Genomic DNA, 461,373 nt, shown 5'->3' on the forward strand with positions numbered 1-461,373 from the left:
CTCGTTCAGGCAGCAATTACATATATTATGGGTGAAATGAGAGCAGAAGCAATTGCAATGGATCCGAAAGTAAATAATGAACGAGCGATAAAGTGTTATGAAAAATGCGGATTTAAAAAAGTAAAGATTTTAAAGGAACATGAGCTGCATGAGGGGAAATTAGAAGATTGTTGGATGATGGAATACAAACAATTATAATGAATATGCAATGGCTTATATAAACGAAGGGAGCTGTGCGAAATGAAAAAAGCGTTAATCGTAATTGATGTGCAAGCGGGTATGTATACAGCTGGAATGCCAGTACATAATGGGGGAAAGTTTTTACAAACACTGCAAGAGCTTATTATGGAATGTCGTTCAAATGATATTCCAGTTATTTATATCCAACATAACGGTCCTAAAGACCATCCGTTAGAAAAAGGTACGGATGGATGGCGAATCCATGCGGCCATCGCTCCGCAAGAAGGAGATAATATTGTTGAAAAGACGACGCCAGATTCATTCCATAAGACAAACTTAAGCGAAGTGTTACAAGAGAAAGGAATTGAACACGTTATTCTTTCGGGAATGCAATCAGAGTATTGTGTAGATACGACAACGCGCAGAGCATGTAGTGAAGGATATAAAGTAACGTTAGTGAGTGATGCGCATAGTACATTTAATACAGAAGTGTTACGTGCTGAAGATATTGTGCAACATCATAACGCAGTATTGGGAGCGTTTGCGGATGTTGTTGCATTAAAAGACTTGAAAGTGGCTGCCTCTAAATAAGAGGTAGTTTTTTTATTAGAAAAAAGCGTCAAATATTGTCGGTAAGTCGATATTTTGAAATAATCGTTTATATAATTTCACGTACCATAATGAAAATATACAAAAAAGGAGCACCACATAATTAAAAAGGGTGCTCCTGCATTAAAATGTTACTTCTTCTTGTCTTTATCCAATATATTTTGTTCTTCAGCAAATTCCGTACCATATGCAAAGCGGCGATTAATACGAATGTTATCATTGTTGTGCCTTGTATGAGAGTTAGAGAAGCGATGAACGATTACTTCAGATAAAGTGAAGACGATGGCAGAAAGGATACTGCCCCATGCAATTTGCATATAGTTGTCTAATAAAATATTACCGAAAATCCATACGCTTAAATATGTTAATAAGAAATCCGACATAATGGCACCAGTATTGCCAATTCGATTTAAAATGATTTTATCAACGAACATGTAGGATACGATTGTAACAAAGAGACTGAATGAAATAATTTGAACAAACGTTGCAGGGAAAAATAAAGCAAGCCCAATGCTAAATGCGATAATGCACGATATAAACTTGATAAGCACTACTGTGAAATCATTCAAAATTCACACCTCCGATTTATACATAGTTTTTCAATAAATTCTGGAGTTCATACATTGTAACGGATTTATTTACGTAAAACTTTTTCATGTTCGGAATTTCGTCTAAATATTATAAAAACAATGGAAAAATGTTATAGTAAAATGAGAGTGTATGACATTTTTAGGTAAGGGGGAATCCAGGGTGTGGATTACTTCAGAAGTAGAAATTCCAGATGAGTTAATTGATCATCTTGAACAAGGAAAGTTAGTGTTATTTGTTGGAGCGGGAGTTTCTATGAAAGGGAAATCAAACTTACCGAATTTTGATGATTTAGTTGATGCAATTGCAAAAACGTTATATGTCGAAAAACGTGAAATAACAGAACCACATGATTATTATCTTGGTAAAATTGCAAAAACAAAAGATGTACATCAAGTTGCAAGAGATCTTGTTCATATAGAGAAATCAAAACCGAATCCATTGCATTTTGCAATTCCAAGGTTATTTCCTTTAGATACAGATATCCGCATTGTAACAACAAATTTTGATCAACATTTTACAACTGCAATTAAGGAAATAAATAGAGATATCAATGTTTATTATGCTCCAGCTTTACCGACTGGGAGAGCATTTAAAGGTCTTGCTTATATACATGGTAATGTAGAACAGGAGAAAGAGGCTTTAATTTTAACAGACGGTGATTTTGGAAGGGCTTACTTAACCGAAGGGTGGGCGAGAAGATTTTTAGTCGATCTATTCTCGAATTACACCGTTTTATTCGTTGGATATAGCCATAATGACCCAGTAATGAAATATTTAGCGACTGGTTTACCACCAAGTACAAGGCGTTATGCATTTGTTGCACAAGGGGAAAATACGTACCACTGGGAGCATTTAGGAATACGGCCGATTGTATATCCGAATAAAGGTAATAATCATCAATCTCTTGTTAAAGCAGTGAAGCGATGGGCGGAATTAATGGGCGATAATTATATTACGAAAAGAATGCGTATTCGGGATATTGTAACGGTTCCCCCGTCAGTAGAACAGGAACAATTATCATACATAAAGCAATCAATTAAAAAAATTGAAACAGTTCGTTACTTTGTGGAATTTGCTCATGATTATGAATGGGTCGAATGGTTAGAAGCAGAAGGTAAATTACAAAATTTGTTTATGCTTACGCCAAACTATAATGAAGTAGATGAATTACTTGCAGAATGGTTAGTGGAACAATTTCTTTTTAGTCATCAGAAAGAATTATTTCAATTAATTTATAAAAACTATTCTAAAATATCACCGTTATTATGGAGAACGATTTGTAACTACTTAAACGAAACGAAGAGTAAGATGGATCCGTTGTTGTTTGCAAGATGGACACTCTTTTTATTAGAAACAGCTGAAAAAGATAGTAGCTCTATAGAAAAGATTTCTAAGTTACTGCAAAAATGTTCTTTTCCTGAGCATAAGGAAATTGCCTTATTGTTACTAACTTTTATTTTAGATGGAAAACTGAAGTTGAAACGTGTAAGAAAATGGGGAAATGATACGCAAGAATCAATAGAACTCGAGGAATCGAGTCGCTTACCAGTATCTACATTTTCTCATGTGGAGCAAATTTGGAACGAAAAGATGAGGCCATATATCACCCATTATGCTGTTCCAATTATGATGATCGGATTAGAAAAATTGAGAATGTTGTCGTTAAGACAAACGGCACTGAAAAAAAGAAATAAGGAAGATGTAGAAAAAGATTTTCATCAAAATGATCTTGCATTTTTAATACAAATTGTAAAAGAGTGTCTAACTTATTTATGTGAAAACAATGAGAAAAAAGCGGATTATTATATTACAGAAATGATAGAAGCAAATAGTGTACTTCAAAAGCGAATTGCAATTGACGCGATGAATAAAAATATTTTTGTTCGTGTAGATGACAAAATGAAATGGTTGTTACATGAAGGACTTCTTTTAGATTTCACTTATAAACACGAAGTTTTTCAACTTTTAAAAAGGCATTATGCACATTGTTTAGAAGAAACAAAAGAAGAAGTCACTCGAACTGTAATAAAGCATCTTACAGAAGAGAGGGTATTTGATGCATGTCTCGTATTAGACTTATTATTCAAGTGTGATTCAAATAGTCCATCTACGGCAAATGGGTATGAGTTAATGAAGCAAAAGCATCCTCATTTTCATTCTGAACGATACAGTGTACAAAAGAAAGAGGATACAGCGCAAAGCATTACTTGTAATGTAACAGCTGACGGATTATTGCAGCTGAAAGATGTTGAAATTATGAAGCAAGTTCGGCAATTTTCGCAAGATGGTGTTTTTGAACAACGCCATTTTTTAGAGATGTTATCAAAAGCATGTAAATTGAATACAGAGTGGAGTATTTCATTCGCATATCAATTAGTAGGAGTGCAAGAAATAAGTAATGAAGTATGGTTTGTTTGTATTAGAGAATGGCGAAATAACCGAGGATTGACAAATGATCAAATCCAAAAAATTATTCCGCTATTGCAGAAATTTGTTAGAAATACTGCTTATCATTGGTTAATTAGTAGTTTTCTATATGAAATTAGTAATCGACTAGAAGAGTTAGAAGAGAATAGTATACGTGTTGTAAAACGCTTTGCTTTTTCAGTGTTTCCTCAAGTTATGAAGAGTGATACGGATTTTAAGCTTGGAAAACAAGATTTTTACAATGAATCAATTCAGCATCCTGTTGGGAAAATGACGGCTGTATTATTAAAGTTGTTATCATATGATCATTTATACGATCGTAATGTATATGAATATTTATTTTTATTTGAAGAACAAGTAAGAGTTAATTTGGAACGAACAAACTTTATGTTTGCTCGTTTAATAGCAGATATTACATTTCTATATCATATTGAAAAGCAATGGTGCCGAAAATATTTGTTACCATACTTAGATTTAAAAAAACAAAATGAAATTACGGAATATGCATGGGCTGGTTTATGTTACACGCAAATAAATTTACCTTTATTTACAGAAATGAAGCGTTTTATTAAGTATGCGATAGAACATTTGGAAGTATTACATCCGCATACGAGGGAAGCTTTCTTGAAGTGGCTTAGCTTTGTATTTATTAAATGTGTACTATATTGGGAGCAAAAAACAGAGTGGTTATACCCTTTACTCATACTAGAAAATGAAGAAAATAAAATTAAATTTATGCAGTTTTTATGCTATTACGTCAAAACATTAAGCGTAAAAGAACAACAAAAATTTTGGACAGCTTGGCTCAGTGTATTTTTACGAGAACGACCAAAAATGGGTGAGATAACTGCGAGAGAATATGTAATGCTTTTACGTATTATCTTATACATGGATGAAATATTAGAAAAAGGATTATGTATTATGTCTCGTGCATTTTCAAGTGTACATGGTAAATGTACAGGTGAGGAAATGAAGCAGTTATTGATTGAAATGCTTCATAAAAAAGAAAGTATGAAAGCGCATAAAGAAATGTTTGCAAATGTGTTTTTTATTTTACTACAAACATGTCACGAAGCCGTTTTATTTGAAAAAGAAATCATACAAATAAAAGAATTATTAGTTCAGTATGAAGTAGAGGAATATGTTTTACATTTACTAGAAAATGAAATAATTCGCATAGGAATTGTAATGGGTGATTTACAAAAAGAATTATAGGATGAAAGTGGAATTTTAAAAAAATATATAAAAAGTTGTTGACAGTGTTTTAAAAAGCGTTCTATAATACGAATCATACTTATTCAATTTCAAAAACATTTGAATAAACAAAGTGCAATGAAGAGATCACAGTAGTGGTTAGTCTTACTGTAACAGAGAGCTGGTGGTTGGTGTGAACCAGTACAGGGATAATCATGAATTACAGTCTTGGAGCATCTTTTTCGTAATAAAGATAGTTTGTCTTTATGAGGAAAAAGCGGTCAATTGATCGTTAACAGTGAAGAGAGGTAGACGGAAAGTTAGTCTACAACTAGGGTGGTACCGCGATAAATATCGTCCCTACTGATTTATTCAGTAGGGACTTTTTGTATTTTAGTGGTCCAACTTGAAAATAAAATAGTCATGCATTGAAAGGAAAAGCAGTAGTTGTTGTTTCCCTGTAACAGAGAGCTGGTGGTTGGTGCGAACCAGTACAAAAACAAGAGCGAATTACAGTCCTGGAGCATCTTTTTCGTAGTAAAGATAGTATTTGTCTTTATGAAGGGAAAGACGGTCAGATGATCGTTAACAATGAAGAGAGGTAGACGAAAGAAGTCTACAACTAGGGTGGTACCGCGATAAATATCGTCCCTACTGATTGCATCAGTAGGGCTTTTTTGTACAAAAAAGTGGGTTTTTAACTAGTAGTTCATGTCTTTGTACGAATTATTAGTTTAAAATAAGAAGAGGTATCGATTCCACTATAAATTTGTATAATTAACCAGTTCAGAAAATAGAGAATCTTTTATTCTCTTACTATACTTTTAAAACATTAGAGGAGGATTTCCAAATGGCAAATCATGAATTAGATCAATTACGTAAACAGGTAGATGAAATTAACTTACAACTATTACACCTTTTAAACAAACGTGGTGAAATTGTTCAAAAAATTGGAGAGCAAAAGCAAGTACAAGGTACGAAACGCTTTGATCCAGTACGTGAGCGTGAAGTACTTGATATGATCGCAGAGCATAACGAAGGACCATTCGAAACATCAACTGTTCAACATATTTTCAAAACGATTTTCAAAGCAAGCTTAGAGTTACAAGAAGATGATAACCGCAAAGCGTTACTAGTATCACGTAAAAAGAAACAAGAAAATACAATCGTTGATGTAAAAGGTGAATTGATTGGAAACGGAGCACAAACGTTCATCATGGGACCTTGTGCAGTAGAAAGCTTAGAGCAAGTTCGTCAAGTAGGGCAAGCGATGAAAGATCAAGGCTTAAAATTAATGCGCGGCGGTGCATTCAAACCGAGAACATCTCCATACGATTTCCAAGGTTTAGGAGTAGAAGGACTTCAAATTTTACGTCAAGTAGCAGACGAGTTCGACTTAGCAATTATTAGTGAAATTTTAAATCCGAACGATGTTGAAATGGCATTAGACTACGTTGATGTAATTCAAGTTGGTGCACGTAACATGCAAAACTTCGATTTATTACGTGCTGTAGGTAAAGTTAACAAACCAGTATTATTAAAACGTGGATTAGCAGCAACAATTGATGAGTTCATTAACGCAGCGGAATACATCATTGCGCAAGGCAACGATCAAATTATTCTTTGTGAGCGTGGTATCCGCACATACGAAAGAGCAACACGTAACACATTAGACATTTCTGCAGTACCAATTTTAAAGAAAGAAACACATTTACCAGTTATCGTTGATGTAACACATTCAACTGGACGCAGAGATTTATTATTACCAACAGCGAAAGCGGCACTTGCAATTGGCGCAGATGCAGTAATGGCTGAAGTGCATCCAGATCCAGCAGTTGCATTATCAGATTCTGCACAACAAATGGACATTCCAGAATTCCATAGATTCATGGATGAGTTAAAAGGTTTCAAAAATAAATTATCTTAATTCCATATCATATATGCATTGAAGAGGAAACAGTAGTGCTTATCTCACTGTTAAAGAGAGCTGATGGTCGGTGTGAATCAGTACAAAGGTAAGCATGAATTACAGCCTTGGAGCATCTTTCCCGACAACTTATGGAGGGGAAGACGGTCAAACGATCGTTAAAGAAGAAGAGAGGTAGACGACAGTTGTCTACAACTAGGGTGGTACCGCGATAAACATCGTCCCTACTGAGCGCTCAGTAGGGACTTTTTTGTACAAAAAAATAGTAAAGGGGCAAGAGAAATGAGATACATTACAGCTGGAGAATCACATGGACCGCAGTTAACAGTTATTTTAGAAGGTGTACCAGCAGGTTTGACACTTACGGCGGAACATATTAATAAAGAATTATTAAGAAGACAAAAAGGTCATGGACGCGGAAGACGCATGCAAATTGAAACAGATACAGTTGAAATTGTAAGTGGTGTTCGTCACGGGATGACACTTGGATCACCGATTACGTTAATCGTAAAAAATGATGATTTCAAACATTGGACGAAAGTAATGGGTGCCGAGCCAATTTCGGAAAAAGAAAGTAAAGACATGAAACGTACAATTACAAAACCACGTCCCGGACATGCGGATTTAAATGGAGCAATTAAATATGGTCATCGTGATATAAGAAACGTATTAGAGCGCTCATCTGCAAGAGAAACGACAGTTCGTGTAGCTGCTGGTGCAGTTGCAAAACAAATTTTAAGCGAATTAGGCGTGGAAATTGCAGGACATGTTCTTGAAATTGGTGGAGTAAAAGCAAAACATATTTCAAACTTATCAATTGAAGAAATTCAAACAATTACTGAAAACTCACCAGTTCGATGTTTAGATAAAGAAGTAGAGCAAGAAATGATGAATGCGATTGACAACGCAAAAAGTAGTGGAGATTCAATCGGTGGCATCGTGGAAGTCATTGCAGAAGGTATGCCAATTGGCGTTGGTAGTTACGTTCATTACGATCGTAAATTAGATGCAAAACTTGCTGGTGCAATTATGAGTATAAATGCATTTAAAGGTGCTGAAATTGGCGTAGGTTTTGAAGCGGCACGACAACCTGGAAGCAAAGTGCATGATGAAATTCTGTGGGATAAAGAAAAAGGATACACGAGAAAAACGAATAATTCCGGCGGTTTAGAAGGCGGTATGACAACAGGTATGCCAATTGTCGTAAGAGGCGTTATGAAGCCAATTCCTACTTTATACAAACCGTTAGCAAGCGTTGATATTGATACGAAAGAAGAATTCCAAGCGAGTATTGAAAGATCTGATAGTTGCGCAGTACCAGCAGCGGGTGTAGTAGCTGAATCTGTTGTGGCATGGGAACTTGCAGATGCACTAGTCGAACAATTCGGAAAAGATCGTATGGAATTATTAAAACAAAACATTATGCAACACAATAACTACGCAAAAGAATTTTAATAAAAAGGTGGGTTTAACGTGCAAGTAAAGGATCAACTATCATCATTACAACCATATAAACCAGGTAAATCACCAGAACAAATGAAAGAAGTGTACGGAGATCATTCGTTTGTGAAATTAGCATCGAATGAAAATCCATTCGGTTGTTCACCGAGAGTTTTAGAAGAGTTGCAAAAATCTTGGTTGGAACATTCTTTATATCCTGACGGAGGTGCTACAACGCTCCGTCAAACAATCGCAGATAAGTTGCATGTGCAAATGGAACAAGTACTTTGTGGTAGTGGTTTAGATGAAATCATTCAAATAATAAGCCGCGCCGTATTACGAGCGGGAGATAACATTGTAACAGCAGGTGCAACATTCCCGCAGTACCGTCATCATGCGATTATTGAAGGCTGTGAAGTGAAAGAAATTCCTTTAAATAAAGGTGTATACGATTTAGACGAAATTTCGTCAGCGGTAAATAATAATACGAAAATCGTATGGATTTGTAATCCGAACAACCCGACGGGCACATATGTGAATGAGCAAAAATTAACTCAATTTATTGAAGGCATTAGTGAAAATACGTTAATTGTCATTGATGAAGCGTACTATGAATACGTAACAGCAAAAGACTTCCCTGAGATATTATCGCTTTTAGAAAAACATAAAAACATTCTTGTACTTAGAACGTTTTCTAAAGCATACGGATTAGCTTCTTTCCGCGTTGGATATGCGATCGGACAGGAAGAGCTAATTGAGAAATTAAATGTTGTACGTTTACCATTTAACGTATCTTCATTAGCGCAAAAAGCAGCTACAATTGCTTTTAGTGATGACGAGTTTATTAAAGAAATAGTTCGCGTGAATACAGAAGGATTACAGCAATACGAGAGTTTCTGTAAGGAAAACGGTATACCATTTTATTCGTCACAAACTAATTTCATCTTCTTACCGGTAGATAATGCTGGAGAGATTTATGAAGCTTGCGCACATGCAGGGTTTATTATTCGTCCATTCCCAAATGGTGTCCGTATTACAGTTGGAACAAGGGAGCAAAATGAAGGAGTGATTTCAGTGTTAAAACAACACTTTGAAAATAAAAAAAGTAAGTCTCGAGATGAGGCAAATGCGTAAAAAGGTAGTATTAATTGGAACAGGTTTAATAGGAGGCTCTCTCGCATTAGCAATTAAGAAAGAGCACGATGTAATGATAACAGGTTATGATATATTTAAAGAGCAAGTAGAGCGTGCAAAAGAATTACACGTAGTAGATGAAATAGCAGTTGATTTACAACATGCATGTGAAGAGGCACATTTAATTGTTTTTGCTTCTCCAGTTGAAGAAACGAAGAAGTTATTACACAAACTTGCGTCATTCCGTTTACGAGAAGATGTTATAGTGACTGATGTTGGTAGTACAAAAGGGTCTATTATGAACGAAGCGGAAGCTTTATTTTCAAAGGAAGTTTCTTTCATTGGGGGACATCCGATGGCGGGTTCTCATAAAACGGGAGTTGAAAGCGCAAAGGCGCATTTATTTGAAAATGCATTTTACATTTTAACACCGATGAATCATGTACCAAATGAACAAGTGGAAGACCTTAAAGTATGGTTAAAAGGAACAGGATCACATTTTCTTGTTTTAAATACAGAAGAACATGATTATGTAACAGGGATCGTTAGTCATTTCCCGCATCTTATCGCAGCAGGTTTAGTAAAGCAAGTTGAGAAGCATGCAGGAGATAATCCGCTCATTCATCAGCTAGCTGCTGGAGGTTTCAAAGATATTACACGTATCGCATCTAGTAGTCCGAAAATGTGGAGTGATATTGTAAAGCAAAATCGAGAGCATTTAATGGTATTATTAAAAGAGTGGATCTCTGAAATGGAAGGTTTATATAAGACAGTTTCTACTGGAGATGCAGGCGAGATTCAAAACTATTTTGCAGATGCGAAAGAATACCGTGATTCTTTACCAGTAAGAAAGAGTGGTGCAATTCCTGCTTATCACGACTTATACGTTGATGTATTAGATAAGGTGGGGGCATTGGCTCATATTACGAGTATTTTAGCGCGCGAGGAAATTAGTATTACGAACTTGCAAATATTAGAAGCGCGTGAAGGACTGCTTGGGGTATTACGTATTAGCTTCCAAAGGGAAGAAGATCGTATGAAAGCAAAGCTAGCGCTTGGAGAAGAAGAATACCAAACTTATGAAACAATTTAAATGAGAAGGTGAAAAACGTGAAAGAAAGAACAATACAACCTGTTAATAACGGATTGAATGGCAATATTACAATCCCAGGTGATAAATCCATTTCACACCGTGCTGTTATGTTCGGTTCGATTGCAGAAGGGAAAACAACAATTAAAGGTTTCTTGTCCGGTGCAGACTGTTTAAGTACTATTTCATGTTTTAAAGAAATGGGAGTAGAAATTACGCAAAACGGTGATGAAGTTACTGTAGTTGGTAAAGGATTAGAAGGTTTACAAGAACCGAAAGCTGTATTAGATGTTGGTAATTCTGGTACAACAATTCGATTAATGTCAGGTATATTAGCTAACACACCATTTTTCTCTTGCGTACAAGGTGATGAATCTATCGCAAAAAGACCGATGAAGCGTGTAACAAACCCATTAAAACAAATGGGTGCAAACATTGACGGCAGAGAAGAAGGAACATTTACACCGCTAACAATACGTGGTGGAGATTTAAAAGCAATTGAATATATTTCTCCTGTTGCAAGTGCACAAGTAAAGTCAGCTATTTTACTTGCAGGGCTTCGCGCAGAAGGTGTAACAGCTGTTACAGAACCACATATTTCCCGCGATCATACGGAAAGAATGCTTGAAGCATTTGGTGTTAAAGTAACTCGAGAAGGAAAGACAGTGAAGCTGTCAGGTGGACAAAAATTAACAGCAACAGACATTCAAGTGCCAGGTGACGTATCATCAGCAGCATTTTTCTTAGTAGCAGGTGCAATCATCCCAAATAGTAAACTAATATTACAAAATGTAGGAATGAATCCAACTCGTACAGGTATTATTGATGTTTTAGAGAAAATGGGTGCTACATTTACTATAGAGCCGATTAACGAAGGCGCATCAGAACCAGCTGCAAACATTACGATTGAAACATCTTCATTAAAAGGAATTGAAATTGGTGGGGATATTATTCCAAGACTAATCGATGAAATTCCAGTTATCGCTTTAGCGGCAACACAAGCAGAAGGTATTACAGTTATTAGAGATGCACACGAATTAAAAGTAAAAGAAACAAATCGTATTGATACAGTCGTTGCGGAGTTAACGAAACTAGGAGCTCGCATAGAAGCAACTGATGACGGCATGATCATTTACGGAAAATCAGCTTTAAAAGGCAATACAGTAAATAGTTACGGTGATCACCGCATCGGAATGATGCTTGCGATTGCTGGCTGCCTGGCAGAAGGGAAAATAATTATTGAAGATGCAGAAGCAGTAGGTGTATCATATCCTACATTCTTTGATGAACTTCAAAAGTTAGCTAAATAATAAAGATGGAAAGCAGATACGTGATGTATCTGCTTTTTTTGTTAAAACGTCCTTGTAATTTCACTTACCGAACTATAATAGTGAGAATTGTGATACAATTCAAACAGAGAATGGAGGAGAATTATATGAATGTCATGCAATTAAAAGAAGATAAGTTCAGAGAAGCATTACGTTTATCAGAATACGTTTTTCAATATAAAGTAGATGAGGAACGATTACAGCAGCAACTTACAAAGATGAAGGAAAGTCATGAAATATACGGCATTATGGAAGGGGAAGACTTAGCAGCAAAACTACATCTTATTCCGTTTCATATTTACATAGGTAAAGAAAAATTTAAAATGGGTGGCGTTGCAGGAGTAGCGACGTATCCAGAGTACAGAAGAAGTGGGTATGTAAAAGAGCTACTTCAACATTCACTTCAAATAATGAAAAAAGATGGATATACAGTCTCTATGTTACATCCATTTGCGGTTTCATTTTACCGTAAATACGGCTGGGAACTTTGTGCGAATTTAGTCACATGTCATATGACTAAGAGCGATTTAGTGATGAAAAAACAAGTGAATGGTACTGTGAAACGTTTCAATAAAGAAAAGCATCCAGAAGAGGTCGAAAAGCTCTATGAAGTATTTGCAGAACGTTTTTCAGGTATGCTAGTTCGAGAGAAGAACTGGTGGTTACAAGCGGTTTATGATGATTTAACATTAGCGATTTACTATGATGAAAATAAAAGGGCAGCAGGTTACATGTTATACAAAATAGAAAACTATAAAATGACAGTAGAAGAATTTGTACCACTACGTAATGAAGCACGAAATGGTCTGTGGAACTTTATTTGCCAGCATGATTCTATGATTAAAGAACTTGAAATGACAGTAAGTGAAAACGAACCGTTGTTATATTCATTGCAAGAGCCACGCGTGAAGACAGAAATAAAACCATATTTTATGGGAAGAATTGTAGATGTAGAGCAGTTCTTAAAACAATATGAGTTGAATTGGAACAATGTACAGCAAGAAGTGATCCTACACATTACAGACGCATTTGCTCCGTGGAATAACGTAACAGTGAGACTTGCAAATCATGAAATAACAATTGTAGAAGAAACAACGGAAAAAGGAATAAAACTGGATATTAATGCACTATCGGCAATAATGTTTGGTTATAAACGCCCATTAGAACTAAATGAACTTGAATTAATTAGTGGAAGTGACGAGGCAATACGGTCAATTGAGAATCTAGTACCAGTGCGTAAGCCATTTATTTATGATTTCTTTTAATTTGTATGTATGAAGGTGGGCTATCCTAAGTGGAATTTCGGGATAGCTTCCTCTTATATTGTGAATTTTTGTCGGTAAGTCAATATATCATGAAAATCGCTGATATAATTAGAGTTGCGCCAATATATCCAGAAAGTCGCTCGTATAATTACATTCACAAATAAGGGATAAAAAATCACAGCTATACTTTGTCACGCACTTGACTTTTAATTCATGTAATTTATAATTAAAAACGGAATGAATTTTCATTCCTGGAAATTGAGGTGGAAAAATGGCTAAAAACAAACAAGAGGATATTTTTGATGCTGCAATACAACTTTTTGCAGAACGAGGTTATGATGGTACAACAATTCCGATGATTGCTGAAAAAGCAAAAGTAGGCGCAGGTACGATCTACCGTTATTTTGAAAATAAAGAAGCGCTTGTTAATTCTTTATTTACGAAAAGTGTTTTACAACTATCAGAATTAATAAAAAATGATTTCCCGGTCGATGCAAATATTCGTGAACAGTTTAGCCATACATACAACCGTTTATTTGAATTTGCGAGACAAAATGCAGATGCTTTTCTTTTTACAAATTCTCACTGTGATAGTTATTTTCTAGATGAACATAGCAATGAAATATTCGAGGACTTCATGGGTTTCTTCATGAACTTGATTGAAGATGGAATCGAAAAAGGTTTGCTTCGTCCATTACCACCAATTGCTTTAATTATTATTGTATATCAACCAATTGAAAAATTAATTAAAGTAATGGAAACAGGGCAGTTAGAATATACAGATGATTTGGTAAAGGAATTGGAAGAAAGTTGTTGGAATGCTATTAGAATCATTTGATTCTATAGCGTTATAAGGACAGGAATGAACATTCATTCCGAGAAAGGTATGAAAAAGAATAACAGGAGATGATAAATCTTTACAACTAAAGGAATGAATATTCATTCCGTATTACCTAGTTTAATAAAGTTAATGAATAAATGAATAAATGAATAAATGAATAAATTAATAGAATGATAGGAATGAACGTTCATTCCGGAAAGTGTTTTCAAAAGATTAGGAATGAATATTCATTCCACATGTGAATTTTATAATGGGAGATGATTCAAATGAGCAAGTTAAAAAGTTGGAGAAGTTTATCTTTTCTATTATGGATAGTTATTACTATTACAATGGTCGTAACGATGCCTAATATGGATAAATTAGTGAAGGAAAAAGGGAAAATTACAATCCCTAATACAGAACAAAGCAGTATTGCTGACAAGATGATGAAAGAGATGGATAAAGAAGGGGTTGAAAAGTATGAAATTATAGCCGTTTTTAATAGTGGCAATAAGGCAGCTTTAACAGATGAACAAAAGAAGGAAATAACAAAAACAATCAACGCCCTGCAAAATGAAAAAGAGCAATTAGGAATTAAGGAAGTTGTTTCATATTTAGATAATAAAGACTTGGAAAAACAATTAGTTTCTAAAGATAATACGACTATTTTAACGCAAATATCGATAGATAAAAAACATGGTGAAATATCAAAGGTTTCAAATAATCTTCATGAAAAAGTGCAAACGAAAGGGGTAAAAACGTATTTAACAGGAAGTGACTTAATAGCGGGTGATTTTCTTAAATCCTCTCAAGAGGGAGTGAAAAAGACAGAAGTTATTTCAATCATTTTCATTCTTGTAGTATTAATCCTCGTATTCCGTTCACCAGTTGTTCCGATTGTTTCTCTTCTTACAGTCGGTGTGTCGTATTTAGTTTCAATGGGGATTATTGCTCAGCTTGTGGATCAATTTAATTTCCCATTTTCAAACTTTACACAAGTGTTCGTAGTCGTCGTCCTCTTTGGAGTAGGAACAGATTATAACATTTTATTATATACGAGGTTTAAAGAAGAATTAAGTAAACAAGAAAATGCATTTTTGGCCACGAAAGAAACATTTAAATCGGCAGGTAAAACCGTATTATATAGCGGTATAGCGGTGCTAATTGGTTTTGCATCACTTGCGTTAGCGAGTTTTAAATTATATCAATCTACTTCAGCGGTAGCAATTGGTGTTTTAGTATTACTACTCGTATTAACGACTTTAAATCCGTTTTTTATGGTGCTTTTAGGAAAAGGAATGTTTTATCCAGTTAAAACATTTAAAGGTCATGAGGATAGTCGCTTATGGGGATTCTTTGCGAAAAATTCAGTAGCAAGGCCATTTATCGCTTTAATCATCGTATTCGTAATATCGATTCCTTTCGTATTAAAATACTCTACTACACTGAATTACAATGATTTATTTGAAGTGGATAATAAGTATGAATCAAAGATGGGTATTAACGTAATAGAAGATCATTTTCCGCCTGGTTTCTCTTCACCGAGTACATTAGTCATTCAATCTGATAAAAAGCTGGATGAAGGAACTTCTCTACAAATTTTAGATGAATTAACTGATAAAATTTCGAAAGTTAAAGGTGTGTCAGAAGTATATGCACCAACACGTCCAACTGGTGAGAAGATAAAAGAATTATATTTAAATAAGCAAGCGGGAGAATTGAATACAGGATTAGGAGATGCCGATGGTGGCATAAAGGAAATTAATGATGGATTAACGGATGCGAAAAATAAAATGGGAAGTAATGATTCAAATAGTCTTGCGAATGTTCAAAAATTAATTGATGGAACGAACGAGGCGAAAAATGGGGTATCAGCATTAGGAACAGCTTTACATCAATTATCCAGCGGCATAAACGGAGGTGCACAAGGAGCGCAGCAAATTGAGAGTGGGTTAACTTCAGTAAATAAAAATATAAATGTCCTATCCAATGCAACGTCACAGCTTCATACTGGTTATGCACAGTTAGAAAAAGGTTTAAGTTCTTACGATCAATACTTCGGAAGTATTGATCAAGCGATTGACGGTGCGAAAAAAGGATATGAACAAATTGAAATGTTAATGACCAATTTCGTTCAAACGAAACCAGAATTAGCGAATGATCCAAACATACAACAAACGATAGGGATTGCTAAAGAGGCACAAAAAAATTTAAGCGTACTTTCAAATGAATTAAATCAATTAGCAACCCAGCACAAAACGGCGATGAGTTCATTTAAAGAAGCGAATCAATCGTTATGGAAAGTGGATAACGGCTTAAAAGAAATGGGCATTGGAGTTAATAAGTTACAAAAGGGAGCAGCGGATCTTAAAAATGGATTAAATGAAGGTACTGCAGGTTCAAAACAAATTGCAAATAAATCAGTTGAGTTACAATCTGGATTAACGAAAATAAACGATGGACAAGGACAACTTTTAACGGGCCTTAAAGACCTGCAAGAAAAGATGGGGCAATTACAATCCGGTTTATCTAAAAGTACAGAAGGGCTTGGAAAAGTAAGTAATGGCCTGCATGACGCACAGAAATATTTAGGGGAGCTCAATGAGTCGAAAAGCTCTGAGAAGTTTTATATTCCAAAAGAAGTGCTAGAGGGAGAAGATTTCCAAAAAGCATTGAACACGTACATGTCACAGGATAGAAAAATTGCTAAAATGACCATCATTTTAGATGTAATTCCGTATTCCAAAGAAGCGATGCCAATTATTCAAGAAATTAATAAAACAATCGATGGCACTGTAAAGGGAACGGAATTACATGATGCGAAAACAGCGATCGGCGGAACAACATCTAGAAACGTTGATTTAAAAGAAGTAACAGGGCAAGATTTTTTACGTACAGCTACAATTATGTTAATTGGAATTGCCATTGTATTAATCGTAATTACACGCTCACTACTAAACACAATATTTATTATTGGCTCATTACTATTAGCGTACTTCGCATCACTTGGTATAAGCGAACAAATTAGTGCACATGTATTACATGTAGATACATTAAGCTGGAATGTTCCATTCTTTAGCTTCATTATGATTGTCGCTTTAGGAGTGGATTATAGTATTTTCGTAATGATGCGCTATAACGAGATCGAAGGGGATTCGGTAACAAAAATTGTAACTGCATCTCGTCATATAGGAGGAGTTGTATTATCGGCGGCGCTAATTTTAGTAGGGACGTTTGCAGCATTAATTCCATCAGGTGTGTTAACACTTATACAAGTTGCATCAGTTGTTGGCGTTGCACTATTACTATTAGCTTTAATCGTGATGCCGATATTGTTACCTGCTTTAATGGGGTTAACGAGTAAATTGAAGAGTTATAAAGAAAAAATAATAAATACGAAATAAGTGAAGACTGTAGGGGATGATTTCTCTACAGTTTTTCTATATATAAAATCTTAAATGGAAAATGAATCCAATGTATTACACAACGAGAAGTGAATGGTAACATGAGAAAGAGGTCGATGATATACATACCATAGCTAAGGGAATGGATAAAAACTATCCGATTTCATTGTAGAAAGGTAATCAACCGTTGCTATTCATCCAGCTTCTACTATATAATAGCTATAGTCTACAATAATTGAGTCGTAATATGCGATTTTTTAAGACAATCGGTGAGAAAACGCTGAAATAAGCGGTATTAGTAGGAGGACACAAATGATTACAGTAAGTAACGTTAGTTTGCGTTTCGCGGATCGCAAATTATTTGAAGATGTTAACATAAAATTCACGCCAGGTAACTGCTACGGTTTAATCGGAGCAAACGGTGCTGGTAAATCAACATTTCTAAAGATTTTATCTGGAGAAATTGAACCATCAACAGGTGACATACATATTACGCCAGGTGAGCGTCTAGCAGTATTAAAACAGAACCACTTCGAATATGAAGAGTTCCCAGTATTAGAAACAGTAATTATGGGTCACACGCAACTTTACAAAGTAATGCAAGAGAAAAATGCTATTTACATGAAAGAAGACTTTAGTGATGAAGATGGAATGCGTGCTGCAGAACTTGAAGGTGAGTTCGCTGAGCTTAACGGTTGGGAAGCTGAGTCAGAAGCTGCAATCCTTCTAAAAGGTCTTGGTATTGGTGAAGATCTTCACGACAAAAAATTATCAGAATTGACTGGTGCAGAGAAAGTGAAAGTATTACTTGCTCAAGCATTATTCGGTAAACCTGACATTCTATTACTAGATGAGCCTACCAACCACTTGGACTTAAAAGCGATTCAATGGTTAGAAAACTTCTTAATGAACTTTGAAAATACAGTAATCGTTGTATCCCATGACCGTCACTTCTTAAATAAAGTATGTACGCACATGGCTGATCTTGATTTCGGTAAAATTCAACTTTATGTTGGTAACTATGACTTCTGGTATGAGTCAAGCCAGTTAGCTTTAAAATTAACACAAGATGCTAATAAGAAAAAAGAAGAGAAAGTAAAAGAGTTACAAAACTTCATTGCACGCTTTAGCTCAAACGCATCTAAAGCGAAACAAGCAACTTCTCGTAAAAAATTATTAGATAAAATTACATTAGATGATATTAGACCATCATCACGTCGTTACCCATTCGTTGGCTTCACACCTGAGCGTGAAATAGGAAATGACTTATTAACTGTTGAAGGTCTTTCTAAAACAATTGATGGCGAAAAAGTGTTAGATAATGTGTACTTCACTTTAAATAAAGGTGATAAAGTTGCATTTATCGGTCGTAACGATATTGCGATGACAACATTATTTAAAATCCTTATGGGTGAAATGGAGCCAGATAGCGGTTCATTCAAATGGGGTGTTACAACATCTCAATCTTACTTCCCAAGAGATAACTCTAAGTACTTTGAGAACAATGACTACAACTTAGTTGATTGGTTACGCCAATTCTCTCCACAAGATGAGTCAGAAAGCTTCTTACGTGGTTTCTTAGGCCGTATGTTATTCTCAGGTGAAGAAGTTAAGAAGAACGTTTCTGTATTATCTGGAGGCGAAAAAGTTCGTTGTATGTTATCTAAAATGATGTTAAGTGGTGCGAACGTAATCACACTTGACGATCCAACGAACCACTTAGACCTTGAGTCTATCACTGCATTAAACAATGGTTTAATTGCTTTCAAAGGTACAATGTTATTCACATCTCATGACCATCAGTTCGTACAAACAATTGCAAACCGCATTATCGAAGTAACGCCAAACGGTGTAATCGATAAAGAAGCAACTTACGATGAGTACTTAGAAAATGAAGAACTTCAAAAACAAGTAGATGCAATGTACAAAGGTCAATAATATATAATGAAAAAACTCGCTCTTTTTAGAGCGAGTTTTTTTGTCGAGAAAACATAACACCATTGGTGGGGGCAAATGAATAATTATTCAAATATAATATTAGTGAACATGAGGATTTTTCATGTATGGAAGAGATGTAATGACTTTAAGATTTAGTTGAAGCAGGGGAATGTAAGGTGAGCAATATAATTAAATAACATTATTTTGTCATGTGAAATATGTACCAAAATTGGAGATAGAATAGTTTGCGAATGAGTTTATAAAGGTATATAGTATGGGATGTCATAATTAGTGGATGAATCTTGGGAGAAAACAGGAAATGTTACAAATTTATTTTATTAAATAGAAACCAAGGTCAAAATGTTTAAAAAGAAATAGTTGAATAAATACAAGCTTCAAATTATAATTACTAATATTCTTCATATAGTTAAATAAAAAAATCTATTTGAAGAAGAAAAATCGAATAGAGAGACAGACTTATAAAAAATAAGCCTTGGATGATCAAAAGAGGTGGAGAAATGAAACAGTTCTTATTAAAGAGCAAAAGTGTGTTAAGCAATCATTTTGGATTCTTTCTGTTTGCCGTTATTTTATTGTGGCTCAAAACGTATGCAGCCTATGTAACGGAATTTAATTTAGGAATTTCAAACACAATCCAAAAATTCTTGCTGTTTTTTAACCCGCTTAGTTCAGCAGTTCTATTTTTAGGACTTGCATTATTTGCAAAAGGGAAGCGATCTTATATTTGGTTAATTGTTATCAACTTGTTATTGTCGATTCTTTTATATGCAAACGTAGTTTACTATCGCTTTTTCAGTGACTTTATTACGTTCCCAACATTAACACAAACGAATAACTTTGGAGATTTAGGTGGTAGTATTCTTGCGTTGCTACATCTTTATGATCCACTATACTTCTTAGACACGATTATATTAATTGTGTTAGTTGCAACAAAATTTGCAAATCCAAAACCAATTCGTGTTGCGAAGCATAAAGTATCTCTAGTATTTGTAGCAGGTATTTTATTATTCAGTGTTAATTTAGGTCTTGCAGAGTCTGACCGTCCTGAATTATTAACAAGAACGTTTGACCGTAATTATATTGTGAAATATTTAGGGGCATACAACTACACAATTTATGATGGAATTCAAAGTGCGAAAGCATCGACAGAACGAGCATTAGCTGATGGCGATAATATGACAGAAGTACGAAATTATTTAACATCAACTTATGCAAGTCCAAATCCTGAGTATTTCGGTAAAGGAAAGGGAATGAACGTAATTTATATTCATTTAGAGTCATTCCAAAACTTCTTAATTGATTACAAATTAAATGGTCAAGAAGTTACACCGTTCTTAAACTCATTTACAAAAGATGCGAATACGCTATACTTTGATAACTTCTTCCATCAAACAGGACAAGGGAAAACATCTGATGCGGAGTTTATGTTAGAGAATTCAATGTTTGGTTTACCGCAAGGTTCTGTCTTTACAACGAAATCTCATAATACGTATCAATCAGCACCAGCTATTTTAGGACAACAAGGATACACATCAGCAGTATTCCACGGTAACTACAAAACATTCTGGAACCGTGACGATATTTATAAATCATTTGGTTTTAATAAATTCTTTGATGCGTCATACTACGATATGAATGAAAAAGACGTAGTAAATTACGGATTAAAAGATAAACCGTTCTTTAATGAATCTATTCCGTTATTACAAACGTTGAAACAACCGTTCTATACGAAGTTTATTACGTTATCGAACCATTTCCCTTATCCAATTGATAAGGCAGAAGCAACGATTGAACCAGCAACAACAGGTGATTCATCAGTAGATACGTACTTCCAAACAGCACGCTATTTAGATGAATCTGTAAAAGGCTTCATCGATTACTTGAAACAATCTGGTTTATATGATAACTCAATTATCGTTATGTACGGAGACCATTACGGTATTTCAGATAATCATAACGCAGCAATGTCAAAAGTAATGGGTAAAGAAATGAACTCATTTGAAAATGCACAGTTACAACGTGTGCCTTTAATCGTTCGTGTACCAGGAGTGAAAGGTGGCGTACAACATCAATACGGCGGTGAAATTGACGTTCTTCCTACGTTATTACACTTACTAGGTACAGATACGAAAAACTATGTTCAATTCGGTTCAGATTTATTATCACCAGAGCATAAACAAGTCGTTGCGTTCCGTAACGGTAACTACGTAAGCCCAACTGTTACTGCACTAAACGGCAAATACTATGATACAACAACTGGAAAACCTGTAGAATTTACAGATGAAATAAAGAAAAATGAACAAATGGTTCAAAACTCACTAAAATACTCTGACCAAGTCGTAAATGGTGACTTATTACGATTCTACACACCGGAAGGATTCACTCCAGTAGATCGTTCGAAGTATAACTATAACAATCGTGATAAAAACAAAACGAAGGTAAAAACGACTCCGGAAGGGGAAGCTAAATAATAAAAGGCGCTATTCATATGAATAGCGCTTTTTATTTGTAAATATACCATCATTATTAGACAGAACTAGCTGTTGCTTTTTGTTTTGCTTTTCCGAAGAACACTACACCAACAATGATCATAATGATAAATGCCCATTTAATGAAAGGGTTACTTTCGAAAAATCCAGCGAACCATTTCTCATCTACAATCATTTTTGCAGCAGTATAAGCTAAAACCGCTGCTCCAATCGTAATGATGACAGGAAAACGATCTACCCATTTTAAAATCAATGTACTGCCCCATACGACTACAGGAATAGAAACTAATAGCCCGATGATTACTAAAGAAAAGTTACCATGCGCAGCTCCTGCAACAGCGAGTACATTATCAATACCCATTAACGCATCAGCAATGATAATGGTTTTAATAGCAGACCAAAATCCTTCTTCTGCCTTAATATCATGGTCTTTGCCTTCAGCAATTAATTTGTAAGCAATCCATATAAGAAGTACACCACCAATTAAAAGTAATCCTGGTATTTTTAATAACCAAACGACAACTAAAGTAGCAAGAGCTCTTATAGCAATTGCTCCAACGGTTCCCCAAATGATAACTTTCTTTTGTTGATCTTTCGGTAATCGTCTTGCTGCTAATCCAATTACAATGGCGTTATCTCCGGCTAACACTAAATCGATTACGATAATTGCTAATAAGGCAGACAAATATTCAGGTGAAAGAAAATCCATAAATATATCACTCCTTATAATTAATATGTACTTATAAGCTATTCCGTATTAAGAATTCTAAGGATTATTTATTAAAATACAATCTCTTCAAATAGTAATTAAGGATTATAATTATGGTGCATAAACACTTAAAAAGATGGATACGGTACAATTCTGGAACCATCTTTTAAGTGCTTAATTTTTAATTATCATTTTTTGTTTGAAGATTTACTTTCGTATCTTTGATTATTACTTTTTTAGGCGTGAAACATGCAATAATTAAAGCCACAATAGATAAGACTAACATAAATACGTACGCATCACTTGAGCTATAGATAGAAGATAAGTTTGTTACTTGCATAGCTGATATATTTCCATTCTCACTAGATAACTGTGAAATGTGTGAAGTGGATTGAATTGTATACACCGTGATAATAACTGCTGTTCCAATAGCACCTGCTAATTGGCGAATCCTACTATTTCAAGCTTAACGGTTCAGAAAATCGCAACAAAAGCAGGGTTAAATCGAACAACATTTTATTTGCATTATCAAGATATTCAAGATTTACTAGACCAAATCACTAGCGAAATTTTAAATGAGCATTCAAATAAAATTGTTGATTTAATACATGCAAAAGATTTATCAGAAAAACAAAAGCTAACACAATTGCTAGATTATTTATATATTCACCGAAATTTTTTATTTATATTATTTAAAATGAATCAATTTGAGGAGCAATTGTTTTTATTTTTAAAGCAATTAATAGAAACGAGAAGAGAGAATACGAAAAAGAATTTACCTGATGATTACGTTGCAGTTGATATTAAAACAGCCTCTTTGGTAGGGATTATCATGTGGTGGATAAGGAATGGACTTCACTTTAGTTCAGATTATATTGCAAATCAAATTTATTTAATGTATAAAGGATGATATGTTAAAATCAGTCATATGTATTAGTAAATAAAAATCATTATATCTAAGAGTTGAAATTAATGGGAGATAGAAAGTGTCTTACAAGTTAAGAAAGGCGTATAAATTTCAAATTTATAAAGTAAAAGTTTTATAGCAAGAAGAGGAGAAATTTATGAATTTTCAAAATAAAAAAATAGCATTACATTTAGAGGTGGTGAAATACCAATTTAAAGATGCAAAAGAGGAGTGTGATAGAAATTGGCTAATAGTAAAAGCGAAACTGTCAGAAGGAAATAAAGTTTTTGAAACGATGGATCCTTTTCTACAAACGTTCGACTTACAGCGTATGAAAAAATGGTTTCAATCATTACCGAATCCTACATATACCGAACTAGATTTCATAGAGCCTAATATAGCGTTTGAATTAATGGGGGAAAATGAAGATGAGTTTCAAATTGTAGTCCGATTATCTCAGGAACTTACCCCTTCATGGTGTAAGGAAGAGGAGTACGAATTTTCTATAAGTATTACACAAGAGGACAGAGAAAAGATTATTCTTTTTATTGAAGAGCAACAAAGAAATTTCCCAAAACGATAAAAAAGACTTGATAACCTACTAGAGGGAATCAAGTCTTTTCATTACATACGATTATCATGCCAGAAGTTTAATGGGAAGTGTTCGTTCTCATTATATGCTTCTAATTCATATCCTTTTTCTTTCAGTCCTTTAATAATTCCAGGTACTGCTTTTACCGATTGTGGATGAATATCATGCATAAGGATAACTTCTGTTGGATTTGTAGCACCATGTAGTACGTTCTCTACAATTTTAGCAGATGCAGCATCAACTTGCATTTTGTTATATTTCCAGTCTAAAGAATCAATTGTCCAATCCCAAACCTTTAAGCCATTTTCTACAACTTTGTTGCGAAGAGCTTCGTTTAATCCTGGCATTGATCCGTAAGATGGGCGAGTTAATACTGGTGATTTACCTAAAACACCAGCGATTAAGCCTTGATCTTCCTTCATTTCATCTACATAATGACCTTCAGTGTAAAGTTTCTTGTAGTTATGAGTCATACTGTGCATCCCAACGTAGTGGCCTTCAGCATCTTCGCGTTTTACAAGATCAGGGAAAGCTTTTACGTTTGAACCAATTAGGAAGAATGTTGCTTTTGCATTTTCTTTCTTTAACATATCTAAAAGCTCAGCTGTGTATTTTCCGGGACCGTCATCAAATGTTAAGTAAGCGACTTTTCTAACTTGTCCGTTATAATGCTTTGGAGCCTCTTTCGGAGCAAGAGATGTTTGAATCTCACTTACAAGTTGAACAGATTTTGCTTCATCCTCTGTACTAGCTAAAGCAGTATGTACTGATCCTAAAGCGGCTTCGTATGTAAATAATACCCCCGCACAAACCAACATAGCCCTTTTTACCAAAGTTGTCATTCGAATTCCATTGTGCATAATTTTCCTTCTCTCTATAAAAGTTCTACTCTACTATATTAGCAATTATAGGTAGGGAAATGCAAAAAAAATTTTTTACAAGTGTAAAAAAGTTTGGCAAAAAGTATGCAAGATTTTAAAGGAATGTCATTTTGGAAGAAACATCACAAATGATTGGATAAATTGAATGGTGAATTGGAAACAATACAAGGGATATTAATTTTAGGAGGTGCTTTAATTGAATTATAAAAAAATGCTTTCAATATTAATGACAAGCATATTTACAGTAGGATTATTAATTGGCTGTAATCCAGCTCCAAAAGATGAAAAGGAGCCAGATCCAACGGAGGAACCTTCTGAACAAAGACAGGAGGAAAAAAATAATGAATTAAACAAAAAGGATGAGCAAGAACCAGATCCAACAGAAGAGCCATCTGAGGAACAAAAGAAGAAAAAAGAAAATGAGTAGTTGTAGTTTAATGAAATGTGTAGCATGATTTTGTAACAAAAAATACTTTTTAAAACATACAACCACTTTTCTTGCTTTATAAAAAAGTGGTTGTATAAAATTGTATATGAATTTAAACATTTCATGGATATGACTTTTGCTTTAAGGCTACTTTTTAATTCATGTAGTTTGTGATGTTTATTTCCCCTAAAATGAAGCTTGAAATCAATATTCATCTCTCGTTACAAACTCTTCAATCATCAAATTTAATTGATTCGATATTTCTATCAACAAACTTCTATATTAAATACCTCGTACAACATAATAGCACCTAATGCAGTAATTCCTTCATAAAGCATTATAATGCTTTTTATTAAAATCTTTCCTTAATTTAAGCCTAATATCCCCCTGATGTGTGTTAGTAAGTATTGTTGTGTTAAAATTTTGACAAAAACTATTAATTTATTCGTTTATTTTATGAAGATTTGCTCCTTCTTTTAACGATTAAAGGATTAAATATATTAGAAAGTTTTAATAAAATTAAAACTCTATTTTCTTGGAAGTAGGAAATAAAAAATTTATAGGAATTAGACTAAAGTCTTAAAACGAAAGGAGACGAATCATACTTTCGTATCACTTCATTTTCGTTCCAATTATTGATTCGAATATTTTTGTTTTTTATTAAAATATTGGTAAAGAAATAATTACATAAAAAAAAGGAGTGGGAATATGAATAATTATATTTGTACTACATGTGGAGTACAGTATCCCGAAAATGAAGAAGCACCTTCTCGTTGTAAAATTTGTAATGAGGAAAGACAATATGTTAATCCAATTGGGCAGTCATGGACAACATTAGAAACAATGCAAAATAGCAATTTATACAAAAACGAAATAATAAAAGAAGAAAGCGGTTTGTATAGCATTACTACTAAACCTAAATTTGCGATTGGACAAACAGCATTTTTAATACAAAGTAAAACTCTAAATGTTATGTGGGATTGCATTAGTTATTTAGATGATAAAACGATACAACGTATATATGATTTAGGTGGTATTCAAGCAATAGCACTTTCTCATCCACATTATTATTCTACACAAGTTAAATGGGCAGAAACATTCAATGTACCTATTTATATTCATGAAGATGATAAAGAGTGGGTGGTTCGTCCGAGTAAGCAAATTAAATTTTGGTCTGGGGAGCATCTTTTGTTATCGGAAGAACTTATATTACATCGCTTAGGAGGCCATTTTAAGGGCGGGACTGTTATACATTGGAAAGACGGTAATGAAGGGAAAGGTATTTTGTTATCAGGTGATATTATACAAGTAGTTTCGGATCAAAAATGGGTAAGTTTTATGTATAGTTATCCCAATCTTATTCCATTACCAGCGAATAAAGTTAGAGATATGGCAGAGAAAGTAAAAGATATCCAATTTAGTCGACTATATAATGCATTTCATGGTGTGGTGGAAGATGCAAATAAAGCTGTACAAAGATCTGCTGATCGGTATATAAAGGCCCTGCAAGGAGAACTATTTCATACGTAATAGCTTGTATTTCATCTCTACATTTATATAACTAATTTTATATGAATTTTATACGAAAGTCCTATTGTTTATTAACTTATAGGTCTTTCAACTTAGGAAGCTCACACTAATGAGGGATGTTAAAGGGAATATATGTAACCTATACTAATTACTATAAAGCTTTGGAAAATGAAAAGGAGGAGATTTGCATGAAGAATTGGGTTCAATTTAGAATTGCAAGACCAACAGATAAATTTGAAGAAGTGATAAGTTTTTATGAAACAGGATTAGGATTAAAACGTATAGGGGAATTTCACAATCATGAAGGATATGACGGGGTTATGTTTGGTTTACCAGATGAAGAATATCATTTGGAGTTTACTACACATGTTAATGGAAGTCCATGTCCGGCACCGACAAAAGATAATTTACTAGTTTTTTATATGCCTAATAAAGGTGAAATTGAAAAGATAGTGAATCGATTAAGTAATATGGGCTATCATGAGGTGGAACCAGAAAACCCGTATTGGATAGAGAAAGGAACCACAATAGAGGATCCAGATGGTTGGAGAATTGTGCTTATGAATGCATCTGAATAAAGAAACTATTATTATATGAAATAGAGTGTAACAAAATGATTTAGACATAAATCCCTACAGTGTTTGTAGGGATTTTTATATAAGAAAATCTTATTGAGAGAGTTATTAAAATGTAGAAAGATTTTGGCTAAGAGCAAATGTAATAAACATAATTTATGAAGGAGGTATAAAAGTATGATAGTAAAACATTTTAAAGAGTTTTCTAAACATGTTGGAAATACACCTCTCATGAAATTAGAATGCGAAGAAACGAAGAACCTTTCTATCTATGCTAAATGTGAATGGCATAATCCTACAGGATCAATTAAGGATAGGGCCGCACTTGGAATGATTAATAAATATTTACAAGAAGCGGACAAAAAACAAAATATTTTAGAGTATAGTGGTGGAAGCTTAGCGAGGTCAATTGGGTGTATTTGTAATTGTTTAGGGATTGAATGCACGTTAGTGTTAAGTTCTGCAACTGGTCAATCTCTATTAAATAAACTCAAATATTATGGTGCTAACGTAATCTTAGTTGATAAATGTAAGGGGTTTTACGCAGTAATTGAGAAGGCAATAGAGATTAGCAAACAAAATCCAGAATTATACTTTTTATTCCAACATTATAATAATGCAAATATAGTAAGTCATATTGAAGGTACAGGGCGAGAAATTATTGCACAAATGATTGGAAAACCAATACATGCATGGGTAGCATCTGCTGGTACTGGTGGAACTCTAATGGGAGGCTATACAGCAATAAAGAATTATACAAAAAATGTTGAACTACATTTAGTAATGCCTGCTGAATTGCCTTATGCTTCGGAACAACCACCAAATGATTTAAAGAAATATGCTGGATCAGGTGGGTTCGGCTTAGGAAGGAAACAACATTTCATAGAACAGGAAGAAAATTTGATAGAAAAACAATGGACTTATTCATATGAAGATACCCTGTATGAAATGGCACGTTTTTACAAAGATACTGGTATAAAAATAGGAACTTCTGCGGCAGCGAATTTATTAGCTGCTAAACAAATTGGGAAAGAAAAAGGTGCGAATTTTAATGTAGTTACAGTTTTTCCGGACGCAGGGTCAATAGAAGAGTGGTCAGATGTAAAAAAATTAGTTGAAAAATAGGGGATAGACCAAATGATAGAGAGGACCATCAAAAAACTGTATGTTTAACTGGTACAGTTTTTTGATGGTGTGGCTGTGTAATGTTTAGAAATTTCACATACCGTATTTTAAAAATAAATATAGGAAAACCAAAAAGTAATGTAGAATATATCGTGCATACATGTATAAAGTCAACATAAAAGATAAAGAGGTGGGTATATGTTTCTTGAGGAAGTAATGCAGCAACTAGAGAAATATGGAACAGAACAAAATCGTAAAACGTATAAAAACCACGGAGCGAAAGAGCCACTATTCGGAGTTAGTTTTGCGAATTTAAAATTGTTAAAAAAGAAGCTAAAAAAAGATCATGATTTAGCAGTTGAATTGTGGGAAACAAAAAATATGGACGCAATGACATTAGCAACTTATATTTTAGATCCGAAGAAAATAACGACAGAACAGCTTAATAGTTGGGTTCAGGATGTTGATTATTACTGTTTAATGGATGTTCTTATGACATCTATATGTACTTCGCCAATTGCAATAGAAAGAATGGAAGAGTGGACAAAGTTTAATGATGAATGGATTGGAAGAGCTGGCTGGTCTTTATTAGCAAATATAGCGATTAAAAATAAAGCGTTACATGATGATTTCTTCTCTCCGTACTTAGAAGAGATTAAAGAAAATATACATAATGAAAAAAATAGAAAAAAAGAAGCGATGAATAGTGCTTTAATCGCAATAGGAATTCGTAATGAAGACTTAGAGCGACAAACGATTGAAATTGCGCGTGAAATTGGAAAAGTAGAGGTTGATCACGGTGCGACATCATGTAAAACACCAGATGCAGAAAGCTATATAAAAAAAGCGAGAGAAAGAGCTGAAAAAAAGAAAGTGAAATAAGAAAAGAGGAACGGTTATGAAACCAATTGAAGCAGCACAAAACATAATTACATCACAATTTCCGAATTGTGATGTAGCTTTACTCGGCGGAAGCGTTGCACGAGGAGAAGCGACGAAAACATCTGACCTTGATATTGTAATAGTCGATCAAAGTTTAACTTCTTGTTATAGAGAATCTTTCTATAGTAATGGATGGCCTGTTGAGGTGTTTGTTCATAATTTTGAAACATATAAAACCTTTTTCAAAATGGATTGTGATCGAGGGAGACCGTCGTTACCACAATTAGTTTCAGAAGGGATTGCATTAAAAGGGGAAAAGGAAATTGTTGAGAAATTAAAAAAAGAAGCGAATGGTTTACTACATAAAGGACCAGATAAATGGACGGAAGAAACGATTAAGCAGAAGCGATATTTTATTACGGATACTTTAGATGACTTTATTGGTGCAACGAAAAGAGAAGAAGAATTGTTTATCGCTAATCTATTAGCGGATTTAGTACATGAATATGTATTAAGAGTAAATGGTAGGTGGCTTGGGAGTTCAAAATGGTTCATTAGAGTGCTAAGAAGGTATGATGAGCAATATGCAAACAAATTTGTAGCCGCTTTTGATCATTTTTATAAAACGGGAGAGAAAAATGAATTAATTCATTTTATAGAAAAGACGTTAGAACAGTATGGTGGAAGAGTGTTCGAAGGATTTTCTATTGGTAAATAAAAAGGGGAGAGAAAAATGAATGTACCATATGTTCAATTAAGAGAATTGACATTAGATGATGTAGAAGATCGCTATCAATGGTCATTAGATAGAGATGTAACAAAGCATTTAGTCGTACCAGATCAATATCCTCCGTTCACTCGTGAAGATACGAGAAACTGGATTGAAGCTTGTATAAGCCGAAAAAATGGTTATGAACAAAGGGCAATTGTTACTGAGAAAGGTATACATATTGGATGGGTAGACCTTAAAAATTTTGATAAAACAAATAAAAATGCAGAACTAGGAATTGCGATTGGAAATAAAGACTATTGGGGTAAAGGATTTGGAATGGCAGCTCTAAACAGCATGTTACATATAGGTTTTTCCCAGTTTGAATTGGAGAAAATTTGGTTACGTGTAGATGAAGATAATACACAAGCTAAAAAGAGTTATGAACATGCCGGATTTGTATGTGAAGGGTTAATGAGAAATGATCGATTGAGACAGGGGAAGTTCATTCATCGCTATCGTTACAGTATATTAAAAGAAGAGTATGAATTAAAAAATAATAACCTATAAAAATATTATGTAAATGAAAAAGGGGAAGATAAAATGATTCGATTACTTACAAAAGCGGATGCAAAACAATATTGGGAGTTACGTTTACAAGCACTACAAGTAAACCCAGAAGCATTTGTAACGACTTATGAAGAAGCAGTACGTCAAGAAAACCCTCTTGAACGCGTTGCTAGTAATCTTTCATCTAACAGTAGTTTTACATTTGGTGCTTTTAATAATGAAAATCGTTTAGTTGGGGTTGTTACTTTATTAACAGAAGAAAAGGATGCATATAAGCATAAAGGGCATATCGTTGCAATGTATGTAGATACTGAAAATCGAAGAAGTGGTCTTGCACGTGATTTAATACGTAAAGCAATTGAAAGGGCAAAAGAGATGAAGCTAGAGCAATTGAACTTAGGGGTTGTGTCAACGAACGAACCAGCCAAACGATTATATGAATCAATGGGATTTAAAACGTACGGAATTGAAAAAAGGGCTATAAAAATGAATGGTGTGTATAGTGATGATGAACATATGGTGTTGTTCTTTTAAGAGAGGAAGTTTAGCATGAAAGATCTCCATTTAGAAAGAAATATGGACCTTCAAGTAGCGATTTTGTATGCGACGGTTGCTGATACGTTTAATAGATTGCAAAGGTTAGTAGAAGGTACTGAAGAGAACGAACTATCCTATAAAGGGTCTGAAAATAATGAAAATAGTATTGGGCAGTTACTTCAGCATTTAGCAGTTGTCGATTTACATTGGGTGTATCGTTTCAAGGGAGAAGATGTTCCAACAACATTTGAAAATAAATATGGTCCTATGTTGAATGAAGTAGGAGAAATGCCGAGTTTAAGAAAATACACGTTGCAAGAGTTAATGCAAGATTATGAAGCAGTGCAAAAATTGTTTCATGAAGAATGTATGAAACTAACAGAAACTGATTTAACGCGGGAAGTTTTGTATGAAAAAGGGGAAACTGCGACTATAAGATGGGGAATTTGGCATATAGCAGATCATAATCGATATCATCAAGCACATATAAGTCGATTGAGGAAATTATATAGAGCTAGATTACATACAAGTTAAAGATTGTGAATTTTAATTATATTTATTTTGTTGTATAGTATTAGGGAGAAACTAAACAAGGGGTTTTACAATGAAAGCAATTGTTATAGGGATACTGGCATCATTTTTCTTTGCCTTTACCTTTGTTTTAAACCGGGCAATGGACTTAGAAGGTGGAAGCTGGATTTGGAGTGCATCATTACGGTATTATTTTATGGTTCCAATGCTATTACTTATTGTTATGTATAGAGGGAACTTAAAGCAACTCTTTCAATATATGAAAAACAATCCGAAAGAATGGTTAGCATGGAGTATCGTTGGATTTGGTCTCTTTTATGCACCGCTTAGTTTTGCTGGAGCGTTCGGACCAGGTTGGCTTGTTGCATCAACATGGCAAATTACAATCGTTGCAGGGATTTTGTTAACACCATTTTTTGCGGTGGATCCACTACATAAAAAACTTCCGATGAAGGAATTAGTTATGTCGGGTATTATTTTATTTGGTGTTGTTCTCATGCAAGTAGAACATGCTTCTTCATTAGGTATTCGTGAAACCGTTTTATGTGTAGTTCCTGTACTTATTGCAGCATTTGCGTATCCTCTTGGAAATCGAAAAATGATGCAAGTTTGTAAAGGGGAATTAGATGTATTTCAGCGAGTACTCGGTATGACATTAGCAAGTTTACCATTTTGGTTTTTATTATCTGGTTACGAAGTATCAACTGGCGGATTACCGTCAAGTAGCCAAGTTTTTCAATGTTTTATTGTAGCAGTTAGTTCGGGGTTAATCGCGACAGTATTATTTTTCTTTGCAACAGATCTTGTGAAAGATGATCCACAAAAACTAGCAACAGTGGAAGCGACGCAGTCTGGTGAAGTTTTATTTGCGCTAGTAGGAGAGCTGATCTGGTTATCTGCACCAATTCCGTCATCATTATCTTGGATTGGTATGAGTCTCGTTATTATTGGGATGATACTTCATAGTTATGTAGCTGTCGTTGTAAAACAAGAAGAAAAAATAACGGCGTAATGAGACTAGCTCTTTTTATTAAGAGCTAGTATTTTTTCGTAGAAAGGGATGAAAGTATGAATTTACAACGTGTTGAACAACTTGAAAAAGATTCAATATTAAATGTGCTACAATATGCCGTCGGTCCAAATGAAATAAGCTTAAAGAAAGCAGTATTACTTTATCAAAATAATAAAGGGACTTTGTACAAATATGAAGAAAAAGCTTGTATAGGTATAGAAGTAATCGGAGCAACTAAAGCACGAGTATGTCATATAGCAGTGGATCCAGATTATCGTCAAAAAGGAATTGCACTGCAAATGATTAAAGAGGTTGTAAGAATATATCAATTGACTTATATAGAAGTAGAGACAGACGATGGGGCGGTAGAATTTTATAAAAGAATTGGTTTTCGAGTTAAAAGTTTAGGAGAAAAATATAAGGGAATCGAAAGATTTCATTGTTATTTGGAAAAATAGTATAAAAATATGCATATGGAGTATAGTCTGAAAAAATAAGATCTACATTTTTCTTCATTTCAAAAAACTCTCGTTCATCATTATCTACGATTTTAATAGAGTTTTGAGTCTTCAGTATAATAATATACATATTTTTGTAGTAATGAATATGATTAAGTTAAAAATTAAGAAAAATATGATAATATATTTATATAAAAGTTTAAATTTACATGGCTAGTGGGGGAACCAATATGAAAATGAATGATATAGTAGCAAGTACAAAATTTCCAAATACAATCGAAACAATAACAAAAGATTTAAAAGCATTAGGAATCGAAAAAGGAATGACAATTATCGTTCATTCATCACTAAGTTCTATCGGGTGGATATCTGGTGGTGCGGTTGCCGTAGTAGAAGCATTAATGAAAGTTGTTACGGAAGAAGGAACGATAATAATGCCAACGCAATCTTCGGATTTATCCGATCCGAAACATTGGTCAAGACCACCTGTACCGGAAGACTGGTGGCAAATTATCCGAGATAACGTCCCGGCATTTGATTCACGTATAACCCCAACAAGGGGAATGGGTGAAATAGTTGAATGTTTTCGTACATATCCGAATGTAGTACGTAGTAATCATCCGTTAGGAAGTTTTGCTGCATGGGGAAAACATGCAGTAGAAATAACAATGAACCATTCGTTATCAATGAGCTTTGGAGAAGAATCTCCATTAAGAAAAATATATGATTTAGACGGGTACGTATTATTAATTGGTGTTGGATATGATTCCAATACGTCTGTTCATTTATCCGAGGTGCGTACTGGTGCATGTGAGTTAATACAAGTAGGAGCACCTATTATAGAAAACGGTGAGAGAGTGTGGAAAGAGTTTGTTGAAATGAATTACGAATCTGAGAAGTTTGTTGAAATTGGTGTGGAGTTTGAGCGAAAAGGAACTGTAAAAAACGGGAAGATAGGGAATGCAACGTGTCGTCTAATGAAACAGCGTGATATAGTTGACTTTGGAACCGAATGGTTTCGTAAGAAAAATTAGTAAGGGATGGTTACAATGAAGGGGAAAAAGGTATTAATTACGAGCGGTGGTTGTCTAGAAAAATGGGATCAAGTACGCGGGCATACGAATATGGCTAAAGGTACAATCGGAAGGATAATGGCAGAAGAACTTCTAGCTAAAGGGGCACATGTTATATATTTACACGGTTATTTTGCGGAGAAACCGAGCGATGTACATAGAGGGTTAGAATTACATCCATTTGAAGGAATTGTTGATTTGCAAGATAAAATGAAAAGTATCATCACACATGAAAAGGTTGATGCGGTCATTATGGCCGCGGCTGGATCAGATTGGATTGTGGAGAAGATTTGTGATCAAGATGGTAATGTTCTTAATATGAACGGAAAAATTTCAAGTGATATAGCACCGATTATTCACTTTCAAAAGGCTCCAAAAGTATTAAAACAAATAAAAGAATGGGATCCAGAAACAGTACTTGTTGGTTTTAAACTTGAAAGTGATTTAAATGAAGAAGAACTATTTGAAAGAGCGAAAAATAGAATGAAAGAAGCAAGGGCGAATGTAATGATTGCGAATTCACCACATTCTTTATATTCGCGCGGAGCTGTACATTATGTAATTGGACAGGATGGTAAAGGGAAGTTGTGTAATGGGAAAGATGAAACAGCGAAAGAAATTGTCAAAAGCTTAGAGATATTATGTAATCGTGTTACTGCTTTTTAAAATTAAGTTTTTAGATAAGAATGAATCCGCATAGTAATAAGTAAGCGAAACTTTAATTGGTGGGAATTTTACTTTTACACGAATGTGAAGCGTATACCAATCAAGAGCTATACACAGAATAATTGGTGAGGAGTGGATTCTATGGAACATTTATTAAAGCAAGCTATTAAACTTAGAAACGAAAAGAAATATGCGCAGTCTAAAGAGATGCTTATAGGATTAACAAACTTTACAAAGGATGCAGAAGTACTGTATCAGTGTGCGTGGATACATGATGTAATGGGGCTAGAAACAGAAGCAATTCCGTATTATGAGCAAGCAATCGCAAATGGACTTGATGGCGAATCACTTTGCGGTGCTTATATTGGTTTAGGAAGTACATATCGTTGTATAGGGGAATATGAAAAGGCAATTACAGTATTAGAAGCTGGGGTGAAAAAATTCCCAGAGAACGATCCAATGAAAGTATTTTTATCATTAGCAAAATATAATGTAAACGATCACGAATCAGCTATGAAATTATTACTTGAAACTGTCGTGAAAGTAGAGGAAGTAAAAGAATTTGAGCGTGCCATTTCATTTTATAAAGACCATTTAAATGAGGTTTTTAAATAAAGGAGTGAACGTATGAATGTTACACTATCGCGAAGGCGAAAAGGTATTTGGATTGGACTCGTCTCTTTAATAATACTATCAAACTACTTATTGTATGCCCTTCCAATAGTACCAGCTGCGCCGAAAGAAGTTGTGCTTGGGTCATTATTAGATTGCATGTTTGTCATTCCAACCATCACGTATTTCTTCATTATTCGAAAAAGATACTCGTTAACGTATATATTTCCTGTTGTAATAGCTGGATATATTTTTGCAAGATTTATTATTCCAAGTTACTATTTACAAGCTTTTTCATTCATCTCTTATATTATTGTTGCGGCTGAAATTGCATTTGTAGGTCTAGAATTATTCCTTCTCTATAAAATTGTTAGAGTGCTTCCTAAAATAATAAAAAAATATAAAAAACATAGAAGAGAAAATTATTCCTTTTCTTATGCGATTGATGCAGCATTTGAAGCTACTATGAAAAGAAATAAATTAATAGATATCATTGTAACGGAGTGTAAGTTAATCTATTATGCATTTTTATCGTGGCGTGAAAAAGTACCAGAAGGTGAATCCGTATACTCATATCACAAAAAGACTGGTGCAATAGGTGTATATATCATGATCATCCATGCGACCTTAATAGAAAGTATCGGTTTTCATTATTTGTTTCATCAATGGAATCCGGTTGTAGCATGGGTGTTACTTATTTTAAATGTATATGCAATGTTTTATTTTTTAGCTGAAATACAAGCAATGCGTAAAAATCCACTTGTCGTAACAGAAGAACAAGTAATCATTCAAATTGGATTAGGAAAGAAAATTGTTATACCATTTACACAAATTGATAATATTGCGTTCTACAAGGGTGAATTGCTATCGGCAAAAGAAGGGAAACAGATATTGGATGCAACTGTTATGGAGTTCATAAAAGAACCTGCTACTTTTGAAATAACATTAAAAGAGCCAGTGAAAGCACAGTTGTTATATGGCTTTTCTAAAACAGTAAGTCGTGTTCACTTAAATGTTGATGAAGAACGAAAATTTTATGATGCGGTTAAGGAAAAGTTAAAACATGAGTAATAGTGCTGTTAGTTACATAAAAACAAATAAACTTCCGTTAGAAGTGAAAAACTCTTTCTAAATAAGAAGGAGTTTTTCTTGTATAAATCATTATATAAAAAACTATATACTTCTTTATCACTATATAAATGGATATAATTGAGGATAGAACTAGTGTAAGGGGAAACAAAATAATGAATAAGTTACTTACATCGAAAATTGAAATTATAGAAAGAAAAATCCGGTATAACTCAACAATAGTAGATCACAAGTGTTTATTACTTGAAAAGCAATCACAAAGTATTGTTTTATTTCACGAGGTGCAGCATTCATTTACAATGACTGCAAATGATACTAAGTTAACAATCCCAAAAGGGAGTTATACAATCGCATATTACTGGAAAGATCGTTCGTACAATTTATACGTTTGGAGAGATATAAAAGGAAATTATTTAGGTTCCTATTTTAATATCGTAAAAAACACACAAATAAAAGACGAAGTGGTTTCCTTCGAAGATTTAATCATCGATATTATGGTACTTCCAAATGGAGAATACTTCATATTAGATGAGGATGAATTACCAGAACCATTAGGAAATTTCGAAGGTGGTTATGTGAAGGAAGCTCTTCATATATTAACGGATACAATTAAAACGTTCCTTCCAAAAATAATAAAAGGGACTGCTGATATCTTTAAAAATAAATAATGTTCGCTAAAACCCAGTTGACTTATCGGAAATATTTGTATAATATGTACTTAATTCCATAACGTATTGCTGATTGGAGAAACCAAAGGCATTTTATCTGTTGATAAAATGCCTTTGGTTTTTTTATTGCACAAATACTTAATCTGTTCATTTATATGAATCATTTTAAGGAGGGGGAAGAAATGACTGTTTCAATTGATGGGGTATCAAAAAAATTTTTGAAACAAACTGGTACTGTTCAAGTATTAGAGAATATTAATTTTCAATTAGAGAAAGGGGATTTCGTTACAGTAATTGGTCCGAGTGGGTGTGGAAAAAGTACATTACTAAAAATTGTTGCAGGTCTAGATAATGATTTTGAAGGTGAAGTTGTTATTGATGGGGAGTCTATCTTAAAACCGAGTAAGAAACAAGGTTTTATTTTTCAAGAACATAGGCTTTTTCCATGGTTAACAGTTGAAGAAAATATAGCGGCAGATTTGTCGTTAAAAGATAAGTATGTGAAAGATAAGGTGAGAGAATGGGTTGAAATCGTTCGGTTAGATGGCTTTGAAAAATCGTATCCGAAAGAAATTTCAGGCGGGATGTCACAACGTGTTGCGATAGCGAGAGCGTTATTAAGAGATCCGAATGTATTATTACTTGATGAACCTTTTGGAGCGCTGGATGCTTTTACTCGAAGTCATTTGCAAGAAGTATTGCTAAATATTTGGGAGCAGAAAAAAACAACAATGATATTCGTTACACATGATATAGACGAAGCGATATATCTTTCAAACCGAATCATCATTATGAATGCAAGACCAGGGAAAATACATAAAGTGATTGAAAATAATTTGCCTTATCCGCGAAATAAAACTTCTCAATCGTTCCAACAACTTCGAACGAAAGTATTACAGCAGTTTGAATATGGAGGATTGATTCAAACAAGTATATAGGAAAAGGGTGATTTTATATGTATAAAAAATTTAAAGTTCTTTCTTTTGCTTTAGCTATATCAATGTTTTTATTAGGATGCGAAAAAAGTACAGCAAGTAGTAAGAAAGAAGATGTAACAATACAAATTGGTATACAGCAAGGATTAAGCCCGCTATTACTAGCAAAGAAAAAGGGATGGTTTGAAGAGGAGTTTAAAAAAGAAGGAGTTAAAGTGAAATGGACAGAGTTCCAAAGTGGACCTCCTTATTTTGAAGCAATCGCATCAAACCGGTTAGACTTTGGTGAAGTAGGGAATTCTCCAGTCATTTCAGCGCAAGCAGCAGGTATTGGATTTACCGAAATCGCCAATACAAGTTATGCGAGAAAAGGAACTGGAATTCTCGTTCAAAAAGATAGCAAGATTGCGAGTGTAAAGGATTTAAAAGGTAAAAAAATTGCAGTAGCAAAAGGAAGTAGTGCCTTTAATTTATTGTATCGAGCACTTGATAAAGAAGGTATTGATGCAAAAGATGTAAATGTCATTCAATTACAACCAGATGAAGCGCAGCCTGCATTCGAATCAGGATCAGTAGATGCATGGGCGATTTGGGACCCTTTCATATCATTACATACGTTAAATAAAGGTGCGAAGGTGATTGCAGACGGTGAAACATTAAATGTCTCTTCACCAGAATTTTTAATTACGAGGACAAAATTTGCGAAAGAACATCCAGAATTAGTTGAGAAATTCCTCAAAGTTTATGAGAAAGCACGTGTATGGCAAGATGCTAACTTAGATGAAGCAATAAAAGTATACACTTCTGTAAAAAAGATAGATGCAGAGATTGTAAAAGAAGTGTTTAATCACGACAAACCAATTTTAGTTCCGGTAACGAAGGAAATAATAGCAGAACAACAAAAGACAGCGGATTTTCAATATAAGCTCGGTTCTATAAAGAAAGAAATTAAGACGGAAAAAGTTGTAGATAATTCTTTCGTAGAAAAAGCATTGAAAGCGAAGTGAAAAGAGGTTTTGTAAAGTGGAAAATACGAAAGCTGTTATGAAACCAGCGAGTATAACGATTAAGAAAAATGGCATAAAGAAGGTACGAAAGTTAAATGTAAAAGTTTTAGTAAGGGCGATTACTATACCGGTTATTATATTAATAATTTGGCAGTTGGCTGGCGTATTCGGTCTTGTTTCTAAAACAGTTTTACCAACACCATTAGATATTTTTCTAGCTTTCCAAGAGCTTATTAAAACAGGAGAGTTATTCGGCCATTTAAGTATTAGTGTATTCAGGGCTGCGGCTGGTTTCTTTATTGGTGGGGGCTTAGGAATCATTTTAGGAACGATTGTTGGATTTTCAACGAGAAGTGAGCAATATTTAGACCCATCTGTGCAAATGTTAAGAACTGTACCTCATTTAGCTGTTGCGCCGCTTTTCGTATTATGGTTCGGTTTTGGTGAAACATCGAAAGTGCTATTAATTGCAGATGGTGCATTTTTTCCTTTATACGTAAACGCATTTTTAGGTATTAGAGGTGTGGATTCAAAGTTATTTGATGTTGCGAGAGTGTTAGAGTTTAGCAAAAGAAAACTAATTACGAAACTAATTTTACCATCTGCATTGCCTAACCTTTTACTAGGAGCAAGGTTATCGTTAGGTGTTGCATGGGTGAGTTTAGTAGTAGCAGAACTTATGGGATCTACAGAAGGTATTGGTTATATGATTATGGATGCAAGGCAATTTTCAAATACAGATATCGTATTTGTCGGAATAATTATCTTTGCATTTGTTGGGAAGTTTTCTGACTCTCTAGTACGTTTACTAGAAGTGAAGTTTTTAAGATGGCGAGATAATTTTAAAGGTGAGACTGGGAATTAACATATAAATTATTAGGGGTAATTTATATAGGATGTGTTAGTATACATTTCAAAATAAATAAGGGGTGTGTAAAGGTATGGAATTATTATGGTTTATTCCAGCTTATGGAGATGGTCGATATTTAGGAACGACAAAACGAGGAAGAGCAGCTGAATATGGTTATTATAAGCAAGTTGCTACGGCAGCTGATTATTTAGGATATACGGGTGTTTTACTTCCAACTGGTCAAGGGTGTGAAGACCCTTGGGTGTTAGCTTCAGCTCTTGCTGCTGAAACAGAAAAACTAAAATTTTTAGTAGCAGTGAGACCAGGACTAATGTCACCTACAGTTGCAGCTAGGATGGCATCTACATTTGATAGAATTTCAGATGGGAGACTACTTATTAACGTAGTAGCTGGAGGAGATCCAGTTGAACTACAAGGAGATGGATTATATCTTGAGCATGATGAAAGATATGAAGCAGCGGATGAATTTTTAAAAGTTTGGAAATCGACATTGCAAGGTGAAACGATCTCTTTAGAAGGAAAACATATTCAAGTTACAGATAGTAAAGTTGTATTCCCGCCAGTTCAAACACCATATCCTCCTATATATTTCGGAGGATCATCAGCTGCTGGAAAAGAAGTAGCAGCTGAACATAGTGATGTATATTTAACGTGGGGAGAGCCACCAGAGCAAGTGAAAGAGAAAATAGAAGAAGTAAGAAAACTTGCAGAAGAGAAGGGGCGTACAGTACGATTTGGCATTAGATTACACGTAATTGTAAGAGAAACAGAAGAAGAAGCGTGGGAAGAGGCAGAACGTTTAATTCAATATGTGGATAATGAAACAATTGAGCTTGCTCAAAAGACATTTGCAAGATATGATTCGGTTGGTCAAAAGAGGATGACACATTTAAATAAAGGTACGAGAGAGTCGTTAGAGATAAGCCCTAATTTATGGGCTGGAATCGGACTTGTAAGAGGTGGGGCAGGTACTGCACTTGTAGGCAATCCACATACAGTAGCAGAAAGGATAAAAGAATATGAATCGTTAGGAATTGATACGTTTGTTTTATCAGGATATCCGCATTTAGAAGAAGCGTATGAAGTGGCAGAATTGTTATTCCCATTATTGAAAAACGAGAAGAAAGAAGAAAATAAAATGGTTGGTGAAATGATTGCTGATGCATATGCATTAAAAAAATAGTGAGAAATAAAGTTTCACCTATTTATTGCTTTATTTTGTTTACTGCCTGTTAATACGGGATAAAAAACCCGCAAGTTATTCGCTTGCGGGTTTTCATCGTAAATTATTAGAAAATATGGTAAAATTAAAGGGTAACTTAAGGTGCGGTTGGTTGTTCAATTATCACTTCTCCGAGTAGGAGGGGGGTGATAATACGTGAGTGAAATAGCGTTGCTACTGCAAGGTGGACTGTTTCTCGTTGCATTGTTAACGTTCGTCGTCGTTTTAATAGACAAGCTCAAAAAATAACAACCCACCTATGCTTATAGAATGTGGGTTGTTTTGTTTGTAAGAAACAAATAGGATAAATGAACAATCCAATCTGCTAAGTTACGTGGACTAGTGTGTAGCCGCACACTAGTCTTTTTTATTTATATACAATTTATAATTGGTTTATGTGATTGTATTGTTCTTTTCATACTCATTATAACACAGTGTCTTTTCATCAAGAAAGGAGACCGTATGTTCTGGTTTCTGTTATATAGTAGGTGCTTTTTCTTTAAACAGCCCATCCATATACTGTTTTAAACTTTGGACATAAAATTTCTGCGTATTCACATTATTTACACCGACAATCGGCGATGGAAGGTCAAATCTTTTTTCTGATAAATGAACGACAACATCAAAGATGTCAAACAAACGAATGAAGCAAAACAGGCCGTCTTTATCGCTAAGTAAAATAAAGTAATGATTTTCACTACTTGTATTTAGCGTATTCCATAAAGAACTTTTGCTTAAATCACGTACAATGCTTTTTTCTTTTAGTTCCACGAAATCTGCATTGGAGAGAATGGTAGAAATATCAATTGCATCTTGATCTTCAAAGTAGCCGTCAATTGCTTGTACAGCGAATGTATAAGCCATTTTTAATACACTCATTTTATATTTACGGTTATCTAATAGTAATTCACGTTGAATAGAACTCGCTACTTTCGTTACACGTTCCTCTTTCCAAATTTCATTATGTAAGGAAATATCGTGCTTTTTACATAGTTTCATAATTAATGCATTAGAATAAAGAATCTCGTCGCTTACTTCGACAACATCAGTCTCAGCAGCCGCAAGTTCCTCACCGTGCTCATTCGTATAGAGTGGGGAATCAATTTGTCTTTTCATTTGTTCAATCTTAAATTGACTCAATTTATGCCTAATTAAAGGACGATCAATATTTGTTGTCATTTGTTCATGACAAGTATCACAAATTGAGTTTGTGAAATAATATCCACATAATATTTCTGGAATGACATATTGTTCACTAAGTTCTTTCGTATCTTTTCTGCAAATGATGCATTGTGTCATTTTTATCACCTTTACCTGCAAATTTGTATGTAATCTCATTGTAGTGTATTTATCGGTATTTTGGAATATTGTAAAGGAAAATATTATGTGAAATTCATACTTATTTTGGTACAATGAAGAGAAGTGCTAGTTTAAAGGAGGCCGTTTTTTTGAAATCAAAAGTGCACTTTTGGACATTAGAAGTGCTAATGGTTGTAGGAATCATATTTATTTGCACAAAAATATCATTTTTATTTCAACCGATTGGTATCTTCATATCAACATTATTTTTCCCAATCTTAATCGCGCTTTTTTTATACTTCATATTTAATCCTGTATTAATCTTTTTGGAGAATAAAAAAGTACCTAGAAATTTAGCGATATTACTGTTATATCTTTTTATCATAACATTAACTGCGGTTGGCGTTGGAATAGTTGTTCCTACGATTTCACAACAGCTAATGGACTTAGTGAAAAATATGCCAGGCTACATAAAAGAGGGAAAAGTATACATACAAGAATTATCACATCATAGGTTGTTTGAATGGTTATCTACACAAAACTACGTTTCCATTGAAACAATTGAAAAAAATGCGATTGAATACTTAAAAGATATACCAAATACAATTACGTCGAGTGCAACGGCTTTATTTGGTATTATCACGAACGTTGCATTAGTTGTATTTACTGTACCGTTCATTTTATTTTACATGTTTAAAGATGGACATGCCTTTCCAGGAAAAGCGGTAAGTTTATTACCAGAGTCTTACCGTGAAGAGGGGCTTCGTATCATTAAGGAAACGAACGAAACATTATCTGCATATATTCAAGGGCAAGCGCTCGTTTGTATATTTGTAGGTGCGTTTACTTTTATCGGTTATTTAATTATCGATTTACCGTACGCTTTCGTTTTAGGAATTATTGCAGCATTTACAAACATCATTCCTAACTTAGGTCCATTTATTGGGGCAGCGCCAGCTGTTATTGTAGGACTGTTCGTATCTCCGATGCAAGCCTTATACGTAATTATTATCGTAACAATTGTACAACAGTTTGAAAGTAATATTATTTCACCACGTATTATGAGCTCGAAATTAAACATCCACCCATTAACAATTATTATCCTAATTTTAGGGGTAGGTAACTTTGCTGGAATCATCGGAATGATTTTAGCAGTACCAGTTTATGCAGTAACAAAAACAGTTGTTTCGAACTTAGTGAGATTGTTTAAGACGAAGAGAAGTAATCGGAAATAGTAAAACCTGAGAAAGATACACCGCTTTTTAAGTGGTGTATCTTTTGTTTATAAAAAATAATTAAAAGTGGGTTGATTTGATTTTATTATATATTTTTTATACATCAAATTCAGTGATGAACTTGTGTGATATAAGGCTCTATAAAACTATGTGGAATCCCTCTGAACTATCCAAATCATTTCCTTACAGCGCGCTATCAACATCAAAATCGACTCCTTTCAATTCTATATAGTTAAACGATTAAAGGTGAGTGTAGTATTTGCTTCTACGATCTCGAATTTCATTAATAACTTGTTTATATTGTCTTTCTTGTTTTAATTCATTTTGAGATATTGTTTCTTTTTGAATCGTAATCGTTAAAAAGAAAAGGTGAAACTTCATATGTGAATTCCTCCTTTCGAATTGGAATTACAGATGACTACAGTAATGACTTTGTCTTTCTTTTACAGAATCCATAGCCTGATTAATTTGTCGTTCATGAAGCATTTCAGACTCAGAAAATTTATTTTTTTGAATGGTAATGGTTAAAAAGAATACTTTAAATTTCATTGGATAATTATCCCTTTATAAGTGATTTAGAAAAGACGAGTGTAATAAGAAGATTGGCGCTCTTTTACTTCGTCCATAATGTTTTGGATGTGTTGCTCACGTAAAATCTCTTTCTGTGAAAGCTTACGTTTTTGAATGGTGATTGTTAAAAAGAATGCTTTAAATTTCATGAATATATTACCCCTTTAAAATATATTTTTAATACATTTGAGTGTAGTATGAACTTTTAATGTCAGTTATTTTATCAGTCAGTTGTTTTAACTGTTGTTTACGAATGATTTCAGTTTCAGATAAAGTATTTTTTTGAAGCACAGTCGTAAAAAAGAAAATATGAAAAGTCATAAATGAATTCCTCCTTTCGAAAAGGAATTACAGGTGATCACAGTAAAGTGCTTGGCGCTCCTTAACATCATTCATAGCTTTTTCAATTTGCTCATTATGAAGAATTTCATCTTTGGAAATTGTATTTCTTTGAATCGTAATACTTAAAAACAATACGCTAATAGTCATTGAATGTTGCTCCTTTCTTAGAAAAATAATGTAAGAGACTAAAAAAACCGCGCAAAAAAACCACAGGAAGATACAGTTCTCCTATGGCGGGGCGTGAAAAAGCCACAGGAAAGTATACGACCTCCTGTGGCGAATTTATGAATTAAATGAAATAAAGTACGATTTTCAATTCTCCATTAGGGTGGTCGAATTCATATTTAATTGTCCAGAAAACACAGGTGCAGTTAACGCTAAAGTTAATGCATGTAATTGTAATTTCATCATTTCCTTCGACCTCCTTTTAGAATTTTTTTCTTACGTTAGTAAGTATATACAATTAATGGATAATTGTAAACATAAAAAATGAAAATTTTTAATTTTGATTAAAATGCGTATATTTAAAAAGGGATTTGAAAGTAAATATTGTAATTAACGAAATATCGATAAAAATGGGGGATGCTAAATGAAATATATGCATCATAACATGATCGTTATGCTAACAATTTTTTTATTCATTACGGCTTGTTCTAACGGAGAAAGAATAAAAGATATATATGATGTTAGGTCAGATGATTTTAAGAAATATACTGGGACATACGTTGGTAATAATTCAGATGTGGTTGCAATTATTAATCATTTATCCGGTGGTGGAACAGTTCAAAGTATAAGTTTAGAAAATGAAAATATAAAAGTGAACTATGGTGCAAAAGAGAGTGGAGCTCTTACAGAAGAAATGATTGAGACGTATTGGTTTGATGAGAAAGATACGATGAAGAAGAATTTTCTCTTTAATGCTACCTATCTAGTAATTTTAGTACCAAACGCAAAAGCTTATGAGTTTCAAATAGAAAATAAAAACTTTAAGATAACGAGGGAAGAAATGTTATCAATTTTGCATAGGGAATTCGATGATTTTCCAAAAGAAAAAGATATATGGGATAAAAATAAAGTTATAAAGTTCTTTAACGGCAATGAAGAAAAAATTAAAATGCTTGTGGAAGATAAAGATTTTCGGAAATCTTTATTTGCTAAATATCCAGTAAGCCAGTTGAAATAATGGAGGGGAGAAGATGGAGTTAGTATACAAAATTTCTTATCATAGAATGCAGGATCATTATTTACCTAAATTAGTACAGGCAATTAGGCTCGTTAGTGAAGAAGATTTGTGGAAACAAGAGACCTCTGTTAATTCAATTGGTGGAATCGTACTACATATTTGTGAACATTTACAGAGAAATACAAGGCGTTATAAGGATCCAAATATAGTTTTTGAAAATGGAATTGAAGAATATTTTCCAGTGAAACAAATAAGCTCTGAAGCTTTGTTAAAAACTGTTGAAGAAATATTTGATGAGTGGGGAAAAGCATATATACAGGTCTGGGAAGAAAAAAGGCATATTGATCTTCAAAGTCTATTACATTTAGTTGAGCATACAAGCTATCATTTAGGGCAAGTAGTAGATCGTACAAAATGTATTGAGGGACAACAGTTTAATTTTTGTCAAAATGGTATAAATGAAAAAATTTGAGAACAAGAGTTTAAACTTCGAATTTTTAGAAAGAGAGTCATTCTTAATTGAATGACTCTCTATTTTTGTAAAAGAAATTAATGGAAAAAAATAATTCTATGTGATATGGTTAATTACATAAGTAATGAACCTATGAACCTAAGGTGGTGAAAATGTGAAGCCGACTCTAGAACAAAATAAATTAATATACATACAAATTGCAGAAACGATTGAATCTGATATTTTAAAAGACATATTGCTTGAAGAAGAACAAGTTCCATCGACAAATCAATTTGCGAAGATGTTACAAATAAATCCGGCTACGGCAGCTAAAGGGGTGAATGTATTAGTGGATGAGGGGATTTTATATAAAAAGAGAGGGATCGGGATGTTTGTTGCAAAAGGAGCAAAAGAAGTTGTACTAAAAAAAAGACAAAATACTTTTATGACTGAATATTTACCTAAAGTGTGGGAAGAGGCGAAAGTACTAGAAATATCAAAAGATGAATTGATGGATATGATTCAAAAGATTACGAAGGAGGGGAAAGAGGGATGATTGCACTTGAAACGAAAGATGTAACGAAAAAGTATAAAAAGAAAATAGCTGTAAATGAAGTAACGATTTCATTGGAAGAGAATAAAATATATGGTTTGCTTGGAAGGAACGGAGCAGGGAAAACGACTTTATTAAATTTACTTGCAGGTCAAATTACTTCAAGTAGTGGAAGTGTATCAATATTTGGTGAAAATGTATTTGAAAATAGTAAAGCAATGCAAAATATTTGTTTTGTTAGAGTTAAAGAAGCTGCATATTTAAATGATAAAGTAAAAGATATTTTTAATTTATGTAACATGTTTTATAAAAACTGGGATCAAGAGTTTGCTGAAGAACTTGCTAGGAGATTTCAACTTAATTTGAAAGACAAATACCATAAATTATCACATGGAATGCAAACTGTAGTAGGAATTATTCAAGGATTAGCAAGTAGGGCGCCGATTACAATTTTTGATGAACCGACTACCGGTTTAGACGCAGCACATCGAGAGTTGTTTTATAGTTTACTATTAGAAGATTATGGTGAGCATCCAAGAACAATTATATTATCAACTCATTTAGTAGAAGAAGTAACCCATGTTATCGAAGATGTAATTATCATAAAAGAAGGTGCACTTGTTGTCCAATCATCAGTGGAAGATTTATTACGACAAGGTCATATTATTTCAGGGAAAAAAGATAAAGTAGGTGAGTTTTCAATTAATAAAAAAGTTATAAATCGAGAAGTTTATGGAAATAAGGGGATTTCTGTTATATGGGAAGAACTTTCTAATGAAGATTATTACTCTCTTGAAAAAGAAGGATTATCAATTGATAGAATTACATTACAAAAACTATTTATTTATATAACTGGTGGTGAAATAAAATGACGATGTTAATGAAGCAGTTGAAGTTACATATAAAATATCAGTATAAAGCCATTCTTATCTTTTGGACTGTGGCATTACTTATAAAAGGGACAATGACTGCAACTGATTTAAAGGGAATAAAGGTAGCATTTTTACACGATACCTTTAATAATTCATCAATTGTAATCGTAATGTTTATTGTGATAAGCGTGTTTCTTATTCAACTTGATATTTTTCCTACAGTCGTCTCGTTTGGTGTCACTAGGTTGCAATTTTTGATTGGTTCAATATGTTTTAATTTATTGCAATCAGCATTGTTTTCATGTCTTCAAGCTTTGTTTTTACAGGATACATTTTATAAAACAGAACATGTAAATTTAGGAGCATCTGCAATTGAACAATTCTTTGTACAATTCATATTTTATAGTACATTAGCTTGTTTATTCCAATCAACAACTATTGTTCAGAAAAGATTTAATTGGTTCGGATTCGCCTTTAGTATAATAGTTTTATTCGGATTGGCGAGTACAATGTATGCAGGGATAGGTATAAAAGAGTTGGTGTTTATTAATAGTAAAATGTTACTAGAAATACCTAATTTCATATTAGTTTCGATAGTTCTTATTTGCATATATATTGTAATTAGCGCTCTATTTATTCGTAAGGTTTCGTTTGAAGATACAATTTAAATACAATTATTTTAGGGGAGAAGGAAGAGTAAATGGGAGATACTTCTTCATTAATAAAGGTCTTTTTATGCATTGCACTACTAATATTTTGGCGTCGTTATCGCTCCATGCATAAGCCAATAAAGGGATCGGGAAAACGTATTTTATGGCCATTACTATTTTTAACACCAGGTATTGTATGGTTTTTAGGTCCCGTACATCCAGCTATATTGCAAGTAATTATAGCGGTATTCATTGGTGTACTTTTTGCTGTGCCGCTTATAGTATTAACAAATTATGAACGAAGAGATGATGGGAATATTTATACGAAAAAAAGTGCAGCTTTTTTAATTACTTTTATTGCACTTGTCGTTTTGAGATACGGTTCAAGAAAATATATTGTTGACTTAGATCAGCAAACAATAGGTTTATTATTTTATGTTGTTGCAGTATCGTATATTTTTCCTTGGAGAATTGCCTGTTATATAAAGTTTAGGAAAGTTTGGCTGGAAAATAATAATCATGCTATATGAAAACCTCTCATTTGAGAAGTTTTTTTATTTTTACAGGTAAGCAAAACAAGTTGTTAAAGGGCAGGCTGTCATAGAATATGATACATATTATAATGAGGAAAAGTTGAGGGGATAAAAATGCGTACAATTTTACTTTTTCTAAACAACATGTTCATTAGCGAAATCGAGGACATTAGGCAAAAACATGATCCTTTATTTGGATTAATTCCACCGCATATTACAATTGTATTCCCATTTGAAAGTTCGATTTCAAATGATGAGCTGAAATTACATATTATAAATGTATCAAAACTGATACAGAATATAGAAATTGAATTTAAGAATCAAATTACAAGTGAAAGAGAATATTTGTTTTTACGAGTTGAAAAGGGGAAAGAACAAATAGAGGAACTACATAATATTCTATATACAGGACCTTTATTACAATTTTTGAAAGAAGACATTCCGTACATCCCGCATGTAACAGTCGGAAGAAAAGAAAGTGTCGAATTAGCTGCTGAAGTAGTGAAGGAGATTCCTAGTTTTCATGGGAAGTTAAATTGTGTAATTGATAGAATAAGCGTGGAGCGAATTGGAGAGAACGGGGAATCAATTATTGAATTTGAAGTACCATTTCTAAAAAGCTGACAAAAGTCAGCTTTTTATTTCGTAGCATGAAGTAATGCACCAATTGCACCGCTATTACCACCATCTTGTAAAAAGATTGGTGTTTTATTTTGATATTCGGTGTAGCTACTAATAATATGTTGAAGTTGTACGTTATTACATAAAGTCGAACCAATATAAATAATATGTTCAATGTTTTTTGTTTCAGCGAATTGAAGGCTTAATGCAGTAACGACTTCACCGACAAGTCCTTGTACAGTAGCTAGTATATCGGAGCTACTATTATTTGATTCTGTAATGGCTGCTTTTCCGAAGTTACTAGCAGTTAAGTTATTATCGATAGGGGAAAGAATACCACCATAAATATCTCCAACCGTAATATCTAGTTCTTTTCTAGAGCCTACTTTTGTTAGAGGGATTACATCTTCAAAATGATCTATATTTGTTAACAATTTTGAAAGTCCCATAATAGTACCACCGCCAACTCCGGTTCCACCAGCGCGAATATATTGTTCATTATAAACGTAATGGATAGAAGTACCTGTACCGATATTGGTTAAAATAAAATTGCGTATAGCATGTTTTTCTTCTTTTAATATGTATTGGACACCTGCAAGAGTAGCTTCAAATTCGTTTAGCTCTATTATTTTATATGAACCTGTAAGCAGATGCTGTAATAGTTTCGATTTACCACCCGTAATACATATTTGTTTTATGCCATTGTTGTTTTTAATCCAATCTATTATTTTATGTTGTTCATGCGAATAAAATTTTTCAAAAGTTAATAGCTTTTTTTCGTTAAAATAAGCTATTTTCGTTAATGTGCCTCCAGCATCGATACCGATAGTACGTTCCATTTCCCTGCTCCTAACTACGTAATATATTTTCTTATTTATTTAATTGGTTGAGAATAGATATTTCCAACTGATATAAGGAACACTTTAATCTGCTTGATATATTAATAGTTTTTCTATAGTTACAATAGGCTGGTCGTTTACAGTTGCAATACCTTTACCAAGAACAAAACCTCGGCGATTGCGCGTTAGTTCATAATGTAAATCAAGTTTATCACCGGGATATGCTTTTCCTTGGAATTCAACTCCATCTAAAGAGGAGAGGAATCCTAGTCCTTCAGAATCACTTGTATGTACAAATGCACTAAGCTGAGCAAGTGCTTCTACAATTAACATATGAGGCATATGTTTTTGATTATCATTTATAAACCATTCGTTATTTGTAATGAGTTTATATCCTGTAACGGATTCACCTTGTTTTACATTTGTTACTTTATCAGTCATTAAAAATGGATAACGATGGGGAAGAGTGTCTTTAATATGCATATGAAAGTACCTCCAATTAATAATACCCCTGCTAAATTTAAGCAGGGGAGTGGGAACTAATTTTTAACTAATTCATTTACTTTTTCAAGAGTGAAAATGCCGCTATTTCTAATGTTTTCAACAACTTGTTGCAACACTTCTTTATCTTGAACGAGTGCAATACGTACGAAGCCTTCTCCGTGAGGTCCAAATGCATGACCAGGTGTAACAACGACATTCGCACGATCCATTAATGCATAAGCGAAGTCTAGAGAAGTCCATCCTTGTGGAATTTCAGCCCAGACAAACATACTACCAGCTGGCTTATCGACATTCCAGCCAAATGTTCGGAATCCATCGACTAAAGTATCTCTCCGTTCTTGATAAATATCGCGGTTTTTCTCACAAAATACAGCGCCATTTCTTAGTGCTGCAGATGCCGCTTTTTGAATTGGTAAAAATACACCGTAGTCGGTATTAGATTTAAATTGAGTAAGTGCACGAACAATTTCTTCGTTTCCAATCATATATCCAATACGGCTACCTGCTAAACTATAACTTTTTGACAAAGAATTGATTTCTACGCCAACTTCTTTAGCACCATGTACAGAGAGGAAGCTAATTGGCTTATTACCATCGAAATAAAATTCAGCATAAGCAAAATCATGGACAACGATAATATTATGCTTTTTCGCGAATGCGATTACTTCTTTAAAGAAATCTTCATGGGCCATTGCTGGAACGGGATTCCCTGGGAAGTTTAAAATCATCATCTTCGCTTGATCGGCAATTTCTTCAGGGATGACTTCTAAGTCTGGTAAGAAATCATTCTCTTTCTTTAAAGGCATGTAGTAAGATGTTGCACCAGCCATTTGAATACCTGTTTCATAAGCTGTATATCCTGGATCAGGAACTAATATAATATCACCTGGATTTGCATAAACCATAGGTAAATGAACGAGCCCGTCTTGTGAACCCATTAATAATAAAACTTCTTTATCTGCATTTAATAAAACGTTATGAGTGTTGTTGTAATATTCAGTTACAGCTTCGTGAAATTCTTGAATACCTGATAATGTATACCCGTAGCTCTCTTTCTCACTCGCTGTATGTACCATTGTTTCTCTTACAAAATCAGCGGGCGGCATATCAGGATTTCCGATGCTCAAATCAATCATGTTATGACCTGCTGCAATTTTTTCTTTTTTATAGGCTCCTAATTCACTAAATATAGAAGATTGGAATGCTTTCATTCTAGTTGCTAACGTGTAAGTCATCAAAACCCCTCCTAAAACAGTGCTTTCATTCTGCGTTTTTAATTATTCTGAAAACACATGTTTATATTTTATCATTTTTTTATGAAAATTAAAACGATTGACAAATTTAGAGGAAGTATTAGCCTATTTTGAAAAGTATCGATGTAAATAGCGTAGACGTGTTAATTGAAATGTCTATTATAGGATTCATTTTATATAACTTAAGTTATTTTATAGTTTTTATTAAGTATTTGTGGAAGATTTCTAAAGTGAAATAACGCAGAAAATATTTTCTGCGTTTCCTCTGAAATATAATCATTTCTTTTTATACGTGCATAATTTTTCAGCTGTCAAAAAGTATACATTTAATGTACCGTCGGCAACTTTTAAAGTTTGCTCTGATGTAAATGAATTACCATAATCAATGTGATATACATTAGAATTTTTGACAAATGAGCCTTTATATAAATCGTCTTTATTCTTTTTGGTTTGCATTTCTACTAAATTTTGCACAATTTCCTCTTTATTTTCTTTTTTGACAACTGTTTCAAATTTATAATATACAGGGCATTCACCATTTTTATTGTCAACGACTTCCCAAGAACCGTATATATCGTTATTGCTGCATCCACTAAGTAGGATGATTAGTATAGGAATTGTAAGTAGAACCTTTTTCATTTTGTGCTCCTTTCTTTTAAATTTGAATAAACGTGCGAATACGATAGGGATATTATAATAAATAAAGTTTAAATTTTTTTAAAGAATTATTTAATTTCATATAAAAATTTAGGAGAAATTAAATAAGCATGAATCTAGTGTAAAGTCAGATTCATGCTAGTACCATAGCCTATGTTATATCTTTTTTGAGGATAAATAAAGAGGGAAGCAGAAGCACTATTCCATTTAATATATATACGCTTGCGATCATAAAGGCTAACGTACCTGCGCCAAATCCTGCTTTATCGAATATAGAAGCAAATGTTGCGATAGTCAAAAAGACAATGGGAGTCAGTAGTAAAAATATGAAACCTGCCACGATTCTTTTTTTAAAACTATGTCCAGATAAGGAAATGGCTAAAAAGTTTAGGATGCTAAACAGAGCAATTGCAAAGAGCAGGACAATAAATACTTCAATGCCATCAGACATTTTACCACTCCTTTTATAAAGAGTACTCTTTATAATCTATTCGAAATAAAAGGGGGATACTCCTTTAGGTAATTTCAATAAACGTAATAAATAGGCGTATTATAGAACAAAGAAGTATGGATTCAATATTATATCCATACTTCTTTGTTTATTTTATAAATTCGCAGATTGTGAATGCTGTTTTTCATAATGTTTCTGCTTAGAAAGGGAAATAGAAATAATCAATAATGAAACGACTCCGAAGATGAGAACCATATATTGTAACCCAATTGTATCTAAGAAGAACCCTGTGCCAAGTAAGACGATTTGGAACATAACCCTCTCAAACATATTACGGAATGAGAAGAGGCGACCGTGATAACTTTTTTCCACTTTCGTTTGGAAAATTGTCGACATAATAGGGAAGAAGCAGCCAACACTAAACCCAAACAAACCAAATGATGTAAGAGCCATCCATTTTATATCGCTAAAGAACAATGACAGGTGTGCAAAAGCAGTACAAATTGCGAAGAAATATAGTAATTTTTCGGGTTTGAAATGATCAGATAGACGTTTAATTACGAAGGCACCTAACATAAATGCGACACCTTCAATTGTATATATGAACCCTTTAATCGTAGGATCATGTTGCATTTCGCTAATGTTAATAACCATTAAATTAAACCCTGCTATAAATAATAGAGGGATGATACTTAATATAAGTGCTGTAAAAGCAATAGGAATTCCTTTTAAAATACGAAATACTTCCATAAAGCTATTGTCTTTTGCAGCTTGTTTACTTGGTGTTGTTGATTTCTTGTCTTCGAATTGTAGGAAGAACGTCGAGAGGAATAATAAGGCGTATGCTGCCATTGAAAAGGCGTACATATACTGTAAACTCATTACAACTAAAAGAATTCCACCTAGTGAAGTACCTGCAATACGAGCGATTGTACCAACATTCATATGTACACCGTTCATTTGTAATAACTCATTCTCACGTACGATGAGTGGAATTACAGATTGTAATGCAGGGAAATAAAATGCTGCTGAAATTTGAAGAGCAACCATAAATGCAATCATAAATGCGATACTTTCAAATTGAATAGCGAAAAACATGAAAATAACACTTAAAACTCGACCAAATCCAGCGTAAAGAAGAACTTTTTTCTTTTCATACTGATCGATGACACGACCGGCCATAGGGCCAACTAGAACACCGGCTAATAGTCCGATAAATAATATAACTGATTTCATGAAATCAGAAGGGACATATTTTTGCATAAACTCAAGGTTGCCAAGAATACCAAGCCATAATCCTAGACCTGCAATAAACTCCCCAATTAAAACAATCCAAACATTTTTATTACGCCACATAACATAAAACCTCTCCGTCTTTTAAAATGAAAAAACTCGTATATAAAACCTCCTTATTTATGTAGTATTTTTATACGAACTTTTTTAGAGTCAGAGTCTATATTACGTGTTTCATAATTGGATTTCAATCTTTTTGATTTGTAAAAAATTTGATGTATTAATTGATGAAATAAATGAAGCAAAACGTAAAAAATTCATGATTAAAGCTAATAGAAAGTAAGGATAAATATAAAAAAGCAAGAACGTATAACTACGTCTTGCTTTTCCAAAGTACAAAATTAAACATTAATTTCAATTAGCAATATTTACGCTCTTGTCCAATAGCTAAAGCGCTAAAAGATAGAGGACCAGCAACTTCTGCACTTGCACTACTAATAAGGTTTTCTACAGTTAATGAATATTCGTGTGTTCCACTGCTAATGTTTTGGTCTGTAGCTTGGAATGTTTGTACGTAAAATTGTTCAGAATTTGTTGATTCAATACCTACTTGTGTATTGAAAATTTCAATGTTATCAAGGAAAATTCGGAATAAAACTTGTGAAATCTCAGTTATACCTTCTACACCAACTGTAGCTATTAATTCTACTCGATTATTACGTGAATCTCTACTTGAAATTCTCAATTTCAAATTTGCTAGAATTACTTTGTTTGGAGAAGAGGGGATTGCAAAAGTTGTTGCATCAGTTTTACTTATAGGTTGAGTAGCTTAATAATCAATGATATGAGTCATATTCACAACCTCTTCATATACTGAAATACGGAAATAGGGATGAATTATCTTGGACAAATACTAGAATATTATAATAGAGTCCACAACAATTGTTGAAAAGAAGCAATTTACATAAAAGCATCAAGAATATATCATAATAAGATGATATTTTTCTTAATGCTTTTTGTAATTAAGCAGAATATTCTTCTTTACGTACTTCAAAAAATTCATTACGTCGTAAGTAATTATAAATTCTCTCAGAAACCTCTTCTTCTTCAGACACTAAGAAACGATGGTCAAAAGCGTAGAAAGATTGACCTTTAATTAATTTTACATAATATATATTAAACGCCTCCTGACACTAGATTATTACTTTCTTCATATTATGATGGCCTATATGTCTGCTAAAAATACTTGGAGTTTCAAAGGAAGTAAGTAAAGGGATGAAAGAGCTTACAATTTTGTAAGGTTTATGTCACCTTTTTCGATAGTTTACATTCACCAATTTCTTCTATACTACAAATAAGTTGCATAAAATAAGGGGGTAAAAAGATGGATGAAGTAATTGGAGAAGTTGTAGCAGGTATTTGTGAATTTGTAGTAGAAGTAACAGCGGATGCTATAGGAAGTTTAGTTTCCGGAAATGATGAGGAAAAAGAAACATTATAATAATTTGTAAAAGTATAAAGTTGATCAAATTGTAAAGGTTGATTTCTAAAGGGAAGTCAGCTTTTTATTTTTTACATTATATTAACTTAATTTGAATATTCATTTGTTATTATATTGAAGAAACCTATATAAGGAGGTGAATAAACAAATATGTCGAATTCGGGGGCTGATTTATCTGTTTCTCGTTTGATTGTGGCAAATGTAGAGGAAAAGGAATATCATTTTATTGTTCGTGAACATCCGATTGTAGGGAAAGTTATATCGCTATTTGAAAATGGTAAAGAATATGGTTTACTAGATAAACAAATCGCTAATAAAGATAAATTTATTACATCGGAGCTTACTAAATTAGATTATTTTAACTTAGATGTTTTATATCATACACCTGGGTGGATATGGATTGGTATGGATCAATTTGGTTTACATGCTCGTGAGGCTACTTATAACGAAGTAGATGTTATTATGAAGTTGAAAGAGGATTTATATTATATAGATATATACGAAGAAATAAAAATGTAGTAAATATTTAGTCAGGTTAGGGGACAAGTTCCCGTAGCCTTTTTTGTTTAATGGTAAAACGTAAAATTATATTATTTTGATTATAGGTAAACTTGATAAGAAGTGAGATGAAAAGAGGATTTGAAAATACATGAAGAGAATTGTAATAATTATATGAATCGTATATGTAAATAACAATAGAAAGAAGATGATAAAATGAGTAAGGAAGAGCTTGTGAAAAAACAGTTTGGCAGTAATGCAGATAAGTATGTGAATAGTAAAATACATGCTAAAGGACAGGACTTACAATATGTAGTTCAACAAGTTGCGTCTCGCCATAATAATCGTCTTCTTGATGTTGCTACTGGTGGCGGACATGTTGCGAATATGTTAGCACCTATGTTTGAAGAAGTAGTTGCACTTGATTTAACAGAACAGATGTTAGAAGAAGCAAAAGGTTTTATAAAGCAGAATGGTCATGGAAATGTGTCTTTTGTAGTAGGAAACGCAGAGGATTTACCATTTGCAGACCATTTTTTTGATACAATTACATGCCGGATTGCAGCCCATCATTTTACGAATCCGGCTCAATTTATTTTTGAAGTAAATCGTACGTTGGAGAATAATGGATTATTCATCTTAATAGATAATGTTTCGCCAGAAAATAATGAATATGATACATTTTATAATTTTATAGAAAAAAGCGGGACCCAAGTCATGAACGAGCTCTAAAAAAGACAGAATGGCTTACTTTATTAGAAAAAAACGGTTTGCAAATGCAGTCATGTCTTACTTTTGATAAGAAGTTTGATTTTGACTGGTGGTGTAATATGATGAATGTCCCTGTACAAAAGCGTGAAAAATTAACAGAATGTATGATGAAAGCGCCAAACGAAATGAAGGGATATTTTAATATTCAATTTAAAAATAATAAAGTAGATTCATTCTATACTGAAATGGCTATGTTTATATGTAAAAAAAGTACAACATTAAAAAGATAAATGTGTTGCAGTCTTTCTGAAGTACGATATACTTAGTACAGAGAAACTGAGAATTGAGGAATAGTTATAATGATTCGTGTACGCATTGAAGGTACTGAGGAAGAAATGCTTGAATTTATGGGGAAAATGCCGGACATTCCTGGATTTGAAAAGACACATATGAGAGAGCCGAGAAAAGGAAATAACCCGAAATACGATTCGAGTAAAAATGTACTAGCATATTTGTCTTATAAAAAGATTGAAGTCGCCAATAAATAGGCGGCTTTTTTAGTTTGCGCTGTTTCACCGCCTTGTCTTTTTCACATAATAATAATAGTAGATTATGCTGAAGAGGGGTGAGAATAGTTAATAAGAAAATCATCTTTTTTGGAGACTTTGGTATTGATGACGCCGTAGCGTTAATTTATGCAAATAAAACATGTAAATTAGATATTCTAGGTATTGTTGCAGAGTACGGGAATGTATCACGAGAAATCGTTACGGAAAATGTATATTTTTTAGAAAGGTACTATGCTACACATGTAAAAATTATTGAAGGTGCGAGTAGGCCGATGACAGCTGAAGAACCTTTGTTTTTCCCTGAAATCCATGGGGATCACGGTTTAGGTCCTATTAATCCACCTGAGATGAGAATTTGTAAACGAGAAAATTTTTGTGAATTAATCAAATTAATCGAACCTTGTCCAGAAGATATTATAATTGTGGCGACAGGAAGACTAACGACGCTTGCTACGTTATTTTTATTGTATCCCAATATAATGGATCGTATTTGTTCGTATTATATAATGGGCGGTGCTTTCCTATTTCCAGGTAATGTTACACCAGTATCTGAAGCGAATTTTTATGGTGATCCAATTGCAGCAAATATTGTTATGAAATATGCGAAAAACGCTAGTATATACCCGTTAAATGTAACACAGGGCGCGCTTATTACGCCTGAAATGGCCAATATAATAGATAAACAAGGAACTGGACAGGCGAAACTCATTAAACCAATGATTGATTTTTATTATGAGAACTTCTATAAAAAAGAATATCCGGGTATTGGTGGAAGCCCTATACACGATTTACTACCGTTTGTCTCGTTTATAAATGATAGTATTTTTGAATATAAAAAATCGGCAGTGTGGATTAGTACGACAAATGATGTGACTAGGGGCCAAAGTGTAGCTGACTTTAGAAAAATAGCTGAACCAACAAGGTTTGATGGTCGGCCGATTCAAAGAATTGCTGTTGGTTTTAACTATCCTGCTTTTAAAGAAGAGTTTATGCGAACAATATTGAAGCCAGATTGTCCTTAATGTGTTAATAATAAGTCGGATAAATCGTTAGTCCGAAAAATGGTTTATCAGTCTGTATTATTCTCAAAAGTCTTATAGTTGAGCAGCATGAATAACTTATGAAAAATGTCACATAACTAATGGTAAGCAATTGTTTCTAATTATATTTTGATTGGTTAAATATAAAGGAGGTTATTATATGATTTGGTCTTTAATCGTTGGTGGTTTATTAGGATGGTTTGCAAGCTTAATTACTGGAAGGGATGTACCAGGTGGTGTAATTGGTAATATTATTGCTGGTATTATCGGTTCTTGGATTGGTACGAAATTACTTGGTAGTTTCGGTCCTGTAATAGGCGGATTTGCAATCATTCCTGCTTTAATTGGTGCGGTTATTTTGATTTTCATTGTGAGTTTTTTACTACGAGCAATGCGGAAATGAATGTAGCAGGACTGTTTACATTTGTAAGCAGTCCTTTTTATATGTTATGCTAGTATTATACAATCAGGAGGTGTCAGCATTGAAATCATTTACAGTAAATTTCCATCAAGAAGATAATGCAAAAGCGACAACAGTACATAAATTAAGTGAAGAGGACTTCAATAAAGCAACTGAAAAAGGTACTCGTCATTTATTTGATTTAGATACAAACGTTGGCTTCTTCGTATTCTTTGATGCAGAAGATGCAGAAGGAAATGATCAATACTTAATGTTACAATATGAAGGGGATCATGAAGAACCAACTGCGTGCTACGGATTTGATTTAAAACTATATTATCAATTTTTAGCGCTATACTTAAACGATCTTGAATTCCAAGGCGAAACAGATGAGGAAGAGGAAGAATACGGTCCAATTCATCATTTAGCGCACTTACTTTATCATATTGTTGAAGATGGTAAATCAATCGAAGTATAATATACATATTTGAAGCTGTCCTTTTGGGGCAGCTTTTTTATATGACATTGAATTGGTGTATTATTAGTTGAACCAATAAGGCTTTTACGGGCAGCCCTGCCCATCTAACTTCTTTGTTTCCGCTGAATTTTGAGGTGGAGATTTTACTGCCCGGCAAATAGCAGGATAAATTCATAATAGAAATTTATTTATTACTTTCATGTTAGCATCGTAAAACACCTGTTATAATGATTGTAATTAAATTCATGGAGGCTAATTCTATGCTTGTAGATGTAAAAGCTTTTATTAAAGCTGCAGGTTTAACATGTATTTCATCATTAAGTGGAGATAACACGTTTGTTTATAATTTTGAAACTGTAAAAAACACTATCGCTACACTTTTTAAGAAGCTAAGATTTACCATTTAATTTCATTTCAACCAGTAGGAAAAGAGTAATCACTTCCTACTGGTTTTTTTTCTGTTTGAAGGAGCTGTTGTGACAACATGTTTTAAGTGATAGATAGAGGATATTGTCATTGAGAAGAGAAGGGTTAAATAAGGAGATGAAAATGGTTTCGTTTATCAGGAGGTAGTTACTTCGGATATAACAGACTTGGTTACTTTTTAGAAACAGCTTTTGTAATATATTTTGTACAAGCTTTTTGAGAGAGTGAAGTACTGACTTTTTTGAACAAACATAATTTGAAAAGTAGTGTAATGGGTTGGTTAACGAAATAAATAAGATGCAATAGGGGGTAAAAATGATGAAAATATATTTAAAAATAGTTATGTTATTTTTGGTGTTTACATGTATGTTTGCGCTAGCCGCATGTAAAGAGACAGACGAAAAAAACGAAACAAATCCAACCTTGGAAAATAATAAAAATAAACAAAGTAATTCTTCAGAAGAACAGAAAAATCTTGAAACAAAACCAAGTAATGAAAAAACAACAAAACCATCAACTGAGCCAGATTCGAAAAATAGAACATTTAATCAAAAATCAATTAACCACATTAAAGATTTGTTTGAATTAGCAAAAGAAGGAAAAGTACCTAATGTACCATTTGGAGCCCATACAGGGGATATTGAAGAAATAGAAAAAGCATGGGGGAAAGCGAATAAAACCGAACAAGCAGGGAACGGAATGTACGCAACTTTTACAAATAAAAATGTTGTTTTTGGATTTAATAAAGGGTCACAAGTTTTTGATGTACGCTCATATCATGCAGAACTAAAATCGATTACATTACAAGAAATTGAAAAAGCGTTAGGAAAACCATCTTCAGTTAAAGGGAATGGTGGAGACAAAATATATGTATACAAAGTAAATAACCAGTATGAGTTAAAATTTGTCATTCCAAAATCGACTGGTAATGTAGATCATATTTCCGTGTTTTCACCAGAGGATAGTATTAATAAAATGGCAGGATAAGAAATTAAGTGATTTCAAAAACACCTCGCTCTTTAAGTGAGGTGTTTTAGTTGTAAACAAGGAACGTCTCATTTCATATGCGAAATACTTCACTTTTGTTTTTTAGCATGCATCCAATAAGAAATGTTGATCTACTGAAAAAGTAGTAACTTATAAATTATGTGTAGGCTGGTTTGCGATTTTTTTTCGTTCCAAATTTTGAACAAATAACGCTTGTACAATACCTCCAACTAATAAGAAACTAGCGCAAATATAAAACAGCATACTTCCATTTAACTTACTTAATAAAACTGCACCAATAACTGGTCCACACGTTCGAGATATATCCCAGTGTATACCGTAAATTGAAAAATATAAACCACGTTTATCATGAGGTGCAATTTCTGAAACGAATCGTAATAAATGGTTTAGAGCAATACTTTCTCCAATGACTAAAAAGAGTAAGGTGAAGAATAACGACAATATCGTCGTTGAATAACTAAAGCCAACTGCAGCTATTGTATAGCAGGCGTAAGAAATAAGGATGATTTTCGCCATAGAAAATCGTTCAGACCATTTTACGAGGAAGATTTGTAGAATGATTTCCAAAATGGCTTTACATGTTGAAATAAATGCGAGTATGAATACGAGATTAAGAAATACATGTTCTGCGAAAATACGATAATTCGTCTCAGTTTGTGCATAAAAAAAGCTAATAGGAAGTGTAGAAACCATAAGACCGAATATGGCGTAATGTTTAAAAATAAATTGCTTTGGTGAACTTGCCTCAACTGTTTGTTTTGACATACTTATTGGTGGAACGGTTTCTGGGAGCTGGGTCCAAACAACAACGGCATATATCGTAAGGGTTACACTTTGCACGATAAATAAATATTCTGGGTGAGTATTATAAAAACTTGCACCGATTAAAGGGCCGACTACGGATCCAATTGCTCCCATCGTTTGTAGGAGAGCAAAAATTTCTGCTTGCTGCTCTTTTTTTGTTAAATCAGCAATTTGTGCACGTTGAGCCGGAATATATAAGGAACGGCCAATGCCATTAATGACATATAACAGTGCAAATATAAAAACGGATTGAGCGAAAACGAAACTACCGATTGCAACACTTTGTAGCAATAAGCCGAGTAACATAATCTTTTTCCGGCCATATTTATCAGTAATTCCTCCAGCAATAAGTGTAAATAAAATGTCTGAAAGTGGCTGTAATCCGAAAATCAGCATAGTTATTATTACATTGCCGTTTAACATTTTATTGACGTAAATAATCATAATGATAGCTAACATAGATTCAGTCGTTCTGGTTAATAATTCACCACACAGTCTAATAAAAATAGGTTTATTGTAACGAAGTAAGAGATAATTCAATATTAATTCCTCCTTTCTATATTGAAATGATAAGATGAAAGAAGAATTGGAAAAAGTGTAGAAACAATAGGGAGTATTTTTCACCTTTTAGGGGGATTATGATGTTTATTTTAGATCAATACATTGAACTATGGAGTGCTTATGGAAAAGGGGAAAAAGAGGGAGAACAATTGGAAGTAACAGTGCAAAATATATCTGAAACATTATTTTGTACAGAGCGTAATAGTAAATTAATTATAAAAAAATTAGATGAGTTAAATTGGATCAAGTGGTTTCCAGGTCGCGGCAGAGGAAATCGTTCTAAGTTAATATTTCAAAAGGACCCGATATCTTTAATTTTAGATAGAGGAAAAGAAATAACGAAAAAAGGGGATGTGAAAAGCGGGAGCATATTTGTGGAACGCTATAGCTCACATTTTCCATTAGTAAAGGAAGAATATCACTCCTGGGTGGATTCAATATTTGGTCATAAGATTGAAATGACATCTGAAGGGAGAAGAGATGTACTCCGGTTGCAAGTACAAATGAATTTAGATATCACATTAGATCCTGTATACGCTACAATGCGTTCAGAATGCCATATGGTAAAACATATATTCGATACACTCGTGTATGTAGACGGTAATACAAACATTATAGAGCCAAGACTTGCATTTCACTGGGAATATAATGATGCTGAAAAAATATGGACGTTTTATTTACGAAAAGGAGTTCACTTTCATAATGGAAAACAACTTACTGCACATGATGTTATATACTCATTGAATCGATTTATGAAGCTGGAAAATAATGCACACGCATGGATGTTACAACACGTTGAAAGTATTCGTTCAGTGGATGACTACGTTGTCGAAATTCAATTACATACGGAAAATCGAATGTTTTTACATATGCTAAGTGCAGAACAGTGTTCTATCGTGAATAAAGATGAAGCAGGAGAGCTAATTGGAACAGGGCCTTTTCAATTATATAAAAGTAATGAAAATTTGTTCATTTTAGAAGGTCATCCTTTATATTTTCGTGAAAGACCTTTTTTAGATCGTGTTGAGTTGTGGAATGTAGAACAAGATGTAAGTACATACGATGTTTTAGTAAAGGCGCAGTATAAAGATAAAGAAAAACATAATAAAGAATTGTCTCGGCTTGAGTCGAACGTGACATATATAACATGTAATCATACGAAAGAAGGACCAATGCAAGATGAGTTATTTCGGAAAGCATTATATAAAATCATTCATGGTTATACAATCGTTCAAGAACTCGGCGGAGAACGTGGAGAAGTGGCACAGAAACTAATATTAGCAGGTGAAAGCATTGTAGAGATTGAGGAAGATGTAGAAAGTTTAATTAAAAGGAGTACTTATCATAATGAAGTGCTACAACTCTACACATTTACAGGACGAGATCATGTTGAAGATGCACAATGGATACAAAAAGAGTGTGTGAAGTACGGGATTCGTGTAGAAAATAATTTTCTTGACATAGAAGAGCTATTGGAAGTAAGTACGATACAAAAGGCCGATATGATGCATGATAGTGCCACAATAAGTGAACGAATAGAAGATAGTCTATTATATATGTTTCTTACAAAAAATAGTTTTATTCATGGACAAAGCAGCATGGACTTTCATGAAAAGTTGTCTCCTTATTTTAAACAAGAAGAATTAGAGAAAAGAGTTACACTGTTACGCGATATTGAGGATACTTTGTTACGTCAAATTCATATTATTCCTTTATATCGTAATAAACAAGAGGTAAGTACACATGAAAAAGTCCAAAATATAATGATTAATTCACAAGGTTGGATTGATTTTTATAATATTTGGTTTAAATCTTGATATATAAGGGCTTTTGCGCATTTTCATAAGATGTGTAAGAGCCTTTTTTGTATGTGGGAATAGGTTTGTTTTACACATTGTTACCCTACTTGTGATAAAAGTCTATTTACAGCGTAACAGTGTTATGTTACATTTTTATCAGGAAGGGGTGTTATACAGTTGAGTACAGATTTAATTTCAAAAAAAGATTTATTAGAACTAACTGGTATTTCATACGGACAGTTATATAGGTGGAAGAGAAAAAATTTAATACCGGAAGATTGGTTTATACGAAAGTCAACATTCACGGGTCAAGAGACATTTTTTCCGAAAGAAAAGATATTAGAGCGCATCGATAAGATCCAAACGATGAAAGAGGATTTATCACTTGATGAACTAGCGAATATGTTTTCACCGAGTGTGAGAGAAATTCTTTTAACAAAGGAAGACATTTTACGTAAGGAGATTGCATCAGAACCAGTTTTACAATTTTTCATAGAACAAACGAATAAAACAGCAGAGTTTCAATTTGTAGATATTCTTTATGTGTACATGTTAGAAGAATTACTACAATCGGGAGAGATTAGTTTAGAAGAAGGAAAAATGGTCTTGCAAGTTTTACGTGAAAATTATGAAGCAATTAAACATAAAACTTGTGATTTAATCGTTGTCCGAAAATTAGGGATTTCTACATGTTTATTAGTTTCAAACGTGGACGATTTAATTTTTGAAAAAGGCACTAAAATCGTTTTACGCGAAGCGATTATGAAATATACCGAAGCATTAAAAACTAAATTGTTGTAGTGGAGGAGAAAGTATGCGTACAGATAATTTGATTATAAATGGTTACGGTTCATCCAATGGCGGCGAGTTTCATAAAGTACAATTAAACGGAAAAGGAACTGTGAATGGAAATGTTGAATGTGAGCAATTTGAATGTAACGGTTACGGTGCAGTTACTGGCGATTTGAAAAGTAGCAGTGCACGAATTAGCGGATCTGGTAAAGTCGATGGCACAGTTCATGCTGAAACGATGCGAATTGATGGGAAAGCAACAATTACGCAAGATGTAAAGGCAAACAGTTTGAAAATTGCAGGAAAAGGTACGATAGGTGGAAATGTCACTGGTGAAGAATTTAAGGTCAATGGTCAAGCTACAATTGACGGTAATTGTGAAGTGGATACTTTTTCTTCAGAAGGACAATTTACAATTGGCGGATTATTAAGCGCTGATGAAATAAATATTAATATTCACGGTACATGTCGAGCGAAAGAAATTGGTGGTCAAACGATTAAAGTAAAGCATAGACTAAGTACTTTTAGTAGGCTGTTTAAATCAGTATTTGGTATGCAATTAGAGGCTGAACTATTAGAAGGTGACAATATCGATATTGATTATGCTCACATAAGAACGGTAAGAGGAAATAATGTTACGGTAGGACCGAACTGTGAGATTGAACTAATCGAATATACGGGTGTTCTTACTGTTGATAAAAGCGCAAATGTAAAAGAAATTAAGCAGATTTAATGGAAGGGAGAAAATGATATGGAACATCAACACAGTCTTACTGTTAATGGTTCTGGTAGTTCAGCGGGCGGAGATTATAATAAAGTAAAGATTCGCGGTGAAGGAACGATTTCTAATGATATGAGCTGTAATGAATTTAAAACGTACGGCACGAGTGAAGTGTGCGGTAATATGAAAGTGAAAAGTTATGTCGTGTATGGAGATAGTGAAGTACAAGGAAATGTAGATGCGGAATCTGTAAAAGTATACGGAAATACACAAATGCATAGTGATGCTCATATTGAAAAAATAAAAGTAAGAGGTATGATAGAAGTTAAGGGGAAATTAACTGGTGATTTCGTAGATGTGAAAGGCGCTTTAAATGTAAAAGGAGATATTGAAGTTGAAGAACTATCACTAACTGGTGGCCTTGAAAGTGATGGATTACTTAATGCTGAAAATATTGAAATTTCACTTCGTTATGAAGGTAGCAAAGTAAGAGAAATTGGTGGTCAGAAGATTACCGTTCGTAAAAAAGTGAGATTTATTCCATTTACCAATCATGCTGGAAGCCTCCAAACATCTATCATTGAAGGAGATGATATCTATTTAGAACATACGATTGCTGAAGTTGTAAGAGGAAACAACGTTACAATTGGTCCTGGATGTGAAATTAGTATTGTAGAATATCATACTAGTTTTAACCAAAAAAGTAATGCAGTCGTAAAAGAACATAAACAAATATAAGTAGTATGAGGGAGAGCAAGGTTATGGTTGAGAAGAATAATAAGCTCGGCTTTGTTGTAGCGGGCTTATTGCTAGGTATTTTAATGGCATCAATGGATAATACCATTGTCGTTACAGCGATGGGAACAATCGTTGGTGATTTAGGAGGCCTTGAAAACTTTGTATGGGTCGTTTCTGCCTATATGGTCGCAGAAATGGCAGGTATGCCGATATTCGGAAAACTATCAGATATGTATGGTAGAAAGAGGTTCTTTATTTTCGGTTTAATCGTCTTTATGATTGGTTCGGCACTTTGTGGTACTGCTGAAAATATTACACAGTTAGGGATTTATCGTGCCATTCAAGGTATTGGCGGCGGGGCATTAGTGCCGATCGCGTTTACTATCGTTTTTGATATTTTCCCTCCTGAAAAGCGTGGGAAAATGGGTGGTTTATTCGGAGCAGTATTTGGTTTATCAAGTATTTTTGGTCCGTTGCTTGGTGCGTATATTACAGATTACATAAGCTGGCACTGGGTATTTTATATTAACTTACCGCTTGGCGTTTTAGCACTTATTTTTATTACATTCTTTTATAAAGAGTCAAGAGTTCATAGAAAGCAAAAAATTGATTGGTTTGGCGCAATTACTTTAGTTGGAGCAGTAGTTTCTTTAATGTTTGCGCTTGAACTTGGCGGACAAAAGTATGATTGGGATTCTAACTTTATTTTAAGTTTATTTGGTGGATTCGCTATTTTAATTATTGCATTCATTTTTATTGAACGTAAAGTAGAAGAACCGATCATTTCATTTGAGATGTTTAAACAACGTTTGTTCGGAATGAGTACAATTATTGCTTTATGTTACGGAGCTGCGTTTATGTCAGCAACTGTATACATTCCATTATTCATTCAAGGTGTATACGGTGGCACTGCAACAAACTCGGGATTATTACTTTTACCAATGATGTTAGGCTCAGTCGTAACAGCGCAGTTAGGTGGGTTTTTAACGACAAAGCTTAGCTACCGAAACATTATGATCATTTCTGCGGTTATTATGCTAATTGGACTATTTTTATTAAGCACATTAACGCCAGAAACAAGTCGTGTATTATTAACAGTGTATATGATTATTATCGGATTTGGAGTCGGCTTCTCATTCTCTGTACTAAGTATGGCAGCTATTCACAACTTCGGTATGGAACAGCGCGGATCTGCGACTTCGACGAGTAATTTCATTCGTTCATTAGGTATGACACTTGGTATTACAATCTTCGGAATGATCCAAAGAACAGGTTTCCAAGATCAATTAGAAGAAGCATTTAAAGGCATGAGCGGGGGAATGAATACAAACACATTAGGGGATTCAAGAGCCATTTTATCAGAATCGGCAAGATCTCAAATCCCTCCGCAAATATTAGATAAGATTATTGATGCTCTTTCTAGTTCAATTGTTCAAACATTCATGTGGGCATTGGTACCAGCTGGATTAGCATTCATATTCATTTTCTTTATGGGAAATGAGCGCATGGTAATTAAGAAAGAACAAACAAATAAAAAAAGTGAAACATCAAAAGCGTAATGAAAAAGCTCCTTTCCAATTGGAAAGGAGCTTTTTCGTATGTATGGTGTTAGATTAGCCTTCAATAATTTCGTATTCTTCGTCTGCAAGTAATAAAATTTGTGTTTTCTTACCTTTGTTTTGAACTTCAATTACATCGTATGCACCTAAGTCTCTTACTTTGCTTTGAGAAGCGTTAACCATAACTTCCATAGAATCGATTAAGATATCTTCTTCAATGTATGATTCAGGCAATGCCATATCTTCAGTTTCTAATACACATGCATATAGATTTTGTAAGTTTTCAGCAGTTGGGTTTTGTTCCTCAACATCAATGATGTTTTTTACTGCTTCCATATTTTCTTCTTTTACTTGGTATACTTTAATTTTAGCCATTGTTTTAATCTCCTTTATAACGTAATCGTAGAGGCTACACTTCATTATAACGTTTTTTTCATGAAAGATGAAATTGTTATATGTATTTATAGTAAAAATTATGTGTTATTACTCATTATTGGTGTAATTCCCGTACTAATATTATGAATAGGTAACGATATTCCTACGTTAAAGTTATATTGTCCAAGCTTTTTTGTTTTCCTTTCATATATATGTATTAGCTATTCTATATAGAGAAGGGATGGAGTGTAAGTGGATTGTGAGCCGAAACGTGATTGTGGATGTTGCCAAAATAGTATATGTGAATTTTTACAAAGTCTAGAACCGTATACTAAAGTTGAAAGTATTGTAATAGTAGGAAACGAAATCGTTGTATCTTATTTTCTTTCATTTAATGCGATGAAAGGGATTGTATCATTCGTACAAGAAGACAGTGAGGTTATTTTTGTAGATTGCTCAAAAATTGATGCAATCCGAATAGGAAAAGTTTGTAGTTGCAAATCGAAAGTTAAATATATTGAAGAGGACTTTAGCTTGCTAGGAAATGTGTGCCCGCAATGTTTAACAGAGGGGAGTACAATCTTTTTTGATTTTCATAATCCAGAATTAAATTTATGTTTACAAGCGAAAACAATTGATGCACCTATATGTACTGAATTTACAGATGAACTTGGGAATGTAGTAAAGCAAGTTGCAATTGTAGGTGAAGCGATTGTTTCTAAGGATTTTGTTCAAGTACCTGAACTGTTAGATTTTCGATTAGTTTTATCGGATACTGCTGCGAACCCTTTGAAGTTTGGAATGCTGTTCATTAATTTTCCTGATATTACATTCGTTATTCTTTTCGCATCTAGTGGATACTTAAACATTTCAAATTGTTTAAAGGTAGAGAGTGGAACTAGTAATATCGAAATAGAAGAGCTGAAAAAAATGATAAAGGATGACGTTAACACGTACAAGTCAGTTGTTAAATTGACTAAAGTATATAAAAATGGTGAAATGGAATCTTTTATTTCTAAGAAGGAGTTATAACGCATTTTTTGATAAATCCTCATACATTATGTTGAGGGTTTATACATACACGATGTATATTCTAAAGTTTAAAAAGTGAGATACTCTTTTTTTATTAGATGTTATAATAATTTTATATTTGTGAATGATTTATAATTATATAAAAATTTAGTTTAATAGGTGTTTTCTTATATGGTAAATGGTTGATTGAAAAATTATATAAGTTTATTCTAAAAGATTTAGAATAAGATTGATTTTATAGAAGGCGGGAATGTAAATGATACATGAAGCGAATATACATACAAGAAAAAAACTAGTTTCTATGTTTGATGATTTCAATAACGTTATTTTACTTTCTTATTTACAAGGGCATATGGGGACTGCTTGGGTAAATGATCTTGAAAATCCAACAGTAGCACAAGTTACGGTAGGAATTTTCACATTTTACGCTGGAGACCCAAATGTGCAAGAAACAGAAGAGTTATTACGTAATATTCCTGAAAGAATTTTAGTTATCGTAAATAGTGAAGAGTGGAAACAACGCTTAGAAACATTCCATGAAAGAAAAATAGATAAGTTTTTACGCTATAAGTTCAAACGAAATTCAGAAGGTTTTAATCGTTCAAAATTACAGTCTTTTATATCAATACTTCCAAAAGGATATGAGTTAAAAAGAATAGATGAGCATATCGCAAATAGCCCTACATTACATAAAATCTCTGAAGATTTTATAAGTCAATTTCAGTCGGTAGAAGATTATATAAACCGTGGTATAGGTTATAGCATTTTATATAACGGAGAAGTTGTATGTGGTGCATCCTCGTATAGTATTTATAATGATGGAATTGAAATTGAAGTTGCGACTGATCACAATCATAGAAGAAAAGGTTTGGCAACTGTAGTTAGTGCAGCTCTTATATTGGATTGCTTAGAAAATGGAAAGTATCCAAACTGGGACGCAGCGAATACTACATCTGCTAACCTAGCAGAAAAGTTAGGATATGTTTTTGATAAAGCGTATGATACTTATTTTGTGGATAATAGATGAGTGAAGGAATTACATACTAAAAAATAAATACGCCCTAGTACGTAAGTCTAGGGCGCATTTATTAGTTGGTAAATATCTTCATAACAATCTTATCACATTTTATCTTTTGAATGTTTGGAATTAAAGATATTTATGTGACTTTTTGAAAAAATAAAAGAGCAGCTAGCAAAAGCTAACTGCTCCTCTCCAAGGGAGAATGGAGAAATACAATCATGTTACCTATAGTATTGACGGAACATTGAGTTTTAATCAGCCATTTATAAAAGGAGAGATAAAATATCTTTGATTAATCCTTAGGCTCCGATTAGGAGTACTGATAGAAAAACGATTGAGAATATACTTTTTATTATATTTACAATTTAAATAGTAGAACGTGTTTATCGTAGTTCTCCAAACACCAATTATATTTTTTTAGAATAATTGGATGGACTGCTTCTTTCGTAGTATCGACTTCAGTATAGCCATATTTCTTATAAAAGTTTTCTAATTCCTCAAAAGGAAGACAATATACATCTTGTATTTGTGATTTTTTTACAGTTTCTACTAAAAATGAAACAAGCTCACCAGCTAATTGTAGCCCTCTAAATTTAGGGAGAATAAAAATCCCGCCCATTTCTATAGTATCTGCATCTATTTGGACTAATCGTCCAACACCTGCATACTCGTTGTTATATGTAATAATTGCAACTTTATCTCTCTTTAAATCACTTCGTACAAATCCTATTGATTCATATTGACTATTAATCCATTTTAAATCGTTAGATGTAGCTAGTTGAATACTCATATACATCCTCCTTCCGAATACTAGCGCTCTCTTCATTATATAGAACATAAGATACTATATCAAAGGAACCTTGAGATAGCACATTTGTTTAAGTTATTAATTAAAAGTGTGGGGTTGCTGGCATTGAAATGTAGGCTTCACCAAATATAGGATAATAATGTTGTGAATTTAGTGTTACATAGTCAAAATAAAAATTAGTTCATACGTTCGGTAACGCAATATTGTTTAAGTGTATAGGGATCATAGCGTTATTTTAATTAGTAGTTACTGTATTAATTGAATCTCTTAAGGAAATGTGATAATCGCCAGCCTAGTTGATGCAAATTGTATTAGAGTTTAGTAAAAAAATCCTCCTGAAAAAGGGGGGATTAAATATAAGAGCACTTCGAAAAGTGCCCTTCAGTAACGACTACTCATTCTAAAAATATCATATGAAGTTAAGTGTATTTAAGTATGGGTCTTTTATATAAATGTGAAATAAAAGATGGTTGTCTTCTTGTTAGAAGGCTATTTTTTGTTATTACAAAAAAAAATTAGAAGTAAAATATAAATTCAAGTTACTTGTCCAAACAAATTATTAAAAAATACATAAAATGCTAGTAGTTAGCCAATATTTTAATATTGCTAATTTTTTAGTTTAAAAGGGGTGATTTTATGTGTGATTGTGAAGTTTGTAGACGAAAGAAAAACCGGGATCCATTAAATCGGGATTCTGAACGAAAAAAAGTGGATTCTGAGCCAATAAAAAAGGATTGTGAACCAAAAAAACAGGTTTCTGAGCCAATAAATCAGGATTCCGAATCAGTAAATTCTTATTCATATAGTAAAAATGCAAATTTTTTAGAAGAAGCTATACAAACAGATGAAATCGATCAAGTTTCTGAGGAATATATTGAAATAGTAGATTCAGCAGATGTACAAGTTACTACTACAGATACAAAAGCTGCGCTATCTATCCAAGCGGCATTACAAGCAGCTATCGTAGTTGTAGTAAGTATTTCTATAGCAGATAGTGAAAAGGCAGATAAAATAACACAAGAATTATTTCAAAAATCATCTATTAAACAAATTAATAGACAAAAAACATTTATTAAAAATTCCAGAAACGTAACCGTAACAACTACTGATACAGATATTGCAGTGAATATTCAAATTCTCCTTCAAATTTTATTAGCGTTACTAGTTAAACTAAACATTTTATAAAGTGTCTATCCCATTTATATTTAGCCACAAGGGTTCACTCTAAGTAAATATTTTTTGTTGTAATATGTGGTACAAGCTTGGACTTCTCATTATGACCGAATTAATATTCAAGATTGATGGGAAATTAAGTGTGGAAAACTACACAATAACAAAGGTGAACTTATTATTTAACAGTGAATAAAACTTATATATGTGAAGTAAAGGAGGGCTGTCTTCGTATTAGAAGACAGCTTTTTGATTTTATTAGTAAAAAAAAGTAAAAATAAAAGATTAAGTTACTTGTCCAAGCAATTTTTATTTAAATACATATAATGCTGGTAGTTATTTGAAATTTTTATAGAAAACTGATAGGAGTGAACATTGTAAATGGATGATTTAAATAAATTTTCTTCCTTTAAGTTTGATAAGGATCAAAAGAATATAATTATAGACCTTTTACTCTCAGATATTTTTAATAGGCATGGGATAAATGAAGAAAAACTAAAAAATTTATCACCAGAAAAAAAGCAGCAAATTAAAAGTATTGTTTCTGAAATACAATCACAAGTTAATAATTATTTAGATTGAAAGGGGGTGAACGCATGGACAAAACATGTCATTCAGATGAAAATAAAAAGTGGAGTGCATTAGATTCCTCAAATCCTCATCCATCTTTTAAAAATGCTAGCGTTTCAGAAGCAGCTGCGCAAGAAAGTAAAACGTATCAAATTTCTGAAGAATCTATTACAATTGTAGATTCAGCAGATGTAGAAGTTACTACTACAGATACAAAAGCTGCTTTATCTATTCAAGCAGCATTACAAGCAGCTATCGTGGTTATAATAAGTATTTCTATAGCAGATAGTGAAAAAGCTGACCGTGTAGCACAAGAATTGTTTCAAAAATCATCTATTAAACAAATTAATAAACAAGAAACTGTTATTAGAAATTCTAGAAATGTTACAGTTACGACTACGGATACAGACATAGCAGTAAATGTTCAAATTCTTCTCCAAATTTTATTAGCTTTACTAGTAAAATTAAATATTTTATAAAATGTTTAACCTGTTTTTTTATATAGTGATTCTTACAGGTGAATATAGTACAGGCTATAAATATTAATCATTAACATCGCCAAAATAATAATGAGAACAATGTGATGGGAAATAAAGTTTGGTTGTTTTATGGAAATTTAAAAGCCATTTCCTTTATTGGATGTGGCTTTTAAATTTTAAACAGTATAAATTTGAAAAGATTATATTAAGATAAAGAATTAAAATATGATGATACAAAATACTTATAAAATTATTCGTGTTATTGAAAAATGATAAGAAAAAGGTGTTTAAAATAGAACCATTTTCATTAATAGTTCAAGTTTTGAAGAATAGTGCATACAATATAAAGTGTTTTCCTTTCTTCATTTAAGTTTTACGTATATAATTTAAAAGTACTATTTTTATTTTATTATTTTATATTTATAACAGAATAGAGGTTTAAAAATGGGTGTTAAAATCATTACGGATAGTGCGGCGGATTTACCAGTAGAATTGCTGCAAGCATATGATATTGATTTAATTCCACTCCGTGTATATGATGAAGTAGAAACAGAGTATTTAGATGGAGTAACATTAGAGTCAGTTACATTACTGCAAAAAATGAGAGAAGGCGCTGTTTATAAAACGTCATTGCCTTCACTTGAAACTTTCCAAGAAAAATTTGTTTCTTATGCAAAAGAAGGTAATCCTTGTATATATTTAGCTTTTTCATCTGAACTGTCTGGTACATATCAATCATCAGTTGTCATTAAAGAGGAAGTAAAAGAAACATATGCAGATTTAGATTTAGAAATTATTGATACGAAATGTGCTTCGCTTGGTCAAGGGCTTGTCGTATTAGAAGCTGCTAAAATGGCAAAAAACGGCGCATCAAAAGAAGACATATTAAACCGTGTCGCTTTTCTAATGAACCATATGGAACATATCTTCACTGTAGCTGACTTACAGTACCTTGTTAGAGGCGGGCGCTTAAGTAAAGTAGCAGGATTTATCGGTGGTTTATTAAACATTAAGCCGATTTTGAACGTGGAAGAAGGAAAACTTGTCCCACTTGAAAAGGTACGAGGGAAAAAGAAAGTATTAAGCCGTATTGTTGATATTATGGAAGAGCGTGGTAAAGACCTTAAAGGTCAAACAATCGGTATGACTCACGGTGACGATTTAGAAACAGCTGAAGCATTAAAAGCATTAATTACGGAAAGATTTGGCTGTGAAGTATTTATCGTAAATACAATTGGTGCAGCAATCGGTGCACATACAGGTCCTGGCGTTATAACGTTATTTTTCTTAAATGAAGTAGAGTAAAGGATTGATCTTTTGATCAATCCTTTTTTATTTTTTAATCTGTGATAATCGGTCGATATGGTATGGATGAAGATGAAACCTTTGAAGTTAGCCTATATCAAATGCAATCCTGTAGAGGGATTATTTTTTATATGTGAAATGATACTTTATGGTAGAAGAAAAGATATAAATAAGAATGCATTTATAGGAATCTGAATATTTAAGGATATCGAAATTTTTTTATTTCATATATAATTGTGTAGGAAGAAATATCTGTAACTATTTGTAAAAATAGGAGGCGGCTATAAAAATGCAAGAAATTGCTAGATGGGATTTAAATCGATTGTATTTGAATGAGGATATTCTATTTCCGATTTTAGAGTTGAAAGAGCAATATTTTGTAACAAAAGATGTAGAGGTTCTTTCAAAGCTTATACAAGCTATTGAAAAAGCAGAATACTATTTGTATTGTCAATGGGTTGAAGAAAGTGTTTCATCTGACCTTACTAAATTGAATGTGAAAGTGAAGGAACTAAAAAGTGAAGTACAGCAAATAATAAAACATAGTGAAGTAGAAACTTCCGATAATATTAATATTAAGTTTATAAAAAATGAACTTAGTGCGTGGGAAGATATGTACATACAATTACGGGATAGGATAGAAATAGAGCACAATAATAAACAATTATCCTTTGGACAAGCAAATAATATTGCAATGAATAGTGAAAATGAAAAGGAAAGATTAGAAGTATTCGAGTTACTTACAAGTACTTTACATAAGGAAAAAGAAATCTTTGCTACTGTATTAAATCAAATAGGGAGATTGCGTAATGCAAAGAGTAATGAAATAGAAGATAGAGAGATTTTAACACAATCTTTTCATGCGAATGGCATTTCAGAAGCTGTATTATTCCAAATGTGGAATGCGACAGAAGAAAACCTTGATAAATTAGTAAGTGCTTTAAACGTGTATAAGAAGGGAAAAGAGTCAATTACATGGCATGAACTTATGACAGTAAAGGAAAGTAATGAGGTTATAATTCCTTTTTCAGTAGCAGTACAAAACGTTTATGATGCATGTAAGAATATTGATGAAGAATTAGCAGAATTTGCACGTAATGCGATAGAAAGTGGATGGATAGATGCTGAACCGAGAGAGAATAAACCACCAGGTGGGTTTTGTGCTCCATTTTTCAGTGAGAAAGAATCGAGAATCTCCATGCGTTATGATGGGAGTATAGATAGTGTAAGAGTGCTCGCTCATGAATTAGGACATGCTTGGCATTTTTATAATATGAGTTTTGAACAATCTACATCTTTTTTAGATGATTATTTGCCGATGAGTACGGCTGAATCAGCATCTATTTTCTTTGAAACGGTACTCTTAAATTATCTAATTGAAACAACGGATAGTAAAGATATGAAAAAGGCATTGCTTAGCTGGAAAATAAGAAATAGTTTTAATTATGTAATGGCAATACGAGCATCGTATCAGTTTGAAAAAACATTTTATGAAAAATGTAAAGAGGGTCCATTAAGTGCTGATGAAATTGAGAAATTATCTATAATGGCACAAAAAGAAGCATATGGAAATGCTTTAAGTGAATACCAACCGTTTGTATGGATGAAATATATTCAATTTTATATAGCAGATGTTCCTTTTTACAATTATCCATACACATTTGGATATTTAGTAAGTTTTAGCTTATTAGAAATCGCTCAAGAAGGTAAAAGTACTTTTCATTCGAAATATAAAGAGTTTTTACGAGAAACAGGAAAGGCTCCAGTAGAGAAGCTTATGAAAAAACATTTTGAAATAGATATAAGAAATTATGAATTTTGGAATAAGGCTTTTATTCAAATTTCTAAAGATATTGATGAATATTTGCAGCTTATGTAAGGGGAGAGTATAGTGGATCAGCAGTTTATAAAAGGTATACCTTTTTCAACTTTAGAATATGCAAAAGCTATAAGTTTATTAAAAGGTTGGCTACATGAACAACAAGAGAAACCAAGGTTTGTAGTAACTGCAAATCCTGAAATTGTTATGTCTGCAAAGGAAAATACGGAAAAATCAAAGCAGTTTAAAAAGATGTTACTATCTGCGGATTTAATAACAGCGGATGGGATTGGTGTCATAATTGGCTCGAAAATATTAAAAGGAACTTTGAAAGAACGTGTTACTGGAGCGGATTTAACTCACGATTTAATAAAATATTGTAACGACAATGAATATCGTGTCTTTCTTTTTGGAGCCGCTCCAGAAAGTAATAAAAAGGCATTAGAAAAATTAAATGAGCAGTTCCCAGGAGCGCAGTTTAAAGGACAGCATGGATTTGTAAATGGTGAAGAAATAGAAGAAATAAAAATGAAAATTAAGCAATTCAAGCCGCATTTACTACTAGTAGGACTAGGTTCACCAAAACAAGAAGAGTTCATCTATGAAAACATACAAACATTAAACGTTCCGCTATCTATTGGTATCGGAGGCATGATTGATATAATATCTGGTACTGTAAAAAGAGCACCGAAAATGATGAGGGATACCGGAACTGAATGGCTGTATAGGTTACTCTCACAGCCGAAAAGGTTAAAGAGACAACTTGTACTTCCGAAATTTTTATTGTCGGTTATGTCTGAGAGGATTAAAGGGATTAATTAATAAAGGAGACTACATACATGAACAGAATCGGCATTATTGGAGCAATGCAAATTGAAATAGATTTACTTTTAGAAAAACTAGTTATACAAGAGGAACAGACAATAGCGGGAATGCCTTTTTATATTGGAGAATTCATGGGAATAGAAGTAATTATTACACGTTCTGGTGTAGGGAAAGTAAATGCAGTTGCATGCGCGCAAACATTAATTCATAAATTTGATGTAGACTCTATCATTAATACAGGCGTTGCTGGTGGGTTACATCCAGATGTAAAAGTCGGCGATTTAGTTATTTCAACTAACGTAACCCATCATGATGTAAGTAAAAATCAAATGAAAAACTTATTTCCGTTCAAGGAAGAATTTATCGCAAGTAAGGAATTGGTAGAGTTAGCACGTAAAGCATGTAATAGTAGTAGTTTACGTACTAGGGTTCATGAAGGAAGAATCGTCAGCGGTGAATGTTTTGTTGAAGATTCAAAGTTAAAGGCGAAATTAATAGACGAATACGCACCTCATTGTACAGAAATGGAAGGAGCAGCAATTGGACATGTCGCCTACATAAATGATATACCGTTTCTTGTTATAAGATGTATTTCTGACAGTGCAGATGATGAAGCTCAAGTTTCTTATGATGATTTCGCGAAAACTGCCGCAAATTATTGTTCAGAAATTATCGTTGAGATGCTGAAAAATATATCGAGTAATACTTATAGTTCAAAAGGGGAGAATGACATGTTACAAGCGTTAATTTTTGATATGGACGGAACGTTATTTCAAACAGATAAAATTTTAGAATTATCGTTAGATGATACTTTCAATCACTTAAGATCACTACAACTATGGGATACAGTAACACCAATTAATAAATATAGAGAAATTATGGGTGTGCCGTTACCGCAAGTTTGGGAAGCTTTATTACCGGACCATTCTATTGAAGTAAGAGAACAAACAGATGCATATTTTTTAGATAGACTAATTGAAAACATAAAAAGCGGAAAAGGCGCTTTATATTCAAATGTAAAAGAAATATTTACATATATAAAAGAAAATAATTGTTCAATTTACATTGCTAGTAATGGTTTAACTGAATATTTACGAGCAATCGTAACTTATTATGCTTTAGACAAGTGGGTGACTGAAACGTTTAGTATTGAACAAATACAATCGCTAAATAAAGGTGACTTAGTTAAAAGTATTATGAACAAATATGATATAAAAGAGGCAGCGGTAGTTGGTGACAGGCTATCTGATATAAATGCAGCGAAAGACAACGGTTTACTTGCGATTGGATGTAATTTTGATTTTGCGCAAGAAGATGAACTTGCTCAGGCTGATATAGTAATAGATGATTTAATGGAGTTGAAGGGGATATTATCTGAAGTGAAGAATACGCACGCTATGAATTACATAAAGTAACAACCATAAAAATGCTCAGAATAAATGATTCTCGAGCATTTTTATGTGTTTTCATACTTAGGGGGAATGGACTTGAAAGATATACATATTCAAAAAATAGAAAATTTAATGGAGTATGAATTCAGTCATCTCGTTCAAGACAGTGAAGAAGAAGGTTTTAATTTCCTTATAAGACTAATAAATGAATATAAAAACAAAATAAATGTATTCAATAAAACTGGAGAATGTTTATATGGTGTTTTCCAAGGTGATATGTTAATTGGAGTTGGAGGTTTAAATGAGGATCCGTACACAAAAGACAATAAGATTGTGCGGTTAAGGAGATTTTATATTTCAAGGGATTATCGGCGTATAGGGTTAGGGAACTTATTATTAAACCAACTATTATGTCATGCGGAAAAGTATTTTGAAGTGATTGTTTTACATGCTGACACGAAGCAAGGGGATGTGTTTTATACTGCAAATGGATTTGTAAAAGGGGGATTATATAAGGGATCGAGTCACTACAAACTATTATAGAGATTGCTATCCAAAGAATAGCTACGGACAGGGTTTTTGTTGGTAAATCGATATATCTTAAAAATCGCTGATATATATGAAGTTGCGAGCCTTATATTAAAAAACAACTTTTATAATTTCATTTACTAAATTGTTATTATAAAAAAGAGCACCTTAGCTTTTAAAATTTAGCTTATAAGGTGACTCCTTTTCAGTCAATTACGTTTTAACGTTCATTTGTTTCAATAATAATCCTGGTTTACCTTTTACATAATAAAAATGCGGATTATTTTCATCATCATAAAGCATAATATAAGGCTTTTCATTTAGTGGGAGCAGTATAAGTACTTCGTCTATTGTAGTGTGTAACCATTGATTAGTAATAGAAACCGGCTTAGATAATGGGATTTTTATCATATAGCCATCTTTTGGAACGACATTTAAGTTTTTAAATGGACCGGTTATTGCTTTAGCGTATTGAACTGCTTCTTTTTGGATTACTGGATCTAAAGATTGTTTTTGAATGACCATTTCTTTTTGACAATCAAATACTTCAATTTGTTGATTGGTTTTTGCGAACGCATTTGTTGATAATAGAAATAAAAGAAGAGAAATGACCCCGATTTTTTTTATCATAATACAACACCTCACCATTACTATCCCCTCAAAAGCTTTAAATATTTTTCTGTCACATTCATGTAACAAAGATGTTGTATGATACAATTGGTTTTTGTTTAAAAGCAATGGAGGAAAAAATATGAAAGTTTTAATTGCAGATGACGAACAAGATATGTTAAGAATTTTAAAAGCTTATTTTGAAAAAGAAGGCTTCGAAGTTTTATTAGCGAAAGACGGAGAGGAAGCACTTCAAATGTTTTATGATGAAAAAATTGATTTAGCAATTTTGGATTGGATGATGCCGAAACATAGTGGTATTACTGTCTGTCAGGAAATAAAAAAGAATTCAAGCGTAAAAGTGTTAATGCTTACGGCGAAAAGTGAAAGCGAAGATGAATTAGCAGCGCTTCAAAGTGGGGCAGATGAGTACGTAAAAAAACCATTTCATCCAGGAGTACTAATTACACGAGCGAAAAAGCTTATTCAGCATGATGATATTATTCAAGTACAAGATGTAAAGATAAATTTCGCCAAAAATAAAGTATATAAAAATGATATAGAGTTAGAAATTACAAAAACAGAGCTCGAATTAATAAAATGCTTTTTAAATCATAAAGGAACGATTTTAACTCGTAAAAAATTGCTAGATATTGTATGGGGATTTGACTATTTCGGAGAAGAGAGAACTGTTGATACACATGTAAGAAGGCTGCGTAAAAAAATTGGAGAAAATATTATTAAGACGCATCGCGGGCTGGGCTATAGTTTGGAGGAACAAAGTGAATAAACTTGGAAAAAAGTTATTTTTCAGTATTTCTGCAACTGTTATTCTCATCTTTATGATTTCGTTATTATTCATTAACAATCTCTTACCGAACTATAATATTTATAAAACACGTGAAAACTTAAATAAATTTACAACACAAATACAAAATACAACAGTGGAAAATATAGAGGATGTTATTCATACAATTGAAAGTGAAAACAACGTTACAATTGCGTATACGCCAATTAATCAGTCAGAAGATGCTATGAACGAAGCATTACGCATGCAACTTACGAAAAAGAAAGTGACGTTAAATAAGCTTTGGATTACGAAAGACGAAGTCATGAAAGTGAAGACGGAAGGGCAATCGAATAAACTGTACGATCAAGGAAAGGTAAAAGCGAGTTTTTTTGCTAAATATATTGCGAAAGATGATACGATAATTTTAATTGGGACTTCTATTGCGAATTCAAATGAAATTATAAGTACGTTAAATACATTTTACTTATACATCGTATGTTTCTCGCTGCTTCTTATTATTTTACTTGTGTGGATACTTTCAAAAATAATAACGACGCCACTGAAAGAGCTGAGTGATGTAGCTCAGGATATTTCACATTTGCAGTTTAAAAGAACGAAAGTGAAAACGAATGATGAAATAGGAGAGTTGGCCAATAGTATTAATATCATGAGCGAAAAACTACATGAAGCACATCAAGATTTAACTGATCGTAATGAACATTTAAAACGATTTATGGGTGATGTGACGCATGAATTAAAGACACCGATCGCATTAGTAAAAGCATACTCTATGGGGATTAAAGATGGACTAGATGATGGGACTTACGTAGATACAATTATTAAACAAACAGATCAAATATCAAACTTAATTGAAGAACTATTACGATTTTCTAAACTAGAAAGAGATATTTTACAAAAAGAAGAATTCCCTATTGAACCACTGGTCCAGAGTATATTAGATAAGCATCAGATTGAACTGGATTCGAAAGAAATTAACTTGCAAGTAAACTGTAATACGAGCGATACAATCGTTTATGCAGATTTAAATAAAATGAGAATGGTGTTTCAAAATTTAATTTCTAATGCAATAAAATATTCAGCAAATCAAAACATAATAATTACTTTAGAAGATAGAAATAAAAGTATATATTTTCAAATAAAAAATGGCATTCATACGGAAAAAATTAAAGATATCGATAAAATTTGGGAGCCTTTTTACGTACTAGAATTTTCTCGTAGTAAAGAAAAATCAGGTACAGGATTAGGACTAGCGATAGTGAAAAGTATTTTAGAAAGACATGGTTTTGAATATGGAGTTTCCTCTATAGATGGAGAAATTCAATTTTATATAAATGTGAAAAAGGATTAATGAAAATATTAGTCCTTTTTGCAGCTTTAGAGGTTAGCGATACAGGATGAATCACCATAATTTTCAAAATTGATGTATTAAATGGAGAATTAGCAAATGTTCTACTTTCATTAAATTCACGTGAAGTTCACAGGGAAACGTTACATTTACATAGTTACATTTGAATTTAATGAAGTGAGGTATTCGGATTTGAAAAGAAAGAAATTAGTAATAGGTAGCATTTTAATGGGGATGACGTTATCTTTATCCGCATGTGGTTCATCAGATAATATTGTAACTACAAAATCAGGAAGCATTTCAGAAAGTGATTTTAACAAAAAATTAAAAGAAAACTACGGTAAACAGAATTTATCTGAAATGGTAGTAGAGAAAGTATTAGATGATAAATATAAAGTTACGGATGAAGAGGTAACGAAACAACTAAAAGAATTAAAAGACAAGATGGGCGATAATTTTAATACATATATGGAATCTAATGGTGTGAAAAATGAAGATCAGTTGAAAGAGAAATTAAAGCTTACTTTCGCTTTTGAAAAAGCTATTAAAGCAACCGTAACGGAAAAAGATTTTAAAGATCACTATAAGCCAAAGCTTCAAGTTAGCCATATTTTAGTGAAAGATGAAAAGACAGCAAAAGAAATTAAAGAAAAATTAAATAGTGGCGAAGATTTCGCGGCATTGGCTAAACAATATTCAGAGGATCCAGGTTCTAAAGAGAAAGGTGGAGAACTATCTGAATTTGGACCAGGTATGATGGTGAAAGAATTTGAGGATGCTGCATATAAGTTAGAAGTTGGTCAATTGAGTGAACCTGTTAAATCTTCCTTCGGATATCATATTATTAAGTTAACGGATAAAAAAGAGCTTAAACCGTATGAGGAAGAGAAAGAGAATATTCGTAAAGAATTAGAACAGCAACGTATACAAGATCCTCAATTCCATCAACAAGTTACTAGAGATCTGCTTAAAAATGCAGATATAAAGGTATCTGATAAAGACTTGAAAGATACCTTTAAAGAGTTAGAAAAATAATAAATGGAATGTAAGACAATCGATAGAAATATCGGTTGTCTTTTCCTCTATTTATCCCGCTATTTGCCGGGCAGTAAGACCCCCACCTCAAAATTTAGCGGAAGCAAAGAAGTTAGGCGGGGGCCCTGCTGCTCGTAAATGCCCGATTGGTGAGTGCTGATTACAGTTTCACTTTATAAAGAAGGGGGGAGTGGGAAAATACTTTCACACCTGCATTAAATTTTACTTAATAAGAAATCTTTGAGTTTCTCAACTTTTATATAAAAATAAAACTGAATTTTCAGTTATTTTTTATATAGTAAAAGAGAACGAATAAGGGGAGGGAACATTTTGAGTAAAAAGAAAATGGCAATTACACTGTCAGCAATGCTATCTGCAACAATTATACCTAGCTTTACTATGGATGTGCATGCAGAGAATAAGGAAGAGACTAAAAATACGAAAATTGAATTAGAAAATGGGATGACAAAGCCGATTTATTCTCTCGATGAAGCTATTATCGAAAATTTATATGTAGAGACAGAAGTTGATAGTGATCGCGACGGTAAGAAAGACAGAGTATCGATAAAAGTTATGCGTCCAAAGACAGATCCGAATGTGAAGGTTCCTGTTATTTATGAAATGAGTCCATATCGATCTGGATTAAAAGATGTTCCTGTATATAATGTAGATGAAGAATTGTATGCGTATGAAGGAAAACCGTATGGAGCAGTTAATCTTGGTTCGTATGGGAACTATTACGTGCCAAGAGGTTATGCAGTTATTCTAGGCGAAAGTATCGGTACTGGAAAATCAGATGGATGCCCTACAACTGGAGATGAACAAGAAATACTCGGTACAAAGTCTGTTATTGATTGGGTAAACGGTCGCGCGAAAGCATTTACAGAACAGGGTGAGGAAGTTCAGGCAAATTGGTCTACAGGAAATGTAGGTATGACTGGCGTTTCTTATAATGGTACATTACCAAATGCTGTTGCGACTACTGGAGTTGAAGGTTTAAAACAATTATTCCAATCGCAGCAATTAGTAGTTGGTATGATTATTATCGTGCAAATGGTGCAGTCATTGCTCCAGGCGGATATCAAGGAGAAGATACAGATAATATGGCAGAAGCAGTACTGACAAGAAAGAATTCAGAAGTTTGTGGTCCGATAATGACAGAACTTACTGCTGGACAAGATCGGAAAACGGGTAATTATAACGATTTTTGGGATAAAAGAAATTATGTAAAAGATGCTAAAAATGTAAAAGCGAGTGTATTTGTTGTTCATGGTTTAAACGATTGGAATGTTAAGACGAAACAGTTCGCACAATGGTGGGATGCTCTTGGAGAAAATGATGTACCTCGTAAAATGTGGCTACACCAAGGTGTTCATGGTGGGACATCAAGTAATAACTGGCAGCAAACACAAAATAAATGGTTAGATTATTGGTTGTACGGAATTGAAAATGGAATTATGGATGAACCAATGGTTGATGTGCAAAGAGAAAATAAATCGTGGCAAAAGATAAAAAATTGGCCAGATCCAGCGGCTGTACCTTCAAAAATCCGTATGTATTTAAGTAATAAATCAGTCAATTTGCGACTAAGTATGGGATCGGTTAATAAAGTTTTCTCATTCGTAGATGATGCACAAATAAAATCAAATCAATTAGTAGCAAACCCAGAATTAGAAGTAGCCAATCGATTAGTATATACAATGCCTGTACTGCAAAAAGATACGCGTATAAGTGGTATACCAAAGATTTCAATTACAGGAAATATTGATCGATCTGTATTAAATTTAACAGCATTACTTGTTGACTATGGAGGAGCGAAGCCGGAAATCGTAACGAGAGGCTGGATGGATCCACAAAACTTAAAGAGTATAGAAAATTCAACAGCGATTCAACCGGGCAAAGATTATGCATTTACATGGGACATGCAGCCAGATGATTATGTATTTAAAGTGGGGCATCAAATCGGAGTTGTTTTAATTGCAAGTGATTATGATTATACAATTAGACCGAAAGCTGGAACGAAACTTACAGTGAAATTAAGTGAAGTGACATTGCCGATTGTGAAATAAATATTTTTTCTAAAGAGCTTACTAAAGTAAGCTCTTTAATTTACAGTCTGAATTTTTAATTTTTATATTTCAAATTGGAAGGTTATGTAATACAATATCATTATATTCTATGGAAAGTGAGTGATATATTATGACAGTCAGCTCTTTCAAAATCTCATTAAAATTCGAGGTACAGGAAGATTAGTTGAATTGAAATCTTCCGTACGTAAAAACGGAGGAGAAAATAAATGTTTAGTTTTTATAGTACACTTTGTACGGAACTGTATGATTACACAAAACCAGTCGGTTATTCTTTAAATGGTGATATTGAGTATTACAAAGAACGTTTAAAAGATTGTAGAGGAAGAATCCTCGAAGCTGCAGTAGGTTCAGGGCGTGTCATCATTCCACTTCTAGAGGCTGGTTTTACAGTAGATGGGATAGATTATTCACCTGAAATGCTAGATTCTTGCCGTAAGCGCTGTAAAGAGAGAGGCTTACATCCTAATTTATATGAAGGAAGCTTGCAACAATTATCACTTCCGCATAAATATGAGGCAATTATCATTCCTACTGGATCTTTTTGTTTAATTGAAAATCGTGTCGATTCTATAAACGCATTGAAATATTTTTATGAACATCTTAATCCAGGCGGACGATTAATCGTAGATATTATGCTTCCGTATGACTGGAAGACTGGGGAAATTCATACATCGACTTTTTCTTTGCCGAGCGGAGACGGAATCACATTAGAAAATAAATCAATTGAAATAGATTGGCTGAACCAAGTTACTGTATCATATTTGAAATATGAAAAGTGGAGTAAAGGACAGTTAGTACAAACAGAACTACAACGCTTTGCGGTACGTTGGTATGGAATAGAAGAGTTTAAACTTCTGTTAGAAAGTATAGGTTTCTCTAATATTACTTGCTCTGCTGAATATGCTTATAAAAACGAACCGTCAAATGCAAATCAAATGTTTACTTTTGAAGCTGTGCGAAAAGAATAGAACTAATACTATGAATAAAAAAATAAGGCAATCGATTAAAAATCGGCTGCCTTATTTTTAATTTTATGTAATTGTTTATAGAGAAAGATCGGAGGGAAATAAATGAAACTTATATTAATATTTGGCCCACAAGCAGTTGGGAAAATGACAGTGGGTCAAGAATTAGCAACATTAACCGGTTTAAAACTTTTTCATAACCACATGACAATTGATTTAGTAAGTCCAATTTTTGATTACAGTACGACAGAAGCAAAAAGGCTAGTAAGTTTATTTCGTAATGAAATATTTGAAGAAGTATCTAAAAGTGATTTATCTGGAATGATTTTTACGTATATATGGGCATTTGACCTCCAATCGGATTGGGATTATATACATTATGTAGAAAGTATTTTTGAATCAAAAGGTGGGACAGTGTATTTTATAGAGCTGGAAGCGGAATTAGATGAAAGATTAGAACGGAATAAAAGTCCGAATAGATTAGAACATAAACCGAAAAAAAGAGATATTGAGTGGTCTCAAAATAATTTGAAAGAGACGATGAAAAAGCATAGATTAAACTCTCTTCATGGTGAAATTGAAAAAGAAGAGTATATAAAAATTAATAACACGTATTTGAGTGCAAAAGGAGAAGCGGAAATGATTAAAGAGAAGTTTCAATTGTAAAATTTTCGAAGTCTATTTCGTTTCCATTGTCTAAGCATTCTCCTACTAATTACATATACTATTTATGTTAAAATCGGTCGCTATTTTAATATATATAACTATACAGGGAAGAGGGGAGAATAAATTTGGAAAACGTAGAACAAGATAGAATTGAAAATCAAGTGTATTCAAATCGTGTAGTAAGATCAGAATTTGATTCGAATTGGGAAACTTGTATATCAAAGAGTGGTTATGTAATTTATGTAGCAACAAGTAATAATGCTGAAGTAATAGTGCTTCTTGCAGATGGTTCAAGTAAATTATTAATTTTTGAAAAAGGCGGTAAAGTAGTAGTAGGTGGCGGTGGAACAAGTCATTACAGTAAGCCGCATATTGCAATAAATATTTAAGGTAAAACATGTTAATTGAGAAGAAGCTGGAAAACGGTTAGTCATTCATATTTAGAGAATGACTAACCGTTTTTAAATGTGGTTTTTGAAGAATTATATAAGCAATATAAAAAGCATTTCCTATTTCGGCAAATGCTTTTTATATGTTATAGTATAATAGTGTCCTAAAGCAATGTTATTTTAATATATTTCAAATTTTGTTGTGTATTATTTTTATATTAAATTAGCACCTAAAGTATTTTTTTATATAAGGAGTAATAATTAGAGAAATGAAAAATATAGACTTTATACTAGAAAGTGATGAGGCATTAAAACCGTCTGAACGATTAGTGCTATTATTATTAGAGAAGCATAGAATGTTATATACGAACGATCTATTGGCATTATCAAATTTATCATATAAAACATTAACAGATTCATTAACGGCGCTTGTTTTAAAATCGTATGTGTTAAAGGAAACAGGTAAGGGAAGAAGACAGAATTGCTATAGATTAGTATGATAAGGCAGCTGTTTTAGAGAATTTTACATATGTTTTTTTCAAACGTAAGGTGAAAAAAGTTTTTTGTTTTCAAACGAAAAACTCACTATAAGAGATAAGAGGGACGAAGATAGTGGCGTTTCATTTTTGTAAACGTAATTATTTCGTCATTGAAAATACAAAAATAAAATAAACCGCATAAAACAGAAATAAAAAAACAATCCATTTTTAAAATGGATTGTTTTTTTTTATTGGAATAATATTATTTGATATGTTGAAAGCATGAATAGCAGAATAAACATTACCTGTTTTATTTCATGCAACTGAACAAATATGATGAAAACTATGTGTATAGTTTTTTGCTTGCTTTTTCAGTAACTCTAATGAAATCATGGTCTTCATTGTTTAAAGGCAGTATTTTTAACATTATTGCTATTCAGCATTAAGCACAAAAAGGGATATATAATATTGTTATGTAAACTTAAGGTTTTAAAAGGAAAATGTAATAATTAATAGAACATGTAGAAGGAGATGCTTAAATAGTTTGAAGGATGGGAGATTATTATGGAGCATTTACAATCAATAGCACAAGCTGTTATAAGTGGTCATAAGGAAAAAGTAGTGAAGTTTATAAAGGCGAGTCCAAGTATTGTTAACGAATGTAGTGAAGATGGCTGGACACCACTTCATTTAGCAGCTTATTTTGGACAAAAAGAAATAGCGAGTTTTCTTTTAGAAAGCGGTGCAGATATACATAGTAGAGCGAAAAACGAAAATGAAAATACGCCTTTGCAAGCAGCAATCGCGAACAAGCAAAGTGAACTTGTTGCTTTCTTAATTGAAAAAGGATCAGATGTAAATATTATGCAAAGTGGTGGCTGGACAGGACTTCACGAAGCGGCATTATTAGGAAATGAAGAAATAATTATGTTACTCCTTAAAAATGGAGCTAATAAGATGATAAAGAAAAATGATGGGAAAACAGCGTATGATATTGCATTAGAAAAAGGATATGATCACCTTTTACATCATTTGAAACAGGAAGTGAACTTATGATGAATAAATGGAGTGTTGGTATATTTTTATTTAATGAAGTAGAAGTGTTAGATTTTGCAGGACCATTTGAAGTTTTTTCTGTAACTGAGGTGAATGAAGAAAAACCATTTACTGTTTATACAGTTAGCGAGAATGGAGAAATGATTACAGCAAGGAATGGATTGAAGGTACAGCCAGATTATAGTATTGAAAATTTACCACCAGTGGATATTTTAATAATTCCGGGTGGGCTAGGTGCTAGAAAATATGAAATAAAAAATGAAATAGTAATAAAATGGATTCGCCAACAAATGAAAGAAGTAAAGCTGATGACTTCAGTTTGTACAGGAGCGTTATTACTGGCGAAAGCAGGTTTACTGGAAGGGTTAAAAGCAACAACACATTGGGCTAGTATTGAAAAGTTTAAAAATGAGTTTCAAAATGTTGAAGTTATAGAAAATGTAAAGTTTGTAGATGAAGGACATATTATAACATCTGCCGGAATTTCAGCTGGAATTAATATGGCATTTCATATTGTGAAAAACTTGTTAGGTGTGCATGTTGCGGAGGACACAGCGAAGCGAATGGAGTATGATATTAGTTTGCCAAATTAAAAAGCCCGGATTGGGCTTTTTATATTGAATGAATATAGTTAAGCTCTTCATCACTCAAAATAGGGCGAACAGATGCATTTGCATTTTCTTGTGCTTGCGTTCCTGACTTCGCACCAGGAATTACAACACTTACTGCCGGATGAGAGAGTACATAGCGAAGTGCAAGTTGCCCTAGGGTCTGATTTTTTTTTGAGAGCAACCGAAGTTTCTCTACGGTTTGTAAGTCTTCTTGAAACCAAGTTTCATTTGGCCAATCTTTGCGTAAATCTCCATCTGGAAAAATTGTTTTATTTGTAAATTTTCCAGTTAAAATGCCCATTTTTAATGGACCACGAATAACAGCCCCTAGATTTTTCTCTTGTAAGAATGGTAATATATCTTTTTCTGGTTTTCGATTTAATATATTGTAATCAAGTTGTACGATATCAATTTCGTTGTTGTTATTGAAATGATGAATGTATTGTAAATCATGAGTCGAAACACCGACTGCTCTTACTTTGCCATCACGTTTTAATATGTCAAATGCACGTAGAAATGCTTCTGTTTCTCTACGATTATGCCACCAAATATGACAAAAATAAAGATCAATATAATCTGTTTGAAGACGTTGTAAACTTGTTTCAAATACGGCGATGATTTTTTCAGGAGTATCATATACAGGAACGCCATTAGGGTCGTAGTGATGTCCGATTAAACCACCTTTCGTTGATAGTATAATATCATTACGATGTCCTTTAATCGCGGTAGCCACCAACTTTTCACTATGTCCTAAACCATACACATCCGCAGTATCAATAAAATTCACACCACACTCAATGGCTTTTTTTATAGCAGTTATAGATTGTTTATCGTTAACAGGTCCCCATTCATCACCACCGATTGCCCATGCCCCAAAACCTATTTCAGAAACAGTTATTCCAGTGTTACCTAATGTGCGGTAATGCATATTTTCCCTCCTTGTAAGCATGTTATAACATGGATATGTAGGGAAGGAATTTTGTGTGTGAAAAAACTCTTCTACAATAGTAGAAAAAGAATTACAGAAACTACTATTTTATAGCAGCATGTATAAAAAAAATCGGTGTAAATATGGAAATGTCGTCGAATGCTATCTTTAATTGGTTAATTTATGGGATATTTTTGTGAAGGAGTTTATTTTATAAGAATAGAATTTAGTTTAGTAAGAAAACGTGCCGATGGTAGTGAAAAATATGGGTTAGGGGGATTTGAATGAGGAAACTCAAACGAGTAAATGTTCCTAATATACCAGAGCAGTTATCACAACCTAGTGACAAGCGTAGGATAAATAAAAAGAAGTTAAGGCGACTTATTTTAATGGTCCTTTTTATTGCAGCAACTACTCTGTACGTTCAATATATTTTAACGAAACAACAAGAAGTAATTGATAAGAAGAAAGGTACGATTACGGATCAAAAGGAACAATTAGTATCTTTAAAGAAAGATAAAGATTCTTTAAAGACTAACATAGAAAATTTAACAGACGATGAGGAAGAAATTTTGAAGTTTGCGAGAAAAGAGTATCAATTTTCTAAGTCAAATGAAACTATATTTGTGATGCCCAAGTAATGAAAAAAATAGTTAGCCGTCGCTAACTGTTTTTTTATGTATGAATGTAATGGTACAAGGAATAATCACATATTGTAAAAATGAAGAGTTTAAGCTATTTTCATAGATATGGAATATGCACTAAAATAAATGTTGTTAAAATTCTGTCAATTATATTATAATACAAGGTAAGCGGATACATTTTTTAATCAACGTTGAGTTCCTCGCTCATACGACTATTAAGAAACCCGTTATCCTCGTATACGAAAGGAAGATAGCTGTGTACGCTTCAAATACAATTTATATCGTAGGGGATGCGAAAGCACCTCAAAATAATCCCATTACTGAAAAGTTTAAAAGCTATTTCGTAGCATTTGTACTTGTTAAGGATACAGGGGAAATTGTAGATGCAGACTGCTCAGCGACAATTGCATTAACATCTCAATTTGTTAAATATTTATTTCTACATAAAAATATAAATGACCCGGCGTTAGTAATGGAAGTAAAGAACCGATATTTCGGCTCTTCTCAAAAAGCGTTACTTGTAGCGCTAAAAGATGCACAGAAAAAATATAATCAGATTGCTGCTTTGTCTACTCAATCATAGACAAAATCCAGCCGTAAGAATCATTCTTATGGCTGGATTTTTTTATTTCACATTATCATCCTACATCAAAAGTAAACGGAAACAAAGTAGAGAGATAGGAGAGTAAATGCCCAATAGGTTTACTTAATAATCTGTGGGTATAAATCTCCGGTGGATTAAAATTTCACTTCATTGGAGAACGAAAGGATGAACAAAATGAAAATTACAGATGTAAAAGTAAATCGTAGACGTGTAAAACTTCATACACCGTTTAAAACCGCGCTTCGTACTGTAACAGAAATTGAAAGTATAGATGTTTATATTCATACAGATGAAGGAGTGATTGGTAAGGGAGCTGCAGCCGCAACGCCAGTTATTACGGGTGATTTCACCAGTGGAATAGAAGAAGCGATTTTAGGACCGATGCGTTCATGTTTAATTGGTCAAGATATCATTCAGTTTCAGCAGTTACTACAGCGCATTCAAATGAGTTGTATTAGAAATTCAAGTGCGAAAGCAGCGGTAGATATCGCTTTATATGATGTATATTGCCAATATCAAAAGGTGCCGTTATATGCATTGTTAGGCGGGAAGGAAGAAATTTATACGGATATTACAGTGAGTGTGGATGAGCCTGTATTAATGGCAAAAGAAGCGAAGAAACATATAGAAAAAGGATTTCAAACATTAAAGATTAAAGTGGGTAAAGAGGCGCATTTAGATTTGGAACGTATTGAGGCAATTCGAAATGTGGTACCAAGAAATACGACATTACGTTTAGATGCGAATCAAGGTTGGAGTCCAAAAGAAGCGGTCTCTATCATTCAAGGGATGGAAAATCGTAATTTAAATATAGAATTTATTGAACAACCAGTACACGCGAAAGATTGGGATGGGTTAAAGTACGTCAAAGATCGTGTGCAAACGCCAATTATGGCCGATGAAAGTATATTTTCAGCAAGTGATGCATTAAAGCTCGTTCAAGGAAGATATGCAGACTTAATTAATATTAAATTAATGAAATGTGGTGGCATACGTGAAGCATGGCGTATTGCAGATATCGCAGAAACAGCTGGTGTGAAGTGTATGGTGGGAAGCATGATGGAATCTTCACTTTCCGTTAGTGCTGTTGCGCATTTAGCGGCAGCGCATCCTAATATTCATTATTTTGATCTTGATGCACCGCTTTGGTTAATGGAAGAGCCGGAAGGAATGACTTATTCTGGATCAAAGGTAAACCTTCAATCGACAGTGAATAGTAAGTCTTAGGAGAAGAGACTAGTAAACTATTTTTTTAAGGGGGATATATATGAAAAAAGTAGGAACTGCATTTTTAACAACTTTATTTATATTTTCATCGTTTACATCGGTAAATGCTGAAGAAAAGAAGGATAATAAAGCATTTATAGATGTATCTGCTGCAACGTTATGGACAGCACCTGATGCATTAAGGCCAATCGATACACCGAGTGCAACAAATCCAGTGGATCTATGGAAATGGACGAAATCAATGACACTTGACGAGAAACTATGGTTAACAAATGCAAATAAATTAGAAACACAAGCGTTACTCGGTCAAGAAGTAACTGTTATTGATAAGAAAGGCGAGTGGGTGAAGGTATTAGTGCATGGACAGCCAACGCCACGAAATGAAGAAGGTTATCCGGGCTGGATGCCTGAAAAGCAATTAACATATAATCAAGAATTTGCAGATAAAACAAATGAACCTTTTGTGTTAATAACAAAGCCAACAGCAATTTTATATATAAATCCTTCTGAAAAACATAAATCACTTGAAGTCAGTTATAATACAAGACTGCCGCTATTAAGTGAAGACACAATTTCATACCGTGTATTGTTGCCAAATGGTCAGAAAGCATGGCTACGAAAAAATGCTGGAACAGTTTACCGCTCTCAAACTGATATTCCAAAACCGACCGCTGATGATTTAATTAACACAGGGAAAATGTTTTTAGGTTTACCGTATATATGGGCTGGTACAAGTGGTTTTGGATTTGATTGCTCTGGCTTCACGCATACGATCTATAAATCGCACGGCATTACAATTCCGCGAGATTCTGGACCGCAATCAAGAGCAGGGGTTGCAGTTGATAAAGAAAACTTACAAAAGGGAGATTTAATTTTCTTTGCACATGATCAAGGGAAAGGTAGTGTCCATCACGTTGCAATGTATATTGGTGATGGCAATATGATTCACTCACCAAGAGCTGAAAGGTCGGTAGAGATTATACCACTAAATACACCAGGATATATAGAAGAATACGCTGGTGCTCGTCGTTACTTACCTTAAAAATAGAGGGGGTTTTTAAATGAAAAAAGTTGTTCGTTACTCATTAGTTAGTACTCTATTAGTTTCTTCATTTTTAGTTGGCTGCGCAAAAGAAAAAACTACAACAAAGCCGAAAGATGAAAAGAAAGTATTACAGTTACTAGAAACGGGTGAAATTCCGTCGTTAAACTCAGTGAAAGTCACAGATGCAATCTCGTTTAACGTTTTGAATAACGTAATGGAAGGACTATTCCGTCTATCGAAAAATGATGAAGTAATTGAGGCAGGCGCACAAAAATATGAAGTGAGTAAAGATGGAAAGACATATACATTTCATTTGCGTGATGCGAAATGGTCAAACGGAGATCCAGTAACCGCTCATGATTACGTATACGCTTGGAAGCAATTGATTAATCCAGATACCGCTTCTCAATATGCATACATTGCGTACGATGTGAAAAACGCTGAGAAGATAAATAAAAAACAACTAGGTCTAGATGAATTAGGAGTAAAAGCGAAGGATGATAAAACGTTCGTCGTAGAGCTAGAACATCCTGTACCGTATTTTACGAAATTATTAATTTTACCATCCTTCTATCCAATTAACGAAAAATATGCGAAAGAGCAAGGTGATAAATACGGATTAGAAGCAAATAAAGCGGTATATAATGGACCATTTACATTATCAGAGTGGAAGCATGAAGCTAGCTTTACAATGAAGAAAAACGATAAGTATTGGGATAAAAAAGAAGTGAAGTTAGATGAAGTAAACTATCAAATTGTAAAAGAAATTTCAACTGCGGTAAATTTATATGAAACAGATAAAGTTGATAGAGCTGTTATTTCTACAGAATTCGTGGATAAATATAAAAATAATAAAGAGCTAAAACAATATACAGATCCAGTTATGTACTTCTTCCGATTTAATGAAAATGTACCGATTCTTAAAAATAAAAATGCACGTCTTGCGCTAAGTACAGTTTTTGATAAGAAAGGACTTGCGGATTCATTTTTAAATGATGGTTCGGTTGCTGCAAACTATTACGTACCAAAAGGATTTTTAAAGGGACCAGATAAAAAAGATTTTAGAAGTACGGCAGGTGAGTTTAATAAAACTGATGTAAAAAAAGCGAAAGAATATTTGGAAAAGGCAAAGCAAGAAACAGGTACAGATGAAGTGACGTTAGAACTATTAAATTATGACTTAGAAAACTTTAAAAAAGTTGGAGAGTACATTAAAGAGCAGCTTGAGAAAAATTTACCAGGTTTAAAAGTGAATGTGAAATTGCAACCACATACGCAAAAATTAGCACTAGAGAAGAAGAAAGAATATGAAATGTCGTTATCACGCTGGTTACCGGATTATCCAGATCCAATGACTTACTTAGAAGTATTCCTTTCTGGAAGTAGTGTTAATAATACAGAATATGCAAACCCAGAATATGATGCGTTAATTAAGAAGATTAAAACAGAATTAGGTAATGATGAAAAGGCTCGCTGGAAAGCAATGCAGGATGCTGAAAAAATGCTACTTGATGATGCAGTAATTGCACCGGTATTCCAGCGCGGATTATCTTACTTACAAAAACCATATGTGAAAGATTTATATGTACATCAATTTGGTCCAGCTACAAGTTTAAAATGGGCAGATGTACAAAAATAAAAGAATGGGGAAACAGACTTCACGTATGTGATAGTCTGTTTTTTTGTACAGTTCCGAATGAAATATAGACATTTCATATGTTTTTTTACGACTTAAAAATAAAATTATTACTAAAATTCCAGTGTGAAATTTATGTAGAATCTTGTATAATTAACGTGTTTCTATGGAAACATTTTCTTGCGCTATTTCTATAGGATTTAATAGAACAAGGAAGGAAATACATACATGTATATAATAGACAAATAGAATGGAACATCATGTATAGAGAAAAAGGAGAGAAAAGATGGCGTGTCAAAGACAAGGGTTACAAGTTAATAACGATAGAAAGAGGGACAGAAGATGAAAATGAAGCATGCTTTTGGTCCTATAATTTTAGCGTGTGTGCTTTTTTTCATTATCATTCTAATCCCATCGAAAAGTTTAGTATCGCTTATTAGTGATAAGAAGGTAGAAGATGCGGCTACTTCTTTACAAAAAGAGAAATTACAAAGTGTTTTCTTACAGCAAAAAATGTTAGATAATTCACAGTATTTACCGATGTACGGTTCATCAGAATTTTTACGAATGGATGCATATCATCCGTCTAATTATTTCAAAGTAAATCCAGCTGGTTTTACACCGTTTTTAATTGGAACTGGCGGTACACAAAGTTTAGCTCATATTTTAAATATGACATCTACTATGGATGAATTAGAAGGTAAAAAAGTAGTCTTTGTTCTTTCACCACAATGGTTTACAAAGACTGGTGTATCACAAGGGGATTTCACTAATAATTTCTCCAAACAACAAGCATATCATTTTATTTTTAATGATGAGATAAATCCAGAAATGAAGAAGCAAATCGCGAAACGGCTATTAGATTATAAAGTTGTTCAAGAAGATGATATATTAAAAAATTCATTAGAAGGTATTGTATATAATGATACGAAACATAACATAAAAGCAGGTTTAGTTAAACCACTTGCTTATATGCATCGAAATATTTTAGATCATAGAGATTTATTTAACTCTTTATTTAAAATCGAACCGATGAAAGAGAAAACAAATAGCGGACTTCGTTCAATTTCTTGGGAAGACGCACGTAAACACGCAGAACAAGAAGGGAAAGCTGAGTCTACTACAAATACATTTGGAATTGAAAATCCGTATTATCATAAGAATAATCTGAAGAAAAAACTTAAAGGTTTAAAAAACTTTAGAGCAAATGAAACATATGATGAATCACCAGAATATAATGATTTACAAATTATTTTAGATTTATTTAAAGAGAAAAATGTCAAACCGCTCTTTATTTCTGTACCTGTAAATGGGCCTTGGTATGATTATACTGGATTCCCGAAAGAACGCCGTGAAGTGTATTATAAAAAAGTTCGAGAACAGGTTGAGAAAGCAGGATATCCAGTAGTTGATTTCTCTGGCCATGAATATGATAAGTATTTCTTAAAAGATACGATTCATTTGGGCTGGAAAGGTTGGATTTATTTTGATGAAGCAGTGCAGAAATTTTATTCTGAGAAATAAAGTATAGAAATCGGAATGGCTATGAGCCGTTCCGATTTTTTTAGTATAGAGGATTTTGGTGAGGACAATTTGGGAATGCATGTATATCTTGAACCTGTCTATAATCATAATGTTTCATTGCGAACTGAGCTTGATAAAGGTATTCATACACATATAATTGACCATCATGCGCTGAACATAATACGCCGGAAGTTCCTTGCCCATTTATGAAGGAAATACCGATAGGGTGTCCGATTAAGTATGGTATTTTTTGCTGCCAATGCATAGGGGAATCACTCCTTTTTGAGATAATATACGAAAAGAATGATCGAATGGTTGCTTATCCATGTAAATGTAGATGGAAAGGTGTTATATAATTCCTGAAGATTAATTCATATATAAATAAAAAACCGCTATAACTTCGAATGAATTTATAGCGGTTTTTATTATATTCTTAAGCAAGATTTTTGCGCTTTTTTGTCCATTTTTTTATAACGAAGTATAAAAGTATAAGTACGACGCCACCAATTGCAAATGATTTCACATACGGACCAGCAATATCGTTTATATTCTCCCAATTTTCACCTAGTTTTTCACCTAAATAAATGAAAATAATAGACCAAGGGATAATCGCAAGTGCTGTTAATGTAGTGAAACGTAGTAAAGGCATTTTTGTAATACCAGCAGGAATTGAAATCGCATGACGCACTACTGGAATGAAGCGTGCTGTAAAAATGACGCCAGTTCCGTAACGATTAAACCAATCTTCTGCAGCATCTATTTGTTTTTTATGTATGAAAATATATTTTCCATAACGTTCTAATATAGGGCGTCCGCCGTATCGTCCAAGCCAATAAATAAAGATTTGGGCAATAACACCGCCAATTGTACCGAATACAACTGCGCCTATAAATGAGATACTACCATTGAATACTAAGTATCCTGCATAAGCAAGGACAATTTCACTTGGGATAATCTCAATCATAAGTCCAAGCATAATGCCCCAATAACCTAATCCTTCAAAAAACGTTAATACTGAATGAATAAAACTACTTAACATTGTTGCACCTTCTAATTTATGGATTTTTGAATATATGCCCCTTTACTTAATAATATAAAAGGTTCACTATATGTATATTATACCTTATTCATATAGGGGATTGCTATTTCAATTCTTTTATGTCTCCCATAAGTATTATAGTAAAGGATATAAGCCACGTTTTCATGAAGGGTTAATGAAAAGATTATTAAAAATTTCTTATAAAAAAATAGAAGCATTTCTGCTCCTATTTTTTAAGGCTTCACATCTAAGTTCTGTAAAAATAACGTTGCTGTTACGTAACGTTTTGCTAACATTTGTACATAAGCGGTATGTACAGAAAGGGTCGCAATAATAATAGCGTTACGAATTGCTTCGCGTTGTTCGTTATTAATTTGATCGAACTTGCTTGCGATTTTATCAGCTTTTTCTTTTACGATGTTTTCAATTGTATGAACTGTATCTGTTGCATTTAGTTGTAAGCAATTCCCTTGATTGAGTTCTTCAAATAGAGAAGAGTATGCTACATATAAATGAACAGGATTGATTAAATCATCACTTCGATCGGCTGGGTCATTAACGATAAGGCGTAATAGCTTACGAATTGATTCAAAATCAAGTGCTGTTTTTAAATCTTCGACAATGAACAGTAAGGCTGCTTGTTCAATCGAATATTTTTTCCCTTTTTGAGGAGAGCCAATCATTTCTTTTATATCTCGTTTCACCCAGTTTTGCATAGCAGTTACAGAGAAACTTGTGTTTTCAATCTGATTGCCAAGCGCAACTATTTCATTTAAAGAAAAACCGACATCAGTATCGTCAATTTTAATCAGCTTTTCAAAAATAGGTGAAAGTGCGGTAGTAATAAAAGCTGTAACGCTTTGTCCGCTTTCAATATCTTTTTTATGTGACTTTGCCCAAGCTTCTTGTAAAATACCGAGAGGCTTTTTCGTATTCCATCCTCTTAGTGATAGAAGAAGGGTAGCCATTTCGTTTCGTGTGAGATGAAATGTTTCCATCTTTTCACCTCCAAAATAATAAAAAGTTCTTATGAACTTATAATATGTTTTGTTTCATTTAAAGTCAATTCTGTTTTGCTTAATTTTTCCTTTGTCACCAAACTGTCGGAAGTAAATAATACTTGCATATTTCGACAAAAGTTCATATAATAAGTTCATAAGAACCTTTAAAATGTTCTTAAAAACAAATCTATCATTCTGAATTTACTAGAAAGATAGATTTCACATATATCTATATAAAAGGAGAATGGATATAATATGTTGAAAAAACTTGTAGCAGTAATGACAGCATTTATGGTTATCTTTAGGGCTAGCAGCTTTATGTTCGTAGATCATGCGGCAGCGAAAAGTTACAAATCTGGTAAAAAATCATTTACACCAAGTTCAGGGCAAAAGTCAAAAGTTGATTTAAACAAAAAAGACTCAAATGTAAATTCTCAAAAAACGACTCCAGATTCAAAAACGAAAGCAACAAACACAGCACCAAAAAGTAATAAAGGAAGCTTTATGAAAGGTTTATTACTAGGTGGTCTTGGTGGTTTACTAATGGGTAGCTTATTTGCAAATATGGGAGCTCTTGGTTCTGTATTAGCGTTTATGGTAAATATGTTAGTAATGGCTGGTATCGTAATGTTAGCAGTTCGTGCATTTAAATACTTCAAAGACCAACGTAAAAAGAAGGCAGATGAAGTAGCATGGAAACAATAAAAATTTCTGAACAAGAATTAATAAATGCGCTTTGCGTATATATAGCTGAAAAAAGACAAGTGGGTCCAGAAGAAGTGTTAGTTGAACTCATGTATGACGATGACTACGGTTTCTCTGCGGAAGTAGAGGTAAATGGTCGCCAGCAAATTTTAATTCAAGCAAACTTAATCGAAGCATTACGCTTATTGCTTGACAGAGAATATAATGTCAATTCATTCGCAGCGAGATTACAGCTTGAATTAGATGATGAAGAAGGTATTTACGCATTAGCGAAATTTAATAACTCGGATGAGTAGAGAAAAGAGCTGTTGAGAATAATCTCAGCAGCTCTTTTTAGTATGTGCATATGTAGAAGAATAATCACGCCAAATTTCATTCATCTTTCGTCTACCGATATCTACCATCGGATTAAACTGAATTGCAGCTTTCTGACGAACAGAGTGAACGTTTTGAATGGCGTGATATAATTGTTGGTCGACTATATCACGTTTTTTACTTGCATATTTAGCAATTGATAGACCTGCAACAGTTCCTTGCGCCATCGCAATTTTTCCGCTTTCAATGCCTGTAATATTGCCAGCTACAAATAAACCTGGAAGAGGGGTTTCCATTGTTTCGGAATGGAGAGGAACGTGTCCGCCTAATTCTGAAATGTAATGGAAGGGACAACCAGCTACAGCTGCAAGTTCGGCAAGTGGGTATAATCCCCCGGCAATACAAACAAAATCTGCTTCATATATTTTCTCTGATCCATTAATAACATTTCCTTTAGAGTCAATATTAGCAATACGTACACCTTCAACTTGATCTGTTCCGATAATTTCAAGAGCTGCTTTCCGAAGGTGAAGTGGCGTTCCGTTTATTTTCATTCCGCTGTTTGGATAGAATGTTAATCCAGCTTTTCGAATCCAATCATATTTCATAAAGTGGCTACCTATTCGTAAAATAGCAGAAGGAGCGAGATGTGCTGCATTTAAAAGAGAGTTTAAAACTTCTTCAGGTTCACCAGCTTTTTGACTTAACTCGCTTTTTTCAGGGAGTACAATATGATCTACTTTAATTCCCGCTAATTGCAATTCACTTAAAATGGCGAAAGACAAAATGTTAGCACCAATAATGATTCCTTTTTTTCCAACTTGCACGCGATGAACATTTGTCATAACTTGAGCTGCTCCAATTGACATCACTCCTGGAAGTGTCCAGCCTGGAAGGGGAATAGAATATTCCGCAGCACCAGTAGCAAGTAGTACGAACGGTGCTTCTAACGTACCGATATTAGTATGTACAAACCAATTGTTTTCATCTTTATCTAAATTATAGACCGAAACACCGCACCTGATATGTACTGAAAGTGATTCTGCTTCTTCATGAAGTCGCTTCGATTCTTCTATTCCGTTCCACCATTCTCCAGTAGGCTCTTGATGCAACTGTCCTAACAATCTCCCGCCCGGCTTCATAAATTCATCAATAACGAGCACTTTTAGTCCGAAACGAGCACAAGAGATAGAAGCAGATAATCCCGCTGGTCCTGCACCAATGATAATTACATCACTCATCGTTTTTTCACCATCTCTCTCACGATATTCGGATGCTGTTTCCCGCTTTCAACAACCATGTTTTCTTCTACAACAGTTAAGCATGCGCGTACATTTGTTTGATTATTTACTGTCACGCGGCATTCGGAACAGTGCCCGATATTACAATAAATACCTCGCGGTGTCCCGCTATCTTCATGAACTCTTAATGTCCGTATTTCATTTGCTAACAGGGCAGCAGCTATCGTTTCATGTTCATATGCTTCGTATTGATGACCGTTAAATTGAAAAGTAATACGCTCACTACTTTGTAAAGTACCTAAAATAGGGTGATGTGTAATTCTATTCATTTACTTTCACCTACCGATCCAAAAGTAACTGCACGTATTGGTGGTTGATATTTTAACGGTAGTTCATTAAGAGTTACGTCAGGATTCGCATTTTCTATCATTCGATCTATCATTATTCTGCATGTGCGACCACCGCAAAATCCCATGCCAGCACGTGTTCTTAGTTTTAATTCTCTTGCCGAGCAGTTATATTCAGCAATTGTCGATTGAAGTTGTCCATATGTAACCTCTTCACAACGACAAACGATTAAGTTGTTTTTATTTGTCATATGTATTCCTCCTCTAGTTCGGTTTGCACAAATTATATATGCAAAAATCATGCCAATATAGAGGGGAGAGGGCTACCTATAAACGCCTGATTGGTGCATACTGATTCTTTATTGAAGTCCGAGTTTCTTTAAACGGTTATATAAAGTAGCCCTTGTTACGCCAAGTTGTTTTGCGCATTCTAATTTATTCCCATTTAAAATTCGTAAAGCCCTTTCAATAACTTTTTTCTCATGCTCATCCATCTCTTCTTGTAAAGAAAGGATTGTATTATTGTTGCTGAGTAATAGGGAATGAGCTGTATGGTTGTCTAAAGTTTCAGTCGTATGAAATGGTAAATATTCTTGTTTTATAATTCCGTCTGTTGCGAATACCACAAGCCGTTCAACAACGTTTCGAAGTTCGCGAATATTACCTGGCCAATTGTAATGAAGCAGTTCATGCATAATGCTTGAAGGTAGGTCACGAATTGGTCGGTTATAGTTGATCGAAAAATCGTTTAAGAATGAGTATGTGAGTTCGATAATATCCTCTCGTCTTTCACGCAGCGGTGGAATATGCAGGCTAACTACATTTAAACGATAATATAAATCTTCTCGGAAAGTTCCTTTTCTCATTTCTTCTTGTAAATCCCGATTTGTAGCAGCGATAATGCGGAAATCAATATTAATTTCTTTTTCTCCGCCAACTCGGTAATACTTTCGTTCTTGTAGTACACGTAACAGTTTTACTTGCATATCGAGCGGCATTTCGCCAATCTCATCGAGGAATAAAGTACCGCCTTGTGCGAGTTCGATTTTACCTTTTTTCCCTTTACTATTCGCTCCAGAAAAGGCCCCACGCTCGTAACCGAATAATTCACTTTCAAATAAAGCTTCTGGAATTGCCCCGCAGTTAATCGAAATGAAAGGCGCCTTCGCTGCTTCACTTGCTTCATGAATTGCTTTCGCAAATACTTCTTTTCCAACTCCGCTTTCCCCAAGTATTAAAACAGTTGATTTCACCGAACAAACTTTTCTAGCTAATTGTATCGTTCTTTGTATAACAGGACTTTTCCCATTCATCGCAAGGAATGGATCGGATTCATCTTTATACTTTGCCACTTCTTGTTCTAAACGGTGCATTTCATGTGACATATTAAATAGTTTTTCATTTAAAGCGACTTGATTTGTAACATCTGTTTCTGAAACGACTGCTCCTATAATTTCATCATTACAATAAACTGGATTTGAATTAATTAATACGAATAAATCGGGACGAGGCTGATGGAACTGAGCGACTATATTTTTTCCATCATGTAAAGATTGTAAAATTTCCAAGTCTTTATAATCAAAAAAACGAGTAATCGGTTGCCCAATAATCTCATTATGGTTGACTGAAAATATTTTTTCAGCACCATCTGTCCAAGTTCGAACGCATTCTTTACTATCAATGACTGTAACAGAAGAGTCAGTTGTTTGTATTACGGTGTTATAAAATGACTGTAGTTCATTGTAGGACTTATAAAGAAATGGAATCATTTGCTGAGAGGTTATACAGAATATCGGCTCATCGTTTTCGTTAAGGATGATAACAGCTAATTCATAAGAAAAAGCGTCAATTAATGCAGTGAATGAGTCATCTACATAAATAATGGCGCAATTATATTCTTCTGTAGTAGAAGGGAGATAATAAAACCTTCCGTTTACTTGCTTAATGTGATTAAGGCTACATGTATGATCGATTAAAATACTTTCCAAAAACTCTTGTATAGTCGGAAATGAAAATGCCATAATATCCTCCCGTTATGTATAAAAAATTTGACAGTGATAAAAAAATAATACACCTATTTACTATAAATTTGAATTATTTTTACAAATAAAAATATTGTTTATGGAAATTGTATATGTGCAGAATTGGCACGTCAATTGCATAAAAGAAAGTGAGAGGTTTAGGGAAAGGAGGAGTATATTGTGAGGCACTGCGACGTTTTAATTATAGGTGGTGGAATAATAGGGTGTTCTATCGCTTATTACACTTCAAAATACGGAAGAGACGTAACAATCATTGAAAAAGGAGAATTTGTCAGCGGGACGTCTTCACGGTGTGATGGGAATATTTTGGCCATTGATAAAGACCCAGGGTTTGATAGTCAAATGTCTTTAGTAAGTCAAAAATTAGTAACTGATTTAAGTGAAAAATTAGAGCATTCATTTGAATATAGGGCACCAGGAAGTATTCTCGTATGTGAGTCAGACGAAGAGATGGAAGCTGCGCAGCAATGGGTAGATCGGCAAAAAGAAGCTGGATTACCGTTTCGAATGCTTGATAGGCAAGATATAAGAGAAGAGTCGCCTTTTTTTGCTGATGATTTATTAGGCGGTTTAGAATGTGCGACGGATTCAACTGTGAATCCATATCTCCTTGCTTTCTCGCTTCTGTCAGAGGCACAAAAGTTTGGCGCAAAAGCCTTTAAGCAGACCGAAGTAAAGAGTATGAAAATAGAGACGAATGGTTCATTTGTTGTAGAAACTACGAATGGTACTTTTACAGCAAAACAAGTTGTAAATGCAGCCGGTGTGTGGGCTCCTAAGATTGGTCAGATGTTAAATGTAAATATACCAATTGAACCGAGAAAAGGGCATATTATAGTAGCATCAAGGCAACAACATGTAGGATGCCGTAAAGTAATGGAATTCGGTTATTTAATTTCTAAATTTGGCGGAAAAAGAAAAGTAGATGCTTTAACTGAAAAATACGGGGTTGCGCTCGTATTTGAGCCTACTGAAAGTCAAAATTTCTTAATTGGAAGTAGTCGTGAATTTGTAGGGTTTCATACGAGAATAAACAATGAAGTCATTAAATGTATCGCAAATAGAGCGATTCGCTTTTATCCGAAAATGGCAGATATGATGGTAATTCGTTCTTACGCTGGTTTACGTCCGTGGACAGAAGATCATTTGCCGATTATTTCACGAGTGGAACATATTCCGAATTATTTCATTGCCGCTGGACATGAAGGGGATGGGATTAGTCTTGCAGCAGTTACTGGGAAAGTAATTGAAGAGTTATTAAATGAAAAAGAGACAATTATTCCTATTGAACCACTTCGTTTGAGTCGTTTTACAGAAAGGGTGTTAAACGGATGAGGTCACAAAGAGTCTTTACGACTATTGATACACATACGGGCGGGAATCCAACGAGGACATTAATTAGCGGACTTCCAAAGTTGATTGGAGAGACGATGGCAGAGAAGATGTTACATATGAAAAAGGAATATGATTGGATTCGAAAATTGTTAATGAATGAACCGCGTGGTCATGATGTAATGTCAGGGGCATTATTAACAGACCCGTGTCATCCTGAGGCTGATATAGGTGTTATATACATAGAGACAGGTGGATACTTACCAATGTGCGGTCACGATACAATCGGTGTATGTACAGCGTTAGTTGAATCAGGTTTAATTCCAGTAGTTGAACCGATTACTTCTTTAAAACTAGATACCCCGGCTGGCTTAGTGGAAGTAGATATTGCTGTTCAAGATGGAAAAGCAAAAGAGGTATCTTTCTGTAACATACCAGCTTTTTTATTGAAAAATATTACTGTACACGTCAAAGACATTGGAACTGTAGAGGCTGATATTGCGTATGGAGGGAATTTTTATGCCATTATTGATGCGAAGTCAGTAGGCCTAGAATTAGTACCAGAAAATGCATCTACAATCATCGATAAGGCGATTCATATAAGAAACACAATTAATGAGAAGTTTGAAATCATTCATCCAGAGTATTCGTTTATTAGAGGATTAACACATGTTGAATTTTATACAGATGCTACTCATGAATGTGCGCATGTGAAAAATACAGTTGTTGTACCACCAGGCGGAATAGATCGATCCCCATGCGGTACAGGAACATCTGCGAAGCTAGCTGTATTATACGCTCAGAAAGAAATCAAAATTGGTGAAGAGTTCATTCATGAGAGTATCGTTGGTTCTTTATTTAAAGGATATGTCGTGAATACGACACATGTTGAAAATATTGAAGCTGTCATAACGAAAATTACGGGATCAGCTTGGCTTATGGGTATGCATAAATTTTTTTACAATGAAATGGATCCACTCAAAGAAGGATTTTTGCTAATTCCGCCGATGGAACATGAAACGGAGGATATAAAATGAACATTCAAAAAATGTATACAGCAGTAGACGTACATGTAAATGGCGAGGCATTTCGTGTAATGAAGGACGTACCATGCAAATACTATTACAGTTTGGAGCAATTAAATGAACAATTTTCAGGTGAATTAGCAGAAGAGATGAAGCTTTTATTAAATGAACCACGTGGTTTTATTGGTTTGAATGGGTGTATTGTCGTTCCATCTATCCATAATGAAGTAGATGCAGCTGTATTATTTTTTAATCATGAAGGTTCGATTCCGCTTCATTATGGGGGCATTGTTGCGGTAATAACGATGTTACTCGAAAGTGGGTATTTAAAAAAGAGAGAGTCCAATCAATACAAAATTGAAACGTTATCTGGAATATTTTTAGTTCATGCGTATGTAGAGAATGATGAAGTTGTATCTGTTTCGTTTGAAAGCAAACTTTGCTATTTGATTGAGGAAAATTTACAGGTTGGTAATGTAAGTTATTCTCTCATACAAGCAGATAAAGTATATGCAGTTGTAGAAAAAGGTGCGTATTCGCCAGAAATTCGTGTTGAAAACATTCCAGAATTGAAAAGATGGGGAGAAGCTACACTGCAGGTTATACAAAAACAGTCGCTAATAAAAAGGCTTATTTTAGTAGATCCTTCGCAAAAAGAAAAGAACCATATAAAGTCGATTACATTTCATGAAGATAACTTTATCGTACGTTCGCCAGGTTTTGTTTCTACTATCGTTTCCTATGTTCATGCGTTATTTAAAAATGATTATATGGCGGATAAACCTTTTAAAAATGAAAGTATATTTAATAGTTTTATAACTGTGGAAAAAGTGAAGAAGGAGGAGCTAGGATACATTTTCCGTTTTGAAAGTAGAGGATTTATTACAGGAATGCAGACGTTTCTATTAGACCCTACGGATCCATTTCCGGCAGGGTTCTTATTAAAATAAAATGTGATAAGGAGAGATAAATATGCAAAAAATTAAAGGGGCATTTCCAGTATTAATAACACCGATGGATGAATTTCAGGAAATTAATTGGGATGGGGTAAAACAAAATGTAAATTACTTTATCGAACAAAAGGTTGCAGGCATCATCATTAATGGAAGTACAGGAGAGTTTGTAAGTTTATCAAAAGAAGAGCGATTTAAAATGGTAGAAACCGTTTTGAAAGAAATTGATGGCCGTATTCCAGTCATTGTTGGAACTGCTGCGGAAACGACGAAAGAAACAATTGAATATACGAAACATGCAGAAGCGCACGGAGCGGATTGTGCATTAATTATAAACTCTTACTATTGTAAACCGAAGGAAGAGGAGATCTATTTTCATTTTAAAGAAATCTCAAACTCTGTAAATATACCAATTATGTTATACAATAATCCATTTACTTCTGGTGTTGATATGAGTACAGAGCTAATGCTCCGTATTGGAAAAGAGTGTGAAAATGTTACACATATTAAAGAATCTAGCGGAGATATTCGAAAAGCAAGAGATTTAGTAAGACAAAGTGAAGGGGCTTTCCAAGTCTTCTGTGGTTCTGAAGATTTAGTTATGGAATCATATTTAGTTGGTGCCTCGGGATGGGTTTCAGTAGCAGGAAATATCGTTCCTGGTCTCGTTACAAAAATGTATGAGCATTTTCAAAATGGTGAATTAGAAAAAGCATGGGAAATAAACGATGCTATTTTACCACTTTGCGAGTTTCTTGAAGGGTCAGGGAAATATGTTCAAATCGTTAAACGTTCCATGGAATTACATGGGCAAGCGGGAGGACCTTCTCGCTATCCAAGACTAGGATTAACTGTTAACGAAGATCAAAAGCTTCAAACGATTTTATCAAATATTGCAGCTCATGCAGCTGTTTAAATAAGGAGGAGAACATAATGTTAAAGACAAATATTGAGCTGAAACCAAAAGTGGAAGCGTTTTTAAATGAAGAAATTAAAATGTTTATTAATGGCGAATTTGTTTCTGCTATTGGCGGAAAGACGTTTGAAACGTACAATCCAGCAACAGAAGATGTTTTAGCAGTCGTATGTGAAGCGCAAGAAGAGGATATTGATGCTGCAGTAAAAGCAGCAAGATCTGCATTTAAATCTGGTCCGTGGGCAGAAATGACTACTGCTGAAAGAGCGCATCTTATTTATAAATTAGCAGATTTAATTGAAGAACATAGAGAAGAGTTAGCGCAATTAGAAGCTTTAGATAATGGGAAGCCGTATCAAGTAGCACTTGAGGATGATATTTCAGCGACTGTAGAAAATTATCGTTATTACGCAGGATGGGCTACAAAAATTATTGGGCAAACAATCCCGATTTCAAAAGATTACTTAAACTATACGAGACATGAACCTGTAGGTGTTGTAGGTCAGATTATTCCGTGGAACTTTCCGCTCGTTATGTCTTCTTGGAAAATGGGAGCTGCACTGGCGACAGGTTGTACGATCGTATTAAAACCAGCAGAGCAAACACCTTTATCCTTACTATATACAGCAAAACTCTTTAAAGAGGCTGGATTTCCAAACGGTGTTGTAAACTTTGTACCAGGCTTTGGTCCTGAAGCAGGAGCGGCAATTGTAAATCATCATGACATTGATAAAGTTGCTTTTACAGGATCTACTGTTACAGGAAAGTATATTATGCGTCAGTCTGCAGAAATGATTAAGCATGTAACGTTAGAGCTTGGCGGCAAATCACCAAATATCATTTTAGAAGATGCGGACTTGGAAGAAGCAATTAGTGGTGCATTCCAAGGTATTATGTATAATCACGGTCAAAATTGTAGCGCAGGATCACGTGTATTTGTTCATCGTAAACATTATGAAACTGTAGTAGATGCACTTGTGAAAATGGCGAACAACGTAAAACTTGGAGCAGGTATGGAGAAAGGAACGGAGATGGGTCCACTCGTATCTAAGAAACAACAAGAGCGTGTGTTAAATTACATTGAGCAAGGGAAGAAAGAAGGTGCTACAGTTGCGGCTGGTGGTGAACGTGCGCTTGAAAAAGGTTATTTCGTTAAGCCAACTGTATTCACAGACGTTACAGACGATATGACAATCGTTAAGGAAGAAATATTTGGACCAGTTGTTGTTGTACTTCCATTTGATTCGACAGAAGAAGTAATTGAACGAGCGAACAACTCATCTTATGGCCTTGCTGCGGGTGTATGGACGCAAAATATCAAAACGGGTCATCAAGTGGCAAATAAATTAAAAGCAGGAACAGTGTGGATTAATGATTATAACTTAGAAAATGCAGCTGCACCATTTGGTGGATACAAACAATCTGGTATTGGCCGCGAATTAGGTTCATATGCGCTTGATAATTATACAGAAGTGAAAAGTGTTTGGGTAAATATAAAGTAATAGGGCGTTTTACTGACAAAAATTGAGGGATGAAATAATGAAAGATGCGGACAACTAGAAAGTTTGATAATAGTTGTCCGTTTTCTTATATACAAAATTGTTTTTCAAAAGAATGATAAGGGGGATTTGGATGGAGAATTTAGTAGAATGGTTAGTAGGGCAAGTGTGGAGTATCGGTTTAGTTGTTTTTGCATTAGGGGCAGGCGTATATTTCACGATTGCAACACGCTTTTTGCAAATTCGTTATTTTAAAGAGATGATTAAACTATTATTTGAAGGAAAGAGTTCAGAGACGGGAATATCATCTTTTCAGGCATTTTGTTTAGCCTTATCAGGAAGAGTTGGAATTGGTAATATCGCAGGGGTAGCGACAGCAATCGCTTTCGGCGGGCCTGGAGCTGTATTTTGGATGTGGGTAATGGCTTTGTTAGGGGCAGCGAGCGCGTTTGTTGAATCAACATTATCTCAAGTATACAAAAGTAAAGTAGGGAATGAATATCGCGGCGGTACTCCATATTTCATTGAGAAAGGTTTAAAAATGAAATGGTTTGCAGTCATTGTAGCGGTAGTTGTAACACTTTCATATGGCGTGTTATTACCAGGTATTCAATCTAGTAGTATCGCAGTTGGATTTGAAAACTCTAATGGTATTAACAAATATATAACTGGTATATTTTTAGTCGTGTTACTAGCAGCAATTATTTTTGGTGGTGTAAAGAGAATAGCTGGCGTTTCTCAAATGCTTGTTCCATTTATGGCAATTGGTTATGTAATTGTTACATGTATCATATTAATTGCGAATGTAACGGAGATTCCAAGTATGTTTGCTTTAATTTTCTCTAGCGCATTTGGTGTAAATGAAATGTTTGGTGGAATTGTTGGTGCAGCTATTGCATGGGGCGTAAAACGCGCTGTATTTTCAAACGTTGCTGGTGTCGGAGAAGCGACGTATAGTTCGGCTGCTGCTGAAGTATCGCATCCTGCAAAACAAGGATTAGTTCAAGCGTTTTCCGTATATATCGATACAATTGTCGTATGTACAGCGACAGCTCTTATGATATTAATTACAGGTATGTATAATGTTATACCTGAAGGGAAACGCGCTATTGTAAAAAACATAGGAAATGTGGAAGCAGGTCCAATTTATACGCAACAAGCAGTTGAAACTGTGATGACAGGGTTTGGTCCAATATTTATTTCAATTGCAATTTTCTTTTTTGCATTTACAACGTTACTCGCTTATTACTATATCGCTGAAACGACACTTACTTATTTAGATCGTCAATTGAAGTATGGCTGGTTAAAACCAGTTTTAAAATTTGGATTTTTAATTATGGTTTACATCGGTAGTGTTGAATCAGCGTCGCTTTTATGGAATCTCGGAGATTTAGGAATCGGTAGTATGGCATGGTTAAACTTAATCGCGATTCTATTATTAAGTAAAATCGCATTAAAAGTGTTAAAAGACTATGAAACGCAGAAAAAAGAAGGGAAAGATCCAGTATTTGATCCTAAAAATGTAGGGATTGAAGGATTAACATTTTGGGAAGAAAGAAGTAAAGAGGTTGAAAGGAAAAGTTCTAGAGAAAAAGTTATAGTAGATGATAATTTAAAATTATAACGTAAATTAACTGAAAATTCTTGATTTAAAAGAAGGTATATTGCCTCCATTTCATCGCATACTACAATAGGTATGGATAATATGACTGGAGGGAATAAGATGGAACATGAGCAACATAGTTCGATAAATGATATTCTACATCATTATAAAGAAGGTATAGGTAGTTTTACAAATCAAATTCCTGAAATCGCTGAGACATATAATGCGTTTACGCAAGCTTGTTTTCAAGAGGGTGCTTTAACAAAAAGAGAAAAACAACTTATTGCATTAGGAATTAGTTTAGCAACGCAAGATGAGTATTGTACAATTTATCATACAAAAGGTTGTCTTGATCAAGGATGTTCGGATAAAGAGATTCTGGAAGCATGTGGTGTTTCAGCAGCATTTGCTGGCGGAGCTGCGATGAGTCAAGCGGTAACTTTAGTGCAAGAGTGTTTAACAGAACTGAAAAATCAAAAGCATTGAATAAAAAAACGTTTTAAACTTTATGTTTAAAACGTTTTTTTATGTGAAATTAAATTTGTATTCACTTTAGTATTCTATATCTTCATAAATCGAATTCTCTACATCAGGAAGAACTGTGTATATACTCTTACCGATTAAAGCTTCTAATTCTTTCTTAATTGCATAAAATCCTTTCCAATGTAAAGATGTATGAGATGTTGTACCATGACGCAAACCAACGGAAATTAATCTTCTTTCCAGCGTAGTAAAGCCATCCGCGTCAGCAAGAGCGTCACAAAGAGTAATTACTTTATTGTATAAATCGTAGTTACTATGTTCATTCAATATTGCAACTAAGCGGCTTTTCATATGGTCAGGAACGAGATTCCATTCCGCTGCGATATCTATATGTTCATTTTTACAGGGAAATGAGTGTGTCACACAAATAATGGCGTTTCCTGTATATCCTAAATCATTCATATACATATAACCATCATAGGAATGAATGACCGATTTGGTAAAACCTTTGTATCTTCCGATATCATGCAAAAGGGCAGCGTTATATGCTATGTCAGCGTCTAGGTCATACCCTTTTTTGATAAGCTCTATAATTATGTTTTCAGTTGCATGAGCAACATGTAGTGAATGTTCAAACCAAGGGCCCGGGTTTTGTTCATATGCCCATTCGAGTAATTCTTTTGCATATGTTCTATCTAATATATATTTCATATAGTTATCCTTTCACTAAAAAAATCATATCCTAAATAAATTCATCTTATTATTTCATTATTCCTTCTTTAAAAATTGTTACAATGAAACAAAAGGGGGAAAAGTAATGCGAAATTTAGTAATTGAAGAAATTAAGCAACTAGAAAATGATATGGAAGAACTTTCGAAACTTTTGAAAACGGTTGTAAATGATGGGGCATCAATTGGTTTTTTGCCTCCACTGGAACAAAAAGACGCAACAAAGTATTGGCAAACAGTATTAGCGCCAGAAGTGATATTGTATGTGGCTAAAATAAACAACGAAGTAGCAGGGAGTATTCAATTACAATTAGTTACAAAGCCTAACGGAATTCATAGAGCCGAGATTTGCAAATTAATGACTCATCCAAACTTTAGACGTAACGGTATTGGACGATTGCTTATGCAAAAAGCAGAGGAACGAGCGAAGCAAGAAAACAGGTCTCTTTTAGTATTAGATACTAGAGAAGGAGATCCTTCCAATAAATTGTACAAATCACTAGACTACCAAGAAGTTGGAACAATACCAGGGTATGCAATTTCTCCGAATGGAAAGTTAGATGCTACGGTTCTTTATTATAAATGCATATAAATTGTGATTAAAAGGTTATCATACTGAATAATAAGAAACTATTTTAACACCGTCTATATTTTTCTGGCGGTGTTAAATAAATTTATTGATATAATCCATTTAACGCACTAAATGAATTTGAGAAAGTTTTTAGAGGGTTCTTTTAGTAATGATTCTCGTCTTATAATAAATGTAGAGAAGATGACTAGCCAACTATAGTTATTTTCGCTTTATTATCGGAAGGGGATGAAAGAATGAAAAAGAATAGTTTACAAAAGATGAAGAAAGTTATTTTAAGTGGTGGCGTATTACTTACGGGATTATTAACATTTGGATTTTCAGAAAAGGCTTCAGCTCATGGTTATGTAGAATCACCAGCGAGCCGATCTTATTTATGTAAGCAAGGGGTAAATGTAAATTGTGGACCGATTCAATATGAACCACAAAGTGTAGAAGGGATAGGGGGATTTCCGCAACTAGGACCTTCTGATGGACAAATTGCAGGGGCTGGTCATTTTCCTGCTTTAGATGTTCAAACTGTGGATAGGTGGAAGAAAGTTACGTTAAATGGCGGGACGAATACATTCAAGTGGAAACTAACTGCTCCTCATAGTACAAAAGAGTGGAAATATTATATTACGAAAAAAGGCTGGAATCCAAATAAACCTTTAACGCGATCAGATTTAGATTTAGTGCCATTCTATGTGAAAAATGACGGTGGGGCTAGACCAGGGACAACAGTAACGCATGAAGCAAATGTACCAACTGATCGTAGTGGATACCATCTTATTTTAGCTGTTTGGGAAATTGCAGACACTGGAAATGCGTTTTATCAAGTTATAGATGTAAACCTTGTGAATAATGGCTTAGCTTCAAATTTCGCTTTTAACAACGTAGTGCAAGCTCCTACACTATTTTAATTGAAACATATATTTCGATCATCTAATTCATTTTAGATGATTTTTTTTATGAAAATGATGAAAAATATAGAAGAAAGTGCAATTATTTATAAAAAAATATGCTTTAAATATTGTCATATTTGCTTCTTTAAGATATCCTTTTCATGAAGAGGTGGAAAACATGGAAAAAGTACTAGTTTTCGGGCATAAAAACCCAGATACAGATGCAATTTGTTCTGCAATTGCTTATGCAGAATTGAAAAAAGAATTAGGAATGAATGCTGAGCCTGTACGTTTAGGCGAAATCAGCGGTGAAACTCAATTTGCGTTAGACTATTTTAAAGTAGAAGGACCGCGTTTTGTTGAGACAGTAGCAAGCGAAGTGGACAACGTTATTTTAGTTGACCATAACGAGCGTCAACAAAGTGCTAACGATATCGAATCAGTTCGTGTGTTAGAAGTTATTGACCATCACCGTATTGCTAACTTTGAAACAAGCGATCCTATATACTATCGTTGTGAGCCAGTTGGATGTACAGCTACAATCTTAAACAAAATGTACAAAGAAAATGGCGTTACAATTCGTAAAGAAGTTGCAGGTTTAATGTTATCTGCAATTATTTCAGATTCTTTACTATTCAAATCTCCAACTTGCACAGAACAAGACGTAGCAGCTGCTCGTGAATTAGCGGAAATCGCTGGTGTAGATGCTGATAGCTACGGCTTAGAAATGTTAAAAGCTGGTGCTGACTTAAGCGGAAAAACAATGGAGCAATTAATCTCTCTTGACGCTAAAGAATTCCAAATGGGTAATGCGAAAGTTGAAATCGCACAAGTAAACGCTGTTGATACAAACGACGTTCTTGTACACCAAGCGGAACTTGAAAAAGTAATTTCTGCAGTAGTAGAAGAAAAAGGTTTAGATCTATTCTTATTCGTTGTAACTGATATCTTAACTAACGATTCTGTCGGTCTTGCGATCGGTAAAGCAGCAAACGTTGTTGAGAAAGCATACAACGTATCACTAGAAAACAATACAGCTACTTTAAAAGGTGTTGTATCTCGTAAAAAACAAATCGTACCAGTATTAACAGAAGCATTCCAAGCTTAATCGTATTGCGTACAGATGAACAGTAAGGACAAGTAGTCAGATTGGCTACTTGTCCTTTTTTATTTATAATAAGCAGAAATTTTTAACTTTTAAACAGTCGCATTGTGTATGCTTAATGATATGGAAGTATTGAAAAGTAAATTACAGGGGCTTTTTGAAAAAATATTGCATCTGTTTCAAAATTAGAGAGCTGGATTTCGGAGGAACTGCGTTTAAACGCTGAAATACAGATGTTGCGTTTAACTTTTTAGAAGAAAGGATATAAAGTTTTGATTAACGAATTAAAATAAGGATAGCGTTAGCTATCCTTATAATCGTTTATTCGTAAGATTTTTTCTTGTTTATATAAAATGTGATTATCGCAGTAATGAAGAAAATAGGTATCGCATACACTTGCCCAACAAATAACTTCCAGCCGACATAATTATAGCCTTCAGATGCTGGGATGATAACGGAAATAACGCAAACGATAAAATAGACTAATAGTGCAGGGATAATATTTTTCATTTTTATGAACCTCCTTTTTAATTATATCTATACATCCTTATGTTAAAATTTATATTTAATATTTTGAAGAAAAAAAGCAAAAATTTTTATGGTATTATAATATTTGCAATGAGAGTGATCCATAGTACGTATATGGTAAAATGTGTAATTTTAGCTTTCGGAATTATTATATAGTATTTCGAGAGAAAAATGTACAAAATAACGAATTTTATTTACAGAAGTAAAGGGAGTAGAAATATATATGAAAAGGCTATGTATAATTCCTTGTGGAAAAAAGAAAATTTGGGATAAGCATTCAAACTACGGACCGATGGAAGCAAAAGATGTATATATTAGTCCGTTCGGAAAAGCATGTCAGGCGTACGCAACTATGTTTTTCGAAAACTGGGTTATATTATCAGCGAAACATGGATTTTTAAGACCAAATGATATTGTATTAGAAAACTATGATCTTGCATTTGATTCAAAAAGCGATGAGGTAATAAGTATAGAGCAATTACAAAAACAGATGGTAGATAAAAGTTTATTACAGTTTGACGAAATCGTCTTACTAGCAGGAAAAAAGCATAAAAAAGTAGTGACAAAGTTATATCCAGAAGAAATGATTACATATCCGCTAGAGGGGTGTAAAGGGATTGGGTATATGTTGCAGAGGTTAATAGAAGCTGTGAAGGAAGGGGAGGAAATATAGGTGAAGTTTCAGTGATTTTAAACTCTATTTATTTAGGGAGCTTAGGCATCGCCGAAAGGGTGATGCTTTTTTGTTCGTACCGTCAATTTTAGAAAATGTAGGGTGTATGGGTACAGTTAAGATTGTAAGTGGGAATAGCAATAAGACAAGTTTTGAATAGAATATTAAGAAAGGAGATGTTGATGAATAATGGCTAGATATAGTTTGCACGGAGGACATAATAGTATTGTTCAAGGTGCTAATTTCGGGAATCGGAAAGAACACGTTCTGGATAGGCAAGTTAAAGATGCCGTGGCGGCTAAGTTAAGAGCCTTAGGACACACGGTTTATGACGATACGGACGAGGTAGGGACAACTCAATCACAAAATTTAAATAATATCATTCGTAAAAGCAATTCCCATGCTGTGGATTTAGTTATTTCTTTTCATCTTAATGCAAGCGATGGAAATGGACAGGGTGTTGAGGTTCTGTATTATGATCAGAAAGACTTGGCGGCTAAAATCTCAGCTCAACTAGCAAAAGATATTGGATGGCGTGATCGAGGTGCAAAACAGCGTACAGATTTAGCGGTATTAAATGGGACGAAAGCACCTGCTATTCTTATAGAATTAGGATTTATTGATAATGAATCTGACATGGCAAAATGGAATGTTGATAAAATTGCTAATTCTATTGTGTTTGCTCTTACAGGACAAACTGGAGGAGGTACAGTGGATTTGCTCAAAGTAAAAACTGGCGGTGTAGCATTTAGTAATTTACAAGCTTTGGCTCAAGCGATGGTTGATGCGGGTATTGATGGACAAATTGTTGTTCAGAAAGATGGCATTGGTTATGCTATAACGAATGGCTATCCAGCTGGAAATATCGATAAATTTACAGCTTGGTTAGATGCGCGTAAATGGTACTATGAGTACGTGAGATAAAACGAAAATTGGTTTGATTAAAAACTAAAAATTGTCTTATTTTTAGTTAACAAGTATATTAAGTAACTATAAAAATATGGACAATTTATATGTAAATTAGTACACAAAACCACCTGTCAGAAAGGTGGTTTTATTTATCAAGCTATTTGCGGGAAGTAAAATTCTCACCTCAAAATTCGAATGAAGCTAAGAAATTAGGTGGGAATTACACTGCTCGTAGCCTCCTACTAATTATCGTTTCACTTTATATAGTTTAGAGTTTTGTAAATCTTTACTTATTAAACCCGTAATAATATTTTGTTTTCTCAATACATAAGCCGAATTTTAAATTATTACCCAATAATATAATACCTCTCATACTATTTATTAGTTGATAATAACAAAAAAACAAGCTTTGAATATAATAATGAAAAAGGAGATGTTAAATAATGGGTTATATTATAGATATTTCTAAATGGAATGGCGACATTAACTGGGATATCGCAGCACCACAATTAGATTTCGTAATTGCACGTGTGCAAGATGGTTCAAACTATGTAGATCCTTTATATAAAAATTATGTACAAGCAATGAAAGCAAGGAATATTCCGTTTGGTAATTATGCGTTCTGTCGTTTCGTTTCAGTAGAGGATGCACGGATAGAAGCGAGAGACTTTTGGAACCGTGGTGATAAAAATGCAACAGTTTGGGTAGCTGACGTAGAAGTAAGAACAATGAAAGATATGAGAGCGGGTGCACAAGCTTTTATTGATGAATTACGCAGATTAGGAGCTAAGAAAGTCGGTTTATATATTGCTCATCATATGTATGCTCCATTTGGAATGGCAAATGTCAATTGTGATTTTGTATGGATTCCTCGTTATGGTGGTAACAAACCGGCGTATCCATGTGATATTTGGCAATACACAGAGACAGGCAATGTGGCTGGTATCGGCAAATGTGATTTAAATAAGCTGATTGGAAATAAGCCGTTAGCTTGGTTTACAAATCAAATTGTTGAGCCGATAAAAAAACAAGAAGGGGTTGGAATTATAGTGAATAAATATAACAAAGTAGTTACTTATGAATTTGGTGTAAATTTAATTTCTGACATGATTCAAATGATGGATAAGCTTGGATATACTTCTAAAATAATATCTCGTGGAGATAACCAAGGGCTTGTGTATTTCGAAACAGATTATCGTCAAGGGAACGAACTGGACAAAGCAACTGTTTGGTTAGATACGAAAGGAATTAAATATTTTTATACAAAAGAGTAGTGTGCTAAATAAAGAGCCGTCATGTGACGGTTTTTATTTTTATTTAATCTTTTAACTCTACTTATAATATGGAGAAAATAGACTAATAAATAAGCCTTTGTATACTTTCAAACATAGAATATGATGAATTCTATTAAGGAGGAAGCATATTTATGAGAAATACTTGTCATTGTGGACATTTTCAAGATTGTAATAAATTTTGGGATGATTTAATGTTTGGGAGATGTAGATGTAAGCGCAATGATTTTCACGAGTGTTGTTGCAAAGAGAGACCGAAGTGTGAGTGTGAAAAATGTCATTGTAAAACAAAAGCGAAATGCCATTGTAGGCATGAAGAGGAAGGGTATTAATAATAAAAAAGAGTACGATGCTGAAGTGACCCCTAAAAGTTAGACACGGTTATTTGATTAGGCAGCTTGATAAAAGTGAGTCCGGTATTGTACCGGGCTCATTTTTAATTTTGCCTTAATCCGTTTCGTATTATAATAATCTATATATTTTTCTAATTCTATTTTAAAGTGCTCTACATTTTCAAATTCTTTTATGTAGAGGAACTCCGATTTCATAATCCCAAAGAAATTTTCTATTACTGCGTTGTCGTAACAGTTGCCTTTTCGAGACATACTCTGGACGATAGCTCTTGATTCAAGTGTACGGACGTATTGTCTCATTTGATAATGCCATCCTTGATCCGAATGCATCAGTAGCTGGTGCGTTTCAGGTAAACGTTCCAATGCTTTTTCTAACATGTCTGAAACAAGCGAATACGTCGGTCTAGAACCAATTGTATAGGTAATAATTTCACCATTATACAAATCTAATACAGGTGATACATACAGTTTTTCTCCAAACAATTTAAGCTCTGTGATGTCTGTTACCCACTTTTGATTCGGTGCATCTGTATGAAAATTACGCTCTAAAATATTAGGTGCAATTCTACCGACTTTTCCTTTATAGGATTTATATTTCTTCATACGCACAACACACTTTAACCCAAGCTCTTTCATAATGCGCTGAACCTTCTTGTGGTTCACTTTCTGGCCACGATTCGTTAATTCATCACGAATGCGACGGTAACCATAACGACCTTCATTTTCCTCATAAATCGCTTTAATCTCAGCTTTCAAATCGGCATCTACATCTGGACGATTCATTTTCTTTACTAAATCATAATACGTGCTTCGAGGAATAGTAGCTAGCTCCACGAGTGCCTTCACCGAATATTTATGCCTTAATTCATAGACTACTTGCGCTTTGTCTTGTTTTGTGATTTTTCCTTGTTTTGAACTAAGGCATTTAACTTTTTTAAGTACTCATTTTCCATCTCAAGCTGTTTAATGCGTGCTTCAAGTGCTTCGACTGACCCTTCAGCTAAATGTTGTTTTAATTGTTTATTTGAATCTTTTTTCATGGATGGACGCCCCTTTTTCTTAGATTGAAGGGCATCAATTCCTTGTGTTTCGAGCTGTTTTTTCCAAACAGAAATCGTTGAAGGGGCAGGAATATTAAAGATAGCTGCCGTCTCAAATAAGGACATACCGTTTTCAATCATAAAGTTTAGTACGTCTAGTTTAAATTGTTGTGTGTAATTTGTACATCGTTTTAGAAAAGCTTCCAGACCATTCTGTTTATATTGGTTTACCCAATTCAAAATGATTGTGTCACTTATACCGAGCGATCTACCCATTTCTCGATAACTTTCATTTCCGTTCAAATAACGTAGAACGATTTGTATTTTTTCATCAGCTGTAAATTTAGCCATAGAAAAACTGCACCTCCAATTGTTAGACTGTGTCTAACAATTGGGGTGCAGTTCATGCGTACTCTTTTTTGGGGTGATTATATTCCATCTTGAACAAATTTCTTTACAATTACCCATGTGTCTTTCTTTTTAACCGTTATAGCTACATTAGTTCCATTAGATTCCTTATAAAAGATATATCCATTGTTTGAGTTTACATATGTAACTGGTTCACCTATGCAATCTCGCGAGCAGGATTTGTTGACTAGTTCAATTAAGGATAGTTCACTTGGATCGGTTTTACTGGCTTCTATAACAGCATCAAGGGTTGTTTTTCGATAACCTTGCAAGTTTATATGAAAAAGCTGCTCTATTTCTCCTGTAATGCTAGTGTTCATTACTTCTACTGAATTCTTTTTTCTTGAAGAAAGCCGTTTTCATAAAGTAATTTTGTATAGCCAATCCATGCTATTAACACTAGCATGAAAAACATACCCGTCATTTTAAGTATTCGAAGTCGTTTGCTTATAATTGTTTCTGAGTATTTCATTCACTCTAATCCTCCAATGTTTTTAATTTAAAATATGCTTGGATACATACTTTTAGAAGAGGATGAAAGTTAATGAGTTTTTAATAAAAAAGAAAACATCCAGGGTTAGATGCTTTCTTTTTTTGGTATTTTTGGCTATCTGTTAGTTACTTGTTTCATAAGTGGTCTTATTTCTTTAACTGGTGGTTTCTTATCATAGGCATCAACGTAAGAAAAGTAGTAGTTTAAGTTTCTTAGAAGACCTTTTCCTATTTTTGCACTTAAGAAAGGAAAGACTTGTCCGGTATAATCATCGAGAGATTTACAGTAATATTTTTCATCTAAATATATACTGTATTTACATGTTAGTTCTACTAAAGGATTCCCTTCATCATCAAATACTTCTTTAGAATCAATAATATCTATTAGTGCAAATTTTTCATTTAAGTAAACTTTCTTTTTTTTCTCGTGTTTATTTGTAAGTATAAAAACGAGACCAATCGCGTTAATCAAACTATTTCCTCCTATAAAAAACGGATATTAATAAAATATATCGATATAAGCTAAATGTAAAGAGGAGAGGTGAAATATCATGGAGAGAAAACTAAATAAGCCGATTGGTGAGAGCTGATAATCAGTGGGGGATGAACAAACCCCTCACTGATTAAAGTTTCACTTTATTGAAATACTTGCGGGAATTGTTTTACGATTGCGTTTGTTATCATGTCAGCCATTTCTAATGCTTCTTTTTCAATTTTATCGTAAAGTTTTACTCCTGCTTCATAATCTTTATTTAGGAAGGCAAGTGCTTCTGCTTTCGTTAGTGCTAAATGTTCATAAAACATTTTTCGAAATTCTTCTTTTCCTATATATGGGTTGATGTTATTAAGAAACTCAACGATTTCATCACCATTAGCGTACCATTTTTTCTCTATAGCGGCAGCTGCATTTTGATCACCAGTTTTTGCGGCTTTAACAAGATCTGCTGCAATGACTAAGTGATCCTTAATTAATGCACTATATTTTTTTACTGCATCTTCACCGTAAAATGGTTCAAGTGATAGTCCCATATGTGTTGCGTTTTGTAGAAGTCGTCCAACAGTAACGTTAACATCGGGTAAATTAAATACAATACTTATAATAGCCAATCTCGTCCAAGCGACGTGTTGTTCCCATAAAGAACGCATATACCCTTTTAAAAAATTCTCGTTTTTACTAATTCGGTAGTTACGTACGGATAAATCATAGTTTACATAAGGGTTATGGTAGGGGGAGTAATACGATTGCCAATAAGAATACATAAATAGTAACACTCCTTTGAACATGTATAACTCAAAGTATGATATAGATTTATGTTTAGTTACGTGTCCTAGATTATTTTTAGGGAATTTGAATTGGAGAAATTAGGTGAATGATCTTGTGGTATATATGAATAAATTGAATATAAAGTAAAAGAGGGTCTGCAAGGGAAGTTACAGACCCTCAAAAGGGTATTGCCGAGATGTCGGACTCGACTACGTAATGTTATCATAAAATTCTTTTGAAAAAACCTGGTAAATGTGTCCAAATGAAATTGGGACCTTAATAAAGTCAAAGAGACCTGCTTCCCGCGGCAGGCCCCATTAACTAGATAATGTCGATGAGCAAAAACTCATCTGGAGTACTTTCATAGTAACAAGTAAAATGTGTTTTGTGTATTGAGAAAGAAGAATTGCATAATTATATGTGAACAATTAAAATCCCAACAATTTATGATTATCATTAATTGTTGGGATTTAAATATGGTTATAAAATGGAAAAAAGACTTGGAAGTGAGATTGAGGTGTAGAAGTAAGTAATCATGAAAAAGACCTGCTAATATAAGCAGGTCAACTTAAGGGGTTTATCCAACAGATTATTATATATGGTAACAACTGAATTGTAGTAAGTCTATACATTTAATATTGAGAAAAATTCTGCGAATGATATATTTTTTGCCGTGATGGAACTCATATTATGATGTTTCATATAGAAACCTCCTGAATTTATATGTATACGATTAGTAGTATTCAAGAAAGGGAAATAAAATGAATATTTAAATTGAAACTCTTTCTTCATGTTTACTGGATTTACGTTATAAATGTTGTAAAACATATAAAACATGGATGTTAATTCATATTAAATAGGTGGAGAAACATAGAATAATGAAAAAATAATAAGCATCTATTCATCTCTTTCAAGTCGCATAAGTGATTGATATAATAGAAGTAGATGAAAGATAAAGAAAAGCAGGTGACTCTTTTTTGTTTACTAAAGCACAAGAACTTTTAGCGTCCTACTTTGGTTATTCTTCGTTTCGAAGAGGACAAGATGAAACAATTAAAAATATACTAGATGGGAAAGATACAGTATGTATTATGCCAACGGGTGGCGGTAAGTCGATTTGTTATCAAATTCCGGCATTAGTATTTGAAGGAACGACGTTGGTTATATCGCCTTTAATATCACTTATGAAGGATCAAGTAGATACATTGGTACAGAATGGCATTTCAGCTACATATATTAATAGTTCTATTTCTATTGCCGAAGCAAATCAGCGAATTCAATTAGCGAAACAAGGACATTACAAATTACTTTATGTCGCGCCTGAGCGTCTTGATTCGATGGAGTTTGTTGACCAACTTATCGATATGAAAATCCCTATGATTGCGATTGATGAAGCACACTGTATTTCACAGTGGGGACATGATTTCCGTCCAAGTTATTTACATATACATCGCATATTAGATTATCTTCCAGAAAAACCGCTCGTATTAGCATTAACAGCAACAGCAACACCGCAAGTACGTGAGGACATTTGTAACACACTTGAAATTAATCAAGAAAATACAATTATGACAACGTTTGAGCGTGAGAACTTATCGTTTTCTGTCATTAAAGGGCAAGATCGAAATGCATATTTGGCGGATTATATTCGTCAAAATCAAAAGGAATCTGGGATTATATATGCAGCTACTAGAAAAGTAGTCGATCAGTTATATGAAGATTTAATGAAGGCTGGAGTTTCTGTATCAAAATATCATGCTGGTATGAGTGATAGTGATCGAAATGAGCAACAAGAACTCTTTTTACGAGATGAAGTAAGTGTAATGGTAGCAACATCTGCATTCGGGATGGGTATTGATAAATCGAATATTCGTTACGTAATTCATTATCAGCTTCCAAAAAATATGGAAAGTTACTATCAAGAAGCAGGACGTGCTGGTCGTGACGGATTAGATAGTACATGTATATTGTTATATTCTTCTCAAGATGTACAAGTACAGCGTTTTTTAATTGATCAATCAACTGGAGAATCACGTTTTTCAAATGAACTTGAAAAATTGCAAAATATGACCGATTACTGTCATACAGAACAATGCTTACAATCATTCATTTTGCAATACTTTGGAGAAGAACCGAAAGAAGATTGTGGACGCTGTGGTAATTGTACAGACGATCGCGAGAGCATTGATGTGACAAGGGAATCACAAATGGTTTTATCATGCATGATTAGAACGAACCAACGCTTTGGGAAGCAAATGATAGCGCAAGTATTAACGGGGTCGAAAAATAAGAAAGTTATTGAATTTAATTTTCATACTTTACCAACGTATGGGCTTTTATCGAACCGTAGTGTAAAAGAGGTCAGTGAGTTTATTGAGTTTTTAATTTCAGATGAGTTAATTGCAGTTGAACATGGCACTTATCCGACGTTAAAAGTAACAGAAAAAGGGAAAGAAGTATTACTTGGTAAAGAGAATGTTTTACGAAAAGAACGAGTAGAGACAAGACAAATTGTACAAGACCATCCTTTATTTGAAGTGCTTCGTGAAGTACGTAAAGAAATTGCACAAGGAGAAGGTGTACCTCCGTTCGTTATTTTCTCTGACCAAACATTAAAAGATATGTGCGTGAAAATGCCGCAAAGTGATTCCGAATTGTTGACGGTAAAAGGTATCGGAGAACACAAACTTGTGAAATATGGCTCGCACTTCTTACAAGCAGTTCAGCATTTTATTGAGGAAAATCCAAATTACGCTGAAACGATTAAGACAGAAGTAGTTGCAGAGCGTAAAAAGTCAGGAAAAGCGTCCGCAAATTCTCATTTAGAAACGTATGAAATGTATAAACAAGGTATTGATTTGAATGAGATTGCAAAAGAACGTAACTTATCAAGACAAACAATTGAAAACCATTTAATTCGCTGCTATGAGGATGGAATGGAAGTAGATTGGCAAAGCTTTGTTCCAGCAGAGTATGAATCTCTTATTGAAACTGCCGTTCAAAATGCAGAGGGTGGGCTGAAATCTATTAAAGAACAGCTTCCGAATGAAGTGAGTTACTTTATGATTCGTGCTTATTTACAAATAAGAAAGTAGAGACATATAAAGGGGATAAGAATTTATGTATCATGTGTTCGTTTATGGCACATTAAGAAGAGGACAAACGAATGCTCATTATATGCAAGGTGCAACATGCATTGCAGACAGAGCTTGGACATATGGAAAATTATTTGATACGAATGAAGGATATCCGGCTATGACTTATTCGATTGAAGAAAAGGTGTATGGAGAAGTTTATGTAGTAAATGATGAGATATTGTGTAAGTTAGATGAACTAGAAGAATATACAGGTAATGCGGAGACTGATTTATATGATCGAATCACGCAAACAGTATATGTTGCTGATAGGGAAATTGAGGCATATGTGTATATCGCTCAGAATAAAAAGATGTTAAAAAAAGTGATAGACTCTGGTGACTGGCTTATGTATCAAAAAATATAATAAGGTAGTTTTAAAAATTGGAAAGCAGATAATGACGAATTCATTATCTGCTTTTTATTGTGTGAATAATTGTCGTTCTCTTTTTATTCTTATAGTTCTTAGTACGATTCCAATTCCGAGAAATAAAACAGTAGCAGCGACCCCGCTAGTAGGATTTAACCAAAAATCACTACTGTTTGTAAGAGTAATAATCCCTGTTATTGTAACTAAAACAGTAGGAACAGCATCCTCGATTGCATGCATGATAACACATGGCCGGACGGATTTTGTAAGTCTATATATTTCAACATACATAATTGACCAACAAACCATAAGGATACAGCCAGATAGAAGCATATTTAATCTTGAGATAGATTCAAAATATTCATTTGAAGAGCCTCCTTTACTTTTATTTATCCTACTATTTGTGGGCAGTAAAACGCCCATTGATTAAAGTCTTTAATTTTTACAATATTTGTTAATAGATAAATTAAATAGGAGACAAATAGAAAGTAGTATCTTTTGTATGCATCACTATACTATATGTGTATTTGTGTGATTTAAATGTTGCATATTCTTTTTAAATTAGAAAGATGAAAAGTAAGTTTTTTCGGAAAATTTAAATAGAAACTATTGACTTTATGATTGGATTTTTAATACAATGATACTTCGACTGAAAAATTAGAACGGACAGGAGGGAATCGTCGAAATGAGCAACATATTTGAAGATGAGTTACAAAAAATGAAGGATACTTTGCATACGATGGATGAGCAATTGGATAAGCTTGAAAAAATCCCAGTTTATTATGGAGAAGATTTTAAGGAGCAAATTCTTGAAAGTATGAGAGAGTCTAATAGACAAAATTTACGTATTGGTGTGCAAGAGCCGTACTTTGGAAGGTTAGATTTTCAGGAAGATGGAAAAGAAGAAGTTATGCCGATTTATATCGGAAAAGTAGGGGTTTCGGATATGGACACGATGAAGCCAATCATTATTGATTGGCGGGCACCTGTCGCAAGTATGTTTTATTCATTTACCGGTGGAGAAGAATTAGCATTTTATCAATCACCAGATGGGTTAGTAGAAGGTGATGTGTATTTAAAACGAAACATTTCTATTCGAAAAAGAGAACTTGAACGTGTTGTTGATACATATGTAAAAGGAAATGAAGATGTATCACATGCCGATGATTTTCTTCTATATCGATTAGGTGAGAATAAAGATAATAAACTAAAGGATATTGTTTCAACGATTCAATCGGAACAAAATGATATTATTCGTGCGGAAAGAAACTTGCCATTATTAATTCAAGGGGTTGCAGGGAGCGGAAAGACAACAATTGCTTTACATCGCCTTGCTTTTTTGATTTATGAATATCGTGAGCAGCTAGAAGCTGAGAGAATGATCGTATTTGCGCCGAATAGTCTGTTTTTAGACTATATTTCGAGTGTACTTCCTGAATTAGGTGTAGGGAATATTAGTCAAACAACGTTTCCGGATTGGGCATTACGTACGTTAGATGATTCAGTGAAACTAAAGCAGACAGAAGAAAAATTGAAAGAAGCATTTTCAATTAATCGTGATGAAGAAAAGGTTATGCTCGGTAAATTGAAAGGTACACTGGAATTTAAGTTCTTTATTGAAGAGAGAATGATTCAATTTGAAAATGAATTAATACCAACAAGTGATTTTGAGGCATGGGACAAAGCTATTATTCCAGTAGAAGACATAAAAAAATGGATGCAAGTTGAATATAAACATTATCCATTAAAGAAAAGAAGAGAAAGATTAGTCGGCCGAATGAAGCGCTGGATTGAAATTGAACTGAAAAAGTATGGAGAAACAAACGAGAAGAAATTATTAAAAAAAGAAGCGACAAAGAGATTGAACACTTATATGAAGTTTTGGCCGAAAATGAGCCCACTTTCACTATATAGTTCAATATTGAAAAGTAAAGAAATACTCGAAGTATTGCCTGAAGAACTTGTGAAAGAAACTGAAAAGAGTTGTCGTAAAAAAGAAGTGTATGTAGAAGATTTACCAGCTTTAATTTACATACATCACCGCATAACAGGTATTGAAATCGGACAGAAATTCCATCACGTCGTTATTGATGAAGCGCAAGATTTTCCACCATTCCAAGTTTATGTATTAAAAGAAATTACACTAGGTAATTCTTTTACTATATTAGGTGATTTATCTCAAGCAATTTATGATTATCAAGGAATTGAAGATTGGAGTGCTTTTAAAGAAGTATTCCAAGAAACAGGTTATTATGAACTGACGAGAAGTTATCGTTCTACAAAAGAAATTATAGAATTTGCTAACGAAATAATTAAAAATGCAGAGATTCCAGTTGGGCTCGCAACACCAGTTTTTCGCAGTGGTGAAGATGTTAAGGTAATCCATGCAGAAGATCAATTTAATGAGATTATGAAGACGTTAAAACATCTACAAAACGAAGATGTGAAAACCATTGCGGTAATAGGAAGAACAGACGATGAATGCCGCGATATATATGAGAAATTAACAAAAGCAGGATTGGCTGTAAACGTTATTGAAGCAGATCAAAGTAAATATGAAGGTGGTATTTCAGTAGTACCTGTCTATTTAGCGAAAGGTTTAGAATTTGATGCGGTGCTTTTAATTGATGTGGATGAAGAACATTACAAAAACACAAAACATGATGCAAAGTTACTATATGTCGGATGTACGAGATCACTTCATGACTTATGGATTTTCCATAGTGGGGAAGCGTCACCTTTAATTAAAGGATTAAAATAAAGTGAAACTATAATCAGTGGGGAGTTTTACTGCAAGCTAATGTGGGATAAATATAAAAAGAGGATTTTCTAGTACTGTATGAAAATCCTCTTTTTTATATTGAAATGGTAGATGTGTAAAATGACAATAAAGTTATTTAATTTTAAAACCTAAAACAAGTATAACCCCGCTCTAAATTTAGGACGGGGTTAAAACATAGTTATTTAATTTGCGATATAAGATACTTCACTGTACTTAAAAATATAACAATAAAGTCGTTTGAAAATCTAAGTTTTATTCAACAATACCGCCCATTGTTGAATAATGTTCAATTTTAAACGAATAAAGCCATTAATATTAAATTTTGATAGCTATCATCCAATTTTACACCCTTTGCTTTTCTACCCTCTTCAAAGAAGCCTAGATTCTTATATAACTGGATTGCACCTAGATTATCTTCCATTACCTCAAGACAAACTTTTTCAATTTTACTGTTATTTTTAGCCCAATTGATTAACGTTTCTAGAAGAGCTCTTCCAATACCATAATTTCGATATTCAGGTAGTATGGTCATCGCAAAAGCCCCTTGATGACTAATTTTTTCTTTGTTTCCGTTCTTAAAATCTATTGCACCGACTAACTTACCATCAACTTCAGCAATAAACTGTACATAATTTGGATTTTCATGATAAGCTTTTAACGTTTTTTGAATAGCATCGATACGCACCTTTTTTACATCCTCAACCGTACTTAGCATGTATGGAGCGTTTATTAAAGCTTTTGAAGCAGAATCTAGTATTCTTTCTGCATCCTGTTCTTTAGCTTCTCTAATTATTACTGTTTTTCCATCCTTAGATTTATAAGTAAAAACATTAGTTGATAAGATACTACACACACCCTTTCGGAATATAATTAATTAAAATTTTTAACTGTTTCGCGATTCTTAAGTAAGAAAAAGTCGTATCACCTTTTTCTGCATTCGCTCTGCTTCAACTTAATAACGATTATTTCAAATGTTTCTAATTTTTACAAGAATTTATTCCGTTATATAACCCGATTTTTGAATAACATGACTGGCGTTTTTTAAACAAATTCATTATCTCTGTACAAGATGAATTAACGACTTGAGCTGTTGTATAAATAATATACAATGACCTTTTCTAATTCCTTAGTTTGTCCTTTTTCCCGTATACGAACGGCATCTACTGGAATTTGTGTATGTTTTAACCAATCTAGAATAAGGTGTAGTTGTACTTGTATTTGACCAATGTGTAGCTTCTTTATGTTCTTATTCTGAATTCTATTAATTAATTGCAGCATATAGGGAAGTTTTTCTATACATTCGCTTAAATCTCCGCAATAACCTGAAGGGAATTCATTTGTACCAAATTCTAAAGTATTGATGTAATTAGAAACTAGGTATATCATGGCTTTTTGTTCGGTATAACCACCTAATTCAATCGCTTTTCGAAGGGATTTTTCTAAATCGTCTTCTTTATTGCTAGAGTCCATATAAATTCCTATCCATCTAAAAGGTCTTGAATCAATCGGATTGTTTTCTGTCCATCTATATAGAATATCAATTAGAAAACTATTTAGTGAGAAAGTTATGACCTCATCTTTTTCGTTTAATGCATCTAAAATAGTAAACAGCGAAATGGCAAACTCTTCTTGATCTTTTGATTCCCATTTCTTTGCATTTGAAATAAATGTCTCTAAATGTTTATAAGCTAATTTTCGAAGTCCCGCTTCGCGATGCTGACAGTAACAAATAAAATCATGCCAATGTTCATTTGTATTCATATTTATAATAATGGTTTGTAATGCAGTGTGAGGTTTATGTATTATAAGTCCCCCAATCTATTAAGAACGTGTTGAAAATTTAGTGTTATTATATCATTACATAAATTAAAAAGGGAGAGTTACTATGATTACAAAAGTAATTACGAAAAGTAATTGGGAAATCGCAAAAATAATTGGAGAAATTAATGAAGATTCACTTATAGAAGAGGGATTTATTCATTGTTCATTAGTAGATCAAGCTTTAAAAGTTGCAGAAAAATATTTCAAGCATGAAGAAGATGTTTTATTACTTACAATTGATCCAGCCCTATTAAAAGCAGAAGTAAAATATGAACTTACTTCTAACGGTCAAGAATATCCGCATGTTTACGGAGTAATTAATGTTGAGGCGATTGTAGAGGTTGTTCCATTGCATAAAGAAAACGGAGAGTTTATCCCGCATTAACAGACAGCTCGATTGGTGAGGGCTGATAATCAGTGGGGAATGAACCAAACCCCCACTGATTAAAAAAGATAAGTATGTTATATATGTTAGTGAGAAAAGCGCAAATCATATAGTTAGTTTGTTTTATTATCCGTTTTTTGGTAAAAAATATTGTTTTTATCACACTAATACTGTATGATACATAGTATAAAACATATACTGTATGACATATAGTAATGGAAAAGAGGTGAGTGAATGGATGCTTTATTAAATTCGTTAATTACTGAACTAAGAAGAGGAACATTAACATTAGCGGTTTTAAGCCAGTTAAGAACACCGCAGTATGGGTATTCACTTGTCCAATTATTGGAGAAATCAGGGATCACAATCGATCAAAGTACTTTATATCCACTACTTCGCCGATTAGAAAAGCAAGAGCTAGTGACGAGTAGTTGGGATAAAACGGAGAGTAGACCGCGTAAGTATTACGTTTTAAGTGAATACGGATTAGAGATATTTTTGCAGTTAAAAAAGGAATGGATAAAGGATTCGAAGGAACTTTATAACTTATTAAAGGAGGAGGACAAGAATGAATTTAATTGATATTTATGTCGAGGAAGTAGCGAAGAGATTACCTGAAAAAAATCGTGAAGATATTATTCTTGAACTACGGTCAACAATCGAGGATATGTTACCGGATGATTATAATGAAGATGATGAAAAAAGAGTTCTTGAAAAATTGGGAAGTCCAGTTGCATTAGCTAATGGGTACTTGGATAGACCAATGCATTTAATTGGACCACGTTATTTTGATGTATATATGACATTATTAAAAATGATCTTACCAATCGCAGTTGTAATTGCGCTTATTTCAATGGTTGCAGAAAATTTTATTAGTTATAGTGGTGATCAGGCTGTATTAAATGTTATTTTAAAATTGATAGGTGAAGGCATTGGAAGAACGTTTGAAGTAGGTTTCCAAGTATTTTTCTGGCTGACAGTTGTGTTTGCTGTTATAGAAAGAACGGATAAAGAAAAGGACCCACAACCATTAACAACAAGTTTAAAAAAATGGACGCCAGATGATTTGAAAAATATTGCGTATATCCCGAAGAAAAAGGCGATCTCAAAGTTTGAAGTGTTTGGAGGTCTAATGTGGACGGCAATATGGGCTACACTTTACTTCTATGCGAATCATCTCGTTGGCGTATACAATGGTACGGAAAATGGATTGAAGTTTGTTGCGCCGACGTTTAATCAAGATGTATTACTTCAGTATTGGCCAATCGTTGCTATTGTGATTGTTTTTGAAATAGGTATATCTCTTTATAAGTTAGTACAGGGACAATGGACGCAAAGATTGGCGATTGGAAATGCTATTCTTCAAGTAGCTGGGACGATAGTATTCATTGTAATTGTAGTAAATCCACATTTATTTAACACAGGATTTATTACGTATTTGGCAAATGCATTTACTATTTCCACAGAGGAGTTTAAAACGTGGCTCATTGGGGGAGGAATTTTCTTCTATACGTTATCTGCTGCAATAAATATATTTGATGGTTTCCGAAAAGCTAGTATTCGTACGTAGATAAAAATCGGAAATTTCGGTAAAATAAAACTATTAAAAAGATAGTGAAATAAGATGAACATGATGAAAGGAAGAAAACAATGATAAGGGAAGCAACGAAAAGAGATTTAGCATACATTTTAGATATTTATAACGATGCGATACTTTATACAACAGCTGTATATGCGTATAAACCTGTAACCCTTGAAAATAGAATAGATTGGTATGAACAAAAAAAGGCCGAAGGGTATCCAATTTTCATATACGAATTAGATAATAAAGTAGTAGGATTTGCGACATTCGGCCCATTTAGAGCGTGGCCTGCTTATAAATATTCAGTTGAACATTCTGTGTATGTAGATAAGACATATAGAAAAAATGGCATTGGGTCTTTATTCATGAAAGAATTAATTAAAATTGCGAAGGAACGAGAGTATATGACCTTAATTGCTGGAATTGATGCAGAGAATGAGAAAAGTATTGCCTTGCATCAAAACTATGGATTTGTTCATGCAGGGACAATAAAAAAAGCTGGTTATAAGTTTAATAAATGGCTAGATTTAGCTTTTTATCAGCTGGAGCTTAACGGTCCTGAAAATCCTATAGAAGAATAAATATTTTTCGGTAGCAAGAAAAAATTCATGCTACCTTTTTCTTATTTTAATAGCTGATGAAAAGGTTTTTTATATTCAATATTGAATTATTAGAAGTTAATATAACGATATAAAAAGAGGGATGGAAATGGAAACTGTCATAAATAAAATAAAAGAGGTACAATCTAATTATGTGGGAATGGAAATTTATTCTACAAAAAACAATCGTATAGTTGCTTCATATAATAGTGAATTAAATATTCCGTTAGCATCAGCAGCAAAATTAGTTATTGGATTTGTAGTAGCACAAATGGTGAAGGAAAATAAACATAATTGGAATGATATACTTCATCACATTAAATTTAATCCGCATGAAGATAGTACGCAGTTATATCCGCATTTACAAGGAAGAACTTCTTTAACACTTAGTCAAGCGGTCGAGGTAATGATAGCTTGTCATGATAGTTACGTTGCACAGTCAGTTGTAATGCACTGTGGTGGATGGGATGCTGTGAAAATGTATGTACAAACGTACTTTTCAAAAATTCATATACAAGAGAATGCTAGAGATGAGAAAAATATTGGAGACTTAAATGAAGTTCTTGCCCTTTTGATACAAACCTTTCAAGGTTATAAATCAGAACCAGAATTATGGGAACCAATTATTAGTGGCATGGTAAGACAACAAGGAGAGTATGAAGAAATCCCATATTATCATTTAGCTCATATGACAGGTGGATTGCTCACAGCTACAATAAATATTGGTATAATAGGAATGTTTAACGAATTTCCGCTTCTTTATGTGATTGGGGGAAAAGATTTACCGAATCGACGTGAAAATAAAGAGGTAGATGAAGCTTTTGCAGTAGTTTTAAAGTACATATACAAAGAATATAGTGAAAACATGCTAGGAGTGAGCGGTTGAAAAGAAACTTAAAGACTTCAACAATCATTATTTTAATTTTAACGATTATTGCTCTTGAAGTTGGAATCGCACTATATAATCACAATTTGTCATTAGATACAATTTACTTTGCAGCAATCCTTATTTGTATTGTATTGCTTTTTGGTACACGTGTTTCTGAAGAGAAAGAAAGTAAATCGAAACGAGGGCGAAGAAAAACAGCTCTTATATTTTGGCCATCTATTTTATTGTCTATCACTTGTTTCGCAGTTATAAGTTACATAAGGATAGGCTATGTCTCTGTACCAGGGATAATTGGCTTTTCATGCTTTGTTACATATGGTGGATTCGTATGTATTAGTATTTTTAAAGAGAAAAAATAAAATGTAGCTTACTGAGCTGAAAGGAAGCAATATATATGAAACATATAAAGAACGGTACACGCACTGAAGGAGAATATATTAAAAATAAAGTTATTCAATATAATATGTCCATCTTAACAGATGAGGCAAGACAGACGATGGAAGAAGTAAGCCTCGTAGTAAAAAATGAAGAAGGAAAAATTTTTGGTGGCGTAACAGGTACGATGTATTTTTATCACCTTCATATCGACTTTTTATGGGTTGATGAATCAGTTCGTCATGACGGTTATGGTAGCCAACTTTTACATGAAATTGAAGGTATTGCAAAGGAAAAAGGGTGTAGATTAATATTGCTAGATTCATTTAGTTTCCAAGCACCAGAATTTTATAAAAAGCACGGTTACAGGGAGTATGGTGTCGTTGAAGATCACCCGAAAGGTCATAGTCAGCACTTTTTTGAAAAGAGATTATAATAATATTATGTATACTGAATTATAGGAGAAATAATCTGTACACGTATAAATTGCAACAAGAACAACTAATCTGTGCAGAAAAAATAAAGAAGCTTTATGATTCTATCGGTTGATGGCCAGAAAGAAAAGAAGTCGATATTGAAAAAATGTTAAAGAATAGTATAGCCATTGGAGTATGGGAAGAAAATGAATTAGTTGGATTTGCTAGAGTCGTTTCTGATGGTGTTTTTCGAGCATACATTGAAGGTGTTGTCATACATGAGAGTGTAAGAAATAAAGGTATTGGAGAGAAGATGCTTACAATGTTACTTCGGGAAATATCTCATATTGATATTGTTAGTCTATTTTGCGGAGAGAAGCTAATAAAGTTTTACGGTGAGCAGCAATTTCAAGCAACAAAGCAAATTGTGATGCACCGTAATCAAATAGGGAAAGAATAAGAGGTGCCAATTAAAATGAATGCAACAAGAGCGTACTGTTTATCGAAAAGAAAGGCGACAGAAGATTCTCCAGATGGTTGGAGTGCAACATGTATGAGGCTTAATAATAAAATATTTGCGATAGTAAATCATGAAGAAGGTGAAAAAGCTGCGATTACATTGAAGTGTGATCCAGAAGTCTCATTAAGAATAAGAGAAGATTATCCAGAGACAATTATTCCAGGGTATCATATGAATAAAAAACATTGGAATACCGTTTATATTCGTAAGGGTATAGAACAGGAGCAAATAAATAAAATGATTGATTGGTCGTATGATTTAGTACTACAATCATTTTCAAAGAAAAAGCAGCAGGAGTTAATGAATTAATATGTATTAGGAGTGTGTGTAATGAAAGATTCGATTAAAGATACGTATGATAAATTAGCGAGTACATATAAAGAAAATCTAGATTTCGCAAATCCATATAACAGTTATTATGAAAGACCGGCGATGATGGAGCTTATTCCAAAGGAACTAGAAGGAAAAAAGATACTAGATGCTGGATGTGCAGCTGGATGGTATACTTCTCAATTCATAGGAAGAAGAGCAAATGTTACAGCAATTGATATAAGTCCTGAAATGGTAAAAGCAGCAAAAGAAAATATAGGAGAAGAAGCAACGTTCCTTTGTCATGATCTGCAAGAAACATTGCCATTTGAAGATAGTACGTATGATGTGATTGTAAGTTCGTTAACTCTTCATTACTTAGAAAATTGGAATCAAGTATTTCAAGAATTTCGTCGTGTACTGAAGCCAGGTGGAGAACTTATTTATTCTATTCATCATCCTTTTATGGATTTCACAAAGTTTCCATGTGAAAATTATTTTGAAAAACAGTTATTAATAGATACTTGGGTTAAACCGAATATTACTATTGAAGTCAAGTTTTTCAGAAGGTCACTACAAGACATAATAAATGAAACTACAAATTATTTTGTATTAGAAGAGATAGTGGAACCGAAGGCAGTTGAAAAGATGAAAGAAGTAGACGAAAAATCATATTATTATCTAAATATGAATCCACATTTTCTTATCATAAAAGCAACTAATAAATAGCTAGTAAAATAACTTTATTTTACTAGCTATTTACAGTTATACATTATATATTAGGAGACTTTAAAATGAATACGAAACGAAATAGAGTATTATATGCACTATTTACTATAGTTGTTATTATTTTAGGTCTTAGCTCAAGGAAGTTTTCTTTTGCACTACCACATCTATTAAATGATTACTTAGGCGATGCTTTATGGGCATTAATGATTTTCACTGGCTTTGGATTTTTGTTTCTTAAAACAGAGACGAAGAAGTTGTCTTTTATTAGTTTAATGTTTTGCTACGGGATTGAAGTGAGCCAATTGTATCATGCTGAATGGATAGATAGCATGCGTGCAACGACTTTGGGTGGACTCGTGTTGGGATACGGTTTTTTGTGGAGTGATTTAGTGGCTTATACAATTGGTGTTGGAGTGGGAATACTGTGTGAGGTTATTTTTCGGAAGAAATAAGAATTGTAAAAGGAGTATTTGTAAATGGAACAAGCACTGGAAATTGCAAAGTTTTGGTTTCAAAATGAACATGTCACAGCTACTGTAATGCAACCAAAAGTAGCGAAGGTTATATGCAAGAATAAAGAGTATATTTTAAAGAGAACGGGATCAATAGACCAACTTCTAATTGAATTCGATGTTTTGGATCAACTGTATGAAAAGGGAATTAAAGTACAGAGAGTAGTAAAGACAGAAAATGATGAACAATATGTATTATATAAAGAAAAATATTATTGCTTATATGAGTATGTTGCCGGAAGTGTTTTAGAAATAAAAGATACGGATAAGCTGGAAAGGCTAGCAAGTACAATTGGAGAAGAAATAGCTAATCTGCACAAAGCATTACATTCGGTGAATAGTGATCATGAGTTAATAAAAAGAAATTTATATAAGACGGTATTTGAATGGGCTATACCAATTTTAGAAAAGAATGAGTATGTTCATCGAGAGGTAATTCAAAAGATGGAGCGAATGCACACAGATTTCAAGGAAACGGTCCATCCATTACCGAGACAAATTATTCATCGTGATATGCATCTATCAAATGTAATCTTTAAAGATGATAAACTGGAAGGGTTTATAGATTTCGAGATTTTAGGAAATAATGTAAAAATATTTGATGTATGTTATTGCTGTACAAGTGTATTAAGCGAGCTATTTAGTGATGAAAGATTAAGAGGAAAATGGTTACATATCGTTAGCAAAGTCTTTGAAGGTTATTATAAACAAAATGATTTAAAGAAAGAAGAACTAAAAGCTATTTGGTATGTTATGCTTTCAATTCAAATTATCTTTATTGCTTATTTTGTCCAGTTACCAGATTTATTAAAGTTAAATGAAGAAATGTTCTTCTGGATCTTTGCTAATAAGGAAGATATTGAAGAAGTTATAGAAGGTATCGTAAAGGTATGAAAAAAATAATATTAATTGGTTCTGGTGGTTCAGGAAAATCTACACTAGCAAGACAGTTAGGAAATAAATTAAATATTAAGGTGCATCATCTTGATGTATTATTTTGGAAACCGAATTGGGAAGGTGCTCCGAGAGAAGAACAAATAACAGTTCAAAATAACTTAATTAAAGATGAGAAGTGGATTATTGATGGGAATTATGGCGGGACGATGGGTATCAGACTGAATGCAGCTGATACAATTATTTTCCTTGATATTCATAGAACAATTTGTATTTATCGTGCTTTTAAAAGAATTGTAAAATACCGAAATAAAACAAGACCAGATATGGGCGCGGGATGTGAAGAAAGATTTGATTTGCAATTTTTTAAATGGATATGGGAATATCCTAATGCTAAACGACCTACAATTTTAAAAGAGTTAGAGCAATTGCCCGAAGAGAAAAAGGTTATTGTTTTAAAATCTCCAAATGAGGTTCGGAAATTTTTAGAGCACATATAATAATAGAATGTAACACAAAAATTCTTTGTGGATCTTACCGATTAGTTTAATAAAACTAATCGTTTTTTATTATGAAAAATTTAACGCTTTTTGAAAATTGTATTTTGTAATGAGTATATGACTATAAGTTCATATAAAATGAACGTTTGGAGGAATAGAAAATGACTAACGATTTAATTCAACTAATCGATTCATTAATGGTCAATATTCCAGCTGGAGAGGTAGTATTAAGAGATGATCGAATAAAAAAAGAATGGCTAGTACAAATTCAACCATTTCTTCTTGCAAAGTATGCTGTAACAATGGAACTATATGATGCTATTACAAATAGTACATTAAATAATTTTGAAAAAAATCATAAACCAGTTGTAAATATTTCATGGAACGATGCCATTGCGTTTTGTAATGTACTTTCAAAAATAGCGGGATTAAAAGAATATTATTCTATTAGTGATGTTGGTCAAATTGTGAAATGTAATTTAGATTCGAATGGCTACCGATTACCATCTGAGGCAGAGTGGCAATATGCATGTAAAGCAAGTACAACCGGATATACATACGGGAAACTTCTTGATATAGCGTGGTATAATGAAAATTCAAATGGACAAATTCATGACGTTGGCCAAAAGGAACCGAATGCATGGGGACTTTATGATATGCTAGGGAACGTTTGGGAATGGTGCTATGATTTGTATGATGAAAAAGTATACGGATCATACCGCATTTTTCGTGGAGGTAGTTGGGCGGAGGCAGCGAGAGGTTGCGGCGCTACTTGTCGTCGCCGAAGCCATCCCACATTTCATATAGAAGATCTCGGTTTTAGACTTGCTAGGTCAATTTAGCAGGAATATGATACGAACAACAAAGAAAAGAGTATGGAGAGAATCCATACTCTTGCTAACATAGAAATGATTTAACGTAAGGAGTGTTTATAATGGCGCGTGTTTTATGTATTAACGCTGGATCAGAAGGACATATAAATCCAACTTTACCGGTTGTAGAAGAATTGATTTCTCGCGGTGAAGAGGTCGTTTATTTCTCAATAGAAGCTTTCAGGGAGCGGATTGAAAAGACAGGTGCTACTGTACGAACGATTGATGATCAAAAATTTATAAAAGCGTTTCTATCTGGAGGCAGAAATTATTTACAGGAAAGAATAAACGGTCTTCTACATACAGCGGATATTGTTATACCTAGTGTTCTAGAACAAATTGAAGGTGAACATTTTGATTACATAATTCATGATTCTATGTTTGGCTGTGGGCACTTAATTGCTCAAATTCTTAAACTGCCATCCATAAATTCATGTACATCTTTTGCGCAGGATGAAAAATCTTTTGAACAAATGTTAGGTCATCTGTCAAAAAATATTCCAGTAGAAATTCATGATAAAATACAGAATGATTTTCAAAACTTAACGAAGGGAATTACTGAAAAATATGGTGTTGAAATAAAATCACAGTATGAAGTTTTCTGTAATCCTGCACCCCTTACTATTGTGTAATACAATTAAGGAGTTCCAGCCTTTTGGTGATACGTTTGATGAAACATATAAATTTGTAGGACCATCTATCCCTGCACACGTGAAAAACAGAGACGTTGATTTTACTTCAATTGAAGAAAAAAGTCCGATTTATATTTCATTAGGTACTGTTTTTAATGAAGCGATTGACTTTTATAAACTGTGTATGAAGGCCTTTGAGAATAGTGAGCATACAATTGATATGTCTATTGGTAATAAAACGAAAATAAGTGATCTAGGCGAAATTCCTAAAAACTTCATTGTGAAACACTATGTGCCTCAAACCGAACTGCTTACTTATACGAAACTATTTATTACACACGGCGGGATGAACAGTACGCATGAAGGACTATATAACGGGGTTCTGCTCGTTGTAATACCGCAAAGTGCAGATCAGCCAGCAATCGCAAAGCAAGTGGAGAGTCTTGGAGCAGGAGTTCAATTACATATGAATGAATTAAACGTGGAGAAATTGCGTGAAAGTGTGGAGTTAATTTTAAATAACCCTTCATATAAAGAGGCTGCTTTGAATTTGAAGGAATCATTCCGAACATCGGGTGGATATAAGGAAGCTGTTGATGAAATTTTTTACATTTGTAGGTCAGTAATAAATATAAAGTTATACATGAAAAAAGTGTCTATATTAAATGATATAGACACTTTTCTGTTGTAAGAAGAGAAGAATTGTTTAAATGGAAAAAATGAAAATACTAAATGTGAATTTTGAGAACTAAGTCTACAATTTCTGCTGCACACTTTTATTTTATCCCGTATTAACCGACCGTAAAACCCCAACTAATTAAAGTTTTACTTTATGATTTCAGGATGTGGTTTTATATGTTAGTAATAATTTCACTGTTTCTGCACAACTTCTGCACATGCTTAGGCGAGTTCTATGTCATGATATATTCATAAAGTGAAATATTTCACAAGGAAAAAATATATTTTCACTGCGGTGTATGCATAATTAATACATACATCGGTACAAGTTTGTCTCTTGTTATTCTTTTACATCAAAGCCCACATTCCACTACAAAGTATAACAAGAAGGAGACATGAACATGAATAATCGATTTTTAAAACAACTACAAAACATGAAAATGAACAAAAAAAGTTTAGGAGCTGTAGCATTAACAGCTGGAATTATTAGTACGACACTTATTCCTCAAAATGCTTATGCGCACGGTTTTGTTGAAAAGCCCGGTAGCCGATCCGCTTTATGTAGTCCAACTTATGGTGCGCTAAATGTAAACTGCGGAAGTGTTATGTATGAACCACAAAGTTTAGAAGCTCCAAAAGGGTTCCCACAAGGTGGTCCAGTAGATGGACAAATTGCTTCAGCAGGCGGAAAATTTGGTGGTATTTTAGATCAACAAACAGCAAATCGTTGGTTTAAAAATACAATCACTGGTGGGGAAAATACATTTACTTGGAAGTATACTGCGCCTCACTTAACGAGTAAGTGGCATTACTATATTACTAAAAAAGGATGGAATCCAAATAAAGCGCTAACAAGAGCAGATTTTGAACCAATTGGAACTGTGCAACACGATGGTTCTGCAGCTTCAAATAATTTAACTCATAAAATTAATGTACCTACTGATCGTAGTGGATATCATGTGATTTTAGCAGTATGGGATGTAGCTGATACAGCAAATGCATTCTATAATGTAATTGATGTTAATCTTATTAATGATGTGAAACCAGACATAGAAGCGCCAAGTATTCCAAATGGACTTCAGACGAAAAAAGTAACAGCGAATAGTGTAGAACTAACATGGAACTCTTCTACGGATAATGTAGGGGTAAAAGGATATCAAATCTTCCGTAACGGAGAGATGATCGATACAATACTAGGCACTCATTTTATTGATAAGAAATTACAACCAAGCACAGAATACTCTTATACTGTAAAAGCAATTGACGCAGCTGGAAATGTATCGAAAGAAAGTACAGCGCTTACAGTAAAAACAACAGTTGCGACTCCTGATACAGAAGTACCAACACAACCAAAAGGATTACATAGTATGGGAACGACAGCATCAAGTGTGGATTTAATGTGGAGTCCATCTGACGATAACATTGGTGTAGACCATTATGATATTTATAGAGAAATAGAAGGATTAATGAAAAAGATTGCAACATCCAATACAACTTCTTATATGGATAAAAATCTGCTTGCTAATACTACTTATAAATATGTAGTGAAAGCTGTTGATGTAGCTGGAAATGAATCCGTACAGAGTGATATATTCACAATTACTACAAAAGATGAAAGCGCTTCATATGAAGCGTGGGATGCAAAAAAAGCATATAAAAAGGGAGATAGAGTTCTACACGAAGGAAAAGTATATGAAGCAGTCCAGAGTTATCAAGGAAATGGTGATCCAAACTGGATTTATGCATTATCATTATGGAAAACAGTGTAAGCTTTACCTAGGCATGAACTAAGAGATGATGGGCTTTGATGCAAAAGGGAATCTTGAGAATTCGCTTTTCTATTTATAAAAAAGACGACGTATTCAGCGTCGTCTTTTTTTCTAAATTTTACTTCCCTTCATTCAATGATGATAAGTCCCGTAATTAATTAAACTAAAGTGTTATTTTAATAAAATAGCGGGAAAAGGAGAGATTTATAGAAAAATCGTTGTGTATGATTCTAAAATGTTTTTGAAAATGTATGGAGTGAAATAAAAAGAACCCTTTGTAAAACGGGTTCTTTTGGTGCGTTAATCTATTAATTACAATCTTGATGATATTCATCACACGAATCTTTATTATCGTTACAGCAAATACAAAATGTTTTTTGCACAAATAAACTAACTATACTAGTAGGGCCTTCCTGTTTCGTAAAAGTAAGACTTTGAAAATCTTCAACTTGAAATATTTTTGTTTGAACAGGTTGTAATGTTGTAGTAATTGGGCGGCTAGATTTTCTTGTTAGAATAGTTACTTGAACGGGTGCACTCATCCCGACAACGAATAACTGAATTAATGTTTTATTATGATTGTTTGTGAAATCCTCAAATACAGTTTGTGGAGCGGTGGTTTCAAGGAAAACAGATAAAGGTATATTTCCATTTGCATTTTCTTCAGAACCAGTTATCGTATGAGTTTCAATAAAACAGTTATTTTTTTGATCGTTCGAATACGATTGGTTTTTATAATATTTTTTACCATCTTTATAAAAATAATTAGCCATAATTATTTTGCTCTCCTTTCTTTGGAATATCAATATATAGTATTAATTAAAAGGAAAGAGTGCTTGTACTAAAGAATAATATCCGCTCTTGAAAATAATTGAAAAAACAATTTGATATGCATACTATTTGAGAATGTTGTAGTTTCTAACTAAAAATAAGCACAGATTAAAGTGTGCTCTAGATAAGAAAGGTAAGAATCTTATGAATGGAGAATCTCCATTCAATAGCATATGCTTGTCAAATTTTAAGGTGAAAACTTTTTAACAAGAAAGTTATTCAGAAAATTTTCCTGTGATGATAAAATTATATTTTTGATTTTAAATGTTTGGAATTATGGATGTCGAGATGGATTTTTAAAAAAATTATAGAAATTTAATTTTACTATAAATAAAGGAGCAGTTAGCCAAGTTTAACTAATCGATATATAGATATTATATTGAGTTATGTATTGTATTCGAGGAGGAATAAAGAATGTGTACGTATTGGGAAACGTATTTAGAGAATTCTCCGAGAAGCAAGAAAAAAATAAATGAGCCGTTAGCAAAAGCTAACGGCAAACAGGGATGTCATACTAGATGTATTTATAATATTAAAGAAATATTGATTTTTATTCAAATGGAGAGAAGTAGGCTATTAACATGGAGATGCATAAATTCATATCCTGTAAGTAGTAAATTAATGACGGGATAGATTGAAAATGGATGATCCGATTAAGGAGATAGTTGGTGCTTGGTTTGTTGCAGTAGGGACAATTATTGCTGCGGTTGGTAGTACACCTTTTAAAAAATTGAATGACGAATTAAGAAGAGATTTAAACGTATGGGGGAATGTATTACAGGCAACAGGGAACGGCCTAGAAGCTGATGGACAAGGGGAAATATCTCTTGAAAAAATCGGTAATGAAATCCAATCAATTGGTAATGTAACGGTTTTAACAGGACTCATTATAGAATTTGAAGATAATACACAAAAAAAAGTAGTGATTGCAGGGAATTGGGTTCAAGCATTAGGTGGTATTACATCAATAGGTGGTGAATTAGAGGATAGTTCCGACATAGATGAATCGTATAACATTGTTGGGAATGTGTTACAAGCGACTGGAAATTCATTACAGGCAATAGGTGGAATAGATGAATTGAAAGCTAGTCGGGATAAAGTGGAAGAAATTTCGGAAGGAAATGAGGAGGATGGACAGATTATAGTGATTACGGGGAGCTGGATTCAAGCGGTTGGTTCAGTAGTTTCATTAATCGGTCAAATAAGAGAAGAAAGACAAGAGATTTTAGACAACAATTCATAGTGAGTTTAATAAAATATTCTTTTTAAAGTGAAAGCAAACAGAATATAGTGCGAATAGAAAACTAGAGAATGCCAATTTCATTAAGGGTGTTTTAAGACTATGTATGCTAGGTTCTTTGCTTTCAAGTTAAAAGTTCTTTCATTGGAATATTCACTAAAGAGACTTTCAAGTGAATAAGATACAGAGAGGTGACTATATGAATAAACAATATAGTCACCTTTCTATTATGATAACATTTTCGTCATAAGTATATGTGGAATGCTATCTTCCATGAATATATCAGAAGAAGTTTGATAGCCTAATTTTTTATAAAATCCTTCAGCTTGTGTTTGACCGTGTAGCTTCACTTTTGTAACTTGTTCGTTACGAGCAATTTCTTCTAACGTTTGAATGATAACTTTACCTAATCCGTATGTACGATAATCTTTTAAAATACAAATACGTTCTAATTTTCCGACACCATCAACAAATCGTATACGCCCTGTGCCTACAGGAAACTCATGATAATAAACTAAAATATGTTTACATTGCTCTCCGATTTCATCGAATATATCGAATTCATCTGCAAGAGGGACACCTTGTTCTTTTACAAATACTTCTTTTCGAATGTGAAAGGCAGTTTCTAAATCAGTAAGTTCTGTTATAAGTTTGGATTGCAAAATGTTCAGTCCTTTCTAGTGTAATCAGCTTGTGTTTTCATAGTATATCATAATAAAGTGCTATTAAGAGAAGATGAACATACTAAAAAGCCAACTTTAAAAAGTCAGCTTTTATTACAATTCCTTTATCCCATTTTTAGTGCCGATAATTGCTTTACTCGTCATACTTATAAACAATCCTGTTTCAACTACACCAGTAATCATTTTTAATTGGGTTTGTAAATGGGCAGGATTAGAAATATGATTAGAGAATATACAATCGATAATCATGTTATTGTTATCGGTTATATAGGTTTCATTATTTTTCAAACGTAATGTTGTTTGACACCCTAAAGACTGAATTTTATTTTCGGTTTGTTTCCATGAAAAAGGGATGATTTCAACAGGTAATGGAAAATTACCTAAATGTGTTACAAGTTTCGATTCATCAGCAATGATAATTAGTTCTTTAGAGGAAGAGGCAACGATTTTTTCACGAAGTAATGCACCACCACCGCCTTTTATAAGTTGTAAATTTGAATCAATTTCATCCGCTCCATCAATTGTAAGATCAAGACTTTGTACGTCGTTTAACGAAATTAGGGGGATATTTAGTTGCTGTGCTAATGCTTCAGTTTCCTTTGATGTCGGTACAGCTTGAAATGATAATCCTTCTTTTACATACTCACCTAATTTTTGTATTGTCCAATATACAGTAGAACCTGTACCAAGCCCAATCTTCATGCCATCATTTACAAAGTTAGCAGCATATTCGCCAGCGAGTTGTTTTAAATTCATCGCTTTACTCCGCCGGACGTGGCCCAGCATCAAGACTTGAATTTTCAACTGTAAGTACCGGACGAACGACTATATCTTTATGTACACGCATTTGACAAGATAATCGTAAATGATCTTCAATCCCTTTTTCCGTCATTGCATGTTTCTCATTCGCACTCGCTTCACAGAAATCACCTGCTAGTATTTCTACTCTACAAGTCGTGCAACGTGCATTCCCGCCGCAACGATGGAGAATGTTGACACCGCTATCTTCAATTGCTAATACTAACTTTGTTCCTTCTTTCACATCAAAAGTTCCCGCACCTTCAATTGTTAATTTTGGCAAATTTGTTCCTCCTCACGTAAAATTGTACATAACATATTTATGACCGCGAATTCTTGAACATAAACATTATTTTTTTATACCCCCGTAACTTTTTTAAATGTAGAATCGTTTATTAAGTAAGCGCTGAAAAGGAGTGGTTATTTTGTGCACAAAAGTAACTCATGTTTTAAAGAATCATATCGATATGAATCATTCAAATATAAATTTTTTAATTGAACAATATGGAGAGCTAAAAAGATACTGTACTTTTTTAACGAAAAACAAATGGGATGGGGAAGATCTCGCCCAAGAAACGGTGTGTAAAGTGCTTCAAAAATATAGAAATAAAGATATTTGTATGACACTCGTCTATAAAATAGCTAGAAATCGTTGGTTAGATCAGATGAAGTCTAAGTCTGTTCATGAAAAAATAAGAGAACAAATCACTGTTGAAGAACCACATGAGAACATTGCAGATTTGCATGAAATGGTAGGGAAAGTATTGTCTTCATTAAATGTACAGCAATCCGCAATTTTATTATTAAAAGATGTTTTTCAATATAGTATCGCTGATATTGCTAAATTGTGTTCTGTATCAGAAGGTGCAGTGAAAGCTTCTTTATTTCGGAGTAGAAATAGGCTGAAAACTGTAAGTGAAGAAGGGATCGAGATAGTCGAATTCACAGAGGATATTGAAGTTGTTGTAACGTCTATTCGTGAGGAAAGACCGGAATTGTTAACGAAACTTCTTCCGACAATAGATTTTACTAAGTTACCATCTAAACAGCCAGTCTTATTATTTAGTGTAAAAGAACCTTCTTCCTACAGTTGTATGCTTTGCGTTGCATAACAAGTATTGGGGGGATTTAAAATGAATGCAATTCCATATGTAGTAGAACAAACAAAATTAGGAGAACGTTCCTATGATATATATTCAAGGCTATTAAAAGACCGCATTATTATTATCGGTTCAGAAATTAATGATCAAGTAGCGAGTAGTGTCGTAGCTCAACTATTATTTTTAGAAGCAGAAGATGCAGAAAAAGATATATATTTATATATCAATAGCCCAGGAGGTTCAACGACAGCAGGTTTTGCAATATTAGATACGATGAATTTAATTAAACCAGATGTACAAACGCTATGCATGGGCTTTGCGGCATCATTTGGTGCATTGTTATTATTATCAGGAGCAAAAGGAAAACGGTTTGCGCTCCCTAACAGTGAAATTATGATTCATCAGCCGCTTGGTGGTGCACAGGGGCAAGCAACAGAAATTGAAATAACAGCAAAAAGGATATTAAAGTTAAAGCATGATATTAATAAAATGATTGCAGAAAAAACAGGCCAACCGATTGAAAGAGTAGCGCATGATACAGAAAGAGATTATTTTATGACCGCAGAAGAAGCTAAGGAATATGGAATTGTAGATGATGTTGTTACGAAAAAATAAGATGAAAAAGGCTAGAGGATATGTTAATTCTCTAGCCTTTTTATTAATCTTTTACCCATTCATCAACTAATGCTTGATTTTTTTTAATCCATTTTCGCGCAGCTTCTTCAGGATCTTTTGTTTTATTTAACATGACCATTAACGTACCAAGTTGTTCATCGGTCATTTTCCATTTATCAAAGTATTTTATAACATCTGGGTGATCTTTTTCGAAACCTTTACGAACGGAGTAATAAATGTCATCTTTTTCACCATATACTTTCTTAGGGTCTTTTAAATATTTTAAGTCAAATTCTGAAAAACCCCAATGCGGATTCCAAAGCGTAACAGCGATTGGTTTCTTTTTCGTATATGCTTTCTTTAATTCACTCATCATCGCAGCTTCTGAGGATTGGACAAGTTTTAGTTTTATATCATATTCTTTCATTGCTTTATTCGTTAAATTCATAAGACTACTACCAGGTTCGATACCGACAATTTTATTATCTAATTCATCTTTATGAGCATTTAAGTCTTCAATACTGTTAATATTTTTCACATAGGAAGGTACGACTAGACCAAGTCCAGTACCTTCGTACCATTTTGATTTTAAGACAATATCATCTTTATAACGATCGTTTAGCGGCTTATCCGTAACGGGTAGCCATACTTCTAAATTCGCATCAACATCACCACGAGCGACACCAGTCCAAATTGCGGCTTTTTCTAAATACATGAGCTCAACTTTGTAGCCTTTTTCTTCTAATAAAACTTTCCACATGTTTGCAGTTGCAATATTTTCTTTCCAACTTGTTACACCAAGTTTAATTTTTCCTTTCGAATTTGCATTTGTTGCATTACATGAAGTGAAAATCATAGTAATAAATAATGCAAGGCATATAAACCAAATTTTCTTTCGCATCGAAAACCTCCTAAGTAGTGTTTGCCTTATAAAATAAATGTATAAGTAAGCATTCTTATTATGAACGGAAACGAGAATTTTAAAGAAATCTTATGAATGTCATTTTTATGTAATATTTCTTTGCAAAATCGCAACACTATGTGAATAGATGGGTAGAAAAGGAGTAGTGACATGGATAATACAAAGGTGCGTGTTGAAAACGTAACAAAAGTATTCGGGAAACATCCGCAAAGAGCCCTTTCTTTATTAAAAGAGGGGAAAAGCAAATCGGAAATTTTAAAAGAGACAGGAATGAACGTTGGTGTAAAAAAAGCAACGTTTGAGGTATACTCTGGAGAAATTTTCGTTATTATGGGTTTGTCTGGTAGCGGGAAATCTACGCTAGTTCGTATGTTAAATCAATTGATTAAACCAACTGCAGGTCATATATACATAGATGGTGAAGACATCGCAACGATGGGAAAAGAAGAGTTACGGAGAGTAAGAAGAACGAAAATGAGTATGGTATTTCAGAAGTTCGCTCTATTTCCGCATCGTACGGTTATACAAAATGTTGCATATGGTTTAGAAATACAAGGGGTTTCGGTAGAAGAGCGAGAGAAAAAAGCGTTAGAATCGCTACAGTTAGTAGGACTCGATCATCATAAAGATAATTATCCAAGTCAACTTAGTGGTGGTATGCAGCAGCGCGTTGGAATCGCAAGAGCACTAACGAATAATCCAGATGTATTACTAATGGACGAGTCATTCAGTGCATTAGATCCACTTATTCGAAAAGAAATGCAAGATGAATTGTTAGAGTTACAAGATAAAATGGAAAAAACGATTATATTTATTACACATGATTTAGATGAAGCGCTTCGAATTGGGGATCGTATCGCATTAATGAAAGATGGAGAAATTGTCCAAATTGGAACGCCAGAAGAAATTATGATGAGCCCCGCTAATGAATTCGTAGAAAAGTTTGTTGCGGATGTGAATTTAGGAAAAGTAATTACAGCGGAATCTATATTAAAACGACCAGAAACTTTATTAATTGATCGTGGACCACGTGTAGCCCTTCAAATTATGAGGAATGCAGGTGTTTCAACTGTATATGTTGTCAATAAAAAGTATGAGTTTTTAGGTATATTAACCGCGGATGATGCGAGTAAAGCAGTTCAAAAACAATGGCCGATTGCTGATTTATTACTTAATGATATTCCGCATGTGTATTTAGATACTTTACTGGAAGAGACATATGCAAAAATGGCGGAGATGAAATATCCGTTACCAGTAATCGATGAGAAGAAAAGGCTAAGAGGAATTATTAAACGTGAAAGTGTCATTCAAGCTCTTGCAGGAAACATTGAGGAAGAGGTGAAAGACGATGAATAATATACCACGTATTCCTTTAGGAGAATGGGTCGACTCATTTGTTGCAAGTTTATATGAGCACCTTGAAGGCATATTCCGAGGGTTCTCTTATATTATCGGCGGATTCGTTGATTTACTCACTAATTTTTTAACAATAATACCGGCCATATTGATGATTATTATCCTTTGTTTCCTCATTTGGTACACAACGAGAAAAGTATCATTAATTATTTTTACACTAATCGGCTTATTGTTTATTTTAAATATTAACTACTGGGCACAAACGATGCAAACATTAGCACTCGTACTTACGTCTGTTATTATTTCAATTATTGTCGGAATTCCAATTGGAATATTAGCATCTCAAAATGAACGTTTTTCAAAATTTTTAAAACCAACATTAGATTTTATGCAAACAATGCCGGCATTCGTATACCTCATTCCAGCGATTACATTTTTCGGAGTTGGTGTAGTACCTGGAATTATTGCATCGGTAATCTTTGCAATGCCACCTACAATTCGTTTTACTGACTTAGGAATTAGACAAGTTCCAGAAGATTTAATTGAAGCAGCGAATGCATTTGGATCCACAGCATCACAAAAACTATTTAAAGTACAATTACCACTTGCAACCGGAACGATTATGGCTGGTGTGAACCAAAGCATTATGCTTTCGTTATCAATGGTTGTAACAGCGTCACTTGTAGGAGCTCCTGGGCTTGGAGTTGATGTATATCGCTCGGTAACACAAGTTAATATCGGAATGGGATTTGAAGCTGGATTAGCTATCGTAGTAATCGCAATTATATTAGACCGAATTACACAAGGGTTCCATACGAAAAGAAAATAATGACCAAAAAACACACTTTTATACTACAAAGTGTGTTTTTTATTGCATCCAGTTTACATACGAACGATAACAGAACCTCCAGCTGGTGCACAAACTTGGTTTTGCTGTTGTTCCATGGATTTAATTAATTGATTATTTTCTTCGATTAATGAGATTAATTTAGCTAACTGACTTTCAAGGCTAGCGATGCGCGGCATCATATATTGTGAATCATGATGCAATGTATTCCTTACAGGATGGGGGGAATAAACATACTGTTGATTTATATTTGGATTCCAATGAGGATGCATTTGAATCGTTCCTCCTTCAATAAATTACGGATCTTTCTTATAGTAAATGCCTATATATATTTAATGGTTACTTGAAATTTTTTCATTATAAAAGGAGTATGTACAGAAAATGGAAAATATTATATATGAAGTTAAAGTGCTTTTTTTGAAAAGATTCAAGCGAGATAGTGCGTATATTAATACATTTAAGTGAGTGCATGTTGTTTAGGGAGAAATGATGGGAGGAGATGCAATTTTGGCTAAAAATAAAAAAAGAAATGATGCTTTGGCAATAGGTGTCGGTATAGGGGTTGTAATCGGTGTATTTCAAGGGCACTTTACAAATAATTTAGTAATCGGAATTGTGATTGGGATTATAATTGGGATTGCGTTTTTGAAGAAATAATGAGGTGTAAATTCATTTCAAAGTTGCAGTATCAAAAGAATGAATATTCGGAATGTTAAACCTGTTTTTCCTTTTTTTGTGATATTATATATGAAAAGGATGGTGATGGATATGTCAACAAACAATCAAGTAGAACAAAACTGCTTCATTTGCGAAAAACATAAAGGAAATATTATAGTTCCAGGTGGAGCTATTTACGAAGATGAACTCGTTTACGTTGGACATGTCTACTGGGATAGTGAAGAATCATACCTAGGTTATGTAATGATAGATATAAAAAGACATGTACCTGGCCTCGCTGAACTAACAGATGAAGAAGCGAAAGCGTTCGGACTTATAACAAGTAGAGTAAGTAAAGCGCTAAAAGAAAGCGAAGGTGCAGAGTATATTTACACTTTTGTTTCAGGAAATGGTGTACCACATATGCAGGTGCACATTATTCCACGTTATCCGAATACACCAAAAGAATTTTGGTCACCAACCGAAGTAGCGAAATGGACTGGTGCACCATATGGTGATGAAGAGAAAATAAAAAAACTATGCGAAAGAATACGTAAGTATATGGTAAATGAGTATGCATACAACAAATAATAGAAAATATTCATGGGTTGGAAATAAGAAGATGTGTTTAGACGAAGTTTCAGTAAAACAATATGGTGATATCGTACTCGGAATATATGGCGGTAATATAAACGCTGGAGCAAAAAAGAATGAAGATGGTGCATTAGTTTGGTCGAATGGTGATTGGGAGTTTACAGCTATTTTAGATGGACATAATAGTGCGGAAAGTGTTGATTTAGTAGTAAATACAATCGAAAAAGAATATGAAAATATAAAAGTAATAATGAATGAATCGATTGATACAGTATTTCAATCTGTTGAAAATCATATACTTTCAATTTTTCAATCCTCTTCATTTAAAGAAAAATGCCAAAGAATTAAAGGTGAAACAGCTTGCTTACTATGTGTAAGAAAAGAAAATTATATATGGTGGCTTTCTATTGGTGATTGTTTAGTGTATGTATTTCATGAAGAGTTACATAAGTTAGGGCAATATGCATTAAATCAACGTCATTTTTACGAATGGATTGGAAATGTAAACACATTTGATTTACCTGTTCCTTGCTATTCATCAGGTATTCGTGAATTACGTACTGGAAAGAACCGAATTGTAATAGTGACAGATGGAGTATTAGAATGCGGGGAACACCGATATGAAACACCTGTAAATTTGTATAATGCTATGAATAGAAATGATAAAACACTTAAAGAAAATATTCACAATGTTTTAGAACACGTGCATCATCAGTTGGGACGTGATAGTGCGACTATAATTAGTTGGGACGTTGAAAATAAAGAGAATGCCACGTATCCTAGTGATCAGCCGGAGAAAATGAAAGTAAGAAAATAAAAGGATAGGGTTTTCAGTCAATTATAAAAATACCTCTATTAATTTTATCGGTACTATCTATATTCGTTTTTGAAAAAATAGAAAGAAAAAGGATAAACATCCCGGAACAAAAGGGATGGGAAATAGATTGTTGTTGTACAATACATAAAACATGTCTTGATAAAACTACTACTAAAGAAGATAAAGAAAATGAATATATTATCTAAATATTTTAAAAAATAATCCACTTTGTTACGAAAACATAATTAATTTAATAGGAGGGAATGCAGTGGGCAACTCTACTATTTGGATTATAGTTATTAGTATGATAATTGGAGGGTATTTTTTAGAAAAGTTTTTAAGAAAAAAACTAAATATGCCAAAGGGCAATGCTTGGATATATAAGCATGTAAATAGTTTACATGTAAAATTAGAAATAGGTCTTTTTATCGTATATTTTATAGTAAGTTTTATTTATCTGTTCAAAGTAGAAAATGCTAATATAGGAATTGCTGTATTTGCTTATTTTGGAGCAATTTCCTTATTACGCGTATGGATGGAATGGAAGTATAACAGAGAGACAAAGGAATATATTCTTTCTATAATTGGATTCTTTGCATTTGTTTTTATGGTTTCAATGTTACTTTATTTTGATCCTCTTTCTACATACTAATGTCATTTTGGTTTTTCATGATGAATATTTAAAAAGAGTAGCTACCATTATTTATCTTGATAGTTACTCTTTATATTTACATCTTCTTAAAACTCCTCAACACAAGAAACTCCCACAATCTCCAAGGAAGAATTTTCTTCGCGAAGATCATAAATTTCACACCTTTACCGATTGGATATCGTAAATTTGTACGCTTAGATTCAGCAATTTCTACAATTTTATTAGCAACCTCTATCGGATGACCAAATGTATCACTACCGCTATTAATATGTTTTTGTATTTTATCCATATATTCTTTGTAAGGAGATGTTGTATCAGATTGGTTTTCAGCTAGTTGTTTACCAACCTCCCATATATTTGTGTTGTAAGAACCAGGTTCAATTAAAGCGACGTCTATTCCGAAAGGTTTTAATTCTAAGCGAAGCGATTCACTCCAGCCTTCTAATGCATATTTTGAAGATACATAAGGAGATAAACCAGGAAATCCAACTTGGCCGCTAATGCTGCTTATATTAATGATTTTTCCGCTTTTTTGTTCTCTCATATATGGTAAAACAAGCTGGGTAATTGATATAGCTCCAAATAGGTTCGTTTCAAATTGTTTACGGTATTCCTCTACTGGAATTTCTTCTACAAAGCCGCCATTTGCATATCCTGCATTATTAACAAGAAGGTCTACTTTTTGTATTTCTTTTAAAAATAATTGGAAGTTATGTATAGAATTTTGATCGGTTACATCTAATTGTTGAACTTTTATATTGTGCTGTAAGTTAAGTTGAGTAACTTGAGATATTAAGTTTACTTGTTTTTCAAGGTTTCGCATTGTAGCGATAACTAAATAATCTTTTTTTGCGAGTTCGAGTGTAGTTAATAGTCCAAATCCACTTGAGGCTCCTGTAATTATTGCGATTTTTTTATTCATTTTCCGCCAGCTTTCTTTTTCTTTTATCATAACGAGTTATGATAAGAAAATCTATTATTCTTACATTTAGTATGAAATCAATTTGTATGTAAAAAAGGGGATTATAGGGAATGAGCGTATATAGAGTAGTGTATATTAATATGATAATGAAATGAGGGAAAAAAATGGTCCATGTGAAAGATGTATTAGCAGATCAGCTATTAGCGAATGCAAATGATCCTAGTTGGTATATGCCATTTTCCGATGCAGTTAAGGATTTATCTGAGAGGGAAGCTTGCTGGAAACCGAATGAAGAGAGTAATAGTATAGCTGAAATCGTACAACATTTACTGTATTGGAACTCTACGTGGCAAACTAGGTATAAAGAATCAAATGTGAATGCAGTACCCGCTATAGGAGATAATAACAAAAGTTTTATGCTTTCAGATAATCAAACTTTCGATGAATTACGGGAAAAACTACTAGAAAAACTGTTACAATGGCAAAATCTCATTAATGAAGAAAAGGTTGAAAGTGATGTAGTGGGATTTCCTGTTTCTGCAAAGTGGTGGGAAGTGTTAGCGAATGTAACAACTCATAATGCATATCATATTGGGCAAATTATTTACATCCGAAAATTACAGCAGAGCTTTGAGAATGAATAAGATAATAGTTCTCAAATTAGGTGAACAAAAGTGGACAAAACGAGACATCTGTCTCATTTTGTCCACTTTTTTATTATGAAAGAAATGAGAAAACCCATGAAATCAAGGATTAGAATTTGGCATAGTACTTGCAATATAACAGACGAACAAGAAAATAGGAGGGCTGGACATGTTAAAAACAACTGAAAGTAAAGGGAATGAAATTACGAAAGAACAAGCTCGTTGGATGTATAAAAAAATGTTAGAGATTCGTAAATTTGAAGATAAGGTGCATGAATTGTTCGCGCAAGGCGTTTTGCCAGGTTTCGTTCATTTATACGCAGGTGAAGAAGCGGTAGCAGTTGGTGTATGTGCCCACTTAACGGATAGTGACAGTATTACAAGTACACATAGAGGTCATGGACATTGTATCGCAAAAGGTTGTGATTTAAATGGTATGATGGCTGAGCTTTTCGGGAAAGCGACAGGGTTATGTAAAGGCAAAGGTGGTTCCATGCATATTGCCGATTTAGATAAAGGAATGCTTGGTGCAAATGGCATTGTAGGTGGCGGTTTCCCACTTGCTTGCGGTTCAGCATTAACAGCTAAATATAAAGGAACAAAGGATGTAAGTGTTTGCTTCTTCGGTGACGGAGCAAATAATGAAGGGACATTTCATGAAGGGGTTAATTTAGCAGCGATTTGGAAGTTACCGGTTATTTTTATCGCAGAAAATAATGGTTATGGTGAAGCAACTACATTTGAATATGCTTCAAGTTGTGATTCTATTGCCAATCGTGCAAAAGCTTATAATATTCCAGGTGTTCAAGTAGATGGAAAAGATCTTCTCGCTGTATATAAAGCTGCTGCAGAAGCAGTGGAACGTGCGCGTAATGGTGATGGTCCAACAATTATTGAATGTATGACATATCGTAATTATGGTCATTTCGAAGGTGAAGCGCAAACATATAAAACAACAGAAGAAAAAGAAGAACATTTAAATGAAAAAGATGCAATTGTGAATTTCCGTAAGCATTTAATTCATGAAGGTTTATTAACAGAATCTGAACTTGTTGATATGGAAAAAGCAGTAGATGATGCAGTACAAAGATCCATTGAATTTAGTGAAAATAGTCCATACCCAGACGATGAAGAATTATTAAAAGATGTATACGTTTCTTACAAATAAGAGGAGGGTGAAAAATTATGACTAGAACAGTAAGTATGTCAACTGCAATTAATGAAGCGATGAAAATCTCAATGCGTCGTGATGAAAATGTAATTTTAATAGGTGAAGATGTTGCAGGCGGTGCACAAGTTGATCACCTGCAAGATGATGAAGCTTGGGGTGGTGTTCTTGGTGTTACGAAAGGACTTGTACAAGAGTTTGGTCGAAATCGTATATTGGATACACCAATTTCTGAAGCGGGTTATATGGGAGCTGCGATGGCAGCTGCTGCAACTGGGTTACGTCCGATAGCTGAGTTAATGTTTAATGATTTTATCGGTAGTTGTCTTGACCAAGTATTAAACCAAGGTGCGAAATTCCGTTATATGTTTGGAGGTAAAGCAAAAGTACCCGTTACAGTACGTACGATGCATGGCGCTGGTTTTAGTGCAGCAGCTCAACATTCACAAAGTTTGTACGCATTATTTACGAGCATACCAGGTATTAAAGTTGTTGTTCCTTCCACACCGTATGATGCAAAAGGCTTATTATTAGCGGCAATTGAAGATGATGATCCAGTAATCTTCTTTGAGGATAAAACACTTTACAATATGAAAGGTGAAGTGCCAGAAGGATACTATACAATTCCATTAGGAAAAGCAGATATTAAACGGGAAGGTTCTGATGTAACAATTGTCGCAATCGGAAAGCAAGTTCATACAGCGCTTGCAGCTGCAAAGCAATTATCGAAAAAGGGGCTTGAAGTAGAAGTAATTGATCCACGATCTTTATCACCACTTGATGAAGATACTATTTTATCATCTGTTGAAAAAACAAATCGTCTTATCGTCATTGACGAAGCGAATCCTAGATGTAGTATTGCAACAGATATTGCGGCAATTGTAGCGGATAAAGGTTTTGATTTGTTAGATGCACCTATTAAACGAATTACAGCACCACATACACCTGTTCCGTTCTCACCACCACTTGAAAAGTTGTATTTGCCAACGCCAGAAAAAGTAATTGAAACTGTATCAGAAATGATTGGAGACCAATCTTTATTACATGTGTAATAAAACGATGAGAAGGGAGAGAGACACATGGCTGTAGAAGTTGTAATGCCGAAGTTAGGTATGGCGATGAAAGAAGGTATTATTACGAACTGGAATATTAAAGCAGGCGATAATGTAGCAAAAGGAGAACTAATTGCTAGTATTAATTCAGAAAAAATTGAAACGGAAATTGAAGCGCCAGCTGATGGTACGGTACTTGATATAGCTGTAAGTGAAGATGAAGGAGTGCCGCCTGGTACTGTAATTTGCTACATCGGTAAACCGAATGAAAAGGTAGAAATGCAGGAAAGCACACATGTTGTAGAAGAAAAAACATCTAATATAGAAGTACAAAATGTACAAAATCAAGAAGCAAATGGGAAAGAAGTATCGAAGCAAAGAATTAAAATTTCACCTGTAGCGAAGAAAATTGCAAAGTCTGAAAATCTGGATATCAAGGCATTAGTTGGTACAGGTCCTGGCGGAAGGATTACAAAGGCAGATGTATTAAAAGTACTTGAGGTAAGAGTAAACGTTCCGGAAATATCTGAACGAGAAGAAAGTAAAGCGATTCCTGTTACTGGTATGCGTAAAGCAATCGCAAATCGTATGCACGCAAGCTTACAAAATAGCGCACAATTAACGTTAACGATGAAAGTAGATGTAACAGATTTAGTTGCTTTACATAAAGAAATAGCGGAAGTTGTACAAAAAAGATATGATAATAAATTAACTATTACGGATTTCGTCTCGCATGCTGTTGTATTAGCACTTGGAGAGCATAAAGAAATGAACAGCGCTTATATAGATGATGCAATTCATCAATTTGAACATGTGCATTTAGGCATGGCAGTCGCATTAGAAAAAGGGTTAGTCGTTCCAGCTATTCGCTTTGCAAATAATTTATCTTTAGTAGAGTTGTCTAAAGAGATTAAGAATGTGGCACAAAAGGCACGAGCAGGTAGCTTAAGTAGTGATGATATGCACGGAACGACATTTACAATTAGTAATTTAGGTAGCTTTGGTATTGAATATTTCACACCGGTATTAAATACACCTGAAACTGGTATTTTAGGTGTAGGTGCAATTGAACATGTTCCTGTATTTAAAGGGAAAAAATTAAGAAAAGGAAGTATGTTACCTTTAAGTTTAACATTCGATCATCGTGTATTAGACGGTGCACCAGCAGCTGCATTTTTACGCACAATTAAACATTATTTAGAAGAACCTATAACAATTCTTTTATAAAGAGAAGGTGAGAGAATGAGTAAATTAGTTGTTATTGGGGGCGGACCTGCTGGCTATGTAGCAGCAATTACCGCGGCTCAAAATGGCAAAGATGTCACTCTTATTGATGAAGCTGACCTTGGCGGAACATGTTTAAATGTTGGGTGTATGCCTACGAAATCACTGTTAGAAAGTGCTGAAGTACATGACATTGTGAGAAAAGCGAATGATTATGGAGTTACGATTAATACAGAAAATATCTCAATTGATTGGGGTCAAATACAGGCGAGGAAATCACAAATCGTAAAGCAACTCGTCCAAGGAATACAATATTTAATGAAGAAAAATAAAATTAAAGTTGTAAAAGGAAAAGCGAAATTCGAAACGGATCATCGTGTGCGAGTTGTACAAGGAAATAAAGAAGAAGTAATTGATGGAGGGAGCTTTATTATTGCAGCTGGTTCCGAACCTACAGAATTACCATTCGCTCCGTTCGATGGAAAATGGATTTTAAATAGTAGCCATGCAATGTCTCTTGAGAGTGTACCATCTTCATTGTTAATCGTTGGCGGTGGTGTAATAGGATGTGAGTTTGCAAGTATTTATAGTAGACTCGGCACAAAAGTATCGATAGTTGAGATGGCACCGCAATTACTACCTGGTGAAGATGAAGATATCGCGAATATTTTAAGAGAGAAATTAGAAAAAGATGGTGTGGAAATTTTTACGGGAGCAGTTTTAAAAGGATTAAATAACTATAAGAAGCAAGCTTCATTTGAATACGAGGGAATTACTCACGAAGTAACTCCAGAATTTGTTCTTGTTTCTGTAGGAAGAAAACCACGAGTACAACAATTAGGATTAGAAAAGGCAGGAGTTCAGTTTTCAAATAAAGGGATTGCTGTGAATGAACATATGCAAACGAACGTATCACATATTTACGCAGTTGGTGATGTGATCGGTGGAATTCAGCTTGCTCACGTTGCCTTCCATGAAGGAACGACAGCAGCATTACACGCAAGCGGAGAAGACGTGAAAGTAAATTATCACGCTGTTCCCCGTTGTATATACACAGCTCCAGAAATAGCTAGTGTCGGGTTAAGTGAAAAAGGTGCAAGAGAACAATATGGTGATATTCTCATTGGAGAATTCCATTTTACAGCGAACGGAAAAGCTCTTATTTTAGGAGAACAAACGGGTAAAGTAAAAGTCATTGTGGAACCTAAATACCAAGAAATTGTAGGGATTTCTATTATCGGTCCTCATGCAACTGAACTTATTGGTCAAGGGACCGTAATGATTCATACAGAAGTTACCGCTGATATAATGAGAGATTATATTGCAGCGCATCCAACCTTATCTGAAGCGATTCATGAAGCATTATTGCAAGCTGTAGGACAGGCTGTACATGCTTAAATCGAATTATAATAAACCACTATTCTCTAAATGAATGAGAGAATAGTGGTTTGAATTTTTATAGAAGAAATTAAATCCTCTATTACTTTTTAATGTCAATAGCTGAAGTTTTATCGTTCCATTCAGGAGCTAAATTAGCAGTTTTACCGTACCAATCAGCGTGTTTAAATAAAACGCCTTTTCCATATCCTTGTGTTGAAGTGTGTTCCCAAAGTGTTGTTGAATAACTTGCAGAAGGCGACGCTGTACTTACAGAAGAAATTCTGTCATTCCAGCTAGATGGTAAGTTTTTAAAGCCACTGCTCCAGTAAATATATTGGCCACCTTTATCTTTATGTTCATAAAAATCAGTACTACCAGCACCACTACCTAAAGGATTAATATTATTTTTAATTGCTTTTTTATCCTTTGCAATATACGCATCCAATGTTTCGCGGCTAGTAAAACCATAAGCTAGCCAATCTCCATTTTCATTTTGCTTAGGTAATACCATAGTAATTTGGATATCTTTCTTATCCTGATCACTTAATTTTGCAAATGAATTAACACTTTGTTCATCCACTTTTAAATAATCAAATGACTTAATTGTGTTACTTTTTTCCTCAGCGCTTACTGCACCTAGTCCTCCAGTTAATGCAAAACCCGCTACTAATGTCCCTGCTACTAATTTCTTCAACATATAACCATCCCTTTTTGTTTGAATTTTTGTACAGGTGAATCTTGTACAGCTAAAATGTATTCTAATTTTATACTTTTGTAAATATTCTGAAGTTTTAGAAATAATAGGCGGAATATTTACATTTTTACATTATTTCTTTAGAAAAAATGGTTATTGGAATGATATAATAAGTGGATGTATTGCTTTTACTGGATGTAAAGATATTTTAGGAGAGGTGTCATTGAAATATTTTACAAGAGAATGGTATAAAAAAATGCAAGTTTTAGAATTTGTAAGTTTTATAGAGTCTATAAAAGAATGGTCGGAAATGGATATACAAAGTTTAAAGGAAGAAATAGAGGAAAGGAAAATAGATTTATTAAAATTCCTTCCTGAATCGATATACTCAATTATACAAAACATAACAATTAATTCAGAATACCCCTCAGGTGAACTGAAAAAACTTATGCAAGAGTGGACAACAGATTATGAGAAAAGAATGGCACAATTAGATCAATCATACGTAGAATATTTTAATTCCATTGAGAAAAAACTTCCGTCAAATGTCGCTCAGTTACACAAGACATCACTACACGATAGTGTAATTAAAGTAATAAAGAGAGAATCAGAAGATACTTTGTCTATCGTATTAGATTGCAGTGGTACTTTTAGTGAATTTGATAAACTTGAAGTAACCTTTATAGGAGTAACAAAGTGTTCTATGCAGGAAAACTTTGACAGTGCTTGGTGGCTATATCATGAAATAGCTCTTACTGAAGATGGTTTTGAACTAGGTGTTTTATTTGACTCTCCATTTAGAGAAGTGACGATTTGCGCAGCAGATGTATTACTTGTGAAGAAATAATGTTGTATGGAGTATTACAAACGTTTGACATAATAAAAAAATAAAGTTATTGTAGATACATGGAGTCTACAATAGGAGCTGTACTATGAAATATTCTAAAGCTACAAATTATGCTCTTCATACAATGCTTTTTCTGGCAAAGGCCACACCAAATAAGTTAGTTAGTGTTTACCAATTAGCAGAAATGCAAAATGTTTCACCAACGTACTTGTCTAAAATACTAACTAAGTTGACGAAGGAAGGGATGATACACTCATCATCTGGTCCAAAGGGCGGTTACTCGCTTAGTAAGAATTGGGAAGATATTTCATTTTTAGATATTATACATGCAATTGAAGGCAAAACATCATTGTTTGACTGTTGTTTACATGACAAACCTGGATGTTTAATTAATGAGGCAATGCTCGCAGCAGAAGAGAAAATGGAAGAAGAGTTAAGAAATCAAAAAATCGTAGATCTTGCGAAAAAAATAAAAGTGGATTTTTAATCTGCTTTTATTTTTAAATTAATTAAGGATAAAAAGGCTCTTTAATATCTTTAATTGTAGTTAGAAAATGATATGAAGAAGGAGAGAAGATGATGAATAATTTTTGGAATGATCGATATAAATCAGATGAATATTTTTACGGGGAAGAACCTAATACATTTATTAAAGAACAAGCATTTCGTTTAGCAAATCACAATAAAGTAATAGCATTTGCGGAGGGAGAAGGTAGAAATGCTGTATTTCTAGCAAGACAAGGGAACGAAGTAACAGCTATTGATTATTCGAAAGATGGATTAGAAAAGACAAAAAAATTGGCAGAGAAGCATAACGTAAACGTGCATACAAAAAAAGTAGATTTATTAGCTGATAGTTTGCCAGAAAATGAATATGATGCGGCAATTATGGTATTTGGACATTTTCATGATGATTATAAAAAAATGATATTAGATAAAATGATACAAACGATAAAGCCTGGTGGATTAATTATGTTTGAAGTTTACTCAAAAAAACAAATAAACTATAGTACTGGTGGACCAAAAGATGTTGATATGCTGTATGATCCAATTGATATCCTTACTTGGTGTGAAGAACATAAGGTAATTCATTTCTTTAATGGAGAACAAGAGCGAGTTGAAGGGAAAGGGCACACTGGTTTAGCTGATGTTATTCAAGTTGTTATTAGAAAATTAATATAAGTGTTAATGAAAGTTAAATGTATGAATGTAAAAAGACCAGTCGTATAAGACTGGTCTTTCTATTTAGATACTAAATTATCAAGCTTCCAATATGTATTTGTTAACGGCGCAGCTTTGCTATCTATGTATAAATACATATTATTTAAATCTTTTGATGAAGTTTTCAGTTCAAATACAACGTCAGTAGTTAAAGAGAATTCGTGTGGAACATTTTTATAGTGCTCGTCACCTATCGGATGAGCTTCACCTTCATATTTCTGACCAGTTTTTTCATCTTGTATGAAATATTTTATTTCCGAAAGATCAATAGTTTGTCCATCGTCTCGAACATTATTAATCATAACACGAGTAGTAAGGCGCCGCTCTTCGTCTATTTTTTCAAACTTTGCATTCTCAACTGTCGCTCTATAGTATTCATTTTTAACTATTTCTCCATAGTGCATTGCATTCTTTTCGAGAGCGCTCTTTTCTTGTTTTGGTGTAGTATTGCTATTGCACCCTGTTAATATTCCTGTAAATAATAATGCTGTACATGTCGTTTTGATTAGTGATTTCATAGTAATCCCTTTCTGTATTAAAAAGTAAAACATAGGAATAATTTTACATGAATAAGGAAATAAATAGAAGTCTTTTAGTGGAATATGCAAATCTGCATTTATTTTATGTGAAGTTAACAAAATAGAAAAAGAGGAAAACACTGCATAAAGACGGAAGAAAAAGGATTGAAAATATTGTGAAACGGAAGAAACGTGCATATAATTAATATAAAGTTCAAATTTCTGAACCTTCAATAACGGTGGTGATAACATGTTTACTGAAGAACGTCGAGAGAAAATTTTAGAACTACTTAATACAGATGGAAGAGTAATAGCAAAGGATCTTGCGGAAAGATTTGATATGTCTATTGATTCTATAAGAAGAGATTTGTCTATTATGGAAAAGGATGGTTTATTAAAAAGAACGCACGGAGGTGCAATTGAACTTACGCGAGTGAGAAACTTAGCTGCGGAACCAACTAAACGTTATAGTGATAGCTCAATATATGAGGACACAATTGCAAGAGTTGCGGTATCTTATATACAAGAAGGTGATTCAATTTTTATTGGTGGGGCTTCCGTTCATAATGCGATGCTGAAATATTTACCGGAAGTATCATTTACGGTTATTACGAATTCTATAGAAATAGCTGGTTATCTACGAGAATATAAGAATATTGATACGTATTTAATTGGCGGAAAAGTAAAACCTTCAGGGAATATTACTGATACACTTGCCTCTGAATTGATAAGTAGATTTTCTATTGATCTGTATTTCTCTACAGGTGGAGGCATTTCATTACAAGGTATTAGTACCGCAACACCTGAAGTTGCTTATTTTAGTAAAAGAGTAAGTGAAATTGCTAGAAGAAATATTTGTTTAGTTCCGCATAATAAACTTGGAATAGATTGTTTTATAAGAGGAGAGTCTCTAAAAAAAATTGACATTATTATAACTGACGAAGAGGCTAGTAAAGAAACTGTTCAGGACTTTGAGAAACAAGGTAAACAAGTTGTAATAGCGCCATTATATTCATTTGAAAGGAGTTTGACATGATTGTAAAAGAGCAAGAGTTTCATATAAATGGATTAACTTATACAATTCGTTCTGCAGCTGAGAAAGATGCAGAGCAGTTATCGAAAATTAGAGTTCAGATTGATGGAGAAACTGAAAATATGGATAGAGATGCTGGAGAGGGATTTATAGATGATCTAGGATTTCAAAAAATAATAAAAACAGATAGTGAAGAGACTAAGAATCTCTTTTTAGTTGTAGAAGTGCACAATCGAATCGTTGGATTTTCAAGATGTGAAGGGTCAAATTTTAAGAGATTATCTCATAAAGTGGAGTTTGGTGTTTGTATTTTAAAAGAGTTTTGGGGATATAGAATGGGTAAGAGTCTATTGCAACAATCTATTAAATGGGCTGATGAAAATGCAGTAAATAAAATATCTTTACAAGTATTAGAGACAAACGAGAAAGCTATTCATCTGTATAAAAAATTAGGTTTTGAAGTAGAAGGCATTTTGAAAAATGACAAAAGACTATCGGATGGAAAGTATTATAATACGGTAGTGATGGGAAGGTTTACTGATACTTTTCATAAAAGAGGGGAAGAGGTATGTTTTACAGAAGGAAGTACTATGTAGTGAAAAATGAATTCATAGAAGTATTTAATGATCATTTCAATAACACGAACTTACCTAATCAGTTAAAGCATGGCTCTAGGCTAATAGGACGCTGGATGAAAGGTAATAAGAATGGTACGTCTGAAGTATTCGCCATATGGGAATATGATAGTTTTGAACGGTATAAAGAAATTGAATCGAAAATTAGAAGTGACGAGATTCATGTAAAAAGAATACATGATTGGTATGAAAAACATGGCGGAAGAGAATATGTTTTACAGAAGTACATAGTAGAGATGAAAAATGAAGAGTTAGTATGTACTGTAAAATAATAGGAGCGAAGACTAATGCAGGTCAGAACGAAATTATATATTAGTTTATCAGCCGCTATTTTATTTGCAATAGCCGTGATTGTTTTCTTTATAAATGGTAATCCACAAAAGTGGTTTTGATTATGTATTTTCTTTGCGTCCATTATACAAAATATGGTGCTACTAAAAAAGAATAAAGACGCGCATTAATATATTCAAATTATTAACATATTTGTGTCATCTTTCTAGTTGTATTGAAAACGCTTTTATTCAGTTTTATAATAGAAGTATGTTTTATAAATCTCCAAAACAATTAAAAGGGAGATGATACAATGTTAGCTTCACCGTTTTACTTACATACATGGAAAAAGTTTATTGATGAAGGAGTCTTTGATTCGAACCGTATAAACGAAAGAATTTCAGAGTCATGGCATCGATGTAGACAAGCAAATGTGAATCCTTATATGAATAAAGGTCAGAAAATTTTGTCTTCTAATGTTTTTCAAGAACAAAAGAAAAAGAGTGAAATTTTTCTTGATATAGCATTACCTCAAATACAAAATATGAGAAAAACCATTGATGAACTACAAATGATGGCATTATTAATCGATCCAGATGGTTATGTTCTATCGTTAAGTGGAAATAAACAAACGTTAAAGCGAGCGAAACATATTAATTTTATTGAAGGTGTAAAATGGACAGAAGCAGCTGTTGGTACAAATGCAATTGGAACAGCGCTAGAAATTGAAGAAGCTATTATGATAAGTGGTACTGAACATTATTCCGTGGCATCTCATAGCTGGAGTTGTGCGGCTGCTCCTATCCATAATGATGACGGGAAATTAATTGGTGTTCTAGATTTCTCCTGTCCAATTGAATTTTCGCATCCATATATGCTCGGTATGGTAACTTCAATTGCACATGCAATAGAACGTGAATGTAGCATAAGAGTTCATCAAAATGAATTACACTTAATTCATCGTTTTTTGGATGTCATTGATAGTGACGAACAAGTAGTTATTTGTAATCATCGTGATGTTATCGTTTCTGCGAGTAAGAGTGTTCGTGAACGAATAAATAATTGGTCAAGAATGAAGCTTGAAGAGTTAATGCACCATGGATTGGAAACTAAATTAGAGATACCAGTATATAGTAATGAAAGAATGATTGGGAAATGTATGTATTTAAAGAAAAACAAACAAATAAATACATATTCTGCTTTCGCATTTATAAAAGGAATTACTTTTTCAGGAGTTACCGGGACAAGCAAAGCATTTCAACACACACTAGAAGAAATTAAGCTTGTTTCACCGACTGATGCTAGTGTGTATGTATGTGGTGAGACAGGAGTAGGAAAGGAATATGTTGCGAGAGCGATTCATGAAAATAGCCCAAGAAAAGATGGGCCCTTTATAGCTGTTAACTGCGGTTCTCTGCCTAAAGAATTAATGGAAAGTGAATTGTTCGGTTACGTTGAAGGTGCGTTTACAGGTGCGCGACGTCAAGGGTATAAAGGGAAATTTGAACAAGCGCATGGAGGAACATTATTTTTAGATGAAATTGGTGAAGTACCACCAGAGATGCAAGTAGCATTATTGCGTGTTTTACAAGAACGTACAATAACTCCAATAGGAAGTTCAAAAGAGGTACCAGTAAATATTCGTATTATTACTGCCACACATAAAGATTTACTACGGTTAGTAGAAGAAGGGAAATTCCGTCAAGATTTATATTATCGTTTGCACGTTTATCCGTTATATGTTCCATCGTTAATAGAAAGAAAAGAGGATATCTCATATTTTATACAACACTTTTGCGAACGGAAGAATTGGAATGTTGTATTTCCAAAGAGTATTTGCAATCAATTTTTACAACATACATGGCCCGGAAATATTCGAGAACTAGTAAATGTATTAGAACGCATTTACATCTTGTCGCAAGGACGGGAAATATGCGAAAAGCAAGTCGCTTTTTTGCTACAAACAATGATGGGAAATCAACAACAACTTGAGTTACAAGTTGAAAATAAAACAGAACATCCACTAAATTTTCGCGAAAAAATACAGCGTGATAGCATGATTGAAGTATTACAAAAGACAAACGGAAATGTTTCATTAGCTGCAAAACTATTAGATGTACCCCGTAGTACATTTTATAAGCGAATGCAAAAATATAAGTTATAAAGTAGATTTTTGTAATCTACTTTTTCTCTGTGGGCTCATGTTCTGTCGGAATCTGCGCTTACCGGGGAAATAATAGAATTGTTAGAAGGGAAATTTCCTAATGGAGGTTAGTATGTGAAGTATATTGAGATTGGAATCGGGAATAAGTGGTTCGTTCGAACGGAAACTGAAAATAAAGATGGGACTGAATTTGAAGAACGAGGAATTATAAAACCTATTTACTTAGAGTCTGTATACGTACGAATTTGGTTTCGGAAAACGTGTTTTATTTTTGATACGAAAGAGGGTTTTAAGAAAGATAAGAAGAGAAGGATTGAATATAAATTTATTGTTGGAATTGTGAGTAGGGTGACTGAAGAAAAAGTACGCTAATGAAAAGCATGTAAAGTAAAAGTGGTACTCAATCTATTGAGTACCACTTTCAGTAAATGATAGAAATTTGTTTGCAAGTTTTTCTTGCGACATGTTTTTATCCTTTCTATATAGAAGTTTGTATTAAGAATATTATGCAATAAATATCAGAAAATACAGTTATTAATAGATTAGGAGAGAATAGTATGTCAATGTCACTATATTATAAAAAATCCGTGAGCAATTAGGGCATGAACTAATATTCATGCCGAGTGTAGCTGCTATTATAAAAAATAAACAGGGGGATATTTTATCCCGCATTAACGGGCAGTAAGACTCCCATCTCAAAATTCAGCGAAAGCAAAGAAGTTAGGTGGGGGATCAACTGCCCGTAAAAGCCCGATTGGTTCAACTAATAATCAGTGGGGATAATAAAACCCCCACTGATTAAAGTTTCACTTTATTTCAATATCCTGGTGGGGAATACTGGAGTTTGCCAGCTGGAGCAATTGAACTTGGGGAAACTCCAGAAGAAGCAGTAGTTAGGGAAGTTTGGGAAGAAACAGGATTGAAAGTACAAGTAAAAAAACAAAAAGGAGTATTTGGAGGAGAAAAGTACCGCCATACATATCCGAATGGTGATGAAGTAGAATATATTATTGTTGTGTTTGAGTGTGAAGTTAGCGGTGGCGAGTTGAAATCGATAGATGGTGAATCGTTAAAACTAAAATATTTCCCTTTATCTGAAAAGCCCCTTTTAGCATTGCCATACCTAGATAAAATATTTTTATAAATGTAAAATAGCACACCGTATTTATTGCAGGTGTGCTATTTATATAACCCCGTCGTATACATTTCCGTCAATGTATGTACTATCTCTTCTAACTCTAATTTTTTATCATTTTTCACAATCGCCCAAAGAAACATCTCATTCATTGCGAACCAAGCACGTGCTACAATTTCTTTATTTAATTCAGGCTGTGCTAATCCACTTTCTTGAGAGTATGTAATATCCTGCGTAATATTGTTTATGAAGCGTTCCCGTATCTCGTCCCATTTTTTACGTATCTCTTTTGATAATCCGATTGCTTCTTCTACAACTTGTAAAATAGCTCGTTCTTTCTTTGCTAGTTGGAGAAATGCTCTAACTTGATTTCGAATCATTTTATGAGCTTCTTCCTTCGTTTGAGGCAAAAAGGAGCGCTTGGCAATATTATGAAATTGATTCATAACATCTTCCATTAAACTAATTAGGAGATCGTCTTTGTTTTTGAAGTATACATATGCTGTTCCGTAACCGGTTTCTGCATGTTTAATAATTTGTGTAATTGTCGTTTTTTGAAATCCGTTACGTATAAAAATAGTGTAACCAGAGTGTAGTAGTTTCTTCTTCGTTTCTAAGGAGCGGTGTTTTCTTGATGAAAGAGTAGAGTTTTTCAAAGAATCACCTCTTTATACTGAAATGTCTGAAAATATAACTGTATTGTAAAAGAAGTTCATATATAAAGTCAACTGACATAATATCATTGACGTTATATCAATTAAGGTGCTATATTTCAATTAGTTAGAATAAAAAGAAAATTAAGAGAAGGTGACACCATGTATAAAGAACCATTTCAACCAACTTATGAGTATGCGCTTGAATGTGATAAACATGATGAACTGAAAGATTTTCAAACTGAATTCTATAAAAAAGAAGGTACTATATATTTAGATGGAAACTCATTAGGGCTACTTTCAAAAAGAGCAGAGAAATCATTACTTACGTTGCTAGATTCGTGGAAAGAATATGGAATTGACGGCTGGACTGAAGGTGAGCACCCGTGGTTCTTCCTTTCAGAGAAATTAGGTAAACTTACAGCCCCTCTTATTGGAGCTTTACCGGAGGAAACTATTGTAACCGGTTCTACGACTACAAATATACACCAAGTTATTGCGACGTTTTATGAACCGAAAGGAATACGTACAAAAATACTTGCGGATGAATTAACTTTCCCGTCAGATATTTATGCACTTCAAAGTCAAATACGTTTAAAAGGATTAGACCCAGATGAGCATCTAGTAAGAGTGAAAAGCCGAGATGGTAGAACACTTTCTGAAGAAGATATTATTCATGCGATGGAAGATGATATCGCTTTAATTTTATTACCTTCTGTTTTATATAGAAGTGGTCAAATTCTTGATATGAAACGTTTAACAACGGAAGCACATAAACGAGACATTCATATCGGATTTGATTTATGTCATTCAATAGGATCTATTCCGCATCATTTCAAAGATTGGGATGTTGATTTTGCTGTTTGGTGCAATTATAAATATTTAAATGCAGGACCGGGTGGTGTTGCAGGACTTTATGTAAATAATAAACATTTTAATAGACTGCCAGGGTTGTCTGGATGGTTTAGTTCTAAAAAAGATAAGCAGTTTGATATGGAGCATACATTAACAGCCGCTGATCATGCAGGTGCTTATCAAATTGGTACACCTCACGTATTAAGTATAGCACCATTAATTGGTTCTCTTGAAATTTTCAAAGATGCTGGTATTGAACGTTTACGTGAGAAGTCTTTACATATTACGAGATACATGCTGAATTTAATTGATCATGAATTAAAAGATTTCGGATTTACAATTGGAAATCCGTTAGAGGATGAAAGTCGAGGCGGGCACATTTATTTAGAGCATGCAGAAGCAGCACGTATATGTAAAGCGCTAAAGGCAAATGGAGTAATTCCAGATTTTAGAGCGCCAAATGGAGTGAGACTTGCGCCGGTCGCTTTATATAACACATACGAAGAAGTGTGGAAATCTGTACAAATATTAAAGGGAATTATGAAAGAAGAAAAGTATAAGCAGTTTGAAAATAAGCGAGAGGTTGTGGCATAAGTATGAAAACATCAGAGTGGATTGATATTTCACAACCGCTAAATAATAATATTGCAACGTGGCCAGGAGACACACCGTTCTCGTATGAAGTTTCATGGTCAAAAGAAGAAAGTGGCTCGGTAAATGTCGGAAAGTTAACGATGAGTATTCATACAGGCACTCATATTGATGCACCATTTCATTTTGATAATGATGGAAAGAAAGTATTGGATTTAGATGTTCAAGTTTATGTTGGCCCAGCACGGATTATTGACGTTTCTAATCTTGAAAGCATCGGGAAAAAGGAATTAGAAAACTTTCATTTAGAAGGTGTAGAACGATTATTATTACGTACATCTTCACATGGAAAAAATGAAGAATTTCCAGATGTGATCCCTCATTTACGTGCAGACATAGCACCTTTTCTATCAGAGAAAGGTATTCGTTTAATCGGAGTAGATGTACCATCAGTTGATCCGTTAGATGATAAAGAATTAGCAGCGCATCATCAATTATTTAAACATGGAATTCATATTTTAGAAAATGTCGTATTAGATCATGTAGCAGACGGTGATTATGAACTTATTGCATTACCACTTGCATTAACTGATGCAGATGGAAGTCCAGTTCGAGCCGTTATTAGACCAATATAAGTAGAATTATATAAAAGGGGCGTTTGGCTAATATGAAAGAAAATGAAAAAGTAATTATGGAAAAAGGGATTCATACGGATTTTAAAGAGAATATGACGTATGGGGAGTATTTACAATTAGATAGTTTACTATCTTCTCAAAAAAGATTATCGGACCATCATGATGAAATGTTATTTATCGTTATCCACCAAGCAAGTGAGCTTTGGATGAAGCTCATTTTACATGAGCTAAATGCGGCGATTGAATCTATTAAACAAGATAAATTACAACCAGCTTTTAAAATGTTAGCACGTGTATCGAAAATTCAGTCTCAAATTATTCAATCTTGGGATATTCTTGCGACATTAACACCATCAGAATATATTGAGTTTCGTGATTCACTCGGTCAAGCTTCAGGTTTTCAATCGTATCAATATCGTATGATTGAGTATGCACTTGGCTATAAAACGCCGCACGCATTAAAAATTTATGAAAAGGATCCAGAATTACATGCACGACTTCATAAAGCGCTACATGCACCAAGTCTATATGATGTCGCGATTCAAGCATTAGTAAAAGAAGGATTCCCTATTCATAAAGATGTGTTAAACCGTGATATTACGCAGCCTTATGAAGAAGATGCAACAGTAGAAGCGGCGTGGTTAGAAGTGTATGTGGATGTGAAAAAATATTGGAATTTATATCAGCTTGCTGAAAAATTGATTGATATTGAAGACTGGCTACAACAATGGCGTTTCCGTCATATGAAAACAGTAGAAAGAATTATTGGACATAAAATGGGAACAGGTGGATCCTCCGGTGTTTCTTATTTAAAACGAGTACTTGATCAAAGATTCTTCCCAGAGCTTTGGAATGTTCGTACGAAATTATAAAAATAAACCTGTCAGTTCATTATGGCTGACAGGTTTATTTTTATTTGAGCACAATTATGTTTAAAATGAAGTAACAAGATATAATAAATGGAGTAACTATTTAAATGGAGGTAAAGTTTTTGGATTTCAAGCAACTAGAAAATAAATTCGAAAAGAAAAAAGTGAATACATTTCTTGTTTATCAAAAAGGGGAATTAACAACTGAGTATTATAAAACACCTGAATGTGCAAATAACTTATATAAAATAAATTCGATTACAAAAAGTATCGTATCTTTATTAATTGGTATTGCAATTGATAAGGGCTATATAAATGATATACATACACCGATTACAGAGTGGATTGAAAATGTACCTGGGGAAAAACATGATTTGACGCTTTATCACTTATTAACAATGACTACTGGTGAGGATTGGAAAGAGTTTGGGAATGGAGTAGTATTCCCAAATGACTTTGTAGAATCAGAGAACTGGGTACAGTACATATTAGAAAAGCCAATAATTGAAAAACCTGCTACAAAAATGAATTATAATTCAGGTTCTTCTCATTTACTGAGCTATATTATTCAAGAAGCTACTGGAATGTCGACAGAGCGGTTTGCAAAGAAATATTTATTTGATCCATTAGAAATTAACGAATACGAATGGCAACAAGATCCGCAGGGTATATATGTTGGCGGCTTCGGTATGAAAATGAAATCTACAGATTTATTAAAATTAGGAAAATTATGTTTACAAAATGGATATTGGAATGGGAAAGAAATTGTATCAGCACAATGGTTAGAAGAGTCAAGCAGGGCGCAATTTGAAACATATGAACATGTCGGCGCATATGGATATCACTGGTGGGTATTACATAACGAAAGATTTCACATACCGTATTGTATATATTTCGCTATGGGATATGGCGGACAATACATCGTTATCATTCCTCAGTTAGAAGTAGTAGCTATTATAAGTAGTCATATGCCAAAGCGTGGGCTCGTTCCATTAAAATTATTTATTGAGCATGTACAGGGAAATTCTAATTATTTATAAGAAAAGGAGGGAATGTATGAGGGGTGAAAAAACTTTATCTTTATTTAGATTATGTTTAAGTCTTCTAGCATGTAGCGCCATTATTACGCAATTCATAATCAGGGCACAAGTGAAACCGTTCAATCCAGTTAACTTTTTTAGTTTCTTTACGATCGAAAGTAACATTTTAGTTGCATGTATTCTCCTTTTAAGCAGTATCGGAACAGCTACATTTGGTCGATCAGAGCAGTTTGGTATACTTCGTGGTGCGGCAACGGTATATATACTTACGACAGGACTAATTTATTTTTTACTATTAAGAGGATTAGAAGAATCACTTCAAACTGCAATACCATGGGTAAATACGGTGCTGCATTATATCATGCCAATTACCATGCTTTTAGATTGGATTTTAAATCCACCAAATAAGAAAATCACCTGGAAAAAAGCTGCAAGTTGGCTCTTATTCCCGTTTTTTTACGTTGTATATAGCTTATTACGTGGTCCAATCGTAAATTGGTATCCATATCCTTTTTTAGATCCGAGAATAGGAGGATATGGTAGAGTCCTTTTATATAGTATAGGGATAGCTGTTGTAATTGGCGCTATTTGTATATTGGTAAGATTTTTAGGGAATCGAAATTTTAGGAAAGAATTTTAGAAATGCAAGAACCCCCACTGTTTCTGTTTTTAACAGTGGGGGTTCACTTTATCTACTCGTCTTCTGAAACGACAACTTTATAAATTTCTCCGTCTTCGTTTCAAATTCTACATCAACAAAAACACCATATTCTTTTCCATCTTCACGTAACCACAATTTAAATTTTTCAACAGTTATTTGAACTGTTTTGGGTTTTCTACCTATATGTAGATAATCAATAATTTCTGCTTTTGGGTATTGTTCTTTCGTCTTTTCTACGGCAAGTTTACCCCATTTGGCATACGGCGGCTGCGCATGAACAATTGATGAGCCTGTATATATATTTGAACATGTTGTTAGGAACAGAATGACGAGTGCGACACGTTTTAACGATTTTTTCATGATGAACTCCTTTTATCCTTTTTTTATATTGTTTACATATTTTTTCAACGATATTAGTTTGGATTTTTTTGTCTTCTTTACATAAAAGCGAGGCTTTTACAAAACATAACCAAGAAATCATTTCTGTAATTAAGGAGGGAAAAGTATGCGCCAAAAAGCTATTTTTAAAATAGCAGTTTTACTTGCGTTCATAGGACTGTCTTTAATGGTCAGTAGTATACAACTAAAGAATGTAGAAGCTTTTTCTAATCAAGTCATTCAAAGAGGAGCATCTGGCGAAGATGTCATTGAACTGCAATCTCGTTTGAAATATAACGGATTTTATACGGGAAAAGTGGATGGTGTTTTCGGATGGGGTACATATTGGGCACTTCGGAATTTTCAAGAGAAATTCGGATTACCCGTTGATGGTTTAGCTGGAGCTAAAACGAAGCAAATGCTCGTGAAGGCAACGAAGTATGACAAGTCCACTGCCAATAAAGGAAATAGTGGTAGTACTGCACAAAAAAATAAACCATCTCAAAATAAAGGGACAAATGTTCCGAATGGTTATTCGCAAAATGACATTCAACTCATGGCAAACGCAGTATACGGGGAATCACGTGGTGAACCGTATTTAGGACAAGTTGCAGTAGCTGCTGTTATTTTAAATCGTGTTACAAGTGCATCATTTCCAAATACCGTTTCAGGAGTAATATTTGAGCCAAGAGCCTTTACGGCAGTTGCGGATGGGCAAATATATTTAACGCCAAATGAAACAGCGAAAAAAGCTGTATTAGATGCGATTAATGGATGGGATCCAACAGGAAATGCTTTATATTATTTCAATCCAGATACTGCGACTAGTAAATGGATTTGGACTCGTCCACAAATTAAAAAAATCGGTAAACATATTTTCTGTAAATAGAGCGGAGGTGGGACAATGTTACGAGGTATTATCATTGTATTATTAACAGTCGGTGTAGTAGGAACAGGATACTGGGGCTATAAAGAGCACCAAGAGAAAAATGCGGTTTTAATTAGAGCGGAAAATAGCTATCAACGTGCATTCCATGATTTAGCATACGAAGTCGATTTATTACACGATAAAATTGGCACAACACTTGCGATGAATTCACGATCATCTTTATCACCTGCATTAGCGGATGTATGGCGTTTAACATCTGAAGCTCGCTCAGATGTAGGGCAACTTCCTTTAACATTAATGCCATTTAATAAAACGGAAGAATTTTTAGCGAATATCGGTGATTTTAGTTACCGTGCAGCCATTCGTGATTTAGAAAAAGAGCCTTTAAATGAGCAAGAATATAAAACGTTGCAAACTTTATATTCAAATGCAGGAAATATACAAGATGAACTAAGAAAAGTACAACATCTTGTTTTGAAAAATAATTTACGCTGGATGGATGTAGAAATGGCACTTGCATCAAATCGCGATCCAGCAGATAACACAATTATTGATGGATTGAAAACTGTAGAGAAAAACGTAACATCATATTCTTCTACAAACTTCGGACCGACCTTTACAAGTGCGCAAAAAAATAAAAAAGGCGGATTTGAAGCGCAAGGAAAGGCAATTTCTAAAGATGAAGCGGCGAAAATTGCAAAATCGTTTTTGAATTTAAAAGGAAATGAAAAAGTAGATGTTGAGAAAAGCGGAAAAGGTGCGAAAGAATCTTTCTATAGTGTGAAAATTAAAGATGAAGCAACGAACAATGAGTTTTATATGGATATTACGGGAAAAGGCGGATATCCAATTTGGGTTATGAATAACCGCGAAATTAAAGAACAGAAAGTTAGTTTAAACGATGCAGGTAGTAAAGGTTTGAAATTTTTAAAGGACCATAAGTTTAATAATATGGAGCTTTATGATAGCTCTCAATATGATAATGTTGGTGTGTTTACGTATGTAGTAAATGAAAATGGAGTACGAATTTATCCAGAAGCAATCCAAATGAAAATTGCTTTAGATGACGGTTCTATCGTAGGGTTCTCCGCAAAAGAATATTTAGCGTCGCATCAAAAACGAACAGTTCCATCGGCAAAGTTAACTGTAGCAGAAGCAAGAAAGAAAATCAATCCGGATGTGAAAGTAATGGAAGAACGTAAAGCTGTAGTAGTCAATGATTTGCATAATGAAGTACTTTGCTATGAATTTGTAGGTACTTTAGGAAAAGATACGTACCAAATATTCATTAATGCTAATAGTGGGGCCGAAGAAAAGGTAAAGAAAATGCAAGCTGTTGAAAAAATTTATGATTAAACCTTAATAGTGAAGTGGTGAAAATAATGAAAACTCTAATATATATATTGATGCTTTGCTTCGTTATAACTGGATGCAGTATTGGAAAAAAAGACAATCCAAACGAAAAGCCGGAACAAAAAAATGTCTCAATGAAAAATGTTAATTATACGAATAAATCAAATAAGCCAAATGAAAAAGCAGCAGATCATTTAGCATCTTTAGCTGCAAGTGTGCCAGGTGTGAATGATGCGACAGCCGTAGTAGTCGGCAAATATGCAATTGTAGGTATAGACGTAAAAGCAAAACTTGATCGAACTCGAGTTGAATCAATTAAATACTCTGTTGCAGAAAGTTTAAAAAATGATCCTGATGGTGCTAATGCAGTCGTTGTAGCAGATGTTGATACGTATGAACGCCTCAAACAAATTGGAAAGCAAATTAAAAAAGGAAAAACAGGTGAAGGTATACTAGATGAATTAGCGGCTATTGTGGGCCGAGTAATGCCACAAGTTCCAAATGATATGATTGAAAATAGAGAAACGAATCCAATTAAAGATAATGATAAACAATTACCAAAAGATGAAAAACAAGAGCTAAGAAAAGAACAGGATGATCAATCAAATAATCATTTGAATAAATGAAATTAGCCTCGTACTTAATTGTACGAGGTTTTTGAATATAATATTAAATATTCAGTTTATTTTTAAGGGAATATATGGTTTAATTATGATGGGAGGGACAACTGTTATGATGAAAAAAAGCGCATGTATATTGTTTAGTTTTTGCTTAGGTTTCAGTATGACAGCGTGTGAACAGAGAAAAGAAGTGAAAAATCAAACAGCAACTTCTTCTACTGTGATGGAAAGGCAACAGAAAGCGTCTATCAATATAAACCATTTCTCGAACATAAATGAAGGAATGACTTATACAGAAGTAAAAGATTTAATTGGTTGTGAAGGGGATTTACTTATAGAAGAAGGGGTAGAGCATTCTACACAAATTAAACAAATTTTTGCTTGGAAAGGAAACGATCCAAATTCATTTGTTGAAATTACCTTTTTAGATGGAAGAGTGCATTCAAAAGTACAGCAAGGTATAAGTTAATAAGCAAAAAATGGGAGAGTTTAGCATGAACATACACACAGGGGAAATTCAATTAGTTCCGTATAAGGAGAAATATAAAGAAGTTATACAAACATTTACTTTACCAAGTGAACAAGTTCAGTTTACATCAGATCCAAGCGCATTACTGGAGAAAGCAAAAAGTGATCGTACAAAAAATGTGATTGTTATTTTAGATTACAATGGGGTACCGGTTGGTCTTTTCGCATTGCAAACGGGAGATAGAGTAAAGGAGTTTACGGATAATGAGGATGCTTTACTTTTAACATCATTTTCTATTAATCACAATAGACAAAGAAAGGGATACGCTAAAAAGTCATTGTTATTATTAGAAGAGTTTGTAAAACGTTATTTTCCAATAAAAAATGAAGTTGTACTTGCTGTGAATGAAAGAAATATTCCTGCACAAAATTTATATGCAAAAGTCGGCTTCAAAGATAAAGGTTTTAGAAGAATGGGACCAATTGGCCAACAAATAATAATGCATTTACCTATAATGAAATAATGAGATAGAAAACTTACTCTTGAATATTCATGTAGTAGGTTTTTTTATTTTAACAATATATAATATATGTATATAAAATGAAACAGAAATGAAGGATATAAAAAATGAATCAAGATAGACAATGGAATATTGTTGGGGGAAGAGTGATTAAAACTGGGATTGCAGTTTTTCTTACAGTGTTAGTTTGTAATTTTTTTAACATCCCAACTATTTTTGCTGTAATAACAGCAATTGTTACAATTGAACCAACTGCAACAGACTCAATAAAAAAAGGGCTTATTCGCTTTCCGGCCTCAACAATTGGATCGGCATATGCCATGACTTTCACATTTTTCCTAGGCCATCAAGCAATTTCTTATGCATTAGCTGCGATGTTTACGATTGTTACATGTCAAAAACTAAGGTTACATGCGGGAACATTAGTCGCGACTTTAACTGCTGTAGCTATGATTCCAATTACGGCAGATCATTATTTTACTGCATTTTTAATTCGTTTAGCTACTACATCTACTGGTATTATAGTATCTACTTTAGTGAATTTTTTCATTTTCCCACCACACTACACGAAAACGATTTTTGGATGTACAGAGGATCTATTTGCTAAAACAGCAAATATTATGGAAGAATGGATTACTGCATTACTTGCAGGAAAAGGTATGAAAAAGGAGACAGCTCAGGATCTATCTAAATTGACTTTATTATTGCATAAGGCGATACAATTTGTTCAATATGAGCAGAAAGATTGGAAATATCATCACCATACAAAGAAGGAAATGAGAAGCTTTTTACTTGTACAAAAGCAATTGCATTTATTACAGCAAATCATTTACCATATAGATAATTTAGCTCGAGTGTCAATTGAGACCTGTGACTGGTCACAAAGTGAAAGGGAAATATTACAACAAACAACTTATTCTATAATTGCTATATTGAGAAACCGTTGTAATGAAATTGATGAGGAACATTTTAAACTTATTGCTGAATTAGACAAGCAATTTTGGAGTTATAAAAATGATTTAAAAGATTATAAACCAGATCATTATCATCACCATTTCTCAAGTGAATCTATTATTTTATTTGAGGTATTATCTATTCATGATATGTTAGAAGAATTAAAACAAATATCCGAGAAATATGAGTGGGAAAATCAATTCAGTTGATAAATTCATTTTATTGTGGGGGAATAATATGACAATTTATGTTGCACTACTAAGAGGAATCAATGTCGGTGGACATAAAGTAATCAAAATGGCTGATTTAAAACGATTGTTTGAATCAATAGAATTAAAACATGTGAAAACATATATACAAAGTGGTAATATCGTGTTCGAATCTGAGGAAGGTATAAACTTTCTAAAGGACCGAATACAATCTGAAATGAAAAATGAATTTGATTTCGATGTTCCAGTCATGCTAAGAACACATGATGAATTTATAAATATTATTAAACAATGTCCGTATGAAGTTCATTCATTGTTAGAAGGAGAAAGTGTTCATGTTGCTTTTTTAGCTAATGTACTTTCTGAAGAAGAGAGTAGTCAATTGCTTACATTTAAAAGTGAACTTGAAGATTGCTATATAGATGAGAAGGTTGCTTATTTGTTTTTCAAAAATAGCATTCGAAATTCTAAATTAATGAACCAGTTTCAGAAGTTACATACACCAGCTACAGTTAGGAATTGGCGGACTGTGAATAAATTAAAAGCAATTGTAGAGAGTATGTAAATATAAAAAGATGAGGTTTTCTACATGTAGAAAACCTCATCTTTTTACTTATATTGTTTTGCAACTATGAGTTCGACAATAGGATAAATAAAGAATGAAGAGCAAATTGCGATGAACAGAGGGAGGTTTTTAACGCCATCTAAATTAGCCCCCATAGAAAATCCTTCGGAGAAGATTAATAAAAGGAACATTATAACTACAAGCACAAAATACGCAATTTTAAAGCTTTTATATGTAATTTGTTGGCCCATTTCATCTTGACTTTCTTCTGATACACCGTGGGGATCTCCCCAAGTAATGTGATTAATTAAATTACTAAGTATTAACGAAATAGCAAAAATCGTACTACCCAAAATAGAACCTTCAGTGATGTATTTATATGTGCCATGTACTATTATTGCAATTAATGCTAAAACAATGATGATAAAAATAGTTTTTTTAGTATTCAATAAATAATTGCCCCCCTCGATTGTAAAAAACTCTTTACAAATATAAGTATAAAATTGGAAAAGTATCATGTCAAATACTTTTTACATAAAATATGTAAGTATGCAATATTTTGGTTTTATGATAAATAAAAAATTACAATACATTTGAATGTAAAAGAATGGGCTCGCATATATTTGGAAGGGATGTCAGATTAATTTAGGGGGTAGTTATGTCTATACTTTTAAAAGCTGGTGCAGATGCAGGAAACAACGGTTTGAAGTTAATGGTGAAAGGGCAAGACCCTATTTTTATTCCGAGTATTTATTCTTTATATATAGGTGAGCCTACAGGACTTTTAGATGAGGTAGATGTTTCATTATCTGAATTAGAAAACCACATTGATGTGACTATAAGTTCGCCATCGTTAATGCTAAATAATGTACGATACATCGTTGGAGAAAAAGTCATTCAAGATCAATTAAAAGGTACTGAGGTAGAGAAGAAATCGAATAAGTCAACGGATGAGTTAATGGTTATTACAATACTATCAGGTTTGGCGGTAAGCGCTATGCGACAAAGTCCAACTTCTAGCCATATTAATATTCGTTATGATTTATCTGTCGCTCTTCCTATGCAGCTTATTACACAAGAAATAGCTGCTGAAAATGCAAAACGTTATATGGGAAATCATAAGGTTATTTTCCATTATCCGAACGGACGCGATGTGACAATTAATGTTTCAATTGAGTTTTGTAAATGCCTGCCTGAGGGCGCATCTGGGACGTGGGGCATTGTATACGATGAAGAAGGAAATGTTGTGAAACATAAAATAGAATGTGAGCCGAATCAAGTTTCTGAAATTGATTTTGTAGATAAGACTCTACTCTCTTTTGATATTGGTGCAGGGACGACAGAAGAAGTTGTTTCATTAGGGGTAAATTTCCGTCCGCAACTAAGTAAAGGTTTATCTTATGGTGTAAAAGAGACGTTATTACAAATTATCACGAGATGGAACCGAAAGTATCCAACTAAGACGATTGATAGTATTACAGAATTCAATCAAATTTATTTAAATGATAAGCATCCGAGAAATACCTTATTAGTTGAGGAATCACAGCCGGCACTATTAGGTTTAGCAGCTCGTGTTGCAACAGATATTATAAATAAAATTGATGATATGAAAGACGATCCATACGTGTTTATTTATGGCGGTGGTGCAGTAATTATTAAAAACAGTTTAAAAATGATTTTAAAGCAAAAAGGACGACTCAAAAATGTAATCTTTGTAGATAATCCGTTATTTACCAATGCACGAGGATTATTAGTCTATACTTGTTCGCCAAAATATAGAGAGCATAAGCAAAAAGAGTTAGGATTTACAAACTTAACGATAAGTTAGTTGGTGGAAGTATGCGATCTAGGCGATATAAACGTGGTGATCGAGTAAAAATCAATATTCATAAATCGGTATCACCTGAAATGCTTGCGTGGCTGAATAAACAATCAAATCCAACTAATTTCTTCTTTTTTGCTGCGCAGCAACTATTTAAACAAGTAGGAGATATTGACGTTTCTAAAGCTTTACCAAGCAGCCATGTTTTCTCATTATATGTGGAGCCTTCATCCTTATTAAAAGTTGAAGTAAACCCTTTTAAAAACATGACACTAGAAACAAATACATCCACCGAAAATGCAAAAAAAAAATTATGGGAATCTGTTGATCAATTAGATTGTCCATTTTTTTAAACATAGAAAAATATAAGAAGTCCCATCACTATACATACGAATACAGTGATGGGTTTTTGTTTGTAAATAGAAGGGGCACAATACAATTTGTGCCCCTTTTGTTAATTATTTGTTTGTCTAAATTTCAGATGTATGTTTAGAAACAGCAGTAATTATGCTTTCCCAGTCATCTGGATGGTTTTCATGGCCTGCCCCTTTAAGAGTTAATAGTACTGAGTTTGGAATTTCATCAATTAGTGCGAGGCCATGTTCGAATGGGAGTGCTGTATCATCTGTTCCGTGAATAACCAATGTAGGTGCTTGTATGGAGTGAAGTACACCTTCATATGCATCATCACCTTGAAGTAAAGCATGATTAAACATACTTAATAAATTATTTGCGCGTTCTATTTCTTGTTTTACTTGTGTATAAACTCTATTTTCATCAAATATTCGTTCTGATCCACATAATAGACGAGATCCTGAAACTAAATACTCTGCCACATCGTTTTTATTTGTCCAATCTATACTTGTGCCATTTACATGATGTGTTAAAATTCTTTCATCCATTGGAGGTAAATCGCGAGTATTGTCATCAGATCCTATTACACTAGTCGCTAGTAAAGTTAGCGTCAAAATTCTTTCGGGATGTTTTATAGCGGCAATTTGAGCAATCATACCACCTAATGACATACCAAATAGGTGAGCTTTATCAATATGATAAGCATCTAGTACTCCAATTGCATCTTCAGCCATATCTGTTACTGTATAATTGGAAGTTCTAGGTTCGTAGGCAACAGAGCGTCCAACATCACGGTTATCAAAGCGAATAACAAATTTCCCCGTACTAGCCAACAGCTCACAAAACTCTTCGTCCCAATAAACCATGGAACATGTAGCGCCCATAATTAATAAAATAGCAGGGTTCTTAGGGTTCCCAAAGCTTTCTGTACATATATCAATTCCGTTTATTTTAAATATCTTTTCACTCATATAGTTAGCCTCATTTCTTTTGAATTTAATTAATAAAACAGTTTTGGATGATTCTAAGATGTGTGTAAGATTTGTTTTGAAATTCATCCAGTATTAACGAGCAGTAGGAGCCCAATTGGTGAGGGCTGATTAAAGTTTCACTTTATAATGCTTCTTGCATAATTACCCCCAAAAATAATTATATGGTAATTCAAGACAAAAAAATTTGAGAAATAATTGTATGTTATTAAAATAAACAGCAAGGAGGAGAGTAAATGAAAGCAATTGTTATTGATCAATATGGTAGTGTTGAAGAATTGAAAGAAAGACAAGTTTTAAAATCGGTTGTTAAGAATAACGAAAAAGCTCAACAATAAATAATAGCCCATACTACACATTGTCATTTTCGGGTATTATTTATTGTTGGCTATTGTGTTATTACTTCTAACAAATACTGTTTCGTATTGTATCATGTAATTTCTCTAATCCAATTGCCATATCTTTCTCGTTTAACATTGAATAGCTAATTCTTAATTGGTTATCATTTGTTTCGTAGTTTAATAGACAAGCTGTTCCTGGTAAAAAAGAGACATCTACTTCATTTGCTTTTTGTAATAAGGTAAAGGGATCTATCCAATCAGGCAGTGTCACCCATAAATTAAAACCGCCATTTGGTATCTCAAAGTTTAGTCCTTTTAATGGCGATAATATATCAATTGTTAAATCACGTCTCATTTGTAAAGCTGTACGTAATTTTTCTAAATGATTTTTCATACGTTCCGCACGTAAGAAAGGTAGAAGTGCCTTCTGTGTTAATAAAGGACTACCGATATCCATGGAACCTTTCACTGCATATAGCCATTCAAAAATAGGACCATCGGCAAAAAGTACTGCGATACGGAGTCCTGGTGCTAACGTTTTACTAAATCCTTTTATATATATCACGTGGCCATCCTTATCAAAACTTTTGATTGGTGGTGGGACTATAGCACCTTCAAAATATATTTCTCCGAAAGAATCATCTTCAATGATAAAAAATTGATATAGCTCCGCTAGTTCTATAAGTTCCATTCTTCGTTCTTTACTCATTACTGTACCTGTCGGGTTCTGGAAGGTGGGATTTGTATACAATAAAACAGGATTTTTACTTTGACAAATATCATCAATTAAGTCGGAGCGAACTCCATGATTATCAAGAGAAATAGGAATGATTTGAACACCTTTATTGATGAAAACGTCAAGCGCAGCACTGTAACATGGACTTTCTACTAATACGATATCTCCAGGTTTTAATAATGTTTGAGCAATTAAATCAATTCCTTGTTGTGCTCCGCTTGTAATTAATAATTGAGATGGGTCCGTCACTAATTTCTGGTGTTCATTTAAGTAATTTGCTATTTCAACTCGCAGTTCATAATCGCCTTGAACTGGCCCATAAGTTGCTAACAACATCGGATTTTTATCTAGCAATTTATGCATTTCGTCTGCCAAAAATGGATTTGGTAACAGACGAGGATACAGAATTGCTTGTGAAAAATCATAATATTTACGGTGCTTATTCATTGCATATTGAGAACGCATAACATTAATAGATCTTGATTGTTGCCATTTATACGGTATCGGTTTGAAATCTTTCTTTACACGTTTATATATGTAAGCACCTTTTCCATGTTCGATGCGTATATACCCTTTCGTTTCTAACTGTTTATACGCTTTACGAACAGTTAATACATTGATTTGTAAATCTGTGGCCATACAACGTAAAGAAGGAAGGGATTCACCATGTGAAAGCATACCACTTTGTACTCTTTCAACAATTTGCATATATATTTGCTTGTAATACGGTATGTTTGATTCTTTACGCAATACAATCTTCATAGTTTCACCTATTTTTCTTTTTAATTTAATTAAAGCGAAAAATATATAGGGAATCAACTACAACTTGAAGTAACTGTTATATGTACTGATACACTGTTATACACCATACCCTCTATACTCATTTTAAGAGTAAAAAGGAGGAAGAAAAATGGTCATTTTTAATTACATTTTAGTATGTATTATTTTCGGGACAACATTTTTAACAATAAAAATTGGAATTGAAGCAGGGGCGCCACCGTTGTTTTCAGCAGGAATTCGATTCTTTTTAGCAGGCATAATCCTTATGATTATTTTTAAATTAAAGCGAAAAGAAATTATGCCACATATATTTTCAAAACGCATTATGTATGCTGGATTTTGTTTAACATTCATGACATTCGCAAGCTTGTATTGGTCAGAACAATATATTTCTTCAGGATTAGCTGCTGTTCTTTCTGCTACGGGGCCAATGATGATATTGTTAATACAAGCAAAGAGGAATAAGACAAAATTACAAAAGGAGCAACTCGTTGCTTTAGTTATCGCACTAATAGGTGTTATATTTGTTTCTTTACCAGGAATGCATCAACAAGTAAGTTTCATATGGAGTATTGCTTGTATTGTTTTAGTTATAGGAGAGTTATTTTACGGAATAGGCTCTATTCGTTCGAAAGAAATACTTTCAGATTTATCAAATGTATCACCATTTCTTATTAACGGTATTCAAATGTTTTATGGAGGGATTTTACTACTAATCGCATCTATTATTGTAGAACAACCAAATGTAACTGTATTAACTTCATGGAGTGTACAATGGCCTATTTTATATCTCATATTTATCGGATCGATCGGTGGACACGGATTATATTACTGGCTCTTATCAAAAACAAATCCAGTATTTCCATCGACGTGGTTAAATGTATCACCATTAATTGCAATAATTGTGGGATATATCATTTTAGGAGAACCTTTAAATCCTACAATGGGAATGGGGGCTTGTTTTATATTGATAGGTGTATTCTTGACCAATCGTTCAACACTACGGACTTATTTCAAAAAAGGGCGGTTATTAGAGAAGGAGATGTAGTTTAATAAAGCAACAGCCCTGTATATTACAGGACTGATACAATAAAAAACACAGTTGGAAAAATAACCAACTGTGTTTTTTATAATTAATTCACTTTTTTAATAAAACCTTTATAATGACGTTTTACAAGCTGGCTTTCTAACGTCTTCATAGTTTCTAGTGCTACACCGACAATGATAAGTAAGCTTGTACCACCAATTTGGGCAGAAGGTGGTAACGTAGCAATTTTCGTGAATACGAGCGGTAATATAGAAATTGCACCTAAGAAAATTGCACCGATAAATGTTAAACGGTATAAAATTTTAGTTACATATTGTTCAGTTGCTTTACCAGGACGAATACCAGGAACATATCCATTTTGCTTTTTCAAATTCTCAGCCATTTGTTCAGGATTTACTTGAATAAATGCGTAGAAGTATGTGAAAGCAACGATAAGACCGACATAAAGTGTCATTCCAATTGGATGTGCGAAATCAAGATTTGCAACTAACCATTTTGATATGCTTGAATCAGGGAAGAGCTGCGCAATTGTACGCGGCGTCATTAAAAATGCAGAAGCAAAGATAACTGGTATAACACCAGCACTATTTACTTTAAGAGGTAAATGAGTGTTTTTTGCTCCTTGATATTGATTGTTTCCTGAAACAGCTTTTGCATATTGTATCGGTATTTTACGTACAGCTTGTTGAATGTAAATAACGCCAACAACTATCGCTAAAATTACGAGTCCAATTAAAACAATTTTTATTATGTGCATGAATAGCTGATCGCCAGCATTTTGGAATTGTTGTAAATAAATTTGATTTGCAACATTTGGAATCGCGGCAACGAGACCTGCGAAGATAATCATCGAAATACCATTACCAACTCCGTTAGCGGTAATTTGTTCGCCTAACCAAAGTAAAAATGCAGTACCTGCAGTTAAAACTGTCGCAATAAATAAGTATGTAGTCCAGCTTTGATCTGTTATTAATTGTCCACCAGCTATATTATTAAAGCCATACGACATTCCGATGGCCTGTATGAATGCGAGAATGATTGTAAAGTATCGAGTGAATTGAGCTGATTTCTTACGGCCCATTTCTCCTTGCTTTGCCCATTCCGAAAATTTAGGTATAACATCCATTTGAAGTAATTGTACTATGATAGAAGCTGTAATATATGGTGTAATACCTACAGCAAAGATTGAGAAGTGTTGCAGTGCTCCTCCACCAAATACGTTTAACATACCTAGAACGTTAGCTTGATCTTGTACTTTTAATACCTCTGCGTTAGTATGAGGAACTGGAATAAACGTGCCAATTCGAAAAACGATTAACATCGCTAGTGTAAAAAGGATTTTCCTTCTTATCTCAGCTACTCTCATGAAATTTGAAATCGTACGAAACATTATGTCGCCTCCTATATTTTTATCAGTAAAAAACTGATTATTATACCCTATGAAGTAACCACAAACCTCCTTCCGCACTAAATTCATTTGACAAATGGATTTTCATACACTTTGTAGTTTTCACGGATATAAAAATATAAGGTGTTATATAAGCGACCTATACACTTTTCGTAATCATTCAATACCCATAATATATCGAATAAATTCACAAATGTACATACATACGCATGAAAAATGAATAAATAGGGTCATTTTTTACATTTATTTAATGATAAATTGATAGGACATTATTATTCACGATTGTTATACATGTTATAAAAATAAAGGCGAGCCATTATGATTTATAGCTTATATTCATTCAAATGTGTCAGCTAATAGTGTCTCCCAATCTTTAAATGATAATTTATTAGTTATATGTTTTAGTGCATTAGGTACAACAATATGACAAATAAGTTCTAAGCTATTACCATCTGGATCAATAAAATAAACAGATGCATTACCTTGATGTGGACGGACAAAGGGTTCAATAGATTCATTACTCCCAAACGGAACGGTTTTAATTTGAAGTGAGTGTAACCAATGTAATGATTCTTTTAAATCCTCATATGAAACTCTAAATGCAATATGACGTAAAGAAGGATGATATTTTGTTTCGTATTCAGAGCCCGCCCATAATCCTAGCCAACTTTTCCCATCCTCAATCCAAAAGAATGCTGTTGACTCATCGCTCCAGGCTAACTTCAATCCTAGTTTTTCATAAAATTCGATAGATTGTTGTAAATTACTCACTGGTAAATGTGCTTCGTATATTCCTTTAATCAATTAAAATCCTCCACCTTTTTATTTCCTTACAATTAATATATCGATTTAAAAAGAATTTAAAATCAAATAAAAGTATGAAAGTACATACTACTTTAGTAGTAGTAATCAATTATATTACAATTAAAATTTATCCCCCGCTGATTAAAGGTTCACTTTATGTGATTAGAAAATTCTTTTTATTTAAGAAGGAATAAATATTAAATAAAGCTAAATAAACAGTGTACGTATTTATAGGGGAGAAGATGTAAATGAAAGTTGTTATAAAAAAATTACCACCATTAGAAGTAGCGTATATAAGACGAACTGGTAGCTACTTTGAACCGCAAAATCACTGGGGAAAGTTACTGAACTGGTCAATTGAAAATAACCTTTATCCACCAGAGCAATCATTTATCGGAATATCATTAGATAATCCTGAACTTGTTGCAAGTCATAAGTGCCGGCATGATGCATGTGTTACGATTCCTGAAAACTTCGATAAAGAAAAGTATCAGGATGTGCAATTTAAAAGATTAGATGGAGGTACATATGGTCTATACCAGTTCTATGGTGAACCTCATAAATTAAGTGAAGCGTATCAATACATGTATGCAGAGTGGCTACCAAATAGTGAGTATGATGCAGATTATGATAGAGATAATTTAGAGTTTTGCTTAAATAATGTTCCTGAAGATTTAGAAGGAAAGTTAAAGGTTGATTTATTTGTGGCTTTAAAATGAAATTGGAATAGTAGTGAAAGAAAATCTTTTTTCGAAGATAATATTTCTAGCGTAGGAATTTAAGTATGTAGGTTGCAATGAAAGGAGAATCCACATGGATACATTTGTAAATAACAAGTTTTATGAAACGAGAAATCAATTAGTTGAGGAAATTAATTTGTTGAGTGATGCTCAATTTAATAGGAAACCAGATAAGGATAAATGGAGTATTGCACAAGTTTGTCATCATTTAGTTTTATTAGATGAGAGAATTATAACAGTTATTTCGTCAGGATTAAAAAAGTTAGATAGTACCCAAAATGAGCGTAAAGAAATTCACACTATTTTATTAGATAGAACGAAAAAGTTTATAGCACCAGAAATGATTGAACCAAGTATAGAACCATTTGAAGTGCTGCAAATGGTTGATTTGTTAAACGACTCTAGAAAAGAATTGATGCGTTTTCTGAGTACAATAGAAGATGAATCTAAATTAGTAAAAAAATCAGTGATGCATCCAGCTCTTGGAGAATTATTTCTTGATCAGTGGATAGAATTAATCTATTTGCATGAACAGCGTCATATAGAACAAATCAAAGAGATAAAATTGCTTTGTGAAATTGAAAAGTAAAAATCATTCCCTGTTTATTGATGCGTATTATAAACAGGGGAAACGATTGATTCATATTGATTCAGAAGAAAACAAAAATAGAATGAAATTAGTTGAAAGTAACCAATAAGCTTAAGAAAATATAAAACTATCCGATTTTCTGTATAAGTGTAACCCCGTCTTAAATGAAGAGCGGGGTTATTTTTTTTGAAAGTGTTTTTATTTAGAAGGAAATAAATCAGCAACGAAATTCAAAAAATTAATCATCATAACATATTGTATATGCACGTTTTAATAAATTGAAATGATAATGAATGATATGTCCTTATTTTGAAAGTACACTTCACACCCTTAAGGAAGGGGTATTCTGTCAGGAAACGATAAAATACAATTCTGTTAGGGGATGTATGCAATTTATTCTCTTTATTTTTGCAACAGAACCACCTTCAAAATTATCTTTTGTAGTTGAAGTTTCCCGAATAATAAGTTACATTTTTAAAGTTCAAACAACTTTACGAAAGTACAAAAAGGGGAGAAATATTATTATTATGAAAAAAATGAAATGGAAGAACTATGTATGTTACTTTGTAATTCTATTACTGCTCGGAACAGCAGTAATAGTCAAACCACCTATCTCTAAGGCTGAGGAATCTGAAGTTAATATTACATTGTTAGGTACTGCAGATATTCATGGCAGATTTATGCCTTGGGATTATGCGCTTGATGGAGCAAATATGAGTGGAAGTTTGACGCAGCTTTATACGGTTATAAAGAAGGTCCGTCAAGAAAATCAAAATACCATATTAGTAGATGCCGGGGATACAATTCAAGGAAACTCAGTAGAATTATTCAACGATAAGCCACAATCGCCAATGATGGTAGCGATGAATACAATGGGATATGACGCCTGGGCATTTGGAAATCATGAATTCAACTTTGGATTAGATACATTGAAAAAAGTTAGTGAGCAATATAAGGGAAAAACGCTAGCAGGAAATATTTATAAGGAAAATGGAGAGCGCTTTCTTCCTGCATATACAATTGTAGAAAAAGGTGGAATTAAAGTTGGGATTATTGGTATGAATACACCAATGATTAGTGATTTTGAAAAAGGGACAGATCACTTAAATGGTTTAGTGGTGAAAAATCCGGTAGAAGAGACGAAAAAGGCAATTAAGGAATTAGAAGGTAAAGTAGATGTAATGGTAGGAGTTATGCATATGGGACTAGAAAATGAGAACGGTATCCCTGGTACTGGTGTACAAGATATTGCAAATGCTTGTCCGGAACTAAGTGCTATTTTTGCGGCTCATATGCATAAACTTGTAAAAAAAGAAGTTGTAAATGGCGTAATTATTACAGAACCAGATAAATATGGAACACATATTTCACGTATTGACCTTACTTTTACAAAGCAAGATGAGAAGTTGGTTTTAAAAGATAAAACTGCTACCGCTATACCTGTAAAAAATGCTGATGGAACAACGATATTATCTGATCCTACACTTGAAGAAACACTAACACCTTTTCACGAATATGCGAGAGGAGATGCAAATGTTGTAGTCGCTCAATTAAAGGGTAGAAATCTTGTTCCTGAAAATGAAATAAAGGGTATCCCAAGTGTTCAGATTCAAGAAACACCTTTATCAGATTTCTTTCATGAAGTCATGCTCTACTACAGTAAAGCAGATGTAGTAGCCCATCAAATTGATAATGATTATGCCCGTTTGGATACAGGTCCTATTAAGAAAAAAGATATTGCGTATAATTACCAATATGCCTTGGGAGAGATTACAGTATATAAGATTTCTGGAAAAGATTTAAAAGACTATATGGAATGGGCAGCAGGATATTTTAACTCATCTCGTGCCGGAGATGTAACCGTTAGCTTTGATAAAACCCGCCGTGCATCTAAATACAGTACGAACGATTTCTTTGGAGGCGTAAAATACGAAATTGACTTAACAAAACCATACGGAAGTAGAATTACAAATTTACGCTCTATTCGTACAAACAAACCAATCAAAATGAGCGATGTTATGACGCTGGGAATGAATGCATACAGAATGGAGGCTCTTCAGGCAAAAGGAGGAGCTTTAGAGGGGCGTAAGTTTGAACAAATTTGGTCATCTAAACAAGAGAATGCATTTGGAGAAACAGGTGGAACCATTCGTAACCTTGCTATTACATATTTAAAAGAGGTAAAGAACGGTGTATACACGCCAAAAGTTATGCGTAATTGGAAAATTACTGGTGTAGATTTACATTCTTCAGAGCATAAGGCTGTAGTTGATCTTGTGAATAAAGGGATTTTAGAAATTCCAAAAACAGAAGACGGAAAATACACAAATATAGCATCTATAAATACGAAAGACTCAATTTCAAAAGAAGAGATTGTAGCACTCGCACAAAAAGCAAATATTAATCCAAATGAGTTTAATCATGCAAAGACAAAAGGTGAATTTTATAAAAAACTTAATAGGATTACTAAAAAAATATAAATTATAAGGTTTCTTATAGTAATTGTTATTTTAATAGTATGAAACCCACTCTTAAAATAGTAAAGAGTGGGTTTTTATGTTGTTATTTAGAGGTAAGTATACTTTTATTACAATGAATATAGATAATTAATAACTAACCAATTGGATGAGCGCCTATAAGGACTCTCTTTTATTCAAATTAATGTACATATGTGTTCCGTTCATTATTTATAATATTGACCACAATTTATGTAATTTTGCATAATGTTACATAAATTGTGTATTTTCTCTTTTTTCCGACAGAAATAGACAGTATACTTTGTACAAGCTTTCTATTTCAAAAATTATACGAGGTGAAATAATGAAAAACAAAAAGACATTAACTAAGGTAGCATTAACAACTGGATTAGCTTTAACAGCTGTGGCACCATATGGGGTAGGTCATGCAGAGGAAACAGATCAACTACAAGTTCAAATTCAGGAAGAATCGTTCCGTTCGGGTGAACTGACACAACCGTCACAAAAGACACCAGAAAATGTAGTAAAGGATGCACTTAAGGAGAAAACAGAGCAAGCTCTCTCCCAAAAACAAGTCAATGGAGAAGCAGGAGTAGATTATAAAGTCCTTCAAAAACGTGGTTCGTATGATGGAACTACACTTGTACGTATGCAGCAAACATACGAAGGAAAAGAAGTATATGGTCATCAATTAACTGCACACGTAGATAATAATGGTGTTATTAAAAGTGTTTCAGGTGATAGCGCGCAAAATCTAAAACAAGAAGAATTGAAAAAACCTATTAATCTGTCAAAAGATGAAGCAAAACAATTTATTTATACGAAGTACGGGAACGATATCAAGTTTATTACTGAGCCAGAAGTTAAAGAGGTTATTTTTGTTGATGAAAATAATGGACAAGCTAAAAATGCATACCAAGTTACCTTTGAAGCTGCAACACCAAACTATGTTTCTGGTACTTATTTAGTAAATGCACAAAATGGTGATATGTTAAAAAATATGGTACAAGAATCTAACTTAAAAGCTAGTGACAAACTAGTTGGAGCTTTAAAGAAAAGTAAACAAAGCAGTCTTACATCATTAACTGGAACAGGAAAAGATGATTTAGGTATTTCTCGTTCATTTGGTATCTCTAAACAAAGTAATGGCAAATATGCTCTTGCTGATTATACAAGAGGGCAAGGAATTGAAACATATGATGTGAATTACAGAGATATTACTAAAGAAGAAAGCTATTATCCTGGTACATTAGCGACTAGTACTTCGGCAACATTTAACGATCCAAAAGCAGTAAGTGCTCATTACTTAGCAACAAAAGTATTTGATTTTTATAAAGATAAATACAAACGTAATAGCTTTGATAATAAGGGACAAAAGGTAGTTTCAGTTGTACATGCTTGGGATTCTGAAGAGACGAATGATCCGAAAAATTGGCAGAATGCATTAAGTGCTAATAATGGAAGTATGCTTGTATATGGGGATCCTATTGTTAAAGCATATGACGTAGCTGGACATGAATTTACACATGCTGTTACTTCTAGTGAATCTAATCTTGAATATTACGGTGAATCCGGTGCGATTAATGAGGCGCTATCTGATATTATGGGAACATCTATTGAGAAATACGTAAATAATGGAAACTTTAATTGGACAATGGGAGAACAAACGGGATCTGTTTTCCGTGATATGGAAAACCCAGCTTCTGTTCCATCTTCACTCGGAGTACCTTATCCAGATGATTACAGTGAATTTAACGATTTTAATGGATGGGATCAAGGCGGTGTTCATTTTAATTCAAGTATTATTAATAAAGTTGCGTATCTCATTGCAAAAGGCGGAACTCATAACGGAGTAACTGTTAAAGGAATTGGTGAAGATAAAATGTTTGATATTTTCTATTATGCAAATACTGATGAGTTAAACATGACTTCTAATTTCAAAGAATTGAAATCAGCATGTATTCGAGTGGCAACTAATAAATATGGGGCGAATACAGCTGAAGTTCAAGCAGTTCAAAAGGCATTTGATGCAGCAAAAATTAAGTAATTTAGAATTATAGTTCTCATTCATATATTAATACATTATGAAAAAAGCTAATATCATTTTAAGGATATTAGCTTTTTTACGTAGCGATGTATTGTTGAAAATAAACTGACTAAGCAATAATTAGGCGCGTTATCTGTAAGAAGTTGCGACAAATAAATAAGGTTTAAAGTATATAAAAACAGAAAATTAATAATATATTGACCTCTTGATAGAAAGTCTATAAAATGAAAACGATAACAAACGATTGCTTTAAAATGATTTCCCTGACCTTTTAGCATTTACAAATATATGAGGGCATACACAAATCTATTTTTTTAAGTATTTATGCAAACGCTTTCGTATTAAAAGGTCATTGAAATACATACGTAAAAATAGCCAATATGGAGGTGAAGCAAAAGAGATTTCTAGATTAATTTAAGCAGTGTTATTCAGTGTAAGCATAATAAATCGCTAGTAATATTTGAAGAAAGGGTGTATGTGGTGCAAATTATAAAAAGATTAATTAACAAAACAGTTTTATTACTTACTTTAATCGTTATGTTATCATCTGTTTTCTCCTTTCAGGGTGTGAAGGCAGTTTCAAATTCGAAAACAACTGAAGTTATCATTCATTACAAAGAGAAGCTTGGAAATACAAAAGACTGGAATCTTTGGTTATGGGGAGAAAATGCAAATGGTACATCTTATGAATTTACTGGTGAAGATGAATTTGGAAAATACGCTAAGATAAAAATAGACGGTGACTATAATCGTGTAGGATTTATAGTTCGAACAAATGAATGGGAAAAAGATGGTGGGGATCGTTGGATTGAAAATATAAAGGGCGGTCGTGCTGAAGTATGGATTCTTTCGGGCGATGAAAAAGTATATAAATCTAAGCCTTCTTCAGATCTCTCAATTCAAAAAGCAACTATTGATAGTTTCCATGAAATTACCGTAACGACTAATGTCCCGTTTCATATTAGGGAAAAGAAAATTGAAATTGAAGGCATTAAAATTAAAAATATTAGTCCTTATGATATAAATAGTGGAGATATTACTAATAAGGTCAAAATAATTACGGAACAGAAAATTGATTTAAAACAAACATACAAAGTTAAAATAGAAAACTTAGCTGATACGAATACTGAAATTGGTAAAGTCATTCGTAGCGAGGAATTTGATAATTTATTTTATTATAGTGGTAACGATTTAGGGAATACATATACCGCGCAACATACAAAGTTCCGTTTATGGGCTCCTACTGCAAGCGAAGCGAAGTTAGTTACATATAAAAACTGGAACGATAAAATAGGTGCTGAAATAAACATGCAAAAAGGTGAAAAGGGAACTTGGACAGCAGAACTAAAGGGGAATCAAAAAGGGCTCTTTTATACGTATAAGGTCAAAATTGGTGATACATGGACTGAAGCGGTTGATCCATATGTGCGTGCTGCTTCTGTAAATGGAGATAAAGGTGCAGTCGTTAATTTAGAAGAAACAAATCCGAAAAAATGGAAAGCAAACAAAAAGCCAAAATTTAAAAATCCGGAAGATGCTATTATTTATGAGTTACATGTACGCGATCTTTCCATCCAACCTGAAAGTGGTATTAAACAGAAAGGGAAGTATTTAGGTGTAACAGAAAAAGGAACAAAAGGGCCAGAAGGTGTAAAAACAGGACTTGATCATATAAAGGATCTAGGTGTTACTCACGTTCAGTTTTTACCGATATTTGATTATGCTTCTGTAAATGAAGAGACTTTAAATGAACCGCAATATAACTGGGGATATGATCCTAAAAATTTCAACGTTCCAGAAGGCTCCTATTCTACAAATCCTTATGAGCCGACTGTGCGAATAACTGAATTGAAGCAAATGGTTCAAACACTACATGATAATAATCTTCGAGTAGTGATGGATGTAGTATATAACCATATGTATAACGCTGCTGAATCTAATTTCCATAAGTTAGTTCCAGGTTATTATTATCGTTACAATGAAGATGGAACATTTGCAAATGGAACTGGAGTAGGAAATGATACTGCTTCAGAAAGAAAAATGATGAGGAAATTTATGATAAATTCCGTCACATATTGGGCAAAAGAATACAATTTAGATGGATTCCGTTTTGATTTAATGGGTATTCATGATTATGAAACGATGAATGAAATACGTAAAGCTGTTAATCAAATTGACCCTTCTATTATACTACACGGAGAAGGATGGGATTTAAATACACCTCTTGCAGCTGAGCTGAAAGCAAATCAAAAAAATGCAGAGAAAATGAAAGGGATTGCTCATTTTAACGATAATATACGTGATGGGTTGAAAGGTAGTGTATTTGAGGAAAAGGAAAATGGTTTTATAAATGGAAAGGAAAACATGGAAGATCGTATTAAAAAAGGTATTACGGCAGGTATTGACTACGATACAAATTCGTCTACCTATCAAGATCCGGAACAGGTATTAACTTATGTGGAAGCACATGACAATCATACATTATGGGATAAACTTGAGTTAACTAATTCAGGTGACAGTGAAGAAGTGCGAAAACAAATGCACAAATTGTCTTCTTCAATTTTATTAACATCACAAGGAGTTCCATTTTTACATGCAGGGCAAGAGTTTATGCGGACGAAATACGGTGATCATAATAGTTACAAATCTCCAGATTCAATTAACCAGATGGATTGGCTGCGCCGTGCAACGTTTAATAATGAAGTAGATTATATGAAGGGTTTAATAGAATTACGCAAAAAGTACTCAGCTTTTCGAATGACATCTGCAGAGCAAATAAAAACACACGTATCATTTATTGATGCTCCGAAAAATACTGTAGCTTATACAATAGAGGGGAATAAAAATGAATACTTTACAGTGGCTCACAATGCAAATAGAGAAGCTGTTGAAATAACACTTCCATCGAAAGGGCCTTGGAAAGTACTAGTAGACAGCAAGCAGGCGGGAAGTAAACCACTTTATGTTGTCCATGACAATAAAATTAAAGTTCCTGCATTAAGTTCATTTGTCTTAAAAACAGAGAAACCGATTAAATAAAAGCGAAGAATGTGGAAATAAATACTGCATTGAGCAAATTTAACAAGGATTGCAAATAAAAAAAGCGAAGTGAAGATTATTCTCACTTCGTTTTTAAAGTTAATGTAATATAATTTCACATACTGTAATTATATTACAATTTAATAAAAGAAATAAGCAATAGATTATTTCTTTTGTGGCAGTAGGAGAAGAAGATATCTTTGAGTTTATTTATAAAATTACCTGAAATACATTCGTAATTCAGATAATGTTTATTATATATTCGAACATATAACGAACTAGATGTTCGAGTTGTATTAATTCCTACAAATCGTTTAAAAATAACAAAGGCGTAAAAAGTATATGGAATTAAAATAGAGAAAAGACACCATTCAAGGTGTCTTTTCTCTATTTTGAATATGAAATGTAAGTAACTCGATTGTATGTAATAGTATGTGATATTTTCACACTAACTGATTAAGAAAAATTTAAAACTCTTTTCTTAATCTATTTGTAATAAATTACATCATAAAATTTTATCGATATAATAAATAAAACTTTCTCAACATTATTTGATTTAATAACTATATTCAACCGCTCTCCAATCCATTACAATAATTTCACATTGGAAATACATGAATATTCTCAATGTTATAAATGGTTTATACCTTATAGGATTACTATGGGAAAGGATGTGAAGTATCCAAAAAGAAATCATTTTTTATGATGAAATAAAAAATTTTAATGAAGAAAAAGTTATTTCATTATTTTCAAGTTTCGTTAAAGTGCATGTATTTATAATCACTATGAGACAAGGAGCAGAATCCGAAAAAATTTTTGTAAATTAGAAAATTGCATTTCAAAAATAAGTTAAACGTTTATGGAGGGTTATATGAGCGAGAAAATTTATTACTGGTCTCCGATTAAGCATTGGGAGAAGTTGCATAATGAAGTTTTGATAGGGGAAATGAGATTTACAGGTATTCTGTCTGAGTGGTTTCCAGATTTTTATTTTATGGCTCAAAAAGGTGTGAAAATTAGTGAACTAGTAGAGCGCTTTTCGTTAGGAAATGTAGAAGAGACACAAAAAAACATAGAGCTCATGATAAAAAATCGTGTGTTAGTAAGTAATATATTACACCCAAGAGAAGTATTTTCTTCACAAGAAAAGATTTTTTCAAATCCATATAGCAACCAGATTCGCTTTTCTAAAGAAAAGTTAGATAAGTATATGAGTGAACAATTAAATCGCACGCACGTTGCTGCACGGTCGACCGAAATTCAACTTGAAACAACAAATGAGCTACCTACTATAATCAAGGAACGTAGGTCTTGTCGTCAATTTGATATGGTAAAACATATTAGTTTTTCGGAATTTTCCCGATTCTTATCAACTCTAAAACAGGTTAGGGAAGAAAAAATATACTATCATTACGCAAGTGCAGGGGGGCTCTATCCCATTGATATCTTTGTTTATGTAAAACCAAAACGTATAGAGGATATGAAAGCTGGATTTTATTATTATAACCCATCAAAAAATAGTCTTGTGATTGTAAACAACATTGATCAAGTAATCAAAAGTGATCATGAGTTAATTAATCAGGATTTATTTACTCAATCTGCCTTCTCAGTTTATTTGGTTTATAATGCGAACGCTTCCATCCCGAAATACGGTTCAGATGGATATTTATTTGCTTGTATTGAGTCAGGCATTATCACTGCTACCTTAAATATGGTTGCTGAGACATTAAATTTAGGGGTTTGTTCAGTTGGTCATATGAAATTTGAAGAGATTCAGCAATTTTTATGTTTGGATAATCATCAAGTGTTTCTCCATGGGCTTGAAGTTGGCTTGAAAATTAACGAGTAGAAGAAATGAATATTAGGGGGATAAAGATAAAAATGCACATTAAAGATCGAAGTTCGATTCATGAAAATAAAGAAGTAGAAGCGTTTTGGAAGGAGCAATTATCTTCCGAGATTCTCGATTTTTCTGTATTTAAATTTAATAGCGATTACCAACTAAATAAAGAAACACCTTGTGAGTACGTTCAAGTCAGAGTGAATGTAGAATTTAGTAAAAGTATACAAAAAATAAGTAAGTCTCAAGATTTATTATTATTTAGCTGGTTTCAAGCCGCTTTAAGGGTTTGTTTGGCACATTATACAGATCAAGAAAGAATTACCATTGGTATTCCTATAATTGAAAAGAATCTTGAACAAAGTGAGAATCTTAATAAGTTGATTCCTTTAGGAAGTGAAATCCATCCGCATCACCCCTTTAAACAATTAGTAAATGAGATTGAACAAACGACTTTATTCGGGTATGAAAATCAGGAGTATCCGCTCTCTGAATTATTAGTTAAACACAATTTAACTCCTTTTCAAATTGTAATCGGGATGGAAGGATTACATAATGAAAATTCACTAGAAGAATACGCAGAGAATAATTTAGTCCTATGGATACGAAGAAAATGGAATGAAATACATAATGAATTTGAATTTCAAATTTCTTGCAAGTCCCGTTCATTCTCTTCTTTGCAACAGTTTGCCAATTCGTATTGTTATGTTTTAAAGCAAGTTTCACAAAATCCGAATTTGGCATTGAAAGATATTTGTATTATTGCAGAAGAAGAAAAAGAGTTGTTAGAAGGATTGAATACTTTTCAAACGGGCATAGACTTGTTTCAATCATTTCAAGATTTGTTTGAAGCGCAAGTATTAAAAACTCCAGATCAAATTGCTGTTGTTTGTAATGATCAATCTTTGACATATAGAGAATTGAATAAGAAAGCGAATCAATTGGCTTCTATTCTTCAAAGTAAAGGTGTTTCAAAAGAAAGTATTATTGGCGTTATGGTAGATCGGTCATTAGAAATGATTATTGGTATGATGGGGATTTTAAAAGCAGGAGCAGCGTATTTACCAATCGACCCTAACTACCCAACTGAACGAATTGAATATATGTTACAAGATAGTCAAGCAAAATATTTACTTAGTAAGCGAACAGAGGAAGTATTGCCGCAATTTGCGGGTGAAGTACTGTATCTTGATAAAGAATATCTTTTCCAAGGTGAAGAAAGTAATTTAGTACGAGAACATAATCCTAATGATTTGGCTTATGTTATTTACACATCAGGATCGACAGGAAATCCAAAAGGAGTAATGATAGAACAAAAATCGCTAGTTCATTTTTTAAATGTAATGAGAGAAAAAGTAAAAGCTAATCAATCATTCTTGTTTCTTGCTAGTGTATCTTTTGATATTTCCTTGTTAGAAATATGTCTTCCTTTAACGCAAGGTTCAAAAGTAGTAATTGCTACAGAGGAACAGTTTGCAACAAAAGAATTGGCTCATTTGGTCAAAAAACATAAGGTGGATTTATGGGAATCAACGCCATCGCGAATGGAAGTGATTTTGAGTGATCCAGAAGGGGCAAATTTTCTAAAAGATTTAAAATCTATTTTATTAGCAGGAGAAGCATTTTCCATTGATTTGGTTGAAAAAATTCGTTGTATCAGTGAAGCAACAATTTTAAATATTTATGGTCCCACAGAAACAACCATTTGCGCAACAGTAAAAGACTTGAGCACTTCCAAAGAAGTTACGATCGGCAAACCAAATCCGAATTATCATTCCTATATATTGAATAAGTATGGCCAATTAAAACCATTTGGAATTCCCGGTGAACTCTGCATTGCTGGAGTAGCGGTAGCACGAGGGTATCTTGGTAAAAGTAAACTGACAGATGAAAAATTTGTACAGAGTCCTTTTGCGGCAGGGGAAATGATGTATCATACAGGTGATCTCGTTCGTTGGTTGCCTAATGGAGAACTTGAGTATTTAGGTCGAATGGATCATCAAGTGAAAATTCGAGGGTATCGGATTGAATTAAGAGAAATCGAAACTCAATTAAGGGAATATCCAGAAATAAACCAGGCTATCGTTGTTGATCAAGTGTATGGAAATAGGAAATTATTAGCTGCCTACTATGTATCGGATAACAAGGTGTCTTTTGGTGAAATCAGAAAATATTTAAGTGATAAATTACCTGAGTTTATGATTCCTGAAAAAATGATTCAGGTAGAAGAGATTCCATTGAATCCAAATGGAAAAGTGGATAGAAAAAGGTTATTGGATATAACCCAAACGGATTATGTATCAATTCCATACGTTGCCCCGCGCAATGAAATTGAACAAAAATTGGTGCGTGCGTGGGAAAAAGTTATGGAGATTGAGGGAATCGGTATTCATGATAATTTTTTTGCATTAAAAGGAGAATCCATTAAAGCACTTCAGGTAATTAATTTATTAAGAAAAGACTGCTTAAAAATAAGTACAACAGATTTTTTTAAGCACCCTACAATCGCTCAACTGAGTTCTTGTGTAAAGTTAGAGCATAAAGAAGAAAACTTTGAAAGTAAACCAACTCATGTTAAAGATTTGTCTAATCCATTCTCCTTAACAGAAGTTCAGACAGCGTATATGTTAGGAAGGAATTCACAGTTTGAATTAAGTGGTATTTCCCCTCAAACATATTTTGAATATGAAACAGCATTGGATATCAATCGTCTTTCAAAAAGTTTTCAAAAGGTGATCCATCGTCATCCAATGTTGCGAGCTGTAATTTTACCAGAGGGAAAACAGCAAATATTACAAAGCGTTCCTGATTACGAGATTGAAATAGAGAGTCTCATAGATTTAGATGATAGGAATCAACATGCTCGCTTACAAGAAGAGCGTTCTCGAATGACTAACCATGTATTCCCTTTGGGGCAATGGCCTTTGTTTGAATTGAAAGCTTTTCTTTTAAAAGAAGACACGTATTTATTATGTTTTCGATACGATGCTTTGTTAATGGACGGAGCAAGCATGAACATTGTTGGACAGGATTTGTTGCATTATTATTATAAACCAAATCAAAAATTAGAATCTTTATCTTTTGATTTTCAAGATTATATGTTTATCTATGATGAAATGGAACAAAGCGAAGAATATAAAACAGCAAAAGATTATTGGACAAGTAAGCTTCCTGACTTTCCGTTTGCACCTTCTTTGCTGTTAAAAAAGGATCCAGCAGAGATTGCTACTCCTAAATTCCAATCACTTACAAAAATCCTGGATAATAAAAAATGGACAAAGCTAAGAAAGTTAGCACAAGAGAAAGAGGTAACTCCTTCCGCTCTACTTTGTACAATATATGGTGATGTGTTGGCATATTGGAGTAATCAACGTCGATTAGCAATTAACTTGACTGTATTTAACCGTTATCCTGTTCATGATGAAGTAGAACAGATTGTTGGAGATTTCACATCGCTTATTTTATTGGATGTTGATGTAAAACCAGAGCAAACTTTCTTTACTAGAGTAAAAGAAACGCAATCTACTTTATTAGATGGCCTTGAACATCGTCATTACGATGGAGTTAACTTTATTCGAGATTTTACTCGATATCATCAAATGACACCAAAAGCAGTTATGCCAATCGTTTTCACCTCGATGTTAGCAGGTGCAGGTGCTTTCTCTTGGGAACAACTTGGTTCTCTTCGCTATATTCATGCTCGGACTCCACAAGTGTATTTGGATAATGTAGTAATTGAAAAAAATGGTGAGTTATTAATTAGCTGGAATTATGTTGAAGAGTTGTTTGATATTGATGTGATAGAAGCAATGTTTTCCCAATTTGTTGACTTATTGGAACAATTGGTGAAACAAAGCGATATAACATCTTTGCAGATGAAAGAGTCGGATCAAACTTTAATTGAACAATATAATGAAACAACAGAAAAAATACCTTCAACTACTCTGTATCAATTATTTACAGACCAAGTAAAACGTACACCGAATGAAGTAGCGGTGGTATTTGAGCAAAAATGGTTAACATACTCGGAACTTCATAAACGCTCCAATCAAATTGCCCACTTCTTAAAAGAGCAGGGCATTGGTCTTGGTGACAAAGTGGGTCTTTTAGCCAAAAGACGAGTTGACACAATTGTTAATATGCTAGGTATTTTAAAAGCAGGTGCTGCTTATGTTCCGATTGATCCCGATCATCCTTTAGATCGCCAAACATATATTTTAAAAAATAGCTCATGCAAGCTTTTATTAGAACCTAGTCTTTATGAAGAAAATGATTTGTCATTTTATACAACAGAAGACATGCCCGCTATTGCTGGTCCAGAAGATATTGCCTATATTATATACACTTCAGGAAGTACAGGAAAACCAAAAGGAGTAATTATTACTCACCAAGCGGTTACAAATACGATTCAAGACATAAATCAAAAATATGAGGTAAATGAAGATGATCGTATTATTAGTATCTCTTCCATGTGTTTTGACCTATCTGTATACGATATTTTCGGAGCTTTAAGCACAGGTGCAATGTTAGTAATGATTCGTGATCCGAGAGACATGCAAGAATTAATCCGCACTGTCGAACGTAGAGGGATTACAATTTGGAATACAGTGCCTGCAATCATGGATTTGGCATTGGATCAAGTAGGTTCTCATTTTGAACATTCTTCTTTACGTTTAGTTTTACATAGTGGAGATTGGATTCCGCTTTCTTTACCAGAAAAAATAAAACGACATTTTCCGATTGCAGAAGTAGTTTCACTAGGAGGGGCAACAGAAGCATCGATTTGGTCAATTTATTATCCGGTCAAACAGGTGGAATCACATTGGAATAGTATTCCATACGGGATGCCCTTGGCAAACCAAACGTATTATGTGTTGAACTATGAAAAGAAAATGTGCCCTGTTGGTGTAATTGGAGATTTATATATCGGGGGAGTGGGCCTTGCTAAAGGATATTTAAATGATGAAAAGAAAACAAATGAAGCGTTTGTGTCACATCCTGATTTTGGTCTTATATACAAAACAGGAGATTGTGGAAAAATGCATTCTGAGGGATATATTGAATTTTTAGGCCGCCAAGATTACCAAGTAAAAATTCAAGGGTATCGAGTAGAGTTAGAAGAAATCGCTCATTGTCTTCTAACTTATAAACAAGTCGAACATGCTGTCGTAATTGATCAAACAGATGAGAACGGAATAAAATTTTTAGTTGCATATGTGGTAACTGAGCAAAATATTAGTACAACAGAACTACGAAAGCATTTGCGAGATCACTTGCCAGATTACATGATTCCTTCTTATTTTGTTTATTTGGACCAATTACCCTTGACTCCAAACGGTAAATTAGATAGAAAAGCGCTCCCTACTCCCGAGAAACAAACAAATGAAGTATTTATTGCTCCAAAAACTGAAATGGAAAAAATATTAACTAGTATTTGGCAAGAAGTACTCAAAATAGATCAAGTTGGAGTAAATGATCATTTCTTCGCCTTAGGTGGAGATTCGATAAAAGCGATTCAAGTGTCCGTCAGATTGTATCGACAAGGATTTGAGCTTGAACCAAAAAATCTATTTTCATTTCCTATATTAAGGGACATGGTTCAATTTGTTAAAAAGCTAGACCATTTTTCAAGTTCACAAACAAATAATGTAAACATAATGAACGATAATAAAGCTACATTACTAAATATTAAAGATAAACAACTTAATCAACAAACACTTACCAAAATACAAGAAAAAATGCCGGATATAAAAATAGAACGTATTTACCCGTTAGCACCTTTCCAAGAAGTTATTTATGAACATGCTACGAATGAACCTGATACAAATGCATATTTTGAACAAACAATTTGGGCACTTGAGGGGGAGTTGGATATTAAACTCTTTATTCAGTGTTTCCAACAATTAGTTGATCGTCATGATTCTTTAAGAACAATAATTGTGCAAGATGAACAAGCAAAACCTTGGCAAGCTGTTCTATATGATGTTCAAATAAATTCAGAAATAAAAAACTTGATTGAGATGACGAAACAAGAACAGCAAGAATTCCTAAAACAGTGGATGAATGAAAATTTAAGTCGAGGATTTAAAAATGATGAACTTATGACACGTCTCTGTATATTCCAACTAGGTAATAACGAGCATAAGGTAATTTGGAGTTCCCATCATCTATTATGTGATGGTTGGAGCGTCAGCATTTTGATAGACGAATTATTCCAGCTCTATGAAACAACAAATGCGGGAACTACGGCGGGGTTACCTATAGTAAAACCTTTTGAAACATTCATAGACTGGACTTTGGTACAAGATCATGAGAAAGCACGTCATTTTTGGAGGGATTATTTATCAGGATACAATCAGAAAATTAGTATTCCTAAAAAGAAAGTCCCATCTAAAAGTGAAGGGTTAAACTTCACTTTTATGGATTTAATATTAGACAAGGATTTGACTAATCAGTTACAGACATTTGTAACTAAAAACAATATAACTATGAATACAGCACTACTAGCTGTATGGGGAATATTACTTGGCAAATTCAACGGAACGAGAGAAGTAGTATTGCCTAATCTCGTATCAGTCAGACCTCCCGAAGTAGAAGGAATTGAAAGTATGTTCGGTCTATTCACAAATGTTTTGCCTATCCGATTAGCATGGACAGAAACGCAGTCTTTTGTGGACTTCCTGCAAAAAGTTCAACTAGAAACATTAAAATGTAATGAGTATGCATACTATTCATTTGTTGATATACAAAAGCAAAGTGAATTAAAAACTGAGTTGACTGACCATCTTTGGGTTTTTGAAAACTATCCAACTAATCCAGCAATCTTTTCTTCAAATGAAAACAGACATTTTGCCATCACGGATTACGAAGTTGTTGATGAGCCACATGTAAAGTATGGAATTATGTGCTTCCCTGAAGAAAAACTTACAATAAAGTTTGGATATGATCAAACTTTATATGAAGCGAAGAAAATACAGGAAATATTAAATCACATCCATTGCTTAATCAACATGATTCTTCAAAATCCAATACAGACAATCGATGATTACAAATTATAAAAAATGAAAAGGCGAGCAAGGACTCGCCTTTTTAAATAGAATAGGGGTAAATCAAATGACAAAAAACTTGCAGCTATCAGCCGAAGAGATGCGTCAGTTAGGATATCAAGCGGTTGACTTGATTGTTGATCATATGAATCATTTAAAAAGTAAACCAGTTTCAGAAACGATTGATAGTAATATTTTTAGAGACAAGCTAATTGAAACGATTCCGGAAAACGGATCTAATCCAAAAGAATTACTTCATTTTCTTAATAACAATGTGTTTAATCAAATTACTCATGTGGATCATCCTCATTTTATGGCTTTTGTTCCAGGTCCTAACAATTATGTTGGTGTATTAGCAGATTTTTTAGCAAGTGGGTTTAATGTATTTCCTACAGCTTGGATAGTAGGTGCAGGTGCTGAACAAATTGAATTAACGACAATTAACTGGTTAAAATCAATGCTAGGATTCCCTGATTCAGCTGAGGGCCTATTTGTCAGTGGCGGTTCCATGGCTAATTTGACTGCACTTACTGTAGCGAGACAGGTCAAGCTGAATAATGACATAGAAAATGCGATTGTTTATTTTTCTAACCAAACTCATTTTTCTGTAGATCGAGCACTTAAAGTATTAGGTTTTAAACAGCATCAAATTTGCCGAATTGAGACAGATGAAGATTTAAAAATTTCAGTTAGTACTTTAAGAAAGCAAATAAAAGAAGATCGACTAAAAGGGAAAAAACCATTCTGTGTTATTGCTAATGCAGGGACAACGAATTGCGGAGCGGTTGATTCCCTCAACGAATTGGCTGATCTTTGTAATGATGAAGATATATGGCTACACGTGGATGGAGCTTATGGGGCTGCAGCAATTCTCAGTGAAAAAGGAAGGGAGTTATTAAGTGGAATTCATCGTGCCGATTCTTTAACGTTAGACCCGCACAAATGGCTTTTTCAGCCTTATGATGTTGGTTGTGTACTCATTCGAAATAGCCAATATTTAAGTGAAACATTCCGTATGATCCCAGAGTATATTAAGGATACAGAAACTAATATAGAAGAAAAAGTGAATTTTGGGGAGCGTGGAATTGAACTTTCTCGTAGATTTAGAGCATTAAAGGTATGGCTTTCTTTTAAAGCATTCGGAGTTACAGCTTTTCGTGAGGCAATTGATCATGGCATTATGCTAGCTGAACAAGTTGAAGAGTTTTTAAGGAAAGAAAAAGATTGGGAAGTAGTAACACCCGCCCAATTAGGAATTGTTACTTTTCGTTATATTCCATGTGAGCTAACATCTACAGATACAATTCATGAAATAAACAAAAAATTGGTGGAAGAAATTAATCAAAGAGGATTTGCTATGCTAAGTACTACTAAATTAAAAGAAAAAGTAGTAATTCGACTTTGCTCTATCAACCCAAGGACAACAAAAGAAGAAATACTTCAAATCATGATGAACATAAAAGCATTGGCAGAGGAAATAAACACATCGCCTAAACATCTTATATCTGTTTCTCAACCTTGATATATTAGGCGGATTTTACATATTAATAGCCGATTATCATTTAGAATCGGCTATTATGTTTAAATGATAACATATATACTATTTATAAGTATTTATCTTGTAATGGGATTAAGCCTCAACCTTGGATACTCGTTTGAAACCAGTCTTTATTGCTTGTACTATTTCGTTCACAGCATAAATAGATACATCGGCATTTGGATTTAACCCTTCAAACCAGTGATAGGCATTTGGATATAAATGAAACTCCACATCAACACCAGCTTGCGCTAGTTTGCTTACATAGGTTAATGTTTCGCTGCGGAATGGATCTAATTGACCAACAAATGTGTAAGTATACGGTAAGTCACTATAATCCTCAGCTCGAGAAGGTGCTGCATAGGCAGGGATTTGATCCGTTCCATACATTTCTCCTAAATACATTTTCCAGCCAGCTTCATTTGCCTTTTGATTCCAAACAAATCCCTCTTTAATTTCATTCGCTGAAGGTGTATCATTTCTGTCATCAATCATTGGATATAGTGGCATTTGTAAACAAATTGAAGGATATTTTCGATCTCGGGCTAATAATGATAATGCTGCTGTTAGTCCACCGCCGGCACTTACTCCTGCAACCCCAATACGATTTGAATCAATGTTTAATGACTTTGCATTATCAGCAATCCATTTTAAAGCTGAATAACAATCCTCAATTGGTGCTGGGTAAGGGTGTTCAGGTGCTAAGCGGTAGTCTACAGATACAACCACACAGCCAGCTTCTTTTGCAAACCTCATACAAGTATCATCGTTATCATCTATAGAACCTAAGATATAACCACCACCATGTATCCATAATAAGACAGGTAAAGATTCATGATTTGATTTTGGACGATAAATTCTTAATGGTAACGGATTATCATCAGGTCCAACAATGACTTTATCTTTTAACGAAAGGGAGTCATCAACAACGGTAGGTGGTCTCATTTGAGCTATCCCTTCTCTGATTGATTGCAAGTTTTCCGGGCGTAAATCGAGATCCGGAAACATCTCTAACCCTTGTAATAATTCTGGATTTACTCTAGTTTTCATTTTAGCACCTCTATTTGTAATTGTTTTCAAATAAATGAAGTGTATTCTAAGTAGTTTAATTGTGAAAGAACACCACAATTAAATTGTAAATTGGATATGTTATAACGGTCAACAGAATATTCAGGAATTAAAACCTTTCTCAAGAAGGACTTTCATGCAATTAATAATACAAGTATTGGATTTAAGAGCAAAGTGGTTTAATGTCGTTGTAATTATGTACATTAGAAAAAATTTCTTTTTGAGTCTAGAAAAGGATTAGATTCTTTTCTAGACTCATGAAGAATTATGAAAAGCAAAATTTTATAGATAGTTATCTTAAAAATAAACAAAGAGAGAAGAACTAACCAATGTTCTTCTCTCTTTTTCATATGTAATTAGGGTATCCTTAACTGCAAATACGGATGGTATAGATTAATGGATGAGTAATTTCCTTTTAAATTAATAACGGAATACATAAAGATTTTTATATGTAATATTGCATATACAGGGACTACTAGTGAAAATGTTGAGCAATGTTTTTCCATATGGTAAATTAGTTCCTTAGTTATTTATTTTATTTCATTTTCAATCGTGTAAGGCTAGGGGCGAAGATTTACAAAGGTGACTAGTAAAAAATATAACAATATAAGTATAAGATTTTGTACTTAGTAATCTCGCGATTTAAGGCATGACATTGGATAAGTGCGGGGAGTTCAATCGATTTTGAATAAAATCAATAGTATCAGTTGCAATTTTTTTACGTTTAAGAACGATCCCGGCATGCCCACATTTATAAATATATCGTGGAGGTCTTTCCCAAGATTCCCACAAGTAGTCTGTATCCTCAGAATGCACATATAGATCATGCTTACCTGAAATTAATAAAATATTTTCTTTTTTTACTTTTGGCAATGCTTGACTCGGTTCAGTGATTTTCCAATAATCTATTAAATCATCATACGTAACACCATGATGTTCCAAGTCTTCTCTAATAAATTTACCTGGAGTTGTATTCCAAATAGAATAAGAAAGTCGATTTGCATAGAAAATGGATGCTAACACATCAATTTCTTCTTCAACAAGAGAGGTTAAGTTAGTAATAAATCCGCCTAAACTAATTCCTATTAGAATGAGGGGCCCATTTTTATTTGCTTTAATCCATTTAATCAAAGCCCGTAAATCAGCTACCGCTTGTCTAGTTGCTTGTACTGTTCGTTCAATATTTGCACTTACCATATACTCTCCACTGAATAAGGATTGATCGGGTTTTCTTTCAAAATGATAGGGTAGAGTGAAATAATACATATTCCACTTCAGGCTGGTCATATGATCGTGGAATATTTTTTTCACACGTTCGTTAGAATCCATTCTCCAACCGTGAACAAAGATAACATGAGGTGCATTTTCATTTTTATGTAAGAATAATTCCCCAGTTACAGAGTCGTTGCGTGAATCACCGGATTGAACCGAACTTTTATAGTTGAATTGCCCAACCATGTATTCATTTTCCTGCTTTGAATGCTTAATGTCAAAATGAAAATGTGATGGTTGTACTTTATAAAAAGATTCTATGTTCTTTATATTTAATGAAGTGTTAGAAAGGGAAGTAAACTGAAATGCTACACTTCTTTTTTTATGTAAATCATATAAGGCGTACCGATCAATGAGTTTTGAAAAAATCAAATTAACCTCCTCCAAAATACATATTGTTTAAAACATGGACAAAATTTATGTTGTAAATTAATTATAAAATATTCTCTTTTCCTAATAGTAGGTGATAAATTTGTATATCATATTATAAAGCTTGCAATAAAATAAAACTATAAATATATACTAAAATTTAAGAAGTAAGTTAATGTTTATATCCATATAAAAGAATATTAAATTGTTTCTTTTCTTATTAAAAGATGTAATTTCTATTAGGAACTTACATTCTCATATAAATATTTACAAATAGGTTTCTCTATATTTATTGTATAGAAATTACACAGTAAATATTTTTTGTGCTATACATTAAATTAATCTTAACCTTTATATAAATTTATTAAACGGAATAACTCCTTACCAATATTCAAAAACGACTGTATTTTTGAATTTGTGTTCTAGCTTTTCTTGAACAGGTAAATGAATAACTACACATAAACTCCTTATATCTCTAGTTAAACTACCGATTAGCTCCATATAAACTCTAGATAACCTATATAGAATACAAGTTATCAAGGAGGTAAGAAAAAATGAATTTTATGAAACGAGCAATTCTTAGTATGAAAAAAAGGATAGGAACATCATTAATTTTGATGGCAGTTTTTCTGATTGTTACAAATTTGGTTCTTTCAGGTTTCACAATCCAAAATGCATCAAAAAAAGCAGCGGATGCTGCAAGAAAAAAACTTGGTGCAGATGTTACTTTAGGTCTTGATTTCGACAAATTAGGTCAAAAAGCTAAGGAAACTGGAGAAATGCCAAATCCGCCGCAGCTCGATGCAAAAGAAACAGATCAATTAGCGAAGTCCAAGTATGTAAAAGATTATAATTACATAGCTAACACTTTCGGTATTTCTGATGGGCTTAAACTAGTAGGAGCTTCAGAAGGAGAAGGAAAAGGTAAAGTGGGAATGGCGGCTGCGCGAGGCGGTTCAAGCTCTGGTACAGAAATCGATATGAACGCTTCTTTTATGATTGAGGGAGTTCGCAAGACTGCATTACAAGAAAGCTTTAAAAACGAAAAAAGTAAAATCATTGATGGAAAACCAATAACAGAGCAAATGAAGGATCAGAATGTAGCTTTAATGGAAAAACGATTAGCGGAATTAAACAATTTGAAAGTAGGAGACAAAGTTAAAGTGCAATCAGGGGATAAGAAGGAAACCCTTGAGGTTGAAATTATCGGTATTTACGAAACAAATGAGCAAGCAATGGGTCAACAGGCTCCTCCTATTATGGATCCAGCTAATAAACTATATATGCCGCATTCAACTATGAAAAAATTAGAAGTAGACCAAGGTATAAGTAGTGTTCAAGTCGTGTATTTCTTGAATGATCCACAATATATTGATGCATTTAAAAAAGAAGCAAGAAAATTTAATATTGATTTTAATTATTATAAATTAGATGCGCATGATTCATTGTACAAGCAAATGATTGGTCCTATCGAAAATATCTCTTCGACTTCTCAAATGATTATTTATATTGTATCGATTGCAGGTGCGATCATTTTAGGATTAATCATAATGCTATCAATTAAAGGGCGTCGTAAAGAAATGGGAATTCTATTGTCCATTGGAGAGAAAAAGTGGAAGCTGATGGCGCAATTCGTAGTAGAAGTAGTGTGTGTCGCTATTTTAGCATTTGGATTATCCATAACAACAGGAGCTAAAGTTTCTCAATATATCGGGGATAATTTACTTTCGAATGAAATTGCTACTTCAAGCGAAGAAACAGATACCTCGCAACATGGTACTGTAATGATGGCTGGACCTGGTGGTACTCTACAAAATCAAAAAGAAGATCCGATTAATAAAATTGATGTAAGTGTAACAGGAGAAGATGTAGGAAAAATGGGTGGAATTGGACTAGCTATTGCTATAATAGCAACGCTTCTTCCGGCATTATCTATTCTACGTTTAAACCCAAAACAAATTCTTTTAAAAGATGAATGAGGAGGCTCGATATGGAGACAATTTTACAGTTTAAAAATTTAGATTATTATTATGAAAGTAATGGAAAAAATGTAGCGATACTAGAAAATGTTAACTTTTCTTTTCAAAAAGGACATTTCTACACGATTTTAGGACCATCTGGATCTGGTAAAACCACAACTCTAAGCTTAGGTTGTGGACTAGATGTCCCTAAAAATGGTTATGTACTGTATAATGGCAAAGATATTAGAAAAATTGGTTTGGATCGATACCGTAATCAAAATGTATCTGTAATTTTCCAATCTTATAACTTAATAACCTATATGACAGCTCTTCAAAATGTCTTAACAGCAATGGAAATTACAGGTGTTAAAGTGCAAAATAAAACAGCAAGAGCATTACAGTTATTAGAGAGGGTAGGACTCTCAGAAGCTGAAGCGAAACGAAACGTCCTGCAACTAAGCGGTGGGCAACAACAGCGTGTAGCAATTGCTCGAGCACTATCTTGTAATGTTGATTTATTGATTGCGGATGAGCCAACAGGAAACCTTGATGAGCAAACCGCAATGGATATTATAGAACTGTTTCAAGAACTTGCACATAAAGAGAATAAATGTATTATTGTTGTGACGCACTCACAGGAGGTTGCTAAAAAATCAGATCGTGCAGTGTATTTAAGTAAGAAGAAGTTGGTTGTAAATGAAATCTAATATAAACATCGTAGCTGTTCAATTCACATAATTTTCAAAATCTAGACCTTTCAAAAGCTTATATTTGTTTTATAATAAAATCAAGCCATAATCAAAATGGTCTCCCTGTACTGAATGTTAAAATAGTTTGTTGTTCCCGTTTTAATAATATTTGAAAAAGAACTTGTAGGATATTCTACAAGTTCTTTTTAGTATAATTGGTTACCTATATCATGGGATAATCATACATAAAAAACGGAACATTACCTAGATGTATAATCTAAATATCGTCCCGTTTACCTATCTATGTATCTGTATAGTTATTGCAGAATTAAACCTACAATCATAATTAAACTAAATACTATCATCCAACCAAACGCGCAATATCCAAAAATTTTAATCCATTTAGGTAATTGATTCATGTTAATTTTATTTGTGGGAACTCCTTGCATCGAAAACATCATTTTTTGATCTCTATCTCTATTATTTTGTTGTTCATACATAATATCATCACCTTTCCAGAACTATTGTGTTTATAGTATATCAACCTAAAGAAAATTATGTACAGAATAAAAGAGGATAGCATATATATTATGTGGTGAATTTTATAAATAAATGCATTTAATTGCCATGATTCTAAGTGCTAATACGTTATAAATACTGAACAAGAGCCCTACATAAATAGGACTCTTGTTCTTCAAATATTAACTTGCTGGATATGCATCAGAACCAAGATAACGTTCTTTTATAATTTGAAGATGATGAAGCTCATGACCGGCAATGATGTATGCTAATGCACGAACTGTAACTTCAGAATTATTCGCATTTCCTCTTTGTGACCAGGCTTCTTTATCTAAGCTTCTAAGTAAATACAGGGTAGATTGGCGAACAACTATTAAATTCTCAAGAAGATCTTGCATAGATTGCTTATCAAAAGCAGCTCTAAGAACATACATATCATCATTATAGCCTGGAAGTTCTGCTGTCTCGCCTCGAGCGATAGATAGCAATCGATACGCCATAATACGTTCTGTATCTGCTATATGACCGATTACTTCTTTTATACTCCATTTAGTAGGAGCATACCGGAAAAGTCCCTTACTATTAGAAATTCCCTTTAATAAAAGATTCGTTTCCTTCATTTGTTGTTCTAGAATATGTATGATATTTCCGTCTGATACCAAGTTGGTATACGTTGCATAATAGGAGTTATATTCACTTACCTTTGGTCTTATTTCCATACGAATCATCCTTTATGTTTAATCTTTACATATAGCTTATCATAAAAGAATTCCAAATTAATCTGAAAAATGGAGGTGAATAAACATTTTTCATCCTCCTTTTCAGTTTCATAGATGAAATGTATCTCAAATAAGAGAATCTAATTTGCTGCTAAGCGTAATTTCGCTTTTTTTGCTGTTATAGGTAAACATTTAAGTTGAATACAGTTTGTCACTACTTATGACAATCGCCATTTAAAAAGTAGCATACGTCATTAAACGAAAAGCCTGTTAATAAGTTTATACTTACTACAAAAACAAATAAACTCGCCCTATTTAAAGGAGAGTTTATTTGTTTTTATGTTTAGATAGCGGAATACTCATGCAAAATTGCACACTATGTTCCATATTTTTTATTGAATACTTTATATCTAACGTTTCAAGAATTTGTTTAACAATATATAGCCCCAAACCACTTCCTCCAGTATTTCGATTCCTTGATTTTTCAATTCGATAAAATGGTTTGAAAATTTGTTGAATATCTTCATCTTTAATATTGATACCTGTATTTATAATTTTCATTTCGATTTGATCTTGTTTAGAATTCTCTCTTAACTTTATATAGACTTTTTCATTATGTGGTGAATACATAACCGCATTGTGGATAATATTTTTGCATGCTTTTTCTAAAAGAGCACAATCTGTATAAATAGAAAGGTCAGAATCAAATTCTTTTATTATTTCGATACTTTTTTGAGAAGCAAAAAATTCGAGATCTTTTGTGATTGTACCTATTAACTTTGAAGGATTAACTTCCTCTACTTTTAGTTTGAAGGTGTGTTGTTCTAATTTCGATACGCTTAAAATTTCACGAACTAATTGTTCCATACTTTCAATAATTTGATGATTTTTCTTTAAATATTGATCGCGATTTTGATAAGGGCCAATATTGTATATCATCCCTTCTAAGTATCCTTTCATTACAGTAAGAGGGGACTTTAATTCATGTGCTACAATCGCAAAAAACTCTCTGCGTTTTGTTTCTATTTCTCTTTCTTTTTCAATATCATTTTTTAATTGTTCATTTGCTTTTTTTAAATCAAACATAGCTTGTTGTAAGTTAATAGACATGTCATTCAAACTATTAGACAATTCTCCTAACTCATCTGTAGAGCGAACCTCAATTTTTTCGGAGAAATCTAAATTTGCCATCTTTTGTGCACCTTCATTAATATAAATAAGTGGCTTTGTAATAAACCTGGAATAAAAATAAGCACTTCCTATACCAATAATGAGCACAATGATACTAATATAGGGGAGAAATCGTACTAAAACCTGTGAAGCTTCATCAATCGGTTGAAATGTAGCAAAGACTATAAGTGTTAAACTACCATCTTGGAATTGAATTGGTTTCGTAACGTTATATGAATTGCTAAGGGTACTTGCATTCTCGAATCGTGTTGCTTTAGTAACTACTGTTTTTTGCGTACCACTTTGAATAAAAGAAAATGAAGGAGAGTAAATAATTACTCCTTCTTTATTTTGAAGGTAAAGCATCGCATTATTTTTTTTTGCGTATTCATCAAAAAGTGGTATCGCATCTTGAAACGTAAGATTTTTAGACTTATCAATGATTTCGTTTATCCCTGTTTGAAGTTGATCTGTTTTATATTGCTCATAAAACGTAGGGAGAAAGAAGTATAAAGTTAAATAAATCAATACTGCAAAGGATAACAAAATGAGAGATGTAGTCATAAAGAGTTTATAAGTAATTTGCTTCATCTTCATGAGTTTCACAATACTATTCATCAATTTTATAACCAATACCCTTTATTGTTTTAATATAAGGGATAGCTAATTTTTTGCGTAGGTTTTTAATATGTGTATCAATTATTCGTGTTTCTCCAAAATAATCGTACCCCCAAACCTTCTCTACGATATTTTCTCTTGTAAGTACTTTTCTCTCATTTTGAAATAGTAGTTGTAGAATTTCAAACTCTTTTGTCGTTAATATAATTTCAACATCATTTACATAGACTCTATATGCATCCACATCGATACGAACTTCTTTAAATATCAAATGATTATTTACATTTTTATCATAACTTCTTCTAAGTACAGCTTCGACTCGTCTAATCAAAACATGAAATGAAAAGGGTTTTGTTATATAATCATCGATCCCAAGATCGAATCCTTTCATTTGATCTTCCTCTTCTTCCAACGCAGTTAGCATAATAATTGGTACGTTTGACTGACTTCGAATCATTTTAGAAACTTCAAACCCATTAAGATTGGGCATCATGACATCTAGGAGAATTAAATCAAAGGATTGCTTATTAAATTGTGTCATACCCTCTAGTCCATCTGAAGCGACTACCACTGTATAATGCTGTGTCATTAAAAATTGTTTAATTAATTCCTGAATTTCTTGATCGTCCTCTACCACGAGAATATGATAGTTTTTCATAATATCACCTCTGGTAGTCATTATAGCCGTACTATCTGGAGTTTATGTGGAGATACAGTAGTAAACTTCATAGGACGTTTACTACCAAAAAGTATTATTAGCTATATTACTTTTTTATGGAGAAATAATTGATTAAAAAACTTATCGTATGAATTGATGTATGAATAATATTTACGAAAAACTAATGTATAATAATGTGAATTGTATGTAATTTCTTAAAATTTGCGAAAATATACTTGTACTTCTTTACCAAAAGAGGGAAAGGAATTTTAATATAGAAGAAGCTACAGTAATACTAGAGTGTGTGCCAAGAACTTTGGATTTCTCTCATCTAGTTTCTATTTAATCGTTAATCACTACATAACAATGTTCTGGCTAAACCAAAAGTTTAAAGGTACAAACTTGGAGAGATTTATATAATGTTAGAAAGGTTGTGAAATGATTTGAAGTGTTATAAAGGTATGCTGTTTGATTTAGATGATACCTTACTTGATAGGGATAAGGCAGTAGCGGCATTATTTTTAATTGTTTTAGAAAAGTGTTATGAAAATGTAGATGGTGCGGCTAAAAGCAACATGTTACAGAAATTCAAAGAATACGATAAAAGAGAATATGGCATAAGTAATAAAACGACAGTTTTAGAATCATTGTTTGATGAATTCACGCCGAAGTATAGATTGCCACGCAATTATATCCAAGATTTTTGGAATAATAATTTCCCTAGATGTTTTTCAATAGACCAAAATACTATTCATTTCTTAAATCAAATAAAGAAGCACTTTAAAGTTGGAATTATAACAAATGGCTCAACTCAGAGGCAAAAAGCTAAAATATTTAACACGAATTTAAATAGGTATTTTGAAACAATCATTATTTCTGAAGAAGTGGGATTTAGTAAACCTGATAAACGTATATTCGAACTAGCGTTAAATAAGCTAAATTTACAGCCGGAAAATACTTTATTTGTTGGGGATGACTTAGAAAAGGATATTGCTGGTCCTCAAAATATAAATATAAAAGGTGTGTGGTTTAACCCTCAAAAAATCAAGAATACTACCAAAATACAACCATATGCCGAGATTAACACTTTGGATAGTTTGTTAAGTTATGTTACTCCACAATATTTTTATAACAAGTAAAAGCAATTTCATATATATATTCAAAAATATAAAAAAGAGAAACTATCATTAATTTCATTGACCGTATTAGTAATAAAGAATAGAGGCGATTTTAATAGCTGCGGCTAATTTAATCTATGATTAATACGAAGTTTTGTAAAACAATTTTACTCATACGGTGCACATTATAAAGGGGGGGGACTATGGACATAAAGAAAGTAGTAATCGATGGAATCAATATTGCGGTCATTAGAAACGATAAGGTATTAATATCGGATGTTCAGTCTGCATTAGATACTATGGCAACAGTTCAATACGAGGTAGATGCGAAGCATATTATTATCCACAAGTCATTAATAAGTGAAAGCTTCTTTGATTTAAAAACACGTCTTGCGGGTGATATCCTTCAAAAGTTTATAAACTACAAGGTAAAGATTGCTATCATTGGGGATTTCTCTATTTACACTAGTAAAAGCTTAAAAGACTTTATTTATGAATGTAATAAAGGGAATGACATTTTTTACTTAGCAACTGAGCAACAAGCAATTGAAAAACTAAGTACATTAAAGTAAAAATTATATCCTGCTAAATTCCCCCATTTCACTTAGTTCATGATTATATACGATATAGAAGAACTGATGTTTGTGGTAAACTAAGAGATGAATAAAGGGGGAGTTTTTTTGAACAATTTTAATGATACGATCCGAAATTTAAATAATATAGTTTACCAACCTAACAATTTAATGATTACGAATCTAAAAGAAGAAAAGCAAAACGCAGAATATGCAGGATGTTTATTCCACTTAAATAACAAAACCATTCGTTTTAGAAAATCAAAAGTTACTCCTAATAAAATTGGTCAATTTGTTTCTTTTTGGGAGAAAGATGACAATATGCAAAATCAAGCATTTTCTTATGACGCTGCTCCTGATTTATTAGTTATTACTTGTATAGATGATCATAAACTAGGACAATTCATTTTGCCTAAAGAGATTCTTCTTAAGGAAAAAATCTTGAGAACACAAAATCAAAAAGGCAAGATGGCTATGAGGATTTATCCTATATGGGATAAGCCTGTTAGCAATCAAGCTAAAAAGAGCCAAATGTGGCAACTTCAGTATTTTGTTGATTTAAGCGATTGTAATAATTTACCTATAGACAAACTATTAAATTTGTATTTGTAGCTTCTTATCTTTAGTGATCTTGTCGGTTAGACTTTTTGTACCGGTACAGTTACATAAAATGTACGTTGTTACAGTACCCCTTAAAACTTACAATCAGCATATATTATTTAAACTTATAAAATTTTAAGGGGTGCTAAATATGACAAGTTTACAAGATCAGCTTTTCGCAAGATTAAATCTTAAAAAACGTAATGAAGTAACGTTTGAAGAATTACCTACTATACTCTTTTCATTTGCACATACTATACCATTTGAGAATTTAGACGTTATAGCACAAAATACGAATCAAATCTCTCTGGAAAACTTACGAGAGAAAATTTTAACTAGTTCCCGTGGTGGACTTTGCTACGAATTAAACACCCTTTTTTACTATTTCTTAAAAGACTGTGGCTATGATGTACAACTGGCATTAGGTACGGTTTATAAAAATGATATAAATGCATGGGCACTTGAGGATGGCCATATAACAATTATTTTAACTTATGCTAATGTACAGTATTTAATTGATGTAGGTATAGCTTCATTAGTACCTCTTGTTCCTGTACCTTTTACTGATGAGTCTGTTTCTTCAAAGAATGGGTCGTACCGGGTGAGACGAAAAGATACGAGTAAAGGAAATTATGTTTTAGAAAGAATAGATGCTGAAGGAGAATGGAAAGTTTGTCATGCCTTTTATAAACATATTATTGATGAGATAGTAGTAAACGATGTTCAAAGAAGAGTAATAGAAGATGAGAAATCTATTTTTAATAAGGGACCAATTGCAGTGAAATTGACGGACTCTGGGCATGTCTCTTTAACGAATAATAGTGTAACTGAAATTATTTATGGAGCAAAAACTAAGCGTGAGGTTACAGAAGAGCAATATAGAGAGCTTTTATATACTTTATTTGCTATTAAGTTATGAATAATAAAGATAGCCGGTACTTAATCAGAGGCGGCTATCTTTATTATTTTTTGGTGTAAATGGTTTTCGTCTAATATGTTTCGGAAACTGCGGTATAGTTAATGTTTCCTCAGTTTCTTCATATGTATGAAAAACTGGTTCTTTTGCAGCAGAATAATATGATTTAAAGTTTGATTTTCTTAATACATATAATACACTAGAACAGTACGAAAAAGTATGTACAATGAATTTTGAATGTAAAGGAAGATTATTATGTCAGTTATTGATAAATTGAAACTTAATAAGTATACAAATATGGTCGTAATTAACGAACCAAGTAATTATGACATTTTTACAGGTAAAGAAACTGTATTCTCAAAAGAACACGATGCTATCTTTATATTTGTAGAAACGCTTGATGAAATGGTGAAACAAACGAATTTTATTATTAGTAATGAAGAATTACTAATTGAAAAAGGTTACGTGTTCTTCGCATATCCGAAAAAAGGTAATGCTCGTTATAGTACGTTTATTCACCGTGATGAGATGTTTCCGGCATTAAACGTTGGAGAAGATGGTTATGTGGGAGAAAGCAATATTAAATTTGCACGAATGGTAAGTATGGATGAAGTCTTTACTGTTGTAGGTTTAAAACGTGAAAAGAAAAAAACAATGAAAACATCTGCTATGAGTCAATGTGTTGCCGATTATGCAGATCGAATTAAAGATGTTGAAGCATTATTAACAAATCACCCGAATGAACTTAAGTTTTATCAAAGTTTAACGCCTGGATATCAGAAAGATTGGGCACGTAATCTTTTTTCTGTAAAACAAGAAAAAACACGTGAAAAACGTCTAGAGAAAATGATAGAAATCCTTTCACAAGGTTATAAAACAATTGAATTATTCCGTAAGAAGAAAAAATAATGATTAAGAAAGTCACAATGCTGCAACAATTAATTGTGATGAGTACATTGAAAAAAGCATTCCTTCCATTATACTAAGGAATGTTCTTATATTTATATAATTAGCAAAAGAGAAAAGGTGTTTGAAATGAAATCGTATATTGTAGTTGGATCTGGAATTTTAGGAGCGTCTACTGCTTATCATCTTGCTAAGGCAGGTGCGAATGTTACTATCGTGGATCGCCAACAATTAGGGCAAGCAACTGATGCAGGAGCAGGTATTGTATGTCCATGGCTATCACAGCGTCGTAATAAAGCATGGTATAAAATCGTTAAAGGCGGTGCACGTTACTATTCTTCGTTAATTCAGCAATTAGAAGAAGACGGTGAAACTGACACAGGATATAATCGTGTAGGTGCAATTAGTTTACATACTGACGAGAAAAAGTTAGATCAAATGGAAGAGCGAGCTTATAAACGACGTGAAGATGCCCCAGAGATTGGTGAAATAACTCGCTTATCAGCTGAAGAAACAAAAAAATTATTCCCAGCATTATCAGACGAATATAGTTCTGTTCATATTAGTGGTGCTGCACGAGTAAATGGAAGATTATTACGCAATGCGTTAATAAGTGCTGCGAAAAAACATGGTGCAACTTTTATAAAAGGCGATGCCATATTAGTCCGTGAAGGAAATCATATTACTGGAGTTACAGTAAACGATGAAACAATTTTAGCAGAAAAGGTTATTGTAACTGCAGGCGCATGGGCGAATGAAATCTTGAACCCATTAGGAATTAATTTCTTAGTTACATTCCAAAAAGGACAAATTGTTCATCTGCAAATTGAAAATACAGCAACAGAAAATATGCCAGTTGTTATGCCACCGAACGATCAATATATTTTAACGTTTGACAATGGGCATGTCGTAATTGGTGCAACACATGAGAATGATACTGGTTTCGATCATCGTGTAACAGCAGGTGGTTTACATGAAGTATTCCATAAGGCATTAACAGTTGCGCCTGGCTTAGAAAATGCTACAATGCTTGAAACGAGAGTTGGATTCAGACCATTTACACCAGGATTCTTACCTGTTATCGGACCGCTACCTAACTTTGAAGGAATTCTCGTTGCGAATGGATTAGGAGCTTCGGGTTTAACAGCTGGTCCATATCTAGGAGCGGAACTTGCTAAACTAGCGCTCGGACAAACGATTGAATTAGATTTAAATGATTATGATGTTGCTGGCGCAATTGAATAATATAGGGTACTGCTAACATTTAGGAAAAACCATGCTAAACAAATTCGACAAGAAATAAACAGTTTTTCCTCTGTTAAGAGTAAGCCTGTTTATGAAAAATAAAATTATTTAAAAATAGAGGGCCGACATTATAAACCTGCATTAATAATGTAGAATTGTGATGTCGGCTCTTTATTCATATTGCTTTAAAACTTATTTTCGAGAGGAGGTTAAGTAATGAGAGCGCCATATCAAGTATTGATATTTCCTTATATAAAAACTGTCGATTCTATTCAATATGCCATTTTTAACCGAAGTGATTATGGTTATTGGCAAGGAATAGCTGGTGGCGGAGAAGACGGTGAGATTCCTATTGAATCAGCAAAACGGGAAGCATTTGAAGAGGCTGGTATTACAAGAGAATGTCCATATATACAATTAGATTCTGTGTCTTCACTACCAGTAGAAGATGTAGTTGGAGGATTCCTTTGGGGAGAAGAGGTTTATGTAATAAAAGAATTTTCTTTTGGAGTTAAAGTCCCTACAAAAAACATATCATTATCTAAAGAACACTTCAATTATAAATGGTTATGCTTTGAGGAAGCAGTAACGTTTTTGAAATGGGATAGCAACAAAACAGCATTGTGGGAATTAAACAAAAGACTATTAAAACAATAAAAGTTTTAGCTAACAAAGATATTAGTGGAACAAGAATTTGAACAATTAAAAAAATCTTGCTACACTTCTAAACAGTGTTTTAGATTATAAAATAGAGTAATATAGATTTGGCATGGGTAATGAACTAAGAGAACTTGCACTAAGAAAAGCCCTATACAGTTGCCTGTGAAAAAATGAAAATAGTTAGAAATATTTTTATGTTGTACAGTTTTTGGCTATGAATAGCGGAATAAATATTAAGTATTCAACAGTTCAAATAGAACGAGTCATCTTTTTATTTTAAGAAGAAAGATGACTCGTTTTATGCTAAAATTCGCTTAGTGTATATTTTCGTTAAAATGTGGGTGGGCCCCTTTTAGCAAAACCGGAGTGGGAATGATGAGTATAAATAGTTTTGTGGGATTAATAAAGGACGAATTATTAAAAGAGGTAAGCATACGAAGTGAGGATGAATTCGAGCCTGTAGTAGTTAAAGATATTCCTAGACTTTGGAAGTGTTTAGGGACAGGTAATTATGCCGCAGTATTCATGCACAGAGAATACAAAGATTGGGTAGTGAAAGTTTACGTGCGAGAAGGAGAAGGAATTGAAAAAGAGTCAGAAGCATACCGAAGAATTGGAAATCATCCTTCTTATTCAAAGCTTATATATAAAGGAGAAAATTTCATAGTATTGAAACGTTTAAAAGAAATTACTTTATATGATGCTATTCATAAGGGGATTAAAATTCCTAAGCAGGTAATACTTGATATCAATGAGGCTTTGGAGTATGCGAGGGAACAAGGGTTAACTCCTTGTGATGTTCACGGGAAAAATGTGATGATGGAAAAAGGAAGGGGATATGTGGTCGATGTATCTGATTTCTTAAAAACAAAAGAAGATAGTAAGTGGAGAGACCTAGAAAAGGCATATTTCACCTTTTATTTTCCTTTCATTTATAAATTGCCTTTCCCCGTTAAAATACCGTATTTTATGTTAAACATTGTTAGACGTTCGTACAGAAAATATAAGAAGCTTAAAAAGAAATTCAAATTATAAAAGGACCACATATGTTCCCAAAAACGAGTTGAATTCACATAAATTACTGTAGAAAAATTTAAATTTTTGTTTAGGGGCTACTTCAAGACCTTAGCTTGCTGGGTATATGGTGCTACCCCATTACTATCAACTTAAGAATTGATAGTAATGGGGTATTTAATTTCTTATCTTGATGAGTATGGGATACTGCCAGCATTTCTTCTATCTTCTATATTCTTGTTGTAGGGTGTTATAAAATTCTTAAGTTAATAGGCCTTGAGTGGCATACATAGCAGAATTAACGAGTAAATGTAATAATCTCATCAACAGCTTTGATATAACCACCTGCCTCACGGAATGAGTGACTAATTTTTTTGGCATTCTCTTTGTAAATCGAATGCTGCAACACTTCATTAACGGCATGTTTTAAATCCTCAGCCAATAATTGCTGGATATTTAACATAAATCCTGCGCCATAAAGTGATTCACTTGTGCTATTCATTCCACAATGACTATTTGGAGGTTTCTTCAAAAATGGAATCAGTAATTCTTTCCATAGCATGAAGGAAGTGTAATAAGTACTCTTGAGGATGGGAAGTCATAAGATTCATAGTTTCCGAAAGCTCTCTTTGTGCCTCTTGATTGATGGGACGGAATTGTGCACCTGCTTTTTTGATTTTTTCTTCAAAATCATTTGATGAATAATAGACAATGTTGTCTCCACGTTGTACTAAATCATGTACTAATCCTAATGTTGGATTTAAGTGTCCTTCTCCACCTATATTGATGTAAAGTGCTTTTTTCATCTTTATCCCCTCCAGTAAATTTGATATCGTAAAATGTAAACGATTTTTTATTTTGTTTGAATTATAACGAACGAAGTGAATAAATGTCTATTTTCATTTTTTAATATTCTTAATTTTTAGAGGGTGTTTTATTTAGATAACTTGATGGATGTGGCGAGACCCCACATCCATCAAGTTAAGAAAAAGAAACACCCCAAAAACAAAAAAATGAGATGACTTCTCAAAGTAACTAACTGTAGAGAAAGAAAAATTTCATTTAGTGGGTACTTCAAAACCTTAGCTTAATGGCGATGGGTTCACCATATCAAAACAAGAAAATTGTGCGTATAGACATATTTTTCAACCGCTTCCTGTACGTTAAGGGAATCGTTATTTTTTTACAGTTTTTTTATTATGGAATTCAAAATAACTAATTATAATAGGTGAAAAAACAATCAATAGTTGGGTTACGGAAAGGATTCGAATTTACATTCTTTCTCAATACATATTATGGATAAATAAAGTAAAATATGGGTTAGGGTTATGTCTCATGTTGTGTTAATCCTAACAATAACTAAGGGTACATAATATGCTTTCATACCTTTGAATAATTTTGTTATAGAAGGGATGGAGATTTAAATGGCTCAAATTGTTGGTATTGATATATACCTTTGTACTGGGGCTTTAATCTATATGCGTGAGGGCCTTTCCCTAAGTCTTGTTAGGAAGTAAGGAACAGCAAGCACTTATACAATATGAATAGAGGAGAGGAATGCCTTATGAAAATACGTAGTCAAATTACATGTGCAAGTCTGGCCCTTTTAATAGCTGGAAGTTCCCTGTTATATACAACACCAACCTCAATTGTAAAAGCAGAGCCCACTCAAAATGTATCTAGTTCGTTACAAACAAATACGCAACGAGATCATACTTCCGTCAAGCAAGCAATGCGGGATACATTGCAACTTGGATACCCAGGGATACTTGCTAAAACTTCTGAGGGTGGAAAAACGTGGGGGTATGCCGCTGGAATAGCGGATCTGAGAACCAAGAAACCAATGAAAACAGATTTTCGCTTTCGCATTGGGAGTGTGACGAAGACGTTCACCGCAACAGTTGTACTTCAATTAGCTGGAGAGAATCGCCTGAAGCTAAACGACTACATCGAAGACTGGTTGCCTGGTGTCATTCAAGGAAATGGATATGATGGTAACAAGATTACTATCCGGCACATATTGAACCATACAAGTGGTATCGCTGAATACTCAAGGTCAAAAGACGCTGATTTTACGGATACAAAAAAATCGTATACGGCTGAAGAGTTAGTGAAGATGGGGATTTCTCTTCCCCCAGACTTTGCTCCAGGAAAGGGCTGGTCTTATTCAAACACAGGATACGTATTACTGGGTATCCTTATTGAAAAAGTAACTGGAAACAGCTATGCGGAAGAGGTTGAAAATCGAATTATTGAACCGCTTGAATTGTCGAATACATTCCTACCAGGCAACTCAAGTGTTATTCCAGGCACTAACCATGCCCGTGGATATGTCCAACCAGACGGAGCAAGTGAGCTAAAAGACGTTACTTATTATAACCCAAGTGCAGCTAGCTCTGCTGGAGATATGGTTTCTACTGCTGACGACTTAAACAAATTCTTCTCTTGCTTGCTCGGTGGCAAATTACTGAAAGAACAGCAACTAAAACAAATGCTTACTACAGTTCCTACAGGAAAAGAAGGAATCGATGGATATGGTCTTGGAATCTATGAAACTAAGCTGCCAAGCGGTGTCTCGATATGGGGACACTCAGGTGGCATTCTAGGGTTTACAACTCTAGTTGGAGGTACACTTGGAGGCAATCATACGTTGGTCGTCAATTGGAATAGTTTGGGTAGAACTGGCAGTCCTAATCCTTTTAAAAATATTTTACTTGCTGAATTTAGCAAGTAGGAAAAAAGGAAAAATTTATCGTAGTTTTCATAGTTGAAAATGTACTTTTCTGGTTCAAAAGCCCCAACTTATTTTCAAGAAAACTTTGGGGCTTTTTTTGTTTTGGTGGCGTTTATTCTTAAGTTGATGGATGTGTGGTGCTACCCCAAAATAAAAAGATTAGGAGTGAATCCTAATCTTTTTATTTATACATATTTTTGGTTGTTATATCACTATCAATTCCAAAACGGGATATTTTGAATAAATGAAACCGTCAAAATTAGTGTTGATGCGGAACCAGCAGTTACTAAAGTTACTATTTTTCGTCCATTCTGTTCTTTTGAAGGTTTTATAAGTTCTGTAATTAACACAATCCATATTATGATAGAGACTATTGAAATAATATTTATAGACATATGTATCACATCCCTTCTTGTTTTTACATAAATATTTCTTCTTTTATAAAATAAAAGCAATTTAACAAGAAAACATGTACCTCATTAAAAATCAATATTTCCCTGTTAAACCACCTTTTTTAAATAGAAATACGACTGATAAAACGATAACAACAGCCTTCAAACTTCCCCAATATGGATAAATAGTATGATCTGTTAGACTAGCATATTGAAAAATATTCTCTAAACCGAAAATTCCTATCATGACTGCTAAAATAAATGAAGCTGATCCATACGTCCCGTTATGATAGAGGGTAAATAAGTATATTGCACATATAAGTGGTACGATGATTTGTAATAAGAGTGTCATAATTAGTCCCCCAGTATATTGATACTTATATTATATACAAAATTGTAATAAAAAGGAATGCGACTTATTTAATACTAACAGAACTACTCTAATCATATTCTTCTATAAAAAAGAAGAAAAAGGGGTGTACAGTTAATTGACAAAAGTTAAAGTTAATTTACGACCCATTGTTCATAACGTAAATTTACCAACCGTATTGAAAACAACGATACTTCCAGGTGAATCGACCGAAAGACTATTTATCGCAACTCAATTAGGAGAGATTTTTTACATAGGGGACGGAGTTATAAAAAAATTTTTAGATATGCGTCACCTAATTATTAAATTAGGTACATCTGAAGAAGGTGTTTCTAGTAGCGGTTATGATGAACGAGGATTACTAGGACTTGCATTTCATCCGCAATTTTATCAAAACGGTTTATTTTATCTTCATTATTCAGTAGCCGGAACTCAAGGTCCAGGTGCACTTTCTGAACAATTTAAACCGAATCCTTGTGACCCTAAAACGTTAAATTTAAAGTGGGTTAATAGAAATACGCAATATGATCACATTGATACAGTGGAAGAATGGACTTTACAATCTAACGGCCAAGCTCAAAAGCGACGAACATTACTGAATGTAAGAAGACCATTTTTTAATCATAACGGAGTCAATAGTTTAAACTTTTCACCTGAGACTGGAAAACTTGTTTTTACAAATGGAGATGGCGGATCAGGTTATGATCCATTTAATTTAAGCCAAGATGATTTAGAAATAGCAGGAAAAATAATTGAAATCGATGTAAATAAAAATACATTTATAAATAACCCTCCTGTAGTTACACGCTTTAATGACCTTCCTTTATCTATACAAGAAACACTTACAGTAATTGCAAAAGGAGTACGTAATATAACCGGCATTTCATTTCAAAGGTTTTATAATCAATATATCAAATACACCGGAAATGTCGGACAGGATATTGTAGAGTCTATTTTTTCATTTGTTCAATATAAACCTATACCAGTTACAGAACTTGTTCAAATGCATTTTATGAGGTTAACTCCCAATCAAGATGGTTTTATCAATTTTGGGTGGCGAGGATGGGAAGGGGATTTACCTACTTCTTTTATACGACATTGTTCCGAAAATCAGACTTTGGATGAGAGAACAATAGTTTATTATGATGAAACAATACAAACTTCAGTGAAGCGTATTCTGCCTCTACTTAGTTATTTTCATAAAGATTTTAGAACCGATAAGTTTGGAGGAACTTCACTTACAGGAGTTCAGCCATATATGGGAAATGCAATTTCAAATTTAACGGGTAGCGTTGTTTTTACCGACCTTGCTAAGAAAGAAGATTCTCGACCGCCAGTTAAGGGTGTTTTAGCTTATACTAGAGCCGGTACAGACGGTAAACATGCTGACTTTCATGCTATTGAAACCAATTATGATTTTGGTACGCAAGCAGCTTATTATATGAGTTTAGGAACAAATTCGGCTCAAACTAGGTTATATTTAGGAGTTTACGGTTCTATGAAAGTAACTGATTTTAACAAAGGTACCATTTTTGAAATTATTCCTTGATACGATACAAATGCTCAGTCTAAAAACATAAGGAATTTATTCTGTTTCCAAAACGCAAGACTTAACTTGTCCCCCTAAAAATCTTCAATGTATTAGCATCTATTAACTTGGAGAAAGTAACTCATAAACCATATGTGTACGAATAATATAGAAAGTAATGAATGAGGTATCTTTAGGGGGTATTTTAATGAATCGTTTTGTACGTTATTGGTATCAACTGATGATAGAGCATGATATAAGCTTTGTTCATAAAAGAAACTTGTCCCTTGCGAATAAGTTAGTACTTACAGCTTTGATGAGTGCATTGGCCACCATGTTTCAAGCAGCGGGGAACTTAATTCCTGGTATAGGTTTGCTCATTAGTCCATTTTCGACATTGCCGATTTTTTTTGCTATTCTCTATTCTATTCGTGAGGGAATACTTTCTTATATTCTTACTATTTTTCTATTATTTATTATTGAGCCAAGTGAACTAATTGTCTTTCCTTTTACTACAGGCTTATTAGGTCTAGCCTTAGGACTAGCCTTTTTAAAATTCAAGAGGAGAATTTGGATTGTTTCCTTTTCAGCGACTTGTCTACTTATAGGGATTATGATCGTTCTCGATGTTTTCCGTTTTCCGGTACTTGGTCCTACTGTTCATACAACTATGGACATAAAAATTATTTTATCAATATTTATACTGAGCTTTCTATACTGCTGGATTTATGCAGGTTTTTGCAGAATAATGATGAATAGATTATGTAAAGTGTTGTATTGACAATGGCATAATGAAGATTGGAGAATGCATTCATGACTAACGTTGCAGTTAGAAGACCAAATTTGAATGATGTAGATGAACTATATTTATTTTTCCGGATAGTTATTACGAATACATACAAAAATGAAGGATTGTCACAATTATTGGATGACATAGAAAATGAAATTAACTCAAAAAAGCAGTATTTGAAAAGTGATTTTGATAGTAACGGAGAAAGTCGTTACTTTTTATTAGCAATTGATACAAGTAACGATAAAATCATTGGAACAATCGAAATTGGTCCAGCAAGTACATTGATTAATAGTTGTACAGGTGGTGTACTTAAAAATTTGTATGAAATAGGAACTGTATTCATACTTCCGGAGTATCAAAGAAAGGGAATAGGGAGTTTATTACTACATACAATGTTTCTTACATTACTTAGCAGAGGGATAACAGAATATTGTTTAGATAGTGGATATAAAAATGCGCAAAGTATATGGACGAAAAAGTTTGGAAAACCTAGCTATGTATTGAAAGATTACTGGGGCGAATCCAGTGATCATATGATTTGGAAGAACAATTTACATGATACACCTATAATATTTGAATTATAAAATGAAATATGCCTCTGAACATAGCTTTTCTTACTTATGTATGCTATTATTTATCTTTATAATAAAAGAGGACGTGAATGAACTTGATTAAAATTAGTATCCCTGAAGTTGATGTTACAATTACTGAACGTAAACAAGTTATTAAAGGAGACGAGCCAATCATTACTCCAATTAATGGATTTATCGATTTTCACTTGTTCCCTAGAGATAAAGGCGGCATTTTTATGTTTTACAATATTAATGACGAACTTCTTTTCGTAGGTAAAGCTCGTAAAATTAGACAACGTATTAAGAAGCATTTTGAAGATAATGTTTCACCAATTAAAAATCACCGTGATGAAGTATACCGCATTGATGCATGTATCGTAGAAGATCCAACAGAAAGAGAAATTTACGAAACATATATCATTAATGAATATAAAGCGAAATATAACGTTGATAAAGTATTCTACAAATAATGAACATTAATAAAAAACAATCCTAGCTAATATGCCAGGATTGTTTTTTATTTAGATTTATTCTTCATATCTTTCTCCTTTTTTCAAATGATTAGCCACAATAAAACAGAATATCCCTATAAATATAAGTACAATACCAAGCGTTTTATGTTTTCCCTCAAAGAAAGGAATATCTGAAATAACATTTGTCATACATAGTCCTAAAAATACAAGGATAGGGCCTACCCAAAGTAATACATTACCGAATTTTGTGTGCTTCCACATAATAACCCTCCTTAATTCTCTTTACATATATATCCATAAATTAAAAGTAAATTCATAGAGAAATATAGTTTTTTTCATATCGAAAATTTAACCCTCATATATTGGTACAAGCAAAAGAGAAAGGAGACCATCATGAATTGGTTAGAAGCTTTCATATTAGGTATAATTCAAGGTTTAACAGAATTTTTACCAATCAGTAGTACCGGACATCTTTATTTAGGAAGGCATTTATTTCAATTAGATAAAGCAGGCTTATTTTTAGATACGATGTTGCATATTGGGACTTTACTTGCAGTGTTTATTTATTACAAAAAAGAATTTATATATTTAATTAAAAACCCATTTTCAAAGCTCATGTTATTACTTATTGTTGGGACGATACCTGCAGTTGTTATTGGTTTATTGTTTAAAGACTTCTTTGAAGATATTTCAAAAACAGGAATCACGATCGGTTGGGAGTTTTTAGTGACCGGATTCTTTCTCTACATGGCAGATAAACAAAAGAATGGTCGTAAAAAAATGGATGACATCACATATAAAGACGCATTAATTATCGGTTCATTTCAAGCGGCTGCTATTTTCCCAGCGATTTCTCGTTCTGGTATGACAATCGTCGCTGCATTATGGAGGCAGTTAGACCGTGAAACTGCTGCTTACTTTTCTTTTTTATTATCAACGCCAGCCATTGTCGGAGCCATTATTTTGCAATTTGTAGACGTTTTTCAAGGGAAAGCAGAATCTATTTCTAGTACATCTTTAATTGTCGGAACGTTATCAGCAGCGTTTTTTGGATACATAGCCGTTTCATGGATGATTCAATATTTAAAACGTCACTCCTTAAAAGTATTCGCGTATTACGTATGGGGATTAGGTATTTTAATTTTAATGTTGCAATTTACTGATGTATTTTAAGTATAATGATAAAGAAGTTAATTAGTTTAAGATCCTGTTTCATTCATACAAGGCAGGATCTCTTTTTATTAAGGGGGAAAATATGTTTAATACGGCTATCGTTATTGGTGGAAGTATGGCAGGAAAGTTTGCAGCAAAAGCATTATCAACTTCTTTTAAAGAAGTAATCATTATAGAAGCTGGTGAAAGATGGGATGGAAAGTCTTCGAGAAAAAGAGTTCCACAAAGTAATCATCCTCACGTGTTATTAAAAGGTGGAGAAAACGCAATTGAAGAATTGTTTCCTAATATTACGAACGAATTAATAGAAGCGGGTAGTATTATAAACAACTTTACGCGTGATTTGAAATGGCATCAATTCGGTCTATGGAAACAACCGTTCATAGGGGAAGTACATATGATTCAACAAAGTCGTCCTTTGCTAGAATGGCATATTCAAAAACGAATACATCAAATTTCAAATATTACTATTAAATATGAAACATTGGTTAAAGGGTTATTGGTAGATGCAAAGCTTAACAAAGTGTGTGGAGTAAAAGTTAAATATTTAGAGACAGACACACAAGAAGAAGTTCATGCAGATCTTGTAGTTGATGCGAGTGGATTTGGCTCAAAAAGTATAGAATGGCTACGAGAATACGAAATTGAAGTAAAAGAAGAGAAAGTTCGTATTGATTTATTTTACGCAACGAAAATGTTCAAACTTAAAGAAAATGAGGAGTTAGACTGTTGTAATATGCTAATGTCTCCGAGTTTCCCTGATAACCCTTATGGCGTTCTTATTCAAACGATAGAAGATAATCGTTATTTTGTTACTTTCAGTGGATACGCAAATGAGAAAGCACCACAAACAGATGATGAGTTTTATGATTTTGCTGAAAACCTATCAATTTCTAATGTTACAGACTTCCTAAACAAGGCTGAGGGAATTACTGATATAAAGACATACAAAATTCCTTATCAAGTACGCCGGCGATTTGATTTAGTGAATAATGTACCAGAAGGCTTATTAGTTGTTGGAGATGCGCAATGTCGTTTTGATCCCGTTTTCGGCCAAGGCGTATCAGTTGCTGCTATGGAGGCTCACCAGTTGCAATTACTTCTGCAAGGCAGAAAACAGCTTGATAAAACATTTACACAACAATTTTATAAAAAGACAGCTAATATAATAGAAACCCCTTGGGATATGACAACGACAGAAATATCACGTCACCCGCAGCTAAAGAGAGAATTAACTACAAAACAAAAATTTCAGCTATGGTATACGAAACAAATATATCGACTATCCGCAAGTAATTCTGATGTTTATATTCGATTAGTACGAGTGATGAATTTAATTCGTAGTCCATTTCATCTTTTTCATCCGAAAGTGCTACTATCTGTATTGCTTAATCGAAAGAAATAGCAGGAATATAATTGATTAAAAAAGAATGTATAACAGTTAGTAAATCAAGAAGGAGAATACGAGATGGAAATATACATAGAGCAACTAAAGAAACAAGATGTTAAGGATTTATTTACGTTTGAACTTACGAATAAATCTTTTTTTGAAACAATGGTACCAAATCGTGGCTCGAAATATTTTGAATTTGAATATTTCCAAAAACTACTAGACGATTTATTAATAGAACAAGCGGATGGAGATTCTTATTTTTATTTAATTCGTAATGAAGAAAAAGAAATTGTAGGGCGAATCAATTTAGTAGATATAGATACGGAAACTCGAATTAGTTCACTAGGGTATCGGGTCGGAGAAAAATTTACTAAAAAAGGAGTTGCAACAGCAGCCGTAAAATTAATTTTAGATGTAGCGAAAAATAATGAAATTACTGACATTTATGCTAAAACAACGACTAATAATCTCGCATCACAAATTGTACTAGAAAAAAGCGGATTTTCTTCTTATCAAAACGAATCAGATACAACATCTGTAGAATTAAATGGAGAACATGTGAAGTTTGTACATTATATTTGGAGAAATACTTCGCGCTTATAATAAGGAGGACTTATTCATGAATGATTTGCGTTATCCAATTGGCCAATTTACATACAAACGTCCTATAACGGAAGAAATGATTGATACATGGATTCAAGAAATTGAAGATTTACCTCATGAACTAACAAAGGCAATTAAAGATTTAGATCAGAAGCAGTTAGATACACCATATCGCGTTGGAGGTTGGACTGTACGCCAAGTAGTTCATCACGTCGTTGATAGCCATATGAATAGCTACATACGCTTTAAATTAGCACTGACAGAAAAGAATCCAACTATTAAGCCGTATAAAGAAGAGAAGTGGGCAGAGTTACCCGATTCAAAATTACCGGTAGATGTTTCACTAGTAATGCTAGATTCATTACATAAAAGATGGGTTAACCTTTTATATTCTCTAGAAATTGAAGATTTAGAAAAGACATTTAACCATCCTGAAACTGGTGAAACAAAACTTGCTGTTGCAATAGGACTATACGCATGGCATGGTCGTCATCATACCGCTCATATTACTTCTTTAAGAAAGCGTCTAAATTGGTAACATGGATATTATATTAGAGAAGGTGACAGAAACTGATGCAGAAGTTATATTTCAAATGCAAATAGACTCATTTAGCCCTTTATTACATAAATATAAAGACTATGAAACAAATCCAGCAAATGAAACTATCGAAAAAACTATTTGTAGAATAAATCAAGTAAACGGTGGCTTCTATAAAATAATAGTGGATATGAATCTTGTTGGAGCGATATGCATTTCACAAAAAGAAACACCCTCTAAATTTTGGATCAGTCCAATGTTTATTCATCCGGGTTATCAAGGAAAAGGAATTGCTCAAAAGGTGATTACATTAATTGAGGAAATGTTTCCTGAAGCAACGAGCTGGGAACTTGCTACTATTTTAGAAGAAGAGAAAAATTGTTTTTTGTATGAAAAGATGGAGTATAAAAGAACAGAAGTTATAAAGAAATTAAATGATAAAACTACACTTATTTATTACAAAAAAGAAAGGTAAAGCATATAAAACACACTTTACCTTTTTATGTTATTTTAGATTAAATATACAAAAATGATGTATTTTCTTCCAAAATACCCGGGTTAGTAATTTCTGAAATGAATAAAAATACAAGAAACCACTACTTTGTCGTATATGTCACTAACGCTTTTTGAATGCTTAAAATACTATCGTCACCTTTAAATTCTTTCGTAATTGGATCCTCCATACTAGACACCCAAATTTTAAGTTCTGCATCTAAATCAAAATGCCCAGCCGTTTCGATGCTATATTGTGTAATACTTTTATAAGGAATAGAATGGTATTCTGTTTTTTTGCCGGTTACTCCTTGTTTATCTACTAAAATAAGTCGACGATTTGTAAATACGATTAGATCACGAATTAATTTATAAGCATGCTCTACTTTTTCATCGTCTAGCATAATCTTCTCTAAATCACGTTCTACACTTTCAGAACTCGTATTTGATGCATTTCCTAAAATACCGCTAAATAAACCCATATTAAATTCCTCCTTTAATATATGTGGAATGAATTACTTATATTGTAACATGTTACTCACAAAGATATTATGACATTACTTTAGTAGTTTCTGGTTATTGTTGTAATTAGTTTATATAACCTCATCTTAAAATCTTGTGCTAATATGAAATTAAGAAAAAAGAAGCAGAGGGATATAACATGAAGAATATCGGTTTAGTATTAGAGGGCGGAGGAATGAAAGGTTTATATACTGCAGGTGTACTCGAATATTTCATGGAAAAGAACTTATTCTTTCCGTATGTAGTCGGCGTATCAGCTGGAGCCTGTATGGGGGCAACCTATTTGTCACGTCAAAAAGGGAGAAATAAGAAAGTAAATACAGAACTAGTATCAGATTACAGGTATATATCTTATCGAAATTTAATTCGAAAACGTGAATTATTTGGGATGGACTTTTTATTTGATGAAGTACCTAATAAAATTGTCCCGTTTGATTTTCAAACTTTCTTAAACTGTAATGAACAATTTGTTATAGGGACGACTGATTGCGAATCAGGACGAGCTGTTTATTATAATAAAATAGAACATGGAAATGATATTTTAAAAATCATCCGTGCATCTAGCTCAGTTCCGTTTATAGCACCTGCTGTAGAATACGATAATCGTAAGTTGTTAGATGGAGGAATTATAGATCCTATTCCAGTTCTAAAAGCTCAAACTGATGGTTATGAAAAGAATGTAGTTATCATGACAAAACCAGAAGGATACGAAAAGCAGCGGAATAAATTTTCTAGACTGGCTAAAATTTTATATAGAAAATATCCGAATATCGCAGAATCTTTAGTAGAACATTATCGTTTTTATAATGAGACGATATCTTATATGAATCAAATAGAACAAAAAGACAACTTTTATGTCATTCAGCCTAGCGTACAGCTTCCAATAAGCGGAATAGAAAGAAATAAAGAGAAACTTGTTAATTTATATAACCTTGGCTATATAGATGCTCAATATCATTATGAAAACTTATTAAATTGGATAGAGAAATAAAGGAGGAGAAATTTGAAGTTAGGAAAAAGGGTTATTTTTAATGAATTGCAGAAAATGCCTAGTCCGCTGTACAAACCGTTTCCTTATCGCGCTACAGCAAAATTGCAGCGAAACTTAGAAAGTAGATTTACCGAAGATAATTGTATAAACGCTGATTTTAATCATCATTGGATGCATACAGCAGCTACTTTAAATTCTGTACTAAATGGAAACGAACAGAACATTACGTTTCAACAAATAAAGTGGTTAAGAAAATCGTTTTTTGAGTGGTTTCCGCAATATCGTTTTCTAGAAACAGAAATTGTGAATTATCCCATTTTGTATAGAGATTTCATAAGTTATGAGAAGACCAGGAAGCTATTACTTTATTACCTTACTGAATAAAAGCGAAAACGTACAGGTTACATTACTTGTACGTTTTTTTGTTCATAAAACATTCAATATTAACAACTAGTTTATATAGGAATTCTAATGAGAAGAAAGAAGTACATATAATAGAATGATGCAGGGGAGGAGAGAGGAATAGCTGTTTTACTTTAAGTTATTGTCCAACTCGAATACAGTTAGTTATTTATGTTAAAATATTTCGAGTGAAATCAAGCTTTTAAGGATTTCATTAAACATTAAACAAAACAAGTTAGCAACATAGAAGGGATAACATTAACATGAAAAACGTATCAAATATAGATAAAGTAGAATCAATAAAATCTTTACAGTCAACAATTAGTAAACTTGAAAATGCCTTATCACAGATGACTCAAAAAGGATCAAATACTACTTTAGTGAAAAAAAGACTCAAAGCAGCTAGTATCGGCTTAGCTATGTTAGAAAGTGTTTGGAAGCAAGAAACTCATCATTATACTCAGGAAGATTTAGCAGAAGCTCGTAATGTTCTAATTGGTTTGCTTCCATCAATTGAAAAGATTTACGTTAAGTCAAAGCTTGGGAGTCCTCAAAGAACGCTTTTAGAAAGAAGAATAAAATCGTTTGAACTTTCTATTCAAGCAATAGACAATTATTCTAGTAAATAACTTATTTAAAGAGTCTTATTACAAAAGTGTAGCAAGACTCTTATATCATTCTATCAAAATTAAATATCCTTACTGCCACATTGCAGCAAAGGCAAAACATCTTGATCTACCTCATAATTATTCTCAAACTTCACATCTTCAAGAACATTTCATTGTCTTTAATAAAAATCCATGCATTAAGTAATCTTCAATCGCAAAAACACTCAATTATTTAATTTACGAAAATGGAATACCGCCATGTATTGCTGTAGATCATGTTAATCAGCTAGAAGAACTAACTTTTGAAAACGATATTCCTCGGATTGAAAATCAAATTTCATCTATAAATTCTAATGCAACTCAACTTCACTTTTATATGGTAGCAGGACAACTTGAAAACAAACCTCTTTTAACGGCCAATAATCACTTGTATAGAGCTTTAAAAGATAAAGGGTACAAAAAACCACTTATGAAGAGTTTCAAGACGGTCATGATAGCGTGTGAGGGTGAAAAAAGTTATTTGATGGATTGAAAGCTTTGAAATAGATAAAAACCACACTATAAAATAAAAAGGAGAGAAAATCTATGAATCAGGAAGAACTCGATAAAAAATTAAAGAAACAAGAGATTTTAGTAAAAGATGAAAAAGTTTGGTCGTATACGTATGAGGATCATATTAGTTCTATCGTTAAACAAGCAGAACAGAAAGGAGCTTTTGATAATTTACCTGGTAAAGGTAAACCTCTTAATCTCGATAAAGATCTTTCTTACAATCCTGAAAAGCAACTTTATAGAACTTTAGCAAATAATCATATTTTGCCTAGGTGGATTGAGCTTTCAAAAGAAATTGAAGATTTAAAAGAAAGACTAAAAGAAAATACAAATACGGCAGAAGCAGCGGAATTAATTCGAACTATCAATAAAAAGGTTTTAGAGCATAATTTACTTTGTCCGACAAGCGCGCAAAAAATGAGGGTGAAAATGGATTTTTAACGATTTTCAATTAAGCTATCGCTTACTATATAATTAAGTTAGGCATTTTCAATTCGTTACTAAAGGGAGGCAAATGTAGTGAAGAATACGTATCAACTTCAAATTCCGAAAGAACTAGAACAGTATCGTAGTATTTTAGAAGAAAGTGTGAAACCGTATGTTAAAGTGTCTGGAACATTAGCAGAGACAACGCTTTTTGAAAGTAAGTTTGGTGGTTATCCGTATTTACCTATAGATCAAGAGCATCCTAAAGACTCAAATGGACAACCTATGATGCTACTTGCGCAGTTAAACTTTGAAGAAATGCCGCATGTTGAATATATGCCTCAAAAGGGATTGTTACAGTTTTTCGTAAGTCCTGAAGAAGATCTTTTTGGAGCAGATTTTGATCATCCCACAAGCCAAAAAGACTTTCGAATTGTTTATCATTCTACAATCACAGCGGATTTAACTAAGGTGATTACTGATTTTAGTTATTTAAACACTTTACATTTAGAGAATTTTATCATACCCGAAGCAGCAAAACTAAAGTTTGAGTTGGCATATCAACCAGTAACACCAAGAGATTATCGATTTGAAATGATTTTTAGTGATAACATTGATTGGGAAGAGATTGTTGATGAAGAAAATAATATAGAATTAGGCGAACTGTATGATGATTTATGTAAAGATCAAGGACATAAAATTGGTGGATATCCATTTTTCACACAGACAGATCCCAGAGAATGGGAAGAAAAATACCAGCAACATGACATATTATTGCTGCAAATCGATACAGACGATTCATTAAATATTATGTGGGGCGATTCTGGGGTTGCTAATTTCTTTATACGTAAGGAAGAGCTGTTAAATCTAGATTTTTCCAATGTCATTTACAATTGGGATTGTTACTAGAAGATATAAATAAATTAATAGCAAACAAAAAATCTTCCTGAAGGTGAGGAGGATTTTTTATGTTAAAAATAAGCGTTATGTTAACTAGAATAAAAAACAATGAGTGTAATGAAAGTCAAGCCTAAATAACAGAAATAACAACAAATAATGTAAAGTTGTAAAACGTGTGCAAATAGCAATAAGTTCATTAAGTAAAACATAAAATAAAATTACTAATTTATATTTTGTATAGAAATAATTTTTCTGTATAAAAATTTCTTGCCGATCAAAAATGATTTGGATTCGTTAAATCTTAAGCGATTATTGAGTAAGATTTGCTGTGATGAATTTATAACAAATAAAAACGATAAAAACCGAAGAAATTTGTTTAGATAAGATTTCATATGAATCTCACTAAAAATCTCCGTTTCGTCTCATTAAGTATAGTTTACTTGGTTTTTGATACCTGTAATCGCTTTGTCTCTATAACTACCTATAATATATATTATGTTAACTAACTTTAAATAATAAACTTGTTATAAATAAGTCAGTTTTGTGATTAGCCTCCCCTTGTTCTTTTTAATCATTCTGTGTGATGGATTGTTTAGTTGTTTGTTTTATAAGTTGTTGATGAAAATGTCTCCAGATATAAATTATATTTAAGACAATAAAAAATGCAATTCGTTTTAACTGAACGCATTAAACGAATTGCATTGATATGATTACGGATAAGTTCTTAAAATTAGTTTGCTATAGCAATTGCTTCAATTTCAATTAATAAGTTATCGTTAATTAACTTTCTAACTTCGACAGCTGAACTTGCTGGTGGATTCTTAGTGTCAACGTATTGATCTCGTATATCTCTAACAATGGCCATTTGAGAAATATCTGTTAGGAAAAATGTTAATTTTACTACATCATTAAATCTTAATTCCGAAGTTTCTAATGCACTTTTAATATTTTCGAAAACTTGTCGCGTTTGTGTAGCTAAATCACCAATGCCAACTATTTGACCATCAGTGTTAATCGCTACTTGTCCAGATATGTAAATTGTTCGTTTAGCGTTACTAACTTCCACTACATGTGAATATCCAAAAGTTGGTGGCATCGTTTCTGGATTGATAAATTTCTTTTGCAAGGTGTCTCTCTCCTTTTTTATCAAGAAAATTGTAAAATCTATGTATTTACTATATTCAATCAATAAAATTAAGAATCCTTTATGATTTAAAAATAAAAAACCTTAGAATAGCTATCTCCATACCTATTCTAAGGTTTTTTAGGATTTTATATTTAGTTATCGCTAGTGGACATTGTTAAATTAATCTTTTCATAATCTCTTTTAAATTGATTATCATTTTTTAGCCAACGTTTGAAAGCCGATTCGCTTATTTCTAAATTTGAACAAGTTGTAGCATTACATTTATTTTTCATATATTCTTCAAGGGAATTTTGTTTTCTTTGTTTAACGGCAGTTTGAGTTTGTTTTAATTTTCGATCTTGTAATTGATCTAAACTCAGACTTTCTTTCTGAAACACTTCATATTTTCTATGCAAATAAATATCTTTGTCTTTATAAATCCAATTTGAAAATAGTTGTATTGATTTTCTTCCAGATAAAATAACGCGATAATGTTTGTTTTGATTTAGTAAATCGGCTCGTAAATTGCGATTTTGAAGAATTTGATGTAAAGAATTCATAAAGTTATATGATCCACCTACGAAATTAACTGTATAAGTTTCATACTTGACGTAACCATCCCCATCAAGTTAAATGATTTACATGGCATAATTCCGTGTATGTTCATAAGGTCGTCTTTTATTGTTTTGCTATTAATATTTAGCATGTATACGCTTGTTTTTTTGTTTTGATAAAGTGGCTGGTTTGTTTTTAGTTCTTTTTTTATATTTTCTAAAATATAACTTTCTTTTTGAGATATACTGACACATTGATTTTCTTTCTGTATAACACCATCTGCTGCTATAAACCCTAAAATATAAGCCATATTGTTTGACCACGTTTTAAAGTAATCTTCTGTTATGTCATACTTTCTCTTCCAACTCCCTATAGCGCGCCTTGGTACGTTATTGTCTGATAAAACCATACGAATATACCTTGCAGACACATTAGCAAGCACAGCGATTTCTGAGGTGCTCTTCCCTTCAGTATACAAATGCATGATTTCAGATTTTGATAGTTTACATTTTGATTTCTTTTTTCGCTCTATGTGCACTTACATCCTCTCCTTCCTTTCTTTTATTAGAGACATATTTTCTTCTATAACATACAACGAAACATATGTTCTTTGTTGCGTATAAGAAGGAATTTACTAAATAAAAACAATTTACATGTACTTAATATTTGTCTTAGCTGCTGCTGTGCGATTTGTACTTTATAGATACAAATAATGAATTTGACGGATTTATGAAATACAAGGCATTTTAGATGAAAGGTAAAATAATATAGTTTAAACTACAAATAGCTACAATAACAACATACGTAAATTGTTAATCGTAAAAAGGAGAACGAATGAATAAGAAATATACAAATCAAATTCATACTGATATGAGTTTTAAACCGAAAGATATTATAAGTTTAATGACGGATTACTTTAAAATAAAATCAAAGCTGCGTCCTATAAAGGGTTTGCCTATCGTTTTATCAAATAAAGATAATGAACCGTTAGAGAGTGTTACATGGTTTGGCCATTCTGCTTCTCTTTTGAAAATAGAAGGTAAAAAACTGTTATTAGACCCTATGTTTGGAGATGCCTCTTCCCCATTTCCTTTGTTTAATAGTAAACGCTATAGTGGTGTTTTTTCTTTAGAACGTGATGACCTTCAAGAAATTGATGCGATTATCATTTCTCATAATCACTATGATCATTTGAATTACAAAAGTATTATGCAGTTAAAAGATCGAGCAAAGCACTTTTATGTTCCAACTGGAGTTGCACAATATCTTATTAAATGGGGTGTTTCGCCTAGTAAAATTAGTGAGCATAATTGGTGGGACGAAATTACGTTTGATAATATTAAGTTAGTATGTGCGCCTGCAAGGCATTTCTCTGGACGAAGTATGACAGATAGAGATTGTTCATTATGGTGTTCATGGCTTATCCTTGGTCAAGAGACTAAAATTTTCTTTAGTGGCGATAGCGGTTATGCCCCTCACTTTAAGGAAATTGGTGATAAATATGGTCCATTCGATCTTACATTGATGGAATGCGGACAATATGATCCGAGGTGGTCTGCGATTCATATGTTGCCTGAAGAAACTGTACAAGCTCATATTGATGTACAAGGAGAATTACTTCTTCCGATTCATTGGGGTGCTTTTACATTAGCATTACACGAATGGAGTGATCCGATAGAGCGTGTTACGAAAGAAGCTAACCGTTTAGAAGTTAAAATTACAACGCCTCAAATTGGCGAATCTATTACGTTAAAATCTACAAACTATCCTTCAACAGCTTGGTGGAGAGAAATTTAATTATAAATAGAAAAAGAGCGAACTCTCTTATAAGGAATTCGCTCTTTTTCTGTATTTAAACTTATTTCACTATATTTGATTTCCCGCTATCTAAAATTCTATTTGCTGGTACACTGGACATTTCAATCACTGTATTCATACTTTTATCAGTTAGTTCAATGAGTTCGTTTTCGTGATTGATTTTCTGTAAATCCCACACCATTCCATGGAACTCGTTATGCTGTCCACTTACCTTTACAATACTTTTCGTTTTATTTGTAGGTTGTATTTGAAGGTTTGTAAATAGGTTACCACTAATTTCATTTGGCGTTTTTACATTACTATCCATAAAAATCATATTTACACAATCTTCGAGAGAGAAGTTCATAAAACGGTTGGCATTTATCCATGCATGTCCAGATTGTGGTTTCTTTGCTACTAATTTCACCCCAGTTTCCATGCCTACAACTTTTATATTTTCAAAATTAATAAATGAAATTTCATTTTCCTTCCCACCAGAATACAAAGAAATGCCGGTACCTTTATTCGTTTCTGTCCAATTGATAATATTTATATCTTTTATTTGTGTTTTGTGCCAAGTGTTATAATACTTATTTTTTCCGTCTAAATATATAACTTCAGAATTAAATTTAGGATCATCTATAGCTATATAAGCTCCTTCAATAGAAGCGTTTTTTTCTAATTCTAGAACTCTAAAATTACCTTCAACAACAAATTGTGTTCCATAACCAAATAATAACTTTACACCCTGTTTCACTACGATTGGTGACGTAATTTTATACTTCTTATCATCAAGCAATACTGTTTTAATTTTACTAGATTCTGCTTTATTAATAGCAGATTGTATTTTGTTTGAATCATTTTTACCTTTAAAGTCTTCTACATACACCTTATCATTTTTAGCTAAACCTTCTTTTTTGTTGTATTGATAAAAAGCAATAGTAATTAAAACGATACCTATGAGTAAAATAATTATTTTCTTCATCACACTCATCCTCATATAAATTTTCTCCTTAGCTACTCTTCGAATAATCTATGGCTTTTATATTTAGGTGATAATTATTTTGCTGTGTATGATAGATTACGATTCTTACTTTTTATAATGGAATTATATTATCTATAGAGTTGTCCTGCTTAGCTAATTCTTTATTCCTATAATCTATTAATTTATGATTAGATAAAATAAAATTATGCTCTAATATTAATTCATTGTGGAGCACTTCAACTAAAAATTTAGGTATCATCTCTCCTACACCGTAATTATAGTCACTAAGAATCCAAGAAACCTCTTTCCAATCTAAAATTCCTTCTGAGACTTTTTTTGGAGTGTGATATGTAAATTCATGAAGTAACTCTACTAGATAAACATAAATACCGCCAGAATATGAAGAATCCTCCCATTTAATAATGCCTTTAAATTGAATTTGGTCATACGTAACTTTTATATTAGTCTCTTCCTTTATTTCACGAATCGCATTTTCTAAAGGTGTTTCTCCCTTTTCTATCTTTCCTCCTACCCCATTCCATAATCCTTTTACCGGATCATATTCTCTATTTAACATAAGTATCTCTTCATTTCTTTTTATAAAACATAAAGTGTGCTTGTACATAATGTGATTCCTTCCTCCGTTTTTAATAAGCTCTTACTGGAGATATAAGATGGATTGCTGCAGATTGCTCTCCTGCTTCAATCAATATCGGTCTCATAGAACCGCCAAAGCTTAAAGTAATCATTTCTTCTTTTATTGCTCTTAAAGCATCAACCATAAAACGCCCATCGAAAGATATATTTAATTGTTTTTCACCTTGAATCGCATCTATTTGTTGCGTTTCGGATATTTGCCCAATTTGAGAAGCGTTTGAAGAAATTTTAATTGTAGATTCGTTTATGATTTCTAAGTTAACATTGTTATTGGCCCATTCACTTGCTAATAAACTTGATCGATCTACACCTTGTAATATCTTTTTTCTATCTATGTTAATAATCGTTTTAAAGTCATTTGGAATAAGGTTAGAAATATTAGGATATTTCCCTTCAATTAGTCTTGAATATAATGTAGTTGTTCCAAGCGTAAATATAATATGACTCTCTGAAAGGTAAATATATACGAATTCCGAATTGCTGTTCATTAATTTTAGAAGTTCACTAATGGTTGCGCTTGGTACGATACAATTTGCTTTTACATCTGAGGAAAGTCGCGTTTCACGTATCGCTAGTCTATGTGAGTCAGTTGCAGCACAAATAAACTTATTATTAGATAACTCTATATGCACCCCAGTAAGAACAGGTCTAGATTCATTTTTCGCTACCGCAAAGACTGTTTGTTTAAATACTTCAATCAATTGCTCTGTCTCTACCTTGATTTCTGCATGATTGTCTATAAGCGGTACATTCGGAAACTCATCTGCAGGAAATCCATTTAAACTTAATGTGATTTCTTCTGATTGTATCTTAATAATTTGCTCATTCTTACTTTTTATTGCTATATCACTTGGCATTTTCTTTATTATTTCAATGAAATACTTTGCAGGTACAACAATAGTTCCTGCCTTTAAAATAGTTGCAATTTTTTCGTCTTCAATTGAAACAGGAATGAATTTTTCAATAAAAATATTCGAGTTACTTGCAATTAAAGTAATTCCAGATTGATCTGCAGTTATTTTTATACCAGATAATATAGGAATTAAAGATTTTGTTGATATCGCTTTGTTAACTTCTGAAAGTGCTTGAGTAAATTGTTTGTGATTAACGATGAACTCCATGTTTTCCCCGCCTTACATGAGATAATATTTTTATGAAGATTGATGAACGATTGTTCCGTTAAAAAAATAAGGTACTGTTTCTTTCTTTTGTAATAAATCTAGTAAATGTTCTGGTATGCGTAAATACGGTGCTGCTATATGTAATTCCATCCAAGTAATCTCTTCGATTTCTTTTGGTCTTGATATATATGTCTCCCCGCCGATTATTTCGCCTAGAAAATTAAAGAAAATTGCATGATGATCTCTTTCCTCGAAAAAGGCTTCGCTGATAGAACAAATCCCTTTTACGTTTATATGTAACCCTGTTTCTTCTTTTACTTCTCGAATTACTGCTTCTTCCAATGTTTCTCCTAATTTAACTGCGCCACCTGGTAATGTATAATAAAAACCATTTTCTCCTTTGTTTTTTACCATTAAGATCTTTTCGTTTGTTTTATCGTACAAAATCGCGTATGTAACATTAACTTTTTTCATATGTACCTCCTCTATTTTTAATAAAAGGAATTTTCTGTCTTCTATCCATTCTACCATTAACTCCTTTTAATATATATAAGTTAGTTAAGTCTTGCCTTTACCGCTATTGGTGGAGTTAATAAGAATGGGCCACTGATATATAAAGAAAGAACGTATCTTAGGAAGATTATCCAAAGAACGTTCTTGAAGTTTTAGCATGAAAATTGATTAAATTAAAACTAAAATTAATAATAACCTCGCCTTGATTACATTTGTATTCCAAATACTAATGTTAACAAATTCTATATACTTTTTAGCCGTTTTTCTAAATAATAATGATTATGTCCTTTCGGATGATCTTCACTTACTCCAATTACTTTATATCCATGTTTCTTATAAAAATCAGGAGCTTGGAAACTAAAGGTATCTAAATTAATTAACCTACACCCTTTTTCAATTGCAAATTCTTCAATAAGCTTTATTAACTTGTTTCCGTAACCTTCATGCCTATATTCTTCAGAAACCCATAGAAAGTCAACGTGTACATGGTGCCAAAAAATTATTGCTGTTACCCCACCTACGATTTCTTCTTTTTCATTTCTTACTATGAAACTAACCTTTTCTGAAGGTGTTTTTTCTTCATCTGCGAGATATTTTTGATTATATTCAATTACTTTCTCTCTTATGTAATCACTATCTTCTTGTACCCACTGCTGTACTATTTTCATTTTAAGTGTCACGCTCCTTTTTACTTATCTATTCAATTTTATAATGATATTGTCCTGTCTTTAATGAGTTAGTAAAGAAGCAAAGTTAATGGAATAAAAAAGAGCCCTAACATGAGGACTCTTTTTAAAATTAAGCAACTTTCCGATGTAAATGTTTTAGTTCCTTTTTCTTTTCTGCAGTTGGTGGACGGATTAATATTGAAATAATGAAGGAAATAACACTTAAAACACCGATTATAATGAAAGTTGGTTGAAATCCCCCGAGTATCGCTCCAATAAATGATCCTGCAAGCGCACCAAATCCGAAACCTTGGTAGACAATGCCGTAATTTGTACTATGGTTTTTTAATCCAAAGAAATCTCCGACAATAGCTGGGAATATAGTTATATTACCACCGAAGCAAAAGGCGACACTTGCTACACAAGCAAAATAGATTCCGTAATTTAGCGGAATAAAACTTAAAGTAAAGACTGACAATCCTATAATAATAAACGTTGCAGAGACAATTTTCATTCGGCCGATTTTATCTGATAGCGTCCCAAGAATAATTCTACCTACTGTATTAAAGATTGCAATCATAGCAACGGCGTTTGCAGCGGTTGCTGCGCTAAGTCCAACGAGTTGTACGCCGATATCTTTTACCATACTTATTAAATACAAACCACCCATACACGAGGTGAATAACATAAAAAATAGGAGATATACTTGTTTCGTTCGCATCATTTCACGCGGAGTATAGTCATTGTGTAATGTTTCAGTTACAGCATTACTTACAATTGCCTCACGTAAGAAGAACGATCCGATTAACACTAAAAGTAACACGATAATACCCCAATATAAGAATGCTTGTGATACACCAAGGTTATCGATAAGATTTCCGTTTATATATCTAAAGATTAAGCTGCCCATTCCATACGCTGATACAGATATACCTGAAATAAGCCCTTTCCGATTTGGAAACCATTTAATTAAATTAGATAGTGATGTAATATAAGCTGTTCCATCCGCATAACCAACAACGACACCAGCTAATAAATATAATAGTGGTAAAGAAGAAACTTGTGAACTAAGTATTAAGCCGAGTCCTAAAACAATTCCTGCAGTAGCAATAAGTTTTCGAAGTCCTAATTTTTTCTGCAACTTTGCTGCAAATAAAGTTGAGAATGATAAAGAAAAACTTGTTATGGAGAAAGTTATCGCTACTGAATTAAGATTCCATCCAAACTTACTTACAAGGGGTTGATTAAATAAACTCCATGTATAAATTGTTCCAAGGCCAATTTGAACAATGATTGTACCTAGAACAATTAGTAACGGATTTATAGAACTTTGTTTCATACTAACTTGTCCCCTTCTTTTATCTTGACATGAATTTTCACAGTTAGTATATCCATCATAAATTACAAGATACTGTACGGAAAATGGTAATTAAGTTCATATACACAAAAAGACACTTCATAAAGAAGTGCCTTTTGCAGGTTATATCAGATATTTCTAAAGAAAGCTTTGTTAAGATAAGACATTTTCAAATGCTTATGTATATATGTTATCAAATAATTTCTTAAATGTTATGAGACTTAAGACGTATTTTTCATTCATCATATAGTCGGATGAAAAATTAATATTCGATTTCACCAAAATCTTTCGGCTGCGGTACAGTTTGCATATTAGCTGCATCTTTAGGATCGCTATAAATTGCATTTTGCTCTGTATTTACATCTTTTATATTTTGCTTTTTATTTTTGTTCACTTTATCTTTCACTTTCAATCACTCCTTTTTGTTATAGGAGTAATTATGCCCTAATACGGTTACTAAATGTATCAGCGACTAAATTACTAAATTCACGTAAATAATATAAGTAATTATCACCGCCGTAGTTATATCTTTTATTATACATTTTTGCAACAACTACATTATATTCAGGTATTACTAAAATAGTCGGTCCAGTAATCCCTAATATTTGATACGACCCTTTTGGAATACGTTCACCAAGTTCGCTTAATTGTGCAGGCTCATTTTGGATGAACCAAAACACCCCATTTTGTGGTAGCTCTTTGTTTATAAATGTTGGACTCTGCAAACTCGTAGCAATTTTTATAACTTCTTTTGGAATGATTTGTTTATCATGTATCATGCCTTGATTTAGATGAAGATTGCCCCACTGCGCAAATTCTCTAGCTGAGACAAATAGATTTTTTTCAGTACCATCATTTACTGTACCAATTCCACTTATCGGGTCTTCATTTGGATTATTAATAATTTCAACCAAATTTTCATCTTGCTGTATTCTCCATCCTGTTTCTTGAAATTTAGCAGGTTTAAAAACACGCTCTTTTAACAATTCAGGAAAACTTTTGTTATATAGCTGATAAATAAGAAGTGTCATCATTCTTACATTAATATCTCTATACGCCCATGATTGTCCCGGTTCAAATTCACGAAAAATTGTCCCGTCATTCGTTTCTTCTAATCCGTGCGAATGTGTTACTAAATGTCTTATCGTCGTTTTACCAAGCAATACAGGATCAAAGTCTTTAAAATATTTTATCGCTTCATCATCAATAGAGTTTATTTTCCCCTCATAAAGCGCATACGCTATTATTAATCCTAAATAACTTTTTCTAGCAGAAGCAACGTTAAATTGTGAAGGTGCTGTTACTTTCTTGCTTGTAGATGTATTTGAGTGATAACCACTATAATGCTCTAGCACGATTTTATTATCTTTTATAATACAAAGTGCTGCAGCAGAACTTTGATTTTTTTCTTTTATATTTTCTACCCAAGAAATCAACTTTTCGTATGTATACAAATAAATCCCCCTTAACACTAATACAAAATTACAGCATGAAAGAAAAGTATAAACAGTATTTACACCTTTCTTTCATATAAAATATTAATGATGTACTATATTTAAATAATCCACCAGTTCCAGCAATTAAAGCAACCAAAACAACCAGCGCAACCTACGCAACGTCCACCACAGCCACCACAGCCACCACATCTACCGCCGCCACAACCGCCACAGCGTCCACCACAACCTCCGCAACGACGTGCATCGTCTTGAATGTAGTAGTATGGATATTGACTTTGTTGTTGATCCCAATACACAACATTACCAGTTTGATAATCATTAAGATTTAATGTTTGTAGTTCATGTTGAAACTGATTCATTAAGAACCCCTCCATTTATAAATATAAATTCCGCCCAAATATTAAAGTTAATAAATTCTTGTGAACAAAGTAGAAACAAGACTATAGACTAAATGCGTACATCAACAAAATATGAACTTACACTAGGTGATGTACCTTGTTTTTCAGCCTATTTTCTTTATATTCATTCGATGGACGTATTTACTATAAATAAAGTGATTTAAAAATTACTAATCCAACAATTTAGTAGTTCATCACTTAACTTTCTTTCTAGTAATTCCTTCACTAAAGGCATTGGCATGATTTCATAATGATTTAAGGCTTCTTTATTACAATCTATCCATTGAAATGCTAAATGAGACTCGCTAGATTTCGGTGGTAAGTCCGTATGTAAATCTTGTGACTCTACTTCAAAAATGTGGTTAATTTCATGATGAAGCACTTCTTTATCTTGCCATTGATTTTCTATGACTCCTAAAAATTGTTGTATACTACAGTTTACTCCAAGTTCTTCTCTTAACTCTCTTATTAATGCATTCTCTGCTGATTCTCCAATTTCAACATGGCCACCAGGTAAAAAATAATGATGGCCAATATATTCAGCAACTAATAATTTTTCATCTTTTATCATGACTGCTCGTACAATATGATGAAATTTACTTTTCAATTGATATTCCTCCTAGTTATTCAATGTATAGTTGCTCAAAATAGTCATTTAGTATTGGTATAATATAAATCATAGGTGTTTCATACGGATGAATATCATTAATAACTTCAAGAGCATCTTTTACAAGTTCTCGTTTACACTTTATTTCAACTTTACATTCTTGCCCTTCGCATATTCGACCAATTTCTCCATTAAAAGGAGATGCCTCGTCTAACGGTCTCCAATATCCTTTCACTGAACTATAGGAAAGACAATGGTCATATTCGCCCGTTTTACATGCTCCAATTTTATTTAATTCATCCCTTAATGTTTCAATATATTCTTCAGGAATGAACACTTCAATTTTCACTTCAGTAAATTGCATATTTCATTTCACGCCTTTACTTCCTAATAGTTAAACAAATAAACGATATACTTGCTCGCCATCATACTCCTGTTCTAATGATTTGAAACTGTATCGTTCATATAGTTTCTTTGCAGAGATATTATCTTTATGTACGGTTAATCTAATTTCTTTACACGATTTAAAAGTATTTTTTATTATATTAATACTTTCTTGTAATGCTGCTTTTCCATATCCATTACCTTGCTGCTTTTGATCAATAATAAATCCGTTAATCCAATACATATCTGATGTCTTTCTTACAACTGCATGCATTACAAAACCAACCATAAGGTCACCAACGTATATAGCGAATGGTATGTACTCTACATTGTCACCATCTGGTTTTATATATACTTTAGCAAGCGAAACTGCTACGGATGGAACAAATTTCAACTGATTTTCTTTAACTTGTAGCTTTAATGCTTCTTCCCAATTTTCTCTCGTAACAACCTTTAACTGGACATTCAATATTGTAAGCTCCTTTATCTAGAGGGATGTATTTTTATATTCAACGCATTGAAATAATTCCCTTTTTCGACAACAACTTATAACATGATTTTTATAAAATCTTGAATGAATTTTTGTTCATCTATTTCTAATGCTATATGGGCCCCTTCAGGTATAGAGCTAGGGCGGAAATCAGCAAATGTTTGTCCTTTCGTATCTCCGTATGTATCTACATTTACTGTACGATGCACAAATTCAAAAAAACTTGGATTTACTAATCCACTTATTGCAACCACATCATGTAGCAAAGGTCCTTCGATAGATGGATTAAGTTTTTGGTATGCAGATAAATAGTAGTCATACATTGGTTTCATTATCATATGAAATGGATTCTTTGTATTAGCTTGAATATAGCTAAATACATTTGGTGTTAACACAGCTTTGTTTGTTACATTTAAAGGGAATATTAATAAATTCTTTGCTTGATGGAAAACAATTTTACTTGCTATAGGATCTCCATACACATTTGCCTCTGCTAACGGCGTAACGTTTCCTACTTCTAAAAAAACACCACCCATGAAATATATTGCTTTTACATCTAGCATTAAATCATTCCATAAATTAAAAGCAATTGCTAACGAGGTAGATCTTCCTACATCAACAATCGTTAAATCTTTTCCGTACTTTACAAGAATCGCAGCGATACTACCAAAATTGTATATTGGAATAGATAATACGCTTTCTGGAACATGGATGGGCCCTAATCCTTCTGCTCCGTGAATTTCAGGGTAGTACGTAGTAATTTCTTCTGTAAGTGGTTTTGTTGCACCACTAATGACAGGAATGTCTTGTCTATTTGCTAACTGTAAAATATACGCTGCATTATGTGCAGCATGTATATGCTCAACATTTCCGTATCCAGTTACAATACCTACAATTTCAATTTCGGGATGCAGTAAACCATACATAATGGCAAATGAGTCATCAATACCTGGGTCTCCGAAAAATAATACTTTTTCCAAGAAATACTCTCCCCTCATAAAAACATAGAGTCATCAATAACTATGTATATGAAAAAAGCAAGTATATCTATGCGAATTTTAGAATGGATAATGTTTTACAAAATATTAAAAAGGAACTAGCGTATGCTAATTCCTTTCTTAAGTAACCATTCTCAAATTTAATTAATTATCGTATCCTTCATAAATTGCATCATTTATTTGATTTTGTATTTTTTTATCATCAGGTACAGGTTTCCACCAATTTCCTGTAATAAATAACATAGTTAATAAATTATAACTATCACTAAAATAGCTTTCTCTCTTATTCTTCATCCAATCCCAACCGCTATTTACCCACTTTTGATTATTGCTACTCGTTATACTTGCAGCAATAAACGGTGAAACAAATACAGCAGTTGAATAACTACCAATATTAGATCCATTTAATTGATAACCATCCACAATTTTAGAAGGATTTCCATTCGTTTTATTTTGAATCCATGAAGAGACTTTATCAGAAATGACTTTACTTCTTTTCTCGCCGTACATCGCATAGTCCATTACAATTCTCAATGGTACCCGACTAGCATTGTAATAATATGCATTTGTATATTCTGACTCCTCTAAGAAGTCTTTAGGTGCGGGTTGTGGTGGGTTTTTTACAACGAAATCTGAAATAAGTCCTGTATTTGGAGAGTACTTATTACTAAATTGCGTATAAACATCGTACAAATTATTAATAACAGTAAGCCAAGTTTTATCACCTGTAAATTCATAAAATGCTCTAAGGTGTGACATCATCCAATCAGATGGCCTCGTATCAAGTGAATTTTTAGAATCCCAATCTCCTAAATTTAGTCGGCTATTATTTGTAACATTACTAGCTTTAATACCTTTTGTAATCATGTCTTGTGCTTCTTTTAAATAATTAACTGTTCCATTTGATCCCCACTGCTTATGAGCAAGAAGAAGAGAATACGCAATATCTAAATCCCCATCAGTAGCAGAATCAAAATGACCTTGTGCTTTTTTACTATCTGCGACAACCCATCCCATTAAATTAGGATTTTGAGAGCTTTTAAAAGTTCTTGCTGTTTTAAATAAACCATCATAGATTTTTTGGGCATTCGAATCGTAACCAGCCATTAATACTGTAATTATCATCCCATACCCTTGACCTTCTGAAGTTCCAAGTGGCTTAAACCCATCCGCATCACCCGTAATCTCTCCTTTTACGTAATAACCACCAGGTAAAGAAGATAAATCATTTTTCAAATATTTCTTTTTCCAATTATCGTAGTAACTTCTTACAGAAGCATTTAAACTTTCCTGTGTAACATGAGTAGGTTTTATAACACCTGCATAATTAACTTGCTGGGGAAATGGTTTCATTTCCTTTGCAGCAGCTACTTGTTGATTAACTACGGGAATAGAATTTTGTACTGAATTGTCCGTTACATTTGCTGCGAAACTAAAACTAGAAAAACTAGCTAGACCGATTCCTATAATAGAAATACATGTGAAAATATTTCTTTTTCCATTCATTATGTTGTCATCTCCTTTTAAAATGCTTACTACATAAAATGTAACATACAATATTTAACTGAAATACAAAATATTATATTTATCAACATAAGAAAGAAACTATATGAAAAAGTATCATAAAATTATTATTGAATTACGTTATACGGATTGATTATTTGCTAAATTCCTATGTTTTTCTTTTCTTAATACTGGTATATGAGCAATCACAATACCAAGTATAGTAATCCCTCCGCCAATTATCGAAACTAAAGTTGGCACTTCTCCTAACCATAACCAAGCAATAAAACATGCAGTTACTGGGGTTAAATATAGAGAGCTTGTTGCCTCAGCAGCACCAGCATGAGATATGATATAGGCCAATGCGATATATGGGAGTACTGTTGGAAATAAGCCTAAATATAAAACACTCACATTCACTTCAAGAGGAGCTGCTAGTATTTCTTGATACATTCCCGGTAAGAAAATAAGCATACATACAGTACTAGATAAAATTGTATATATGGTAAATGGTAAGAAGCCGTACTTTTTTAAGTAAGAAGTTTGAAAAACAAAATATAGGCTTTCTGAAATCGCTGCTAATAATATAAATAATCCCCCACTATTCAATTGAATAGCATCTCCTTGACTAAATGATATGAGAGCAATTCCTATAAAACTAATTACACCACCGATCCAACCATTTAATTTCATTTTTTCGTTTAAAAATATAGAAGCAAGAATTGCCGTTACTATAGGTGTGACCGAAACAATTAAACTTGCAGAACCAGCATTTACTGTTTTTTCGCCGTAGTTTAATGCAATGTGATAAAAAGTGAATCCTAAAGCACCGAACATAAAAATTGCTGGGATATCCTTTAAATCCGGTAGCCGTAACTTGTAGATAAAAGAAAACAACAGAAGTATAAATGAAGCGATTAATAAGCGTAGTAAAGTAAGATGCTCAGGTGTATAAGATTCAAGCCCCATACGAATTGCCGGAAAAGCAGTTCCCCATATAAGAATCGTAAACGCGTGTGCATATATAATGCGTAAATCCCATTTTTTATTATGCATGTTTTCTCTCCCTTTCTAATAAACCAACCATTTTTAAATTACCAATTATTTCTTTTCATCATATTTAATAGTTGATACAATGTCTTCAACCAGTTATTTATCGTAAAAACCAACCACTTGGCATTTTTAAATTGAACGAGGGAGTTTTTTTATGACAACGAATAAAAAACTGCCTAAATATCGGCAGATAGTAGATTATATGAAAGAAAAAATCGAAAACGGAGAATGGCCGATCGGAAGTAAGATCCCTAGTCAAAGGCAGTTAGCAAAATTATTTCATGTAAATCGAAGTACTGTAATAACTGCGCTCGATGAACTTATGGCAGATGGCTTAATTCAAGGGAAAATCGGAGCAGGAACAGTTGTAACAAATAATACATGGTCATTATTAGCGACGAATCCCCCGCCTGATTGGAGTGAATATGTAAAAGCTGGTATTCATAAACCTAGCAAGTTAATGGTACGAGAAATAAATGAAGCAGAAGCAAATAAAACACTTATCCATCTTAGTAAAGGTGAACTTGCACCTCAAATTTTCCCGCTAAAAACGATGCAGTCCATTATGAAAAACGTAAGTGACGAATTAGATTATTTCGGATACGAAGAACAAAAAGGTTTTTTACCGTTACGTGAGGCAATAAGTAACTACGTAAAATCATTCGGAATACATGTATCACCGGGTTCTATATTAATCGTCTCTGGTGCATTACAAGCATTGCAATTAATATCAATTGGTCTTTTGCATAGAGAATCAACTGTTTTACTTGAACAACCTTCTTACTTATATTCACTTCATGTATTTCAATCAGCAAATATAAATTTATCTGGTATAGCTATGGATCATCACGGTATTTTACCTAACGAATTATTAAAACGCATTAAATACAGTCAAAAGAAAAACATTTTATATTCTATTCCTAGTTTTCAAAACCCAACTGGGATATTAATGTCTCAAGAACGAAGAAAAGAAATAATAAAGATATGTGAAAAGGAACAGTTACCTATTATTGAAGATGATATTTATCGTGAGTTATGGATTGATGAACCCCCTCCAGCTCCTTTAAAATCAATAGATAAACATGGACATGTATTATATGTTGGTAGTCTATCTAAAACACTTAGCCCAGGACTTAGAATTGGATGGATTATTGGACCTGAACCAGTTATTGAAAGATTGTCAGATATAAAAATGCAAACAGACTATGGATCGAGTTCGTTATCCCAAAGAGTTGCTGCTGAATGGATAAAAAAAGGTTTTTATGAAGAACATGTTGCAAACGTAAGAATTCAACTAAAAGAACGAAGACAAATCATGATACGGGCTTTAAATAAGTATTGTGCAGATATTGCCACTTGGGATATTCCTAACGGCGGATTCTTTATATGGCTTAAGGTTGTACCTAGCATTCCGATGAAGAAATTATTTTCAGAGGCACTATCAAAGGGAATTCTTTTAAATCCAGGACGTATTTATGAAGAAGAATCAGAACCGTACATTCGTTTATCATATGGATATGCTTCTCCAGAACAAATGACTCACGGGGTTAAATTGCTGAGTGAATTAATCCGTAAGCTAATGGCATAATAAATACTCCTCTTTTTCTATAGAGGAGTTTTTATGTATCTTATTTACCACAACCGCATTTCCTGCCCCAACACAATAAGTCCTTCATAAGGATCTCCTTCAATGTTTAATACTTGAGCAAAAGCAGGTTCTGTTTTTATACCGTTCTCTTTCAAGCGAAGAATTTCTTCCCTTATATGTGGATGCTGCATTAATAGCATGTGCTCTACTATCATATGTCTATATGCATTTTGGTTACGCACTGGCTTAGGCTGAGCAAATAATTCAAATTCAAAACCTTCGAATTCAAAATTTACCTTTATCGATTCAGTACCTTTCATTTTTTTCTTTTTTATATTGAACCCTCTATAAGAACCATATAAAGACCTCATTTCCTGCTCAAAAACATCAAAGTTATGTACTTCCATTACTATATCTAAGTCAGATTGGAGAGTATCAATTCTTATAGGGATTGTCCCGCAAAGAACGGGACTATACAAAGCTAAATCCTCCATTATGTTTAGTTTATTTAAAACATCATATACCTTTTGTTGTTTGTCATTCCCTGATTGTAAATATGTAATAGATGTAAACATGGAAGTCTCTCCTTCATTTCACGTAATACGTGGCTCACTAAAATCAAGAAAAATTTGTCCGTTTAAATTTGTTCTAGGATTACCTTTATTTCAATATATTAAGGCCAACAAACAATATGTTTCAACTTTTCTCCTATACTGCAATACTATAAAAATAAAAAAGGAGGAATTATTATGAGCATTTTTAACATTCTTTTAACCATACACATACTATTTGGAACAATATGCTTAATCACTGGTATTGTAGCGATGGTTGCTCAAAAGAAGAAAGGAAAACATACTGAATGGGGCGAGATATATCATGCATCCTATGTTGTCATTACCCTTACGGCAATAATATTATCCATTATCAACTGGGATAAAATCGCATATTTATTTTATGTAGCAATCTTCTCTTATTCATTTGCAATTTATGGATACCTCGCACGAAAAAAACGTTGGAAAAATTGGCTCCATCACCACATTAGAGGTATGTTAGGTTCTTATATAGGTGCAGTCACCGCACTTTTAGTAAATGTCGGCATCCATATTCCCATTATAAATTTACTTCCGCCAATATGGTTTTGGTTTTTACCCACATTAATTGGTATCCCCCTCGTAGCCAGTGTATCAAAAAAATATAAAAAGCGTAGTTAAAATTAATTACATTTTGATTACTTTCTGATTATTAGAATGAAAAATTATACTCTATATATTACGAATGATATTATGAGCACTCGTCCTATGAACATCTATAATAAAATGCCGCCCAACAGGACGGCTCTTATTTTTACTTTACAAATGTAACATATTCACCAGAAACCCATTGATTTCCACCAACATTATACCAACCATCTTTATATCCAAACGATTGATATTTTGCACCTTGGTACACATTTTTCACAATACCGTAATTTGTTCCTGGTCCGGTACGAACACGCAATACATCCGCTATTATAGTAACTACGCCTACACCATCGTTTGATGATTGTGAAGTTGCGGGTACATTTCCTCCCGTATAACGAATATATGATGGATCGTTATAAATCCACTGATCGCCACCTAAATTTAACCAGCCATTTGATTGCCCAAATACTTTGTAGGACTCTCCTTTCCCTAATTGGCGAATAACACCATATCCAGTACCAGGTCCTTTTCGTAAATTTACATTGCTACCGTTAATATAAGCTACCCCTACACCATCATTCGTTGGAGGAGGAGTCGCTACGTTTTGAAAACCTTTTCCAAAAGTATCCATTCCATACCCTTTGTAGTTATATTGCAAATGCGGGCTATCCACAAATCCTTTCCAGTCACCGCCCCATTCAAAGCCAATTTGTTTAGCATAACGAATTGCTGATGCCCACGGTTCTTTATTATAGCCATTCCAATCTTCTGTACCATTCGACTGAATTGGAACAAAATCTAATGCTTGTCCTACTAAGTGATATGAGCGCATCGTTTGCGATGCTCCTTTACGAACATATTCACGTTGTTGCTCGACCGTACGGATTGTTTCGTAAATTAACACTTCAATACCATTGTCAATGCAGTACTGATACCACTTAAAAGCGGCAGCTTTCGTATTATCCGCTAATTTATTCAGATTACTTACATTTCTATTGTGGTATTTCAATATGCAACATCTCCTTTTCTATTATCATATGCAAAATTCGTCTCATGGGTTGTACATATACCTAGAACGATACGAAGTACAAATACATAAGAAGCCAATTCATCTAAAAAGGTTTTCACTTCTAGCTTCAAACTTTGTAAACTGAAATCAAAGCAATAAAAAACCACAACCTAGGTCTTCCAGTTGCGGTTTTTGGTATTTTCTTTTGATATGATACATGCCTTCTTGCATTGATAATCCTAGTATACAGGTTGTGTAAATTTTCCCTTTATGAATAACACTACTTATTCATGATTTTTCAAATCCAATATTGAATGTAAATGATCTGGATAATTGGTAAACATCCCGTCGACTCCCCATGCAAGTAACTTTTTCATATCATTTTCATTATCTACTGTAAATGGATGAACTTCTAATCCACTTTTCTTTATTTTCTTTACATAATCTGAATCGATATATTTGTAATTCATACCAAGACCTATGCAGTACATTTTATACTTTTCTATCTCTAATTTTGTTAATTGAACTGCTTTTTTATAAGGTAATAATTGTACTATGGATATATTACTATTTAAGCTATGAATCTTTTGTAGACTTTCTTCACTAAACGATTGAATAATAACTTTATCCTGTATTTCGTAGTAATTAATAATTTCTAATAATTTTTCTTTCATTCCTAAATATTCATCAGGTGATTTTGTTTCGATATAATAGTTCGCGTTATGCCCAAACGTTTCAATAATTTCTTTTAATGTTGGGACTTTAGCATTTTCAAATTCTTTCTTTGCTAAGTTCGGATATTTTTCATTAAAAAAAGAACCTGCATTTAGTTGCTTTATTTCTTCTAATGTATGCTCTTTCACTAGCCCAGTACCATTTGTTGTACGATTTAAGGTTTCGTCATGCATAGCCACTAAATGTCCATCTTTTGTCATTTGGAGGTCAATTTCTATATAATCTCCATTCATTTGTTGTCCTAATTTATATGCTGCTATTGTATGTTCAGGTGCGTACGCAGAAGCACCTCTATGTGCGATATTTTTTATATGATTTGATTGATTAATAGCTTTAGTATACTTATGTTCATTTATTTTCTGAAAAACAAAGATACTTATTACTATAAAGGCACAAATTATTGTAACAAGATATATCTTTTTCATAACGATTTATAAGCTCCTATATAAAGACGATTTAACTAGAATGATTTACTCAATTAAATGTCGATTTTCCAATACAGTCATTTTACCGATAGCTTGAAATCCCGATTTTTTATAAATATTGATTCCATCGTGTGAAGCTTGTAATACACAATAAGTATTTTTAAATTTTTGTGCTTCTTGCAGAAGGAAATTGAACATAGTAGATCCGAACCCTCGTCCTCTCATTCCTTCTTTAGTTGCTATGTCATAAATACCAATACTATCTTTTGAACATATCAATGAACCAACAGTTACGACTTCACCTTCATATAACCCTAAAAATAATTTCAGATTCTCACTGTTACATATATCAAGATTAGAAATTTGATTATAGAATGCTTGTACATGTATACCTTCTTCTGATGTGCCGAATAGATGAGCTAACGTTTCTCCAAATTTATTTATTTGTCCAGGGGAAGCTGCTTGTTGAATAGTAAAACTTACTGGCATGTTTATTGTTGGGGAAATTGTTTTTAAGTCTGCTACCATCGCAATATTCTGTTCCACTTCTTTTAAACCGATTTTAATTAACTCACTTTTTATATCCCGCTCTTGCTCCTCATCCCATAACCAAACACTCATTGGAAAATTTCTTTGATAATAGTATTCTACCTCTTTATATAATTTCTCGATCCCTTCCGTTAAATTATTGTTTAGTAGAGTGATGATATTAAATGTATCGGCAGGTAATCCACAATCAACAGCAATATAATCTTTCGTTTTTTTTATACTCATTCCGGGCACAAATTGTGCAATATATGAAGTTTTAAATGCAAAGTTATCTAGTAATAGTTGTTTATAATTCATCAATAGTTCTCCTTTTCATAAAAAGTAACACTCGAATTTTTCTATATTAAATATAACATATTAGAAATTTACCATTTTCTATAAAAAGTACCTCTTTAAATTGTGCTCTATAGTTTAAAATAATTAAAAATGATATAACGTTGTCGGAATGAAAAAAGTGGTATATAATAAATATTAACATTACTAGTAATTATTTTAGGTATTCCTAGAATAAAGGAGCGATACATATGAAAATTACTATTTATTTCGGAAGTCATGAAGATCAAGATGTTCGTACTATGGACTGTCATTTAGATGTAGAAGATACAGAAGAGATTGTTTCTGTATCATAATATAAATAGTTAGGGTAAACCCTATTCCTTACAGCGTTTAAGGCACCTTTTATAAGGTGTCTTTTTTGTTATATTTTCATCAAAAACCCTTTACTTTATAGCGTTTTAATAGTAAAATATAAATATACGAACAAACGTTCTTTTTATTTTAAACGTACATGAAGGGATGATTTTAACAATGGCTCCATTAAAGCGCAGAGGAAGAAAAAAGCAAGCACCTATTATTTCAAATACAGGCTTTATCGGCTCTGTCTTTATTGATACATTGGAGTTACAAAAGAAATCCTATTATTTCGCTCGTAAAAAACTTCAAATTGTTCATCACGTATTAGATGGTCTCTCTGGAGCAACAAGTGCTTTATTTAAAGAACATAACATTTCAGCATACATGTCATGTGTGTATTTACATAAACAAAAGAAAATTGGTTTTGTTCTTTCAACGAAACCATTTGAACAAAGTGATGGCGTTGCTTATTTTGTAAATTATTTAATCGAAAAGAATTTTTACGGCGACCATGACGAAGATGTAGAATATCAAGAAGTATTTAATACAGGTTTTATCGGTGTAGTATTCGCTGATTTGTCTAGTATAGATCGCTTTAATTTCGAGTTTGAAATGGGTATGCTAACGAAATTAATGAAAGATATGATTATTCCGGTTAAAGAACTCTTTTTACGCCATAATGTACCGGCTTACATCTCCACTTCTCATTTAGAAGAACAAAACAAATTAGGTTTCGTTCTCTCTGTAAAGCCATATGATGAACGCGCTGAAGCTGATTTATATTTTGAAGCGTATTTAAAAGAACGAGGATTATTTATTGGTGATGAAGAAGATGATATTGATAAAATTGTTATTAGAAAAACAGCTGAATTACGATAGAAAAGCGCAGGATGCTGATCCTGCGCTTTTTATAATTTATGAAACTGATTTACCAAATAAACGGTATTAGTTTTTTTGTATTCTGTTTATACACTGTAAATTGTTCTCCATACTTTATCTGTAAGTAAGCATCAGATTTTGGAATATAATAAATACAAAGAACAGGCCTAGAGATATAAACAAACTATAAATATTGCTAGAGATAAATGCTAAACCTAACACCCAAAGGCAATCCCCCAGATAATTAATATGAATCGCATATTTAAATAAACCGCCTGTATATAGCTTACCTTGATTTACAGGATTATCTTTAAAGGATTTTCTAAGTAGCTCTGAAACTGTGTTTAACATACTTCCTCCTAAAAATAATATCCAACCTATTGTAAGTAATATTAAATTAGGATCCTGATTACTAGTAATCATTAAGATTGGAAAACCTAAATAATAAATTCCAAAAGCAATACTGTTCATAATGGCTTCTTGCCATGAAATCCCTCTAGGCAACCATATAAACATCATAGCTGTTAATCGTAAAGTGGTGATAATTAAAGCTATAAACAACCCTATTGAAATGCCTTGTTTGAAATAAGTAATGAAAAGCAAGTAAAACGCAATGATTAGATAGATAATCTCAGTAACTAAAATTAATATTTTTTCTTTTATTGTTGGCCGGTTTATACCATACATTGTGATACACCCCTTCCTTTATTCATTTTATAGGAAAATATACTTCTATGATGTTATTCTCCTCCTGTGTGCTATAAGGATTCGTTTTATAAACTTCAAACGGAGCGCCATTCAGTTTATAGTTATTTTCTTCAATCCAAACATGTAGCTTTGTATGAATAAAAGGTAATTCTTCGTAAGAACCAATAAGCGTAGCCATTGCGCAAAGACCGGGATTAAACACTTTTGTTTTATTAGTGGCTTCTGCAAGGGGAATCGCAATTTCTACATCATAATTTTCAGGTACATATTCTGAACTATGGAATATAGCAAGTGTTTTTGCACTAGGTAATAAATTTTCAAATGAAATTTTACTAAACAACTCATTAAAGTGTGTTAGGAAATCAGCGGTATTAATTTATTTTCGCTGAGATAATATATTATAGGTTAAGTGATTTACAAGATTAATCTCAATATGATTTAAGTAACCTATGTACTTTAACTGGAGAGGACTTGTACTACGCGTTCATATAAATTTTATAGACGTTAAGGATTTTGTTTTATGGGAAGTGTTCTTGCTATGGAATCGGAATTGTAAATATAGATGAACGTGATTCAAATCAAAAAAAGGTACTCCTAGAAGTACCTTTTTAACTATTCTATATGTGCGAACGTTTTCAAAAATTATTGGATATAAATTGACGTACGCATTGTATTAAATGGCGCGTTTATAGATGTTTTTTGGTATTCAAATGTTCCTTGTTGATGTCCAGACGCATCCCATTTGTAATACCAGCCAACGATTGGTTTTCCGCCGATTATTGTGGATCCAATACTTTTTACATTAGAACCATTCATTTTAGTAAACGGATTTTGACCGTATCCCATCTCTTTCGTTGTAATATATAAGTATTTTCCCCCGTGGTTACGTGTTGTGCTAAAGCTGTTTTGGTTAATTGTTTCTACTCCGCCCAGCTCAGACTCTACTTGTACGACGTTTAGTGAAGTAAGTGGTGCTGCTGGTCCAGCTGAAGCTTCTGTTGCCATCCCTAATCCGACGAACGCTGTGATTGCTAACGATGAAATCCCTAGTGCTGCTTTTTTAAACATAAAAAACATCCCCTTCCATCTATTGTTTTCTCTTTCATTGTCAATATAATCCTAATAATCTTATATGTAAATAGATTGTAACTGCAGAAATAAAAGGTAGAATATTCTGATTTATTAGCATTTAAAAATATGACTTCAACTTTTTTCGTTAAAGATAGTCATCAATCTCTAACTACTCTAACTACCTAATGACCTCAAATAAACGCTATTCAAGTCATTTTAAGAGGTACAAAAGACCTTATAGTATATAAGGTCTTTCCCAACACTCTGAAAAAAACCGTGAATGATTCACGGGTTTTACTTTAATAACTAATTGCTATTGTTCCCTCACCTGCATGAACCGCAAATGAAATTGGTAATGGATATAATTTGAAATCTATTTCGGGGAATGCTTGTTTAATATCTGCAATCCATTCTTCCGCTCCAGCTTTATCGTTAGCATGGAACATATGAAGTACTTTTGGTAATTCTTTTTCAAGTTCATTTTTAATATATTCTCGACATTTTTGGATTTTACGAACTTTCTTTTCAAGTAAAAGCTCTCCACCTTTTACTTCTAGTATTAAGTTCACACTTAATAAACTTCCAAGTAAAAATTGAATACCCTTTACACGACCACTCGCATATAAACCTTTTAAACTCTTTGGGAATACATGAAAAGGTCTTCTTTTTTCATCTACTAATGTTTTGTGTATATCTTGTAAAGTCATACCATCATTGTATAACGATTTCGCTTTTCTAATTAATTCATCCATTGGATAACTTGTTGTTTCACTGTCTAATACAGTTAATGGAAAACCTGCCATTTCTGCAGCTAACTTCATATTTTGATAGGTTCCACTTACTTTTCCGCTAATAGCAACTGCAAATCCTTCTTCATATTCTTCTTTGCATTTTGTAAACAACTCTACCATTTCCCCAATATTAGGTTGTGAAGTAGTGACTGTTTTACCTTCGTTTAACGCATTATAAACCCGTTCACGTACACCTTCTTCACAATCTTTGTACGAAATTCCATCAATAATAACTTCGATTGGGATAACAAAGTTATCTCCTTCTGTTTTAAAATTCGCAGTTGTACTATCAGTAATCCAAGCAACACGCTTCATGTTGTTCCTCCCTTAATTCAATTCCTCTTTTCTAATTTTTCTATATATTTATGTTATAAAAAGAGAATATCCCTGTAATAGTAACAGGACTTTATTATTTTGGCTATAGTAGATGTATATTAAATGTGACTATTTCTTGTCTATTCCACAAATAAAAAGAAAATCAAGGAATTTGCTCGATTTTCTTCTTATTCATATACTATTTAAAAGTTTCATTATCTAAAATTACAACATAATCATTCGTTAATCTTCCTGCCTCTTTTGTATAACTAACAAGCCTTTGTATATTATCACAGCAAATTTTTGCTCCCCATACGAGTAACGGTACGCCAATAAAATCGATATGGAACCTTCTAGAAAACAGACCACCAAAAGTCATTGGTAAAGGTACGGTTGGTGATGTATTAGAAAAAATAATTTTTTCATGACTTTGATAATGTTTTTGCAAGATTTCTCCTAAATGCTTCATCGCTGGTACAACAACTTTTGATGCGCCACATCCAATCGTATATACAGGATGACCGTTTTCGTCTATTCCATGAAAAATAATTTTTCCCATATCTTCTGTTTTCAATTTATTAAAGTAATCTACATTCAAAATTTCTTCTTTTGTTAACTTACGATCCGTTGGTAATTTATTTAAATGATATGCTGCAGCTAGTGATGTTGTATGTGTACCGCCGAAGTCTGTGTAAATGTATATCATATTATCATCCCTTGTTGTAAAAGTTCAATGTTATTTAGTATTACCGTTCGCAACAATGTTAAACAAGGGATGCATGTATTTACGCTTTTTGTGTTAATTCATTATATTTTTTCCAAATATAATAACGTCTACTAATTACGGTGCCTAATGTAATACATAAAAAGGCATTTGTTACAACCATTAGTGTCTGGTGCGTGCTACCAGAAAACATACTTTGTTTAATAATAATTTTTGCTCCTAAAATAACAAGAAGAATTATTGTACTTACCCAATTTCCTTTCCGTAGTACATGACCCGTTTCACTATCTAATCGAAATGTTAAAGCTTTCCCCCGTATAATTCCAATACCTAAGCCAATTCCAAGCATTACAAAAAACAGTAGTCCTTGCAGCAAAGTTATTTGTCCCATACGAATAATGGACTGAACTGTTACAAAGCACAACAAAGCCGGAATGAGCCAAATACGGTTTATTTTCACTTTTCGTTCTTTACTTTGCATCAAAACAATAATAAGAACAACAAGTAAAATATCCATTTAGAATCCTCCTATAAACTTGTTTATCTTTAAAGATTATATTCTCCTCTTTTCATTCCATAATTGAAATACAATAGCTACTTTCAAGTGTAAGATGGAAAATGTGAGTTCTCATCAGCCTTAAGCATTATTTATAAAAATAAAAAGACGTACTTTTTACTCGTACGCTTTTAATAACTCGTTTAAACTCCTATTTATCAACTAATTCCACACCTTTAGAATTAGTTTTACCCAACAATCGAATGTTAAATTTATTAATAGCTTTTAAAAAGATATTATAAATACAATATCCAACAATAGAACCTATAACATTACAGATCACATCATCAATATCAGTAATACGTCCCACTCCACTAAATAAAGACTCAATTAATTGTAGCAATTCAATACTAACTGATATAGCAAATCCTAATAAAATATTATTTTTGAATTTCGTATATTTATCCCATAAGATTGGTGCTGAAAATCCTAAAGGCATTAATAATAAAATATTCCCGCCTACATTTCTTACAATTAGACCAATCATAAACAGGGCATCCCCATCATAAGCACTACCAATTTGATTGATGTCTTTAATAATTGATGCAAATGGTATTATATTGACCGAGCGATTCAGATTTTCAACATTAGAAGGAAAACCAATTGGTAAAGGGAATAAAGTTACTGCAACAACCATACAAATGTAGACCACGAATAAAAAACTTATTATTTCTTTCCACCAAATCACATGTTTTTTATTTTTGGTACCAATTAATATTCCACGTACAATTAAATAACAAATAACCCCTAAAATAATAAACAAACTACCGTTGATCATATACAAATTGCTAACACGCCCTTTCATATGAATGAATAATTAAAATTTACAACTATATAGTAATGTTTTCGAATTCCAAAATCTATATAATTGTATATATTTTTATGAAATTATAAAACCCTTTATTTACTAAATAAAGGGTTTCTCGTTAACTAAAATATTTTTCAAAATAGAAACTATCATGAACCCGTTTAAATTATTTTTGTATCTCTTCTTTAATATCCATATAATTAAAAAGCTCTTTCTATTTCTGTCATTAATTTTTCGGGTCCTGCCCCTTTATTCGATGGAATAACTAAAGTGATTCCTAATTCTGGATATATAGACGAGCGAAAACTGACGCCTGGATCATATCCCATTATATGATATTTGAATACCTTGTTTTCTCGTGTTTCAATCCATATTCCATAGCCGTAAGACTGTTTATCATTTACTTGAATGTGGGGAGTTAAAAGTAACTTTGTATATTCCTTTCCTAAAATTTCATTATTAAATAGTGCCGCCCAAAATTTCAGCATGTCTGGTGCAGTAACATATGCACCTCCATCAGCTCCTCCTTTTATTGGTATAGAGTAGGCGTTTGTTCTCCAATTTTGGTTAGTTTCATCCTTTATATATCCTAGTGCTGTATGTCTTGGTAATCTATCTAAAGAAAAATAGCCAGAATCATTCATACCAATTGGATTAAATATGTTCTTTTCTATATACTCCGTAAATTTAAATCCCGTCTGTTCTTCTATTATTAATCCGAGTATGATAAAACCTGCATTGTTGTAGTGAAACTTACTTCCAGGTGTAAACATCATATTACTGTTTTGGAATAATGGTAAAAAATCTTTTAAGCTCTTTAATAGATACATAGGTGTTTGTTTCCAAAGATCTTCGAAGTTATCCATAATACTTTCATCAAAATAATCTGGTATACCAGCGCTATGCGTTAGTAGTTGATGTATTGTAATATCTTCATCAAAGTTTGGAAATTTTATCTCTAGACAATCTTTTAATTTTGTATGAAAAGAAATAACACCTTTTTCAACAAGTTGACAGATGCCAATTGCAGTGAAAATTTTACATCCTGAGGCAATGCCGAATCTTGTTTGTATCGTATTGCTTATACATTCACTTTGGTTTGCGTAACCCAATGCTTTTTCATAGACTAGGTTTTTTTCTTTTTTTACTAAAACTACTCCAGAGAAATCTATTTCCTTTTGTATTTCTTTTACAATTTTATTAATCTCATCTTTTGTTTTTATCACGACAACCACCCTTATCTTTCCAAATTGTTCTTTCCCCTTATTAATTTTTCCATATAAAGGGGAAAGAACCCTCTTATTGAATACGATAAATTGTTAATGAGAACACAAAGTTTATTTCGAATTTATCCCGCATTAACGGACAGTAAGACCCCCACCTCAAAATTCAGTGGAAGTTAAGCGGGGGATGAACAAAACCCCCACTGATTAAAGTTTCACTTTATTGATTCAGTAGAATACAACTTAGATTGCAATGGGAATAAAGTAAACACACACAATACGATAGTGATAAATAACATTATTAATGACCCTACAATAACTACAAGTTGTATAGAAATGAACTGAGTCGCAACACCAGATAATATTGTAATAAAAATTGTTACTAACGCAATAATAAGCCCATATATACTCCCGATCCGTCCCATCATATGAACAGGGATGTTATTTTGGTAAAATGTATAAAATCCTGTATTTGCATATGCCATCGAAAAAGATAAAATAAAGAATCCAATAGCAGCTATTAAAAATACATTTGAAAAGGCATAAATTAAATAACCAATTGCGATGAATAATGATCCTATTCCAATTAGAAATGAAGGTGCTAATTTCTTTGACAAAATTGTATTTATTATGGCACCTAATATATAGCCTGCACCAGCTATACTAACTAGAAAACCGTATTCACTATCTGTTAGTAGTAATACCTCTTTCGCAAACGATAGTTCAAGTGAATCAGTAGCAGTTGCTAATACGAACATACTTTGAAATAAGAAATACACATATACGACATACACATGTTTTCTACTAAAATTTATAACAGTGCTCCAATCTTTTTTTAATACTGTAAGGGATAATGTATTACTAGTTGTATCCGAATCTTTTTTCTTATCAAGGTTGGGTAAAAGTAATGTAATTAATCCTGATAAGAGAAATGCTATAGCATTCATATATATAGCGAATTCTGGTGTACCCGCAATTAATAATCCCCCCGCTACTGCTGGTCCAATTAGTGATGCACCAGATCCTATTAAACTACGTAGTGAGTTGAAACGTTGTCTTCGCTCTACTGGAATTAATTTCGTCATATACGTCATAGCAGTTGACTCATAAATTGCACTGGCCATACTTATAAAGAATACGAATACATAAACAATCCAAAGTGACGGAAGTAAAGGTAAAATAGCGATAAATAACGCACGATATATATCGAGGTGAATCATTAACTTCCGTTTATTTAAACGATCAATCATACTCCCAGACCAAGCGTTTGTAAATAAAGTGGCTAATGGTTTTATTACATATAAAGTAGCAACAGCTAAGGCTGAGCCACCCATATTATAGACAAGTACATTCAGTGCTATTAAGTAAATCCATGCCCCTAAATTCGCAATACCAACTCCGGACAATAGTAATAAAGGATATTTCCAATCTTTAAGTAAGTTTTTCATTTTTGGCCCCCGCTTTCCAAATTGTTTTACAACAATAAAAAAATCCCACCCCCAAGACTTTTAATCTTAGGGACGAGATTATCATCGCGGTGCCACCCTAGTTTGTTAATATGTCACCATACTAACCTTATCAGGTACTGCATTCTCATTCATGCTTATACCATAGCTCTATAACGGGAGCTCCCGTCACACCACCCCCTTCATAACAGGTTCCGGTGTACTGCTCAGAGGCTTGATTCAATAAAGAATTTTTACTCCTTTTCAGCTAAATGGAGCTCTCTGTGAAAAATTCATTTTATTTACTATTCTCTTCACTGCATTTGATTTTTTCCATATTATCACAAATGATTTTAACTGTAAATAAAAAATAATCATATTTAATAACGTATTATTATTAATTCGCTTATTTATTATTTTTTCTAAAAATTACGGTGCGTGAAATTACTTATAACTCTAAAGAAAGAGCCATTTTCATATAGCTCCTTCCAAATACCTGAATTAATTCGTATTCGCCTCTGTTAACGGTTGTAACGGCGGTTCTAATTCTATTTCTAGTGTATCTCCTTCTTGTAAACCTTGTCCTTTTTCAATACTTTGGCTCGTTACATAACCCGTACCAGAAGTTTTCAAATCTAATTTCAAAAGCTTAGAGAAATACATAACATCACGCATGGACCAACCTTTTACATTTGGCATATGTGCGTTATTTCCTAATAAAAATATACGATCTCCTTCACTTATTACCTCGCCAGACTGTGGGTATTGTTTTATTATTTTTCCTTCTCCTAAAATTACCGGCTGTAGCTTCTCTTTTTCTACACTTTTCTCTATTGTATCCATCGATTTATTTACATAATTTTGCACTTTTAATTGAGATTGTTTCGCTGCATCAGCTATTTGTTTTTCTGTATACGGTTTCACTTTTAAATATTCAAGGCTGTTTTTTATAACAGGTTTAAATATTTCAGCAAGAGGCTGAGCTCCATACTCATCTCCTTTTAACTTTGGCTGCTTAATAGCTAAGTATACGATTAACTCCGGATCATCAATTGGAGCCATTCCTAAAAAGGAAAAAATGTAATTCTCTTTCCCTTCCATATATCGGCCGTTTTCAGGATTCGGGATTTGTGCTGTTCCTGTCTTACCTCCAATTGGATAACCATCCACTTTATACATTGTACCAGTTCCTTTTGAAGATGTTATAACACGCTCCATTAAGCTTCTAACCTTGTCCGCTGTTTCTTTTTTTATCGGATTCCCAATTTCTTTCGGTTGATTTTCCATAATAACTTCTTTGTTTGTTGGATTTACAATTTTATCAACGATATATGGTTGCATCATTTTCCCGTCATTTGCTATTGCAGTAGCCGCTTGGATTAATTGAATAGGAGTTACTGTAGAACCTTGGCCGAAAGAAGTTGTAACTTGTTGAATTTGCGTATTTAATAATAAAGTATTTTTACTTTCACCAGGTAAATCTATTCCTGTTTTTTGATTGAATCCAAATTTATTCATATATTGCTTAAATTTATTTGGTTTCAGTAACTGATCTTCTAAAATAGAGAAAGCTACGTTTGATGACCTTTCAAAACCTTCATCAAACGTAATTGATCCCCATCCAAATCCACCATTATGATCTTTTATATCAGATGAACCCACGGAATATTTTCCAGATTGAAAATATTCTTTTCCGTTATATACACCTTCATTAATGGCAGCTGCTAACGTAAAAACTTTCATTGTTGAACCTGGTTCATATGCATTTGCAATCGGATCATTTAAAAAGTATTCGATATCACCTACATTAGGATTGTAACTAGGTTTACTAGACATTGCTAAAACCTTTCCTGTTTTTGGATCAGCAATAATTCCAATTAACATAGAAGGATCATAATGCTCTTGTGCTTTGTTCATCGCTTCTTCTAAAAAGCTATTAATTTGTTTATCAAGGGTTAAATATACGTTATTCCCATTTTTAGCAGGTTCTACTTTACCTATATCATTCGTAAGCGGAATCCCCCTTCGTGTACCCACATATTCTATATTCCCGTTTGTAGAGCGCAAATATTTATCCAAACTCTTTTCAAGCCCAAACTTTCCTTCTGTATTCCCTTTATCATCTGGTCTAGCAAAACCAAGTATATAGGATGCAAAGTCTTCATTCGGATACACTCTTGCTTTTTCCGTCATAAAAGATACACCTGGTATTTTTAAATTATTAATTTTTTCCTTCGTTTCCCTAGATAAGTTCCGACCAATTTTTCCAATTTCAACTTGTGTACGCCCTTCATGCAAGTTTTTCAATACTTCTTCTTTATCAATTTCAAGCGCATCGGCTAATTGTTGTGCGGTTTCATCTTTATTTTTCACTTTATCTTTTCCTTTTAAATTCACAACAACTCGATACGTTGTAGAATCTTGTACTAACACCTTCCCGGTTTGGTCATAGATAGTACCACGATTCGCTTCTAAAACACCTTTTTTATTATGTTGTTCATTCGCTAGATCCTTTACATTCACATTATGCACGACTCCTACTGCCTGAATATAGAATATACGCAAAATCATAATAAGAAACAAAACAATAAAAGCAATCATCATATATCGAGCGCCTTTATTCGTTTGGAGTTTTTGCATACTTATCTCCTCTCTTTTGGAATGGATTCGTACGAAGATACGTTTTTAAATTTGTAATTTTTGTTTGCGATACTATATGTTTCGAAGTTTTCTTTTTAATTCCTTTAAAACAATGCAAAACTAACTGTTGTTATTTTGTGTCATTATTTTATATAATTTAAATTCGGTGCGTGAAATTTCAAAATATTAATTAGTACAACTTGATTACAGAGCACTCTAAACTCTTTTCGTATTTCCTATAAAAAAGTTCCCCTCTGGATGTCCAAAGGGGAACTTTTTTATAATACAATTATGCGATATGGTTATATTTCGCTAAGAAAGGAATTCGTCTCGCTACTAATGCATACATTTTGAATACAAGTTTCGCTATTGGTTCAAACATACGTGCACTTTGCATTACTAATGCGCTCATAATAAGTGTTAAGAATGCTGCACCAAGTATATCTAAAGGATAATGAACACCTACGTACATACGTGATATACCGACTAATACTGCCCATAATAGCGCGATATATTTCAGTTTTTCTCCTCTAAGAATAAATACGAAGACGATTGAAAATACAAGTACAGAATGATCGCTAACGAATGATGAATCTGCTGCATGTGGTACTAATTGATGTACATCATGTGATACGAACGGACGCGGATGGTAATATACTGCGTGTATAAGAACATTTACTAATAATGCAAAAATAACCGAAAGCGTCGTATATAAAACTGTATATTGTTTTCTAATTGCCTTATCTTTCTTTCCATTATTAAACCATAAGATAAGCATAAATAAAATGGCTACGTATGCAGCGCTATTTGTAATAGCAACCATTAACGTATCTAATAGTTTGGATGAATCAGCAAAATTATTAAACCACTGAAATACTGTGTAATTCATTAAACTCTCTCCTTACATACAAGTGTTCTTGATTTACACAGTATACAATACCATTATGAAAATAGGCTTAAACTTTTTTCATCTAATTCTCATTTTACTATTATTCATATGACAATTATAAAACAAATTTTATACGCAATTTATGTATAAAGCTGGTAAGCCTTTATAATAAGGCGGTTCGTATTTTTTCATGTTTGGGATACATAACATATTCATTTAAATATACTAATTGCAAAATCATATTTTTTAATTCATTTGAAGTACAATATTTCCGAATTGTTCTCCATGTTCCATACGGCTTAGTGCTCGAATTGCTTCTTCTAACGAGTAAACTTTATCAATAATTGGTTTAATTTGATGTTTTTCTATAAATTTTATCATCTCATTAAATTCCTCACCGCTACCCATGGATGTTCCCATAATATCAATTTGATTGTAAAATAGCGCGCGTAATGGTAATTCAATTTTATCTCCTGAGCTTGCACCAAAATTCACGATTCTTCCATTTGGTTTTAATACATCAAAATATTTCAAAAAAGTTGCCGGACCTATACTATCTATTATTAAATCTACTTTTTCACCTTGTAAGCTCTCTTCCCAATTTCCAGCACTATGAAAAGAAATATCTGCACCATATTTCTCAGCAAGTTCCCTTTTATTCTCTACCCTAGAAGTAACACTCACTTTTGCGCCAATTGCTTTCGCGAATAACATGGCAAATGTAGCAACACCACCGCCTATTCCCGGAATTAAAACGTGTTCGCCGCACTTCAGTCTACCTTTTGTAAAAAGCGCTCTATATGCAGTTAGTGCGGATAAAGATAAAACACCTGATTCTTCCCAAGTAAGATATGAAGGCTTTTCTACTACATTTTCAGCTGGTACAATTACATATTCAGCAAACGTTCCATCTTTCGGTCCACCTAGCACTTCCGGTAACTCCGGTACTTCAGTAGCATGTTCCCATCCAATACTAGGATTAATAATAACTTCTGTATGTAGTTTAATATTTGAAACTCCTTCTCCTATTTCTGTAACAACTCCTGATCCATCTGACCCTATTACTAATGATAGATCCATTTCTTTTCTATTATTTATAATAAATAAATCCCTATGATTTAATCCTGCAGCTTTTAACTTTACTTTTACTTCACCTGCATTAGGACTTATCTCAGGTGAAAATTTATATTCTAATCCCTCTAATCCTTTTTTATATTGATGTACAATAGCTTTCATTGCTTAATTCCCCCTTAATATTTCCAATGTACTCGAAATATCAAAATAAATAAAATAGTTTGCCTCCAATCATTAGAACTTATATATTTTGTCATGAAAAAAACAAAAAATCCCCTCCCTATAAAAAGTATAGGAAGAGGTTTCAAAACTAGTTAGATAAGAATCTATAAATTTATTAAGTTCTAGCTAATTCTAATATTTTTCGAATAAACGGCGCTTTTGCCTTTGTATACGACACACGATCAAAAGTATATGTAATAGCAAGCATCTCTTTTAATTCTCTATATTCTTCACGTGCCCATTCATGGCTTATTAGAAAGTCCCGAAATAAAATATTGTTTCTCCATTCTTCGCTATTATAAATATAAACATGCAAATGATGAGTACCTGCTCTCCATTTTCCCTTTCTAAAAAAGCGCCAATTCGTAGCTTCTTTTGGAACAAACTCATATCCAATTTCAGATAGAATTTCTATCCAGTTTTCAGTAATTTGCAATTCCGTTACGCCAATCATCATATCAATAAGAGGTTTAGCTCCTAATCCTTTTACTGCAGTGCTTCCTATATGTTCAACAGCAATTATTTCTTGTCCTAACAAGGAACAGAATTTCTCTTTTTCTTTTATATACTCTTCAACCCAGTCTTTTTGATATGCTTTAATAACAATTTGTTGGTCCATTATATTCACCTCTTTATAAGTGTTTATCATTATATTTATAAAATTTTATATTATTAGCATAGGATTTCCATAAAATATGTCGAAATAGTGGAATGTACAACTTAATTATATTAAATGTGAGGTAATCTATGAAAGATAATTCCGTGGAAATTCAGTTAAATAACGTAACATTCCAATTGAAAGAATATCATAATTTTGATTGGCTTATTAAATTAGGGACCGTATTTGCAGTTTTTGACCAGCAAGATTCAGGTAATATAAGTTTTGGTATAGAAAAAGATGGTCATAAGAAATTTATTAAATACGCAGGAGCACAAACAATTGCATATGAAGGAACAACAAGGGATGCTATTGAAAGGCTAAAAAATTCAGTTACTATCTATGAAGATTTAAAGCATGACTCGCTTATAAGATTAATCGATCATTTTCCAGTTCAATCTGGATATGTATTAATTTTCGATTGGTTTGATGGTGAATGTCTTCATTCGCATTGGCGTTTCCCACCTCCTGAGAAATATAAAAATCCAAACTCTCCATTTTATAAATTTAGACATTTGTCTGCTATAAAACGAATTCATTCCTTACATTCCATTTTTTCTTTCCATACTTATGTAGAAAAGAAAAACTATGTAGCGATAGATTTTTATGACGTTAGTATTTTATATAATTTTAATACAAACGAAACAAAAATTTGTGATATAGATTTATACAGTAAGAAACCTTACATAAATAAAATGGGCCGGCTATGGGGTTCCTCCCGTTTTATGTCACCAGAGGAATTTGAACTAAACGCTATAATTGATGAAAGAACAAATGTATTTAATATGGGAGCAATGGCTTTCTCACTTCTAGGCGGTGAAAAAGATCGTTCCTTTATAAAATGGGAAGCAAGTAAGGAATTATATGAGGTAGCGTATCGTGCTGTAAATGAAAATCGGGCAGAACGGTATGCATCAGTTACAGAATTCTATGATTCGTGGTTAAACGCGGCGAATGCAGAAAGGATATAACCTTAAATTATTAAAAGAAATATAGAGTTTATACTGTTATCATGTATATTAAGACTGTTTTTATGAGTATTTCGTATAAAGTGTGATGTAACTGATTGAAGCTATTTTCAAAGGCGACATATCGGCAATAAGTTATGTCTATTCTGTATAAGTGTTAGCAAGTTCGTTTGCAAACTTGCTAACACTTTTTTGTTTAAATAATTCACACATTTTTTCTTAATATACTGATTATGTTTCCAATTGTGTATTAATGTGTGGGTTTGACTACCCATATTTTAGACAAAATGGACGGTAAGGGTGAGGACAATATAAATATGTCTTTTTCTTTGTATATGTTTATTTCACGAGCTATAAATTTTTTCAATTCCAAGCATGTGTATTATATTCTTCATTATTACAATAAATGCATTTCACGGTAAAGATAGGGAATTTGTATATCTAATATTCATAATTTACGTTATGGTACAATATGTTAATTAATTACAATACTTTCTAAAAGGGGAATACATAATGAAAGCAACGAAACTCATAGCGTTGACAATGCCAGTTCTATTACGGTTGTGGGCTAGGAGATAAAGATTCTACTCCTAAGACTGAAGAAACTAGTAAAGCAATGTTGAAAACTACAATATCTGAGGAACAGTATCCAAGTTACATGTATGAACAATTACTAGATTTTAACTTTAATAAGGATGACATAATAATAGGTTTAGGTTATGCACTAAAAGGTGATGAAAAGTATAAAGAGGTATTCAAAACGGCAAGTATTTTGGATGAAGCTTTAGATCGAATGGAGAACGTAAAAGTACCTGATAAGTATAAAGACACGCATAAACTCATCTTAGAAGGGGTAGAGGATGCAAGAAAAGGTACAAAACCAATATTAGAAGCTAAAGGTAAAGATGTAAAAGAAGTTAGTGTAGTTATTGCGAATAGTTCTCCCCACCTGTTAGGCATGGATAGAGAACAGTGGAAAGAAGCAGTTTACCAATTAGCTAAAGAAAACAAGGATGATTTCTCTAAGGTATATGATAAGAAAGTAGAGGAACATCAAAATAGAAAGAGTAACTCGTAATCAATTATACAACACGATAAGGAAATATAAGAAAATGATGATCAAAAAGGTAAACTATTAAATTTTATTGAAGCTAAATACGAAGTTAAAGAAAAGAAATAATACATACTTAATATTTCTTTTAGGGCGCATCTTCATGAAAGTTGTACGCTCTATATTTAAAGGCTTTCGTTTAATGGGCTTAATTGTAAAGACTTAACTTAAAGCATTATCTAAAAGTAAACATAATATCCCTCCATGACTCTAATGGTACCATTAGCAAGGACAAATTTGAACAACTAGGATATTTATGTAAGTCAGATATAGTGTCTCTTTATCAGTTGCAAGAAAAAAAGTGGATCCCTATTCTCTCACATGGAATCCACTCTTTCTATTTCTACAATTCTATTTTTATACGTTCCTCTTCTTGTCCTTAACAGGACTGCCATCACTAAATCATTAACATAATTATCTTTAGCGGAAGTTAAAAGTTTTTATTTTCTTACACAATTAAAGCGCCCGTTAGTTAAAGATTATGGATAATTAATTTGAAAGTGTTTTATCTAAATACACCTTTTCTTTTGGAAAGCCAATCTTCTAAGGCATCTTCGTGTAGTTTTGTGAATAATTTTGGTATTTGGTCTATTGGGAAGTATTTTAAATCCAAAGTCTCAATACCATCTACAGTAAGTTCTCCGCCAATTGGCTTACATTGAAAACAATGAGTGATAGTCTGAGCTTTATCTCCGTTCGGAAACTCACCAGAATATTTAGAGTAGACACCTATAAGATGTTCAACCTCAACATTTAATCCTGTCTCCTCAAATATTTCTCGTTTAGCGGTTTCTTCAAGAGATTCTCCAAGTTCCATAGCACCACCTGGTAGACCCCACTCATTTCTATCTCCCCGTTTTTGTAAAAGAATTTCATTTCGTTCGTTATAAACAATACCTCCAGCAAAATTAAGAAATATTAAATCATGCCCTACTTTTCCCCGGATATAACGAATGTAGTCCTTATTTGTAGTCATAAATTCCCTCCTAATTTATATATAAAATACAAATCAATTATATAAGGATAGAAGAAAATGGTAACAAAAATGATAATATTCCTTATTCTCATAAGGAATTCGCCCTTTACTTTTTATCAATCTATGCGTTTTTTAAACATTTCTATTCTAATACCTTCATTTCCCGAATCCCCTTTCAAAATAAAGAGAACACCCTTTCTTAAAACAATTTTATCGCGGCTCTAAAAATTGGTGTCCTCTAGTTTTCTAGCCGGACTATATTCTATTTTCAAGCTCATTTCTATCTCCCCATGAATAAAACTCAGCATTCTGTTTATACTACAACTACATCTAGAGACACATCACTGTTTAGAGCGGCTAGGTTTTGTTAGCTGCTCTTTTGTTTTTTACACAAATAAAATCAATAACTCAGCATATAATATCTATGTAGCTAGATTATTACCTCTGTATCGAGCAGTTAGGCTGGGCTAACTGCTCTTTTATTTATGACAAAATGAAACTTTTTAACAGAATTACTTTCGTATAACATTTTCAATCTCGCTTACACTATAACTGTAACTTTAAGTTACACATCTATTAATTAGAGGGCCTAATTTTCTTTTGTGTAACAATTGGTTAGCTCATAAAGTTAACCAATTTGTTGCGTTAAATATTTTTTATTTCTCAATACTTAATACCTGGAATTAATTCTTATTTATTGGTATTAAACTATTGACATTGATTTTCCTCATATGCAATTTTTGAAAAGGCCTTTTCTCTCACATCAGGCCCTTTTATTTATAAAAAAAGATTATTTTATATAGATTACTATAAGCATCCATAAAGCCAAAGCACCAATGATAGCGAGTACTATACGTGTATATAGTATCCTTACTTCAAAGTCTGTTTTCTTGAAGATTTCTCGTAATGGAGATGTCTCAAAATGTTAGCTTGATGGGCATGGGATCCCGCCCACATTTTAACGAAAATATAAGCTAAGCAAATTCCAACATAAAGCGATCCAAATTTTCTACCCTTAAGAAAAATTTCGGTTCGTTTTATGGTTTCATGACAAGTTGTTTACTGAACAATAAAGTTCTTTATTGGAACAGGCTACTTTCTTCAACAATCTGGCCCGATTGTTGAAGAAGAAATATAATAAAAATGCTTTTGATTGTTTTATTAAACGAATTAAACCGCAAAAAACAAGAAGAATCCCCCCCTTTTTACTAGTACACTAAATCCTATAAAAGGGGGGAGATCATGAACAATAAAGCCATTGGATTATTTCAAGGAATTGCGTTATACATTTCAGCTATTCTAGGATCAGGTGTCCTTTTTTTATCGGGGGTAACGGCCTCAATAGCGGGCCCTGCATCTATTGTATCCTGGTTTATCGTTATTATAATTAGTTTTCCGCTTGCTTATTCCTTTGCTAGTTTGGCACGGATATATCCTGATTCTGGTGGAGCAGCAACCTTTGTTAGAAATTCTTTTGGATATCATCTTGGCAATATCGTTGGGTGGTTTTACTTTGTAACAGCAGCAGTTGGTCAAACGATTGTATCTTTAACTGGTGCTTTTTACGTCAGTCAGGCATTTGGATTTTCGCATTTTGAAACAATTATAATTGCCGTCTTTATTTTGGTAATTGCAGGTGTTTCCAATTATTACGGCGTAAATGTTAGTGGTAAAGTTGCAGTGATTTTAAGTTCCTTATTACTGATTCTTTTAGCGTCAGCTGTATTTGTGGCATTTCCAAGAATACAATGGGGGAATTTTACTCCCTTTGTTCCAAATGGATGGTTTTCTGTCGGGAACGCTATAACGGTTATCTTTTGGGCATTTTTCGGTTGGGAGGCGATTTGTAATCTGGCTGAGCACTTTAAAAGGCCAGAAAAAGATATTGTCAAAGGAGCAGTTATTAGTGCAGTTGTCATTGGATTATTATTTTTAGCGCTAAGTCTTGTCACTATTGGAACGGCCACGTATGGCAGTCAAGAAAGCAACCTGTCTCCTATCGGTGTTATAATGGGAGGTACAGTAGGCGGAGGTGCCAAAGTCGTTACAGCTGTTTTAGCTTTAATTATTTGTACAGGGACAGCGAATGCTTTTGTAGCCAGCCTAACGCAATTAGGATATTCATTAAGCAGAGATGGTGCTTTCCCAAAATTTTTCTCAAGGCTGCATGCAACTACTCAAATTCCAAGACAGATGGTATTGTTTGTTATCTGTTTTTCGGTAGCAGGTGTGTTAGTGACAAAAGCTTTGTCACTAACGTTTGATGATATTTTGTTTATACCGACTTCTCTTGGGATTCTAGTTTATGTTCTTTCAATGGCGGCAGGCGTTAAATTATTTAGGAAGAACACACTGGCATGGTGGGCATCGTTAATCTCTTTCATTTTATGTTTGCTGGTGATTCCATTTTTTCAATTGTATATATTTGTTCCGTTAATTGTCGTGGCTATATATGTGATTTATATGATTTTAAGTAATAAGATTTTCGCCTACAAGGGAGGATTAAAATCTAATGAAAGATCAAAATAACCTTTCTAGAGATACCATGTGGAAAGCAACAGTATCATGTGATTCAGCGTATGACGGGATATTCTTTTACGCAGTCAAGACAACTGGAATTTTCTGCCGGCCTTCTTGCAAGTCTAAGGTTCCTAATTATGAAAATGTATCCTTTTTTTCAAATGCGCAAGAAGCTCAAAGGGCAGGCTATCGCCCATGCAAAAGATGCCGATCAGATCTAAATATAAAAATATACGACCCGTTCGAATGCGTTTTAGAAGATACTATGCGATTGATAAAAAATAATTATGTTCAAAACATGTCTTTAAATGAAATTGCATCAAGGGTAGGAGTTAGTCGTTTTCATTTAAATCGGAGTTTCAAAGAAAGAACAGGGTATACTCCTCGAATATATCTAGAAAGGATCAGAGTTAAGAAAGCAAAGGAACTGCTCTTGACAACGGTCTTTAATAGTACAGAGATTGGTTATCAAACAGGCTATCAAAGTGTATCTAGCTTTTATAATGCATTTAAAAGAAATACAGGATTTTCACCGAGTCAATTCCGGGCTTTCCATAGTGGAAATACCGTAAACCAAGAACTTGACTGAATTCACGTTCTTTAACAAAAGATAGCATGAATTAACAAGAGTGCTTTGTACTCATCGTATTTTTCGATAAATCATTACTGATTGATTAAAAGTAAACAACTTTGTATTGAACAATAATAAGCAATTTTTTCTCTGTTATAGAATTGTAGGCTTTTTAATTCAATCCTCAACAAACGGGCAGCATTATTGAACAAGTTTTATGAACTTTAGTGGTAGCATCATTAGTGAATTGCTTTATAACAACTAATTAAGGAGGGATAGAATATGAGAAATAACTTTCAAATCGTTGCGTTACAAGAGAAGGAGTTTAATAACCTATTTCTAATGAATGAAGAAGTATTAAAAAATATCGGGGCAGTCAAAATAATAGCAAATAAAAATCCTGGATATCCTTGCAGGGTAAGTTTGAAGGATGCAGAGGTAGGAGAAGAGGTAATTTTACTGAATTACCAATATCATAGTGTTAATTCGCCTTATAAAGCAAGTGGTCCTATATTTATACGAAAGGGAGCAACTACTGCTAAGCTAGATGTAAATGAAATTCCGCATATGTTACATCATAGGTATCTATCTGTACGCGGCTACAATGCTGACTCAATGATTGTAGAAGCAAGGGTTACAGAAGGTGTAAATTTAAGAGAAAATATAGATGAAATTTTTGATAATAAAGAAGTAGAATATATTCATATTCTTAACGCTAAACCAGGATGCTATAACTGCCTTGTTAATAGAGTGTAAAAAAATTGAAAATGCAAAACTTCTATTATCCTATAAGGGGTACCACTAATCGCTATCAAGCTAATTCAACAAAATCTCCCCTAAAATGAAAAAATACGCTATTCTTTTTGTAGAATCATAGGAAAGGATGGCGTTTTTGTATGTCTATTTCTGTATCTGATGAATTACAACTATTTGCTCAAGAGATTCAAAGTTTTTTATCTCCAAATACCTTACGGGATCTTGCTAGAGATGTTGGTTTCGTGCAACGAACCAGTAAATACCAAGCAAAAGATTTAGTCGCTTTATGTATATGGATGAGTCAAAATATCGCTACAACCTCTTTAGCTCAGTTATCTAGCTGTTTAGAATCATCCACAGAAGTACTCATCAGTCAGGAAGGACTGAATCAAAGGTTTAATAAATCAGCCGTTCAGTTTTTGCAACATATATTGACTAACCTTCTAAATAACAAATTAACTTCATCTATACCACTTTCTTCTCCATACACCTCTGTTTTCAAGCGTATTCGCATTTTAGATTCCACTGCATTTCAGCTTCCAGATATATTTTCAACCATTTATCCTGGGCTGGAGGATGTAGCCATACTGCTGGGATGAAAATTCAACTTGAATATGACCTATTAAGCGGACAATTCCTATATATCCATACAGGTCCAGGGAAACAACATAATCGAACCTATGGTTCTCTGTGTATTCCAACTGTAGCACCAAATGATTTATGTATCCGTGATTTAGGGTATTTTCATTTAAAAGATCTTCAACATATACAACATAAAAAGGCTTACTCTTATCTATTAATAACTTTACATCGTCTTGCTCCTCTACAGATTAAACGCTCGGCTTCTCTTAATGAAATTGGAACAAGTACAGCTTCATCAACATCGTCTTCTACATCAAAAACCGCAAATGCTTCCCCACCCACGATTAAAACACAAATGAATTCTACTTCTAAATCATCATGAGACCTAGGAATACAATTAGAAATAGTACAACGTTGAATACCCCCTACTAACAATGTTCTAGCTTCTTGCTCAGATATTCGAATAAAAACAAATTCCTCTATGGCTACATTTCCAACTTCCACTTCAATTTCTACTAGAAGAAAGAATCTGTTTCTAATTTTCACATTTCCTATGTATACGTACACTTTCCAACACGCCTTCTAATTCCTCTTGTTTCGCTGTTCTATCAATTTTTGGTAAGAAAGATAATTGTTTAGTCATATAAGACCGCTCCTTTTTATTTTTAGATTATTTTTGTCTTATTGCTCCACGTCTTCGTTCATAACAAGGTCTATGCATCCCCATTAAATCCTCAATTTCACGAGTACTTAATTTCTCTTTTGGTTTTTTCTTCTTTTCTTGCTTGGATTTCTTTTTCCATTCATGTAACTGATTTTTTAACCCCTCCATTACCCCATCTCCCTTTTCAAAATAAAAAGGACACCCATTCGTAAAACAGCCTTAATTGCTGCTTTAATGAATTGGTGTCCTCTAGTTTTCTAGCTGGACGATATTCGAATGTTGTTTTAAATATCCCAATAGTCACTATTAACATCATTAGTATATTTGCTGATTTCCTTCTCTTTCCCACACTTTTCACATTTGAAATAACTAACTATCCCCATCTTACCAGTTTTAAAATCTTCATTGTCATGACTATTAATAAGTTTATATCTATGTATACATTTAGGTTCTTTTAATTTACCCAACCAATTTCCTAACATAAATTAATCCCTTTCCTCTCGAAGATATTCTTTCTATTCCCATCTTCTTAAGAATACCTTAGAAAATATTTCTAATAAATGTAACTTGGTAGCTTATTTTTCTTTAAACAAAAGGATTATTTTGTTAAAAAATTCATTCCAATTTATAACCACTATCTTTTTCTTATATTTTCCATTAAAATTTAATAGAAATATTTTGATAACAAAGGAGCAACCTATGAAGCATAATATAAATTTTTTGCTGGTATTAAAGGATTCTCTAAAGCAGGTAATTGGATAGCAATGCTTAGAAGCATAGTAACAGTTCTGCTAACATTGTTATTATCAGTGTTTTTAACACTAACTTTAATCATTGGTTATGCATTAAGTTAAATGTAATTCTTCACGAATAAAACTAAATATTACGTCAATACTATATATGACATTAGATTTTCTCCTTGTTCCCCCTTGGAGATGAGCAGTTAGCTTTTGCTAACTGCTCTTATTTTCTACAATTGGTTTCATTTACCTGATGTATTTAACGTAATATTAAGTTACGATATAAACGAATAAAATATATTTGGCAGTTATACCATTACCCTAGGAAACTAGGGTTTTTATTTCTATAAAATGAAATTTTTATTGTAATTACTCACCCATAGTTTTATATTTTTCAAACATTCCATTCTTCCGGAGAGTATTTACTAGCTGCCTTATCGTTAATTCCGTTCTTCCTAATGCTAAAGCAATTCCCTTCACCTTTCCGAATCCATAATACTTACATATGTAGGCTAATTCTTTCGTTGTATACGGCTTCTTATGATTCGGATCGTAATCAGGATGATACTTCATTCGGCCCTGCGCATCATATTGAACTTCCACCCTGATCACTTTCCTTTCAAATGAAGTTTTTATTAAGCTACTTGATAAGCTTTACAAACCCATGATTCATCTTCGTCTGCATCATCCGCAAAGAATATTTCTACCTTCAATTTCAAACCATTCTCCATTACGGCCGTCGCTTCAAATACTCTGCTTATATGGTCAAATTGCTTGATATCCTCGTCCTCAACCATTCCGAATTCTTCTCGGAGACTATCGTAGAATTTTTCTACTGCACTTTCTAAATCATACTGACTTTTATATGTTTGTTCGTGAATTAACTGGACCTCCATTTTCATTCTCCTTTTCTAATAAAATAGCGTTTTTGTTTAGTTTCACTCTAAAAGTAAAATTTTCATTTTTTCATTCAACCAAGTTCATAACATATTCTTTTCCCCCGATAAAATAATGATTAGGTGTCCCATGCGCATTTTATTCACCGGAAATAATACCTTTCACGTACTTACGTATTAGAAACTTCATTTCTGCTTCTTCTCCACTAGCAATTTTGTTCACTTTTTTGATACATTTATGAAACATTCACATGTTATCTTCAATATGTTCTATTCTTTTTGAAAAACCATGTGAGAATACCAAAATAAGAAGCCTTAGAGCCCTAACTCTAGGGCTTCTTGTTTTCAAATAAGGATTTTGCTAAAAAACTACACATTTATTAAGAACATGCATAAAATATAATGTGGTATTCTTTTTCAATATTAATGTTTATCCGAGAGCGCCTTGAATGGCGCTCTTTAATTTCCAAATAACATTTTTAGATAATTACGAGAGCGGATTTTATTATGTTGTACAAGCACTACTTCACTTTATTAAATAGACTATATAGATATCCAAAAGAAGGGAGCTTTAAATTCATATGGCTGATTACTTTTATAAAGATGGTAAAAAATATTATAAAAACCAATCACATTCCAACAATCAAAAAAATAACTGTTTTATTGAAACTCATACGATAGCTGGTTCTGCAGAAAATGCAAATGGAAATATACCTGTGTCAGTTTTCCTTGAAACCACCGCTCCACAAACTGTATTTGAGGATTTTACAAACAATCATAATAAAACATTAATTCAGTTATTCGTTGTCGGTATGAGTGCACCCGTTCAAGTAACTATTCTAACAAGAAGATCTAGCGTACCAATTACTACTACATTACAACCTGTTCAAACAAAAATATTTCAAGTTGAAGATTTTCAAAGTCTTACTCTTACAAAGCAGGAAGGTTCTACTAGTGTAGTTAGTTTATTTGTTCAAAAAACATTTTGTATATACTGTAACGATAATAACGATTCATGTGATGAATATTACCACGAATGTAATTGATATATTAAATCACCAGAAAAACCCTTTATATAAAGGGTTCTTTTCCTTTTCCTTTTCCTTTTCCTTTTCCTTTTCCTTTTACTCCCCTCATTTTACCGTTTTTTATTATGTTTCCTAACTTACAGTAATGTCCTTAAAAAATTTTTCATATATATTTATCAAACGCACTTTAAAATCCCAGAGTTTCAAATAATTTCAAAAGTCGACTGACCAACAATATTCGACTTATCTTTAAAAACTTATTAAAAATAACTTAGATACAAAAAGGCTACGTTTTATATAAGATAAAAAATTATCTTACGCAAAGGAGCTTGATTATTTGTGAATTACCAAAATGATAACAACTCTAACATTCACAAACCTTGTTCTTGTCCATCTCCCACGGCTAACAGTTTAAATGTTGTTCAAACTACCCCATCAATAGTTTCTGTAAACTCTGCGATTCCACTAGATACCGTGGTAAATTCTAATGGTACGGCAATCTCATTCACACCACCAACAACTGTTTTACTTGAAGGTGGAAGAACCTATTTGGCAATCTATGAAGTGCAAGTTATTATTCAACCAGGAGGTAATTCGGCAGGTATAACTATGTATCTGAATAATAATCCTATCATTGGCTCAGGTACTTCTCTAGGATATACAGCCGGATTCACTTCTGTATCAGCACCCGCAATTTTCACTACACCTCCAGGTATAACAAGTACTCTTACTGTTAATGTAGGACCATATTCTAATACATTAAATACGTTGGGCTTAACTCTTGCTGTTGTAGCATTAACATAACAAAATGTAAAACTCTCTAAAATGATTTTATTTGTCCCTTAACTGTCTATTGGGCTAGCCTCTAAGAACTCCCCATAACTACATATAGAAAAAGTACATTATTTGGTTCGATAGTACTAGGTGACTCGGCTAGCACAATTGTTGAGTCACCTATTTTTTTATAATAAAATAACGCTTTTAATTTTATTTCCATGAATACAGCAAAAAAAGAGGCCCTATGGCTCTTTTTTTATTCCTTAATAACAATCTAAATATGATAAAATATATCCATCACTCATATGTCCAAATATGTAATTTTCATAGCACCAAAATTATAACTAGACTTATATATAAATAAAAAAGCACTCATTATGAGTGCTTTTTAAAGGTTATAACCTATCCATTTTTGTCCTAACAATGTATTAATTAAATACCATGCTTGTTTTACTTTAACAGGTTGATAAGCAACATAACCTACTACATTTGGGTTACCAGGATCATTATATAAAGGTTGTTTAGATCCAACATAATTCAATAATTGAGATCCGCCGCTTGTATAAAGATCCGCTTTATGATTTCCGTAAGCCATAACTTTTGAAGAATTGATAGACATAAATGCGAATGCTAGTACAAAAAACACTACAAAAACCTTTTTCATTTTCTTTCCCCCTTGCATTATTTTATATTTCCATTTTTTTCATTACTTAATTTTCAGTATATTGTAAATATAAAATTAGCAGTAACTTACATATCATATCCTATAACTGAATTTATTCATATATGGTAAAATATATCCATCGCTCATATGTCCAACTATGCAATTTTCAAAGTAGCAACATTACAACTAGACTTATACAATATAATTCAAAACAAAATGAAGGAGTGTTTTAAGTGAAAGGACATATTCGAAAAAGAGGAAATAAGTACTTAGTGTTTTTCTGGTTATAAGACAAAAAAGAAGCAGTAAAAAATGTGGCGAAAAAGATTACGGATTTAAATGAAGGGACTTTTGTGGAACCGTCTAAGCTTACTTTAAAAGACTATCTCGTTCAGTGGCTAGAAATTAAAAGGATGAGTTTAGAAAAGAATACCTACGTTTCTTATAGTAGCAACATAACCCACCATGTTTTACCGAACATGCAGAAAGAAGCAGTAAAAAGTTTTGGTAAAAGTATCTTTGAATAGCTAATGTTTGCATTTTATAAAAAAAGCTAAATAAATCTTGTATGAACAAGGTTTATACATCCTAACACATGTTATCATGTATAATACATATGTTAAGTAAATTCAGAATAACGAGGCAAATATTATGGACTTTGTTTATATTAACCAAAACGTATTAAATAACCTTCTATACATTTTATGTAGTATATTTGTTTTTTATTTCATATATGATAGCAGGCATTATTTGAAAAAATACAAAATATTACTGATTACCCTTTGTTCTAGTATCCCGCTTATTTTATGTATGCGATACCCTATCTATATGGATGAAAGTTGTATTCATGATTTAAGACAAATTCCGGTCATAATAGGTACGCTTTATGGTGGATTCCCTGTCGGTATCATATTGTTTACAATTTTATTAATTACAAGATTTATATTTTATGGCTTTAATATGCTAACAGTCGTTGTTTACGGAATAATGTTCATCGTTACAGCACTCGCATCTTCAAAATTTAATACATATAATAGAAAGCTTAAAGTAGCTTTTTCCATGTTTTTAACCTTTTTCCTAGCAATATTTACAACTGTAATTGTATTAACTTTATCAGATTTTGAAGTGAATAATTTGTATATTATTTATTTCATGGTATTACCGACTACTTTAATGTTATTTATTGTTTATATAAATGAAGTTATTAAAGATGCTGTATTAATGCGCTCAAAATTAATTAAAATGGAAAAAATGGAGATTGTTAGCCAACTCGCTGCAAGTATATCGCACGAAGTAAGGAATCCTTTAACGGTTGTAAAAGGATTTACACAGCTTTTAAAAACACCAAATTTAACTCCTGAATCAAGAGACGAATATATTAAACATATACTTGAAGAGTTAAATCGTGCCCAAGAAATTATCGATGATTACTTAACGTTTGCCAAACCTTCTCCAGAAAAATTAGATCAAATTTCAGTAAAACAAGAGTTAAATCGAGTTATTAATATGATATTGCCATTGTGTAATATGAATACGATACATATTACACAGGATTTTTCTGAGGCAACCATTGTTGGTAATAAACAACACTTTCAACAATGTTTTTTAAACTTAATAAAAAACAGTATTGAAGCAATGCCTAATGGTGGTACCTTAAATATTTCCTCATCTATCAATAATAGTAAAGTTGAAATACGAATTGAAGATAGTGGAGTTGGAATGTCACAGGAGCAAATACATCGATTCGGTGAACCGTATTTTAGTACAAAAACGAAAGGCACCGGTTTAGGTACGATGGTTGCCGTTAAGATTATTGAGACGATGTATGGAAGTTTAAAAATCCGAAGTATCGTTAGTAAAGGAACGACTTTAACGATTACGTTCCCAAAATATAGTAAGAATACGCATTAAAACAAATAAAAAAGGAGCATAGTCGCTCCTTTTTTATTTGTTTCGATACATAAGTATCTTCAATGTTTTTTAGTTTACATTTGTGAAGACTAATTAAAAATTAGTATCCTCCGCCCCAGCAGCTGCATCCTACAATTATTAATAGAATGAATAACACAACTAATAAAGCGAAACCTCCACCAAAACCACAAGAACCACCGTAACTCATATTTTCTCCTCCTTTTGGTTTGAAAACTAATAGGTAGTTGATCATTTTAACTGGTTCGTATTATACATTATGTGTATATCCCTTTTTTGAGCATGTCTACATAAAAATAAGTAAAAGCACTCGTTTAAAGAGTGCTTTAAAATGGATACCAAAAGTTTTGAAATACGTTTAATTTTAAATATACGGCAACAATGAATATGAAAACACCGGCAAATAAAGCGATGAAATCTTCACGTTTCGCCTTACTTGTATAAAACCATGTACGTTTATCCTTCTTTCCAAATCCTCTTAAATCCATTGCATTTGAAACCGTATCTATTCTTTCTAGAGAATGAATGATTAGTGGCCAGAAAATTAAAACACGGTTCTTCATACGAACCCATAAACTTGCTTCTCCTTTTTCAAAAGCCACTCCTCTCGCTTCTTGCGCGTGTTTAATAATTTTATACTCAGACTGGATGTCAGGAATATAACGCAGTGCAATATTTATTGCATATGTAATCTTATAATGAATACCAAATTTACTTAAACTACTTACAAATTCACTTGAATCTGTCGTGTAAATAAAAAGAAGTGTAAATGGTAATAACGTAAAATACTTTAATGAAAGTGTAGCTGCATAAAATAATGTTTCATATGTAATTGTTGCATATCCAATATGTAAAAACGAGGTATATGATTCAGTTAATTCAGATCCATGAGTGGGTGTAATAAATAAAATCATGACAGAGTTTAATAAACTAAATGTAAATATGACACTAAAAACAATTAAAATTTTACGAAATGGAATTTTAGCAATTCCGATTCCAATACACCCAATAATAAATAAAATTAGCAACAACCTAAAATCAAAAAACAAAAAAGTAATCGTCATACAAAAAATAAATAAAAACAATTTTACTACCCCATCCATACGATGAAAATATGTACTATGCACCTTCCTCCCTCCTATTACTGTCTAAATAAAGCTCCATAAATTTTTCTGGACATACAATCCCACTAAATTTAACAAGCTTGGTTAAAGAACTCTCTCTTAAGTTGGCTCTTTGTAAGGTTTCTTGATCACCAAATACATTAGACACTGTATCATCCGCAATAATTTTCCCTTCATGTAGAACTACTGCACGGTCTGCATATTCTAGTGCGAGATTCATATCGTGAGTGATAAAAACAAATGAGATTCCCTTTTTAGCTAGTTTTTTAATAAACGACATAAATTGTTTATAATGATAATAATCTTGTCCCGCTGTCGGTTCATCTAATATGATAAGCTTGGGATCTATTGTTAATACAGATGCGATTGTTACTCTCTTTTTTTGCCCATAGCTTAGCGCTTGAATTGGCCAATTACGAAATGGATATAAACCACAAATTTTTAAAGTTTCTTCTACTCTATTCTTAATTTCTTCCTTAGAAAAATTATTTAATTTTAATGTAAATGAAACTTCTTCAAAAACAGTGGGCTGTGTAATCATATGATTTGGATTTTGCATCACGTAAGATATGGTTTCCCCACGTTTACGAATAGACCAAGAACTAATATCTTCACCCTCTAACAAGATTTCCCCATTTTTCATTTTGTTTATGCCTATAAGACTATGAGCTAATGTTGATTTCCCTGCTCCATTATGTCCCAACAGTGCCACAATTTCTCCTTCATATATTGAAAGGTTTACATTTTCTAATACTTTTTGTTTATTAGGGTATGAAAATGATAAATTCTCCACTTTAAGTAATTCCTTGTTTTTAGTATTACCTTTTAATATGACTTGTTTCTCCATCCACTCTCTTATAACGTTGCTTACCTTTTCCTTTTGAAGGTTTTCCATTGGATATATTACGTCATTATTACTATCAAAATGTAATCTCTTTAATGCTTCGATGTAAATAGGCTCTCTTAAGCCAATACATGGTAATATATTTGACGCTAAGATTTCTTTTGGTGTTCCTATTGCAATGACTTTACCTTCATCAATTAATATAACTTTGTCTAAATCCAGCTTTAAAATTTCTTCTATTCTATGTTCGATAATAACAATCGTTTTATTATATTGCTCATGTATATCTTTCATAAGTTCTATCGTATGTAAGGCGCTTAGCGGATCTAAGTTCGCTAACGGTTCATCGAACAATAATATATCCGCATTTGTTGTTAATAAACCAGCAAGAGAAACTGTTTGTTTTTGACCTCCTGATAATTCATGTGGACTTTGTTTATGAAACGTATGCATCTTCACCTTTCTTAATGAGTCCGAAACAATCTTTTTCATATCCTCTTGATTTACACATTCATTTTCTAAATAAAAAGCTACATCTTCTTCTACTGTCATACCAATAAATTGAGCATCTTGATCTTGCAAAATTGTTCCCACATGTTTACTCTGTTCAAAAATACTGCCTTCCCTCGGGTCTTTACCGGCAATTAATACGTTACCTGTACTAATCCCTTCATAAGAAAATGGAATTAGCCCATTGATACAATGAGCTAATGTCGACTTTCCTGAACCACTTCGTCCAGCAATTAGCACTTTTTCCCCAGGGTATATATGAAAGGTAATATCACTTAAAGTAGGCTGCGCAGCATGCCCGTATTGAAAGGTGAATTGTTCAAACGAAATAATTGGTTGCATGTTAACATCCCTACTTTTCAATTTTTAAATGTGCATGTTTCTTATTGGATTTCGCCAAGCCAATTGTAAGTGGCAATCCAAGAACTAAGAATACGATAACATCGGAAATTGTTGCTCCTAATACTTGTATAACAATTTTGTCAAATGGTTCTCCCATCACAATAATATCGAATGCCCCAGCAAATATAATAGCAATGACAATACCAACTAACCCAGTAATTGCTAAATAAGAAATATCTCCCTTGTTAAATGACCCGTTTTTCACACTAAAACCAACTCTTTTTTGAATAAGACCCATTGAAAAACCAATAATCCCTGAACTAATAACCCAGCCCCACCAAATCCCCCAGCCAGCAATCGTATCTGTTACGGTATGACCGATAAGTCCGATTAAGAGTCCTGCCACTGGACCAAATAATGCTCCAAAAACAGTTAATATAGCTAATGCTGGTTTAATAAATGTATTCGGTGCAATAGAAAATCCCCAAAGTCCTAATATCCCGTATAAGGCTGCTCCAATCCCGATTGCTACTACTAACTTTGTTGATAATTTATTCATTACAATTCCCCTCTCATATTGGTCAACTTTTATTATTCTATATTTATTTTAAAAATGAATTATGCATCGACACTTCCTTTCTATACAACAAAAAAATGACCTCTTACATAAGAGGTCATTTTCTTTCACGTTCAAGAATCCTCTTATCTTTCAAAAAACACATCGTGTCCTCTGCGGAATTAGCACCTTCCTATAAAATTGCATAGGGGTTGCTGAGGTTTCTTAGGGCCGTTCCCTCCACCTCTCTGGATAAGTATTAATTTGTAATTCGTATTATGGCACTAAAAAGCATAAATTTCAATACTTTTCTAACTATTTTTATTTTTCGTTAAATAGTACATTTAAATCATTGTATTCTTATCGGAATTATGAAATAATAAATTCAAAATCGTTTCGGGAGGAATGCATTATGAAAGTTATTGGTTTAATTGGGGGATTAAGTTGGGAATCTACATCATTATACTATAAACATATTAATACACTTACACTCTCTCAATACGATCAAAATGCGAAGCTAGTTTTATATAGTATGGACTTTGGAGAAGTAACTACTTTATTACAAAACCATCAATATGAAGAAGTAAAAAATGAACTAGTCACGGTTGCAAAGAAGGTTGAAAAATCTGGGGCTGACTGTTTATTAATGTGTTCAAATACTGTACATCTATTTGCCGAAGAAGTAGAACAAGCAATCTCTATCCCGCTTCTTCACATTGGCGATGTAAGTGCTAAAGAAATGGTAAAACAAAATATAAAACGTATCGGACTATTAGGAACAAAACAAACGATGGAGCAAGATTTCTATAAATCACGATTAGCGAAATATAACATTGAGACAATTATCCCAAATGAAGAGGAAAGAACAGTTATCCATCATGTCATATTAGATGAATTAAGTAAAGGGATCATTTCAGAAGCATCTAAAGAAAAGCTATTACAAATTACAAAGTCATTAATTCAAAACGGCGCTGAAGGTATACTATTAGGCTGTACTGAAATACCTTTACTCATCTCCCAAAATGATCTTACTGTTCCCGTTTTTGATACTGCTTTTTTACATGCAAATACTGCTGTGCAATTTGCTGGATAAGAATATACAAGCATAAAGGTACGAACCTCTATGCTTGTATATAGTTACGACTATTTCCCCCGCTATTTACGGGCAGTAAAACCCCCAACGATTAAAGTTTCACTTTATTTAAAAGAGATTCAATAACTGCAATTACTTCTTTTGAACCACCACATTCTAAAAAGCTATCATTAAGTTTTCGTATACCATGCTTATACTTTTCGTTTGAAAGAACATCTGTTACAGCCTCTTTTAAAGTGTGCACATTAACATGTTCTTTCAATAGTCTACGCGCTGCTTCCAGTTCAGTTAATCTTTGCGCTATCATAGGCTGATCTTTATCATGCGGTATTATTACAAATGGGACATTATAATGAATGGCATCGTGTACGCTATTCATGCCGCCATGTGTAATAAAAACATCCGCTTCATTTAATATTTCTGATTGAGGTACGTATGGAGCAATTATAAAATTATCTGGTGCTTTCTTAATTTTAGAAATATCATTTCTATCACCAATTGCCATTACAACTATCCCATCAAAATCTGAAAAAGTATCAATACAAGTATTAAAGAATGGTTCGAGTCCTTCAAGCAGTGTTCCCATTGAAATATAAATAACTTTCTTCTCTTTAAGTGATTCCAGTGGAAACTTTATATTTGTTTTACGCTTTGAAATACTCGGTCCAATAAAAATGTTATTTTCTCCGAACGATTCGCTATTAGGTTGGAAATAACGACTTGTGTATACGAGACAAACATCACCCTTATTATTCATAAATTGAAGATTATTCTTTGGTTTTACTCCAAATTCATGTTCCATCTGGTTTAGTAATTTTTCAGAGATCTCCTCTGGTTGGAATGGTATATCTGCATTTGAATGAAAAGGTAATGTCTTCAAAAACTCTGAAGGAATTAAAAATATAGGCGAGGACACTACACCTGGAACTTGTAAATACTCCTTTACTAACTCTCCCGCACCAAATATATCATAAATTACGAAATCAAAATTTATGCTTTCACTTAATTGTTTCGTAATTTCTAATATATATAAAGAAGTTTGAACATGCACATGAAAGAAAGCATTTAACCCAGATGAGGTTTCAGCATCAATAGAAATCTCCTTTAATAGATCCGGATGTGTATGTACAGTAGCTCCTAAATCTTCAATCCTATCTTTAAAGTTTGCAGTTGTAATATAATGTACGTTATCCCCTCGTTCAGTAAAGGCTTTCACTAAATTTAATGTAGGGTTTACATGTCCCTCTGCTGGAAAATTAACTACTAAAATATTTAGCACTTATTCCTCACTCCTTACATTTCACTGTTTTAATTAAAGCATACTGTTATTTGTACATGTAATCGTCCCCTAATAGTCCTAAAATGCTTGCTACATTATGTTGATAAATAATTTTCAGTCATCAACATAAAAAAGGCATCTACCTATGTAGATGCCTAACCGTGATAAGGAGTGTTCTGTGAGGTTAGAACAAGCTTCTCTGCTTGTCCTATGCTATCAATATATGATTTATTTTATAAAACGTGAATAGTTAATAGAATTATTTTATCCATTTTATATGATCAAATGGATAAAATACCATTTCTACTTTACCTATTATATTTGACTCATCAATAAGTCCAAGTGTATTCCTACTATCTTTACTATGATTACGATTATCCCCTAACACAAATAATTTATGCGTAGGAACTTTTATTTCTCTCAAATTTGAAAAACGATTGGATACTTGTGACATATCTAAATGTATATACGATTCATCACGCTTTTTACCGTTAATAAATACCTCATCCTCTTTTAGTTGTATGTTATCCCCCGATAATCCAATAATTCGTTTCACATAGTAAGTAGGCTCGTCTTCTTTTTTTATAATGACAACATCTCCATGATGAAAAGACGATAAACAGACGTTTACCTTATTAACAAGTATATAATCTTTTTCATTCAAAGTAGGTTGCATCGAAATTCCTTCTACCATACAAAATAAAAATGACTTATTAATAAAAATAACCCCTATTATAATTAAGATGTAGCTACATATGTTCCTCCAATATTTTAGAATAAACGGCTTCATATATACCTCATTTCTAATCTATTCCCAGATAAAAACGCCTCTAGTTCACATGAATGCTAGAGACGTTTCGTCCATTTTAATTCTCTTTAGAGGCATCTGTTTTTGGCGCTTCACCAGTTAATCGCTTATTTTTCAAATCAAAATAAGCATCTAAAACTTCTTTTCCAATATCGGAGTTAATGCCCGATTTATCATTTTCAACCCACGGTACTACAACAGAAAATGCTACTTCTGGATCATCATATGGCGCATATCCAGCTAATGTTAAGTTATAACATTCTCTACGATCGCCTTTCGCATTTCGCCCAATTTCATTTTCTCCACCATATACAGTTTGTGCGGTCCCTGTTTTACCAGCTGGTTTATATGGTGCTTTTTGGAACGCTCTTACTCCCGTTCCATCTCCTTCTTGAAATACTTTTCTAAATCCTTCTTTTACTTGATTAATATATTCTTGTTTCATATCGATTCTATTTAAAACAACGGGTTCTATTGATTGTACTACTTTACCAACCTCATCTTTTTGAACGGTTTGTTCTCTAATCTCTTGAACAATTTGTGGTTTCATTCGATACCCTCCATTTGCGATAGTCGAAATATATTGTGCAAGCTGAAGTGGTGTATATGTATCATATTGTCCAATAGAATAATCTAATAAGAAACCAGGCTGATTATCTTTTCTTCCAATTTGTCCTGCAGTTTCATTCGGTAAATCAATACCAGTTTGTACGCCTAGTCCAAATTGCCTGAAATAATATCTCATTTTATCAAAATATTCTTGTTTAATATCTAGTGAACTATTTTTCACATAATCCACACCAGCAATTTTTAATGCTATATTAAACATATAAACGTTTGAAGAAACTTGTAACGCTCTTAGATCGTCTATATCACCAAAATTTTTCCAAGACTTCTTTTCCTTAGTTCCTTTAAACTTCATAGGTGCATCATAAAAATGTGTTCCAGGAGTTATTGCATTTGTTTCAAACCCTGTTAACACTGTCGCACCTTTAACCGTTGATCCAAGCTCATATGAACTTGTCAGCGTGCCTAAAGCATAATCTTCTACTTCCATTTTCCCATCTTTTTCTACAAGCCTTTTCCCAGCCATTGATAATACTTGGCCATTTTTAGGATTCATCATCACTACGAAAGCACGGTCTAACATTGATTCTGATCCTTTATATTGTTTTAATATTTTTTCTATACTCTCCTCTACTTTTTTTTGCAATTCCATATCTATGGTTAAAGTTAAATTTTTACCGCTTTTTCCTTCCGAAACCGTTTCCGTTCTCATTGTATTGCCTTGTTTATCAGCAATGCTTCTTACTTCTTTTTTCGTACCATGAAGTACATCTTCGTATTGCTGTTCGATATAACTTTTGCCGACCCTATCATTTCGGCTATAATCACGCACTAAATAATAATCTAATCTTTCACGTGGCAATCCTTCATCAGCATTTGAAACGTTACCAAGAACGGAACGAAATAGACCATCATTTACATAGATTCTCTCCCAATCAACTGATGCGTCTACCCCTGGAAGTTTCGCTAAATTTTCACTAATCACCGCATATTCCTGTTCACTAACGTCCTTTTTAATAATTTGAGGTGCCATCTGAAAACCTGAGGTCATTTTACTTTTAATAGCTAACACTTCTATATCTTTAGCCGTTAGTTCTTGAAGATTTTTATCTGTAACGCGCTTCCTTTTTAAATCTTCTATTTTTTTGTCTAGCTCTTTTCCGGTAATATCCTTATCTCGGAACTTATCTATTTCTTTTTTTGATACTAAGTCTTGAGTAAGTTCTGGATTTAATTGCATCCAAAAGTCTTTCTTATCAGTCTCAGTTAACTTATCTATATCTTCTTGCGGCATTTCAATAATGTCTGCAAGTTGTCTTGCTGATTTTAATATTTCTTCTTGTTTTACACCTTTCACCTTTGTATATGTAATCGTACGTAAAGATTTATTATCAACTACTGGATTTCCTTCACGATCAAATATTTTCCCACGTGGTACAGAAAGGCCCACGGTTGTATTTTCTCTCTTCTCTACTTCATTTTTATATGTTTCTCCATCAAAGATTTGCACTTTTCCTAACTGAATAATGATGCCAGAAAATAATAAAAAAACACAAAGGAATAAAATATTTAACCGGAGAGGTACTACTCTACCACTCTTCTTCTCTTGTTTTTTCACCTTGTCATAATCTCCTCCTTACAATATTCCAAATAATAATCACTTTTCTATATTAAAAGTAATGTACAATTTTTATACATTGCTTTGTACAAATGTTAATATAATGTTTAAAACTTAATAGAAATTAAAACAAATGTAAAGAAAAGATAAAGTTTACTAAATTAAATATAAAAAATACCCAATAACAAAAAGATTAGCTTTCACTAATCGCTTTGTTATTGGGTATTAATTGATTTAAGAATTACTACTAGTGCGTATTGCTATACATTTATCGTCACAATTAGAAAAAGATTGTTTACTTTGTACTTTCGGTAAGTAAATTGTTACTGTTGTCCCGACACCAACCTCTCGCTCATGATACTAATTGTCCCTTGATGACTTTCAATAATTTTATAACTTAACATTAATCCAATACCAGTCCCTTTTTCTTTCGTACTATAAAAAGGTTCACCTAATCTCTTAATTCTTTCTTCAGGTATTCCTATTCCTTCATCTATTACATGAATGATGACACCATCATCATTTATTTCTTTTATGTGAATTGAAATTTCCCCACCATTTGGCATAGCTTCGATTGAATTTTGCAAAATATTAATAAATACTTGTTTCAATTGATTTTCCGAGCATTCAATAATTATATCTTTGTCATCCGTAAATAGTTCAACTTGAATATTTGTCATAATTGCTTTTGTATTCATTAACGATACGACATTTTTAAAAATTTGATAAATATTTTTCTTTTCTGTATTTATCTCATCTGTTTTAGCAATTGACAAAAATTCTTGCAGGATCGCTTCTATCCTTTCAATTTCAGAAAGCATAAGATCAAAATATCTTTCTTGATCTTCTTTATTAATTTGGAATAACTGTATAAAACCTTTAATTACAGTTAAGGGATTTCTTACTTCATGAGCTACCCCAGCTGCTAATTGACCAATTGCTGCAAGCGTATCTGATTTGTTTAGCAATTCTTCTGTCTTTTTTCGCTCTGTAATGTCACGTACAATAATCATAATTTTATCATGTAATAATGGTAAGCACCTAGCTTCAAAGAAATCAATACTTCCATTAAGTGTGAGTGGATATTCTACAATTACATTCGTTCCTTTTTTCTTCACTTGATTAATGGCTTCCTGAAACTGCTGTGCTACTGAAGATGGTAATACTTCGTAAAACTTTTTTCCCATAAAAGCTTCTGCGGGTACGTAAAACTTTGTAGGAGATCCTGCTTTGTAATCTATAATTGTGCCATCATCTTCTGTTAAGAAACATAAATCTGGTAAAGCTTTAAATATTAATTCCAGTTCAGATGTTTGTTGTTTTAACTGCTCTTCTATCGCTTTTAAATGTGTAATATCTACACCAACAGCCCAATAACTATATCCTGTTACAGGAAACTGTTCTGATATATTAGACCACATTATTGTTTTGATTTCACCATTTTTACATGTTAAGTGCATTTCCCAATCTCTGAAATTTTTTCCACAAGTTAAAAATTTCTTTTGTATTTGCTGGCGATAACTATGATCAGGATATAATAATTGAAGTGCATTTGGATTTCCAATTATTTCTTCAGCGGTATAACCTGTTACAATTTCACATTCTCGGTTCCACAAAACAAAATCTCCATTATAATCAAGCGCATCGACCATAACAGGCATGTTTTGTAAAATCGTATGTAGTTCCTCCTCTTTCTGAGAAAGCAACGTTGTTTTTTTACTTTGAATTACTTTTATTGCGCCATCTAAAATTAAACTTGAGAGCATTTCAAAGTATTTTTGACAACTGAAAATTTCGCTTTTTTTGGACCATACAACAAAAGATCCTAAATGTTGATTGTATAAGAAAATGGGGATTTCAATCTTTGGAAGTTTACTCTTAATTATCTCATTCATTCCGAATGAAAAAATACACTCTTTTTCAGCATCAAGAAGTTGATGTGATATGTTAGTTAATTTATAAAATTGTTCTGCCATGGTTTCTATTGTACTCACATCAATAAGTTCCATTAGCCGCGAATTCATTCCTTTTTCACCTCAATATGTAAAATTAATACAAATCTAAAATTCATACTTCTCCATTATACGAAGAAAGCTAGTGTAGGTATATAGCTGTAGAATAATTATTCGCACAAATTTTATTTTTCAATTAAAATAAGAAAAGAATGTATATACTGAATATACCTTTAATTAGTAGATATTTCGTTCATTCCTCCTTACATTCACTGAATTTTTCCTTGAGGGTCATACGCGTCACTAATAACGGTATAAAAATGCAACAAGTATAAAATTCATAAAATATTCACAAATTTCATGAAAAATATAAACATTTATTCCAATATATTCTATATAATGAAATGTAATAAGGCTTCTATGAATCTCATAGAATACCTTACCCCTAATAAAAAAGAAAAAAGAATCCCTTTGGATTCTTTTTTCTTTTTTAATTACATTACATATTTATATAAAGCATGTGCCACACCATGTTCTTCATTTGATAACGTTTCGTATTTACAGATTGTTTTTATTTCTTCAACTGCATTACCCATCGCAATTGATATGTTCGCTTTTTCCATCATAGAAACGTCGTTTAGCCCATCACCTATCGCTACAGTGTTTTCAACTGGAATATTAAGATATTCTGCTAAAGTATATAATCCATTCCCTTTTTGAGCATCTCTATGATTAATCTCTAAATTGTGCCAATATGAAGATGTAATTGCTAAATCTGTATTATGAATAAATGTTTCTTTTAGTTTTTTTAATTTCTCAATATCATAAGAAAATGGTAATAGTTTATGCACATGTATATCTGTTTCTACAATTGGCTTACAACTTTCCGCACTATGAAACGCTGTATGCTCAAGATATAATGCTGCGATTGTTTTTAACTCTTTCAAGTCGAAATTTTCTTTTGAATTCTTCACATACTCAATTTCATTACGTACACTCTCTACTCCATAATCCGGTACATACACACCTTTATCAGTATAAAGCTGATAATATAAACCATTCTCTTCAAGATATTCCACAATTTCAAGTGCCTGCATATTTTGAATTGGATATCTCTTCATCATTTTCTTATCTTTATATATAAGCGCACCATTTTCCGCAATGATTGGACACTCTAAATCAACTTCTAACAATAATCGTTCAATATCAACAATAGAACGTCCAGTACAAATTGCTACAACATGGCCAGCTTCTTGACATGTTCGAATTGCTTCTGCATTTTCTTTACTAATCATTTTATTCCCCGAAAGAAGAGTTCCATCTAAATCAATTGCGATTAATTTCATTATTTCTTCACCACTTTCTATAAATACACGAGTTCTAATTAATTATTAGGTATCGTTTTCATACAATCCTCGTGAGGTACTTCTTATTTATAATTTATGAAAAGCGTTTCAGGTCAAGAAATAATTAAAAATAAAATCCAAAGCTTTTCTTTTTAAAAAGCTTTGGATTTCAAACTATGAATTATAACTAATGTATTTTGTCTCACACATGTACACATTTTTTTCTTCAGTTGGGATATATACTTTAAACTTTTCTAACCGTTTTCCATAGATATGAATTGTGATAACGCTTTCCTTTTTGCTAATTTCAAGAATATGACAATCCGCAGGTGGAATGACTTTATCGGTTTCTCCTTCTCCCAAATAAAGATTTCCTGTATGTGTTAAATAAACAAGTGAATTTCCAAGTTGTTTCGTTTGTATAAAGTTCTGCACCATTATCCTTCCTGAAAAGACGCCTTCTACCCCCCATGTGCCGTCATGATCATGTAAAGGTGTAGATTGTCCATCTTTCCATACGAGAGCTAGTACTTCAAAACGTTTGAGCGGATCCTCATACAATAAATGTCGTGCATATTGAGTCGAATTCGCCTTCTGTTTATCTAACGGAAGCCATGTTTTCTTTTCTAAAAGTTCTTCTAGTAACTTTTCAATGCCACACACTATTTCTTCTTCAAATAAACCGTTTTCCATAAGATCTGTAACACCTTTAATAAACTTTTGAAATGATTTACTTCCATTACAAGTCAACATAGGAATCCTCCTCTACGTTTTATACAACTCCATATTAAGGTAATTACCTGAAACTCACAATTGAGAAACAAAAAACAAGATGCAAATGTATGCACCTTGTTGAGATTGTTATTTGGCTTTCAATCGAATAGGTAAGTATTTTAATGTTTGTTCATTTTCCAATATACATTTTTCTAAACAGAAAGATGGAGATAGCTCTATTTTTTCAAAAGCATTTATAAAGGTAGTTAATGCAATCTCAGCTTCTAAACGTGCAAGTGGTGCTCCTAAGCAAAAGTGAGGACCTTTCCCAAAGGTTAAATGCTTTTCATTTCCTATTCGATGTACATTAAATTGAGAGGGGTGTGAAAATTTTTTCTCATCTAAATTCGCTGCACTAACCCACGCAACAATCATCTGATCCTTTTTCATTAAAGGGCCAAATATATTTGTATCCTCTGTAATCCTCCGGGCCAATGTAACAGGAAAGCGATAGCGTAATACTTCCTCAATCGCTTTTGAAATTAAGCTAGGGGTTTTTCTTAAATCTTCATAAATTCCAGGTGAATCTACTAAAAAGCAATAAAAGCTATTAATAATTAAATTTGTAGTGGTTTCATTCCCAGCCGCTAGTAAACCTAATGAAAAGGTTACAATTTCTTCATCGGTTAATCTTTCGCCTTCATATTCAGCTCGAATTAAATCGGAAATGATATCATCAGTTAAATGATATCTCTTTTCCTGAACGATCGGTAGAAGATATGCTTTGAATTCATTTAATGCTATCTCTTTCTCCGCATCCAGATCATTAAACTTTTCTTTACTATACGGCATAAATAAAATATCAGACCATTCTTTAATTTTTTTACGATCTGTTGTTGGGACTCCTAATAAATCAGAAATAACGGTAACAGGTAAAAGGGCAGCAAACTGTTCAACGATATTAACTTCACTATATTTTTCGATATGCTGTACAAGTTCATCTGCGATAGCCTGTATTCGAGGTTTCCACTGTTCTAGACTTCTTGGAGTAAATGCCTTAGAAACAATGGAACGTACATTGCGATGTTCTGGTGGATCTGTAGAGTTTATATTTATTCTAGTTTCTAATGGAGGGATTGAGAATTGTCTGCGCTCCCTTCTACTTGAAAATAAGCGATAATCTGATAAAACACGATTTACATCATCATATAAAAAAACATTCCATACATCCTGCTCTTCATCATAATGAACTGGGTGATTATCCCTCATCAAACGATACCATTCATATGGATTCCATAATTCTTCTTTTGTTTTCAGCTTTGAAATTTCATGAACTAAAATAACATTTTCAGGTGAAGCCATAGTTCTTTCCTCCCTTTTCTTTTACAATAAAAGTGATAGGTCGGCAGTTCAAAGTTGTATAAACTATCATATGTTATTTTAACATATACTAAAGGAGATTTTTCATTAGAGAACTTGAGAAATATATAAGGGGGATTTTTATGTACGTTGACATTTTACTACTAGCAGAATTAACGACAGGACCAAAACATGGATATGAAATCAAAAAAAATGTTCAAAATCGTTTAGGTGAGAATTTTGAATTAAATCACAACATGCTTTACCCTGCCCTTCGGCGCTTTGAAAATATGGGTGCTATAACGAAAAAAATACATAAACAAGTTGGAAAACCAAATCGAAATATGTACGATATAACAGAAACAGGAGAAGAAATTTTTTCTGAAATGTTACGAGAGTTTCCCGAAAAACTTGCGACAAATAATGCAGAATTTCTTGTTCGTATCGCACTATTTGAAAAACTTGAATATGAAGCTAGAAAAGAGATTTTGACTGTACGTCAAAACGTACTACATAATCAACTTACCGCTATCCAGTCTCTAGAGGTTACCTCACCCTTTATTACTGAAGTCATTGAATTTAGTAAATCACGAATTGAACATGAATTGAGTTGGATTACATCACTTATGAAGAAAATATGAAAAAATAACAAAAAAAGCTAAAATCAATGAATGAAAATGATATTTATTATCAATACTATCATTAATAAAAGGGCAACCACGATTTGGCTACCCTTAAACAATTTACACTTCTGGATCGAATGTTTTGCAATCTGTTTCTTCCGTTGTAGATGCATGTTTACCTTTATGACTTACTACGTAAATTGCCTCTGCACTACATTTATTACCGTTCGCCCAAAATTTACAGTTGTTTACTTCACATAAAACGTCTTGTGCCATAGTATCACACCTCCTTGTTCTATTATCATTAACAAAATTCGGAGGTATGATACTATTCGTCATCCATTTTTTATTCCCTTTTTAGCTTTCTTAATGGTTCAATATCTCCGCGTACAATAGCATCAATATTTCCAGTTATTTTTTCAATATCAAAATGCCACCATTGAATTTGCAATAATTCTTGAATTGTTTCATTTGAAAATCTCTCTTTTATTTTATTTGCAGGGTTTCCACCAACAATTGTATATGGTGCGACGTCTCTAGTCACAACAGATTTAGCTGCAATGATTGCACCATCCCCTATTTTTATTCCGGGCATAATTGTTGTATCCATACCAATCCAAACGTCATTTCCTATAACTGTATCACCTTTGTAAGGTAAATCAGACAAACTAGGTGTATACTTCTCCCACCCATTTCCAAATATATTAAATGGATATGCCGAAAATCCATCCATCCGATGATTGGCTCCGTTCATAATAAAGTTAACTCCAGATGCAATACAACAAAACTTTCCAATAATAAGGCGATCTCCAAGAAATTCATAATGATGTAATACTCGATTTTCAAATTTTTCTCCATCTTTCGCATCATAATAAGAATAGTCACCAACAAGTATATTAGATTTTGTTATTGTATTTTTTATAAATTGAACGTTTTGATTTCCTTCAATAGGGTATTTAATATTTGGATTAGGATTCATTCTGTACAGCACTTCCTTTACCACTTATTTCACTTTCTATCGCTATTACTGGCTTTAAATTGTATATAGGTATAATAAACAATAATCCAATTATAAAAAGTAAAGCCGTCCCTTCATACATCATACTTAATGAAAACATCTCTTTTAATGAGCCAGCTATACTCATCGTTACTACCATTGAACCGGTAAATAGCGGACTTAAAATACCATTTACACGACCTATAAAATCGGTATCGCTATTTTGAATAATAAGCGTATTAATACCAATTTGGATACAAGGAAGAGCTAAACCACTAAAAAGCTGCGCTGTAAGTGTAACCCATAAATTTGTAGAATACCCTATAATGCTAATACCAATTGCTTGACCAAGCATACCGATAATTAACATCTTTTGCGGAGCAACGTTTTTCGCAAATACCATCGCTAATGCCCCGCCAACAATCATTCCCGCACCATTTACTGTTAGTAGCCACTGTAAACTCTCTTTTGATAATCCTAACTGCTCAGTCACAATAAATATACCTAATGGCTGAATTAATCCTATACCTAGTCCTGCAGCCATAAAACAAAGCCCCAGCAAAGTTAATGCTTTTTTCTTTTTGACATACTTAATACCGTCCTTCATCTCCTGCAACAGAGTGATATCTTTCTTTTCTACGTCGTTTTCAAGATCTTTCGGAAGAAATAACAATACAACTGCCGCAAGTACAAACGAGATGCCTGTTATGATGATTGAAATATAAATTCCAAAACTATGAAAGATAAATGTCCCTAGGATTGGTCCTAATACCATAAATATTGCAAATATCGTTTGATATATAGACATTGCTAATTGAATTTGTTCCGTTGATAAATGTTGTTTAAACAACTTCATTCCAGATGGTTGTGAAAACTGTGAAAGGATTGCAGAGATGAGTGTCACAAAAAACACAATTTTCCACGTTCCAAACATAAGCGTAATTAATACAGCGAATACTGAAATGGAACTTAACGTCTCACACCATATCATTGTCTTCTTTGGCTTCCACCTATCAGCAAAAGTACCGCCAATAAATGAAAAAATAAAAATTGGAGCGAATTCAGCAACTGAAATCATCGAAATAGCAAAAGCATCACCTTTTGTCATTTCCATTACATATAGTAATACCGCAAAGTTTCGAACCCATATTCCTATTTGTAAAAATAATGCTGATGCTAAAATCCCTTGAACAAACCGATTTTTTAATACTTGTGATACCCCATTGTTTTGTTTCGTTACTACATTTGTCGACATAAAAAAGCCTCCTATTTCATGTTCTGAACAGGAGGCAGCACAAATCATATAAAAAGACTATATATTCGCAGAGCGAAATACATCCCTTTTCTATAAATGTACAGACTAACCCTATTCAGAAGAATATTTCGTTTTTTAACGAAGATCTCTTACAAATAGAATTAGTTGATCATTGGGATGTCTTCACCCTTCCGTTTCGAATTTAAATAACACATACATACTCTATGTAAATCATTTTCGATGTATGCATGTCTCCTTTTACTATTCTAGAAAGTTAAAGGCAATTCCTCTAAAGAACGCATTAAATAGTTACCTTGCCATTTAATTTCTTCACGATTCCCTTTTATTTGTAGTTCAGGCATTCGATTAAACAAAGTAGTAATAGCAATCTTTGCTTCCAACCTAGCAAGTGGAGCGCCTAAGCAGAAATGGCTACCATGACCAAAGGCAATATGACGATTATTTTCCCGAGTAATATCGAATACTTCTGGGTTTTCAAATACAGTTTCATCACGGTTTGCAGAAGCTAAGGCAATGACAACCATATCTCCTTTTTCAATTGTTTGGTCGTGAATTTGAAAAGGTTCATCTGCCCATCTTGAAGTTGTAACCTCAACTGGAGAATAATATCGTAGTCCTTCCTCAATAGCGGCATCAATTAATTTTGGATTTTCTTTTAATAACTGTAATTGATCTGGATTTTCGAGGAGCGCTAATACCGTATTTGTTATTAAATTTACCGTTGTCTCGTGTCCCGCCACAATTAGTAACATTATCATTGAATATAGTTCCCGAGCGCTAAGTTTATGCCCTTCACTCTCTGCAAGTATTAAAGCACTCACCAAGTCTTCTTTTGGCTCTTTTCGTTTAATATCAACTAAATATTGAAGATATGTAATAAACTCAGATAGTTGCTTTTCAGTTTCTTTTATTTCTTCTGGTGTTTCTGGGTAAGCAATGACAGCATGAGACCAAATTCTAAATTTCGCTTGATCTTCTTTTGGAATGCCAAGCATTTCACTTATTACAATAATCGGTAAAGGGAACGAATAATCATCAACAAGATTTAATGAACCCTTTCGCTCGACTTCATTTAACAAATCATCTGCAATATCCTGTATTCTTCCTTCCAATTGCGTGATCATCTTCGGTGTAAAAGCTTTTTGTACGAGTGATCGTAAACGATTATGGTTAGGTGGATCTGAATTTAACATATGAGTAGTTAAATAATCACTATTGTCAACAGTAAGAAACACATTCAATGTATCTTGAGAAAATACATTGGCTGGATCTTTTTTTAAGCGACTATCTTTTAAAAGTGGCAAAGCATCTTCATATCTTGTGATAAGCCATTCCGCACCTAGTTCAGTTTTATTCACAAATAAGATAGGTTGCATTTTTCTAGATTCTTTATAAATTTCATACGCATCTTCTTTAAATTGAGCTGAAGCTAAATTAATGCCCTCCTCTATTTTTAGTCCAACCTTGTTTTTCATTGACATTGTATTCCCTCACTCTCATTTGTTTTTGAAAACCAACCCAACATATGCATTATACTCTAATAAAAACGTGAAAATTGTAAATTTTTAACCAAAACCTTACTTCGTATATTGAAAAATAAAAAAGTGAGAGAGTAAAATCGTTTCACTCTCCCACTACTCTTTATGCGAAGCACATAAAATTACTAATTTGTTGATAGCGATAACTTACTTTACGACGACGACCACCTTGCCAAGTGTAACCTGATACTCCGTTTCTTCTCACTTCAGTCGGAAAGAACCATAAGTCCCTTCCGAAAGGACCAGGACGATGTAAACGTAAATAGCCCCATCTTCCTAGACAATTACACATCCATGATTTCATATTGCCCGCTTGAGATGGAGACGCAAAGGTAGACGGTAACGACGGAGCTTGCGACGGCGGTGGTGACGTTGGAGCATCTTCCGCATCATCTGGTCTGTAATCTTCTTGTTCCATATCTCTCGCTTCATCTACAGATTCATACCCGTAGTTTTGTGGATTATAATACATCGCTTGATCATATGGATAATTTTGTTGGTTATACATATTAACAAATCACCTACTTTTCATTCATTACCTTTAACATTTATATGTGATATGCCCTCTCTGGGAAGCTTATGTTATAGCCCAAATTCAACTTAAAAAGCTCGTATTATTAAAAATACGAGCCTTTCAAAAATAGAAGGTGTTTATTATTTCCTTAACTTCACACTATAAAAACGCATTTCATCTAACGAACCTTCAAATTCAAATACTTCTTGTTTAATTAATTGTTTCAAGCGATATTCTAAGAAAGTATCTCCAACCAATTGTTCAACAAGACCAAGTGCTTCACCAATTACTCTAGGAGCTTTGAGGAATTCTCGATCAGCACCCACACTTTTCGCGCATTCAATTATAAATTGATCAAAATAATCTTCTTGTACAGAATATACTTCATTTTCTTTCCACACTCTTAAACATTCTACGCTTCCCGATATTCTATCCCATTCATGTTCAAACTTCATTCGCTTCTCTTCAGTTAAATAAGGTAACTTTGCAAAACTTTTTTGGAATAGAGCTAAACTTTCAGGTGGTAATTCTCCAGTTCCACGAATATCATACTCTTGTTTTAATATTTCTCGACTTGCTTCAGATGTATTAATAACTCGAATGTTTTTCTTATCCTTTAATTGTGCCATTACAAAACTTAGGCCTACATGTTCATGTGCATTATCAGCCTTCCAAATTGTAATAGGCGTTTCAACAGGAATAGTATGTAGTTCTTCTATAGTTGCTATAAATCTTGATAAATATTCTTCTTCAAAATAACTATCATAAGCAGTTAAATTATTTATTAACCACTTCTGTCTTGCTAGTTGCCCCCCATTCGTATGCAACTTATATATCGGTCCAATTGAAAAGAATTCAGAAAAAGCAACAACACTCTCTTCAGATAATTCTTCTTGACTTAACATATATGTTAAGCAACCAGCCGTTGAATCATCAAAAGCAATATGTACGTGCGTACTTTCTTTTACATTTCTTTTATAAGTAGGATTACTCGTTAATTGTTTCGGAATATCCATCAAATTTTTAATTGTATCTTCACTATAGTTTTCTTCTAATAAGTTTAACTGTATGAGAATACTTTGAAGTAAATCTTTAACCTCATCCTCGTACATATCCTCTACAGCATTTTTAATTTTATCTATCACACAAATCCCTCTATTCATTTCAAAAATAACGTAGATTATAGTGTATCATTTTAGTATAGTTCTTTAAAGTCAAATCCAGATTGCTAGAGCAATCTGGATTTTCAACAAATACTTTCCTTATATTTTTGAATTGCTAAATATTTTTACTTTGAAAATCCTTGTATCTAAATGTATAATTATATAAAAACAAAAATATAGGAGCTACATTTATGGAGAAAGTACTTACTAATTATAGACATTACTTAAAAAATTGGAGATTTATATTTATTTGCATACTACCTGTTATCGCCTTATTCGTTACTTTCTATGTCATCTTCGAACTACTGTTTCATCAAGATTTCTACTTATCTAACTTAATTTCTGCTATCATATTATTTTTAATATTTACTAATGTTAAAGATAAATTTAAAATTAAAGGCTAAAGAACATTATTTAAAAATAGCCCTTTATTCTTGCATCCTACTATAAAATAAGCCTTGCAGTAAATTTTTACAAAAATAAGAGCACCCTGCAATTGGATGCTCTTATGTGATTAGAAGTTTTTTCTGAGTATTAAGTAGGACACGAAGATCTTGTCCTACTACATAATATATGCTTGTACTTATTATTTCGTGCATATATTAAGCACCATGTTCAGGTACTTAATATATGCATAGTCATTGCTAAAAAAATCTACTCAAATATTCACTATACAATTTCATATTTATAAATTAAAAAACATCCATTGGGGATGTTTTTTATCTAACGATTTTAAGCTTCCATAAACTTAGCCGGTACACCAATTTTTTCAACTACAGAAGATATATTAGTAGGATTAATCATTACATTTTCAATACATACTAATTTATTTTCTAATATCCCATTCTCTGTAGTAATAAGTTCTTCAAACCGATCTAAAGTCATTGAAAATTTGTGTTCACTTCCACCATTCATACTAACTTTTACATACTTCATAGTGTCACCGCCTTTCATAATAATTTACATTTCGACAAGAAGGCGCTTACACCCTTTTTTTATTTACTCTTGGATTTCTCACGTTTACATATATTTTGAGAAAAGAAACTACTATTATTTACTCACAAAATTATTACTAATAAGAAAGATAAAGATAAAAATGCACAAAGTGGAATATATAAACCAGTATCCATTCTAGCGAAGTGCGTATCTTTTTGTCGTTTAAAGATACCAAAATAATTAAACTCACCAATTACTCTAATAGAAAAGACGATCATACAAATCCAGGAACCGACTTGAATAATAACATTAGGAACTGCAAAATGAACAATATTTGCTTGTTGCAACAAAATTATCGCTGCCATACTTAATAATAATACAATGAACAATGTCATTCCGGCACGAGGTGTAAACGCCTTTTCCCCTGATTTAGTTGGTATAACACTATTTGTCCCCCAATTACCTCCGAAACCCCAATATACATGTAAAAAGCTAACTAAGAATAATATACAAGCAGATATATATGTAATGATAAGCATTTTATCCTCCCCTTATTTTATTTAACTTCTCACCTATAAAATATGCTATCCCCCCCCTCATTAGCAACCTTTATTTAATTACATAAAAAAACCGTAATGATTTATCAATATTAAGATAAGTCATTACGGGGTTATTAAACTTCATTATGCATTAAACCTATTTCTTCGGCGTTCCATCCTTGTTTGACCTTGAACTTCATTTTCTTTGTATGGATCTATTTTCTCTGTCATTTTATATGTTGCAACTGGTTCTTCGTACTTATGCTCATGTATCTTTTCTCGAATTTTACTTTTAGATTCTTTCCCACCAAACTTAAATAGTTTCATCTTTAATTTCGGTAATCTCGGAAGACGAATCTTAAATGATAATCTTTTGCGTTTCTTTTTTGGTCCAAGTAGATTTATATTTTCTTTATTATTATCTTTCTCTTTGCGGTGAATGAACATCGCAAGTAATCCTCCTAATACAAGTCCTCCAATTAATAGTAATATATATACATAATGGCTTGTCATTAAACTCGTCATGCGTTCAAGTATGACTAACGACTGTACTTCTTTTATATCCCATAGTAAAGCGGCCCATAATGAGAATAATCCCAAAGTAAGTCCATATGTACGAAAACGAAATAAACATGGAATTAACGCGACACATGCAGCAATTTTCGCATTTGCTATGATTGAGCTTGTTGTAATATCCTGATGCCAAATAACTAACAGTAATGTTATAAATGGCGCATACGCTATCCAGCTGCATATACGTGAATACATCTTTTTAGCAAAATAACTACCGAAACTAGTAAAAAATAAAAGCCCTCCAATATATACAGATTGTTCTAGAGGGATTTGCTTTGTAAGTCCTGCAATTGGAAAGAGGACGCTAAGTAGCATTAAGAGCACATCTAATTTCTTCACCATTCCCCATTCCTTTCAAATTTTTTCAATTAATAAAAATCGCTTTTCCATTTGGTATAGTTTTTGTATTTCTAAAAAACATATTAATCCTGTCTGCACATAAAGTAAATATGTAAACGAAAAGATACTTGACAAATGATATCCTTATTTGCATAAAAAAATGACAAATCCTGATCGATATAACGAGCAGGATTTGTTTACTAGTACTTAAAGTAGAATAATTGAATCTTTCTTTTCTACTTTTACTACATCTACATCCAATTCATCATCAAATTCTTTAAATTCTCTTGCATCTATGTCAGTAATATAACTCTTTATTACTTTTTCCATATGTACGGAATATGTCATGTGTACATTCTTTTTCGAAAGCATACTAGAATTACAGCACATGTAATGTATCATTTTAGCGATATAATCCCTTTCTACAGGTTTTACACCTAATGGTAGAATTTCAATTATATATCGCTGAAAAACTTCACTACAATTAAGTGAATATTCACCAGTGCTATAATACATCCCTTTTTGATCTGCATATAAGCCTATTCTATCTAGAGCATCATCACATTCTATTACACCGTAGCTTGGTACATCAAAACCTGTATTTATTCTAATAATATTTAAGTTGGGAACCTTTAATACCTCTGGAACAATATCAGGTAAAATATCTGTATTAATTTCTTTATTTTGTAACTCTTTTATCCAATATTTTCTCAAATTTGCATCTACAATGAAGTAAACTTGTTCATTTTGTTCTTTTGCATATTGTACAATTTCCATTAATGTTTCGAAAACATATTGTTTAAAAAGAGCCCCCATATCATTTCTCTTTGATGGTTGTGATAAAAATGCATTATGTTTATTTATATTTAATAATACGTAATCAATCTTTTGCCACTCTGTATTCCCATATAATTTATATAAAATTTCTTTTCCTTTTATTTTTGAAAGAATAGGTAAGAAATCAAATTTCGATATTCGTTCAATTGATAAATTAACATATGTACAAGGTAAATTTATCTTATTCCAACTACGCTTCAAAAATCCTTTTTGTTCTAATAGACTAAAAACACTATTTACAATTGTTTTACGAGATACACTTTGGCCTATAAATAAATTAATAAATGTTGAAATACGATTTGTTCGTGCAAATCCCTCTCTAATGATTTGTTTTGGATCAATTTTTTCGCGTCCATCACAATTTTTCATTGCGATTAATGCTAATGTCGCATCACTGCGCTCACCCGCGGTAGCATAGACAGCTTTCGTAACATCATCTACAAGATTTGTTTTATATTTTTGACAATATTGCATTTTATATGGATTTTGTAACACCTTTTCAATATTGTATCTCACAATCTTTAATAATACTGGGAAATCTGTATTCAATACATAAGAATTTTCACCAATTTTAGTCAAAACAATTTCGCTATCAAGTAATGCTTGTTCTATTTCCAGCGCTATATTTTCAGACCAAACTTCTAATGTTAATGTCTCTAATCCTTTTGGTGCAAATAAAGGAAATAATTCATTTTTGTTATTTGTTGCTACCTTTTTACATTCTGGAAGTATTGTGAAATAAGAGAATTTACGCTGGAATTCTTTAAATAAATACTCTCTTTCCTTTACTTTTATACCTGGTTCTATTTTAGTACCTTGGACTTTATATATTCTTTCATTGTATGGAAATAACACCCTTTTATTTTCCCCGACAATATAATCTTTCGGATATTGGAGAATATGGTCTAAATCCAAATCTCCACCTATTTGAAAATCATCTTTTAAATTTCTAAATATCTTAATCCATTTCATGCCGGTTGTAGCTTGTTGCATTTTTAGTTTTACAAACCGTATTTTTTTATTATTTGATGCAAACTCTGGGGTAGAAATCAATATCATCCCTCGTTTTCGTCTGAAAAGTAAAGGAATATCTGGATGATTATATTCTTGATATTAAGACGATTTTTATGAACATTTCGTATAAGTGTGATTTAACTGATTAAAGCTATTTTCAAAGTAGACATATCAGCGATATTTTATGTCTATTCCGTATAAGTGTTAGCAAGTTCGTTTGCAAACTTGTTAGCACTTTTTTATATTCCTTCTATGGAATTGTAAATAACTTAATGGACAAGTTCTACTTTGAAAAAAAGCCCTCAATTTACTCGAGGGCTTTTTCACTTTACATATACATAAGATTCACTTACTATTTCGTACAGGTGTTAGCAAGTTCGTTTGCAAATAGGATAAACTCGATATTTTTACTATCGTTCTTTCGGAAGTACAATTCCTTTATATAATTGGACAGTAATAAGGTAGTAAATTGTATAAATAAATACAAAAATTACAATTGGTAACCATATACGGAAATACGGGTCCACTAAAATAAACCCAAAAATATTCATCCCCATTAATACGTGTGCAATACCTACTACCGCTGGAAATAGGAATATGAAAAATAGTTCTTTATAAATAGACTTTGCTAGTAATTCACGGCGGACACCGATTTTACGAAGCATTTCATAACGAACAATATCTTTTGATGCACCCGTAAGGATTTTAAACATTAAACAACTTGCCATCATCGCTAGAAATGCAATTCCTAGGAAGAAGCCCATAAATACCGTTCCGCTGGCAACAGAATAAGATTGTGTATATATATTGTATTTACTTAATAAATCATTAGCCGTTATTTTATATTTATCTAGTTGCAACTCATCAATTTTTTTCCATTCTTTTGTATATGCCACAAAGTTATCTGTTTTTCCAATGAAAACGACGTTTTCTTTTCCTTTTATACCATCATACATTTTTGGATCTACAATTTTAATCGTTTTACTCATATAGTTTAAATAAGTGGGTTGTATAGCTGTTAAAGCCATATCCCATGTATCTGGAATAATATTTTTATTCTCATCATCTTGTCCATTTCTTGAAATAGCACCTACTGGGAGTTCTTCCGACACATGTTTTAATATACCTGAACCATTTTTTCTATCACCATCATGCACCAATGGACGTTTTTTTTCTAAATCTGTTTTTAAATAGTAAACGAATGTATCATCTACTTTATAACGATATTCATTTTTCTCTTTAAATGTAATACCATTTAAGATTTCTCTCTCTTCATTTGTTGGATTATGAATCACTGTATCATATATTTCAAACTGCTCAACAGAGTTCATAACATTATTTTTGAAAGCCATTCCGCCAGAAATTGCACCTGCACCAAGTGCCACTAGCATCGCTACTGTTGCCAATACTTTCGATAAGCCATTAACACGGAAGTTTAACTGTGAAAATGTGAAAGCATTAAGTCCTTTTTCATTACGATGTTTATTTCCCTTTAACAATTTAATAATAAGCGGAAGAACTGAAGCAAATAACAAATACGTTCCCGCTGTAGTTGTGAGCATCGCAATCAAAAGGCCTTGCTCTTTTAGCTTATTCATATAAATCATAGAAGCGTAGCCACTACCTAATAAAATAATAGCCAAAATTGAAATTATACCAGTCCACTTTCCTTTAATCATTGTACGCTCTGCTGAAACATCTGCATGTACGAGCTGTAAAACCGAAATACGCGCTAGTTTCATACTATTCATAATTGCTGAGAACATAAATAATATAAAGAAGAATACACAAGTAATTGTTATGGATGGAACATAAAACCCTTGATAGCCACTTGCTGTAAAATCAAGTTGTTTCATCAATAGCTTGCCAATTCCTTGGGCAAGCCCCACACCAACTGTGATTCCAATTGCTAGAGATACTACCCCAATCATGATTGTTTCCAAAAACATAAGCATCGTAATCTTATGTTTTTTCGCTCCCAACATCATATACATACCGAATTCTTTTTGACGAAGTGATAATAAGAATGAGTTTGCATACAAAATATAGAAAAATGTAATGATTGCTAATAAGGCTGAACCTGTTTGGAAAACCAACCCAATTGAGTTAACCATTGCATTTGCTTCAAGAAATGATTTATTTAGTGCTAATGTTTGAAACATGTAAAAAATTGAAATTGACATGACAAGACCAACAAGTAAAACAATATAATCTTTCAATTTACTTTTTAACCCTGACATAGAAAGCTTAAATAACATGCTGAACTCCCTTTCTTATACCTTTTGTGCACCTAAATCTGCAAGTACATCTAAAATTTCTTTATAGAATAATTCGCGCGTACCACTGCGGCGAATTTCTTTATACAATTCACCGTCTTGAATGAACAAAATCCGCTTACAGTAACTGGCACTATATGGATCATGAGTCACCATCATAATAGAAACATCTTGTTTTTCGTTTAAATTTTTCATTGCTTCTAAAAGGCTTGTTGCATTTTTAGAATCAAGTGCTCCTGTTGGTTCGTCTCCTAAAATAATTGCTGGCTCATGTACAAGGGCACGCGCCGCTGCTGAACGTTGCTTTTGTCCGCCAGATACTTCAGATGGATACTTTTGAAGAATTTCTGAAATCCCTAGCATTCCTGCTACCTTTTCTACTTTTGCCCCAATCTTTTTTGACGGAACGCTTTGAAGCGATAGTGGCAAAGTAATATTTTCATAGATTGATAAGTTTTCAAGCAGATTAAAATCTTGGAAAATGAACCCTAATTTTTGAGAACGAAAATCAGAAAGCTCTCCTTGCTTCATTTTGGTAATATCTGTACCAGCAATCTCAACAACACCGTCTGTTGCTTTATCTAATGTGGAAATAACATTTAATAATGTAGTTTTTCCTGAACCAGATGGTCCCATAATTCCAACGAATTCTCCCTCCTGAATTGAGAACGATACGCCTTTTAACGCATATGATTGATTTTCGCCTTTTTTCCCATATACTTTTTGTACATTTTTAACGTCTACAACTAATTTGTTCATATATATTCTCCTGCTTTTATTATTTTTTTAATTTTTCCTTTGCCTTTTCAGGAACTTCATTTTCTTGTACTTCCTCAAATTGATAAACATATTTACCTTTCACATGAACCTTTAAATAATTATTTACAAACTCATCTTTACCAGCAAATCCTACCTTAATGGTATCTTCATTACCTGATTCATCAACTCCATTTAACATAGCAAAATATCTCTTATTATCGTGTTCAGGATCCGGTTTTGCTTCCTCTTTTTGAAGAACATACACATTATTTTCTTTCACTAGTGGATTAAATCTATCTCTAGTTTCCTCTCCTACATAAGCTAGTAATCCTCCACCTACAACGATTAATCCTGATATTGCAATTAACGCTTTTTTCATCTATCTTTTCCACCTTTCTTTTCTCATCAAAAAATTTTTTATTCATTCTTTACTATTTCAATGAACATGCATATGCCTCATCAGCACATTTCAAAGTATAAATATTATTTCTTAACAAAAAACAAGGGCCTTCCTTAAGTTTTTCTTAACAAATGCTTTTTTAGATAATGTAAAATAAACTATCTCATAATTTCGATCTGAGCAAAGATTCTAACTACGGGTTGTTTTCTAGATATTACGAATGTTTTTAATGAACATTTCGTATTAGTGTTAGCAAGTTCGTTTGCAAACTTGTTAGCACTTTTTTATATTTCTTCTATTACATAAAACTTCACGAAAACATCATATTTAGCTGCTAACTCTTCTAATTTCCTTTCCCTATATTTTGTCACTGTAAAAAAATGAATGACTGGCACTTTCCCGTTATATTTCTGTTTATATATTTTTGTGAACTCTTCGTATTTTTTTATTTTCTCTTCATTCACTCTCATCTTTTGCGAACGATTTACCCCAATGGCATGAAGTACTCCTTCCTCATCTCGATATCTCACATCCGGAATAGTCTTTTTCTTTTATTTATTTTTTATATAGCGGCACTCCCATTAAAACAGCATAAAAAATACTCCTCTTGAATCAAGGAGTATTTTTCTTTGTTATTGATCAGTGCCCTGATTCTTACCAACAGCTTGTGATTTTTTCGCTGCTGATTGAGCATTTTGTTGTTTTACTTGATTTACATTTGTTTCAGTTGCAAACTCTGTACCATAGCCAGCATTTGCATTTTGAACGCCAGCACTAGCAGCTTGTGATTTTTTCGCTGCTGATTGGGCATTTTGTTGTTTTACTTGATTTACATTTGTTTCAGTTGCAAACTCTGTACCATAGCCAGCATTTTGTTGTTTTGTACTTTGAATACTAGCACCGGAAATTGTTTTATTATGACCTTGTTGATTTTTATCCATTATTTGTCACCTCCACAACCGTTAATATAACCAACCTATCAAGAAGATATCCATACAGATTTTTTTAAATTGACACATATATCTCTTGCAGCAATAATCCCTTATTTAAATGCACAAGGAAAGACCTTTCACAAAAAAATTACGCTAGGCCAACTCTTTATACCTTTATACCTTTATATTTATTCAATAGATTATTAGGTAAAACATTAATTTTTCTCATTTTATTTTTTTCTCACTGTATTTCGGTTAAGTACACCATGGCTGGACAGGTAACTTAATCTTATAAATTCACTTCTTTTCTGCTATCCCCTAATATGAAGACAACTTTTCTTTTCCTTACTTCACATACACATAGGCTTCATTTGCATTTATATAGTATGTTTTTCCTTCGCTATTGTGAAATATACACCCAAAAAGCGTACCCCAAGATAAGATATTATTTAAAATGAGAATATTTTTCTTCAACCAGTATTTATTGATCAATGCCACAACTAGTAGTTCTCTCCACTATCTCTTAAAAATTAGTATAGTTTGTATTAATTCTGTATCTAGTAGAAGCTCTCTCTATCAAAGAAAAGTAAAATAATAGGTTAATAAACAAGCATTCTTTTTACTAAAACATAGAATAATATGAACCCTAATCGAAGGGAGGTATAAAAGAATGTCCTGGAATAATGATTGCTGGAGTTCTAAGAAAAATCATTGTTGTGATGATTGGTGGAAATCTAAAGATAAGCATCATTGTGATGACGATTGGTGGAAATCTAAAGATAAGCACAATTGTGATGATGATTGGAAGTTTAAGCGAAATAAGTGTCGTTGTAAATGTTTCTTTATTTGTTGTCATTGTAAAAAGAAACATTGTTAAGTTTTTCAGTGCCAGCATAAAGGCAAAAAACATGTCTTTGGAACTGATAAATACTAGATTGTAGTATACAAAAAGCTGACTAATTATAGTCAGCTTTTTAATTACGTTACATAGTATGTTGTTCCTTTACTATTGTTTATTTTTTTATATACTCGTAATACCACTTTCCGTCTGGTCGAGTATCCATCCACCAAGTGATTTTATCTAATTCAGCATTAGGTAATACCTCAGTTTGTAAGTACGCTATACCAGTTGTTGGATCAGAAATAACTTGTCCTTTAGTTCCACGTTCGGCCATAGCATTTAATACTTCTGGAACCAATGAGACGCCAAATCCACCAGATTTAACATATTGATATCCGCGATTAGAAACAGTTTGTTCTGGCTGCTTCTCTTCTGTAAACCAAGTTAATGATTTACTACCAATTAATTCATTTAAATCACACTTTCCAATACCAGGTACATTACCTGTTTCAGTATATTGCCAGATATCACATGGATAAGCTGGTCTATTCCCGCCATAACGTGGAATCCATACAAAGTCTGATTTTACATTTGCCATTCCAAACGGAGCATACATATGATGCCCAATATATAAACCGACTTTCTTAGCGCCAAGTCGGTATAACTCATCGATAAACGTCTGTGTTCCTGCTCTCATATCATTCATTGTTTTCACTTCTACATCAGCCACCCAAACGGTTGCACTCTTGTCACCGCGACTCCAGAAGTCTTGTGCTTCTTTCTTTGCATCAGCAATGGAAACAAAGCGACAAAATGCATAGTTACCAAAAGGGATGTTATGCTGCTTCATACTTTGTACATATCCTTTATATAACGGATCTACATAATTTGAACCATCTTGCACACGCGCTATTACGAAATCCAAATACTGTTTTGCGATAGGCCAGTTAATGTTACCATTCCATTTTGAAATATCTACGATTTGTCCCATTATTGACCCTCTCCTTTTTTCTCTTCTTGTTTTTGCTTCCCACCTAAAATTTCAATCGCATTGGTTAAAGCTGATGGTAAAGGGATTCCAATACGACCTGCATTTTCTAAAAGTGAAAGTAATTCATTCCCGATGAAAAAGAAGATCGTTGCTTCACGGATTGCACTGTTTGTTCCCATAACTGCATCAGCTTGAGTAGCTGCTGCGACCAAAAGAAAAAGCACCACCTTTTTGGCGATGCCTTTAAAACCAACTTTACTTTTTAATTCTCCGTTATACCCTGCTGCAATCATGCCAGTTAGATAATCAATAACTGCCATCGTTACTAAGATTTTCAATGTTGCATCCCATCCCCCCAAGAAATACCCACAAAAGCCACCAAATGTAGCAATAAATACTTTCATTAATACATCAATGCGATCCATCTTTTCCTCTCCCTTGTATAAAATAAAAAGGATTCCAAGGAATCCTTTAAAAAAATTTTTTCTATTTTTCACTTAACCAATCTTCTATACCACATCTTTAATCTTTTAACCCCTCAATCCATGCGGATAAATTCCAGTCACCACCTGTTACCCTGTTGAAATTTGCAATCGCAATTGCAATACCAACACTAGTTAAACTTGAACTACATATTTTTGTTCTATTCCATTTATGAGAAAAACTAAACAGTTTTGGGGATACACTTTTTAGATTTCTCTTAAATAATCTATCTTCAGGGTCAACTGAAGATGGGACTAAATCAGGAAACTCTTCTTTGAGATGTGCTACTAAATCAAACGAACCGATACTTATTGATACACAACCTGCATACTGTAGATGTTGATAAAAAAACACTTCATTAGGGACATCATTTGCAAATTGCATTAACAATTCTGTAAATCCTTGTATTTGAAAAATACTGCATTTAACATACCTAGTCAAAAAAATCACTGTTAATATATCAATTTGCTTTGAAGTTAATTTCGGAACCATCATCATAGATTCATTATATATTAACTTCAAAAATTCCTCTTCTTTTACCATTGTTCGATCTACTAACATATCAACTAATAAGTCAGCAATTTTCTCATCACCACGTTTTGCATGATTTTTTTGCATCTCATAAATGTTAAATCTTAAATCAGGATCTTCTGTGTTTTTCAGAGATTCAGGGTCTTTGGTAATCAAGCGATCTAGATACTTATTAATTATTTCTTCTGCACGCTCATTAATTGTATCTTCTACTGTTTTCCCTAAATCATAAAAGTTACTTTTAAACACCATCATAGCAACTTCCTTAACTTCATTAAATCCCAGACCATATTGATTAACATTTACATTCTTACTGTTTTGAATATTAGTAGAACTTTGACCTGCAGTTAATTCATGTTTATCATTCATTTTTTTCACCAAATGTAACATTTACATTCTTACTACCTTGAATATTTGTAGAATTATCTCCTGAATTAATATTCTGTTTAGGATTTTTTTCTTTTCTAAAAAACATACCTCCTATAACAGAAATAACAAGAACTCCTATCCCACTAAAAACCCACTCTACATTTTTCATAACCCACTCCATCAAAAATATACCTCCTATTATATGACTTCTTTTATATAATAAAGGATGTATATTCCATAATCCAACCATTATCCGCTAAATTCTTGATATCTAACTAAAGGATATTTCTCAATAAAATTTTGATTACTATCACAATTGTTACAAGTGTGTTTGAATGTTGGAGGATTAAAAAAAAGCATTTCCCCTGTATATATCATTTCTCCTTCCTCGCAAGAGTCACATATATATTTCACACCTATTGGTTTAACTTCAAATCTTTGTTCCATCATTCACTTCCTCCTTACAAAATAAAACTATACAATTTTTCATTCAGCATAAAAGCCGTATTTTATGCAAAATAAAAAACAGCTTATAGCTACTTTTGGTCTACTTGTATTGTGTTTTCGTTAATTGGTGGTTCTTGTGATGGATAATTACCAGTAAGTGATGTATAACACTCTAGACAAATATTCTTTTTCGCAAATCCCATATCCAATTCATATAGATGTGCTCCACGTTTACATATTTCACACAGCGTGGCAATACGAAACTTTATTGTTCCATCCATTTCTCTCCATACTTCAACCCTGCTCATACCTGTTGGAATACCTGCATTATTTAACATATCAGCAGGTATCTGAACAGAAATCCCTGTCTCTGTTCGTTCTGCATCCACCAGCCTCCCCATAAAAGGAAAGCTTTCACCTGCTTGAAGTGGCATCATTTGATTCTCATTCATTCTTACTTCCCCTTTCTATCCAAGTGCGTTAAATTTCCAACCACTTGGAGTACTCACATAAAAACCCGCTCCAGCATTACCGTCTGTAAAACGAATATGCCCCCATTGTTGGAATCCACCGCCACCTAAGTTAATTCCCTGTATTGCTCGTATATTCCTAAAGATTTTCACTTCTTTTTCAGTACTTATATCAAACGTTTGTCCGTCTGGTGCTGGAGATATATTATTATTCACACCACCTACAGCAAGTGCGTTAAACGGCTGAATACCATCTGCTCTTTCTGCTGCAGCACGATCCCAATTATACATAGATGCATATTTGCCACTGTATAACGTTACACCACTTACACAAATCGCTGTCCCTTGTCTCATGTCAGCATTTCCAGAACAAACTTTAATAATCAATGCGTGTTCTTGTGGAATATAGTTTGTCGGGACTTTGAAAGTAAAAGAATACCTTCTGATTTCTCCGTAAAATGTAGACGGCTCAGGGAAGTCCATCTTTTGTTCACTCAATATGTCGTAACTAACGTTGTCTCGGAATTTAACGCAACACACGTGTATTCTCGGTTTTCCTGTCTTTCGCACGCCATTTATCATGGCAGTTCTAAAGTGTGCGGATGCTGTATATTCGTTACCAGGATGTATACCATTATTCACGATTGCTTCTGGATAGTTATACATATCTACCCTTGCAGCATTCACCATTTGCTCGTAGTCAAATATATGTGTATTCTTTTCTATTACGACATTTCCCCATGACTTCCAAGTAAGACCATATCCACCTTCAAATCCATAATAATCGTTATGTCCGATATTTTTCTTTGTAACACTAGAAAAGTCTGGATCTGCTATTAGGTTTCGTCTTGATACCGCAGTTGTTTTTGTGCCCCATTCGTCTTGGAATAGGAAGTCTAGCATTTTAACAGTTACACCATCTTTATCAATGGTGATCTTATCACCATCAATTCTAATAAGATTTGTATCTATGCCTTTTGCTGTTAACCATTTGACCATTGTGTCAGCATTAATATCCAGCTTTGCAGCATTAATTGTAATTTTGCCAGGGGACATATTGATGGCAGTGACAATGCCGTCCTTTAAAATCTGCGCTATAATTCCTTCGTCTAACACTTCTAACCTAGATTCCGTTTTCTTTACATAGGCATTATAAGTCTCATTTATAAATGTTTCTTGTTTTTCAGAGATGATTGAAACGCCTTTTTCATTAGCACTAATACCTCTTTCTAATTCTGTAACTTTTTTAGTGTAATCTTCAGTTGCTACTCTATTAGCAATATCCTCTAGCATTTTATCAGCATCAGTTTGATCTTTCGGGTGCAACCAAAATTCTGTAGCTATAGTGCCACGTTGTAACATAGGTGCAGTACACCATAAACGCCCATTTCTTGTCACGTAATAACGCCAACTCACAAACGCTGCATTGGCTGGTGCTTTATCTGTACATACAACACGAATCCATGTATGATTTACAACCTTGATATTCGTTCTAGCTGTTTTCATGCGAGTTTTTTTGTCAGCAGTCCACCATTCAATTTCTATAAATGCACCGCCACTATCAATAGGTGTTTTCCCATCAGTATTGAAATAACCTGATGCAACAAAGTCTTCGTTAACCTGACACTCAATGAATTGACTTGTAAGTCCCCAACAGCGATCTTGAGTCTGGCCAGTAACGGTAATTGCAAATGTATTCATACCTTTGTATTTTAAATTCGTATCCACAGAACCAATAGCCCCATTACCACTATTCCAAAACCAATATTTTTGTTCTAACTTAAAATCAGCATCACGCAACTCGTTTACAGTGCCTAAACCACCTACATAATTCTCAACATCTTTTATTTCTACTTTTCCTTCCAGAGCTTTTGCAGTAGTTTCCCAACCTGCTTTAGCCTCTTGTAACTGCGTACCTTGTTTGGTTTGTATTTCTTGTAAGCTGGTAACTTTTTCTCTAATACCGTCTGCTGTTTTCTCTACAGTAGTAACACGCTCGCTAAAATCGAATTGTGTTTTTTCTACCGTTTTAATACTTTCTTTAATACCATTCACACTTTTTTCGATCTCGGTTGTTTTTTTAGTGAATTCATCATTTGTTACTTGATTTTCTGGAGCTGGTGTCCAATCCTGTGGCTTATTACCTTTATATAAAGCAACCCATTCTACAACGGATTTTGTAGTGTTATTTGGATAGTTATACAGATTCAACTTTCTTTCATTTCCGCTCGTTGTTACTACAGCTTTGAAAGTTACATAAGTTATTCCGTTAGCATAGACACTTGTTGCATATCCAACATTATTTGAACCACCATTCTGCCAAATTCCAAATTGTTGGCCTTGTGGGACACTTCCTTTAATTACAAAAGTATATTCCTCACCTGCAACAAAATTTTCAGTTAGAGAATATGGATTGATTAGATAATCTGTTTTTTCGTATTTAGTATTTGAATCTAATAACAGATTACGACCTCCAGCTTTATCGTTATTAACTTTCTTTTCTACGCTCTCCAACTTCTCACTAATCTGGCCAGCTTTTTCTGTAATTTCAGTTGTGGTTTTCTTTAGATTATTAGTTGTTTGCTGCACCTCAGAGATTGTCTTTTTCGTACCTTCAGCAGTCTCTACCACTGTATTTAATTTTTCAGTGATTTCACCGTCTTTTTTTGTTAAAGTTTCAATTGATTTGGTAAAACCTTCGTTGGTCTGTTTCATTTCAGAGACAGTTTTTTCAATTTCACCTTGAGAGTTTTCTACATTTTTAATAGTTAGAGAAACTTCCTGAAGATTTTCTGTTACTTCCTTGAATTGTCCATTTGTCTCTTTTTGGGCTTCTTCTACTTTTTTATCTAATTCTTCTTTTGTGGACTGAATATCCTTATTAACCTGTTCAAGTGTTTCTTTTTTGAGAGACTCTACATCGGGTACAACAGATTCCCAAGCTGTACCTGTCCATATTTTTAAGATACCAGGCTTACCATTGCTAATATCACGCCAAAGTGTTTTATAAGGCTTCAGTCCTGTTGTCGGTGGATTCTTAGCTTCAATTATTTCTACCGTGTTATTATTAAGATTCTCTTGAACTTTTTCAGCCAATGTTTTCGCTGCTTCGGATTCTTTCTTAGCATTACTAGCTGTTTCGTTTGCATCTTTCACTAATTTATCTAACTGATTTATCAGCTCTTGTTTATTACCTAATGACCCCAAGATTCGATTGTAAATTTTTCGTAGTTCTTCGTTTGGATCAGTAATTTCGCGATAATCACCAAACACATATTTATCTTGTGTAGGTTCCGTAAAAGATTCATTACCAGCAATTACACGTGCTTCAAGGTATAACTTAGGTGTGAATCCTGTATCTTTGATTCGAATCGTATCGCCCTCATTAATTAGTTCATGTGCTAGTCCGAAAATACGTCCAATCGATTGTGCTTCTACTTCATAAGAAACTGAAGAATTGACACGCTTCTTTAATTCCGTCTTCATCAAAGTCATTAATCGTTGCGGTGTCATATTTTGGTCTTCTGTTTCCGGAGTGTAGAAACCAAATTTATGCTTACCATGTGCATTCCAGCGTTGAAAGGCATCACTATCTGTAATATAAAGAAGCCCGTTATTAATACTCTCAATCGTGATAAGTTTGTCACCTTCGCTCCGTACAAATCCGACTAAGGCGGTACAAATATCCCTGGAATGTTCAATGCGTCTAATGCCTACTAAGTCTTTTCCCAGGGTTACTTCCTTCCCTGTTTCTCTCCCTCGCTTCTTTATCATATCGACGTACCACCCAGTAATTTGAGAACCGGATACTTCAACGCGATATTGGATTTCTAACTCAAACAAAGCCGCGATTTTCTTTAAAAAAGTGAGGGGATCGATGAATTCATCAATAGTCATCGTGTGGAATGAAGAATAATCCGTTATTCCACGTTGCCATTTTGAATCGGCAAGAGCGATATCAATAAACGTATTAACTGTTTCACTCTCTATACGTTGAGGTTTAATAATCCCATCTTTGGCTATTTGAACCCAGGCACCAGAAGCATGTACAGTGAGCGATCTATCATCAGAGTCTTTTTCTACTTCATTATTGATAACATATGGAACAATGCGACCATCACGCACTTCCTTTAAAACTAAGTTCTGCTGCTGTAATGTAACTGCATGTGGAGTGCCGTCAAAAGTTTTGAATTCTAACATATCAATGTTATTTTTTATTTCCCAATGACGGTTATCAGCCCAGTAGTCCTTTGGTTGAATAGCTGATATAATCTGATCTGTTTTGAAATCAACAACATGAAGTATTCCGCTTGGTGTTCTCATCTGAATCGCTCCCTGTATTTGACCCTTGCTGTTCCGATATCAGAAGGCATAATCTCAAGTTTATTAGTGCCTCTATTGATAACAGGGAAATTACTGAAAATGTCCTTAATGTTAATCGCATTCTTTCCTTCAATTGTTACATGACTATTTTCTGTGTCGATCACGACTTTATCACCAACATCTACTATATAAGGCGGTGTATTTTTCGTATTTAAATTTACTTTCCAAAACTTCAAATCACTAACTGACATTGCTTCTACTGGTGGAACGTCTTGAAACTGCATGATGCTAATTTGAATTTGTGCTGCTTTTTCCATATGATAGTTTTTTTCATCCGTCCAACGTGCAAATCGTTCTGAATCATCTTTTTCTGTACCTGGAAGGAATTTTGAAATATACGCTTCCCATACATTTCCTGTCCTAGCTATCCACAATCGACCAAAATACTGATTCCATGTATTCGGATAATCGCCACTCTCATAAATTAAACCTGTTTTCCCTGGCTTATTGTCATATCCAATTACCATCGTCCCGAAATTTTGTTCAGCTTGCCAAAAGAGATCGTTCATAGCGATTTTCGAAAGAACTTTGCTGTTTTCATCGAGTACCGCTATCTCAACCCGTCCCATTTCGTTGATCTTTTTACTCTTACATGTAACATAGGCTTGCATAATAAAATCTTGTACTGGACCACCAGGGATACTTTTTTTAACAGCTGCACCGTGCCAACCTTTACCCGTTCCGGTACCAAAATCAGAACAATAGAATTGATATTTATCTGATTTCATTTCACCAACCGGTTCCCCATCTTCCATTGAACTGACTTTACTCCATCCGACCGTAGTAGCCATTTCATCCCATACTATACGTTGATTCCTTTCTACAGGCTTTTCCACAGTTTTTAGCGGCATGCCGATACGAAAATAATCTCGATCACTTAAGGATACCCCGCCGAACCATACATCTAAAAAAGTGTTTGGTTTCGTAATATCAATTTCGATAATCGGGTTAGAATGAACTGTTCCTTTATTTTGAACGTTAGCAATTAATCCAGGGTTATCCGTCTGAAATTCTACTGTTCGAGTAGGTCCTAGTTTATAAGGCATAGGACAAATGAAAGTAAGTACTCCTTCTCCTAAATTCACTAATTGTTGTGGATCAAATGATTCATCAATAACAGCCAAGTACGTGCGATCTTTTTCGTCATCAAAAATCAATTCCTGAGGTCGTTCTGTAATAAGCCAATCAGCTATTTCTTCCTTTAATTTTTCTGCTTCTTCCATAGATTCGTACAACAATGAAACGGGTACAATTATTTTTCGCATTTTTGTTTGAGTACGTATTAATCGTCCTCCTGGATAGTGAGGAACTTCAAGAAATGTACGCTCCAAAGGAGCCCATGCAGGGCGTTTTTTACCCTGCAATGGGATTACATTCGGATTTCTTTTCCCGTTAAAACTAAAGAAACTAATTCCAGTCATATCATCACCTACCTAAAATACTCTCAATCTTTCTTTCTCGCTTTCTTGAAACTTGCTAACATCTGAGTAGATTTCCTTTGCTATTTCTCTGCCGTTTAAATTAACTTGCAAAATAGTTGGGCCTTGTGATGCATATTGTTGTACTCCAGCTTGTTGAGTTAATGGTAGCGATCCCATTATTCCATTAGCAATCGCATCGAATGTTTGTTTTCGAAGAGGTAAAACGGTTTCGTCATATCCTCTCGCATCGCCGACACCAATCAATGTAGGATTACCAGGCTTGATTAAAGCGCCGTTTGCTGCCCATTTGACACCAAAAGACGGAAGACCATCGGAAACCCAATTAACAGGATTTAAAGAACCGCTGACGGTAATTTTCGGAGTAGGAATATGAATTCCTGTGAACATATTCACAACACCGTCTTTGATCTTCTTAATCCATCCCATAATTCCGTCCCATGCACTTTTTATAGGATCAACAAGTTTTTTTGTTATTTTTATTGCCGCTTGACCAATGTCAACAGCCATACTCACTACAGAAGAAACGGGATGTTTAATAAATTCTTTGAAGTAGTTAACAACAGTTGTCCACATACCCTTAATCGCTGAACCGAAGGACATCGCTAACCCTTTAGCTGCTCCTAAAATCTTAGTTACAAACGATAGATTAATAAGTCCCCAGATTAATTGGATAGCTCCACTAAAAATTTGTTTAGCTGCATCCCACATGCCACGGAAATCGCCTGTCAGTAGTGCGGCGAAAAACTTGATAATACCCATGATGACATTTACTCCGCCTTGGATAATATCCTTTATAGCATCCCATGCACTTTTTACAATCATCATTACAGCTGGCATTACAAAGGCTATAATAGATTGAATGATTGAAAAGGCATTTTTTACTGCTTGTACAATTTGATCCCCGTTTTCTTTCCAAAACGAGGTAATTTGTGCTATAATCCCATTCACAAAGTTAAGGACATCCGTCAGCAAAGGCATTAAATAAGGAGCTATCGTGTTAAATACACCTTTAATAAAGTCCCAAGTAGCACCAATTATCCCCATAATTACTGGTGCTTGCGCTGCTATCAAGGATTGTACATTTTCTATGAAACTACTCAATTGAGCATGCACATCCTGAACGAACATAATAATATCCGCTTTCTGCTCAGGTGAAAAACCCAACTTGTCTAAGAAATTACTAGCAGCACCCCAGTCACCAGATACAAGGGCTTTCATCGTTTCTATACCATACTGCACAGCAGCGGTAGTTTCTTGTATGAACTGAATAGTATTAGCAGAGAACCCAAGTTTAGTAAGAATGTCATACCCTTCAACTAGTGCATTTCTATCACCAGTTGCAGCGATCCAAAATTGCTCTATAGCAGCGCCTACTTGCTGAATAATACCGATAGCATTACGAAGTGGCTCGAACACTTTATTCATCGCTTCTTGTCGTTGGCGGGTTTGTTCGATACCTTGTTGAAGTTTTTGATATTCAACCTCAGACTCATCAAGAATTTTATTAGCTTCTTCTTGAGTCATTTTCCCTTCTTCAACCTTCATTTTTAACTCTTCTTTTTTCTGAGCTAACATACCATCAGCGTTCATCATATCTTCGGCATGCTTCTTAGATAGAGCTAACTTTTCGTTATACTCTTCTTGCGTTATCTTCCCTTTTTTGAGATTCATATCAAGAATAGCTTTAGATTGAGCTAACTGCTGATCAGTTTGTTGCATTAATTTTGCCGCTTCTACCGCTCTACCAGATGGATCAAGCCAGTCAGTAAGAGATTTCACTGCGCCATTTGTTCCGTTAGTCATAGCAACAAGTGCTGGCTCAACATGAGAAAATACTACAAGACCTAAATTCTCTAATCTTGATTTAACGCCATCAACAGCACCAGATAAGTTATTTGCCATTGTTTCAGCCATAACTTTTGCAGAACCTTCAGAAGTTTCAAGGGTATTTACCATGTCATCAAATGCAGGTTGTCCACCCTTGATAACTTGAATCCAACCTGCATAGGCTTCTTCACCGAAGATTGCTTTTGCAGCAGCGATTTGTTGAGATTCAGATAACTTTCCAAACCCATCGTGTAACTGACCGATGATTTCATTCATTGGTTTCATATTACCTTCTGAATCTTTAACAGTTACATTTAATGCAGATAATGATTTAGCAGCTTCTTTTGGTGGCGCAGCCAATCGAGATAAACCAGCACGTAATGCCGTACCAGCCATAGAAGCTTTAATACCGTTATTAGCGAAAATCTGAGCAATTGCGGCAGTTTCTTCAATATTCAAACCAAATGTAGCGGCTACTGGAGCTGCATATTTCATAGTTTCCGTATTGTTATCGCAAAGGTTCTTTATCCTCTGCTTCTTACAGTTTCCTGTAAGGTCGGACTATATCATCATCCTTATAGGATGCCAGGCGCTCGTGGATATTTAGGCATATAAAAAAGACACTCATTTGAGCGTCTTAACTACTTAGCTTACTTTATCTAGTCTCTACACGTTCTGTAGTTTTCACTACAGCTTCGCTCGGGATTGCCATGTTGATATTGTATTAAGAAGTATACTTTCAGCCTCATCTTTCTTAGTGTAAGGAATTCTCAATAAGGGGATACCTTTAGTAGCGCAATAGTCATCCTTAAGTTTATCCCTTGTTTTTTGAAGTTCGAACTCTTCTTCAGTTCTAAACTTCTTTTTAAAATGAAGCTCTCCATCATATTCTATAAGTCCTATAATCTGTTTATCTTTAATTATTCCAAAATCAAAAGGAAGAGTATTCACAAACTTACAGTCTTTAAACCTAACTTGCTCTGAAAAAGATATCTCGTTATTTATCAAGATTTTTCGTATAAGCATCTCACCTTTAGACGACCTGCAAAAAGGGCATCCGCTTCCTTTCGTGAGTATATTATTAGGAGTAGCACTGAAGACTTTACCGCAGTCTACGTGCATTACATCAACCTTCCTGCGTGAAGTTTTATACTCTGAAAGCAACTTATACTCTCCATCTTGTTCAACCTTACGAACCATCTCTTCATTATCAGATCTTGTAGTTTTCCCGAAACATTCAATATTACAAAATTTGTTAGGTTTTACGGCTTTGAATTTCTTACCGCACCCTGTGCATGTATACTCTCTAGAACGTTGAGCATCTCTACATTTTTTGCAACAGTGCTCATATCCTTCTTTATGCATTTTAGACTTATAGAACTCACTTAATGGCTTACTTTCGTCACACTTCTTACACGTTTTCATAATGTCACTCTATTAGTGTTTTACCATATTATAACATTACAAAACAAAACATCAATTTAGGTTTCCCCGAATTCACCTAGTTTGCTAATAATGTTGCCACTATTAGGGGCAAAACTATGATACCCAGTTGTTCAACGTTTAAATTGGCAGTCGCTTGGGCCAGTGCAAATACGTCAGCAGCTCGTCCTGCTTCTGAAGCTTTCATACCGAATGGGGTCATTGTATCTGTTACAATATCAGAAGCTTTTGCAAGGTCCAACGCACCAGCAGTTGCTAAATCTAGTAATGGTTTACTAGCTGCAATCATTTGGTTAGAATCCCAACCTGCAAGAGCCATATATTCATAGGCCTGAGCCACGTTTGTAGCTGACCAACGTGTTTCAGCACCTAATTTACGTGCGTTCGCTCCCAGTTCAGCCATTTGTAAAGCGTTAGAACCAGAAAGAGCTTCTACTTTTGACATCTGCTGAGTATATTCAGAACCGACCTTAACCACACCAGCGATCGCAGCTCCTACCCCAACCGCAACACCGACTAATCCACCCATGGCTATAGCAGCACCACCAACAGAAGAACCTAATCCTACTGCCGCTTGTCCAACTTGTCCAAATCCACGTCCTAAGATACCTGTTGTTCTTTGCCCACTTCTTTCAGCGTTAGTCAATCCTCTTTGTAACTGATCATCCTTTAAGAAGATTGACCCAAACATTTTAAATAATTCCATCTATTCACCCGCCTTTCCGCGGATTTTAGCAACTCGAGCAAACACTTCTTCTTTTGTGAGTTTCTGTTTCAGTGTTTGTTCGATTGAATTGTTATATTGTTGTACCTGTTCTTGTGTTGGATTCTCACGTTTATGTTTAAACTGAGGGAATGTTTCTTCGCAATACGGCTGTAAAGCGCACCATTCTTCCCATAACATGCGATCCATTTCTTTTTTCTTTGCGGTGAGATACAAATTAATAACTATTTCGGCATCCAAACCGCGTATGTAATCTATGTTTGGATATCGAGAAGCTAATGTATCAATGAAGTCTATTTCATCAAGTTCACCGCATTGGAAAAAAGCTTAACCAGTCCAACTTCTGAATCCTTGATTGCAATAAATAACTTGACTAACTCTTCTAGTTTTAAAGTTCGGATTGTTTCCCAGTCTGGGGATGATTTTTTACCCTTTCCATCTTCATGAACCAAAATTCCAGCTACAAATTCAAAGAATTCTTGCTCAGCTTCTTCTAATCCAAAGATAAATTTCATAATGATGTCGTAACCGAAAGTCTCTTGGGCAGCTAATACATCAGCTTGTGTTGCACCTTCTTTATTTCGTACGCCCATCATTAAATCTTTAAGTAAATTAATATCAACCTTAAATTTTGATTTCTTTAAAATACGAACTACGGAAAATAAATCTCCACCATGAATTTGTCTCACTTTGTATTCTTTTTCTTGAATATCAATAGTCATATCGATTCCTCCTTAAAATAAAAAGAGCAGGGAATATCCCTACTCTTTAACCTGCTGGTATTAATTTTGCTGCTTCTGTCGCTGTTAAAATACGTTTTTTCCATGGTACTTTTCGAATGTTTTCTGGATCACGATGCCCTGTGAATGTTACTTCTGGAACAACTTCACTTTCGTTTTCAAATCCTAGTTCTAATGAACCGTCAGATAATGCGTTATATACGATAATTTCGACGATATCGCCACCTAAAGTTTCACCAACCCATGCTACGTTTTTAAGATAGCTATCTTTTGTTAGACGTTCTGTAGCTTCAATCACGTCGTACTTAATTGTTTTCCCGTCTTTTGTAACAGTCTCTTCTGATACTTTTAAACCAGCAATAAAGTTTTTGATTTTTTCTTTATCCAAAAATTCAAGTGTCTTAAAACTGATTTGAGTTTTGGATTTAGTGATACGTTTCATCCCCATTGTGTCACCAGGAGAACCATCATATTCAATTTCTTTAAACTCTGGTTCATATTTAAATGAACCGCCGCCTTGCGTAGCACCTACAGGAAGTTCGTCTTTTTCTCCATAATTAAAGAAGAATGCACCCCAATCTCCGAAGAGGACATTCTCTGGTTTTGGTTGTGGAGCTGCCATATAATCAACCCTTTCTATTGTTTAAAATAAGTTCGTAAAATGAGCCGCACTTCTTTGCGTATGATATTTGGGTCTGGATCAGGTACTTTCTGACTCGAAAGATAAGAAATAGCAGCACCAAATACAGCGCTGCTTAATCTCTTTCTATGAAGATTGTTTTCTAAATCTGTAATCAGTTGATCAATCTTAGCTATATGAGCAGAAGTGCCGTATATATCAATTGTAAGCATGATATTCTTCCGTCCCCAAGGTTCCTTATCATCACCAACCGTATATACCAAATATGGCATAATAGCTTTAGTAGTTGCATTTTCGTAGTACGATTCCTTATGAATCTGTTTTAATTCACTGTGTAATATATTTATAAAGTCATTCATGGTATCTACCTCATTAATGACGAATAGGTTCGCGTGCCAACTTGTGTAATTTGCGGTTTATTGCTCTCTACTGCTGGTCTAAGAAAAGGCTGTGCATGTTGCCCTTGAGTTTTAACCATCTTCCCTGTTTTCGGGTCACGGTACATCCAAGGAGTTTTACGCCCATCACCGTCTACAGCATATATTCCTGTTCCCTTCTCAACATAAATACCATGATCAGCAGAAGTACCGATAACAACTTTTTCTTGTTCCGCCTTAGAACTAATGCTCCTTCTCAAATTACCAGTATCTACAGCAGCAAGTAACTTTGCTTTAGATGTTACAAACTGACCAATAGCAGTGTGAGCCGCTTTCTTAGCTGCTAAATGCCTTGCCGTTACTGCAACTCTATTTGATTGGAATTTCATGCTCATATGGCAACATCTCCAATTCTATTTGAAAGAATCTACCTGCATTCATTGGATCACCCGGATAAGTAACGCTGTATACCCTCTTGTCGATAACTAATCTATCTTGAATTGTTACATCAAATGGTAGGCAATAAAAAAAATGTGTGCTTTTCTCTTCTACTTTCTTGTTACGGGCATCCTTTGTTCCTTGAATGGCATCTAATACACCTTTTACATTGTTAATTTCGTTCCACTCTTCTGTTGGATATGGACCATCGTCAGAACTAGCATTACGAAGTACTGAAGCATCTTTTCCGAATTTACGAATCATTGATTGAATCATAAGACACGTAACCTCACTTTCAGTCCTTTTGTAATACTTTCTGGGTAATCTCCAACATCATCATAAGTAACCGAATAGTTTCCTAATGATTCACTTTTCTTCCCTTCCCTATCCTGCTCTTTATACTGATGAATCACCATTTTAGCGATAATACCAGGATAAGCAGGAGGGAATTCGGGAACTGTTCTGTTCGTATACTCAGCAACCATAAGTATAGTATCTTCAATATCTACCAATATATTTTCAGGAATTACATTAGGTACCTTTAGTTTTACTCGTTTTAGGATTTCTGCTTTCATATCCATAACAATTACCTACTCTGATAAAAGTTCAGCAAGTTCATCTTTGGTTGCTTTAGAGTGAAACTCTATACCACGTTTAGTAAGCAATTCTTTCATTTCCTCAACGGTGTATTTCTTTTTTAATGATGCTAAATCACTAGCGCTATCGTTAGTTTTTTGTCCGATTTCTTTAATAGCATCAACTATTTCATAAACTGAATCATTTTTACATCGCGTAACATGGTCTGGATCATTAATTTCCCATTTCACTCCAGTTTGTGTATTTAAAAACCACGGCATTGTTCATCTCTCCTTTCAAAAAAGAAAAGAGGGAGGCTTATGCCTCTCCTCCTGATGGCGGTGCAGGTGTAGTTGGTGCAATTGTCGCTGTAAGAATAGCTAATGATTCCGGACGAAGCACTCCAGCACCGTAAACCATAAGACCACGAACACCATCTGCAAATGAATTTTGAAGGCGCTGCGCTTCTGTTTCGTTTAATTGTTTTCCATGACCGATACCGGACTTATGAAGAGCAAGAATTTTATATTTACCAGATGTATTGTGAATCTCTTCTGATACAACGATTTGTGAACCATTAATTACTTGTCCTTCTACAACACCATTTTCTAAAATAACAGGTTGCTTTGTGAAACGGTCATCTTTAGATAGTAATCCAAGAACTTGAGAATTGATGATTGTGAAACGTTCGGTTTTAGGTACTTTCTTCATGTTTAACTTTGTATTCAGATCAACAATGTAGTCGTATGCATTCTTAGGCGATAATTCAATCGCAGCAGAGTCAGTACCGATTACATTGTCTTTATGAGCACCTGTATAAAGACCTAATACAAATGTGTCCACTGTTTCTTGAAGTACTGACCCTGCTTCTTGCGTATGTGGGTCAATTAAGTCTCCTGCAGCTTGTACAGCATCTACATCATCTACTTTAAACGCGAAGTACTTCTTCTGATCCATATTGATTTCTACTTTAGAGGGGTTTGTATCATCCCATTCAACAGAACCAGAATAGTCTTTTACATTTACTGCACCAACACGGTTAAAGATAATTTTGTTACCTTCGATTTTTGCTGGTTTCGTTGTGATTAAATCCGCGATAGAACGCTTGTGGAAGTTCGCCATTAAACGCGCTTCCCAAATTGTTGGAATAAAAGTTGCTACTGACATATATTATTTCCTCCTTAGTTTGTCCATGTTTTCATGTCTTTTTGAATTTGAGTCCAATTCGCATTGATTTCTGACTGGCTCATTGATTCTACTTGTTGACGTGTAAATGTAGCTCCATTACCAGAGCCGGCATAGATATCACGCCCTGCTGCTTTGAATCTCTCCGCTACTTTCGCTTCTAATGAAGCATTGAATAAGTCACCAAGTTTCGCTACACGAGCTTTTGTATCATCAACATCGGAACCTACAACGAAGTCTACAAATTTAATATCTAATCCAATTTTAGCTAGTGCTTCTGTTGCCGCACTTTGCATTTCTTTTTGATGTAATACTTGTTCGCGTTCTTCGAGTGTTTTTTGTAACTCTTTCATCTCATATTCTGCTTTTTCTTGAGCAGTCATAGAAGCTGTTTTATAGTTTTCTAGCTCTTTTTTAGTCGCGCTAAGCTCTTTCGCATACTTGGTACGTACTTTATCTTCACGAGACTGCAACATCTTCTCAATGAAGTCTTTTGTCGCTGGATCTAACTGCGGTTCTTTTGGTTGATTACCACCTTCAGTTTGAGAATTTTGCTGTGTATTGCTACCATCTGTATTTTCACCAGTTAAATTCCCTGCCGTATTGCCATCCGTTCCTCCTGCACCAATATCAGTACCATCACCTTCAGCAAAGAATTGAATGTTTGCTAAACGTAATCGATATGGTAATTTTGTAGCTTCTTTCTCTTTGAAAAACTGTACTTCCGCTTGCTTTTGTAATTGTTTCATTATTATTCCTCCTCTGAGTTCCTATAATTACGCCCTATTAAGTTCGTAATCTATAAGCCCTCAAGTGTTTTTTATTATTCAAGAGAGTCTTTCCATTCTTCATAACTAACTGCGGTAATAACTTCATTTCTGCCTGTTGTTGGGTTTATAGCCCTTCTTTCGATGAATGGACTAACATCCGCTACCTCAGTAATAAAAGTACAGCGGCAGCGTACAACTTCTTTAGCAGGTAAATTACTGTCATGTGGATATTCGCAGCTATAGCCACCCACTTTAAATAAACCTTTAAACGGCACTTTTTGATGATCTGCTGCTTGGTGAGTAGGACGCGTACGTTTATCTAATGTAGAAATCCAAATCTTCTCCATTGATACACCTTCATCAAAAGCGTGAGAAGCACTGTCATAAGTACCCAAGTTTTGCACCCTAGCACTTTCTGTCCAAGCGACCATTTGGGCTTTCTTCGCATCACCATCAAGTATCGACTTAATCCGATTTGCCATTGTTGCATATCCTTCGCCTTTTCTAAGACCGATAGATAACTCTCTGCGTATTCGGTTAACTATCTGTACTCGATGTGTACTTAACCTTTGATTGAGTGTCATTTTATCGATTGGCATTTGTACCGCTCGTTTAATGACGTTCGGGTCAAGAAGACCATACGAAAGAGCCACACCGACTTCTTTCTCGATGAGATAATTCGTATAATAAAAAGACTCTCCATACTGATTGGAGAGCGTTTCATTGAGAGTTTTCTTTTTCTCATATGTTATTTCATTAATTACTTGTTGCAGTTCACTTTGCATGCTCTTATATCGATTGAAACGGCGCATTTCTTGCATACTCAACTGATCATTTACCGCATATTTGGCATAATAAAAAGCCAGTATTCCTCTGACTTCTTCTAAAGCATCTTTATACAGGTAGAGAATCGCCTTTTCCAGTTCCTCCTCTATCTTTTGAAGGTGTTTCTGCTTCTTGTCCCATTCCATTTGGCTCACCTACCTTGTCGAGATTCATGGAATCAGCCTCTTCTTCCTGCATCTTCTGTATCTCCGCTTTCGGATCAGAAACAACAGATAACATAGATAATCGTGTTTCTTCGCTTACTAAACCTTGTAGTTTAGACTGCACATCAGCTTCATCAGCTAAGTTGGCTGGAAGGTTTCGTGTGAATTGGAACGTCATACAAAGGTAGTCTAGCTCTCCTTTATTTGAGCGTAAGTTCCAAGCGTCAAACAATAACTTGAATTGTTGGCGCAGTGACTTAGTAAACTTCATTTCTAGCGTTCCTGATTTCGTTTCTAAAGCTAATAATTTATAACGAATAGCAACACCAGTAAGGTTCCCACCAAATGATTCATCAGAAAGGTTCACATGCTTTGTGAAACGGCATATATTCTTTTCTAATCTGTCGAGATGGTGTTCTAAGATGTTGTCATTAAGGTCCTTAGTTAAGAAAGAAGCCTCACCATTCTCACCTACATCAAGAGCACCAGTTTGTTTTAGCTTCTCGATAGTATCATCGTCTATATCAACGCCTTTAAAGATCATATAAGCCAGACGAAACTGTTCAATCTCACTGTTTACATCGGAAAACGAACGGTCGTAACCTTCAATAAGTGATATAGCTTTATCTACATCGCCTTGTAATTCTTCATTATTAGGAAACCCAATAAGTGGCACACCTTTAAATAAGTTAGGAATACGGTCAGTCTCTGTTAACTTATCTAAATCTTCACCAGTGTACTCAATAATATTTGTTTCATTGTAAAACTCTACTTTGTGACCATCCTTGAAATCATTACCATCAATTACTTTGATTGGATAGCAGCGTATAGCGTATTTAGGTTCTGCAATGCTTGAATTCGTAAGAAATATAGCTTCATAAGGTTTGATATTCATAACCTTTTCGATGCCTTCTTTATCGTGATACAGTAGTCTCGCTCCGTATCCACAAATAGAGGCGAACTTCCCTGTTTCTGCATCAGCATCTTCAGTATGATTCGCTTTTAAAAAGTCCTGAATACGTTTCAATACTTCATCATCTTCATGATCTAAGCTGTATGAGATAGGCAACCCGAACATATAACCGATTTTTGTATCGATAATTTCAGAAAAGAAATCATTATTTAACTTATTGTTCACCTTATCTTTATTACCATCTCCTTTAAACTCACGAGTAAAGATAGGTACACCTTTTTCACTTGCTTTGTATCGCTCGTACCTGTTAATCATGCGTTGTTTTAATGGTTCAAACTCATCAATAATCTTTTTAAGTAACTTTGGTGTAGGCTCTCCATTTTGTTCATCCAGCAACGGAATATAGTGTTCAAACATCGTCTCACCTCCTTAATAGATTGACTTAACAGCCTTAACTTTGTTATTAGTTACAACAACTGTATTTACAAAGTAACGATCACCATCCATTTGGTGGTCATTCTCTTTATTTGGTTTATCTTCACCACGAGCTGTAGCTTTTTCATCCCAAGTATAAGAAGCGTATTCACGGAATGTTTCTTTACAGCAGTCGTTGTATTTTATCTTCTCTTCATTAAGAAGTCGCGCTACATTTCGTATGCCATCTATAACTTCATTCTTAGCTTTAAGCACTTTGAATCGATTCTTTTTCAATAAAGCAATAAATGAAGCTGCTGATGGGTCAACTATAATCCCACGAATAGAAATATCTCCGATGAATTCTTTTAGGTCGTCAAGATACTCATCATCTGTCTTTTGCCGTGAATTTTTACGACCATCATAATGGTACTCTTTTGTTTTGTACCATATACCTTTACACAATCCCCATAGTCCATATGTCATAGGGTTCTGTGTACCATAGTCACAAGATACATAATACTTCTCGTATTCTCTTTCTACTGTTTTTACAACATGCTTTTCTTTGTTAAACATGTCATATACAATACCTTCTGCAAGCACCCATAAACCTAAAATGAAGCGTTGAAAGAAGACTCCACTATACATACGATAGTATCTTTGTTTCACTTTTTCAGATAAAGAAAGATTATCGTCCATTGTAAAATGAATATGTAGCAGGTTCTTGTCTTCCTTATTATCTATCCATTCAAGTTTGAACCAATGATACGGGCCGGCAGGGTTACAGTTAAACCAATACTTTGAGCCTTCAATAGAACAACGTCCTGTCGCTTGGTTCACAAAGCTTTGCGGCATAAGAGCAACTTCATCAAAAAACATACCAGCTAATGTAATACCTTGGATAAGTTCTTGTGATGATTCGTCCTTACCACCAAATATATAGAAATGATTCATATGGCCATCTTTACTAATGGTAAGCATGTTCTCTGATAGATGGTCTTTCACTTTATATTTACGTGATTTTAACATCTTCTTTAATGGAGTAATTACGTTGCGTCGCAGTGATCCAATTGTTTTACCTGCCATACCTAAGTTTTCACCATTAAATGTTTCAGTTCCCCACATAACATAAGAAAGAGCCATCGAAACAGTTTTGCCAGCACGAATAGAACCATCGCATATAATGCCGTCATGGTCCTTCACAGGTGAACCTTTTCTCCACCAAGTGAGTACTTGTAATTGTTTCTTTGAGAATGGTCTAAATTTAAAAGGGGCAGGTTTAAGTTTCATCTTCCCACACCTCTGCTGTTTTACCTTCTAACGCATCGATGAATCCGTCATCTTCATACTCTTCACCTTCATCACCTTTAATACGAGAAGTATCTGCTTTAATTTTATCAATTTGAGCTTTCTGCAATTCCATCTGCATTTTGTGGCGTTCTTCTTCGATTTTACGTTTGAAATTGTCAGGTACTATGTCAAAGTACTGAGATAGTTTGTCCAATGCTTTCATCTTGTCAGCAAGTTTTACTGACACGCCATCTTTTCCGAGTTTTACTTCGGTTATTATAGAACCATCAACCATGTCAGCCTCGTGTAAATCTACATAATTTATGATACGAGTTATTTCTTTACCGGATTCATCTTTCATCGGGCCAAACATCCCCATTACAGGTACTTCCTTCTGTCCAAAAGTCACATAGTTAGTAATATCAGCAAAGGCAATCTTAATGTACTCTTTAAGTACATCCATCGCTTCCACAAATACATTTTCAACTAGTTCACCTTTAAGCTCATTTACATAGGAAGAAACTCGTTCGCGCCTTAACAATCGACTAGCCTGTACATGAGCGCCATCTTTAGAGTACCCAGCCTTTAGTGCAGCTTGCGTACCATTGAAGTATTTCACGTAATACAAACAAAAGAGCCTTTCCTTTTCAGTCAGCTCTTCATCCTCTAAAATCTCTTTTAGTTTTTCTTTCGTTTTAGGATTTTTAACATTAGTAACGCTCCTTTTCGCAATAGTAACGTTACCATTCATTTGCTCATCCCATTTATCTTGTGATTTCCACTTTCTGATTTGTGAAGGTTTGAGATTTAACTCAGATGCAATATCAATAAGTGGCTTCTCGCCTTTACTTGTTTTATATATTTCAAATGCTTTGTCACGATTTGGGCTACGTTGCCTAGCCATATTCACCACCTCGCGGTAATCCCTAATTTATTTTACGGAAGATTCAAATTAAAATTTTACAAATATGTCCAAGTTGTTATAATAAAGTTAACATTGCCATCAGGAAAAGTGATTCGCCCCCCAAGCGAGTTGCTTTTCCTTTTTTCATGGCTATTTTTCTAAGAATTCATCCACCGCTTTACAAAGCAAACTAATCATCGCTTCTCTCTTTTGCTTTGGTGTTGTATTATCTTGCATTTCATTAAAGATAGGAAGTACACTTTCTAATTTCTTTTTATCGATGCGTTCATTTACAAGGTCTTGTCCTAGCATTGAAATGAATGTACCAATTGCAACCGCTTGTTCTTGTTTATTTAGTTTCATTTGTACCTACTCCCTTGATATTACTCGCTGACATCTTATATCCATCCGTTGTTTGTTTGACTACAGATTCCGCTACAACTATTCCGTCTAATGAAACCCCGACCTTACAATTCATCCCTACAGATTTGCTATCGTCAATCTTTTTAATTACTACAGATTCTTTGACTATTTCTCGAACATGAGTTATATCAGCTTTCGTTGCTAATCCCTCTTCTAACATAGTTACTTTTCTTGTTAGTTCTTCAATCGTTTGTTGTAATCCAGTAACTTGAATTCTTAATTCAACAATTCCAACTTTCATTTCGTTGTTTTGGTTATCCATTCTTCATCCTCCTCCAAAATAACTTTAATTAAGTCTTGAAATTCTCTAAAACTCGATGTATTATATTTTTGTATTTTCTCAGTTCCTAAGCCGAGAAAACATCATCACTTCTGAAAAGGACCCGAACTCCAGCGGGTTCTTTTAATTTACTTGAACTCATTTTCGAATTATTGTATTATATTTTCGGGTCTTGCTCTATAAATCATTATCAGGAGAATCTGCATGTTTGCAGGTTCTTTTTTTGTAAAATAAAAAAGCAGCTGTTAGGCTACTTAAAGTTCGGCTTATCACCAAATAAAATGATATATATTCTCCCGTTATACTTTCATCAACTCCTGCAACCCTAGCAAATCTCACCATGTCCACCCCCTGAATGAAATACATGGTTAGCATGACTGGCACCCTTGACCACAGAAAACGATAAAGTTCATTCACTCTTTTCTTAATCGTAACAATTAAATCATTCGCAGGTCCATTAATCCATACAGAAGTAAACGGAAGATTTATCCCATTAACAACTATTCTTGCCATACTTTGCGTTATATCCACATTGATTACCCTCCAGAATAAAAGTTGTTTCCCATATTTACATAAGTATTCTTTTCTATAAGAAATGTTTAAAGTGGATTTTTATCTATAAAATAAAAAAGCAGCGGATCCGCTACATGTTTGACATACCAATAGTAAACATAATCAACACCACAATCATAATTACAAACATTATAATGTAGTGTTTCTTCTTCACTAAATCACCTCAAAAAAATCTTATTTTAAAACTTCATTAAATCACTTTAAACCAACGTAAATTTCATAATAAATTAGTGAAAATGTAATCATAGGTAAATAGGTAAGAATATAGTCTTCTTACAGAACGACATATACTTATATCTATTTATAATTTAAACATCCAAGACGCACACATAGGTTTACATAACTATAAACTACTAAAACTTCACTTTGTTAACCATCTCTATTTTTGTTCAGTTTTTGTGGAAAATCCCATTCTCATTTGTATATAGAGGCGGAAGGGAGGTTTTACTATGAAAGCAGAAACACAACAACAACCGAGTAACAACTTATCACCTGATCTTATTTTCGCTATTGCGGAATTAATCCGAGCTCTCCATGAAGCAGGAATCATTTGATTCTTGCTTTTTTATTCGTTCGTTGTGTTCGTTTGTTTTGTTTAAATGGGTTAATCTATTAATTCTATCAAATTCATTAATTTAACTATTACATATTATTATTCAATTCATATACTATAGTAGATTGCTAGAAAGGAGGCGTAGTCATGACAAGTTGTGTTCTATTCGTAAATGGCCAACCTTTTTTAGTTCTCTCAGTTGCTGGTATTGAAATTGCAAGATTAGAGATTTCTCTTCAAGTAGCATTAGCTTTAAGAGTACTTGGAATACCAATCTGTGATTAATTACCACATCCAAAAAAGAGGGCATTAGCTCTCTTTTTTATTTCCCTTTTATCTCTTAACGAATAAGACCAGAAAATTCTTGAACAAAAAAAGAGCGCTTTTCTTCAAAGCACTCTTTCCAAGGACTTTACCAATCTCGACGATCATCATGGTCATGATCACGGTCATGATTGCGTCTACGACGACACTCATCACAATCACAATCGCGTCTACAATGACAGTCGTTAAAATCGTTTCTTCTGCGTCTACGACCGCATCCGCAAAATACTAAATCATCCCAAAATCTATTACAATCTCGAGAATGTCCAAAATTATTATTCCATCCCATAGATATGATTTCCTCCTCTAAAAATAGATTTCATCATATTCTATGAATAAAAGGTGAAAATGGCTTGTTTACTAGTCTATGTTTTTTGTTTTAGACTAATAATATTTCAATTTTCCATTCCCCTCACCCCTTATCTTTCCTTAACAACAAATAAGACGCTATCCAGATCACGGTAGCACCTACGGTAATTGATATACACATGTTTGTTCTATCTACATAGTAAAATAAAACACCCATAATGGACACATCATAAGATTAGTAACCCTATTTTCTGTCCGTTGATTATTATGTTTATAGACCTAAATTGTGCACATCTATATTCAGTAAGCGCATACCCTATTACATGAATACTACTTTAGGAGTGATTATATTATGAATCCTTTCCCGATGAGGATTGTTGTAGCTCCAGCTGCTACTTGGCAACATTTACTTCAATATCCTTCATACGGTCAATATGGTATGCAACCTGGGTACATTCCCTTTCCCCCTACAATTCCGCCTTCTCCCGTAATATACCAATATCATTATCCTTTCCCAGCATTGTATTTCCAAGAGTTTCACGGTACATTTAACATCTAATCTAAATAGAAAAATATCCGTTATCTGTATCATTATGAGTTAATTCACGTTATACCTAAAACAGTATTTAAATACATTTAATGTGTAATTTCTATATAACAAAGAAAAAACATCTATTTAGATACTTTTACTTTATTTTCATTAAAAAGTTTTCTATATTTTCCATAATTTATTCTTTCCGCCATGTTAATGCAAAATCCCTCTTTCTTTACTCTTGACACAAATCATTATATTACATTTATGTATGGAGATATAAAAAACATAACATTTAAAGACCAATTTCTAAAAGGGGACTATTTATACTTCTTATTAAACCTAACATCCAAATACTAAACTTAATAAGAAACATACAAGCCACGACACTCACGCACCGTGGCTGAATATATACAATTGGTCTTTTTATCCTTATTGCGGATTCTTACCGCCCTTGCCCGTTCTTCGGTAACGTTTTGATAAAGGGGCTATGATCATTAATTATGAGCGCATAGATACGCTATCCCCACACTATTCTTTTTTCAAAGAACTGTATAGGTATAGCGTAATATTTATTCCATTTTGAGAAATCCCCGGAAACGTCCCCTTTTTCATCCCCTTTTTATCGAAAAAAAAGACCTGCATTTATGCAGATCAAATATAAATTAGTGAATTTACCTAGATAAAATTACTGACGAGATTTCATATCACTTATTCTTTGGGAGACGGGAATCTTGCAGCTTCAAAATGCGTACTATTTTCTACAGTAGAAATAACTCCAGCTACGCTACTTTGTGCAAAAACCTCGACTACATCCCCTGCATTCAATTGAATTATTGATGAAACAGCTACAACATTAGCAAAGTTTATTGGACCAAAAAAATCATTATCTATTGCAATTGCCGGATTTCCATTAACTCGAATTTCTACCCGCGCTCTATAGTTTGCGTTTAGATTATTGGGAATAAACGCAATTGTTCCAATAACAGAGTAAACACCTCTTGTCTTTGGTATAAAAATGGATGTTGCAGGGTTATATTCATTGGATAAATCAAATTGTTCATTTTGGAATAAAACTTTAACAAATGTATTTGCTGGCAAATTCTGATTAACTGTGCTCACAGCTCTAAAAGCAGATGCTCTTACAAGATTGTATTGGTTATCATCAGAACAACAATTCACTTTTACATTAAACCAAGGCTTTTCCTCATGTTTTTTATCACATTTGTCATAACTCTTACTGCTTTTATGACAATCATGATATTTCTTTTTGTAATCCTTACAATAATCATTGTAGTAATAAGACATACTAGATTCCTCCTTTAAATTTATTACTACATACTATGTAAGATAGATTATTAGTAAAGTTTGGACGAACTGTTACTATTTTTAATAGAATAAAAAAAGCCCCACTATCAGGCAGGGCAAGGAGACCAAAAAGCAGAGCAACCTCATCTTAACCTATCTATATCAACACCACAAAATGCTAGAATTCCATTTCTGTTGCTTCAAAAGCAAGTTTTATATAATCCCTAAAGCCGTAGCTATCAACCAAATAGCACTTTTTTTATTTTCATAGAAATTATCACGTCTCATCATCAACTCATTATAAACATAAGAATCTTTCACTTTCTCATTCCCTAAATATTTCAACTCAATAATCTTGCGCTCATCTTCATCAAGAGCATATTTTAAAGTCCGTTCAATTTGTTTAAAACGTATCTCATGATTCTTACCGTCACCTTTCATTTTAGGAAAAAGAACGATGCCACCCGCTTGAGCCTGTTCTTCTTGATTTTTCATCCGGACGCACAATGCTTTGTAGTTTTTCAGCTCCTTCACCACAAGTCTTCGCATCTCCTTTTCATCGATGTCTTCAAAAAATGACAATTGATTCATACGATACGGTTCCCCTCCGTTCAATCTGATTACTCTTTAGGACATTACTTCATTTCTTTTTGGCATTTTTTTAAATAATCGATAGCCTCTTGAACCTGTTCTTTTGTTGAAAGTAATTCCATCACATTGCCTTCTGTGTTATATACACGAATTTGTCTTTCCTTAAACTCCATTCCCAACATCCCATCATCACCTAAGAGCTTTACGTTATCTTCCATTTTCAAAACCTCACTTTCTATTCAAAGGATTATTTCGTTCAAATCTAACTTAAACTTTAGTTAATAAATGTAATTATCTTGTAAAAAATTTAACTACATTAACATCTCATACAGCTAGTTATTACGTTATAATATACGTAAATTCGTCTATGCACGAATACCCTATGACTAGCTAGGAGAAATCCTAGCCTTTTCTTTTGCAAAAGACCTTCTCCCCCCTTGAATAAAACTCAATATTCCATCCATACTATAGATAACCCATCTTTAATGTGCTGTAACCATTTAAATCTTATTTAAGACTGAGCAGTTAGCTTTTGCTAGCTGCTCTTCTTATTGTAATCCCCCAAAAATTCACCTAAGCATCCTTTTCTCATATATTATCTTTAATAATTACTTAAGGAGTGATGAGAATTATGCCATCTGTTGTAGCTAACCTTCTTGTTCAAAATAGCAATGGTGCTTTTAATTTAGGGGATTTTTATAACGTATCTCCAAAAGAGAATACAAAATCTTATAATGGTTCAGGGGCATCAAATGTTTCTTTTGTTGTTAATACCTTTAACGGTGTTAGTGCAACGAATACATTTGATTCTGATGTTGCTGATCAAGACCAAATTGTATCAAATTAGGCTACTCCTGAATAAAACCCAATATTCCGTTAATAATGTATATACAGTTTCTGATTCCCCTTCATACCCGAAGGCTTAGCAGCTAGCTTTTACTAGCTGCTCTTTTTATATTTCATAGGAATAAAATTCTAAATTCAACCGATACTATATAGGACTTTAAAAAGTCAGCTTTAAACTCTTCCCACTCTAGCTCTCTTGATCGAGGGTTGAGCAGTTGGCTCTTGCTAGCTGCTCTTTTGTTCTTATTTTTCTATTTGTTACATACATTTTTAACGTGTTCATTTTGTTCACTGAGTTACCTCCTATCTGTAAAGCAACCTAAGTGGTTGCTCTTTATATTTTTTTCAGAATAAATCATCAAGACTTGTCTATACTATAAATACACTTAATTTTTGAACTTCCTTCTTAACTTTTCTTTAGGAGAGCAGTTAGCTTTTGCTAGTTGCTCTTTTATTTCATTACTGCTCCTGTTACTTAAAAAAATTCTCTAACTATATTTCCAAAATAAATACCCATTCTTTATTCCCCCTCGAATAAAATCAATAACTCGGCATATAATATCTATGCATCTAGATCATTATCCCTGTACCGAGCAGTTAGACTGGGCTAACTGCTTTTTTGAGGTTTTCCGAATAAAATTCTAAATTATGTCCAATACTATAAATGAGCTGATACAGCTTGAATTCACAGTGACCTCTGTAATGTTCTTTTCCCTTTCTCTGAGGGCTTAGCAGTTAGCTTTTGCTAGCTGCTATTTATATGTTTTTTTTAAGTAATTCCATGTTTCGTTCCCTCGAATAAAATCCGATATTCCGGTAACACTAAGAACAAGCTACTTTTCCCCAAAGTAGTTCCTTTTAGCAGTGCTTGTGAGAGCAGTTAGCTTTTGCTAACTGCTTTTTTATATTGAATTAATAATAAAATTTTGGTCTTATTTCTGTTTTACACCATATACTTCTAACCTAGGGCCAGCTCATAGAGTTACCTCCTATCTGAAAGAGCACTTGTGCAAGGTGCTCTTTTTAGTTTCCTTATTTCTACAAAATGAAGTTTTTATTTGGTTTTCTTTTTTACATAATATTTTCGATTCTGCTCATACTATGTTTGTAACCCGCAATTACAAAAGCATCATTTGATAAGCCCCGTTTTCTTTTCTTACCAGGACAGCTAGCTAATCACGCTAGCTGTTTTATTGTATAAAATAGTGTTTTTGTTGGGTTTTCTTTCATTTCCGAATAATTTTTTCAATCCTGTTCATACTATTTTTGTAACTCTTAGTTACAAATTACTTCTGTAAGCGAGCATTTCTTTTGTACAGCAAGCAGTTAGTTTTATTAACTAGCTGCTTTGTTGTGCTTAATGAAATTTTTATTTAGCTTTCTTGCATGACTTTTTAGATTCTGCTCATACTATAGTTGTAACCTTTAGTTACAATGTATTGTGGGTATTGTTCTTCTTGGACGATAAAGCAGTTAGTTCATTGAGCTAGCTGCTTTGTCATTTACTAAGTACAAAATAGCATTTTTGTTTAAAATAATGCTCCCATCCATTTGGACACATTTACCAGTATTTTTACCAAAAAAATTCATGATATGGTTATTTAGTCGAGTACGTCATTACTTGACAATTACCCTTAGAAGCCCCGTGAATAAACGGGGTTTCTTTTATTAACATTCGAGTATCAATATATGTCTGTAAAAATAATCAGTTAAGTGTTAAAATTCCATAGATACTCTTTAGGGAGTTTTCATGTAATTAAACAAGAGTTTAAAAATTCTCGAATCTTAGCCCCTTGGAGCGCCCTTCAAGGGGCTAAACCATTTAAAATAACGATTTGTAATAGAATAAGCCCATATCAATCTTTTTACTTTCACTTTAAAGATGATACTTCGCTTTTGGTCCTAGTTTCCTAGGACCTCTTTTTAACTAAATAAAGATTTTGTTTGAACCGATTCACTAATCTCATACTTTGACATACAATAATAGTGCCTTTCTATATAATGTGAGCTCGTCACTGTCGTTATAATGAGGTATAAGGAGCGCTCTCAATTAGCGCTCTTCTTATTTACATAAAGGTTTTGTTATAAAATTGCACCTATCTAAAAAACATACATATGGTATCTTGGGTATTCTTTTTCAACATTAATTTTGATCAGAGAGCGCTTTGGAAGGCGCTCTTTAATTTTAAAATCTTTTCACATTTAAAGTGGACAAGCATATATTATTATATCTCCTCTTTTCTTTCATAGAATTTTACATTTATTGAGACAACATCCCCTTCGGATGTTGTCTTTTTTCTTATGAATAAAATAAGGATTTTGTTAATGAATTTATAAAATTATCAACATTAGGCAAAAGTCACATATATTATTTATGGATTGTTGTTTATAGTAATGGGCGGAGCACTCTGATCAGGTGCTCTTTTTTAATACTGATCAAATAAGAATTTTGTTTAATTTCCATTAACCGTTTTGATTCATTTGCATACATTACTATCACATGGAATTTCACAGGTCTCTCTGGACCAGTTACCTTGTATTCCTTGTGAACCTTGTGGAAAGAATCCGTTTATGACTAACGGGTTCTTTTATTTATTCTTCATACAATAACTATTTTATTGCACTTCCTAACTTACAGTAATGTCTTTGAAAAGACATTCATATATATTTATCGGATACCTTTTGAAATCCCTAAAGTATTAAATACTTTTAAGGGTTGGCTGACCAACACTATACGGCTAATTTTCACAAACTTATTAAAATTAACATAGATACACAAAAAGTTACGTTTTATAGGATAAAAAATTATCTTACGCAAAGGAGCTTGATTATTTGTGAATTACCCAAACGATAATAACTCTAACATTCAGAAACCTTGCACTTGTCCATCCCCCACGGCTAACAGTTTAAATGTTGTTCAAACTACCCCATCAATAGTTTCTGTAAATTCTGCGATTCCACTAGATACCGTGGTAAATTCTAATGGTACGGCAATCTCATTCACACCACCAACAACCGTTTTACTTGAAGGTGGAAGAACCTATTTGGCAATCTATGAAGTGCAAGTTATCATTCAGCCAGGAGGTAATTCGGCAGGTATCACTATGTATCTGAATAATAATCCAATCATTGGCTCAGGTACTTCTCTAGGATATACTGCAGGATTCACTTCTGTATCAGCCCCCGCAATTTTCACTACACCTCCAGGTATAACAAGTACTCTTACTGTTAATGTAGGACCATATTCTAATTCATTAAATACGTTGGGCTTGACTCTTGCTGTTGTAGCATTAACATAGTTAAATCTAATACTTTCTAAAATAAATTTCTTTGTCCTTTAACTGCGGTTTGGAGTTAACCTCTAAGAACTCACTATAACTACATATAGAAAAAGAATATTATCTAGATCAATAGTATTGGGTGACTCGGCTGACACAATTGCTGAGTCACCTATTTTTCTAAAATAACGCTTTTATGAAATTTCATTGTCAAATTCCTCACTTGTCCATTTCTCCGACCTCCTTTTCTAATAAAATAGCGTTTTTGTTAAGCTTTATTTAGCTTATTTAGATTAATTGCCGATTCCATCCAAAAGCTAACAATGAATTCCACAGTTACATTTTCGACTTGTTCTTCTGTATATTCATAAAAATCCACCGCTACATTTTTAGCGAATCTCTCTGCATATTCATCTTCTTTTCTAGAAACAGAAACTATAAAACTCATGTGCTCGTTATATACATGGTATTGATAAATCGTGTTAGGCATTTTATTCTCCCTTTCTCTCAAATAACGATTTTATTTGGTTTCTTCACATTTACAATCGTGCAACCACTCATCACACTTCCTGCATTCGCACTCACAGTTTTCTAATTTTTCTTCACACTTAGAACAATAATCTATAACTTCATAAATCACTTATTTTCCTCCTTACCAAGTTCCATAATAGTTCGAACCATCCACGCAAAACTGTTCGCTTCAACTAATATGAACTTCCCTTGCACCAAACTAGCGTCACATATCAGGTGTAGTTTTTCGATTGTTGTCATTTCCTTTTGCTCAATTATTTTTTCCCAGCCCATTTTGTCTCCCCCTATCAAATAAAGATTTTGTTTAAACTAATGTCCCATCAATTAACAACGGAAGATTTTCGCATTGATCGAACATTTTAATCCATTCTGAAATGTTGTCCTTCCCCATTACATCTAAATACTTTGCTAGTGCCTGTTCACGCGTTATCTCTACTGGTAAACCTTCTTCTTCTACTTCCTCGATGCTTTCTCCAGCTACAATTTCAACATATAGCTCAATTGCTTTTTCTTCCCCACCATCTTTAACTGCCATCAAAGCGTAATAATCATGTTTATTAAACTCAAAATATCTCATTATCGTTTTCCCCTCTCATTTAAAATAAGGATTTTATTAAATTTTAATTACGTTATTTCTCCCAGCTCGCCTTATAAATTTCACCTGTTTCAATGTTTTGTAGATTGCGGTATTTTTCTCCATCAATAACTCTTAATCCATATTTTTCTAACACCTCTGAGTTTTCTTCATAGTCTAGATGACCCGCGAAAACCATTTCACCTGATTCGATCTCATACACATCGAATTCATAATTCCAAGCAAAGTAGATCGCTTCTACAACATTTTCTTTTGGGATGGCATAGAAACACCCTTCGTCCCAATCCCACATTTTAAATTTGTGATTATTATCCAAACAAACCATCTCCTTTTCTATTCAAATAAGAATTTTGTTTAGTTTCACTCTAAAAGTAAAATTTTCATTTTTTTATTCAACCAAGTTCATAACATATTCTTTTCCTCCGATAAAATAATGATTAGGTGTCCCATACGCATTTTATCCACTGGAAATAATACCTTTCACGTACTTACGTATTAGAAAATTCATTTCTGCTTCTTCTGCAATAGCAATTTTGTTCACTTTTTTGATACATTTATGAAACATTCACATGTTATCTTCAATATGTTCTATTCTTTTTGAAAAACCGTGTGAGAATACCAAAACAAAAAGCCCTAGAGCCCTAACTCTAGGACTTCTTGTTTTCAAATAAGGATTTTGTTAAATATTCAATTGAACCTTTTAACACTCTCCTTATTACTAGGTCACAAGATATTCAGAAACCTTATAAAATTGTAATACTAATGTAAGGTTTCTCAATATGAACCAATGTATTTATGTAGTAAACTATTTATCGGCAATACATATAAAAGGAGAAACATTTATGACTTTTGAAGACAATCGTAAATTAGGCATTCAACAAGGGTGTATAGTAATAACAGATCAATCGCAATATCTTGTTGTTAAAAAGAATGAAAATTATTCTTTATTAAGCATTGCAACTGCGGAATGCATAAACTTTGAAGTTTCACTTGAACATCTTGAAGAAATGGTCCAAGTAGATTTAAAAGAAAAAATTCGAGATATCATTCCACCAGAGAATATTAAAATCGTAGCTCAAAACAGAATATAAAATGTATTTTCTAAGAACACTTTCGGTAGTGCTCTTTTTTCATGAACAGTTTCAAATAACGCTTTTGTTTAATTTAATACGTGTTCTTTTCGATGCAGTATTCTATTACAATTAATTTTTATGTTATAATTATCTACAGCATATATATTAATAGGCACAACAAATCTCATACATATAGGAGGACCTTAATGATCCTAACTCAAGAAAAGAATATAAAATTAATTATGCATTTTCTTACCCTATTATCTTTTTTTATTCTTATTTTCTTTAGCGTCACAATTTTTTATATACCATTGATTTTTTATTTCATATGCAAATCACAAGACATTCGAAAAAATATCCTTGAAGCTGTTTTTTATCAACTATTCATTTGGATAATTACAATGATTTGGAATCTATTCATAATAAGAATCTTAATGTTATCTTTGTCTAATTTAGACTTAACTTCAAATAACGCTTTGATTATTTTCGGGATAGCTCCTTTATATCTAATGCTGTTTCTTTTGTTAATTTTCGGACCTATAAAAGGAATTTTATATGTGCTACAGGCAAAAGACTTTCATTATCCTATTATTTCTAAATGGATTAACAAATAAAAATACGTGTAGAAGAATTCAGAGTTTTACTGAATTCTTTTTTTATGGACATTTCAAACTATTTTACATATTCCTCTGTTCCTTCTTTTTAACAAAATTCAAAATTGGTACTACTTTGCCACCCCCTGCGCTTTCCCGAAAGCTGTAGCTCTTCGATTGATTTGTTTTAGAATTCGACTAATTTGATTCTGAGTAACCCCTACACGTTCACCAATACTTTCTTGTGACATATGATTTGAATACATATCCCAGATCATTAACTCTCTATCTGGTAGCGTATTTATAAAAGAACGCATTACTATCTTTTTATCGATTTCTTCTGTTTTACGTGTTGAGCTTTCATCTACAAGCATTTGCTCTAGGGTTAAATCAGTATCTCCACTTCCTGATGAAAATGTTACGTCATGTAAAGAACTTGGAATTTGCTGATATCGCAAAGCTTCTTCTACATCCTCAACAGTTACGCCTAATAACTGACTAATGACCTCTGGTTTTTCTTCCGCAAATTTCCCTCTAATAATTCTGCCTTTTAAGTAGAATATTTCTCGCGTCACTTTAACTTTTTGATTATTTATAATCGCTCTAGTAGTTTCCCCATGCATTTTAGGAATCGCTAAAGTGGAGAACTTGCACCCATATGCAGAATCAAAATCTTTTCTTGCCTTAAGTAATCCGATCATGCCGCATTGAATTATATCCTCTATTTCTAAACCTGTATTACTTTTGATAGACTCCAAATTTGATCCGTACTTTTCCCATACAAACTTATAAACTAGCTATTTATATTTTTTAAAAAACTCATCATCCGTCAAGGTTTTCACATCAACTATTTCCGGCATTCGCTCCACCCCTTTTGATTTCCCTCATATCTGTCGGACCTTTCCAAATACCCGCTCGTTTCCAATGTTTTTTCTTTTTCCCGACATACGAGGGGCTAAGATCATACATAATACCAATATCTTTATCCGGTATACCTTGCATGTTTAAATTCCTGACAACCTCAGGTGTTAAACCACTCGGTGTTTCCCTTCTAGGTCCGCCGTTCTTTTTGGGCTGTGTATCCAAGTATCTACCCAACTGGCGTAAATCTTCACCGGTTGGGCATGCTTTACATTCATTGACACTGAAACATTCGTTTGATGTACGATTGTAATAACAACGTCTACATTTCTGTTCGATAATGTCACCAATTTGGTATGTGAGCTCTTTTCGTTCTTCTTTAGTCAGTTTCATACCATCCACCTACAAAACTGCTTTGAGCGCTATACCGAGCGCTTGCGATCTACCTTGTAACTCAAGACGATATTCTCGTTCTTTCGCAGCCGTTTCTTCTGCGGCGCGCACGTTAATATGCATTTTTTGAAGGTCATGCTCTAGTTCATGATTCTTTTCCGTAATTGCATTAAATTCATTGAGTAATGTGTTGTAATCTTCCTCACGAGCTTGCAGTTGTTGCTTCATACTCTCAAATGCATCTTCCGCTTCAAAACGTGCTTTCTTTTCCGCGATAAGATCTTGCGCTAATTTTTCTTTTATATCATTTAATTCTCCGTACAGTTTCGATACTTCACTTAGCTCTTTTCGAAGTGTATCTTTTTCATCAAGAACGTCATTTAATCGCTCTTTCCAAAATGCATCTAACTCTTCTACTCTCTCGATATGCTCAGCAACTACAGGTTTTAATTTTGGCAGTTCAGATTTCGTTTTCTCGTCATTTTGAGGTTGTGTTGATGGTTTTGTATTCTGAGGATTCTTAGGTGCGCCTACACGCTTATCAGGCGTTGCATTTGTTTCACGTCTTTTTGCAACGTGATAATATAAATTCCCTTCGGTCACGCCAAATTCTGCCGCGATATTTCCCCAAGTCCATTTCTTTTCATCAGCAGCACGTAATTTTTCAGCAGTCGCACAAATTTGATCCCAATTTTTTTGTTCAGCCATATGTTCTGTTCTCCCCTCGTCTAGGCTTTCGCCTAAGCTTTTTATACTTTTACCAATCACACAGTTTTCCGAACACCAACGCGCTATTTCATAATTGTTTCCAATCGATTTCGGAACAGTTTTACACCCTTTGCAATTGTCATCCTGTATATTTAATATCCTGAGTCGGATTTGACGTTTTTCGGCTTTGTTCAATCCATCACCCCATATGAGATTGAAAGGTAGGTAGTACAACGAAATTGTCATACTACCAACTTGTATTTATTAGTCTTCTAATGTTTCATCAAAAGGCTTATCCTCGTCAGTGACTTCATGTTCATCAGAAGATGCCGATTCTTTTTCTTTTACTTGCTTTTCTTCTGGTACAACCGTTTCTTCCTTCGGTTTCTCTTCTGCCTTTGGCTGTTCTGCTGCATTCGGTTGCTTTTCTTTCCATTCGTGCCATTTAATCGCTAATGGAGCAACACGTTTACGATACTCATCGATGACTTCAATAATTTGTCCCGATGACATATTCAGTTCGCTTGCAAGTTTTAAGTAAGACTCACCTTCCTGACGGCGCTTCACAATGTCAGGCATCTTATTAGGCATTCCGTCAAAGCTTGGTGCTAAACCACTGATAATAAACGCATCGACAATTTCACGATCTGTTTGTTCTTTCTCTTCGCGCGTTTGAATTTTCTCTTCAGGGATATCAAAGTCTGCTTCCATTTGCTCGTACGCTTGTTTCACTTCTTGCACAACGCCTTTATCATCTACTTCGTATTCTGTTAATGGTTTGTTTGTTTTTACGTTTAGTTTTACATTGTAATTCACCACAAGAGACTCGATTGAAACATCTACTTTGATATCAATCATTTCAGATAGTGCTTCCATACTTCCATTTAACGAATCATCCGTTACTTCTAAAACGATTTCCTTTTTACCACCTGGTTTAAGATTTACTTTCTTTAAAGTTGGTTTGAATTCGATATATGACATATGATCCGCTCCCTTTATTTCGCTTGTTTTAGTTTTTTCTCTTCACGTTTTAATTTGTCGTACTCATCCAATGTGATAAATCCGCCATACTTGATAACATGCTTTAAAAGAATGAGCTGTAAATGTGGGTATTTATACTCAAACATCTTTTTCTTTACCGCGAATGTTTGTGTAACCATACCCTTTATGTCTACGACTTCTACATCACCATTTGGCAAATAAACCATGAAGTCTGCGATATATGTAATTGCCTTAAAACTTTTACCGTTCTTTGTAAACGCTGGTTGCAAGGTGAATCTTGGTTGTAATTCGAAGCTTGAAACTTCACCTGCAGTTTGGCGAATTTTTAATCCGGAGTAATAATCCGCTTCTGCTTTACTATCGAAAACATGACCGTCTAGTTTAACTTTTTTATTGTTATATTTACTCATAACTTTTCTCTTTCGCTTCACTAATTAACTGAGTGATTTCATATACAGCATTTTGTGCACATTCCATGTTTCTTCACCCCTTGAATATTTTTCAAAAATCCATACATACTATTTTCAAGCCGCCGTATCCACGGCTAATACTTCTTTCTTTTGTTACAGCAGAAGCTGGTAGGTTATTCACTTATCTGCTTTCTCTGTATATTTTTTAAGAAATCGAAAATAATACCAACAAGCTGTTTGAACTAGCAGCTTCACTCTTCTCGTAATGGGAATGCAATTTATCACAATTAGCTAACTCATTCGACTCACTGGCAGACAACCAAAAATGTTGTCTGCTTTTTGTATGGAATTTTTTATTTTACATATACTACTTTTGAGCCTGTTACCAATGCAAGCCATTTGGTGTTTTGAATTCCGACTAAGCTTTTTTGTTGCATAGATTATTACATCTTTGACAACACTGTTTTAAAGCGCGTTTTCTGGTTATTCGTAGTTCTAATCCAGAATAATTTTTCTCCTATAAAGGACGGCAGGTACGACTGCTCGTCCTTTTTTACTTATACCGCATACTCTCCCTTCTGGTAGTTTCGAACTACATTGCCCTCATCATCGTAGTAAGCAGTTTCCCAAAAAGGATGACAGTTGTGCTTTTCAATTTCCCCATCGAACAAAACAAACAGATTAGTTTTCCAGTTTCCGACGATCGTACCCCACATGCCAGCTACGTTTACTCGCATACCCATGTATGCAAAATGTAGGTTGCGGTAATTCTGCATTTTCTTAAACACTTGTTCTGCGCTGTACATCCGCTTGATATCAAAAACACCTTCGTTCTCGCACTTTACAAACTTCATGAATTCACCCATTGGTATCGTTAGAAGCTTTGTTCTGAACTTTTGCCAGTACAGAAATCTTGCCTTTCCTTCAGTTTCTGCTACCACATATTCTTCATTCGGCCATTGTTCGAAAATGGTAGTAAGTTTGAATTTGTAAAGGACCACCATCCTTTCACCTCCCCCTTAATTCTCAATCAACTGGTGGAACAGTTTTTCGTTTCTTGTGTCTAGTGCGTAATCAATGAGTTGGTATTTTATTAACTTGTCAATTTCATCATGATCTTCCCCATCAATATGCGTTTCAAGTGAGCACTCATCATCTTCAAGTACTTCCATGTATAAAGGTTCCTTGTATTTACCTTTAAAATTGATTTGAATGTAAATTGGTGCATCATTGGCATTGAAATGATGATACGCTGACATCCCATCTGTGACAGTTAAATTTGGTTTATAAAACGCGAACAGTTTTCCTTCTGCAAACTCTGCAGAAATTTCAATTCCATACGGGTACTTCTTTGCATTTTCAACAAAGTGGATTCTTGTTACAAACCTTAAATGCTTACGAAATGTGTAGATGAATGGAAAGCCCTCGTGTCTTCTGGGCAAGATATGATTTAAAACAAATTGCATAAACTCTCGCTTTTTCTCAACCGACACGTTGCCCATGAAGTAACCCCCTTTTCCATCCTTCAAATTTTTGTAACCAAGTATCCCAATTTTCTTTTTGCATGGCTTCCTGCTGTTTTGCTACCTCACACGTACAACCTTCAATCGTTACCATCCCAGGATAAATTTCTGTATGAACTACACCAGTGTTACTGCATGTCATGCACATTCTTTTCACTCCTTCTCACGATAATCTTCGCCTTCTACAGCGATTAAGAAATGTTTACTCATGCCGAACAATCTGCTCTTAGCTGCATAACCAATCTTTTCAGGTAATGTTTCATCATCTTCATTAGAGCTGTATAAAATCGGTAAATTATGTCGATACCGAAAATCAATGATTTGATAGTAGAGGTTCTCTTTCGCTTCTGAGGATTTTGACTTCCCTAGGTCATCCCATATGAGGACCTCTACTTGTTTTGCGTGGTTTAACAATCGGTTAAATTCTTTCTTATCATCGTTCATTATCTTGGCTGCAATAAGATCATCCATGAAAGTTCCGTCTGATATAAGCAATACGCTATATCCTCGCTTCATCAAGTACTTCGCTGCAGCTACTTGAAGGTGTGTTTTACCAAGTCCGAAACTGTTATGTTCTCTCTTGGCTTGCGCTCGCTTTGCTGCTTCTAATTGCTTAATTCGTAACTCTCCAAATGTTGCTACAAAACCTAAGCTATTTTGTTTTGTCCCCTTGATCTGTTTAAAATAATGCAGATACTCCACCATCGTTTTGTAGAGAAGCTTTTGTTGCTCTGTTTCTCTTTTGTACGAATCAAACCGAGCATCTGCAAATTCTTCTGGAATCATTGCATTTTTCAACCTTCGCTCCAGTACTCGTTGCGCTTTACATTCGCAATCCTTTTGCATTGCTACTCGCATACCGAACTGGTTCACTTCTTCATAGAAAATCACTTCTGAATCCTGACACTTTACACATCTAAACTCGTTTAATGAAGCTTGGCATGTTGCGTTCTCGGCTTGCATTTTCTTCCTCATAGCTTCTGCCCGTACCATAACCTTTGCCAGTGCGTCCCCTACGCGTTGCATTGTTTACACCACCTCTTTGGTTTTTATAATCCTCATCAAGCTTGATTACATCTGCCAATGTTTTCACGTTGCTTTTTTGCCAGTTCATCAAAATCTTTCGAATATACGCCCATCTTGGTGCATTTTCATCGATAGCTTTATCAACTGCTCTATTTACTAGCTCACTCCCAAACGAATCACAAAACTCTCCTAATTCCTGCTCTGCAATTACACTTAATGGAATGTTACTTTTCATTAGGTGTTCCAAGCTATTTTTAAACTGTGGATCAATTAATGGATGATGGTTATCATCATCTATATTTGTAGTAATCTCTGTAGTAATCTCTGTATTTGTCCTTACTTCTAAGTTAGGAGGGTCATTACTTTGAAGTAAGGAGGGGGGTGACTTTGAAGTAAGGAGGGGGGTGACTTCTAAGTAACCAGGGTCTTCATTGACTTGTTGATACATGGTAGATATCTTTTTAATTTCTGATGCTACTGGTTCAACAAACATCACATTATTTAAAACCTTTCCATCCACATGGATAGTACGGAATTCGATATTAATAAGAATCATATCTGTTAATAAATCGCATGCCCTTTTCACCTGTAATTTTGTAAAACCAAAAGTATCTGCTAACTGCTGATAATTCTTTTGTAATTTATCAGCCTTAAATTTTTTCTTATAAGTGACTTTTCCGTTTATTTCATCACGTATAACGGTTGGTCTATACCAATAAACAATTTCACTTAGAACCATAATGGCTACAATATGCGGTTTTCCATTACTAAAAGTGATGCGATTAAACCATTCATGATCCACCACATTCCCCTTCAGATTTAATTCTCCAATCTCAGATACAGCCTTACTCATGCTGGTTACCCCCTTGTACAAATCGCGATGTAAGACTCTTTTTCCTTAATGACTTTCTCAATTCGATAACCTGGATATCCAGTTTGTATATAACGTGCAATAGACTGCTTTAATTCATCTTTTGATTGCGCTCTCTCCCACAACTTGTGAGAGAGAAGCACTTTTGATTTGTTACTCACCTTCAATCACGAATTCTGTTTGTCCGTCTCCTTCGGTTGGTTGTTCCACTTCAATTGGATCCGCTTCGATAAATTCCGGTTCTTCCGTGATATCCTTACGTACCACTTCGTCATGCTGCGCTTGTGACTGTACTTCGATGCTAATTGGTAAGTATTTAAACATGTAACGAACCACCGTTTTCTTTGCCATTTCCTCATAATCTGTTTTCCACGGGCTATAGTTAGAATTTGCTGAAGCTGAACGCCCTCTTCGTTTTTCAATTTCACTCTTTGGCATAAATTCCATTTGGTGTCCGCCATCCTTGAAATGTGCTACTGCATACGCTCCAATAAACTCACCACGATCACCAAATGACGGTTTGTGCTTTAGTTGAGGATGTAAGCCTAATTCGTATTCGAATTCATCATTTTCATACACCGCATGTGCATAAATGCTTTGAATATGACCAGAACGTCTTGCTAAATCAATCATGCCTTTATATCCGATAATGAAAGTCGCTTCACTCTTATACGGTAAGATGTAACAATGACCTAGTAATCCAGGTTCAAGCCCTAACTGTACGGCTTGCATAACAGCTCCCATGAGTGACGGTACTTTGCATTCAAGTAATTTTGGATTTGTACGAATCGTTGTTAATGCAATTCGGCTCATACGATCCATGCTCATATGCTTTGGTAAGACTTCCGCAAAACGTGGAGCCATTTTCTTCATGTAAGCTTCCACTGTTTGTTCAGGTGATGCTGGTGCGCTTACTTTACGATTTGCTAATTGATTTTTTACATCTTTGTTAGTTGCCATTAGTTTTTTACCCCTTCCGTCAATACAGTTAATTTCATACCATGTTCACCTTCAAAGTTTTCCATATGCAAAGAACTCTTTCTCCCAAGCAAATTCACTAAAATTAAATTTTCAGCCTCCACACTATTTACAAGATAAAACTCATCCCATTTATCTCCATCGACATCATAACCTTCAATAAAAACCGCTTTACCAACTAATTCTTTATTAAATACTGTTGATTGAACTAAAATCTCCATAATATTTCCCTCCCTTATTTAACCGTGAATTTTCTTGAAATAGATTCTTTAACATATCGCTCATACAAATCAGGGTGTTCTGCTTTAAATCGCTTGCTATCAAAACGATTTGTTTTATATGACTTCCAATACACTTTGTAATTTTCAGTTCCACCAACTTCATTGGTACCGAGCTTTGCTTTAATCTTGTTTTCGTACTCTACCTTTTGTTCTTGGAGTACTTTAATTTCTCGGTCTACTTGATCACGAGCTTCAATGAGAAGTTCTTCTTGCTTGCCTAAACTCACGAACCTATCCGCAATGGATTCGGGGTATAAGTGTTTAAGTAATTCTGTTGATGCATCTGAGCCATCGAACATCGGCGGCTCATTCTTCTCAACATTGTTGAGCCAAAAGTCTTTTTCAATATTGATAAGGTACTGGATCAATTCCTCATCGCGTTCGATTTTTTTGTGAACAAACTTGTTACCGCCGATGAGTACTGCAATCCACCATGCTTCATAGCCAGTTACGGCCATATAATGTTGACACTGCAAGAGATAAGCTGCTGGAACTTCCTCGTCTTCCCACTCTTTTTTTAAATATTCCGACGCAGTTTTGCATTCAAGTCCAACTTTTTCACCAACAATCAATCGGTCTACGTTTGCTAACATCCACGGATATTCAGGGTGCTGAAGAATTGCATTTCTGCGTTGTACCTTTAAATCGGTACGTTTTACAAATTCTTTTGCCACTACTTCTTCTAAAACGTTGCCGAAGTATGCAGCTTCACTTTGTATATCTTCCTTTTCAATCGCTTGTGTTTTTTCAAGGAATACTTGAACTGCTGATTTCCATTTATTTAAACCTGCTATAGCAGAAACATCTGAACCGCCAATACCTTGTGTACGTGCTTGTAACCACTGTTTATGGTCCATGTTAAGTGTGTTTATTAAAACTTTCGCTTGCATGTTCTATCCACTCACTTTCTGTGATATACTAGCCCTAACTTATCTTTTTAAAGGGAACCCATTGCCATGGGTTCTTTTTTATTGCCCAGAATATTTTTGTAACAATTCGAGTGCTTCATTAATACTTCCATTTAAATCATCAGATACCGCATCTTCTGGACACTCCTGCAAAATTACAACCGCTTGATTGATTACACCTTGTAACTTTTCGACATCGATAGAAGTTGTAATAATTCCCTCTTGTTCTTGCGGATCAGCTTTACCGTAACCGTTGTGCATTGCCATTTGGTTTTCTAGCATCTAGCTCACCTCCTCGCAAAGAGTTATGTAATGTGCTCTCTCTACCACATCCGCGTTAACTCCCTGACTTCTTAACCGCCTAATAACCTTAAGAATGTTTTTACGATCTTTTTCACGTTCCGCATCGTGCTTTTCTTTCGCTCGATACAGTGCTGCAAGTTCTCTTCTTGCTAGTCGTGCTTCCTTTATCCACTCACGCAATAACTTTTCATCATGTGTTCTTAATGCTTCAATTTGCTTTTGTTCACAATGCTTTAAAAATGAATCTAACGTTTGTTTCTTTTGTATGTCCTTTTGTAGAACTGGTGCTGTGATACTCATATTCTTTTCACCTTCCTTAATTGCTGATTTTCTTGCTTCAGCTGTTCGTTCTCGTTGATTAGCTTTTCAAATGTATCAAATAGCGCTACGCCACCCACGAATGAAACGATAACCACCGCTGTGATAAAAAGGCTGAATGTACTTTCAACCAACGTTTGGTGCCTCCTTTTGGGCTTCTAACCATGCTTCCAAATCTTTTTGTAAGAAGAGTAATTTGCGCCCTTCTCGGATAACTGGAAACTGGGGATGGTTTGCCAACTCATACATTCTGCAAACCGCGATGTTAAGGTAAGCTGCCGCTTCTTTTACTCGCATTACTTTGTTCGGCTGTGCTTGTTGTTGAAATGAAGCCAAAGCTGCTTGAATTTCTTCACGAACAACTTCACGAATTGATTCTTTAATGATTTGATCTAATCCCATTTTTTTCGCTCCTTTATATCTGTAATTTACTTATGAAATTTTGATTAAAGGTAAAAATATTCTTATGAAGTATAATCATAAGTTTGCTTCAAGCATACCTTTAGGTAAAAAAATAAGTCGTCTTATACTGACTCCTTTAAAATTTCCTCTGTCGTTACATTTAAAAATTTTGCTAACCTAACCAATTTAGTAATACTTGGTTGTCTGTTACCTCGTTCTAAATTACAATAGATTGATTTGTTTCGGTAACCAATATTTTCTGCAACATAACTTTGACTATATCCAAGCTGCGTCCTTAAGGCTTTAACTTTTTCGGTATCAAGTACCATCATTTTTATCACCTTCATCTTGTTTGTTAATTTGATTATATACTAAAGGTTTGCTTCAAGCAACCTTTTTATTCAAAAAATTTTAGTTGTCTTGTAGCAAACCTTTTTGATACATTCTATATAGGGAGTTTATTGACTTTAGTTAATAAACTTTAGGGGGAGGATTTATTAAATGAGCGAAAATATAATTGGCGTTAGAATTAAAGAAATACGAGTAGAACTTCTTAAAATGAGTCAACTTGAATTTGCAGAAGCTATAAACGCTAAGAAATCAATGATTTCTTTATACGAAAATGGCCATAGAAACCCATCTAGAGAGACCGTTGAAAAGATGTCTCGTTTATCTGGAGTGTCAGCAGACTACATCATGGGAATTTCTGAACATAAAAATTTAAATTCAACGGAGTCAAAATCATTAAAAGATGATCTCAAAGAAATAATGTTTCAAATCAATGACCTCGATCCAAAAAAACGTGAAGAGATAATTAATATGATCAAAAATGAGTTATAAAGAAAAAGCGATAACTAGCTTAATTGCTAACCATCGCTTTTTTTATTTTATTCAGCTTTTTAATAGCTTCTTTATCACCTTTATATATTTTTTCTAATAATGCTTCCATTTTATTTTCAATAATAATCATATCTGATTTTTCTTTGGTCAAATTCCCCATATAATCCTGCCCCCATTACCCGTAATTATTCAAAAATATCAAAATGAAGAAAATGAATAGTCCCTTAAACATACGAAATGCCATTACATCTTTAGATGCAATGGCATTTTAAATCTTTTATTATCCTAAAGTTCCTGGGTCCATTTTCATTAATTGTACTTCTTTTACCTTGTCAGCGGCTTTATTATCTTTAGTTGGTACCGAACTTACTGATAATACCGATAACGCAAGTGTACATGCAATAACTAAACTGGCTACTATTTTTTTCATTCTTCTTGTCCCTCACTTTAAGATATCAAAGATTTTTATGTAGAATAAATTTCCGTCTTTTAAGAATCGATGATAAGCTTTCCTGCGTAATCCTTCATCATTAGTAGCTATCGATAAATAGAAGTCTTGAATTGCAGTTCGATTATCAATCTGTCGTAATATTGCAGAAGCTTCACTATTTTTACGTTGAAGTATATACAATAATGCCTTTTCAGCATCATGATGTATATATTTTGATTTTACAGGAATATTATGAATAATACAACAAAACGAACCTGTATTTTCTACTAATTTTCTTTTAAGTAATGATTTGTTATTTTTTATTTTTTTTAATTCTCCAAGCGAAAGTCCAAAATAATACAATGCTTTATCAGGATCACAGAAAATATAACTTTCAGCAACTATACTTATTGCTGTAGCTCTTAATAAACATGGGATTCCTTCTTCTTCTTCTAACACTTTTTGCAATAACTCTCTAGCCATAACGACTTCATCCTGCATTAAATAAGCGTATGCGCATATGATGTTCAGCTCTGCTTCATTTAAAGTTTTTTCTAACCCCCTTGGCATATCGTTTATTTTTTCTTGTATCATCCCTTGTAATACTGTTAAAACATTGTATGCACCTAAATCAAAATAACCATATATACTCAAAGTGTTCACAAGTATATTTACCCCTGTTTTATTTAAATTGACCTTTGTACGTAATACTTCTATTTCTTTGAGAAATTCCCCTGATCTTAATGAACGAGTTTGTCTATCTAAACAAACTCGAAAAATCTCTCTATAATTATTTGTTACTGATTGCTTGTAATCTTCTCTCACAAGATCACTGAGTAGTTCCGTATAACCTGCTAAATATAAATAATACATAGCAAGTCGTATATCCGATTCTTTATCGGTACCATTCAAAAACTCCTGAACTACTTCCATTTTCTTTTCTTCAGAATCCAGTCCATCCAAGATTTTCATTAATTTTGTAAAAGTCATAGGTACTTTCCCATTCAATGTTTTCCATAAATTTGACTGTGATAAATTTGTTATTTTCGACAATTTTGCCGAATTCAAATCATCACTTGGTACAATACCTCCAAAACCTATTACCTTATTCATACTGAAGCCTCCTTGAACGCGAGACACCTTCCCGAATTTTCTCAATAGAAAAACTGTACCATAGAGGATTTCATTTGAAATATTATGTTATACTTGGGCTGACTCATGGCAATAGTTTTCCCTATCCACATTAGGGAACAGCATAAGAGTGGCTGCACACTACTTTTGCTGCGCTATGGGTCTTTTTTGTTCCTATTTTTATTAAAATTAGTTTATCACAAGATTTAGAATCTTCATTCCACTCAAAGTCAATTCATGTTGAGAAAGTTTTTTCGAATAGTCTATGCCTCTACACTATTAGCAAATATATTAATTGTGACCTATACTCTGGCAGTAAACGTCAAACATTTGCTGTTTACAATTTGTAAAAAAATCTATTAGCGTAAACCTTAACATTATAGGTAAGGTTGTTGTCTCAGGCTTTATAACTGTAGGAGTAGATTTTTGAAAGACGAAGTTCAAGATTGGTTACTTAAAAAAATTTAAAAATAAATTTCTGTAAATCAAAAGCACAGTAGCATTAAGCACTGTGCTTTTTTCTCTCTTTATATTCCCGTTCCTGGATCGGCATATCCTGCACCACCTCCAGGACCTGCTTCATTATTCTTTTGAGCGTAGTTCCATCCGCCTGGATCTTTTGTATATGTATTTCTCATGACTTTTTCTCTCCTTCCTAATTTGAATCTACAATTATTTTAGCTCATACGTTCTGCATCTGTAAATTAACTATTTTGGTATTTTGTAGGAGTATATACTTCCATTAATAAATTAAATATATTAATATGATTATAAAACGATTATAAGGAGTATATTATATGAATCAAATTGACTTTAGTTCTATACAATCATCCGTTAATCATCTCGCCATGCAAGCAGCTATTATGTTTCTTACCATGGGGGTTACTTTTGGAGTAGTTTATATCTTATTACTAAAAATCCATGCTCCAAAAACGTTAGCTAGTGTGATTGCGACAGTGTGTACTGTAGTAGTTGCCTGTAAAACGATTTCAATTCTGTATACATGAAAAAAATAAAAGAGCCAAATGGCTCTTTTATTGATTTTGTAATCCTTTACTGACAAAGAAAAATAGCATTTTTACATTTCTAATTGAAATAAAAATTGAGTGCATAAAAATAAACATCCACACAAATAAAATGATCCACAACCAAATTGGAACCGTCAATTTCAACAAAAATGGCTGTACTAAAAATTGACTGCAAAAATGCAAAATTATCCCCATCAATACAACTGTCAATTGTATAGTTATTGCCCATGTAAAAAATATAACTAACACTGTAAATTTAGAAACGCTTGAGTCAATTTGGCTAAAAGTTGTTTTTAGCTTATTAATCATATCTGACTGTGAACTTGATATCACTGCTATACTGGCCATATTAAAACCCGCTAAAATAGATATCGCAGTAATAACTATACTATTTAAAGATTGAAAGTTCACCATAAATTCTTTAACCTTCATATCGGTAAAATATGCTGCTGTGAATACAAAGAACAAGCTTATAATAAGTGCAAAATAAATATCAAAAGCTTTTTCTGATTTTGTAGAAAACTTAATGTAATTCCGAAAAGAATCGAATAAAAATTTATTCGCTTTAAAAAAAGCTTTTGCTTTAACCATTTAATCATTCGCTCCTTTTTAACGAGTCGCGCCCTTTTATTATACTTGCTATTTTATCATATAGATCCTCGCTACTGGGATTGTTATTCTCATCCACTTTAACATCTGGTCTATAAATTTCATGTGATTTATCAATATTTATACTCTTTTCTGCCCCTTTATGTTCCCCAATTACTTTTATAGATGTAACTCCCCTCTGCCCACGGAATTTATTAATATATGGTACAATAGATTGTAGTCCCTCTTTAACCCGCTTTGCTTTGAACTCTAAAGAAACATGTGTAGCTTCTAACTCTTCCATTTCCCCTTGCATTTCGCGTATAAACTCATTCTCTCCAGTATCGACTTTTGAAGTGATTTCAATTTTTGTAGATTTAATCTTATCTAACTTTTTTAAATCCTCTATAAAATCTACACTTAACAATGAACAAATATTAAAACTACAATACGATGAATTCATTAAAGTGTTTTTTCCATGTCTCTCTAAGTAATCTTGTAACTTAGAACGATTTAGCTTTATATTATACTGTAAAAGCACAAAGCCGTCCTTTTTTCTAATCATGAAATGAACATGATCTTCCTCTCCTTCACGCATTTGTTTTGGGTTTGTTCTACTTTTTAATGTGTCTGCATGAATTAAATCAGCAACTCGTCCATATTCAGCACACTTAAAATTTCCATAAATAGTATGTTCATCTTCTTGTAAATCACTTAAAAGCATAAACCATTCATCAGAAACCACAAATTTTTTTGCAGAATTATCTCTGGCATAAATTTCTCGTAATAGTTCCAAAAAAAAATTTGCATCCCAAGTGTCCTTAATGGTGTCTGCTTTTCCACTATTTGATTTTTCTATGTACTTTACATCAATTTGATACGCTGAAAAACTTACTCTTTTACTACTTTTCTTTTTCGCCAAATTTCTCACTCCTGTAATATAGACTAACAAGGCACTAGATATCTAGAAATTGTTACGTACAAATATAAAACTCGATACCTAAACACCTTCCATATATTTCATTATACTTACGTATCATAATCTTTTGGAAGATTTTTCACAAAAAAATAAATATATTATCCTATTTTAATATTCATTTGACTTGTATAGATTTATGGTAAAATATAACCATCGCTGATATGTCCAACTAGGTAATTTTCATGGCAGCAAAATTACAACTAGACTTATACAACATGATTCAAAACAAAATGAAGGAGTGTTTTAAGTGAAAGGACATATTCGAAAAAGAGGAAATAAGTACTGTATCGTTATTGATATTGGTCCTGATCCAGAGACAGGAAAAAGAAGACAGAAATGGTTTTCTGGGTATAAGACCAAAAAAGAAGCACAGGCTGATGTGGCAAAGAAAATTACAGAGTTGAATGAAGGAACTTTTATAGAGCCATCTAAAGTTACGCTAAAAGATTACCTAAATCATTGGCTAGAAATTAAAAGTATGAGCATAGAAAAGAGTACCTTTGCTGGCTATAGGGCATTTATCAACCAACATGTTATACCTAGTATAGGAATGGTTGCGCTCCATAAATTAAATGTTATGCACATTCAAAAATGCTATAAGACTGCGATAGATAAAGGGATTGCAAACAATTCTATTTTGCTTATGCATAGAATTTTAAAGAGTGCTTTAAACCTAGCTGTAAAACAAAATATTATTTCTCGAAATCCAGCAGATTTTGCTGAGATACCTAGAAAAGAAAAACCCCCTATCCAGACTTGGACAGAGGAAGAAGTAAAAGAATTTTTAGCTCATTCACAAGAATCACGATATCACATTGGGTATCTACTTGCAATAACTACAGGTATGCGTTTGGGAGAAGTTCTAGGTTTACGATGGCAGGACATTGATTTTGAAAAACATACTGTTACAATAAATCAAACATCTGGTCATGACAATAAAATCAAAAAAACTGCAAAAACAAATTCATCAAAACGCACAATTCCTGTACCTAATGAAACAATAGCTGCCTTAAAAAAACATAAAATTTTAATCAATAAAGAGAAATTAAGGTTTGGTTCTGCTTATCTAGATCAAGATTTAATAAATTGTAATGAGTTTGGAAGAATCATAAAAAGAGCACATTTCAGAAAAAGTTTCATTAGGGCGACACACAAAGTAGGTATAAAAGAAATTAAATTCCATGATTTAAGACATACACACGCAACTCTACTATTGAAACAAGGAGTTAACCCTAAAATCATCAGTGAGCGATTAGGTCATACAGATATTTCAATGACATTAAGTGTCTATTCTCATGTTTTACCGAATATGCAGGAAGAAGCAGTTAAAAACTTCGGTAAAAGTATCTTTGGATAACTTATGTTTGCAAAATGTTTGCATTTTATCAAAAAAAGTCAAACAAACGTTGTCATATCAAGGTTTGCTTGACCTATCATCTTATATTCTTGATAAAATCTCCGAATCCCTATTGAAATATTTAATAATGGAGCGTTCTCACCACCACGGGTTATGCATTCGAATCGATATACATAGGAGAAAAAATCTTGTGTTTTTTCATCTTTTATTGGCCCTGACATCGCCTCACAAATATTTTGTGATCTAAGAGGAGAAAAATAGATTTCTTCTGCATTTGTATTTTCTAAATATATAGGACGCTCACAAAAAATATGTGAGATTAAAGCGGGCACCCACTTAGAATACGTTTCATTATCATGTAGTACTGGCAAATTAGAAATCAAATCGGATTGCCATTCATATTTTGGTGGCTCTACTAATTTATTTGGTTTCCAATCATGAATAATCTCATACCAACTTTGAAAAATATAATTGAGCTGCTCTTGTTTAATAGGTTCTTTTGATACAATCCATGGTGTATTTTCATTTAATACGTACGGATTATGCTGAATAAACAATATATCAGAAAACATATCATACAGTCTTTCATTCAAACGTTTCAACTTACTCGTTAATAAAAACGTCTTATAATGTATCTCTACGATGTCCAGCCATTCAATAGGAAAGTATATAAATGATACCTTTTCATTTAAAAGAGGTTCTACTATATTTTCAAATGTTAACAACCTTAATTTTTTCATAAAATGATTCTTTCCTTTCTTCAGTTGTCTTGATTATCAAAAAGCTAGAACAAAAGTTACTTAATCTAATCCATTTAAACAAAGTATTTAAAAGAAAAGTAAAAACTATCTACATAAAACATTATCAAACCGACTCTTTTAAAAATTAAAAGTAATTATTATCTACAACACCTCTTAGTATTCATAATTTAATACATTTAAATTATATAATACATATAATATATTGTACTTATCATTTACAATAACTTTACAGAAAAACCAAAAAAGAACACCTTAAATCGGTGCTCTTTTTACAAATATCAAGCGTTATGTAGTTGAACATATAGATAACATGAACCCTCCAAATGAAATTACTCCTAGTAAACCTACTATAAATCCTGTTAAACAAATACAATCAGCAAGACAAATAGAAGACTGCGATAATGGAACGAATGACCTACTTGTACTCGACCCATATTGTTTTATTTTTTCATAATTCATATCTAACATTAAATGTAGACATTTTACACCATCCTCAATAGTATGTAGAGATTCTTTTTCTAATCGCTCCAATAATTTACTATCAAAAGAAACTGATAGAGGATACTGCTTATCTAATTTTATATTTTGATAAATTAGTTGCAAACGAGATAATATATTATTTTTCTTCTTTTCAGATGTTACTGTACATTTCATATTATTAAATTCATTTAATAACAGTGTCAATTCATCTCTTTTTCCGTATAAATCTTTAGCTATTTTTCTCTTTACTTTATACGAATGGAAAATAGATTTTAGTTCAACCATATTCATACACTTCCTAATTACATATTATTTACCCAATTATTTTATAGATAAACAGTACTTTTTAATCTTATTTAAAATACACTCAAGCAACTTATTTTACTATCGATTAACATTACATTAACCTTACACGGTTGTAATAAAATCATTAGCTAGAAGGAAGCAATGCCCAAACTAGACAGATATTTAATGATAAAACCATAAGAAAAAAACAATGATTAGATTTTAAATCTAGTCATTGCTTTATCCATCACATCTTGATTACACCTATATATCTTATTGTTACTCTTTCACTTGAATGATTGAATATATCCATTAATAATGACTATATTCTTTGTCGGCACGTACATATATAAAACTAATGTTTTTTAATTGATAAGGTGAAACTTTAATTAGCCCTCATCCATCGGGCTTTTATGGGCAGCCGGCCACCTAACTTCTCTTTGCTCTCGCTGAATTTTTTTAGGGTCTTACTGCCCGGCAAATAGCAGGATAAATGCAATCAATATTCATACGTTATAATAGTACCAGTAGTATCAGTAGTACCACTAAAACCATCAAAACAGTTAGAGCAACCGCCACAGCCGCCACAACCACCACAACCTCCGCAACCAAAACAACCGAAGCAACCAATACAACGGAATCCACCACAACGGAATCCGCCACAACGACCTCCGCCACAACCGCCACAACGACCACAACCCCCACAGCGACGAGCAGCATCTTCAATATAGTAATATGGATATTGATTTTGCTGGTCCCAATAGACAATATTTCCAGATCGGTAATCATTAAGGCTTAACGCTTGTATTTCTTGTTGAAACTGATTCATTTTCATAACCTCCGTTTATAAAATACAACCTCATTGATGCTTCCCTATATTTCTGTTCGTTACATCTAAGTAGAAATAGCGCTATAAACTAAGTTCAATACGTACACCAACAAAGTATGACTTATCACTAGATGATGCACCTTGTTCATATACCTATTTTTACTATGGGCTCATTTTTATAAATAGAAATTATAAAATATAAATTCTAGCGTCATATCTTCATACTTACTAAGCTCAATTAATTTCTCAATAATCACGCGGACAAATCCTATATATTTCCATATATCACTTAGATTTTCTTGTACTGTAAATGCCTTTGCTATAACACCTCTAAGTAACCGGTTTCTATGACGGTTAAGAAATTCCTATAAAGAAAAAAGCCCTAATTAGGGCTTTTTATTCTATTTCTCCAGCAAAGCTCTCTATGAAATTTCTAATTGAAAAAAGACACACTTAGATTGATGCGTCTTTTTGTGATGCCTCTTTTGTGAAATCATATAATGCAATTGCGCCTAAAAGAACAAGTATACCTTGAGGAACATCTAGTAAAATAGTTTTCCAAATTTCTGGAATTACCCATTTAATATCTGCTGCTGTTTCAAGATATGTTTGGAAATAGCTGATTGTAAAATTAATTATCCCTAAAAATACAAACAACGATAAACCAAATCGAATTAATTTCTTATTTGTAAACATATAACACCTCTCAAAATTCATTGGATATTCCTGCTTTTGCTTCTTTATATTTCCATATCTCTATATTTGATTTTAACACACAAAGAACTCAAAAAAATACAATATGCAAATTTGCATATTGTATGAACAGCACTTCATGTTAACTTAGAAATTCCTGCAAAGAAAAAACAACTCCGTTACAGCTAACAGCTCGGGTTTCTTTTCTTATTTAACTTCATACCACCAACATTTACGTTCTTTAATTGTAAAATAAATGTGACAGAAGTTTATCCAGTTAATGCGTAGACAATTAAATGAGCTAAATTATCGATATTCTATTTCACCATATCCGTAGCACTAATGACTTTACGCAAATTTGACAAGAAAAAATATAGAGATAGGTATGATCCATACCTATCTCTAACATTACTTCTATTCTTTATCCAATTACGTCTTTTACGTCTGTATCCACTGGCCACTTTTCTAATGTATAAGCCATTTCCCAAAATGAATATTCATATTGACTGCTAATAATAAAATGCTGTTTCATACGCTTGCGGTCTGCCTCTGTTACTTTTTCAGCAATAGTATCTAACCGTATAATTTGTTCTTCAACTAGCATACGGAACCAATCAGATCCATAAGCAGAAATCCATTCGTTATAAATTGGCTCTTCCGGCTGACATTCTTTTAAACGTTCCCCAATTTCGTAATACAACCAATAGCAAGGTAAAATTGCTGCAATGATATCTCCTAAATGCCCTTCATACGCAGCACGATACATATGTGAAGTATACGCATATGCAGTTGGCGCAGGAATAAAATTATCTTTTTCTTCTTTTGTTATCCCTAGCTTTTTAGCAAAATTCTCATGTAAAGATAACTCGGCCTCATATGTATTTTGAGCATGATGTGCCATACGAGCTGTCGTCTCTAATTCAAGAGCTTTTGCAGCTCCTAAAGTTTGTACTCTAGCAAAATGACTCAAATAATATGAATCTTGAAGCACATAATAGCGAAAACTAGCTAAATCTAACGTTCCTTCACCAAGTTTTTTTACAAAAGGATGGTTAAAACTCGCTTCCCAAATTGAATCTACTTCTTTACGTAATGATTGTGAAAAAGTCATTTAAATCCCTCCAATAATGTATAAAATATAAGTATTTATCCACAATTATTAAAGCTGTAAAATAAAAAAACTTTCTTTACAGGCGTAAAGAAAGTGAAATTGACAGTATTTATTTACTCATTAAATAGCAACGTCTTTCCCACTTCCCTACGCTGGCATTAACCAGATCAGGTACTAAGAGTCTCAAAATCACATTTGATCTCAGCCTATAAAAGGCCCCCCTAGTGGATAAATATTTTGTTTTTATAATGTATTCATCATAGCATACTTCGTGAAACTGTCAAAAGAATTAGTTATATAATCCCCTTAAAACCCTTCTTCTTTTCTAACTTTTAATGATGTTTCAATAATCATATCTAATAGTTTGCTATAACTAATTCCCGCTGCTTCTGCACTTTTTGGCAATAAACTTGATTGTGTCATCCCTGGTAATGTATTAATTTCCATTACATATGGAATTCCATCCTTCACCATCATATCAACTCTTGCATAAACACTACATTTTAATGCTTTATAACAAGCCAGTGACGCTTTATTTACACGTTCATTAATTTCCGCTGGAAGTTCGATAACTTCCTCAACTGTACTAGTATCATCATATTTTGCATTGTAGTCAAAGAACTCGGCTGCATGTCGAATTGAAACTATAGGTAACTGTTTTCCATCCAGAATGGAACATGTAATTTCATCACCTTTTACATACTTCTCAATTACTACTTCAGAATCCCATTCAAATACAGTTTCTAGCATTGAGATCAATTCATTTTTATTGTAAACGATTTTCACCCCGACACTCGATCCGCCAGAGTTTGGTTTTACCACTAATGGAAATCCTAACTTATCTAACTCATCAAGCTTTAGATCCTCCATTTTTGTAAGTTCAATCCAATCTGGTGTTTCTACACCTTCATAACGTAAAATCTTTTTCGAAATATTCTTATCCATACATATACTACTAGATAACATATTACTTCCGCTATAAGGAATCCCTAAACTCTCCAGTGTTCCTTGAACTGTCCCATCTTCTCCATATTTCCCGTGTAATGCGAGCAACGCAAAGTCAATGTCTTTCGCTTTTTCAATTAAATCCATTTTTTCATTTAATGTAATTGGGACTATTTCATACTTATTTTTATCTAAATGAGCAATCATTTCATTCCCTGTCATAATTGAAACTTGTTTTTCAGACGATACCCCGCCCATAATAACACCGATTTTCATTTTCTCAACTCCAAATTTCATTTTTTAATGTATCACCAATTATTTTAATTCCCCGAACTATTTCTTCTTCTTTCAAGCGCGAAAACCCTAATCGGAAAGTGTTCGCCCCTTCTCCATCAGAGTAAAAAACATCTCCAGGTGAAAACGTAACGCCTTTCTCATAACACTTTTGTAAAAGTGTGCGGGCATTCATATGCTCTTCTAGCTCTATAAATAAATGAAGTCCACCATCTCCAGTCATTCTTTTGAAAGGAATGAACTGATTACACGCGCCGACAGCTAACTCATATTTTTTCTTATAAACCGATCTTGCCTTTTTTAAATATTTCTCAAAATATCCCTCATGTAAATATTGAAATAGAACCGCTTGATCTAACGTAGATGTGTGGATTGTTCTTGCTCTTTTTACGCTTTCTAAATAATGAATCAGCTCTTTATCTGCAATAATCCAACCTACACGTAAACCAGGGAAAAGTACCTTTGAAAAGCTACTAATATAAATCACATTATTGCCAGCTCCAGCAAAAGTTAATAAGGGAGCTAAATGTGAACCTGAATAACGTAATTCTTCATTAAATCCGTCCTCTATAATAGGAACCTTATATTTCGAGAATAACCTCATCAATTCCGTTCTTTTCTCTGAACTCGTAACAATACCGGTTGGATTATGATAAGAAGGAATTAAATAAGCAAAATCAAAATCTTTTTCACGTAAGCTTTTTTCAACTTCATTCGTATCAATACCATCCTCATTCATATCAATCCCATGAACTTCAAGTCCATGTAAACGGAACAGCTTTAGTGCAGCGTGGTGAGTTGGATTCTCACAAATGACACGACCGGATTTTTTTGATAAAGAAGAAAGTACAATATCCAATCCTTCTGTAAATCCATTTGTAATTAGAATATCTTTATTCGAAATGTCTACACCTTTCATTTCCATGTAATGAAGTAAATAATTCATTAACGGTTTATATCCCTTTGCATATCCGTAGTTCAATACGATGTCCCCTTCAATGGACATACGAGTAAGAAAAGCTCTTTTGAAGTTTTCAACATCAAATAGCTTCTCATCCGGGGCTATACTATTAAAAACAATCATTCCCTTTTCCCAACGAACACCATGTTTCATTAAATCTAATTCATCCGCTAATGCGGTCACTGTATTAAGTTTATTTTTCCAATCTATTTCAACAGACGAAGTGTTAGATATATCTACCTTCGCAACAAAGTTCCCTTTTCCTTTAACTGCATAAATGAGTCCTTCTTGCTCTAAATCTGCATAAGCAGCAAGTACAGTGTTTCTACTCACACTTAGTAATTCACTTAGTTCCCTTGTTGATGGGATTTTTTGATTCCCGAGCAAGTGCCCTTTCATAATCATCTTCTTCAAATAATCTTTCAATTGAATATAAACGGGACGATCTTTAACAACTTTAAAATCCTTAAACAATTCCTTACCCCCTGCAATCATTTTTGCATATTTATTTCATTCACAAAAGGTCCACGACATATGTATTTTTTATAAAGGGCGGTACGGTCTTACAAGTCTTTTCGATATAAGTTAATTACATCTTTTAAAGCTGCAGCTGCAGCGCCTCGTGGATTAGAAGCCCCACCAATTGTAGTAACTTGTCCCATCGTATCTGTAAAGAACGTAATTCCTTTTTCGGTCCCATTTACTTTTGCTAACGGATGATCTTTTTCTATTTCGCACGGTTCAACATTTAAATTCACATTGCCACCCTCATCCTTATATATTGATGCTATTAATTTAATAATTTTATGTTGTTCCTTAGCATTTTGTATTTGCTGTTTTGTAACGTGCTCGATTCCTTTTATATGTATATCAGTAAGTGTTTTCTCTGTTTCCATTAAGCTGTTTGTCAAAAGTAACAATTTACACGCACTATCTGAACCACTTATATCTAATATAGGGTTTGTCTCAGCAATTCCTTTATTTTGCGCTTCTTTCAGTGCTTCTTCAAATGTCATATCTTCCTCATACATTTTCGTAAGAATATAATTAGTTGTTCCATTTAATATTCCTTCTATTTTTTCAATACTGCAACCGGCTAAACTAAATTGTCCGATATCTAGCGTCGGTAGTGCAGCGGCTGTTGCACCGCTATATCGAATTCGTACATTTACGCCTCTTGCTGCTTCATTTATTTCTCTCCAGTTTGTAACGAGTGCACCTTTTGAAATTGCTACTATATCCATCTGTTTCTCAATCGCTTGTTTCATATATTGTTTCCCTGGATTTCCATCTTTAAGATTTGTAACTGTTGATTCTACCAATACAGTACCACTTATGCTAGTTGTTGCACGTTCCTTCGGATGATACTCTAAATATTTTTCAATTGCAGCGGTACCGCCACCATACATCAATAAATGATGAAGAGATAAGCCGTCTTCATTATGTATTGCAATATTTCTTCCTAATACGCCACTTACAACTAATTGAATCCCATATGTTTCATATATATATGAATACTTTTCATTTAATAATTTTATAAACTCTCTGCCTACTGTTCCGTATCCTGATAATACAACTTGAATCTTCATAATATCCCCCCATATTTTTCTACCAAACCCCTCTTTCAATATAATATAAAGCGCTCTCGAATTCCATCGAGAGCGCTTTATTATTACTTATTTCGGTAAACGTGATAGCTTTTCAGCAATTGTTCTATAAAACTCTTGAATGCTAGAAAAACCTAACGAGTCTGAAACACTTAATCCTACCATGTCGAGATGATCCCAATTCGCTTTCGTTTCGATATGATTCCATTTTCCAACCTGTAATGACTCATGATTATTTACAGCAACATTAGAAATTGGTGCAATCATAGAATTGGTATTTACTACACCATCATTTTGCCACCAAGAAGTATCAACTAACGGACGGTTTTCTTCATATCTCGCATAAGAACCTAAGAAAAATGCATTCCCCATCAACACTTTATTCATCGTTATATGAGGCAAATGTAAACCTGTAATAGGTGCTGCTTGTGATGCATGTCCACTATAAGATAAGTAATAAACATCCGGTTGCGTCTTTACCCAATTATTTAACTCCTTTGCACCATCTGTACTTAAATCCCATTGACTTATATCTTTTGTATTTTTCCAAAGTGAACTATTTAGAATACGATTACTATATTGGAAAAAGGACTCTCCAGCAATCTTCTTTATACCCCATTGATCCAATTTAAAATCATATAAAGATAAATTATTGTTTCCTCCAAAGCTCGCAGCTGTAATGAGTAAATCTTTAACGAACGGCAGCAGAAGACTACCATCCGCAAGTGTTGTACCGTTGTGAGGGGTTGCTAATGTTGTAACACTATGAACATATGATTTTCCACCTTCAAATAGTGGTGATATTTTGGTGTCTGGGTGATTTTTCGCATAATTCTTTTCTTCAAAACTACCTTCTTTTAATAGCTGTACTAATGTTCTAATCGTTTGTCCACCCATGCTATGCCCAACTAAATGAACTTTATTTGTTTCACTCCAATTCGGCGTAAAACCACTATAAGTTCTGCCAAAACGATTATGTCCATGTTTCTCAGCATGCGAGGCACCATAGTCTACTGTGCCACCGCTAATTTGCGCATACAATTCACATGCACGATCCCAGTTACTAGAAACAGGTCCAACAGCTGCGGTATGTACCGTATAACCATTTCGTTTCAAATCTTCCTGTATATCATGAACACCACCCCAATACTTTACGCCAAGCATTTCTTCTCTACCCCATCCAGCAAATCCATTCACCAATATGATAGGATAATTATTTGGTTGCCTCTCTTCAGCATATGATATTTTCGCTGCGAATGAACATAAGGTCACTAATGCGAAAAAACATATTTTTAAAAATAACTTCCCCATACTTTCTCCCCCTAATAAAACGTTTACATTTTTCTTCTAAAAATTAACAGAATGTTTTAACAACTTAAACATAATGTAAAGTATTTTATATACGTTGTATATATAGAAAACATATACAATTGTTGATAAATATTAATTCAAGTGAACATTTACTTTTTACAATACAACTTGTAAATCTGTTTATTTGAATTTATAATTAGATATAGTTTCCTCATGTTAAAAAGATTTAAAAACCATAAGAAAACTAATCTCATTGCTTGAAAAGGAGGAAAAAGCATGCAAATCGGATCAAATATTCATACATTATCTCAACCTACTAAAATAACTCCATCTACTCTTGAGCATAATACTATCTCTTCTACTAAACTGGAAAGTAAGAAAGTAAATGATCCTATCAAGTTTGATATTCGTTCATCTGAAAAAGAAATGAAACAGCCTGAGCATAAATTTAATGAATTAGATTTATGGAAGATGTTAAAGGATAAAGGTGTTCCTTTATGGATAATCCTTGAAATGCTACAAAAGGCTCGTAAAGAAAAAGAAGCCCAAAATAATTCAGTTCAAAATTCAAATGCGATTGAGGAAACAAACGAGACTCGATTAAATGAAGTAATGTAAAGCATAATATTTGATTGGTCTACAAACTAAAAAGAGTTCGGGGGTGATAAAGTTTCTATCAACCTCGAACTCTTTTTTTATGATTTTTCTCCAATCGTTACAAACTGGAAAGATACTTTTCCTTCCAAACCTTTAATTAGTTTTTTTACTTTAACATTTTCATTAACCAATGTATTATCTGTCGACATTTTAGGTTTTTCGTCACCTAGAGATTTTTTCAAATGAAGAAGATGCATTTTCATTTCATTTGCCTTTATTTCTTTATACACACTATTTTTTGCTACAATCATATACCATTCCGTTGAATATTTACGATTGTTACCTATCCAAGCATCACTATCGTATGTAACAGGAATCTCTTCCCCTCCTATTTTAATACTTTTCATAGTCTTATCGTCTTCACTTGTAAATAATAGTGACCCTTCTTTTGGGAATTTCGGTAACGTATCTATAATATAATTGGAGCCATTATCTTGTTTTCGAAAAAGTTTTTCTTTAATCAATGCTTGTGCTGTAGATTCATTTAAAATTAAGACATTTCCATTTCCAACTTCCCCTTTTTTCACAGAAAACACTTCATTTTCTTCCGTAATTTCCTGATAACGATTAATAATTGGTGAAATATTATTTTCATCTCCAATAATTAATACACCGTTTGCAGGAAATGAGTTGTCCTTTTTAGAACATGCACTAAAGCTTATTAAAAGTATTATAGTTAACATAAAAATAGTTAATATTCTTTTCATCACGATTCCTTTCATCATACAGTTCATTTTTCCACATACTTTAGTGTAGTCTTACAAGCTAATAAATTCTATTGCTCCATAACCTTATAAAGCTTTTGCAGGTAACGCCAACGGGTTATAAAGAAATATAAAACTTGTATACATATAAATGAAATTAAAATAACGATAGAGCTATTTATGATAGAAAAATCGACTAATTGCTGTAATGCTATATAAGCAACTACAGTATGAATCACTGCAACGAAAATTGGTAAAAAGAACATTAATAATAACTGCCTCGTTACAACTTTTTTCAACTCACCTTTACTTAATCCCATTTTCGAAATCATTTTATATTGCTGTTGGTCGCGATCCAAATCTGTATATAATCGGAAATAAATAAAACTAGCGGCGAATGTAAAGAAGACGATTCCAACTAAAATACTTACCATAAGTAATAAACCATTCTTTTGCTTTGCTTCCAACAAGTTTAATGTTAAAGCTTCAAAGTAGAAATCTCTGTCCCTAAGATTTTTATCGAATATACTCTTTAATTGATTTGAAATCTCTTTCGTTTTTATCCAATCATCTACAACAAATCCGTAAGTACGATATGGAATTTCTTTATTAACTGGGTCACTAGTAAGAGGTATTCCATCATATACCTGATCTTGAACAGCGATATAAATAGTTCTAGAATCATGTGGTAAAACTAAATTTTCTACAGCTTTTTTCACATGAAATGTCTTTGTCCAGTCACCTTGAATGACTTCTATATTCTTTTTATACTCGCCATTTTTAAATTCTTGTTTTTGTGATACGACTCCAGGAATTAATAAAATTTCATCTTCTTTTTCAATTGTTTCTTGTTGATAGCCTAGTGCTTTAGCAAGATCGTTGTATTCACTTAACTTCATTACATTTACGCCATTTTCTGTGTATATATATGAAGATGAAGCCATTCGATACGGAATATTAGCATCAGAAAGGTGTTTTTTTATAATAGAAAGATTTTTATTCAATACTTTGTCATTTTCAAAACTTCCATACAAAAATGTATACGGATTTGTCATCCTTACCAAATCCCTATTTCCAATTGCGGCTGTTGTACCAATTGCTGTAAATGCAACTGCTGAAACTATAGATACTATAAAAAACATCGTTGCATTATCTTTCATACGGTAAATTAATTCAGAAAATGTTAATATATTTGTTCTCTTTAAAAAGAAAGATTCTCTCCTTTTAGCAAGATGCAGTATATACACGCTACACTGTGTATATAAAAAGTACGTTCCTATAATTACTAGAAGCACACCTATTCCAAGCGTAATAAAATTGGTACTTGGTATGAAGCGAAATACTGAAAAATATCCATACCCTATACTAATTAAAGAAAGTATCGATAATAAAACTGAAGATTTCGGTTCAGGTTTTGGCTTTTCCTCTGCTCGAATAAGTTCCACAAGTTCCGTTACTTTTATCATTTTAAATGTAAATAATGAAACAATTAAAAACAAGCAAAGAAATGTAATAACTGTTAATAATACAGCCCGCACTGGTATATAAAAAGGTAAACCATTATTAATCATTAATACACTTGCACTTATCAATAAGACTAGTTTAGAAAATATGAGTCCAATGAAAATCCCTATACAAATTGAACCAAGTCCAATCAACATATTTTCAATTAATAATAATTTCTTAAGCTGTCTCATTGACATACCTTGCATCATTAAAATACCAAATTCTTTCTTACGCGTCTTTAAAAACGAACTAACTGAATATAGAATGAAGAAAAATGAAAATACAAAAATCAATCCTTGCGAAACTGAAAATCCCAATGTACCAAATGCACTTATTGTTGCACTTGTCGATTTCAACTCACCTTGTAAATCAGGATGAAATAATAAAAGAGCATACGTAAAGAAAATCATAATAGAAAATGCACTACTTAAAAAATGGCCAGCATATGTACGCTTATTGCGAAAAATATTATTAAATGCGAACTGACGAAAAGTCATGCCTTTTCCCTCCTAACAAAGAAAGGACATCCATAATCTTTTGATAAAAAGTTTGCCTACTTTCACCACAATAAATTTCGTTATATAGTTGACCATCTTTAATAAAGATTACTCGGCTGCAAAAGCTCGCTGCATACGGATCATGTGTAACTAACATCATCGTTGCTTTTTCTTCTTTATTTAGAGTATCAAGCATCTCCATTACATCATTTGAAGATTTAGAGTCTAAATTCCCTGTTGGTTCATCTGCAAGTAACAATTGCGGCTTATGAACGATCGCACGAGCAATTGCTGTTCTTTGAGCTTGTCCCCCTGATATTTCAAACGTTCTTTTACTCAATATATCTGTAATGTTTAATTTATCTGCAATCTCTTCCACTCGTTTGTTCATATCTTGCACAGAAACACCATCTAAAGTCATCGGCAATACGATGTTTTCTTTTACAGTAAGTGTGCTAAGAAGATTAAATGATTGGAAAACAAATCCTAATTGTTTTCTGCGGAATAACGCTAATTCTTCTGATGATAATTGGAAAGGATTTGTACCATTAATAAATATTTCTCCCGATGATGGAGAATCAATAGTAGATACCATATTTAATAACGTTGTTTTCCCACTACCTGACGGGCCCATAATTCCTACAAATTCACCTTCTTGAATTGATAAATCAATATCTACTAATGCTTTAAAAGGTACTTTCCCTCTATATACTTTACTAATACTATTTGCCTGCAAAATTTCCATTTATATTCTCCCTTCATTTCCACCGCTCACTATAGAGTGTAAATGAATTGTCTTACAGCTCATATTGATTCATCTTTCATTTATCTTACACGCTTGTAAGATTTCTAAAAAAACTGATAATAAACCTATTTTCAATCTATAAACAAAGCATATCTATCTTATAATATTTGCATATTGGTTTGAATTACAATGCTATTTTCTAATCTTAATTTTATTAATATGAAAAGACCGATTTTTATCGGTCTTTTTACTTTCAAATATTATATTTTAACTGCTGTATGTAGTTAAAGCATATTTGAGTTACCCATTAAATACTATTTCACTTTATAATAACCTCTGCAAAAAAAATGAGTGCTTCGGTTTCATTGCAATCAAAAACGAATTGTAAATATCTGAGGCGGAAATGAATGTGTTTATCCAACATATAAATAATAAAATTGATTTAATATTTCCTGATACAAAGAACGACATCATGGCAGGTACTACTGATAATACAATAATAGGCAAGCTCATAAAGACCCAAAATCTCGTTTTGGATAAGACTGCATTTGTATTTAGCCCAAAAAATCTTTTACTAAATGTTAAGCTAATATCCCCTTTTTTACTTATTACTAAAATGTGTAACCATTCGTGAATGATAAAGATTAAGGTACCTATGCGGGATAAAATGAATATAAAAAAGCTTAGAGTTTTAGCTCTAAGCTTTTTTATGATTTCGTATTAATTCCTTTTACTGCACAATATTTTTTATCCATTCAGATTTACTCAATACATAATGATTATATAGTTGATTTGCTATCTTGTGTTCACTCAAATAAGTAAACCCGCATTTTTTAATAACTTTATTTGATGGTACATTGTTAATTAAAGTAATTGCGTTAAGGACAATTAAATTTGTTTCTTTAAACAAATAGTCAATTAAGCCTTTAGTCGCTTTTGTAGCATAGCCATGATTTTGATGTTTATTTGAGATAGCATACATTATCTCTCTGTTTGGTGAAGGGAGTTCTTCTTTCATGCCTGTGCAGCACCATCCAATGCATTCATTTGTAGCTTCCTTAAATATTCCTAGCTTTAACATATGATTATCTATGTTATTCGTAGTTTTCACTGCCTCAAGAAATGCTTTGTTTGCTGGTATTTCATAATTTGCAATCCAATCCACCCTTTGTTCTTTCGTCGATTTCCAGTCTGGTAAAAACTTTTCTATTTCCGGTTGATTGGCTATTTTATAAATACTTTCTGCATCTTTGACCATAAACCCTTGCAAGTATATATCTCCACAATCTATTCTAAATAACTTAGTTGAACTCTCTTCTCCCATGTTAATTCCCCTTACTTACGTTATAACGCCTTTATCTGCTTCGTAAGTTCTATAAATCGTTCATCAAGTTCTTTATATTCTTTGTCGTTAGAAGTTAAAAAGCTTAATTTCCCTAATACTTCTTGTCTCTCTGTTTCTAACGTTAAACGTAGCTCTTCAATATTATCTCTTGTTTTAGTAGGTTCTTCTAGCTGCTTTTGTATCGTATTGTTTAAAAACACGAGTTTTATGTTAGTTGTTTTCTCTAGAAAATATCGATCGTGAGAAACAATTATTAATGTTCCGTTATACTCAGCTAATGTATTTTCAAGTTGTTCACGTGAAGGTAGATCCAAGTGATTCGTCGGTTCATCTAAAATGAGTACATCTTTTTCATCTAAAATATAAGCCATTAGCTTACATTTTACTCTTTCTCCCATACTCATATGCTCAATCGGCTCTTTCCATTGAGAAGCTTGGAACCCTAAATGTTTCATTAAATTTTGGACTTTTCCTCTTTCTTCAAACGTCTCTTTAAAAAATAAATCTTCTGGCGTTTTGTCCAGTGGCAAATCAAAAACCTCTTGTGTTAAATAACCGATGTTTGCAGATGGTGAAATCCATATTTCTCCTTCAGCAGTTTCCGCTCCCATAATCATCTTCAGTAATGTTGTTTTCCCGCTACCGTTTGGTCCAACAATTGCAACTTTCTCACCGTGCTGAATTGTAAAATTAACGTTTTCAAATAATGCTTTTCCATTAAATTCTTTTTTTAATTGCTTTACTTCTAAAAAGCGTTTTCCTACTTTTTTACTCGCTTGAATAGAGAACTCAATTGAATACTCTTCTTTCACACGTTCTACTTTCGTTTTCTCCAGCTCTTTTTCGAGACGTTTTCTTTTTGACTTCACTTGCGCATCCATTCGTTTCGCTTTTACACGATAAAACTCTTTAAAACTTTCTTGTTTTGTAGACTGCGCGTGTGCCTTTTGTGACCATGAACTTAATTCTTTTATATGTGTTTCTACTTGTTCTATCTTTTTTTGCTGCTTTTCATATTCTCGCTGCTGCGACTTCCTTCTTTGCTCACGTGCTTTCATGTAGCTTGTATAATTACCACTATGGTCAATTAATTTTTTGTCCTCAATTGACCATATTTTTGTTGCAACAACATCTAAAAAATATCGATCATGCGATACAACGATAACTGTACCTTTCATATTTTTTATTTGTTTAATGAGAAATTCCGTACTCATTTCATCTAAATGATTTGTCGGTTCGTCTAATATTAAGACATTAGGATTTTTAGCAAATCCTTTTGCTAATCGAATTTTTAACTTTTCACCACCACTTAAAGTATGAAAATCGTTCGTTGGCACGCCCCATTTCGCAAGCAGTTCTGCTTCTTTTGCAATTACATCGTTACTAATAAAAGATTCTATTTCTTGCTCAACATATGCGGTTGTCATATTCATTTGCTGCCATTCAACAATCCCTTTTGAAGGCTCAATCTTTCCATTTATTAATTGAAGTAACGTTGATTTACCAGCACCGTTTTTACCAATTAATCCGATAACATCCCCTTGTTTTACTGTCACATTCATTTTCTCTAACAACATATTTTCTTTTATTTCAACATAAACATCATTTAATTTTAATAGTTCTTTCATAATACCGATCCCTTTCATTAAGGGAGAATAAAAAAATCCTCCCAAATAAATTTGGCAGGATTAGTCGTTAAAATATTTACACCCAAATAAGCTATTACGCAACATAAATAGCAATACCGTTGTATGGAAATCGGGCAGACTAATCCTATTTTTTAGAAATTGAAATTTATTGAATTTCAACATTTAAAAATAAGATTAGTTAATCATCGTCCACCCATCATTCCTTTCCCTCATTAGTAACCATATTGTACCATAATAGTACTGTATGAGTAAATGCAATTATTTGTGCTGCTAAAAAAGATTGCTTTCTTTTAAGGTCTATTCATTATTTCTTCACTTCATATCGAACAAGTATCAGCCACATTTGTTGTACTACTTGCTTTAGCTTTCCCTAGCAATAAAATTGTAAGCATTCCCTCTTATATAAATTTTATATAAATTCATCATAAATCATATATTATACATACTAAATTTCAGTTCTTATAATAAAGGTATCATTTTTAAGGGGTGGTTCTACAATGGAATTTAGTAAACTAGGAAACAGTGGATTAACAGTAAGTAAAATCGCATACGGGAACTGGATAAACCATGGTGGAAAAGTAAACGAAAATACTGCAAATGATTGTGTAAAAGCCGCACTAGATGTTGGAATTACAACGTTCGATACTGCTGATGTTTATTCGGACACGATAGCTGAGGAAGTACTTGGCCGATCTTTGCAAGGTATACGCCGAGAAAGTATAGAACTATGTACAAAAGTATGTCATCCGACCGGTCCTGGAAAAAATGATCGTGGATTATCAAGAAAACATATTATAGAAAATTGTAATGCATCGTTAAAACGATTACAGACAGACTATATCGATATTTATTATGCACATAGATTTGATATAACAACTCCTCTTGAGGAAACAATGTTAGCTTTCTCAGATCTTGTAAGACAAGGTAAGGTTCTCTATTTAGGCGTAAGCGAATGGACATCAGAACAAATTACCCGTGGTGCAGCACTTGCACGCGAATTGAACATTCCATTTATCGCTAGCCAACCTCAATATTCGATGTTATGGCGAGTTATTGAAACTGATGTGATTCCAACATGTCAACGTGAGGGACTTGGCCAAATCGTATGGTCGCCACTTGCACAAGGTATTCTTACAGGAAAATATCAACCTGGTAAACCATTACCGAATCAATCGCGTGCTAACTCCGATGCTGGAAAACCGTTTTTTGACAAACTCGTGCAACGTTGGATGAGTGATGATGTGCTTACCGCTATCCAGGAAATTAAACCTATCGCACAAGAAATTAACCTTACCTTATCTCAACTCGCAGTTGCTTGGGTATTACAAAATCCAGCTGTTTCTTCTGCAATTATTGGTGCTTCAAATCCGGAACAAATAAGAGAAAATGTAATTGCTTCTAGTGTTAAATTGCAACCTGAAATTATGGATCAGATTGACAGTGTATTAAAAGGTTTCGCTGAGTATGATACTAGTAAAACAGGTTGAATCATGAGTAAGTTTTATCTATAAATAAACACCCCTTGCCAACTTCCCACAGCCCATCCTATAAAGATGGGCTGTGGGAAGTCATATAAACCTCTCTAACAACTGTTAAAAAGTTCTTTAACACGACAGACTTTTCATCCTTCCTCCATCCAGCATATAAATTTATTTCCGGAGTATTTTCTAGAATATCTTTATACATCACTCCTGATTTTTTATAGCTTTCCACCGAGGATGGAACGACAGAAATCCCCATTCCAGCTGCAACTAAGTTTACAATCGTTTGCATTTGAACTGCTTCTTGAACAATATTTAAACTTACCCCATATTTCCAAAAGTAACTAATAATTAAATCATAAAAATTTGTACCGAAATGACGAGGAAATAAAATGAATGGTTCCTCCACTAATGATTTGATTGAAATATTAGGTAACGAAACGAAAGGGTGATTTTCATGCAAAACCAACTTTAAACACTCTTCAGAACAAACTTCAGAAGATAATATTTCATTATTTTGCTCCGAACGAATAAATCCAATATGAATTTGTTTTTCGTAAAGCGCTTTTATTTGTTGGTCTGTTGTCATCTCACGTAATATGAGCTGAATTTTTGGAAAACGTTCTCGAAATGTTTTTAATATGCCTATAACTGTTTCTGTAGAATCGACAAAACCGATGATTAAATGCCCGATTTTCCCTTCATCTGCAAGCTGTGTTTCTTTAATCGTTCTATCTACTTGAAGTAATGTTTGCCTAGCACCTTCTAAAAAGACTTTCCCCGCCTCGGTAAGCTCAACCATCCTTTTTGTCCGGTGAAAAAGTTGAACTCCTAATTCTTCTTCCAATTTTCGAATTTCTTGACTTAAAGGCGGTTGTGCCATCATAAGACGCTCTGCTGCACGACTAAAGTTTAATTCTTCTGCCACCGTTATGAAATATTTCATTTTACGAATATCCATTTCAAGCCTCCTATCATTCGCAACTTCTATAAGATTCTATTTTTATTATAAAAAATGGTTCATGTATGTAGTCTTACATTTATTCTTATTGGGTTCATTTTGCCTCTCTTATCTATAGAATATTTCATTCTCCAATGTTATCAAGGGTACAAAACAAGGCTAAAAAACTTATCTCCAAAGTTCTTTAGCCTTGATTACTTTTTACACATTAAAAAATATTACTCGCACTACCGTACCTTTACCAACTTCTGAATGGATTTCCACACTATGTCCTAATTGTTTTGTAATTTCATATACAAGATATAGCCCCATTCCTGTTGATTCTTTAAAATCTCTACCGTTTTCTCCTGTAAAGAAAGGTTTGAATACTCTTGGTAAATCTTGCTTCGGTATACCTACGCCATTATCAGCAATTTCAAGTATAACGGTATTACCTTCCTTACAAGCTTTCATTTTAATCTTTTCTCTACTACCTGATGAATACTTAATCGCATTCGATAGTATTTGTCCGATTAAAAACTTTAACCATTTCACATCACTTTCTACAGTAATGTCCTTATCAATTTCAAGCTCTGGATATACAAAATTCCGTATAAAGAAACGTTTATGTTCATGTACCGAATCATTCACTATTTTATGTAGTTGTACCCTTTCTACATAAAAATCTTGTGTGAACGCTTCTAATCGTGCGACATATAGAGCCATTTCCAATCCCTTTTTTAATCGGTCTGTTTCCTCATTTATACTTTCAAAACGTGAATCTACTTCATCCTGTGTAATTAATTCTATTACAGATAAAGGTGTTTTCATTTGATGGATCCACTGATTCATAAAGGTTAAATGGTCATTATTTTTTCTCTCTTGTATTTGCAGCTGATTTTGATAATGTCGATATTGCACCTCAAGTAGTTCTTGAAGAGCAGCCGATACAGCTGCAAAATCAGATTTTTGAACAGATTCATCTAAAGATTGCATCGGGTTTGCTAGGCGCTCATAAAAAGAACGATGTGTAAAATAACGAAACACTAAATAACTTCCCATAAAGAAAACACCTAGAAACATTGCGTATAACGCCGTTGTAATATGATTATGCCCATCAAACCAATATACGAGAAATATAGCTAGTAGTTGAATTATGGTAAAGCAAATAACTGGTATATGATCACGTATAAACAACCTTATCATTTTTCTATACCATTATCCCAAGTAATGTGCAATCTATATCCAACACTACGAATCGTTTCAATCGCACCTTCTATATGTAACGTTTGTAACTTTTTACGCACACGTGTTGTATTTACACTTAATGTATTATCATCAACATAAGATTCACTATCCCATAATTTATTAAGTAACACTTCTCTACTCACAACACGCGGATAATTTTTCATTAATGTCTCTAATAAAATAGCTTCGTTTCTCGTTATATCAATTTCGTCGTTTCTAAGTTTCAATACAAGCCTTTCAGGATATAAACAAAGGCCTTGTTGCTCAATCATTCGCTCTTCTAGTTTCGGTGCATAATCTCCATATGCACGTCTTAAATGACTACGAATTTTCGCCACTACAACTTCATAATGAAAAGGCTTCGGAATAAAATCATCGCCACCGTTTTCTAACGCCATAACTTGATCCATCGTACCTTCACGAGCCGAAATGAATAGTATCGGACATGTAGAAACACCGCGAATTTGACGACACCAAAAGTACCCATCAAAACTCGGTAAATTAATATCTAATAAAACTAACTCTGGTTGTTCTTCTAAAAAAATGTCTAATACATTTTGAAAGTCCGATACAATAACTCCTTGATAACCATATTTCGCAACATGTGTTGATAATAGTTCTGCAATTTTCATATCGTCTTCTACAATCATAATTTTGACCATTATTGAACTCCTTTTTAATCCACAATCTCAAATATACTTATATAAAATAAATACTACCTCTTTTCACAAAATCCGTAAATTAAAAAAGGGATGCTTTTATACAAAAGTATCCTTTTTCGTCCCTTATCTATTTAATATGAAATTTACTAAAAGTAAATCCTAGTTTCTCCACATAATCCATTCCTAGTTCCATACGCGCCGTTTTCAGCGGATCAACAACTTGGCAAACTTTTAAATTACCTGCTGCCGATAATAAAAGAGTTGCATCAGCTTTAGACATTTCTAATACTTCATGTAAAAATGTCACCATATTATGTACAGCACGATTTGCTGCATCATCTAACAATTTCTCTGAAGCAATCGTCATTATTTTTTCTTTTTGAATAGCCATTGGTAATGGCCATTTCTTTCCTTTTATAGTTTGAACTGTTACAGTTACCTCACCAGCAACCTCTACGCCACTAACACCAATTTCACCATCACCCATTGCTGCATGTAGATCACCTAATGCTAATAGAGCGCCAGGAACATTTACAGGTAATAGTAATGTCGTCCCTTCTTTTATCTCTTTACAATCCATATTCCCACCGTGATCATGTGGGGTGCCGCATGAAATGCTCTCTTCTTTCGGCGCAGTACCAATTACACCGATCATTGAATTAACAGGGATTTGTAATTCATTTGAAAACAAAACATGTTCATTATGTATTGGGACAATTTTCACTATGTTTTCATTTAGCTCTTCACCCATTACACCAAGATTCGCACCTGTAGTTAAAACACCCTGCTCTGCAATATTAATTTTTTCAATCGTTACGACTAATATATCGCCAGGTTCTGCACCATTAATATATACTGGACCAGTCGCTGGATTAATTCGGTTCCAATCTAATTCTTGAAACACAACATCTTCAGAATCAATTTGGTTTTCAAAACAGTCGTAGGTTTCAAACACAAGTCTACTCCCATTCTCTACTTCCATACATGGCTTATTTTCTGGTGACATTGAGTAAATGATATCATCTTTATGAATTCGATACATAATACCTCTCCCTTTTATATTTATCTACTATTACTAATTAGCTTTTTTTATACAAGCTCCTCTTAAAATTAAATGTTATTTTTATGTAAAAAAGCACGCAGATTGTTTTATAGCATACACTCTTTACTACAACAGAAAGGTGGTATCACTATGCCCCTTATTCCATACAATGAAAGTGATGTTGATTTACTAGCTCGTTTAATTCGTGCTGAAGCTGAAGGCGAAGGTCGTCAAGGTGAGGAGCTTGTTGGATGCGTTGTCGTAAATCGGGTATTTTGTGATTGCTTAGATTTTAAACAACTTCGGTCTGTACGTGATGCAGTATATCAAAGTCCCGGAGGATTCGAAGCAGTGCAATACGGGTATTTTTACCAACGCGCTCGTGATTCAGAAAAAGAAATTGCAAGAAAAGTTTTACAAGCTCAATGGCGCTGGCCTGCACGATGGGCTCTTTGGTATTTTCGTCCAGTTGGAGCTTGTCCGCCTGAATGGTATAATCAGCCGTTTGCAGGTCAATTTAAAAGTCATTGTTTTTATGAACCTAGTGGTGATGAATGTCCAAAAATATATTCACGATAGTAAAATTTGCAACGCAAGTACTTAGAATTTTTGGTACTTGCGTTGCTTTTAACTGTGTTTTAGAAATCTAATAGTGTGATGAATCTTTCTATGCCTACTACATGTATTAGTAATGGTATACGAGGACCATTTGATTGATTCATAATGAGCTTATATATAATAGTGAATAATTGTTTTTGATTTTCTTTCATTATTTTTTTATTTTCATGATGACAAATCGCATATAATTGCTCCATTAAGTGAGAGTAATCTTTGTTAGAACGAAGTATATCGCAAACTTCTACTAACCATTCTTTCTGTCTTTCATCCAATGTGTTGTAAAACTCTGTATTTCTCTCTTGATTTACCGCAATTAATTTTTCAGATTGAAAATTTCTTATCCAATACTCTGTGCGATTACTCACCGCTCTCATTTCATCTAATGCATAGCTCCTATCTATTTTCTTTAATATCCCCTGTAAAATAGTTGAATCAAAATTTAATAATGGTAACGTTCCTGCTACTTGATTAAATTTCGGATATTCTTTAAACCCGATAGTAACTCTAGAAAGTTTAATTGCATCAAGTAAATCTTCACTTTTGAGCGTTTTATTTTCATAACTATCTTTCAATCGCTCATATTCTGTATAATTGCGAATCACATCTTCATCAAGACCGATATGAAAAGCTGCGTTTGGTCTATATTTTGCAAACATAAACAGAATTACTTCTGGTAAATACACTTTTAACAACTCACTAGGTGTAATACTATTTCCTGAAGAACTAGACATTTTTTCATGATTGCCTTTAATTCCAATAAAATCATAAGCAACATAATGAGGAGCTTCACGATTGAATATTTTCCTTGCAATTTCTTTTGATACATTATAACTACCCGTTTCTGATGAATGGTCTCTGCCACCCGGCTCAAAAACAACCTCCTCTATCATCCATCTCATCGGCCAATCGATTTTCCAATTTAGTTTCATTTTATTTGTATTTAATACGGATAACTCTTTTTCATTTCCGCATTCACATTCATACCGGATTGTTTTTAATACTTCATCAAAATGTGTAATAGTTGTTGTATCTTTCCCGCACCTCTCACAATATAATGTAGCTGGATAAAAGCTCTCTCGCTCTTCTTCACTACACTCTCCAGTTTTAAAATCCATTAAAATATCATATATATCTTTTCGTTTATACAAAGCCTCTAATATATTTTCGTTATACCTTCCGCTTCTATATTCATCATGTTGATAAATAAATTCCACTCCAATTCCAAATGCTTGAAGCGATTTTTCAAACTCTTTTTCAAAATGCTCCGCATACGAGTTATGACATCCATACGGATCTGGAATATCACAGTATGGCATACCAATATACTTTGCAAAAGATGGATCAATATTTTTTGGAACTTTTCTAAACCTATCATAATCATCCCACGAAAATATAAAACGAGTCTTTTTCCCTAAATCTTGAAGTGCTCTTACTACGAAATAAGTCGTTACGATTTCACGAAAGTTCCCAATATGAACAGAACCTGACGGACTAATTCCAGATGCACAAACAAACGTTTCTTTATTTGGATGTTTCCTAATTAATTCATGTGCTACTTCATACGCCCAATGCATATATTACTCACCTCAATTATTTTTTTGTTTTCTAATTTCCAGTTTTATGCAACAAAAAAACTCTCACCCCCAAGATTATTCATCTTGAGGACGAGAGTTGTTAGCTTCGCGGTACCACCTCAGTTTGTTAATATGTCACCATATTAACCTCTTCAGGTACGGCAAAATATGCTTATACCCTATCTCTATAACGGGAGAACCCGTCGCACCATCCCTAAATAAATTAGTTCCTTGCGCAGCTCCAAGTCTTTTTTCGTTAAGATGTATACCGCTCTTTCTCAGCTACCAGAGCTCTCTGTACGTATTCTTTCTTAACTACTCTTCTCTTCTATGCCTTAAATATTAGTTTTTTAATATGATAATTTATAACACTTTTATTGTCAAACTTTTCCGAATCGAAATCGTAAAATTATCTAAAAAAATTCTTTATCGCTTCTAATTGAATTTTGTGGCTACACTCATCACAACAATATGCCCCTTTTGGTTTCTCTTTAAATCGCTTATATTTTTCACTACCTTCGTAAACACGAAATATATTCTTACAAGAAAAGCAAACAATCTCATAAAACATCATATGCATTTTCCTCTCCTTGTTTATACACTTTTTTAATCACTTGTGAGAAGGTCATTTTTCTACATTATAAATTTTAATACCCTTTGACTAAAAGGTTTACCTCTATTCTTATCGAATTATATTAATATCTTATAACGCGAGGTGAACATCTTGTTCAGTAATATAGAATTAGTTTTAGATGCTAAAGCAAGTTTAGCTGAAGGACCATGTTGGAATGAAAAAAAGCAACTTTTATATTGGGTTGATATTATGGAGAGAAAATTATGCATATACAATCCTACCGCTAATACGAACCGAGTAATTGCTCTCAATCAACAAATTGGCTGTGTTGTTCCATATTTAGAGGATGTACTACTCTTAGCTATGGAAAACGGCTTTTATTCTATTAATGTAAATACAGAAAAACTGACACATATTTTTGACCCCGAACAACATTTAATAGAAAATCGTTTTAACGATGGAAAATGTGATCCCGCTGGTCGTTTCTGGGCAGGTACTACAGATACATACGGTATTAATGCTGCAGGTTCCTTATATTGTTTACATAATAATTTGAGTGTAGAGAAAAAAATTTCACATGTAAATACTTCAAACGGAATGGCTTGGTCACCTGATCATACATACCTTTACTTTATAGATACACCTACTAAAAAAGTGGTTCGCTATCAATATAATATACGTACTGGAGAAATTCATAATCCAAGTGATGTAATCATTTTCTCTGAAAATGACGGTCTACCTGATGGTATGACAATTGACGAAGAAGGTTGTTTATGGATTGCACATTGGGGAGGTTCAAAAATAACTAGATGGAATCCCTCTACTGGAGAACAAATATTAAGTATTCCAATTCCTGCGTTATATGTAACATCATGTACGTTTGGTGGGCCTAACTTAACTGATTTATATGTTACAACAGCCAGAACAAGAATGACGGATGACGAATTAAAACAGTATCCACATGCTGGTGGTATTTTTCGAATTCAAACAAATGTTAAAGACTGCCCCACCTATTCATTTTGTAATGAAAATATTGGAACTGACACAATATGAACCGTATCGATTACATAAGACAAGAAGAAAAGGAATATCACGATCTTTGCTATGAACAATATAAACTATTTGAAACTGGATCTTGGCTTCACAAGCCGGTTAAAACAGTTATGGATTTAATGGACTACTTTGAAGAGAAAAACAAATTACAAGTGCTTGATCTTGGCTCTGGCGTCGGTAGAAATAGCATTCCAATTGCACAAAAGATTAAAAATGCTAGCGGAACTGTTACATGTGTTGATTTACTTGATTCCGCTTTAACAAAGCTACAAATTTATAGCAAAGAACATGACGTATTCGAGGTTATAAAAACAGAACAAGCAGCAATTGAAAACTATCATATTAGATCTAATACTTATGACTATATCGTTGCAGTATCAAGTTTGGAACATGTCAAATCAGAAGAAGATTTTAAAAATGTACTCCAATCTATGAAAAGAGGTACAAAAAACGGCGGTATTAATTGTTTAATTATTAACTCTAACATACAAGAAATTGATTCAATAACGAATGAAGAATTAGAAGCTTTAATTGAAATTAATCTTTCAACCGAAGAAATGATAAGTGCTTTAAAAAGCATTTATAAAGAATGGAAAAAACTAAAAGTTGAAATAAAGGAATTAGCTTATAATATAGTTCGTAATGAAAGACACGTTCAATTAAAAACAAATGCCATTACGTTTGTCGTTCAGAAATAATACTATAAAAAGTAAGAATATTCCCTCATATATTCATAGGAATACCCTTACCTTTTATTTTGTTATTAGTTTTCGCATCATCTAAAATATAATTTTCATTCGAAATACTACTCAGCTATTAATTGAATTCATTAACTGGAAGAAATATTCCACTTCATGAGTCTCATTCAATTTATACCATGAATGAAGTGTATCCGGCGCAAATACATCTGATTTCCTTAATACTTCCATGGCAAATTCTAGAGGTGCTACACCCGATGCAGTAATAAGATTTTCACTGGATGCTACAGGTCCTACTTCATAAAAATTTTCTCCTTTATAAGTAGGACAAACCATTTTCATATAATCTAAATTATTACTTGTGTGATTTATAGAATCCAAGTAACCGTAATTTGCAAGACCTATAGTTGCACCGCAAATGGCAGCCACAATTGTACCAAGCCTTAAGGCTTCACCAACTTTTTTCAAAATAGGTTTATGTATTTCTTCACTCCAAGTATTCCCTCCAGGTAAAATTAATAGATCGTTACTCTCAAGGATACATTCATCTAGGGAAATATCCGGCTTTATATTCAAGCCCCCCATTGAAATAATCGTTTCTTTATTTATTCCAACTGTTACTACTTTAAAAGGCGCTACATCTTTTTTGAAATATCTTCCTGTATTAAGTTCAGCAATTAAATGTCCGTATTCCCAATCAGACATCGTGTCAAATACATATAGATATGCTTTTCTTGTTTGCATTCAATAACACTCCATTCATATACTACAGTTTTAAATAAAAAAAGTACTCTTTTCAAGTTTAACATTTTATGCAATATTTATGGTTTAAAATTCCAAATAAAAGAGCACTTGTTTCCGCAAGTGCTCTTTTCGGGGATTTTGAGATACCCTATTAACGAAAGTTAAGGTTACTTAAAGTTAAGAGGTATTTATACTATATGCTTGTCCTTTATATTTGTGCATAATCAATATATAAATATCTTTAGAAATATTTAAAAACTTTTATTTATAGTTCTTTCTGGCATTTTATCATTAAGAAATTTATTGAAGGTTTATTCTCCATGTTCTTATTTGGTTCATCAATTTCGGAAACTTGTACTAGTCCATATTTATTAAAATCTCGTTTTATAGATTCAGAATTATAGAAGAACATTTTTACGCCTTCCATTATTTCGAAATAGTCTTTATCCAACTGTTTCCCCTTCCCAAACATTGGGGCTTTTTGAGAAACAGTTGTGAAAACCATATATCCACCTGGTTTTAGCTGATTATAACAACCTTTAATAAATTGCTCTCTCTCTTGCTTATTCAACAAATGTAGAAGTGCATGACTGTATATACCATCATACGATTTGTTATTAAAAGGCATCTCATTTACCGAACCGTGATAGATACTAATATCTTCTAGGCCATTTTGCATTGCTAAATCAATGGCTGTTTTTGAAATTTCAATACCTGTTACATTTATACCATTATCGATAAAAACCTTTGCATTTCTTCCATAACCAATACCCGGAACTAATATATCCTTAACGTTCTTTTCAAGAAAAAAATCTTTTGTCAAAATTGCAGATTCTGTAGGTTCAAATCCCCACATCGTTTGTTTTTCAATAAAACTTGATTCCCAAAATTCCATTATGTATCTATCTCCTTATTTTCAATCCATTTTTAGTATCAAATTAAAAGCATTTTTGTATTTGCTATAAAGTTTTTTCTTCTATTCATACCACTTACCTTAGTCATCGTAGCTCCATTGAATATAGCATAATAATAAGCCTATATCTAATATAAAGATTGGTTAAAAATCTACCCTATTTTATTAACCCTTACGTTTATAGAAAATAAAAAAACAGCCAATATTTTTATTGTAGTATTGGCTGTTTCTCATGAGAAATCATCTTTTTATATTGTACTGATCTAATATTTTTTCTAACATTTCTAAAGTTATTGGTTGTGCTTCTTTTATTAATTGATAGCCAATACGCCCATTCGGTTCCGCTGTAACTTGCTGTAAACTCTTCACATCATGAATCCCTTTTTCTCTTAATTGCATATAAAGTTGTTGTTCCGACATTTTTGCCTGCATCAAATTCTCTTTTACAATCTCTCCGTTTTCAACAATTATAATGCTACTTCCATTTAGGAATTGTTCCACCTTCCTTGATTTCAATTCAAAGAAATGAATGGTAAGTAGTATGCTTGCAAATATGATAGCTGCAAATAGAGATGGGACTACTTTTCTACTTAATACAGGTTCTACAATAATACGGCCAATTGAAACAACTATAATTATTTCAGCTCTTGTCATTTGGCTGACAGATGTACTACCTGTCATTTTCAAAACAATTATTCCTGTAAGAGTTAATATAATACTTTCCCAAATTATATTCATAATAACCCAATCCTTTAATGGTGGATATTACTATCATTCCCATTAAAAGTGTATTTTACTTCCCTATCAAATTGTTAAACCCTTCAGACCATGATGGAAATACAGGTGTCCATCCATACTCTTTACGTGCCTTATTATTTGAAGCTCCTCTTTCCCAACTATTTTTCCCATCTTGAACTTTAGGCTTAGGTGCCCCTATCGCTGCTGCATATATCGGTAACCATTCTTTACTAGTTGCTGGATAATCATCTACAATATTTACGATTCCTGAAGGCCAATTAAGAGCTAGCATAGTAGCTCTTGCAGCATCTTCGACATGTATAAACGAGCTTATCCCGTCTGATGCAATAATCTCATTATTACCATCAGAAAGTATACATATTTGTCCATTAGTTTTAAGAGCTTTTTGCAATGCATGAAATCCACTATTTGTAGCAGAACATTCGAAACCATAATTATATGTTTCTATTATTTTTTCTTCTGAATCATATATGTTTTTCGCACCAAAATTCTTTGCAAAATCTCTTCTATTTTTATTAGGCTCAACAACATCCACGTGCTCAACGCCTACATAGTATTTTAAGAAATAACAAGCGAGTAAACCAATAACTCCCATTCCAGTTATAAGTACTTTTTCATCCTGTTGCGGGTTTAGTTTCAATACTCCTTTAGCGGCATCACACGAAAGAATAGATAATAAAGCAACTTTAGGTTGTATAGAACTAGGCACTCGAATTACTTTATGCCCCTTAACTATCCCTATCGTTTCATGTCCATAAAAAAACTACTTTATCGCCTACGTTTACATGTGTTACTTTATTACCAACTTCAATCACTTCACCATAACTTTCATATCCAGTTTTTCTTGGATAAAAAGGATTCGTATCCGTAACATCGGATCCATTATACTGTGGTAACTCGGCCCCAATGCTTATAGCTCCTGCAATTGTTTTAACAATAATTTCATCGTCCTGTATGGATCTAATTTTACCCGGTTCCCACTTAAGTTGTTTCGCACCTTCTAAAACTAACTTATACTGTTCCATTCATATCCTCTCACTTTATAAAAATATATTCTCACTAAGTTTCAAACAATGTATAATAGATTCATCCAAAATTAAAGCTATAACGTTGGCTAGCACCCAACAGTGATAACATGATAATTGAATTTGATGGATATAGAATAAACGAGTATGTTATTGGCCGTAACTGTTCTATTAACGAATTAATAACGATGTATTTAAATGTAAGAAATGAAGAGATATCTAATGAGGATCTGCTACGCTTATTTTGTGTACGATATTATTACAAAAAAACTCCAAAGTTACTACAAGAAGACGTCACTAGCAATGTTGTCATTGATTTAGATACGGACTATATTTATATCCCAAATAGATAACAGTAAACTAGATTGATTAGTATTTATGATTCAGCTAAGTGTTTAATAAAATAAGTAATTGCCCAAATTAATGTCGCAAATTGAGTGACAAAATACATTGTCCATTCAAAGCCAGTCAATTTTCTCTCTCGTTTAACCTTCTTTAAGTATCTGTAAAATATGAGTGTACTTAAAAACATAAGTAACAATGATAATTGCTGTAAATCATCGACTATACGTACCGCCATAGACTCCATCACCCTCCTATTCAAAATAAAAGCTATACTTTAAGAGTATCATTAATTGGTAGTTCATTTCCATTTTAAACACTTATGTCATAAATAAAAAGAGCACTCAGCTATTGAGTGCTCTAAAAAATATTAATTAAACTCAGTTCCTTGTAATGGTTACATGTAATTCCCCTTACTTTTTATAACTCAGTTCTATTACTTGTGGTATATACTTACTATCATATTTTCTCGTATAGATTTCTCCATCTGGAGTAACTAATTGTAAAACAATCTCACCACAAACCCCATCTAGTATTTCAAATTCACCTTGTGCATTTGAAATACTGCGTTCCTTACTTTCTTCAATTGAATCTTCATATATTTTCACATTAGATGTAGGTTCGTTATTTTGATCTACGATAATACCTCTTGAATACTTACCAACCGCGATGCATTGGTCATCTTTTTTATAATATTTAGTCACAACTATAGCTCCAATTATTATAGCGGCACACACAAACAAGAGAATTATTTGGCGCCTCACAACAAATCTCCTAATTCAAATTATTCTTTTCTAAACTGAAAATTCAAGTGTCTTGATTGGTTGATTTCCTCAATTACTTTACGAATACCTTCTTCAATCTTGTCTTCTTTTACATTCGAAACATTTAATTTTAACAGTCTTTCTTTAGGAAAATTCCTCATATAATTCTTATCAATCGTATCGATACTTATTTGAATGTCACCTAGTTTTTGTATAAGTGTTTCTGTAACTATGTTTTTCTGCATTTCTAAACAAGTGTGTATTCCAAATGTATTTTGTCTATTATATGTAAATAATGATGGATTTTCATTTTGCACTTTTTCTAATGTTTCTGCTAGTTTTATTGATCTATTGTAGTAGGAAGAATTAATTTTACTTTTATGACGTTCAAACATACCGCTCTTTATATAAATTTCTAAAGCCGCTTGAGAAATCATCGGACTATCAATATCTAGTATCTTTTTGTATGTATAAAAAGCATTTGCAATGGACGGTGGAATGACCGCAACTCCAACCCGTAAACCAGGAAAAATAATCTTTGAATAACTTTTCAAATATATGACATGACTACAATTATCCAAGCTATATAACGGATCTGCTTTTGAATCAGTTTCTAAATCTGCTAAATAATCATCTTCCACTATAAATACATTGTATTTCTTAGCCAATAGTACGATTTTTTCTTTCTCATCTTTAGAATAAGACGTCCCAAGCGGATGATGATATCTCGGTATCGTATAAAAGAATTTTATTTTTTCAGTTTGAAATATTTGTTCCAATTCATTCAAATCGATACCTTCATTCGTACGTTTAATACCGATTACAGGAACTTTATTTATTTCTAGATAATCAATATATAAATGATATGTTGGCTGTTCAATTAATACAGTTTCATTTCCATTCGGAAATGGTATAGAAGTTAATATAGCAAGCGCCTGCTGCACACCTGACGTTATAAAAATATTGTCTTCTTTCGTGAACACTTGATAATTTGCCAACTGTTTTTGAATAACTGGAATTAAAGATGGTAACCCTTTCGGAGTTCCATATACAAACAAATCATTTTTATACGTATCAATAGCCTTATTAATACAATGTTGAAAATCTAAATATGGAAAAACATCTGGATCTGGTGCTGAGGAGGCAAAATCAATTATCTCGTTATTTTCTATAGTACTCTCTGATTTTTTAACAACGTAGTATCCACTTTGAGGGACAGAATATATAATGTGACGCTTTTCTAATTCTTGTAGCGCTCGTATAACTGTCGCCTTATTACATTCATATTGCGTAACGAGTGACCGTATAGACGGTAATTTCTTTCCTTCTTTTATTTCTCCATTTCGAATCATATTTTCTATGTCGTTTAAAATATGTAAATACTTATACATCTTACACCTCCTTCAGTAATTATATCGATTTTTCATTCATATAGCATTCATTCCTCAATTAGTTAATTTTCCGATATCTATATCGTAAATCCCAATAGCATATGAATCATTTTCAATCCATTTCTTTACTGCTTCTGTTTTAAGTACACTTTCAACTTCTTTTTCTATTTTCTGTCCAAGTTCTCTCGCCCCTACTTCATCATCGCTAATCTTAGTTTTTATATCAATGGTAACAGGTTGATTCTTTTTATAATTTATTTGCTGAATACCAAACCCTTCATATCCATTTTTTCTGAATACGTCATCAAATATATGTCCAAAAACTTGATTCCATCTACTCTCTGCCTTTACAACTTCTCTATTTCTTTGAGTTATATTGATTTTATAAGACGTTACACCTTGTATCACCAATCTTTTATTAATATCATTTTTTATTTCGTTACTATCTTCGCTATCAGCAATCTCTAAATCTAATATTCTTTCTTTTTCATCTCTTATAGCAGCACTAAAAAAAGATTCCTCCTTTACCGCGGCTGTAGCAATATCCATCACTATAGACTCTTCACTTTTAGCATCTTCAATCTCATTCTCACAGGCACATAATAAAGTGAAACTTTAATCATTGGGGGTTTTGTTCATCCCCAATGATTATTAGTTGAACCAATCGGGCTTTTACGGGCAGTTGATCCCCCCACCTAACTTCTTTCGCTGAATTTTGAGGTGGGGATCTTACTGCCCGTTAATGCGGGATAAAGCAAGTGGAAATAAAAACATAAGTAACTTCTTTCTCATGTAGCACCCCTCCATATATTTTCATTTACGATAAACTTTTTACTTTGACATATAAATACCTTCTTTAATTATTAAATTTAACATTATTTCACATTTCCCCCACTTAACAAGGAAATTACAATTAATAAATAGAATATCTCTATGAATAAATAAAAAGTGAGGGATATATAATGCAACGTGTAAATACGATTGATATTAGTAATGTACTACAATTGGAAAAAACTCTTTCGACTTTATTAAATAAAATGATTTCTTCAAAACTAGACCTTGAAAATTGGTTAAAAGAGCAGTCAAAAGTAATTTGGGACATCGAAGAACAATTAAGATCACATTACATCGCCTTTCAATGTAATACGGATGATGAAGAAATAAAGGATACTTTTGAACATGATCAACAATTTGTAAAGCCACTTTTAAAGCGGTATCAAAATTTATTGGATAATAAATATTTAGAGTCACCTTTTCGAATGGAATTAGATTCTAACGTATATGGTTTATTAGATACAAAAATAAAAAATGCTCAAAAGTTATTTTGTGAGGAAAATATCGAATTAGAAATAAAGGAAGACAAATTAATCACAGAGTACTTTGAAATCACTGGAGGATTAAGTGGAATTTGGGACGGAGAAGAAAAAACGATAACAGAATTACAATCCTATTTACAAGATTCGAATCGTGACACCCGTAAAAAGGCAAAAACCATTATTTCTGAACAATTTTTATCTGTTGAAAAAGAACTCCAAAACATATTAAATCAATTAATTGAAATTCGCCATCAAAAAGCAAAAAATATTCAACTAGAGAATTATCGCGATTATATGTTCAAAAAATACGAGCGTTTTGATTATTCAGCGAAAGATTGCTATGAACTAGCTGAATCCATACGTAAGTATGTTGTGCCTCTTAAAGATAAAATATTGCTAGAGAAAAAAGATAAACTGCAAGTTGATACGCTTCGCCCGTGGGATGTATCAGCTGTAACTCCAGATCAAAAAGTACTTAAACCTATTGCAAATGAAAATGATTTAATTGAAAAGAGCACTCATATCTTTAATAAACTAGATGTTGAATTTTCAGCACTTTTAAACCGAATGTATAAACACAATTGTCTTGATTTAACAAGCCGCAAAGGAAAAGCAGCTGGTGGCTTTTGTGAGTACTTACCAGCTTCACAATTATCTTATATTTTTATGAACTTAAATTATACACAAGATGATATTGTCACTTTTATACATGAAATGGGTCATAGTATTCATAACGAACTCATAAAACCATTAAAATTACGACAGTATATAGAAATTCCAGCTGAAACAGCTGAGCTAGCCAGTATGACAATGGAGTTATTCTCGCTTAATTATTGGGATACCTTCTATACAGACAAAAAAGATTTAAAACAAGCAAAAATTAACTTCTTTAAAGATGTTATTTCATATTTACCTATTATGCTTATTGTCGATCAATTTCAACACTGGCTGTATGAAAATCCAAGTCATACTTCTGAAGAAAGAAATGAAAAATACTTACAACTTCAAAAACATTATCAGTCTAGCGTCATACATATTGATGGCTACGAAAACTGGATAGCAACGAGTTGGCTACCTGTACTCCATATTTTTGAAGTACCATTTTATTATATTGAATATGCGATCGCCCAACTTGGTGCATTACAAATGTATAAACAATATAAAGAGGATCCTAAGCAAGCGCTAGAAAATTATAAAAAGGCATTATCACTAGGAAGCTCTCAATCTATAAAAGAAGTGTATGATGCAGCCGGTATTCGTTTTGATTTTTCTGGTGAAACAATTAAAGAACTAATGCTATTTGTAGAAAAAGAATTAGAATTACTTGAGCAATTATAAGAAGAAAGCTGCACCTATATTTTTGGTGTAGCTTTCTTCTTTATTTTATTAATCAGCTCTATGTACTGAGTATCTCCATATCCGATTGTTGGAAAAAGATAAAACAACTTTATTAATAATTCACGAGTTGATAAATCTTTATTTTTAGAGATGAATTTCATTACTGCATTATCTTCTGTTAACATTTCTAAAAATAAGTCTATAGCCTGATACATTACAGGTGGTACCTTATGAGAGGTCTTTTTATGGTTTACTAATACTTCATTGTATATAGAAGAATAATTCCCCAATTCAAGTTCAATTTGATTTACTTTAAATTCATCCTCTCTAAAGCTATTTAAGTATACCTTCCCTTCATAAGCAGACTGTTCAAGGTGAGAAAGTATGGTAAGTAGGTTCATTTGGCAAAACATATCTTCACCAAACCATAGAACAATACATTTATACTTTTTCGTAAAAAGGTTTTCTAAAGGATCTATAACCTTTTTTATATAACTTTCTACTGAACTGTTATGTCCTTTCGCTCTTGTTTTAATAAACTCTTCATTAAAAACTTGAGTAGTAGCCGAGTTCACACACATTGCCTCATTAAATGGTGCATAATCAGAATCACCCATTAGCTTTTCGTTTTTAAATTCTTCATACATAACTTGACCATTTAATATGTTAAGTACCTCTTTATCAAATAGCTCACTCTTCCTATTTCGTAACTGCTCAACCTCTATTTTTCTAGAAATATTCATATTAAACGCCCCTTCTTTATTTAAATTTAGTTTAACAAATGATTGAATAGGCATTTTGTTAAGTTGGTATTCTCTTGGATTCATTCCAAAAACATTTTTGAAAGCTCTACTATAAGCCTCTTGGGAAGAGTAATCGTAATCCAATGCGACCTCAATTATCTTCCTACCATTCTTTAAATCTTCCGTAGATAAATACAACCTTCTAAGAAGAATATAACGTCTAATACTGAAACCCATTACTTGATGAAATTTAAAAGAGCAATAATAAGGAGAATACCCCATGTAACGAGATAATTCATCTAATGAAAATCTCTTTTTTAAATTGCTCTCAATCCAATTAATCATCTGCTGTATATGTTCATTCATTTCCTTCACTCCTTATTTAAAAGTATAGGAGAAGTGCGTTTCTTTCTTTTGATATTTCTTGTGTTTTATAACATGAGCCTTTCTCTAAAGTCTTTATAATCTATATATAAGTATTAATTTTATATTTTTTCATCTATCTTATTTTGTCATACCTTCTATTCATTTTTCAATTTAGCGTTAATGAGTATGTTGGCAACACCTTACTAATTATTAAAGGTCAATTTACATCATATTTCATTTTAAAGGATTTCAAAAATTAAACACGAATTTTATAAAATAAAATTCTTTTAATTCCCAAGTTAAAAAATTAAGGTTTGGAAAGGACGTTTCAATGAACAAGCTAGAAAAAGAAATACTTCAATTCATAAATGAACAGTATCCGTTGAATTTTATTAACATTAAGCCAATAACAAATGAGATGTATGAATGTCTTACAGAACAAGGTACATACTTCAGTAGAATTACAAACTACAAAACATATGAAGAACAGATAGAGGAAGTTTTATATACAAATTTTTTATATCAAAATGGTTTAGGTGTTCCACCAATAATCCCTTCATTACAAGGGAATTTTGTAGAAAAATTCACATTAGACAAGGAGATTTTTGCTGTATTATATAAAGCTGCTCCTGGTATACATTTACCAAGGTCTGAATGGAATTCTAATATATTTAAAAAACTTGGTAAACAAATTGGAAAATTACATCGTATATCTAAAAGCTTTGAAAAGATTAAACCAGTAAAACATATAAACGATTGGTATGAAAATGAAGAATATAATTTTCTTAAATATATCCCTAAAGAAGAAAATACAATAAGAGAAATTGCATCTGACGTTTTAACTTCCATAAAAGAGCTACCAAAATCCCCTTCAAATTACGGCTTAATACACGGAGATTTATGGTTAGAAAACATTTTAGTCGAAAATAATTCAAACTTAACAATGATAGATTTTCAAGACTGCGAAAAACATTTTTACATATTCGATTTAGCCGTTCCTATTTATAGTGCAATAGAATATTCATTTGCTGGAAATGGGAATATCGTTGACTATGAGTATTCTATTACAAAAGCACTATTTGAAGGCTACCAAGAGGAAAATGAGCTACCAAAAGAGATGAAAGACAAGTTTCCGTTATTTATTAAATTAAAGGAGATTTTTGAATATAGCTTAATGCATATGTATTGGGATAAAGATGAATTAACGGAGGAACAAGTACGGATTATGAACCTTTATAGGATGAAGATCGAAAATAAGAATACCTATATCAATATTTAAGAATACTGTTGTTTAACTACAAGGAAACTTTGGTTAAACAACAGCATTTATTAATTAGCTGACAACCTTTTTTATGACTTATAAATACTGATTCAATAATCTTTTCAAATACACTTCATTTTGCGGTGATACTTTTTCAGAAAATCTAGCTGCAATAATAATAGGAGCCCATTGAAAAACTTCATCTCTTGATATGCTGGTACGACTGCAATATATATGTAAATACATCTCAGCTAATTCTACCGAAGATTGTGAGTACAACAAGTATGTTCGAAATACATCTGCGCGAATATCACCTGAACTAGCATCTACCCAATCTATAACTTTCACTTTCTCTTCCTTACTCAAAATCAAATTAAATGGATGAAAATCTCCATGACATAGCCTAAAATCAAATGTAATAGATTCTAATTTTTGTAATATATCCTTCTTTTTGCGTTCATCCAATTTATGCACAGATTTAATTTGACGCTCTAACCTTTCCCTCATTAACTCCATTTCATCTGTATTCACATGTATAGCATGGATCTTTTTTTGCTCATTAACACAAAGGCCGATATAACGCTCTGCCTCATTTAAATTATTAAGCAGAAGATCACCAATGTTGTCCCCTTTTACATGTTCCATAATAATTGCCTGTCTATTTTGTATCTTTGTCACTTCGAATACGTTTGGAACTGGCAGCCCGCATGAATAAGCATATTTTTGTTTTTTTGCTTCATTCATAGACTCTGTATCTGGGAGGTAATCTTTAAATAATTTTACAACCTTATCATCAGTTAAATAAATTTCTGCAGTATTCCCTTTTGCAATTGGATTACCTAGATTCACTTCATTTCTCTCCTTAAAATAAGTTTGAATAACGCTTAATCCTTTTCTTTGCATTCACTCTAATCATAACGAAAACCTTCTTCACGAAGATATAAAAAACTTACCACTTTCTATCCTTAAATAGAAAGTGGTAAGTTTAGTTCTTTAGGAATATTGGAATGAAACTCTGGTGTATACACAATAGAAAATGAATATCCCTGCTCAATAAATGATACTTCATTATGTTTACATTCAAAGGGAACATTATTTTTCTTAAAGTTATTTTGGATGTGCTGTAAAAATGCTGAATCCGGTGTTCCGAAAGAAACATGAACTTTCGGTGGTAAAGCTTTCATTGCGATTGGAATCCAAGGTCTCTGCCACCAAGTCGCGACGATATATGCAGTGCCACCTATAACAAAGTTAAAAATATCCCCATCTTCCATCGTTTTCATATTTAGATTTGATTTTAACCATTCCGTAAAAACAGGTACACTTTTAACAGGAAGACCAATTTCCCTTACGTATAAAATGTTTAAAGGTGAGTGTGGTACTAATACATCTTCTTTAACATAACTATGCGCGATAATTTCGAGAAGATTTCCATCTCCGTCTTTAAAGTATAAATTGAATAGACCATTCTCTTCACCAATTACATTTCCATTTTGCCATTTCACAATGAGTAATCCAGAGTCCTTTAACCATCTTGCTGTTTCATGGAATTTTGAATATGGGATTTCAAAAGCAAAATGTGCAGGTGCAATTGGTTCATACACTTCTTGAAAACTAATTGTTGTATAAGGTGTTATTTCAAATTGAATGAAGGATGTTGTTTCTTTTTTTATTGGAAAAGATAATATGTCCTTATAAACTTGTTTTACCCCTTCTATGGAAACCGTTTGTAGTTTTATATCTAATATATGTGTAATCACTTTACATTCCCCCTCATTTCTTATTATCTATTCGTATTGTATTACACTTATAAATAGATAAAATCAAACGGAAGGATGGATTTTTCATGTAGAAACTACAACTTTAGTATGAATATGTTAGCTTCTTTTATTGCTAGTACACTAACGTTTCAAAACAAATATCCTCCATATTTCGTTTTTTAATTAACACTTTACTTATTTCTATTTTTTCAAATTTCCCCTGCATTGTTTCCATATAAAAAAGCTGCCTTTCCTTAAATGAAAAGCAACTTTTACGATAAAATACATTAAGGTTTTACAGCAATAATCATAAATCTTTTTGAATTAGTACGAATCCCTTTTTCAAAACTATACGTATCAATGAACTTTTGTAAAATAGTAAAATCCTCTTCCTGTTCTCCGAATCTAGGAATAATAGGGGTATGTTTTAATAAGAAAATGAGATCTTCAGACCTACTGTAATAATCAGTAACATCATATTCACGTACTTGCACGAGATCAAATCCTGCACTAATAAGTTCATTCATATACTTTTCTTTTAAAGTACCATCCCGTTCACCTAAGCATTGCCCTCTACCAAATGCTTCTTTCAGGTTTAATTTATCATTCTCACTTACTTGTTGTGTTAAGAAAAAGGCACCCTTTTTCATTACTTTCGCTAACTCAGATGCCAGAAACGGGGCATGACAACTTGAAGCAATATCAAAATGTGCATGTGGAAATGTTAAAGCTTCAGAACCCATTTGAAGAAACTCAACATTTTGTACACCTGATTTTTTCAAGTTAGAATGTGCCGTTGCAATCATGCCGTTAGAATTATCAATTCCAATCAACAATTTAGCTGATGATGCTATGTTAAGTACATTTTCTCCTCCCCCTGTACCAACATCAAGTAAAATATGTGATGGTTTACACCTTTCTTTTACCTCACTATAAAAGTCCCATGTATCTCCTACAGTTTCACATTTTATTTTACTAAAATCCCATCCATTTAATCTTCCTACTTTATCATAGAAGCTTTTATACTCTAATTCGTTCATCTTATTACTTCCCCTTTGTAAAAATAAATTAAATATGTATAATAACCTACGACACTCCTTAATTATATATTATAAATTATTAAAACAATATTTCCCTTCACACTACAATAAGTTTACATAACATTTTTATGGTTTATCTTTATCTATATATTCTAAATGCCCTCTTCCCCAACTACACATACTATCCAAAACAGTACTGACTGTTTTTCCATGTTCAGTTAAGCTATATTCTACTTTAGGTGGTATTTCTTGATAAATTTCGCGTTTTATTAGTTGATCTTGCTCTAATTCACGTAATTGCTTCGCTAACGTCCCTTGAGATATATCTGGTATCAATCGCTTTAATTCACCAAAACGTTTCATTCCATCTGTTAGCAAAATAAACAAAATGAGTGGCTTCCATTTCCCACCGATTATTTGTAATGTTGCTATTACCCCTTTTAACTTCGGTTCTTGTAAATCCATTTTTCTCACCTCTCCTCAGATATCATAAAGTGAAACTTTAATCAGTGAGGGTTTTGTTCATCCCAAACTGATTATTAGTTGAACCAATCGGGCTTTTACGGGCAATTGATCTCTTACCTAACTTCCTTGCATTTTCCTAACTTTGAGGTGAGAGTTTTACTGCCCGTTAATGCGGGATAAACCATATTTAGCGATTTTTCCAATTACTTATCCGCATAAATAGCGATTAGTACGAAATTTACGACTATGTACATATAAAGTGCGTACTTTTCACTTGCTCCCTTTTAGCGAATAATAAAAGCATAGCACAGTTATATTCTAAATTTTTTATTAAAGGAGTGGCTAAAATATGTCTATTACTACATTAGAAAATAGTCGTATTGTTATCATTGGCGGGAGTTCTGGTATTGGATTGGCAACGGCAAAACAAGTAATTGAACAAGGAGCACATGTTATTATTGCAGGGCGTTCGGAAGAAAAATTAAAAGTTGCTAAAAAATTAATAAATAGCAATCATCTTCAAACTTATATATTGGATAATCAAAATAAAGAGCAATTACAAATTTTTTTCAAGACAGTTGGGAACTTTGATCATTTATTCACACCGGGAGCCTCTTACACACTTGGACCAATTACCTCTACAGAGGAAATTGCTGAAAGTAGCTTCATCGGAAAGTTTTGGCCTCAATATTATGCCGTAAAATATGCAATTCCTTTTCTTTCAAACTCTGGATCTATCGTGTTAATGTCCGGTGCATTTAGTCAAAGACCACTTAAAGGCGCACCTGCTTATGGAGCTTGCAATGGTGCTATTGAAAGTTTAGGGAAGGCTTTAGCTGTGGAATTAGCTCCTATTAGAGTTAATGTGGTTTCTCCTGGAACAATACAAAAAGAAAATGAACAAAATGAAAATAGACTAGTTGCTTACGAAGCTTATAAATCTCTTTCACTTGTACAACGAGCTGGATATAATGATGAAATTGCACATACTGTCCTATATTTAATGCAAAATAGTTTTACTACGGGTAATGTATTGTTTCCTGATGGAGGGTACACATATCATTAAATTATTTAAGACAAAAGCCCCTTATTACGGTGGCTTTTGTTGCTCATTTAAACATTGCTGAAATTTCCAAATAGATGATTACATTACTTTAGTACCAACTGGTTGGTTTTTAGATGATTCATTACAATCCGCTCATTTTGTACATTTGCAAATAAAATTGTGCTAGTAGTTGACGAATCGAATCTCGAAGTAATTTGTCTTGATATTTATGGATAAGTTTCCAAAGAAAAAAGGCATATAATTAATGCCTTTTTTCTTTATCATTATTTAACTGGATAACAAACTTCTGTAACCCACTTATTAGGATCCGATTCCATCGCTGGGCTCACATGATAAATATTAAACATCGGGCCTGCTAATTTGTAACCTTCTGTCTCAATCCATTTTGCCGCAGCCTCATTTACAGCTGTCATCTGTTCATAACTTCCATTAACTGTTATAGAAGCTATATTGGTTGATTTCATATTTTTAAATGTAACGTCTTTTGTATTTTCGTGCTTACCTAGAATACTTAGCTGTATTTCTATATCTACATCATTTTCTTTGTATTCACGATCATGGAAAACCGCAATACTATAACTCGGATGGGCAATACTAATATTTTTCATTTGAATTTCTTGCATTAATACACTCCATAAATCACCTTCGCAATTATACGATGGAATAATCTTTCTAACACTAGCTACAGTTCTTTCTGGAATTTCTTTTATTGAAACATGATAATTCATCTCAACAACATCCTCTCTCATCGTTTTCATTGAGTCTTCGAGGAGACGTAATTGTTTTTGGAGGTTATTCATGTCTTCTTTAATTTGAGCACTACGATTTAAAAATTGCTCTTTTATGCTATCTATATTATCGCATTCTATTATTTCTTTGATGGTAGCAATATTAAACCCCATAGCTTTTAATGTTTGAATTTGATTTACCTTTTTTAATTGGTCAGCTGAATAAAATCGATATCCACTCTGCTCATCGACTTTTACTGGTTGTAATAATTCCACTTTATCGTAGTGTCTCAACATACGTATACTAATGGAAGATAGTTTCGAAAAATCCCCTATTTTAAACATGATTTCCTCCTATAAGTTACATCTACTTTGAAGCTCAACTTCATCATAAACAATGACATTATGTGAGGGTCAACTATTTTTAACGATTTAAATAACAATTTAACATGTTATATTTATATAATTAAAAACCTATATTCCTGTTTTTATGACTACTGCAATTGATAACCATTAGTTATTTTTCTCAAGACATTCATAAACCGCCATCATATCTCGTTTATCCAACTCACGAATACGATTAAAAATTGGTATTTGCCCAACAGCTTCTGTTAATAAGCTCTCATCCACAACATCACTAACTTTTCCAGTTAACCACGTTTGTACATCCACGCCCTCGACAACTTCTTTTAACCCTTCGTCATTAATACCACTTGCATTACAAGTTACACATGGAATTGTTAGTTTAAAGACACCATCATGTAGATTATCTTCGGTTATCACTTTCTTACCTTTACAAAATGGACATGGATTACTTTTTTTAATTTTATTAATTTGGGTAACTATTTTTTTGTATCCAAACGCTTCGTATACATACGTAAGTTTTTTATATTTACCATTTGTGAAATACTTATCTATAATGTTTTCTCTCGTTTCATAAACATTAGGGAAATCACAAACAGTTACTTGATTATTAACACTAATGGATTCGATATTTCCTTTTATTTCACCCCAGAATGGTAAGACATTTTGTAACACCATTTCATAGTTTGAAAAGCTTGCTTGTTCTAATTCAAACATCTTCAGTGCAACTTGTGCTTTTCTTGGCAATAAAGAAACATCTTCTGTCAATGCCATATCGCCACCAACAATAGACTTCAATTTAACAAGTGTCGGTAAATCACCAACTGTTTTCACTACTTCATTAATAGGCTGATTAATTATTTCACGAATATCTACGTTATCAAATTTAAGTGGTTTATGATGATTTAAAACCGTCCCCTCGCAAATTGGACATTTCATCATTTTTTTTGAACTTTTAATTTCTTCTTTAATAGGTGCTTTTGAAATAACAATATATCCACCAATAATTGTATTAAATCCTACCCATGTTCTGCGTGTCTTTCCTTTTTTATCATAAAATGATTTTTCAAAATACCCGTACCAAAACGTATGCTTTTCTTCTTCTGACATATCATTATAGCTCTTTGACAAATCGTGATCAAGCTCATTTTTTATTTCTTCGAATAGAAATTCTATTTTTTCATGCTGATAAAATTTTAATACCTTCATGATTTCTGGATCGAATAGCCCATCCCAAAATGGAACACTTTTATCTTGAATGGCAATATCTTTATCAAAAACTTCAATTTGAAGACGTCCAGAACAAGATGGACAATGATTGTCCTGTGAATAGAAATCAAAACTTCTCGTATCTTTATTAATTGGATGAGCAGCTACAATATGATTAATTAATCCACCAATCTCATATAAGAAACTATATTGACTATATAAATGTCTTTCAAGATCAATAGCAATAACAGGTGCGATTGTATCAGATTCATATTCACCATAAATTAACCTAGCCATTGATGATAAACTTTTTAAAATACCGCCCTTATAAATATTTTCGGCATTTTTAAAATAGTTAATATGATTTTCTTCTAAATAGTGAACCCCTTTTTTCTGCTTAAGCATTGAAGAGATGTGTATTTTCTCTGTGCTATTCACATTACTTTTTTGACGATAGTAATCCTCATGATTGACAACATCCAAATGCTCTATAGATTCATTCTGCCTTTTTCCAAAATCAACTATATAATCAGAGCTTTCTAACATGTAACGATTATGCTCAATCATAATGATCGAAACTGATTCATCTTGCAGAATACCTCTAATACTATCGATAAATTGATTTAAAATATTTTGTGATAAACCTTTTGAAGGCTCATCAAAAATAAATAATGTATGTGGATTTCTAGTGTTTGCAAATAATTCCGAAACTAAATGAACACATTGAAACTCACCTGTCGATAATGTTTGTGTTTTTCTCTCTAATGTTAAATAGCCAAGCCCTAATTTAATTAGTAGGCTCAAACGTTTATAAGCGATATCTTCATTTGGAAGTTCATCAATAATATCCTCAATCGAGCGCTCAAAAATATCATCAATGTCTTCACTATACTTTGTCAGTTTCTTTTTAATATCTAGGAAAGTTGCTACAGTTGATCGACTTGTAATTGATTGATTTCGGTCTTGTCCTACCATAACTAATTTATCTTTTGGATATCGTTTCAAAAAATCTGTAGCTAGACATTCGTTGACAAGTGTAGATTTCCCACATCCTGATTCTCCTGTAACTGTTACAAGCCTGTTTTTAGGAATTTGAAACTCAGCCATTTGGATATTACGGCAATATAAATCATAGAATGTATAATATTCTGTTGGCATTTCTTTATTTCGATCCCACAGTATTGACTTTGGTCTTGGTGATTCTTCCACAATTTTCCCGCCATATTTTCCGCTACCAGGTCCAAAGAACAATTGCTCATCAGTTGTATCTAGTACTGTATCTGAATGATCAATAAGCCAAATTTGATTTTTACACCCTAATCGTTTAATCTCTTCTAAAATTTGTAATAAAGTTTCATGATCAAGTCCAACTGAAATCTCATCAATAATAATTACAGCATTTTCACTTACTGCCATGAATTCGGCCAAATAAAGTCGTGTTAACTCTCCACCTGATAACGTACCCATAATTCGATTTAATGTTAAATAACCAATGTTCATATTAATAATATTTTGCAGTATATGCTGTTTTTCTTCACTAATATTTAACTCTTTTGCTAGTGAAAGAATAGATTCAATACTTAAATCATTAATATTTGAGATTGAATGTGGCTTGTCCAACAAATCAATTTCATGTTGTTCAATTTCTTCACTATAACGTTTTCCCTTACATTTTTTACACTCAACATTTTTTGTAGTACCACGGCCTTTACAACCAGTACACCAGCCTAATTGATTATTAAATGAAAAGACCTCTGGAGAAAGATTAAATACCTCAGCAAGTTTTTCCCGAACCTCTGTAAAAACACCAGTATGAGTACCAATCGTTGAACGCGGATTAGACGAAATCGATGATTTTCCTAGAAAAAGTACTAAAGGTATTTCTTCCATCTTAATGGCACTAAAATTTGTTTCCATAATGTTAGGAAATAAATATTGATATTCAGCCTTTGGCAATAAAGAAACTAATCGTTTTTTTGATTCTTCACCAATTGTTTGGCAAAAAGTTGTTTTACCCGATCCAGATAAACCAGCAATTCCAAACGATTTATTAAACGGTATAGTTGCATCTAATTTATTTATGTTATTAGCAATTAATTGATTTACTTTCATATTAACCTCTATTCTTATTTATTCACAAAAGCATTTTTACAATATAATAATTACATAATGAATATTACCTATTATGCAATTATCCTCTCGCTTCATGAATCTTATCCTTGTATATTTCAAACCATTGTTGCCATTCATCTTTAGAAAATTCTTTCTCTTCTCCTTTTAAAACGTAAGAAAAAAGATTTAAACAAATATGCCAACCAGCTATATCTCTCGGTGTATGATCTGTTAATTCATGAATGTACTCTTTAAGAAGTAAAAGAGTACCATTTTCCTCTTTATGTATTTCAAATCGGACACGGTCTTTATCCCAAGTAAATTCAAGTACTGAGTTTAGTTGACATTCTAAAATATCAATGTTTATGAATGAACCGTCCATCATGTCGAACTTTATTATTCCACCAGTTTTAAGGCTTTCAATCTGTAAATTGGACATCCATTTTTTCAGCTTACTGTTTTCTGTTAATACAGACCAAACTTCCTCTACCGTATATGGAAATTCGCGTTCAAATTTTACAATATATCCACCAGTTAGTTTCCCAATTTCAGCTATCATTTTAATTGCCTCCTTATATAGAATATATGTTCTCATCTCATTTTACACGAATATAAATATAAAATAAATATTTATGTCAGCGAAGTGTTAATTTAAAGTGAATGGTGCTGAGAAAAACTTAAATATTTTCTAAATCGAGTTATATAATATTGAAAATTAAATATAGATTTGCGTACAAATAAAAAAGCCGCATTTGCGACTTATGAAATCATAGGATTAACTCCTGTTTTGTTGAATGATTAACGCTTAATCGCATCGACAATTAGCGATGGAAAACCAAGTTTATCGCCTTTATTTCTAGAATCATACCTTTTCAAACGGAAAATAACACCGTCGTTTGCATCCCATTCGTTGTAATAAAACCGACCATTTTCATCACAATATTCAAGTAAAACTACCTCGAATCCAGCAGTTTCAAACATTTTCGTTAATGTTATATAATTATGAACGATTTTATGACTTGCTGCTGGATGATCTTTCGGACCGGGTCCCCCTATTTGAACTATATTTTGATATGCCTCATCCTGAAAGAATGCATCAGGGACTCCGCACCGAATATGACCAGATGGTTTTAAAAATTCATAACAAATTTCAGCTGCTCTTACACCTTCTTCAAAAGTAAGGTGTTCCCATACATGCTCAGCTAAAATAGCTGAAATAGAGTTGTATTCAAATCTTCCTTCCCACGTAGCTTTATCTAGTAAGTTAAGTTCATCTTCTTGCGTTTGAATCCAACCTGGATTATTATTAAACACTCCAGCTCCGACAACTACTTTAATTTCGTCTTGTTTTATTGCCACCATGTTCACCTCTTAAACATTTTAATTCATTAATATATTCTATGTTTACTATTATCCTTCCTCCTTCAACAAATGTAGTAACATGAGTCCAGTACAATACCGAACTCATGCCCTAAAAACTCTCTAACGCAACAATCTGTCTAACTCTATAAAATTAGTTCATAATATACGATTTTTCTTACAGAAATATAGCACAGCAAACATTAGCATAATACCAATTACGTAAAAAATTGTTGTTCCGCTCCCACCAGTATTAGGAATTACCCAATTATTCTTCGCATTTTTTACTGTTATTTTTTGTGTCTTTACTGCTTCTGTAATTTCTATTTCTATTGGATCCCTAAGTAACATGTATCCGTTCGGTGCTTTTATTTCTTTAATCGTATACTTTCCAATTGCTAATTGGTTGGAAATTACCTTTCCTTTTTCATCCGTTATTAATCTACTAACTTCTTTCCCTTCTTTATCTAACACTTGAAATACAGCGCCTTTTAGCTTTAATTCACTATCCTTATCATCAACTTTTTCAATTTCAAATTGCCCAGTCGGATCTGGCAATTTCTTATTTTCTATTTTAATTTCTACTACTGCATCTTTTTCTATTTTTACAGTTATTTTTTCTTTTAATAATTCGTAACCTTTAGGTGCTTCTACTTCCACTAAGGTATAGTTTCCTATTGGTAAGTCCTTTGATATCATTTCTCCTTTTTCATCTGTTATTAACTCTCCAACTACTTTTTCTTTTAAATCTTCTATATGAAACTTTGCTCCTGCTAGTTTTTTATTTTTATCACTTATGTCTACTTTCACAAGCTTCATTTTCCCCATTGGATCTGGCAATTTCTTATTTCCTATTTTAATTTCTACTACTGCATCTTTTTCTATTTTTACAGTTATTTTTTCTTTTAATAATTCGTAACCTTTAGGTGCTTCTACTTCCACTAAGGTATAGTTTCCTTTTGGTAAGTCTTTTGATATCGCTTCTCCTTCTTCATTTGTTACTAGTTCTCCAACTATTTTTCCTTTTGGATCTTCTATATGAAACTTTGCCCCTGCTAGCTTTTTATTTTTATCACTTATGTCTACTTTCACTAACTTCATTTTTCCCATTGGATCTGGCAATTTCTTATTTCCTATTTTAATTTCTACTACTGCATCTTTTTCTATTTTTACAGCTATTTTATCTTTTAATAATTCATAGTCTTTTGGCGCTTCTACTTCCACTAAGGTATAGTTTCCTTTTGGTAAGTCTTTTGATATCGCTTCTCCTTCTTCATTTGTTACTAGTTCTCCAACTATTTTTCCTTTTGAATCTTCTATATGAAACTTTGCTCCGACCAATTTTTTATTATCATTATTACTATCAACTTTTTTTATTTTTACTTTTCCAGTACTAGGCTTGTTCCAATGTTGCCAGTTAAATTTGAAATTGTGAAATTCAAATCCACCAGTTTGTTGTACCGCACCGACAAATGCTTGTCCATTAATCGAACCGCCTTTTGTTTCTAATACAGCATTGGGGGCAAACACACTACCAACGACACCATATCCCTCTGTTATAATTTTTTTCGCATTTGGAAAAACCCAAATCACTTTCCCATATAGCTGAGTAAACGGGGAATTAGGAGAATATGGTTGTGATGTAGGAACTATATCTGTAGCCCTTCCAATATTGTTCGTGTCATATAGAATAGACCCATTTTTAAATGTAACCTCTGTTGCATCCGAATACATAACAATAAAATCTTTGTCCTTAGCATTTGGTAAAAATACATCTCTTATATCTAAATTAATTTTCCCTGTCAATTCTGATGAAACATAAATATTAGGATTGTTTATATCTTTTCCGATTCCATGACTCATATTTGGAATTGGGGTATTTGTTTTATATTGACCTGCATTTTTACTGACTTGGTTCACTATATTGCGAAATTCATTAAATTTCGCGTCAATTTCTAGTTTTTCTTTATAAACGATACGATCATAAGAGGATTGTATGATGCGATCTGGATCACTCTCTTTTGTCATTACTACTATTCCGTTTTGAATGATAAAAGATTCTTCTCTTGATTTCTTAAATTTTCCAGACAACAACAAGGACGGATATCCCTCATCAACCCATTTTTCACCTACTATATTAGATGTTCCCGCTGCAGCACCTACAATTGTATACCCCGATGCATCCATATCACCTTGAACTGCAGTTGCTCCTTCAATGTCGCCACCTATTGCTTTATGGTTACCAAAGACAACTGCATTATAACGCGATATATCACCTAGACCTTCTAAGTTTGTCGTGGATCCATATACTTCTTTTGGTACATATATGACAAAACTTACACTTAACATTAACAAAACAATAAAATGAATACTTACCAGCTTTAATCGTAGCCTCAATTCCTTTGTTCCCACCTTTACCGTATTTTTTCTATAGTCGAATAAAATGACATATTCACCAATGAGGATTTACTTCATCTTTTATATACTTTATATACTTTCTTTACTTATCTCTGAATTTCCGGTCCCACTTCCCATTAATGCAGGATAAATAAATACATTCTATCGAGTTAACCTTTTCTTATAAATTACGACTAGAAACACACATAACAATAGGATTGGAACTATTACAGTCCACTTATTAAATATAAATATCTCTGTACTCACTTTTTGTTTTTCTTTCTCGTTTAACTCCACACGCACACCTCGAACTAGCAACCTATTGGTGTTTACTCCATAAGGCGTACACGTAATTAAAGTTGTATAATCTTTATTTTCTACAATTTGTAGATCGTCCGTTTCGTGTGGTAACACTACTTTAATTTGATCTACTTTATAAGCAAGAACTTTGTCTAAAGAATGAATATAAAAAAGATCTCCTTCACTCAACTTATCTAAATCTGTAAATAATTTTGCTGATGGTAAACCACGATGCCCTGTTAAAATAGTGTGCGTATTTTCTCCACCTATCGGGAGCGAAGAAAAATCTAAATGACCTATCCCGCGGCTCAATACTTCCTCAGATGTCCCTTGATAGATTGGCAGTTTTATATTAATTTTCGATATTTCAATATATCCCATTACATCTCCTAAATTTAACGCATCAGCATATGCTTGATGATTACTTTTTTTTTTCAGAAAATGGATCAGTAAATGTTTTCGTGGAAGTGTGAACTTGTTTATTATATTCGGCTGCTTCTTTTTCCCTACGTTCGACTTCTTTCTTTTGTAATGCTTTGATATTCTTATCGTAAGAGCTAATCTCAGAATAATGTGCACGAGTCGCCAACCAATTACTAATAGTAGGATATAAAAAAACACCTAATCCAAATAAAAAAATACCTCCCAAAACAAGATTTCGTTTCATATTTCCACCTCTGTATATGCTTAAATATCGAAAAGAGGGAAGCATTTTGCTTCTCCCCTTTTCCCATAGTTACATGTTCCTAAAATCTTAATTATTAGCAAACTTTTTTCTGAAGAAAACAAATGCCGCTGTAACCATTAACGTAAGGCCTATTACAGTAAAAAGAGTCGTTCCTATGCCACCCGTTACCGGAAGAACCCATCCACTTTTATTATTTTCAATTGTTAATTTAACCGTTTGATTATTTTCGCTAATCTTTACATCAATGGGATCTTTTAATAATTGATAAGAAGCTTTTGTACCATCTTCTTTTGTATATGTTGGAGCTTTCGTTTCGAAAATTTGATAGTCTCCATATGGAATGTTAGACCATTTAATAACACCATTTTCATCTGATACACCTGTTACTTCTTTTCCTGCTACAACAACTATTTTTCCATTTTTATCTTTAAGTACAAACTCTGCACCTTTTAATTTATTCTTATTAGCACCATCAATTTTTGTTAACTCAATTATTCCAGTTGTTGGAACAACAACTACAGGTTTAGATTCCTTTTCTCCAATTACATCATTTTTATTTGTAAAATCAATTTTTGCTGTATTTAAAATTTCCGAACCAGATGGTACTCCTTCTTTTACTTGAGATTTAATTTGCAAATGAAATTCTTTTTTACCATCTAATTTTGTGAAATCTTTTACTGTAGCTGTTACTTTTTGACCTTCTATAGCTACCTCTACAATGCTTGCATTTACTTCTGCTCCATCAATTTTCACGATTGGCTTTCCTTGAATCACTAAACGATTATCCAAAGTATCTGTTACCACATATTTTTTGTATTCCTTAATGTCTTCTGGAATTAATGTTTTAATATCATAATTATAATTAGTTAACGGATTGATTGGTAACGCTTCCAATTTTCCGTTAATCTTTTTATCAATTATTGGTTCTTCATAGTTTTTCACTTCTAATTTAACTACTGTACCAGAAGTAATAGTTCCATCTTCATTAATTGTTCCGGAGTTCTTAACAAAAAACTCACGTTTAGTTGGATCTATTACATAGCCTTTCGGAGCTTTTGTTTCTTGGAAATAGTATTCTCCATACACCAATCCTTGCACGCGAATATGACCATTAGCATCTGTTACTAACTCTTTTTTCACTTCTGTACCGTCTTTTTTAAATAAAGAGAATACTGCACCTGCTAATGCTTTTTCATTTACACCAGTTTTTATTAAATCCACTGCACCACGTTTAACCTCATTTTTAGGATACATGTGAACATCATAGTTTAGCACCTTACCCTCTTTATTCGTTAATGGGATATCCACTGTATACGTATTGGGATTTAGATTAACATGTGGAGGTCCTGCCACTTCTTTCACCTCATAACGTCCTAGCGGAATATCTTTTAATACAGCTTGTCCGTTATCATCTGTTACTACTTGCGTTGGAGTTGCTCCCATTACAGGTTTCACATCTTCTTTTACGATTTTCCCATCGTTTGAAATTTTTTCAAAAGACGCAACCTTTTTCACTTCAAACGTTACACCTTTTAATGGTTTCGCATCTTTTGGCACCTCTTGATTTGCAGAACCGTCACCTTCTAGTCCCTGCGCTCCATCTTTTTCTTGTTCATACTTATGAATCGTTAAAGTACCTTTAGATGGTGAATCTGCCTTTACTAATACACTAGACCATGTAGAAAATGTTAAGAATAACACTAAAAGCACACTAAATATTTTTTTCATTTCTCTTTTCCCCTTTACTACTTGTATCATTTTAAAAATCTCTTTATTACTATTACCTTCTTACAAGCAATAGTGTGCCAAGTATCAGATTTAAACCAATAACATAAAACATAGTCGTCCAACAATCCATTGTTTACAATCACTTATTCACTTTTCTTATCTTCTATTATTACGTTGTCTCTCTGCATGATATATGTAATTTTCTCCCCTGAATTACCCTCATATCTCTACTTCAAGACTTATTACATTGTTACATAATAGCTTTCACTGCTAATTTCGACTAATCACTTACTGTCAATCCATTCATTTCTCCCTTCCTATCCCTATTTAAAATCCAATCTTAATCCTTTTTTGATACATATAAGTAATAACCAACAAATAAGTGTGACGATTCATATTTTACGCTACTGTCCAAAACTATTACCTGTATATTCAAATAATATGTGCTATCCATGTTAAATTATGGTATTATTCTTAGAAGTTTATAACTTTTATTTATATTTTTTATTGATAAAGATTTTCCGTTTCTACTTATGAAAAAAGGAATATATAATTATTCAACTATCACGCATAACTGTAAGGAGGAAGAATATGACTAAAAAGCTCAGTCTAGTTGAGATAGAGTACATTTGCAATATGTTTTTCCAATCTTTCGAAATTCCAGTTTGTTTTTTAGATTGTAACAACAATATTCTTTTAAAATTTAAATCAAAAAATGATTCACATTCGTTGTATACATCAAAAATAGAACAGTTACATATGCTTTTTCAAAGAAATGATACATATAATTCTCCCATCTTCAGAACTCACGAACATCTAGGGCACTTCATTTTAATTCACATAAAGAGTGATTATATGGTGAACGGTACTATTATTATTGGGCCCATGGCACATGTAAATTTTTCTACAAGTAAAGTGGATAGTAACCTTAATTTTATTCCGAATTATAAAAGAACAAGAGACCGTTATTTTTCATTGTCAGTGAAAGATCAAAATTTCTTTGTAAATATAGCAATATTGTTTTATAACATTCTCTATAAAAAAAATTCAGATGTAAGCACCTTTTCAAATAACAGTGACTCAGTTCATATAAGTCATAGCAGAATCTTAAACGAAGATGTATATATTTCAATGCAAAAAGACGAATCCATTTATCATAATTTATATATAGAGCAGCAACTACTTAGATCTATAGAAAACGGGGATAAAGAAACCGTACTCAAATATTATTACGAATTCCAACAAGAGACTCTTTCATCTTTATCTTCATTCCATCAATTAAGACGTCATAAAAACATTTGTATTTCATCCATCACGCTCGCTACTAGATATGCGATAAAAGGGGGACTTCCATCTGGGATTGCTTACAAAATTTATGATTTACATATTCAAAGAACAGAAGATTTAAAAGACAAAGAATCTGTTTGGGATTTATTAAAAAATGCTTTTTGCACCTTTGCAGACCGTGTAAAGGCACAAAAAACACAGCAACATTCACAGACTATTGCTATTTGCAAAAACTATATTTTTAAAAATATTTACAATCCAATATCTGTTAAACAACTTGCTAAATTTGCAAATGTGAATTCAGATTATTTATCTATATTATTTAAAAAAGAGGTCGGTATTTCATTAATTGAGTACATTCAACGTGAACGAGTCGAAGAAGCAAAGAAATTATTAACTTTCACCACCTATCCCTTATCAGACATATGCGCTTCGCTTAATTTTAGCGATCAAAGTTATTTCACTAAAATTTTCAAAAAATTCACCAATGAAACACCTGGTAAATATCGAAATTCTCATGTTGTCATTTAGAGTGAAACTTCCATTAAAACAAAATGTTTTCAGTAACTCATCAATGGCAGATTAGAAGCACTCCCAGATTCATGAACTATAGGATTTATGCTTTTTCCAAACCAAAAAACACGTTACTATTCTTTTATTTTAATGAGAATAGTAACGTGTTTTTTATGTAATGTAGTTTTGTAGACAGAACATGATCCAACTACAAATTTTTATAGAAGCCAAATGCACCGCTTAACTACTAAAATCTTATTAAGTAAAAAATCCATATTTTGTTTTACTTACTTTCTACTTTATTTCTTCTGAATAATGAACTCTTTTCTTCAAACGAATAATCCCTACTATTATTTTTGTATCTTTCTAAATTTGCGAACAAAAGTGAGTACTGTGCCTGTAATAATCATCAATATGCCGATTGCTGCACTGTTATTTGTACTTACACCCGTCTTTGGAAGCTCCTTATATGTATACTCTTTTTTATCGCTATTACTGTTGTTTGAGATATTACTCTTATTTGCCTTATTAGCAAGGCCATTAGCTTTGCTAGTTTCTTTATCTTTCACTAATACTTTTTGTTTTGTATTTACGTCATTACCCATGGAATCTTTGACACTATATATTATTTCATAAGTACCAGCTTTAGTTGTATCTATAGTTCCTTCATACGCTACTTTAGAAGTAAGGTCACCGTCCTCTTTATCAGTAGCTGATACCCCTACCAACGGATCAAATTGATCACCCTCAGTAATTGAAGTTGTAGCAGGTACTTTTAGTATTGGTTTTTCATTTGTAACTTCTTCTCTAACTTTAACCGTTACAGTTTGTTTCGCCGTTACTTCATGACCTTTAGAATCTGTAACCGTGTACGTTAATACGTAAGTACCGACTTTAGATGTATCTACTCCACCATCAACTTTTACTTTAGAAGTAAGATCGCCGTCTTCTTTATCAATAGCTTTTACTTTTATCATTGGATCGAATGAATCTCCTACATGCATTGTCGCTCCAACAGGCACTGTTAATTTAGGTTCTAAATCTAATATTTCTCCATTTCCCTCTACAATTACAGTCTGTCTAGCCGTTGTAGTTCTCCCTTGGGAATCAACAACCAAGTATTCCACAATGTATGTACCTGGTTTTGAAGTATCTACATCGCCTTTATGCTTTACTTTATTTGTTAAATCACCATCTTCTTTATCAACAGCTTTTACATTTCTCATTGGATCAAACGTATCACCTACACGTAGTGTAATGGTAAACGGCACAGTTAACTCTGGAGCTTGATTTTCTGCTGTTTTTTCGTTTTCTTTCACTGTTCCTGGAATTTTTGCCGCATCAAAAGCATTTTGGACTGCTTGAACTTCAATTGAGTTCGTTCCATATTTATTAGTTGCAACTTTAAGGCATGCCAATTTCAATTCAGAGAAATTAGAAGTCATGTTCAATTCATCAGTATTTGCATAATAGAAAATATCAAACATTTTATCTTCACCAATACCATTTACATTTACACCGTTATGAGTACCGCCTTGTGCAATTAAATACGCAACTTTATTAATAATACTTGAGTTAAAATGAACGCCTCCATAATCCTCTCCATTTAAATCATTATATTTACTATAATCATCGGGATACGGTAGTCCTTCTGAAAAATTAATTGCAGTTGGATTTTTCATATTACGAAAAGTCGATCCAGTTTGTTCTCCTATTGTCCAGTTAAATTCCCCATTATTTATGTATTTCTCTATAGCCGTTCCCATAATATCCGATAATGCCTCGTTAATTGCCCCAGATTCTCCTGAAAATTCAAGGTTAGATTCACTTGATGTAACTGCATGTGTAAATTCATGACCGGCTATATCGAACGCTTTTACCATAGGATCTCCATATAAAAGCATACTAATGTTATTAATATTAGTACTAAATGCATTCTCCCAATTTTCAGGATCATTTGTTCCTCCAGAATCCCATGCATGTACCACTGAAACTACTTTTTTTTCTTTATTATCAAAACTATTACGCTTATATTTTTCTTTATAAAAATCATATACCTTTGTTGCTAAGAAATGAGCGCTTACCGCCTTTGAATCATTAAATGTTGTTGAAGCGCTAGTTGCTAGTATGCCAGGATAATAACTTTCTTCATTTGTAATATCTCTATAATTTACATCATATGTCTCAATTCCTTGCCCTCTTGTGTAATCAGCAAGCGCATAATTCCCACTGGTCTGTTTAGCAATACCAAATGTACGATTTACGCCTAAATCATCTTTTCCTGTTCCAGTTAATGATGTGAAATTGCTAGTTTTATTTTCCTTAACGGATTCAACATACTCTTCACTTATTTTCAAACTTGATTCTTGTACCATATCTTTTAATATATCGCCATTATGAGCATTCACTAAATAAGTTCCAGATACATAATTTGGTGTTGTAGCAGCAAATGTAACTTGATATGCATTGCTAGCCTGCCCATGATTTTCATCAACAAAAATAACCGCCTTAACTTCTGGTTCAGAAATAAATTTAATGTCGTTTCCGTACTTTTTATAAATATATTGTTTCGCTTCTTCTTTTGATAAATTAATAGGTTTCTTTAAATCTTCTTGTGTTAAATTTTGTGCGCTAGCTCCTGAAATGCTTTTAATAATACCTTTTTTATCTACGTGAGCAGTCAACTGGTGGCCATACACTTCTTTTCCTTCATATATTTGTTGCATGCGCACAAGTGTAGTTCCATCATAAGAACCACGTTTTTGAAGAACCTTGTAATCTACTCCTGTTTCTGCACTAACTTGTTTTGGAGACAAAGCATGCTCCGTATTTTCCTTAAGTGCATCTTTCACTACATTCTCTGGCGCCTTTTTTGATGGTTGTGTAAGATCACCTGTACGGAACGAATCCTCTTGAATTTCAACTTGCATTTGACCAGGTTCCTCTGCATGACCTACTCCATATGGTGTTACACTTGTTAAAACAAATCCTGTTGTTAATGCAACTATAGCTATTTCTTTTTTATTTCCCATGATATTTACCTCGTATAAATTTCTATTATTTATATGAAACTGCTAAAATGTATACAATCTATTCCTAACATAAAAAGATGACTTTTGTAATCTACAAAAGCCACCTCTTCAATATGTAATATCCCTAAAATGTTTTTAATACATAATTTCTATACAAAAAAGAAAAGAGCATTCATTAACGAGCATTTTGCAATACTTTTATTAGGTCATTTATATTTTCAACTTTCTGCTGAAACTGATCAAGTCTGCTATGTAGCAATGAAGGATTTTTATCTTCAGTTGAAATAACTTGTTTTAATTCATTTTCTAATTTATCATACATATCAAAGAAATTATCAAATTCTACACTTACAAGCTCTTCATTTTCGCGATAGAATCTTTTTGCTTCTATATAAGTAATATATGATTTATTTAAAAATCCTAATGAAATTAAATATTTAGAAGTATTTTCTTGATAAATAGCAATATCACATGCTATTTTAATATCAGAATAAGTCTTTTGAACGAGACAATGCAATTCAAAAATCTTAAACTTTAATCCATTATTCATTTCATCCCCTCCCATCGTATCTATTCTACATAAAATTAGAATATTATACAAAGAAAATTATTAGCATAAAATTGACAATTTAAAAAATAACTTAAGGATAAACAAAATCCCTCTCATTACAAATTATAATTGCGGAGCATTTACCAACATAACGGCTAAATAAAAAACGAAAAGAATAAATCTTTCCGCTCTTAGAGTAATAAATACATTTCATATTGCGCTAAAGAATTCTTTTCAAATCCACATTTCTTTAAAAAACCCTCCAATAAATTATTGTTAGGAAACCCAATTGATAAACTTGATAAATTTAATTCTTCTCTTGCTACTTCTAATAATTTCATCCCAACACCAATATTTCTATAAACTTTGTCTACGAAAATAAAACTAATTTTACCTTGTTCATTTACACATAGAGAGCCTTTTAAGTCATTATCGACATATGCACCATAAAATACATTATTTGTTTTTTCGATATAATCAACATCATTTTGCCAATTTATATGGAAGTTTAACCATTTCTGAATTTCATCTTTAAAAGTTGGAAATTCTAATTGTTTTACTTCAATATCCTTACAATCTTTATTCATTATTTTAGTCAAATCATTTAAATTATAATAAGAAAGATCGTACACTTTTTCATAGCCCAACTTATTATAAAAATGAATCGCTCGGTCGTTTCCTACAATGACTTCGAGAAAAAGTTGCTTACATCCATGTTGAATCGCCTCTTCTTTATGCAGTTCAAATAATTTTTGACTCACACCAATACCGCGGTAATTAGGATGAACCGCTAATGTTCCACAGCGCATAGTCTTTATACTTTCATAATCCTTTATACCACCTAATATTACGCCAACTGATTTGTCACCGTCTAAAGCAAGAAAAGAATGTTCTAGCAAATTACCTTCTGGTCCAAAAAAACGTTGTATAAAACCCTCTTTTGAAACTTCCATCTTAATAATATAATCGGAAAATCCATCTTTAAAAGCTTCATATACTAAATCAATATTTACTTCACTACACCTTTTATATTGAATCATATAAAATTGCCCTCCAATTGCTTGTATTAACCTCAACATGTACCCATATAATATATTCCATCTATTATAAATTTCAGCTCTTAATTTGAAATGAACGGACATTTCCCTACATATAACTTACTATTAATTTGTTTTATAACAAACTATCTATTATTTACTACATTAATCTCATAAACACGTAAAAAAGCAATTAAATGCTCACATGCTCTTTCGCATGCTAGCATTTTAAAGATTTTTTGTTCTTCTTTCGTTTTATCATTTGCTTGATCTGAAGCAGCTTTTAAACATAAAAATGGTTTTTTATTTATTTGACACACATAGGCGAAAGCTGCTACTTCTTGATCAACTGCCAATGCTCCGTATACAGTATGAAGTAAATATCTCATTTCTGAACTACGAATACGTTGATCTCCAGATAAAAATGTACCGAAATGTATCGGATCATACAATCGTATTTTTTTTATTCTTCTTACAAGTGATTTTGTTGTTTCAATAGGTGCTGTTCTACCGTTATATAAATTAAAAACATCTTCTCCTGAGCCAGCAGCAGTAACATCGTGTTGTATTGCGTTTAGTGCTACTACAATATGACCGTTTTTCACTTTGTTTGATAAACTTCCGCATATTCCTGTCATAAACAACTCATCTGGCTGAAACTCACTAATTAACAATTGTACACAACTAGCGCAGCTTACTTTACCGACACCAGTTACAACTGATATAATTTCCAGCTCATTGATAGTATGAAAATGAAATTCCCAAGCTGCTCTTTTTTCAAAACGTTCACTCGGATAATGTTGATGCAAATACGTCAGTTCTGGTTCCCATGCAGATACAATTGCAATACGTTTCATTACACGCTTCACTTCCCCTATTGTCATTTAAATAAGTTATCTATACTTTCTCGTTCATAATCTGGAATCCATTCTTTATATTTCTTATATAAATCTCGTATTATTTCTTTATTCTTCGCAATTACTTCACATCCTCTATCATCATACATAAACATGACAATATCTTTCGTTGCATTTATGAGAAATACATCTGGATAAGAAATTTCTTTTTTCCGTCCAAATCGAGGATACAAAACAGAGAAATCCTCATGATTAGCAGCTTGTATAAGCGATTCATATTTAATATCTTCCGCAAGACATTTTAAAGAAAATTGATATGTACAATATAATGTGAAACTTTAATCAGTTCATCCCCCACTGATTATCAGCCCTCACCAATCGGGCTTTTAGGGGCAGCCCGCCCCCCACCTATCTTCTTTGCTTTCGCTGAATTTTGAGGTGGGGGTCTTACTGCCCGGCAAATAGCGGGATAAATCTGCCTCTTCATCTTCAAATAGAAACGGTAACGTTTCTTGTCTTATATGAAATCTTAAATCTCTTTTCTTAATATATTTATTGTATACATTTATTTTCTGTGGAGTTTTTGTGTTTTCCTTTTTAAATCTATAAACATTTGTCACTACAAACACTACATCTTCTTTTGAAAATATGTCTTCAAATAAGAATTTATTATATGTATATAGCTGAGAAAAGTATTCCATATTTAAATCGTCGGTTCCTTCTACAATTTGATATTTATCTTTTCCAAAATCAAAATACAAATGATTTCCCCACTGAGAATATAAGTACGGTACTAATGTAACTCCTGGAAATGTTTGATTCATATATTCTTTTAATTGCATTTCCTTGTCCCTTCTACTGTACAATTCTTTTTAAATACCAATATGCTTCTTCTAGCCACGGATGTATAACTTTCAATGTATCTTTCCTTTCCCACAAATATGAAATATATACAAAAGCAGCTTTTTCCAAAGATTTTTCCAATCCTTTTTTATTTCTATTAAATATGGTGGTGTCCCCTTTTGATCCCATTCTATTTTATCTGCAACAAATAAAACTAAATCCATCTTTGTTGGGTGTTTACGCAGTGTAGTATGACAACAAATTGCATCTAATACGTCTTCATCTTCTACTTTAAATATTTCTTTTGCGATTACTCTCGATAGTTTTTGATGAATAATCATAGGAAACTTTCTTTCTGCTTCCTCTATTTCTACCCCAAATTCTTCAGCAACTGCAATCCGCTCCTCGTTCGGAAAAATGCCACTAATATCATGTAAATATCCTGCAATTGCTGCTTTTTCTTTATCTACGTGAAACTTTTCTGCAATCTTTTTTGCCTCATTTGCCACACGAATTGAATGTTTATATGTAAACTCTTTATTATATTTTAGTAGAAAATCTTTAATATCATTGTCTATTTTTCCAGTTGGAGCAAATGAATATATATCATTATATAACATAGAAAATCCCCCTTATAACTAACTTTCAGTATAATGCAGAATTTAAATATTTTTGTTATTTTATATTCGTTATTAATCTTTTTACTCCTTTTTAATACGTTACATGAAATTTTATACAGAATCATTGCTACAAGTACATAAATGTTTGATATTATAGTAATGTTGATGATTTGTAAGGAAAGGAACTACAAAATGAATAAAAACATATTAATTATTGATGATGATAAAGAAATTGTTGAATTACTTGCTGTTTATTTGCGAAATGAAGGCTATAACATTTATAAAGCTTATGATGGCGATGAAGCATTGCAAAAGGTTTCTACATATGAAGTTGACCTTATGATTTTGGATATTATGATGCCAAAGCGAAACGGATTAGAAGTTTGTCAGGAAGTGCGTGAAAATAATACTGTACCAATTCTAATGCTTAGTGCAAAAGCAGAAGATATGGATAAAATATTAGGTCTTATGACAGGTGCCGATGATTATATGATCAAGCCATTCAATCCATTAGAATTAGTAGCAAGAGTGAAAGCTTTATTACGAAGATCCTCTTTCCAAAACGCTACTTCGCAAAAGAATGAAGATGGTATTATTCGTATTCGCTCTGTTGAAATACACAAACATAATCATACTGTTAAAGTAAATGGAGAGTATATTAAATTAACCTCTATTGAGTTCGATATTTTATATTTACTTGCAAGTAATACAGGAAGAGTATTTAGTTCAGAAGAAATTTTTGAACGCGTTTGGAATGAAGATGGTTACGGTTCAAATAAGACTGTAATGGTTCATATTAGCAACTTACGGGATAAACTTGAAACAGTAATAAATGGAGAAAAATTTATTCACACTGTTTGGGGAGTTGGCTATAAAATTGAGAAATGAAGCATTTGATATATTAAAAGATATCCCTAAATGGAAACTTATTTTTTGGCTCTTATTAGCTATCACACTCACGCCTATTACTGAGTTAATTATTTATCGCCTCGTTACGAGTGTAATTGAGAGTTCACTTACTCTAACTGAACTTGGTAAAGAATTCATTCGAATTTTTGGTTATGAAAAGTATAAAGGGATTAAAGAATCGTTATGGATGATGATTGTATCTTATTTGTTTTTATTTTCTATTTTTTCATCCTATCTTTACATTTTTTATCTTCACGAGAAAAAACTTTATTATGAAACTTGTATTAAAAAAATGATAGAAGAAATTCGTTATATTGCAAATGGAAACTTCAATCATAAAGTTTCTATTGTAAATCATAATTATCTAGAAGAATTAGCAATCGGGGTCAATGAAATTGTTGAACAATTAAAAGTCTCCATTGATGAAGAAAGACAAGCGGAACAAGCAAAAAGTGAACTTATTACAAATGTATCACATGACTTACGTACTCCCCTTACTTCTATAGTTGGATACGTAAATTTAATCCATCATGATAATTATAGAGATGAAGTAGAATTGCGATACTATATTCAAGTCATTTACGATAAAGTAACTCGTCTTAATGCATTAATGAATGACTTGTTCGAATATACACGTGTTCAAAATAAAGAGTTAAGCTTGTATTCTGTCCCTATTGACATAGTAGAGTTACTTGGGCAATTAACTGTTCAATTCCGTATACAATTTCAAGAAGCAAATATAGAATGTCGACCTTCTTTCCCATCTCAAAAGCTCATGGTATTAGCTGATGGTGAAAAATTAGTGCGTGTGTTTGAAAATCTTATTATAAACGCTATCGCTTATGGAAGCGAAGGTCGCTATATTGACCTTACTGCTTATGAAAGCAATAATATGATTACAATTGATATAACAAATTACGGACAACCTATTCCTAGTACGGATTTACCTCATATTTTTGAACGTTTTTATCGCGTTGAGAAATCTCGCTCTACAAACACTGGTGGATCTGGACTTGGATTAGCTATTGCAAAAAGTATAGTCGAATTGCATAAAGGAACAATTGAAGTATATAGTGATGATGAAAAAACAACATTCACTGTAAAACTACTCCCATACAAATGTTAATATTATAAATAAAAAGTTCAATTTCTTATCATACAAGAAATTGAACTTTTTCCATTAACACCCAAAATTTAATGATCCTTTATAATTCTTTAGAAATTCTTTACCTTTTCTTTCTTCCTAATTAAGCATTCCTTTTTACAATACTAGTATTGATGTCATAATAGGAGGATCGCTTATGCAATTCTTAAAGAAATTCGCTATTTTATTATTATCTTTTTTTATTACTGCACTTATCGTTTTATATTTTTATCTTTATGTAAATGGTCCCATTATTCAAGCTAAATCAGCTATTTTAATAAATGCTAATTCAGGTGAAATTGTTTATAAAAAAAATGAAGAAACTCCAGTACAATCAGCTGCTTTATCTAAATTAATGACAGAATATATCGTATTGGAGCAACTAAATGATAGAAAAATACAGTTAGATGACTTCGTACAAATAAGTAACGAAGTTTTCCGAGTAGAAACAAGTCCTATACAAGTAACATCGAATGATAAAACAACGGTTCGTGATTTACTTCATGCATTGCTACTGGCAGGGAATAATCGTTCTGCACTCGCTCTAGCAGAACACATTGCTGGAAATGAAGATAACTTTACAATATTAATGAATAAAAAAGCAAAAGAACTAAAGTTATTACAACCATCTCCATTTCTAAACTCTACTGGAATTAATAATGATACAAATAAACAATCAACTACAACAGCAATAGATGCAGCTAAACTAGCAGCACGATTAGTAAAAGATTTTCCAGATGTATTGAATATTACGAAACTAACCTCTTACCAATTTACCTTCAAAGATTCCCAGGTTTTCAATACGAATAAAATGATATATTCCCTTAATGAAAACATTAAACTTCAAGGTGTTGATGGCTTACAAACTAGTTTTTCAACTAACGGTAATTATAGTTTTGTCAGTACAGCAAAACTAGGAGACACTAGACTAATTTCAGTAATATTAGATGCAGATGAAGAAAACATTTCATTTATTGAAACAAAAAAGTTACTACAGTATGGTTTTGATCCTTCCTCGTGCTCTGCACTCCAAGCGTTTAAAGATGCTGTTACATCTTGGGCAGTTTTGCTTCAGTTTAAAAATTTGATCATACAAACATTATTGGTTTTCTTTATAATTACAATTTTAATGTTTTTACATATACGTCAAAAAAAATCCGAAGATTTCAATTAAGAAATCTTCTTATATATAAAAACCGACTTGCGTTTGAGATGCAAGTCGGTTTTTAATTCTATCATCCTCGTCCAATCAAATTTGCTGAAACAAATTGCTAGTTTAACTCCCTCGCCCATATAGATAGCTGACCAATATGATGAATTTCATATCCCATTACATGTCTTAAAACCTATGTTTTTTGAGGCATACATCCATCTCTGTTTCCTTTCGTTGTATTCGTTTGTTTAGTTTAAATGGGTTAATCTATTAATTCTATTAAATCCAACAATTGAACTATTACATTTTAAAGTTCCATTCATATACTATAGTAGATTACTAGAAAGGAGGCTTAACTATGGATAGTTGCGTTGTATTTGTAAACGGACAACCTTTTTTAGTTCTTTCAGTAGCTGGTATTGAAATTGCTAGATTAGAGATTTCCCTTCAAGTAGCATTAGCTCTAAGAGTGCTTGGGATACCAATCTGTGATTAATTACCAAATTAAAAGAAAAAGAGGGCATTAGCCCTCTTTTTTTATTTTCTTCTCACCTTTTCTTAACAACAAACAAAATTCAAATTTTAATTTTTATATTGTAATGAAAATCCGAAAAATCAACCCATTCTATTCAATAAAAAAGAGCACCACCCATACCTCTTTATCCGTTTCTATAATATTCAAATTTGATTAATTATAAAAAATTAAAGTATATGAACGTTACATGAAGCACTTGTTAAGATAGCTGTCCTTCACACTATTTATTTCGCCGACATTATATAATCAAAGCACACAATAATTAACTTTTTATACTGCTTATTTTAAGTACGCTAGCATTCTAGGCTAGATGATCATGACTGCAAAAAACCTTCAAGTTCTCGTTTATATAAATCAGATAACGCTTTCACTTTTTGAATCGAATGATAATCTTTAAATTGCGGTTCTTTATCTTCTTCTCCTTGAAGAGCACTAATCCAACTATACTCTACATCTACAATATGAATTAATGTTTCTAAAATACCACCAGTTTGCAAAGTAAATCTTCCTCTGAAAGTTGTTCACACCTCTTAAACCACTCATCTCTTACTTGCCAATTATATTGAAATAAAGTATACACATTTATCTCTCCCTTACTTCAATTATCCACCTAACAGCATCTGTTATACATTTAACCATTGACAATCACTTCTCTTCGGCCAAGTTCCTCTACAGCGTGATTAATTATTTCACTTACAGATAAAGAACCATCCAATATGATATCTGAATTCGGCTTAACAGTATGAATTGCTTCTAAATAAGCTTTTCTCGCATATGTCATATAATGTTCCAAATCATTATGTATTTCATCTATTGTACCTTCCTTAAAATCTCGCAAAATCCTTCTAGCCATCGCAATATCTAAAGGCGTATCAATAAATATAGTTACATCAATGAATTTTCGCATCTCACTATTTAAGTATGCAAAAGGATAATCTATAATAATATAGTCTAAGCTATTATTTTGTATAAGTTGCTCAATATCATGAATTAATGGTGTTAATACCCACTCGTCATAATTCGCCCCATCATCAATCCATTTACAAATATCAGCAGGACAGTTATCAAATGTATAACTATCAAAATATAGAGCTTTTGAGTTCTTAAACTCATGCTTTAACCTTTCTGTAATTGTAGTTTTACCTCCCCCTGAAACAGCTGCAACTGAAATAATTTTTGTTTTATTATCCACTATATCCACCAATCCCCTTTTGTTAACATAATATAATTATAAATCACTATTGTTACTACTTCTTCCATTCATATTCTAACATACTCATTTCCCATAAATTCCAATACGTTTCCCCTACTTTTTTCGACTCTCTTAATAATCCTTCTTTTACAAATCCTATTTTTTCGTAACATGAAATAGCCGACGTATTAAAATCATAAACACCAAGAGTTACTCTATGTAGTTTTAATTTGTCAAAAGCAATATGAAGTACTGCTTTCATCATATGTTTTCCTATAGAACGTCCTCTCATCTTCGTATTACCAACTAATACTTTTCCAATTCTAGCGGACTTGTTAATATTATCTATTTGCCCAAGCGAAATATGACCAATAACGTCTGAAGTCTCTTCATCTACCACTTTGAAAGCGAATGTATTTGCACTTTCTATATACTTCTCTAATTGCTGTTCGTCTAAAGGAAATGTGAAGGCATTACCTGACCATTGTATTAGAAATTCTTCGGAATTAATCCAATTTATTAATTGTTTAAAATCAGATTTTTTAAAGGTTTCTAGTTTAATCACTTCCTTGCTCCTTTCGTACATCATGCTTTATAACCTCAAACTTATTTCTATATAAAGAATATATTCTCCTTTTATATGAAATTAAAATAAAGCCATTCATGTGAATGGCTTTACAAAAAAGCAACATAATTATGCTTTGTTTGCTACATCAATACCATTAAAATCAAAGTCAGCAGTAACCGTTGTAATAGGTGGGAAAATTGCTTCAATTTTGCAAATGGAAATAATTACTGCAACCGATCCAGGAATAGCCGCAAGCCTAACTACATCACAACTTACAGACGAGACAGTACCTACATAAGTACGTCCCTCTGTATTAATTTGAACTGTTCGATTAATTAATTTCTTAAGTTCATCTCTAATTCCTTGTACACAAGAATTATCACATTTCTCATGCTGTTCTTTTTTACACTCTTCGAATACTTCCCAACAATCATCTTGTTTACATGTACATTTCTTTTTACAATTATTAAATCGAGAACCCAATACCTCACCTCCTAATCCTTTCTATTAGTAAAGTATGTCCATTAGCTTAAAAGGGTACGAGGCAAACACATAAAAAGAAAAAAACAAACAATTGTACCAAACTTTCTTTTCATTATTCATTATAAAAACAGACCTGCCCTAATTAAAAGCTTGTTTAATTAGGGCAGGTGAGTTTAGTCCTACTTCATTTAATGTTTAGACACCACTTTTTAAAATAAATCTTTTTTCTTTTAAATAAGACGCCTCTTAAAAACACACTAGATTTTCCCATTAACTCATATATACATAGACTTTATTCATGGTTTTTTCCTTTGTTATCGTAAAATATACATTTTAAAAAACGTACTCGAAAATAAGATATTATTTGTAATCAGAACATTTTCTTCAACAAATGTTTATTGAAAAATACCATAACTAGTAGTAGTTCCCTCCACTATCTCTTAAAAATTAGCATAGTTTGTATGAACTCTATACCGAGTAGAAAACACTCTATCATATAAAAATAAAATAGTAGGTTAATAAACAAGCCATTTTTTTATTAAAACATAGAATAATATGAACACTATTGAAAGGAGGTAGAAATGAATGTCCTGGAAAAATGATTGCTGGAGTTCTCAGAAAAAGCATTGTTGTGATGATTGGTGGAAATCTAAAGAAAAGCGTCATTGTGATGATGATTGGAGTTCTCAGAAAAAGCATTGTAATGATGATTGGTGGAAATCTAAAGAAAAGTGTCATTGTGATGACGATTGGAGTTCTAAACGAAATAAGTGTCGTTGTAAATGTTTCTTTATTTGTTGCCATTGTAAAAGAAAAAATTGGTAATATTTTTAATGTCAACGTAAAGGAAAGAATATGTCTTTTGGAACCAATCGGGCTTTTCCGGAAAGTTGATCCCTCACCTACTTCCTTGCTTTTGCTGAATTTTTAGATGGGGGCATTACTGCCCGGCAAATACTAGAATGTAATATATAAAAAGCTGACTGCTTATAGTCAGCTTTTTATATATTAACACGTAAAGGTTTAAACAGACATATAAGCAGTCACGCTTTGTCATCACCTTGTTGTTGTAAATTAGTATTTCTACATTGAATAGAGATTCCATAATATCGTATTTTGATTAAAACTAAAAAACATACTTAACACTAATAGTAAAATTTTTCTTCTTCATCAACTTCACTTCTTCTCTTTTTATAAACATAAAAAAGGAGCTCTATTTATATAGAGATCCTTTCTAATTTTATAATTTACTAGACTGTAAACCCTGAATAAACGGAACTACTTCAGGATTTACAAGCGATGATAAATCACCTAATTCTTTTCCTAAGTAAGCTGCTTTAATAACACGGCGCATTACTTTAGAATTACGTGTTTTCGGTAAATCTTCTACAACGTGGATGTCTTTAGGACACAACGCTTTTCCAATATGAGAGTTTACTAAACTCATTAATTCTTTCTTTAATTCCCCTGTGAATGTTACATGGTCTCTTAACACTACAAAACAATGACAAACTTCACCTTTTACTTCGTCAGGTACACCAATTGCAGCAGCTTCGATTACATCGTTATGTTTCACAAGAATAGATTCATATTCAGCAGGTCCAATACGTTTACCTGCAATATTTAACGTATCGTCTGAACGCCCTGTGATGATATATTGTTCACCATCGTAAATGACCCAGTCACCGTGGACCCATTTATTTTCAAAACGCGACCAATATGTGTTTACGTAACGTTCATCATCTTCCCAGAAGCTTTTCGTCATACCTACCCAAGGTTTCTCTAAGCATAATTCTCCGACTTCATCTCGAATTGGTTTACCTTGATCATCCAGTACGACAGCTGCCATTCCTGGTAAAGATGCGTTAAAACTAATCGGTGCTATTGGCTTAATAAGAACATTACCGAAAATCCCACCAGAGATTTCAGTTCCACCTGAGTAGTTACAGATTGGGACATTTCCTTTTCCAACTGTTTCAAACAGCCACATCCATGGATCAGGATTCCAAGGTTCTCCTGTTGATGCGAATACTTCCAAACTCTTTAAAGAATGTTTATTGACATACTCATCACCTTTTGCCATCAATGCTCGGATTAACGTTGGCGAAATACCTAGATGAGTAATCTCATATTTATCAACTGTCTCCCATAACCGGTCTGCTTCTGGGAAGTCTGGAACACCTTCGTACATAACCATCGTTGCTCCATTAATGAGTGAACCGAATAATAGAAACGGCCCCATCATCCAGCCCATATCAGTTACCCATAATACACGATCACCTTGTTTAATATTCATTCCAAATCCTGCATCAAAAGCTGCTTTCAAAGGAAATCCTGCATGCGTGTGTACTGTTCCTTTCGGCTTACCAGTCGTTCCTGATGTATAAATGAGCATTAATGGATCATCACTTTGCATTTCCTCGGCATGTATGAATGGTTTTTCTTTTTCTAGCGTACTCCACGAAAAATCATAGTTATGTGGTGTAAAATCATTTCCTGCATGACGAACGATAACAACTTTTTCAACAGTTGGGCAATGTTCACAAGCTTTATCTACTTCATCTTTTAAAGAAACAATTTTACCGCGGCGTGAAAATCCATCTGCGGTAATAATCATTTTTGAACCTGCCGCTTGCACACGTGTCATGACTGCATCAGACGCAAAGCCTGAGAATATTGGTGAAATAATTGCTCCGATTTTCATTACAGCTAGCATCGCAACAACTGTTTCTGGAATCATCGGCATATAAATTGTTACACGATCACCTTTCTCAATACCCGCATGTTTCAAACCATTTGCAACACGGCTTACCCAGTTGTCAAGCTCTTCATATGTAAATGATTTTGAAGTTCCATTTTCCCCTTCGTACTGAAGTGCTGGCTGTATTCTCGTCTCTTCATCCGCAAGCCAGCGAGATAAAGCTGATTCTACAACGTTACATGTTCCGTCATTATACCACTGTGCAAACGGTGTACCATTTTCTAAGTCTAACACTTCTGTATAAGGTTTCATCCATTGATAGCCTACTGCTTTTTCTGCCTCTCCCCAAAACCAAGCTGTTTCCTCAATAGATTTATTATAAAAAGTTTCATAGTCTTCATATCCCAATGATTTCATCCAACCATATAAACGTGTTTTTTCCTTGTACTCTTCTGTTGGAAACCAAACTGCTTGTTTCAATGTTTTCCCCTCCTTAACTTTTTGAGCAAGAAAGCCCTAAATAGGGCTTTTAAACTGGATATACAGGATGTTTACGATCTGTGAATACTTGATATTTACTCATATACATTTCGAAACGTCCTTTTAACTCTTCACGTAAATTGTTTGGATGAACAATACCATCAATCACCATCTCTGATGCTAAATGATAAATATCAATATCTTTCTTATACTCTTCACGTTTTTCAGCAATGAAGCTAGCACGCTCTTCTTCTGGTAAAGCTGCAATTTTATTTGCATATACAGCATTAACCGCAGCTTCTGGACCCATTACCGCAATAGAGGCTGTCGGTAATGCCAGACAGCAATCTGGTTCAAATGCTGGACCTGCCATCGCATATAAACCAGCGCCATATGCTTTACGAACAACGATAGAAATCTTCGGTACAGTTGCTTCACTCATTGCAGAAATCATTTTTGCACCGTGGCGAATAATACCGGCACGCTCTACTTTTGTACCAATCATAAATCCTGGTACATCCGCAAGGAATAATAATGGAATATGATATGCATCGCATAAATTAATAAACTTAGCAGCTTTATCAGCTGAATCGTGGAATAATACGCCGCCCTTCATACGCGGCTGATTTGCAATAATACCAACTGGCTTACCATCAATACGTGCTAAGCCTGTAATTAGCTCTTGAGCAAATAATTTTTTCACTTCATAGAATGAACCTTCATCAATAACTCTATTAATGAGATCTTTCATATTGAAAGGAGCATTTTGATTTTCTGGAATGATTTGTTCTAACGTTTTATCGAATTGTTTCGGTTCTTGAGGTGTAACCAATGGAGTCTTTTCTAAGTAGTTGTTTGGAAAATATGAAATGTATTGTCTTGCTTGTGTAATCGCATCTTCTTCTGTCTTACATAAAACATCTCCGCATCCTGATACAGAGCAATGCATACGAGCTCCGCCCATCTCTTCTAAAGTTACCTTCTCACCGATAACCATCTCAGCCATACGAGGAGATCCTAAATACATAGATGCATTTCCTTCTACCATCATTACAACGTCGCAAAAGGCTGGAATATAGGCACCACCAGCTGCAGAAGGTCCAAATAATAAGCATACTTGAGGAACTTTACCTGATAATTTCACTTGATTATAGAAGATTCTTCCTGCACCACGGCGCCCTGGGAACATTTCTACTTGATCTGTAATACGTGCTCCAGCAGAGTCAACTAAATAAAATAACGGAACACGTAGTTTTTCAGCTGTTTCTTGAATACGTAAAATCTTTTCAACTGTGCGTGATCCCCATGATCCAGCTTTTACAGTAGAATCATTGGCCATTACACACGCAGTACGACCATGTATTTTACCCGTTGCCGTTACAACGCCGTCCGCAGGTAAGCCTGTTTGTTCACAGTTAGCAAATAATGCATCTTCTACATATTCGCCATTATCAAATAGAAGCGCTAAACGATCTCGAACAAATAATTTTCCTTTTGCTTTATTTTGTTCATGATACTTTGGTGCGCCGCCTTGTTTAATCGTTTCAACTCGTTCTTCAAATGAATTAGATTGTTGTTTTTGATCTAACATATTTACTCCCCCTTATACGTTGGTGTGCGTTTTTCCTTGAATGCTTGTAATCCTTCTAATCTATCTTTCGTGTGGATTACACCTTCATACGCTTGTTTTTCCATTTGTAATCCGGTATGTAAATCAACTTGAATACCATTTGAAATTGCTTCTTTTGCTAATCGAACAGCAATAGGTCCATTACTAGCAATTTTCTCTGCTATTTCAATCGCTTTCTCTTCAAGTAAATTAGCTGGTACAACAAATTCTACTAAACCATATTCTTTTGCTTCTTGCGCTGAAATACGTCTACCTGTATAAATTAATTCTTTCGCTCTACCAACTCCAATTAATCTTGGTAAGCGCTGTGTACCACCTGCTCCTGGTATAATTGCAAGTGTCGTTTCAGTAAGACCAAGACTTGCAGATTCAGCAGCAATTCTAAAATCACAAGCTAAACTTAATTCCGTACCACCACCAAGTGCGATTCCATTTATAGCAGCAATAACTGGCTGTGGTAATTGTTCAACCATCTCCATAGTAGTGCGAATCATACTAACAGCATGACGAACTTGTTCTTCATTCATATCGGCACGCTCTTTTAAATCTGCACCAGCACAAAATGCTTTTTCACCAGCACCAGTCAAAATAACTACACGTGCGCTTGAATCTTCACTTATTTGAGTTAATATAGTTTGTAATTCATCTAATAATGCCAAAGATAATGAGTTTGCTTGTCTCGCACGATTTAACGAAATCTTTACTACGTGAGGTGTTACGTAATCAACGGAAATGTTTTGTAATTGTAGCATCTACTCACCTACTTATCGTTTTATGTTGAAGCGCTCTATACACATGACTCGGTAATTGGATATTTAACTTACTTTGAATAAATTGACTAGCTCTCAATAACTTTTCTTCGTCTATATTCGTTTGGACTCCTAATTTATGGAGCATATGTACTAGGTCATCAGTAGCAACATTACCTGATGCTCCTGGTGCATAAGGGCAGCCCCCGAGTCCACCACAAGAACTATCAAACGTTGTAATACCGTATTCTAATGATTTAACTACATTCGCTAGAGCCATTCCATACGTATTATGAAAATGCATTGCAAACTGCGAAGCATCATACTTCTTTAATAGGTGTTCTAATACTTGTTCTACTTGTAATGGATTCGCTACACCGATTGTATCCCCAAGAGAAACTTCATAAATGCCGTATGAAAATAGTTGATTACATAATTCGTCAACTGCTGTAGCACTTATATCCCCTTCATAAGGACATCCAAATACAGTAGAAACATAGCCTCTTACCTTTTTCCCTTCGAATAATGCCTGTTTTGTTATATCTTCAATTACAACTAATGCTTCTTTAATCGATTTATTAATATTACTTTTATTATGAGATTCACTTGCTGATAAAAAAACATTCACCTCATCTACATTTTGCAAAAAAGCTCGTTCCAAACCATTTTGATTCGGAACAAGCGCAGCATATGTAACATTTGGATCCCTTTTCAGCTCAGAAAATACATCATTTGCATCTGCTAATGCAGGGACCCATTTTGGGTGAACGAATGAGGAAACTTCAACATACGACAATCCTGCTTCTGTAAGTAGTTGAATCCATTTTACTTTATCTTTTGTGCCAACAATCTTTTTTTCATTTTGTAAGCCATCACGTGGCCCGACTTCTTTAATGACAGCAAAATTAGGTAGTTTCAATTCGCTTCCCCCTATATCTCCCTATTCAATTTCTAATAATACATCTCCTTCATTTACAAAATCGCCTTCTTGCACATTAATTTTCATAACTGTGCCGGCTTCTTCTGAAATGATTGGAATTTCCATTTTCATAGATTCCAAAATGACGACATCCTGCTCTTCCTCTACTGTATCTCCTACTCCTACAACAATCTTCCAAACGTTTCCTGCCATCGATGCGTATACTTTCGTCATCATTTTTTCCCCCTTAATATTGTTAAATCTTATTTTTTAACGAGTTGTTTCGTTACAAAACCCGTTGTATAAATACCCTCTTTGAACACTTCGTCTTCCAAAACTTGCAGTAGCATTGGCGTGTTCGTTTTAATACCTTCTACTTTTAATTCTTCTAGAGCATCATGTAATTTCGAAATTGCTTCTTCACGAGTCTCGCCATGTGCAATGACTTTCGCAATCATTGGATCATAGAAAGGTGTAATCGTTACATGATTTTCTAAGAAGTGATCGATCCGTACATTTGACGGTAATGTTAAATTTGTAATTTTCCCAGGTGATGGGAAGAATGTTTTCGGATCTTCTGCATAAATACGAGCTTCAATGGCATGACCACTACGTTTTACATCATCCTGAGTAAATGATAGTTTCTCTCCACTTGCGATAAGAAGTTGCTGTTCTACAAGGTCTAATCCCGTAATTTCTTCTGTCACTGGATGCTCTACTTGTAATCTCGTATTCATCTCTAAGAAATAGAAGTTCTTCTGATCATCTACAAGAAACTCAACTGTACCTGCATTTGTATAGCCAAGTGCTTTGGCAGCTTGTACAGCAACTTCTCCCATTGCCTTTCGTGTACCTTCATCTAAAAATGGTGAAGGTGCTTCTTCGATTACTTTTTGATTTCGGCGCTGCACCGAACATTCACGCTCCCATAAATACACTGTGTTACCATGTGTATCTGCTAAAAGCTGAATTTCAATATGATGCGCGTCTGCTATATATCGCTCTAAATACATTTCTCCGTTACCAAAAAAGTTTTGCGCTCTTGTTTTATTACTTTCAAACGCTTTGGTGAGCGTTTGCTCAGTTTCCATCAACTGCATACCAATGCCTCCGCCGCCTGCGGATGCCTTAAGCATTAATGGATAACCAATTTGTTTTGCAATTTCAATTGCTTCTTCAGCAGTTTCAATATTTGTAGTAATACCTGGGACTACTGGGACATCTGCTGCTTGCATTGCGATACGTGATTCGATTTTACTTCCCATCTTCGTAATGATTTCTTCTGAAGGACCGATAAATACGATTCCTTCTTCTTTGCAACGAACCGGAAAAGACGGATTCTCTGATAATAAACCATAACCCGGATGAATCGCTTCTGCATTTGTCTTCTTAGCTATTTCAATAATTTTTTCAAGGTTTAAATAACTTTCTTGAACACGCGGTCCACCTACTAAGTAAGCTTCATTTGCCATCTTCACATGAAGGGCATTTTCATCTGCTTCAGAATAAATAGCAACAGTGCGTATGCCAAGTTTTTGACAAGTTTTCATAATACGAACAGCAATTTCCCCGCGATTCGCAATTAATATTTTTTGAAACATAGTGATTCCTCCCTTTTATCTACATCCTAAATGTCTAGCAATTACGAGACGTTGAATTTCAGAAGTTCCTTCACCAATTTCTAATAGTTTCGCATCACGAATATGTCGTTCAATTTCATATTCACGCATATAACCATATCCACCATGAATCTGTACTGCTTGATTCGCAATACGGCTTGCTGCTTCCGATGCAAATAGTTTTGCCATTGCCGCTTCTTTGCCGAAAGGTTTATCGTTATCTTTTAACCAAGCTGCTTTATGTACTAAATTGCGTGCTAGCTCTACTTCAGTCGCCATATCAGCTAATTTAAATTGAATCGCTTGGAAATTAGAGATTGACTTTCCAAATTGTTGACGTTCTTTCGCATATTGCAATGCACGTTCAAAGGCTGATTGCGCAATACCAACTGCCAATGCTGCGATTGAAATACGCCCTCCATCAAGTGTATATAAAAATTGTTTAAAACCTTTATTTACATCACCAAGAATATTTTCTTTCGGTACACGCACACCATCAAGTACGATTTCACAAGTATTAGAAGCACGAACACCCATCTTATCGTATGGACTTGAAATCGTTAATCCTTCACTAGTAGTAGGCACGATAAATGCAGAAATACGTTTTCTACCATTCTCTTCAATGCCGTTGACAGCGGTTACAATAATTGTGTTTGCATACTCTGCGTTTGTAATCCAACACTTCTCACCACTGATTACATACTCATCGTCATCTAATACCGCTTTCGTTTGAGTGCCACCTGCATCAGATCCAGCATTCGGCTCCGTTAATCCGAAGGCACCTAATGTTTTACCTGACGCCATTGGAACTAAATACTTTTGTTTTTGTTCTTCTGTACCGAAATAATAAATTGGAGAAGCACCTAATGAAATTGTTGCAGCATAGCTTAAACCAGTGCCACCACAAGCGCGACCAATTTCTTCAACTGCTAACGCATACGATACTGTATCGCCACCTGAACCTCCATACTCTTCTGGGAATGGGATGCCTAATAATCCTAGTTCGCCCATTTTTTGAAATGTTTCATATGGAAACTCTGCAGTTTTGTCATAATATACAGCTTTCGGTGCGATTTCCTTTTCAGCAAAGTCACGTACCATTTCTTTAATCATTTGTTTTTCGCGAGTTAGAGTAAATTCCATTCCGCTACACACCCCTTATCGAATATTGAGTTTCGACAGCGTGCGAGTTTCTACTACAAACATAACAACTTAAAAGACAAGAACATTAGTTAGACAATTGCTATAATTCTGTCATAACTTAATTTTAAAACAGATTCTGTACTAATGCACAAAAAAATTCCTACATTGTTCTACAACAACATAGGAAGTTTTGTGTCGAATTATGTAATTTATTGTTTAATAATCTCTACCTTTTCCCGAATCAGAAATTTCTACTAAGGCTTCAGGGTATGGTTCGAAATACGTTTGTCTTAATAAATACTTTTCATCAAATCGAATGGCCCATGATTTTAAAATTGTAAGTAAACTACTAAGCGGTATTTTCTTTTCTGCATACTTTTGTAACAGTTCTATAAAATGATCTTTTTCTTGTTTTTTTAGCTTTGTTTTAAAATATCCAAAAATGTGCTCGCATACATTTACATTCGATGTATAACGGGGTGTGCGCATAAATAATTCATATAAAGTCTTCTCATAGTTTTCAAATACCACTTCAATCTTTTCATTTTTGTGATTTGCAATTATACGCCCTAATTCCTTTTGTTTCACCTGATTATATGCCATAAATAAATATTTATTATCCGACTGAAACGATACAAGGTCTTTCATATTTTTATTATGTTTAATCATTTTGTAATATGCGATTGTAAATAGCCTTGTAAAGAAATGCTCTCTAATAATAAAATTCGACAATCTACCTTCCTCTTCAATAGGAAGATGCGAAAATTTTTTTACTACTGCTCCGCCAAATAAGCCAGCTCCTTTTCCCTTTGCTGGCGCTTTTTCAAAACCAGAATAAATTTTCACATCACGCGTACCACAACTTGGTGAACGATTCTTTAAAATAAAACCATCCACATCCGATATCGTTTGTAAAAAGTCATTTGAAAACTGCTCCATTTTTCCAGTTACATCTTCTCGTGTCGACGGTTGCACAAGTCTATTCTCACCATTTTCTTCTACAATTCGTATCGTTTCACGAGGAGTCCCCAATCCAATCTCGACTTCTGGACAAACAGGTATAAATGTAACAAATGGCTGCAAATTTCGTATTGTTACATCTGGAATCATCTCTCCATTATATCGACAGGCATCAAATTCTAAACATTTACTTACAACGATTGTTGGTTTTGCAAATTGTCGCATCTCATTACCTCCTTAGTGCTAGTCCGTATACTATAAATTGTACTAAGATTAACATTTTAAGCAAAGTTTGATTCATTTATTTTTATGAGAAATATATATCCAATGATATATTAACAATCATTCAACTCTATTTTCAATAAATGTGCGCCCTTTTATACTGGTTTAGATATTGTGAAATGAATAATACACAGACGCTCCGGAGAAATTAATGATTAAGAAAGGAGGGAATTGTTATGAAAAAGAAATTATCATCTATTTTAAGTGTTTTAGCACTCTCTATTATGTTTTTAGGTACATCTGCGCAAGCTGAATACGATGGAAATAATATGAATAGAGTGAATAACACTGATATTTCAACTCGAGTAAATGACAATAATTTAGACAGAGTTAATAATGATGTAAGAACTCGAAATGTAAATACAACAAATGATTTAAATGATAATCGTGATAGAAATAATAATTGGGCTTGGCTTGGTTTATTAGGACTAGCAGGATTATTAGGTCTTAGAAGAAGAGACAAAGAAACACGCTGATTTAGAATGTTTTTAGTAAACAAGTACTTATTTATCAAAAATATATAACGAAAATAAATCGCCTTTTTAAAGGCGATTTATTTTTACTTAAAAAGTAATGTATGTAATTCACACTTCGACGATTAAATTCGTGGAGTTAATCCATACAATATAAATTGAATCGTATTTTCAATTTCTGCTTCATCATTCCATTTTTCTTCAGGCAATAATAAAAATCGTGTTAATAATAAACCTAATACAGCTGATAAAGTAAGACGTAGTACGGAAGATGGTGGTATCTCAATAATTTCCCCTTCTTCTTGAAATTTCACAATCAACTTTTTGAAATGTGAAAACAGTTCTGTTTCTACTAATTGTTGTATTTCATTTTTCAGTTCTGGTTGGAATGGTACTTCTTGAATTAATATTTTTATCATAGGAAAGTGTTTTTGAGCAAATTTAAATCTATTATGAATTACAACCCTTAAAAGTCCTTCGTACGATTCATACTCCGATTTAAATATTTCTTTTGCAAAGGTTTGTACGAAAAATGGTGCAGCGAACTTAGTTAAAGTTGGCATTACGACCGCTAGTAATAAATCTTTTTTCGTCTTATAGTAGCGGAAGATTGTTCCTTCCGCTACACCAGCCCGTTTTGCAATTTCACTTGTTGAAGTTGAAGCGTATCCTTTTTCTCCAAACATATCAACAGCCGCCTCTAATATTCGCATTTGACGTTCATTTCGTTTATCCGTATTAGTTGCAGCTATTAATTCCTCCAGCCAATCCTTCTGCATTTATAAAGCTCCTTTTTGTCATTATTATATTTTGCGATGTTTCTTTAAAGCAAATACATTTCCTACTGCAAATAATATTGAAAAAAGTAATAATACAGTAAGATCTAATGCAATCTCTGTAAACCCTTGATTCCGAATCATCACTTGTCTCATTGCGTCAGCGCCGTATGTGAGTGGAAATACTTTTCCTAACATTTGTAGCCACTTATTCATAGATTCCATTGGAAACAATCCAGAAAAGAAGATTTGTGGCACAATAACAAGCGGTATAAATTGAATCATTTGAAATTCATTATTTGCGTATGCCGATAAAAACGTACCTAATGTTAGTGCAGTTAAAGAGAGCATACATGTAATAAGTAGCGTTAGCCATATGGATCCAGCTACGTATAAATCTAAAATATAAACGGAAAAACTTACGATAATAATGGATTGTATAAAGGCAAAGATTCCAAAACCAATAATATAACCTGCGACTATTTCCCATCTTCTTACTGGGGTGGATAATAACCTTTCTAGCGTACCACTTAAACGTTCTCTTACGAAAGATACACCTGATAATATAAATACAAAGAAAAATGTAAAGAAACCAATTAATACAGGACCAAGCCCATCAAACATCGTAAAGTCTTTAGAGCCATGTAAATAATTTACTTCAGGTTTCATAATTGATACTTCATTGTTCTCTATGCTTTTTTGCAATACTTGAAGTACAGCACGATTTTTTGACGAATCACTACCTTCCAACAGAAGTTTCATTTTTCCATTCTCTATTCGAAGTACTGCATCTACCGTTTGTTTTTCCAACTCAGAAATCGCCTTTTCTTTACTGTATTCATAAATTGATGCTTCTTGATCTTTCATCACTTTTACTATTTGAGCGGGCATATCAACAACAGCAATTTGAGGTATATAGTCTTTCTGTGTAAACACTAGCGATAATAGCCACAGTAATAACATCGGTGCCCCAAACATCATCGCTAACGAACGCTTATCTCGAAAAAATTGGCGAATAATACGAATGATTACACCAGTAACTCTCATGATGGCACCACCTCTTCTAGCAAAAAGACATCTTCAATCCGTCCAGATGACACGCGTTTTTTCAATTCTTCAGTTGTTCCAACCGCAACTAGCTTCCCTTCTCTAATTAATCCTAGACGCTCACAAAATTCAGCTTCATCCATAATGTGCGTCGTTACAATAATCGTTGTGCCTTTCTTTTTAAGGTCATAAAATTTTTCCCAAATCGTTTTTCTAAGAAGCGGATCTATCCCCACTGTAGGCTCATCTAAAATTAATATTTCTGGTTCATGGAGGAGTGCTATTGCTAATGATAAACGTTTTTTCATTCCACCTGAAAATTGTTGTACTTGCTTTTTCATATACTGTGATAATTGTACAAGTTCAAAAACCTCTGCAATTCTTTTCTTTTTACGTTTTCCCTTTAGTCCATACATCGTTGCTATAAAATCTGCATTTTCATATGCTGACAATTCTTCGTATAATGCATCCGCCTGGGCCATATAACCAATTCTTTTCATTTCATTTAAATTAGGCATATTAGTATTATTAACAAGCACTTCACCTTTCGTTGCCTCATTAATACCTGCAATCATTTTAATGAGCGTTGTTTTCCCCGATCCAGAAGGTCCAACAAAACCAAAAATCTCTGCTTTTTCAACTTGCAATGAAAGATTGTGTAACACTTCTTTTTTTCCAAAACTTTTTGATACAGTCCGTAAAATAATGGAAAGTTGTTGCACGTTTCATCCTCCTTTTTCAATAAAATGAGTGAGTACTCACTTTTATTTTACCCTTGCTTAATTATATGTCAAACTTCATTGATTAGTATGTATGTTCAATCAACGATATGAAACAATGAAACAGAGTCGACATTAGCATTTCATTTCCTAAAGTCGACTCTGTTTCATTTAAACTATAAATTTCACTTTACGTTTTTAAATTCATATACTTCCGAATTCTAGCAACATCTAAAGAATATTCAATAACTAATTGCTGTAACGGTAAAATAACTGTGTCAGGATATAAATGTGCATATTGTAATGTTTCTGCATATTTTTCTAACCTTTTTTCTAAATACTTTATTATTTGATCAGGATGACTTACTAATAAACATTTACAATAATAATGTATTTGTTCCTCAATCGCCGTGTATTCTTCAATTTCATATTCTTTATGCATGTGTACACCCCTTTAAGTTTTTTACATGAATTACTTATCACAATTTTCACTCGACAAATTTTAAGTTTTTTGATTATTTACACTATAACAAACACTCAGGGTCAAATTTTGTTACTTTATGTAACGTAGAAAATTTTTAACAAAATTGTAATGTTAACTCCTGCAAAATACATAAAACACCTTTACTCATTATTGTATAAAAAAATCGTACAACTTAATTTAGCTGCACGACTACAATTTCTGGCCTGTTCAAAATTCTTTGCGGAATGATACTATTTCCTAATCCTCTACTCACTACCATTGATGTATTTTGTTCTATATATAAACCCGCTGTATATTTAGGTAAAACACCTTGATTTGGCGCGACTAATCCTCCGATAAATGGCAATCTAACTTGCCCTCCATGAGCATGTCCCGATAAAACCAAATCCAATCTCTCATTCGTATATTCCTTTATAAATTCAGGCCTATGGGATAATAATACATTATATCTATCTGGCTGCATTTCAATTTTCGTTTTTTTAATTTCATCTATTATAATATTTCCTTCATCACCGTTTCCAGTAACAAACTCTGGATCATCAATACCTAGCAAGTTTATTTCTTGCTCACCCTTTCGAATGCCCACATGTTCATTCCTTAAAACATTGACATCATATTTCTTCAACTCTTTTTCTAAATTGTTATACTTTCCAGACCATTGTTCATGGTTTCCTGTCACAAAATATACAGGATACTTCTTTACAATTTCTCGTATTAATTGCATACTAACTTCTGCATCATATGATTTACTGTCAATTAAATCACCAGTAATCGCAATAATATCTGGATCTATGCTTTTAATTTTTTGAATTAACACATCTTGATTATCGCCAAATTGTTTATTGTGTAAGTCTGAAATTTGTAGAATTTTATACCCTTTAAAAGAGGAGGGTATTTTACTAGAGGTTATTTTAACCTCAGTTATACTTATTAAATTGTTCTGTAAATATAAAAAGATTGTAAAACCTACTACTATACAAATAATCATTACGATTCTATTAATCTTTTTTTTCATATTTTCTCCTTTATATTCTCATCAAACACTTCTATATGCTAACTGAATTATATTATACTTTCTTGAAATTTGTTTAAATTAATAAAATAATACAGTACATAGAATTTCATATGAGATACGTCATATATATTCGTTATATTTTTACTTTTACCTTTTTAATAATAAGAACACAAAAACGACTCTTATCACACGAAAAGAGTCGTTTTCTAACTTTATACTTTTAATACTTTTATGTTAAAAATGCGAAAACTAAAATACTATTACCTAAGAGCCTTAACTATAACTTCAGTTGCCTCTGCAATGAGTTGATTATCATAGGTAGCCTCTTTCTCATCTTTACTAGATAAAATTGCGATGATAACTGGTGCTCTATTTGGAGGCCAAACGATAGCAATATCATTTCTTGTCCCGTAACTGCCAGCACCTGATTTATCTCCAACTACCCAGTCAGTTGGTACGCCTGCACGAATAAGTTTGTCCCCTGTAGCATTTCCTTTCATCCACTCTGTAAGAATGTTACGTTTTTCAGCTGGAAGTGCATTTCCGACCGTAAAAGCTTTAAGATTCGTAGCAATTGCTTTCGCTGTACTAGTGTCACGAATGTCTCCTGGAATAGCTTCGTTTAATTCTGTTTCAAAGCGATCAGACATAGTAATCCGATCCCCCATCTGCCTAAGCGCTTTTTCATATCCTTTAGGTCCGCCTATTTTATTAAATAAAATGTTCCCTGCAGTATTATCACTTGAACGAACAGCAGCCTCAGCAATTTCTCCTAGTTTCATTCCAGTATCTACATGTTTCTCTGTAACAGGTGAATAATCCACTAAGTCTTCTTTCGTAAATGTAATCACTTCATTTAATGTATCAATTGAGTTTTGCTGTAGTAATACTCCTGCCGCTAAAGCCTTGTAGGTTGATGCGAAGGCAAATCTTTCATTAGATCGATAAGAGATTGTTTGATTTGTACCAGTATCAATCGCATATACACCTAATCGAGCATCAAATTTCTTCTCAAGTTGAGAGAACTCTTTATGCGTCGCCTGATTTTTATGTTTCACATGTCCAGTCTTTTCTTTCGCTTCAACTTGCAGTGCCCCTCCTGTAAAAGCTTCTAGGCTTGTAAGACTTAAACCTAATATACCAACGCATATTCCTATTTTTAGCATCCTCTTATTTTTCAAAACCATCATTCCTTCCAAATTTTTAGCACCTTTTTATACGTACACATAATAGACAATCATCGAACCAAACTTGTTCCATAAACTGAAAAAATTTATAGCTAGTATGAGAGTTATTAACAAAATAAGAGATAGTAGCTATGATCGCCGCTATCTCTTATTTCACATTTCATTTTTTTACTTATAAATGGCTTTATATGAACAGGGTCTCTTCCCTGAGAAAAGTACTCTAATTTTGCTTAGAGCTACTTGTACTAGTAGCTTCACCATGTATACGTTGCTGTTTTAAATCAAAGTATACATCTAAAATTTCCTTTCCAATTATAGAATTAATTCCATTTTTATCATCATGGAGCCATGGAACTACTACGGAAAATGCTACTTCTGGATTATCATATGGAGCATATCCAACTAACGTTAAGTTATAGCATTCCATACGTTCTCCTTTTGCATTTCTGCCAATTGGGTCATCTCCACCATATACAGTTTGGGCTGTTCCTGTCTTTCCTGCTGGTTTATATGGCGCATTTTTGAAATACTTCACGCCAGTTCCATCACCTTCTTGAAATACCCATCTAAACCCTTCTTTTATCCGATCGATATGTTCTTTCTTCATATCAATTCGATTTAATACGACAGGCTCTATGGAACGTATAACATTACCAACCTCTTCTTTTATTGATTGTTCTCGTATTTCTTGTACAATTTGAGGTTGCATTCTATAACCGCCATTCGCAATCGTTGAAATATATTGCGCTAATTGCAACGGCGTATACGTATCATACTGACCGATAGAAAAATCTAGTAAAAACCCAGGTTGACTATCTACTTTTCTCGTTTGTCCAATTATTTCATTCGGTAAATCAATACCTGTTGGGACGCCTAAACCAAATTGCTTGAAATAATAGCGCATCGTATCAAATGCTCCTTGTTTAATATCCAATGAGCCATTTGGTACGTAATTAACTCCCGCAATTTTTAAAGCTGTCTGGAACATGTATACATTCGAAGATACTTGTAAAGCCCGTAAATCATTAATATTACCAAATCCGGATACATTCCACGATTTCTTAGCTTGTGTACCTTTAAATTTCATCGGCGCGTCATAAAATTGATCCCCTGGATGTATTGCCCCTGTCTCATATCCAGTTAATAAAGTAGCACCTTTTACAGCTGACCCTAGCTCATACGAAGTTGTCATGTTACCTAATGCCAAATCCTCAACCTCTATTTTCCCTTCTTTTTCTACAATCTTTTTGCCTGCCATAGATAAAATTTGTCCGTTATTTGGATTCGTCATGACAACAAAAGCTCGATCGAGCAGTGGCTCTGAACGCTTAAAAGCTCTCAAGTTTTTCTCTATACTTTCTTCCACTTTCTTTTGTAATTCCATATCAATCGTTAATGTTAAACTATTACCACTTTTTCCTTTAGAGATTATTTCTGTGCTAACAATGTTTCCTGATTTGTCAGTAATATTTTTCACTTCTTCTTTTGTGCCGTGTAATACATCTTCATATCGTTGTTCAATATAACTTTTTCCGACACGATCATTACGGTTATATCCACGTACTAAATAAGAATCTAAATTTTCTTTCGGTAATCCTTCTTCACTACTCGTAATATTTCCTAATACAGAACGAAATAAATTACCGTTTACATAATTACGTTCCCAATCAACAGTTGCATCTACTCCTGGAAAATTCCCAAGATTTTCGCTTATCCGCGCATACTCTTCATCTGTTACATCTTTTTTAATAATTTGTGGTGTTAATTGATAACCTGAACTCATTTTACTTTTAATAGCTAACACCTTTAAATCTTGTGCTGTTAATTCTGCTAATTCTACCTCTGTAACGCGACCTCGTCTTAAGTCTTCTATTTTTTTATCTAACTCTTTCCCCTCTATACCCTTTTCCTTAAACTTTTCTATATCTTTCTTAGTAATCTTTGTTTCCGCACGTTTCGAATTCAACTGCATCCAAAAATCTTTTTTATCGATATCTGTTAATTTATTTATATCTTGTTCAGGCATTTCAAGTACTTTCGCCAAGTCTTTTGCTGCTTTTAAAATATCTTCACTCGTAATTCCCTTCACCCTTGTATACGTAATTGTGCGAAGAGATTTATTATTAACAACTGTGTTCCCTTCTCGATCTAAAATTTGCCCACGTGGAACTGGAATACTAGTTATTGCATTTTGACTACTTTCCACTTGATTCTTATAAGCCTCTCCCTCAACGATTTGTACTTTTGCTAGTTGCATAATAATAGCTGAGAATAGTACAAATATGCAAAGGAACATTATATTTAATCGAATAGATATATATGTCTTCTGCTTCTTGCCTTTTTGTTCTTTCATAAATCCTCCATTTAATCCTTTCAGGAATTGCTACAAATACCAAAAGCATTCCTTATATATTAGACACCGATAATCGGTTATAAATATCGCCTCAATTTTTTGCTTAACCCTTGTAAGCATCCATTCCTTTTCGTTTAGCTACAGAATTAATACCTCTCCCTTCTTGTTTTCTCTCTATTTTTTTGCCACTTGCATTAGAAGTGCTAAACTGTATAATGACTCTTATTAAACTTACATATAAACTTGCTAGTAAATTTTCATGCTAATTATTCCTTTCATCATGCTGTAATACTTAATAGACAACCTAAACAAGAAAGTTGTTCCACATTTACAAAAAAAATAATTAAATATAAGATGAAATAGGCTACATAAGGGAGGGTTATATGTTACATATAAAAAGATGGAGATTTTTTGCGGTTTTTTCTATCGTAGGTTTGATTTTACTAATTTTATTAAAAATCAACTTCATTTCAATTACTATCGCAACTTCTTCAGCTGAAAGAGGAAAGATTTTTGATCAAAATGGTGTAATACTAGCTACAAATAAGAAAGTTAAGTCTCTATATTGCACTTCTAATGACGAAAAGCTATCGAAACAAGATACATCAAACACATTAGCTTTTTTTAATCAATTTTCAAGCGAATTTCAACATGATATTTCTACAGAGAACATAAAATCTCAATTACAACAATCTTGTAAAAAGCAGACTATGAATGATATACCGTTATACTCTGATATAACTGAGAATGAACTTGCATTCATAAACAAAAACAAACCCAATAATGTAATAATTAAAGATGAATGGATTCGATATTATCCTAAACACAAAATTGGTTCACAAGTAATTGGTTATGTAGAAAATGACCTTAATTCAAAGCATATGGCTGTTGGAAAAAGCGGGATTGAGCTGCAATATGAAAATGATTTAAAAGGAAAACCAGGTAAAACTCTTATTTTTAAATTGAAAAATAAAAAGTTCTTATGGAACATTCAAAAAGTACAAAATGGTAAAGATGTACGGCTAGCTTTAGACTCTGAGTTGCAGCAAAAGGCAGAAGAAGCATTAAGATCTCAAATTAAGAAAACACCTGATGCTAAAGCTGGTTATGCTGTAGTGAGCGATGCAAAAACTGGCGCGATTTTAACTATGGCCAACTCGGTAGTTTTTGATCCAAATATATTAAATACACATGTATCTTCTAGAAAAGAAAACATTAAATCACTTTCGCAAAATAAAGCAATTCAAAAATTAAAGTATGGTGAATCTTATGTAAATATGGCTTCTACTATAAAACCACTTACTATTTTAATTGGATTAAACGAAAAGCTTTTTCAACCTGAAGACACTTATTTAGATAAAGGTACTTTTCAGTATGATAATCAAAATAACATTACGAATGCACCTGGAACGCCAACAGGCGAGATTACACCGAGGCAGGCTATCATTAATTCATCTAACACATTTATGACAGCAAAAGTAGCTCTGCCCTTATTCAACCAAAATAATGGGAATATAGAAAAAGTGTCACATATATGGACAGATTATTTAATGCAATTCGGCCTACGTTCTAAAACCGGGATTGACTTACCCTTTGAAGAAGACGGACAATATGAATTTCATCCATCTAATAAATTTGAAAATGGGATTTCAGCTTTATTAAATGCCTCTTGGGGAGGAAATGAAGTGCATACTCCTCTTCAACTCGCTCAATATGCAGCAACTTTGGCAAGTAAAGGTGATAAATATAAACCTCAAATCGTAAGTGCGATTATTGGTCAAGATGGTAAGGAAACAAAAAAGTTTAAACCAATTTTAGAAAGTTCAAATCGTTACCCGATGAATTTTTGGAGTGTCGTGCAAGGTGGAATGAGTCAAAATATAGAGGAGATCAAAAAGTTACCCTTTAACGTCGCAGGTAAAACAGGTATTACAGGTTTTCCAAATGAGCAAGAAAGAATGATAAATCATTCTCTTTTCATTGCATATGCTCCTACTGAAGATCCACAAATTGCCGTTTCTGTCGTTATTCCTGGTAGTAATTCTGAAAAAAACATTGCCGCTCTCGTTACATCAGAAATTTTAGAGTACTGGGATACTCTTCAAAAAGAGAATAAAAACAAAGAGGAAGGTTCATTAAAGTGAACCTTCCTCTTTTACCATATAGAATCTACATTTATTATTTTCCATATACCTTCATTATTCTTTTCGAACATAAATGAATATTTAATATCAGTTAAAATGTACTCTTTCTGTACATATCCAGTATTACCATCAATTGTCGAAATTTTTATATATCCATCATTATTTACTTTTTCTGGAATCCAAGCTTTTACCATTTCATTAGATACTTCATATAAAACTTGTGATTCTCGCTTTGGTTCAGCTAAAATTTTCGTTTTATTTCCAGTAACAGTTGCATATATAAAATGCGCTTGCTTTGGTTGGTTACTTTCCGTCAATCCACTTGGTACTTTATATACTTGCTTTGTATCATTTGCAAACTCTCCCCCCATTGTAAGGGCGACTTGCAACTCATGAAAAATATCTTCATCAAACTGCAGTTCATCCTTCTTATAACTCTTCCCTTTAAATAGAACTTCATCATTTAACGCTTTATACAAGTCATTTTCATTTTTCGAGTTTATACTTTGATATAGTTCATTCATAAATTGTTTTAGTGATGGATCTTGAGCAGACTCATCTTTTGTTTTAGGCTTAATTTGAGTACTACTTTGTACCGGTGATTTATTATCATCAAGCCAAGGTTGTTGAACAATGAAAAATAACATTGTACAAACCAAAACAACTACAATAGGTAATACTTTTTTACGAAATGGTCTTTTATGTTTTACAAAATCCACTTCATTATTTTCATATATAGACTGCTTTATTTTAGAAATAAATTCTTCTTCATCTTTACGATTCTCCATTGGCCCTTTTTTTATTTTTCTATACCAGTCAGGATTTTGTTTATTGTTCATCACTACTACCCTCCCCTATTAATTTTGAAACCTTACTTCTCGCTCTACTTAATCTCGATTTTACAGTTCCAATGGATACTCCTAATGTTTCAGCCATTTCTTCATAAGATAATTCATATTTTGCGTCCAATATAATTATTTCACGGTGCTTTTTAGGTAGTTCTAATACAACCTTCCACACATCATTCATTTCTTCTTGCTTAAAAAATTCTTGTTCTGCTGACAGGGATTGCTTATCATCACTAAAAAATCCTATTAAAGATATCCTTTTAAAATAGGAGGATTTCAAATAGTTTATTGCCGTATTTCTTGTGATTTTTAATATCCACGTTTTAATAGATGACTCCTTTCGAAATGAATTCCAATTTTTAAACACCTTTATAAATACATCTTGCGTGATATCATCTGATAAGTGTGGATCTTTCGTAATAATAAATGAATAATTCCATACATCTTGCCAATAGTCTTTTATAACATAGTCCAGCTCATCATGATTACACTTTTCAATAAACGTCTGTTCCATTTCCACACCTCAAACTTATTTGAATAAACATAAAACTGCCCTCACTTTTATTATGGTTTCAATATATAGACAAGATACAAGTTTCATTTGTTCCATTGTTTATCTTTTTTCAGGCAGTATAATACTACTAAAAAACAAGTAAAGCATACAATGATAAAAATCCACTCATAAAAATCTGTTTTTTTGAATTTAACGTAAAACTCCACTTGTCCATTTCAATTTGCTATCCCCTTCTATTTACCATTAGCAATGCCAACTTTTCTAGAATCACAGCAAAAAAGCATTCTCGATTAGAAAGAATGCTTTTTTGAAATTTAATTGTTCTATATTTTTCCCAATTTATATCTTTGAGTTAAGCAAACATGTAATAAATTTAGTGAAAAAATTCACCTTATAATTAAGTATTATTTCTGAAATACATGTTTTACTTTTTCACCTGGAACGTTACTTCCTCCTCTTCCTTTTACATCTTCAATCATCATTGTAACAATCATGTCTGGTGCATTTGCATCGAAAGCTGCGAACCATCCCAGTTCTTTTCCGTCTGCTTCTTTCGACTCTTTCAGTTCTGCTGTACCAGTTTTACCAGCAAGCGTTACACCATCAACCTTTGCAATTCTCCCTGCGCCATCAGGGTCATTAATGACTTTGATTAATGCACTCTTTAATATTTCTTGATTCTTTTTAGAAATCACATTTTCTTTCCAATTCCCCGCTACTTTTGCTTCTTTTAAAAGATGTGGCGACGGAATATTCCCTTCATTCACAATCGGTGCATATGTTAATGCTAAATGAAGTGGCGTCATTAATACTTGTCCTTGTCCATAGCCCGTGTCTGCTAGTTGAATATCATTTTTTATCCCATCTTTTGCAATGATTGAAATAGGAAATTCGTATTCGATTGGTAATTTTTCATGAAATCCGTACTTTTTAAATTCATTTATATACTGATCTTTTCCCATTTTCAAAGCTTGTTGAGCAAAATAAATATTATCAGAGTACTTCATTGCCTTATCAAAATCAATTGGACTTGCATCCTTTACACGCGTTACATAGTAATTTCCCCAAGATGAATCTTTTGTCCACTTCAATCCTTGAATTTTAAATTCTTCCTTCGGATTTATTGTGTTTGTTTCCAAACCAATTGCACCTGTAATCGTTTTAAATACGGAACCTGGTACAAATGCTTGTGTGAAGCGATTCATCATTGGTAGTTTCGAGTCGTTACTCCATGCTTCTCGTTGGGCTTTCGATGCTCCTCTAACTATTATATTTGGATTATAAGCAGGGCTACTTACAAGTGCGATTGTTTCACCTGTTTTAGGATTGACCGCTGCACTAGATCCTGCTTCAGTTTTCATCTCATTAAAGATTTTTTCTTGAATTGCAGCATCAATTGTTAACGTAACATTTTCTCCTTCTTTTGCTTCTTTTTTTGTTACGTTTTTAATCTCTTTCCCATTCTCATCTTCTATAAATACGCGTCCACCCTTTTCACCACGCAATTTATTTTCTAACACTTTCTCTAAACCGGTCTTACCTACTAAATCATCTGCTTGATAACCTTGTTTTTGAAGTGATTTTAACTCCTCCGCATTCACCTTTCCTATATATCCAGTTAAGTGTGCCGCTGCTTCACCTAATGGATACGTACGAATATTTACTGGGCGAGATGAAACTCCTTCTAATTCAATATAATCATTCTGTCTAGTTCCCTCTTTTAAAACGCCAATTGGTACAAAGGAGTCTGGTTTTATCCATTTCGCTGTGAGCTTTTGTTCGACCTCTTCTATAGACATATCAAGTAATTGCGCTACTATTCCTTTCGTTTGCGCTGCTGCTTCGCCTAGTTTCTCTGGAATAATTCCAACCTCAGTTGCTTTACCATTCGTTGCAAGCCCTTTTCCATTTCGATCATATATTTCTCCTCGTTTTCCTTGCTCTATTTGCATACGTACTTTGTAATCTTTTTTCATTCCTGGGAAAATGAAGTCCGGTGTCCAATCTATTTTCCAAGATTCTTTATCTTTCACAAGTTTTGCTTCGTGGATGAATGAAACTGATCCTACATCCGTATCCATTTTAACTTCAAAAAGAAAAAGCTCTTTATCTTTCGTATTCTCTCCTTTCATTTTAACTTTTAAATTCTTAGCTCCAATCCCCTCATAGATTTTTTGATATTTTTCTGTGAATTCTTTTTTAGAAATCGATTTTTTGGCATGATCTGATAAATGATCATACATATTTGCAAATTTTCTATCATTCCATAAGTTGATATATTCTTCAAATGCTTGTTTTGGCGGTTCGTTTTTATTACATCCTACCAACATAACTGCGAAACAAACGAAAAGCAGCATCCATAATTTTTTCAATTCAATCTTCTCCCTTAGTTAAAAATGATGATTCCTTTCTTAATTAATTTATTTAATAAAAAATGTTTAACGCTTAATAGACAGTGTAAGTAAGGACATTGTTCCATATTTACAAAAAATTAATTTACGCTTAAGTTGCATTGGAAGAAGGAGGTTTGTAAGCTTCTTACAAACTTAAGGAGCTCCTATATTTAGCAAACGTTATCATTATTAGTGGTGTTTTAAAACATACATTTAAAATACCTTTTAGTTCGTTTTCAAAGAAGTTTGGTTGTTGCAAATTAATTATGAATATCTAATCCAATTAGAAGAATACAATAATCAATTATCCAAAGTTAATTTCATACAAAAGCTAATAACGAGCATTAAAAAACTTTGCCTACTCTTTTAACATGGAAACATAATCTATTTATCAGAAGTCAATAATGAATAACAGGCGCTCCTAACCAGCAAAAAAATAGACCTAATTGGAATTCATCAGAAATTAATAGATACATAAAAAACGCCATACTTTCTGTAAATTTCTACAAAAAGAATAGCGTTTTCTTATTTTACCTTTCTATATATGCTATACCGTGAGCTCCTTGATTTACAGAAGGATCTGCATTTCGATCTCCTGGATCAACTTCAATGGTATGAACATTCTTGTAATTAACTAAATCTAATACACTTATTGTCCCTGATCTAAGGTTAGAAACATATCCAACCGTTCCGTCCGTAGAAGAACGCATTGTAATTGGGAGTAAATCTACTTCTATTGTACCTAACATATTTAACGATTCTCCATCAAGAACAGAAACATACCCTGGTGCTGGAGAAAACATACTTCTTGTTCTCTCTCCATTCTTATTCTGAAAACGCGTATGTCCTACCAATACTTTCCCATCATTCGTTACATGAACCGGAGTAATTAAATCTGAAAATGATTTTGTCTTTATAATTTTATCGGTTTCTGTATTAATGATGCTAAGTGTAGGTTGCTCCTCTTTGTAGTCTCCAAGTAAACATGGTGAAGGGATATAAACTCGATTACCTTTAGGAGAAATAGCTAGTTCTTCACTACCATAGGGCATAGATACTTTTCCAATTAACTCCTTATTATGTGTATCTAAAACCGATATAAAGGGCGCCTCTTTATTAGAGGAATATCCTTTTGTACCATCTGGATTCGTCACAAACCAATGTGGACCTGTTGCTTCTGTAGAGATTCTATCTAGCACTTTTCTTGTGTTAAGGTTAATAATTAAAATTCCTCCTTCACCAGATTCAACACTTACATACAATAAGTCTTTTTTTTCATTATAAACTAAACCATGTGGTGCAAATTCCGGCGAAATATCAATGATATCAATTACTTTAAATTGATCAATATCGATAACTAAAATTTCATGGCTTTTTTCCGGATTATTTCTATAAAAACCT

General features: G+C 33.2%; 478 protein-coding genes, 29 pseudogenes, 2 riboswitches and 5 other annotated features (2 of these 514 only partly in view). Of the genes and pseudogenes, 237 read left to right on the top strand and 270 right to left on the bottom strand.

The annotated features are described in order from the left end of the window. Positions 1 to 198, top strand: the 3' end of a protein-coding gene (locus N2V92_RS20105) for a GNAT family N-acetyltransferase (RefSeq protein ID WP_000898779.1). Its footprint begins 342 nt before the window's first position; the window shows 198 of its 540 coding nt (coding positions 343-540); the start codon falls outside the window, past its left edge; its stop codon occupies positions 196 to 198. A gap of 42 nt (positions 199 to 240) precedes the next feature. Continuing rightward, entirely contained in the window at positions 241 to 771 is a 531-nt protein-coding gene (locus N2V92_RS20110) for a cysteine hydrolase family protein (protein WP_017763308.1), read from the top strand. Positions 772 to 920: 149 nt separating this feature from the next. Here the strand turns inward: N2V92_RS20110 and N2V92_RS20115 are convergent, their stop codons facing one another. Continuing rightward, on the bottom strand, positions 921 to 1,358 hold the full coding sequence (locus N2V92_RS20115) for a YndM family protein (RefSeq protein WP_000997702.1): 438 nt from the start codon (positions 1,356 to 1,358) through the stop codon (positions 921 to 923). Between the two features lie 181 nt (positions 1,359 to 1,539). On the opposite strand from N2V92_RS20115, the gene N2V92_RS20120 reads away from it, so the two are divergent. The 11 genes from N2V92_RS20120 to N2V92_RS20170 all read left to right on the top strand — a co-directional run bounded on the left by N2V92_RS20120 (position 1,540) and on the right by N2V92_RS20170 (position 21,839). Further along, complete coding sequence (locus tag N2V92_RS20120; RefSeq protein WP_044798021.1) at positions 1,540 to 5,022, top strand: DUF4020 domain-containing protein; 3,483 nt, start codon at positions 1,540 to 1,542, stop codon at positions 5,020 to 5,022. 108 nt (positions 5,023 to 5,130) lie between these two features. Continuing rightward, positions 5,131 to 5,366, top strand: a binding site (T-box leader). A gap of 54 nt (positions 5,367 to 5,420) precedes the next feature. Further along, positions 5,421 to 5,657, top strand: a binding site (T-box leader). A gap of 194 nt (positions 5,658 to 5,851) precedes the next feature. Then, positions 5,852 to 6,928, top strand: coding sequence for a bifunctional 3-deoxy-7-phosphoheptulonate synthase/chorismate mutase (locus N2V92_RS20125; protein WP_001273573.1), 1,077 nt, complete (start codon positions 5,852 to 5,854; stop codon positions 6,926 to 6,928). Positions 6,929 to 6,937: 9 nt separating this feature from the next. Beyond that, positions 6,938 to 7,157 (top strand) — a binding site (T-box leader). Positions 7,158 to 7,210: 53 nt separating this feature from the next. Then, positions 7,211 to 8,383 carry a chorismate synthase gene (aroC, locus tag N2V92_RS20130; RefSeq protein WP_042598044.1) on the top strand — a complete coding sequence of 391 codons (1,173 nt, stop codon included), beginning with the start codon at positions 7,211 to 7,213 and terminating at the stop codon, positions 8,381 to 8,383. An 18-nt stretch (positions 8,384 to 8,401) separates the two neighbouring features. Continuing rightward, the gene (gene hisC, locus N2V92_RS20135; protein ID WP_042598045.1) at positions 8,402 to 9,502 is read left to right on the top strand and encodes a histidinol-phosphate transaminase; all 1,101 of its coding nucleotides are present in this window, start codon (positions 8,402 to 8,404) and stop codon (positions 9,500 to 9,502) included. Next, positions 9,495 to 10,595, top strand: coding sequence for a prephenate dehydrogenase (gene tyrA, locus N2V92_RS20140; protein ID WP_001228126.1), 1,101 nt, complete (start codon positions 9,495 to 9,497; stop codon positions 10,593 to 10,595). Before hisC ends, tyrA begins: the two co-directional genes overlap by 8 nt. 17 nt (positions 10,596 to 10,612) lie before the next feature. Continuing rightward, positions 10,613 to 11,902: a 3-phosphoshikimate 1-carboxyvinyltransferase gene (gene aroA / locus N2V92_RS20145; protein ID WP_000664636.1), complete on the top strand. Its 1,290-nt coding sequence runs from the start codon at positions 10,613 to 10,615 to the stop codon at positions 11,900 to 11,902. A 125-nt stretch (positions 11,903 to 12,027) separates the two neighbouring features. Then, positions 12,028 to 13,185, top strand: coding sequence for a GNAT family N-acetyltransferase (locus tag N2V92_RS20150; RefSeq protein WP_042598046.1), 1,158 nt, complete (start codon positions 12,028 to 12,030; stop codon positions 13,183 to 13,185). A gap of 271 nt (positions 13,186 to 13,456) precedes the next feature. After that, positions 13,457 to 14,023, top strand: a complete 567-nt coding sequence (locus tag N2V92_RS20155) for a TetR/AcrR family transcriptional regulator (RefSeq protein WP_001107289.1) — start codon at positions 13,457 to 13,459, stop codon at positions 14,021 to 14,023. Positions 14,024 to 14,292: 269 nt separating this feature from the next. Next, on the top strand, positions 14,293 to 17,409 hold the full coding sequence (locus N2V92_RS20160) for an MMPL family transporter (protein WP_016077542.1): 3,117 nt from the start codon (positions 14,293 to 14,295) through the stop codon (positions 17,407 to 17,409). A gap of 312 nt (positions 17,410 to 17,721) precedes the next feature. Continuing rightward, positions 17,722 to 19,347, top strand: coding sequence for an ABC-F family ATP-binding cassette domain-containing protein (locus N2V92_RS20165; protein ID WP_016077543.1), 1,626 nt, complete (start codon positions 17,722 to 17,724; stop codon positions 19,345 to 19,347). A gap of 518 nt (positions 19,348 to 19,865) precedes the next feature. Then, entirely contained in the window at positions 19,866 to 21,839 is a 1,974-nt protein-coding gene (locus N2V92_RS20170; protein ID WP_000808776.1) for an LTA synthase family protein, read from the top strand. A gap of 55 nt (positions 21,840 to 21,894) precedes the next feature. On the opposite strand, the gene N2V92_RS20175 is transcribed toward N2V92_RS20170, so the two are convergent. Together N2V92_RS20175 and N2V92_RS20180 are read right to left on the bottom strand one after the other, a co-directional pair. After that, entirely contained in the window at positions 21,895 to 22,566 is a 672-nt protein-coding gene (locus N2V92_RS20175; RefSeq protein WP_000346946.1) for a TerC family protein, read from the bottom strand. 181 nt (positions 22,567 to 22,747) lie between these two features. Beyond that, positions 22,748 to 22,972 carry a hypothetical protein gene (locus tag N2V92_RS20180; protein ID WP_000288051.1) on the bottom strand — a complete coding sequence of 75 codons (225 nt, stop codon included), beginning with the start codon at positions 22,970 to 22,972 and terminating at the stop codon, positions 22,748 to 22,750. A gap of 42 nt (positions 22,973 to 23,014) precedes the next feature. On the opposite strand from N2V92_RS20180, the pseudogene N2V92_RS20185 reads away from it, so the two are divergent. Further along, a pseudogene (locus tag N2V92_RS20185) lies at positions 23,015 to 23,476 on the top strand (TetR/AcrR family transcriptional regulator); the annotation flags it as partial. 154 nt (positions 23,477 to 23,630) lie between these two features. Beyond that, on the top strand, positions 23,631 to 24,056 hold the full coding sequence (locus N2V92_RS20190; RefSeq protein WP_016077545.1) for a WapI family immunity protein: 426 nt from the start codon (positions 23,631 to 23,633) through the stop codon (positions 24,054 to 24,056). Between the two features lie 41 nt (positions 24,057 to 24,097). Here the strand turns inward: N2V92_RS20190 and N2V92_RS20195 are convergent, their stop codons facing one another. Beyond that, entirely contained in the window at positions 24,098 to 24,925 is an 828-nt protein-coding gene (locus N2V92_RS20195) for a peptidoglycan-N-acetylglucosamine deacetylase (RefSeq protein ID WP_000551449.1), read from the bottom strand. A 217-nt stretch (positions 24,926 to 25,142) separates the two neighbouring features. Between N2V92_RS20195 and N2V92_RS20200 the strand changes: the two genes are divergently transcribed. The 21 genes from N2V92_RS20200 (at position 25,143) to N2V92_RS20300 (ending at position 41,694) form a co-directional block, all read left to right on the top strand. Then, a complete protein-coding gene (locus N2V92_RS20200; RefSeq protein WP_001106986.1) occupies positions 25,143 to 25,373 on the top strand; it encodes a hypothetical protein in 231 nt (76 codons plus the stop codon). A 708-nt stretch (positions 25,374 to 26,081) separates the two neighbouring features. Beyond that, positions 26,082 to 26,903 (top strand): hypothetical protein, encoded by an 822-nt coding sequence (locus N2V92_RS20205; RefSeq protein WP_001067271.1) that lies wholly within the window; start codon positions 26,082 to 26,084, stop codon positions 26,901 to 26,903. A gap of 188 nt (positions 26,904 to 27,091) precedes the next feature. After that, on the top strand, positions 27,092 to 27,481 hold the full coding sequence (locus N2V92_RS20210; protein WP_016077547.1) for a VOC family protein: 390 nt from the start codon (positions 27,092 to 27,094) through the stop codon (positions 27,479 to 27,481). A 174-nt stretch (positions 27,482 to 27,655) separates the two neighbouring features. Next, on the top strand, positions 27,656 to 28,603 hold the full coding sequence (locus N2V92_RS20215; protein WP_000635842.1) for a PLP-dependent cysteine synthase family protein: 948 nt from the start codon (positions 27,656 to 27,658) through the stop codon (positions 28,601 to 28,603). 198 nt (positions 28,604 to 28,801) lie between these two features. Continuing rightward, positions 28,802 to 29,485 (top strand): DNA alkylation repair protein, encoded by a 684-nt coding sequence (locus N2V92_RS20220; protein ID WP_000478213.1) that lies wholly within the window; start codon positions 28,802 to 28,804, stop codon positions 29,483 to 29,485. Between the two features lie 16 nt (positions 29,486 to 29,501). Beyond that, positions 29,502 to 30,203, top strand: coding sequence for a nucleotidyltransferase domain-containing protein (locus N2V92_RS20225; RefSeq protein WP_000802430.1), 702 nt, complete (start codon positions 29,502 to 29,504; stop codon positions 30,201 to 30,203). Positions 30,204 to 30,218: 15 nt separating this feature from the next. Beyond that, complete coding sequence (locus N2V92_RS20230) at positions 30,219 to 30,764, top strand: GNAT family N-acetyltransferase (RefSeq protein WP_001102493.1); 546 nt, start codon at positions 30,219 to 30,221, stop codon at positions 30,762 to 30,764. A gap of 33 nt (positions 30,765 to 30,797) precedes the next feature. Next, on the top strand, positions 30,798 to 31,298 hold the full coding sequence (locus tag N2V92_RS20235) for a GNAT family N-acetyltransferase (protein ID WP_000620322.1): 501 nt from the start codon (positions 30,798 to 30,800) through the stop codon (positions 31,296 to 31,298). 15 nt (positions 31,299 to 31,313) lie between these two features. After that, complete coding sequence (locus N2V92_RS20240; RefSeq protein WP_000653847.1) at positions 31,314 to 31,835, top strand: DinB family protein; 522 nt, start codon at positions 31,314 to 31,316, stop codon at positions 31,833 to 31,835. A gap of 70 nt (positions 31,836 to 31,905) precedes the next feature. Then, the gene (locus N2V92_RS20245; RefSeq protein ID WP_042598048.1) at positions 31,906 to 32,844 is read left to right on the top strand and encodes a DMT family transporter; all 939 of its coding nucleotides are present in this window, start codon (positions 31,906 to 31,908) and stop codon (positions 32,842 to 32,844) included. Positions 32,845 to 32,900: 56 nt separating this feature from the next. Beyond that, positions 32,901 to 33,302 carry a GNAT family N-acetyltransferase gene (locus N2V92_RS20250; RefSeq protein ID WP_001053328.1) on the top strand — a complete coding sequence of 134 codons (402 nt, stop codon included), beginning with the start codon at positions 32,901 to 32,903 and terminating at the stop codon, positions 33,300 to 33,302. A 236-nt stretch (positions 33,303 to 33,538) separates the two neighbouring features. Continuing rightward, positions 33,539 to 34,336 carry an aminoglycoside N(3)-acetyltransferase gene (locus N2V92_RS20255; RefSeq protein WP_127057673.1) on the top strand — a complete coding sequence of 266 codons (798 nt, stop codon included), beginning with the start codon at positions 33,539 to 33,541 and terminating at the stop codon, positions 34,334 to 34,336. Between the two features lie 15 nt (positions 34,337 to 34,351). Continuing rightward, a complete protein-coding gene (locus N2V92_RS20260) occupies positions 34,352 to 35,041 on the top strand; it encodes a phosphopantothenoylcysteine decarboxylase domain-containing protein (protein ID WP_017763297.1) in 690 nt (229 codons plus the stop codon). A 141-nt stretch (positions 35,042 to 35,182) separates the two neighbouring features. After that, positions 35,183 to 35,656, top strand: coding sequence for a tetratricopeptide repeat protein (locus N2V92_RS20265; protein ID WP_042598051.1), 474 nt, complete (start codon positions 35,183 to 35,185; stop codon positions 35,654 to 35,656). Positions 35,657 to 35,668: 12 nt separating this feature from the next. Continuing rightward, entirely contained in the window at positions 35,669 to 36,724 is a 1,056-nt protein-coding gene (locus N2V92_RS20270) for a hypothetical protein (RefSeq protein ID WP_044798019.1), read from the top strand. A gap of 173 nt (positions 36,725 to 36,897) precedes the next feature. After that, positions 36,898 to 37,410: a DUF402 domain-containing protein gene (locus N2V92_RS20275; protein ID WP_042598055.1), complete on the top strand. Its 513-nt coding sequence runs from the start codon at positions 36,898 to 36,900 to the stop codon at positions 37,408 to 37,410. A 182-nt stretch (positions 37,411 to 37,592) separates the two neighbouring features. Next, positions 37,593 to 38,348, top strand: a complete 756-nt coding sequence (locus tag N2V92_RS20280; protein WP_042598057.1) for an ABC transporter ATP-binding protein — start codon at positions 37,593 to 37,595, stop codon at positions 38,346 to 38,348. Between the two features lie 17 nt (positions 38,349 to 38,365). Further along, positions 38,366 to 39,352: an aliphatic sulfonate ABC transporter substrate-binding protein gene (locus tag N2V92_RS20285; protein ID WP_042598059.1), complete on the top strand. Its 987-nt coding sequence runs from the start codon at positions 38,366 to 38,368 to the stop codon at positions 39,350 to 39,352. Between the two features lie 16 nt (positions 39,353 to 39,368). Further along, the gene (locus tag N2V92_RS20290) at positions 39,369 to 40,217 is read left to right on the top strand and encodes an ABC transporter permease (protein ID WP_000432135.1); all 849 of its coding nucleotides are present in this window, start codon (positions 39,369 to 39,371) and stop codon (positions 40,215 to 40,217) included. 76 nt (positions 40,218 to 40,293) lie between these two features. Beyond that, positions 40,294 to 41,406 carry an FMNH2-dependent alkanesulfonate monooxygenase gene (gene ssuD, locus N2V92_RS20295; RefSeq protein ID WP_042598061.1) on the top strand — a complete coding sequence of 371 codons (1,113 nt, stop codon included), beginning with the start codon at positions 40,294 to 40,296 and terminating at the stop codon, positions 41,404 to 41,406. 195 nt (positions 41,407 to 41,601) lie between these two features. Continuing rightward, a complete protein-coding gene (locus N2V92_RS20300; RefSeq protein WP_001289320.1) occupies positions 41,602 to 41,694 on the top strand; it encodes a putative holin-like toxin in 93 nt (30 codons plus the stop codon). A gap of 228 nt (positions 41,695 to 41,922) precedes the next feature. On the opposite strand, the gene N2V92_RS20305 is transcribed toward N2V92_RS20300, so the two are convergent. Then, complete coding sequence (locus N2V92_RS20305; protein ID WP_042598063.1) at positions 41,923 to 42,744, bottom strand: HNH endonuclease; 822 nt, start codon at positions 42,742 to 42,744, stop codon at positions 41,923 to 41,925. Positions 42,745 to 42,893: 149 nt separating this feature from the next. Between N2V92_RS20305 and N2V92_RS20310 the strand changes: the two genes are divergently transcribed. After that, positions 42,894 to 43,979, top strand: a complete 1,086-nt coding sequence (locus N2V92_RS20310) for an AI-2E family transporter (RefSeq protein WP_042598065.1) — start codon at positions 42,894 to 42,896, stop codon at positions 43,977 to 43,979. Between the two features lie 240 nt (positions 43,980 to 44,219). Here N2V92_RS20310 and N2V92_RS20315 read toward each other — a convergent pair whose 3' ends face one another. The 5 genes from N2V92_RS20315 to N2V92_RS20335 are packed head-to-tail and all read right to left on the bottom strand — an operon-like array spanning position 44,220 to position 45,038. After that, positions 44,220 to 44,360, bottom strand: a complete 141-nt coding sequence (locus N2V92_RS20315) for a YrzI family small protein (RefSeq protein WP_000668498.1) — start codon at positions 44,358 to 44,360, stop codon at positions 44,220 to 44,222. A 27-nt stretch (positions 44,361 to 44,387) separates the two neighbouring features. Beyond that, positions 44,388 to 44,528: a YrzI family small protein gene (locus N2V92_RS20320; protein WP_000669805.1), complete on the bottom strand. Its 141-nt coding sequence runs from the start codon at positions 44,526 to 44,528 to the stop codon at positions 44,388 to 44,390. Between the two features lie 26 nt (positions 44,529 to 44,554). After that, positions 44,555 to 44,698, bottom strand: a complete 144-nt coding sequence (locus N2V92_RS20325) for a YrzI family small protein (protein WP_000668963.1) — start codon at positions 44,696 to 44,698, stop codon at positions 44,555 to 44,557. A gap of 28 nt (positions 44,699 to 44,726) precedes the next feature. Continuing rightward, the gene (locus N2V92_RS20330) at positions 44,727 to 44,870 is read right to left on the bottom strand and encodes a YrzI family small protein (RefSeq protein WP_000142727.1); all 144 of its coding nucleotides are present in this window, start codon (positions 44,868 to 44,870) and stop codon (positions 44,727 to 44,729) included. 27 nt (positions 44,871 to 44,897) lie between these two features. Continuing rightward, the gene (locus N2V92_RS20335) at positions 44,898 to 45,038 is read right to left on the bottom strand and encodes a YrzI family small protein (RefSeq protein ID WP_000156193.1); all 141 of its coding nucleotides are present in this window, start codon (positions 45,036 to 45,038) and stop codon (positions 44,898 to 44,900) included. 442 nt (positions 45,039 to 45,480) lie between these two features. Here N2V92_RS20335 and N2V92_RS20340 point away from each other — a divergent pair, with 442 nt between their 5' ends. The 7 genes and pseudogenes from N2V92_RS20340 (at position 45,481) to N2V92_RS20370 (ending at position 49,757) form a co-directional block, all read left to right on the top strand. Beyond that, positions 45,481 to 46,074 carry a DUF4825 domain-containing protein gene (locus N2V92_RS20340; protein ID WP_044798018.1) on the top strand — a complete coding sequence of 198 codons (594 nt, stop codon included), beginning with the start codon at positions 45,481 to 45,483 and terminating at the stop codon, positions 46,072 to 46,074. Between the two features lie 13 nt (positions 46,075 to 46,087). Continuing rightward, positions 46,088 to 46,560, top strand: a pseudogene (locus tag N2V92_RS20345) (DinB family protein). 140 nt (positions 46,561 to 46,700) lie between these two features. After that, positions 46,701 to 47,081 (top strand): GntR family transcriptional regulator, encoded by a 381-nt coding sequence (locus tag N2V92_RS20350; RefSeq protein WP_000805185.1) that lies wholly within the window; start codon positions 46,701 to 46,703, stop codon positions 47,079 to 47,081. After that, a complete protein-coding gene (locus N2V92_RS20355) occupies positions 47,078 to 47,950 on the top strand; it encodes an ABC transporter ATP-binding protein (RefSeq protein ID WP_042598067.1) in 873 nt (290 codons plus the stop codon). Before N2V92_RS20350 ends, N2V92_RS20355 begins: the two co-directional genes overlap by 4 nt. After that, positions 47,947 to 48,618 carry a DUF4052 family protein gene (locus tag N2V92_RS20360; protein WP_042598069.1) on the top strand — a complete coding sequence of 224 codons (672 nt, stop codon included), beginning with the start codon at positions 47,947 to 47,949 and terminating at the stop codon, positions 48,616 to 48,618. The genes N2V92_RS20355 and N2V92_RS20360 overlap by 4 nt, the downstream gene beginning before the upstream one ends. A 32-nt stretch (positions 48,619 to 48,650) precedes the next feature. Next, positions 48,651 to 49,130: a CcdC family protein gene (locus tag N2V92_RS20365; RefSeq protein WP_042598071.1), complete on the top strand. Its 480-nt coding sequence runs from the start codon at positions 48,651 to 48,653 to the stop codon at positions 49,128 to 49,130. Positions 49,131 to 49,247: 117 nt separating this feature from the next. After that, complete coding sequence (locus N2V92_RS20370; protein WP_042598073.1) at positions 49,248 to 49,757, top strand: 2'-5' RNA ligase family protein; 510 nt, start codon at positions 49,248 to 49,250, stop codon at positions 49,755 to 49,757. Between the two features lie 14 nt (positions 49,758 to 49,771). Here the strand turns inward: N2V92_RS20370 and coaW are convergent, their stop codons facing one another. The 8 genes from coaW to N2V92_RS20410 form a co-directional block, all read right to left on the bottom strand. Beyond that, positions 49,772 to 50,593, bottom strand: coding sequence for a type II pantothenate kinase (gene coaW, locus N2V92_RS20375; RefSeq protein ID WP_042598075.1), 822 nt, complete (start codon positions 50,591 to 50,593; stop codon positions 49,772 to 49,774). Between the two features lie 84 nt (positions 50,594 to 50,677). Continuing rightward, the gene (locus tag N2V92_RS20380) at positions 50,678 to 51,076 is read right to left on the bottom strand and encodes a 3-hydroxyacyl-ACP dehydratase FabZ family protein (protein ID WP_000547673.1); all 399 of its coding nucleotides are present in this window, start codon (positions 51,074 to 51,076) and stop codon (positions 50,678 to 50,680) included. 56 nt (positions 51,077 to 51,132) lie between these two features. Next, the gene (locus N2V92_RS20385; protein ID WP_000222696.1) at positions 51,133 to 52,332 is read right to left on the bottom strand and encodes an LL-diaminopimelate aminotransferase; all 1,200 of its coding nucleotides are present in this window, start codon (positions 52,330 to 52,332) and stop codon (positions 51,133 to 51,135) included. Positions 52,333 to 52,626: 294 nt separating this feature from the next. Continuing rightward, entirely contained in the window at positions 52,627 to 52,989 is a 363-nt protein-coding gene (locus N2V92_RS20390; protein ID WP_000757021.1) for a hypothetical protein, read from the bottom strand. A 169-nt stretch (positions 52,990 to 53,158) separates the two neighbouring features. Then, complete coding sequence (locus N2V92_RS20395) at positions 53,159 to 53,458, bottom strand: hypothetical protein (protein WP_042598077.1); 300 nt, start codon at positions 53,456 to 53,458, stop codon at positions 53,159 to 53,161. Positions 53,459 to 53,611: 153 nt separating this feature from the next. After that, the gene (locus tag N2V92_RS20400; protein WP_000269263.1) at positions 53,612 to 54,814 is read right to left on the bottom strand and encodes an MFS transporter; all 1,203 of its coding nucleotides are present in this window, start codon (positions 54,812 to 54,814) and stop codon (positions 53,612 to 53,614) included. A gap of 295 nt (positions 54,815 to 55,109) precedes the next feature. Beyond that, complete coding sequence (gene exsC, locus N2V92_RS20405) at positions 55,110 to 55,508, bottom strand: exosporium protein ExsC (RefSeq protein WP_223266670.1); 399 nt, start codon at positions 55,506 to 55,508, stop codon at positions 55,110 to 55,112. Between the two features lie 205 nt (positions 55,509 to 55,713). After that, positions 55,714 to 55,866, bottom strand: coding sequence for a YqbF domain-containing protein (locus N2V92_RS20410; RefSeq protein ID WP_074789873.1), 153 nt, complete (start codon positions 55,864 to 55,866; stop codon positions 55,714 to 55,716). A 476-nt stretch (positions 55,867 to 56,342) separates the two neighbouring features. Here N2V92_RS20410 and N2V92_RS20415 point away from each other — a divergent pair, with 476 nt between their 5' ends. From N2V92_RS20415 to N2V92_RS20455, 9 genes and pseudogenes are all read left to right on the top strand, one after another. Beyond that, positions 56,343 to 56,711 (top strand): hypothetical protein, encoded by a 369-nt coding sequence (locus N2V92_RS20415; protein ID WP_000071474.1) that lies wholly within the window; start codon positions 56,343 to 56,345, stop codon positions 56,709 to 56,711. A 195-nt stretch (positions 56,712 to 56,906) separates the two neighbouring features. Continuing rightward, positions 56,907 to 57,691, top strand: a pseudogene (locus N2V92_RS20420) (class I SAM-dependent methyltransferase). 69 nt (positions 57,692 to 57,760) lie between these two features. Next, positions 57,761 to 57,949, top strand: a complete 189-nt coding sequence (locus N2V92_RS20425) for a DUF3970 family protein (RefSeq protein ID WP_000621885.1) — start codon at positions 57,761 to 57,763, stop codon at positions 57,947 to 57,949. Between the two features lie 77 nt (positions 57,950 to 58,026). Next, a complete protein-coding gene (locus tag N2V92_RS20430) occupies positions 58,027 to 58,992 on the top strand; it encodes a nucleoside hydrolase (RefSeq protein WP_001223689.1) in 966 nt (321 codons plus the stop codon). A 178-nt stretch (positions 58,993 to 59,170) separates the two neighbouring features. Continuing rightward, a complete protein-coding gene (locus N2V92_RS20435; RefSeq protein ID WP_000638310.1) occupies positions 59,171 to 59,413 on the top strand; it encodes a GlsB/YeaQ/YmgE family stress response membrane protein in 243 nt (80 codons plus the stop codon). Positions 59,414 to 59,492: 79 nt separating this feature from the next. After that, the gene (locus tag N2V92_RS20440) at positions 59,493 to 59,888 is read left to right on the top strand and encodes a hypothetical protein (protein ID WP_000834883.1); all 396 of its coding nucleotides are present in this window, start codon (positions 59,493 to 59,495) and stop codon (positions 59,886 to 59,888) included. A 260-nt stretch (positions 59,889 to 60,148) separates the two neighbouring features. Beyond that, positions 60,149 to 60,295, top strand: coding sequence for a hypothetical protein (locus N2V92_RS20445; protein WP_000959552.1), 147 nt, complete (start codon positions 60,149 to 60,151; stop codon positions 60,293 to 60,295). A gap of 140 nt (positions 60,296 to 60,435) precedes the next feature. Next, positions 60,436 to 60,606: pseudogene (locus N2V92_RS20450) on the top strand (aminopeptidase); the annotation flags it as partial. A 23-nt stretch (positions 60,607 to 60,629) separates the two neighbouring features. Beyond that, positions 60,630 to 61,301, top strand: coding sequence for a YjgB family protein (locus tag N2V92_RS20455; RefSeq protein ID WP_002082626.1), 672 nt, complete (start codon positions 60,630 to 60,632; stop codon positions 61,299 to 61,301). Positions 61,302 to 61,451: 150 nt separating this feature from the next. Here N2V92_RS20455 and N2V92_RS20460 read toward each other — a convergent pair whose 3' ends face one another. Then, positions 61,452 to 62,666 carry an MDR family MFS transporter gene (locus tag N2V92_RS20460; RefSeq protein ID WP_001108447.1) on the bottom strand — a complete coding sequence of 405 codons (1,215 nt, stop codon included), beginning with the start codon at positions 62,664 to 62,666 and terminating at the stop codon, positions 61,452 to 61,454. Between the two features lie 101 nt (positions 62,667 to 62,767). On the opposite strand from N2V92_RS20460, the gene N2V92_RS20465 reads away from it, so the two are divergent. The 5 genes from N2V92_RS20465 (at position 62,768) to N2V92_RS20485 (ending at position 68,296) form a co-directional block, all read left to right on the top strand. Further along, complete coding sequence (locus N2V92_RS20465) at positions 62,768 to 64,504, top strand: ABC transporter substrate-binding protein (RefSeq protein ID WP_000470217.1); 1,737 nt, start codon at positions 62,768 to 62,770, stop codon at positions 64,502 to 64,504. Between the two features lie 159 nt (positions 64,505 to 64,663). Further along, on the top strand, positions 64,664 to 65,287 hold the full coding sequence (locus tag N2V92_RS20470) for a YhbD family protein (protein ID WP_000102234.1): 624 nt from the start codon (positions 64,664 to 64,666) through the stop codon (positions 65,285 to 65,287). A 13-nt stretch (positions 65,288 to 65,300) separates the two neighbouring features. Further along, positions 65,301 to 66,011 carry a bactofilin family protein gene (locus tag N2V92_RS20475; protein ID WP_001258382.1) on the top strand — a complete coding sequence of 237 codons (711 nt, stop codon included), beginning with the start codon at positions 65,301 to 65,303 and terminating at the stop codon, positions 66,009 to 66,011. Positions 66,012 to 66,029: 18 nt separating this feature from the next. After that, entirely contained in the window at positions 66,030 to 66,737 is a 708-nt protein-coding gene (locus tag N2V92_RS20480) for a hypothetical protein (RefSeq protein WP_000401029.1), read from the top strand. 23 nt (positions 66,738 to 66,760) lie between these two features. Continuing rightward, the gene (locus N2V92_RS20485) at positions 66,761 to 68,296 is read left to right on the top strand and encodes an MDR family MFS transporter (protein ID WP_000229633.1); all 1,536 of its coding nucleotides are present in this window, start codon (positions 66,761 to 66,763) and stop codon (positions 68,294 to 68,296) included. 54 nt (positions 68,297 to 68,350) lie between these two features. On the opposite strand, the gene N2V92_RS20490 is transcribed toward N2V92_RS20485, so the two are convergent. Then, positions 68,351 to 68,671 carry a hypothetical protein gene (locus tag N2V92_RS20490; RefSeq protein ID WP_001062742.1) on the bottom strand — a complete coding sequence of 107 codons (321 nt, stop codon included), beginning with the start codon at positions 68,669 to 68,671 and terminating at the stop codon, positions 68,351 to 68,353. A gap of 252 nt (positions 68,672 to 68,923) precedes the next feature. On the opposite strand from N2V92_RS20490, the gene N2V92_RS20495 reads away from it, so the two are divergent. Beyond that, positions 68,924 to 69,703, top strand: coding sequence for a BC_2878 family exosporium-associated protein (locus tag N2V92_RS20495; protein WP_000340383.1), 780 nt, complete (start codon positions 68,924 to 68,926; stop codon positions 69,701 to 69,703). Positions 69,704 to 69,959: 256 nt separating this feature from the next. Continuing rightward, positions 69,960 to 70,730 (top strand): GNAT family N-acetyltransferase, encoded by a 771-nt coding sequence (locus N2V92_RS20500; protein WP_000581062.1) that lies wholly within the window; start codon positions 69,960 to 69,962, stop codon positions 70,728 to 70,730. A 352-nt stretch (positions 70,731 to 71,082) separates the two neighbouring features. On the opposite strand, the gene N2V92_RS20505 is transcribed toward N2V92_RS20500, so the two are convergent. Further along, the gene (locus N2V92_RS20505; RefSeq protein WP_000027167.1) at positions 71,083 to 71,514 is read right to left on the bottom strand and encodes a GNAT family N-acetyltransferase; all 432 of its coding nucleotides are present in this window, start codon (positions 71,512 to 71,514) and stop codon (positions 71,083 to 71,085) included. 654 nt (positions 71,515 to 72,168) lie between these two features. On the opposite strand from N2V92_RS20505, the gene N2V92_RS20510 reads away from it, so the two are divergent. The 8 genes from N2V92_RS20510 to N2V92_RS20545 all read left to right on the top strand — a co-directional run bounded on the left by N2V92_RS20510 (position 72,169) and on the right by N2V92_RS20545 (position 79,634). After that, positions 72,169 to 72,717, top strand: a complete 549-nt coding sequence (locus N2V92_RS20510; protein ID WP_000332789.1) for a spore coat protein — start codon at positions 72,169 to 72,171, stop codon at positions 72,715 to 72,717. A 366-nt stretch (positions 72,718 to 73,083) separates the two neighbouring features. Beyond that, a complete protein-coding gene (locus N2V92_RS20515) occupies positions 73,084 to 73,284 on the top strand; it encodes a spore coat protein W (protein ID WP_000342253.1) in 201 nt (66 codons plus the stop codon). A gap of 14 nt (positions 73,285 to 73,298) precedes the next feature. Then, on the top strand, positions 73,299 to 73,751 hold the full coding sequence (locus N2V92_RS20520; RefSeq protein WP_000361676.1) for a spore coat protein: 453 nt from the start codon (positions 73,299 to 73,301) through the stop codon (positions 73,749 to 73,751). Between the two features lie 444 nt (positions 73,752 to 74,195). After that, a complete protein-coding gene (locus tag N2V92_RS20525) occupies positions 74,196 to 75,056 on the top strand; it encodes a DegV family protein (RefSeq protein ID WP_000538299.1) in 861 nt (286 codons plus the stop codon). A 289-nt stretch (positions 75,057 to 75,345) separates the two neighbouring features. Then, a complete protein-coding gene (locus N2V92_RS20530; RefSeq protein ID WP_042598080.1) occupies positions 75,346 to 76,935 on the top strand; it encodes a M3 family metallopeptidase in 1,590 nt (529 codons plus the stop codon). A gap of 12 nt (positions 76,936 to 76,947) precedes the next feature. Beyond that, entirely contained in the window at positions 76,948 to 77,697 is a 750-nt protein-coding gene (locus N2V92_RS20535; protein ID WP_000372659.1) for a WecB/TagA/CpsF family glycosyltransferase, read from the top strand. Positions 77,698 to 77,714: 17 nt separating this feature from the next. Further along, positions 77,715 to 79,115 carry a 5'-methylthioadenosine/adenosylhomocysteine nucleosidase gene (locus N2V92_RS20540; RefSeq protein ID WP_042598081.1) on the top strand — a complete coding sequence of 467 codons (1,401 nt, stop codon included), beginning with the start codon at positions 77,715 to 77,717 and terminating at the stop codon, positions 79,113 to 79,115. 24 nt (positions 79,116 to 79,139) lie between these two features. Then, entirely contained in the window at positions 79,140 to 79,634 is a 495-nt protein-coding gene (locus N2V92_RS20545; protein WP_057187471.1) for a GNAT family N-acetyltransferase, read from the top strand. A 198-nt stretch (positions 79,635 to 79,832) separates the two neighbouring features. Here N2V92_RS20545 and N2V92_RS20550 read toward each other — a convergent pair whose 3' ends face one another. Then, a complete protein-coding gene (locus N2V92_RS20550) occupies positions 79,833 to 80,249 on the bottom strand; it encodes a hypothetical protein (RefSeq protein WP_000591758.1) in 417 nt (138 codons plus the stop codon). Between the two features lie 121 nt (positions 80,250 to 80,370). Here N2V92_RS20550 and N2V92_RS20555 point away from each other — a divergent pair, with 121 nt between their 5' ends. The 10 genes and pseudogenes from N2V92_RS20555 to N2V92_RS20600 all read left to right on the top strand — a co-directional run bounded on the left by N2V92_RS20555 (position 80,371) and on the right by N2V92_RS20600 (position 89,657). After that, on the top strand, positions 80,371 to 81,018 hold the full coding sequence (locus tag N2V92_RS20555; RefSeq protein WP_000865984.1) for a response regulator transcription factor: 648 nt from the start codon (positions 80,371 to 80,373) through the stop codon (positions 81,016 to 81,018). Next, positions 81,011 to 82,387 carry a sensor histidine kinase gene (locus N2V92_RS20560; RefSeq protein WP_001037226.1) on the top strand — a complete coding sequence of 459 codons (1,377 nt, stop codon included), beginning with the start codon at positions 81,011 to 81,013 and terminating at the stop codon, positions 82,385 to 82,387. The genes N2V92_RS20555 and N2V92_RS20560 overlap by 8 nt, the downstream gene beginning before the upstream one ends. Positions 82,388 to 82,576: 189 nt before the next feature. After that, positions 82,577 to 83,419 carry a peptidylprolyl isomerase PrsA gene (locus tag N2V92_RS20565; RefSeq protein WP_002082628.1) on the top strand — a complete coding sequence of 281 codons (843 nt, stop codon included), beginning with the start codon at positions 82,577 to 82,579 and terminating at the stop codon, positions 83,417 to 83,419. Positions 83,420 to 83,749: 330 nt separating this feature from the next. Beyond that, positions 83,750 to 85,488, top strand: a pseudogene (locus tag N2V92_RS20570) (Xaa-Pro dipeptidyl-peptidase). 227 nt (positions 85,489 to 85,715) lie between these two features. After that, positions 85,716 to 86,477 (top strand): class I SAM-dependent methyltransferase, encoded by a 762-nt coding sequence (locus N2V92_RS20575; protein ID WP_000490920.1) that lies wholly within the window; start codon positions 85,716 to 85,718, stop codon positions 86,475 to 86,477. A 102-nt stretch (positions 86,478 to 86,579) separates the two neighbouring features. Further along, positions 86,580 to 87,140 (top strand): AAA family ATPase, encoded by a 561-nt coding sequence (locus N2V92_RS20580; RefSeq protein WP_042598083.1) that lies wholly within the window; start codon positions 86,580 to 86,582, stop codon positions 87,138 to 87,140. A gap of 125 nt (positions 87,141 to 87,265) precedes the next feature. Further along, the gene (locus N2V92_RS20585; protein WP_042598085.1) at positions 87,266 to 87,529 is read left to right on the top strand and encodes a hypothetical protein; all 264 of its coding nucleotides are present in this window, start codon (positions 87,266 to 87,268) and stop codon (positions 87,527 to 87,529) included. A 269-nt stretch (positions 87,530 to 87,798) separates the two neighbouring features. Beyond that, positions 87,799 to 88,029, top strand: coding sequence for a hypothetical protein (locus tag N2V92_RS20590; protein WP_000789031.1), 231 nt, complete (start codon positions 87,799 to 87,801; stop codon positions 88,027 to 88,029). Between the two features lie 543 nt (positions 88,030 to 88,572). Further along, on the top strand, positions 88,573 to 89,064 hold the full coding sequence (locus tag N2V92_RS20595) for an ankyrin repeat domain-containing protein (protein WP_000400675.1): 492 nt from the start codon (positions 88,573 to 88,575) through the stop codon (positions 89,062 to 89,064). After that, positions 89,061 to 89,657, top strand: coding sequence for a DJ-1/PfpI family protein (locus N2V92_RS20600; protein ID WP_000981426.1), 597 nt, complete (start codon positions 89,061 to 89,063; stop codon positions 89,655 to 89,657). Before N2V92_RS20595 ends, N2V92_RS20600 begins: the two co-directional genes overlap by 4 nt. Positions 89,658 to 89,676: 19 nt before the next feature. On the opposite strand, the gene N2V92_RS20605 is transcribed toward N2V92_RS20600, so the two are convergent. Next, positions 89,677 to 90,603: an aldo/keto reductase gene (locus N2V92_RS20605; RefSeq protein ID WP_000559370.1), complete on the bottom strand. Its 927-nt coding sequence runs from the start codon at positions 90,601 to 90,603 to the stop codon at positions 89,677 to 89,679. A 284-nt stretch (positions 90,604 to 90,887) separates the two neighbouring features. Here N2V92_RS20605 and N2V92_RS20610 point away from each other — a divergent pair, with 284 nt between their 5' ends. From N2V92_RS20610 to dltD, 6 genes are all read left to right on the top strand, one after another. Then, positions 90,888 to 91,244, top strand: a complete 357-nt coding sequence (locus tag N2V92_RS20610) for an FtsB family cell division protein (RefSeq protein ID WP_001228728.1) — start codon at positions 90,888 to 90,890, stop codon at positions 91,242 to 91,244. A gap of 259 nt (positions 91,245 to 91,503) precedes the next feature. Beyond that, positions 91,504 to 91,830 (top strand): DUF3870 domain-containing protein, encoded by a 327-nt coding sequence (locus N2V92_RS20615; protein ID WP_000271314.1) that lies wholly within the window; start codon positions 91,504 to 91,506, stop codon positions 91,828 to 91,830. A 186-nt stretch (positions 91,831 to 92,016) separates the two neighbouring features. Next, positions 92,017 to 93,078: a dipeptide epimerase gene (locus tag N2V92_RS20620; protein ID WP_127057672.1), complete on the top strand. Its 1,062-nt coding sequence runs from the start codon at positions 92,017 to 92,019 to the stop codon at positions 93,076 to 93,078. Between the two features lie 40 nt (positions 93,079 to 93,118). Beyond that, on the top strand, positions 93,119 to 94,120 hold the full coding sequence (locus tag N2V92_RS20625) for a C40 family peptidase (protein ID WP_042598086.1): 1,002 nt from the start codon (positions 93,119 to 93,121) through the stop codon (positions 94,118 to 94,120). Between the two features lie 19 nt (positions 94,121 to 94,139). Further along, entirely contained in the window at positions 94,140 to 95,762 is a 1,623-nt protein-coding gene (locus N2V92_RS20630; RefSeq protein WP_042598089.1) for a peptide ABC transporter substrate-binding protein, read from the top strand. Positions 95,763 to 96,101: 339 nt separating this feature from the next. Next, positions 96,102 to 97,283 carry a D-alanyl-lipoteichoic acid biosynthesis protein DltD gene (gene dltD, locus N2V92_RS20635; protein ID WP_000782293.1) on the top strand — a complete coding sequence of 394 codons (1,182 nt, stop codon included), beginning with the start codon at positions 96,102 to 96,104 and terminating at the stop codon, positions 97,281 to 97,283. Between the two features lie 40 nt (positions 97,284 to 97,323). Here dltD and N2V92_RS20640 read toward each other — a convergent pair whose 3' ends face one another. The 3 genes from N2V92_RS20640 to N2V92_RS20650 form a co-directional block, all read right to left on the bottom strand. Continuing rightward, the gene (locus N2V92_RS20640) at positions 97,324 to 97,548 is read right to left on the bottom strand and encodes a hypothetical protein (protein ID WP_042598090.1); all 225 of its coding nucleotides are present in this window, start codon (positions 97,546 to 97,548) and stop codon (positions 97,324 to 97,326) included. 168 nt (positions 97,549 to 97,716) lie between these two features. Further along, complete coding sequence (locus tag N2V92_RS20645) at positions 97,717 to 98,322, bottom strand: DedA family protein (RefSeq protein WP_000952913.1); 606 nt, start codon at positions 98,320 to 98,322, stop codon at positions 97,717 to 97,719. Between the two features lie 233 nt (positions 98,323 to 98,555). Continuing rightward, on the bottom strand, positions 98,556 to 99,320 hold the full coding sequence (locus tag N2V92_RS20650) for a DUF1836 domain-containing protein (RefSeq protein WP_000447231.1): 765 nt from the start codon (positions 99,318 to 99,320) through the stop codon (positions 98,556 to 98,558). 258 nt (positions 99,321 to 99,578) lie between these two features. Here N2V92_RS20650 and N2V92_RS20655 point away from each other — a divergent pair, with 258 nt between their 5' ends. Continuing rightward, positions 99,579 to 100,028 carry a hypothetical protein gene (locus N2V92_RS20655; RefSeq protein WP_170264820.1) on the top strand — a complete coding sequence of 150 codons (450 nt, stop codon included), beginning with the start codon at positions 99,579 to 99,581 and terminating at the stop codon, positions 100,026 to 100,028. Then, positions 100,016 to 100,324 carry a YxcD family protein gene (locus N2V92_RS20660; RefSeq protein WP_000447759.1) on the top strand — a complete coding sequence of 103 codons (309 nt, stop codon included), beginning with the start codon at positions 100,016 to 100,018 and terminating at the stop codon, positions 100,322 to 100,324. Before N2V92_RS20655 ends, N2V92_RS20660 begins: the two co-directional genes overlap by 13 nt. A 24-nt stretch (positions 100,325 to 100,348) precedes the next feature. On the opposite strand, the gene N2V92_RS20665 is transcribed toward N2V92_RS20660, so the two are convergent. The 4 genes from N2V92_RS20665 to N2V92_RS20680 all read right to left on the bottom strand — a co-directional run bounded on the left by N2V92_RS20665 (position 100,349) and on the right by N2V92_RS20680 (position 103,952). Further along, complete coding sequence (locus tag N2V92_RS20665) at positions 100,349 to 101,584, bottom strand: NAD(P)/FAD-dependent oxidoreductase (RefSeq protein WP_042598093.1); 1,236 nt, start codon at positions 101,582 to 101,584, stop codon at positions 100,349 to 100,351. Then, positions 101,581 to 101,913: a (2Fe-2S)-binding protein gene (locus tag N2V92_RS20670; protein ID WP_001080019.1), complete on the bottom strand. Its 333-nt coding sequence runs from the start codon at positions 101,911 to 101,913 to the stop codon at positions 101,581 to 101,583. Before N2V92_RS20670 ends, N2V92_RS20665 begins: the two co-directional genes overlap by 4 nt. Then, a complete protein-coding gene (locus N2V92_RS20675; RefSeq protein WP_000182619.1) occupies positions 101,910 to 102,182 on the bottom strand; it encodes a (2Fe-2S)-binding protein in 273 nt (90 codons plus the stop codon). The genes N2V92_RS20670 and N2V92_RS20675 overlap by 4 nt, the downstream gene beginning before the upstream one ends. 108 nt (positions 102,183 to 102,290) lie before the next feature. Further along, the gene (locus N2V92_RS20680; protein ID WP_000885737.1) at positions 102,291 to 103,952 is read right to left on the bottom strand and encodes a sigma-54 interaction domain-containing protein; all 1,662 of its coding nucleotides are present in this window, start codon (positions 103,950 to 103,952) and stop codon (positions 102,291 to 102,293) included. A 180-nt stretch (positions 103,953 to 104,132) separates the two neighbouring features. Between N2V92_RS20680 and N2V92_RS20685 the strand changes: the two genes are divergently transcribed. From N2V92_RS20685 to N2V92_RS20715, 7 genes are all read left to right on the top strand, one after another. Further along, positions 104,133 to 105,308, top strand: coding sequence for an NAD(P)/FAD-dependent oxidoreductase (locus tag N2V92_RS20685; protein WP_001215272.1), 1,176 nt, complete (start codon positions 104,133 to 104,135; stop codon positions 105,306 to 105,308). Next, the gene (locus N2V92_RS20690; RefSeq protein ID WP_001257537.1) at positions 105,305 to 106,342 is read left to right on the top strand and encodes a proline racemase family protein; all 1,038 of its coding nucleotides are present in this window, start codon (positions 105,305 to 105,307) and stop codon (positions 106,340 to 106,342) included. The genes N2V92_RS20685 and N2V92_RS20690 overlap by 4 nt, the downstream gene beginning before the upstream one ends. Further along, positions 106,339 to 107,280, top strand: a complete 942-nt coding sequence (locus tag N2V92_RS20695) for a proline racemase family protein (protein WP_042598095.1) — start codon at positions 106,339 to 106,341, stop codon at positions 107,278 to 107,280. Before N2V92_RS20690 ends, N2V92_RS20695 begins: the two co-directional genes overlap by 4 nt. A 22-nt stretch (positions 107,281 to 107,302) precedes the next feature. Next, entirely contained in the window at positions 107,303 to 108,199 is an 897-nt protein-coding gene (gene dapA / locus N2V92_RS20700) for a 4-hydroxy-tetrahydrodipicolinate synthase (RefSeq protein ID WP_001169450.1), read from the top strand. A gap of 17 nt (positions 108,200 to 108,216) precedes the next feature. Then, positions 108,217 to 109,701, top strand: coding sequence for an aldehyde dehydrogenase family protein (locus tag N2V92_RS20705; RefSeq protein WP_000920980.1), 1,485 nt, complete (start codon positions 108,217 to 108,219; stop codon positions 109,699 to 109,701). Between the two features lie 130 nt (positions 109,702 to 109,831). Continuing rightward, on the top strand, positions 109,832 to 111,322 hold the full coding sequence (locus N2V92_RS20710) for an alanine/glycine:cation symporter family protein (RefSeq protein ID WP_016077557.1): 1,491 nt from the start codon (positions 109,832 to 109,834) through the stop codon (positions 111,320 to 111,322). Positions 111,323 to 111,394: 72 nt separating this feature from the next. Continuing rightward, a complete protein-coding gene (locus N2V92_RS20715) occupies positions 111,395 to 111,787 on the top strand; it encodes a carboxymuconolactone decarboxylase family protein (RefSeq protein WP_001999958.1) in 393 nt (130 codons plus the stop codon). 66 nt (positions 111,788 to 111,853) lie between these two features. On the opposite strand, the gene N2V92_RS20720 is transcribed toward N2V92_RS20715, so the two are convergent. After that, positions 111,854 to 112,495, bottom strand: a complete 642-nt coding sequence (locus N2V92_RS20720) for an HD domain-containing protein (RefSeq protein WP_016077558.1) — start codon at positions 112,493 to 112,495, stop codon at positions 111,854 to 111,856. A 106-nt stretch (positions 112,496 to 112,601) separates the two neighbouring features. Between N2V92_RS20720 and N2V92_RS20725 the strand changes: the two genes are divergently transcribed. From N2V92_RS20725 to ppaC, 3 genes are all read left to right on the top strand, one after another. Next, positions 112,602 to 113,105: a GNAT family N-acetyltransferase gene (locus N2V92_RS20725; protein WP_001245262.1), complete on the top strand. Its 504-nt coding sequence runs from the start codon at positions 112,602 to 112,604 to the stop codon at positions 113,103 to 113,105. A 233-nt stretch (positions 113,106 to 113,338) separates the two neighbouring features. After that, positions 113,339 to 114,004, top strand: coding sequence for a lytic polysaccharide monooxygenase (locus tag N2V92_RS20730; protein WP_000742282.1), 666 nt, complete (start codon positions 113,339 to 113,341; stop codon positions 114,002 to 114,004). A 160-nt stretch (positions 114,005 to 114,164) separates the two neighbouring features. Continuing rightward, a complete protein-coding gene (gene ppaC, locus N2V92_RS20735; RefSeq protein WP_000416871.1) occupies positions 114,165 to 115,094 on the top strand; it encodes a manganese-dependent inorganic pyrophosphatase in 930 nt (309 codons plus the stop codon). A 318-nt stretch (positions 115,095 to 115,412) separates the two neighbouring features. Here the strand turns inward: ppaC and N2V92_RS20740 are convergent, their stop codons facing one another. Next, positions 115,413 to 115,601, bottom strand: coding sequence for a DUF4017 family protein (locus tag N2V92_RS20740; RefSeq protein ID WP_000789485.1), 189 nt, complete (start codon positions 115,599 to 115,601; stop codon positions 115,413 to 115,415). A gap of 241 nt (positions 115,602 to 115,842) precedes the next feature. Between N2V92_RS20740 and N2V92_RS20745 the strand changes: the two genes are divergently transcribed. The 4 genes from N2V92_RS20745 to N2V92_RS20760 all read left to right on the top strand — a co-directional run bounded on the left by N2V92_RS20745 (position 115,843) and on the right by N2V92_RS20760 (position 118,868). Further along, positions 115,843 to 116,292, top strand: a complete 450-nt coding sequence (locus N2V92_RS20745; RefSeq protein ID WP_000824880.1) for a DUF6884 domain-containing protein — start codon at positions 115,843 to 115,845, stop codon at positions 116,290 to 116,292. Between the two features lie 189 nt (positions 116,293 to 116,481). Next, positions 116,482 to 117,216 (top strand): N-acetylmuramoyl-L-alanine amidase, encoded by a 735-nt coding sequence (locus tag N2V92_RS20750; protein WP_000135285.1) that lies wholly within the window; start codon positions 116,482 to 116,484, stop codon positions 117,214 to 117,216. A gap of 428 nt (positions 117,217 to 117,644) precedes the next feature. Continuing rightward, positions 117,645 to 118,475 (top strand): GH25 family lysozyme, encoded by an 831-nt coding sequence (locus N2V92_RS20755; RefSeq protein WP_000540542.1) that lies wholly within the window; start codon positions 117,645 to 117,647, stop codon positions 118,473 to 118,475. Between the two features lie 216 nt (positions 118,476 to 118,691). Next, positions 118,692 to 118,868 (top strand): hypothetical protein, encoded by a 177-nt coding sequence (locus N2V92_RS20760; RefSeq protein ID WP_016077559.1) that lies wholly within the window; start codon positions 118,692 to 118,694, stop codon positions 118,866 to 118,868. 14 nt (positions 118,869 to 118,882) lie between these two features. Here the strand turns inward: N2V92_RS20760 and N2V92_RS20765 are convergent. From N2V92_RS20765 to N2V92_RS20780, 4 genes and pseudogenes are all read right to left on the bottom strand, one after another. Next, positions 118,883 to 120,237, bottom strand: a protein-coding gene (locus N2V92_RS20765; protein WP_102981999.1) for an IS3 family transposase whose coding sequence is annotated in 2 segments (ribosomal slippage) — positions 118,883 to 119,784 and positions 119,784 to 120,237 — 1,356 coding nt in all. Because the reading frame shifts where the segments join, the coding sequence is not laid out codon by codon here. A 77-nt stretch (positions 120,238 to 120,314) separates the two neighbouring features. Further along, a pseudogene (locus tag N2V92_RS20770) lies at positions 120,315 to 120,766 on the bottom strand (hypothetical protein). Positions 120,767 to 120,901: 135 nt separating this feature from the next. Continuing rightward, complete coding sequence (locus N2V92_RS20775; protein ID WP_000606231.1) at positions 120,902 to 121,258, bottom strand: hypothetical protein; 357 nt, start codon at positions 121,256 to 121,258, stop codon at positions 120,902 to 120,904. Positions 121,259 to 121,422: 164 nt separating this feature from the next. After that, positions 121,423 to 122,046 (bottom strand): hypothetical protein, encoded by a 624-nt coding sequence (locus N2V92_RS20780; protein WP_000287733.1) that lies wholly within the window; start codon positions 122,044 to 122,046, stop codon positions 121,423 to 121,425. Between the two features lie 981 nt (positions 122,047 to 123,027). On the opposite strand from N2V92_RS20780, the gene recQ reads away from it, so the two are divergent. Beyond that, positions 123,028 to 125,145: a DNA helicase RecQ gene (gene recQ, locus N2V92_RS20785; RefSeq protein ID WP_016077563.1), complete on the top strand. Its 2,118-nt coding sequence runs from the start codon at positions 123,028 to 123,030 to the stop codon at positions 125,143 to 125,145. A gap of 25 nt (positions 125,146 to 125,170) precedes the next feature. Next, positions 125,171 to 125,551, top strand: coding sequence for a gamma-glutamylcyclotransferase family protein (locus N2V92_RS20790; protein ID WP_000274913.1), 381 nt, complete (start codon positions 125,171 to 125,173; stop codon positions 125,549 to 125,551). A gap of 54 nt (positions 125,552 to 125,605) precedes the next feature. On the opposite strand, the pseudogene N2V92_RS20795 reads toward N2V92_RS20790, so the two are convergent. Beyond that, a pseudogene (locus N2V92_RS20795) lies at positions 125,606 to 125,920 on the bottom strand (CPBP family intramembrane glutamate endopeptidase); the annotation flags it as partial. Between the two features lie 319 nt (positions 125,921 to 126,239). Here N2V92_RS20795 and N2V92_RS20800 point away from each other — a divergent pair. After that, entirely contained in the window at positions 126,240 to 128,315 is a 2,076-nt protein-coding gene (locus N2V92_RS20800) for a HelD family protein (protein WP_016077564.1), read from the top strand. A gap of 313 nt (positions 128,316 to 128,628) precedes the next feature. On the opposite strand, the gene N2V92_RS20805 is transcribed toward N2V92_RS20800, so the two are convergent. Together N2V92_RS20805 and N2V92_RS20810 are read right to left on the bottom strand one after the other, a co-directional pair. Continuing rightward, positions 128,629 to 129,189 (bottom strand): GNAT family N-acetyltransferase, encoded by a 561-nt coding sequence (locus tag N2V92_RS20805; RefSeq protein ID WP_000337118.1) that lies wholly within the window; start codon positions 129,187 to 129,189, stop codon positions 128,629 to 128,631. 221 nt (positions 129,190 to 129,410) lie between these two features. Beyond that, positions 129,411 to 130,097: a hypothetical protein gene (locus tag N2V92_RS20810; RefSeq protein ID WP_016077565.1), complete on the bottom strand. Its 687-nt coding sequence runs from the start codon at positions 130,095 to 130,097 to the stop codon at positions 129,411 to 129,413. Between the two features lie 124 nt (positions 130,098 to 130,221). Here N2V92_RS20810 and N2V92_RS20815 point away from each other — a divergent pair, with 124 nt between their 5' ends. From N2V92_RS20815 to N2V92_RS20890, 16 genes and pseudogenes are all read left to right on the top strand, one after another. Continuing rightward, the gene (locus tag N2V92_RS20815; protein ID WP_016077566.1) at positions 130,222 to 130,542 is read left to right on the top strand and encodes a DUF952 domain-containing protein; all 321 of its coding nucleotides are present in this window, start codon (positions 130,222 to 130,224) and stop codon (positions 130,540 to 130,542) included. A 234-nt stretch (positions 130,543 to 130,776) separates the two neighbouring features. Continuing rightward, complete coding sequence (locus tag N2V92_RS20820) at positions 130,777 to 131,124, top strand: PadR family transcriptional regulator (protein ID WP_000339347.1); 348 nt, start codon at positions 130,777 to 130,779, stop codon at positions 131,122 to 131,124. After that, positions 131,111 to 132,112, top strand: coding sequence for an HAAS signaling domain-containing protein (locus tag N2V92_RS20825; RefSeq protein ID WP_001048842.1), 1,002 nt, complete (start codon positions 131,111 to 131,113; stop codon positions 132,110 to 132,112). The genes N2V92_RS20820 and N2V92_RS20825 overlap by 14 nt, the downstream gene beginning before the upstream one ends. An 80-nt stretch (positions 132,113 to 132,192) precedes the next feature. Beyond that, the gene (locus tag N2V92_RS20830) at positions 132,193 to 132,705 is read left to right on the top strand and encodes a GNAT family N-acetyltransferase (protein WP_000617519.1); all 513 of its coding nucleotides are present in this window, start codon (positions 132,193 to 132,195) and stop codon (positions 132,703 to 132,705) included. A 127-nt stretch (positions 132,706 to 132,832) separates the two neighbouring features. Beyond that, positions 132,833 to 133,609, top strand: a complete 777-nt coding sequence (locus N2V92_RS20835) for a serine hydrolase (protein ID WP_000450757.1) — start codon at positions 132,833 to 132,835, stop codon at positions 133,607 to 133,609. Continuing rightward, positions 133,606 to 133,971, top strand: a complete 366-nt coding sequence (locus N2V92_RS20840; protein WP_000828001.1) for a hypothetical protein — start codon at positions 133,606 to 133,608, stop codon at positions 133,969 to 133,971. Before N2V92_RS20835 ends, N2V92_RS20840 begins: the two co-directional genes overlap by 4 nt. Positions 133,972 to 134,006: 35 nt before the next feature. Next, a complete protein-coding gene (locus N2V92_RS20845; RefSeq protein ID WP_000680538.1) occupies positions 134,007 to 134,423 on the top strand; it encodes a GNAT family N-acetyltransferase in 417 nt (138 codons plus the stop codon). 35 nt (positions 134,424 to 134,458) lie between these two features. Next, a pseudogene (locus N2V92_RS20850) lies at positions 134,459 to 134,863 on the top strand (GNAT family N-acetyltransferase). Between the two features lie 15 nt (positions 134,864 to 134,878). Continuing rightward, a complete protein-coding gene (locus N2V92_RS20855; RefSeq protein ID WP_016098623.1) occupies positions 134,879 to 135,232 on the top strand; it encodes an MmcQ/YjbR family DNA-binding protein in 354 nt (117 codons plus the stop codon). A gap of 21 nt (positions 135,233 to 135,253) precedes the next feature. Next, positions 135,254 to 135,961 carry a class I SAM-dependent methyltransferase gene (locus N2V92_RS20860; protein ID WP_000655260.1) on the top strand — a complete coding sequence of 236 codons (708 nt, stop codon included), beginning with the start codon at positions 135,254 to 135,256 and terminating at the stop codon, positions 135,959 to 135,961. Positions 135,962 to 136,026: 65 nt separating this feature from the next. Continuing rightward, the gene (locus tag N2V92_RS20865; protein WP_001093452.1) at positions 136,027 to 136,413 is read left to right on the top strand and encodes a ribosomal maturation YjgA family protein; all 387 of its coding nucleotides are present in this window, start codon (positions 136,027 to 136,029) and stop codon (positions 136,411 to 136,413) included. Between the two features lie 24 nt (positions 136,414 to 136,437). Continuing rightward, positions 136,438 to 137,367, top strand: a complete 930-nt coding sequence (locus N2V92_RS20870; RefSeq protein WP_000434082.1) for a phosphotransferase enzyme family protein — start codon at positions 136,438 to 136,440, stop codon at positions 137,365 to 137,367. Beyond that, a complete protein-coding gene (locus tag N2V92_RS20875; RefSeq protein ID WP_000720570.1) occupies positions 137,364 to 137,867 on the top strand; it encodes a DNA topology modulation protein in 504 nt (167 codons plus the stop codon). The genes N2V92_RS20870 and N2V92_RS20875 overlap by 4 nt, the downstream gene beginning before the upstream one ends. A gap of 161 nt (positions 137,868 to 138,028) precedes the next feature. Then, positions 138,029 to 138,709, top strand: a complete 681-nt coding sequence (locus N2V92_RS20880) for a formylglycine-generating enzyme family protein (RefSeq protein WP_000180349.1) — start codon at positions 138,029 to 138,031, stop codon at positions 138,707 to 138,709. A 92-nt stretch (positions 138,710 to 138,801) separates the two neighbouring features. Further along, positions 138,802 to 139,978, top strand: a pseudogene (locus tag N2V92_RS20885) (macrolide family glycosyltransferase); the annotation flags it as partial. Positions 139,979 to 140,450: 472 nt separating this feature from the next. Then, positions 140,451 to 141,818, top strand: a complete 1,368-nt coding sequence (locus N2V92_RS20890; RefSeq protein ID WP_001065142.1) for a lytic polysaccharide monooxygenase — start codon at positions 140,451 to 140,453, stop codon at positions 141,816 to 141,818. Positions 141,819 to 142,126: 308 nt separating this feature from the next. Here the strand turns inward: N2V92_RS20890 and N2V92_RS20895 are convergent, their stop codons facing one another. Then, positions 142,127 to 142,591, bottom strand: coding sequence for a hypothetical protein (locus tag N2V92_RS20895; protein WP_000024965.1), 465 nt, complete (start codon positions 142,589 to 142,591; stop codon positions 142,127 to 142,129). A 472-nt stretch (positions 142,592 to 143,063) separates the two neighbouring features. On the opposite strand from N2V92_RS20895, the gene N2V92_RS20900 reads away from it, so the two are divergent. Then, positions 143,064 to 143,282 carry a hypothetical protein gene (locus N2V92_RS20900; RefSeq protein ID WP_000337734.1) on the top strand — a complete coding sequence of 73 codons (219 nt, stop codon included), beginning with the start codon at positions 143,064 to 143,066 and terminating at the stop codon, positions 143,280 to 143,282. A 7-nt stretch (positions 143,283 to 143,289) separates the two neighbouring features. Further along, positions 143,290 to 143,892: a DUF6944 family repetitive protein gene (locus N2V92_RS20905; protein ID WP_000342606.1), complete on the top strand. Its 603-nt coding sequence runs from the start codon at positions 143,290 to 143,292 to the stop codon at positions 143,890 to 143,892. Positions 143,893 to 144,116: 224 nt separating this feature from the next. Here the strand turns inward: N2V92_RS20905 and N2V92_RS20910 are convergent, their stop codons facing one another. From N2V92_RS20910 to N2V92_RS20920, 3 genes are all read right to left on the bottom strand, one after another. Continuing rightward, a complete protein-coding gene (locus N2V92_RS20910) occupies positions 144,117 to 144,551 on the bottom strand; it encodes a GNAT family N-acetyltransferase (RefSeq protein WP_001190875.1) in 435 nt (144 codons plus the stop codon). Between the two features lie 114 nt (positions 144,552 to 144,665). Then, positions 144,666 to 145,328, bottom strand: coding sequence for a ribose 5-phosphate isomerase A (gene rpiA, locus N2V92_RS20915; protein WP_016077570.1), 663 nt, complete (start codon positions 145,326 to 145,328; stop codon positions 144,666 to 144,668). A 4-nt stretch (positions 145,329 to 145,332) separates the two neighbouring features. Further along, complete coding sequence (locus N2V92_RS20920) at positions 145,333 to 145,653, bottom strand: 2Fe-2S iron-sulfur cluster-binding protein (RefSeq protein WP_001125391.1); 321 nt, start codon at positions 145,651 to 145,653, stop codon at positions 145,333 to 145,335. 142 nt (positions 145,654 to 145,795) lie between these two features. Here N2V92_RS20920 and N2V92_RS20925 point away from each other — a divergent pair, with 142 nt between their 5' ends. Further along, positions 145,796 to 146,482, top strand: a complete 687-nt coding sequence (locus tag N2V92_RS20925; RefSeq protein WP_000337517.1) for an RNA polymerase subunit sigma-70 — start codon at positions 145,796 to 145,798, stop codon at positions 146,480 to 146,482. 21 nt (positions 146,483 to 146,503) lie between these two features. After that, the gene (clpP, locus tag N2V92_RS20930) at positions 146,504 to 147,085 is read left to right on the top strand and encodes an ATP-dependent Clp endopeptidase proteolytic subunit ClpP (protein ID WP_000991620.1); all 582 of its coding nucleotides are present in this window, start codon (positions 146,504 to 146,506) and stop codon (positions 147,083 to 147,085) included. Positions 147,086 to 147,128: 43 nt separating this feature from the next. Here the strand turns inward: clpP and N2V92_RS20935 are convergent, their stop codons facing one another. Next, complete coding sequence (locus tag N2V92_RS20935) at positions 147,129 to 147,986, bottom strand: glycine betaine ABC transporter substrate-binding protein (protein ID WP_001227626.1); 858 nt, start codon at positions 147,984 to 147,986, stop codon at positions 147,129 to 147,131. Between the two features lie 171 nt (positions 147,987 to 148,157). On the opposite strand from N2V92_RS20935, the gene N2V92_RS20940 reads away from it, so the two are divergent. Together N2V92_RS20940 and N2V92_RS20945 are read left to right on the top strand one after the other, a co-directional pair. Continuing rightward, complete coding sequence (locus N2V92_RS20940) at positions 148,158 to 149,363, top strand: quaternary amine ABC transporter ATP-binding protein (protein ID WP_000370608.1); 1,206 nt, start codon at positions 148,158 to 148,160, stop codon at positions 149,361 to 149,363. Further along, positions 149,356 to 150,192: an ABC transporter permease gene (locus N2V92_RS20945; RefSeq protein ID WP_001059837.1), complete on the top strand. Its 837-nt coding sequence runs from the start codon at positions 149,356 to 149,358 to the stop codon at positions 150,190 to 150,192. The genes N2V92_RS20940 and N2V92_RS20945 overlap by 8 nt, the downstream gene beginning before the upstream one ends. A gap of 53 nt (positions 150,193 to 150,245) precedes the next feature. Here N2V92_RS20945 and N2V92_RS20950 read toward each other — a convergent pair whose 3' ends face one another. Further along, positions 150,246 to 150,482, bottom strand: coding sequence for a hypothetical protein (locus tag N2V92_RS20950; protein ID WP_000553346.1), 237 nt, complete (start codon positions 150,480 to 150,482; stop codon positions 150,246 to 150,248). 217 nt (positions 150,483 to 150,699) lie between these two features. Here N2V92_RS20950 and N2V92_RS20955 point away from each other — a divergent pair, with 217 nt between their 5' ends. From N2V92_RS20955 to N2V92_RS20970, 4 genes are all read left to right on the top strand, one after another. Then, a complete protein-coding gene (locus tag N2V92_RS20955) occupies positions 150,700 to 150,867 on the top strand; it encodes a hypothetical protein (RefSeq protein WP_000508401.1) in 168 nt (55 codons plus the stop codon). Positions 150,868 to 150,957: 90 nt separating this feature from the next. Next, positions 150,958 to 151,458, top strand: a complete 501-nt coding sequence (locus N2V92_RS20960; protein WP_003278553.1) for an HIT family protein — start codon at positions 150,958 to 150,960, stop codon at positions 151,456 to 151,458. Further along, positions 151,442 to 152,278 (top strand): PP2C family serine/threonine-protein phosphatase, encoded by an 837-nt coding sequence (locus tag N2V92_RS20965; RefSeq protein WP_000557563.1) that lies wholly within the window; start codon positions 151,442 to 151,444, stop codon positions 152,276 to 152,278. The genes N2V92_RS20960 and N2V92_RS20965 overlap by 17 nt, the downstream gene beginning before the upstream one ends. A gap of 268 nt (positions 152,279 to 152,546) precedes the next feature. Beyond that, positions 152,547 to 152,930, top strand: coding sequence for a DUF4181 domain-containing protein (locus tag N2V92_RS20970; RefSeq protein WP_000528449.1), 384 nt, complete (start codon positions 152,547 to 152,549; stop codon positions 152,928 to 152,930). Positions 152,931 to 153,006: 76 nt separating this feature from the next. Here the strand turns inward: N2V92_RS20970 and N2V92_RS20975 are convergent, their stop codons facing one another. After that, positions 153,007 to 153,852 carry an oxidoreductase gene (locus tag N2V92_RS20975; protein ID WP_001034800.1) on the bottom strand — a complete coding sequence of 282 codons (846 nt, stop codon included), beginning with the start codon at positions 153,850 to 153,852 and terminating at the stop codon, positions 153,007 to 153,009. 164 nt (positions 153,853 to 154,016) lie between these two features. Between N2V92_RS20975 and N2V92_RS20980 the strand changes: the two genes are divergently transcribed. From N2V92_RS20980 to lpdA, 5 genes are all read left to right on the top strand, one after another. Continuing rightward, positions 154,017 to 154,496, top strand: a complete 480-nt coding sequence (locus N2V92_RS20980; protein WP_000233789.1) for a DinB family protein — start codon at positions 154,017 to 154,019, stop codon at positions 154,494 to 154,496. Between the two features lie 169 nt (positions 154,497 to 154,665). Further along, complete coding sequence (gene acoA, locus N2V92_RS20985) at positions 154,666 to 155,664, top strand: acetoin:2,6-dichlorophenolindophenol oxidoreductase subunit alpha (RefSeq protein WP_000921300.1); 999 nt, start codon at positions 154,666 to 154,668, stop codon at positions 155,662 to 155,664. Between the two features lie 17 nt (positions 155,665 to 155,681). After that, positions 155,682 to 156,716 carry an acetoin:2,6-dichlorophenolindophenol oxidoreductase subunit beta gene (gene acoB / locus N2V92_RS20990; RefSeq protein WP_000198898.1) on the top strand — a complete coding sequence of 345 codons (1,035 nt, stop codon included), beginning with the start codon at positions 155,682 to 155,684 and terminating at the stop codon, positions 156,714 to 156,716. Positions 156,717 to 156,743: 27 nt separating this feature from the next. After that, on the top strand, positions 156,744 to 157,943 hold the full coding sequence (locus tag N2V92_RS20995) for a dihydrolipoamide acetyltransferase family protein (RefSeq protein WP_000257746.1): 1,200 nt from the start codon (positions 156,744 to 156,746) through the stop codon (positions 157,941 to 157,943). Between the two features lie 15 nt (positions 157,944 to 157,958). Further along, positions 157,959 to 159,338, top strand: coding sequence for a dihydrolipoyl dehydrogenase (gene lpdA / locus N2V92_RS21000; protein ID WP_000041184.1), 1,380 nt, complete (start codon positions 157,959 to 157,961; stop codon positions 159,336 to 159,338). An 82-nt stretch (positions 159,339 to 159,420) separates the two neighbouring features. On the opposite strand, the gene N2V92_RS21005 is transcribed toward lpdA, so the two are convergent. Then, positions 159,421 to 160,017: a hypothetical protein gene (locus N2V92_RS21005; RefSeq protein WP_016077571.1), complete on the bottom strand. Its 597-nt coding sequence runs from the start codon at positions 160,015 to 160,017 to the stop codon at positions 159,421 to 159,423. A gap of 220 nt (positions 160,018 to 160,237) precedes the next feature. On the opposite strand from N2V92_RS21005, the gene N2V92_RS21010 reads away from it, so the two are divergent. The 3 genes from N2V92_RS21010 to N2V92_RS21020 all read left to right on the top strand — a co-directional run bounded on the left by N2V92_RS21010 (position 160,238) and on the right by N2V92_RS21020 (position 162,043). Next, the gene (locus N2V92_RS21010) at positions 160,238 to 160,861 is read left to right on the top strand and encodes a DUF4085 domain-containing protein (protein ID WP_000873450.1); all 624 of its coding nucleotides are present in this window, start codon (positions 160,238 to 160,240) and stop codon (positions 160,859 to 160,861) included. Positions 160,862 to 160,946: 85 nt separating this feature from the next. Continuing rightward, positions 160,947 to 161,348 carry an Rrf2 family transcriptional regulator gene (locus tag N2V92_RS21015; protein ID WP_000877653.1) on the top strand — a complete coding sequence of 134 codons (402 nt, stop codon included), beginning with the start codon at positions 160,947 to 160,949 and terminating at the stop codon, positions 161,346 to 161,348. 89 nt (positions 161,349 to 161,437) lie between these two features. Then, complete coding sequence (locus N2V92_RS21020; RefSeq protein ID WP_002082658.1) at positions 161,438 to 162,043, top strand: class I SAM-dependent methyltransferase; 606 nt, start codon at positions 161,438 to 161,440, stop codon at positions 162,041 to 162,043. 59 nt (positions 162,044 to 162,102) lie between these two features. Here the strand turns inward: N2V92_RS21020 and N2V92_RS21025 are convergent, their stop codons facing one another. Beyond that, positions 162,103 to 162,600, bottom strand: coding sequence for a hypothetical protein (locus N2V92_RS21025; RefSeq protein WP_016077572.1), 498 nt, complete (start codon positions 162,598 to 162,600; stop codon positions 162,103 to 162,105). A 250-nt stretch (positions 162,601 to 162,850) separates the two neighbouring features. Between N2V92_RS21025 and N2V92_RS21030 the strand changes: the two genes are divergently transcribed. The 6 genes and pseudogenes from N2V92_RS21030 to N2V92_RS21060 all read left to right on the top strand — a co-directional run. Further along, a complete protein-coding gene (locus tag N2V92_RS21030; protein WP_000493642.1) occupies positions 162,851 to 163,636 on the top strand; it encodes a DeoR/GlpR family DNA-binding transcription regulator in 786 nt (261 codons plus the stop codon). After that, positions 163,633 to 164,229: a GNAT family N-acetyltransferase gene (locus N2V92_RS21035; protein WP_000635676.1), complete on the top strand. Its 597-nt coding sequence runs from the start codon at positions 163,633 to 163,635 to the stop codon at positions 164,227 to 164,229. The genes N2V92_RS21030 and N2V92_RS21035 overlap by 4 nt, the downstream gene beginning before the upstream one ends. After that, positions 164,202 to 164,540, top strand: coding sequence for an NIPSNAP family protein (locus N2V92_RS21040; RefSeq protein ID WP_000499995.1), 339 nt, complete (start codon positions 164,202 to 164,204; stop codon positions 164,538 to 164,540). The genes N2V92_RS21035 and N2V92_RS21040 overlap by 28 nt, the downstream gene beginning before the upstream one ends. Before the next feature lie 311 nt (positions 164,541 to 164,851). Further along, on the top strand, positions 164,852 to 166,702 hold the full coding sequence (locus tag N2V92_RS21045; protein WP_000881380.1) for a sigma-54-dependent Fis family transcriptional regulator: 1,851 nt from the start codon (positions 164,852 to 164,854) through the stop codon (positions 166,700 to 166,702). A 114-nt stretch (positions 166,703 to 166,816) separates the two neighbouring features. Next, the gene (locus N2V92_RS21050) at positions 166,817 to 167,074 is read left to right on the top strand and encodes a DUF3977 family protein (protein ID WP_000873836.1); all 258 of its coding nucleotides are present in this window, start codon (positions 166,817 to 166,819) and stop codon (positions 167,072 to 167,074) included. A 439-nt stretch (positions 167,075 to 167,513) separates the two neighbouring features. Further along, positions 167,514 to 167,846: pseudogene (locus N2V92_RS21060) on the top strand (NUDIX domain-containing protein); the annotation flags it as partial. Positions 167,847 to 167,881: 35 nt separating this feature from the next. On the opposite strand, the gene N2V92_RS21065 reads toward N2V92_RS21060, so the two are convergent. Beyond that, positions 167,882 to 168,493, bottom strand: a complete 612-nt coding sequence (locus tag N2V92_RS21065) for a TetR/AcrR family transcriptional regulator (RefSeq protein WP_000798548.1) — start codon at positions 168,491 to 168,493, stop codon at positions 167,882 to 167,884. A gap of 159 nt (positions 168,494 to 168,652) precedes the next feature. Here N2V92_RS21065 and kynU point away from each other — a divergent pair, with 159 nt between their 5' ends. From kynU to N2V92_RS21090, 5 genes are all read left to right on the top strand, one after another. After that, positions 168,653 to 169,939 (top strand): kynureninase, encoded by a 1,287-nt coding sequence (kynU, locus tag N2V92_RS21070; RefSeq protein ID WP_000276296.1) that lies wholly within the window; start codon positions 168,653 to 168,655, stop codon positions 169,937 to 169,939. 2 nt (positions 169,940 to 169,941) lie between these two features. Continuing rightward, the gene (kynB, locus tag N2V92_RS21075) at positions 169,942 to 170,571 is read left to right on the top strand and encodes an arylformamidase (protein WP_000858071.1); all 630 of its coding nucleotides are present in this window, start codon (positions 169,942 to 169,944) and stop codon (positions 170,569 to 170,571) included. 32 nt (positions 170,572 to 170,603) lie between these two features. Then, positions 170,604 to 171,443, top strand: a complete 840-nt coding sequence (kynA, locus tag N2V92_RS21080; protein WP_000661959.1) for a tryptophan 2,3-dioxygenase — start codon at positions 170,604 to 170,606, stop codon at positions 171,441 to 171,443. Between the two features lie 119 nt (positions 171,444 to 171,562). Further along, on the top strand, positions 171,563 to 172,480 hold the full coding sequence (locus N2V92_RS21085; protein ID WP_000346246.1) for a serine hydrolase domain-containing protein: 918 nt from the start codon (positions 171,563 to 171,565) through the stop codon (positions 172,478 to 172,480). A 16-nt stretch (positions 172,481 to 172,496) separates the two neighbouring features. Next, the gene (locus tag N2V92_RS21090) at positions 172,497 to 173,120 is read left to right on the top strand and encodes a Pr6Pr family membrane protein (RefSeq protein ID WP_001213866.1); all 624 of its coding nucleotides are present in this window, start codon (positions 172,497 to 172,499) and stop codon (positions 173,118 to 173,120) included. A 48-nt stretch (positions 173,121 to 173,168) separates the two neighbouring features. On the opposite strand, the gene N2V92_RS21095 is transcribed toward N2V92_RS21090, so the two are convergent. Beyond that, positions 173,169 to 173,501, bottom strand: a complete 333-nt coding sequence (locus N2V92_RS21095; RefSeq protein ID WP_000749154.1) for a DUF3889 domain-containing protein — start codon at positions 173,499 to 173,501, stop codon at positions 173,169 to 173,171. Between the two features lie 145 nt (positions 173,502 to 173,646). Between N2V92_RS21095 and sleB the strand changes: the two genes are divergently transcribed. The 7 genes from sleB to N2V92_RS21130 all read left to right on the top strand — a co-directional run bounded on the left by sleB (position 173,647) and on the right by N2V92_RS21130 (position 179,098). Then, on the top strand, positions 173,647 to 174,408 hold the full coding sequence (gene sleB / locus N2V92_RS21100) for a spore cortex-lytic enzyme (protein ID WP_001249046.1): 762 nt from the start codon (positions 173,647 to 173,649) through the stop codon (positions 174,406 to 174,408). A 15-nt stretch (positions 174,409 to 174,423) separates the two neighbouring features. Beyond that, positions 174,424 to 175,764, top strand: coding sequence for a germination protein YpeB (gene ypeB / locus N2V92_RS21105; RefSeq protein ID WP_000943737.1), 1,341 nt, complete (start codon positions 174,424 to 174,426; stop codon positions 175,762 to 175,764). 26 nt (positions 175,765 to 175,790) lie between these two features. After that, a complete protein-coding gene (locus N2V92_RS21110) occupies positions 175,791 to 176,387 on the top strand; it encodes a YhcN/YlaJ family sporulation lipoprotein (RefSeq protein ID WP_000854056.1) in 597 nt (198 codons plus the stop codon). Positions 176,388 to 176,493: 106 nt separating this feature from the next. Beyond that, on the top strand, positions 176,494 to 176,850 hold the full coding sequence (locus N2V92_RS21115; RefSeq protein ID WP_000976437.1) for a hypothetical protein: 357 nt from the start codon (positions 176,494 to 176,496) through the stop codon (positions 176,848 to 176,850). Between the two features lie 10 nt (positions 176,851 to 176,860). Further along, complete coding sequence (locus N2V92_RS21120) at positions 176,861 to 177,373, top strand: GNAT family N-acetyltransferase (protein WP_118961769.1); 513 nt, start codon at positions 176,861 to 176,863, stop codon at positions 177,371 to 177,373. Between the two features lie 104 nt (positions 177,374 to 177,477). Continuing rightward, positions 177,478 to 178,533: an aromatic acid exporter family protein gene (locus tag N2V92_RS21125; RefSeq protein WP_016077574.1), complete on the top strand. Its 1,056-nt coding sequence runs from the start codon at positions 177,478 to 177,480 to the stop codon at positions 178,531 to 178,533. 28 nt (positions 178,534 to 178,561) lie between these two features. Next, complete coding sequence (locus tag N2V92_RS21130) at positions 178,562 to 179,098, top strand: DUF1697 domain-containing protein (RefSeq protein ID WP_000158574.1); 537 nt, start codon at positions 178,562 to 178,564, stop codon at positions 179,096 to 179,098. A gap of 44 nt (positions 179,099 to 179,142) precedes the next feature. Here the strand turns inward: N2V92_RS21130 and N2V92_RS21135 are convergent, their stop codons facing one another. Next, entirely contained in the window at positions 179,143 to 179,547 is a 405-nt protein-coding gene (locus tag N2V92_RS21135) for a hypothetical protein (RefSeq protein WP_001093136.1), read from the bottom strand. A gap of 209 nt (positions 179,548 to 179,756) precedes the next feature. Between N2V92_RS21135 and N2V92_RS21140 the strand changes: the two genes are divergently transcribed. Continuing rightward, a complete protein-coding gene (locus tag N2V92_RS21140) occupies positions 179,757 to 180,926 on the top strand; it encodes a ParM/StbA family protein (RefSeq protein WP_000025620.1) in 1,170 nt (389 codons plus the stop codon). An 11-nt stretch (positions 180,927 to 180,937) separates the two neighbouring features. After that, the gene (locus tag N2V92_RS21145) at positions 180,938 to 181,273 is read left to right on the top strand and encodes a hypothetical protein (RefSeq protein WP_001257762.1); all 336 of its coding nucleotides are present in this window, start codon (positions 180,938 to 180,940) and stop codon (positions 181,271 to 181,273) included. Between the two features lie 117 nt (positions 181,274 to 181,390). Here the strand turns inward: N2V92_RS21145 and N2V92_RS21150 are convergent, their stop codons facing one another. Together N2V92_RS21150 and pdxR (N2V92_RS21155) are read right to left on the bottom strand one after the other, a co-directional pair. Continuing rightward, a complete protein-coding gene (locus N2V92_RS21150) occupies positions 181,391 to 182,245 on the bottom strand; it encodes an alpha/beta fold hydrolase (protein WP_001290769.1) in 855 nt (284 codons plus the stop codon). 423 nt (positions 182,246 to 182,668) lie between these two features. After that, on the bottom strand, positions 182,669 to 184,102 hold the full coding sequence (gene pdxR, locus N2V92_RS21155) for a MocR-like pyridoxine biosynthesis transcription factor PdxR (RefSeq protein ID WP_016077575.1): 1,434 nt from the start codon (positions 184,100 to 184,102) through the stop codon (positions 182,669 to 182,671). Positions 184,103 to 184,250: 148 nt separating this feature from the next. On the opposite strand from pdxR (N2V92_RS21155), the gene N2V92_RS21160 reads away from it, so the two are divergent. Beyond that, positions 184,251 to 185,168: a DMT family transporter gene (locus N2V92_RS21160; RefSeq protein ID WP_016077576.1), complete on the top strand. Its 918-nt coding sequence runs from the start codon at positions 184,251 to 184,253 to the stop codon at positions 185,166 to 185,168. 85 nt (positions 185,169 to 185,253) lie between these two features. On the opposite strand, the gene secY is transcribed toward N2V92_RS21160, so the two are convergent. Both secY and N2V92_RS21170 read right to left on the bottom strand, forming a co-directional pair. Further along, positions 185,254 to 186,558 (bottom strand): preprotein translocase subunit SecY, encoded by a 1,305-nt coding sequence (gene secY, locus N2V92_RS21165; protein WP_000490132.1) that lies wholly within the window; start codon positions 186,556 to 186,558, stop codon positions 185,254 to 185,256. A gap of 354 nt (positions 186,559 to 186,912) precedes the next feature. After that, positions 186,913 to 187,380 carry a VOC family protein gene (locus N2V92_RS21170; RefSeq protein WP_000589638.1) on the bottom strand — a complete coding sequence of 156 codons (468 nt, stop codon included), beginning with the start codon at positions 187,378 to 187,380 and terminating at the stop codon, positions 186,913 to 186,915. A 248-nt stretch (positions 187,381 to 187,628) separates the two neighbouring features. Between N2V92_RS21170 and N2V92_RS21175 the strand changes: the two genes are divergently transcribed. The 8 genes from N2V92_RS21175 to N2V92_RS21210 all read left to right on the top strand — a co-directional run bounded on the left by N2V92_RS21175 (position 187,629) and on the right by N2V92_RS21210 (position 206,680). Continuing rightward, a complete protein-coding gene (locus tag N2V92_RS21175; protein ID WP_000869619.1) occupies positions 187,629 to 188,099 on the top strand; it encodes an AraC family transcriptional regulator in 471 nt (156 codons plus the stop codon). 94 nt (positions 188,100 to 188,193) lie between these two features. Further along, the gene (locus N2V92_RS21180) at positions 188,194 to 188,709 is read left to right on the top strand and encodes a DinB family protein (RefSeq protein ID WP_000379381.1); all 516 of its coding nucleotides are present in this window, start codon (positions 188,194 to 188,196) and stop codon (positions 188,707 to 188,709) included. Positions 188,710 to 189,236: 527 nt separating this feature from the next. Further along, positions 189,237 to 191,189 carry a bifunctional metallophosphatase/5'-nucleotidase gene (locus N2V92_RS21185; protein WP_033668955.1) on the top strand — a complete coding sequence of 651 codons (1,953 nt, stop codon included), beginning with the start codon at positions 189,237 to 189,239 and terminating at the stop codon, positions 191,187 to 191,189. A 340-nt stretch (positions 191,190 to 191,529) separates the two neighbouring features. Further along, the gene (locus N2V92_RS21190) at positions 191,530 to 193,233 is read left to right on the top strand and encodes a M4 family metallopeptidase (protein WP_000791462.1); all 1,704 of its coding nucleotides are present in this window, start codon (positions 191,530 to 191,532) and stop codon (positions 193,231 to 193,233) included. Between the two features lie 480 nt (positions 193,234 to 193,713). Continuing rightward, positions 193,714 to 196,272, top strand: coding sequence for a type I pullulanase (gene pulA, locus N2V92_RS21195; RefSeq protein ID WP_016077578.1), 2,559 nt, complete (start codon positions 193,714 to 193,716; stop codon positions 196,270 to 196,272). A gap of 871 nt (positions 196,273 to 197,143) precedes the next feature. Then, positions 197,144 to 198,121, top strand: a complete 978-nt coding sequence (locus N2V92_RS21200; protein WP_001290965.1) for a SagB/ThcOx family dehydrogenase — start codon at positions 197,144 to 197,146, stop codon at positions 198,119 to 198,121. A gap of 32 nt (positions 198,122 to 198,153) precedes the next feature. Next, entirely contained in the window at positions 198,154 to 205,170 is a 7,017-nt protein-coding gene (locus N2V92_RS21205) for a non-ribosomal peptide synthetase (protein WP_016077579.1), read from the top strand. 55 nt (positions 205,171 to 205,225) lie between these two features. Then, positions 205,226 to 206,680, top strand: a complete 1,455-nt coding sequence (locus tag N2V92_RS21210; protein ID WP_000164810.1) for a pyridoxal phosphate-dependent decarboxylase family protein — start codon at positions 205,226 to 205,228, stop codon at positions 206,678 to 206,680. A gap of 108 nt (positions 206,681 to 206,788) precedes the next feature. Here the strand turns inward: N2V92_RS21210 and N2V92_RS21215 are convergent, their stop codons facing one another. Beyond that, entirely contained in the window at positions 206,789 to 207,745 is a 957-nt protein-coding gene (locus tag N2V92_RS21215) for an alpha/beta hydrolase (RefSeq protein ID WP_000857934.1), read from the bottom strand. A gap of 660 nt (positions 207,746 to 208,405) precedes the next feature. Then, entirely contained in the window at positions 208,406 to 209,407 is a 1,002-nt protein-coding gene (locus N2V92_RS21220) for an alpha/beta hydrolase (protein WP_016077580.1), read from the bottom strand. 551 nt (positions 209,408 to 209,958) lie between these two features. Here N2V92_RS21220 and N2V92_RS21225 point away from each other — a divergent pair. Then, the gene (locus N2V92_RS21225; protein ID WP_016077581.1) at positions 209,959 to 211,383 is read left to right on the top strand and encodes an ABC transporter permease; all 1,425 of its coding nucleotides are present in this window, start codon (positions 209,959 to 209,961) and stop codon (positions 211,381 to 211,383) included. Between the two features lie 11 nt (positions 211,384 to 211,394). Next, on the top strand, positions 211,395 to 212,072 hold the full coding sequence (locus tag N2V92_RS21230; protein ID WP_000447865.1) for an ABC transporter ATP-binding protein: 678 nt from the start codon (positions 211,395 to 211,397) through the stop codon (positions 212,070 to 212,072). Between the two features lie 299 nt (positions 212,073 to 212,371). On the opposite strand, the gene N2V92_RS21235 is transcribed toward N2V92_RS21230, so the two are convergent. The 4 genes from N2V92_RS21235 to N2V92_RS21250 all read right to left on the bottom strand — a co-directional run bounded on the left by N2V92_RS21235 (position 212,372) and on the right by N2V92_RS21250 (position 215,738). Further along, complete coding sequence (locus N2V92_RS21235; protein WP_000273237.1) at positions 212,372 to 212,554, bottom strand: hypothetical protein; 183 nt, start codon at positions 212,552 to 212,554, stop codon at positions 212,372 to 212,374. Positions 212,555 to 212,755: 201 nt separating this feature from the next. After that, on the bottom strand, positions 212,756 to 213,292 hold the full coding sequence (locus N2V92_RS21240) for a DinB family protein (protein WP_000405918.1): 537 nt from the start codon (positions 213,290 to 213,292) through the stop codon (positions 212,756 to 212,758). A gap of 327 nt (positions 213,293 to 213,619) precedes the next feature. Beyond that, positions 213,620 to 215,080: a sensor histidine kinase gene (locus N2V92_RS21245; protein ID WP_001084893.1), complete on the bottom strand. Its 1,461-nt coding sequence runs from the start codon at positions 215,078 to 215,080 to the stop codon at positions 213,620 to 213,622. Next, a complete protein-coding gene (locus N2V92_RS21250) occupies positions 215,073 to 215,738 on the bottom strand; it encodes a response regulator transcription factor (protein WP_000800727.1) in 666 nt (221 codons plus the stop codon). The genes N2V92_RS21245 and N2V92_RS21250 overlap by 8 nt, the downstream gene beginning before the upstream one ends. A 461-nt stretch (positions 215,739 to 216,199) precedes the next feature. On the opposite strand from N2V92_RS21250, the gene N2V92_RS21255 reads away from it, so the two are divergent. The 4 genes from N2V92_RS21255 (at position 216,200) to N2V92_RS21270 (ending at position 218,947) form a co-directional block, all read left to right on the top strand. Next, positions 216,200 to 216,877, top strand: coding sequence for an HAD family hydrolase (locus N2V92_RS21255; RefSeq protein WP_000895696.1), 678 nt, complete (start codon positions 216,200 to 216,202; stop codon positions 216,875 to 216,877). A 182-nt stretch (positions 216,878 to 217,059) separates the two neighbouring features. Beyond that, positions 217,060 to 217,428 carry a DUF4180 domain-containing protein gene (locus N2V92_RS21260; protein ID WP_000351862.1) on the top strand — a complete coding sequence of 123 codons (369 nt, stop codon included), beginning with the start codon at positions 217,060 to 217,062 and terminating at the stop codon, positions 217,426 to 217,428. A 108-nt stretch (positions 217,429 to 217,536) separates the two neighbouring features. Next, on the top strand, positions 217,537 to 218,040 hold the full coding sequence (locus N2V92_RS21265; protein WP_001058784.1) for a MepB family protein: 504 nt from the start codon (positions 217,537 to 217,539) through the stop codon (positions 218,038 to 218,040). 139 nt (positions 218,041 to 218,179) lie between these two features. Next, positions 218,180 to 218,947 carry an arylamine N-acetyltransferase family protein gene (locus tag N2V92_RS21270; RefSeq protein ID WP_000202738.1) on the top strand — a complete coding sequence of 256 codons (768 nt, stop codon included), beginning with the start codon at positions 218,180 to 218,182 and terminating at the stop codon, positions 218,945 to 218,947. A 20-nt stretch (positions 218,948 to 218,967) separates the two neighbouring features. On the opposite strand, the pseudogene N2V92_RS30060 reads toward N2V92_RS21270, so the two are convergent. After that, a pseudogene (locus N2V92_RS30060) lies at positions 218,968 to 219,172 on the bottom strand (hypothetical protein). Positions 219,173 to 219,199: 27 nt separating this feature from the next. Between N2V92_RS30060 and N2V92_RS21275 the strand changes: the two are divergent. The 4 genes from N2V92_RS21275 to N2V92_RS21290 all read left to right on the top strand — a co-directional run bounded on the left by N2V92_RS21275 (position 219,200) and on the right by N2V92_RS21290 (position 222,790). Continuing rightward, positions 219,200 to 219,853 (top strand): YdeI/OmpD-associated family protein, encoded by a 654-nt coding sequence (locus N2V92_RS21275; RefSeq protein WP_000110860.1) that lies wholly within the window; start codon positions 219,200 to 219,202, stop codon positions 219,851 to 219,853. Between the two features lie 126 nt (positions 219,854 to 219,979). Next, entirely contained in the window at positions 219,980 to 221,095 is a 1,116-nt protein-coding gene (locus N2V92_RS21280) for an NAD(P)/FAD-dependent oxidoreductase (protein ID WP_000844384.1), read from the top strand. Between the two features lie 216 nt (positions 221,096 to 221,311). After that, entirely contained in the window at positions 221,312 to 221,752 is a 441-nt protein-coding gene (locus N2V92_RS21285; protein WP_016077583.1) for an NUDIX hydrolase, read from the top strand. 378 nt (positions 221,753 to 222,130) lie between these two features. Further along, positions 222,131 to 222,790 (top strand): serine/threonine protein kinase, encoded by a 660-nt coding sequence (locus N2V92_RS21290; RefSeq protein ID WP_000026523.1) that lies wholly within the window; start codon positions 222,131 to 222,133, stop codon positions 222,788 to 222,790. 277 nt (positions 222,791 to 223,067) lie between these two features. Here N2V92_RS21290 and N2V92_RS21295 read toward each other — a convergent pair whose 3' ends face one another. Further along, positions 223,068 to 223,271, bottom strand: coding sequence for a glycosyl transferase (locus N2V92_RS21295; protein ID WP_001089423.1), 204 nt, complete (start codon positions 223,269 to 223,271; stop codon positions 223,068 to 223,070). 10 nt (positions 223,272 to 223,281) lie between these two features. Then, entirely contained in the window at positions 223,282 to 223,575 is a 294-nt protein-coding gene (locus tag N2V92_RS21300; protein WP_014894748.1) for a glycosyltransferase, read from the bottom strand. Positions 223,576 to 224,333: 758 nt separating this feature from the next. Between N2V92_RS21300 and N2V92_RS21305 the strand changes: the two genes are divergently transcribed. Continuing rightward, positions 224,334 to 225,503 (top strand): serine hydrolase domain-containing protein, encoded by a 1,170-nt coding sequence (locus N2V92_RS21305; RefSeq protein ID WP_000702503.1) that lies wholly within the window; start codon positions 224,334 to 224,336, stop codon positions 225,501 to 225,503. Between the two features lie 215 nt (positions 225,504 to 225,718). Here N2V92_RS21305 and N2V92_RS21310 read toward each other — a convergent pair whose 3' ends face one another. Then, positions 225,719 to 225,898: a hypothetical protein gene (locus tag N2V92_RS21310; RefSeq protein WP_000026325.1), complete on the bottom strand. Its 180-nt coding sequence runs from the start codon at positions 225,896 to 225,898 to the stop codon at positions 225,719 to 225,721. Between the two features lie 91 nt (positions 225,899 to 225,989). Beyond that, positions 225,990 to 226,247: a hypothetical protein gene (locus N2V92_RS21315; RefSeq protein WP_000173569.1), complete on the bottom strand. Its 258-nt coding sequence runs from the start codon at positions 226,245 to 226,247 to the stop codon at positions 225,990 to 225,992. 136 nt (positions 226,248 to 226,383) lie between these two features. On the opposite strand from N2V92_RS21315, the gene N2V92_RS21320 reads away from it, so the two are divergent. From N2V92_RS21320 to N2V92_RS21335, 4 genes are all read left to right on the top strand, one after another. Beyond that, positions 226,384 to 227,814, top strand: a complete 1,431-nt coding sequence (locus N2V92_RS21320) for a PQQ-dependent sugar dehydrogenase (protein WP_000169959.1) — start codon at positions 226,384 to 226,386, stop codon at positions 227,812 to 227,814. A 187-nt stretch (positions 227,815 to 228,001) separates the two neighbouring features. Next, positions 228,002 to 228,574, top strand: coding sequence for a hypothetical protein (locus N2V92_RS21325; protein ID WP_001079230.1), 573 nt, complete (start codon positions 228,002 to 228,004; stop codon positions 228,572 to 228,574). Positions 228,575 to 228,606: 32 nt separating this feature from the next. Further along, a complete protein-coding gene (locus tag N2V92_RS21330; protein ID WP_000185962.1) occupies positions 228,607 to 229,170 on the top strand; it encodes a GNAT family N-acetyltransferase in 564 nt (187 codons plus the stop codon). Between the two features lie 77 nt (positions 229,171 to 229,247). After that, entirely contained in the window at positions 229,248 to 229,628 is a 381-nt protein-coding gene (locus N2V92_RS21335; protein WP_001048947.1) for a nucleotide excision repair endonuclease, read from the top strand. Between the two features lie 57 nt (positions 229,629 to 229,685). Here N2V92_RS21335 and N2V92_RS21340 read toward each other — a convergent pair whose 3' ends face one another. Beyond that, positions 229,686 to 229,892 carry a hypothetical protein gene (locus tag N2V92_RS21340; protein ID WP_000265474.1) on the bottom strand — a complete coding sequence of 69 codons (207 nt, stop codon included), beginning with the start codon at positions 229,890 to 229,892 and terminating at the stop codon, positions 229,686 to 229,688. Positions 229,893 to 230,024: 132 nt separating this feature from the next. Here N2V92_RS21340 and N2V92_RS21345 point away from each other — a divergent pair, with 132 nt between their 5' ends. The 5 genes from N2V92_RS21345 (at position 230,025) to N2V92_RS21365 (ending at position 233,813) form a co-directional block, all read left to right on the top strand. Next, a complete protein-coding gene (locus N2V92_RS21345) occupies positions 230,025 to 230,804 on the top strand; it encodes an undecaprenyl-diphosphate phosphatase (RefSeq protein ID WP_001104288.1) in 780 nt (259 codons plus the stop codon). A gap of 82 nt (positions 230,805 to 230,886) precedes the next feature. Beyond that, complete coding sequence (locus N2V92_RS21350; protein WP_000483450.1) at positions 230,887 to 232,209, top strand: FAD-dependent oxidoreductase; 1,323 nt, start codon at positions 230,887 to 230,889, stop codon at positions 232,207 to 232,209. 63 nt (positions 232,210 to 232,272) lie between these two features. Next, on the top strand, positions 232,273 to 232,800 hold the full coding sequence (locus N2V92_RS21355) for a GNAT family N-acetyltransferase (RefSeq protein WP_000409250.1): 528 nt from the start codon (positions 232,273 to 232,275) through the stop codon (positions 232,798 to 232,800). Positions 232,801 to 232,816: 16 nt separating this feature from the next. Further along, positions 232,817 to 233,338, top strand: coding sequence for a YfiT family bacillithiol transferase (locus N2V92_RS21360; protein WP_000999062.1), 522 nt, complete (start codon positions 232,817 to 232,819; stop codon positions 233,336 to 233,338). A 1-nt stretch (position 233,339) separates the two neighbouring features. After that, on the top strand, positions 233,340 to 233,813 hold the full coding sequence (locus N2V92_RS21365) for a GNAT family N-acetyltransferase (protein ID WP_016077584.1): 474 nt from the start codon (positions 233,340 to 233,342) through the stop codon (positions 233,811 to 233,813). A 121-nt stretch (positions 233,814 to 233,934) separates the two neighbouring features. Here N2V92_RS21365 and N2V92_RS21370 read toward each other — a convergent pair whose 3' ends face one another. Further along, the gene (locus tag N2V92_RS21370) at positions 233,935 to 234,312 is read right to left on the bottom strand and encodes a PH domain-containing protein (protein WP_000522474.1); all 378 of its coding nucleotides are present in this window, start codon (positions 234,310 to 234,312) and stop codon (positions 233,935 to 233,937) included. 179 nt (positions 234,313 to 234,491) lie between these two features. Between N2V92_RS21370 and N2V92_RS21375 the strand changes: the two genes are divergently transcribed. From N2V92_RS21375 to N2V92_RS21400, 6 genes and pseudogenes are all read left to right on the top strand, one after another. Beyond that, the gene (locus N2V92_RS21375) at positions 234,492 to 235,343 is read left to right on the top strand and encodes a patatin-like phospholipase family protein (protein WP_000789282.1); all 852 of its coding nucleotides are present in this window, start codon (positions 234,492 to 234,494) and stop codon (positions 235,341 to 235,343) included. 12 nt (positions 235,344 to 235,355) lie between these two features. Further along, the gene (locus tag N2V92_RS21380) at positions 235,356 to 235,727 is read left to right on the top strand and encodes a YxiJ-like family protein (protein ID WP_000765972.1); all 372 of its coding nucleotides are present in this window, start codon (positions 235,356 to 235,358) and stop codon (positions 235,725 to 235,727) included. Between the two features lie 281 nt (positions 235,728 to 236,008). Further along, on the top strand, positions 236,009 to 236,374 hold the full coding sequence (locus N2V92_RS21385) for a hypothetical protein (protein ID WP_000800304.1): 366 nt from the start codon (positions 236,009 to 236,011) through the stop codon (positions 236,372 to 236,374). A gap of 109 nt (positions 236,375 to 236,483) precedes the next feature. Beyond that, positions 236,484 to 236,899: pseudogene (locus N2V92_RS21390) on the top strand (hypothetical protein); the annotation flags it as partial. A gap of 39 nt (positions 236,900 to 236,938) precedes the next feature. Beyond that, positions 236,939 to 237,346 (top strand): DnaJ family domain-containing protein, encoded by a 408-nt coding sequence (locus tag N2V92_RS21395; protein ID WP_001070924.1) that lies wholly within the window; start codon positions 236,939 to 236,941, stop codon positions 237,344 to 237,346. A gap of 78 nt (positions 237,347 to 237,424) precedes the next feature. Then, positions 237,425 to 238,240, top strand: a complete 816-nt coding sequence (locus N2V92_RS21400; protein ID WP_000799798.1) for a YwqG family protein — start codon at positions 237,425 to 237,427, stop codon at positions 238,238 to 238,240. A gap of 721 nt (positions 238,241 to 238,961) precedes the next feature. Here the strand turns inward: N2V92_RS21400 and N2V92_RS21405 are convergent. Both N2V92_RS21405 and N2V92_RS21410 read right to left on the bottom strand, forming a co-directional pair. Then, complete coding sequence (locus tag N2V92_RS21405) at positions 238,962 to 239,357, bottom strand: RidA family protein (protein WP_016077585.1); 396 nt, start codon at positions 239,355 to 239,357, stop codon at positions 238,962 to 238,964. A 152-nt stretch (positions 239,358 to 239,509) separates the two neighbouring features. After that, positions 239,510 to 240,450: pseudogene (locus N2V92_RS21410) on the bottom strand (LAGLIDADG family homing endonuclease). Between the two features lie 296 nt (positions 240,451 to 240,746). Here N2V92_RS21410 and N2V92_RS21415 point away from each other — a divergent pair. Beyond that, positions 240,747 to 241,709: an MBL fold metallo-hydrolase gene (locus N2V92_RS21415; RefSeq protein ID WP_001037075.1), complete on the top strand. Its 963-nt coding sequence runs from the start codon at positions 240,747 to 240,749 to the stop codon at positions 241,707 to 241,709. Between the two features lie 61 nt (positions 241,710 to 241,770). On the opposite strand, the gene N2V92_RS21420 is transcribed toward N2V92_RS21415, so the two are convergent. The 15 genes from N2V92_RS21420 to N2V92_RS21490 form a co-directional block, all read right to left on the bottom strand. After that, a complete protein-coding gene (locus N2V92_RS21420) occupies positions 241,771 to 242,709 on the bottom strand; it encodes a hypothetical protein (protein ID WP_016077588.1) in 939 nt (312 codons plus the stop codon). Positions 242,710 to 242,806: 97 nt separating this feature from the next. Beyond that, positions 242,807 to 243,319, bottom strand: coding sequence for an NUDIX hydrolase (locus tag N2V92_RS21425; protein WP_002082688.1), 513 nt, complete (start codon positions 243,317 to 243,319; stop codon positions 242,807 to 242,809). A 22-nt stretch (positions 243,320 to 243,341) separates the two neighbouring features. After that, positions 243,342 to 244,472: a DNA polymerase III subunit beta gene (gene dnaN / locus N2V92_RS21430; protein ID WP_000394476.1), complete on the bottom strand. Its 1,131-nt coding sequence runs from the start codon at positions 244,470 to 244,472 to the stop codon at positions 243,342 to 243,344. Positions 244,473 to 244,502: 30 nt separating this feature from the next. Then, the gene (locus N2V92_RS21435) at positions 244,503 to 244,946 is read right to left on the bottom strand and encodes an NUDIX hydrolase (RefSeq protein WP_016077589.1); all 444 of its coding nucleotides are present in this window, start codon (positions 244,944 to 244,946) and stop codon (positions 244,503 to 244,505) included. A 281-nt stretch (positions 244,947 to 245,227) separates the two neighbouring features. After that, positions 245,228 to 245,653, bottom strand: a complete 426-nt coding sequence (locus N2V92_RS21440; protein WP_000706899.1) for a GNAT family N-acetyltransferase — start codon at positions 245,651 to 245,653, stop codon at positions 245,228 to 245,230. A 130-nt stretch (positions 245,654 to 245,783) separates the two neighbouring features. Then, the gene (locus N2V92_RS21445; protein WP_000814378.1) at positions 245,784 to 246,992 is read right to left on the bottom strand and encodes an L-lactate MFS transporter; all 1,209 of its coding nucleotides are present in this window, start codon (positions 246,990 to 246,992) and stop codon (positions 245,784 to 245,786) included. Between the two features lie 280 nt (positions 246,993 to 247,272). Further along, positions 247,273 to 247,416 (bottom strand): hypothetical protein, encoded by a 144-nt coding sequence (locus N2V92_RS21450; protein WP_016077590.1) that lies wholly within the window; start codon positions 247,414 to 247,416, stop codon positions 247,273 to 247,275. 31 nt (positions 247,417 to 247,447) lie between these two features. After that, a complete protein-coding gene (locus N2V92_RS21455) occupies positions 247,448 to 248,464 on the bottom strand; it encodes a serine hydrolase domain-containing protein (RefSeq protein WP_016077591.1) in 1,017 nt (338 codons plus the stop codon). Positions 248,465 to 248,565: 101 nt separating this feature from the next. After that, entirely contained in the window at positions 248,566 to 248,826 is a 261-nt protein-coding gene (locus N2V92_RS21460) for a heterocycloanthracin/sonorensin family bacteriocin (protein ID WP_016077592.1), read from the bottom strand. A 199-nt stretch (positions 248,827 to 249,025) separates the two neighbouring features. Beyond that, positions 249,026 to 249,472, bottom strand: coding sequence for an NUDIX domain-containing protein (locus tag N2V92_RS21465; RefSeq protein ID WP_000836826.1), 447 nt, complete (start codon positions 249,470 to 249,472; stop codon positions 249,026 to 249,028). A 16-nt stretch (positions 249,473 to 249,488) separates the two neighbouring features. Next, the gene (gene cutA, locus N2V92_RS21470) at positions 249,489 to 249,836 is read right to left on the bottom strand and encodes a divalent cation tolerance protein CutA (RefSeq protein WP_001160789.1); all 348 of its coding nucleotides are present in this window, start codon (positions 249,834 to 249,836) and stop codon (positions 249,489 to 249,491) included. Between the two features lie 30 nt (positions 249,837 to 249,866). Then, positions 249,867 to 250,325 carry a GNAT family N-acetyltransferase gene (locus tag N2V92_RS21475; RefSeq protein ID WP_001102680.1) on the bottom strand — a complete coding sequence of 153 codons (459 nt, stop codon included), beginning with the start codon at positions 250,323 to 250,325 and terminating at the stop codon, positions 249,867 to 249,869. Positions 250,326 to 250,402: 77 nt separating this feature from the next. Further along, positions 250,403 to 251,326: a nucleoside hydrolase gene (locus N2V92_RS21480; protein WP_000416781.1), complete on the bottom strand. Its 924-nt coding sequence runs from the start codon at positions 251,324 to 251,326 to the stop codon at positions 250,403 to 250,405. Positions 251,327 to 251,488: 162 nt separating this feature from the next. Further along, positions 251,489 to 252,850 (bottom strand): glycosyl hydrolase family 8, encoded by a 1,362-nt coding sequence (locus tag N2V92_RS21485; RefSeq protein WP_001013608.1) that lies wholly within the window; start codon positions 252,848 to 252,850, stop codon positions 251,489 to 251,491. Positions 252,851 to 252,988: 138 nt separating this feature from the next. Beyond that, positions 252,989 to 253,903 carry a DMT family transporter gene (locus tag N2V92_RS21490; protein ID WP_000551631.1) on the bottom strand — a complete coding sequence of 305 codons (915 nt, stop codon included), beginning with the start codon at positions 253,901 to 253,903 and terminating at the stop codon, positions 252,989 to 252,991. A gap of 151 nt (positions 253,904 to 254,054) precedes the next feature. On the opposite strand from N2V92_RS21490, the gene norG reads away from it, so the two are divergent. Continuing rightward, positions 254,055 to 255,488 carry an efflux pump transcription regulator NorG gene (gene norG, locus N2V92_RS21495; RefSeq protein WP_000210495.1) on the top strand — a complete coding sequence of 478 codons (1,434 nt, stop codon included), beginning with the start codon at positions 254,055 to 254,057 and terminating at the stop codon, positions 255,486 to 255,488. Positions 255,489 to 255,532: 44 nt separating this feature from the next. Here norG and N2V92_RS21500 read toward each other — a convergent pair whose 3' ends face one another. Next, positions 255,533 to 256,063 carry a DUF4269 domain-containing protein gene (locus N2V92_RS21500; protein ID WP_000495184.1) on the bottom strand — a complete coding sequence of 177 codons (531 nt, stop codon included), beginning with the start codon at positions 256,061 to 256,063 and terminating at the stop codon, positions 255,533 to 255,535. Positions 256,064 to 256,237: 174 nt separating this feature from the next. Between N2V92_RS21500 and N2V92_RS21505 the strand changes: the two genes are divergently transcribed. Next, the gene (locus tag N2V92_RS21505) at positions 256,238 to 256,699 is read left to right on the top strand and encodes a DUF2306 domain-containing protein (RefSeq protein WP_000021744.1); all 462 of its coding nucleotides are present in this window, start codon (positions 256,238 to 256,240) and stop codon (positions 256,697 to 256,699) included. A gap of 133 nt (positions 256,700 to 256,832) precedes the next feature. Here N2V92_RS21505 and N2V92_RS21510 read toward each other — a convergent pair whose 3' ends face one another. The 4 genes from N2V92_RS21510 to N2V92_RS21525 form a co-directional block, all read right to left on the bottom strand. Then, positions 256,833 to 257,678: an SH3 domain-containing protein gene (locus tag N2V92_RS21510; protein WP_000873733.1), complete on the bottom strand. Its 846-nt coding sequence runs from the start codon at positions 257,676 to 257,678 to the stop codon at positions 256,833 to 256,835. After that, a complete protein-coding gene (locus N2V92_RS21515) occupies positions 257,675 to 257,845 on the bottom strand; it encodes a hypothetical protein (RefSeq protein ID WP_000232343.1) in 171 nt (56 codons plus the stop codon). The genes N2V92_RS21510 and N2V92_RS21515 overlap by 4 nt, the downstream gene beginning before the upstream one ends. A gap of 117 nt (positions 257,846 to 257,962) precedes the next feature. Then, positions 257,963 to 258,838 carry a glycerophosphodiester phosphodiesterase gene (locus N2V92_RS21520; protein ID WP_000725656.1) on the bottom strand — a complete coding sequence of 292 codons (876 nt, stop codon included), beginning with the start codon at positions 258,836 to 258,838 and terminating at the stop codon, positions 257,963 to 257,965. Between the two features lie 45 nt (positions 258,839 to 258,883). Then, complete coding sequence (locus N2V92_RS21525; protein WP_001107085.1) at positions 258,884 to 259,684, bottom strand: GNAT family N-acetyltransferase; 801 nt, start codon at positions 259,682 to 259,684, stop codon at positions 258,884 to 258,886. A 510-nt stretch (positions 259,685 to 260,194) separates the two neighbouring features. Here N2V92_RS21525 and N2V92_RS21530 point away from each other — a divergent pair. Beyond that, complete coding sequence (locus N2V92_RS21530; protein WP_000035353.1) at positions 260,195 to 260,899, top strand: hypothetical protein; 705 nt, start codon at positions 260,195 to 260,197, stop codon at positions 260,897 to 260,899. 114 nt (positions 260,900 to 261,013) lie between these two features. Here the strand turns inward: N2V92_RS21530 and N2V92_RS21535 are convergent, their stop codons facing one another. The 13 genes and pseudogenes from N2V92_RS21535 to N2V92_RS21595 all read right to left on the bottom strand — a co-directional run bounded on the left by N2V92_RS21535 (position 261,014) and on the right by N2V92_RS21595 (position 273,984). Next, complete coding sequence (locus N2V92_RS21535; protein ID WP_003278526.1) at positions 261,014 to 261,586, bottom strand: DUF1295 domain-containing protein; 573 nt, start codon at positions 261,584 to 261,586, stop codon at positions 261,014 to 261,016. Positions 261,587 to 261,608: 22 nt separating this feature from the next. Beyond that, positions 261,609 to 262,058: pseudogene (locus N2V92_RS21540) on the bottom strand (GyrI-like domain-containing protein); the annotation flags it as partial. Between the two features lie 191 nt (positions 262,059 to 262,249). Continuing rightward, entirely contained in the window at positions 262,250 to 262,675 is a 426-nt protein-coding gene (locus N2V92_RS21545) for a DUF4879 domain-containing protein (RefSeq protein WP_000472921.1), read from the bottom strand. A gap of 302 nt (positions 262,676 to 262,977) precedes the next feature. Next, positions 262,978 to 263,784, bottom strand: a complete 807-nt coding sequence (locus tag N2V92_RS21550; protein ID WP_016077593.1) for a DegV family protein — start codon at positions 263,782 to 263,784, stop codon at positions 262,978 to 262,980. 199 nt (positions 263,785 to 263,983) lie between these two features. Next, on the bottom strand, positions 263,984 to 264,490 hold the full coding sequence (locus tag N2V92_RS21555; protein WP_000639423.1) for a DUF3189 family protein: 507 nt from the start codon (positions 264,488 to 264,490) through the stop codon (positions 263,984 to 263,986). 79 nt (positions 264,491 to 264,569) lie between these two features. After that, positions 264,570 to 265,025, bottom strand: coding sequence for a DUF1453 family protein (locus tag N2V92_RS21560; RefSeq protein ID WP_000353715.1), 456 nt, complete (start codon positions 265,023 to 265,025; stop codon positions 264,570 to 264,572). Positions 265,026 to 265,215: 190 nt separating this feature from the next. Further along, complete coding sequence (locus N2V92_RS21565) at positions 265,216 to 265,848, bottom strand: VanZ family protein (RefSeq protein WP_000281840.1); 633 nt, start codon at positions 265,846 to 265,848, stop codon at positions 265,216 to 265,218. 224 nt (positions 265,849 to 266,072) lie between these two features. Continuing rightward, positions 266,073 to 267,098, bottom strand: coding sequence for a serine hydrolase domain-containing protein (locus tag N2V92_RS21570; protein WP_000598055.1), 1,026 nt, complete (start codon positions 267,096 to 267,098; stop codon positions 266,073 to 266,075). A 212-nt stretch (positions 267,099 to 267,310) separates the two neighbouring features. Continuing rightward, a complete protein-coding gene (locus tag N2V92_RS21575; RefSeq protein ID WP_016077594.1) occupies positions 267,311 to 268,543 on the bottom strand; it encodes an MFS transporter in 1,233 nt (410 codons plus the stop codon). Between the two features lie 65 nt (positions 268,544 to 268,608). Further along, positions 268,609 to 268,867: a binding site (T-box leader), on the bottom strand. 174 nt (positions 268,868 to 269,041) lie between these two features. After that, a complete protein-coding gene (locus tag N2V92_RS21580) occupies positions 269,042 to 271,180 on the bottom strand; it encodes a penicillin-binding protein (RefSeq protein ID WP_001170953.1) in 2,139 nt (712 codons plus the stop codon). Between the two features lie 289 nt (positions 271,181 to 271,469). Next, positions 271,470 to 272,069, bottom strand: a complete 600-nt coding sequence (locus tag N2V92_RS21585) for an undecaprenyl-diphosphatase (RefSeq protein WP_001110130.1) — start codon at positions 272,067 to 272,069, stop codon at positions 271,470 to 271,472. Positions 272,070 to 272,315: 246 nt separating this feature from the next. Then, complete coding sequence (locus N2V92_RS21590) at positions 272,316 to 273,305, bottom strand: zinc-binding dehydrogenase (RefSeq protein ID WP_000644526.1); 990 nt, start codon at positions 273,303 to 273,305, stop codon at positions 272,316 to 272,318. Positions 273,306 to 273,480: 175 nt separating this feature from the next. After that, positions 273,481 to 273,984: a GrpB family protein gene (locus tag N2V92_RS21595; protein ID WP_000372683.1), complete on the bottom strand. Its 504-nt coding sequence runs from the start codon at positions 273,982 to 273,984 to the stop codon at positions 273,481 to 273,483. A gap of 128 nt (positions 273,985 to 274,112) precedes the next feature. Between N2V92_RS21595 and N2V92_RS21600 the strand changes: the two genes are divergently transcribed. Beyond that, complete coding sequence (locus tag N2V92_RS21600; protein WP_340864472.1) at positions 274,113 to 274,994, top strand: protein kinase domain-containing protein; 882 nt, start codon at positions 274,113 to 274,115, stop codon at positions 274,992 to 274,994. Positions 274,995 to 275,504: 510 nt separating this feature from the next. Beyond that, positions 275,505 to 276,069: pseudogene (locus N2V92_RS21605) on the top strand (hypothetical protein). 538 nt (positions 276,070 to 276,607) lie between these two features. Here N2V92_RS21605 and N2V92_RS21610 read toward each other — a convergent pair. Next, positions 276,608 to 277,078 (bottom strand): NUDIX hydrolase, encoded by a 471-nt coding sequence (locus tag N2V92_RS21610; RefSeq protein WP_000210489.1) that lies wholly within the window; start codon positions 277,076 to 277,078, stop codon positions 276,608 to 276,610. 1,242 nt (positions 277,079 to 278,320) lie between these two features. Here N2V92_RS21610 and N2V92_RS21615 point away from each other — a divergent pair. From N2V92_RS21615 to N2V92_RS21630, 4 genes and pseudogenes are all read left to right on the top strand, one after another. Further along, positions 278,321 to 279,607 carry an APC family permease gene (locus N2V92_RS21615; protein ID WP_001060115.1) on the top strand — a complete coding sequence of 429 codons (1,287 nt, stop codon included), beginning with the start codon at positions 278,321 to 278,323 and terminating at the stop codon, positions 279,605 to 279,607. Then, the gene (locus tag N2V92_RS21620; protein WP_000654821.1) at positions 279,591 to 280,187 is read left to right on the top strand and encodes a bifunctional transcriptional activator/DNA repair enzyme AdaA; all 597 of its coding nucleotides are present in this window, start codon (positions 279,591 to 279,593) and stop codon (positions 280,185 to 280,187) included. Before N2V92_RS21615 ends, N2V92_RS21620 begins: the two co-directional genes overlap by 17 nt. 264 nt (positions 280,188 to 280,451) lie before the next feature. After that, on the top strand, positions 280,452 to 280,925 hold the full coding sequence (locus N2V92_RS21625) for a DUF1203 domain-containing protein (protein WP_001245408.1): 474 nt from the start codon (positions 280,452 to 280,454) through the stop codon (positions 280,923 to 280,925). Between the two features lie 140 nt (positions 280,926 to 281,065). Then, a pseudogene (locus N2V92_RS21630) lies at positions 281,066 to 281,712 on the top strand (IS4 family transposase); the annotation flags it as partial. 2 nt (positions 281,713 to 281,714) lie between these two features. Here the strand turns inward: N2V92_RS21630 and N2V92_RS21635 are convergent. The 3 genes from N2V92_RS21635 to N2V92_RS21645 all read right to left on the bottom strand — a co-directional run bounded on the left by N2V92_RS21635 (position 281,715) and on the right by N2V92_RS21645 (position 282,653). Further along, positions 281,715 to 282,074: a hypothetical protein gene (locus N2V92_RS21635; RefSeq protein ID WP_016077596.1), complete on the bottom strand. Its 360-nt coding sequence runs from the start codon at positions 282,072 to 282,074 to the stop codon at positions 281,715 to 281,717. A 103-nt stretch (positions 282,075 to 282,177) separates the two neighbouring features. Then, complete coding sequence (locus tag N2V92_RS21640; RefSeq protein WP_002082702.1) at positions 282,178 to 282,339, bottom strand: hypothetical protein; 162 nt, start codon at positions 282,337 to 282,339, stop codon at positions 282,178 to 282,180. Between the two features lie 116 nt (positions 282,340 to 282,455). Next, complete coding sequence (locus N2V92_RS21645) at positions 282,456 to 282,653, bottom strand: hypothetical protein (RefSeq protein WP_000901426.1); 198 nt, start codon at positions 282,651 to 282,653, stop codon at positions 282,456 to 282,458. Positions 282,654 to 282,738: 85 nt separating this feature from the next. On the opposite strand from N2V92_RS21645, the pseudogene N2V92_RS30065 reads away from it, so the two are divergent. Continuing rightward, positions 282,739 to 283,025 (top strand): annotated as a pseudogene (locus N2V92_RS30065) (hypothetical protein). A 255-nt stretch (positions 283,026 to 283,280) separates the two neighbouring features. Here the strand turns inward: N2V92_RS30065 and N2V92_RS21650 are convergent. Both N2V92_RS21650 and N2V92_RS21655 read right to left on the bottom strand, forming a co-directional pair. After that, positions 283,281 to 283,514, bottom strand: coding sequence for a hypothetical protein (locus N2V92_RS21650; RefSeq protein WP_000453747.1), 234 nt, complete (start codon positions 283,512 to 283,514; stop codon positions 283,281 to 283,283). 32 nt (positions 283,515 to 283,546) lie between these two features. Then, positions 283,547 to 283,807, bottom strand: a complete 261-nt coding sequence (locus N2V92_RS21655) for a hypothetical protein (RefSeq protein WP_000453679.1) — start codon at positions 283,805 to 283,807, stop codon at positions 283,547 to 283,549. Between the two features lie 581 nt (positions 283,808 to 284,388). Between N2V92_RS21655 and N2V92_RS21660 the strand changes: the two genes are divergently transcribed. Then, positions 284,389 to 284,853 (top strand): hypothetical protein, encoded by a 465-nt coding sequence (locus tag N2V92_RS21660; RefSeq protein ID WP_000796390.1) that lies wholly within the window; start codon positions 284,389 to 284,391, stop codon positions 284,851 to 284,853. Here the strand turns inward: N2V92_RS21660 and N2V92_RS30070 are convergent. Then, positions 284,835 to 284,894 (bottom strand): annotated as a pseudogene (locus N2V92_RS30070) (hypothetical protein); the annotation flags it as partial. The gene N2V92_RS21660 and the pseudogene N2V92_RS30070 overlap by 19 nt on opposite strands. Before the next feature lie 280 nt (positions 284,895 to 285,174). Between N2V92_RS30070 and N2V92_RS21665 the strand changes: the two are divergent. Beyond that, positions 285,175 to 285,639, top strand: a complete 465-nt coding sequence (locus N2V92_RS21665; protein ID WP_001109242.1) for a hypothetical protein — start codon at positions 285,175 to 285,177, stop codon at positions 285,637 to 285,639. 361 nt (positions 285,640 to 286,000) lie between these two features. Here N2V92_RS21665 and N2V92_RS21670 read toward each other — a convergent pair whose 3' ends face one another. Further along, positions 286,001 to 286,276, bottom strand: a complete 276-nt coding sequence (locus N2V92_RS21670) for a hypothetical protein (RefSeq protein WP_000755350.1) — start codon at positions 286,274 to 286,276, stop codon at positions 286,001 to 286,003. Between the two features lie 233 nt (positions 286,277 to 286,509). On the opposite strand from N2V92_RS21670, the pseudogene N2V92_RS21675 reads away from it, so the two are divergent. Both N2V92_RS21675 and N2V92_RS21680 read left to right on the top strand, forming a co-directional pair. Further along, positions 286,510 to 286,758 (top strand): annotated as a pseudogene (locus N2V92_RS21675) (site-specific integrase); the annotation flags it as partial. A gap of 169 nt (positions 286,759 to 286,927) precedes the next feature. Then, positions 286,928 to 288,187 carry a sensor histidine kinase gene (locus tag N2V92_RS21680; RefSeq protein WP_000348332.1) on the top strand — a complete coding sequence of 420 codons (1,260 nt, stop codon included), beginning with the start codon at positions 286,928 to 286,930 and terminating at the stop codon, positions 288,185 to 288,187. A 100-nt stretch (positions 288,188 to 288,287) separates the two neighbouring features. On the opposite strand, the gene N2V92_RS21685 is transcribed toward N2V92_RS21680, so the two are convergent. The 4 genes from N2V92_RS21685 to N2V92_RS21700 form a co-directional block, all read right to left on the bottom strand. Continuing rightward, complete coding sequence (locus N2V92_RS21685; RefSeq protein WP_000120182.1) at positions 288,288 to 288,395, bottom strand: YjcZ family sporulation protein; 108 nt, start codon at positions 288,393 to 288,395, stop codon at positions 288,288 to 288,290. Between the two features lie 136 nt (positions 288,396 to 288,531). After that, positions 288,532 to 289,332: an energy-coupling factor transporter transmembrane component T family protein gene (locus N2V92_RS21690; protein ID WP_016077597.1), complete on the bottom strand. Its 801-nt coding sequence runs from the start codon at positions 289,330 to 289,332 to the stop codon at positions 288,532 to 288,534. Beyond that, positions 289,325 to 291,025 (bottom strand): ABC transporter ATP-binding protein, encoded by a 1,701-nt coding sequence (locus tag N2V92_RS21695; protein ID WP_016077598.1) that lies wholly within the window; start codon positions 291,023 to 291,025, stop codon positions 289,325 to 289,327. Before N2V92_RS21695 ends, N2V92_RS21690 begins: the two co-directional genes overlap by 8 nt. Before the next feature lie 10 nt (positions 291,026 to 291,035). Further along, entirely contained in the window at positions 291,036 to 291,584 is a 549-nt protein-coding gene (locus N2V92_RS21700) for an ECF-type riboflavin transporter substrate-binding protein (protein ID WP_001038209.1), read from the bottom strand. 140 nt (positions 291,585 to 291,724) lie between these two features. Then, a riboswitch (SAM riboswitch) is annotated at positions 291,725 to 291,840 on the bottom strand. Between the two features lie 153 nt (positions 291,841 to 291,993). Here N2V92_RS21700 and N2V92_RS21705 point away from each other — a divergent pair. Continuing rightward, positions 291,994 to 292,674, top strand: a complete 681-nt coding sequence (locus N2V92_RS21705) for an aspartate/glutamate racemase family protein (protein WP_000864388.1) — start codon at positions 291,994 to 291,996, stop codon at positions 292,672 to 292,674. A gap of 91 nt (positions 292,675 to 292,765) precedes the next feature. On the opposite strand, the gene N2V92_RS21710 is transcribed toward N2V92_RS21705, so the two are convergent. The 7 genes and pseudogenes from N2V92_RS21710 to N2V92_RS21740 all read right to left on the bottom strand — a co-directional run bounded on the left by N2V92_RS21710 (position 292,766) and on the right by N2V92_RS21740 (position 302,320). After that, the gene (locus tag N2V92_RS21710; protein ID WP_000932152.1) at positions 292,766 to 293,953 is read right to left on the bottom strand and encodes a macrolide family glycosyltransferase; all 1,188 of its coding nucleotides are present in this window, start codon (positions 293,951 to 293,953) and stop codon (positions 292,766 to 292,768) included. A gap of 259 nt (positions 293,954 to 294,212) precedes the next feature. Continuing rightward, the gene (gene lepB, locus N2V92_RS21715; RefSeq protein WP_002162782.1) at positions 294,213 to 294,743 is read right to left on the bottom strand and encodes a signal peptidase I; all 531 of its coding nucleotides are present in this window, start codon (positions 294,741 to 294,743) and stop codon (positions 294,213 to 294,215) included. Positions 294,744 to 294,819: 76 nt separating this feature from the next. Then, positions 294,820 to 296,946 carry a peptidoglycan D,D-transpeptidase FtsI family protein gene (locus N2V92_RS21720; RefSeq protein WP_000743784.1) on the bottom strand — a complete coding sequence of 709 codons (2,127 nt, stop codon included), beginning with the start codon at positions 296,944 to 296,946 and terminating at the stop codon, positions 294,820 to 294,822. Positions 296,947 to 297,180: 234 nt separating this feature from the next. Next, positions 297,181 to 298,970 (bottom strand): annotated as a pseudogene (locus tag N2V92_RS21725) (ATP-binding protein). Between the two features lie 422 nt (positions 298,971 to 299,392). After that, entirely contained in the window at positions 299,393 to 300,244 is an 852-nt protein-coding gene (locus N2V92_RS21730) for a Cof-type HAD-IIB family hydrolase (RefSeq protein WP_000766389.1), read from the bottom strand. Between the two features lie 174 nt (positions 300,245 to 300,418). Further along, positions 300,419 to 300,997 (bottom strand): cysteine dioxygenase family protein, encoded by a 579-nt coding sequence (locus N2V92_RS21735; RefSeq protein ID WP_000954440.1) that lies wholly within the window; start codon positions 300,995 to 300,997, stop codon positions 300,419 to 300,421. A 108-nt stretch (positions 300,998 to 301,105) separates the two neighbouring features. Continuing rightward, positions 301,106 to 302,320 carry a cytochrome P450 gene (locus N2V92_RS21740; protein WP_000168021.1) on the bottom strand — a complete coding sequence of 405 codons (1,215 nt, stop codon included), beginning with the start codon at positions 302,318 to 302,320 and terminating at the stop codon, positions 301,106 to 301,108. Positions 302,321 to 302,460: 140 nt separating this feature from the next. Between N2V92_RS21740 and N2V92_RS21745 the strand changes: the two genes are divergently transcribed. Further along, complete coding sequence (locus tag N2V92_RS21745) at positions 302,461 to 302,958, top strand: PadR family transcriptional regulator (protein ID WP_000289121.1); 498 nt, start codon at positions 302,461 to 302,463, stop codon at positions 302,956 to 302,958. Positions 302,959 to 303,060: 102 nt separating this feature from the next. Here the strand turns inward: N2V92_RS21745 and N2V92_RS21750 are convergent, their stop codons facing one another. The 6 genes from N2V92_RS21750 to N2V92_RS21775 form a co-directional block, all read right to left on the bottom strand. Next, on the bottom strand, positions 303,061 to 303,216 hold the full coding sequence (locus N2V92_RS21750) for a DUF1540 domain-containing protein (RefSeq protein ID WP_000046095.1): 156 nt from the start codon (positions 303,214 to 303,216) through the stop codon (positions 303,061 to 303,063). Between the two features lie 70 nt (positions 303,217 to 303,286). Beyond that, positions 303,287 to 303,919, bottom strand: a complete 633-nt coding sequence (locus N2V92_RS21755; protein ID WP_001069207.1) for a Vat family streptogramin A O-acetyltransferase — start codon at positions 303,917 to 303,919, stop codon at positions 303,287 to 303,289. Beyond that, positions 303,909 to 305,192, bottom strand: coding sequence for an MFS transporter (locus N2V92_RS21760; RefSeq protein WP_000106404.1), 1,284 nt, complete (start codon positions 305,190 to 305,192; stop codon positions 303,909 to 303,911). The genes N2V92_RS21755 and N2V92_RS21760 overlap by 11 nt, the downstream gene beginning before the upstream one ends. A gap of 266 nt (positions 305,193 to 305,458) precedes the next feature. Continuing rightward, positions 305,459 to 306,694: a cytochrome P450 gene (cypA, locus tag N2V92_RS21765; RefSeq protein ID WP_000062093.1), complete on the bottom strand. Its 1,236-nt coding sequence runs from the start codon at positions 306,692 to 306,694 to the stop codon at positions 305,459 to 305,461. Positions 306,695 to 306,854: 160 nt separating this feature from the next. Beyond that, entirely contained in the window at positions 306,855 to 307,259 is a 405-nt protein-coding gene (locus tag N2V92_RS21770) for a hypothetical protein (RefSeq protein WP_000282691.1), read from the bottom strand. Positions 307,260 to 307,405: 146 nt separating this feature from the next. After that, entirely contained in the window at positions 307,406 to 308,410 is a 1,005-nt protein-coding gene (locus N2V92_RS21775) for a DUF1835 domain-containing protein (protein WP_000565700.1), read from the bottom strand. A gap of 209 nt (positions 308,411 to 308,619) precedes the next feature. On the opposite strand from N2V92_RS21775, the gene N2V92_RS21780 reads away from it, so the two are divergent. Then, positions 308,620 to 308,832 carry a hypothetical protein gene (locus N2V92_RS21780; RefSeq protein ID WP_000416836.1) on the top strand — a complete coding sequence of 71 codons (213 nt, stop codon included), beginning with the start codon at positions 308,620 to 308,622 and terminating at the stop codon, positions 308,830 to 308,832. A 328-nt stretch (positions 308,833 to 309,160) separates the two neighbouring features. On the opposite strand, the gene N2V92_RS21785 is transcribed toward N2V92_RS21780, so the two are convergent. The 9 genes and pseudogenes from N2V92_RS21785 to N2V92_RS21825 all read right to left on the bottom strand — a co-directional run bounded on the left by N2V92_RS21785 (position 309,161) and on the right by N2V92_RS21825 (position 317,042). After that, positions 309,161 to 309,364, bottom strand: coding sequence for a hypothetical protein (locus N2V92_RS21785; protein ID WP_000878369.1), 204 nt, complete (start codon positions 309,362 to 309,364; stop codon positions 309,161 to 309,163). A gap of 122 nt (positions 309,365 to 309,486) precedes the next feature. After that, entirely contained in the window at positions 309,487 to 309,903 is a 417-nt protein-coding gene (locus tag N2V92_RS21790) for a DUF3995 domain-containing protein (protein WP_016077599.1), read from the bottom strand. A gap of 144 nt (positions 309,904 to 310,047) precedes the next feature. After that, the gene (locus N2V92_RS21795) at positions 310,048 to 310,815 is read right to left on the bottom strand and encodes a DUF3959 family protein (RefSeq protein ID WP_033668957.1); all 768 of its coding nucleotides are present in this window, start codon (positions 310,813 to 310,815) and stop codon (positions 310,048 to 310,050) included. Between the two features lie 207 nt (positions 310,816 to 311,022). Beyond that, positions 311,023 to 312,705, bottom strand: a complete 1,683-nt coding sequence (locus N2V92_RS21800) for an RNaseH domain-containing protein (RefSeq protein WP_000626096.1) — start codon at positions 312,703 to 312,705, stop codon at positions 311,023 to 311,025. Between the two features lie 371 nt (positions 312,706 to 313,076). Then, a complete protein-coding gene (locus N2V92_RS21805) occupies positions 313,077 to 314,924 on the bottom strand; it encodes an FtsX-like permease family protein (protein WP_153591268.1) in 1,848 nt (615 codons plus the stop codon). 15 nt (positions 314,925 to 314,939) lie between these two features. Then, positions 314,940 to 315,701 (bottom strand): ABC transporter ATP-binding protein, encoded by a 762-nt coding sequence (locus N2V92_RS21810; protein ID WP_086402886.1) that lies wholly within the window; start codon positions 315,699 to 315,701, stop codon positions 314,940 to 314,942. Positions 315,702 to 315,720: 19 nt separating this feature from the next. Beyond that, complete coding sequence (locus N2V92_RS21815) at positions 315,721 to 316,080, bottom strand: YxeA family protein (RefSeq protein ID WP_086402887.1); 360 nt, start codon at positions 316,078 to 316,080, stop codon at positions 315,721 to 315,723. 305 nt (positions 316,081 to 316,385) lie between these two features. Further along, positions 316,386 to 316,679: pseudogene (locus tag N2V92_RS21820) on the bottom strand (replication-relaxation family protein); the annotation flags it as partial. A 54-nt stretch (positions 316,680 to 316,733) separates the two neighbouring features. Continuing rightward, positions 316,734 to 317,042 carry a gamma-type small acid-soluble spore protein gene (locus N2V92_RS21825; protein WP_103577735.1) on the bottom strand — a complete coding sequence of 103 codons (309 nt, stop codon included), beginning with the start codon at positions 317,040 to 317,042 and terminating at the stop codon, positions 316,734 to 316,736. 674 nt (positions 317,043 to 317,716) lie between these two features. Between N2V92_RS21825 and N2V92_RS21830 the strand changes: the two genes are divergently transcribed. Beyond that, entirely contained in the window at positions 317,717 to 317,974 is a 258-nt protein-coding gene (locus tag N2V92_RS21830; protein WP_086402754.1) for a hypothetical protein, read from the top strand. Positions 317,975 to 318,046: 72 nt separating this feature from the next. Here N2V92_RS21830 and N2V92_RS21835 read toward each other — a convergent pair whose 3' ends face one another. The 28 genes and pseudogenes from N2V92_RS21835 to N2V92_RS21970 form a co-directional block, all read right to left on the bottom strand. After that, positions 318,047 to 318,865, bottom strand: a complete 819-nt coding sequence (locus tag N2V92_RS21835) for a GH25 family lysozyme (protein ID WP_086402755.1) — start codon at positions 318,863 to 318,865, stop codon at positions 318,047 to 318,049. Next, positions 318,865 to 319,290 carry a phage holin family protein gene (locus N2V92_RS21840; RefSeq protein WP_086402759.1) on the bottom strand — a complete coding sequence of 142 codons (426 nt, stop codon included), beginning with the start codon at positions 319,288 to 319,290 and terminating at the stop codon, positions 318,865 to 318,867. Before N2V92_RS21840 ends, N2V92_RS21835 begins: the two co-directional genes overlap by 1 nt. 97 nt (positions 319,291 to 319,387) lie before the next feature. After that, a complete protein-coding gene (locus N2V92_RS21845; RefSeq protein WP_086402756.1) occupies positions 319,388 to 320,248 on the bottom strand; it encodes an LPO_1073/Vpar_1526 family protein in 861 nt (286 codons plus the stop codon). Then, a complete protein-coding gene (locus tag N2V92_RS21850; protein ID WP_086402757.1) occupies positions 320,241 to 320,429 on the bottom strand; it encodes a hypothetical protein in 189 nt (62 codons plus the stop codon). Before N2V92_RS21850 ends, N2V92_RS21845 begins: the two co-directional genes overlap by 8 nt. Positions 320,430 to 320,497: 68 nt before the next feature. Next, positions 320,498 to 320,695, bottom strand: coding sequence for a hypothetical protein (locus N2V92_RS21855; RefSeq protein ID WP_232290898.1), 198 nt, complete (start codon positions 320,693 to 320,695; stop codon positions 320,498 to 320,500). 89 nt (positions 320,696 to 320,784) lie between these two features. Next, on the bottom strand, positions 320,785 to 321,147 hold the full coding sequence (locus tag N2V92_RS21860) for a hypothetical protein (RefSeq protein WP_103577745.1): 363 nt from the start codon (positions 321,145 to 321,147) through the stop codon (positions 320,785 to 320,787). A gap of 15 nt (positions 321,148 to 321,162) precedes the next feature. Next, entirely contained in the window at positions 321,163 to 325,488 is a 4,326-nt protein-coding gene (locus N2V92_RS21865; protein WP_153591264.1) for a phage tail spike protein, read from the bottom strand. Further along, positions 325,485 to 326,969 carry a distal tail protein Dit gene (locus N2V92_RS21870; RefSeq protein ID WP_086403488.1) on the bottom strand — a complete coding sequence of 495 codons (1,485 nt, stop codon included), beginning with the start codon at positions 326,967 to 326,969 and terminating at the stop codon, positions 325,485 to 325,487. The genes N2V92_RS21865 and N2V92_RS21870 overlap by 4 nt, the downstream gene beginning before the upstream one ends. Before the next feature lie 12 nt (positions 326,970 to 326,981). Continuing rightward, positions 326,982 to 329,312: a phage tail tape measure protein gene (locus tag N2V92_RS21875; protein WP_228490305.1), complete on the bottom strand. Its 2,331-nt coding sequence runs from the start codon at positions 329,310 to 329,312 to the stop codon at positions 326,982 to 326,984. Positions 329,313 to 329,504: 192 nt separating this feature from the next. After that, positions 329,505 to 330,242, bottom strand: a complete 738-nt coding sequence (locus N2V92_RS21880; protein WP_086403487.1) for a DUF2726 domain-containing protein — start codon at positions 330,240 to 330,242, stop codon at positions 329,505 to 329,507. Between the two features lie 76 nt (positions 330,243 to 330,318). Continuing rightward, positions 330,319 to 330,966 (bottom strand): phage tail tape measure protein, encoded by a 648-nt coding sequence (locus N2V92_RS21885; RefSeq protein ID WP_103577918.1) that lies wholly within the window; start codon positions 330,964 to 330,966, stop codon positions 330,319 to 330,321. Next, entirely contained in the window at positions 330,967 to 331,173 is a 207-nt protein-coding gene (locus tag N2V92_RS21890; RefSeq protein ID WP_228490304.1) for a hypothetical protein, read from the bottom strand. It lies immediately after the preceding gene. A gap of 104 nt (positions 331,174 to 331,277) precedes the next feature. Further along, a complete protein-coding gene (locus N2V92_RS21895; RefSeq protein WP_170264812.1) occupies positions 331,278 to 331,706 on the bottom strand; it encodes a hypothetical protein in 429 nt (142 codons plus the stop codon). Between the two features lie 46 nt (positions 331,707 to 331,752). Then, complete coding sequence (locus N2V92_RS21900) at positions 331,753 to 332,346, bottom strand: hypothetical protein (RefSeq protein ID WP_000729988.1); 594 nt, start codon at positions 332,344 to 332,346, stop codon at positions 331,753 to 331,755. Between the two features lie 14 nt (positions 332,347 to 332,360). Then, positions 332,361 to 332,723, bottom strand: a complete 363-nt coding sequence (locus N2V92_RS21905) for a hypothetical protein (protein ID WP_086403484.1) — start codon at positions 332,721 to 332,723, stop codon at positions 332,361 to 332,363. A 5-nt stretch (positions 332,724 to 332,728) separates the two neighbouring features. After that, a complete protein-coding gene (locus tag N2V92_RS21910; RefSeq protein ID WP_086403483.1) occupies positions 332,729 to 333,136 on the bottom strand; it encodes an HK97-gp10 family putative phage morphogenesis protein in 408 nt (135 codons plus the stop codon). Then, positions 333,111 to 333,455, bottom strand: coding sequence for a head-tail adaptor protein (locus tag N2V92_RS21915; RefSeq protein WP_086403482.1), 345 nt, complete (start codon positions 333,453 to 333,455; stop codon positions 333,111 to 333,113). The genes N2V92_RS21910 and N2V92_RS21915 overlap by 26 nt, the downstream gene beginning before the upstream one ends. Then, positions 333,452 to 333,760, bottom strand: a complete 309-nt coding sequence (locus tag N2V92_RS21920; protein ID WP_086403481.1) for a hypothetical protein — start codon at positions 333,758 to 333,760, stop codon at positions 333,452 to 333,454. Before N2V92_RS21920 ends, N2V92_RS21915 begins: the two co-directional genes overlap by 4 nt. A 9-nt stretch (positions 333,761 to 333,769) precedes the next feature. Continuing rightward, positions 333,770 to 334,036: a hypothetical protein gene (locus N2V92_RS21925; RefSeq protein ID WP_086403480.1), complete on the bottom strand. Its 267-nt coding sequence runs from the start codon at positions 334,034 to 334,036 to the stop codon at positions 333,770 to 333,772. 37 nt (positions 334,037 to 334,073) lie between these two features. Continuing rightward, positions 334,074 to 334,922, bottom strand: coding sequence for a phage major capsid protein (locus tag N2V92_RS21930; RefSeq protein WP_086403479.1), 849 nt, complete (start codon positions 334,920 to 334,922; stop codon positions 334,074 to 334,076). 14 nt (positions 334,923 to 334,936) lie between these two features. Continuing rightward, on the bottom strand, positions 334,937 to 335,689 hold the full coding sequence (locus N2V92_RS21935) for a DUF4355 domain-containing protein (RefSeq protein ID WP_086403478.1): 753 nt from the start codon (positions 335,687 to 335,689) through the stop codon (positions 334,937 to 334,939). Between the two features lie 74 nt (positions 335,690 to 335,763). After that, positions 335,764 to 336,531 (bottom strand): phage minor head protein, encoded by a 768-nt coding sequence (locus N2V92_RS21940; RefSeq protein WP_086403492.1) that lies wholly within the window; start codon positions 336,529 to 336,531, stop codon positions 335,764 to 335,766. 73 nt (positions 336,532 to 336,604) lie between these two features. Next, positions 336,605 to 338,029 carry a phage portal protein gene (locus tag N2V92_RS21945; protein WP_086403477.1) on the bottom strand — a complete coding sequence of 475 codons (1,425 nt, stop codon included), beginning with the start codon at positions 338,027 to 338,029 and terminating at the stop codon, positions 336,605 to 336,607. 12 nt (positions 338,030 to 338,041) lie between these two features. Next, positions 338,042 to 339,316 carry a PBSX family phage terminase large subunit gene (locus tag N2V92_RS21950; protein ID WP_086403476.1) on the bottom strand — a complete coding sequence of 425 codons (1,275 nt, stop codon included), beginning with the start codon at positions 339,314 to 339,316 and terminating at the stop codon, positions 338,042 to 338,044. Further along, on the bottom strand, positions 339,306 to 340,220 hold the full coding sequence (locus N2V92_RS21955; protein ID WP_086403475.1) for a terminase small subunit: 915 nt from the start codon (positions 340,218 to 340,220) through the stop codon (positions 339,306 to 339,308). The genes N2V92_RS21950 and N2V92_RS21955 overlap by 11 nt, the downstream gene beginning before the upstream one ends. Before the next feature lie 150 nt (positions 340,221 to 340,370). Then, complete coding sequence (locus N2V92_RS21960) at positions 340,371 to 340,583, bottom strand: hypothetical protein (RefSeq protein WP_086403474.1); 213 nt, start codon at positions 340,581 to 340,583, stop codon at positions 340,371 to 340,373. Next, positions 340,570 to 340,884: a hypothetical protein gene (locus tag N2V92_RS21965; protein WP_228490308.1), complete on the bottom strand. Its 315-nt coding sequence runs from the start codon at positions 340,882 to 340,884 to the stop codon at positions 340,570 to 340,572. Before N2V92_RS21965 ends, N2V92_RS21960 begins: the two co-directional genes overlap by 14 nt. Before the next feature lie 308 nt (positions 340,885 to 341,192). Continuing rightward, positions 341,193 to 341,436, bottom strand: a pseudogene (locus N2V92_RS21970) (hypothetical protein). 760 nt (positions 341,437 to 342,196) lie between these two features. Between N2V92_RS21970 and N2V92_RS21975 the strand changes: the two are divergent. Then, the gene (locus tag N2V92_RS21975) at positions 342,197 to 342,334 is read left to right on the top strand and encodes a DUF3956 domain-containing protein (protein ID WP_086403472.1); all 138 of its coding nucleotides are present in this window, start codon (positions 342,197 to 342,199) and stop codon (positions 342,332 to 342,334) included. 127 nt (positions 342,335 to 342,461) lie between these two features. On the opposite strand, the gene N2V92_RS21980 is transcribed toward N2V92_RS21975, so the two are convergent. Beyond that, on the bottom strand, positions 342,462 to 342,662 hold the full coding sequence (locus N2V92_RS21980; protein ID WP_086403471.1) for a hypothetical protein: 201 nt from the start codon (positions 342,660 to 342,662) through the stop codon (positions 342,462 to 342,464). 372 nt (positions 342,663 to 343,034) lie between these two features. Here N2V92_RS21980 and N2V92_RS21985 point away from each other — a divergent pair, with 372 nt between their 5' ends. After that, positions 343,035 to 343,241 carry a hypothetical protein gene (locus N2V92_RS21985; protein ID WP_086403470.1) on the top strand — a complete coding sequence of 69 codons (207 nt, stop codon included), beginning with the start codon at positions 343,035 to 343,037 and terminating at the stop codon, positions 343,239 to 343,241. A 684-nt stretch (positions 343,242 to 343,925) separates the two neighbouring features. On the opposite strand, the gene N2V92_RS21990 is transcribed toward N2V92_RS21985, so the two are convergent. The 3 genes from N2V92_RS21990 to N2V92_RS22000 form a co-directional block, all read right to left on the bottom strand. Further along, positions 343,926 to 344,522, bottom strand: coding sequence for an ABC transporter permease (locus tag N2V92_RS21990; RefSeq protein WP_086403469.1), 597 nt, complete (start codon positions 344,520 to 344,522; stop codon positions 343,926 to 343,928). Between the two features lie 213 nt (positions 344,523 to 344,735). Beyond that, positions 344,736 to 345,113: an ArpU family phage packaging/lysis transcriptional regulator gene (locus N2V92_RS21995; protein WP_140153374.1), complete on the bottom strand. Its 378-nt coding sequence runs from the start codon at positions 345,111 to 345,113 to the stop codon at positions 344,736 to 344,738. 44 nt (positions 345,114 to 345,157) lie between these two features. Further along, on the bottom strand, positions 345,158 to 345,331 hold the full coding sequence (locus N2V92_RS22000; RefSeq protein ID WP_170264813.1) for a hypothetical protein: 174 nt from the start codon (positions 345,329 to 345,331) through the stop codon (positions 345,158 to 345,160). Positions 345,332 to 345,744: 413 nt separating this feature from the next. Between N2V92_RS22000 and N2V92_RS22005 the strand changes: the two genes are divergently transcribed. Together N2V92_RS22005 and N2V92_RS22010 are read left to right on the top strand one after the other, a co-directional pair. Then, positions 345,745 to 345,960 carry a spore germination protein gene (locus N2V92_RS22005; RefSeq protein ID WP_086403467.1) on the top strand — a complete coding sequence of 72 codons (216 nt, stop codon included), beginning with the start codon at positions 345,745 to 345,747 and terminating at the stop codon, positions 345,958 to 345,960. Positions 345,961 to 348,793: 2,833 nt separating this feature from the next. Then, positions 348,794 to 349,258 carry a hypothetical protein gene (locus N2V92_RS22010; RefSeq protein ID WP_086403466.1) on the top strand — a complete coding sequence of 155 codons (465 nt, stop codon included), beginning with the start codon at positions 348,794 to 348,796 and terminating at the stop codon, positions 349,256 to 349,258. Positions 349,259 to 349,505: 247 nt separating this feature from the next. On the opposite strand, the gene N2V92_RS22015 is transcribed toward N2V92_RS22010, so the two are convergent. The 4 genes from N2V92_RS22015 to N2V92_RS22030 all read right to left on the bottom strand — a co-directional run bounded on the left by N2V92_RS22015 (position 349,506) and on the right by N2V92_RS22030 (position 350,688). Continuing rightward, positions 349,506 to 349,727: a hypothetical protein gene (locus tag N2V92_RS22015; RefSeq protein WP_086403465.1), complete on the bottom strand. Its 222-nt coding sequence runs from the start codon at positions 349,725 to 349,727 to the stop codon at positions 349,506 to 349,508. Positions 349,728 to 349,873: 146 nt separating this feature from the next. Next, complete coding sequence (locus N2V92_RS22020) at positions 349,874 to 350,041, bottom strand: hypothetical protein (RefSeq protein ID WP_170264814.1); 168 nt, start codon at positions 350,039 to 350,041, stop codon at positions 349,874 to 349,876. Positions 350,042 to 350,072: 31 nt separating this feature from the next. After that, complete coding sequence (locus tag N2V92_RS22025) at positions 350,073 to 350,345, bottom strand: hypothetical protein (RefSeq protein WP_086403464.1); 273 nt, start codon at positions 350,343 to 350,345, stop codon at positions 350,073 to 350,075. A gap of 52 nt (positions 350,346 to 350,397) precedes the next feature. Next, positions 350,398 to 350,688, bottom strand: coding sequence for a hypothetical protein (locus N2V92_RS22030; protein ID WP_228490303.1), 291 nt, complete (start codon positions 350,686 to 350,688; stop codon positions 350,398 to 350,400). 517 nt (positions 350,689 to 351,205) lie between these two features. Between N2V92_RS22030 and N2V92_RS22035 the strand changes: the two genes are divergently transcribed. Then, the gene (locus tag N2V92_RS22035; RefSeq protein WP_033728672.1) at positions 351,206 to 351,454 is read left to right on the top strand and encodes a hypothetical protein; all 249 of its coding nucleotides are present in this window, start codon (positions 351,206 to 351,208) and stop codon (positions 351,452 to 351,454) included. A 188-nt stretch (positions 351,455 to 351,642) separates the two neighbouring features. Further along, positions 351,643 to 352,050, top strand: coding sequence for a DUF4870 domain-containing protein (locus N2V92_RS22040; protein ID WP_086403462.1), 408 nt, complete (start codon positions 351,643 to 351,645; stop codon positions 352,048 to 352,050). A 110-nt stretch (positions 352,051 to 352,160) separates the two neighbouring features. On the opposite strand, the gene N2V92_RS22045 is transcribed toward N2V92_RS22040, so the two are convergent. From N2V92_RS22045 to N2V92_RS22140, 20 genes and pseudogenes are all read right to left on the bottom strand, one after another. Next, positions 352,161 to 352,787, bottom strand: a complete 627-nt coding sequence (locus N2V92_RS22045; RefSeq protein ID WP_140153372.1) for a sigma-70 family RNA polymerase sigma factor — start codon at positions 352,785 to 352,787, stop codon at positions 352,161 to 352,163. 85 nt (positions 352,788 to 352,872) lie between these two features. After that, positions 352,873 to 353,283: a hypothetical protein gene (locus N2V92_RS22050; RefSeq protein WP_137025948.1), complete on the bottom strand. Its 411-nt coding sequence runs from the start codon at positions 353,281 to 353,283 to the stop codon at positions 352,873 to 352,875. Positions 353,284 to 353,292: 9 nt separating this feature from the next. Further along, positions 353,293 to 353,991 (bottom strand): hypothetical protein, encoded by a 699-nt coding sequence (locus N2V92_RS22055; RefSeq protein WP_228490307.1) that lies wholly within the window; start codon positions 353,989 to 353,991, stop codon positions 353,293 to 353,295. A 33-nt stretch (positions 353,992 to 354,024) separates the two neighbouring features. Next, positions 354,025 to 354,237, bottom strand: a pseudogene (locus tag N2V92_RS22060) (hypothetical protein); the annotation flags it as partial. Between the two features lie 18 nt (positions 354,238 to 354,255). Continuing rightward, positions 354,256 to 354,972, bottom strand: a complete 717-nt coding sequence (locus tag N2V92_RS22065) for a 2-methylcitrate dehydratase (RefSeq protein ID WP_086403458.1) — start codon at positions 354,970 to 354,972, stop codon at positions 354,256 to 354,258. Between the two features lie 14 nt (positions 354,973 to 354,986). Then, complete coding sequence (locus tag N2V92_RS22070) at positions 354,987 to 355,403, bottom strand: DUF1064 domain-containing protein (protein WP_086403457.1); 417 nt, start codon at positions 355,401 to 355,403, stop codon at positions 354,987 to 354,989. 557 nt (positions 355,404 to 355,960) lie between these two features. Next, positions 355,961 to 356,407 carry an MFS transporter gene (locus N2V92_RS22075; RefSeq protein ID WP_153591263.1) on the bottom strand — a complete coding sequence of 149 codons (447 nt, stop codon included), beginning with the start codon at positions 356,405 to 356,407 and terminating at the stop codon, positions 355,961 to 355,963. Positions 356,408 to 356,422: 15 nt separating this feature from the next. Further along, positions 356,423 to 356,905: a YpiB family protein gene (locus N2V92_RS22080; RefSeq protein ID WP_086403456.1), complete on the bottom strand. Its 483-nt coding sequence runs from the start codon at positions 356,903 to 356,905 to the stop codon at positions 356,423 to 356,425. Further along, positions 356,886 to 357,074: a hypothetical protein gene (locus N2V92_RS22085; protein WP_086403455.1), complete on the bottom strand. Its 189-nt coding sequence runs from the start codon at positions 357,072 to 357,074 to the stop codon at positions 356,886 to 356,888. Before N2V92_RS22085 ends, N2V92_RS22080 begins: the two co-directional genes overlap by 20 nt. Before the next feature lie 5 nt (positions 357,075 to 357,079). Then, positions 357,080 to 357,889, bottom strand: coding sequence for an ATP-binding protein (locus N2V92_RS22090; RefSeq protein WP_228490302.1), 810 nt, complete (start codon positions 357,887 to 357,889; stop codon positions 357,080 to 357,082). Beyond that, on the bottom strand, positions 357,843 to 358,805 hold the full coding sequence (locus N2V92_RS22095) for a DnaD domain-containing protein (protein WP_137026778.1): 963 nt from the start codon (positions 358,803 to 358,805) through the stop codon (positions 357,843 to 357,845). The genes N2V92_RS22090 and N2V92_RS22095 overlap by 47 nt, the downstream gene beginning before the upstream one ends. A 5-nt stretch (positions 358,806 to 358,810) precedes the next feature. Next, the gene (locus tag N2V92_RS22100; protein ID WP_153591262.1) at positions 358,811 to 358,984 is read right to left on the bottom strand and encodes a hypothetical protein; all 174 of its coding nucleotides are present in this window, start codon (positions 358,982 to 358,984) and stop codon (positions 358,811 to 358,813) included. Then, entirely contained in the window at positions 358,977 to 359,783 is an 807-nt protein-coding gene (gene recT, locus N2V92_RS22105; RefSeq protein WP_086403454.1) for a recombination protein RecT, read from the bottom strand. Before recT ends, N2V92_RS22100 begins: the two co-directional genes overlap by 8 nt. Further along, positions 359,783 to 360,022 carry a hypothetical protein gene (locus tag N2V92_RS22110; protein WP_137026776.1) on the bottom strand — a complete coding sequence of 80 codons (240 nt, stop codon included), beginning with the start codon at positions 360,020 to 360,022 and terminating at the stop codon, positions 359,783 to 359,785. Before N2V92_RS22110 ends, recT begins: the two co-directional genes overlap by 1 nt. A 14-nt stretch (positions 360,023 to 360,036) precedes the next feature. Next, positions 360,037 to 360,972: a YqaJ viral recombinase family nuclease gene (locus N2V92_RS22115; protein WP_086403452.1), complete on the bottom strand. Its 936-nt coding sequence runs from the start codon at positions 360,970 to 360,972 to the stop codon at positions 360,037 to 360,039. Positions 360,973 to 361,050: 78 nt separating this feature from the next. After that, entirely contained in the window at positions 361,051 to 361,272 is a 222-nt protein-coding gene (locus N2V92_RS22120) for a hypothetical protein (RefSeq protein WP_086403451.1), read from the bottom strand. Then, positions 361,273 to 361,593, bottom strand: coding sequence for a hypothetical protein (locus N2V92_RS22125; RefSeq protein ID WP_086403450.1), 321 nt, complete (start codon positions 361,591 to 361,593; stop codon positions 361,273 to 361,275). Further along, a complete protein-coding gene (locus N2V92_RS22130; protein ID WP_170264815.1) occupies positions 361,590 to 361,745 on the bottom strand; it encodes a hypothetical protein in 156 nt (51 codons plus the stop codon). The genes N2V92_RS22125 and N2V92_RS22130 overlap by 4 nt, the downstream gene beginning before the upstream one ends. Beyond that, positions 361,738 to 362,013: a helix-turn-helix domain-containing protein gene (locus N2V92_RS22135; RefSeq protein WP_086403449.1), complete on the bottom strand. Its 276-nt coding sequence runs from the start codon at positions 362,011 to 362,013 to the stop codon at positions 361,738 to 361,740. Before N2V92_RS22135 ends, N2V92_RS22130 begins: the two co-directional genes overlap by 8 nt. Before the next feature lie 122 nt (positions 362,014 to 362,135). Next, the gene (locus N2V92_RS22140; RefSeq protein ID WP_050427192.1) at positions 362,136 to 362,345 is read right to left on the bottom strand and encodes a helix-turn-helix domain-containing protein; all 210 of its coding nucleotides are present in this window, start codon (positions 362,343 to 362,345) and stop codon (positions 362,136 to 362,138) included. A 169-nt stretch (positions 362,346 to 362,514) separates the two neighbouring features. Here N2V92_RS22140 and N2V92_RS22145 point away from each other — a divergent pair, with 169 nt between their 5' ends. Next, positions 362,515 to 362,853, top strand: a complete 339-nt coding sequence (locus N2V92_RS22145; RefSeq protein ID WP_086403448.1) for a helix-turn-helix domain-containing protein — start codon at positions 362,515 to 362,517, stop codon at positions 362,851 to 362,853. A 19-nt stretch (positions 362,854 to 362,872) separates the two neighbouring features. Here the strand turns inward: N2V92_RS22145 and N2V92_RS22150 are convergent, their stop codons facing one another. The 3 genes from N2V92_RS22150 to N2V92_RS22160 all read right to left on the bottom strand — a co-directional run bounded on the left by N2V92_RS22150 (position 362,873) and on the right by N2V92_RS22160 (position 364,396). Further along, entirely contained in the window at positions 362,873 to 363,013 is a 141-nt protein-coding gene (locus N2V92_RS22150) for a hypothetical protein (RefSeq protein WP_170264816.1), read from the bottom strand. Between the two features lie 120 nt (positions 363,014 to 363,133). After that, positions 363,134 to 363,283: a hypothetical protein gene (locus tag N2V92_RS22155; protein ID WP_086403447.1), complete on the bottom strand. Its 150-nt coding sequence runs from the start codon at positions 363,281 to 363,283 to the stop codon at positions 363,134 to 363,136. Positions 363,284 to 363,295: 12 nt separating this feature from the next. Continuing rightward, a complete protein-coding gene (locus tag N2V92_RS22160) occupies positions 363,296 to 364,396 on the bottom strand; it encodes an AimR family lysis-lysogeny pheromone receptor (protein WP_086403446.1) in 1,101 nt (366 codons plus the stop codon). 815 nt (positions 364,397 to 365,211) lie between these two features. Between N2V92_RS22160 and N2V92_RS22165 the strand changes: the two genes are divergently transcribed. Continuing rightward, complete coding sequence (locus N2V92_RS22165) at positions 365,212 to 365,421, top strand: hypothetical protein (RefSeq protein WP_103577592.1); 210 nt, start codon at positions 365,212 to 365,214, stop codon at positions 365,419 to 365,421. Between the two features lie 27 nt (positions 365,422 to 365,448). Here N2V92_RS22165 and N2V92_RS22170 read toward each other — a convergent pair whose 3' ends face one another. Next, a complete protein-coding gene (locus N2V92_RS22170) occupies positions 365,449 to 366,033 on the bottom strand; it encodes a hypothetical protein (RefSeq protein ID WP_098281559.1) in 585 nt (194 codons plus the stop codon). 4 nt (positions 366,034 to 366,037) lie between these two features. Further along, the gene (locus N2V92_RS22175) at positions 366,038 to 366,952 is read right to left on the bottom strand and encodes a hypothetical protein (RefSeq protein ID WP_086402817.1); all 915 of its coding nucleotides are present in this window, start codon (positions 366,950 to 366,952) and stop codon (positions 366,038 to 366,040) included. Positions 366,953 to 367,256: 304 nt separating this feature from the next. Here N2V92_RS22175 and N2V92_RS22180 point away from each other — a divergent pair, with 304 nt between their 5' ends. Next, complete coding sequence (locus N2V92_RS22180) at positions 367,257 to 368,366, top strand: site-specific integrase (protein ID WP_086402818.1); 1,110 nt, start codon at positions 367,257 to 367,259, stop codon at positions 368,364 to 368,366. A gap of 38 nt (positions 368,367 to 368,404) precedes the next feature. Here the strand turns inward: N2V92_RS22180 and N2V92_RS22185 are convergent, their stop codons facing one another. The 10 genes and pseudogenes from N2V92_RS22185 to N2V92_RS22230 form a co-directional block, all read right to left on the bottom strand. Next, entirely contained in the window at positions 368,405 to 369,106 is a 702-nt protein-coding gene (locus N2V92_RS22185) for a pPIWI_RE module domain-containing protein (RefSeq protein ID WP_153591261.1), read from the bottom strand. Between the two features lie 306 nt (positions 369,107 to 369,412). Continuing rightward, on the bottom strand, positions 369,413 to 369,898 hold the full coding sequence (locus N2V92_RS22190) for a hypothetical protein (protein WP_042598145.1): 486 nt from the start codon (positions 369,896 to 369,898) through the stop codon (positions 369,413 to 369,415). 209 nt (positions 369,899 to 370,107) lie between these two features. Beyond that, positions 370,108 to 370,239 (bottom strand): annotated as a pseudogene (locus tag N2V92_RS22195) (site-specific integrase); the annotation flags it as partial. Between the two features lie 152 nt (positions 370,240 to 370,391). Next, complete coding sequence (locus N2V92_RS22200) at positions 370,392 to 370,721, bottom strand: heterocycloanthracin/sonorensin family bacteriocin (protein WP_001071349.1); 330 nt, start codon at positions 370,719 to 370,721, stop codon at positions 370,392 to 370,394. Between the two features lie 453 nt (positions 370,722 to 371,174). Next, positions 371,175 to 371,438 carry a DUF3937 domain-containing protein gene (locus tag N2V92_RS22205; protein ID WP_002082716.1) on the bottom strand — a complete coding sequence of 88 codons (264 nt, stop codon included), beginning with the start codon at positions 371,436 to 371,438 and terminating at the stop codon, positions 371,175 to 371,177. A 397-nt stretch (positions 371,439 to 371,835) separates the two neighbouring features. Then, entirely contained in the window at positions 371,836 to 372,525 is a 690-nt protein-coding gene (tenA, locus tag N2V92_RS22210) for a thiaminase II (RefSeq protein WP_016077644.1), read from the bottom strand. A 127-nt stretch (positions 372,526 to 372,652) separates the two neighbouring features. Beyond that, a riboswitch (TPP riboswitch) is annotated at positions 372,653 to 372,758 on the bottom strand. Positions 372,759 to 372,831: 73 nt separating this feature from the next. Then, positions 372,832 to 373,746 carry a D-alanine--D-alanine ligase gene (locus N2V92_RS22215; RefSeq protein ID WP_016077645.1) on the bottom strand — a complete coding sequence of 305 codons (915 nt, stop codon included), beginning with the start codon at positions 373,744 to 373,746 and terminating at the stop codon, positions 372,832 to 372,834. Between the two features lie 4 nt (positions 373,747 to 373,750). Further along, positions 373,751 to 375,199 carry a MocR-like pyridoxine biosynthesis transcription factor PdxR gene (gene pdxR, locus N2V92_RS22220; protein WP_000471637.1) on the bottom strand — a complete coding sequence of 483 codons (1,449 nt, stop codon included), beginning with the start codon at positions 375,197 to 375,199 and terminating at the stop codon, positions 373,751 to 373,753. Positions 375,200 to 375,288: 89 nt separating this feature from the next. Further along, positions 375,289 to 376,314, bottom strand: coding sequence for a homoserine dehydrogenase (locus N2V92_RS22225; protein WP_000701766.1), 1,026 nt, complete (start codon positions 376,312 to 376,314; stop codon positions 375,289 to 375,291). A gap of 87 nt (positions 376,315 to 376,401) precedes the next feature. After that, entirely contained in the window at positions 376,402 to 377,643 is a 1,242-nt protein-coding gene (locus N2V92_RS22230) for an esterase/lipase family protein (RefSeq protein ID WP_000517056.1), read from the bottom strand. 276 nt (positions 377,644 to 377,919) lie between these two features. Here N2V92_RS22230 and N2V92_RS22235 point away from each other — a divergent pair, with 276 nt between their 5' ends. Continuing rightward, positions 377,920 to 378,261 (top strand): DUF3914 domain-containing protein, encoded by a 342-nt coding sequence (locus tag N2V92_RS22235; protein WP_001165517.1) that lies wholly within the window; start codon positions 377,920 to 377,922, stop codon positions 378,259 to 378,261. 77 nt (positions 378,262 to 378,338) lie between these two features. Here N2V92_RS22235 and N2V92_RS22240 read toward each other — a convergent pair whose 3' ends face one another. From N2V92_RS22240 to abc-f, 6 genes and pseudogenes are all read right to left on the bottom strand, one after another. After that, positions 378,339 to 379,022: a lipoprotein BA_5634 family protein gene (locus N2V92_RS22240; protein ID WP_231130553.1), complete on the bottom strand. Its 684-nt coding sequence runs from the start codon at positions 379,020 to 379,022 to the stop codon at positions 378,339 to 378,341. 53 nt (positions 379,023 to 379,075) lie between these two features. Further along, positions 379,076 to 381,007 carry an ABC transporter permease gene (locus N2V92_RS22245; protein WP_016077646.1) on the bottom strand — a complete coding sequence of 644 codons (1,932 nt, stop codon included), beginning with the start codon at positions 381,005 to 381,007 and terminating at the stop codon, positions 379,076 to 379,078. Then, positions 380,982 to 381,752 (bottom strand): ABC transporter ATP-binding protein, encoded by a 771-nt coding sequence (locus N2V92_RS22250; protein ID WP_016077647.1) that lies wholly within the window; start codon positions 381,750 to 381,752, stop codon positions 380,982 to 380,984. The genes N2V92_RS22245 and N2V92_RS22250 overlap by 26 nt, the downstream gene beginning before the upstream one ends. 314 nt (positions 381,753 to 382,066) lie before the next feature. Then, positions 382,067 to 382,427 (bottom strand): annotated as a pseudogene (locus N2V92_RS22255) (DUF3267 domain-containing protein); the annotation flags it as partial. 55 nt (positions 382,428 to 382,482) lie between these two features. Next, the gene (locus tag N2V92_RS22260; RefSeq protein WP_000503550.1) at positions 382,483 to 383,076 is read right to left on the bottom strand and encodes a GNAT family N-acetyltransferase; all 594 of its coding nucleotides are present in this window, start codon (positions 383,074 to 383,076) and stop codon (positions 382,483 to 382,485) included. A gap of 20 nt (positions 383,077 to 383,096) precedes the next feature. After that, a complete protein-coding gene (gene abc-f, locus N2V92_RS22265; RefSeq protein WP_002082721.1) occupies positions 383,097 to 384,725 on the bottom strand; it encodes a ribosomal protection-like ABC-F family protein in 1,629 nt (542 codons plus the stop codon). A gap of 518 nt (positions 384,726 to 385,243) precedes the next feature. Here abc-f and N2V92_RS22270 point away from each other — a divergent pair. Then, positions 385,244 to 386,233 carry an aldo/keto reductase family protein gene (locus tag N2V92_RS22270; RefSeq protein ID WP_000395988.1) on the top strand — a complete coding sequence of 330 codons (990 nt, stop codon included), beginning with the start codon at positions 385,244 to 385,246 and terminating at the stop codon, positions 386,231 to 386,233. A gap of 58 nt (positions 386,234 to 386,291) precedes the next feature. Here N2V92_RS22270 and N2V92_RS22275 read toward each other — a convergent pair whose 3' ends face one another. The 4 genes from N2V92_RS22275 to N2V92_RS22290 all read right to left on the bottom strand — a co-directional run bounded on the left by N2V92_RS22275 (position 386,292) and on the right by N2V92_RS22290 (position 390,119). Next, entirely contained in the window at positions 386,292 to 387,188 is an 897-nt protein-coding gene (locus N2V92_RS22275) for a LysR substrate-binding domain-containing protein (protein WP_000354655.1), read from the bottom strand. A gap of 201 nt (positions 387,189 to 387,389) precedes the next feature. After that, the gene (locus tag N2V92_RS22280; RefSeq protein WP_002082724.1) at positions 387,390 to 388,373 is read right to left on the bottom strand and encodes a sensor histidine kinase; all 984 of its coding nucleotides are present in this window, start codon (positions 388,371 to 388,373) and stop codon (positions 387,390 to 387,392) included. After that, positions 388,370 to 389,077 (bottom strand): response regulator transcription factor, encoded by a 708-nt coding sequence (locus tag N2V92_RS22285; RefSeq protein ID WP_000238992.1) that lies wholly within the window; start codon positions 389,075 to 389,077, stop codon positions 388,370 to 388,372. The genes N2V92_RS22280 and N2V92_RS22285 overlap by 4 nt, the downstream gene beginning before the upstream one ends. Positions 389,078 to 389,204: 127 nt before the next feature. Beyond that, positions 389,205 to 390,119 carry an acetamidase/formamidase family protein gene (locus N2V92_RS22290; RefSeq protein WP_000285653.1) on the bottom strand — a complete coding sequence of 305 codons (915 nt, stop codon included), beginning with the start codon at positions 390,117 to 390,119 and terminating at the stop codon, positions 389,205 to 389,207. 150 nt (positions 390,120 to 390,269) lie between these two features. Between N2V92_RS22290 and N2V92_RS22295 the strand changes: the two genes are divergently transcribed. Next, complete coding sequence (locus N2V92_RS22295; RefSeq protein ID WP_016077648.1) at positions 390,270 to 390,698, top strand: cell wall hydrolase; 429 nt, start codon at positions 390,270 to 390,272, stop codon at positions 390,696 to 390,698. Between the two features lie 59 nt (positions 390,699 to 390,757). Here N2V92_RS22295 and lysS read toward each other — a convergent pair whose 3' ends face one another. Together lysS and N2V92_RS22305 are read right to left on the bottom strand one after the other, a co-directional pair. After that, a complete protein-coding gene (gene lysS, locus N2V92_RS22300; protein ID WP_000558613.1) occupies positions 390,758 to 392,311 on the bottom strand; it encodes a lysine--tRNA ligase in 1,554 nt (517 codons plus the stop codon). A gap of 83 nt (positions 392,312 to 392,394) precedes the next feature. Continuing rightward, positions 392,395 to 392,651: a binding site (T-box leader), on the bottom strand. A gap of 69 nt (positions 392,652 to 392,720) precedes the next feature. After that, positions 392,721 to 392,891: a DUF2197 domain-containing protein gene (locus tag N2V92_RS22305; protein WP_000551042.1), complete on the bottom strand. Its 171-nt coding sequence runs from the start codon at positions 392,889 to 392,891 to the stop codon at positions 392,721 to 392,723. Positions 392,892 to 393,035: 144 nt separating this feature from the next. Here N2V92_RS22305 and N2V92_RS22310 point away from each other — a divergent pair, with 144 nt between their 5' ends. After that, complete coding sequence (locus N2V92_RS22310) at positions 393,036 to 393,938, top strand: SMP-30/gluconolactonase/LRE family protein (RefSeq protein ID WP_016077649.1); 903 nt, start codon at positions 393,036 to 393,038, stop codon at positions 393,936 to 393,938. Then, entirely contained in the window at positions 393,935 to 394,636 is a 702-nt protein-coding gene (locus tag N2V92_RS22315; RefSeq protein WP_001079445.1) for a class I SAM-dependent methyltransferase, read from the top strand. The genes N2V92_RS22310 and N2V92_RS22315 overlap by 4 nt, the downstream gene beginning before the upstream one ends. Positions 394,637 to 394,747: 111 nt before the next feature. On the opposite strand, the gene N2V92_RS22320 is transcribed toward N2V92_RS22315, so the two are convergent. From N2V92_RS22320 to N2V92_RS22340, 5 genes are all read right to left on the bottom strand, one after another. Next, positions 394,748 to 395,380 carry a type 1 glutamine amidotransferase family protein gene (locus tag N2V92_RS22320; RefSeq protein ID WP_001194779.1) on the bottom strand — a complete coding sequence of 211 codons (633 nt, stop codon included), beginning with the start codon at positions 395,378 to 395,380 and terminating at the stop codon, positions 394,748 to 394,750. A 265-nt stretch (positions 395,381 to 395,645) separates the two neighbouring features. Then, on the bottom strand, positions 395,646 to 396,275 hold the full coding sequence (locus tag N2V92_RS22325) for a class I SAM-dependent methyltransferase (RefSeq protein WP_000397601.1): 630 nt from the start codon (positions 396,273 to 396,275) through the stop codon (positions 395,646 to 395,648). A gap of 258 nt (positions 396,276 to 396,533) precedes the next feature. Next, the gene (locus N2V92_RS22330; protein ID WP_001021710.1) at positions 396,534 to 397,031 is read right to left on the bottom strand and encodes a DUF421 domain-containing protein; all 498 of its coding nucleotides are present in this window, start codon (positions 397,029 to 397,031) and stop codon (positions 396,534 to 396,536) included. A gap of 55 nt (positions 397,032 to 397,086) precedes the next feature. Further along, positions 397,087 to 397,761 (bottom strand): zinc-binding dehydrogenase, encoded by a 675-nt coding sequence (locus N2V92_RS22335; RefSeq protein WP_003278347.1) that lies wholly within the window; start codon positions 397,759 to 397,761, stop codon positions 397,087 to 397,089. A gap of 37 nt (positions 397,762 to 397,798) precedes the next feature. Next, entirely contained in the window at positions 397,799 to 398,077 is a 279-nt protein-coding gene (locus tag N2V92_RS22340) for an alcohol dehydrogenase catalytic domain-containing protein (protein WP_016077651.1), read from the bottom strand. A gap of 110 nt (positions 398,078 to 398,187) precedes the next feature. Here N2V92_RS22340 and N2V92_RS22345 point away from each other — a divergent pair, with 110 nt between their 5' ends. Continuing rightward, complete coding sequence (locus tag N2V92_RS22345; protein ID WP_042598155.1) at positions 398,188 to 398,430, top strand: hypothetical protein; 243 nt, start codon at positions 398,188 to 398,190, stop codon at positions 398,428 to 398,430. A 23-nt stretch (positions 398,431 to 398,453) separates the two neighbouring features. Here N2V92_RS22345 and N2V92_RS22350 read toward each other — a convergent pair whose 3' ends face one another. The 4 genes from N2V92_RS22350 to N2V92_RS22365 form a co-directional block, all read right to left on the bottom strand. Beyond that, positions 398,454 to 398,657, bottom strand: coding sequence for a hypothetical protein (locus N2V92_RS22350; RefSeq protein ID WP_000290889.1), 204 nt, complete (start codon positions 398,655 to 398,657; stop codon positions 398,454 to 398,456). A gap of 175 nt (positions 398,658 to 398,832) precedes the next feature. Beyond that, positions 398,833 to 399,183, bottom strand: coding sequence for a hypothetical protein (locus N2V92_RS22355; RefSeq protein WP_001254187.1), 351 nt, complete (start codon positions 399,181 to 399,183; stop codon positions 398,833 to 398,835). Positions 399,184 to 399,203: 20 nt separating this feature from the next. After that, complete coding sequence (locus N2V92_RS22360) at positions 399,204 to 400,574, bottom strand: aminotransferase-like domain-containing protein (RefSeq protein ID WP_016077652.1); 1,371 nt, start codon at positions 400,572 to 400,574, stop codon at positions 399,204 to 399,206. Positions 400,575 to 400,628: 54 nt separating this feature from the next. Continuing rightward, on the bottom strand, positions 400,629 to 401,123 hold the full coding sequence (locus N2V92_RS22365) for a DUF4030 domain-containing protein (RefSeq protein ID WP_000350258.1): 495 nt from the start codon (positions 401,121 to 401,123) through the stop codon (positions 400,629 to 400,631). A 413-nt stretch (positions 401,124 to 401,536) separates the two neighbouring features. On the opposite strand from N2V92_RS22365, the gene N2V92_RS22370 reads away from it, so the two are divergent. After that, positions 401,537 to 403,228 (top strand): M3 family oligoendopeptidase, encoded by a 1,692-nt coding sequence (locus N2V92_RS22370; protein WP_001190026.1) that lies wholly within the window; start codon positions 401,537 to 401,539, stop codon positions 403,226 to 403,228. A gap of 14 nt (positions 403,229 to 403,242) precedes the next feature. Here N2V92_RS22370 and N2V92_RS22375 read toward each other — a convergent pair whose 3' ends face one another. Then, complete coding sequence (locus tag N2V92_RS22375; protein ID WP_001002105.1) at positions 403,243 to 404,337, bottom strand: helix-turn-helix domain-containing protein; 1,095 nt, start codon at positions 404,335 to 404,337, stop codon at positions 403,243 to 403,245. Positions 404,338 to 404,668: 331 nt separating this feature from the next. On the opposite strand from N2V92_RS22375, the gene N2V92_RS22380 reads away from it, so the two are divergent. Next, positions 404,669 to 405,616 carry a phosphotransferase enzyme family protein gene (locus N2V92_RS22380; RefSeq protein ID WP_001037122.1) on the top strand — a complete coding sequence of 316 codons (948 nt, stop codon included), beginning with the start codon at positions 404,669 to 404,671 and terminating at the stop codon, positions 405,614 to 405,616. Positions 405,617 to 405,694: 78 nt separating this feature from the next. Here N2V92_RS22380 and N2V92_RS22385 read toward each other — a convergent pair whose 3' ends face one another. The 4 genes from N2V92_RS22385 to N2V92_RS22400 form a co-directional block, all read right to left on the bottom strand. Further along, positions 405,695 to 406,447, bottom strand: coding sequence for an aminoglycoside phosphotransferase family protein (locus tag N2V92_RS22385; RefSeq protein ID WP_016077653.1), 753 nt, complete (start codon positions 406,445 to 406,447; stop codon positions 405,695 to 405,697). Between the two features lie 116 nt (positions 406,448 to 406,563). Next, positions 406,564 to 407,358 carry a VOC family protein gene (locus tag N2V92_RS22390; RefSeq protein WP_016077654.1) on the bottom strand — a complete coding sequence of 265 codons (795 nt, stop codon included), beginning with the start codon at positions 407,356 to 407,358 and terminating at the stop codon, positions 406,564 to 406,566. A 287-nt stretch (positions 407,359 to 407,645) separates the two neighbouring features. After that, on the bottom strand, positions 407,646 to 408,398 hold the full coding sequence (locus N2V92_RS22395; RefSeq protein ID WP_016077656.1) for a class I SAM-dependent methyltransferase: 753 nt from the start codon (positions 408,396 to 408,398) through the stop codon (positions 407,646 to 407,648). 126 nt (positions 408,399 to 408,524) lie between these two features. Then, positions 408,525 to 408,863, bottom strand: coding sequence for a winged helix-turn-helix transcriptional regulator (locus tag N2V92_RS22400; RefSeq protein WP_000365520.1), 339 nt, complete (start codon positions 408,861 to 408,863; stop codon positions 408,525 to 408,527). Between the two features lie 349 nt (positions 408,864 to 409,212). On the opposite strand from N2V92_RS22400, the gene N2V92_RS22405 reads away from it, so the two are divergent. Further along, positions 409,213 to 409,929, top strand: a complete 717-nt coding sequence (locus tag N2V92_RS22405) for an SDR family oxidoreductase (RefSeq protein ID WP_000029094.1) — start codon at positions 409,213 to 409,215, stop codon at positions 409,927 to 409,929. A 263-nt stretch (positions 409,930 to 410,192) separates the two neighbouring features. Here N2V92_RS22405 and N2V92_RS22410 read toward each other — a convergent pair whose 3' ends face one another. From N2V92_RS22410 to N2V92_RS22440, 7 genes and pseudogenes are all read right to left on the bottom strand, one after another. Further along, the gene (locus tag N2V92_RS22410) at positions 410,193 to 411,002 is read right to left on the bottom strand and encodes a MerR family transcriptional regulator (protein WP_000472619.1); all 810 of its coding nucleotides are present in this window, start codon (positions 411,000 to 411,002) and stop codon (positions 410,193 to 410,195) included. Between the two features lie 168 nt (positions 411,003 to 411,170). Next, a complete protein-coding gene (locus tag N2V92_RS22415) occupies positions 411,171 to 414,341 on the bottom strand; it encodes an ATP-binding cassette domain-containing protein (RefSeq protein ID WP_016077657.1) in 3,171 nt (1,056 codons plus the stop codon). A 79-nt stretch (positions 414,342 to 414,420) separates the two neighbouring features. Beyond that, positions 414,421 to 414,900, bottom strand: coding sequence for an SRPBCC family protein (locus tag N2V92_RS22420; protein WP_016077658.1), 480 nt, complete (start codon positions 414,898 to 414,900; stop codon positions 414,421 to 414,423). 239 nt (positions 414,901 to 415,139) lie between these two features. Then, positions 415,140 to 415,703 carry a class I SAM-dependent methyltransferase gene (locus N2V92_RS22425; protein ID WP_000225730.1) on the bottom strand — a complete coding sequence of 188 codons (564 nt, stop codon included), beginning with the start codon at positions 415,701 to 415,703 and terminating at the stop codon, positions 415,140 to 415,142. Between the two features lie 156 nt (positions 415,704 to 415,859). Continuing rightward, positions 415,860 to 418,097, bottom strand: coding sequence for an MSCRAMM family protein (locus tag N2V92_RS22430; RefSeq protein ID WP_042598166.1), 2,238 nt, complete (start codon positions 418,095 to 418,097; stop codon positions 415,860 to 415,862). Between the two features lie 162 nt (positions 418,098 to 418,259). After that, positions 418,260 to 419,064, bottom strand: a pseudogene (locus tag N2V92_RS22435) (class C sortase). Between the two features lie 87 nt (positions 419,065 to 419,151). After that, on the bottom strand, positions 419,152 to 420,813 hold the full coding sequence (locus N2V92_RS22440) for an LPXTG cell wall anchor domain-containing protein (RefSeq protein ID WP_080117719.1): 1,662 nt from the start codon (positions 420,811 to 420,813) through the stop codon (positions 419,152 to 419,154). 591 nt (positions 420,814 to 421,404) lie between these two features. Here N2V92_RS22440 and N2V92_RS22445 point away from each other — a divergent pair. Next, on the top strand, positions 421,405 to 422,631 hold the full coding sequence (locus tag N2V92_RS22445; protein ID WP_016077662.1) for a helix-turn-helix domain-containing protein: 1,227 nt from the start codon (positions 421,405 to 421,407) through the stop codon (positions 422,629 to 422,631). A gap of 332 nt (positions 422,632 to 422,963) precedes the next feature. On the opposite strand, the gene N2V92_RS22450 is transcribed toward N2V92_RS22445, so the two are convergent. From N2V92_RS22450 to yqeK, 6 genes and pseudogenes are all read right to left on the bottom strand, one after another. Beyond that, the gene (locus N2V92_RS22450) at positions 422,964 to 425,645 is read right to left on the bottom strand and encodes a M4 family metallopeptidase (protein ID WP_016077663.1); all 2,682 of its coding nucleotides are present in this window, start codon (positions 425,643 to 425,645) and stop codon (positions 422,964 to 422,966) included. Between the two features lie 175 nt (positions 425,646 to 425,820). Continuing rightward, a complete protein-coding gene (locus tag N2V92_RS22455; RefSeq protein ID WP_001059020.1) occupies positions 425,821 to 426,195 on the bottom strand; it encodes a hypothetical protein in 375 nt (124 codons plus the stop codon). Between the two features lie 191 nt (positions 426,196 to 426,386). Next, a complete protein-coding gene (locus N2V92_RS22460) occupies positions 426,387 to 427,235 on the bottom strand; it encodes a GNAT family N-acetyltransferase (RefSeq protein ID WP_016077664.1) in 849 nt (282 codons plus the stop codon). A 143-nt stretch (positions 427,236 to 427,378) separates the two neighbouring features. Further along, on the bottom strand, positions 427,379 to 428,116 hold the full coding sequence (locus N2V92_RS22465) for a phosphorylase family protein (protein ID WP_016077665.1): 738 nt from the start codon (positions 428,114 to 428,116) through the stop codon (positions 427,379 to 427,381). Next, positions 428,113 to 428,931 (bottom strand): annotated as a pseudogene (locus N2V92_RS30075) (DUF3885 domain-containing protein). Before N2V92_RS30075 ends, N2V92_RS22465 begins: the two are co-directional and overlap by 4 nt. 13 nt (positions 428,932 to 428,944) lie before the next feature. Further along, a pseudogene (yqeK, locus tag N2V92_RS22480) lies at positions 428,945 to 429,552 on the bottom strand (bis(5'-nucleosyl)-tetraphosphatase (symmetrical) YqeK). A 192-nt stretch (positions 429,553 to 429,744) separates the two neighbouring features. Between yqeK and N2V92_RS22485 the strand changes: the two are divergent. The 4 genes from N2V92_RS22485 to N2V92_RS22505 all read left to right on the top strand — a co-directional run bounded on the left by N2V92_RS22485 (position 429,745) and on the right by N2V92_RS22505 (position 433,254). After that, positions 429,745 to 430,440 carry a response regulator transcription factor gene (locus N2V92_RS22485; protein ID WP_001038807.1) on the top strand — a complete coding sequence of 232 codons (696 nt, stop codon included), beginning with the start codon at positions 429,745 to 429,747 and terminating at the stop codon, positions 430,438 to 430,440. Further along, positions 430,430 to 431,587, top strand: coding sequence for a sensor histidine kinase (locus tag N2V92_RS22490; protein WP_001243304.1), 1,158 nt, complete (start codon positions 430,430 to 430,432; stop codon positions 431,585 to 431,587). The genes N2V92_RS22485 and N2V92_RS22490 overlap by 11 nt, the downstream gene beginning before the upstream one ends. A gap of 175 nt (positions 431,588 to 431,762) precedes the next feature. Further along, complete coding sequence (locus N2V92_RS22495; RefSeq protein WP_001160046.1) at positions 431,763 to 432,779, top strand: D-alanyl-D-alanine carboxypeptidase family protein; 1,017 nt, start codon at positions 431,763 to 431,765, stop codon at positions 432,777 to 432,779. Between the two features lie 337 nt (positions 432,780 to 433,116). Beyond that, entirely contained in the window at positions 433,117 to 433,254 is a 138-nt protein-coding gene (locus N2V92_RS22505; protein WP_000376554.1) for a DUF3956 domain-containing protein, read from the top strand. Positions 433,255 to 433,613: 359 nt separating this feature from the next. Here N2V92_RS22505 and N2V92_RS22510 read toward each other — a convergent pair. From N2V92_RS22510 to N2V92_RS22525, 4 genes and pseudogenes are all read right to left on the bottom strand, one after another. Further along, positions 433,614 to 433,873 (bottom strand): annotated as a pseudogene (locus N2V92_RS22510) (DinB family protein); the annotation flags it as partial. Between the two features lie 51 nt (positions 433,874 to 433,924). After that, the gene (locus N2V92_RS22515; RefSeq protein ID WP_000369207.1) at positions 433,925 to 434,485 is read right to left on the bottom strand and encodes an AAA family ATPase; all 561 of its coding nucleotides are present in this window, start codon (positions 434,483 to 434,485) and stop codon (positions 433,925 to 433,927) included. A 55-nt stretch (positions 434,486 to 434,540) separates the two neighbouring features. Further along, positions 434,541 to 435,074 (bottom strand): GNAT family N-acetyltransferase, encoded by a 534-nt coding sequence (locus tag N2V92_RS22520; RefSeq protein ID WP_016077669.1) that lies wholly within the window; start codon positions 435,072 to 435,074, stop codon positions 434,541 to 434,543. 105 nt (positions 435,075 to 435,179) lie between these two features. Continuing rightward, a complete protein-coding gene (locus N2V92_RS22525; RefSeq protein ID WP_016077670.1) occupies positions 435,180 to 435,536 on the bottom strand; it encodes a hypothetical protein in 357 nt (118 codons plus the stop codon). Between the two features lie 565 nt (positions 435,537 to 436,101). Here N2V92_RS22525 and N2V92_RS22530 point away from each other — a divergent pair. Continuing rightward, complete coding sequence (locus N2V92_RS22530) at positions 436,102 to 436,467, top strand: hypothetical protein (protein WP_080117655.1); 366 nt, start codon at positions 436,102 to 436,104, stop codon at positions 436,465 to 436,467. Positions 436,468 to 436,776: 309 nt separating this feature from the next. On the opposite strand, the gene N2V92_RS22535 is transcribed toward N2V92_RS22530, so the two are convergent. The 8 genes from N2V92_RS22535 to N2V92_RS22570 form a co-directional block, all read right to left on the bottom strand. After that, on the bottom strand, positions 436,777 to 438,717 hold the full coding sequence (locus tag N2V92_RS22535) for an AMP-binding protein (RefSeq protein WP_016077672.1): 1,941 nt from the start codon (positions 438,715 to 438,717) through the stop codon (positions 436,777 to 436,779). A 49-nt stretch (positions 438,718 to 438,766) separates the two neighbouring features. After that, on the bottom strand, positions 438,767 to 440,308 hold the full coding sequence (locus N2V92_RS22540) for an acyl-CoA carboxylase subunit beta (RefSeq protein WP_000886744.1): 1,542 nt from the start codon (positions 440,306 to 440,308) through the stop codon (positions 438,767 to 438,769). 2 nt (positions 440,309 to 440,310) lie between these two features. Next, positions 440,311 to 441,099, bottom strand: coding sequence for an enoyl-CoA hydratase (locus N2V92_RS22545; protein ID WP_016077673.1), 789 nt, complete (start codon positions 441,097 to 441,099; stop codon positions 440,311 to 440,313). Positions 441,100 to 441,103: 4 nt separating this feature from the next. Next, the gene (mvaB, locus tag N2V92_RS22550; RefSeq protein ID WP_000775428.1) at positions 441,104 to 442,015 is read right to left on the bottom strand and encodes a hydroxymethylglutaryl-CoA lyase; all 912 of its coding nucleotides are present in this window, start codon (positions 442,013 to 442,015) and stop codon (positions 441,104 to 441,106) included. Positions 442,016 to 442,036: 21 nt separating this feature from the next. Then, on the bottom strand, positions 442,037 to 442,252 hold the full coding sequence (locus tag N2V92_RS22555) for an acetyl-CoA carboxylase biotin carboxyl carrier protein subunit (RefSeq protein ID WP_001987345.1): 216 nt from the start codon (positions 442,250 to 442,252) through the stop codon (positions 442,037 to 442,039). Between the two features lie 26 nt (positions 442,253 to 442,278). After that, on the bottom strand, positions 442,279 to 443,616 hold the full coding sequence (locus N2V92_RS22560; RefSeq protein ID WP_000486743.1) for an acetyl-CoA carboxylase biotin carboxylase subunit: 1,338 nt from the start codon (positions 443,614 to 443,616) through the stop codon (positions 442,279 to 442,281). 15 nt (positions 443,617 to 443,631) lie between these two features. Further along, positions 443,632 to 444,777 (bottom strand): acyl-CoA dehydrogenase, encoded by a 1,146-nt coding sequence (locus N2V92_RS22565; RefSeq protein WP_016077674.1) that lies wholly within the window; start codon positions 444,775 to 444,777, stop codon positions 443,632 to 443,634. A gap of 216 nt (positions 444,778 to 444,993) precedes the next feature. Beyond that, positions 444,994 to 445,962, bottom strand: a complete 969-nt coding sequence (locus N2V92_RS22570) for a YbgA family protein (RefSeq protein WP_016077675.1) — start codon at positions 445,960 to 445,962, stop codon at positions 444,994 to 444,996. Positions 445,963 to 446,195: 233 nt separating this feature from the next. Between N2V92_RS22570 and N2V92_RS22575 the strand changes: the two genes are divergently transcribed. Further along, the gene (locus tag N2V92_RS22575; protein ID WP_000728151.1) at positions 446,196 to 446,495 is read left to right on the top strand and encodes a WGxxGxxG family protein; all 300 of its coding nucleotides are present in this window, start codon (positions 446,196 to 446,198) and stop codon (positions 446,493 to 446,495) included. A gap of 122 nt (positions 446,496 to 446,617) precedes the next feature. Here the strand turns inward: N2V92_RS22575 and N2V92_RS22580 are convergent, their stop codons facing one another. From N2V92_RS22580 to N2V92_RS22610, 7 genes are all read right to left on the bottom strand, one after another. After that, a complete protein-coding gene (locus N2V92_RS22580) occupies positions 446,618 to 447,271 on the bottom strand; it encodes a TetR/AcrR family transcriptional regulator (RefSeq protein WP_001168192.1) in 654 nt (217 codons plus the stop codon). Positions 447,272 to 447,295: 24 nt separating this feature from the next. After that, positions 447,296 to 448,315 (bottom strand): ABC transporter permease, encoded by a 1,020-nt coding sequence (locus N2V92_RS22585; protein ID WP_016077676.1) that lies wholly within the window; start codon positions 448,313 to 448,315, stop codon positions 447,296 to 447,298. Then, positions 448,312 to 449,037, bottom strand: coding sequence for an ABC transporter ATP-binding protein (locus N2V92_RS22590; RefSeq protein WP_016077677.1), 726 nt, complete (start codon positions 449,035 to 449,037; stop codon positions 448,312 to 448,314). Before N2V92_RS22590 ends, N2V92_RS22585 begins: the two co-directional genes overlap by 4 nt. Before the next feature lie 187 nt (positions 449,038 to 449,224). Then, entirely contained in the window at positions 449,225 to 449,476 is a 252-nt protein-coding gene (locus N2V92_RS22595; RefSeq protein WP_000548621.1) for a hypothetical protein, read from the bottom strand. Between the two features lie 214 nt (positions 449,477 to 449,690). Further along, positions 449,691 to 450,533, bottom strand: coding sequence for a metallophosphoesterase (locus N2V92_RS22600; RefSeq protein ID WP_016077678.1), 843 nt, complete (start codon positions 450,531 to 450,533; stop codon positions 449,691 to 449,693). Between the two features lie 260 nt (positions 450,534 to 450,793). Then, the gene (gene bla / locus N2V92_RS22605; RefSeq protein WP_016077679.1) at positions 450,794 to 451,720 is read right to left on the bottom strand and encodes a class A beta-lactamase Bla1; all 927 of its coding nucleotides are present in this window, start codon (positions 451,718 to 451,720) and stop codon (positions 450,794 to 450,796) included. 220 nt (positions 451,721 to 451,940) lie between these two features. Beyond that, positions 451,941 to 454,073 carry a peptidoglycan D,D-transpeptidase FtsI family protein gene (locus tag N2V92_RS22610; protein WP_016077680.1) on the bottom strand — a complete coding sequence of 711 codons (2,133 nt, stop codon included), beginning with the start codon at positions 454,071 to 454,073 and terminating at the stop codon, positions 451,941 to 451,943. A gap of 383 nt (positions 454,074 to 454,456) precedes the next feature. Here N2V92_RS22610 and N2V92_RS22615 point away from each other — a divergent pair, with 383 nt between their 5' ends. Further along, a complete protein-coding gene (locus N2V92_RS22615) occupies positions 454,457 to 456,217 on the top strand; it encodes a peptidoglycan D,D-transpeptidase FtsI family protein (RefSeq protein ID WP_016077681.1) in 1,761 nt (586 codons plus the stop codon). Positions 456,218 to 456,228: 11 nt separating this feature from the next. Here the strand turns inward: N2V92_RS22615 and N2V92_RS22620 are convergent, their stop codons facing one another. From N2V92_RS22620 to N2V92_RS22635, 4 genes are all read right to left on the bottom strand, one after another. Next, on the bottom strand, positions 456,229 to 457,056 hold the full coding sequence (locus N2V92_RS22620) for a hypothetical protein (RefSeq protein ID WP_016077682.1): 828 nt from the start codon (positions 457,054 to 457,056) through the stop codon (positions 456,229 to 456,231). After that, on the bottom strand, positions 457,046 to 457,579 hold the full coding sequence (locus tag N2V92_RS22625) for an RNA polymerase sigma factor (RefSeq protein WP_000438327.1): 534 nt from the start codon (positions 457,577 to 457,579) through the stop codon (positions 457,046 to 457,048). Before N2V92_RS22625 ends, N2V92_RS22620 begins: the two co-directional genes overlap by 11 nt. 404 nt (positions 457,580 to 457,983) lie before the next feature. Continuing rightward, positions 457,984 to 459,951 carry a penicillin-binding transpeptidase domain-containing protein gene (locus N2V92_RS22630; RefSeq protein ID WP_000737760.1) on the bottom strand — a complete coding sequence of 656 codons (1,968 nt, stop codon included), beginning with the start codon at positions 459,949 to 459,951 and terminating at the stop codon, positions 457,984 to 457,986. A 551-nt stretch (positions 459,952 to 460,502) separates the two neighbouring features. Further along, positions 460,503 to 461,373, bottom strand: partial view of a hypothetical protein gene (locus N2V92_RS22635; protein WP_016077683.1) — the 3' portion only. It continues 185 nt past the right edge of the window; only the last 871 of its 1,056 coding nucleotides appear in the window; the start codon falls outside the window, past its right edge — the gene reads right to left on this strand; it ends in the stop codon at positions 460,503 to 460,505.

The sequence above is a fragment of the Bacillus sp. CH_48 genome (genome assembly GCF_038008465.1).
GTDB lineage: Bacteria > Bacillota > Bacilli > Bacillales > Bacillaceae_G > Bacillus_A > Bacillus_A thuringiensis_S.

What these genes read in the sequence shown, in the direction of transcription:
- N2V92_RS20110 (WP_017763308.1), top strand. Translation starts at nt 241, where the DNA reads ATGAAAAAAGCGTTAATCGTAATTGATGTGCAAGCGGGTATGTATACA.
- N2V92_RS20125 (WP_001273573.1), top strand. Translation starts at nt 5,852, where the DNA reads ATGGCAAATCATGAATTAGATCAATTACGTAAACAGGTAGATGAAATT.
- aroC (WP_042598044.1), top strand. Translation starts at nt 7,211, where the DNA reads ATGAGATACATTACAGCTGGAGAATCACATGGACCGCAGTTAACAGTT.
- tyrA (WP_001228126.1), top strand. Translation starts at nt 9,495, where the DNA reads ATGCGTAAAAAGGTAGTATTAATTGGAACAGGTTTAATAGGAGGCTCT.
- N2V92_RS20150 (WP_042598046.1), top strand. Translation starts at nt 12,028, where the DNA reads ATGAATGTCATGCAATTAAAAGAAGATAAGTTCAGAGAAGCATTACGT.
- N2V92_RS20155 (WP_001107289.1), top strand. Translation starts at nt 13,457, where the DNA reads ATGGCTAAAAACAAACAAGAGGATATTTTTGATGCTGCAATACAACTT.
- N2V92_RS20160 (WP_016077542.1), top strand. Translation starts at nt 14,293, where the DNA reads ATGAGCAAGTTAAAAAGTTGGAGAAGTTTATCTTTTCTATTATGGATA.
- N2V92_RS20165 (WP_016077543.1), top strand. Translation starts at nt 17,722, where the DNA reads ATGATTACAGTAAGTAACGTTAGTTTGCGTTTCGCGGATCGCAAATTA.
- N2V92_RS20170 (WP_000808776.1), top strand. Translation starts at nt 19,866, where the DNA reads ATGAAACAGTTCTTATTAAAGAGCAAAAGTGTGTTAAGCAATCATTTT.
- N2V92_RS20175 (WP_000346946.1), bottom strand. Translation starts at nt 22,566, where the DNA reads ATGGATTTTCTTTCACCTGAATATTTGTCTGCCTTATTAGCAATTATC.
- N2V92_RS20190 (WP_016077545.1), top strand. Translation starts at nt 23,631, where the DNA reads ATGAATTTTCAAAATAAAAAAATAGCATTACATTTAGAGGTGGTGAAA.
- N2V92_RS20195 (WP_000551449.1), bottom strand. Translation starts at nt 24,925, where the DNA reads ATGCACAATGGAATTCGAATGACAACTTTGGTAAAAAGGGCTATGTTG.
- N2V92_RS20205 (WP_001067271.1), top strand. Translation starts at nt 26,082, where the DNA reads ATGAATAATTATATTTGTACTACATGTGGAGTACAGTATCCCGAAAAT.
- N2V92_RS20210 (WP_016077547.1), top strand. Translation starts at nt 27,092, where the DNA reads ATGAAGAATTGGGTTCAATTTAGAATTGCAAGACCAACAGATAAATTT.
- N2V92_RS20215 (WP_000635842.1), top strand. Translation starts at nt 27,656, where the DNA reads ATGATAGTAAAACATTTTAAAGAGTTTTCTAAACATGTTGGAAATACA.
- N2V92_RS20220 (WP_000478213.1), top strand. Translation starts at nt 28,802, where the DNA reads ATGTTTCTTGAGGAAGTAATGCAGCAACTAGAGAAATATGGAACAGAA.
- N2V92_RS20225 (WP_000802430.1), top strand. Translation starts at nt 29,502, where the DNA reads ATGAAACCAATTGAAGCAGCACAAAACATAATTACATCACAATTTCCG.
- N2V92_RS20230 (WP_001102493.1), top strand. Translation starts at nt 30,219, where the DNA reads ATGAATGTACCATATGTTCAATTAAGAGAATTGACATTAGATGATGTA.
- N2V92_RS20235 (WP_000620322.1), top strand. Translation starts at nt 30,798, where the DNA reads ATGATTCGATTACTTACAAAAGCGGATGCAAAACAATATTGGGAGTTA.
- N2V92_RS20240 (WP_000653847.1), top strand. Translation starts at nt 31,314, where the DNA reads ATGAAAGATCTCCATTTAGAAAGAAATATGGACCTTCAAGTAGCGATT.
- N2V92_RS20245 (WP_042598048.1), top strand. Translation starts at nt 31,906, where the DNA reads ATGAAAGCAATTGTTATAGGGATACTGGCATCATTTTTCTTTGCCTTT.
- N2V92_RS20250 (WP_001053328.1), top strand. Translation starts at nt 32,901, where the DNA reads ATGAATTTACAACGTGTTGAACAACTTGAAAAAGATTCAATATTAAAT.
- N2V92_RS20255 (WP_127057673.1), top strand. Translation starts at nt 33,539, where the DNA reads ATGAATGATATAGTAGCAAGTACAAAATTTCCAAATACAATCGAAACA.
- N2V92_RS20260 (WP_017763297.1), top strand. Translation starts at nt 34,352, where the DNA reads ATGAAGGGGAAAAAGGTATTAATTACGAGCGGTGGTTGTCTAGAAAAA.
- N2V92_RS20265 (WP_042598051.1), top strand. Translation starts at nt 35,183, where the DNA reads ATGGAACATTTATTAAAGCAAGCTATTAAACTTAGAAACGAAAAGAAA.
- N2V92_RS20270 (WP_044798019.1), top strand. Translation starts at nt 35,669, where the DNA reads ATGAATGTTACACTATCGCGAAGGCGAAAAGGTATTTGGATTGGACTC.
- N2V92_RS20275 (WP_042598055.1), top strand. Translation starts at nt 36,898, where the DNA reads ATGAATAAGTTACTTACATCGAAAATTGAAATTATAGAAAGAAAAATC.
- N2V92_RS20280 (WP_042598057.1), top strand. Translation starts at nt 37,593, where the DNA reads ATGACTGTTTCAATTGATGGGGTATCAAAAAAATTTTTGAAACAAACT.
- N2V92_RS20285 (WP_042598059.1), top strand. Translation starts at nt 38,366, where the DNA reads ATGTATAAAAAATTTAAAGTTCTTTCTTTTGCTTTAGCTATATCAATG.
- ssuD (WP_042598061.1), top strand. Translation starts at nt 40,294, where the DNA reads ATGGAATTATTATGGTTTATTCCAGCTTATGGAGATGGTCGATATTTA.
- N2V92_RS20305 (WP_042598063.1), bottom strand. Translation starts at nt 42,744, where the DNA reads ATGACACAATGCATCATTTGCAGAAAAGATACGAAAGAACTTAGTGAA.
- N2V92_RS20315 (WP_000668498.1), bottom strand. Translation starts at nt 44,360, where the DNA reads ATGAAGTTTCACCTTTTCTTTTTAACGATTACGATTCAAAAAGAAACA.
- N2V92_RS20320 (WP_000669805.1), bottom strand. Translation starts at nt 44,528, where the DNA reads ATGAAATTTAAAGTATTCTTTTTAACCATTACCATTCAAAAAAATAAA.
- N2V92_RS20325 (WP_000668963.1), bottom strand. Translation starts at nt 44,698, where the DNA reads ATGAAATTTAAAGCATTCTTTTTAACAATCACCATTCAAAAACGTAAG.
- N2V92_RS20330 (WP_000142727.1), bottom strand. Translation starts at nt 44,870, where the DNA reads ATGACTTTTCATATTTTCTTTTTTACGACTGTGCTTCAAAAAAATACT.
- N2V92_RS20335 (WP_000156193.1), bottom strand. Translation starts at nt 45,038, where the DNA reads ATGACTATTAGCGTATTGTTTTTAAGTATTACGATTCAAAGAAATACA.
- N2V92_RS20340 (WP_044798018.1), top strand. Translation starts at nt 45,481, where the DNA reads ATGAAATATATGCATCATAACATGATCGTTATGCTAACAATTTTTTTA.
- N2V92_RS20355 (WP_042598067.1), top strand. Translation starts at nt 47,078, where the DNA reads ATGATTGCACTTGAAACGAAAGATGTAACGAAAAAGTATAAAAAGAAA.
- N2V92_RS20360 (WP_042598069.1), top strand. Translation starts at nt 47,947, where the DNA reads ATGACGATGTTAATGAAGCAGTTGAAGTTACATATAAAATATCAGTAT.
- N2V92_RS20365 (WP_042598071.1), top strand. Translation starts at nt 48,651, where the DNA reads ATGGGAGATACTTCTTCATTAATAAAGGTCTTTTTATGCATTGCACTA.
- N2V92_RS20370 (WP_042598073.1), top strand. Translation starts at nt 49,248, where the DNA reads ATGCGTACAATTTTACTTTTTCTAAACAACATGTTCATTAGCGAAATC.
- coaW (WP_042598075.1), bottom strand. Translation starts at nt 50,593, where the DNA reads ATGGAACGTACTATCGGTATCGATGCTGGAGGCACATTAACGAAAATA.
- N2V92_RS20380 (WP_000547673.1), bottom strand. Translation starts at nt 51,076, where the DNA reads ATGCATATTAAAGACACTCTTCCCCATCGTTATCCATTTTTAATGACT.
- N2V92_RS20385 (WP_000222696.1), bottom strand. Translation starts at nt 52,332, where the DNA reads ATGACTTACACGTTAGCAACTAGAATGAAAGCATTCCAATCTTCTATA.
- N2V92_RS20390 (WP_000757021.1), bottom strand. Translation starts at nt 52,989, where the DNA reads ATGAAAAAGGTTCTACTTACAATTCCTATACTAATCATCCTACTTAGT.
- N2V92_RS20395 (WP_042598077.1), bottom strand. Translation starts at nt 53,458, where the DNA reads ATGTCTGATGGCATTGAAGTATTTATTGTCCTGCTCTTTGCAATTGCT.
- N2V92_RS20400 (WP_000269263.1), bottom strand. Translation starts at nt 54,814, where the DNA reads ATGTGGCGTAATAAAAATGTTTGGATTGTTTTAATTGGGGAGTTTATT.
- N2V92_RS20415 (WP_000071474.1), top strand. Translation starts at nt 56,343, where the DNA reads ATGTCGAATTCGGGGGCTGATTTATCTGTTTCTCGTTTGATTGTGGCA.
- N2V92_RS20425 (WP_000621885.1), top strand. Translation starts at nt 57,761, where the DNA reads ATGATTCGTGTACGCATTGAAGGTACTGAGGAAGAAATGCTTGAATTT.
- N2V92_RS20435 (WP_000638310.1), top strand. Translation starts at nt 59,171, where the DNA reads ATGATTTGGTCTTTAATCGTTGGTGGTTTATTAGGATGGTTTGCAAGC.
- N2V92_RS20445 (WP_000959552.1), top strand. Translation starts at nt 60,149, where the DNA reads ATGCTTGTAGATGTAAAAGCTTTTATTAAAGCTGCAGGTTTAACATGT.
- N2V92_RS20455 (WP_002082626.1), top strand. Translation starts at nt 60,630, where the DNA reads ATGATGAAAATATATTTAAAAATAGTTATGTTATTTTTGGTGTTTACA.
- N2V92_RS20465 (WP_000470217.1), top strand. Translation starts at nt 62,768, where the DNA reads ATGTTTATTTTAGATCAATACATTGAACTATGGAGTGCTTATGGAAAA.
- N2V92_RS20475 (WP_001258382.1), top strand. Translation starts at nt 65,301, where the DNA reads ATGCGTACAGATAATTTGATTATAAATGGTTACGGTTCATCCAATGGC.
- N2V92_RS20480 (WP_000401029.1), top strand. Translation starts at nt 66,030, where the DNA reads ATGGAACATCAACACAGTCTTACTGTTAATGGTTCTGGTAGTTCAGCG.
- N2V92_RS20485 (WP_000229633.1), top strand. Translation starts at nt 66,761, where the DNA reads ATGGTTGAGAAGAATAATAAGCTCGGCTTTGTTGTAGCGGGCTTATTG.
- N2V92_RS20490 (WP_001062742.1), bottom strand. Translation starts at nt 68,671, where the DNA reads ATGGCTAAAATTAAAGTATACCAAGTAAAAGAAGAAAATATGGAAGCA.
- N2V92_RS20500 (WP_000581062.1), top strand. Translation starts at nt 69,960, where the DNA reads ATGATACATGAAGCGAATATACATACAAGAAAAAAACTAGTTTCTATG.
- N2V92_RS20505 (WP_000027167.1), bottom strand. Translation starts at nt 71,514, where the DNA reads ATGAGTATTCAACTAGCTACATCTAACGATTTAAAATGGATTAATAGT.
- N2V92_RS20510 (WP_000332789.1), top strand. Translation starts at nt 72,169, where the DNA reads ATGTGTGATTGTGAAGTTTGTAGACGAAAGAAAAACCGGGATCCATTA.
- N2V92_RS20515 (WP_000342253.1), top strand. Translation starts at nt 73,084, where the DNA reads ATGGATGATTTAAATAAATTTTCTTCCTTTAAGTTTGATAAGGATCAA.
- N2V92_RS20520 (WP_000361676.1), top strand. Translation starts at nt 73,299, where the DNA reads ATGGACAAAACATGTCATTCAGATGAAAATAAAAAGTGGAGTGCATTA.
- N2V92_RS20525 (WP_000538299.1), top strand. Translation starts at nt 74,196, where the DNA reads ATGGGTGTTAAAATCATTACGGATAGTGCGGCGGATTTACCAGTAGAA.
- N2V92_RS20530 (WP_042598080.1), top strand. Translation starts at nt 75,346, where the DNA reads ATGCAAGAAATTGCTAGATGGGATTTAAATCGATTGTATTTGAATGAG.
- N2V92_RS20540 (WP_042598081.1), top strand. Translation starts at nt 77,715, where the DNA reads ATGAACAGAATCGGCATTATTGGAGCAATGCAAATTGAAATAGATTTA.
- N2V92_RS20545 (WP_057187471.1), top strand. Translation starts at nt 79,140, where the DNA reads ATGATTCTCGAGCATTTTTATGTGTTTTCATACTTAGGGGGAATGGAC.
- N2V92_RS20550 (WP_000591758.1), bottom strand. Translation starts at nt 80,249, where the DNA reads ATGATAAAAAAAATCGGGGTCATTTCTCTTCTTTTATTTCTATTATCA.
- N2V92_RS20555 (WP_000865984.1), top strand. Translation starts at nt 80,371, where the DNA reads ATGAAAGTTTTAATTGCAGATGACGAACAAGATATGTTAAGAATTTTA.
- N2V92_RS20575 (WP_000490920.1), top strand. Translation starts at nt 85,716, where the DNA reads ATGTTTAGTTTTTATAGTACACTTTGTACGGAACTGTATGATTACACA.
- N2V92_RS20580 (WP_042598083.1), top strand. Translation starts at nt 86,580, where the DNA reads ATGAAACTTATATTAATATTTGGCCCACAAGCAGTTGGGAAAATGACA.
- N2V92_RS20590 (WP_000789031.1), top strand. Translation starts at nt 87,799, where the DNA reads ATGAAAAATATAGACTTTATACTAGAAAGTGATGAGGCATTAAAACCG.
- N2V92_RS20595 (WP_000400675.1), top strand. Translation starts at nt 88,573, where the DNA reads ATGGAGCATTTACAATCAATAGCACAAGCTGTTATAAGTGGTCATAAG.
- N2V92_RS20600 (WP_000981426.1), top strand. Translation starts at nt 89,061, where the DNA reads ATGATGAATAAATGGAGTGTTGGTATATTTTTATTTAATGAAGTAGAA.
- N2V92_RS20605 (WP_000559370.1), bottom strand. Translation starts at nt 90,603, where the DNA reads ATGCATTACCGCACATTAGGTAACACTGGAATAACTGTTTCTGAAATA.
- N2V92_RS20610 (WP_001228728.1), top strand. Translation starts at nt 90,888, where the DNA reads ATGAGGAAACTCAAACGAGTAAATGTTCCTAATATACCAGAGCAGTTA.
- N2V92_RS20620 (WP_127057672.1), top strand. Translation starts at nt 92,017, where the DNA reads ATGAACAAAATGAAAATTACAGATGTAAAAGTAAATCGTAGACGTGTA.
- N2V92_RS20625 (WP_042598086.1), top strand. Translation starts at nt 93,119, where the DNA reads ATGAAAAAAGTAGGAACTGCATTTTTAACAACTTTATTTATATTTTCA.
- N2V92_RS20630 (WP_042598089.1), top strand. Translation starts at nt 94,140, where the DNA reads ATGAAAAAAGTTGTTCGTTACTCATTAGTTAGTACTCTATTAGTTTCT.
- dltD (WP_000782293.1), top strand. Translation starts at nt 96,102, where the DNA reads ATGAAAATGAAGCATGCTTTTGGTCCTATAATTTTAGCGTGTGTGCTT.
- N2V92_RS20640 (WP_042598090.1), bottom strand. Translation starts at nt 97,548, where the DNA reads ATGCATTGGCAGCAAAAAATACCATACTTAATCGGACACCCTATCGGT.
- N2V92_RS20645 (WP_000952913.1), bottom strand. Translation starts at nt 98,322, where the DNA reads ATGTTAAGTAGTTTTATTCATTCAGTATTAACGTTTTTTGAAGGATTA.
- N2V92_RS20650 (WP_000447231.1), bottom strand. Translation starts at nt 99,320, where the DNA reads ATGGAAACATTTCATCTCACACGAAACGAAATGGCTACCCTTCTTCTA.
- N2V92_RS20655 (WP_170264820.1), top strand. Translation starts at nt 99,579, where the DNA reads ATGTTGAAAAAACTTGTAGCAGTAATGACAGCATTTATGGTTATCTTT.
- N2V92_RS20660 (WP_000447759.1), top strand. Translation starts at nt 100,016, where the DNA reads ATGGAAACAATAAAAATTTCTGAACAAGAATTAATAAATGCGCTTTGC.
- N2V92_RS20665 (WP_042598093.1), bottom strand. Translation starts at nt 101,584, where the DNA reads ATGAGTGATGTAATTATCATTGGTGCAGGACCAGCGGGATTATCTGCT.
- N2V92_RS20670 (WP_001080019.1), bottom strand. Translation starts at nt 101,913, where the DNA reads ATGAATAGAATTACACATCACCCTATTTTAGGTACTTTACAAAGTAGT.
- N2V92_RS20675 (WP_000182619.1), bottom strand. Translation starts at nt 102,182, where the DNA reads ATGACAAATAAAAACAACTTAATCGTTTGTCGTTGTGAAGAGGTTACA.
- N2V92_RS20680 (WP_000885737.1), bottom strand. Translation starts at nt 103,952, where the DNA reads ATGGCATTTTCATTTCCGACTATACAAGAGTTTTTGGAAAGTATTTTA.
- N2V92_RS20690 (WP_001257537.1), top strand. Translation starts at nt 105,305, where the DNA reads ATGAGGTCACAAAGAGTCTTTACGACTATTGATACACATACGGGCGGG.
- N2V92_RS20695 (WP_042598095.1), top strand. Translation starts at nt 106,339, where the DNA reads ATGAACATTCAAAAAATGTATACAGCAGTAGACGTACATGTAAATGGC.
- dapA (WP_001169450.1), top strand. Translation starts at nt 107,303, where the DNA reads ATGCAAAAAATTAAAGGGGCATTTCCAGTATTAATAACACCGATGGAT.
- N2V92_RS20705 (WP_000920980.1), top strand. Translation starts at nt 108,217, where the DNA reads ATGTTAAAGACAAATATTGAGCTGAAACCAAAAGTGGAAGCGTTTTTA.
- N2V92_RS20710 (WP_016077557.1), top strand. Translation starts at nt 109,832, where the DNA reads ATGGAGAATTTAGTAGAATGGTTAGTAGGGCAAGTGTGGAGTATCGGT.
- N2V92_RS20715 (WP_001999958.1), top strand. Translation starts at nt 111,395, where the DNA reads ATGGATAATATGACTGGAGGGAATAAGATGGAACATGAGCAACATAGT.
- N2V92_RS20720 (WP_016077558.1), bottom strand. Translation starts at nt 112,495, where the DNA reads ATGAAATATATATTAGATAGAACATATGCAAAAGAATTACTCGAATGG.
- N2V92_RS20725 (WP_001245262.1), top strand. Translation starts at nt 112,602, where the DNA reads ATGCGAAATTTAGTAATTGAAGAAATTAAGCAACTAGAAAATGATATG.
- N2V92_RS20730 (WP_000742282.1), top strand. Translation starts at nt 113,339, where the DNA reads ATGAAAAAGAATAGTTTACAAAAGATGAAGAAAGTTATTTTAAGTGGT.
- ppaC (WP_000416871.1), top strand. Translation starts at nt 114,165, where the DNA reads ATGGAAAAAGTACTAGTTTTCGGGCATAAAAACCCAGATACAGATGCA.
- N2V92_RS20740 (WP_000789485.1), bottom strand. Translation starts at nt 115,601, where the DNA reads ATGAAAAATATTATCCCTGCACTATTAGTCTATTTTATCGTTTGCGTT.
- N2V92_RS20745 (WP_000824880.1), top strand. Translation starts at nt 115,843, where the DNA reads ATGAAAAGGCTATGTATAATTCCTTGTGGAAAAAAGAAAATTTGGGAT.
- N2V92_RS20750 (WP_000135285.1), top strand. Translation starts at nt 116,482, where the DNA reads ATGGCTAGATATAGTTTGCACGGAGGACATAATAGTATTGTTCAAGGT.
- N2V92_RS20755 (WP_000540542.1), top strand. Translation starts at nt 117,645, where the DNA reads ATGGGTTATATTATAGATATTTCTAAATGGAATGGCGACATTAACTGG.
- N2V92_RS20780 (WP_000287733.1), bottom strand. Translation starts at nt 122,046, where the DNA reads ATGTATTCTTATTGGCAATCGTATTACTCCCCCTACCATAACCCTTAT.
- N2V92_RS20790 (WP_000274913.1), top strand. Translation starts at nt 125,171, where the DNA reads ATGTATCATGTGTTCGTTTATGGCACATTAAGAAGAGGACAAACGAAT.
- N2V92_RS20800 (WP_016077564.1), top strand. Translation starts at nt 126,240, where the DNA reads ATGAGCAACATATTTGAAGATGAGTTACAAAAAATGAAGGATACTTTG.
- N2V92_RS20810 (WP_016077565.1), bottom strand. Translation starts at nt 130,097, where the DNA reads ATGAATACAAATGAACATTGGCATGATTTTATTTGTTACTGTCAGCAT.
- N2V92_RS20815 (WP_016077566.1), top strand. Translation starts at nt 130,222, where the DNA reads ATGATTACAAAAGTAATTACGAAAAGTAATTGGGAAATCGCAAAAATA.
- N2V92_RS20820 (WP_000339347.1), top strand. Translation starts at nt 130,777, where the DNA reads ATGGATGCTTTATTAAATTCGTTAATTACTGAACTAAGAAGAGGAACA.
- N2V92_RS20825 (WP_001048842.1), top strand. Translation starts at nt 131,111, where the DNA reads ATGAATTTAATTGATATTTATGTCGAGGAAGTAGCGAAGAGATTACCT.
- N2V92_RS20830 (WP_000617519.1), top strand. Translation starts at nt 132,193, where the DNA reads ATGATAAGGGAAGCAACGAAAAGAGATTTAGCATACATTTTAGATATT.
- N2V92_RS20835 (WP_000450757.1), top strand. Translation starts at nt 132,833, where the DNA reads ATGGAAACTGTCATAAATAAAATAAAAGAGGTACAATCTAATTATGTG.
- N2V92_RS20845 (WP_000680538.1), top strand. Translation starts at nt 134,007, where the DNA reads ATGAAACATATAAAGAACGGTACACGCACTGAAGGAGAATATATTAAA.
- N2V92_RS20855 (WP_016098623.1), top strand. Translation starts at nt 134,879, where the DNA reads ATGAATGCAACAAGAGCGTACTGTTTATCGAAAAGAAAGGCGACAGAA.
- N2V92_RS20860 (WP_000655260.1), top strand. Translation starts at nt 135,254, where the DNA reads ATGAAAGATTCGATTAAAGATACGTATGATAAATTAGCGAGTACATAT.
- N2V92_RS20865 (WP_001093452.1), top strand. Translation starts at nt 136,027, where the DNA reads ATGAATACGAAACGAAATAGAGTATTATATGCACTATTTACTATAGTT.
- N2V92_RS20870 (WP_000434082.1), top strand. Translation starts at nt 136,438, where the DNA reads ATGGAACAAGCACTGGAAATTGCAAAGTTTTGGTTTCAAAATGAACAT.
- N2V92_RS20875 (WP_000720570.1), top strand. Translation starts at nt 137,364, where the DNA reads ATGAAAAAAATAATATTAATTGGTTCTGGTGGTTCAGGAAAATCTACA.
- N2V92_RS20880 (WP_000180349.1), top strand. Translation starts at nt 138,029, where the DNA reads ATGACTAACGATTTAATTCAACTAATCGATTCATTAATGGTCAATATT.
- N2V92_RS20890 (WP_001065142.1), top strand. Translation starts at nt 140,451, where the DNA reads ATGAATAATCGATTTTTAAAACAACTACAAAACATGAAAATGAACAAA.
- N2V92_RS20895 (WP_000024965.1), bottom strand. Translation starts at nt 142,591, where the DNA reads ATGGCTAATTATTTTTATAAAGATGGTAAAAAATATTATAAAAACCAA.
- N2V92_RS20900 (WP_000337734.1), top strand. Translation starts at nt 143,064, where the DNA reads ATGTGTACGTATTGGGAAACGTATTTAGAGAATTCTCCGAGAAGCAAG.
- N2V92_RS20905 (WP_000342606.1), top strand. Translation starts at nt 143,290, where the DNA reads ATGGATGATCCGATTAAGGAGATAGTTGGTGCTTGGTTTGTTGCAGTA.
- rpiA (WP_016077570.1), bottom strand. Translation starts at nt 145,328, where the DNA reads ATGAATTTAAAACAACTCGCTGGCGAATATGCTGCTAACTTTGTAAAT.
- clpP (WP_000991620.1), top strand. Translation starts at nt 146,504, where the DNA reads ATGAATGCAATTCCATATGTAGTAGAACAAACAAAATTAGGAGAACGT.
- N2V92_RS20935 (WP_001227626.1), bottom strand. Translation starts at nt 147,986, where the DNA reads ATGCGAAAGAAAATTTGGTTTATATGCCTTGCATTATTTATTACTATG.
- N2V92_RS20940 (WP_000370608.1), top strand. Translation starts at nt 148,158, where the DNA reads ATGGATAATACAAAGGTGCGTGTTGAAAACGTAACAAAAGTATTCGGG.
- N2V92_RS20945 (WP_001059837.1), top strand. Translation starts at nt 149,356, where the DNA reads ATGAATAATATACCACGTATTCCTTTAGGAGAATGGGTCGACTCATTT.
- N2V92_RS20950 (WP_000553346.1), bottom strand. Translation starts at nt 150,482, where the DNA reads ATGCATCCTCATTGGAATCCAAATATAAATCAACAGTATGTTTATTCC.
- N2V92_RS20955 (WP_000508401.1), top strand. Translation starts at nt 150,700, where the DNA reads ATGGGAGGAGATGCAATTTTGGCTAAAAATAAAAAAAGAAATGATGCT.
- N2V92_RS20960 (WP_003278553.1), top strand. Translation starts at nt 150,958, where the DNA reads ATGAAAAGGATGGTGATGGATATGTCAACAAACAATCAAGTAGAACAA.
- N2V92_RS20965 (WP_000557563.1), top strand. Translation starts at nt 151,442, where the DNA reads ATGCATACAACAAATAATAGAAAATATTCATGGGTTGGAAATAAGAAG.
- N2V92_RS20975 (WP_001034800.1), bottom strand. Translation starts at nt 153,852, where the DNA reads ATGAATAAAAAAATCGCAATAATTACAGGAGCCTCAAGTGGATTTGGA.
- N2V92_RS20980 (WP_000233789.1), top strand. Translation starts at nt 154,017, where the DNA reads ATGGTCCATGTGAAAGATGTATTAGCAGATCAGCTATTAGCGAATGCA.
- acoA (WP_000921300.1), top strand. Translation starts at nt 154,666, where the DNA reads ATGTTAAAAACAACTGAAAGTAAAGGGAATGAAATTACGAAAGAACAA.
- acoB (WP_000198898.1), top strand. Translation starts at nt 155,682, where the DNA reads ATGACTAGAACAGTAAGTATGTCAACTGCAATTAATGAAGCGATGAAA.
- N2V92_RS20995 (WP_000257746.1), top strand. Translation starts at nt 156,744, where the DNA reads ATGGCTGTAGAAGTTGTAATGCCGAAGTTAGGTATGGCGATGAAAGAA.
- lpdA (WP_000041184.1), top strand. Translation starts at nt 157,959, where the DNA reads ATGAGTAAATTAGTTGTTATTGGGGGCGGACCTGCTGGCTATGTAGCA.
- N2V92_RS21005 (WP_016077571.1), bottom strand. Translation starts at nt 160,017, where the DNA reads ATGTTGAAGAAATTAGTAGCAGGGACATTAGTAGCGGGTTTTGCATTA.
- N2V92_RS21015 (WP_000877653.1), top strand. Translation starts at nt 160,947, where the DNA reads ATGAAATATTCTAAAGCTACAAATTATGCTCTTCATACAATGCTTTTT.
- N2V92_RS21020 (WP_002082658.1), top strand. Translation starts at nt 161,438, where the DNA reads ATGATGAATAATTTTTGGAATGATCGATATAAATCAGATGAATATTTT.
- N2V92_RS21025 (WP_016077572.1), bottom strand. Translation starts at nt 162,600, where the DNA reads ATGAAATCACTAATCAAAACGACATGTACAGCATTATTATTTACAGGA.
- N2V92_RS21030 (WP_000493642.1), top strand. Translation starts at nt 162,851, where the DNA reads ATGTTTACTGAAGAACGTCGAGAGAAAATTTTAGAACTACTTAATACA.
- N2V92_RS21035 (WP_000635676.1), top strand. Translation starts at nt 163,633, where the DNA reads ATGATTGTAAAAGAGCAAGAGTTTCATATAAATGGATTAACTTATACA.
- N2V92_RS21040 (WP_000499995.1), top strand. Translation starts at nt 164,202, where the DNA reads ATGTTTTACAGAAGGAAGTACTATGTAGTGAAAAATGAATTCATAGAA.
- N2V92_RS21045 (WP_000881380.1), top strand. Translation starts at nt 164,852, where the DNA reads ATGTTAGCTTCACCGTTTTACTTACATACATGGAAAAAGTTTATTGAT.
- kynU (WP_000276296.1), top strand. Translation starts at nt 168,653, where the DNA reads ATGTATAAAGAACCATTTCAACCAACTTATGAGTATGCGCTTGAATGT.
- kynB (WP_000858071.1), top strand. Translation starts at nt 169,942, where the DNA reads ATGAAAACATCAGAGTGGATTGATATTTCACAACCGCTAAATAATAAT.
- kynA (WP_000661959.1), top strand. Translation starts at nt 170,604, where the DNA reads ATGAAAGAAAATGAAAAAGTAATTATGGAAAAAGGGATTCATACGGAT.
- N2V92_RS21090 (WP_001213866.1), top strand. Translation starts at nt 172,497, where the DNA reads ATGAGGGGTGAAAAAACTTTATCTTTATTTAGATTATGTTTAAGTCTT.
- N2V92_RS21095 (WP_000749154.1), bottom strand. Translation starts at nt 173,501, where the DNA reads ATGAAAAAATCGTTAAAACGTGTCGCACTCGTCATTCTGTTCCTAACA.
- sleB (WP_001249046.1), top strand. Translation starts at nt 173,647, where the DNA reads ATGCGCCAAAAAGCTATTTTTAAAATAGCAGTTTTACTTGCGTTCATA.
- ypeB (WP_000943737.1), top strand. Translation starts at nt 174,424, where the DNA reads ATGTTACGAGGTATTATCATTGTATTATTAACAGTCGGTGTAGTAGGA.
- N2V92_RS21110 (WP_000854056.1), top strand. Translation starts at nt 175,791, where the DNA reads ATGAAAACTCTAATATATATATTGATGCTTTGCTTCGTTATAACTGGA.
- N2V92_RS21115 (WP_000976437.1), top strand. Translation starts at nt 176,494, where the DNA reads ATGATGAAAAAAAGCGCATGTATATTGTTTAGTTTTTGCTTAGGTTTC.
- N2V92_RS21120 (WP_118961769.1), top strand. Translation starts at nt 176,861, where the DNA reads ATGGGAGAGTTTAGCATGAACATACACACAGGGGAAATTCAATTAGTT.
- N2V92_RS21125 (WP_016077574.1), top strand. Translation starts at nt 177,478, where the DNA reads ATGAATCAAGATAGACAATGGAATATTGTTGGGGGAAGAGTGATTAAA.
- N2V92_RS21130 (WP_000158574.1), top strand. Translation starts at nt 178,562, where the DNA reads ATGACAATTTATGTTGCACTACTAAGAGGAATCAATGTCGGTGGACAT.
- N2V92_RS21140 (WP_000025620.1), top strand. Translation starts at nt 179,757, where the DNA reads ATGTCTATACTTTTAAAAGCTGGTGCAGATGCAGGAAACAACGGTTTG.
- N2V92_RS21145 (WP_001257762.1), top strand. Translation starts at nt 180,938, where the DNA reads ATGCGATCTAGGCGATATAAACGTGGTGATCGAGTAAAAATCAATATT.
- N2V92_RS21150 (WP_001290769.1), bottom strand. Translation starts at nt 182,245, where the DNA reads ATGAGTGAAAAGATATTTAAAATAAACGGAATTGATATATGTACAGAA.
- pdxR (WP_016077575.1), bottom strand. Translation starts at nt 184,102, where the DNA reads ATGAAGATTGTATTGCGTAAAGAATCAAACATACCGTATTACAAGCAA.
- N2V92_RS21160 (WP_016077576.1), top strand. Translation starts at nt 184,251, where the DNA reads ATGGTCATTTTTAATTACATTTTAGTATGTATTATTTTCGGGACAACA.
- secY (WP_000490132.1), bottom strand. Translation starts at nt 186,558, where the DNA reads ATGTTTCGTACGATTTCAAATTTCATGAGAGTAGCTGAGATAAGAAGG.
- N2V92_RS21175 (WP_000869619.1), top strand. Translation starts at nt 187,629, where the DNA reads ATGAAAGTTGTTATAAAAAAATTACCACCATTAGAAGTAGCGTATATA.
- N2V92_RS21180 (WP_000379381.1), top strand. Translation starts at nt 188,194, where the DNA reads ATGGATACATTTGTAAATAACAAGTTTTATGAAACGAGAAATCAATTA.
- N2V92_RS21185 (WP_033668955.1), top strand. Translation starts at nt 189,237, where the DNA reads ATGAAAAAAATGAAATGGAAGAACTATGTATGTTACTTTGTAATTCTA.
- N2V92_RS21190 (WP_000791462.1), top strand. Translation starts at nt 191,530, where the DNA reads ATGAAAAACAAAAAGACATTAACTAAGGTAGCATTAACAACTGGATTA.
- N2V92_RS21200 (WP_001290965.1), top strand. Translation starts at nt 197,144, where the DNA reads ATGAGCGAGAAAATTTATTACTGGTCTCCGATTAAGCATTGGGAGAAG.
- N2V92_RS21205 (WP_016077579.1), top strand. Translation starts at nt 198,154, where the DNA reads ATGCACATTAAAGATCGAAGTTCGATTCATGAAAATAAAGAAGTAGAA.
- N2V92_RS21210 (WP_000164810.1), top strand. Translation starts at nt 205,226, where the DNA reads ATGACAAAAAACTTGCAGCTATCAGCCGAAGAGATGCGTCAGTTAGGA.
- N2V92_RS21215 (WP_000857934.1), bottom strand. Translation starts at nt 207,745, where the DNA reads ATGAAAACTAGAGTAAATCCAGAATTATTACAAGGGTTAGAGATGTTT.
- N2V92_RS21225 (WP_016077581.1), top strand. Translation starts at nt 209,959, where the DNA reads ATGAATTTTATGAAACGAGCAATTCTTAGTATGAAAAAAAGGATAGGA.
- N2V92_RS21230 (WP_000447865.1), top strand. Translation starts at nt 211,395, where the DNA reads ATGGAGACAATTTTACAGTTTAAAAATTTAGATTATTATTATGAAAGT.
- N2V92_RS21235 (WP_000273237.1), bottom strand. Translation starts at nt 212,554, where the DNA reads ATGTATGAACAACAAAATAATAGAGATAGAGATCAAAAAATGATGTTT.
- N2V92_RS21240 (WP_000405918.1), bottom strand. Translation starts at nt 213,292, where the DNA reads ATGGAAATAAGACCAAAGGTAAGTGAATATAACTCCTATTATGCAACG.
- N2V92_RS21245 (WP_001084893.1), bottom strand. Translation starts at nt 215,080, where the DNA reads ATGAATAGTATTGTGAAACTCATGAAGATGAAGCAAATTACTTATAAA.
- N2V92_RS21250 (WP_000800727.1), bottom strand. Translation starts at nt 215,738, where the DNA reads ATGAAAAACTATCATATTCTCGTGGTAGAGGACGATCAAGAAATTCAG.
- N2V92_RS21255 (WP_000895696.1), top strand. Translation starts at nt 216,200, where the DNA reads ATGCTGTTTGATTTAGATGATACCTTACTTGATAGGGATAAGGCAGTA.
- N2V92_RS21260 (WP_000351862.1), top strand. Translation starts at nt 217,060, where the DNA reads ATGGACATAAAGAAAGTAGTAATCGATGGAATCAATATTGCGGTCATT.
- N2V92_RS21270 (WP_000202738.1), top strand. Translation starts at nt 218,180, where the DNA reads ATGACAAGTTTACAAGATCAGCTTTTCGCAAGATTAAATCTTAAAAAA.
- N2V92_RS21275 (WP_000110860.1), top strand. Translation starts at nt 219,200, where the DNA reads ATGTCAGTTATTGATAAATTGAAACTTAATAAGTATACAAATATGGTC.
- N2V92_RS21280 (WP_000844384.1), top strand. Translation starts at nt 219,980, where the DNA reads ATGAAATCGTATATTGTAGTTGGATCTGGAATTTTAGGAGCGTCTACT.
- N2V92_RS21285 (WP_016077583.1), top strand. Translation starts at nt 221,312, where the DNA reads ATGAGAGCGCCATATCAAGTATTGATATTTCCTTATATAAAAACTGTC.
- N2V92_RS21290 (WP_000026523.1), top strand. Translation starts at nt 222,131, where the DNA reads ATGAGTATAAATAGTTTTGTGGGATTAATAAAGGACGAATTATTAAAA.
- N2V92_RS21295 (WP_001089423.1), bottom strand. Translation starts at nt 223,271, where the DNA reads ATGAATAGCACAAGTGAATCACTTTATGGCGCAGGATTTATGTTAAAT.
- N2V92_RS21300 (WP_014894748.1), bottom strand. Translation starts at nt 223,575, where the DNA reads ATGAAAAAAGCACTTTACATCAATATAGGTGGAGAAGGACACTTAAAT.
- N2V92_RS21305 (WP_000702503.1), top strand. Translation starts at nt 224,334, where the DNA reads ATGAAAATACGTAGTCAAATTACATGTGCAAGTCTGGCCCTTTTAATA.
- N2V92_RS21310 (WP_000026325.1), bottom strand. Translation starts at nt 225,898, where the DNA reads ATGTCTATAAATATTATTTCAATAGTCTCTATCATAATATGGATTGTG.
- N2V92_RS21315 (WP_000173569.1), bottom strand. Translation starts at nt 226,247, where the DNA reads ATGACACTCTTATTACAAATCATCGTACCACTTATATGTGCAATATAC.
- N2V92_RS21325 (WP_001079230.1), top strand. Translation starts at nt 228,002, where the DNA reads ATGAATCGTTTTGTACGTTATTGGTATCAACTGATGATAGAGCATGAT.
- N2V92_RS21330 (WP_000185962.1), top strand. Translation starts at nt 228,607, where the DNA reads ATGACTAACGTTGCAGTTAGAAGACCAAATTTGAATGATGTAGATGAA.
- N2V92_RS21335 (WP_001048947.1), top strand. Translation starts at nt 229,248, where the DNA reads ATGAACTTGATTAAAATTAGTATCCCTGAAGTTGATGTTACAATTACT.
- N2V92_RS21340 (WP_000265474.1), bottom strand. Translation starts at nt 229,892, where the DNA reads ATGTGGAAGCACACAAAATTCGGTAATGTATTACTTTGGGTAGGCCCT.
- N2V92_RS21345 (WP_001104288.1), top strand. Translation starts at nt 230,025, where the DNA reads ATGAATTGGTTAGAAGCTTTCATATTAGGTATAATTCAAGGTTTAACA.
- N2V92_RS21350 (WP_000483450.1), top strand. Translation starts at nt 230,887, where the DNA reads ATGTTTAATACGGCTATCGTTATTGGTGGAAGTATGGCAGGAAAGTTT.
- N2V92_RS21355 (WP_000409250.1), top strand. Translation starts at nt 232,273, where the DNA reads ATGGAAATATACATAGAGCAACTAAAGAAACAAGATGTTAAGGATTTA.
- N2V92_RS21360 (WP_000999062.1), top strand. Translation starts at nt 232,817, where the DNA reads ATGAATGATTTGCGTTATCCAATTGGCCAATTTACATACAAACGTCCT.
- N2V92_RS21365 (WP_016077584.1), top strand. Translation starts at nt 233,340, where the DNA reads ATGGATATTATATTAGAGAAGGTGACAGAAACTGATGCAGAAGTTATA.
- N2V92_RS21370 (WP_000522474.1), bottom strand. Translation starts at nt 234,312, where the DNA reads ATGGGTTTATTTAGCGGTATTTTAGGAAATGCATCAAATACGAGTTCT.
- N2V92_RS21375 (WP_000789282.1), top strand. Translation starts at nt 234,492, where the DNA reads ATGAAGAATATCGGTTTAGTATTAGAGGGCGGAGGAATGAAAGGTTTA.
- N2V92_RS21385 (WP_000800304.1), top strand. Translation starts at nt 236,009, where the DNA reads ATGAAAAACGTATCAAATATAGATAAAGTAGAATCAATAAAATCTTTA.
- N2V92_RS21395 (WP_001070924.1), top strand. Translation starts at nt 236,939, where the DNA reads ATGAATCAGGAAGAACTCGATAAAAAATTAAAGAAACAAGAGATTTTA.
- N2V92_RS21415 (WP_001037075.1), top strand. Translation starts at nt 240,747, where the DNA reads ATGAATAAGAAATATACAAATCAAATTCATACTGATATGAGTTTTAAA.
- N2V92_RS21420 (WP_016077588.1), bottom strand. Translation starts at nt 242,709, where the DNA reads ATGAGGATGAGTGTGATGAAGAAAATAATTATTTTACTCATAGGTATC.
- N2V92_RS21425 (WP_002082688.1), bottom strand. Translation starts at nt 243,319, where the DNA reads ATGTACAAGCACACTTTATGTTTTATAAAAAGAAATGAAGAGATACTT.
- dnaN (WP_000394476.1), bottom strand. Translation starts at nt 244,472, where the DNA reads ATGGAGTTCATCGTTAATCACAAACAATTTACTCAAGCACTTTCAGAA.
- N2V92_RS21435 (WP_016077589.1), bottom strand. Translation starts at nt 244,946, where the DNA reads ATGAAAAAAGTTAATGTTACATACGCGATTTTGTACGATAAAACAAAC.
- N2V92_RS21440 (WP_000706899.1), bottom strand. Translation starts at nt 245,653, where the DNA reads ATGAAAATAGTACAGCAGTGGGTACAAGAAGATAGTGATTACATAAGA.
- N2V92_RS21445 (WP_000814378.1), bottom strand. Translation starts at nt 246,992, where the DNA reads ATGAAACAAAGTTCTATAAATCCGTTACTAATTGTTCTAGGTACAATC.
- N2V92_RS21460 (WP_016077592.1), bottom strand. Translation starts at nt 248,826, where the DNA reads ATGAATCAGTTTCAACATGAACTACAAACATTAAATCTTAATGATTAT.
- cutA (WP_001160789.1), bottom strand. Translation starts at nt 249,836, where the DNA reads ATGCAATTTACTGAAGTGAAAATTGAAGTGTTCATTCCTGAAGAATAT.
- N2V92_RS21485 (WP_001013608.1), bottom strand. Translation starts at nt 252,850, where the DNA reads ATGAATGGAAAAAGAAATATTTTCACATGTATTTCTATTATAGGAATC.
- N2V92_RS21490 (WP_000551631.1), bottom strand. Translation starts at nt 253,903, where the DNA reads ATGCATAATAAAAAATGGGATTTACGCATTATATATGCACACGCGTTT.
- norG (WP_000210495.1), top strand. Translation starts at nt 254,055, where the DNA reads ATGACAACGAATAAAAAACTGCCTAAATATCGGCAGATAGTAGATTAT.
- N2V92_RS21500 (WP_000495184.1), bottom strand. Translation starts at nt 256,063, where the DNA reads ATGTTTACATCTATTACATATTTACAATCAGGGAATGACAAACAACAA.
- N2V92_RS21505 (WP_000021744.1), top strand. Translation starts at nt 256,238, where the DNA reads ATGAGCATTTTTAACATTCTTTTAACCATACACATACTATTTGGAACA.
- N2V92_RS21520 (WP_000725656.1), bottom strand. Translation starts at nt 258,838, where the DNA reads ATGAAAAAGATATATCTTGTTACAATAATTTGTGCCTTTATAGTAATA.
- N2V92_RS21525 (WP_001107085.1), bottom strand. Translation starts at nt 259,684, where the DNA reads ATGAATTATAAACAACTATTACTAGATAACTTTGCATTTAAAACTTCA.
- N2V92_RS21530 (WP_000035353.1), top strand. Translation starts at nt 260,195, where the DNA reads ATGGCTCCATTAAAGCGCAGAGGAAGAAAAAAGCAAGCACCTATTATT.
- N2V92_RS21535 (WP_003278526.1), bottom strand. Translation starts at nt 261,586, where the DNA reads ATGTATGGTATAAACCGGCCAACAATAAAAGAAAAAATATTAATTTTA.
- N2V92_RS21545 (WP_000472921.1), bottom strand. Translation starts at nt 262,675, where the DNA reads ATGTTTAAAAAAGCAGCACTAGGGATTTCATCGTTAGCAATCACAGCG.
- N2V92_RS21550 (WP_016077593.1), bottom strand. Translation starts at nt 263,784, where the DNA reads ATGAAGCGTGTTGCTTGGATTACTGATAGTACAACTGCGAATTTTAAA.
- N2V92_RS21555 (WP_000639423.1), bottom strand. Translation starts at nt 264,490, where the DNA reads ATGATATACATTTACACAGACTTCGGCGGTACACATACAACATCACTA.
- N2V92_RS21560 (WP_000353715.1), bottom strand. Translation starts at nt 265,025, where the DNA reads ATGGATATTTTACTTGTTGTTCTTATTATTGTTTTGATGCAAAGTAAA.
- N2V92_RS21575 (WP_016077594.1), bottom strand. Translation starts at nt 268,543, where the DNA reads ATGAAAAACTTACTTAAAGATTGGAAATATCCTTTATTACTATTGTCC.
- N2V92_RS21580 (WP_001170953.1), bottom strand. Translation starts at nt 271,180, where the DNA reads ATGCAAAAACTCCAAACGAATAAAGGCGCTCGATATATGATGATTGCT.
- N2V92_RS21585 (WP_001110130.1), bottom strand. Translation starts at nt 272,069, where the DNA reads ATGAATTACACAGTATTTCAGTGGTTTAATAATTTTGCTGATTCATCC.
- N2V92_RS21590 (WP_000644526.1), bottom strand. Translation starts at nt 273,305, where the DNA reads ATGAAAGCTATTGTACATCAATATAAAAAAGGATTAGAGGGATTAGAA.
- N2V92_RS21595 (WP_000372683.1), bottom strand. Translation starts at nt 273,984, where the DNA reads ATGGACCAACAAATTGTTATTAAAGCATATCAAAAAGACTGGGTTGAA.
- N2V92_RS21600 (WP_340864472.1), top strand. Translation starts at nt 274,113, where the DNA reads ATGAAAGATAATTCCGTGGAAATTCAGTTAAATAACGTAACATTCCAA.
- N2V92_RS21610 (WP_000210489.1), bottom strand. Translation starts at nt 277,078, where the DNA reads ATGACTACAAATAAGGACTACATTCGTTATATCCGGGGAAAAGTAGGG.
- N2V92_RS21615 (WP_001060115.1), top strand. Translation starts at nt 278,321, where the DNA reads ATGAACAATAAAGCCATTGGATTATTTCAAGGAATTGCGTTATACATT.
- N2V92_RS21620 (WP_000654821.1), top strand. Translation starts at nt 279,591, where the DNA reads ATGAAAGATCAAAATAACCTTTCTAGAGATACCATGTGGAAAGCAACA.
- N2V92_RS21625 (WP_001245408.1), top strand. Translation starts at nt 280,452, where the DNA reads ATGAGAAATAACTTTCAAATCGTTGCGTTACAAGAGAAGGAGTTTAAT.
- N2V92_RS21640 (WP_002082702.1), bottom strand. Translation starts at nt 282,339, where the DNA reads ATGGAGGGGTTAAAAAATCAGTTACATGAATGGAAAAAGAAATCCAAG.
- N2V92_RS21645 (WP_000901426.1), bottom strand. Translation starts at nt 282,653, where the DNA reads ATGTTAGGAAATTGGTTGGGTAAATTAAAAGAACCTAAATGTATACAT.
- N2V92_RS21655 (WP_000453679.1), bottom strand. Translation starts at nt 283,807, where the DNA reads ATGGAGGTCCAGTTAATTCACGAACAAACATATAAAAGTCAGTATGAT.
- N2V92_RS21660 (WP_000796390.1), top strand. Translation starts at nt 284,389, where the DNA reads ATGGCTGATTACTTTTATAAAGATGGTAAAAAATATTATAAAAACCAA.
- N2V92_RS21670 (WP_000755350.1), bottom strand. Translation starts at nt 286,276, where the DNA reads ATGAAAAAGGTTTTTGTAGTGTTTTTTGTACTAGCATTCGCATTTATG.
- N2V92_RS21680 (WP_000348332.1), top strand. Translation starts at nt 286,928, where the DNA reads ATGGACTTTGTTTATATTAACCAAAACGTATTAAATAACCTTCTATAC.
- N2V92_RS21685 (WP_000120182.1), bottom strand. Translation starts at nt 288,395, where the DNA reads ATGAGTTACGGTGGTTCTTGTGGTTTTGGTGGAGGTTTCGCTTTATTA.
- N2V92_RS21695 (WP_016077598.1), bottom strand. Translation starts at nt 291,025, where the DNA reads ATGCAACCAATTATTTCGTTTGAACAATTCACCTTTCAATACGGGCAT.
- N2V92_RS21700 (WP_001038209.1), bottom strand. Translation starts at nt 291,584, where the DNA reads ATGAATAAATTATCAACAAAGTTAGTAGTAGCAATCGGGATTGGAGCA.
- N2V92_RS21705 (WP_000864388.1), top strand. Translation starts at nt 291,994, where the DNA reads ATGAAAGTTATTGGTTTAATTGGGGGATTAAGTTGGGAATCTACATCA.
- lepB (WP_002162782.1), bottom strand. Translation starts at nt 294,743, where the DNA reads ATGAAGCCGTTTATTCTAAAATATTGGAGGAACATATGTAGCTACATC.
- N2V92_RS21730 (WP_000766389.1), bottom strand. Translation starts at nt 300,244, where the DNA reads ATGAAATTAATCGCAATTGATTTAGATGGAACTCTTCTTTCGGGGAAT.
- N2V92_RS21735 (WP_000954440.1), bottom strand. Translation starts at nt 300,997, where the DNA reads ATGTTGACTTGTAATGGAAGTAAATCATTTCAAAAGTTTATTAAAGGT.
- N2V92_RS21740 (WP_000168021.1), bottom strand. Translation starts at nt 302,320, where the DNA reads ATGGCTTCACCTGAAAATGTTATTTTAGTTCATGAAATTTCAAAGCTG.
- N2V92_RS21745 (WP_000289121.1), top strand. Translation starts at nt 302,461, where the DNA reads ATGTACGTTGACATTTTACTACTAGCAGAATTAACGACAGGACCAAAA.
- N2V92_RS21750 (WP_000046095.1), bottom strand. Translation starts at nt 303,216, where the DNA reads ATGGCACAAGACGTTTTATGTGAAGTAAACAACTGTAAATTTTGGGCG.
- N2V92_RS21755 (WP_001069207.1), bottom strand. Translation starts at nt 303,919, where the DNA reads ATGAATCCTAATCCAAATATTAAATACCCTATTGAAGGAAATCAAAAC.
- N2V92_RS21760 (WP_000106404.1), bottom strand. Translation starts at nt 305,192, where the DNA reads ATGTCGACAAATGTAGTAACGAAACAAAACAATGGGGTATCACAAGTA.
- cypA (WP_000062093.1), bottom strand. Translation starts at nt 306,694, where the DNA reads ATGTCAATGAAAAACAAGGTTGGACTAAAAATAGAGGAGGGCATTAAT.
- N2V92_RS21770 (WP_000282691.1), bottom strand. Translation starts at nt 307,259, where the DNA reads ATGTATAACCAACAAAATTATCCATATGATCAAGCGATGTATTATAAT.
- N2V92_RS21780 (WP_000416836.1), top strand. Translation starts at nt 308,620, where the DNA reads ATGGAGAAAGTACTTACTAATTATAGACATTACTTAAAAAATTGGAGA.
- N2V92_RS21785 (WP_000878369.1), bottom strand. Translation starts at nt 309,364, where the DNA reads ATGAAGTATGTAAAAGTTAGTATGAATGGTGGAAGTGAACACAAATTT.
- N2V92_RS21790 (WP_016077599.1), bottom strand. Translation starts at nt 309,903, where the DNA reads ATGCTTATCATTACATATATATCTGCTTGTATATTATTCTTAGTTAGC.
- N2V92_RS21805 (WP_153591268.1), bottom strand. Translation starts at nt 314,924, where the DNA reads ATGTTATTTAAGCTTTCTATGTCAGGGTTAAAAAGTAAATTGAAAGAT.
- N2V92_RS21810 (WP_086402886.1), bottom strand. Translation starts at nt 315,701, where the DNA reads ATGAACAAATTAGTTGTAGACGTTAAAAATGTACAAAAAGTATATGGG.
- N2V92_RS21815 (WP_086402887.1), bottom strand. Translation starts at nt 316,080, where the DNA reads ATGAAAAAAGCGTTAATTGCAATATCAGGATTAATCGTTGTAGGTGGA.
- N2V92_RS21825 (WP_103577735.1), bottom strand. Translation starts at nt 317,042, where the DNA reads ATGGATAAAAATCAACAAGGTCATAATAAAACAATTTCCGGTGCTAGT.
- N2V92_RS21830 (WP_086402754.1), top strand. Translation starts at nt 317,717, where the DNA reads ATGATTGCTGGAGTTCTAAGAAAAATCATTGTTGTGATGATTGGTGGA.
- N2V92_RS21835 (WP_086402755.1), bottom strand. Translation starts at nt 318,865, where the DNA reads ATGGGACAAATCGTAGATATTTCAAAATGGAATGGTAACATTAACTGG.
- N2V92_RS21840 (WP_086402759.1), bottom strand. Translation starts at nt 319,290, where the DNA reads ATGGATCGCATTGATGTATTAATGAAAGTATTTATTGCTACATTTGGT.
- N2V92_RS21845 (WP_086402756.1), bottom strand. Translation starts at nt 320,248, where the DNA reads ATGAATGATAAACATGAATTAACTGCAGGTCAAAGTTCTACTAATATT.
- N2V92_RS21850 (WP_086402757.1), bottom strand. Translation starts at nt 320,429, where the DNA reads ATGGAGTGGGTTATGAAAAATGTAGAGTGGGTTTTTAGTGGGATAGGA.
- N2V92_RS21855 (WP_232290898.1), bottom strand. Translation starts at nt 320,695, where the DNA reads ATGGAACAAAGATTTGAAGTTAAACCAATAGGTGTGAAATATATATGT.
- N2V92_RS21860 (WP_103577745.1), bottom strand. Translation starts at nt 321,147, where the DNA reads ATGAATGAGAATCAAATGATGCCACTTCAAGCAGGTGAAAGCTTTCCT.
- N2V92_RS21865 (WP_153591264.1), bottom strand. Translation starts at nt 325,488, where the DNA reads ATGAGAACACCAAGCGGAATACTTCATGTTGTTGATTTCAAAACAGAT.
- N2V92_RS21870 (WP_086403488.1), bottom strand. Translation starts at nt 326,969, where the DNA reads ATGACTGGAATTAGTTTCTTTAGTTTTAACGGGAAAAGAAATCCGAAT.
- N2V92_RS21875 (WP_228490305.1), bottom strand. Translation starts at nt 329,312, where the DNA reads ATGAAATATGCAGCTCCAGTAGCCGCTACATTTGGTTTGAATATTGAA.
- N2V92_RS21880 (WP_086403487.1), bottom strand. Translation starts at nt 330,242, where the DNA reads ATGAAAACGTGTAAGAAGTGTGACGAAAGTAAGCCATTAAGTGAGTTC.
- N2V92_RS21885 (WP_103577918.1), bottom strand. Translation starts at nt 330,966, where the DNA reads ATGGAATTATTTAAAATGTTTGGGTCAATCTTCTTAAAGGATGATCAG.
- N2V92_RS21890 (WP_228490304.1), bottom strand. Translation starts at nt 331,173, where the DNA reads ATGGATCGCATGTTATGGGAAGAATGGTGCGCTTTACAGCCGTATTGC.
- N2V92_RS21895 (WP_170264812.1), bottom strand. Translation starts at nt 331,706, where the DNA reads ATGACTATTGATATTCAAGAAAAAGAATACAAAGTGAGACAAATTCAT.
- N2V92_RS21900 (WP_000729988.1), bottom strand. Translation starts at nt 332,346, where the DNA reads ATGGCAGCTCCACAACCAAAACCAGAGAATGTCCTCTTCGGAGATTGG.
- N2V92_RS21905 (WP_086403484.1), bottom strand. Translation starts at nt 332,723, where the DNA reads ATGAATGACTTTATAAATATATTACACAGTGAATTAAAACAGATTCAT.
- N2V92_RS21910 (WP_086403483.1), bottom strand. Translation starts at nt 333,136, where the DNA reads ATGAGCATGAAATTCCAATCAAATAGAGTTGCAGTAACGGCAAGGCAT.
- N2V92_RS21915 (WP_086403482.1), bottom strand. Translation starts at nt 333,455, where the DNA reads ATGATTCAATCAATGATTCGTAAATTCGGAAAAGATGCTTCAGTACTT.
- N2V92_RS21920 (WP_086403481.1), bottom strand. Translation starts at nt 333,760, where the DNA reads ATGGATATGAAAGCAGAAATCCTAAAACGAGTAAAACTAAAGGTACCT.
- N2V92_RS21925 (WP_086403480.1), bottom strand. Translation starts at nt 334,036, where the DNA reads ATGCCGTGGTTTTTAAATACACAAACTGGAGTGAAATGGGAAATTAAT.
- N2V92_RS21930 (WP_086403479.1), bottom strand. Translation starts at nt 334,922, where the DNA reads ATGTCAGTAGCAACTTTTATTCCAACAATTTGGGAAGCGCGTTTAATG.
- N2V92_RS21935 (WP_086403478.1), bottom strand. Translation starts at nt 335,689, where the DNA reads ATGAAACAATTACAAAAGCAAGCGGAAGTACAGTTTTTCAAAGAGAAA.
- N2V92_RS21940 (WP_086403492.1), bottom strand. Translation starts at nt 336,531, where the DNA reads ATGCAAGAAATGCGCCGTTTCAATCGATATAAGAGCATGCAAAGTGAA.
- N2V92_RS21945 (WP_086403477.1), bottom strand. Translation starts at nt 338,029, where the DNA reads ATGTTTGAACACTATATTCCGTTGCTGGATGAACAAAATGGAGAGCCT.
- N2V92_RS21950 (WP_086403476.1), bottom strand. Translation starts at nt 339,316, where the DNA reads ATGAAACTTAAACCTGCCCCTTTTAAATTTAGACCATTCTCAAAGAAA.
- N2V92_RS21955 (WP_086403475.1), bottom strand. Translation starts at nt 340,220, where the DNA reads ATGGCTAGGCAACGTAGCCCAAATCGTGACAAAGCATTTGAAATATAT.
- N2V92_RS21960 (WP_086403474.1), bottom strand. Translation starts at nt 340,583, where the DNA reads ATGAAACTAAATAAACAAGAACAAGCGGTTGCAATTGGTACATTCATT.
- N2V92_RS21965 (WP_228490308.1), bottom strand. Translation starts at nt 340,884, where the DNA reads ATGAAAGTTGGAATTGTTGAATTAAGAATTCAAGTTACTGGATTACAA.
- N2V92_RS21975 (WP_086403472.1), top strand. Translation starts at nt 342,197, where the DNA reads ATGACAAGTTGTGTTCTATTCGTAAATGGCCAACCTTTTTTAGTTCTC.
- N2V92_RS21980 (WP_086403471.1), bottom strand. Translation starts at nt 342,662, where the DNA reads ATGGGATGGAATAATAATTTTGGACATTCTCGAGATTGTAATAGATTT.
- N2V92_RS21985 (WP_086403470.1), top strand. Translation starts at nt 343,035, where the DNA reads ATGAATCCTTTCCCGATGAGGATTGTTGTAGCTCCAGCTGCTACTTGG.
- N2V92_RS21990 (WP_086403469.1), bottom strand. Translation starts at nt 344,522, where the DNA reads ATGTCTTATTACTACAATGATTATTGTAAGGATTACAAAAAGAAATAT.
- N2V92_RS21995 (WP_140153374.1), bottom strand. Translation starts at nt 345,113, where the DNA reads ATGAATCAATTGTCATTTTTTGAAGACATCGATGAAAAGGAGATGCGA.
- N2V92_RS22000 (WP_170264813.1), bottom strand. Translation starts at nt 345,331, where the DNA reads ATGGAAGATAACGTAAAGCTCTTAGGTGATGATGGGATGTTGGGAATG.
- N2V92_RS22005 (WP_086403467.1), top strand. Translation starts at nt 345,745, where the DNA reads ATGCCATCTGTTGTAGCTAACCTTCTTGTTCAAAATAGCAATGGTGCT.
- N2V92_RS22015 (WP_086403465.1), bottom strand. Translation starts at nt 349,727, where the DNA reads ATGCCTAACACGATTTATCAATACCATGTATATAACGAGCACATGAGT.
- N2V92_RS22020 (WP_170264814.1), bottom strand. Translation starts at nt 350,041, where the DNA reads ATGGGCTGGGAAAAAATAATTGAGCAAAAGGAAATGACAACAATCGAA.
- N2V92_RS22025 (WP_086403464.1), bottom strand. Translation starts at nt 350,345, where the DNA reads ATGAGATATTTTGAGTTTAATAAACATGATTATTACGCTTTGATGGCA.
- N2V92_RS22030 (WP_228490303.1), bottom strand. Translation starts at nt 350,688, where the DNA reads ATGGTTTGTTTGGATAATAATCACAAATTTAAAATGTGGGATTGGGAC.
- N2V92_RS22035 (WP_033728672.1), top strand. Translation starts at nt 351,206, where the DNA reads ATGACTTTTGAAGACAATCGTAAATTAGGCATTCAACAAGGGTGTATA.
- N2V92_RS22040 (WP_086403462.1), top strand. Translation starts at nt 351,643, where the DNA reads ATGATCCTAACTCAAGAAAAGAATATAAAATTAATTATGCATTTTCTT.
- N2V92_RS22050 (WP_137025948.1), bottom strand. Translation starts at nt 353,283, where the DNA reads ATGAAACTGACTAAAGAAGAACGAAAAGAGCTCACATACCAAATTGGT.
- N2V92_RS22055 (WP_228490307.1), bottom strand. Translation starts at nt 353,991, where the DNA reads ATGGCTGAACAAAAAAATTGGGATCAAATTTGTGCGACTGCTGAAAAA.
- N2V92_RS22065 (WP_086403458.1), bottom strand. Translation starts at nt 354,972, where the DNA reads ATGTCATATATCGAATTCAAACCAACTTTAAAGAAAGTAAATCTTAAA.
- N2V92_RS22070 (WP_086403457.1), bottom strand. Translation starts at nt 355,403, where the DNA reads ATGAGTAAATATAACAATAAAAAAGTTAAACTAGACGGTCATGTTTTC.
- N2V92_RS22075 (WP_153591263.1), bottom strand. Translation starts at nt 356,407, where the DNA reads ATGGTGGTCCTTTACAAATTCAAACTTACTACCATTTTCGAACAATGG.
- N2V92_RS22080 (WP_086403456.1), bottom strand. Translation starts at nt 356,905, where the DNA reads ATGGGCAACGTGTCGGTTGAGAAAAAGCGAGAGTTTATGCAATTTGTT.
- N2V92_RS22085 (WP_086403455.1), bottom strand. Translation starts at nt 357,074, where the DNA reads ATGTGCATGACATGCAGTAACACTGGTGTAGTTCATACAGAAATTTAT.
- N2V92_RS22090 (WP_228490302.1), bottom strand. Translation starts at nt 357,889, where the DNA reads ATGCAAGCCGAGAACGCAACATGCCAAGCTTCATTAAACGAGTTTAGA.
- N2V92_RS22095 (WP_137026778.1), bottom strand. Translation starts at nt 358,805, where the DNA reads ATGAGTAAGGCTGTATCTGAGATTGGAGAATTAAATCTGAAGGGGAAT.
- recT (WP_086403454.1), bottom strand. Translation starts at nt 359,783, where the DNA reads ATGGCAACTAACAAAGATGTAAAAAATCAATTAGCAAATCGTAAAGTA.
- N2V92_RS22110 (WP_137026776.1), bottom strand. Translation starts at nt 360,022, where the DNA reads ATGGAGATTTTAGTTCAATCAACAGTATTTAATAAAGAATTAGTTGGT.
- N2V92_RS22115 (WP_086403452.1), bottom strand. Translation starts at nt 360,972, where the DNA reads ATGCAAGCGAAAGTTTTAATAAACACACTTAACATGGACCATAAACAG.
- N2V92_RS22120 (WP_086403451.1), bottom strand. Translation starts at nt 361,272, where the DNA reads ATGCTAGAAAACCAAATGGCAATGCACAACGGTTACGGTAAAGCTGAT.
- N2V92_RS22125 (WP_086403450.1), bottom strand. Translation starts at nt 361,593, where the DNA reads ATGAGTATCACAGCACCAGTTCTACAAAAGGACATACAAAAGAAACAA.
- N2V92_RS22135 (WP_086403449.1), bottom strand. Translation starts at nt 362,013, where the DNA reads ATGGGATTAGATCAAATCATTAAAGAATCAATTCGTGAAGTTGTTCGT.
- N2V92_RS22140 (WP_050427192.1), bottom strand. Translation starts at nt 362,345, where the DNA reads ATGATGGTACTTGATACCGAAAAAGTTAAAGCCTTAAGGACGCAGCTT.
- N2V92_RS22145 (WP_086403448.1), top strand. Translation starts at nt 362,515, where the DNA reads ATGAGCGAAAATATAATTGGCGTTAGAATTAAAGAAATACGAGTAGAA.
- N2V92_RS22150 (WP_170264816.1), bottom strand. Translation starts at nt 363,013, where the DNA reads ATGGGGAATTTGACCAAAGAAAAATCAGATATGATTATTATTGAAAAT.
- N2V92_RS22155 (WP_086403447.1), bottom strand. Translation starts at nt 363,283, where the DNA reads ATGAAAAAAATAGTAGCCAGTTTAGTTATTGCATGTACACTTGCGTTA.
- N2V92_RS22160 (WP_086403446.1), bottom strand. Translation starts at nt 364,396, where the DNA reads ATGAATAAGGTAATAGGTTTTGGAGGTATTGTACCAAGTGATGATTTG.
- N2V92_RS22165 (WP_103577592.1), top strand. Translation starts at nt 365,212, where the DNA reads ATGAATCAAATTGACTTTAGTTCTATACAATCATCCGTTAATCATCTC.
- N2V92_RS22170 (WP_098281559.1), bottom strand. Translation starts at nt 366,033, where the DNA reads ATGGTTAAAGCAAAAGCTTTTTTTAAAGCGAATAAATTTTTATTCGAT.
- N2V92_RS22185 (WP_153591261.1), bottom strand. Translation starts at nt 369,106, where the DNA reads ATGAAAAAATTAAGGTTGTTAACATTTGAAAATATAGTAGAACCTCTT.
- N2V92_RS22190 (WP_042598145.1), bottom strand. Translation starts at nt 369,898, where the DNA reads ATGAATATGGTTGAACTAAAATCTATTTTCCATTCGTATAAAGTAAAG.
- N2V92_RS22200 (WP_001071349.1), bottom strand. Translation starts at nt 370,721, where the DNA reads ATGAATCAGTTTCAACAAGAAATACAAGCGTTAAGCCTTAATGATTAC.
- N2V92_RS22205 (WP_002082716.1), bottom strand. Translation starts at nt 371,438, where the DNA reads ATGAATTTTGAGAGGTGTTATATGTTTACAAATAAGAAATTAATTCGA.
- tenA (WP_016077644.1), bottom strand. Translation starts at nt 372,525, where the DNA reads ATGACTTTTTCACAATCATTACGTAAAGAAGTAGATTCAATTTGGGAA.
- N2V92_RS22215 (WP_016077645.1), bottom strand. Translation starts at nt 373,746, where the DNA reads ATGAAAATCGGTGTTATTATGGGCGGGGTATCGTCTGAAAAACAAGTT.
- N2V92_RS22225 (WP_000701766.1), bottom strand. Translation starts at nt 376,314, where the DNA reads ATGAAGATTCAAGTTGTATTATCAGGATACGGAACAGTAGGCAGAGAG.
- N2V92_RS22230 (WP_000517056.1), bottom strand. Translation starts at nt 377,643, where the DNA reads ATGGGGAAGTTATTTTTAAAAATATGTTTTTTCGCATTAGTGACCTTA.
- N2V92_RS22235 (WP_001165517.1), top strand. Translation starts at nt 377,920, where the DNA reads ATGCAAATCGGATCAAATATTCATACATTATCTCAACCTACTAAAATA.
- N2V92_RS22240 (WP_231130553.1), bottom strand. Translation starts at nt 379,022, where the DNA reads ATGAAAGGAATCGTGATGAAAAGAATATTAACTATTTTTATGTTAACT.
- N2V92_RS22245 (WP_016077646.1), bottom strand. Translation starts at nt 381,007, where the DNA reads ATGACTTTTCGTCAGTTCGCATTTAATAATATTTTTCGCAATAAGCGT.
- N2V92_RS22250 (WP_016077647.1), bottom strand. Translation starts at nt 381,752, where the DNA reads ATGGAAATTTTGCAGGCAAATAGTATTAGTAAAGTATATAGAGGGAAA.
- N2V92_RS22260 (WP_000503550.1), bottom strand. Translation starts at nt 383,076, where the DNA reads ATGGGAGAAGAGAGTTCAACTAAGTTATTTAGAATAGATTGTGGAGAT.
- abc-f (WP_002082721.1), bottom strand. Translation starts at nt 384,725, where the DNA reads ATGAAAGAACTATTAAAATTAAATGATGTTTATGTTGAAATAAAAGAA.
- N2V92_RS22270 (WP_000395988.1), top strand. Translation starts at nt 385,244, where the DNA reads ATGGAATTTAGTAAACTAGGAAACAGTGGATTAACAGTAAGTAAAATC.
- N2V92_RS22275 (WP_000354655.1), bottom strand. Translation starts at nt 387,188, where the DNA reads ATGGATATTCGTAAAATGAAATATTTCATAACGGTGGCAGAAGAATTA.
- N2V92_RS22280 (WP_002082724.1), bottom strand. Translation starts at nt 388,373, where the DNA reads ATGATAAGGTTGTTTATACGTGATCATATACCAGTTATTTGCTTTACC.
- N2V92_RS22285 (WP_000238992.1), bottom strand. Translation starts at nt 389,077, where the DNA reads ATGGTCAAAATTATGATTGTAGAAGACGATATGAAAATTGCAGAACTA.
- N2V92_RS22290 (WP_000285653.1), bottom strand. Translation starts at nt 390,119, where the DNA reads ATGTATCGAATTCATAAAGATGATATCATTTACTCAATGTCACCAGAA.
- N2V92_RS22295 (WP_016077648.1), top strand. Translation starts at nt 390,270, where the DNA reads ATGCCCCTTATTCCATACAATGAAAGTGATGTTGATTTACTAGCTCGT.
- lysS (WP_000558613.1), bottom strand. Translation starts at nt 392,311, where the DNA reads ATGCATTGGGCGTATGAAGTAGCACATGAATTAATTAGGAAACATCCA.
- N2V92_RS22305 (WP_000551042.1), bottom strand. Translation starts at nt 392,891, where the DNA reads ATGCATATGATGTTTTATGAGATTGTTTGCTTTTCTTGTAAGAATATA.
- N2V92_RS22315 (WP_001079445.1), top strand. Translation starts at nt 393,935, where the DNA reads ATGAACCGTATCGATTACATAAGACAAGAAGAAAAGGAATATCACGAT.
- N2V92_RS22320 (WP_001194779.1), bottom strand. Translation starts at nt 395,380, where the DNA reads ATGCAAACAAGAAAAGCATATCTATATGTATTTGACACGATGTCTGAT.
- N2V92_RS22325 (WP_000397601.1), bottom strand. Translation starts at nt 396,275, where the DNA reads ATGGAATTTTGGGAATCAAGTTTTATTGAAAAACAAACGATGTGGGGA.
- N2V92_RS22330 (WP_001021710.1), bottom strand. Translation starts at nt 397,031, where the DNA reads ATGAATATAATTTGGGAAAGTATTATATTAACTCTTACAGGAATAATT.
- N2V92_RS22340 (WP_016077651.1), bottom strand. Translation starts at nt 398,077, where the DNA reads ATGGAACAGTATAAGTTAGTTTTAGAAGGTGCGAAACAACTTAAGTGG.
- N2V92_RS22345 (WP_042598155.1), top strand. Translation starts at nt 398,188, where the DNA reads ATGATAATTGAATTTGATGGATATAGAATAAACGAGTATGTTATTGGC.
- N2V92_RS22350 (WP_000290889.1), bottom strand. Translation starts at nt 398,657, where the DNA reads ATGGCGGTACGTATAGTCGATGATTTACAGCAATTATCATTGTTACTT.
- N2V92_RS22360 (WP_016077652.1), bottom strand. Translation starts at nt 400,574, where the DNA reads ATGTATAAGTATTTACATATTTTAAACGACATAGAAAATATGATTCGA.
- N2V92_RS22365 (WP_000350258.1), bottom strand. Translation starts at nt 401,123, where the DNA reads ATGGATATTGCTACAGCCGCGGTAAAGGAGGAATCTTTTTTTAGTGCT.
- N2V92_RS22370 (WP_001190026.1), top strand. Translation starts at nt 401,537, where the DNA reads ATGCAACGTGTAAATACGATTGATATTAGTAATGTACTACAATTGGAA.
- N2V92_RS22375 (WP_001002105.1), bottom strand. Translation starts at nt 404,337, where the DNA reads ATGAATGAACATATACAGCAGATGATTAATTGGATTGAGAGCAATTTA.
- N2V92_RS22380 (WP_001037122.1), top strand. Translation starts at nt 404,669, where the DNA reads ATGAACAAGCTAGAAAAAGAAATACTTCAATTCATAAATGAACAGTAT.
- N2V92_RS22395 (WP_016077656.1), bottom strand. Translation starts at nt 408,398, where the DNA reads ATGAACGAATTAGAGTATAAAAGCTTCTATGATAAAGTAGGAAGATTA.
- N2V92_RS22400 (WP_000365520.1), bottom strand. Translation starts at nt 408,863, where the DNA reads ATGGATTTACAAGAACCGAAGTTAAAAGGGGTAATAGCAACATTACAA.
- N2V92_RS22405 (WP_000029094.1), top strand. Translation starts at nt 409,213, where the DNA reads ATGTCTATTACTACATTAGAAAATAGTCGTATTGTTATCATTGGCGGG.
- N2V92_RS22410 (WP_000472619.1), bottom strand. Translation starts at nt 411,002, where the DNA reads ATGTTTAAAATAGGGGATTTTTCGAAACTATCTTCCATTAGTATACGT.
- N2V92_RS22415 (WP_016077657.1), bottom strand. Translation starts at nt 414,341, where the DNA reads ATGAAAGTAAATCAATTAATTGCTAATAACATAAATAAATTAGATGCA.
- N2V92_RS22420 (WP_016077658.1), bottom strand. Translation starts at nt 414,900, where the DNA reads ATGATAGCTGAAATTGGGAAACTAACTGGTGGATATATTGTAAAATTT.
- N2V92_RS22425 (WP_000225730.1), bottom strand. Translation starts at nt 415,703, where the DNA reads ATGGTGGCAATAAAACAAGACGAAATTAAAGTAGTTGTCGGAGCTGGA.
- N2V92_RS22440 (WP_080117719.1), bottom strand. Translation starts at nt 420,813, where the DNA reads ATGAAAAAAATATTTAGTGTGCTTTTAGTGTTATTCTTAACATTTTCT.
- N2V92_RS22445 (WP_016077662.1), top strand. Translation starts at nt 421,405, where the DNA reads ATGACTAAAAAGCTCAGTCTAGTTGAGATAGAGTACATTTGCAATATG.
- N2V92_RS22450 (WP_016077663.1), bottom strand. Translation starts at nt 425,645, where the DNA reads ATGGGAAATAAAAAAGAAATAGCTATAGTTGCATTAACAACAGGATTT.
- N2V92_RS22455 (WP_001059020.1), bottom strand. Translation starts at nt 426,195, where the DNA reads ATGAATAATGGATTAAAGTTTAAGATTTTTGAATTGCATTGTCTCGTT.
- N2V92_RS22460 (WP_016077664.1), bottom strand. Translation starts at nt 427,235, where the DNA reads ATGATTCAATATAAAAGGTGTAGTGAAGTAAATATTGATTTAGTATAT.
- N2V92_RS22465 (WP_016077665.1), bottom strand. Translation starts at nt 428,116, where the DNA reads ATGACAATAGGGGAAGTGAAGCGTGTAATGAAACGTATTGCAATTGTA.
- N2V92_RS22485 (WP_001038807.1), top strand. Translation starts at nt 429,745, where the DNA reads ATGAATAAAAACATATTAATTATTGATGATGATAAAGAAATTGTTGAA.
- N2V92_RS22495 (WP_001160046.1), top strand. Translation starts at nt 431,763, where the DNA reads ATGCAATTCTTAAAGAAATTCGCTATTTTATTATTATCTTTTTTTATT.
- N2V92_RS22505 (WP_000376554.1), top strand. Translation starts at nt 433,117, where the DNA reads ATGGATAGTTGCGTTGTATTTGTAAACGGACAACCTTTTTTAGTTCTT.
- N2V92_RS22520 (WP_016077669.1), bottom strand. Translation starts at nt 435,074, where the DNA reads ATGATGTACGAAAGGAGCAAGGAAGTGATTAAACTAGAAACCTTTAAA.
- N2V92_RS22540 (WP_000886744.1), bottom strand. Translation starts at nt 440,308, where the DNA reads ATGTTAGATCAAAAACAACAATCTAATTCATTTGAAGAACGAGTTGAA.
- N2V92_RS22545 (WP_016077673.1), bottom strand. Translation starts at nt 441,099, where the DNA reads ATGCTACAATTACAAAACATTTCCGTTGATTACGTAACACCTCACGTA.
- N2V92_RS22555 (WP_001987345.1), bottom strand. Translation starts at nt 442,252, where the DNA reads ATGATGACGAAAGTATACGCATCGATGGCAGGAAACGTTTGGAAGATT.
- N2V92_RS22560 (WP_000486743.1), bottom strand. Translation starts at nt 443,616, where the DNA reads ATGTTTCAAAAAATATTAATTGCGAATCGCGGGGAAATTGCTGTTCGT.
- N2V92_RS22565 (WP_016077674.1), bottom strand. Translation starts at nt 444,777, where the DNA reads ATGGAATTTACTCTAACTCGCGAAAAACAAATGATTAAAGAAATGGTA.
- N2V92_RS22570 (WP_016077675.1), bottom strand. Translation starts at nt 445,962, where the DNA reads ATGCGACAATTTGCAAAACCAACAATCGTTGTAAGTAAATGTTTAGAA.
- N2V92_RS22575 (WP_000728151.1), top strand. Translation starts at nt 446,196, where the DNA reads ATGAAAAAGAAATTATCATCTATTTTAAGTGTTTTAGCACTCTCTATT.
- N2V92_RS22580 (WP_001168192.1), bottom strand. Translation starts at nt 447,271, where the DNA reads ATGCAGAAGGATTGGCTGGAGGAATTAATAGCTGCAACTAATACGGAT.
- N2V92_RS22585 (WP_016077676.1), bottom strand. Translation starts at nt 448,315, where the DNA reads ATGAGAGTTACTGGTGTAATCATTCGTATTATTCGCCAATTTTTTCGA.
- N2V92_RS22595 (WP_000548621.1), bottom strand. Translation starts at nt 449,476, where the DNA reads ATGCATAAAGAATATGAAATTGAAGAATACACGGCGATTGAGGAACAA.
- N2V92_RS22600 (WP_016077678.1), bottom strand. Translation starts at nt 450,533, where the DNA reads ATGAAAAAAAAGATTAATAGAATCGTAATGATTATTTGTATAGTAGTA.
- bla (WP_016077679.1), bottom strand. Translation starts at nt 451,720, where the DNA reads ATGGTTTTGAAAAATAAGAGGATGCTAAAAATAGGAATATGCGTTGGT.
- N2V92_RS22610 (WP_016077680.1), bottom strand. Translation starts at nt 454,073, where the DNA reads ATGAAAGAACAAAAAGGCAAGAAGCAGAAGACATATATATCTATTCGA.
- N2V92_RS22615 (WP_016077681.1), top strand. Translation starts at nt 454,457, where the DNA reads ATGTTACATATAAAAAGATGGAGATTTTTTGCGGTTTTTTCTATCGTA.
- N2V92_RS22620 (WP_016077682.1), bottom strand. Translation starts at nt 457,056, where the DNA reads ATGAACAATAAACAAAATCCTGACTGGTATAGAAAAATAAAAAAAGGG.
- N2V92_RS22625 (WP_000438327.1), bottom strand. Translation starts at nt 457,579, where the DNA reads ATGGAACAGACGTTTATTGAAAAGTGTAATCATGATGAGCTGGACTAT.